Here is a 459,697-nt window from a genome sequence, read left to right as displayed (position 1 = left end):
CATCGACGTTTCCTACTTACGCGGGCTCTCCGTCGACGCGGTACCTGCCTTGGATCGTCTACCGGAACCGCAGCGTTCATGTGCCTTGAGCAGATATCGATTCGGAGTGCCGGGCACCACTGCGCCCTGGGAGTTCAACGCAGCGCGTGAGAAGGCCCGCGACATCCTGGAAGCTCGCCCGGTGGGGCCGTGCCTGCAGATGTACACGGTCGGATAGACGCAGGGCGATTGTGCAGCCGCACGGCAGATATCGCGCGAGGCTGCACAATCGGCGAGCGTCGCCTGGTCGATCAGTGCACGGCGAGTGAGATTTTCTCCCGTTCCTCTGCGGACACCACATCTCGGGTGGATCGTAAGTCGACGATCACGCTGTGGAGTTTGCCGCCGTAGCGGAACGTGCCCTTGTCCGCGAACTCTTCCGCGACCGGGCTTCCCCGGTTGATGCCGACGTCGAGCTGTTCGTTCATGCTGAAGATCGCCCGAGTGGTCTTCTCGATCCGGCCTTCGGAGACCACCTCGTCGTCGACGCTCAGGGTTGCGGTTCCACCCTTGCCGATTCCGCCGCCGTCGTACTCGAAGTGGACGGACACCTCGCGTGCATTGGGTGCCAGCGGGTTGCGCCCACGCAGGAAGGTCCGACCACCGCCGCTGAAGTTGTAGCAGTAGACGGGGACGGAATCGAGTATGTACAAAGCGAATCCGCCGAACCGGCCACCGAGGCTGACCAGCATGCCGTCGGCGACGCTACCCAGACTTGCGGTCAGCGTGTACGAGCGGTTGAAGAACGTCGGCGCGGCTTTCTCGACCAGACCGTTCATGTGTGGGTACAGCGTGAGGGTCTTGCGGCCCATCATCGGATGCGGGGGTCGTGATTCCGCGGTGGCGTGGCGACCGACCGTTCTGTCGTCCAGCGGCAGCACCTGATATTTGGCCGCCTCGACGAGGAACTTTTCCTTGAGCCGGGCGAGGATCTCGGGATGCTCGTCCGCGAGATCGCGGGCCTGCGACCAGTCGACCGAGGTGTCGTACAGCTCCCAACGGTCCTCGCTCATCGGTGTGATCTCGAGGCCGTGAGTGGCCATCAGCCAGGGTGCGCGGTGGGCCGTGACTGCGGTCCAACCGTGATCGTAAATTCCGCGGTTGCCGAAGATCTCGAAATACTGTGTGGTGTGGCGCTCTTCGGCATCGGGCTCGGCGAAGGTGTAGTTCATCGCCACGCCTTCCATCGGTTTCTGGGTGACCCCGTCGACGCTGGTCGGTGCCGGAATACCGGCAGCTTCCAGGATTGTCGGCGTGATGTCGACGCAGTGATGCCACTGCTCCCTGATTCCTGGCTTGTTGATCCCCTTGGGCCAGTGGGTGATCAGACCGTTTCGGGTACCGCCGTAATGGGACGCAACCTGCTTGGCCCACTGGTAAGGGGTGTCGAGAGCCAGAGCCCACGACGCCGGATAGTGCGGGTAGCTGGTTTCGGTCCCCAATTCGTCGTAGCGCGCCAGTACGTCGGATGTCGCACTCTTGTAACCGTTGAGGCCGGCGAGGTAGTTGAACGAGCCCTCCATTCCGCCTTCCGCGGAAGCGCCGTTGTCACCCATCATGTAGAGCACCAGAGTGTTGTCGAGTACACCCATGTCCTGCAACCGGTCGACGAGCCTGCCTACCTCGTCGTCGGTGTGCTCGAGAAATGCCGCGTACAACTCCATCAGACGGGCCGAGACCTTCTTCTGGTCGTCGTCGAGTTCGTCCCAGTGTGGGAGCCCCGGAGCCCACGGGGCCAATTCGGTATCAGGAGCGACGACGCCCAGTTCCTTCTGCTTTTGGAGGGTGATCTCGCGTTGGCGATCCCACCCGTGATCGAATTCGCCGACGTACTTGTTCAGGTATCGGTCCGGAACCTGGAGTGGAGCGTGGCACGCGCCGAAGGGGAGATAGCAGAACCACGGCTTGTCGGGGTCCATCGTGTTGACGCCCTCGATCCATTCGATCGCGTGGTCGACGAGATCCTCTGACAGGTGGTAACCCTCCTGTGGTGTCTTGGGTAAGTCGACCATCGTGAAGTCCTCGTAGAGAACCGGGGTGAACTGGTCGGACTCGGCACCGAGGAAACCGTAGAACTTGTCGAAACCCTCACGGACCGGCCACCGATCGAACGGCCCGGCAGCGGTGGTCTCCCACGTCGGGGTCTGGTGCATCTTGCCGAAAGCACCTGTCGCATAGCCGTTTCCCTGTAGGACGCGTGCGACCGTGGCGGCAGAGGCGGGGCGGGTCCCGTTGTATCCCGGTGCCGCGTTGGCCATTTCGGAGATGACACCCATACCGACACTGTGGTGGTTGCGCCCGGTCAGTGTGGCGGCACGCGTCGGCGAGCACAGAGCCGTGGTGTGGAATCGGCTGTATTTCACGCCGGTTTCGGCCAAACGCTCGGCGGTGGGGGTGCGGCACGGGCCACCGAACGCGGAGGGTGCGCCGAATCCGACGTCGTCGATCATGATCAGCAGCACGTTCGGGGCCCCGGCCGGCGGGCGAAGCGGTTCCGGGCGGGTGTACGGGGGATTCTGATCGGGGTAGTACACGGCGGCCGCGACGTTCGGCGTCTCGGGAATGATCGGAATGGAATGGCGATTCACCAGCAGGCTCCTTGGCGTGTGCAAAACCGGGCGGATTAAGCAGTCGTCTTAATCTGGAGCGTATCGATCGGAATTCAGTTGGCGGCGCATGTCTCGTTGACTGGGACAACTACCCCCGTGAGTGGTTAAGGAGTCCCTGCACTCCCTAACCGCGCACAGGGGATGGGGCTTGCGGAATTAAGACAGTGACTTATATGGTCGGTGTATGCCTGCCTCGTTGGATGCCAAGAACGCCATGATCGCCGTCGCCGAGCGGATGTTCGCCGAGCAAGGTATTCACGAAGTGTCCATGCGGGACGTGGCGACTGCGGCCGGGCAGCGCAACAACTCTGCAGTTCAGTATCACTTCGGTGGGCGAGACGGTCTGGTGCTGGCCGTATTCCGGCATCGGATGGATCAGATCAACGCAGCGCGACTGACGTATCTCGACGACATCGACGCCAGTGGGCGGACCGACTTGGTCCGTGCTTTGGTCGAAGCCTTTCTGTACCCGCTGGCAGATTTTCTGGCGACGGTCGACGGTTCCAACTATGCGAGGTTCATTGCCCGAATCTCACCGTCGGTGGATACGCAGAGTGCTGAGTTCCGCGAGGTCAGCGAGGGGATCAACGAAGTTGTCGTCAGGTTGACGCGGGCGTTGCCGCATCTATCTCGCCGCGTCGCGGTCGAACGGATCGATCTGACGTTCAACATGAGCGTCTCCGCTCTGGCAATCTTCGAGCAGCGCCGCGAAGACGAAAACCCGGTTGTGCAGGCAGATTTCGATACGACAGTGGATCATCTGGTCGATCTCGCGGTAGGAGCACTGACCGCGCCCCAAAGCGCACACAAACGTACACGAGCAAAGCGGGTGCACGCGTCGACTGACGTGTGACCCCGCGACACGACACGACAGGACGGAGTCATTCGATGGCTACCCTTACATCCTCACGAACAGTCCAAATCGGCAATCACACAATCGAATTCGGACCACGCGGAATGAGGCGAAACCCGGAAGGCGTTGAATCGAGGCCGTACGAGCGGTTCACTCTGACACCCGTCACACCGTTCATCGGTGCCGAGATCAGCGACATCGACCTGCATGATCCGTCGGAGGAGCAGATCGAGGACGTGCGTCGGGCCCTCCTCGAATGGAAGGTCGTGTTCTTTCGGGACCAGCCGATTTCGAGCGTGAATCATCGTGACTTCGCGGCCCATTGGGGTGAACTCGAGGTTCATCCACTTCTCCCGCAGGGAGAGGTCCCGGCAGTCGTCAGATTCGAACGCGGAGAGGACAGTCCAGGAACGGAGAACATCTGGCACGTCGACGTCACCTGGACGAAGACGCCGCCGCTCGGTTCAGTACTTCGGGCGATCGACGTACCGCCTGCCGGTGGTGACACGCTCTGGGCCGATATGGGTAACGCCTTCGACTGCCTCCCCGACGAGATCAAGGACTTGATCGACGGCAAGGACGCCATCCACGATTTTGTACCGTCCTTCGGACGCGGCATGAGCCCGGAGAAGTTGGAGCAGATGAAGGAGCAGTACCCGCCGGTTCTGCATCCGATGGTGCGTAAGCATCCGGAGACCGGGCGTAAAACTCTGTTCGTCAACAGCCTCTTCACCACCCACATTCCGGATATGGATCCTGTCGAAGGCAACGATCTGCTCAACCTATTGTTCGCGCAGGTCAAGGTCCCGGACTTTCAGTGCCGCTTCAAGTGGGCGCCGAATTCCATTGCCTTCTGGGACAACCGGGCCACCCAGCACTACGCTGCGAGCGACTACTTCCCGCATCGTCGCGTCATGGAGCGGGTGGCCATCCTGGGGGACGTGCCCTTCTGATCTACTCCTGCGGAATGCGGATGATGCACCGGAAGCCGACGTGGCAGGTCGAGGACTCCTCGGATTCGCCCTGCCGCGCGGCGGGGCGGTATCGCAAGCAGTAGTTCGGTGCACACAGATGTGAGCCGCCTTTGATCACCCGTCGTGCGTAGGGTTCGCCCACCAACGCCTCCGTGGCGAACTCCGCTCGGGGATTACGAGGAATGCAGCACGACGAGGCCGGCGCGACGTTCTTGGAACTGTGGGCGTGGTCGGACGTGTAGTGATCGGCCGTCCATTCCCACACGTTCCCGGCCATGTCGAACAGTCCGTAGCCGTTGGGCCGGAACTTTCCGACCGGAGCGGTGCGCTCGTAACCGTCCTCGAGCAGATTCTCCCAGGGGAACTGGCCCTGCCACACGTTGCCACCGGGCCGCCCGCCCGGAGAGTCGTGATCGCCCCACACGTACGCCTGGCGATCGAGTCCACCGCGGGCGGCAAACTCCCACTCGGCCTCGGTCGGGAGTTCCTTGCCGGCCCACGCGGCATAGGCCTGGGCGTCGAAGTACGACACGTGGGTGACGGGGTGCCGTTCACGTCCCCCGATGTTGCTGTCGGCGCCCTCGGGATGGCGCCAATCGGCGCCGGGAGTGAACGACCACCACTGGGTGTAGTCGTCAAGTGAAACCGGGCCGGGTGGCGAATTGAAGACCAACGATCCCGGGACGAGGAGGGCTGGATCGGCGTCGGGATAGTCGGCGGCATCCGGGGCGATTTCAGCAGTGGTGACGTGGCCGGTTGCCTTCACGAAGCGTCGGAACTCGGCGACCGTCACCGCCGTCGTGTCCATCCAGAATCCGTCGACTGTGACCTGGTGAACTGGGCGTTCTTCCGGATAGAAGTCTTCGGAGCCCATCCAGTACGTCCCACCCGGGATCAAAGACATGTTCTTCGGTGGAGTTGCCGTGGAGTGAGGCGTCGTCATGAATTCAAGAATGGCACGTTGGTCACGCCGATGTAGGGGAGAGTCCCACCTGGTGCACTCGGCAGGATTCGAACCTGCGACCCTTCCTTTAGTGGCAAACCGTTGACGCGGATTGATGTGATGATCGAGGTTTTCAATATAAGGCCAGGTGTGTAATGGTTTCTCGTGATCTGCGTCGACCGGCGTTGACGGGCATTGATGTCAAAACTCTGTCATATTCGTCGAATAAACGATGAGCAAAACAGGTTGCTTGCAGTATCGAGTTTCATTGGCGCGCAGTGCGTCGCACACGTAACGTGAGCATCATTGATGCCACCACCGCAGTACTGGAGTTAGTCGCGATGCCAACCTCGAAAAATATCGTCGATACCCGTCTTTTGGGCTTCATATCCACGGCATGGCTGATGCTGCTTGCCGAGACCATTTGTCGTCGCTGTCATACGATTTCAGCTTCCTGGTGGCAGGTTTGCTGAGCGGATACCTGTTCGTGATGGTGAAGGACTGGCAGCAGCATCGTCGCCGCTCAGCATGACCCAGAGCACGTTCCGACCGTAAGGTCTGGTACCTATTGCTGATGGGATTCGTGCCGTTGATGAGTGTGTGTGGAGTCGTGCATTGGTTGCAAAGGTCTGAGCAGCTCTCAACTGTCAGCTCCGGAGGAATGATCTAATGGCTGCTCGAACTCGACAGCCCGGTATTGAAATACTTTCACACACTTCAATCAGCGACGCATTTGCTGGGACGAATGACACTTGGTGGGGTACGGCCCGAGTTCACGTAAAAGCGCAAGACGGCGACACCCCTCATGTGCTCGCGAATGAGCTCATCTGTGCACGATTGGCAGCGGCGATGGGTCTTCCTGTGTTGCCAGGCGAGATAGCCGTTCATCCTGACAAACGACGCTGCTGGATCACTCCACAAATCCGTGTAGACGACACTTCGCTTCCGCCGCCCGAAGCGTCGCAAGTTCTACGTGAGCAGCCTATTGTGTCTGCCGGGATGCTGGCCTTCGACTACTGGGTGCGGAACGAAGACCGGCACGCTGGAAATGTGCTGTTTGACCCCAGGTTGGGTATCTGGCTGATTGACCACGAATCGGCGCTGGCTGGTCGGTCCGGTGAAGGGATGGACAGCCTTTCATCCGGTGCCAAGGCGACCCTCTCTTACCACATGTTTAAAGACGAAATCGATACCAGCAGTGAGGGAGTCGATCCCTCACACCTCAATTTGTGGGTTACCAGAATTCGTGCACTGCCTGTGGCCGTGATCGACGCGGCGCTGGATGAGGCATGCGATCGTGGTCTGATCCCGAGATCGTGTCAGAAGGGTCTGAAAGCATTCCTCTTGGCGCGTCGAACGCATCTCGGTACGCTGCTGGCTGGGGCAACTTCTGAGCCAGAACAACTCGAACTCATTGCAGGAGAAGCGGAGGGAAGCTGATGGAGGCCACGTGGCACCTGATTCAGTACACCGCTGATCTCCGGAAGAAGGAACCTAGAAACATAGGTGTCATCACGGAGGTAGCTGACAGTTGGGCAATCAAGCTGTTCGCGGTCGATGACCAAGGTGAGGTCAACGGTCGTGTCTTGCGTCGCTTTCAGCTTTCAAAGGACGGGTATCGAAACTGGGTTGATTACTACCGTCGTCTGATTCTGGCAGGTGCGTTGGATACCGTCGCTCACAATCAATCTCGAAGGCCCACGGAGTTCAGCCTGGTCCAAGGTGGGTATATAAACACGTACCAATCAGCGGAGGATCTGGCGCAACGACTCTACGGTGAGTTGGTGTCTGACGAAGGCACGCAATCCGAACCTCGCGCTAAGGTCCTGCTCCGGAGTGTGGAGACCACGCTCAGTATTGCCGGGATCAGTCCCATTCCCGATGTGTCGGTTCCGGCCAGTTGGGGTGGAGGCGTCGCTGGAAAGGATGACGATGTGTCCTTCGACTATTCGTTTGACAACGGTCAAGCGCACCTCATGGACAGACTGCAGTTACACCAACCCTCGGTGAGCACCGCTCAGATGGTCGCGCGAGATTTTAATGCCCGAGTTTCAGCGGTGCGAGCGGCAAACGCGGGGAAGAGCTTCGTCGCCTTCTATTCGGGCGAAGCGGTTGAGGATATGGGAACCGATGCGATCTTGACTCCAATATTCAAGGTGGCACACATGATTGACGTCGATGAGATTGAAACTGCAGCGTCCACCCTGCAGGAAATTATCGGAGTAACGGCATAGTAATCCAATGATGTAATGCTCCTACTTCTATTTCCGAGGCCGGGGTTTGTCATGCGAGCGCCATGGCTGGGGCAGCGTTTCACGCATGATCTGTTTGTTCCGGTAAGGGTTGTTCGTAGTGTTCCCTGGCCGCAGTCTGCTGTGTGCAGTTGCAGTGCCAGTGGCCGCCTCGCTTCCTATCCTCTGAATGGTGCGTCAGATAGTCGAACTTCGGTGTCCGGGGAGCCAATCTGACGGAGCAATCTCTGGACAGATTTCTTCCTAAGTTCGCGATGGCTGCCAGGGCCAATGACAATTTCGCTGACTGTGGGTTTTCCTTCATAGGTAATTGGAAAGTGCAACTTCTTGTAGGGGATGAGTCCGATCTGCCCAGCGCGGAACTCGCAACCAGATTTCGCAGAGTCGCTCACAATGAACCGTCGCTCCGCCTCTTCCTTGAATGCCTGGTGCTTGACGCGGGTCAACCAGGTTGCACACACCGAGCGAAATGTATCGGGCCAAGTGAGCGTTTTCTTACCTGCAGCCACCAGTTCTAGATCGTCGGCCGTTTCTTGCGCACATTCCTTCATGAACTTGGTGGCCTCCATGGCGCCGTATTTGACGTCGTGAGGCGCTTCGTACAGCTGAGTCAGTGCTAAGTGCGGGTACGTCAGAATCAAAGAGGGATGCACCTCGCAGAATTTCGGGAGAGCTTCGCGGCGAAAGCCGATAGCGTATCCGCCACCACCGTCACCATATCCGCGCCACTGGCTGAGGAGGTCTGGAGATTCGCAGAAGCAAGCGACATAAGGAGTCTCCTTGCCCGCGTTCTTGTGCGATGTCATGTCGAATCGCTTCTCGCGAACATCGGAAGCGAGTTCACGTAGCCTGTCCGCGACAGCGGGAGTGCGGTCGGCTGTATCTGCTTGAGCGTCCAAGCTTTCAGCCAGGATCGGAATTCCGAACTCGATCTCCTCCGAGTCGTTCAAATAGCGAGCATCAGTTGCCCACATCACACCAAATCTGGTTTCGCTCGTGAATTTTGAGAGGGTGTTCTTTTCTACGCCCGGAAAGGCCATCGGATTGCCGAGGATTCCGAGTAGACCGGCGGAATCTGTGTAGTGATAGAGCGGTGCGGGCTCAGGCGTCGTCATATCGGTGAATGTACAGAACCGTACGTAGCATCCGTGTTTGCGCCTGGGCTATTCGGAAATATCCTGCCTCAAGAAGTTGTCTGGCCCGTATGCAGGCCATCCGCTACGCCTGACTCGTCCAATGCCGAGAAGCCCCACTCATATGTGAGAGTATGCGTTTTTGCTATCTCCCGCGTGATGGTTGCGGCGTCGGATTGAAGCACGGTGGTGTCCGTACGGTCTCGCCGCATCATCTGCAGAAATGCGTCCGAGGTCCACGTGCAGAGCAATGAGACATAGGACAGACCGGTCTGGTTTGATTTAGAGATGAAACGTCTCGTGCTCGTCCTGGCGCTGGCCGCTCTCGCGGTATCGGCCTGCTCTTCAGAAGATGAATCGTCTCCCGTCCAAGCGTCAAGTACGCCGTCGATTGCAGCGACGACAAGCACAACATCGCCACCTCCGGCGACGATCACGCCTACGGAGTCGTCCTCGCCGATTTCGATCGAGCCGACGTTCGAAGAGTCGGTTTACGCGACCACGCAAGCCATCGCGTACGTAGATCTCGGTGACTACTGCTCCACTCGCGGCGCTTCCGCGACGACAGCATCGGGATTGACTGCGTACTGCTCGCGCTTGGCGGGGACTGATGCCTGGATTTGGTCCACGACCCAGGGCGTTGCCCCCAATGCCGCGTTGGAGACGACATACGTTGAGCGTCCGCGGGTATATCCGACCGAGGACGAGTCTTTCATCCAAACCTGCATGGTTAAGTCCGGGGCGTCGCGTGAGGCATGCATCGCCAATATTCAAGCCGGAATTGATGCTGGCAATATCCGCGTCAATTAACTCAATTCACGGCAGCAGGCCCGCAACTTCGCACCGTTGGGGCTTCGTCATGCTCGTGGTCTCATTGCAGGCCATGCAGCAGCGCGTGCGATGCCCGTCATGGGCTGCGGTGCTGTGCCCGCGGACCATCAATTCGTCGCGACCGGTCCGTCTGGTTTGATTCTTCACATGAAACGAACCTTTGCTGCGCTCTTGGTGCCAGCTGCATTTCTACTTGTTGCGTGTGGCGGCTCAGCCAGCTCGTCAAAGACTACGAATACGTCGACGGCGAGTGCGACCACTGTGGCAGCAACAAGTGCAGCCGCAGCCGCGACATGCCCCAACCCCGTACCGATCGCCGACCCCGCTTTCGCTGCTGCCGTTAGCGCAGTACCGCTGCCTGGCGGCGCGACGGTGACCACGGGTCGGTTGAGCAAGGACAGTGACCATCCAGGCATGCAGGCTGCCGCGATCGACATTTGCGCTCCCTCGGTGAAGACCCCGGACGATCTTCGACCGATCGCGACGGCCTACGCGAAGGCCCTCAAAGCCTCGCCGCTGGGTGAGCAACTGTTTGCCGTCTACGTTGCGAGCTACCAGGTTGCCGGCAAAGACGTGAAGAACGAAGTGAAGATCAAAGATCCTGATTTTCAGCTGCATCTCTGGAACGGGAAACCCTCCGCAGCAGCAGAGTTGAAGACCTGGGAGGTCGTCGTCGGCTAAGTCGTCCATTGGACGAGTGGGAGGCTTCCGGTCCAGTTGTAAACAGATACCCTAGCCAAACCCGTCGCGGTCTTCGTTCTCGCAACAATTGGGCCTGGCGATTTCGAGATTGACAGACAAGGCATTTGGTCCCTATTTCAGTTGAAGCGCCCCAATCTCTAGACCATACCAATCGTACTGTTTTAAGGTCGAGTTGTGGGGTTGGACACGAGGGGTCTGCTCGACACGGAAAGTGGGTCTTCGTGTCGTGTGCTCGGCGCGGGAGGCGTGCGGAACCCTCGACTGGGTTATCTGGCCGGGGGTTTCATTTCGATATCGCGTGGTTCAGCGGCGGACCCGGCGGTGGTCACACCACTGCAACCCTGCCGTCGGGGAACCAAGATCGAGATGATCGTTCGGGTGGTTCGGCGGCTTGAGGAAGAAGATAGGCATGTCGATCCTTCGGGATGAAGTCTGATCTCGCCGAGGTGCTCAGCGGAGAATCGAATCAGTGTGGCTCTGGACTCGATAACTCGAACCTATCGATCGCCGAGATCCGTGTCCAGCCACTTTGGACGCTAAATCCTTTGTATGACACTATTATTCGTTAACACGCTTGGGAGGTTATGTAATACGTGCAGGCCTGGGGTCATGAAAGTTCGGGGTTCGGCCCGCAGTGTCGCAGCTACTCGTGACCGACATCACGAGCTGGCTTTTTGTGGCGGGCGATTGACTGTTTCGGAACATATGAAAAGACCCTCGACCGTGTAATGGTCGAGGGTCTGGGGACGTGAGCGTCACGCATCCTGTTGGGAGGCCAGCCAGGCATCAACATCTCGCTGCGTGTAGCGGATTGCGCGGTCGAATCGATGGTATCGGGGGCCGACTCCTCGTGCGCGCCAACGACACAAGGTCTCGACCGTAAGTTTCAGTCGTCCTGCCAGATCCTTAGGTGTTAGTAGCGACTCGGTGTCGTTTGCGGTGGAAGGTTTGCGACTCTGATCCGGCATAGTTTCAATTTCCTGGGTAGTGTGTAAACGTAAGATGTTGTAGAACAACAACATTCAAAGATTATTCTACGCTAGGATGATTGCAGGCTGCTGCGATTGATCTGCATTGATGGCAGCTCCGTCCCCCGACTATCTCCGGCACGTGGAAGCATGGAGCCGAGAAACCCCGGCACCTGCGTCAACAGGTCCGGGGCGCGGTCGAACCTTACGAGAGGTCCAACACGTTCAACCCTACTTTGTGTGCGCTCTACGCTGGAACGGTGATTTGAGATGGCGGGGCGTCCTCCGTTGGATATCGGTGCTCATGGCAGCGTCAAGCGGGTTAATAAGGGAGGCGGTGTCTGGCTGGCCAGGTGTCGGTATCGGGCATCAGACGGACGTACGCGCATCGTTGAGCGCCGCTCACCAACGGGCAAATCAGATCGCCACGGCGCAGGAGCGGAGGCAGTCTTGCTCGCCGCGATTGCGGAGCTACAGACCGCTACCGGCGAGGCTGAAAGCGCAACGACTGGCACCACGCGATTGTTCGAGCTGACCGCACGTTGGCTGTCTGACCTCAAGGCTCGCAGTTAGTCTGTCCGGACTGTTGATACCTATCGAGAAATTATTGCCAAGCTCGATGCGAGGTCAGGTGGCCTGCTGATTCGGGAGTGCACTCCTCGTCGGCTGGACAAATTGCTGGTCGAGTTGGCGGAAGCGCACGGGCCGACGACCGCGAAGCAGGCGAAGTCGGTCCTGTCGGGTGTTTTCGTTTTGGCTATTCGTGATGGTGCGGTAAACCGAGATCCGATGAGGGATGTCGGGCCGGTGCGTTTCCCTTCAAAAGCCGCGGAAGCTCCGAACAAGCGCCGCTCATTGATGCCCGAGGAATTAGCGGCGCTACTTCACGGCGTGAAAACATCGCAGCTTCCCTTGCCCCTGGAGACTCGCGGCAAGAAGAAGGTAGCTACCGAGACGACGCGAACGGTCTCTGAGTGGGCTAGGGCTGTCGATTTGGTGGACCCAGTCCTCCTGCTGGCAGGCACGGGTCTGCGCCGCTCCGAGATGCTTGGTCTTCGATGGCAGGACTATGACACCGAGGCAGGGACGATTGCGGTCACCGGGCGGGTGGTGCGGGGGAAAGGAGTTGGCTCAATTCGCGAGTCCGTCACCAAGTCTGCGACCTCCCGGCGCGTGATCGCGCTGCCTGGGTTTGTCGTTGAGATGCTGAATCGCCGTGCCGATGAGTTTCATCCGAGCGAAAGTGGGTTGATTTTTCCCTCCGCGGTCGGAACCGAGAGAGATCCTGATAACTTTTCCGGTCAATTTGCTCGGGTGCGCGGTGTGCTCGGGTTTGAATGGGTTGCATCGCACTCATTCCGGCGCACAGTTGCCACGCTCGCAGACGAGGCCGGGCTGTCCGCTCGGGTCGGTGCAGATCACCTTGGGCATGCCAAGGTTTCGATGACCTCGGACCACTATTTCGATCGCGGAAGGACGCATTCGGCAGTTGCAGATGTGCTTGATATCGCCGTCCGTCCGAGTGCCGACGAGGCAGCGCAGAATAAGTGGTCCGCGCCATAAACGATGAATAAGCGATGGTTTCGGCTCCTAAAGTCTCGCTCGTTTCGAGGCTTTAGGGCTTCTACCAGCAACTTTGGTGCCCTCGGCAGGATTCGAACCTGCGACCCTTCCTTTAGGAGAGGAATGCTCTATCCCCTGAGCTACGAGGGCGGGGAGCGTACCGACAAGCACTGAAAACCCTGTGCTGCCGGGGTTTTCGCTTCTCGATACTGCTGTTGCGTCCGCTCGACCTGTCGGCACGAAGCCTCGGGCGTCACAGCTGCGCTAGTCAGTGTAGCGGCCCGCCGACGAGGTCGCGAAGTCGACGGTATCGCCGGGTGCAAGCAGGAGCCGAACCGATCGCACTGATCGCAATGGTGTTCACCGCGGAGCAGGCACGGCATCGTGCGGGAATGCCCCGCAGAATCCGATTCAACGCCTTTGCCATGAACTGCGTCGCCCACCAATCACCAGGTCTGTGGCGCCACCCGGAGGACCAGTCGTCCAGGTACACGGATCTGAGGTACTGGACGGAATTGGCGAAGCTCCTCGAGCGTGGACGATTCGACGGGCTGTTCCTGGCCGACGTGTTGGGAACGTACGACGTGTACGGCGGCAATCACGACGCAGCGCTGCGGCAGGGCGCGCAGGTACCGGTCTCGGACCCGCTACTGCTGGCGTCGGCGATGGCTGCCGTGACCGAGCACTTGGGCTTCGGGATCACCGCAGGTACAGCTTTCGAGCATCCCTACCCGTTCGCTCGGCGCTTGAGCACCCTCGACCACCTGACGAACGGGCGAATCGGGTGGAACGTGGTCACCGGATACCTCCCCTCGGCCGCACGGAACATGGGCGAGGACGACCAACTCCAGCACGACGATCGCTACGACCACGCGGACGAGTACCTCGAAGTTCTCTACAAGTTGTGGGAAACGTCGTGGGAAGACGACGCGGTGGTGCGTGACAGAACCACCGGGGTCTACACAGACCCCGCCAAGGTTCATCCGATCGAGCACGAAGGCAAGCACTTCACCGTTCCGGGCATCCACATCTCCGAACCTTCTCCGCAGCGGACGCCGGTCATCTTCCAGGCCGGCGCGTCGCCTCGCGGGGTTCGGTTCGCCGCCGAGAATGCCGAAGCAATTTTTGTCGGTGCACCGACAAAGGCGATTCTCAAAGACACCGTTGCCCGAATCCGAAACGAACTGACGAAGGTCGGGCGAGATCCGTACTCGGCCCGCATCTACACACTGTTGACGATCATCACCGACCGAACCCCTGAGTTGGCCCAGGCGAAGCTCGAGGACTACCGCAGCTACGCGAGTAGTGAAGGCGCGCTCGTTTTCACCTCGGGGTGGATGGGAATCGACCTCTCCGGATACCGAGCGGACGAGCCGATCGGGAACGTCGAGAGCAATGCCATTCAATCCGCGGTCGCATCGTTTCGTCAGGCCGACGAGAAGGGCGGCGAATGGACGGTGGGGGACATCGCGGAGTGGGCGGGCATCGGCGGGCTCGGCCCGATCGTTGTCGGTTCCGGCGCGGAGGTCGCCGACGAGTTGCAGGAGTGGGTGTCCGAGACCGACGTCGACGGTTTCAATCTCGCGTACGCGGTGACTCCCGGAACCTTCGAAGACATTGTGGAGCATGTGATTCCGGAGCTGACCAAACGAGGTGCCTACCAGGACGACTACGATGAGGGAACGCTGCGCAACAAACTGTTCGGGCGAGGGGACAGGCTGCCGCTCGAACACCGAGGCCGGAGCTTCGACCGGATCCGCACTGCCGGCTGAGCGGGGACCTCAGGACCAACCGGACCCGGGTACGTGAACCGAGGTGGTGAGGTCGACGGCCTCGATGTCCGAAGACCTCAACTCTTCACCACACACACTGCAACCCAAGCGCGCTTCGAACCGTTTACCGCAGGCCTTGTGATGGAGAACGATGTCCGGGCCGTCCGCGGATCTGAACCAACGCTGACCCCAGGAGATCATGCACATCACCACGGGGAAATACGCCGTGCCCTTGGCGGTGAGTCGATACTCCGACCACTGTGGGCGACCCGGAAGCGGACGCGTTTCCATTACACCGATCTCGGTGAGGTGCTTCAAGCGATCCGCGACTATTGCCGGTGGTGCACCGGTGATCTCGGCGAACTCCCCGTAGCGGCGAGCGCCTCGGAAAGCTGCACCGATGATCGCCGCTGACCAGCGATTGCCGACAAGTTCCATCGTGTGAGCCAGAATTTCCGGACGGCGTTCGGACTTGGTGGAGCGTCGCCGCGATGTTGCTTCCGGGACACTGCGTGAGAAGTCCCCACTCGGACCCATTTGGGAGTCCAGGGATCGTACGTCCACGTCCTCGCCGCACTCCTTGCAGCGCAGGATCGGGGTGAAGTCGTTTCCGCAGGTGCTGTGCCGCAGTGGTGGAAGCGGCTGGGTTTCATTGGGCGCCCACTGCTTCTCCCACGACCACATGGTGATGAGGACGGGCCAGATCGACTGCCCTTTGCGGGTGACCGAGTATTCGTGCCTGGGCGGGTTCTGCTGATACTCACGACGCTCGAGCATTCCGCCGGCCGTCAGGACCGCCAACCGTGAGGACAAGACGGAGTTGGAGATTCCCCCGAGGGCGAGCCAGTCGTTGTATCGCCGCGACCCCAACAGGGCGAATCGCAGAATCCAGAGGTTCCACTCGTCCCCCAACAACCCGAGCGTGACGGCCAGTGCGTTCGGACCGCCGGCAGGCAACTCGGTGACGCCCGCCGACGCGGTGGGTGTCGAAGATCCGGCTGCATTCACTCGTACCACCCCGAAATCATAGGCCGCGAACCCTGCGGCACCGCGAGACCGTACCGAATGGTCTGCGGAAAGAGTCGGGAATCACTCGGTGCGGGCAATGAGTAACGCTTCCTGAGTGATCTGGCAGATCTGGAGTCCGGATCGATCGAAGGCCGCCGCATTCACGACTGCTCTGCCGGCGTGAGCTGTGGGGGTCGCGTGCTCGAAGAGCAGCCACTCGTCCGCTCGCACAGGGCGTTGAAACCACATCGTGTGATCGAGGGACACACCAGTCCAGTCCGTGTCGAGCGAGTGCTCCTGCCCGATGTCGTAGCCGTGCGGAGTCAGTGCGGTTGCCATCAGCATCAGATCACTGGCATAAGCGAGAGCAGCCACGTGAATCAGTGGATCGTCGCTCAGCCGCTGAGCCGAACGCATCCAGATGTTGCGCGGAGGCGCCGCCGAATGCGCGGTGGGGGAGTGCGAATCAAGGGGGAAAACACGAATCTCGATGGCGGAGAACTCCTCCCACACCTCACCCAACCCACCGTCTGCCTCGGCCAACTCTTGCAACGTCACGCACTCAGTGGGCGGGAGTGCGGTAGGTACTGCGCGACTGTGAGTGATGCCCTCGTCGATCGAGGAGGCAGAGACCGTGGAACGGCAGACGAGTCGTCCGTCCTGGTGGACGTCGACGCCTCTGGTGGACAGGCGTTTTCCGTCGCGAAGTCGATCTACCGAGAACTCGGTTGCATGCTCCGTCGATCCCGGGCGAAGGAAGTGGGTGTGGACGGAACTGATCGCTTTGCCGTCGGTAACCGTGTGCCCGGCTGCGAGAATCGACTGGGCTACCAGTTGGCCGCCGAACAGCTGAGGCAGCCGAACACCGTCGTTCGACCCTTGCCACCGGTCCGGGCCGGTCGATTCCAGATCGAAGACGTCGGCGAGACCACTCGTGGGGGCGCTCACGACGCGTGGTTTCGTGCCGGACGGGGTGGACGAGGTAAGAATCCGCTGGTCCGGGCGACGTAGTCGTCGTAGGCCTGCCCCTTGCTCTTGCGCATGCCGCGTTCGAGAAGGGCCTTACCGCTGTAGCTCACCAGCAGTTTGATCATGACGATCGGAGAGACGATCGTGATCAGCGCCAATGGATCACCAAGCGCGAGGATGAACAGTCCGACCCAGACGCATGCATCACCGAAGTAGTTGGGATGGCGGGTCCAGGCCCAGAGTCCACGATCCATCACCATTCCCGAATTGGCCGGATCTGCCTTGAATCGGGAAAGTTGGTAGTCACCAACCGATTCGAATACGAAGCCGACGGTCCAGACTGCGATACCGATCGCGCTGAGGACTCCGAGGGCGCGAAACTCGTACATCGCGAACTGGACGGGCAGCGACACCACGAGAATGAGAACGCCCTGGAGGCCGTAGATTTTGCGAATCAGGAACGGAACCAGCGGTCCCTGTTGATGTTTGAGTAGGGCAGTGTAGCGCTTGTCCTGCCCGTGCCCACGGTTTCGGAAGCCGATGTAGAGGCCGCGTCGCATTCCCCACACCACGGTCAGAGCCAGCACGACGAGGCGACGCAGATCGTTGCCGTCCGACCCGATGGACGTCAGGTACGAGACGACGGCGACGACGGCGAAGCCAGGCCCCCAGCAGATGTCGATGATCGAGTGATTGTTCATCCGGATGGCTACGGCCATCACGACTGCGATGAAGACGAGGACGGCGAGTGCGCTCACACCGAAGTTCAGTGCAAGATCGCCCAGTGGGATGTCGGTCATGCGCGCGCTTTCTGATTGTGGTGGTCGAGCAGTTCGGAAGCGAAGTCCGCGAAGGCTTCCTGTGCGCTCGGATAGGTGTGAGGAGCGCCGAGTCGGCTGTTCACGAGTAGCGCGTCGAGCGCTTTGGTATCGAGTTCTGTGGTGGTGGGCAAGAATTCGGTCGAGCCCTCGACGGCGTCGGCCGAACGCACTCCGTTACCTGCCGTGACGATCACCTGCCCGTTGGTCGTGGACTCGGGATCGACGAGGGCGGTGACCACCGGGGCTACCAGGTCGGCACCCATGATGTCGATGAATCGTGGATCCATTCCGGACTCGGTCATCTGCGTAGTGGCATAGGGCAGTACGACATTGGTGAAGACGTTGCGACTCGCACCTTCGCCGGCTGCGGTGCGTCCCAATGCGATGACTGCTCCCTTGCTGGCGGCGTAGGCGGACACGGTGGGTTCCCCGTGCAGTCCTGCGGTCGAGGCAATCATCACGATGCGCCCGAATCCGGCTTCGCGCATCACTCGGGAGGCTTCGGCGGCGACCAGTGCGGTTCCGACGACGTTAGTCGTGATGACGGTGCTGAGGTTCTCGGCGGTAGTGCGATGAAGCATCTGCGGTCCGCTGACCGCGGCGCTGGTGATGCAGAAATCGAGTCGTCCGAACCGAGTGAGAGCGTCGTCCACCAACTTTCGGCCGACGTCGGGGTCGGTGACGTCGTCGTGGTTGGCGACGGCCTGTCCACCGGTTTCGAGGATTTCGTCGACGACCTGATCTGCAGGGCCTCGGCCGCTCGAATCGAGTGTGCGATTCCGATTGTTGACGATCACCGTGACCCCTCGGCTCGCGAGATGCAGTGCGACGGCACGGCCGAGGCCCTTACCCCCTCCCGTGACGACGGCAACGCGGCCGGAGAGTGAACTGACGGTCATGAGGCGATCCGTTCGACGAGCACCGCGACTCCGACACCGGCGGCGCCGCTGACCGCGGCCACACCGTAGCGTCCGTCGCTCCGTACCAGTTCGTCGACACATGCGCCGACGAGAATTGCTCCGGTGGCGCCGAATGCATGGCCCATCGCCATCGTGCCTCCGTTGGGGTTCATGCGGTCCGGCCCGGCGTCAAGATCGCGGCGGAACCGTAGGCAGAGTGCGGAGAACGCCTCTGCGAACTCGAACACGTCGATGTCCTGTGGACGAAGCCCGGCTCGCGCGATGACTGCCTCCACGGCGCTCTGGCCCGCAGTGAGCATGAGGACCGGATTCACCGAAGTCGAGGCGGATCCGATGATCCGTGCGCGAGGGGTCAAGCCGGCTCTCGCCGCGGCTTTCTCGGATCCGAGGAGTAGGAGCGCTGCCCCGTCGGCCATGGCGGGAGAGGATCCGACGGTGTGCAGGTGTTCGATCTTGCCGACCTCAGGGTAGGCGGCGAGCGCGAGTGCATCCTGACCGGCGGCGCCGAGCCCTTCGAAGGCCGGAGGCAGCGCGGCGAGTCCCTCTGCCGTCGTCTCTGCCCTGACCAGTTCGTCGTGCGCGATTCCGGCTTCACCATTTCTGCCGGGGACAGGCACAACGGACCGCTCGAATGCGCCGTTGCGCCAGGCCTCGGCAGCCTTGTGCTGGGTTTCGACGCCGTACGCATCCAACTCGTCGCGGGAGTACCCCTCGATCGTGGCATTCAAGTCGGCGGCAACACCCATATGGATGGAACCGATCTGCGCGATAGTTGCCGGGTCGGTCCACAGCGGTCCTCGATCACTGAACATCGGAGTCCGGGAGACACTTTCGACGCCACCGGCCACGACGAGGGACACGTCGTCGCCGCGAATGCGGGCCGCGCTCTGGCCGACTGCGTCGACGCCGGATGCGCAGAAACGATTGAGGGTCGCGCCGGGAACGGAATCGCCCCAACCGGCAAGGAGTGCGGCAGTTCTCGCGATGTTCGCGCCCTGCTCGTCCACCTGCGATGCGCAACCGAGAACGACGTCGTCGATCTGTTCTGCGGCGAGGTTCGTTCGACCCTGCAAAGCCTTGGCCAGGTGGACGACAAGATCGACTGGGCTGTGTTCGTGGAGGGCGCCTCGCGCCGATGCTCGACCGCGCGGCGTTCGCACGTAGTCGAGGACAAAAGCATCAGTCATTTTCAACCCTTCAATTAGTAGAGTTACTCTGCTAGTTGTAGTACGGTTGCGGTGAAATTACAACCGCCGTTGCGCGGGTATCTCGGTGACGTCACCGAGGCCGGATCGGCAAGGGGAGAGGTCATGACTGTTTCGAACATTTGGATTCTCGGCGGGTACCAATCCGACTTCGCACGGAACTTCACCCGTGAGGAACTCGATTTCGCGAACCTTGCCGAAGAGGTGGTGAACCACACCCTGGACGCGGCGAAGGTTCCTGCCACCGACATAGAGGTGATCCACGTCGGTAATGCCTTCGGGCAATTGTTTGCCGGCCAAGGTCAGCTGGGCGCGATGCCCGCCACCGTGCATCCAGACCTGTGGGGTGTGCCCTCGTCTCGGCACGAGGCGGCGTGCGCATCGGGCAGTATCGCTGTACTTGCAGCGATGGCAGACCTGCGCGCCGGCAACTACGACGTGGCTCTGGTGATGGGTATCGAACTGGAGAAGACGGTTCCGGGTGATGACGCGGCCGGCCATCTGGGCGCTGCAGCCTGGGTCGGACACGAAGGTCAGGAAGCAAAATTCATGTGGCCGTACATGTTCGACCGTGTGTCGAAGGAGTACGGGCGGCGTTACGGGATCGACGAATCTCACCTTCGCGCGATCTCGCAGATCAACTTCGCAAACGCGAAGAACAACCCCAACGCGCAGACACGCGGTTGGGCGGTGCCCGATCTACTCGGAAATGCGGGTGGTGACGACACCACCAATCCCGTTGTGGAAGGTGGTGTTCGACGATTCGATTGCAGTCAGGTGACCGACGGTGGCGCAGGGGTTGTGCTGGTGACGGACAAGTACCTCCGAGAGCATCCTGATGCCGCGGCGACTCCGCTGGCCCAGATCGCGGGCTGGGGTCACCGGACAGTTGGTTTAGGTCTCGAGCAGAAGCTGGCCCGCGACGCCGATAATCCCTACGTGATGCCACACGTTCGGGATGCGGTGATGGGTGCCTTCTCCCGGGCCGGAGTCGACCTGGCCGGGATAGACGGGATCGAAACACATGATTGTTTCACGGCGAGTGAGTATCTCGCGATCGACCACATCGGTCTGACCGCGCCCGGCGAGTCGTGGAAAGCCATCGAGAGTGGTGACATCGCCATGGGCGGCAAGCTACCGATCAACCCCAGCGGCGGTCTGATCGGCGGTGGTCATCCGGTGGGTGCCAGTGGTGTCCGAATGCTTCTCGACGCGGCCCATCAGGTGACGGGAACGGCCGGCGGTTTCCAAGTCGAGGGTGCGAGCCGCTTTGCGACGCTCAACTTCGGTGGAAGTACGGCCACCACCGTCAGTTTTGTCGTCGACGCAGTTTCCTGAAAGTGCAGCCCAGCCTTTCCCCATCAGTCGAAAAGAGAATTCCATGGACGTCGAAATCGTAGGCAAGTTGTTGTCCACCCTTCCCGCCGATGACGATCACCCGTATCGCACCGGCCCGTGGCAACCCCAGACCACCGAGTTCAAAGCGGACAACCTCGAAGTCGTATTCGGTGAGGTTCCGAAAGACCTCGACGGTGTCTACCTGCGTAACACCGAGAATCCGCTCCATCCCTCGATGAAGGCGTATCACCCCTTCGACGGTGACGGCATGATTCACATCGTGGGCTTTCGCGACGGAGAGTCGTTCTACCGCAACCGATTCGTACGTACCGACGGCTTGGCGGCCGAGCAGGATGCCGGCGCTGCGTTGTGGGCCGGGCTTGCCGAGTCTCCCAAACTCAGTCGCCCCGAGGGCGGCAAGGGTGCGCGCACCCGGATGAAGGACGCGTCCAGCACCGACGTCGTCGTTCACCGGGGGACTGCTCTCACCAGCTTCTACCAGTGCGGAGATCTGTATCGTCTCGATCCGATGTCGGCGGAGACACTCGGCAAGGAAAGCTGGAACGGCAAGTTCCCCTTCGAATGGGGTGTGTCCGCGCATCCGAAGGTGGACGACAAGACCGGAGAAATGCTGTTCTTCAACTACAGCAAGGAAGCGCCGTACATGCACTACGGCGTCGTGGACTCGGCCAACGAGTTGGTCCACTACGTCGACGTCCCACTTCCCGGTCCGCGCTTGCCGCACGACATGGCCTTCACGGAGAACTACGCGATCCTCAACGACTGCCCCTTGTTCTGGGATCCGGTTCTGCTGGAGAAGGGCGCGCACGTCGCGAATTTCCATCCCGATATCCCGCTGCGTCTCGGAGTCATCCCACGCCGCGGAAATACCTCTGACATCAAGTGGTTCGAAGCCGATCCGACCTATGTCCTGCACTTCGTGAACGCCTACGAAGAGGGCGACGAGATTGTTCTGGACGGTTTCTACCAGGGTGATCCGGAACCGTCGGACAACGGTATGGGCAATCAGTGGGAGCGCGCCTTCCGTTTCCTCGCTCTCGATCGTATGCAGACCCGGCTTCACCGCTGGCGTTTGAACCTGGTCACCGGAGCCACGCGTGAAGAGCAACTCAGTGACTCGATCACCGAATTCGGCATGATGAACGGGAATTTCGCGGGCGAGAAGTACCGATACGCCTATGCGGCTTCGGGTAAACCGTCGTGGTTCCTGTTCGACGGCTTGGTCAAACACGATCTGCTGACGGGCAACGAGGAACGATTCTCCTTCGGTGACGGTGTGTACGGCAGCGAGACTTCGATGGCGCCGCGCGTGGGTGGTACCGCCGAAGACGACGGCTATCTCATCACGTTGACCACTGACATGAACGAGGATGCGTCCTTCTGCTTGATCTTCGACGCTGCCCGCGTCGGAGACGGACCGTTGTGTAAACTTCGCCTTCCCGAACGAATTTCGAGTGGTACGCACTCGACGTGGGCTCCGGGTGCCGAGCTCCGACGCTGGCAGAGTGCCGACACCGCCGCCGAAGCGGTCGGACTGTGACGGGCACGCACGACGCGGGCACGTGGGAGATCCTGCGACAGGTGGTGATCGGTGCACGAGACGTGGACAAGACCGGTCACCAATTGCGCGAAGCATTGAATCTGGCACCAGGATTCGCGGATCCACTGCTCGAAGACATCGGTTTGGCCGACGAGACCTTGGCCGTCGGGCCGCAGGCATTTCTCGAGATCGTCGCGCCGCTCGACGAGAAGGTCTCGCTGGCGAGATGGATCCGCAAGGGCGGAGGGGAGGGCGGCTATGCACTCTCGATCCAGGTTTCGAACATCGAGCCCTATCTGGAACGTGCAGCTGCGGCCGATGTTCGGACGGTGGCAGATCTCGAGGCATACGGTCACCGGATCGTCCAACTTCATCCCGGTGATCTCGGACTGCTCGTAGAACTCGACGAGATTCCCGACGCCGACGAGTGGTTCTGGGATGAGACGGAGAAGGAGGTTTCCCTCGATCCCTGGGTCGACGACATCCTCGCCGTCGACGTGTCCTCGCCCGATCCGGCCAGGACGGCGACGCTGTGGGCCGAAGTGTTCGGAAAGAAACCGGTCTCGGCGCAACCACTCTCGATCAGGCTGGGATCACGCGTCGTGTCGTTCGTTCCGGGGGAGCGGTCGATGCTCACTGCAATCGATCTGGCGGCGTCGAGCGGCGCGTCTGCCGTCGAGCCCGGGCTGAGTGTCGGCGGCGTGGAATTCCGGATTCACCCACGCTGAGCGTGCTTCACATCGAATGACAGAAATCGGGGCCGATCGCTCGAAGCGACCGGCCCCGAATTCGTGTCATGGACTCAAGCGAAGTCCTGTCGCAAACGAGTCTTGAGCAGCTTCCCGCTAGCGTTGCGTGGCAGCTCCTCGATGAACCGAACTGCACTGGGGCACTTGAAGTGAGCCAGTCGCTCGCGTGACCACTCGATGATCTCCGCTTCGGTTGCATCCGAATCAGCAGCTCGAACGACCACGGCAAGGGGAGTCTCACCCCACCGATCGGAGTGAACGCCGACTACCGCGACCTCGCGGATGCCGGGGTGCCCGGAGAGAACACTCTCCACCTCGGCCGGATAGACGTTCTCACCGCCGGAGACGATCATGTCCTTGAGGCGGTCGTGGAGGTAGAGATAGCCGTCCTCGTCGAACGATCCGCCGTCTCCGGTGCGAAGCCAGTCACCGTCCAACATGGTGGCCGCAGTGGCTGCTTCGTTACGCCAGTAACGCTTCATGACGTGAGCGCCGCCGATGACGACCTCGCCGCGGGTACCGACCGGGACGTCTTCGAGCGTCACGGGATCGACGATGCGGATGGGCACTCCGAACATCGGCTGCCCGACGGACTTCAACCGATGCGCGGTCGACTCGTCGGTCGCCCGATGATCTTCCGGGGTCAGCATGGTGACGCCGCCGGTCGACTCGGTGAGTCCGTATGCCTGCAGGAAACTACACCCGAAGACCTCGGTCGCGTCTTGCAACAGGGGCAGTGGCATCGGCGCGGCTCCGTAGACCAGGAACTGCAGGGCACTCCAATCTGCCTCGCGCACAGCCGGAAGGGAGGTCAGGACGCTGATCACCGCGGGAACGGTGACCGCATGCGTGACTTTGTACTCCTGCATCAGCGCGACGAGTTCGAGAGGTCCGGCGATGGTCTCGAGCAGTAGAGCGCCACCGCCGAGCGTCGTGACCAGGGCGAGACCCAGTCCGGCCACATGGAAGAACGGAACCGGGCACATAGCCACGGAGTCGGTGTCGAGATCGAGCAGGTGATACATGGTGGCGAGGGCACGGCCGAGGTTGGCGCCGGTGAGTTCGATTCCCTTGGGGTGACCGGTGGTTCCCGACGAGTAGAAGATCAGCGCTGTGTCGTCGGGGCGGCGCGACGACCCCGGATCGTCGTCGCCGACACCGGAAAGCCAGTCGTTCCACGAGATCGAGTTTCCGGCGCCATCCACCGTGACGACGGTCCGGACGCTACCGACCGCCGCGGCGACGTCGGAGAGGCCCTCATCGCCTGCTCCGAGTACGACGACGGTCGGCTCGCTGTTGCTCAGGATGTAGTCGACCTCGCCCGGTGCCAGCCGATTGTTGACGGCCGTCAGAATCGAGCCCATCTTCGAAGATCCGTACAGGACGGAGAGGAAAGACGGTGCATTGGCCCCGATGTACGCCACCCGGTCGCCGGGTCGAACACCATCGCGCAGAAGTGCATTCGCGACACGATTTGTTTCGATGTCGAGTTCACGGAAACTGGTACGCCCGTCATCGGAGATGACGGCGGTGCTCTCCGGACTGGCAATCGCCCGGCTGCGCAGCAAGTCTTCCAGATTCTGCACGGGGCGACCGTCGGGCAGGAGCGCGTTCACGGAAGGTTGACGGACGGCAGGTTCACGGGTGGCAGGTTCACGGGTGGCAGTCGAACCTACGGCCGTCGGCTGAGTTGTCATACTGAATGCTCCAATCTGAAGGGGGCAAAGACAGGGGGTTCGAAAATGCCGGCGGGAGCAGCGAGTACATGCTCGACGGCGCGTAGTGCCGGGCCTGCAGTGATGAACTGACCGGCTGTCGTGCGACTGTTCGGATCTTGTGGTTCGACCAGGTTGACGGTCATCACGATCTCGGGTTTGCCGAAGAGGTGGACTTCCCATTGGTCCCGTCCCGCGTATTCGTCGCGATCAGGTTCCATGGTCCAGATGATGGCGAGGGTGAGGAACTGCTTTCCGTCGACCATTGCGTGCCAGCGCCATTCGGTGGTTCCGACGGTTCCCGCGGCGATGCGTCCGGCGGCGACGTCGAGATCCGTACGTGCCGGAACGACCCTGTGATCGGACACGACCTCGTCGTAGGTGACGCCCAGGCGCTCGCACATGAACGCGATGGTCTCGAGGTACAGCGACGCGTACAGCGAGGGCAACGGCCCGGTTCCGTCCAGTTCCTCCGGGGGCGAACCCATTCCCATGACGGTGAACGCGAAGTCGGGGTCAGGCATGCCGCGAGCGTCGAGCACCTCGTCGATCGTAATTCGGTCGAGTTCGATCGATGTTCCCGTCAGCGCCAACGCCAATCGCTCGCCGATGACACCTGGGCTCACGCCGACCCCGAAGAGCGTCGAATCGCCTTCCTTGCATGCTTGGGCGAACATGTGCTCGCGTTCGGTGCCGTGTGCGCGGGGGAAGTGCTGCCCGGCCGTCGTGATCACGTTGATCCCGGCGCGAAGCAGACGGCACAGATCGTCGTCGTGGCGTTCGTACGGAATCTGCAACCGCGGACTGTGGATGAGAACCTGTGGGCGCGAGCGGATGATCTCGTCCACGTCGCGTGTAGCGATCACCCCCGTCGGTGCTCGTCTGGCGATGTCACCGGCGTCTCGACCCGCCTTGGCGTCGCTGTACACGTAGAGGCCGACCAACTCGAGGTCGGGACGATCGATGATTCCGCGTAGCGCCGTCTTGCCGATGGCGCCGGTCGCCCACTGGGCAACACGAATCGGATCGCTCATGATCGGGTGGTCAGTTCGCCGGCGAAGAGGAGCTTGCCCAGTCCGCGTTCGTACCGAATCGGATCGCGGGCCAGGCGCGCACGCGCGTCGATTGCCATGAAATCGGTGTCGCACGTCCACTCGCCGCGTTGCATGGCGGCGAGTCCGGTTGCCGCGATGTCGAGAGGGTTTTCCTTGTGGCCCTGCACATGTGACGCCATGCGGGTGTCGACGCTGCCGACGATCAACGACGTGACGGTGATGCCGTGCGGTTCGAGTTCGGCGCGAGCGATGCCGCCGAGCGACAGAGCAGCCGCCTTGGCCGGTGAATAGCCACCCATGAAGGCGGTCGGAGCGATTGCGGCCACCGACAGGACGTTGACTATCGATCCTCCGCCGCGGGCGGCGAATACCGGCGCGAAGGCGCGGATCATCGTCAGAGGCCCGAAGTAGTTGACCTCCATCTCGGCTCGCGCAGCCGCTTGGTCGTCGGCCTCGATCAACCGATTCCCGGTGAACAGTCCGGCATTGTTGACGACCACTGTGGTGTCACCGCACGCCCTGGCCGCTGCATCGACGAGTCCTGGATCGGTCACGTCGAGTTCGACGATGTGTGCTCCGGTGGATCGCAGCTCGGCGGGCGCCTCGTCGGGATTTCTCACCCCTGCATAAATTTTGGCGGCACCCATCGACTTCGCCTGTTGGACGAAGGCCAAGCCGAGCCCTCGATTGGCGCCGGTGACGAGGACAGTCGCGCCCTCTATCGGCGTTCCGCGAAACCTTGTCATGAGTGCTCCTGTGTCTGCCGTGTGTAGATGAGGTCGTCGGGAAATTTCTTGCTCTTCTTCAAAGACGTTTCAGGCGCGAGCATCCCGAAGATCCAGCCTTCGGCTGTGGCCATGTCGTGGTTCCAGTCCCACCGCAGTGCGCGGTGGCGGATTCCCCACCTGCCGTCCTCGTAGCCGAAGCGGTCGATCAGGCGCGCCGAGGTGAGTGTGTCGGCTATGCCGTCCGAGTGCTTGATTCGCGCGAAGGCAAGCACGTAGGACTCGACGTGTGCTGTGTCCCCGTCGAGTTCGACCAAGACGTTGGTCATTGCGTGGGTGGTCAGTGACCGTGGGTGGGTGATGGCCCCGGCGATGTGGTCGATGTAGTCGTCGGCGGTGCCGGTGAAGACACCCCCGTGGTCTTCGGTTGCGCCGGGCAGATAACACCGCCTGGCGTCCTCGACGTCGCCGCGGTCTGCGGCTCGGAGGAAACGAGCCAGAACCTCGTAGATTTCCTGCTTGGCGACGAGAGCGTCGACCGGGCTGTAGTCCCTGACGTCTGGGCCCCCGCCGCTGTCGACTGCGTGAATGTTGTTGGACCTCACGATGATGTCCCTTCTCGGCTCCGGATCGGGGGCCGCACGTTGACGGAGTGCCTCTGTTTACTGTAGTAATCTCTATCACACTGTTAATTGAAGTGTCACGAGGAGGTGAAACCAATGCTTGGAAACACACCACCCGCACAACCCGCGAATGACCCGGTCGTACTCACGCTCTCCGATGTATCGATCGAATTCGGCGGAGTCACGGCTCTCGACGACGTCGGCTTCGACGTCCACGCCGGCCAGATCTGCGGACTCATCGGGCCGAACGGCGCTGGTAAGACCACGCTGTTCAACTGCATCACAAGGATTTACGAACCGAGTCGCGGTGTCATCACCTGGCAAGGAACCGACCTCTTGGGATTGCGGCCCTATGCATTGGCATCTGCAGGGATCGCTCGGACCTTCCAGAATCTCGCACTGTTCAGCGGCATGAGCGTCTTCGACAACACCATGGTCGGCGGATCGTCTCGGGGCCGCTTCGGACTGGCGAGCGGGCTTCTCGGCTGGCCTCCAGCGCGCGCCCAAGTCCGAGAACTGCGAGAGAAGGCCTGGTACCTGCTCGAACGCCTCGAACTCGTCGACGTCGCGAACGCGCCGGCAGCAGGCCTTCCGTTCGGAACACTCAAGCGCGTCGAACTGGCACGAGCATTGATGTCCGAGCCTTCGCTGCTTCTGCTCGACGAGCCCGCCGGCGGGCTCACACACAGCGAAGTCAAGGAGTTGGGAGAACTGATCGTCTCGCTCCGCGACGACTTCGGCTTCGGAGCGCTTCTGGTCGAACACCACATGGGATTGGTGCTGGGTATCTCCGATCATGTTGTCGCACTGAACTTCGGCCACAAGATCGCTGAAGGTACTCCGGCGGAGATCCAGCAGAACGACGCCGTGATCAATGCCTATCTGGGGCGAGCGGCATGAGCCTGCTGAGCGTCGACGATCTGCATGCCGGTTACGGGCGAGGCAATGTACTGCACGGGGTGTCGCTCGACGTGGAACCCGGCGGGGTCGCTGTTGTTCTCGGCGCGAACGGTGCCGGCAAGACCACCATGATGCGTGCGCTTGCCGGATTGATTCCGCACCAGGGAACGATCACCTTCAACGGTTCGCCGCTCGGATCCAAACCTGAACGCGCCGTGGCCGCCGGCGTCAGCCTTGTCCCACAGGGCCGTGGAACTCTCGGTCAACTGTCGGTACGTGACAACCTGCTCGTCGGCGCTGCGCTTCGCAACGACAAGGCGGAGATCGAGGCCGACATCGAGCGGTGGTGTGAGACATTTCCGGTGCTCGCGAGGAGGTCCACACAGTTGGCAGGTTCGCTGTCAGGCGGTGAACAGCAGATGCTCGCGGTCGCGCGGGCATTGATGAGCCGTCCCACCCTGCTTTTGTGCGACGAACCGAGCCTGGGTCTGGCGCCCATCGTCATCGCCGAATTGTTCGACACACTCGGTGCTATCAACCGGAGCGACGGAACTGCACTGCTGATCGTGGAACAGAATGCCGATCTCGCGATGAAACTCGCGTCGAAGGTCTTCCTGCTCGACGTAGGCACCATCGTCGCTGCCGGCACGCCCGAGGAATTTCGTTCGGACGACGTCGTGCGCAGCGCCTATCTCGGGTACCAGGAGTAAACGGTGACACTCTTTCTCGAACGACTCATCTCCGGATTGACCAACGGCTCGATCTACGCAATTCTCGCGCTGGCACTCGTGGTGGTGTTCCGTGCCACCGGCACGATCAACTTCGCTCAGGGCGAGTTGGCCCTGTTCACAACCTTCGTGGCGTGGTGGCTCACAACGATGTCCTGGCCGATCTGGGCCGCGATCGGAGCGGCTCTCGCTCTCGGCTTCCTGCTCGGGGCGTTGATGGAGCGTCTGCTCATCCGGCCGGTTCAACGTAGAAGTGACATGGCAGTGCTGATAGTGGCACTGGGATTGTTCACCGGGCTCAACTCGTTGGCCGGAATGCTGTGGGGGAGCGAAACGAAGATCATGCCGAGCCCGTTTCCCAACGGTCCCACCGACTACATCTCGGTGGGCGGCGCGCGCGTGTACGGCGACGCACTGGGCGTACTGGTTGCGCTCGTTGTCCTACTTGTGTTGATGTCCTTGCTCTTTCGCAAGACGAGAGTCGGTCTGCACATGCGTGCCGTCGCGGACAATGCCGAATCTGCCACTCTCGCCGGAGTTCCGACCAGCCGGATACTCGCAATCGGCTGGGGTGTTGCGGCAGCGATCGGCGCACTGGCCGGTGTCCTGGTCACTCCGCTCTCGCCGCAACAACTCGGCCTCACGACCATGTTCCCGATCTTCATCGCAGCATCTGCGGCAGCGCTGTTCGGCGGTCTGGACAGTCTTGTCGGCGCAGTTGTGGGTGGGTTGACGATCGGTGTTCTGGAATCAATGCTCAGCGGCTACATTTCGGTCATCGGCGGTTCGCTGCAGCAGACATCCGCGCTACTGATCATCGTGGTGATCCTCTTCGTCAGACCCAATGGACTGTTCGGTACCAAGAAACTGGAGCGGGTATGACGACGCTTGCCGAGAGAAATGAACCCGCGGTCGCCGAAAAGGCAGTCAGGCAGCCGCGTGTGGTGGTTGCCGGATCGACGTCGTACCGGATACTCCAACTGGTTCTGCTGGTGGCTGCCGTCTGTGCCCTGCTCCTCGTGTCGCAGAGCGCGCCGTTTCGCGTAGGGCAGTTCACGAGTGTCTTCATCATCGCGATTGCCATCGCCGGACTGAATATCGTCAGCGGGTACACCGGACTTCTGTCGATCGGCCATTCTGCCTTCTTCGGCCTCGGCGCGTACACGACCGGCGTTCTGATCGTCGATCGCGGATACTCGCCGTTGACCACAATCCCGATGGCAGTCGTATTGTGTTTCGTACTAGGACTTCTCGTCGGGCTTCCCTCCTTGCGGATCAAAGGGCTGTATCTGGCCCTCGTTACCCTCGCCGTCGCTGTGGCGTTTCCCGAAGTGATCCGCAAGACCGGGGATCTCACCGGTGGCGCGGCCGGCATGGTCGTTCGTGCGAATCTTCTGGTCCCGCCGAAATGGACGGGTTTGACCCGCGCGGACACCTATCTCTGGATCTTCTGGGTTTCGGTAGTGACGCTGGCAGTGGTCATGCTCCTGATCCGCAATCTCGTCAAGAGTCGATTCGGTTTGGCAATGGTTGCGGTGCGCGACAACGAGATTGCGGCGAGTGCAAACGGCATCAACGTCGCGCGGGTCAAGATTCTCGCTTTCGGACTTTCCGGCGCGATCACCGGTCTGGCAGGTTCGCTGTTCACGATGTACATCGGCGCGCTCTCACCCGAGTCCTTTTCGTTGATGAAGTCGATCGAGTTCATCACCGGACTGGTGTTGGGCGGAATCGCAACGCAATTCGGCCCGATCGTCGGGGCGACGGCAGTGGTGTTCCTGCCGTACTACACCGGAAGCGTCACCGACGGCCCCGTGTCGGGAGTGGTGTTCGGCGCGGTGCTGATCGCGATCGTGTTCTTGATGCCGGACGGAATCGTCGGCCGGATCAACAGCGTTCTCCGACGGTTTGTCCTCGTGGTTCCCGCAGATCATCCCAAGTATCGCGAAGGTGAACCCCGCACCTGAGCGCCGTCTCCCTCGCCCACTCTCGTTTCTCTCAACTCACAGCAAGGAACTGGACGATATGAAAAGGCAGACCACGATTCCCGCAGTCATCGCCGCTGCGGCACTACTCCTTTCGGCCTGCGGAGGTAACTCCGACGCAGAGAGCAACACGTCGACCTCGGCCGGAGCAGTATCGGTCGACGACTGCAGCGATCCCAGTGGTGCCGCGGCGCCGATCACCGACAAACTCACGGTGGGGTGGAGTGGGCCGACGTCCGGCCCGCTCGCCGACGCGGTCGGCAACGTGATCGAAGGAATGCGAGCACGGTTCGAGGTCGAGAACGCGGCCGGCGGCGTCGGCGGCGTCAAGCTCGACGTCGTGGTCAAGGACGATGCCTTCTCCCCGGAGCGCGCCAAAGCCAATGTCGGAGAGTTCATTCAGAAGGACAAGGTCGACGTTCTGGGCACGTTCGGAGCAGGCCAGTTGAACGCCATCGCGGACGACCAGACCACTGCCTGTGTTCCACTGCTCTTCGCGCAGGCAGGCATGCCCGAGTTCCGGGTGATCGAAGACTTTCCGTGGACCACGGAGTATCTACCGGATCCGGGCGTCGAGATGGAGGTAGTGGTCGAAAGCCTGAAGAAGAAGTATCCGAGCGGCGCCAAGGTTGCCTTGGCCACGAACCAGACCGAGTCCGGACAAGGGATCGCCAACGGCTTCAAGTCCGCGATCGAAGGAACGAACTTCGAGATCGCAGCCGAAGAGGCGCTGACCGACCCCAAGACGGCGGCATCGACCCTCAAAGCCAGTGGCGCCGAGGTATTGGTGGTGGCCGGTGTCACCACCGATTGCCTCGCGATCACCCAGGCGATCGGACGTGTCGGATGGAAGCCCGACACCGTGATTCAACCGTCGAACTGCGTCGACGGTGCGACGCTGTATGCGCCCGCCGGTGATGCTGCCGACGGGCAGCAGGTGATGGTGTGGCTCAAGGATCCCAACAACGCCCTCTACAAGGATGACGCGGCGGTACGTGACTACCTGGCCGGTGCGGCTGCTCACGGTGCCGATTCCCCGACCAACAGCTACACCGTGAACGGCTGGGCCATCGGTGACCTGTTGGTGGACAACTTCACTCGGGCCTCTGAGTCATCCGACGGACTCTCACGCGCCAGCATCATGAGTGCCGCACGAACGCAGGACTACCACCCGCCGATGTTCATCGACGGAATCAAATTCACGATGACCGCGGACCATGCATTGGGAATCCTGGCATTCCAGCCGTTCGAGTGGAACGCCGCTACCCAGGCGTTCGAGAAGCAAGGCGACGTGATCGACATTTCCGGCCGTTACGAGAACTGAAACGAGTACGCGAATGAACAAGGCACACAGGGGATTGCACCCTCGCGTCAAGGTGGACGAATACACCTCGAAGGGGTGGTGGTCCGACGAGACGATCGATCAGGTGTTCCGGGCGCAGGTGCGGGTACGCGGTGACGAACTTGCCGTGGTTGATCCGGCGAACCGGAGCGAGTTGTCCGGCGGAGATCCGCGACGCCTCAGTTGGAACCAACTGGAGAGCGAAGTCATCGCGCTCGCTGCCGGCTTCTCCGAGGTGGGTTTGGGCCGGGGAGATGTTCTGGGCGTGCAGATGCCCAATACCGTCGAATTGGTCGAGGTCTACCTTGCAGCGTGGTCTCTGGGGATCGTGGTCTCGCCATTGCCCATGCAGTACCGCGAACGTGAAGTGGAAGGAATGGCAAACCAGGCGGCGTTTGCAGCATTTGTCACCGTACCCAGTTTTGGTGACAGACTCCCTGCTACGGAGATCGCTGCAATCAGATCCCGGATTCCCTCTCTGAGATCGGTGTTCGCCTACGCTCCCGCATCCGAGCTTCCGGCCCAGTTGCCGGCCGGTGTCGTGGGGCTGAGTCCTCGGGCGGCCACCGAAACACAGCGCAGTGAATTGGATGTCCGAATCACCGAAGATCCCAACGACCCCAACGATGCGATGACGATCTGTTGGACCTCCGGGACCGAAAGCGAACCGAAGGGGGTCCCACGTTCGCACTACGAGTGGCTGGCCATCTGCTGGGCCACGATCGACGCTCCCGACATCGGCGTCGGCGACGTCTTGCTGAACCCGTTCCCGATGGTCAACATGGCCGGAATCAACGGAATGTTCCTGCCGTGGCTCCGCACGGGATGTGTACTGGTACAGCACCACCCGTTCGATCTTCGAGTTTTCCTCGGGCAGATCGAGGCCGAGCGCGTGACGTACACGGTAGCGCCGCCTGCGCTGTTGTGGATGCTGCTCGCCGACGAGTCGATGCTCGCGGCGGTCGACCTGTCGAGCTTGACTCGGATCGGTTCGGGTTCGGTGCCACTGCAACCTCCGATGGTCCGGGGATGGCAGGAGCGATACGGAATCGGAGTCATCAACTTCTTCGGATCCAACGAAGGCATCAGTCTGCTCTCCTCGCCTGCGGACATGCCGGATCCGGACGACCGCGCACGGTACTTCCCCCGCTTCGGTGTCGAGAACTTTCGCTGGAGCACCAGAATCTCCGACTGGATGGACGTGCGCTTGGTCGACGTGGTCACCGGCGAGGACATCACCGAAGTCGGGCACCCGGGTGAGTTGCGAATCAGCGGACCGACGGTCTTTGCCGGCTATCTCGGCGATCGGCCGTCTCCGTTCGACGAACGCGGATTCCTCTGCACCGGAGACATCTTCGAGATTGCCGGTGATCACGGGCAGTTTCTCCGCTACCTGGACCGGGGGAAGGACCTCGTGATCCGCGGCGGAATGAACATCGCCCCAGCCGAACTGGAGGGATTGATCGCCGAGCATCCGGCCGTCGCGGATGTGGCCGTCATCGGCGACCCCGACGAAGTACTCGGTGAGCGCGTCGCAGCAGTGGTCACGCTGCGGCCCGAGACGGAACTCGAGCTGGACGCTCTGGTCGCGTTCCTGAAGGACAAGCGCATTGCGTCGTACAAACTTCCCGAGCGGCTGGAGATTCGGAAAGAACTGCCGCGCAATTCGACCGGAAAGATCCTCAAGCGTGAGCTTCGACAGAAGAGTGTGGCATGAGTGTGATGAACGACAGTGACAAGCTTGCGTTGGCGCGTGAGATGTTCCAGGCGTGGGACGTCATGGACTGGACACGCGTCGTCGACTTGTTCGCCGAGGACGGTGTGCTCCACAGCGTCATGCAGGAACCTCTTGTCGGCAAGGAGGCCGTTGCGGGCCGAATTGCGTTACTGGCAAGCAAGTGTGAACGGATCACACTGAAGATCGAGTCTCTCGGCGTGATCGACGGAAGGGTATTTGTGCAGCGAGTGGACGACTTCCACTTCGACGGTACCCATGGCGTCGTTCCTGTTGTCGGAATCCTCAGCATGGCAGACGGACGGATCACCGAGTGGCTCGAGTACTACGACCGTCCGACACTGTTGGAGGGAATGGGTCTTGTCTCCGACTTCGAGTAGAGGTTTGCCGACCATCGACATCTCCCTGGGGTTGTGGCAGGACCGTCCGCCGCAGGAGGTGACCGCTACTGCACGCCTCGCCGACAGACTCGGGTTCGGCCGAGTGTGGGTGGGGGAGATGGCGACGTACGACGCCTTTGCTCTGGCGACGTCAGTCGGCACCGGATTCGAGCACTCCGAACTAGTGGTCGGCCCGCTCGCGGTGACGGTTCGTGATCCGGCGATGATCGCGATCGGGGCGGCGTCGGTATCCGACCTGACCGGGCGTGACGTATCGATCGCGTTGGGTACTTCCAGCACTGTCGTGGTCGAGAAATGGCATGGGCGAAGCAGATCCGGGGCGGCACGTGCACTTGCGGAGTCCGCCCGCGGTGTACGAGCGCTGATGGACGGTGAACGGGGCGAAGTCGCCGGAACGGTGATGCGGACCAGCGGATATCGGCTGCGACTTCAGCCGCCAGGTGGGCGGCTGATCGTTGCGGCATTCGGGGACAAGGCGCTTCGGGCCGCGGTGGAGTTGGGCGACGAACTGGTGCTCAATCTGGTCAGCCCGGAGCAAGCGGGGCGCCTGATCACACGGTGCAAGGAAATCGCTGCCGAGTTGGAAACCGGCATGCCTTTCGTGTCGGTGTGGGCACCGGCTGCCGTCGCCGAGAATGGACCGTCACAGGTGTCGATCGATCAACTTCGACGCGGGCTCGTACCGTATCTGGCTGCTCCGGGGTACTCGGACATGTTCGTCCGCGCGGGCTTCGCTGATGTGATCGAGGCAGCCAGGGCCGGGGCCGAGCCGCGCGAGCTCTTGAGCCAGGTCTCGGACGCGATGGTGGCAACGGTGGGAATCGTCGGGACTCCGGCCGATGCCCGCGAGCAACTCGAGGCGTACCGAGCGGCGGGAGTGGACTCCGTCGTGGCCGTGCCTTCATCCACTGATTCGGATCCTGCCGGCAAAGTGACCATGGAACTTCTTGCGGAGATGGCATGACGGACCCCCGACGAACTTACTCTCAGGTAAGTTCGTCGGGGGTATGTCTAACCGAAGGAGTAGCCGTGAGTGATCGCGTTCGTGTCGAGGTAGTGCAGTCGGTGGCGTACGTGACGCTCAGCCGACCGGAGAAACTCAACGGTCTCGATCTGGACATGCTCGACGCCCTGGTGGACGCCGCTCGAACTATCGAAGCTGATCGTTCGATTCGGGGCGTGGTTCTGCAAGGCGCGGGTGACGCATTCTCGGCCGGGTTGGACTTCGCTTCTGCGGGCAAGCAGCCGAGGCGGATGGCGAAGGCCTTCGCGAAATTTCCCGGTCAGAAGACCAACCTCTTCCAACGCGCGTGCTGGGTGTGGCGCGAATTGCCCGTGCCGGTCATCGCGGTCGTTCACGGGCACTGCTTCGGCGGGGGACTGCAATTGGCGCTCGCCGCAGACTTTCGATTCACCACCCCCGATTGCACGTTCTCGGTGATGGAGGCGAAGTGGGGATTGATCCCCGACATGACCGGAACGGTCACGATGCGCGAACTCGCGGCAATGGACGTCGTGAAACGCCTCGCCATGACTGCTGAACTGTTCGACGGAAATCAGGCTCTCGAGTGGGGGTTCGTGAGCGGAGTCAGCGACAATCCGATCAAGCCGGCACAGGAACTGCTGTCGCAGATCGCGGTTCGCTCGCCGGACGCCGTCGCAGCGACGAAGACGTTGCTGCACAAGACCTGGAACCGCTCGCCTCGCGGCGCGTTCTGGATCGAATCGCGGATCCAACTGGCGCTGATGCGAGGCAAGAACCACAAGATCGTGCGTACAGCGAATGCTGCGAAGAAGTTGCCGGAGTTCGCCTTTCGAAAGTTCGGCTGACAAACTCCGGCATCGCGACGCCGTTGGGCGTCCACATTCAGGTCGATCACACCATCAGGTCTCGTCCTGATCGATCCTTGATGAGCATCGTGGCGACGAACGAGACCGCCGCCAGCAGGGCGAGGTAGATCGAGATGGCAAGGGTGCCACCGGTCTTGCCGAGGAGCCACTGTGCGACGGTGGGAGCAAAGGCGCCGCCGAAGATGGTGCCTACCGCATAGGAGATCGACGCACCGCTGTAACGGATCGAAGCCGGGAACAGTTCGGCGAACAACGCGGGTTGAGGTCCGTACGACAGCCCGAGTCCGACCGAGAACAGGATCATCGCCACGTAGATCCAGCCGAGATTCCCGGTGTCGATGAGGAGGAAGAACGGCACCGCGAAGAGGACCATTGCGAGGTTGCCCACGTTCATCACCGTGGTGCGGCCGCGTCGATCCGACCAGTAGGCGCCGATCATGGTGAAAACGCCCCACGTGACGGCACTTGCGAGCGTGGCAATCAGTAGTTCGGTCTTACCCAGGCCATAGGTCTTGGTTGCGTACGCGACGATGAATCCGCCGATCACCATGTAGCCGTTGCCGTTTGTGCCGATGAAGGACAGCGCCGCGAGTACGACCTGCTTCGGGTGTTTCTTGAACAGAGTTCGGATAGGCGTGTTGCTCTCGGTGTGGCGTTCCTTGAGTTCGGCGAATACGGGTGACTCGCTGACCTTGCTTCGAATGTAGAAGCCGACGCCGATCAACACGACGCTGAGCAGGAACGGCACTCGCCATCCCCAGGTGGTGAACTGTTCGTCCGTGAGGGTGAACGTGCACAGTGCCAAAACGCCGGTGGCGAGCAACATTCCGAGCGGTACTCCCATCTGTACGAACGCTCCGAAGAATCCTCGACGCTTGGTGGGTGCGTGTTCGACGGCAAGAAGAGCGGCCCCGCCCCATTCGCCGCCCGTCGAGAATCCTTGGACGACGCGAAGCAGGATCAACAGGATCGGTGCCCAGATTCCGATCGAGGCATACGTCGGCAGCACGCCGATGAGAACCGTCGCGGCACCCATCATCGCCAACGTCGCGACCAGGACACGTTTGCGGCCGAGCCTGTCGCCGAGATAGCCGGCCACGATGGCACCGAGAGGACGGAAGACAAAGCTGATGCCGACCGTGACGTAGGAGACGATCTGGCCGGCCGAGCCCATCGGCTTGAAGAACAGGTCGGCAAAGATCAGGGCTGCAGCTTGGGCGTAGATGAAGAAGTCGTACCACTCGACGGTGGTGCCGACCATCGACGCCATCGCGGCGCGGTCGTATTCCTTCGCGGCGGGCTTGGTGCCAGTTCTGGTTGTGGTCATCGAGCTACTTTCTGCCAGTCACGTGGTTCACCGACACGGTGAAACTGCGAAGTCGGAACAGGGGAGAAACGCTGTTCGATCTGCGACGTTGCCGGTGTGCTCGGTGCATGCTTTTGGCTGACTCGGAGCGTTCCTGCGCGATCTCATCGTCGATATCGGCAACCGAATGATCGGTAGGTAATGAATTATGCAGAAGTGTGAGCGTCAACACAAGCGATGCCGGAAAAGTCTGATTGTTTGATGCGGAGCGTGCGAGAAGTCAGCGACTCACGTGTGGAGTGACGCCGCGATCCGCAGATCGATTTCCCTGGCGCTGAGCAGATGGTCGAGGACGAGAACCGCACAACCGAGGATGCCGGATTGTGCGCCGTGGCTGACCGAAGCGATCTGAAGCTTTCGGGTGGCAAGCGCCGTTGCGTTGCCGTAGACGGACTCCCGAAGCCCGGCGAGGAAGAGTTCGTCCGCCTCGGCCATGTCGCCGCCGATGATCAGGACCTCGGGATTGAGGAGATTGACCGCGCCGGAAATGACGTCGCCGATCAGTCGGCCGCTGCTTCTGATGAGCCGGCGGGCTTCGCTGTCGCCGTCCAGGGCGAGGCGGACGACATCACGCACGTGACCGACGCTTCGGCCCTGATCTCGGAGGGCATGCACGAGAGCCCAACCGCTGGCGACAGTTTCGACGCAGCCGACGTCGCCGCAGCGACACTTCATGCCCCGCGCTGCAGCGGTTTTGGTATGCCCGATCTCGCCGGACGCTCCGAGTGAACCGCGTTGGAGGACTCCGCCCATGACGATTCCTGCGCCGAGGCCGGTTGACGCCTTGATCATCAGGAGGTTGGGCGCACTCTCGCGTCGCTCGCTCAATTCGGCCAGAGCCATCACGTTGGCATCGTTGTCCGCGAACAGCGGAGCCGTGGTCACCGATGCCAGATAGGGGGCAAGCGCGACTCCGTCCCATCCCGCCATCATCGGAGAGTCGAGGCTTGCTCCCGCGGCGACGTCGACCGTTCCGGGAATGCTCAGTCCGATTCCGATGACCTCGGTAGACGCGCGGTGGACCTGGGCCAGTAGTGACGAAAGATGCTCGGCAATTTCGGGCATCAGTTCGTCGGGGCCGACCCCGACCGACTTGTCGATGTCTTCTGCCGCGAGGATCGTGCCCGCCAGGTCGGTGACGGCAAGTTGTGCCCGCGATCGACCGATGGCCACGACGAGAACCACGCCGGACGAGTTCGCGAAGGTGAGAGTGGACGGCGGCCGGCCGCCCGTCGACGGGCCCTCGTCGTCATCGGCGATCAAACCAAGCGATTGAAGTGCTGCAACCCTGGCCGATACCGCCGTCCTGGACAGGCCGGTGAGCTTCCCGATCTCGCTGCGCGTGGTCGCGGAACCGCTGCGTATCAGCGTGAATACCTCTCCCGCGGTAGCCGGAGTCGTGGACGGTCGGGTCATTGTCCTATTCAAGCATTCCTCGTCGGTAACTTCAGCGTGCGAAAGTTCGCATACTTTGTCCACAAAAAGACGTAAGTAGGTCTTGTGAAAAAGCAGAAGTAGGCATAGTCTGTGTCTTGACTCACTGCCACGGGCGTCCGAGGAGACGAGTCGCAGTTTCTGTGAAGCAGGGCGCACAAACAGGGGAGAACCTGATGAGCCGCACCGATACACAAGAGATCGTCGAGTTCGCACGTAAGTGGCAGCAGTTCGACGGTGGACCTGACGAAGAGATCTTTGTAACCTTCGGCCTCGCCCCGGACGAGTATTTCCGCAGGCTGCAGGCAATTCTCGACGACGGCGTCGTAGCGCTGACTCCGCCGGTCACCGGCGAACTCGCAACGGTCTGTGCACATCGACTCGGCCAATCGGTCAGGCGTCGATAAGTCCGACCCGGCGTCAGCCCAGAGTCACCCGAATCCGTGTCACCCGAGTAAGGAATTGAGGTCGCCATCATGCACAAGCACCTTCCGATGCCGTACCCGACCGCCGAAGTGTGGGACTGGCAGCTGCAGGGAGCGTGCCGCGGGCACGATTCCGCGGTGTACTTCCATCCGGACGGCGAGCGTGGACACGCCCGCGAGAACCGTGAACGCAACGCCAAGAAGGTCTGCGCGACGTGCCCTGTACTCCAGCAGTGCCGCGAACACGCACTCTCCGTCCACGAGCCGTACGGCATCTGGGGTGGAATGACGGAGACCGAGCGCGCAGAATATGTGCGATCGCTGCGTAAGCGCAGCAACCGGATGCCCGCGGTCGCCAACGCGAGCTGACGGTCCTTCGGAAAGGACGCCAGTGTGGCCCTCGTAGCCGGTATCGATTCGTCTACCCAGTCGTGCAAAGTCATTGTCCGTGATGCCGATTCGGGAGAGCTGGTACGAGAAGGGCGGGCGGCGCATCCCGTCGGTACCGAGATAGATCCGGCATGCTGGCTCGAGGCGATGGACAGTGCAATCGCCGCAGCGGGTGGGCTCGGCGACGTCGCAGCCGTATCGGTCGGAGCTCAACAGCACGGCATGGTGTGTCTGGACAGTGGCGGCGAGGTCGTCAGACCGGCGTTGCTGTGGAACGACACTCGCTCGGCGAAGGCTGCGACCGATCTGGTCGAAGAGCTCGGCGGACCCAAGGCGTGGGCCGACGCAGTTGGTGTAGTTCCGGTCGCCGCGGTCACGGCAAGCAAGCTTCGATGGCTGGCAGATCACGAACCCGGCAATGCCGATCGCACTGCCGCGGTGTGTCTTCCGCATGACTGGTTGTCCTGGAAGTTGGGTGGGTCCGGCTCGATCGAGGAGCTTGTTACCGACGCGGGCGACGCCAGTGGAACCGGCTATTATGCTGCCTCGACGCGCGAATATCGTAAAGATTTGCTGGCGTTGGCATTTCGCGGTCGAACCCCGCATGTTCCCCGAGTTGCATCGCCGAACGAAAAGATCGGAAGTACACGTTCCGGAGGTATTGTCGGGCCTGGCACCGGTGACAATGCCGCAGCCGCACTGGGTTTGGGGGCAGTTCCCGGTGACGTGATCATCTCGATCGGAACATCCGGCGTCGTCTCGGCTGTATCGGCCACCCCCACGCATGATCCCGGCGGGAACGTGGCAGGATTCGCGGACGCAACCGGCCTGCACTTGCCGCTGGTGTGCACTCTCAACGGCGCGCGCATTCTTGATGCGACGGCGTCCATTCTCGGTGTCGATCACGCCGAACTGTCGCGGTTGGCGTCGACGGCGCCCCTCGGAAACGACGGGCTGGTCATGATTCCGTACTTCGAGGGTGAACGGACGCCCAACCGCCCTGACGCCACGGGGGCCATGCACGGATTCCGGCTGCAGAACTCGACGCCTGCGCACTTTGCACGAGCCGCAATCGAAGGGCTCCTGTGCGGCTTGGCCGACGGCGTCGACGACCTGGTTCGTCAAGGCGTCGAGGTGAAGCGAGTTCTCCTCGTGGGAGGCGGAGCGAAGTCGCGCGCTCTCTGTGAGATCGCGCCGGCAATTCTCGGAGTGCCGGTCGTGATCCCTGCTCCGGGTGAGTACGTCGCCGAAGGGGCATGCAGGCAAGCAGCATGGGCACTGTCCGGGGACACGCAGCCGCCGGTGTGGCCGAAACCGGAAGAGCGACGATTCGACGCCGAACCAGCTCCCCACGTGCGCGAGCGCTACGCGTCGTTGCGCGAACTCACCGAAGGTGTCTGAGCGCTCCCTACAGAAGCCCGAACTTCCGCACTGCGTCGAGTAGCGCGTGCGGGCGTTCGGTCGTCGGCAGGGGATCGACGAGTGCGAACTGGCAACCGACGTCACGGGCAGCGCCGTCGGCGATGTCGCTGTCACCGACCATCAGAGTCTGCGCCGCATCCACATCGAGTTGTGCGAGGGCGTACTCGAAGATCGCCGGTTCGGGCTTGACTGCACCCACCTCGAACGAGAGAACGAACTCGTCGACCCAGACGTCCCAGCCGCGGTCGGCGAACGCCGGACGGATGTCGAAGGCGATGTTGCTCAAGACGGCAGTGCGTATGCCCTTCTCCGACAGTGACTTCAGGACCTCGCCGGTATCCGGGTACGGCGACCACTGATCCGGATCGACCAGCAGGGCGTAGAAAGCTTCGGCCCGAACCGGATCGGGCACCCCGGACTTACTCAACACGTCGAGGTAAGCCTGACGATGCAACTTCGGATCCCGGTCGCGGTTCTCCCACGCGTAGATCCCCGCTTCGTCCATCTCCACGGTTCTGCCCACCGGCGCGGTCATCCGACGCATCAGCTCGGCTTGAGCGTGCACGTCGAGCGGATCGCCTTGGTGATCGACGAGGTGCTCGGTCCAATCGTCGCTCTCCTCCAAACGGAAGAGGGTTCCGGAGAAATCGAACAGCGTCGCGGCGATATGTCCGTCTTGATGGGCCGTGCTGTCAGTGTTCACCTCGACAGGTTATCGGCGTCCGCTTTCCGATGCGTGATGTGAGCCAGTGCACGCGTACTTTGAGAGAGCACATTTTCCGAGGTTCCCCCGACGGGCACGATTTCGATGCCCCGGATGAACCGTATGACGAGGGGGATCCTCCGTGTCCGACCACGCGAATACACCAGACCTGACGAAGCCGTCCGGCGAAGACCCCCACCTCTCACGTCAGCTGTCCAACCGGCATATCCAGCTGATCGCCATCGGTGGTGCCATCGGCACCGGACTGTTCATGGGATCGGGCAAGACGATCTCGCTCGCCGGGCCCTCCGTGATCTTCGTGTACATGATCATCGGATTCATGCTCTTCTTCGTCATGCGGGCGATGGGGGAGCTGCTGCTCTCGAACATGGCGTACAAGTCGTTCTCCGACTTCGCCGCGGATCTGCTGGGCCCCTGGGCGGGATTCTTCACCGGCTGGACCTACTGGTTCTGCTGGATCGTCACCGGCATCGCGGACGTCATCGCGATTTCCGGGTACTTCAAGTACTGGTGGCCAGGGCTCGCGGCGTGGATTCCTGCTTTGCTGACGATCGCGGCGCTGCTGCTCCTCAATCTCCCGACCGTTCGCGCCTTCGGTGAAACCGAGTTCTGGTTCGCGCTGATCAAGATCATCGCCATCGTCAGCCTGATCGTCGTCGGCATCGTCATGGTCGTCTCCGGGTTCACGGCGCCGAACGGTGCCACCTCCGGTATCGACAACCTCTGGAACGACGGCGGGATGTTCCCGACCGGATTCATGGGCTTCGTCGCCGGCTTCCAGATCGCCGTGTTCGCCTTCGTGGGTATCGAGCTCGTCGGTACGACGGCAGCCGAGGCGAAGGACCCGGAGAAGAACCTGCCGAAGGCCATCAACTCCATCCCCATTCGTGTCCTGCTGTTCTACGTCGTTGCACTGACCGTGATCATCGCGGTGACTCCGTGGCGTGAAATCAGCGCAGACAAGAGTCCGTTCGTCGCCATGTTCACACTCGCCGGCCTCGGCATCGCTGCATCTGTCATCAACTTCGTCGTGCTGACCTCCGCTGCATCTTCGGCCAACTCGGGTATCTACTCCACCTCGCGCATGGTGTTCGGCCTTGCGCAGGAAGGCGACGCACCGAGGGCCCTCGGCAAGCTGAACTCACGCAAGGTCCCCGCGAACGCCCTGATGTTCTCGTGCATCTTCCTGCTGGCGTCGTTGATCCTGCTGTTCTCGGGCGATTCCGTGATCGAGGCCTTCACCGTCGTCACGACCATTTCGGCGCTGCTGTTCATGTTCGTGTGGACGATCATCCTGGCGAGCTACATGGTGTACCGGAAGCGTCGTCCGCACCTGCACGAGGCGTCGAAGTTCAAGATGCCCGGCGGCATCGTGATGTGCTGGGTCGTGCTCGCGTTCTTCGTCTTCATTCTCTGGGCACTGACAACCAAGGACGACACCCTGCAGGCACTTCTCGTCACGCCGATCTGGTTCGTGGTTCTGGGCATCGCGTGGGCGATCATCCGGCGTCGACCCGCTCACCGGGCACGATACGACGCATTCAAGTCAGAACTGGACGCCAGCCGACAGAACGGCGAGAAATAGTTTTGGTCAAGATCGGGTAACGGTGGCGGCCGCCTTGATCAAACTGTTACATTCTTCGGCAGACAGAGGAGCGGGCTTCATCAGAAGGACGCTGCACGCCGACGACTGACGGAGTACACACTGTGGGAAACCACCACCGCACGGGCAATGACGATGTTGTCTTCGAGATCGATCCCGAGGCAGCAAGCGGCCGCCACCGCACCCCGTCGGCTGGCCCTGGTGCCGGTGTCAAGGCAGGTGTCGTAGCTGCGGCTACCGGTGCACTCCTCGTCGGTGCAGGCCAGATGGGCGCAGGAACCGCTGCTGCGGCGCCGGCAACACAGACCATCGCCGGCATCGAAATCCCGCAGGGTCTGCTCCCCGAGGGCGTTGTCGTTCCGGCTGAATTGGCGGCACTTCCGGCTCTCGACATCCCCGAGCTTCCCGATTTTGCTGCCGACCTCAACACGCAGGCACAGCAGTTCCTCGCTGGGATCAACCCCGGCACCTCAGCTCGTACCGTGCAGCCGGTGTCCGGAACGCTGACCTCAACCTTCGGTTCGCGCTGGGGAGCACACCACGGTGGCCTCGACATCGCGGCTCCGATCGGTACGCCGATTCTGGCTGCAGCCGACGGCCAGGTCATCGACGCCGGCCCGGCGTCAGGTTTCGGCCTCTGGGTCCGCGTCCAGCACGACGACGGCACGGTCACCACGTACGGCCACGTCAACGACTACCAGGTCAACGTCGGCCAGCGCGTCAACGCCGGCCAGCAGATCGCCACCGTGGGTAACCGTGGCCAGTCCACCGGCCCGCACCTGCACTTCGAGGTTGCCGAGAACGGCGCAAAGGTCGATCCCGCAGCGTGGCTGCAGGCTCGCGGCGTAGCTGTCACCTGGGTCGACAACTCGTAGAAGAAACTTTCGGAGAACTGCGGTGGCGTCGGGAAATTCTTCCCGGTGCCACCGCAGTTCTCGTTTGTCGGTGACACCGGACGGATAGCCTTCAGTGACGTTGATCGTCGAAGGGGGAATGCGCAATGGGTGCAGAGGTCACGGCGCGAGAATTCACCAGAGCCGACCGTAGGCTCTTTCGTAAGAAGGTGCGCTCGTGCGTCGACGCCATGAAGCAGATGCTCGACGGTGGTGACTTCCGAGACGCCGTCGACAAGCCCGCTCCGCTGTTGGGCATGGAGATCGAGTTCAACCTCGTGACCGGCGACATGACGCCCGCGATGTCCAACCGTGAAGTGCTCGAATCCATCGACGACTCTGCGGTTTTCCAAACCGAGCTCGGACAGTTCAACGTCGAGATGAACGTCGAGCCCGGCCCACTCACCGGTGATGCGACTTTCGAATTGGAGAAGAAACTGCGGGCGTCCCTCGACGTCGCAGACGCGCGAATCCACGCGCACGACGCCGAGATGGTGATGATCGGGATGCTGCCGACCCTGCAGCTCGAGCATCTCGATCGTGAGTGGATCACCGCCAACCAGCGCTACGAATTGCTCAACGAGCAAATTTTTGCCGCGCGAGGAGAGGACATCGAACTCGACGTCGAAGGTGTCGCGCTACCCGGTGGCGACGTGGAAATCCTTCGGGCCGACACCAATTCGGTGGTGCCGGAGGCGGCTTGTACGTCCATGCAGTTGCACCTGCGCGTCGCGCCGGAAGAATTCGCAGCGCACTGGAATGCCGCGCAGTGTCTGGCCGGAGTACAGGTGGCGCTTGCGGCCAATTCTCCTTTCCTGGCAGGGAAGGCGCTTTGGCACGAATCACGCATTCCGATCTTCGAACAGGCAACGGACACCCGAACTTTCGAGCTCAAGAACCAAGGTGTGCGACCGCGAGTGTGGTTCGGTGAGCGGTGGATCCATTCGGTTCTCGACCTGTTCGAGGAGAATTCACGGTACTTCCCGGCGCTGCTCCCTGATGTCTCGGACACCGATCCACTGGAAGTGCTCGCGGCGGGCGGGGTTCCGGAGTTGAGCGAGCTTCAGATGCACAACGGCACGGTCTATCGCTGGAATCGGCCTGTCTACGACTGCTCGGATGGCAAGCCGCACTTGCGTATCGAGAATCGGGTGCTGCCGGCCGGGCCGACCGTCGTCGACATCATGGCCAATGCGGCCTTCTACTACGGAACCGTTCGCGCATTGGTGAACGCGGAGCGGCCACTGTGGTCGCACCTGTCGTTCCATGCGGCAGAAGAGAACCTGCACATCGGCGCCAAGTACGGACTCGACGCCACCCTGTACTGGCCGGAGATCGGTTGGGTCGGTGCCGACGAGTTGGTCCTGCGAAGGCTGCTGCCGTTGGCGGACGAGGGTTTGGCCGACTTCGGATTGTCCGCCGCGGCCCGCGATCGGTACCTCGGCGTGATCGAAGGGCGGTGCATAAATCGGCAGACCGGTGCCGCCTGGCAACGCGAGCAAGTGGCGCACGCGGAGGCCTCGGGCGCGGACCGCTCGACTGCGCTCACCGGAATGCTCCGCGGTTACGTGGAGAACATGCGGACGGGAGATCCTGTTCACACCTGGTCCTGATTGCTCTGCTAATTCTCCTATCCGTCAACAGTTTCGGGGACCTAAGTCCCCGAAATGAAGAGGGGGCGACCCCAAAAAAGCCGGACAAGTGGGATGGTTAGAGTGAAAGTGGCTCGGTTACTTCTTCAGGAAGGTGGGCACATGAGTTCACGCGAACATAACAGTGTTGTTGTCGGAGTCGAGGGTTCGGACACTGCGTCCACAGCGCTCCGCGAGGCCGCGAAAATCGCCGCCCAGCGCGAATTGCGACTCGACATCATCCACGCTCTCGACTTCGCGCCTTACGGTTTCGGCGGACCGTACGTCGACGCGGGTGGGGTGTACGAATGGGTCGAAGAGGCCGGAAAAGCGATCTTGGCGGAGGCGGAACAGTTCGCCCGTGAGATCGATCCGAAACTCGAAGTTCACACCGAAATCGCCATCGGCAGCGCAACTCAGTGGCTGATCGAGAGTTCGGCACAAGCCAGGCGGGTAGTCGTCGGAGCGTCGGCGTCAGGCAAGGCGGCGACAGCAGTCCTCGGAAATACCGCGGTCGGTGTGGCCAGTCACGGCAAGTGTCCGGTCATCGTCGTCCGAGACCGCGATGGTGCGGTGCCCTCGGAAGGACCCGTAGTGGTCGGCGTCGACGGCAGCGCATTGAGCGCCCAGGCCGTCGGTGCGGCTTTCGAGGAAGCGTCGTTCCGCGGAGTCGAGTTGGTGGCGTTGCACGTGTGGAGTGACCTCGGCAGTGCGGCATTCGAAGACCCGAGGGCCGCTGCGCTTGCCCCGCAGTCTCTCGAAGAGGAAGAGCACGCGGTACTCAGCGAGAGCTTGGCCGGATGGTCCGAGCAATACCCGGACGTGAAGGTCCGGCGCGAGGTATACCTCGACGACCCACGCGGACGGCTGCTGGACTGGTCGGCAAAAGCGCAGCTCGTCGTAGTCGGAAGCCGTGGTCGCGGTGGATTCCGCGGCATGTTGCTCGGCTCGACCAGCAACACCCTGATCGCTTCGGCCAAGTGCCCCGTCATGGTGGTTCGCCCCGAAGAATCCTGACCCTCGACAGGCTCTCCCACTACCCCGTTCATTTCGGTCATCGAATATGAACGGGGTAGTCACATGAATGCGGACTCAGGTTCCGTAGTGTTCGATGTGAGTAAGTGTTCGATGGGAGTACCACTGCTCGTGTGCGCGTCGCACACGGCAGCAATCGTCAGGATTGGGGTTACAACGTGCGTATCGGTATGGGTTTGAACTACAGCGGCGGGTTCGCCGAAACCGTCGAAGAGGTCGGTGACCTGGAGAAGGCGGGCCTCGACATCGCCTTCGTCCCGGAGGCGTATTCCTTCGACGCCGTCAGCCAGCTCGGTTACCTGGCGGCCAAGACGTCGACCATCGAACTCGCTTCGGGAATCTTTCAGATCTACACCCGTACCCCTTCGTTGACCGCCATGACGGCGGCGGGCCTGGACTTCGTCTCCAACGGTCGCTTCGTGATGGGACTGGGCGCTTCCGGACCGCAGGTGATCGAGGGGTTCCACGGCGTCAAGTACGACGCTCCGCTGGGACGCACACGTGAGGTCGTCGAGATCTGCCGTCAGGTATGGCGCCGCGAGAAGGTCGAGTACCAGGGCAAGTACTACCAGGTTCCCCTCCCCGCCGAGAAGGGCACCGGACTCGGAAAGCCGCTCAAGCTGATCAATCATCCTGTGCGTGAGCGCATCCCGATCCTGATCGCTTCGCTCGGACCCAAGAACGTCGAGCTGACGGCGGAGATCGCCGAAGGCTGGGAACCTATCTTCTTCCATCCGGAGAAGGCAGCAAGCGTGTGGGGTGAGCCGATCGCCAAGGGCAAGGCCAAGCGCGATCCGAGCCTCGGTGAGCTTCAGGTGTACGCGTCGCCGGCACTGGCCATCGGTGACGACGTCGACCACATGCTCGACTGGGTACGCCCGAGCCTTGCGCTCTACATCGGTGGCATGGGCGCCAAGGGCAAGAACTTCTACAACGACCTCGCGGTGCGCTACGGCTACGAAGAGGCCGCCGAGAAGATCCAGGATCTCTACCTCGCGGGCAAGAAGGAAGAAGCCGCAGCAGCAGTGCCGGACGAACTGGTTCGCGCCGTGTCGTTGATCGGTCCCGAGAGCTACGTCAAGGAACGCGTCGCAGCCTTCGCCGAAGCCGGTGTCACGACGCTCAACGTCACGCCGTTGGCGGCCGACCGCAACGGCCGAGTGCAGCTGATCGAGAAGTTCCGCAAGATTTGTGACTGACCCTGCTGTGCGCCTTTATTAACCGCCGGCGGTTAACAAAGGCGCACAGCAGAGCGGGTGGTTCGGGATCTCCTGCGTACGAAACCCGATTTTGGGCGCTTGTTGACAGGACTTTTTTCACTTCTGACCGGTCGGGTTCTTCACCTAACGTGGATCGAGTAGCCAGGGTTTGCGTGCGAATCCGGCACCGGTGGCCTCGTTGACGCCCGAAAGGGATGTTGGCGGGGCCGTTGCCGCAGTCCACCCGAACACCCAATGTCCGATTCGGGACTCGCGTCGGCTGATGAATCCTTTTTGCCGTCATTGGGCAATAGTGTGAGGGCGAAGAGATTCTGTGGTCGATTGTGGAGGGACGAACATGAGTGCAACCAAACCCGTCGTCGTAGCGGTAGACGGTTCGGAATCGGCGTCGTCGGCTGTCGTCTGGGCGGCGAGGACCGCGGTGGCGCTCGGTCGACCGCTCCACATCGCGACGGTGGTGCACATCCCAGCCTTCTACTACTCCGAGCCTTACCTCGCCGAGAGCTTCAAGGACGAACTGCGGCGCACTGCCACCGCTCGTCTGGACAGCGCACAGATTCTCGCGCGGCAAAGCATCGACGACGACCTCGAGATCGTCACCGAACTACTCGACGGCAGCGTCTCCGATCGCCTGATCGAATTGTCGAAGGGCGCGTACATGATTGCGCTCGGCCCTCGCGGGCACGGCGAATTCACCGGATTGGTCGTCGGTTCTGCGACGGTCTCGGTTGTCTCGCACGGCGAATCTCCGGTTGCAGTTGTCCGAGGACGGACGCTCGACGGTCGGCCGCCGACCGAGGGCCCCGTCGTCGTCGGTGTCGATGGATCCGAAAGCAGCATCGAGGCAGTCGAGCACGCTTTCGAGCAGGCCTCCGCGCGGGGCGCCACCTTGATTGCCGTCAACGTGTGGAGCGACGTGAGTGTGCAGCCCTCGTTGGGCGCCACCCCCGACGACCCACTGTGGAGCAGCATCCAGACGGGTGAGGAAGTTGTCCTCGCGGAGCAATTGGCCGGATTCACCGAGCGTTACCCGGACGTCGTCGTCGAAAGAGTCGTCGCGCGTGACCGTCCCGTCCGAGTCCTGAGCGAATACGCGGAGACGGCGCAGTTGATAGTCGTCGGCAGTCGCGGGCGCGGCGGATTCGCAGGAATGCTCCTCGGATCGACCAGTCGGGCGCTCCTGCACACCGCGGATTGCCCGGTTCTCATCGTCCGGCACGTCAACAAGTGAAGAGAATGCATTCCATGAGTTCTGAGTCCACCGTCTCCGGTACCGTTCGACGTGAGATGTCTTTTGGAGGGGTTCGATGACAACGCGGATATTCCTGGTCGACGATCACGAGATCGTCAGACGCGGATTGTTCGACCTACTCGGTGGGGTCGAGGACTTCGTGGTGGTGGGCGAGGCGGCGTCCGTGGGGGAAGCGCTGGCTGCGGTACCGCAGAGCAACGCCGACGTCGCTGTTCTGGACGTACGCCTGCCTGACGGCAACGGCGTCGAACTGTGCCGAGAACTCCGCTCGATGCTTCCCGACCTCCGCTGCCTGATGCTCACGTCGTACGCCGACGACGAGGCGTTGCTCGACGCGATCATGGCGGGCGCCTCGGGATTCGTCCTCAAGCAGATTCTCGGAACCGATCTGGTCGCTGCAGTCCGCACAGTCGGGCGCGGCGGTTCACTGCTCGACAGTCGTGCAACCGAGGCGCTGATGCAGCGGATCCGCAGCGACCGTACAGCTGATCCGTTGGCCGAACTTTCCGATCAGGAGCGAGCAGTCTTCGATCTCATCGGAGAGGGGCTCACCAACCGGGAGATCGGCGCGCGATTGTTCCTCGCGGAGAAGACGGTCAAGAACTACGTGACGCGTCTGCTCTCGAAGCTGGGCATGCAGCGTCGTACTCAGGCTGCGGTGCTGGCGACCGAAATCCGTAGCGGCAGTCGCTAGGATCTAACGACCGGATTTCGGTCGATTCGAGTTGGTGCGACCGAGCGGTACTCGCCAGAGCAGGCGTGCACCGCTCGGATCGTGATTGACGATCGTGCACGTACCGCCGCAATGTTCGGCGCGGCGCTCCAGATTGTGCAGTCCACTCTTGTGGAAGTCGGAGGGGAGTCCGACGCCGTCGTCCTCGATCGTGATCGCAAATTCGACGTCCGCGGTGACAGCGATGGTGATGTGGCGTGCGTGTGCATGCCGAAGGACGTTGCTCAACCCCTCACGCAGCACGGCTTCGGCGTGCTGGTGGATCCCGGGATTCACCAGAGTGTCGATGGCGCCGGAGAATTGGACGCTCGGGGTCACCGCGGACTGTGCGGTGGCGTCGCCGATGACATCGAGGAGGCGCCGGCGCAGGCTCGACGAATCGGTGGCTGTGGGAGTCTGCAGATCGAAGATGGTTGTCCGGATCTCGCGGACTGTCTTGTCGAGCTGTTCGAGAGATCGTTTGACAATCGCGCGCGCCGACTCCGGGAGGGTCTCGTCCGGAAGCGTGCTCTGCAGGCTCATTCCGCTCGCGAACAGTCGCTGGATGACGTTGTCGTGCAGGTCTCGTGCGATGCGGTCGCGGTCGGCGAGAACGGACAACAGGCGTTGCGCCTTTTGTTTCTCGTCGAACTCGATTGCAACGGAGCCGAGTTCGGCCATCGACTCGATTCGGGTCAGTTCGTCGTGATCCCAGTGCGTGTTGGTCGAGTTCGACGCCACGATGACCGCGCCGACTACACCCGAGGCGACGCACATCGGTGCCACGACCGCACTTCCGGCCGACGGCACCAGTTCGGTGAGTGCACCTAAAGTGGTGAGTACCTGTAGCTTTCGAGTGCTCCGCACCACGTCGAACGGATAGGTCGTCGCTGGAATTCTGACTCCACGTGACGTGGTTCGGGCGCTGGCCGCAGCGTGAACCTGTGCGTACCCGTTCTCGCAGATCACCACGATCACGTCGTCGACGCCGGTCAGGTCCCGAACGCGACTGGCAAGAAGTTGCAGACCGTCCTCGAGCGAGTCACCGGCCAGCAACCGCGAGCGAATGGCAGATGTTGCGGTGAGCCATCTTTCACGAGTTCGTGACTGCTCGAACAGTCGGGCGTTTTCCACAGCGATACCGGCTGCGATGGCGAGGGCTTCGAGAATGACCTCGTCTTCCTGGGTGAACTCGGCCTGTCCCCGTTTCTCGGTCAGGTAGATGCTTCCGAACACCTTTCCCCGCATCATGATCGGCGCTCCGAGGAAGCTCTCCATCGGTGGATGATTTGCGGGGAATCCCACCGATTCGGGATGGTCGCCGAGATGGGCCACACGCAAAGTCTGCGGGTGATTCATCAGAACACCCAGCACGCCATGACCTTCGGGGAAATGTCCCATGGTCGCGCGTTGGGACCCGGAGATTCCCTCGTACGCGAATTCCGAGAGCCCGCCCCCCGGCGCCGCGACCCCCAGGGCGCCGTAGCGGCAATCCAGAACCGTTGTCGCAGAGGTGATGATCCGTTGAAGCGTCAGGTCGAGGTCCAGGCCGGAGCCGACCACCAGGACCGCCTCGAGCAGGCGGTGGAGTGTCGGTATGTCGGCATTGGAATCGCCCAGGCGGTCGAGCAACTCGCCGAACGTACGTGCCGGACTGTGACCCGAAGCTTCGACCATGGTCGAAGCATATCGCCTCACCGAACGTCAGCTCTCCTGGCGGCGACCTTCCCACCACGACGACCAGTGATGCTTGATCTCGTCGAACTCGTCATCGCTCAGGTCGTAGGTGGTCAGCAGGATGGACATGCCTCCGTCGGGCCGCTGCGCCGTCACCGACTGGGTGGCGACAGACAGCAGGCCAGGGCCGAGATCCTCGACTGTCAACCCGAATTGGTGGTCGGTGACGTAGTCGACGACGCCTTCGAAATAGTCGCCGGGAGCGATTGTCACCGCGTACCGACTTCCCGCTTCCAATTCGATTTCGGTGAGCCCGAGGACGCTTGCCACGTTCTCACCGGGGAGCAGAAGGCCGTCGAGATAAATGGTTTTACGCTCGGCCAGTCCGTGGTGCTCCACTGCGAATCTGAGCAGCTGGAGGAATGTCGTCCAGCCCTCGGTGATGTCGTCGTACCAGTCGTCGTCGGCAGATTTGGCCGGCCGATCGATGCGGACGACCGTCTTGCCGTCCTGTTCGCGAAGTGAGAAACGGTCACCGTTTCCGAGTTTCAGCGTCAACGCTTCGGGGTCGGCCTCAGCGGTGGAGTAGATCTGGTTGATTTCGTCGTCGAGTCCGTCGTACTCCCAGCCGAACCAACGTCGAATCAGCGACGGGTCGCGCAGCGCGGGCCAGAGTACGGACGGGGCTGCGACGACGGACACTTCGATCACGGTTTCGCTCACGCGGAAGACGCTACCGATTTCAGCCCTTCATGGCGACGGTCAGTAGAAATGCAACGTCTTCGAGCGCTTCGACGCTGTGCCGGTCGGCCGGGACGGTCAGGAAATCACCCGTGGATCCTTTCCACTGGTCGCTCCCACACACAAGATTCAGCTTCCCGCTCAGGACCAACAATGTGGCTTCGCCCGGACTGTCGTGTTCGGCGAGGCTCTTGCCGGCGCTCAGCGCGATCACCGTTTGTCGCAGGCTGCGCTGGTGGCCACCGTAGACGGTTTGTGAACTGCGACCGCTGGTCGCCGAGCCCGCCAGTTTCAACTGTTGGCGAGCGAGAGCGGTCAGTGACTTCTTGTCCATCGAAGACCTCTCGGAAGCGGTGAATGTCCTTCTTGGAGTATGACCGACTCACTCGCGAGGTGCCTCGTTATCGGCGGAAGTCGGTCAGCGCGTGTACTCCAACCAGCGGAAGCGCAGGCCGCTCTTCTCCGAGGTCTGCCAGGGCTCGTCGGATTTCAGGTTCCATTCGGGGCCGATCTCGGGAGCAAAAGCATCACCGGCGATGTCGAGGTCGATCTCGGTCACCAGTAGATGCGTTGCGAATGGCAGTGCAGCCGAATAAATTTGCCCGCCGCCGACGACGAAGACGTCACCGTCCGGCAACGCCAGGGCGTCGTCCAGCCTGTGGACTACCTCGGCGCCTTCGGCGTGCCATTGCGGATCGCGTGTGACGACGATGTTCCGACGCCCGCTGAACGGACGGAACTTCGATGGAATGGAGTCCCAGGTGCGCCGCCCCATGATTACCGGATGGCCCATGGTGATGCGCTTGAAGTAAGCCATGTCCTCGGGCACGCGCCACGGGATCGAGTTGTCGGCGCCGATGACGCCGCCGAGGGCCTGCGCCCAGATGAGGGTGACTGTGCGATCGGTCATCGTCAGACCGCTACCGGGGCTTTGATCGCGGGGTGGTGCTGGTAGTCGACGATCTCCACGTCCTCGAAGGTGTAGTCGAAGATGGAGTCGCGCTTGTTCAGCTTCAGGGTCGGCAACGGCAGCGGTTCGCGGCCGAGCTGCTCGGTCACCTGGTCGACGTGATTATCGTAGATGTGGCAGTCGCCGCCGGTCCAGACGAACTCGCCGACGTCGAGTCCGGCCTGCTGGGCCATCATGTGGGTGAGCAGCGCGTAGCTGGCGATGTTGAACGGAACGCCGAGGAACATGTCGGCGCTGCGCTGGTACAGCTGGCAGGAGAGCTTGCCGTCGGCGACGTAGAACTGGAAGAAAGCGTGGCACGGCGCCAGGGCCATCTGCGGAATGTCGGCGACGTTCCACGCCGAAACGATGATCCGCCGCGAATCGGGGTTGGAGCGCAGAGTCTCGACGGTCTGCGTGATCTGGTCGATGTGCTCGCCCGAAGGGGTGGGCCAGCTACGCCACTGGACGCCGTAGACGGGGCCGAGTTCACCGTTCTCGTCGGCCCACTCGTCCCAGATGGAGACGCCGTGCTCGTGCAGCCACGCCACGTTGGAGTCGCCGCGCAGGAACCACAGGAGTTCGTTGACTATCGACTTGAGGTGGACCTTCTTGGTGGTGACGAGCGGAAAGCCGTCGGCAAGATCGAAACGCATCTGGTGACCGAAGATGCTGCGGGTGCCGGTTCCGGTTCGATCGGATTTGGCGGTACCCGTCTCCATGACGAGCCGGAGGAGGTCTTCGTAAGCAGTGGAGACAGTCACGGGAATCAGTCTAGGGCCTGCCTTGCCGTGCGCCTTTATTAACCTCCGGCGGTTAATAAAGGCGCACGGCAATATAGCCTCGGCACATGCGCGAACTCTTGGTGATCGGTATCGGTGCTGGTGATCCCGACCAGGTGACGGTTCAGGCGATCAAGGCTATGAACAGGGCCGATACCTTCTTCATCATCGGAAAGGGTGACGAGAAGCAGGCCCTGGTCGACTTGCGCACCGGCATCCTCGACGAGCACGTTCACCTCGACTACAAGGTGGTCGAGATCACGGACCCGCCGCGGGACCGAACCCCGACCGACTACGAGGGCGTCGTCGAGGACTGGCACGAGCGTCGGGCCGCGAAATTCGAAGCGGAATTCGCGGCCGAACCTGGCGTCGGCGCGATTCTCGTCTGGGGTGACCCTTCCCTCTACGACAGCACTCTGCGGATCGTCGAGCGCGTGCTCGCTCGCGGGAGAGTTTCGTTCGACTACTCCGTCATCCCGGGAATCACCAGCGTGCAGTCGCTGGCTGCACAACACCGGATCGTCCTGAACCGAATCGGCGAACCCATCCACATCACGACCGGCCGCAAACTGGCCGAGGGATTGCCCGACGGCGTGGACAATGCCGTCGTGATGCTCGACGCGCATTGCACCTTCACTCAGGTAAGCGAAAACGACGCCGAGATCTGGTGGGGCGCGTACCTCGGGACCCCGGACGAGGAGTTGATTTCCGGCAAACTGCGTGACGTCGAAGATCGGATCGTCGCTCGCCGGGCGGAGTTGCGTGAGAAGCACGGTTGGATCATGGATACGTACCTCGTTCGGCGCTGACAACCGACCCCGAATTTGCCGCCTCGATCCTGCACTCTTGATCCCGAACGACGGTCTGCGCACCTATGATCTGCGCATGACATCGTTCGGGCAGGACCGACTGCAGTCGATTCTGCCCGCGCCGCGTGGCCGTGAAAAATCAGCTGTGAAGTCGGCTTTCGACCTTCTGGTTCAGTGGTATCGGCGTCCTGATCAATTCGACAGTTTCAATCGATACCTCGCCACGAAGGGCCTGGAGCTAGCTGTCCGATTGCTGGTCATCGGCTCGCTGACGACGGTCATCATTGCGATGACTCTGCTGCGCTTCAGCGACGCGGGCGTGCACAACCACGTCACCAGCGTCGTCAACGCCGTTATCATCGCCGTCACGATTGCGGTGATCGTGCTCTTCTGCCTTCTGCCCGAAATCACGCGTCGGTGGTCGTACTTCTTTGTCGCCTACTGCGAGGTCGGCGTATTCGTCGGTGTGTTCTTGAACAACGACCCTTTCATCGGGTTGATCCAGTGTGTGCTCTTCGTACTGATCGGTGGTTACATCGCGTACTTTCACAACGCGAGACTCCAGGCGGTTCACATCGCGCTGTCCATCGTGGTTCTGGCAGTGGTCGGCCGAAAGGTTGCGGTCTACGCGGATCCTGCGTTGGCCACCGCACTGTGTCTGATCATCGCCACCGGGATCGTGGTCATCCCGTTCGCCTGCCAGTTCGTCCTCTCACTTCTCGGCTCCGACGCGGACAGTTCGGATGTGGATCCGTTGACAGGGCTTCTGAATCGGCGCGGGCTGCAGCGAGCTGTTGTCGAAATGGGGGCGACGGGGCATGCGTCGAGCAAGTCGTCGTATGTCGTCGCGATTGTCGATGTCGATTCGTTCAAGAGCGTCAACGACTCACAGGGGCACGAAGAAGGTGATCTCGTACTTCGCCAGATTGCTGATCGACTGCGGTGGTGCGGCGGCGAGAAGGCGCTCTTCGCCAGATTCGGTGGGGACGAGTTCGTGTTGGTAGACACGATAGACGTCGGCGCAGCGCCTGCGTTCGAAGACAATCTGCGAAGGCACTTGCGAATCGACGATCGTGATCCGGTAGTGACCACCAGCGTCGGAGTCGCGATCACCTCTGCCGAATGGTCGTCGATTATTTCCGACGAGGAGTTGACGGAACTGTTTCGAGTAGCCGATGCCTCGATGTACCGCGCGAAGGCCGCCGGCGGCGATCAGGTTGTGATGTGGGACGGCAAACAGTGAAAATTGTCTGATTGCGGGGAGTTGACTGGATTACCCTGACACTATGGAATCTGCCGAGAGTGTTGAGCGTTCGGACGCCGTGGCGTCTCGACGACCGCTCTCGGGTCCCGCGTTCCGGCTGATCTCTTCTCAACTTGTCGATTGGTATCGGCGTCCGGACCAATTCGACACCTTCAATCGCTATCTCGCGGACAAAGGGTTGACCGTCGCCTCGCGGTTTCTCGTCGTCTGCTCGTTGGTACTGGTCACCGTGATCATGTTCCTCACTCGCTTCAGTCCACAGGGACCGACCACTGCGCACGCGCGCTCCGCGAACGCAGTCATCATGGTCATAACCGTGATGATGGCCGTCGCCCTCTCGACGAGGCGAAATCTCTCCCGTTCCTGGTCTTACGCCTTTGTGCTCTACTCGGAAGTGGGAATAGCGGCCGCAATGCTGCTGTACTCCAATCCACTTGCAGCACTGGCACACGCCGTGATGTTCTCGGTGATCGGCGGATACATCGCGTTCTTCCACAATGCTCGAATACAGAGCCTTCACATGTTGTGGGTACTCGTCGTGGTCATCGGCATCGTGACACGTACGGCGGTGGTCGAAAACGATGTGGATGCTCCGGTTCTGGTCGCGTTGGTAGTACTGGTCGGCGCGGCAATCTACGTGATTCCCTTTGCCTGTCAGTTCATTTTCTCCATCCTCGGCACCGACGCGTTGAACTCGCAATTGGACCCACTGACGGGACTGCTCAACAGGAGGGGACTGGCCGACGAAGTGCGACTGTTGCTGGAGCGGTCGTACACGCACTCGGCGCTCTTGGTAGTCGCCGCCGTCGACATCAATCGATTCAAGGCCATCAACGACGAGTACGGACATACCGTCGGTGACGCTGTGATCGAAAAAGTCGGATCGAGACTGGTCGAATGCGCCGGCCCGGCGGCCTTGATCGCACGGATAGGCGGCGACGAGTTCGTCATCGTCGATTCGGTCGATCAACGCTCGTTCCATCGACTCGAACATGAGCTACTCCGTTCGACGATCACCTCGCCCGATCATCCCGAGGTGGCGATGAGCGTCGGAATCGCGAAGATCGCAGGGCCTTTCGAATCAGCGGATGATGCGCTGGTCGCCTACCCGACTCTGCTGCGGCGAGCGGATCGGGCGATGTACTCCGCGAAGGCACGCGGTGGGCATTCGGTGGTGCTGCAGACGGAAACGGACTGAGCGCGCTGTGAGTGTCCGTGGTCGGCGTTAGTCTGTTGCCATGCCTGAACTACCCGAGGTGGAAGCGCTGGCAGGGTTCCTTCGTCAGCACGCGGTCGGCGCAGTGGTGGGACGCGTCGACATCGCTGCATTGAGTGTGCTCAAGACCTTCGATCCGCCGATCACTGCTCTGCAGGGGCGTGACGTCACGGGCGCCGCCCGCTTCGGGAAGCATCTGGCTCTGGATTGCGACGGGTTGTGGTTGGTCACGCATCTCTCCCGTGCCGGCTGGATGCGCTGGCTGGACAATCCATCGGCGACGCCGCCGAAGCCGGGGAAGGGGCCGTTGGCGCTGCGCGTTCATTTCTTCACACCCGAAGGGTTGACGCCGGCATTCGATCTCACCGAAGCCGGCACCAAGAAACGCCTCGCCGTCTGGGTCGTGAACGATCCGCAGGAGGTTCCGGGCATCGCCCGGTTGGGGCCGGACGCGATGGCCGTGACCGAAGCCGAGTTCGCACAGATTCTGGGCGGAACGTCGGCGCGGATCAAGAACTCGATAGTCGAGCAGTCGTTGATCGCCGGTATCGGGAACGCGTACTCGGACGAGATCCTCCACACCGCGAAACTCTCGCCTTTCGCGACCTCGTCGCGGCTGACGCCGGATCAGATTTCGACGCTGTATGCCGTGATGCGATCCACGCTGGCCGACGCGATCGAGCGTTCGGAAGGTCAGGACGCGGCCCGGCTCAAAGGTGAGAAACGCTCGGGGATGCGAGTGCATGCTCGTACCGGACTCCCGTGCCCGGTGTGCGGTGACGTCGTACGCGAAGTGTCGTTCGCGGAGCGTTCTTTTCAATACTGCGCGACGTGCCAGACCGGCGGTAAGCCGTTGGCGGACAGGCGAATGTCGAAACTGCTCAAGTAGCGAACTGTGCTGCGAGTAGTTCGACGAACTCGCGGGCGAGTGCCGACGAATGGGTGGGTTCGGTGATTGCGTGGACGATCCGATGCGGCGCATCGGTGATCGGAATACAGACCAATTCGGGGTGCAGGGCGCTCATGGACTGGGGGAGCAAACCTACGCCCAGGCCGTTGGCGGTCAGTGAACAGATCAGGTCTACCGAGTTGGCTTCAAGTGTTTTTCCCCGAGGGACCTGTGATTCGGCGAAGGCTTGGTCGGTTTGGACACGGGCCTCGCTGCCGGAGGCGAAGTCCACGAGAGTGTGATCGCGTAGGTCTTCGAGCCTGATCGACGAAGCCTGGGCAAAGGGATGGTCAGGAGCAACGAACGCTGCGGTGGGTTCACTCCACAGCGGCGCGGCGGCAAAGCTCTTGGGTAGGCGACCTGCGGCCAATCCGACAATGCCGACGTCGATTGCACCGGACCGGACTCCTTCGATAACTACTTCACTGCCGTACGGTCGCGCGGTGATGTTGATTGCAGGGTGGCGCCGTGTCAGATCTGCCAGCGCGCGTCCGACGTCGACGCGCCCCGCCGAGGTGATGGTGCCGACCGTCAACCGCACTTGCTCGTTGCTCCGTGCGGAGACATCACTGACGAGTCTCGACACGGCGCCGAGTACCTCGCGGGAGCGGGCGACAAAAACCTCGCCTGCAGCAGTCAGGCCGACGTTTCGGCTGTTCCGGTTGAACAATTCGACTCCCAGTTCCTTTTCGAGGTCTCTGATCTGGGCACTCAAGGCGGACTGGGAAACGTGCAACCGCGACGCTGCTCGGCTGAAGTGTCTGTCTTCCGCGACTGCCAGGGCGTAGCGGATGTGACGTAGTTCCATCGCACCAATCTATCGTTTCTGGAGATAGATCATGCATATCTATTTATTGGACGCGCGTCGGTGTAGGCGGTCATGCTTGACGACATGATTTCAAGCGACGCGCGTCCGAGGCTCGGACTACCGATAGTGCTGCTGATGGCTGCAGCGACGGGCCTGTGCGCGGGCGGTAACTATTTCAACCAGCCACTCCTCGATTCCATCGCAGATCACCTGAATGTGTCGGCCTCCGCAGCGGCCGCGACGGTGACCATCGCGCAGGTCGCGTATGCACTCGGATTGATACTTCTGGTTCCGGTGGGCGACATGGTGGACCGACGCAAGCTGACGGTAGGGCTCATGCTGCTGGCGGCGACCGGTCAAGCGGTCAGCGGATTTGCGCCCAACTTTGCCACGCTTGCAGTGGGAATCGCTGTCGCTGGAGTCTTTTCGGTCGCCGCCCAGGTGTTGATTCCATTTGCCGCCTCACTGGCCGAACCTGAGAGGTCCGGTCAGGTGGTCGGCACGATCATGAGTGGACTGCTGATCGGAATCCTGCTGGCGCGCAGCGTTGCCGGCGTCCTCTCCGGACTGGGAGGTTGGTCGACGGTATACAAGGTTGCGGCGGTGCTGATGGTGGTGATGGCCGTGGCATTGTGGCGATCTCTGCCTTCCGATTCCGCAGATCGCCCGAAGGCAAGCTACCGCGCAACGCTCGCTTCGGTAGGGAAGTTGGCTGCGACCTTGCCGCGCCTGAGAACCCGATCGGCCATGGGCGGACTGGCTTTTGCTGCTGTCAGCACCGTCTTCACGACGATGGCCTTTCTTCTGTCCGGCGAATTCGGCTACAGCGACACTCAAATCGGCTTGGTCGGACTACTCGGTGTGGCGGGAGCTTTGATGGCGACGGTGGCGGGCAGGCTGGCCGATCGGGGATTGGGTCAGCTGGCGACCGGCGGCGCCATCGCGATTCTCTTGGTGTCGTGGCTTCCCTTTGTCGCCGGTGCCACCCACGTGGTGTGGTTTCTCGTTGCCATCGTCCTTGCCGACCTCGCGCTGCAGGGAGTGCACGTCAGCAACCAGAACGTGATCTACGCCCTTGTCCCCGAAGCACGTTCGCGTGTGAATTCCGTGTACATGACCACCTACTTCGTCGGTGCTGCCGTGGGCTCGGCGGTGGGGTCAGTGGTGTGGAAGTCGTACGGCTGGAACGGAGTATGCATCGCCGGGTTGGTCTTCTCCGTTGCAACGGCGATGGTGTGGGTGCATGATCGCCGACTGGAGACGGCTGAACTGCGAATCCCGCAATCCCCTGTTGCAGTGGGGTAGGCACCCACACCTTCTCGGCTCCAGCACCTTTCAGATTTCGGCACCGTCCACCAGGATCTTGCCGACGCGTTCGGGATAGAACGACACGTGGTCGTCGATCCCGGACGCTTCGGCGGTAGTGAACGGATAGAACCACGCCAGATCCTCGATCGGAGCGAGTTCGGTTGTGCCGGTGAACGACAGATACGACGCAGTGCCCTTGTAGGGGCAGGCCGTGGTGGTCGTACCCGGCGCAAAGTACTCGCTGCGAACGTCGATTCTCGGAATGTAGTACCGCGTGGGCAGTCCGGTTTCGAAGAGCAGTCTGGGTCGTCTCGTCTCGGCGACCAGTACGTCGCCGACAAAGACCTGGACGTGGCGGGACGAGGGGAGTGCGTCGATACGTACGTATGGATCGCGGGCGTGGACAAAGACCTGTTGATCCTCCTCGTACCAGGCGTCCATGCGATCCCAATAGAAAGCGACGTACTCACTCAGATCCAGGGAACCGTCGAACTGTTCAGGGTAGGTCCAGACGGCGTCCTCGGCCCGGCGATCCCCGATCTCGATCGTCCAGTAGGTGGCGTCACCTTTCCATGGGCAATGGGTGGTCGTCGACGTCGGGACGAGGAATTCGGTACGAACGTCCGCGAGGGGGATGTAGTACATCGGCAGGCGGCCGCGTTCGAAAAGGTATACCGAACGAGTGGTGTCTGCGACGGCGTGACCAGCGAAGAAGGCTCGAATTCGGCGGGGGTTCGGCTCCAGTGCGATCCGCCCGTTGGAAGCTGTGATCTGTGTGTCTTCTGCGTGAGTCAGTGCTGTGGACATTCGCGAATGCTCCTGAGATCGGCAGGGTGGTCCTTCCCATCCTGCGCCCGGCAGCAGTTATTTGACAGGTTGGAGTCGAAATACGCGGATCTGGCGCCCGAATGCTCGATCGGCGTAGGTTTCGTACGGCGGCCACGTGGTGGTCGCGAGCTCCCACAGCTTCTTACGCGTGGCGCCCTCCGCCAGACTCGCACCGACCGGTATTTCGACGCCCTTCACTGTCACGATTGCGGTGGGGTTTGCCATCAAATTGAGTGTCCATGCTGGATGCGTATCCTGCCCCCAGTTCGAACCGACGACGACAAACGCATCGCTGTCAGGTGCGTACAGGAGTGGCGTGGTGCGAGAACGGCCGGTCTTACGGCCCGTCGTGGTGAGCAGTAGCTGAGTCACGGTGTTCTCTCCGACCAGCGAGAGCTTGCCTCCCGACACTCTCTGCACTGCTCGATCGAGCGGAACCAGATCCTTGCCGAGATCCGAGAACCATTGTGTATGGCCGACATTGCGCATCAATGACCGGTAGATATTGCGCATCGGACCCCTCGCATTCTCGGCACTGTTTCGAGGCTGGTGCACCTCGACTCGAAAGAGTCTGCCACGTCTGGTCACAGATACCTGAGTCCCAAGGTCCCGAAAGGAATGAAGCGGTCAGCCGAATTCGGTTTTGGTGGAGTAGAATTGGGGCATACCGCCGAAACCGTTCGTTTGTGCGCGTTGGACGGTCGTTGGAAGATCAACCCTCCGAGGTCAAGACATCAGGCTCTAGCCACTCGACGCCGAGCAGTTCGGACAGCGACCGCAGACCGGATCGATCACCACCTTTCAGACCTGTGACCGAATTGAGATTGCGCAACATGACCGTGGCGACGTCCTCTTCCTTGGTGCCCACGCCGAAGGGTATGACCCACGGGCACGTCTGGTAGTCGCGATGCGACCGACCGAACGTCTGTTCTGCCGCGATCCCTGAGTATCGCGGTTGATGAAAGATTCCCGTCCGTGGCAACGGGGACGCGTGAGTGCCGTCCGGGAGTGCTTCGTTGGCATGGAGCGAGATCGAGGTCGTGACATTGAAGACGATGACCGGTGCGTCCCCGCGTTGAAACCGCAGACGTTGACCCTCCTTGTCCGGCACCGCACCGAACAGTTTTGCCACCGAGATCCCGGCGTCTTCGATCATCTCGACCAGTGGATCACCTGCCGTGGAGACGAATTCGACGGCCACCAACACCTGCTTGCCTGCCTGGACCTGCGCCTGCGCCCACTGGGCCGTCGACTCGGCGCGGATCATGCCCGCTTTCTGTCGGTAGCGCAGAACCAGCGCACGGCCGCGCGCGATGTTGCGACTCTTGCGGGCCAATCCCATTTCGTAGGCGTACTCGGCCCACTCCGTCTCGTACTCGGCGCGCTGGGCATGGGTGAGGTCGATCGGCATACCGTCGAGCGGAACAGGTCCCCACGGAGTCGGTCGATGAATCATCAAGGGCGGTTTGCTGTTCGACATCCACCCACGCACGGTCTCGAGCGCTCGAGATTGCAGCGTAGGTGATTCCTTCGCCTCTGCGCTCCACGTCCACTTCCCGTAGGACTTGTCCAGCGGAAGGCCGGACTCGACCAGCCTGGCGCCCAGGTCGGACCAGTACTCCGAAGGTTCTGAATGCAGCTGCGCGAAAAGCGGTGCCAGGTAACGCTGGTCGGCCGGCGTGTGTCCCGGTGTTGCCGTCACGGACAGGACGAACGGCGCTTGCTCGTGAGCATTCGAAAAGCGCGCGACCTTCTCGAATGCCGCCGTGCGCTGTGTGTCGTTGCTGTACAGCTGGGCCTCGTCGGCAATCACCACACCGAACGTGTACTTGGGGCGGCCGTTTCGCGCGATCAGCTTCTTCAATTGGTCAGGCGACATGATCAACCAGCGGAATCCACCGTCGCCCACCGAGGCGATGGAATAGCGCCAATGCGGAATGGTGATCTGTGCGGGTCGATCGACGAGGACGAGGATGTTGGTTTCGCCGCGCTCCTCGGCAATCGTCTTGGCAGACATCACTGCGATCAGCGTCTTACCCAGGCCTGCATTGTCTGCCAACAGAAATCCGCGTTTGCCGGCGCGAGCGGCATCGACGACGGCTGCAGCCCCCGAAACCTGCTCGGGCCGAGGAATTTTGGGTGCAGCAACGGGACGTTCACCGGTGCTGTCATTGATGTCGTCCTCTACCCACTGCTGATAAGAGAAGGGGAGTGCCTTGAATGGAGCGAGTTCTACGGGCAACTCCGTACCGACCCACGCGTAGCTCTTCCATTTCTTGACGAACTGCGCACCAGGCGCCGGCGTCCGAAAGGGAACGTCGAGGAGCCAGACTCTCTCACCAGGGCCGGCAGTCGGCACATCCGGCATCGTCGCGCGTGAGCTCTTCTTTGCGACAGTCTTCTTCGGGGCGGTCTTTCTGGTCGTGTTCCTCTTGGGTGCAGCCTTCTTCGGTGCAGCCTTCTTTGCGGCAGCCTTGCGTGCCGTGGTTGCTTTGCGTGGTGGCATCAGGCGGTTTCTGCTGTGAGGAATTCACGCAGCGTGAGCGCAGGCCGGCCGACAAGGTCCTCCACGGTGCCCGTGATCAGCGCCAATTCACCCTGCGCGATTGCGGTGTACGTCGACACCCATGCGTCGAGTTCCCAAGCGGGTGCGTTGTACGACGCCCGCGATTCGTAAGCTTCCTCGAGCGTTTCCTCGACGTACGTGGTTCGCTTGCCGGTGACTTCGGTGATGATGCTCGCGGCCTCGGAGAGCGTCAGTGCCTCCCGTCCGGTCAGGTTGTACGTCTGTCCGACATGAGAATCCAGATCCTGCAGAACCGACACAGCGACGGCAGCAATGTCGGAGCGCGCTACCGCGCCGACGAGACCGTCCCCTGCGGGTCCGCGGATCACACCGTCTTCACCGGCGAGAGCGGGTAGGAAATCGAGGTAGAAGCTGTCGCGCAGGAAGGTGAATGCGAGCCCGGAAGCGCGGATATGTTCTTCGGTGACCCAGTGATCGCGAGCGAGCGTGAACGTCGCGTCCGGAGCAGCGCCGAGGAAAGACGTGTACACGATGTGCCTGACCCCGGCCTCCGCTGCGGCGTCGATGAAGGTGCGGTGCTGATCCAGACGATCTGCGCTTTCGGCCGCCGAGACCATGAAGAGGGTGTCGATTCCGGCCAGAGCCGCGAGAGCGCGCTTCTGATCCCCGTACGTGGTCTCGGCCGAATCGGCACCGGGGAGCTGCGGTAATCGGTTGACCGACCGTGCGATCAGCCGCTGTGGGACACCGGCGTCGGCCAACGACCGGGCCACCAGTCCGCCGATATGACCGGTCGCGCCGGTGACGGCGATCCTCGCAGACCGTGAATCTACGGACATGGTGCCCCTCCTTCGGTCGGTGTGCATCCCATCTTGCCGGAACCCACTCCCACGTCAGGTCACGACGCGACGATTACACCGCGAGCCACCGACAGAGCGTCGGACAAAGCTGTCCTGGTGTTGTCGTCGAGGGACAGCAGGGGCCGGCGGGGAAGGCCGGCGTCGATGCCGAGAGATTCCAACCCGGCTTTGACCGTCGACGGCAGTCCGCGACTGACGAGGACCTTCAGTAGCGGCTCGATCTGTTCGAACACAGCGGCGGCACCCGACCGATCACCGGATTCGAGTAGACGCCAGAAGTGCACCACCTGTTCGGGGGCCAGACACGGGGCTGCCGTGCACCATCCGCTTGCACCGGCAGAGAAAGATTGCAGTGCAAGAGGATTGCTGCCGTTGAAGAAGGGGATCGTGCCACCGCTCAGTTCGTTGATGCGGTTCATCCGGGTGATGTCGCCGGTGGATTCCTTGATCATCGTGACGCCGTCGACGGTGGAGACGAGATCGACGAGAAATTCCGGCGACATGTCGATCCCGGTGGTGGCCGGATTGTTGTAGATCATCGTGGGAATGTCGACGGAATCGGCCACCGCGGTGACGTGTTCACGAATCTCCTGCTCACCCAGATGCCAGTACGACGTGGGGAGGATCATCATTGCGTCGGCTCCGGCGTCTGCCGCGATCGATGCTCGGCGGAGTGCTCCCGCCGTCGTCAGATCCGACACTCCGACGACGGTGGGGACTCGGCGGTCGACGTAGTCGACAGTCTCCCGAGCGACCGTCTCCCACTCTGCATCGTCGAGATAGGCGCTCTCGCCGGTACTGCCGAGTGGGGCTATCGCGTCGACACCACTGCTGATCATGCTGTCGAGGAGCGTGTGTAGCGGCTTGGGGTCGAATGCTCCGGTGTCCCGGTCGAACGGGGTGATGGGATAGGCGACGATTCCCTTGATGGTGCTGCTCATGAGGCTCTCAGTTCTGTTGGTGGGAAACAAAAGTCAGTTGGTCAGTGTGTCGGGATGATTGCGGAGAGCGCGACGGGCGTAGTAAGCGAAGTTCGCCTCGCTGCGCCGAGGAGTCAGTGTCCAATCGTGTGCCTCCTTCGCCAGGCGAGGCGGTAGCGGCTTGATGTCTCCGGCAGCCATCGCCAGCAACTGCAGTCTGGCCGCTCGCTCGATCAGATGCCCGAGAGAGCATGCCTCTTCGACCGTGTTGCCGACGACGAGTTGGCCGTGGTGGGCGAGCAGAATTGCCCGCTTGTCGCCGAGTGCAGCCGAAATGATCTCGCCCTCCTCGTTTCCCACGGGAACCCCGGGCCAGTCGGCGAGAAATGCGCAGTCGTCGTAGAGCGGCGCGATGTCCATTTGGGAGACGACGAGGGGAATCTCGAGCATCGACAGCGCCGTCGCATGTAGTGGGTGTGTGTGGACGATGCAGTTGACGTCGGGTCGTGCGCGGTAGATCCAACTGTGGAACCTGTTGGCGGGGTTCGGCATGCCCTCCCCGTCGAGGACTTCGAGATCCTCGTTGACGAGCAGGAGGTTGTCCTCGGTGATCTCGTCGAACCCGAGGCCGAGTCGCTGTGTGACAAACGTTCCTGGCTGCCCACCGCGGGCGGAGATCTGTCCGGCAAGGCCGGAGTCGTGGCCGGCGTCCGACAGTGCCCGGCAGGTCAGTGCGATCTTCTGTCGAAGAGTCCAACTACCTGTCGTTACTTCGGTGAGCATCTTCGTCTCGGCGGTGGCCATGAGTTCCTGCTTGCTCGCATGCATCGTGTCGGTCATGGGGTGTGCCTTTCTCGGGACCCGGAAATCAATGACATTCAGTCACCTATAAGACACAAAGTGTCATATAGGACGGAAATGCGCAACCCTCGATTCCTGCATCGCTGATCGCCGCAGGTCAATGTATTGGTAGGGTGATGACACAAAGTCTCGTGAGGGGAACCGAATGGCAGCGTTTTTGCGAACACATCGGCGTCGCGCCGGTCTGACGCTCGAGGGCCTGGCCGAGCAGACCGGTCTGACGAAGAGCTATCTCTCCAAGGTCGAGCGGGGTATCAGTACCCCGTCGATCGCGGTGGCACTCAAGATTGCGCGTGTGCTCGACGCCGATGTGGGGCAACTGTTCTCGGACAGTATGGAGGGAAATGCCATGACGATCGTGCGCGCGAAGGACCGCGTGATCGATCCGGCCAACTCCGTGCAGTCTTCCGTCTACGATCCGATCGCGCCCTCACTGGTCGGAAAGGCCATGCAGCCGTTCGTGGTTCATCCGGCCTCGGTGATGGGTCCCAAGTTCATGGACCACACGGGAGAGGAGTTCGTGTTCGTGCATTCCGGATCCGTAGAATTCGAAATACCCGGGCAGACGATGCACCTCGACGCCGGCGACAGCTTGTACTTCGACGCGAATACGCCGCACCGGATGCGGTCGGTGTCGGCGGATCGTGCGGTGGTGCTGGTTGTCGTCTACGACAAGCCTTCGGCTGGATCACCCAGCGGTGACTCGCTGGAAACGCACTGCGGGGTGGGCAGATGACGCTGGGGATCGACACGACACTGACGCTTCTCGCGGCCGGTCTGATCTTCCTTCTCTCCCTGTGCCTGGGAATCTGGAAATACCGACAGATGGCCACTTCGGACAATCACCTCGCCCATCCGTATGTCGACATCGCACACCGCGCTGCCCTGATGTACTCGTTTGCGACGCTGCTGATCGCGGTGTTCGTCGAACTCAGTGCGTGGCCGACGTGGATCAACCTGACCAGTGCCGCAGTGGTCGTGTTCTTCTTTCTCGCAGCGATATTCAGCTACATCGCTCACGGTGCGATGAAGGACACCGACAATCAGTTCGAGTCCGCCGGTCCGCCCCTGCACCTCGGGATGTTTCTGCTGATTCTCGGCGAGGTGGGCGGATTTGCCGTCCTACTCGCAGGTTTCGTGAAAGGCCAGTTCTTCTGATCGGGCTTCAGCGCCTGTGCTCGTAGCCGATCCAAGCCCGTCGACGCTCACCCATCGGGTCGTTCTCCACTCGGGACGTCTCGTCGAAGATCATTGTTGGCCGTTCCGGTACGGAGTAGGCGGGCCAATCCCGGTCCGGCACTCCGTGGCGGGCGAAATGGATCCAGTGGCGCTGCATGGTGGAGGTCACCGCAGTCAGTCCGCGGCGCCCACCGACCGCTGTCAAGGCCGCGGTGAGTGCATCCGAACGCCCGAAGACCGCAAGCAATTCGGTGGCGTGGGTAGCGCCCATGCCGACGAGTCTGAGCAGGCGAGGCGCAAAATCGTAGCGGTAACTGTAGGTAGGAGCTACCTGGCAATGACCCTGTGCGCAGAGTATCGCGGGCTCCCAGAACGTGATGTCGCCGCCGAGATCTGCGGCAGCAAACCGGTGCGGATACGTGGGATACGCCGCGAGCGCACGTGCTTTCACTTCAGGGGTGGTGTGGGAGAACATCTTCTCGATCCGAACCGGGTCGGTAGGCAAGATGTCGAGAACGCGCGGGAAGATTCTTCCCTCGTGGAGATTCGAACCGACGAGCAGCGGAACGGGGTGGGCGCGTCCGGCGGCGAACACGTCGAGCGGGTGTTCGGGAAGGACGTCGTCACCCACCACGGGGGCAAATGCCCGCGTTCCGGGTTCTTCGTCCGCGCCGCGGCGCGCAAGTTCTTCGCCGGCATCGACCAGGTCCTTCACCGAAGCGGAGCGCAGCCACGATGCCGGATCGGCATCCGGAGCCTGTGCGATCTCGAGGAACTCGCGTGCCCAACGGTGCGCTCGCTCTTTTCCGTATGCCGAAGCAGCCGGCGGACTTTGAGCGATGGCCCGGGCGAACAGCCCTCGTGCCGCCGGCGTTGCCATCAGAGTGGTGACCGCGTTGGCGCCGGACGATTCACCGAAGACGGTGACGGCGTTCGGGTCGCCGCCGAAAGCGGCGATGTTGCGTTGGACCCACGTCATCGCGGCGATCTGATCGCGCAATCCGAGGTTCGTCTCGAATGATCTTTCCGCAGTGGAATATTCACTGAAATCGAGGTAGCCCAACGCGCCGAGACGATATTGGATCGAGACGTAGACGATGTCGCCACGTTCGACCAGGCTAGTTCCGCGGTACATGGGCGTCGACGGATTCCCGCCGTTGTACGCGCCGCCGTGAATGAAAACCATGACCGGTTGCAACGAATCCGACGGTACCTGCGGAGCCACGACATTGACGAAGAGTGAGTTCTCGTCGAAGTTGCTCTTGCGCTGCGGAGACGGAGAGCCGAATGCTTCCGCCGGGCGGACACCATGCCAAGCCTCGACCGGCTGCGGTGCGCGAAATCTCCAAGGACCGGTCGGGGCCGTTGCGTAGGGGATTGCTCGCCAGGTGCGCAGTCCTCGATCGAGGCGCCCGCGTACGACCCCGGAATCGAGAGTGATCTCGAGGGGGCTCGTCACGGTAGGGAGATGTCGGTGCCGTGGCTACGGTAACCGCTGTATCCCGCCCAGGCCAAGCGTTGTTCACGTCTGGGATCGTTCTCGACGCGGACGATCTCGTCGAAGATCATGGTCCGACGCTCCTGCCCCTCGTAGCCCGGCCACGATCCGCGCGGCGAGCCGTGCTCGGCGAAGTGAAGCCAGTGTCCCTGAACAGATTCGGTGACTGCGCGCAGTCCGCGTCGACCGCCGGGAAGGGTGAGGCCGCGCCCGACAAGGGTGTCACCGATGCCGAAGACTGCAAACATCTCGAATCCGTGTGTGGCGTCGAGGCCGAGCCAGCGCATCATCGTCGGCGCGAAGTCGAATCGGTAGGCGTATGTCGGCGCTGATTGTGCGTGCGCTTGCATCAACTCCACGGACGGGTGCCAGAACGTGACGTCTCCGCCGACGTCGATCGCGGACTGCTCGTCCGGGTAGCCGGGATAGGTTGCGAGGATGCGCTTCCCGGCCTCGGGATCGGTGAGGGCAAACATGGTGTCGATGCGCGACGGGTTGGTCGGAAGTGCGTCGAGCACCTTCGGGAACAGCGTCCCCTCCCGTCTGTTGGTGCCGATGATCATCGGCACCTGGTGTGCCGATCCTTCTTTGAATGCGTCCAAGGGGGAGCGCGGCAGGAAGTCGCCGTCGACGACCGGTCCGAAGGGATGTAGTCCAGGTGTGTTCGCGAGTACCTCGGCGCCCAGTCTGCTTCCGGCTCTGCCCAATTCGACGGCTGTCGCCGAGGTCAGGGCCTTCGCGGGTGGTAGGCCGGAATTGAGGATCTCGACGAAACGCGCGCCCCAGGCATGCGATCGCTGCGTGCTCGAGACCAGATCCGGAGCCGAACTCTCGGCGATAGCGCCGGCAAAGAGTCCCTTGGCGGCCGGAGTCGCCATCAGGGTGGTGACGGCGGTGGCTCCGGCGGATTCACCGAAAATCGTGACTTTTTCAGGATCCCCACCGAAGGCGGCGATGTTGCGTTGCACCCACTGCAGGGCCGCGACCTGATCGCGCAGTCCGAGGTTGGAGTCGAATACGCGCTCGGATGTGGAGAACGGGGTGAAATCGAGGTAGCCCAGAGCGCCGAGTCGGTAGTTGATCGAGACGTAGACGACGTCGCCGCGTTCGACGAGGGACACGCCCGAGTACAAGCCGGTGGCCGAGGTCCCGATGGTGTTTGCCCCACCGTGGATGAAAACCATGACGGGACGCGGAGTATTGCCGGTGTTCGCGGGGGCGAGCACGTTGAGCGTCAGGCAGTCCTCGCTGCTCGGCTGGTACTTCCCGGGCGCGAGCAACAGCCCCTTCTTGTGTTGGACAGACGCGTCGCCGAACCTGGTCGCGTCGCGTTCTCCGGTCCACGGCGTGACCGGCTGGGGTCGCGTCAGACGCAGTGTTCCGACCGGCGGCCGGGCGTAGGGAATTCCGCGCCAGGCACGAAGTTTTCCCACCCGGCGGCCGCGCAGGGTGCCGTCGGCCGTGGTCACAAGTATGTCGGACGCCATGTCGCGACTATACGTACTTCGGGAGCGCGTCAGCGGCGAGCCTCCAGCAATCGAAGCCAGACTTCACTGACCGTCGGATACGAGGGCACCGCATGCCAGAGAGTTTCCAGTGGTACGGCGCCGACGACCGCGATTGTCGCCGCATGCACCAGCTCGGATACTTCGGGCCCGGCGAAGGTAGCGCCGAGGATCACGTCGGTGGCCTTGTCGATCACCAACTTCGCGCGCCCCGAGTAGTCGTCGCGCAGCAGCGAAGATCCCGCGACGGCGAGTTCGATCTCCACGACTTCGACGTCGTAGCCGTCGTCGCGAGCTTTCTTCTCGGTGCGTCCCACCCAGGCGATTTCGGGTGAGGTGAACACCACCTGGGGGACCTGTCCGTTGTCCGCCGACGCCGTGTACCGAGGTCCCCTGAGTCCGCGGCTCTCGGCCCGCGCGGCGATGACGTCTCCGCAGACTCTCGCCTGATACTTGCCCATGTGGGTGAGGGGAGAACGACCGTTGATGTCGCCGACGGCGTAGAGCCACTCACCTTGGGCACAGAGGTGATCGTCAGTGGTGACGTACTTGCCGTCCTCGAGGCCGATGACGGACAAGCCGAGATCGGCAGATGTCGGCCCGCGGCCCGCCGCGACGATGACCTCGTCGACTTCGATCACGCCGGACGATGTCTCGATGCTGACGGGTCCACCGTGGATGTGACCTTCGCCGGTGTCCTTGGCATCGGGGCGTGAGACCGAGTTGACGGCAGTGCTCAGTCGAACGTCCACACCGCGGGCGCCGAGTGCTTCGGCCACCATCGTTCCGGCAAACGGTTCTGCTGATTTCAACAGAGCATCGCCCCTCACGAGCAACGTCACGTGAGCGCCGAACGACGACAACCACGTTGCGCACTCAGTTGCGACCACTCCGCCGCCGATGACCGCCACTCGCGACGGAACCTCGTGCAGGTTGGTGGCGTCGCGCGAGGTCCACGGGAGTGCCTCGCGCAATCCCGGTGTCTTCGGGACGGTGGCGGTCGTTCCCGTGGCGAGTACGACGGCCTGGCGGGCACGGAGCTTACGGGTCCCGTCGACGGTCACTGCTCGCTCGCCGTCGATGACCCCGTGGCCTTTGATCACGGTGATGCCCGCGGAGGTTGCCCAGTCGACCTGGGACGAATCGTCGTGGTTGTGGGTGAACGAGTCGCGCCGTTTCAGAATGGCATCGACGTCCAGCGGTCCGGCCGGGATCCCGGGCAAGGCGTCGGCCGCCTCGAGGACCTGCCCCGGGCGCAGTAGTGCCTTGCTGGGCATACAGGCCCAATACGAGCATTCACCACCGACCAGTTCGTGTTCCACGATTGCGGCGGTGCGATTACTTCCGGCGATGGCGTATGCGGCGGCGTTCTCGCCGGCGGGCCCACCGCCGATCACGATGACATCGAATTCGTCGGTCATTGCTTCACGGTATGCCGGATCGGTCCGAGTTCGCTCGGTTACTGCCGGGTACGAGAGCTCGATGGTGGCTACAGTTGCACCCATGACGCGGCAGAAGATTTTGATCACCGGTGCCAGTTCGGGTCTGGGGGAGGAGATGGCCAGGAGATTCGCCGCGGCCGGTCGCGACCTCGCGCTGTGTGCCCGGCGGACGGATCGGCTCGACACGCTGCGAGGGGAGTTGGTGGCGCAGTACCCGTCGATCAGCGTCGCAGTGCGCGAACTCGATGTGACCGAACACGATTCCGTCGTCCGGGTTTTCGGTGAGCTGCGCGACGAGTTGGGCGGCCTGGACCGGGTGATCGTGAACGCCGGGCTCGGCAAGGGCGCCAAGATCGGAACCGGAAAAGCGCACGCGAATCTTGCAACAGCGCAGACGAATTTTGTCGGCGCGCTGTCGCAGTGTGAAGCTGCGCTCGAGATCTTCCGCGCGCAGGACTCCGGACACCTGGTTCTCGTGTCCTCGATCAGCGCGGATCGGGGGCTACCCGGGCCAAAAGCGGCCTATTCGGCAAGCAAGGCCGGGGTAGCGGCTCTGGGTGAGGCGCTCAGTATCGAGTTGGCGCGCACACCTATTCGGGTCACCACCCTGCTGCCGGGCTTCATCAAGACCGACATGTCCGCCGGCGCCGGCGACGACGCAGCGCTCATGGCCAGTCTGGACGAAGGCGTCAGTGCCATGGTCGACGCCATCGAGAAGGAAACCACCCGAGCGGCGCTACCCGGCCTCAAGTGGCAAGGGATAGATGCGGCCCTACGATTCCTGCCCAACTCCGTGACAGCGAGGTTTGTCTGATGAGCATCCACATCTCGAACGGTAAGCCCCGGGTAGTGATCGTCGGTGGCGGCTTCGGTGGACTGTATGCAGCGAGACGACTCAAGAAGGCCGACGTCGAGGTGGTTCTGATCGACCGAGGGACCAGCCACGTCTTCCAGCCCCTGCTCTACCAGTGCGCCACGGGTCTGCTCTCCGAAGGGCAGATCGCAAGTCCGCTGCGACATCTGCTCGAGGACAACAAGAACACGAACGTCGTTCTGGGCGAGGCCAAGTCGGTGGACGCCGACGCCGGGATACTGACTGCCAGTCGCTTCGACGGGTCGACCTTCGAATTGCCGTACGACTACCTGATCGTGGCGGCTGGAATGCGCCAGTCCTACCACGGCCAGGACGAGTTCATCAAATGGGCGCCCGGCATGAAAACCCTCGACGACGCTTTGGCGATCAGGCGCAGTCTCATTGCTGCGTTCGAGATGGCCGAATCGCTCCCGACTGCGGAAGAACGTCGACCGTGGCTGACATTCGCCGTGGCGGGCGGCGGACCCACCGGCGTCGAATTAGCCGGACAGATCCGCGAATTGGCGATGCACGCGCTCACAAACGAGTTCCGGTCCATCGACCCGGACGAGGCAAGGGTACTGCTCTTCCACGGCGACGATCGGGTGCTCCCTTCGTTCAGTCGCAAGCTCTCGGCCGCCGCCAAACGTACTCTCGACGGGATCGGCGTCGAGACTCACCTCGGCGTGCACGTCACCGACGTGTGCGAGACCAGCATCGAGACGACGGACAAGAAGACAAAAGAGAAGCGGCAGTACGAGACCCGCACGATTCTGTGGACCGCGGGCGTCGAAGCGGTGCCGTTCGCCGAGGCACTGGCCACGGCGCTGGGTGTGAAGCAGGTCGGCGGTGGCCGCATCGAGGTGGAAGCCGATCTGACCGTTCCCGGCCACCCGAACGTCTACGTGGTGGGCGACCTCATGTCCCGGGACAAACTTGCCGGGGTGGCCGAGGTCGCGATGCAGGGTGGTCGGCACGCCGGTGCCCGGATCGCTGCAACCGTCGAAAACGGCGTGCCCAGCCGAAAACCGTTCAAGTACCGCGATCTTGGAACCGCGGCCTACATTTCGCGACGCCACGCGTTGCTTCAGGCAGGGCCGGTCCAGTTGTCCGGGTTCATCGGATGGGTGTCCTGGGGAATCATCCACATCGCATTCCTCGCCGGTTTCCGCAACCGCGCCAGCACGGTGCTGAACTGGGGCGCAACCCTGGCATCGAAAACGCGTCGGGAACGGGCAATCACATACGGCGACCCCGAAACCGCTCGGCAGCCGTACAACTGAGGGTTACTCGGTCTTGAACACGGGGTTTCCGGCGGCGTCGATCATCCACCACAGGCTGCCGACGCTCTGTCCGAGCATGTCTCCGGGAACCTTGTCGTCGAGGTACCGATAGACGGGCTTGCCGTTGACGGTGATCTGGAAAGATCCTTCAGGCCCGTCGACAGTGTCGATGACAGCGTCGATTCCTTCGACGATCGGCGAATCCGTGACCGAGGTGACCGCCGGCCAGTAACGCAGGCACGCTTCGTCGCACGACCCGGCTTGTGAGTTCTCCTCGTCCGGGTTGTAGACGTAGACGGTCATGCCTTCGCCGTCGACGGCGATCGTCCCGAGTGGGGAGTCGGCGGTCTTCAGCAGGGGTGCATCAGCGGCGGCGGGTGGCGACAGCGACGTCGCAATGGCAGTGACGTTGTCTGCGCTGTCCCCGGAATCGAGGGCGTCGGGCGAGCAACCGGTGAGGATCAGGGCGGTACTCGCAACCGTCGCGAACAACCACTGTCTGCGCATGACGTCTCCGTTCTGGGCGGGAGTGCTCGGGACAAGCAATCGGGGATACCCGTTGCGGACGAGCTGAAAACGCCGGGCGTCGGGATTCCTCGACAATAGCTCTGTTACAGAGCTATTGTGAGGTGTGGATGAAATCGGAGCAGATCACAGGCTTTCGGATGACGTCCTGGAGACGCTCGGGCAATTGCGCCGGGGTACGAGGAAGGCATCGGGGCGACCGTTTGCAGAACGACCGCTCGGCGGCGCCCAAATCGAACTCGTCAGGCTGCTACGGCGCAACCCGGGTCTGTCGGTGGCTGAGGCTGCCGGGCGATTGGGTGTCGCGGCAAACACGGTGTCCACCCTGGTTCGGCAGCTCGTCGACGAGGGAGTGATCGAACGCGTTGCCGACGAGGCCGACCGCCGCGTCGCGCGATTGGTGCTCGCGGACGAGGCGCGCGCCCGCGTCGAGGTGTGGCGTGATCGCCGGAGTGTGATTGTCGGTCAGGCATTGTCGACTCTGACCGCAGAGGACAGGGCAAGTATCGAGGCTGCGCTACCGGCCCTGTCTCGATTGGCGAGCGCTCTGGCAGCAGCCGGATCGGAAGGCGGGGGGCAGTGAGATGCTGACGCAGTGGTGGAGGAGCCGAGCAGTACACATGCCTGACCCTGACGCACCCGCGGTCGAGATCGACTCGGTCACATACAAGTTCGGCGGTCATCGGGCGGTGGACAACCTGAGTCTGGTCGTCAACGCGGGGGAATGCTTCGGCCTGCTCGGTCCCAACGGCGCAGGAAAGACGACGACGATCAGGTTGCTCAACACGTTACTTCCTCTGCAAGAGGGTGACATTCGAATTCTCGGTCGCTCCGTTCGCAGCGAAGCGATGACCATTCGGCGCTACCTCGGGTACGTGCCACAACAGCTCTCGATCGAAAGCGCATTGACCGCACGCGAGAACGTGACCTGGTTCGCGCGACTGTACGACGTTCCGCGGTCCGAACGACGCGAGCGCGTCGACCAGGCGCTCGAGATGGTGGATCTGCTCGATTCAGGTGAGCGTCTCGCGTCGAGCTTCTCCGGCGGTATGGTGCGACGGCTCGAACTTGCGCAGGCACTGGTGAACCGACCGTCGCTGCTGGTACTCGACGAACCGACGGTGGGGTTGGATCCCATTGCCCGCGAATCCGTCTGGCAGCGAGTGGCGGAGATGCAGAAGCAGTACGGCATGACTGTGCTGCTCACGACGCACTACATGGAAGAAGCCGAGGAGTTGTGTGATCGTGTTGCGTTGATGCATCACGGTGAACTTCGTGCAGTGGGCGAGCCGAGCGCGTTGGCCGCCGAACTGGGGCCGGAGGCCACTCTCGAAGACGTGTTCCGTCACTACACCGGCGACGACCTCACCGGCGGCAAGTCAGGAGGTCTCCGCGATGTCCGCACTGCCCGTCGCACAGCGCGCCGCTTGGGCTGATCCCACTACCAACGGTCTTGCTCGATTGCTCTCGAGAATTTACACATTCTGCCTCGTGGAAGTTCAGAAGTTGCGGCACGACCGATCTGAATTGGTCACGCGCGCAATCCAGCCGATCCTCTGGTTGGTGATCTTCGGTCAGACGTTCAGTCATATCCGAGCGATCCCGACTGGCGACGTACCGTATCTCGACTTTCTCGCGCCGGGCATCATTGCGCAGTCCGCGCTTTTTGTTGCGATCTTCTACGGAATCCAGATCATCTGGGAGCGTGACGCGGGAGTCCTCACCAAACTCATGGTGACGCCGACGCCACGAGCCGCACTGGTCACCGGAAAGGCATTTGCAGCCGGTATCCGTGCGGTCGCCCAGGCCGTGGTCGTAGTCGTTGTAGCGGCGCTGCTGGGCGTGAGCATGACGTGGAACCCGATCAAGCTGCTCGGCGTCGTGGCTGTCGTTGTCCTCGGCTCGGCGTTCTTCGCCTGTCTGTCGGTTGCGATCGCGGGGATCGTGCTCAAACGAGATCGATTGATGGGCATCGGCCAGGCGATCACCATGCCGTTGTTCTTCGCGTCCAACGCTCTGTACCCGGTCGAACTCATGCCGACGTGGGTTCAGTGGCTCAGTCGCATCAATCCGCTGAGTTACGAGGTGTCAGCGCTGCGCGGTCTGCTGATCGGAATGCCCACCGACTACCTCGTCGACTTCGGCGTGCTGATCGGGGCCGCGCTGCTCGGAATCATCACAGCTTCGGCACTATTGGGCCGCTTGACTCGCTGATCTGACTCGCTGAACTCCGCTCCGGACTAGTCGCGAGTGAACGGTGGGGTGTAGGTGCTGCAATCCGGAGGGACGGCCGGGAGTCCTTCGGACGAGCGAAGTTTCTCCGCAATCGATGAGAGCAAGTCCTGCGATTCAGGGGAGAGATCGACCGCTTTTATGGCCAGAGAACGTAATTCGCTGTCGTGGAACTCCTCGACAACCGAACGGTCTTCTTCCGGAATCAGTTCGGGATCTTGGCGAGGTGTCGGGCCGAAGAAGTACTCTGCTGCCACGCCGAAGTAATCGGCCAATGCCAAAACGACTTGCTCCGATGGATTCGTGCGCACACCGCTCCGGAGTTGCGAGAGGTACGGTGTCGAAATCTTGCATCCACGTTGCGAAAGGGCTTCCACAACTTGTGCGTTGGTGAGTCTCGGTGCTGTGGCCGGGTACAAGGCGTTCAAACGGTCCTTGAATGAATCGGTCACAATTCCTCCCTCGAGCGTGACCCAGCGTCACAGCTACTTCGCAGTTTTCACATAGTAGACGACACGGTTATTCTGGACTCTGGTCGAAAGTCCTTTCACCTGCGGATATTTGGCGCAGAAAAATTCCAAAGACTTTGTAAAGTATGTGATTTTCGCCGCGTACTGACCGTTCGTTTTGCCAAGGTGTACGGCGGTAGCGTATAAGCCGAACGGTGGTGGTTACGCCATTGTGCTGCAGGTTCTTTCAGCCGGTCCTATCCATTTTGTGTCGATGCATTCCTGCTCGGTCTGTAACGTGCGAAGCGCTGCCGCCGGGCACCGGGCGTCGTCGTGCCGGCGGTTGGCGCGCCGCGTGTTCGGGACTTCTTCTCGGTGCTCTGCTCGACGCTCGCGCGCAGTGGTGGGCCCGTATTTTGCTGCACTCGAGAGTGAGCGCTCAGGTGTGTCCACCTGCGAAAGTGACGCGCATTGAAAGCGGCCGATTGGTATGTCATCGACGTTGGAACACAGTGCTTCTCGTCGGTCCCCATTTTTCATGCGGTGACATAAGGTTCATGCGGTGACATCAGCGCCGCCCGGGCGTGTTGCTGCGGCGGACCGGGCTCGAAGCGCAGCCGGTCGGCCGGACATGTCGAGCGTCGACTCTGCGTCTTTCGGATCGGAATTGCCCGCTGCGCCAGTAGTAGTCGACGTCGTCGCAGTCAGGTGCATGTCAGAACCATGTGGAGGATTACACGTCTTGCACACGGAGGGCGACAGTCCGGGCGGCAATTCTGTCGCACAGATCTACCATCCAGTCCCCGCCGTGCGCTGCTCAACCTGCGGCATGTGTGCCTCGGCCTCGGAAGCGCTTTATGGCACGGGGGTTGCTGACCGGCGCATACTGGTTACAACACAGTGTGTTCGAAGGGCAGGACTGACATGGTCAGTGTCGAGAAGTGGGCGATGTGGGATTCCGCCGTGGAGGTGGACGTCACCGAGGGCGCTGCGCTGCCTACTGCGCACGCGTTGATCGCAGCTGCCATCGACGAAACCGAAGCGGTCTGCGACCTTCGCCGGGGAGACGCCGAGATTCACGCCGTCAACCTCGCTCAGGGAACTCCGGTCAAAGTGACACGACGTATGTCGGCTCTGCTGCGGTCGGCGCTGTGGGCTGCCCGTATGACCGGCGGTGCAGTCAATCCGCTTGCCGACAACTACTCCGAGGACGAATCCATCCCTCCGGTGCACCCGACCCCGACGTTCGAGGACGTACAGCTCGACGGAGACGTGGTGTACGCGCCCTGGGGTGCGTCGTTCGACATCACCGGAGTTGCCAAGGCCGACACCGTCGATCGCGCCGCGCAGATCGTCGCCGCCGAATTACAATGCGGCGTTGCTGTGCGGATCGGCGACGTGATCGCCACGGCCGGCCATGCACCGGCTGGTGGCTGGCAGATTCCGGTGCCGGACAGCGAAGAAGTCGAACTGATCAACGGAACCGCGATGGCGACGGCGCGGGCGCTGGAGCTGCCCTCCTGGGAGCCGAACCAGGAGCGGCCCTCCACGGAATGGGCACAGGTCTCGGTGATTGCTGACGACGCGGTGTGGGCGTACGCCGCGAGCGAAGCTGCGTTGATCCGGGGGATAAGCGCCATCAAATGGGTTGAACAGCAAGAGCTTCGGGCTCGGCTCGTCGACCGATCCGGACGCGTGTACACAACGGAAAGTTGGTTCGGCCCGGCCGCCGCGTGAGTCAGGCCCGTCCGCGCTCTCTGCGGTACCACTGCACCAGAGCATCTGTGGATGTGTCGCCGAGGTCGCCGGGTGCTGCTTCGGAAGAGAGCGCAGGCCCCAGTTCCATGGCTTGTGTCTTGCCGAGTTCGACGCCCCACTGATCGAACGGATTGACACCCCACACAGCACCTTCGACAAATACCTGGTGCTCGTAAAGTGCGATCAGCTGACCTACGACCGAGGGGGTCAGCTCCTTCGCCAAGATAGTGCTCGAAGGCCGGTTGCCTGGCATCACCTTGTGTGGCACCAGCTCCGGAGCAGTGCCCTCTGACGCGATTTCTTCGGCAGTCTTGCCGAACGCGAGAACCTTTGTCTGAGCGAAGAAGTTACTCATGAGCAGATCGTGCATTGATCCCGTGCCGTCCGCAGTAGGCAGATCGTCGGTGGATTCCGCGAACCCGATGAAATCGGCAGGCACCAGCCAGGTGCCCTGATGCAGGAGTTGGTAGAAGGCGTGTTGGCCGTTGGTTCCGGGCTCGCCCCAGAAGATCTCACCGGTGGACGTGGTCACCGGTGAGCCGTCGGCGCGAACCGATTTGCCGTTGGACTCCATGGTCAGCTGCTGCAGGTAGGCGGGAAAGCGCAGCAAGTCGTTGGAGTAGGGCAGCACTGCGCGGGACTGTGCGCCGAAGAAGTTGGAATACCAGAGCCCGATGAGGCCGAGGAGGACCGGCGCGTTCTGCTCGAGCGGTTGGTTTCGGAAGTGCGTGTCGATCTGGTGGAAACCGTCGAGGAACTCCGCAAAGCGAACGGGTCCGACGGCACACATGACCGACAAGCCGATCGCCGAGTCGACGGAGTAGCGCCCGCCGACCCAATCCCAGAACCCGAACATGTTCGCGGTGTCGATGCCGAACTCCGCCACGCGGTCACCGTGGGTGGAGACTGCGACGAAATGCTTGGCTACGGCCGAGACGTCTTCGCTGCCCAGACCGGCGAACAGCCAACGCTTTGCCGCTGTCGCGTTGGTGAGGGTCTCGAGGGTGGAGAACGTCTTGGATGCGACGATGAAGAGCGTCGTCTCCGGATCGAGGTCGTCGAGCTGTCCGACCAGATCGACAGGGTCGATGTTGGAGACGAACCGGACGCTGATTCCGGCGTCGGCGTAATGCCGTAGTGCGCGGTAGACCATCACCGGCCCGAGGTCGGAACCGCCGATGCCGATGTTGACGATGGTGCGGATGCGCTTGCCGGTAGCTCCGGTCCACTCGCCGCTGCGCACACGGTCGGCAAAAGCGCCCATCGCGTCCAGAACTTCGTGAACGTCGGCGACGACGTCTTGACCGTCGACGGTCAGAGCAGAATCCTTCGGCAGACGCAGCGCTGTGTGCAGTACGGCGCGGTCTTCGGAAGTGTTGATGTGATCGCCCGCGAACATCGCGTCGCGTCGTGCCTCGACGCCGGCCTCGCGGGCCAGGTCGACGAGCAGCGCGAGAGTCTCGCGGCTGACGCGATGCTTGCTGTAGTCGATGTGAAGATCACCGGCGTCGATCGTCAGCTCTCGCCCGCGGGCTGGATCGTCCTGGAAGAGTTCTCGCAGGTGAACGCCTTCGATGTCGGCGTAATGAGCGCGCAGTTTCTGCCAGGCTGAGGTTCCGGTGATGTCAGTGCTCACGATCATCGACTTTAGTGGCACAAGCTGGAAACTTCCGCGTGAGTCTCGCTCGCGGGCAGACGGACGCGGCTCCGACGAGCATCATGGAACCCATGGACACATTCGAATTCATTCGATCAGTTCCCACCCAGTTGTTCGTCGGCGGTCGGTTCGTGCCCGCGGAGAACAACGCGACCTTCCCGGTGGCGGATCCGGCGACCGGGAAATCGTTGACCGATGTCGCCGATGCGAGCCCCGCGGACGCGCTGCGCGCTCTCGACGAAGCCGTCGCCGTCTCGTCGAAGTGGGCGAGCACACCTGCGCGCGAGCGTGGTGAAATCCTGCGAGCCGTCTTCGAGAAGATCACCGAGCGAGCCGAGGACGTGGCGCTGCTGATGACCCTCGAAATGGGCAAGGCACTCGCCGAAAGTCGCGCCGAGGTGAAGTACGGGGCGGAGTTCTTCCGGTGGTTCAGCGAGGAGGCCGTTCGCATCGGCGGGCGCTACACGCCGGCGCCGGCGGGCAACGGCCGGATCCTTGTCACCAAAGCGCCGGTCGGACCGTGTCTGGCCATCACTCCCTGGAATTTCCCGTTGGCGATGGGTACCCGCAAGATCGGCCCGGCGTTGGCCGCCGGCTGCACGATCATCGTCAAGCCCGCCTCGGAGACCCCGTTGACGATGTTGTTGCTTGCTCAGCTCATGGCCGAAGCAGGGTTGCCCGACGGAGTCCTCTCGGTGTTGCCGACATCGAAATCCGGTGAAGTGACCGGCCCTCTCATCGACGACCCTCGACTGCGCAAGCTCACCTTCACCGGGTCCACCGGCGTCGGCAAGATGCTGGTGGAGAAGTCCGCGAAGCGATTGCTCCGCACGTCGATGGAATTGGGTGGCAACGCACCCTTCGTGGTGTTCGACGACGCGGACGTCGACAAGGCAGTCGAGGGCGCGGTGCTGGCGAAGCTTCGCAACGGTGGCGAAGCATGCACCGCCGCCAACCGGTTCCACGTCGCCAACGCCGTGCGTGAAGAGTTCACGACCAAGCTGACCGAGAAGATGGCGACTTTCACGATGGGACCCGGTACCGACCCGGAGACGAAGCTCGGCCCGCTGATCAACCAGAACCAACTCGACACGGTCGCGGAGTTGGTTGCAGATGCGGTGGATGCCGGGGCGAAGGTGCGACTGGGCGGCGAAGCGCCGGGTGGTGAAGGGTACTTCTATCCAGCCACGGTGTTGGCAGACGTTCCGGCCAGCGCGCGGATTCTGAAAGAAGAGGTGTTCGGACCCGTCGCCGCGATCACCGGCTTCGACACCGAAGCCGAGGGAATCGCAGCCGCCAACGACACCGAGTTCGGACTGGCCGCGTACATCTTCACGAGGGATCTCGACCGTGCGCTTCGGGTTTCCGACGCACTGGAATCAGGAATGATCGGCGTCAACCGCGGAGTGATCTCGGACGCGGCAGCGCCGTTCGGTGGCGTGAAGGAATCCGGATTCGGCCGCGAGGGCGGGACCGAGGGGATCGAGGAATACCTGAACACGAAGTACATCGCGCTCGAGAGCTGATACACACGCGAACGGCCACATCGGGACTGCCAGAGGCATCCGATGTGGCCGTTCGCAAGTGATCTGGGTGTGCGCTAGTGGCCCAGGCGTCCGCGGCCCAGGCGCAGGAGCAGCATCGCGAGAGTGTGGCCTTCCTGGCCCAGCTCGTTGAATCGTTCTAGGACCTTCATCTCGCGGCTGTGCACCAGACGCGGACCACCCGATGCCATCCGGGTACGGCCGATGATCTGGGAGACCTCGGAGCGGCGTTTGATGGCCGCGAGGATCTCGGCGTCGAGACGGTCGATTTCTTTCCGTAGTTCGTCGATCTCCGCCTCACTCTGGGGGATCTCGACGTCTGTCGGAGCAGTTTTTACAGTATCGACAGTATTTCCATGGGGGGCTGCAGCCTGGGTGCTCATTGCTATTCGTCTCCTCTTCCTACTGCGTGGATCGTGGTCTCGGCTCGGGTCGTTACCGATCCAGGCACACTGACGAAAATGCCCCGGATCCGATTCGGACCAGGGGCGGGTGAGCTGTTCAGATCACGTGCACCGAGGTCCGGGGCACGTAAAGTAGCGCCACAGCGGGCCGACGGGGTCGGCCGTGTTGTCGCGAACGGAAATGCTGAACATAGCGTCCAGTTTGCCATGCTCGACACAGGTAATCCAAGTGCCTCTACCAGCAGGTGGACGCACTGACGACCGTGTCGGTGGACGCCGGTAGCGTGGACAGGCGATGAACACGTACCCAGCACTCGGTGAGCACGACGGACATTCCCAGCACGACGGGGGCGGCGCGCGGGGACACGACGCGGGTTCGGACGCCCTCCTCGAGGGTCTCAACCCGCAACAGCGCGAGGCCGTGGTCCATGCCGGTTCGCCGTTGCTGATAGTCGCGGGCGCCGGCTCGGGCAAGACTGCAGTGCTGACGCGTCGTATCGCCTATCTGCTGGCCGAACGGGGTGTCACCCCCGGTCAGATCCTGGCCATCACGTTCACCAACAAGGCTGCGGCCGAGATGCGCGAGCGTGTGGCAGCTCTTGTCGGACCGCGTGCCAACGCCATGTGGGTCTCGACGTTCCACTCCAGTTGCGTGCGGATTCTGCGAGCACAGGCGGCGCTCCTACCCGGTTTGAACTCGAATTTCTCGATCTACGATTCCGACGATTCGCGTCGACTGCTGACGATGATCTCGAAGGACCTCGAGCTCGACACCAAACGATTCTCCGCGCGGCTTCTCGCCACGCATATCTCCAATCTGAAGAACGAACTCGTCGGACCGGAAGAGGCGGTTGTCGCAGCCGATCAGGATCCGGCCGAACTTCCGCGACTGATCGCCAAGGTCTACGGCCACTACCAACAGCGGCTGCGTGCGGCGAACGCACTCGACTTCGACGATCTCATCGGTGAGACCGTCGCGCTTCTTCAGGCGTTTCCACAGATCGCCGAGTACTACCGCCGCCGCTTCCGTCACGTGCTCGTCGACGAGTACCAGGACACCAACCACGCGCAATACATGCTTGTGCGTGAACTGGTCGGCGGTGCCGGCGAGTCCGACCACGCCGTTGCCCCGGCCGAACTGTGCGTCGTCGGTGACGCCGATCAGTCGATCTACGCATTCCGCGGAGCCACTATCCGCAACATCGAAGAGTTCGAACGCGACTACCCGGATGCTCGGACCATCCTTCTCGAACAGAACTACCGTTCGACGCAGAACATTCTGTCTGCGGCCAACTCCGTGATTTCCAAGAACACCGGCCGACGAGAAAAGCGTCTGTGGACCGATTCGGGTGAAGGCGAACTGATCGTCGGCTACGTTGCAGACAACGAGCACGACGAAGCATCGTTTGTCGCCTCGGAGATCGATCGGCTGGTGGACCAGGGCGAGACCAAGTTCGCCGACATCGCGGTGTTCTACCGGACCAACAACTCCTCGCGCGCGCTCGAGGAGATCTTCATTCGACTCGGAGTGCCGTACAAGGTGGTCGGCGGCGTTCGCTTCTACGAGCGCAAGGAAGTTCGGGACATCGTCGCGTATCTGCGCGTCCTCGCCAACGAGGACGACACCGTGAGCCTGCGACGCATTCTCAACACGCCCCGACGCGGTATCGGTGATCGAGCCGAAGCCTGCGTCGCCGTGCACTCCGAGCATCGCAACATCAGCTTCGCCGCCGCTCTCCGTGACGGCGCGGAAGGCAAAGTGGCGCTGCTCAATACGCGGTCACAGAAGGCCATCGCGTCGTTCCTCGAGATGATGGACGGGCTGCGGGCCCTGCTACCGACAGCGGCCGCCGACGAGGACGAACCGTTCGAGCTCGGTGACATCGGTGAGGTTGCCGAGGCGGTGCTCGAGCGCACCGGCTACCGCGCCGAGCTTGCGGCGAGCAGCGATCCGCAGGATGGCGCGCGACTCGACAACTTGAACGAACTCGTCAGCGTGGCAAGGGAATTCAGTTCCGACGCGCGAAACGCGGCCGGGCTGATCGATCCGGACGACGAGGAAACCGCAGCAATGCGTGAAGGCGAACCCGATCCGGGTTCGCTTGCCGCCTTCCTCGAACGGGTATCGCTTGTCGCCGACGCCGATCAACTGCCGGACTCCGACGACGGCGTCGTGACCATGATGACGCTTCACACCGCCAAGGGCCTCGAGTTCCCGGTCGTCTTCGTCACCGGTTGGGAGGACGGGCAGTTCCCGCACATGCGCGCCCTCGGGGATCCGGCAGAGCTGTCCGAAGAGCGTCGACTTGCTTACGTCGGCATCACCCGTGCCAGGCAGCGCCTGTACCTGACGCGCGCGATCATGCGTTCGGCGTGGGGGCAACCGATCCAGAACCCGGCGTCGCGGTTCATCCAGGAGATCCCGGAGGACCTGATCAACTGGCGTCGTGAGGATCCGGGCACCGGTGGCGGATTCGGAAGCGGCAGGCCGGGTTACGGCAGCGGAAGCCGCTACGGCAGCCAGGGCGGCCAGGGATACGGCGGCGGGCAGAACTACGGGGGAGGGTCCGGCAAGGCCGCGTCGACTCCCAGTTTCGGTGCCGCGCGTGGCCGCAACAACGTTCTGGTCCTCGCCACGGGTGACCGCGTCAGTCACGACAAGTACGGTCTGGGCACCGTGTTGGAAACCAAGGGCACTGGCCCCACCGCGACGGTCACCATCGACTTCGGTAGCGCGGGCAAGGTGCGGTTGATGCTCATCGGCGGTGTGCCGATGGTCAAGCTGTAGAAGACAGGCAAAAACTTCCGGCCCGTACCTGGAAAGGTGCGGGCCGGAAGTTTTTCATGAGAAGCGTTGGGCTTGCGATCAGTCCTGCTCGACGCCGAGGCTGATGCCGCGTGAGGCGAGCCAGGGGAGGGGATCGATCTTGTTCTCGCCGGCGAGATGAACCTCGAAGTGAAGGTGCGGGCCGGTGGAGAAGCCGCGGTTGCCGACAGTGGCGATCTGGTCGCCGGCCATGACCTGCTGACCGACCGTGACGGTGGACGTGTCGATGTGGCCGTAGACGGTGATCGTTCCGTCTGCGTGCTGTAGGCGTACCCACATGCCGAACCCGGAAGCCGGACCTGAATCGATGACCTTGCCGTCGGCGACGGCGACGATGGGCGTCCCGATCGGGGCGGCGATGTCGACGCCGGCGTGCAGGGTGCCCCAGCGGGTGCCGAAGTTGGACGTGAACGTGCCCACTGCCGGCAGCACGAACAGCGGGCGACGGGCAGCGGCTTCGCGTGCTGCGCGCTCGTCACTGAAACGCTGGCCCTTGGCAAGCAGGTTGCTGAACTGGGAGAGGTCGGTCGGCGCTGCGACGTTGAGGACCTGCGGAGCGTCGGCCTCGGTGGTGGCTGCCGTGGAGGTGGCCGGAGCGAACTGAGCGGCCTGCGGTTCTGCGGTGGTACCGATCGCGGAGGACTCGTTGGCGAGTGCAACTTCCGAGTGGTCGGCGGCAGAAGAGGAACCGTCGTTGACAACTGCCTGGCCCGCGGCGACAACCGCGCCGGCTGCAACTGCCAGAACGGCGGCGCGGCCCTTGAGAGCGGAGGGAGGGGTGGGGAGTCGGTGAGCACCGCTGCGGCGAACCGGAGATTCGACATCGACTGTCGGTGCGGAGGAGGCGTAAGTGGGGGTGCTGATCACGTCGGACTCGACGAACTCGTGAGAGTCGGAATCTGACGACGTGGAGGATGAATTTCGAGTGAACATATCGGTAGAGATCTCAGAACTTTTGGTCTCGGTGTAACGCCTGGCCGAGTGCGTTGGATAAGTGGTCGTGACCTCGTCTGGAGCTGAGTTCGAGAACCTACTAGCGGTGAACTGGCTGCGGTGATGCATATGCCGGTTCTCTCCTCGAGTTCGTGATCAGCCCGTGACTTAGACCGACTGACGGTAACGAAATGATTGCGATGGGCGCAAGCCGTAGCGGAAACCTGTCCGATTATGTGACGTGCCTCACAGCTTGACCTGGGAATATGTCGATCCGGGCAAAACGGACGAATCATCTCGTTTCGTGATCACGCGTGTCACAACCGGATCACCGGTCCATTCAGGCACTACCGTCGATCGAGTGTCCACAACACCTGGAACTACGTCGCAGGCGCGTTTCGACGACCCCGGAGTGAAGTCCGGGGCGCCACTCGCGGCGGTAATCGGACTGCTCGGTGCCGTCGGAGTGGCAGCCAGTCCCGTCGTCGGAGTCGGGAGTGGCCGCGGGGTCGACACGACGGGGGCTCTTGCTTCCGCCGCTCTCTTCGCTGCCGTCTGCACGATCGTCGTGCCGCTGGTTGCGGTGCTCACCTCGGGGCGCAGGCCCGCCTTCGCAGGTGGACTCCTGGCAGGTATCGGCGCGGTGTCCCTCGGCGCGGCGATCCTCGACGTTCAGTTGTTCGTCGACGCAATCGATGCAAACCGCTTGGACCTTTTCCGTCCGATTTCGGCGGGTTCGATCGATGCGGGTCCGGGCGCTTATCTCGCGCTCGCGGGCCACGGACTTCTTGTGGTGTCCGGTGTCCTCGGCTTCATGGTCGTCCATCGTGAATCGGAGCGGGACGGATACGGCAGCGCTCGCGCCGCGGAATTCGACGGGCGATCGGTTGGCGGGCGGATCGGTGGGTGGCCGACAGCGCTGCTGATTCTGGCCGCGGTGGTGTTCGTGCTCTCCCTGTTCGGTCCTTCCTTCAGTTCGCAGGATCCGATCTTTCTGGTCAAACCGCTCGTCGACTCGGCGGCGGCCACCGCCGTCGGTACGGGATTGGTCGGCGTCGCGGTACTCGTTGCGGTCGCGGCGGCATTGACGTCCATCTCGCTACCGGTGGGCTGCGGCGCCCTGATCGGTGTCGGTCTCGGCGCACTCGCAGTCAGTGGAACCAGGGTGATGGCTGGGTTCGCGGCCGGCGATCGGATCGGCGCCGGTTCGGGATCGGTGGTCGGGGCACTGGCCGCCGTGGTCATCGCCGTGATCGGCGTTTCAGCTCCCTACCTCGCTTCCAGGCGTGAAAAAGATGCGATTCCCGCTGAAAGTGTGGTTCGCGCACCCGCGAAGACGACAAAGGGTGCGCTGAAAGCGGCGATGGTGGCTCAGTCCCGCGCGGCGCAAGCGCGGGTGAACAGACTTCACCGCGTTGCCGGTATCGGCGCAGTTGTCACCGCAGCAGTGGCAGCCCTGGGCGTGGCACTTCCGGTCCTGTCGTTGCCGGAGAACATCCCCGAACCGTCCATGCTCTCGTCTCGAGTTGTCCTGCTCGCGGCTGCTGTACTGCTGGTCGCCGGTCTGGGCTTGTTCGCCCCGGGCCGCGCCGCGGTGGTGCGGCCGGCCGTCGGCGTGTTGTGGACCACGGTCGTGATGGGAGTCGCCGCTGTCATGCAGTCGGCTGTCATCGCCACGGACGTACCGGGCGTCGGGTTGGGGGCCGGTGCCTTCGTGCTCTGCGGCGCGGCTTTCCTCGCTGCGGCGACGGGACTGCTCGTCTGGCTGGCGGGAAGCGCCGAGCGTGAGGATGTCGACACGTCGGTAGGTGGCGGTTCGCGAGGGCTGGTGCTTATCGTCGGTGGGATCGGCGCCGTCGCTGTCCTGATCGGAACCGCGCTTCCCCTCTATCAGGGCGACGCCTATACGGCGGCCTCAGTTCTGGAGTGGCCGTGGGGAATTGACGTCTGGGGTCAACTGCTCGTCGGCGTCACCGTCGTGATCGCCGCTGTGATCGCAGCGTCCGCGCGGCCGTCGCGGGGCGCGGCATTGCTGATCGGATCTGCCGTGGCAGCTCTGGTGTACGTCGGTGAGTGGCCGCTCACGTCATCGCGCATATCGGACGCAACCGTGGGGGTGGGTGCGATCACAGCGGCCACGGGCATAGTGTTGCTTCTCGTTGCAGCGTTCTCGAGCGCAAGAATCAGTGAGACTGATGCTTGACAAATTCGGTGTGGCCACCTTGCCGAATCGGTGAGGCGTGCCTCATCGGGCAATTGCGCGTGACTTGGGCCACATAGCATCAATGCGGGCGCAAACCGAACGCGGCAACTGGTTAAAGTCCAGAACAGACCCGCTCCTACCCCTCGAGCGGGTGACAACGCAGACGAGACGGTGAGCAGATGGATCTCTTCGAATACCAGGCGAAGGAACTCTTCGCCAAGCACGGAGTGCCGACTTCGGCTGGACGTGTTACAGACACAGTCGCCGGCGCACGCGAGATTGCCGAAGAAATCGGTAAGCCCGTGATGGTGAAGGCACAGGTCAAGGTAGGCGGCCGCGGCAAGGCCGGTGGCGTCAAGTACTCGCCCGACGTGGATGCCGCAGTGGCAAACGCCGAGGCAATCCTGGGCCTGGACATCAAGGGCCATGTCGTCAAGAAGCTGCTGGTCGCAGAGGCAAGTGACATTGCCGAGGAGTACTACATCTCCTTCCTGCTCGACCGCACCAACCGCACCTACCTGGCCATGTGCTCGGTAGAGGGTGGCGTCGAGATCGAGGTCACCGCCGAGGAGAACCCCGACGCTCTCGCCAAGATCCCCGTCGACGCAGTCAAGGGCGTCGACCTCGCGTTCGCGCGCAGCATCGCCGAGGCAGGAAAGCTGCCCGCAGAGGTGCTCGACGCAGCGGCCGTGACGATCCAGAAGCTGTGGGAGGTCTTCATCGGCGAAGACGCACTCCTCGTCGAGGTCAACCCCCTCGTTCGTACGCCTGACGATCAGATCCTCGCCCTCGACGGCAAGGTCACCCTCGACGAGAACGCAGCGTTCCGTCAGCCCGGCCACGAGGCATTCGAGGATCGCGACGCTACCGATCCCCTCGAGCTCAAGGCCAAGGAAAACGACCTCAACTACGTCAAGCTCGACGGTGAGGTCGGAATCATCGGCAACGGCGCAGGCCTGGTCATGTCCACGCTGGACGTCGTCGCATACGCCGGCGAGAACCACGGTGGCGTCAAGCCCGCCAACTTCCTCGACATCGGCGGCGGAGCTTCCGCTGCAGTCATGGCTGCCGGCCTGGATGTCATCCTCAACGATGCACAGGTCAAGAGCGTGTTCGTCAACGTCTTCGGCGGCATCACCGCGTGTGACGCAGTTGCCAACGGCATCGTCGGCGCACTGAAGACCCTGGGTGACGAGGCCAACAAGCCGCTCGTCGTTCGCCTGGACGGAAACAACGTCGAAGAGGGTCGTCGCATCCTCGCCGAGGCCAACCACCCGCTGGTCACGGTCGTCGCAACCATGGACGAGGCCGCCGACAAGGCCGCCGAACTCGCTCACGCAGCGAAGTAAGGGACTCACAGAACAATGGCAATCTTCCTCACCAAGGATTCAAAGGTCATCGTCCAGGGCATCACCGGCGGCGAGGGCACCAAGCACACCGCTCTGATGCTCAAGGCCGGCACCCAGGTCGTCGGCGGCGTCAACGCTCGCAAGGCCGGCACCACGGTCTCGCACGTTGCAGCTGACGGTTCCCCTGTCGAGCTCCCCGTCTTCGCGACGGTCGAAGAGGCAATCAAGGAGACCGGCGCAGACGTCTCCATCGCATTCGTTCCCCCGGCCTTCTCGAAGGACGCCATCGTCGAGGCCATCGACGCGGAGATCCCGCTCCTCGTGGTCATCACCGAGGGCATCCCGGTTCAGGACTCCGCTTACGCTTGGGCGTACAACGAGTCCAAGGGCAAGAAGACCCGCATCATCGGACCGAACTGCCCCGGCATCATCACCCCGGGTGAGGCCCTCGTCGGCATCACGCCCGCCAACATTGCAGGCACCGGCCCCATCGGCCTGGTCTCCAAGTCGGGCACCCTGACCTACCAGATGATGTACGAACTCCGTGACTTCGGCTTCTCCACCGCCATCGGCATCGGCGGCGACCCGGTCATCGGAACCACCCACATCGACGCCATCGAGGCGTTCGAGAAGGATCCCGAGACCAAGGTCATCGTGATGATCGGTGAAATCGGTGGCGACGCGGAAGAGCGTGCAGCCGATTACATCAAGGCCAACGTCACCAAGCCGGTCGTCGGCTACGTGGCAGGCTTCACCGCTCCCGAAGGCAAGACCATGGGCCACGCCGGTGCCATCGTCTCCGGTTCCTCGGGAACTGCTCAGGCAAAGCAGGAAGCTCTCGAAGCTGCAGGCGTGAAGGTCGGCAAGACGCCGTCCGCTACCGCTGCTCTCGCTCGCGAGATTCTTCAGTCCCTGTAAGGGGCTTCGCCCCCGTGCGTGGTTAGGGAGTCTCCGGACTCCTTAACCACGCACAGTGGTATCGACCCACATCGACCCGGCAGGTTCCAACTGCCCGGCACCGGATGTGATGGATGCGACGATCGAATCGAGATCGTCGGCGTCACCGGCGGCGAGCGTCATCACCGCCTTCGATCCATACGTAGTTCCGAGCACCGAGACGCCCCGCGCTCTCAGCTCCGCTTCCACCCGACCGGCCTCTGAGTGCCGGATCGCCAAAGTGCGCAGGACCTTTCTCTCCCTGGCCACAAGCTCGGCCGAATCGAGAGCCACCGAGACCGCTCCCGAATACGCGCGGACCAATCCACCGGCGCCGAGCTTGATTCCGCCGAAATAGCGCGTGACGACAACAATCACATCGACCAGATCTCGAGACTTGAGAACCTGAAGCATCGGCACCCCGGCAGTGCCGCCCGGTTCACCGTCGTCGTGTGCACGTTCGACGCGTGAGTTCGCCTCGTATCCGATCACGAAAGCCGAACAATGATGGCGCGCATCGGGATACAGCGATTTCTGCTCCGCGACGAACTCCGTGGCGGCTTCGGCGTCGTCTACTCGGTGAAGCGCGGCGATGAATCGTGAGTGCTTCACCTCGGTTTCGACGACGTGGTCGGCGCCGGGCGCGAGGGTGAAGGGCATCTGCCCATTGTCTCCTGTCGGTGTTAGCGTGCGAAGTCGAGACACATACGCTGGTAACCATCGAAGACCGTCTACGAGGAGAAGTCATGACGTTCACGCCGCAAGGGCCCAGCTTCGGGCCACCGAATCAGCCGGCAGCGGGCGGTGGAACCAAGAATCTCGGATTCATCCTGCTCATCGCCGTCGCGGCACTCGGCCTGATCAATTTCCTGCTCGGTTTTGCGCCCTTCACGTCGATCAGTGGAAGCAGCAGCGGCATCGGTAGCGGCCTGGATACCAGTTCGAGTTTCTTCGAATCGAGCATCTACGGCCTCGGATTCGTTTTCGCCGGCGGTGTGGTTGCGGGCGTATCGCTCCTCCCGAAGCAGTCGTATGCAGGCATTGCCGCAGCGCTCACCCTCACGGGTTTCTTCGCTTTGGTGTTCGCCGCGTTCTCCGTCGGTACCAGCGACTACGTCGACATCAGCCTCGGTTGGGGCCTGATCATCGTGCTGATCCTCTCGTTCGTGCAGACCGTCGTCGCAGTCGCCGCGTTGTTGTTCGAGATCGGAATCCTGAAGGCGCCCGCGCCCCGACCGGTAGCTCAGCAGTACGGTCAGCAGCAGCCTTACGGCCAGCCCCAGGGCCAGGCGCCAGGTCAGCCACAGGGATACGGACAGGCTCAGTACGGCCAGCCTCAGCAGGCTCAGCAGCCGGGCCAGTACCAGCAGAATCCGCAGTACGGGCAGGCGCAGCAGCAGGGATACGGGGGAGCGCACGCCGCCCCCGTCGACCCGACCGCTTCGCAGCCGCCTTACGGCCAGACTGCGTCTCCCTACGGGCAGAACCCGGTGCAAAATCCCGGACAGACCGACTCGTCGGCCGCGACGACGTCGTCTTACTATCCGCTGACCTCTCAGCCCGGTGGCCAGCCGAACCCGAGTTACTCGTCGGATCAGTTCACCGCTCCACGCGGTTACGGCCAGCCGTACAACCAGCAGCAGACTGGCTCGACCGAGCAGCCGACGGGCTTCGAGCCGCCCACTTTCGAAGCGCCGACGCCGTCTGCGGAACCTGACCAGGGCAGCAGCGATTCCGCGGCCGAGACCAAGGTCTTCGGCTCGCAGAACCCCGACGAGCGTCAGCAGTAGTACTTCTTCGTTTCACGAACATGAATGTGGCCTCCGACCCGCTGCGGGTGGAGGCCACATTCCGTGAGCCCGACGGCGCGCCTGAGTGCGCGGCGCACTGTCGAGTGAAACCCTCGAGGGGATGAGTTCTTTGATTGATGGCACCCGGTCCCGTCCCACGTCCTCACGACCCGGACGTGGTCGTACTGGCAGCGGCCGCGTCGGCGGCGGTCGCCCGGGACCGAACCCGGACCTGGCGCGCAAGCTGCTGACCGTCGCCTTCCGACCGTCGGGCCTGACGATGCTGCTGATCGCGGCTGTCGTCGTGGTCACTTTGGTATCGGCGAGCAGCGACCTGACCGGAACCTTCGGCGCCATTGCCACCACCTGGTTGGTCATCCACCAGGTGCCGGCGACTATCAGCGGCGTCCAACTCGGTGTACTGCCATTGCTTCCGACGGCCGTCATGATGTGGGTGGTTGCACGCCGATGCGCGTCGACTGCGGTGCACACCGACTCCCGTGACGACACCCTCCGCCTGGTGGGGGCGGCAGTAGCCGGGCCCTTGACTATCACGGCAATCGCTCTCGCCGTTGTCGCCGACGCCTCCGCGGCAATTCCGCTGTCGAGCCCCAACACGTTGGCCGCTTTCGGCTGGGTCGCCGGGATTCACCTGATCGCCGCGTCCGTCGGTGTTGCTGCTGCGCACTGGGATCGCGTCGTCGCCGAGATTCCGCCGTGGGCATCTGCCGCTGTTCGTCCGGCCGCGGCCGCGTCGGCAGCGCTGCTGGCTGCGGGCGCCGTGGCCGTCGTGGTGTCACTACTCGTGTCGTGGTCGACGGTCGGTGACCTACTCGCACGAGGCAACGGGTTTGTCGGCGTGCTGGGATTGACGGTGTTGTCGCTGCTCTATCTGCCGAACCTCGTGGTCGGTGCAGCCGCGGTGATGACGGGATCGACGGCCGATTTCGGCAACGTCTCCATCAGCGTGTTCGGCAACATCGGTGGAGATCTGCCACCGTTGCCCCTTCTCGGAGCGGTTCCGGAAGGCGTCGCCGGCGGAATCTGGCCGGTGCTGTTGATCGTTCCGGCTGCGGTGGGTGTGATGCTCGGCCGTGATTGCGCTCGACGCATCGCCGGGCAGGACAGTGTGCTCGCGGTGCTGACGGCAGCTGCCGGTGCCGGCGTCGTCATGGCTCTGCTTGCCCTTGCTGCGGGGGGAGACCTCGGGCAGTTCGGCACCGTCGAGGTCCTGTGGTGGGGCTTCGGTCTTCTAACTTTTGCGTGGCTGGGATTGTTCGGAACCGTCTCGGCGCTGTTCGCGATGTGGTTCTCACACCGCGGACACATGAAGGACGAGGTTGCGCCGCCGACGGCTGAACCGGCTCGAGAATCCGAGCCCGAACTTGCGATCACGGCCGCGGCCACAACGGATGGCGAGGACGACGAAAACGCCGACGAAGTGCTCGCCCAGGAATCTGCGGTGGTAGTGACCAAGGTCGTCGAAGCCGAAATTGTCGAAGAATCAGGCGAACCCGTGCAGGTAGTGACAGAGGAAACCGTCGAGATCGAAGTAGTCGACGCGGAGGTTGTCGCGGCACCCGAGGCGGACCCCACAGCCGGGGCCGAGCCGGAGACCGACCTGCCCTCGAAGCCGCAGGAGTCCAGCGACTAGGCTGTCATGCGGCCGATACTCCGGCCGCATCATCTTCCAGTTCTCAGGAGTAGTGCGCTGACTGCCTCGGCCGACAATCCGCAGCCGACAATGCCCGACAGGGTCCAATTTCGCGACTCTGTCGCGCGGGTAGTCGTACTCGCTTCCGGCGCGGGAACCCTGCTGACTTCGCTGATCGACGCTTCGCATGCCGAGGGATACCCCGCCGAGATCGTTGCCGTCGGTGTAGATCGTGACTGCCTCGCCGCCGAGCACGCTGCGGATTCGAAGATCCCGTCCTTCAAGGTCTCGATCAAGACCTACGAAAATCGTGCCGCCTGGGACGAGGCGCTGACAGCAGCAGTGGCCGAGTACGAACCCGATCTCGTGGTCAGTGCAGGCTTCATGAAAATCCTCGGCCCCAGCTTTCTCGAGCGTTTCGGCGGCCGAATCATCAACACTCATCCCGCGTTGCTGCCTGCCTTTCCCGGCGCGCACGCGGTTCCCGACGCTCTGGCGTACGGCGTGAAGGTCACCGGTTCCACGGTGCATCTCGTCGACGGCGGAGTTGATACCGGGCCGATCTTGGCGCAGGAAGCTGTGCCGGTGCATGACGACGACACCGAGTCTTCGTTGCATGAACGCATCAAAATTGTGGAGCGACGGTTGTTGGCGGACGTCATCGCCGCTGTTGCTACGCGCGGAGTGGTTTCCGATGGACGAAAGGCCGTGATCCCCAGTGAGTGAACGCAAGGCTGTGCGCCGTGCACTTGTCAGCGTCTACGACAAGAGTGGTCTGATCGAGCTGGCCACGGGCCTGCACGAGGCCGGTGTCGAGTTGGTCTCGACCGGTTCGACCGCGTCGAAGATCGCCGACGCCGGAATCCCCGTGACCCCGGTCGAGGCTCTGACCGGATTCCCGGAATGCCTCGAAGGCCGTGTGAAGACGCTGCATCCGCGCGTCCACGCCGGCGTTCTCGCCGATACCCGCAAGCCGGATCACCTCGCTCAGCTCGAGGAACTCGGCATCGCGACCTTCGAATTGGTGGTCGTGAACCTGTACCCCTTCACCGAGACGGTTGCCTCGGGCGCTAGCCCGGACGAGTGCGTCGAGCAGATCGACATCGGCGGCCCGTCGATGGTGCGTGCTGCAGCCAAGAACCATCCGTCGGTTGCCGTCGTGGTCGATCCGGCTCGGTACGCCGACGTCCTGACTGCCGTTGCCGGTGGCGGATTCACCTTGCGTGAGCGCACTGTGCTTGCAGCGCAGGCTTTCCAGCACACTGCGTCGTACGACGTCGCGGTTGCGAGCTGGATGACGAGCACGATCGCAGCTGACGAGGACGGTTCGCTGTTCCCGGCCTGGGTCGGTGCGACCTGGAACCGCAGCGCTGTTCTTCGCTACGGCGAGAACCCGCACCAGGACGCCGCGCTGTACGAAAACCCGGCTACGCCTGCAGGTTTGGCTCAGGCGGAGCAGTTGCACGGCAAGGAGATGTCGTACAACAACTACACGGACTCCGACGCAGCGTGGCGCGCAGCGTACGACTTCACTGATCCGGCCGTCGCAATCATCAAGCACGCCAACCCGTGTGGCATCGCCATCGGCACCGACATCGCCGACGCCCACCGCAAGGCGCATGCATGCGATCCGGTCAGTGCTTTCGGTGGTGTGATCGCTGCCAACCGCGAGGTCACCGTCGAACTGGCCGAGCAGATCGCCGACATCTTCACCGAGGTCGTCATCGCGCCCTCGTACGAAGACGGAGCTGTCGAGGTTCTGCAGCGTAAGAAGAACATTCGTGTTCTGAAGGCAGCCGCTCCGACCGCTACCGGAATCGAACTGCGTCCGATCTCTGGCGGTACCTTGCTCCAGCAGCGCGACGTCCTGGACGCCGACGGCGACAACCCGGCCAACTGGACCCTCGCCAACGGTGAGGCTGCCGATGCCGAGACTCTCGCTGACCTCGAATTTGCTTGGCGCGCCAGCCGTTCGGTGAAGTCCAACGCGATCCTGCTGGCCTCCGGCGGTGCCTCTGTCGGCGTCGGCATGGGCCAGGTCAACCGCGTCGATGCAGCGCATCTGGCTGTTCAGCGAGCCGGTGACCGCGTCGTAGGTTCGGTTGCGGCTTCGGACGCGTTCTTCCCGTTCCCTGACGGTCTGCAGGTGCTGCTCAACGCCGGCGTCAAGGCTGTTGTGCAGCCGGGTGGTTCGGTTCGCGACAACGAAGTGATTGCCGCAGCCAAGGAAGCCGGTGTCACTCTCTATCTGACCGGTGCGCGCCACTTCGCGCACTGACCCCTGCGTCGGTAGCGGGCCTCGACTCCTCAACGGGAGTTCGGGGCCCGTTCTGCATTCAGGCCGCCCGGGTCTTTCAGGCGGCGCTGCTGTGGGTGCCCTGGAGTTCGCGGGGTGAGCCGGTGATGACGACGCGTGAGGCTCCGCGACTGCGGATCTCGCTGATCAATGCGCCGAGGGTAGCTTCGTGGGCCGCATCGGAGTGTGAAAGATCCAGGGTGACGGCGTATCCGGTGAGGTCACCGGGCAGATCGACATACGGCGGCGCGATGGACAGTTGGTTGACTCGAAGTTTCATGTGGAGCTCCTGCGTGTGAAAGGTAAAAGAAAAGGCACCCGAGGCGTTTGCCCTGGGTGCCGAGAACGAATCCGGTGAAACTGGGGATCATTCTCGGGGTACACCGCGCTTGTTGCCCATGTGCTTGGCCGACATTGCGGCCGAAAAAATGTGCTTGTCTGCGGTGCAGCTGCGCCACGAAGGTACGGATACGACGTGCGGGTGTAGCGACATGATGTCCGTTCCTTTCTGTGTGGCGTTGCTGGTTAATGGATGACCGTACAGCACGGATCGAGGGTTCGCACCAATAAAAAGCGCCGCGAACGTAAACTCCGGGTGACTTCTGTCCCCAGGTTCGCTGGATTGAAAGAGTCTTCATTGCAGGTCAGGCGTAGAAAGCAGAATTCCCTCCGCGATGGTTCGCGGAGGGAACTTTCTACCTGAAAAAGAGGACGTTCGGTCTGTACGTGATCAGGAGAACGAACGGACCCACGCTGTGAAGGGCTCCGAGAACTCTGCCGAGTACGGAAGCGGCGCGACGTAGTCGGCACCGGTGGACTGTTCGTCGCCGATGTCCTTGAGTACGAAGTTGGCGTTGCGCATCCGCACGGAAGTCAGCGCTGTATGTGAGAGCGCGGCGTCGAGTGCCGCGACATCGGCGGGAATGACTTGGATGTCCTTGTCCGAGCAGCTCGTGAGAACGGGCATGCCCGCCGGTAGCGCCGCCACGAGCGCAACCGGGTCCAATGCGTCTTCCTCGGCGAGTGCCTTGGCATTGGCGTGTACGAGTCCCGCATTCTGCAGCGGCTCGGGCAGGTCATCCGGAACAGTGCCCTCGGATCGCAGCGACTCGACGGCATCGGCGAGCGCGACGCGCAGTTCGTCAGCCAGTTCGACCGGCAACTGACCGGCGCCGACGACCGCATCGAGCTGGCGGTGAATCTGCGTCGTGAGTAGATCGAGAAGTCTGACGCTCAGTGGCTCGAGCAGTGCGAGGGCACTGACTCTGGCGCCCTCCTTCGCGGTGGCGAGAGCCAGTGCGACTACGGCGCCGTCGCTGTGTCCGACCACGAACAAGCGCTCGGGATCGACACCGGGTTGCCCGGCGAGGTAGTCCAGTCCGTCGGAGGCGGCGTCGACAAAAGTGTTGAAGCCGAGATCGGCGATGTCCTCGATGTCGTAGTCACCGAGGGCGGTTTCGCCACTGCCGAGCTTGTCGTAACGCAGGCTTGAAATCCCTTGTTTTTCAAGAAGATCCGCGATGAACCGCAGAGTTCCGATGTCGCCTTCGAGGAGGGCGCTGTCGCCGTTGCGATCGGTGGGGCCGCTGCCGGCCAGAATCAGCGCGGCCGGGGCAGGGGCGTCGGGTGAGGCGGCCAGGCGAAGACTCCCGTACAGGGTGACGTCGCCGGATTGGAACGAGATCTCGGTGTCGGACATGACGACTTGTCTACCAGGTCGGTGCGGTCAGGCGGTGCGCAGACTCCGGACACGACGCCAGCCACGCCAGCTGAACCACAAGAGCGCGGCGAGCAGGGGAATGATCAGGAGCGGCAAGATCATCGCGATCAAGGAAGTGAAGAAAGTCAGCACATCCTCGATGACGGAAACGACGGGATTTGCCAGCCCACCGGTAGTGGCCGTACTGACCGCGCGAGTGCCGGTCTGCGCGGCGCTGAACGTCAACGCCGTCGGCGCTCCGACGATGATGCCCGCCAACGCGGCCATCGCAGGGTCGAGATGACTGAATGCCGCCCAGGCGGCGATCACTCCGGCAATCGGTCCGGTGACGTTCCCGATCACCGAGAGTGCGTTGTCCACGAACGGAATGAGGTCGGCACCCAGTTCGACCACCGCGGCGATTGCCAATGCGACCAGCGCGCCGGTCGATCCGATCCACCGCATCGACTCGCCGACGGTGATCCCGAACAGTTCGAAGTGGACGGCAGCGCTGAGCATCAGCAGGGGCAGGAAGGTTCGCATTCCGGACGCTGCGGCGAGTCCGAGGCCGAGCATGGCCGGCAACACCCAGGTATCCATGGGTGGAGTTTAGGTCTACTGTGCGCCTTTATTAACCGCCGGCGGTTAATAAAGGCGCACAGCAAAGTCTCGGAAAGGACCTTTCATGGCGACAAACCCGCAGCCGATGTTCTTCCTCAACCTGCCCGTCAAGGACCTCGGCAAGGCCACCACCTTCTACGAGGGCCTCGGATACTCCAAGAACACGCAGTTCTCCGACGAGAATGCGTCGTCGATGGTTATCAGTGACACCATCGTCGTGATGCTGTTGGCCGAGCCCTTCTTCAAGACCTTCACCACCAAGGGCATCGCCGACACCTCGACGTCGACGGAGGCGCTGCTCGGTCTCTCGGCCGAGACCCGTGAGGCCGTCGACGCCCTCGTCGACAAGGCGCTCGAGACCGGCGGTTCCGAAGGAAACGCGACGCAGGATCACGGCTTCATGTACAGCCGCAGCTTCCAGGATCCCGACGGCCACATCTGGGAAATCATCTGGATGAATCCCGAGAACATCGAGGGCTGAGCGACCGAACTTCCTCGGCGAGAGGCGAAACCCCGCAAACACTCGTAGCGTGGAGTGGTGACTGTCGCAAAAACCCTCGGAGAGCTACGCGCCTCCGGACACGTACAGCGAAGTGTCAAGGAAGAACTACGAGAGAATCTTCTCGCCGCGTTGCGGGACGGCCGTGACCCCTGGCCCGGGATAGTCGGGTTCGAGGACACGGTCGCCCCGCAACTCGAGCGGGCGCTGATCGCCGGCCACGACGTGGTTCTGCTCGGCGAACGAGGTCAGGGAAAGACGAGGTTGCTTCGCACCCTCGGGCTCCTGCTCGACGAGTGGACGCCCGTCATCGAAGGCTCGGAACTGGGGGAGCACCCGTACGAGCCGATCACCCCGGCTTCGATACGTCGAGCCAAGGAACTGGGCGACGACCTCCCGATCGCCTGGCGCCACCGCAGCGAGCGGTACTCCGAGAAGTTGGCGACGCCGGATACCTCGGTCGCCGACCTGATCGGCGACGTCGATCCGGTCAAGGTTGCCGAAGGCCGGAGCCTCGGTGATCCGGAGACCATTCACTTCGGCCTCGTGCCTCGCGCGCATCGCGGAATCGTGGCCATCAACGAGCTTCCCGACCTCGCCGAGCGCATCCAGGTCTCCTTGCTCAACGTGATGGAAGAGCGGGACATCCAGGTCCGCGGGTACACGCTTCGGCTTCCGTTGGACGTTCTTCTGGTCGCGAGCGCCAACCCCGAGGACTACACCAACCGCGGGCGCATCATCACACCGCTCAAGGACCGCTTCGGCGCAGAAATCCGCACTCACTACCCCGTCGAGTTGGCGGGCGAGATCGCGGTGATCGAGCAGGAGGCGCACCTGGCCGCGGAGGTGCCCGACTACCTTCTCGAAATTCTTGCCAGATTCACTCGCCTGCTCCGCGAATCCACCTCGGTGGACCAGCGATCGGGTGTGTCGGCACGCTTTGCCGTCGCCGGCGCGGAAACCGTCAGTGCCGCCGCGGTACGACGGGCAGCGGTGCTCGGCGAAGCCGATCCTGTTGCACGGCCCGTCGATCTCGAGTCCGTGGTCGAGGTTCTTCGCGGCAAGGTCGAGTTCGAATCCGGTGAAGAGGGACGGGAACTGGAGGTGCTCGAGCACCTGCTGCGTCGCGCGACGGCCGATACGGTTCGGGTGCGTCTCGGCGGGATCGACCTGGGGATGCTGGTTGCTGCGGTGGAGATGGGCAACACGATCGTCACCGGTGAATCTGTCACGGCCAAGGCATTTCTCGACGAGCTTCCGGACCTCGAGGTCCTGGACGAAGTAGCCGAACGCCTCGGCGCGCAATCCGACGGCGAGCGTGCCGCCGGTGCCGAACTTGCCCTCGAAGGGCTTTACCTCGCGCGCCGGATCTCCAAAGATCAAGGCCCGGGCGGCCGCTCGGTGTATTCGTAAGGGGCAGTGATGATCCACAATCCGCGGTACGGGCCTTACGACGGTGGTCCCGATCCGCTCGCGCCTCCCGTGGATCTGCGCGAGGCCCTGGCAGCAATCGGCGACGACGTGTTGTCGGGCACGTCGCCGCGCCATGCCCTCCGAGAGCTCCTGCGCCGAGGCAACCGGGACATGCGCGGGCTCGACGACCTTGCCGCCCAGGCGAACCGGCGTCGACGCGAGTTGCTGCGCCGCAACAATCTCGACGGAACTCTCGACGAGGTTCGCAAGCTTCTCGACAAGGCGGTGCTCGAAGAGCGCAAAGAACTGGCACGTGCTCTCGACGACGACGCACGATTCAACGAAATGCGGATCGAGGAGTTACCGCCGTCGACAGCTCAGGCCGTGCAAGATCTGGCCGACTACAACTGGCGCAGCGAACAGGCTCGCGCGGATTACGAGAAGATTCGTGATCTGCTCGGACGTGAGGTTCTCGATCAACGCTTCTCGGGAATGAAGCAGGCACTCGAGGGCGCCACCGACGAGGATCGTGAGCAGATACGCCAGATGCTGGCTGATCTGAATCAACTGCTCGACGCGCACTCTCGCGGCGTCGACACTGCGGAGCAGTTCGCGGAGTTCATGGACAAGCACGGGCAGTATTTCCCGGACAACCCGCGCAACGTCGAGGAACTTCTGGATTCTTTGGCGCAGCGCGCGGCGGCTGCACAACGATTGCGGAACTCGCTCTCGCAGGAGCAGCGTGACGAGTTGGATGCGTTGGCGCAGCAGGCGTTCGGTGATCCGAGCCTGATGAGTGAGCTGAGTCAACTCGACCAGTTCCTTCAGGCGGCTCGGCCGGGTGAGGACTGGGAAGGTTCGCAACAGTTCCGCGGCGACAACGGAATGGGGTTGGGTGAGGGGACCGGTGCCCTGCAGGACATCGCCGAGCTGGAATCCTTGGCGGATCAACTGTCGCAGCAATACGCGGGCGCGGCGCTCGACGACATCGACCCCGAGCTACTCGCGCGGCAACTCGGCGACGAAGCCGCCGCTGATGCTCGCACCCTGGCCGATCTCGAAAAGGCTTTGCAGGAACAGGGTTTCTTCGATCGTGCACCGGATGGTCAATGGCGCTTGTCGCCCAAAGCCATGCGACAGCTCGGACAGACTGCTCTGCGCGATGTCGCCGGGCAACTGTCGTCACGAACCGGTCAACGCGATACGCGTCGGGCCGGTGCGATGGGTGAACCGACCGGAGCGTCCCGCGAATGGGAATTCGGGGACACGGAACCGTGGGACGTCACGAGAACCATCACCAACGCCGTCCTGCGTGACCCGGGCCGAATGCCGGTGCGGCTGAGCGTCGTCGATGTCGAGGTGGCCGAAACCGAACAGCGCAGTCAGGCTGCGGTTGCTCTCCTGGTGGACACGTCGTTCTCGATGGTGATGGAAGATCGCTGGGTGCCGATGAAGCGCACCGCTCTGGCACTCAATCATCTGGTGAGCACGCGGTTTCGCAGCGACGAGCTGCAGTTGATCGCCTTCGGACGCCACGCGCACGTGCTGAGCCCGTCGGAGCTCGCTGGTTTGGACGGCGCGTGGGACCAGGGAACCAACCTGCACCACGCACTGTTGTTGGCGGCCAGGCATCTTCGACGCCACTCCAACGCACAGCCGGTGGTACTGATCGTCACCGACGGTGAGCCGACGGCTCATCTCGAAGCGGACGGAGAAGCCAGGTTCGACTACCCGCCGAGTGCGCGAACCCTCGGTTTGACGGTTCGAGCACTCGACGCGGTGGCCAGGCTTGGCGCCAAGGTCACGTTCTTCCGCCTCGGTGAGGATCCAGGTCTGGCCAGGGTGGTCGACCGGATGGCGCACCGTGTGGGTGGACGCGTCATCGCGCCGGACCTGGACGGCCTCGGCGCCGCGGTCGTGAGTGACTACATGCGAGGTCGCCGCTGATTCCGGCCGTCAGTCTTGTTCAGCGGGCTGGTGCTGGGTGATGCAGTGGATGCCGCCGCCACGTTCGAACAGCGGTCTGGCGTCGACGGTGACGACGGTGCGCCCGGGGTAGGCGGCCGCAAGGATCCGGGCCGCTTCGGCGTCGGCCGGATCGTCGAAGCTGCAGGCGATCACTCCGCGATTGACCACGAGATGGTTGATGTAGCTGTAGTCGACGAATCCCTCGTCGTCGCGCAGGATCTCGGGCGCAGGTACCCGAATGACCTTCCACGGCCGACCGCCGACGTCCGTCGAGCTTTCGAACAACTCGATGATCGTCTTGCTGACGGCGTAGTCGGGGTGCACCGGATTGCGTTGGTCATGGACGAGTACAACTCCGGGGGAAGAGATGGCAGCGACGATGTCGACGTGTCCGCGCGTTCCGTAGGTCTCCTGATCGCGAGTCAATCCGCGGGGAAGCCAGATCACGTGCTTGGCGCCGATGGTGCGGGCGAGTTCGGCCTCGATGTCGGCCTTCGTCAGGTCGGGGTTTCGTCCCGGATCGAGTTGGACGGTTTCGGTGACCAAGACGGTGCCGAGACCGTCGACCGCAATACCGCCGCCCTCGTTGACGATTGGTGAGTCGATCAACTGGGCACCGGATTGTTCGACGACAAATGCGCCGATCTTCGAGTCCTTGTCCCACTGCGCCCAATCCTGTGCACCCCAGCCGTTGAACACCCAGTCGACTCCGCCGAGACGGCCTTCGTCGGACAGGACGAACGTCGGCCCGATGTCGCGCATCCATGCGTCGTTGAGAGGTGCCTCGACGATGTCGACCTTCTCGGACAGGTACTTTCGTGCTTCTTCGACTTCGGCGGGATCGACGACGACGGTGACCGGCTCGAATTCGGCGACGGCGTGGGCGACGGCCGCCCACGTCGAGCGCGCTTCGTGCTGTTCTTCCGCGGTGTCCCCGAGAGAGTATCCGGCGCTCGGGTACGCCATCCAGGTACGTTCGTGCGGTTCACTTTCCGCGGGCATGCGCCAGGTCATCGGTTGGCTCCTGCAGTGTTCACCGGTGCGGTCAGGGCCGAGTAGGTGTCGGGTCGGCGAGTGGCCAGGAACGGGAACAGCGCAAGCCAGTCTTCACGGTGCTGCAGATCGAGATCTGCGACCAGGACGGCTGATTCGTCGCGCGGAGCCTGAACGAGGATGCGTCCGTACGGGTCCGAGATGAACGACGAACCGTAGAAGGTGATGAGACCTTCACTGCCGTGGCGATTGGGGACAACCATGAAAGTGCCGTTGGCGATACCGTTTCCGACGATCACTTGCTGCCACAGCGGTTGGGTGTCGAAGTTCGGGTGATCGGGTTCCGAGCCGATCGCCGTCGGGTACACCAGGACCTGGGCACCGGCGAGGGAGTATGCACGTGCGACCTCGGGAAACCACTCGTCCCAGCATGTCGGGAGTCCGAACTTGGCGCCGAGTGCCTCGTGAACGGGGTATGCGTCCTCGGACGGACCGCCGCGAAAGTACGTGTCCTCGTAGTACCCGGCCGTCACCGGAATGTGGAGCTTGCGGGTACGACCGAGAAGTTCACCCCCGGGCGAGACCAGGATCGCGGTGTTGAAGCCCAGGCCGTCCTCGGCGTCGCTGCGCTCGTACAACGACGCGTGAACGAGAACCTGGTTCTCCGCGGCGGCCTTGGTGGCGAAGGCGAAAGTGGGTCCGGTGAGCAGGTCTTCCGCCGCGCGTCCGGGATTGTCGCCGGCCGGGGTGGAGGCGGGGTAGCGGCTGAGCGTCAGCTCCGGAAGAAAGACCACGGAAGCGCCCAGCTTCGCTGCGGACGCAATGCCTTCGCTCAATTCAGCGTGGAGGTCGTCTTGGTCCTCGTGCCAGCGATGTTGGACGAGACCTACACACAGAGGGGTGGACGTGGACGGCGAAGTCGCGGCCGGTGACTCGGGTGGGGTGAGGGCGGTGATCGTCAGCATGGGGTTTCCTCGGTGCTCGGGTATTCGACGTTCAACGTAAAACGAATGTGATTCGTTAAGTATGGTGGGTGAGCGCTGATTGATCAAGGACTTTCGAGGAATTGTTTTTTGCAGCGCCCCGGACGGTGTGGATCACTACAGGAGGACATATGCCGCGGCCATCGCAACGACTGCTCTCACCGGCGATCATCACCGAGGCAGCGATCGAGTCGGTGGACGAATCCGGCGACTTCACCATGCCGGGACTCGCCGCAAGTCTGAAGGTTCGACCGTCCTCGCTCTACAACCACGTTTCCGGACGAGCCGAGATCGTCGAACTGATGAGGGCTCAGCTGATGGCAGGAATCGACGTCGAGTCGGCCTCGGGGACCTGGAGTGAGACCGTCGCGGCGCTGGCAGCCGAGTACCGGCGAAGCTACGCCGCGCATCCTCGTCTGATTCCGCTCTTCACTGCCCAGACGGTGCAGGCCGGTGTGGCGTTCACCCTCTACAACGCATTGGCGCAGGCATTTGCCGATGGTGGCTTCGACCCGACCGAAACACTGCACGCGATCACGACCGTCGACAGTTTTGTTCTCGGTTCGGCCCTGGACCTGGCGGCGCCGGACGTCCAGTGGGCGTCGGGACCCGAAGCCAACGACGCGATGAAGGCGGCGTTGGCAACATCCGGGAAAAATCCCGAACGTGCCGACGCCGCCTTCGAATTCGGCTTGCGCGTGTTGATGGCGGGCCTGATCGCGCAGGCCCCCGAAGCTAGTGACTCCTAGGACACGCTGAGGTCGTTCTCGTCGCGCAGAGCCTCCGTGTCGCGATTGAGGGTCTTGCCCTCGAAGAACTCGGGATTGCGCACTCGCATGACCATCATCAGGACCGCGCCGAGGATGAGGATTCCGAACCCGAGGAAGAAGACCAGGCCGATTCCGCCGATGGATGCTCCGCTGGCATTGTCCGGATTCATACTCTCCTGGACCGAAATGACGAACACCGCAAGCAGCATGAGGCCACCGATGAGTGGGAACGCGAGCCGAAAGACGAAGTTTCGTACGCTCTCTAAAAGCGTCTTGCGGAAGTACCACACGCACGCGAATGCGGTGATGCCGTAATACCAGCAGATCATGATGCCGAGTGCGGCGATCGTATCGAGCAGAGCACTTTCGGACAGGAACGTGACGACGCTGTAGAACACTGCGGTTACCGCGCCGGCCACGACGGTCGCGTACGACGGCACCAGGAACCGAGGCGACACCTCGGCGAGCTTCTTGGGGAAAGCTCCGTATGCACCCATGGCGAGCATGGTTCGTGCCGCGGGCAGGAACGTGGTCTGCAGGCTGGCGACTGAAGAGACGAAGACCGCGAGGAACAGAAGCATTCCGCCCCAGTTGCCCAGGACCGGGTCGGCCAGAGCGCCGAAGACGTTCTCGGAGTTGTCGGGATTGCCGAGACCGAGGCCTTCCTCGCCGACGCCGGCGTACATCATCGCGGCAACGGCGACCAGCAGGTAGGTCAGGAGAATGGTTGCGACACAGAGCAAACCGGCGCGGCCCGGGGTCTTCTTGGGGTTCTTCGACTCCTCGCCCAGCGTGAGACAGGTATCCCAGCCCCAGAACGCGAAGATCGATCCGGTGAGTCCGATGACAAACGCACCGATGGCGAGTCCGCTGAACGGGTTGAACCAACTCAGGTCGAAGGACAATCCGGCCGGGGCGTCGCCGGCGCCGACGTGAACCAGTGCAACGACGGCGAAGACGACCAGCAGCACCATCTGGAAGCCGACGAGCGCGAACTGTACGCGCTCGCTGGTAGTGATTCCCCGACTGGCAATCCAGGTGGCCAACGCGATGAACACCAGTGTGGTGCCGACGTTGACGAATTTATTGCCCGGCAGATCGGCGATGGAGGGATTGTCGGCCACCCGCGCGATGAACAGATAGAAGAAGTCGACGGCAATCGCAGCGAGGTTCGAGAGCACGATGATGGTGGCGATCACCATGCCCCAGCCGCACATCCAGCCGACGTACGGTCCGAATGCCTTGGTGGACCACGTGAATGACGCTCCGCAGTCAGGAGTGTCGGAGTTCAGTTCGCGGTACGCGTACGCGGTGAGGAACATCGGGATGAAGCCGGCGATGAAGATGGCGGGCATCTTGAGACCGACCGCAGCGACGATCAATCCGATGCTGGCCGTCAGGGTGTAACCCGGTGCCACGGAGGAGATTCCGAGCACCGCGCCGGAGATCATGCCGATCTTGCCGGTGGCGAGGCCTTTGGAACTCAGTTCGGTGCTGGTCATGACAGTGCCTCCGGCTGGGTGAATTCGTGCTTGGGCACTACGACCATGGGTACGGGCAGTACGCGCAGCATCTTGGCGGCGGTCGAGCCCAGGAAAAGTTTGCGGGGCTGGGCGAGGCGACTTGAACCGACCATCACGAGATCGCCGTCCTGCCAGTCCAGTTGACGCACTGCCGATTCCACGGTGGACCCGTCGGCGATGATGACCTCGATGGGGAACTCCGCGGGGAGCGCGGCTCTTGCGACGTCGAGTGTGTCCTGAGCGTGATTTCGTGCACGCTCCCTGGCCGACTCGGCGGTGTCGCGATGATCGCGCAGATCGTTCTGGGGGTCGAGCGCTACCAGTGAGACCAGTCGCAGCGGAACCTGCATCAGTTCGCTGGCGCGCACGGCGGTGTTCAAGACGATGTCGGCGCCGACACGGGTGCCGAGTGCACAGGTGACCTCTCGTATAGCAGTGGCCGCCGAGTGCCGCGTTCCGCGAGGCGCCAGTGCTACCGGGACATGGGCGGAGTGAAGCAGTTCGGTCGAGACCGAACCTATCGCGTGACGGCCGAGCAGACCGTCGCCGGAAGCTCCCACCACGATCGCGAGCGCATTCAGTCGGTCCACTTCGTCGAGCAGGCCCTGAGCGAACGACTCGTGGAAGCTCAGGTGTACTTCCACCTGGATGTCCTCGGGCACCGACGCTTTCGCCTCGGCGAGCCAGTCGTGTGCACGCGCGGCGAGGATGTCGTCGTAGCCGGCTTCCGAGGGAACCTTGGCCGGCAGTGTCCGATCCGGTGGGAGGACCATGCAGATGTCGAGTTGCGCGCCGAGACTGCGCGCGAGCTGGGCCCCGAGGACCAGCCCGTCTTTACCGCTGGGTGTGGCGAGGTATCCGACGATAAGGCGCATGGTGGCTCTTTTCCGGATTGGAGGAATCTGCTGTGCGCCTTTATTAACCGCGGGGGGTTGATAAAGGCGCACAGCAGGAGGGCGGCGACTCAGTCGTGCGAACTCATGACGTGCTTGAGACGGGTGTAGTCCTCGACTCCGTAGGCCGAGAGATCCTTGCCGTAACCGGAATACTTGAAGCCGCCGTGCGGCATTTCGGCGACGAGCGGGATGTGGCAGTTGATCCACACCGCACCGAAGTCGAGAGCAGCGGAGACGCGTTGCGTGACACCGTGATCCTTGGTCCAGATGCTCGAGGCCAGGCCGAACCGAACGTCGTTGGCAAGCGTGATCGCCTCCTTCTCGTCGGAGAAGCTCTGGACTGTGAGGATAGGACCGAAAGTCTCTTCCTGCACGATGTCGTCCGATTGCGCGACGCCGGTGATGACGGTCGGCTCGAAGAAGAATCCGGTTTCGCCCGAACGCTTTCCGCCGGTAACGATCTTGGCCGACGCCGGCAGGTTCGCGATCTTGTCGCTCACGGCGTTGAAGTGATTGATGTTGTTGAGCGGGCCGTAGAAGGCATCAGGATCGGAAGGCGCTCCGGGGCGCAGCTTCTCGGCGTTCCGGACGAGGGCTTCGACGAGCTGATCGTGGATGGACTCGTGAACGATCACGCGAGTGGCCGCGGTGCAATCCTGGCCGCCGTTGAAGAACGCTGCCTCGGCGATGCCGGTGGCGGTCTTCTCGATGTCGACGTCGCCGAAGACGATCGCCGGCGCTTTGCCGCCCAGTTCGAGGTGCGCGCGCTTGAGCTGCTGTGCTGCGGACACGGCGACAGCGATGCCTGCCCGCACCGAACCGGTGATCGAGACGAGACCGAGGGCCGGGTTCTCCACCAACGTCGCGCCGGTTCCGCCGTTGCCGAGCACGACGTTGAACACGCCGTCCGGCAGGATGCCCTTCGAGAGCTTCGCCAGGACCAGCGTGCTGCCCGGTGTGGTGTCGCTGGGCTTGAGGACGATCGTGTTGCCGGCCGCGAGGGCGGGCCCGATCTTCCACAGCGCCATCATGAACGGGTAGTTCCAGGGCGTGACCTGACCGACGACGCCGATCGGCTCACGACGGACGTAGGAGGTGAAACCCTCCATGTACTCTCCGGCCGCCTTGCCCTCGAGAAGTCGTGCGGCTCCGGCGAAGAACCGCATCTGATCGGCTCCGACCTTGACCTCTTCGTCGGCGATCATCTGATGAGCCTGGCCGGTGTTGGCGCTTTCGGCTGCGACGATTTCGTCGCTGTGCGCTTCGATGGCGTCGGCGAGCTTGAGGAGTGCAGCCTGCCGCACGCTCGGCGTCGTCTTGCCCCAGGTCTCGAATGCTCTCTGTGCGGCTTCGACGGCGGCGTCGACGTCTTCCTTCGTGGAGACCGGCGTACGCCCGACCACACTCTCGTCCACGGGGTTGATCAGGTCGAGTGTTTCCGTCGCGGCTGAGGCGACGAATTCACCGTTGATGTAGTTCTCGAGTACGACGATCGACATCGGTACCGGTTCCTCTCGAGGTCGAACGAGTTCCGGCCGAGGTGATCAGCACGGAACTCGCACTTTGTGGGGCGTGTGTGAGCAAGTGTGCGCTGACTCACAAGTAAAGGCAGCTGCCAAAAAGGTGAAATCTTTGATCCCCGACGCACCGAGTTGTACAGTCCTGCCCATGACGATCGCTGTGCGGTGGATGTTGGCGCAGCCGGATCTCGCGCTGGAACTCAAAGGTGGCGCCCAGGGTGTCGGTCGCGAAATCACATTCGCGCACGCCACGGAGTTGCTCGACCCGTTTCGATGGTTGACCGGCGGCGAATTCATCCTCACCACCGGCATCCGATTGCCGTCCACTCAGCAAAAGCGCGGCCGCTATCTCCGGATGCTCGACGCGGCGGGAGTGGCGGCGGTGGGATTCGGAACCGGGCTCTCGTACCCCGAGGTCCCGGCCGATCTGGTGGCCGTCGCCGACGAGATCGGACTCCCGCTGATCGAGGTGCCGCTGCCGACGCCTTTTGCTGCCGTCGTCAAGCGTGTGATGAGCCGGTTGGCAGAGCAGGAATATGAAGCTGTCCTCCGGGCGTCGCGGGCGCAACCGCGGATGACGCGTGCCGTCATTTCCGGCGGAACGGCTGCGACCGTGCGTGAACTGGCGATCGCGACTTCGGCGACGGTGCTTCTTCTCGACGTCGCCGGAAGAGTTCTCGAGAGCTCACCTCAACTGCCGACGGACGACGTGATCGACGAACTGCGAGCAACTCTCGGGGGCGGTGCCTCTAGTAGCGTGACGCTCGCAAGGTCTGGAGCGTCGATCGCGGTGCAGCAGATCAGCGTCGGGCGAACGCCGTACGGATACCTGGCGGTGATCAGTGCTTCGGCGCTCAGCTACGTCGATCAGATACTGCTCGGTCACGCGAACTCGTTGTTGGCGTTGGACTTCGAGAAACCCGCGCGTCTGCGTGCTACTCAGGATCAGTTGAATTCGCACGCCCTCGGGCTGCTGCTCACCGAGGATCGCGACCCGGCGCCGGCGTGGCAACAGATCAGGCAGGCCGCCGACGGTGAGGGAATGATCCGAGGATTGACAGTTCTTGCCGACACGTCCGACGTAGCGGGACGCGTCGGAGCCGAGATTGCCGAGTTCATGAACAAGGCGGGGCGGCAGTTGTTCTCGCGGATCAACGACACTCGCGTCACGGTGCTGCTGCGTGGAACCGACGACGTCGAGTTCGCCCGAGAGTTGCTCGGCGGGGTATCGAGGTCGGATCTTCGCGCGCTTCGTGTCGGCTTGAGCGCGCGACGGGTGGTCGCTGCGCTGGCGGTCGCCGTCGAACAGTCCCAGCTGTGTGCGTCGGCGGCGGAAATCGGTGGCGAGCCTTTGGAATTCGCAGCTCTGACCGGAAGTGTGCTGCTGTCTTTCGATTCGACGCGTGAAGTGCTCAACACGCTGGCGGAAACGATGATCACACCGATCGAGGACTACGACCGTGACAACGGCACCGAACTGCTGGCGTCGCTGCGGGCATTTCTCGAGGCCAACGGACACTGGGAAGCGGCCGCCATCACGATGGGCGTTCACCGGCACACACTGCGGAGCCGAATGGCGAAGGTGGAGAGCCTGATCGACTGTCGGCTGGAAGTGGCCAGGGTTCGGGCCGAACTACTGCTCTCGATCATTGCCCGGCAATCGTGACTGCCGGGCAATGATCGAGACTTGGCAAAGCGGCCGTCAGGCCTTGCTGCGAGCGATGATGTCGGCTGCGGTTCGCTGACCCATCCGAACGGCACCGTCGACGTGCTGGTACCCCTCGGCCGCAATGTCGGAGCACGAGAAGTGAATCGGGCCGACGGGCGTGCGGGAATCCGCGCCGTAGCGGTGCAGGCCTCCGAGGTCGAAGCTCGCTGCGTACGCACCGCGGGTCCATTCCTCCGAGCCCCAGTCGGATTCGTAGTACACAACCGGCTCTTCGGCCTTCGGGCCGAGATAGCGGGCAAGTGAGGCCAGAATCGTGGCCTTACGCTCCTCGACGGAAAGCTCGAACATCGCGTCGGCCTTCTCGTCGGAGACGAACGCGACCAGGGTGCCGCGATCGTCCTCGTGGTTGGTGTTGTCGTACACCTCCTGCACTACCTCGGACGCGCCGAAGCCGGTGCCGGAGAGGCCGTCTTCGCGCCAGAAAGGCGTCTCGTACACCGCGTGGACCTTGATGACGAGGCCGAGGGACTGGTGCTGGTGCATCTGGTGCTGACGACGCGGCAGCGGGGGATCGTACGAGATCCGGGAGTAGAGGTTGGGCGGTACGGCCAGGATCACTCGGCTTGCCTCGACGCGAACATCGCCGTCCGCCAACACCGTTGCACCGGATTCGTTCCACTTCACCGTTCGCACGGGTGCGTTGAGGAAGAGGTCGTCGCCGAGGGCCTCTGCCATGCGGATCGATACCTGCTGCATTCCGCCGATCACTCGCTTGTCGAGGATGAAGTCCTCGTCGACGAGGTGGGAGAACGAGCCTGCGGAAGCGGCCATGAGTACGGCCTGCAGGGCAGAGAACGAGTGGGCGGGCTTGGTGAGCATGCCACCGGCAATGAAAAGACCGATGTTGTCACGTGCCTCGGCGTCGTCGGACTGATTGATCAGCCACTGCTTGAAGGAGACTGTGTCGAGATCGCGGGCGAGGGGATGTGCCCACGGTTCCTCGGCGCCGATCTGTGCTGCGAGATCGTCCATCTCGTCGATGAGACGGTCCATCTCCTTCTTCGTGGTGTCGTTCGTGGGGAAGGAATCGCCCGTGTACTGCGTCCGCTCGCCTGCCGACGAGATGTAGACGGACTCGCCCTCGCGGTAGCGCTCGAAAGTTTTCAGGCCGAGTTCGTCGAGCAAGGCGATCAGGGCGGTCTGGTCGGGGGAGACCCACTGGCCGCCGATTTCCAGAACTGCTCCGTCGATGGTGTCGGTCCACGTGCGGCCGCCGACGCGGTCGCGCGCTTCGATCACAGCGACGGTCAAACCGGCCTTGCGCAGCGCGGTTGCAGCTGCCAGGCCAGAGGGGCCGGCGCCGACGATTGCAACGTCTCTCTGGAGAGTAGGCACTTGCGAGCTCCTTCATGTTGAGCACCGCTCGAGTCGAAAGCTGCCGACGAGCGAGTGAACGGGTGTCGGTTTTCAGTCTGTCCCGAGGAGACGCACACCACACCTGACGAAACGGAGTGTTCGATCGTCGAACTTGTGCCGTTTAGGCGCGGCTAGCCGTTGATGACGTGACGATCGCCGAGCGGTCGGCTCAGCGGAACATCCAAGCTGCCGAACACGGCAACCAGAATGCACATCTTGTCCGCGGCCTCGGGCAGTGCCCCGGTTCGGAGCGTGACGATCACCGTCGTATCGGTCTCTTCGACGGTTGCGTACGCGCCGTAGCACTCCGGAGTGCCGGTCACGAAGTGGACGGCCACCGTGTGATCGTCGACCTCGGACCACGATTCGAACATCGTGGCCGTCGCACCCACGATGTCGGTGCGGCTGTCGAACTCCGTGCCCATCTCGCTGTCGTCGACCTCGTCGGGAACGGGGGTTCCGAGCGACCAGTCGGCGGGACTTGCTTCGTTGGCCGCCATCGGATTCGGTGCGGCAACCGGCCCCGTGGTCTGGGCCCCGACGGAGCATCCGGCCACAGCAAGGCAGGCCAGAACGGCGAGGGTTAGTACACGCATGAATCCACCGTAACCCTGCTCAAGCGAGTAGCGCTGTGACCAGCGCAATTGCGGGAATTGACGCCAAAGTGGTGACAAAGGCACTGTCTCGGGCGAGGACCATTCCGCGCCGATAGCGGCTTGCGTAGATGAAGACGTTCTGCGCCGTCGGCAACGTCGAGACGACCACGATGGCGAACAACTGATGACCGTCGATGCCGAGGAGGAAATGCGCCATCAGATAGGCCAGCACAGGTTGGACCACGATCTTGAGCGTCGACGCCAGCGCGACGTCGCGGCGTGGACTCGAGCCTTTCTCCAGCACCCGCACGCCGTAGAGCGAGAGCCCGAATGCCAACAGCGCACCGGGTACCGACGTCGCGCCGATCAATTCGAAAGGCTGCATCAGCGGCCGGGGCGGTACCCAACCGATCAACGCGACGATCAACCCCGCAGCGCCCGCGAGCACGATCGGATTCTTGAACGGGGCGGTGACGGTGTCGATCAACGAGAGCTTCTCGGCATCCGTGCCGCGAAGGGCCGTCAGATCGAGGATCGTCAAGGCGATCGGGGAGTACACGACGATCTGGAAGAGCAGGAGCGGCGCGACGAACGTGGCATCGCCGAGCACGAACACCGCGATCGGGATTCCGAGGTTGGCTGAATTCACGTACGAAGCCGACAGCGCGCCGATGGTCAGTTCGGGTAGCGGCCGGTTGAGCCAGATCTTTGCGACGACGACGTACAGAGCGCCGACGGCAAAGGCAGTAGCCGACGCAACGGCGAGCGTCGGCGAGAAGATCACCGAAAGATCAGACGACGCGAGGGTGGTGAACAGCAGGGCAGGCGTCGCGACGAAGAAGACGAGTCGACCGAGAACGAACTGTCCTTGGCTACCGAGGGTGCCGAGACGGCCGAGGAGATACCCGACCGCGATGACAACAAAAATTACGGTGAAACCCGCAACAACTCCCGACACGCTGCGGGCACCTCTCGACTGGAATGAACGACTTCGGGAAAATCTTAGTCAGGGCAACAAAAAGGCCGCGCAGTCGAGTGACTGCGCGACCTCTTCGGTACTTCTACGTGTGACTACCGAGCACGTATGACTACCGGGCGGCGGTGAAGGGGAGCAACGCCATTTCGCGTGCGTTCTTCACTGCAACGGCGACCTGACGCTGCTGCTGCGGGGTCAGGCCCGTGACGCGACGGCTGCGGATCTTGCCGCGGTCCGAGATGAACGTGCGAAGCAAGTTGATGTCCTTGTAATCGACATGCGTGATCTTCGCTGCGAACAACGGGTTCTTCTTGGGCTTACGACCCTCTACGGGGCGTGGCTTCTTCGACGGTGAACGCTTGACTGCCATCCGACTTCCTTACCAGCTCGACTTGTGTACGCCAGGCAGTTCCCCACGGTGCGCCATTTCTCGCACGCGAATCCGGGAGAGCCCGAACTTCCGCAGGTGGCCGCGCGGACGTCCATCCGCAGCGTCTCGATTGCGCAATCGTACCGGACTGGCGTCGCGTGGTAGACGTTGCAGGGTCGCTTGGGCCTTCGCGCGCTCCTCTGCCGAGCTTTTCGGGGAGCGGATCGTCTCCTTGAGAGCGGACCGCTGCTCCGCGTACCGCTCGACGACGACCCGTCGCTGGTTGTTCTTCGCGATCTTCGACTTCTTGGCCATGCCTACTTCTCTTCTCGGAAATCGACGTGCTTTCGCAGCACCGGGTCGTACTTCTTCAGTACGAGTCGATCGGGGTCGTTACGACGGTTCTTGCGGGTCACGTACGTGTACCCGGTGCCCGCGGTGGACTTGAGTTTCACGATCGGGCGGATCTCGTTGCGTGCCATCTGCTCAGACCTTCTCGCCGCGCGCGCGGATCCGGGCGACGACGGATTCGATGCCGTCGCGGTCGATCGTCTTGATGCCCTTGGTCGAGAGCGTGAGTGTGATGCGACGCCCCTCGCTGGGCAGGAGGTAGGTCTTGCGCTGGATGTTCGGGTTCCAGCGACGGTTCGAACGCTTGTGAGAGTGCGAGACGGATTTTCCGAACCCCGGCACACGTCCGGTCACTTGGCAGTGAGCCGACATGGGTGTTCCTTTCAACTTGCAGATGACAATCATTTTCGACAATGCGGTGAGATCAATGTACCGTTCAACCTCGGTAATGACAATCATTCCCAGAAAGGCCCGCTGTGAACACGATCTTGGACGGCAGGACTCCGCTGGTCCTGGTCGCCGGCATGAGCGAATCCACCCCACACACCGCACGAGCGTTGCTGCGGACCGGAACTGTTCTGGTCCACCACGACCTGAGCCACGTCCGTGAAGGGGTGGTCCGGCGGACGGTCACCTCGATGACCGGGAGTGCCGGGTCTGCCGGCACTGTGTCCGAGCGCGAGACGATCCTCGAGCTCGCGCACGGCTGCGTCTCCTGCACCCTGCGCGAAGACTTGCTGCCGCTCCTGCGCCGGCTTCACTCGCACAGTTCGGTGCAGCGGATCGTGTTGCTGTTGGACCGGCAACTCGAGCCCGAGGCGCTGTGCTGGGCGATCGAGCACGTCGTCGTGACCGGCGTCGTCGGCCAACTGGACGGACCGGCGCAGCGGGACGTCCGCGTCGACGCCGTCGTGACGTGCATCGATGCGGCGACCTGGCTGGCAGACGCCACCGGCGACGAAGCTCTCGACGACGACCGCACCCTGGCTCAGGTCGTCGTCGGGCAGGTCGACTTCGCCGACGCGCTCGTCCTACGCGGGTCCGATGCGCTCGACGGCTGGCAGCGGTCCCGCTTGAATGCGGTTCTCGCGCGCATCGCTCCACGGGTACCCGTCTTCGATGAGGGAGACGACATCGAGGCACTGCTCCTCGAGGTGCCTGCGGATGCGCGACGCGGTGAACTGGCCGACGCTCACTCACCGCTGTTGCGTCGCCAGCCGCCGCTCGACGACGACGGCGGAGTGATGCTCGTCGAGTTCACCGCGAACCGGCCGTTCCACCCCGGACGTCTGCACGAGGCGATCGACGTCCTGCTCGAAGGCGTCGTGTACTCCCGCGGACGAGTCTGGGTGGCGACGCAACCGGGTGAAGCGCTCTGGCTCGAATCGGCGGGCGGTGGCCTGCGAGTTGCCAGCGCGGACACCTGGCTTGCCGCGATGACGCCGGAGGAACGAGACCGCGTTCCAGCTGAACGCCGTGCACTCGCGGCCCTGAAATGGGACGAGCGTTTCGGTGATCGCGACACCTCGATGGTCGTTCTGACCTGCGGTGCGAACCCGCTCGAGATCGACCGAACACTGCAGCACGCCTTGGTCACCGACGACGAATTGGCGGACGAAGCGTCGTGGGCAACGTGGGAAGACCCGTTCGGCGAGTTTCATGAAGACCCGTGTGACGAATCCGAATCACCTTATGCCGAAACCGAATCAACGCGAGAGGGAAACGAATGAAGAAGCAGATGCACCCCGACTACCACCCGGTGGTGTTCCAGGACGCCAGCACCGGCAAGAGCTTCCTGACCCGATCGACCGTGACGAGTGAGCGCACCGTCGAATGGGAAGATGGTGGCACGTACCCGCTGCTGGTCGTCGACGTGACGAGCGACTCTCACCCGTTCTGGACCGGAGCGCAACGTGTGATGGACACCGCCGGACGCGTCGAGAAGTTCGAGCGGCGCTACGGAAAGCGCAAGGCACTCTGATGGCCGTTCCCAAGCGGAAGATGTCCCGTTCCAACACTCGCAGCCGTCGTGCCCAGTGGAAGGCGACGGCGCCCGATCTGGTCGAGGTCACGGCCTTCGGCCAGACCCACCGAGTCCCTCGGCGACTGGTCAAAGCAGTTCGGCTCGGGGTGATCGACCCGAGCCGCATCTGACCGTGCGATCCTTGGCCGGTGCTGCTGAGGATCCTCGAACTGGTGGGCATCGTGGCGTTCGCGGCCTCGGGTGCCCTGGTGGGCGTCACCAAGCGACTCGACATCTTCGGGGTGTGCTCGGTGGGTGTGTTCACCGGCATCGGTGGCGGTATCGTCCGCGACGTTCTCCTCGGCGTCCATCCGCCCAGCTCTCTGAGCAGTTGGCCGTACTTCGGAACCGCCGCCGCCACCTCACTCGCCGTGTTCTACCTCCACGAGCCGCTCAATCGACTGCGTCGTGAAATCCTGGCGCTCGACGCACTGGGGATGGGCTTGTTCGCGAGCACCGGCGCCGTCATCGCGCTGGACAACAACGCCAGTTCGCTGGCAGCGACGTTGATCGGTGCGACCGCGGCGATCGGCGGCGGCGTGATCCGCGACGTTCTCGTCAACGAGGTGCCACTGCTCCTGCACAAGGACCTGTACGCGGTTCCCGCACTGCTCGGCGCTGCGTTGGTGGTCACAGTCTCGCAAGCCGGACTGTCCACCAACGCCGCGCTGGTGTGCGGCACAGCGTTCGCCGCGGTGTTCAGACTGCTTGCGTTATGGCGTCATTGGAGCCTGCCCGGGCCGAGGCGAACCCGGGACTGACCGCGACACGCCGGAGGCCGGAATCGGACCCTCTCAGCCGCATCTCAGCACTTCAGTCCAAACTGTCGGTATGCGTATTTTGGTGGTCGACGACGACCGGGCGGTTCGCGAGTCGCTTCGGCGGTCGCTCAGCTTCAACGGCTACACGGTCGAGCTCGCGGTCGACGGACTCGACGCACTCGAGAAGATCCTCGCCAACCGGCCCGACGCCGTCGTGCTCGACGTCATGATGCCGCGACTCGACGGACTCGAAGTGTGCCGTCGTCTTCGCAGTGCCGGCGACGACCTGCCCATCCTCGTGCTCACCGCACGCGATTCGGTCAGCGAGCGAGTGGCCGGTCTCGATGCCGGAGCGGACGACTACCTGCCCAAGCCCTTCGCTTTGGAAGAGTTGCTTGCCAGGTTGCGTGCACTACTTCGCCGCACCGCGCCCGATCTGGACGCCGATTCCGAAATGATGGCGTTCGAGGACCTCACCCTCGACCCGGTCACCCGTGAGGTCAAGCGCGGAGAGCGATCGATCAGCCTGACGCGCACCGAGTTCTCCCTCCTCGAAATGCTCATGGCCAACCCACGCCGCGTACTGACCCGTGGACGCATTCTCGAAGAAGTGTGGGGATACGACTTCCCGACGTCCGGCAATGCCCTCGAGGTGTATGTCGGCTACCTGCGTCGCAAGACGGAAGCCGACGGCGAACCGAGGTTGATCCACACCGTCCGCGGAGTCGGCTACGTCCTGCGGGAGACGCCTCCGTGATCACCGCTCCGTTCGGCAAGAACGCCGAACCGAAGAAATCCTCCGCCACCCAAGCGTCCGTCGAAATGCGCCCGCCGATGCCACTGACCCGTTCGGTGTCATTGCGTTGGCGTGTGACGCTGCTCGCCGCGTCGGTGGTGGCCATTGCCGTCGCAGTCATGGCGATCGCTGCCTACGCGGTGGTTTCGCGTGCGCTCTACGCGGACGTCGATCACCAGTTGCGTACCAGGGCAGCGGTGCTCATCGACAGCAATGTCGTGCGATTCGATCCTCGCTACATCTCCGGTGCGACGCTGTACACCACCGACATCAGTGTGGCCCTGATCTTCTCGGACCTGAGCACGTACCAGCCGCCCGGTTCCGACGTGCCGATCGGTGAAGCCGAAGACGCCGTAGCGCGTGGCGAATCGGATTCCTCGCTGCGAACCGTCGACGGTCAGCGAGTGCTGGCTCAACGAACCCATGACGGAAGCACTTTGGTGATTGGTCAGCGGCTCGCGCCGACCGTTGCGGTACTGGATCGGCTGGCCTGGGTGCTCTTCGTGGTCGGTGGGTGTGGTGTCATCCTGGCTGCGGTGGCGGGTACTACCGTGGGCCGCACCGGTTTACGGCCCATCGCCAGGCTGACTGCCGCCACCGAACGAGTCGCCCGGACCGACGATCTGACGCAGATCCCCGTTACCGGCAGCGACGAATTAGCGCGCCTGACAGAGAGTTTCAACACGATGCTGCGGGCGCTCGCCGAGTCCCGTGAGCGTCAGTCTCGCCTCGTTGCGGACGCCGGACACGAGTTGCGCACACCGTTGACTTCGTTGCGTACCAACATGGAATTGCTGATCGCGTCCAGTCGCCCCGGTGCGCCGCAGATTCCCGACGAGGACATGGCAGAACTTCGTGCCGACGTCGTCGCGCAGATCGAGGAACTGTCGACTCTGGTCGGCGACCTCGTCGACCTGGCCCGTGAAGACGCACCCGAAACCGTGTACGAGCGCGTCGACGTCAGCGACGTCGTCGAGCGTGCGCTCGAACGAGCGCGGCGCAGGCGCAACGAAATCGAGTTCGAGGCGGTCACCACTCCGTGGTACGTCTACGGAGATCAAGCGGGCCTGTCGCGTGCCGTGCTGAACGTCCTCGACAACGCTGCGAAGTGGAGTCCGAAGGGCGAACAGGTACGCGTCGAAATGCGTCCGGTGGGTCAAGGATTGTTGGAATTGACCGTAAGTGATGCGGGACCTGGCATTCCGGAGGAGGATCGGGAGTTGGTGTTCGATCGTTTCTACCGGTCGACTGCGGCACGTTCGATGCCGGGATCGGGTCTGGGACTTGCGATTGTGCGTCAGGTCGTCGTCAAGCACGGCGGCACCATTGCGATCGACGAATCCGATCGTGGGGGAGCGCTTGTTCGTATCGTGCTTCCCGGTGAACCGGGGCCGAGTGCCGAGTAGCGTGTTCTGTAGACCCGTTTGGTCCCGCGCTTCGGTGACTGACGTCACGGCTTAATGCGTTCGGCCCGAAAGTCTTTCGGGCCGAACCGACAACACCGGTTTTTCACGTCAAACTCTGGGTAAAGTGACAGGCACGTCTCAGCGCCTTCTCAGCAGCGCAAGGCAGCATTGTCGGCAGAACAGTTGTGACTGCCCGTCCGGTGGTCACCGTAGACGAAAGCGAGCCGATGACCGAGGACCGTAACGTCGGGCCGACCCGGCCCGAGCAGCCCAACAGCGAGCCCACCTCCCAGGCGCAGCCGACAGCACCTCAGGCACAGCCGACGGCACCTCAGGCCCATCCTCCCGTGCCGCCGCAGCAGCCTCAGGGGCAGGCGCCTCAGCAGCCGTACCAGCCGACCGAGTCGTTCGCCCGACCCGCCGAAGCCTTCGGGCAGGCACAGCAGCAGCCCACGCAGGCTTTCGGCCACCCGCACGGTGCCCATGACGCCGCGTACCAGCAGAGCGCCCCGTACGGCGCACCCAACCCTGGTGGCCCCGGCGGTCCGAACGGCCCGGGCGGCGGCCACAATCAGATCCCCGCACCGCTGCAGGGGCCGAACTCCGGTTCGACCACCACCAAGCCGAAGTCGGGACGCATGGCGCTGGTTGCCGGCGCTCTCGCCCTGGTCCTGGTCAGTGGTGGTGTCGGTGGCGTGGTCGGCGCCGTCGTCGCGGACCGCAACGGTGGAACCGCGACGGTCACCAACTCTCTGAACGCTCCGAAGCCCACTGCGACCAACACGTCCAACGCTCCCGCCGGCTCGGTTCAGGCCGTTGCCTCGAAGGTCGTGCCCAGCGTCGTGCAGATCGAGGTGGCCACCGCGCAGGGACAGGGCGGTGAGGGCTCCGGTGTCATCCTGTCCTCCGACGGTCTGATTCTGACCAACAACCACGTTGCCGGCGCACAGGGAGCGCAACTTCGCGTTGCGTTCTCCGACGGAACCAAGGCCTCGGCCACCCTTGTCGGTGCCGATCCCGTCTCCGACATCGCCGTCATCAAGGTCGACGGTCGAAACGACCTCACCCCCATCGATCTCGGCAACTCCGGCGACGTCCAGGTCGGACAGCAGGTGGTTGCCGTCGGGTCCCCACTCGGCCTGGCCGGCACGGTCACCGAAGGCATCATCTCCGCACTCGATCGCCCGGTGTCCACGAGCGGCGAGTCCGGCAACCAGAACACCGTCATCGACGCTCTGCAGACCGACGCAGCGATCAACCCCGGCAACTCCGGTGGCGCCCTCGTCAACATGGACGGCCAGCTGATCGGCATCAACACGGCGATCGCCTCGCTCGGAGCGTCGTCGGGTACCCAAGGCGGTTCGATCGGCCTCGGTTTCGCCATCCCGATCGATCAGGCACGCCGCGTCGCCGACGAACTGATCAAGACCGGCAAGGCGACTCAGGCCATGATCGGCGTGACCGTGCCGTCGCAGGACAACGCCGACGGCGCAACCGTCATGGATGTCACTGCTGACGGGCCGGCCGCCAAGGCCGGTATTCCGAAGGGTGCAGTCATCACCAAGGTCGACGATCGTGTTGTCGCAGATGGTGATTCGCTGATCGCGGCAGTGCGTTCACATGCTCCCGGCGACAAGGTCTCGATCACGTACAGCGACGGCGGGCAGACCAAGACCGTCGACGTCACGTTGGGAACCGCGGCAGCGCAGGGCGGCCGATGATGTTCGGCGATCAGCAGACGATCGACCCGATCTTCGGCCAGATCGCAACGGCGTCGGGATCGGACACTACGGTAGGAGTCATGGAACTCGAAGCCACATCGGCCGGCCGCGCTCTGGTCGTCATCGTCGACGATCGCACAGCCCACGGCGACAACACCGACTCCATCGGTCCACTGGTCACGGAACTGCTGAACGAAGCGGGTTTTCTCGTCGATGCGACGGTCGCCGTCGCCGCCGACGAAGTGGAGATCCGCAACGCTCTCAACACCGCAGTCATCGGTGGCGTCGACCTCGTCATCTCGGTCGGCGGTACCGGGGTATCCCCGCGTGACGTCACTCCTGACGTGACCGCTGAGGTTCTCGATCGCGAGATCCCGGGAATTGCCGAAGCACTTCGTGCTTCCGGTCTTTCGGCCGGATCGCTCGAAGCAGGCTTGTCCCGCGGCCTCGTCGGAGTTTCGGGAAGCACCGTGGTCGCCAATCTGGCGTCGACCAGGCCGGCAATTCGCGACGGCATGGCAACCCTGACGGCTTTGGCGAGTCACGTGATCGCCGAGCTCTCCAGCCTCGAGGGCTGAGACAGCTTGTCGGAGCAACGAGATACCCCGAAGAAGCCGTCAGTCGACAAGAAGCGCCTGGCGCGCATCTTCGGGGACGTCTTTCCCGAGACGACGTCGGACGAGCGGGGTCCCGAGGGATCCTCGCGGTCCTCGGACGACGACTGGCTGCGCAGTCAGCGGCCCCCGCACCACGGCGGTTGAGAAGTAAATCAGGCCCCGGACAATTGTCCGAGGGCCTGATTTGATCTGTGGGCACTGCCTATTCGAGAGTCTTGGCGTGCGCTCCCGTGTCGGCGCCACCGGCATTGGCCGAGAGGATGTCGCGGATCTGGATGAGCAGATCGGTTTCGCTGGCTTCCTTGTCCTCGGGCTCGGAGACGAACTTCTTCTTCGCCGCATTCGCAGGGACGATCAGCACGAAGTAGACGACCGCTGCGATGATGATGAAGTTGATGATCGCGGTGACCACGGCGCCGATATTCACGAAGGTTTCGGAATTACCGGCAATGATCTCCTTTCCCCAGCCCAATTCGTCGGATCCGCCGATAGCTGCGATGAGTGGGTTGATGATGTTGCTGGTGAATGCCGTGACGATGGCGGTGAAGGCTGCGCCGACGACAACCGCGACGGCCAGGTCGAGCACGTTTCCGCGAAGCAGGAAGTCCTTGAATCCCTTGAGCATGTCGGTGTCCCCTCGAGTCTCCGATGGCAAGTGCCAGATGGTCCGTTGATACCGAACCGACTGGAAAAATCCTAGAGGAGCTTCGGACGCTTTGTGCGGTCAGCGGAATGTCACGGTGATCGCATTGGACAGAGATGCCGCGGCTACGACGTTGGCTGCTGGTGTCGGCAGGGCCAGCAAAATCACCTGTTCCTGCTGGTTACGTGTACTTTCCGACGTGGTGACCAAAGCGACTACCGCTCCTGCCGCAAGAATTTGTGGGGCCTTGTCGGCAATTGATTCGTTGGGTGTGTCGGGGTGGGGTGTGTCTGGGCGGGATGTGTCAGGGCCGACGGTCAGGACGTCGACGACGTCCCCGCTGCGCAACATGTCCGCGACGGCCGCATCGGCCAATCGGACGGGGACGATGCGGGCGTCGTCGGTTCCTACCGACAACCCGGCCAGCCGTGGGCTGAGAACGCGCACGTCGGTGACGGTTTCTCCGGAGCGAATCGGGCCGGCAACGGTTCTCCCGACCACCAGGTCGGTGTCGGAGACAACTCCTTCGGGAAGTTGTTTCGAGTCGATCTCTCGCATCTCGACATCCGAATCCGCAATCACCTGCCCCGGAGTGAGATCGCGGCTCGAGACAACTACGGCGACGGTGTCGGTCGCGGGATCGCCTCGAAAGAAGAGAACAACGCCGAGTGTGGCCAGGACAACGGCTGCGATCTTACGGACTGTCGCCGTGCGGAATCGTGTGCCGCGTGTCAGTTCGACGACGCGATCGAAGGTGCTCGGGCTGAGATCGAGTTGGGCGCGCAGTGGATCGGAGCGCCTCGGCGAGCGAGAACGTGCTGACGGCATTCATGCACGTTAGGGCCGGAAGCGGTGCTTCCGGCCCTAACCATGTGAAACTGTGGACAACCCGGAGGTTGTGGAAATCAGCTCGCGGCAGCCTTTGCGGGCGCAGGCGTGCTGGTCGACGAACTCGATGTCGAAGAGGAGTCCGACTTGGACTCGGACTTCGCAGCGGGTGCCGAATCACTCTTGGCGGGCTCGCTCGCAGTCCCGGAGCCGCCGCGGCTGTCGGTGCGGTAGAAGCCGCTGCCCTTGAACACGATGCCAACAGAGTTGAACAGCTTGCGGAGCTTGCCTGAGCAAGCTGGGCAGACCGTCAGCGAATCTTCGCTGAAGGACTGGACGATGTCGAAACGGTTGTCACATTCCGTACATGCGTATGAGTAGGTGGGCACCGGGCTTCCTCCGCACTGTGATGTTCGAGCAGCCGCGTATTTACACCGCAGCCTTTAGCACTCTACAAGTGACAGTGCCAACAGCGCTAATCAGGGATCTATTCCCGCAGATCAATCGCCTTTGAGTTGTGTGAGGCCGCCGCGCGGCGTCAATGCCCAGCCCATGGGAATGTCGTGGTCGTCGGCAGGCAAGGCCTCGACGAGTTCGGAGTCTCTGACAATTGCCACGAGCCGAGTCTGTGGTCCGACCGACCCAAGCGTCCGGTCGTAGAAGCCTGCGCCACGGCCCAGGCGTGTTCCACGAAGATCCACCGCGAGAGCAGGGATCAGCATGCATTCCACGTCGGACAGGGCTTCCGGTGGCAAGACGGGTCCGACAGGCTCCCGAATGCCGTACTTCGCGGGGCGCAAACCGTCCGCGCCGCTGTACTCGACCCAGGACAACGGTCCCGGCTCCCCGGTGATCGGAAGTAGTACACGCTGAGCGATCTCGGCAACGGCGTCGAGCAAATCGGTGGATCCTGGTTCGGTGCGGGTGGGGACGTACGCACAGACGACCGAGCCGTCGACAATCACTGAACGTATGTGCGTGATCAACGCCGCAGTTTCCGTGTTTCGAGTGTGCTCGGAGACTGCATCACGTGCTGCGAGTGTGATTTGTCGCCATTGTGCTTTTGTCTGAGGTGTCACCCCGCAACGATATTCGTCGTGCTGACCGAGCGGTAACAAGCGGCGGCTAAGGTGTTGGCATGACAGACGTTGTCGCTAGCAGCACGAGGGCCTTCCGTACGGCCGTGGTTCCCGCAGCCGGACTTGGTACGCGTTTCCTGCCTGCCACCAAGACGGTTCCGAAAGAATTGCTGCCGGTCGTGGACACACCGGGTATCGAACTGGTGGCAGGTGAAGCTGCGGACTCGGGAGCCGAGCGGCTCGTCATCGTGACGTCCCCGGGCAAAGACGGCGTGGTTGCCCACTTCGTCGAGGATCTCGTGCTCGAAAGCAAGCTGGAAGCAAGCGGAAAACTCGCTGCCCTGGCGAAGGTGCGCAAAGCGCCGGGTTTGCTCGAAGTCGACTCCGTGATTCAGGAGCAGCCTCTCGGCCTCGGGCATGCAGTCGGTTGCGTCGAGTCGGTTCTCGACGACGACGAAGACGCCATCGCGGTCCTTCTGCCCGATGATCTCGTACTACCGCGTGGCGTCCTGGAGATCATGGCGCGAGTTCGGGCCAAGCGCGGCGGGTCCGTTCTCTGTGCAATCGACGTCCCGAAAGACGCAGTCAGCGCTTACGGCGTCTTCGACGTCGAGATCGTTCCCGACGCGGTCAATCCCGACGTCCTCAAGGTCGTCGGCATGGTCGAGAAGCCGGCTGTGGAAGACGCGCCGTCGACCTTTGCCGCTGCAGGTCGCTATCTGCTCGATCGTGCGATCTTCGACGCACTTCGTCGCATCGAGCCGGGAGCCGGCGGTGAGTTGCAACTCACCGACGCCATCGCTCTCCTGATTTCCGAGGGCCATCCGGTTCACGTGGTGGTGCACCGCGGAACGCGTCATGACCTGGGCAACCCCGGCGGGTACCTCCGCGCTTCGGTGGACCTGGCACTCGACAGTGACGATTACGGCCCGTCCTTGCGTAAGTGGCTCGCGGATCGGCTCGACCGCTGAGCGTGTCGCCACGGTGGTTGATCGCCCGATAACGCAGTATCAATGTGCTTGTCCCTTTTCGGCGGCAAGGCATCATGAGCTGACGGATATCACCGAATTTCCAGACACAGGAGGACGCGGACCAGATGCGGTCGGTTGAGGAGCAGCAGACCAGGGTTACCGCTGCTGCAGTGGCACCCCGTCCGGTTCGGGTCGCCATCTCGGAGGCGCAGGGACTGCTGTGTGCCGAGGAAGTGGTGACCGAACGCCCATTGCCGGGATTCGATCAAGCTGCCATCGACGGTTACGCGGTTCGCAGTGTCGATGTCGCCGGAGCTGGAGCCGACCTCCGCGGCGAGGACGGCGAGCCTACGGACCTCAGCTTGCCGGTGGTCGGCGAGGTGACGGCGGGCTCACGCCAACCGATCCGCTTGCAACCGCGTCAGGCCGTTCGAGTCGACACGGGCGCGCCGCTGCCCACGCTGGCCGACGCCGTGCTCCCGCTCGAAAACACCGACGGTGGTCGCGCTCGCGTTCGGATCTTCGAGCCGGTGCGTTCGGGCGATTACGTTCGCCGTGCAGGCGACGACGTCCAGCCGGGCGACGTGGCCGTTCGGGCAGGCACCATCATCGGAGCCGCACAGGTCGGGTTGCTTGCCGCGGTCGGCCGCGACAAAGTACTCGTCCATCCGCGTCCGCGCCTCTCCGTCATCAGCGTCGGTGGAGAACTCGTCGACGTGGATCGCACGCCGGGACCTGGTCAGGTTTACGACGTCAATTCGTATGCCCTCGCCGCCGCAGCGCGCGATGCCGGCGCCGACGTCAACCGTGTGGGAATCGCAGGCAACGACTCGCGTCGTCTTCGCGAAGTAGTCGAGGGACAGCTGATTCGCTCGGAAATCGTTGTCATCGCCGGTGCCGTGGGCGGCGGAGCGTCCGACGAGGTTCGTGAGGCGCTTGCCGACCTGGGGACACTCGAGGTGGAGCGCGTTGCCATGCATCCGGGATCGGTGCAAGGCTTCGGAAAGCTGGGAAGGGACGAGGTTCCGACCTTTCTCCTACCGTCCAACCCGGTCAGCGCACTGGTGGTATTCGAAGTCATGGTTCGCCCGCTGATCAGAATCGCGCTCGGACGCCGCCAGCCGATGCGGCGAGTAGTGAAGGCGCGGACAGTGGGAACGATCACGTCGATTGCCGATCGCAAGGGTTTTCTGCGTGGTCAGCTGATGCGTGACGAAGCGACAGGGGAGTACCTGGTGCAGGCCCTCGGGGGTGCGCCCGGTGCGTCCTCACATCTCCTCGCGACCTTGGCGGAAGCCAATTGCTTGGTTCTGGTCGATCGAGACGTCACCGAAGTGCACATCGGTGAAGAAGTCGACGTAGCTTTCCTCGCCCAACGTGGGTAACGCCGACCCGAGTGGGGTGTGATGTCAGTCCATCCAGGATGGCCGGAAGATCTCGGCCCGCTGCGAGTGCCCGCGGGAGTGGTGACCGTCCGCCCCGTGAAGCTCCGTGACGCTGCTGTGTGGAGTCGTCTCCGCATTCTCGATCGCGAGCACCTCGAGCCGTGGGAGCCCACCGGAGAATCGCCCTGGGATGCTCGCCACCACATCACCGTCTGGCCGTCCCTGTGCGGGAACCTTCGCTCCGAAGCGCGCAAGGGCAGGATCCTTCCCCTGGTGATCGAACTCGACGGGAAGTACTGCGGGCAGGTCACCATCGGAAATGTGGTGCGCGGCGCTCTGCGGTCCGCCTGGGTGGGCTATTGGGTCGCCTCGCACGTGACCGGTGGGGGCGTAGCCACAGCTGCCGTTGCGCTCACACTCGATCACGCATTCTCGAAGGTCGGTCTGCATCGAGTGGAGGCCACTGTTCGGCCGGAGAACGCGTCGAGTCGCGCAGTCCTACGAAACGTTGGGTTCCGGGAGGAAGGTCTTCTCAAGCGCTACCTCGATGTCGACGGCCAATGGCGTGATCATCTTCTGGTCGGAATGACCATCGAGGAAGTACCCACCACCGTCGTCGACAGATTGGTGCGGTCCGGACGCGCTTCATGGGTGTGACGAAGACGGCGCCAGAAGCGTGAGAAACGCGAGCTAAACAGCAGTTACCGCTGAGTAGTCCTACTTTCGGGCGGGAAAATGTGGTTTTTGATTCAACCAGAACTTGAGACTTTTGGGACTGAACCGGAAGTTCAGTTCGGTACGCGTGTGACACATGAGTATGGTGGGGTTCGGCGCGTCGGCAACGATGCGAGGGCGTCGGCCGTTAACCTTGACTCGTCAACGGCTGGCATAGGTGCTGGTAGGTGATCGGGAGGAGGCCGCGGCATGCCTAGCTCATTCGTGTGGATCGGGCTGGTGGCCGTGTGGCTGTTCGTCCTGGTGCCGATGCTTGTCAACAAGCGCCCCAGGATCCGGCAGACGAGTGACGCGGCACTCGCGACTCGAGTACTCCACCGCGGCGACAGCAACCCTGTTCAGCGCGGGCCGGCAGCAGGACATCGAAGCGATCCGAACTGGCAACCAGAACCAGTGCGCAGCAGCTACGACGCGGAGGACCAGATGGACACTCACGCAGAAGACGACTACGCCGGCGGTCGTGCACCGGTCGGAGAATTTGTTCCGGTTCGGCGCGGCCGAGGCGGATTCGACCCCGAAGCGGATGCCATCGCCCGGGAGGCGCGGTATGCATTCCGTCAGCGGACATTGCTGGGACTTGGGTTCGTCGCGATTCTCTCGGGCGCTCTCGCATTGATCATCTCGCCGATGGTGTGGTGGTTGTTTGCGCTGACCGTGTGCGGCCTCGGCGGGTACATGGCGTACTTGCGTCGGCAGGTTCGGATCGAGCAAGAGATTCGCCGCCGTCGTACCGAACGCCTCAACCGATCGCGACTCGGAGTCGAATCGCACACCGACGAAGAGCTTCGCCTGATTCCGGCGCGACTGCGTCGGCCAGGAGCGGTTGTCCTCGAGGTCGACGACGAAGATCCGGTGTTCGATCACCTAGATCACTACGAAGAAGAGATCAGGCACACCGAGATGCGTCGCGCGTCCGGTCAGTGATCGTCTGGGCTGATCTTGTCGGGCCGAAAGTTCGTGTCGGGTGATTCCAACGGGAGTATTCGTTCCTGTTAGAGTTGCCGAGCACCGCTGAGGCGGTGGCACGGGGCTGTGGCGCAGTTGGTAGCGCGCTTCGTTCGCATCGAAGAGGTCAGGGGTTCGATTCCCCTCAGCTCCACCAAGAAGTACCAGCGAAAAGGGTCTTTCAACGAAAGTTGAACGACCCTTTCCTGCATTTTCAGGGCCTGCCCGAATTGCGAAGATTCGATCTGAGTGTGCGCCGTTTCATACGATTGCGACCGCTGATCCGGACCGTTGAGCTTCCAAGTGAGGGATGATCCTTGGGCGGATACATGTTTGCCGGAAATGTAACGAGGGTGTGTGCGGTGCGATAGGCACGGTGAGTCTGCCGCAGTTTTCCGCAGGTCGGACGTATGTGTCGGGGAGGAATGTCGATGAGCCAGCCACGACGGCTAGCGATGATGCTTGTTGCTGTGATGTGCCTGATGGGTATCGGCGTCCTTGCCGTATCGGTCTTCCCCGCCATCGTCGCCGCCCAACCTGGCGGCAACAGCGGTGGTGGCAACAACGGCAATGGAAACGGCAATTACGGCAACAACGGCGGCAATAACAACGGCAACGGTGGCGGTCACAACGGCAACGGTGGCGGCAACAACGGCAACGGCAACTATGGCTGGCATTGTCACCGTCACAACTGCGGCACGACCGTAATTCCGACACCGACCACGACGAATGAGCCGACGACGACTGAGCCGACGACCACGACTGAGCCGACGACGACTGAGCCGACGACGACTGAGCCGACGACGACTGAGCCGACCACGACGACTGAGCCGACGACGACTGAGCCGACGACGACGACTGAGCCGACGACCACGACTGAGCCCACGACGGCTGAGCCGACCACGACTGAGCCCACGACGACTGAGCCCACGACGACTGAGCCCACGACGACTGAGCCGACCACGACGACTGAGCCCACGACGACTGAGCCCACGACGACTGAGCCCACGACCACGACGACTGAGCCCACGACGACTGAGCCCACGACGACTGAGCCCACGACCACGACTGAGCCCACGACGACTGAGCCCACGACCAACCCTTCGGCGTCGCAACGTCCGAGCAGCAGCGCTTCCCCCGCGACCAACGCAACTTCGCAGACCGAGAGTCCTTCGAGCCAAGCACCCTCCGAGACACAGTCTCCTTCCGAATCGCAGCCGAGTTCCGAGCAGTCGTCCGCGGTGGCGGCTCCGCCGGCTGGACCGTCTGATCCGCAGGGACCGTCAGCGGGCGGCGGAGCGCCTGCACCCTCTGCCGGTGGACCGCCTGCACCCTCTGCCGGTGGACCGGCAAACGCTGCGCCGGGCGCAGTCGCAGCCCCTTCCGCACCCGAGGTTCTGGCCGCACCCGCACCCGTAGCTCCGCAGGTACCGTCGAACGTTCCGAACGTCGCGGCTCCGACTGACAACCCGCAGGCATTTCCGACGGCGTTCACTCAAGGGCTTCCGCCGATTCTCAACGCCGCCGCCGTCGCCGGCGGTGTAGGCGGAATGGCAGTGGTAGCGGCCGGTGCGGGAGCACTGACTTTCCGCGGAGCATCGCTGCAGAAGGCACGATTGGCTGCCGCGCGTGCCGAATTCCTGGCACCCGGATCACAGGGAGGTGCGTGAGTCGTGCCGGACAGACGTTCACATCGCCGCGTTCTGGCCGCGGTGGATGCCGTATGCGACGCAGCAGCGTCGTCGGAGGCAGTGTCACTGCTGACGGTGGTGCAGACAGTCGCCCGCGAGCGTGGGCGCCCGATCGAGATCGATCTGGAAACCCCTCTCGCCACCGGAGTGTGCGGTCAGCGCCGGGCCTACGACGACCACGACGTCATCGTTTTGGCTCCCGGACTACCCAATGTCGAGCGGACTCTGGCACATGAGTTGGGGCACATAGTGTTTCGCCACGAGGGTGCCGAGATCGCCGAGGCGACGCTCGAGGTCAGTGACGATTTGATCGCCTACATGTTGAGTCAACGTTCTCTGCGGCGCAACGAACCCGTGCCGATGGACGACATCGCGGAGTGGGAAGCCGAGACGTTCGCGTCGATGTTGATCATGCGTCTGCGAACGATGAGTGGCCGTGGGACACCGCTGTCGGTGTTGCGGTACGACGAGGCGATCGGATGATCTTTTGGGCTGTGGCCCTTCTCGTCTGGGTTGCAGCCGGCGCGAGACTGGGTCGAGTTGTCGCGCGCACCGCGACGCCGTTGCGAATGTCGATGGTCTTTGCAGGCTTCTCGGTCGCATTGTCGTCGACGGTCATGGTGCCGGCGGTATGGGACATCGTCGATCGCATTGCGCCTGAGCAGCATGCCGCCGCGATGATCGTCATCGTCTTGTGGACAGCGTTGTCTGCGGCCAGTGCAGTCGGCGCCGTGTCTGCGTGGCCGGTGATGTCACGTCCGGCTATGCGCGGCCTCGCCACCGTGCTGTACTCGGTGGGGCTCCTGGTGGCGATCGCGGTTCTCTTCGGCTACCCGGCGCCGGCTCTGATCTTTATCATCGTCGCTCTGTCCCTTGTCATTTCGACGGGGCTACGGCACGTTGCGTGGGCGCCGTTGGGGCGCGGAATCGCGTTGATCGTGACCGGTTCGTCGATCCTGCTCGTCGTGGTCGTCGTGATGCTTGTCGAATCGATCGGTGGCACCGGCGCACTCGAATCGGATATCTGGACGGGCCCGGGGGTGTGGTTCATCGCTGCCTCGAGTGTTCTGATTGCGCTGGGCATCACGTGGGTGCTTCTCGAGACCTGGTTACGTGCGCGACGAGATCTGTACCGGCTGCGGCGGATGCACGCGCTTCTCGTCAAGCGATTCCCCGAGGTAGTCGACGCGGACAGCGCCGGGAGTACGTCTGTGCTGCGGGCATCGGACATGATCGCGCAGATCATGGATGCGATGTACATCCAGTCCGGCGCCGGGATGTTCGACGTCGGTGGTCAGGAACCGCCGCGGGCCGTCACTGCACACGCGGGGATTTTGGCGGGGTGGATCGCCGATCCCTTGGCCTCGGATGTGTTGGACACCAGGTGGATTGCGCCTCCTGAGAAGATGTCGGCGCGCCGCTGGGTGTTGTTGTTGGCGAAAGAACTCGATGAAACGACAAAAGTAGGTCGACGTTCGTAGTCGACCTACTCCATGTCATTGCAGTGCTCGAGATCGAGTCAGTGCTTCAGCACGGTCACATCAGCGTGACGCGTCAGGCGGAACCTCTGGCAAACCTTCACTCGCGCGGAGCTTTTCAGCCATCGTGGTGAGTAGATTCTGCGATTCTTCCGAGAGGTCGAATGCACGGCTCGAGAGGCGGCGAAGCCCGTAGCCTTGGAGCTGTGAGAGCAGTTCGAGATCGTGATCGATCTTGGCTGCGTAGATGTCGTTGAAGAAGTAGTCGGGCTTCACCTTGAAGAACCGGGCGAAGGCTGCGACTGTCTCGTCTGAGGGGTTGGTGCGCTGTCCCGAGCGGAGCTGCGAGATGTACGGCTTGGAGATCTGATGGCCGTCTTCGATGAGCGCTGCCGCAACCTCGGCGTTGGTATGGGGTTTGCGCCCCGGAGGATGAACACTGTCGAACAGTTTGTTCAATCGTTCTGCAAAGTCAGCCATTGTGAACCGCCCCGTAATCCTCTCTAGCTAGCAATTGTCCGTTCAGTGAATCCTACGGTATCACGCGGATAACCGATCGGTAGCTCACCGTAGTCTGTTTAGTGGACTAGTTGTCAAATGTGTCCGAGATTCGATTCGTCCGCCCAATGAGTGCTCAGCTATGTCTCAGCGCACATTGAGTTTCCGCCACACGGAAATGTGCAGCTACGACTGCGCTATTCGAACCTTCCAGTACTTGGCCAATCTGCCCAATATCAAACCTTTTACCCGTTTTGGCGATATTAGCTATGCGTTAGCCTGGTTTTTCACAACTATTTCGATTGAAAAACTGCAGTTCAAGCGATGTTTGAAGGTTTGGGGTCGCGATCAGGGTGGCTGGTTGCGATGTCATGCGGATCACCTCGGGGTTGAACCTTGAACGGTTTGCCGGATTGCGATCTGTGCTAGCTAAACCCTCCGAGTGGGTGCAGAATTGTGACATGAAACACACGATGAGCGATGATGAATTGCGCCGCGCAATCCGTGAAATTCAGGATCGAGCCCACGACGCACGCAAGCGTGGGGACGATGTAGCGGCGGAAGAACTCGACCGTACGGTCAAGGGCTATCAAGAGCAGATGATGCAGCGTCTCTAGTGCTCGCTGCGGTCGTCTCTGTGCGGTGTTTGCGCGGAGTGCCGCCGTGCCCCCCAGGTCGTCTTGCGTGTTTCAGGGCGGCCGCATCGTGCGTGCGTAGACTTTCCCGCATGTCCACAGTACGAGTGCGGGGGAGTGTTCATCCATGTCTGTAAGGTCGCTCGACGGCAAGAAATGCCTGATCACCGGCGCCGGTAGTGGAATTGGACGTGCAACTGCGCTGCGTGCATCAGAGGTCGGCGCCGAATTGTTTCTCACCGATATCAACAGCGTCGGATTGGAAGAGACGGTCGCGATGGTCGGCGCCGGCGGCGGCACGGTCAGGATGGCGAAGGCACTCGATATCTCGGACTACGACGAGGTCGTGAAATTCGGTACCGAGATTCACACTCAATTTTCTTCGATGGATGTCGTCATGAATATCGCCGGCATTTCAGCGTGGGGAACTATCGAGAACCTCGAACATCGGCATTGGAAGTCCATGGTGGACGTCAACCTGATGGGGCCGATCCATGTCATGGAGACGTTTGTTCCACCCATGATTCGTGCCGGCAAGGGTGGACACCTGGTCAACGTGTCTTCGGCTGCCGGACTTTTGGCCCTGCCGTGGCACGCCGCCTACAGTGCGAGCAAGTTCGGCCTTCGCGGGGTGTCCGAGGTGCTGCGATTCGATCTGAAGCGGCACGGAATCGGGGTCAGTCTGGTTGTGCCGGGTGGGGTGAAGACGCCATTGGTGGGAACCGTGGAAATAGCGGGTATCGACAGGAACGACCCGCGGGTCGAAAAACTCACGCACCGGTTCGAGGCGCGTGCTGTCTCCCCGGAGAAGGTGGCGTCGTGCATTCTGCGGGGAATCGAGAAGAATACGTACCTCGTATATACGTCCAATGACATCCGAGTCGGATACTGGTGGGCGCGCAAATTCGCCCTGCCTTACGAGTTCGTGATGCAAAAAGCGAACGACCAGTTCAGTAAATTGCTCAAGCGATGAGCGTTAACTCCGCCGGGACTTTTATCTAGTCGAATAGGGACCAAAGTCATGCCGAAGAGTTTTCACTTCGATATCGAATTCAAATATCCGATCGACGACGTGCATCGAACTTTGACCGACCCGAATTATTGGAAAGGCAGACTCGGAGACCTTTATGCCACCTCGGACATCGAAGTTCGAGACGGATCGATCGAAGTATCCGTGTCCGAGGAAATCGACTCCGCCTCCCTCCCGAGCCTGGTCGCCAAGGTTGCGCCGAGTCGGCTCGGTCTGAAACGGGTCGATCGGTGGGGACCTCTGTCGGACGGGCGTGCAGCAGGGTCGGTCACCGGAATCGCGCGGGGACTGCCGATCCGAATCGAGACGACGCTCGATCTCACCGCCGCCGAGTCCTGCACGCGGTTGGTCGTCGACGGAACGGCTGAGGTGAAGATGCCGATCATCGGCGGCCAGATCGAGAAGTTGCTGAAGAAGACCGTCGAGGACTTGCTGGGGCGCGATCGGGACGCCGTCGAGTCATTTCTCGCCTGAGCCTGCACCGAAATCTACTTCCAGAACGCGCGCACCCGGGCCGGCGGATGCGAGTTGATCGTGCGGGTTGGCGAGGGCGCACCCCTCCAACGAGAGGCACCCGCAACCGATGCAACCGGTGAGGTTGTCCCGTAGACGTTCCAGTTGCTCGATGCGTAGATCGAGGTGGCGCCGCCACCCGGTCGACAATCTTTCCCAATCTGCGCGGTTCGGGGTACGGCCTTCAGGAAGTGTGCCGAGGGCCTCTCTGATTTCCGACAGCGGAATGCCGACGCGTTGCGAGATTCTGATGAAGGCGACGCGTCGAAGCGTGTCTCGTTGGTATCGGCGCTGGTTTCCGCTGGTCCGGCGACTGACGATGAGGCCTTCTCGTTCGTAGAAATGCAGGGCCGAGACGGCGACACCGCTGCGCTCGGAGAGCTGGCCGGGCGTGAGTTCCTTTGCCTTCCACGACGGCATCTCCATGGCGACTACCGGTCCGTCGCCCGGTGGAGGGTGGCGTGGAGATGATGTGTCAGCGGGGTGTCACCGTGCGCCATCCACAAGTCGTATGTCAGCGTGTCGCCCTGAACGCGCATGACTCGCCGGACGTCGTGAACCGGTTTTGCGTCGGGTGATGCTGCGAGCGTGAGACGGGTCAAGGCGAGAGTGCCTTCGGAGTCGAGGGTGCCGCGATGGATCTCGACGAATCCGGTGGGCTGGCTGACCAGCAATTCGAGCTCACCACCCGGTGTTGGGCGCAGGTATCCCGATTCCATGTGAAGCGGTCGTCCGTCGGGGAGCCCACGAGTGCGCGACGAGTAGGTGAGAAACGGTTTCGGGGTGGGCGCGAACTCGATCTCCTCGGAGTACTCGAAGTCGTCGATGGTGGGGAAATGTCCGGCTCCAGCGCCGACCCAGCGCCCGGTGAACCTCTCGATTCCGGCGCCGTTCAGCGCCGCCTGATCCGTACTACTCATTGCCTGGTCCTCTCGCCTGCGTCGGATCAGACGTTACGCGGACCGGTACGACAGCTGCTTGTCCCTGCTGGGTGGGGCCTACGGGATTAGTGTTCACTCATGAACGCTTCTGGCTCCGTCCCCCTCGGTGTCGATTCCGAGGTGGGCCGATTGCGATCGGTCATTCTTCATCGTCCTGGCGACGAGTTGAAACGATTGACTCCGCGCAACAACGACGAGCTGCTGTTCGACGCGTTGCCGTGGGTGGACCGCGCGCAGGAAGAACACGATCAGTTTGCGACCGTCCTTCGTGAGCGCGGCGTCGAGGTACTGCTTTTGTCCGATCTCCTCACCGAGGCGCTCGAGGTCAGTGGCGCAGCGAGGATCCAGGGAATCGCGGCCGCCGTGGACGCACGCAAGATCGGCCACGCGCTCGGGCAACACCTGGCCGCCTACCTGCGAAAGGTGGAGCCGAAGGAGCTTTCGTCGATCCTTACTGCAGGAATGACGTTCGACGAATTGCCGATCGATGCCGACTCGACCTCGTTGGTGCGCAGGATGCATCACGGCGGTGACTTCGTGATCGACCCGTTGCCCAACTTGCTCTTCACCCGTGATTCGTCGTTCTGGGTCGGGCCACGGGTCATCATCACGTCCTTGGCGTTGTCAGCGCGAGCTCGCGAATCCTCGATAACGGATCTCGTCTACGCGCATCACCCTCGATTCAAAGGCGTGCGCCGCGCGTACGAGTCGCACACGGCTCCTGTCGAGGGAGGTGACGTGCTGCTTCTCGCGCCGGGGGTGATCGCAATCGGTGTCGGTGAACGTACGTCACCCGCCGGAGCAGAAGCATTGGCGCGTAGCGTGTTCGACGACGGCCTCGCCCACACGGTGTTGGTTGTTCCGATCGAGCAACGCCGAGCGTCGATGCATCTCGACACGGTCTGCACCATGGTCGAGGCCGACGCGGTCGTCATGTATCCGGCCATTCAGGACACCCTGGCGGCGTTCACTCTGCGCAAGGAAGACGACGGGGTGAGTATTCGCGGTGCGACGCCGTTCCTCGAAGCGGCGGCCGACGCCATGGGAATCGGAAAACTGCGTGTGATCGACACCGGACTCGACACGGTGACTGCCGAGCGTGAGCAGTGGGACGACGGAAACAACACCCTCGCCGTCGAGCCTGGCGTCGTCGTCGCTTACGAGCGCAACGTCGAAACGAACGCCAGGCTGGAGGCCTCGGGTATCGAGGTTTTGCGAATCGCGGGTTCGGAACTGGGGTCCGGCCGAGGTGGTCCTCGGTGCATGTCCTGCCCGATCGCCCGCGATCCGCTGTAAGCCGTCGACGCTGTCAGAGAATTTCTTCCACCTTGGCTGCAGGCCGCGCGAGGACGGTGCCTTTGTCGGTGACCACGAACGGGCGTTCGATCAGAATCGGGTGCTCGATCATCGCGTCGAGGATCTCGGATTCGGATGCATCGGCGAGCCCGAGTTCCTTGTACTGCGTTTCGCGCTTGCGAACGGCTTGGCTGGGCTCGAGGCCGGCGTCGGCGAGGAGTTTTTCCAGCTCGGATCGGGTAGGCGGAGTATCGAGGTACTTCACAATGGTCGGTTCGATGCCGGCGTCGCGGATAAGTCCGAGAACAGTCCGCGACGTGTTGCACCGTTGATTGTGGAAGATGGTTGCAGATGCCATGTCCGTCATTCTGCCTCTGTGTCCGAACTCGTGGGACAAACAGGGGAACAACGGACACCTCCGGCGCGCTGCACTTGAAGTACCGACTTGTGAGGAGAAAACGATGACGGAACATCGAAGTGTGGACGAACGGCGCGTGGTCATTGCCGGTGGGCACGGCAAGATCGCGCAGCACCTGACGTACCTGCTGGCAGGACATGGTGATCGGCCGGTAGCGCTGATCCGCAACTCCGCGCACGAGGGTGCGGTCCGCACACTCGGCGCGTTCCCCGTGGTGATCGATCTGGAATCCTCCACGGTCGAGGAAGTTGCGAAGGTACTCGACGGTGCCGACGTCGCGGTCTTCGCCGCGGGCGCCGGACCTGGTAGCTCGATCGAGCGGAAGGACTCCGTAGACCGAGCTGCGGCGGTGCTGTTGGCCGATGCCGCCGAGAAAGCGGGAGTGCGTCGGTTCATTCAGATCAGCGCCATGGGTGCTGGTGACGAAATACCGGAGAACACCGACGAGATTTTTGCCGCCTACCTGCGGGCGAAGACGGCAGCGGAGGAAGACCTGAAGACAAGGACTTCGCTGGATTGGACGATTCTTCGGCCAGGACTTCTGACAGACGACGACCCCACCGGTGAAGTCCTTCTTGCAGAGCCACCCGTCGATCGAGGCTCTGTGCCTCGTGCAGATGTCGCCGCAGTGATCGAAGCGCTCATCGACGCGCCGTCCAGTGTCGGCAAGATATTGGTTCTGACCTCCGGCCCGCATACGATCCGCGAAGCGATCGAGGGTTTGTGAGAGAGAAGATGCTGTGACCGAGAAGATACGACGAGGGTGACGATGAAGATCGCGATCGAACACGATTCCTCCACAGCTCCGTACGACCAACTGCGGCAACAGATTATCGAGCAGGTTCACGGCGGCGGATTGATTGCGGGAACCAAGATCCCGACGGTGCGTGCATTGGCCTCGGAGCTGGGATTGGCGGCCAACACCGTCGCGAAGGCTTATCGCGCGCTCAGCGATCAGGGCGTGATCGAGACGAGGGGAAAGCAAGGGACGTTCATCGCTTCGGGGACCGATCCGGTGCAGGCGCAGGCGGAGCAGGCGGCGACCGCGTTTGCGCATAAGGTCCGCTCGCTCGGGTACTCCGACACTGAGATCGTCGCCATGGTGGAGTCGGCATTGAGAGGTGCGTGACACATTGATTAAGTTGACGCTTCAACTTAAAGCTGTCAGTCTTGGCTCATGAATTCGTCGATTGCTCGTGACCTCGGACTCCTCATCGCCCGTGTCGGCCTCGGGATCATCTTCATCGCCCACGGTTGGCAGAAGTTCTTCACCTACAAGATCGCCGGAACGCAGGCCGCATTCGAAGGGATGGGCGCCCCGCTCCCCAAGATTTCTGCAGTTCTGGCAGCATCCATCGAACTCGGTGGCGGCATCCTGCTCATCGCGGGTCTGCTGACCCCGCTCGTCGGCGCACTGCTGTTCCTCGACATGGTCGGCGCGTTCTTCATCGTGCACGCCGACAAGGGCGTCTTCATAGACAACGGCGGCTATGAACTCGTCGTCGCACTCGGTGTCGGTTCGCTCTTGATCGCTGTTATCGGCGCAGGACGCATCAGCATCGACGGATTGATCGGCAAGGGCAACGGTTGGGTTAAAACCCCAGCTTGATCGGGGTGAGAAGGCGGGTTCAACGGCTGTTGAGCCCGCCTTCCAGCTTGCTTTTGGCCCACAAAGTGACGAACGTAGTCATCTATGGTGACGAAATCTGATCGATCCGAACAAGATTCCGGGGCCAACGAAGAGCGCCCGGAGACGGGCTTTACTCGGGTAGGCGTTCGGACCGACTACGTGGTGTTTTCCGTGGCGGCCGCAGCGGTGCTGGCTATTGTCGTGTGGGGTCTCGTAGCTCCCGACAACCTGAACTCGGTAACCGGAAGTGTTCTCGGCTGGTTGGTGACGAACATCGGCTGGCTCTTCGTACTCGCAGCTTCTGCTTTCGTGCTGTTTTCCATCTACCTCGCTGTCAGTCGATTCGGCGACATTCCGCTGGGCAAAGACGGTGAGAAGCCCGAGTTCCGAACCGTCAGCTGGATCGCCATGATGTTCAGTGCCGGCATGGGCATCGGCCTGATGTTCTTCGGTGTCGCGGAGCCGCTTGCGCACTACGTGACTCCGCCTCCCGGCACCGACGGTGGCGTCGGAACTGCCATGGCTACCACCATGTTTCACTGGGGTCTTCATCCTTGGGCGATGTATGCCGTTGTGGGCCTTGCCATTGCGTACGGGTCGTATCGCCGAGGACGCAAGCAACTGTTCAGTTCGGCCTTCATCCCGTTGCTCGGTCGCAAAGCCGAAGGGCCGATCGGCAAGGTCATCGACATCCTGGCAATCTTTGCGACACTTTTCGGCACCGCAGCATCTTTGGGGCTCGGCGCACTTCAGATCGGCTCCGGTTTCGAGGTAGTCGGCTGGATGGAAGAAGCCGGCGTATTCCTGCTCGTGGCCATCGTTGCGGTACTGACCCTGGCATTCGTCGCTTCGGCAGTTTCCGGTGTGGCCAAGGGAATTCAGTGGCTCTCCAACATCAACATGGTGCTCGCGTTGATCTTGGCCCTGTTCGTGTTCGTTCTCGGGCCGACCGTGCTGATTCTCAATCTGCTCCCGACGACCATTGGTGCATACGTTTCCGACCTCGCCCAGATGTCGGCCCGCACGGGTGCATCGTCGAATCCTGAAACCGGCGCGTGGCTTTCGTCGTGGACGATCTTCTACTGGGCATGGTGGGTGTCGTGGACGCCGTTCGTCGGCATGTTCCTGGCCCGCATCAGCCGCGGCCGCACGATCCGCCAGTTCATCGTCGGCGTCATCGCCGTTCCCACGACTGTCAGCTTGCTCTGGTTCGCGATCTTCGGCGGCGCAGGCATCGGCGAGGAACGCGACGGAATCGGCTTGTCCGGCCGAGGCTCGGAAGAGGCTCAACTGTTCGGGATGCTCGACAATCTGCCGTTGGCCGGAGTGACGACTGTCCTCGTCATGCTGCTCGTGGCAGTGTTCTTCGTTTCCGGCGCCGACGCTGCGTCGATGGTGATGGGGACGCTCTCGCAGCGCGGAACGCTCGAACCGAGTCGCTGGGTCGTGGTGTTCTGGGGCATGTTGACCGGTGGCGTCGCGGCGCTTCTGCTGTGGACCGGTGGTTCCGAAGCGCTCGACGGCTTGCAGACCATGACGATCATCGCTGCGGCGCCGTTCGTGCTGGTCATGATCGGATTGTGCTTCTCGCTGTACAAGGATCTTTCGCACGACCCGATCATCATTGCGGCGAAGGAGCAGAAACGTGCTCTCCTACGCCCGCGCCGAGGACGCCGTGTGGGTAAGTCTGTGGAGTAGGACTTGAGCGGAGTAGGACTTGAACTGTGAAGGGGCACCGAACTGCGGTTCGGTGCCCCTTTGTCGTCTGGTTATTTCCAGCTGGGCAGCCACAGATGGTTCTGCCACGATTCCGGCGTGATCGGCATGGCGGTGAGTATCGGCCAGAGGTAGACGAAGTTGGCCACGACCAGACCGATGTACAGACTGACTGCCAGAAGTCCGGTGGTACGACGCTCGACGGACGCGCTCGCCTTGCCCAGTACATCGCCGAGGACCAGCGCAAATCCCATGACCATGAACGGGGCGAGTGCAACTGCGTAGAAGTAGTACATCTGGCGGTCGAGCGTCGCGAACCACGGGAGGTAAGCGGCACCGTAGCCGGTCAGGACCACGGCGTATCGCCAGTCCCTGCGCACGAACGTCTGCCAGATCGCCCACGCCAACATCGGTAGGGCCAGCCACCACATCGCCGGTGTGCCGATCAGCATCACGGCCTTGACGCAGCTGGCGGCCCCGCAACCGGTGACCTGCTCGCCGTCGGCGTAGTAGTAGAGCATCGGTCGTAGCCCCATCGGCCACGTCCACGGTTTCGACTCCCACGGGTGGTGGTTTCCGGCGGAGTTGGTCAGACCGGCGTGGAACTGGAGAACGTTTCCGCTGTAGTACCAGAGTGAGCGCAGCGCGGAGGGAATGAAGCTCCATGTGCCCCCCTCACCGATCTCGTTACCGACGGCGTGACGGTCGACGCCGGTCTCGCTGGTGAACCAGGCCCAGTAGCTCGCGAGGTACACACCGAGCGGAATGATCACCAACGCATACAGAGCAGGCCCGATGTCGCGAACTGCAGTGCCGACCCATGGGCGCTGCACGCGGTAGGCGCGGCGCGCTGACAGGTCGAAGGCAACACTGAGCAATCCGAAGAACAGAATGAAGTACATGCCGGACCACTTGGTTCCGCAGGCCAGGCCGAGCAGGATGCCGGCGCCGAACCTCCACCACCGGAAACCCAGCCGCGGACCCCAGGCACAGTCGCCGATTCGGCCCTCTTCGTATACCTTCGCCATCCGTTCGCGGACTTGGTCGCGATCGACCACCAGGCATCCGAGAGCAGCGAGGACGAAGAAAGCCAGGAAGATGTCGAGCATCCCCAGGCGTGAGGAGACGAAGGTGACGCCGTCCACGATGAGCAGGATTCCGGCAATCGCGCCGATCAGCGTGGAGCGCGTCATGCGGCGCACGATCCGGATGATCAGCAAGACCATCAGTGTCCCGACCAGGGCCGACGAGAATCGCCACCCCCAACCGTTGTAACCGAAGAGTGCTTCGCCGATCGCGATCATCTGCTTACCGATCGGCGGGTGTACCACCAATCCGTAACCGGGATTGTCCTCGATGCCGCCACCGGTCAGAACTTGCCAGCCCTGCGGAACGTAGTGCTTCTCGTCGAAGACAGGTGTGCCGGCGTCGGTCGGGTAGGCGAGCATCGTGAAGCGTGTGATCGCCGCGATAGCGGTGACGAAAGCGGTGACGATCCAGCCGCGCAATCTGTCAGTCGGGCCGAAATCAGGATCCGGTACCAGCGGGCCGGGACTACGCATTACCCGATCGCTCGTGGCGGGCGTTGGCCGCTCGTCCGTCTGCACAGTCACCTGGCAATCGTAGGCTGTCAGGTATGACTGGTCGCTTGGTACTCGCCGCAACACCCATGGGAGATGTCGGTGACGCGTCTCCGCGTCTTCGGTCTGCTCTCGCAACCGCCGACGTCGTTGCTGCGGAGGACACACGACGCACCAAGTCTCTGGCGTCCGCGCTCGAGGTAACCATCACCGGGAAGATCGTCAGTTTCTACGATCAGGTCGAGATTTCCCGGCTGCCCGCGCTGGTCGCCGACGTCGCCGAAGGCAAGACCGTCCTGCTGGTCACGGACGCGGGCATGCCGTCGGTCAGCGATCCCGGATATCGCCTTGTCGCCGCCTGCGTAGCCGAGAACCTCGCCGTCACGTGCTTGCCCGGTCCGTCGGCGGTGACGACGGCGCTGGCACTCTCCGGATTGCCCGTCGAGCGGTTCTGCTTCGACGGGTTCCCGCCGCGTAAGCAGGGGCAGCGCAAGACGTGGCTCTCTGCCTTGGCAACCGAGCAGCGAGCGTGTGTGTTCTTCGAAGCGCCTCATCGCCTTGCCGACTGCCTCGCAGATGCGGTGGAAGTGCTCGGGCCGAATCGCCGCGCGGCTGTGTGCCGGGAATTGACCAAGACCTACGAGGAAGTGAAGCGCGGCACTCTCGGGGAGTTAGCTGCTTGGGCCGCCGAGGGCGTTCGCGGTGAGATCACGGTGGTGCTCGAAGGCGCAGTGCTGGTGGCATCTGATCCTGCCGATCTGGTCGACGAGGTGGAAAGGCTGGTCGAGGGGGGAGCACGATTGAAGGACGCGTGTGCTCTGGTCGCAACGACCGGAGTCTCCAAGCGTGAGTTGTACGAGACGGTCCTGGCTGCGCGCAAGGACTAGCGGGAGCGGTTCACGGCGGGTGCGCCGGGACGCAGGTTGGCGTCGTCGGCTGCAGCCTGGCCGGCGTGCCAGCCTTCGGCGTCCACGGACCGTCCGCGAGTCTTGCGGGTTGTCGGGAACAATCGATCGAATTCGGCGTCGACGGCCTCGGATGTGGTGGCGAGGATCGGCAGAAGATCCGCGACGTCCATCGATGCCGCGTCGGCCGCTTCGGCGGTGGCTTTGGTGCCGGCGTCACGCAGGCGGTGTCCGATGCGGCTGGCGAACCCGGCCAGGAATCCCTTGCGGAACGAGGTGGTGCGTGAGCCGCCACGATTGCTCGAGTCGGCGAATTGCATTGCACGGGTTGCCTGTACGAGCAGGGAAGTGAACAGCATGTCGACTTGCTGAAGGTCGACCGGAGTGCCGACGATGGTCGCGAGTGCAATGTCGCTGAACCAGACAGTCCTGACTCGATTCGATTCGCCGATCTCGGTCAGGAGGTGAACCTTTTCCTTCACGTACGGGTTCTCGATGTGAATGCGTCGGGCATTGACGGATGTGTCGGTGACCCCGGCGCGACTGTGGAGCAGTGCGGAGTCGATGGCGTACCGGGTCATCAACTCCTGGGCCTTCGCGGTGAAAATCTCGGCTTCTTCCGCGAAGTTGGTTGCTTCCGCTTTGGCGAGTAGTCCACGAATTCGCTTGAGTACCTTGGCGTCGACCTCGGTATCGCCGACGCCGGCATAGCTGGTATCGGTGCGTTGCGACGGCCAGGTGGATGGTGGCGCGAGCAACACCGTCCACTGAGGTAGGCGCATCCACGATCGCGCGACGTCGACGATCTGCGAAACGAGGAAGTAGGGATCCTGGAACAGAAGGCCGGCCGCGAGGGAGCGAAAAACGTCGTCGTCCAAGGTGATTCGAGAAGCGATGTGCCGAGACTTCGGATACTGCTCGCCGATTGTCTGCAACTGCCCCACCCATTCGAGCGGAGCGCGATCGGAGGCGCGCGACGCCTTCGCGTCGAACAGGATGGTGGTGGCGGCGAGATCGGCGTCGGACGCTTCTTTGCTTCGACGCGCCAGATGAATCAGATCCGCCGGCTGCCATCCGCGGTCGTACGCCGCGGACAGTTCGGAAACGAGATCTCGCACCGCGGAAACGGATTGAGGGCTGACCTCCTGAGTGGACACCCGCGCTCCGTTCCATGGCAGTGTCTGCGCCGAAGCGCTGGTTCGAATGTATGTTCTATTCGCCGTCATGGCTGGAGTGTGCACGTGGGGTCCGACACATCCGCCTGTAACCGGATATCTCGGACCCCACGTGCGGCACTCTCGCTTAGCTCATTCCTCGACGAAGCGGGGGAAAACTGGCGCCGGAGCAGGCAGTTTCCGGTTCGCGTCGATGCGAACCGCAATGTCGGCGAACTGCCGGTTCTCTTCGCTCTGGCCAAGCAGATCGAGGATGCGTGACGCCGCGTCGGGCATCACCGGCTGAACGAGAAGCCCGACGATACGGACCACTTCGAGCGTCACGTACAGAACCGTCGCCATGCGTGCCGGATCCGTCTTGCGCAGAACCCACGGTTCCTGCTTGGAGAAGTACCGGTTGGTCTCGCCGAGAACGCCCCAGATGGCTTCCAGTGCGAGATGCAGCGCCTGCACGTCGAACTCGCTGCGGCACTTGGCAAGCAGGGCATCCGCCGACGCCAGCATCGCCAGGTCGTCCTCGGTGAACTCGCCGGGGGTCGGTACCTGGGCATCGCAGTTCTTCGCGACCATCGTCAGTGAACGCTGCGCGAGGTTGCCCAGTTCATTGGACAGGTCTGCATTCATACGCGTCACGATTGCTTCGTGGCTGTAGCTGCCGTCCTGGCCGTACGAGATCTCGCGGAGCAGGAAGAAACGGACCGCGTCGAGGCCGTACTGATCGACCATCGCGATGGGGTCGACGACGTTGCCGACCGACTTCGACATCTTCTCGCCCTTGTTGTACAAGAACCCGTGGACGAAGACCCGCTCCGGCAGTTCGATGCCGGCAGACATGAGGAACGCCGGCCAGTACACGGTATGGAAACGCGTGATGTCCTTGCCGATGATGTGCAGGCTCGCGGGCCAGAACTTCTCGAACTCCGCCGAGTCGACGTTCGGGTAACCCACGCCGGTCAGGTAGTTGGTGAGGGCGTCGACCCAGACGTACATGACGTGGTCGGGGTCTCCGGGAACCTCGACGCCCCAGTCGAACGTGGTGCGCGAGATCGACAGGTCCTTGAGGCCGCCCTTGACGAAGCTGACGATCTCGTTGCGACGAGTCGCGGGTGCGATGAACTCGGGATGCTCTTCGTACAGAGCAAGCAAACGGTCCTCGTAGGCCGAGAGACGGAAAGTGTAGTTGGACTCCTCGGTCCACTCCACCGGAGTGCCGGTCTCCGTCGACTGACGGGTGCCGTCGTCCAGGAGCGTGGTCTCGGCTTCGGTGTAGAAGGCCTCGTCACGAACCGAATACCACCCCGAGTAGGTGTCGAGGTAGATGTCGCCCGATGCGGCCATCTTTTCCCAGATCGCCTTGCTGGCGACCTGATGGTCGGCGTCGGTGGTGCGGATGAACCGGTCGTACGAGATGTTCAGGACCTTGTCGAGGTTCTGGAACACGTCGGAGTTCCGAGCCGCGAGTTCGCGGACGTCGATGCCCTCTTTGATTGCTGTCTGCTGCATCTTCAGACCGTGCTCGTCGGTGCCGGTCATGAAGAACACTTCGTGACCGTCCAACCGCTTGAAGCGGGCGAGCGCGTCCGAGGAGATGTACTCGTACGCGTGGCCGATGTGCGGAGCGCCGTTGGGATACGCGATCGCTGTCGTGATGTAGAACGGCGATCGTTCCGCGCCTTCCGGGGCAGCGGAGTCCGGGCGCGGGGTCTGGGAGGGTGAGGCAGGCACAGTCATGGTGGGCTTACTCTATCGGGCGTGAGCAAAGACCGTCCCGCCCCCGATGCCCCTGAGCCCTTGTCGCCTCTGATCGACGCACATACGCACCTCGACGCCTGTGGTGCGCACGACGCTGCGACCGTGGCCGAAATTGTCGATCGGGCCGAAGCCGTCGGCGTCGGACGGGTCGTCACGGTGGCCGACGACCTTGATGCCGCACGCTTTGCCGTCGACGCTGCGAACTGGGATTCGAGGGTTTACGCAGCCGTCGCAATCCATCCGACCAGGGCGAACGTCCTCGATGTCGACACCAGAGCCGAGATAGAACGGTTGGCGTCCGATCCGCGGGTCGTCGCGGTGGGGGAGACCGGGCTGGATCTCTACTGGCCAGGCAAGCTCGAAGGGTGCGCCACCATCGAGGAGCAGGTCGACGGTTTCCGGTGGCACATCGACCTCGCGAAGCGTCTCGGCAAGACGCTGATGATTCACAATCGCGAAGCCGATGAGGACCTGCTGCGGGTGCTGCACGAGGAAGGCGCGCCGGAGACCGTGGTGTTCCATTGCTTCTCCTCGGATTCGGAGATGGCCCGTGCGTGCATCGACGCGGGCTACGTGTTGAGTTTCTCGGGAACCGTGAGTTTCAAGAATGCGAAGGCGCTGCGTGAGGCCGCGCTGTTGGTGCCGTCGGATCAACTGATCGTCGAGACGGATGCGCCGTTCTTGACGCCGCACCCGTTCCGCGGTGCGCCCAACGAGTCGTACTGCCTGCCGTACACAGTGCGCGCGCTCGCAGACATCCGCGGTGAGGATCCGCAGGCGCTGGCAGCAGCGTCCACGGCGACAGCGGAGCGCGTCTACAAGCTCTGACGCTATGGTGGTCTGACAGGTAACTCCGCGCCCGGGACCGTCGTGTCCCGGTCCGTCTACTGCGCGGAGTATTCAGATGAATGACTACAACGTGGTCACAGTCCGCATCGAAACGTGGGAATTCGAGTGCTGTGCACCGTTGCCGGTGGTCGGCGAAAAATCTGCGTGGGCTTTGCACCCGATAGATGAGTCGCAGTGGTTCGACGGGACGGTTCATGGAGGAATCTATCCCGACGACGTGGAACCTACGGCCGGGATCGTTCTCTCGATCCGACTCGAGCGCGGCGAGTTTGTCGAACAAGAACCCAGGCACTGGGTATTGGTACCTGGAAGCACCGATCACGTTCGAGTCGAGAAGGCCCCACGGTCTTTTCGCGGAATGTCGTCGCTGGTTGCCGGTCGTCGTGGCTGGATGGAGACGGCCGTTGTCGTCGAATTGGCCACCACCCGTGCGCCTTTCCGGTAGTCCCCGCTACCGAAAAGGCGCACAGGGGGCTTGCCCCTAGAGAACCTTCGCCAGGAAGTCCTGGGTGCGCTGCTGCTGGGGGTTGCCGAACAGACTCTCCGGCTTACCTTCTTCGACGATGTATCCGTCGGCCATGAAGATGACTCGGTCGGAAACCTCACGAGCGAAGCCCATCTCGTGGGTCACGACGACCATGGTCATGCCCTGCTTGGCGAGGTCGCGCAGCACCTGCAGAACCTCACCCACCATTTCGGGGTCGAGGGCGCTGGTGGCCTCGTCGAAGAGCATGATGTCCGGACTCATCGCGAGTGCGCGGGCGATGGCAACGCGCTGCTTCTGCCCACCGGACAGGCTGGCGGGCTTGGCATCTGCCTTCTCCGCGAGACCGACCTGGCCGAGCAGCTTGACGGCGATCTCGCGAGCTTGCTCCTTGGTCGATCGCCCGGTCTGCACCGGAGCGAGCATCACGTTTTCGACGACGCTCATGTGGGGGAACAGGTTGAAGTGCTGGAACACCATCCCGATGTGCTGGCGCACCTTGTCGATGTCGACATCCTTGTTCGTGAGGTCGAACTGGTCGACGCGCACGGATCCGGCGGTGATGTCTTCGAGGCGGTTGAGGCAACGCAGGAAGGTCGACTTGCCGGAACCGGAAGGCCCGATGACGCAGACCACTTCACCGCTCTTGATGTCGACGTCCAGGCCCTTGAGGACCTCGTTGTCGCCGAACGACTTCTTCAGTCCCTTGACCGAAATCTTGACCTCGGTGGCGGACTTGCCCATGTTGACGGCTGTTTCGGTCACTTGTTGATCCTCTTCTCGAGGCGGTTCGACAGCTTGGTGAGCGCCATGATGATGATGAAGTACATGACGCCGATGATCAGCCACATGTTGAACGACTGGAAGTTGCGCGCGATGATGATGCGCCCTGTCTGAGTGAGCTCGGCGAGTCCGATGACCGACAGGATCGACGTGTCCTTGAGGGTGATCACGAACTGGTTGATGTACGACGGGATCATCGTGCGAATTGCCTGCGGCATGATGACTTTTCGCATCGACTTCATGTAGCTGATGCCCAGGCTTCGTGACGCCTCCATCTGTCCCTTGTCGACGGACAGGATGCCGCCGCGGACGATTTCAGCCATGTACGCGCCGGCGTTGAGCGAGAGCGTGATGATGCCTGCGGTGAAGGCGGACATCTGGAAATGCAGGGCTGCCGGGATGCCGAAGTAGATGAAGAATGCCTGCACCAACAGCGGTGTGCCGCGGAAGATGTCGACGTAGGTTGTGCCTATACCTCGGACGAACATGTTGGTGGACACGCGGCAGAGACCGAAGATCGCGCCTAGGACCAGAGCGATCGCGATCGAGACGACGGAGAGAACGATCGTCAACCACAGGCCCTTGAGAAGCTGCGGGTAGGTGCTCTTGATCAAGCCGATGATGGAGTTGTCCGACGTCGACGCGCCCTGACCGAGGTAGGTCGAGACGATTTCGTCGTACTGGCCGTCGTCGCGCAGGTTCTGCAGTCCGGCGTTGAACATCTGGAGCAGTTCGGCGTTCTGGCCCTTGTTGACTGCGAAGCCGTAGCTCGCGCCCACCTCTTTTTCGGTGACCGTCTTGAGGCCGTTGCCCTGTGTGATGCCGTAGGCGAGGACGGGGTAGTCGTCGAAGACTGCGACGGAGTTCCCGGTGCGGACCTCGTCGTACATGCTGGCGGAGTCGGCGAAATAGACTGTGGTGAAGCCGTATTGGTCCTTGATGGACTCGGCGAAGCTGGCGCCCTCGGTGCCGTTCTTGACGGCGACGCGCTTGCCCCTCAGATCCTCGTACGACTTCACGTCGTTGTCGGTCTCGAGGACCGCCATCTGCACGCCCGACTCGAAGTACGGGTCGGAGAAGTCGAACACCTGCTTGCGGGCGTCGGTGATGGACATGCCCGCGATGACGCCGTCGGCCTGCCCGGCCTGCACGGCCTGAAGGGCCGCGTCGAAGCCGAGCTGCTTGATGTCGACCTTGAAGCCTTGGTCCTCGGCGATCGCATTGAGCAGGTCGATGTCGATGCCGACGAGTTTGCCGTCTTCGTTCTCGAATTCGAACGGGGCGAATGTCAGATCGGTGGCGATCGTGTAGGTGCGGCCGGGTTGCGCGCTCGCGATTCCGGGGGCGAACAGCGCTGCGATCAGCGCCAGCAGGATGGCCAGGATCGGCCACCTGGCATTACGTGGTCTGTCGAATCTTCTTCGCACTATCGCCCAGCTTTCTTCTGTCGCGCCCGGGATCGCCGGACTGCTTTGAACCAGACGAGAACATACTGCGCCCAGAGCTGAATCGATACACGGGTATCGGAGCCGGAAAGTGCAGAACACACGACACGCCGTTGCCGTTCCGTGACAAAAGTCGCATTTCGTTGTGATTTGGTTGCCGATACAACGCTCGGTCGTTACCGTATTGTGATCGAACGTCGTCTGCCTTGGGATTTCCTGTGTCGCCTTTTGCCAAGATCAACTCCACGAAGTCACCACTTCTCTATTCAGTGGTGGGTGCGTTGCTTCTGACGCTCATCGTCGGGGGTGCGCTCGCCGTGGTTCGGCACAAGACGATCAACCTCGATGTCGACGGCGACATGATTTCGCTGTCCACGATGTCGAGCAGCGTCGGTACCGCTCTCGAGGACGCCGGATACCCGGTCGATCCCAAGGACGCGCTCGCACCCAGTGCCGATTCCTCCCTGTCCGATGGCGATACCGTCGTACTGCGCCGTGCCCGTGAGTTGGCTCTGACCGTCGACGGTCAGCCGACCACCATCTGGACCACCGCATTGACGGTCGACGAGGCATTGAAGCAGGTAGATGTGTCCGACGACTTCGCAGTCTCGGCTTCGCGCTCGCATCGTCTGCCGCTCGAACGGACCGAGCTCGACGTCGTCAGCCCGAAGACCGTCAGCGTCAGCGACGGTGGCGCTCCCGCGGCGGAGGTCAAGCTCGCCGCCGTGACCGTCGGTGATCTTCTCGCGGCCAAGAATGCGCCGCTCGAGCAGGCCGACTCGGTGGTTCCCGCCGCCGACACACCCGTTTCCAACGGCCTGACCATCCAGGTCACTCGCGACCGCACGGACACTCGCGTCGAGACGCAGCCGATCGCGCCGCCGGAGAACAAGGTCGAGGATCCCGAGCTGGAGAAGGACAAGACCGTCGTCGAGAACCCGGGTGTTCCGGGTGAGCGCACGGCCACCGTCGAGGTCAAGACCGTCAACGGCGTCGAGGCCGGACGAACCGAACTGTCCGCGACCGTGATCAAGGAACCGGTCGCAGCAGTGGTGAAGGTCGGTACCAAGCAGGCTTCCGCTCCCGCTGTGTCCAACGCGTCGACGTGGGATGCCATTGCTCAGTGCGAGGCGACCGGAAACTGGGCCATCAACACCGGCAACGGTTTCTACGGAGGACTTCAGTTCACCCAGAGCACCTGGGAAGCATTCGGCGGCGGTCAGTACGCAGCTCGCGCCGACCTCGCATCACGTGAACAGCAGATCGCGATCGGCGAGAAGGTCCGCGCCGGTCAGGGCTGGGGTGCTTGGCCGTCCTGCACCAGCAAATTGGGCCTGCGCTGACGCGCTCACACCTCACAGAACACAGGAACCGATGTCACCGTTCGCCAAGATCAACTCGACCAGGTCGCCGTTGTTGTACTCGGCGATCGCCGCTCTTCTCCTGACGGTTCTCGTGGGTGGTGTTCTGGCCGTCGTCCGGCACAAGACCATCACTCTCGATGTCGACGGTGAGCAGATTCGCCTGAGCACCATGTCGACCAACGTCGACGGCGCTCTCGAGGACGCCGGTTACCCGATCGGTGACAAGGATGCAGTTGCTCCCGCGGCCGACGCTTCGCTGTCCGACGGCGACACCGTGGTGCTCCGTCGTGCCCGTGAGATCACGTTGACGGTCGACGGTCAGCCGCAGAAGCTCTGGACCACTGCCTTGACCGTCGACGACGCGTTGAAGCAGTTGGACGTCGCGGCGGATGTGCACGTGTCGGCTTCGCGCTCGCAGCGTCTTCCGCTGGACGGCGCCGCGCTCGACGTGCTGACACCGGTCGTCGCAAAACTGGTCGACGGCGCAAACGCGGCAGCCGACGTGCGTATCGCGGCGCCGACGGTCGGGGAGTTCCTTACCGCCAACGGCACTCCGCTCGAGCAGTCGGACACGGTGGTTCCCGCCGCCGACGCTCCACTGACCGAGGGCTTGGAGGTCACGGTGACGCGCAACCGCACCGAGAACAAGGTCGAGACCTTGCCGCTCGATCCGCCGGATCAGCGCATCGAGGATCCGACGATGAACCAGAGCCGCACGATCGTCGAGAACCCGGGCGTGCCCGGCGTGCGTGACGTGACGTTCGCCGTGAATCTCGTCAACGGTGTCGAAGCCGGACGTACCCAGGTCTCGGAGACGATCACCACACCGGCGCAGCCGAAGGTCGTGCGTGTCGGAACGAAGCCGGGCACCGAGGTGCCGCCCGTGGAGAACGGTTCGACGTGGGATGCGCTCGCACAGTGCGAGGCCACCGGTAACTGGGCCATCAACACCGGCAACGGTTTCTACGGCGGCGTGCAGTTCGATCAGAACACCTGGGAACGACAGGGCGGGTTGAAATATGCGCCCCGCGCCGACCTCGCCACCCGTGAAGAACAGATCGCGATTGCGACACAGACCCAGCGCACTCAGGGCTGGGGCGCATGGCCGTCGTGCTCGGGTCGCCTCGGACTGGGATAAGTTCTACTGGTGTCAGACGCCGAACAATCGAACGAACCCATCGCTACTCCGCGCGGGCAGGCAGCCCTGCTCGGTCCGGTCGAGGTGCGCGCTCTTGCCGAGGAATTCGGTGTCCGGCCCACGAAACAGTTGGGGCAGAACTTCGTTCACGACGCCAATACCGTGAGGCGCATCGTCACCACGGCAGGCGTCACACGTGACGACGTCGTTCTCGAGGTAGGGCCTGGTCTCGGTTCGCTGACGATGGCGCTGATGGACGTGGTCGATCGGGTCATCGCGGTCGAGATCGATCCCAACCTCGCGGCTCGCCTGCCGAAGACGGTGGCCGAGCGAGCGCCGGAACTGGCCGATCGCCTGACCGTCGTCGAAGCCGACGCGATGCGTGTGCTGCCTTCGCAGATTCCCGGCGAGCCGACCGCGCTTGTCGCGAACCTGCCGTACAACGTCGCGGTGCCGGTGCTGTTGCACCTGTTCGCGTCGCTTCCGAGTCTGCGGACCGCACTCGTGATGGTGCAAGCCGAGGTTGCCGACCGCCTGGCGGCTGATCCGGGAAGCAAGATCTACGGCGTTCCCAGCGTCAAGGCCAACTTCTTCGGCGAGGTTCGCCGCGCCGGTGCCGTCGGACGCAACGTGTTCTGGCCGGTGCCGAAGGTCGAATCCGGATTGGTTCGTATCGATCGGTACGCGGAGCCGCCGTGGCCGATGGACGAGAAGCACCGCAAGCAGGTTTTTGCGGCGATCGACGCCGCATTCGCGCAGCGCCGCAAGACTTTGCGTGCCGCGCTCAGCGGTTGGGCAGGTTCGCCTGCCGAGGCCGAACGACGGCTCCTCGCTGCCGGTATCGAGCCTCAGACGCGTGGCGAGATGCTCGACGCAGCAGCCTTCGTTCGGCTGGCTGGAGGCGAATAGCCCCGTGCGCGGTTAAGGAGTGCAGGGACTCCCTAACCGCGCACAGGGGGCTTGCCCCCTTATTTGAACCGGCGCAACCTCAGGCTGTTGCTCACCACGAACACACTGCTGAATGCCATTGCGGCACCGGCGAGCATCGGGTTGAGCAGGCCGGCCGCAGCCAGCGGGATCGCAGCCGTGTTGTAGGCGAATGCCCAGAACAGGTTGCCCTTGATGGTCTTGAGCGTCTTGCGGGACAGTCGAATTGCATCGGCTGCCGACCGCAGGTCACCTCGCACCAGAGTGATGTCGCTGGCCTCGATCGCAACGTCGGTACCCGTGCCCATCGCCAGGCCGAGATCGGCCTGAGCCAGGGCTGCCGCGTCGTTCACGCCGTCGCCGACCATGGCCACGACGCGTCCTTCCGCTTGCAGTTTCTTGACGGCGTCGACCTTGTCCGCAGGCATGACCTCGGCGAAGACGGTGCTGATCCCGACCTGATCCGCGACAGTGCGAGCAACGGTGGCGTTGTCACCGGTCAGCAGAACCGGTTCGAGGCCGAGTGCTTTCAACTGCGCGATTGCTTCGGCGCTCGTGTCCTTGACCGCGTCGGCGATCACGAGGATGCCGTGCGCCTTGCCGTCCCAGCCCACCGCGATTGCGGTGCGCCCGGCCTTCTCTGCTGCAGCCTTCGCCTGGCGGAGATTTTCCGGCAACGGCATCGACCAGTCGGCGAGCAGCGCGTCTCGGCCCGCGACGACGGCGTGACCGTCGACCATTCCCTGCACGCCGCGCCCGGCGACGTTCACGAAATCCTCGACCGCAGGCAATTCGCCCACGGCTTCGGTCGCACCCTTCGCGATCGCTGCGGCGATGGGGTGCTCGGAGCGATGTTCGAGTGCGCCCGCCAGCCGAAGGACCTCGTCGACGGTTGTTCCTTCGCCCACCACGGTGTCCAGCAATGTCATCTGACCGGTGGTGACGGTTCCCGTCTTGTCGAGCACGACGGTGTCGACTGCGCGCGTCGATTCGAGCACCTCGGGTCCCTTGATGAGGATTCCCATCTGAGCTCCGCGACCCGTGCCCACCAACAGGGCTGTGGGCGTTGCCAATCCGAGGGCACAGGGGCACGCGATGATCAGCACGGCGACCGCAGCGGTGAAGGCCATCTCGATGGGGTTACCGGTGCCGAGCCAGTAGCCCAGTGTCGCAACGGCAATCGCGATGACGACCGGTACGAAGATACCGGCGATCCGATCGGCGAGGCGCTGAACTTCGGCCTTGCCGTTCTGGGCGTCTTCGACCAGTGCCGCCATCTGGGCGAGTTGGGTGTCGCTCCCGACCCGGGTTGCCTCGACGGTCAAGGTTCCACCGACATTGACGGTGGCGCCGACGACAGTGTCCCCGACACCGACTTCCTCCGGCACGGATTCGCCGGTCAACATGCTCATGTCGACGGCTGAGCGGCCCTCGGTGATGATGCCGTCGGTGGCGATCTTCTCGCCGGGCCGGACGATGAAGGAGTCGCCCGCTGCCAGTTCTTCGGCGGGGATTCGTACTTCGACGCCGTTGCGCAATACCGCGACGTCTTTCGCACCGAGTTCCATGAGTGCGCGTAGTGCGGCGCCGGACGTGCGCTTGGACTTGTGCTCGAAGTAGCGTCCGGCCAGCACGAACGTGATGACGCCCGCGGCAACTTCGAGGTAGATGTTGGCGCTGCCGTCCATCCGGTCGACCGTCAGCCGGAAGGCGTGCTTCATACCGGCTTCGCCCGCAGTGCCGAAGAACAGTGCGTAGAGCGACCAGACGAAGGCCGAGATGGTGCCCAGCGAGATGAGCGTGTCCATCGTGGCCGCGCCGTGACGCAGGTTCACCCAGGCAGCCCGGTGGAAGGGGAGGGCCGCCCACACGATGACCGGTGCGGCCAGTGTGAGGGAGAGCCATTGCCAGTTGTCGAACTGCAGCGCAGGAATCATCGCCATAGCGATGACCGGCACGGAGAGAAGAGTCGAGATGATCAGGCGGGTACGGAGCTCGCGCAGATCACGATCCTGCGGGGTTTCCGCATCCGGGTCGACGGTGTCCGGCGCGCTGGGCGGCTTGGGGAGCGCGGCGGAATAACCGGCGTTCTCGACGGCAGTGACCAGATCTTCGACGGGTACCCCGTCCGGGAAGGTGACCTTGGCCTTCTCCGTCGCGTAGTTGACGGTGGCTGTGACGCCGTCGATCTTGTTGAGCTTCTTCTCGATTCGTGACGCGCAGGAGGCGCAGGTCATCCCGGTGATCGCGAGTTCGACGCTGCTCGAGTTGGCAGCATTGTCGACCGCAGTCGGTGACGTCATCAGTGCCCTCCCTCGTGATTGTCTGGAACTGAAGCTGTGGAAATGCCTGCATCAACAGTGAATTCGGCGGTCCGAACCACGCCCTCGTGCTGGAAGTCGAGGAACAGCCGGTATGTGCCTTCGCTCGGTGCCTGTGCGTGGAAGGAAATGTCCGGACCAGGAGCTGTGACGCCGTCGCCTGGCTCGCCTTCGGGGTGCACGTGCAGGTAGGCGAGGTCGCCGGTGCGCAGGGCAACGAGGTGACCGAAGGCACCGAGGTACGGATCGAGATCGGTGACCGGGGCTCCGTCGCGAGCAACGCTCAGCGTGATCGGGCCGCCGGCAGTGGTCAGATCACCGTCGAGAGTCACGGTGTATCCGTCGACGGTTGCGGTCGCGCTCTTCGCAGGTAGCGGCGCAGGAGTGAATTCGCCTGCCACGTCGAAGTTTCGGCCGAGTGTCAGTTGGGTGCCGTCGGTGGGATCGAAGTCCGCGAAGACTCGGTAGGTGCCGGCGGCGGGCCAGGCCCAGTCGATCGACCAGGTGCCGTCTGCAGCGAGGGACGGATGTACGTGGCGGAATTCGCTGGTGTCGTTTCGGACGACAATGAGGTGGAGTTTCTTCTCGTGCAGGAGGTCGAAATCGACGACGGGCGTGTTGGTGTCGTCGAGAATCCGGAAGGTCAAGGTTCCCGGCTCCCCAGCTCGACCGGGTGCGGTCACATCGGTGAGTGTGTATCCGCCGGAGGAGACTTCGAGACCTGCAGGTGTTGCCGAATCCATGCCTGGCATCGATTCGGTGGTTGATTCGTGGGTGCTGTGCTGGGTGGTGGACATGTCTATCGGGCTTCCGATTGCGGCCCCCACGCCGAGGGCGGCGCCGAAGACGGCGACCAGCCCTACGGCGTAGGCGGCAAGTGTTGTCGAGGTGCGCACGGCTGACTCAGCTTGGTACGACTGCGTAGCCGGCTTCGTCGACTGCTGCGACGACGTCGGCTGCGGAGACGGGAGCATCGCTGGTGACGACGACGCGTCCGCTCGCCAGTTCGACATCCACCGCGGTTACTCCCGCGATGTTGCCGATCTCTTCCTTGACGGATCCGACGCAGTGTCCGCAGGTCATTCCGGAAACGGTGTATTCGGCGGTGGTCATCGCAGATCCCTTCGGTTGTGGAAAGCTTATTTTACGGATACCCGGTGTAGGTATCGCTCTGCAATCGAAGGTACCCCCAGGGGGTATGCCTGTCAACGGGCTGGGCAGTGATGAAGGCCTCAAGGAAGACAACACGGCGGATGTGTGGTCTACTTGTGGTGGTCGTAAGTGTTTGTGTTTGTGTTTCCACGCTCGCAAATGGTTAGGTTGCGAGCGTTTGGACATCCTCCACGGATTTGTCTCAGAACGGTCGTAGTAAGTGACCCGGGCGGTCGAAGCGACTGCCTGTTGACACTGTGTTAGAGGAGATTTACATGGCAGAGGGCATCGTGAAGTGGTTCAACTCCGAGAAGGGGTTCGGCTTCATCGCTCCCGAAGACGGCAGTGCTGACGTCTTCGTTCACTACTCCGAGATCCAGAGTGGCGGCTTCCGCACTCTCGAGGAGAACCAGCGCGTGGCGTTCGAGATCGGTCAGGGCAACAAGGGCCCGCAGGCCACCGGCGTTACCATCGTCTAAGACGTCCATGTGAGTCGGGCAACCGACGCATGACGTACTGACAAGACCCCAACTCTTCGGAGTTGGGGTCTTGTTGTATTTGGGTGAAAAACGCTGTCATGCATCGAGATACCGCTGAGTGGCGACTGCCGTTTCCGCCGCGATCGTGCGGCATTCCTCGCGGAGTTCAGGTGGATTCACAACGGTGAAATCGACGTCGAAAGCTCTGAGCCAGTGTGCGATCGATCGCAGAGAAGTGCCCGAAAGCACTATGACGCAACGCCCTTCGTCGGTGGACTCCACCGATCCCCACTGTTCGTTGACCATGGGTGCTATCTGCTCGATGGGTGCATGCAGTAGAACTGTTGCGCGCGTGGAGGAATAGGCCCGAGCGACACCGCGGGACACGAAGTCTGCTGCACCACCGGCGGGTAGTTCCCGCGGCACGAATCGTGGGCCGGTGGGGATCTTGGGTTCCATCCGGTCGACGCGGAACGACCGCCAGTCTTCGCGAGCGAGATCCCAGGCCACCAGATACCACCGAACACCCGACCGCACGAGCCTGTACGGTTCCACCTCGCGTCGGCTCTGGGTGCCGTCGTGAGTGCTGTAGTCGAATCTCAATCGCTCGTGGTTGTGGCATACGGATGCGATGGCGGACAGTACCGACGCATCGACTGCGCTCGCGGCGGGCTCGCGTGGCACGACATCGATCGACAGCGACTCCAGACGGTGTCGCAGCCTCGACGGCATGATCTGCCGCAGCTTCGCCAGCGCGCGCATCGAAGCCTCGCCGATGCCGACCACAGAGCCGGTCGCTCCGGACTGCAACGAGAGCGCCACCGCGAGCACTTCTTCGTCATCGAGCTGTAGCGGGGGCATCTCCGCGCCCGCTCCCAGGCGATATCCACCGCCGACGCCGACCGTCGCGTCGACCGGGTAGCCGAGATCGCGGAGGCGGTCCACGTCACGTCGAACCGTGCGCGGGGTGATCGCGAGCTTGTCTGCGAGTTCGGCACCGGACCAGTCTCGACGCGTCTGGAGCAGTGACAGCAACCGCAGTAGGCGAGCCGATGTCTCCTTCATGGCCAGAAGTCTGCCAAACATTTAGGACCCAATGCGTCCTCAATTGAATTTAGGTTGGTCCGCATCCGACCAATCGAGAAGAAATTGGGGCCACATCATGAGTCGCATCAACGACGGCGGACCGATGATCGAGACGAAGGCGCTCACCAAGCACTTCGCCCAGGGCAAGAAGCTCGTGGAAGCAGTCAAGGGAGTCACTCTCGACGTAGCGGAGGGCGAGTTGGTTGCCTTGCTTGGGCCGAACGGTGCCGGAAAATCGACGACGTTGCGCATGCTGACCACCTTGCTCGAGCCCACTTCCGGTACTGCGCGGATCGCGGGATTCGACATCGCTGCGGCACGAAACGAGGTGCGCTCCAGCCTCGGATACGTCGGACAGGGGAACGGAGCCGGCCACAACCAGCGGGTTCGCGACGAGTTGGTGACGCAGGGGTTGTGCTACGGAATGCCCAAGGGCGACTCGCAGGTCCGGGCCGACGAATTGCTGCGTGATCTCGAACTCACCGAGTTGGGTACTAGAAAGGTCAGTACGCTGTCCGGCGGGCAGCGACGGCGGCTCGATATCGCCCTCGGCCTGGTCCATCGCCCACCGCTCCTGTTCCTCGACGAGCCGACCACGGGCATGGACCCGCAGAGTCGGGCCAACCTCTGGGACCACATCCTCCGGCTGCGGCGCGAGATGGGCACCACGATCGTGCTGACCACGCACTACCTCGAAGAAGCGGATTCGATGGCAGAGCGGGTCATCGTCATCGACGAAGGCACTGTCATCGCGGACAACACCGCTGCCGCACTCAAAGCGGATCTCGCGGGGGATCATCTTCTGCTCACCTTCGACAGTGCCGAAGCGGCCGGCATCGCGGCGTCGGTGGCCGAGCAACTTGTCACTGTGCGTGACGTCACGGTCGAGGCAAACTCGGTGAGTATCCGTGCCGGCGAGGGTGATTCGACGCTCCCGGTATTGCTGCGTGAAGCCGATACCCGCGGCGCCCGCGCAGTTACTGCCGACATCACCAGGCCGACTCTCGACGACGTTTTCCTCACTCTCACCGGCCGCAGCCTGCGCGAGAGCGCCGCCGCGGTCGCTTCCTAGAACTACGACGAAGAACTACGACGAACAGGAACCCGCCATGACAATCACACTCGATACCCCACGTAGCGCGCACGGCAACATCGTTCGAGACAGCGCGATCGTGATGGGCCGTGAACTGCGACCGATGTTGCGTGACCCGGTCAGCGTCATCTTCAGCCTCATCCAGCCGCTGATCCTGTTGGCGTTGTTCGGGCCTCTGCTCAAAAGGGTTCCGGGTACCGGTGACGGCGTATGGAATTGGTTCATTCCCGGTGTGTTGGTGATGATCGCGATCTTCGGAACGACGATGACCGGTTCCAACCTCCTGATGGAGATGCAGCAGGGATCGCACGAGCGAATGTTGGTGACTCCGCTCCGACGCTCGTCCTTGTTGATCGGGCGAGCGTGCAAGGAGATGGTTCCGCTTGCCGCGCAGGCGATTCTGATCATTCTGGTCGCACTTCCGCTCGGATTGGACGTCAATGCAGCGGGAGCCGCGCTCGGGATAGTCCTGCTGGGAGTGTTCGGCGTCGGACTCGGTGCGCTCTCGTACGCTCTCGCTCTGGCTGTGCGGGAGCAGGATTGGATGTTCTGGGTCGTTCAGCAGACGCTGATGTTCCCGCTCCTGATCCTGTCGGGAACCATGCTTCCACTCGAGGACGCACCAGGTTGGATGAAGGTCCTCGTGAACATCAATCCGCTCGGCTACGTCGTAGACGCCGAGCGGGCACTCTTTGCCGGAGACTTCGCGTCGAGCAGCGTTCTGGCAGGAATCGTCGCCGCCTTGGGCGTGGCGGTGGTCGGTCTGGGCGTAGGTGTGCGCGCGGTGAAATAGCGTGGGTGTGCTGGCTGTCGGACGGGCTGCTGCGGTCGCAGGTTTTCGCCCAGGTGTTCGCAGCGCCTATTGTTGTTCCTTGTGCTCTCCGTCGTTCCACGCCCCGTAGTCGTCCGGGCCCCGTCCAAGGTGAATCTCCACCTTGCCGTCGGGGACCTGCGAGACGACGGCTATCACGAGCTGACGACGGTTTTTCAGGCATTGTCGCTGGCAGACACCCTCACGGTGGCGCCTGCGGACACCTTGACCGTGCGGGTGATCGGCGACGACGCCGCGGCCGTGCCGACCGATCGCACCAACCTCGTGTGGCGTGCCGCCGAGATGCTCGCCGTCGAGGGTGGCGTGGCCCCGAACGTCGAGATAGTCATCGAGAAAGGCATCCCCGTCGCAGGCGGAATGGCCGGCGGGAGTGCCGACGCAGCCGCCGCTTTGGTTGCGCTCAATGCTTTGTGGAAGCTCGACTTCTCGCGGCCTGATCTCGACGCTTTTGCGGCACGCCTCGGGAGTGACGTTCCGTTCTCGCTGCACGGTGGCACTGCCCTCGGAACCGGCCGCGGCGAACAACTTGTCCCCGTGTTGACCCGCCACACTTTTCACTGGGTGTTGGCGCTGGCGAAGGGTGGCTTGAGCACACCGGTCGTGTTCCGCGAGCTGGACAAGCTGCGGGCAGAGGGCTCCCCGAAACGGGTGGGGAGCGCCGATGCGTTGATCCAGGCACTGACCACGGGTGACGCTCATCTGCTTGCGTCGCTGCTCGGCAACGATCTGCAGGCGGCGGCACTCTCACTCAACCCGGATCTACGACGGACGCTTCGAGCGGGCGTCGAAGCCGGAGCTTTGGCCGGCATCGTCTCCGGCTCCGGACCGACGTGCGCCTTTCTCTGCGCCGACGCACAGTCCGCGGTGGAAGTGAGCGCAGAACTTGCGGGAGCGGGGGTGTGCCGCACCGTTCGCGTGGCGAGCGGACCCGTTCCCGGAGCACGAATACTCGACAATGCGGCAAAGGGACAGCACTGATGGCGAATCTGATCAATCTGGAAAACGTGTCGAAGTCTTTCGGCGTCAAGCCGTTGCTCGACGGGGTCTCCCTGGGCGTCGAGGAGGGCGAGCGCATCGGCGTCGTCGGCCTCAACGGTGGCGGTAAGACGACCATGCTCGAAGTCCTCGCGGGTGTGGAGCAGCCGGATTCGGGACGCGTCAGCCGCGTCGGCGGATTGCGTATGGCCGTCGTGACGCAGCGCGGTGTACTGCCCCCCGGCTCCACTGTCGGTGAAGTGGTCCTGGGGCCGCTCGGAGTGGCGCAACACGAATGGGCCGGCGACGCGCGCATCCGTTCGGTGCTCTCGGGTATCGGCATCGACAACCTGGGCGCCGGCGGCGAGCGGTCCGCATTGGACGCCAAGGTCGACGGCCTGTCCGGCGGTGAGCGTCGCCGCGTGGCTCTCGCTGCGGCCCTGGTTCAGGACCTCGACCTGCTGGTGCTCGACGAGCCCACCAACCACCTCGACGTCGAAGGTGTTCAGTGGTTGGCCGAGCACCTCGTCTCGCGTCGCAGCGCGCTTGTCGTCGTGACCCACGATCGCTGGTTCCTCGACACCGTCGCCACCCGCACCTGGGAGGTTGTCGGCGGCGGCGTCGAAAGCTACGAGGGTGGCTACAACGACTGGGTGTTCGCTCGCGCCGAGCGCTCGCGTCAGGCTGACGCTTCCGAAGAGCGTCGACGCAACCTTGCGCGCAAGGAACTCGCATGGCTGCGCCGCGGTGCGCCGGCCCGTACGTCCAAGCCGAAGTACCGCATCGAGGCCGCAGAGGCCCTGATCGCCGACGTTCCGGCACCTCGTGACGCGGTCGCTCTTGCGTCGTTCGCGCAGCGTCGGCTCGGCAAGGTTGTCATCGAACTCGAAGACGCGCGTCTGGAGACTCCGGACGGCCGTGTACTCGTCGAGGATCTGACCTGGCGTCTCGCTCCAGGTGAGCGTGTAGGCCTGGTCGGTGTCAACGGCTCGGGCAAGACGACTCTGCTGCGGACTCTGGCCGGTGAACTCGAGCCGGCAGCAGGCAAGCGAATTCAGGGGCAGACCGTCCACATCGGTTGGCTCAAGCAGGAACTCGACGATCTACCGACCGACATGCGCGTACTTGACGCGGTCAAGGATGTAGCCGAGCGAATCACGCTGGGAGACAAGGAAGTATCGGCGGGTCAGCTGGCTGAGCGGTTGGGCTTCACACCGGCGCGTCAGCGCACCCCAGTCGGTGATCTCTCCGGTGGTGAGCGCCGACGTCTGCAGTTGACACGTGTCCTCATGGCCGAGCCCAACGTCCTGCTTCTCGACGAGCCGACCAACGATCTCGACATCGACACGCTTCAGCAACTCGAAGATCTGCTCGACGGCTGGGCGGGCACCATGGTGGTCATCTCGCACGACCGGTACCTGATCGAGCGCATCTGTGACACCACCTGGGCGCTCTTCGGTGACCGCAAGCTCACCAACCTGCCCGGTGGTATCGAGGACTACCTGCGTCGGCGCGCAGCAATGGGGGATGGCGACAACCCGTCGGTGGCTTCGACGGCGAGTGGTGCGTCGAAGAGCAAGCAGGTCCGCGACGGCGCCGCGGATCGCGCTGCACGCAAGGAACTTTCAAAGCTCGAGCGGTCCATTGCGAAGTTCGACGACCGAGAGAAGAAGCTGCACGCTTCCCTCGCCGACGCGGCCACCGACCCGGACAAGCTGCAGAAGCTCGGCGCCGAACTCAAGCAGGTCATCGCCGACAAGGAAGCCGCCGAAGAGCAGTGGATGGAGCTCTTCGCCGAGCTGGACGGCTAGGGGAACTTCGCCCCGAACCTCTTGAAGGTTCGCTCTGGATCCAGGGTTTCCGGAGCATGCCGGCGCAGCAGTGCGTCCAGAACGAGCCCGTCCAGTGCTGCGACCAATTCCGCTGCATCGGACGAGGTCATGCCGCGTTCGATCAAGATGTCGACAAACCGATCCCGACCACGCACCAGTTCCACTGCGAGGTCGGGATCGTGGAATGCCGCGATGATCAGTTCGTAGCGAGCACGAGTGCGACCGGACTCCGGCCCCAGTCACCGGGCCACCTGTTGCTTCGGCGTCTCGCCCGGGCGAGGAAGATCGCCGTCCAGAAGATGCCGCACCACCTCGACTATCAGTCCACGCTGGTTTGCGAAGTAGTGCCGTGCGCTGCCGTGTGGCACGCCCGCCTCGTCTTCGACGCCTCTCATCGACCAGGCTCGAAACCCAACCCGGCCCGTCTTTTTCGACATCCTGCTCGTGCTGTGCGTTGTTGCGATTGCGTGTTTTGCGGGGTATGTCTTCTATCGCGCGATATTGGACGACTAGGCGAATGTTGATGTACTTCAACAGGTCTCGAGTCTTCATGTTCCCGAAGTTGTCCGGTTTGTCTCTGGTTATCGAAAGTGTGTTCGATTAGACTTTGAGTATGGACAGTCGGGAAGCGTGGCAGCTGGATGGCGAGGGCCTCAAGGGTGAGGTTCTGGATCTGGTGCGCGCCCGGCACGAGTTGCAGTCGCGGATGGTGTTGTTGATCGTGGAGATGTTTTCCCGGGAGGTTCTCGGCGGGAAGGGTTTTCGGGCGATCGCGCAGTGGTTGCATGGTTCGACGAATTTGGAGATCGGTGAGTGCAGTCTGCTGGTCGGGTTGGCGCGGTTGTTGATGCTCGAACCGGTTGTCGCGGATGCGTTTCATCGTGGTGACGTTGATGCGTTGAAGGCGCGGCAGGTGGCGTCGTTTTGTCAGCATCCGCCGAAGAACATGACCCTGGCGGATGTGGACAAGGCTCGCGGGATTCTGTTGGGTTTGGCGTCGAAGAACATTGCGGATTGTGATGCGGTGCGGGCGGCGATTCGGCGGATCGAGAAGCAGTACGGCAAGCGTGAGGACGGCGTTCCGGTCGGGGAAGATTCGGAGCGGAACGAGTTCTACGCGTCGAAGGGCCTGTACGGCAGAGTAACTGTGAAGGGTGATCTGGATGCGGTGAACGGGGCGCGTCTGATCACGTTGTTGTCGAGCCTGTCTGCGCCGATACCGGAGAAGGACGGCGTGAAGGACACCCGCACCCCGGCGCTGCGGCGTGCGGACGGGTTTTGTGAGTTGTTGCGCCGGTATGAGCGGGCGGGGTTGGGCCCGATCGAGGGCGGGGTGAAACCGCACATCACGGTCACCGCCAGCGCGAAAGACATGACGGATCTGCAAGCGTTGAAGGACTTGCTGCCGTCGACCGATGAACTCGGGTTTGCGTGGACGGATTGGGTAGGTCCGATCAGTATCGATACCGCGCGGATGTTGGCGTGCGACTGCACCGTGACGCGGATTTTGTTGGATGAGAATGGTGTTCCGCTCGAGTGCGGTAAGGAAGCGCGAACGGCGACGGTGCCGCAGAGGCGGGCGTTGGCGGTTCGTGATGGTGGGTGTGCGTTTCCGGGATGCGGAACGCCGTCGGGGTGGTGCGATGCTCATCATATTGTTCACTGGAACGATGGTGGCCCAACAGATCTCGACAACCTGGTTCTGTTGTGCGGTCATCATCATCGGACGATGCACCACACCGAATGGCGGGTGGAGATCGGGCCGGATCGGAAAACAGTGTTCTATCCACCGATGTCGATCGACCCGTATCAGCAGCCGATCGGCGGGAACAGCCCACCCACAGCGGCGTGAACCGCGACAACTGAAGACGTGAGCACCGGGGCATCACCATGCCCCGGTGCTCACGGCTGTCTACTGTCAGAACGCTACTGTCAGAACGTGAGCGTGAGTCGCCCGTTCTCGTCGCTGATGTGAACAGTTCGCCCGATCGACGGAGGGTTGTCACCGCGAAGCTGGGTCAGTTCGGCGGCATTCTCGGGACCGGTGTGACCGGCGACGCGGCCGCCGTCCGGCGTTGCCGCGATCACGAACCCGATCTCAGGCTCCCCGGTGCGGCCGTATTCGACAGAGGCCGTAACTATTTCCGCCGTGCCCGTGTAATCAGTGATCAGTTCCGGAACCTCCGCAGTTAGCGCGCGTGCGTCGGGATCACCGACGTACCCGCCAGCGTGAGCGGCGGACGACAGCAGTACGCAGTGCTGGTAGGTGAGGAATCCACCGTTGCCGTGGACGAGGGCAAGGTTCGCGCCGTCGCGAATTCGCCTGGTGACTTCAGCGACGGAATGCAGGGTGTAGCTGTTGAGCGGTCCGCCGAAGAACGAGTGTCCTCCGGTGACGCTTGGGATCGCGGTATCGGGAAGTCCGAGTTCGCGGATCAACAGCTTGGGCACGATCGGGAAGCAGCTGTAGGCATCGACGATGTCGAGTGCGTCGGCGCCGACTCCGGCACCGTCGAGTGTGCGATGTACGGCGTCATGCATCGCGGCCGAGCTGTCGAAGCTGTTGCGGCTGAGTATGTCCAACGGATCACTCGCACCTGCGCCGCCCCAGAGGTACACCAGCTTGTTTTCATCGATCCCGAACTCGCGGGCCGTCGACAACGAGCAGACGACAACGGCCGCAGCCTGATTGACGAAAGGCATGGCGTTGAGCATCAGCGGGTACGGCTCGGAGACCATCCGATTGCCGGGGCCGACGGTGCCGATCTCGTCTGCCGATCGGATCTCCGACGTCCAGGAGGCGGGATTCTTCGAAGCCAGTTCCGAGAACGCGGCGTACATCCGCGCGGACCAGTCGAGCGATTCACGGGCATCGTGGCCCTCGGCAGCACTGAAACAGTTCTCGAAGAGCGGGTAGACACGAGTCGGCACGATGAAACCGGCGCGCTGCATTTCGGGGCTTCCCAGGTCGGTCGGATCGAATCCGGGAGGCCCACCGGGCGCGGCTGTCCACCCGATCGAGTCGGGGGCGACTCCGGACTTTCGCAGCGCGGTGCTGCTGGCGTGCGATTCGCCGCCCACGAGCAGAGCAGCCGAGGATTCACCGCGAGCGATGGCCGCGCCGATCCGATCGAGGAGTGCCGCGGGCCAGTGGCCACCGATCGGCGAGGTAGAGGTGACCGTGGGGGTCGCGCCTAATCGTGAGGCAAGCAGCCCGGGGAGATCGTCGTACGACCAGCTGACTGTCTTGATCGCGAACACGGAATCGATCTGTGTTCCCAGTTCAGCGTGTCCACTGTCGTTCAACGCGCCGACGGTGGCGTCGTGAATCAGATCGAGGGGTTCGCGGTGCCCGTCGGCAGGATTCCAGCGCAGATCGCCGACGCCGACGATGACCGGGATTCGTGATGCGTCAACCATCATGTACCTCTCGTTGCCGACCCGTAGCCGGGAGTTGCAGTCACGATATCGGGGACCCTGGTATGTGTAACTCTGGGGTCACAGTCAACAATTTTCGGGTTCCTATTTAGGTATGCCTAACGAAAGTCCTATACTCGTCTTCATGACAGCTGTGGCAGAGAGAATTTCGGTGCCCGTGGGGCCGCGTTCCATCGATCACCCCTACTCGATGACAACGGTGACTCTGAAGCTCTCTCATCAGCGGCAGTGGGCCCCGCATCGTCATCCTGAACATGAGCTGATCTGGGGAAACTCCGGTGGAATGCTCACGGTTGTCGCTGACGGCATCACCTGGGAGGTTCCGCCTTCGGCCGGACTGTGGCTGCCTGCCGGGGCGTTGCATGCCGTGAAGGCAGGTCCGGGTACGGAGTTCTTCTGCACCTACTTCCGGCCCGAGGCTCACGCCGCGCCGTCGGGTGTTCCGGGCTTGTTCGGTGTCAGCGCTCTCCTGCGTGAGGTACTCCTGCACATGCATCGGCGGAACATGCCCGACGAGGCGCGCAGTCGCGCCGAGCGGGTGGCCTTCGACATGTTGCAGCCGCTCGAAGTTGCTGCGGTGGAGGTTCCGATGCCGACCGATCCGCGAGCGTTGTTCGTCGCCGAAGCGTTGGTCGCCAATCCGGCAGACCAGCGGTCGCTGTCCGAATGGGCGCTGACGGCTGGCGGTAGCGTCCGTACGCTGACGCGCGTGTTCGCGCAGGGCACTGGAATGACTTTTGCGCAGTGGCGAATACAGGTACGTGTCCGCGCAGCATTGACGTATTTAGCTGCTGGAGTGCCGGTTTCGGTTGTCAGTAGGCGGGTCGGATACGAAACTCCGAGTGCCTTTGTCGCGGTGTTCCGCCGGGTCACCGGCCGCACACCCGGCAGCATGATGAACAAGGGGAGTGTGGCGCCCGAATCGGTGCCGTACCTTCTGCACGCATGAGTTGGGTTGCACCGGGCGGAAGTGCTCGGTGCAACCGTCGCGGTCAACTCCGCGGAGCGGACCACGCTTCCCACAGCTCCGCATACCGACCCCCGAGGTTGACCAACTCGTCGTGAGTGCCGTGCTCGACGACGCGGCCGTCGTCCATCACCAGGATCTGATCGGCGTCGACGGCCTGTGAGAGTCGGTGTGCCACTGTGACAGCAGTGCGACCTCGGGTCAGAGCGAGAGCGGCATCGTCGAGGACCCTGGCTCCGGCGCTGCCCGCTTCGGCGGTCGCCTCGTCGAGAATCAGCAGCGGCGGATCCAGTAATTCGATTCTTGCCAACGCAAGTTGTTGTGCCTGTGTTGCGGTCAGCCGGTGTCCACCGTCTCCGACCACGGTTTCGAGTCCGTCCGGGAGAGCCCGCAGCCAATCCGACGCGCCGACGGTATCGAGCGCCGCGGTGATGTCGTTGTCGGTTGCCGACGGGTCGGCCAGCCGCAGATCCTCGGCCAACGTGCCGGCGAAGACGTGGACCTCCTGAGTCACGAGGGCCACCGCGCTCCGAGATGTCGACGGTGGCAGTTCGTTCCGGGGCACCGTCCCGATCTTCACGACGCCTTCGGTCGGTTCGTAGGTTCCCGCGATCAGCTTTGCGACTGTAGATTTTCCGGCTCCGGTAGCGCCCACCAGTGCGGTGACGGTTCCTGCCGGAATGGTGATGTCGATGTCTCGCAGAACAGGAGCGTCGCCGCTTCGGTACGAGAATGTGACGCGTTCCAAAGAAGCTGAGCTGTCGACAGGTTCCTGCGGATCGGTCGGTGCAGATGGCACGGGCGCAAGCGTGACTCCGACCAGGCGAGCCAACGCGATTGTGCCTTCCTGCAATTCGTCGAACACGCTGAGAACCGCGCCCACCGGATCGAAGAGGCGGTGGAAGAACAGGGCTGCGGCGGTGGCGGCACCGATGCTGATCTGACCGTCCTTCACCAGCCAGAAGCCGGTGATCAGCACAGCGGACAGGCCGATGAACTCCGCGATGTTGAGCCGGCCGAAGAACCTGGTGCGTAGACGCGTGGTCAACAAGCTCAGCCGGACGGCCGTCATCGATCGAGATTCGATCTGTTCGAGATGCGGCTGGGCCAGGCGAAGCGATCCGACGGTGTCGGAGTTGCTCAGCGAGTCCAGGAGCTGTTGCGCACGTGCACCTTCTGCCTCCCGCTCCTCGCGGTAGACCGGTGCCGACCTCGAGAGGTACCAGCGCAGCGCCTGGATCTGGATGGGTGCCGCGATCACCGCGGCGACGGCGAATCTCCAATCGAGGCTACCCAATCCGATCAGCGTCAACACGATGGTCAGTGCCGCGGTGGCAAAAACCGGAAGTGCTTCGGATACGGCCCGGGTCACCAACCGCACGTCGCCGGTGATGCGGGAGACGAGATCTCCGCGCCCGGCCCGTTCGACGTCGCTCTGCGGAAGGTCGAGAACCCGGACGACAACTTCTTCGCGAAGGTCGGCGACAACGCGCTCGCCGACGCCGGCGAGCAGGTAGTTGCTCACTCCGACGAGAAGGGATGAGGCAACCGCGATACCGACCAACGCGAGAGTCAGTGTGCCGATGCGAGAGACAGCGTCGCCGTCTGCCTCGGTCACGGCGTCGACCATGGCGCCGAGGACCAGCGGTGTGAGCAGACCGATCGCGGTCGCGGCGGTCAGGGTGACGACTGCTGCGATCGCGGAAATTCGGTGGGGTCCCATCAACCGAAGTGCCGCGCGCCGCGCCTGTTTCGGTGTTGCGGTGGGGAGTAGTTCGTTCACAGCTCGATCACCCGATCGCAGATATCGAGCAGCACGGGGCTGCTGGTCAGAAGTATTGTGGCGTGTGCCCCGCGTACCTCGGCGATCCCGCGAGCAATGCGCGCTTCGGTGACGGAGTCGACGGCAGTGGTGGGATCGTGCAGCACCAGGACGGGAGCTTCGCTCGCCAGTGCCCTCGCCAACGCGATGCGCTGACGCTGACCGCCGGACAAAGAATTCCCTTGCTCGGTGACTCGGGTTGCGAGGCCGAGCGGCAGTGCCGAGATCACTTGATCTGCCGCAGCAGCGGCGATGGCCTCGTCGTTGCGGCTGCCGATCGGTGCGAGGGCGTCGATGTTGTCGCCGACTGTGCCGATGAACAGTGCCGCGTCGTGCGGTGCTGCCAGAACGTGAGTGCGAAGTTCGTCGATGTGCAGCTCGTGAATGGCGTTGTCGCCGAGATGAATTGTTCCGCTCGAAGGCTCGATTCGACGCGCCAGTGCGTCGACCAACGCATCCGCCCAGGCGGCATTCTCGGTGACGATGCCGATGATCTCGCCGCGTTTGACGTCGAGATCGACTGGTGACGCTCCGGCCAACACGACGTCGCGCAGCGTCAGGAACTCGGAGTGATTCAGGGACACAGGTTCACCCGCGGGAGTCACAGCCTCGGTGGTCCCGAGAAGTGCTGCGACGCGGTTGGCGGAAGCACGCGCCCGTGCCAGACCGGCGCCGAAGTAGATGATGTCGATCAACGGACCCCGAAGGAACTGTGCCAGACCAACCACGGCAACGAATTCACCGACCGAGATGCTCCCGGACGCTGCCATCCGTCCGCCCACGTACGCGATGACGGCGAGGAAAGCGCCGGCGATCGCAACGTTGGCGGCGGAGTACATCGCTTGGTATCTCTGTGCGCGAAGGGTTGCTTCCAACGAAGTCCGGCTGGCTCCCCGATACCGCTGCGCTGCAGCATCTCCGGCGCCGATTCCGGAAAGGATTCGGAGTCCGGAGAGTAGATCTGCGGCTAGCGCGCCGGCCTTGGCGCCCTGCCATTGATCGGTTTCGGCTCGGCGTTCGAGCGGCCGACTGACCACCTGCATGAGAGCCAGCACCGGGGGAGTGCCGAGGATGACGAGCAGGCCGAGTGGCACCGAGATCACCAGTAGCGAAATCGCGGCGGTCAGCACTCCGCAGGCGGCCGCAAGTTTGGTGCTCAGCGTGTGCGTGAATCCGGCCACCGAACCCGCGTCGGATGTTGCAATCGAGTAGACCTCGCCCGGCATACGCCGCGGCGACATGCCGTGCGGATCGAGGCCTCGGCGCGCGATGTCCATCCGCAAGCGATGTGCTCCGTGCTCGGTGACGGAATCGGAGATGCGCGCCGCGAAGCGCCAACTGAGCAACAAGCCGGTGAAGAGAATTCCGAGAACGAGGATCCACTTTCCGAGCGCTGCGGCATCGCTGGTCGCCACAGCACGGTCGATCACTGCACCGATCACCACCGGCACCAACGCTTCCGCGACCTGGTGGCCGGTGAAGCCGACGGACGCGGCCGCCAGCTTGGCTCCGCGACCTTCGGAAGCGATCGCGCGTGTGATTACCTGACGCGGCGTGATCGCCGGGCTGGTTGGGGGACCGTTTGTCTCGGCCGAAAGAAGTGGTGTCGAAGGCACTGGGTCCACGCTAGGGATCGTGGGCGGTAGTCAGAAGTCACACCGGTGCCAATACTTGTCGTGAACAGGCCATACGTATTGCGTTGGCCGAATTGCGATAGTAGTTGGCCCCGTTGCAGCGGAGAAGGCATCGACTCATCGACGACACTGCAATAAATTAAGGTCTACCTTACTTAGCACGGGTTAACTATGTCCGGAAGTCGGATGGATCCTCGTGTTCGGGTCCGGTTCATGTTCCATCGATGTTGGAGATTGTTGTGAGTCTTGTGTTCGGCGAGGTACTTCACAAGGAGTACGTGACCCCGGGAATGGTTCGTATCGTGTTCGGTGGGGAGGAGCTGACCGCCTTCGAAACCACCGGTACCGGTGACGAATACCTGCGCCTCCACTTCCCGGTCCCGGCTACAGGCAAGTTCGTTCTTCCGGCGGAAGATCCGGATGCACCGCGCGGTTGGCGATACCCGGAGGGAGAGGAACCGTCCCCGTGCCAGCCGTACACCGTGCGACGGTTCGATTCCGAAACCAGCCGCATGACGATCGACTTCGTCGTTCACGAGGGTGGTATCGCCAGCGACTGGGCACAGAAGGCCGAGATCGGTGACAAGTTGGCGATCGGCGAGTCTCGTGGCCTCTACGAGCCCCCGGCCGACGCACGCTGGCAGGTGTTCGTCGCCGACGCGACTGGACTCCCCGCACTCGGGCGTTTGATCGAACAGTTGCCCGCCGGGATGTCGGCCAAGGCGATCGTCGAGGTGGTGGACGAGTCTCACAAGCAGCAGATCACCTCGGACGCCGACGTCGAGTTCATCTGGCTGGTCGGCAGTGGCAACGGTGTTGCACCGTCGAAGTTGCCGGACGCGGTTCGCGCGATGAACTTGCCCACCGAACTCGGATACGTGTGGGTTGCAGGCGAGAGCACGATGCTCCGTGACATCCGCAAGTACCTTCGCCACGAACTGAAGTTGCCGGGTGAGCAGTACAAGGTCATCGGCTACTGGACGTACAAAGCCGAGGTGTGGAACGCGAAGTACGAGGCCCTCGACGAAAGTGTCCGCGCGGCACTCGATGCGGCTTGGGAATCGGACCGCGACGAGGAAGAGATCCGCGACGAGGTCGAGAAGACTCTAGAGAGCGCCGGCTTGTGACCGTTGGATTCGACAAGAGTGCTGTCGACAGCGGTGCGGCGGACGAGAGTGCAGTCGACAAACACACCGAAGAACTGATCGACGAGTCGCTGCAAGAGAAGCAGAAGCAACCGGACGGCCTGGTATCGACCAACTCTCGTCGTATGGCGGGTCTTCTGGTGTGCCTGGTGGTGCTCGCCGCCGTGCTCCTTCTGAGTATCGCGGTGGGATCGAAGACCATTCCGTTCGGGACCGTGATCGACGCGCTGGTGAACTACGACGACTCGAACGATCACGTGATCATCCGTGACCTGCGGCTACCTCGTACTCTGCTCGGTCTGATAGTCGGTATGGCACTGGGTGTGGCCGGTGGCCTCATCCAGGCGATGACACGAAATCCCTTGGCTGATCCAGGAATTCTCGGTGTCAATGCCGGCGCGGGCTTCGCGATGGTCGTTGCCGTCGCGGTCTTCGGCTTGACCAGCATCTGGTCGTACATATGGTTCGCTTTCCTCGGAGCGGTGATAGCCACGGCGATCGTCTACACGCTGGGCTCGATCGGTCGAGGTGGTGCGACGCCCATTCGGCTGACGCTTGCCGGTGTTGCCATCGGCTCCGTGCTCGGCGGCATCTCGTCCGGGATCACCTTGCTCAACCCGACCGCCTTCGACCAGATGCGCCAGTGGAATGCCGGCTCACTCAGCGGGCGTTCGTTGGAAATCGTTCTCGCCGTCGCACCGTTCATTCTCATCGGGCTCTTCCTGGCGCTCGCGTTGGCGCGCCAACTCAACGCGGTGGCCCTGGGTGACGATCTGGCACGTTCGCTCGGTGCCAACATCACTCGTACTCGCATCCTCGGTGTCATCGCGGTGACATTGCTGTGCGGCGCGGCGACAGCTGCGGCCGGGCCGATCGGATTCGTCGGTTTGATGGTTCCGCACGTCGCGAGATGGTTCGTCGGACCGGATCAGCGATGGATTCTCCCGTACACGTTGGTGTGCTCGCCGATTCTTCTTCTCTTCTCCGACGTCGTCGGCCGAATCGTGCTGCGCCCGGGTGAACTTCAGGTCGGCATCGTCACGGCCTTCATCGGCGCTCCGGTGCTGATCATGCTGGTGCGTCGAAGCAAGGTGAGCGGTCTGTGAGCATCGATTTCGGGCGCGCCACCACGGTGGTGCGCTCACCCAAAGAAGGCTGGTCCGCGCGGATCGACGTCCGCACGGTCACAGTCTGCCTCGTCCTCGTTGCGCTTGCATTGGCCATCGGTGTCATCGCGCTCGGTAGTGGTGACTACCAAGTGCCGATCGGGGACGTCCTCGGTGCACTGTTCGGCGAAGCCCCCGCGCGTATCCACATGGTCGTCGTGGAATGGCGTCTGCCCCGAGTTCTGTTGGCGCTGATGCTCGGTGCGGCGCTCGGTATGAGCGGTGCGATCTTCCAATCGCTGACCAGGAACCCGTTGGGTAGCCCGGACATCATCGGCTTCAACTCCGGTGCGTACACGGGCGCTCTGGTGGTCATCCTCCTCATCGGTGGTACTTACTACGAGATCGCAGTCGGTGCTCTGGTGGGCGGAATCGCCACCGCAGCAGTTGTTTATCTCCTTGCGTACAAGCGAGGTGTGCAGGGATTCCGGTTGATCATCGTCGGTATCGCCATCAGCGCGATGTTGGGCTCGGTCAACACCTGGATGATCCTCAAGGCGAAACTTGACGACGCCATGGCTGCCGCAGTGTGGGGTGCCGGTTCGTTGAACGGACTCGGCTGGACTCAGGTGTGGCCGGTGGTCGTCGTGCTGGCCATCCTCGTTCCGCTGATCCTGGTGTTGGGCAGGCGGATGCAGATGCTCGAGATGGGCGACGACGCCGCCAAGGCGCTCGGCGTCCGGGCCGAACCCACGCGGCTTTCCCTGGTTGTTCTCGGCGTCGCCCTGACGGCCATGGTGACAGCAGCGGCCGGTCCCATCGGGTTCGTCTCTCTTGCGGCTCCGCAGTTGGTGAGGCGATTGACCGGTAGTGCCGGAGTGACCCTGCTGCCGTCGGCAGCAATGGGTGGCGCGTTGCTGATGGTCAGCGACTGGGTGGCGCAGCGAGCTTTCGCGCCGACACAGTTGCCGGTCGGCGTCGTCACCGTCTCCATCGGTGGCATCTATTTCGTATGGCTTCTCGCGCGAGAGGCACGTAAGCAGTGATCGGTGAAGGAACGAGGAACAGCGTGAACGAGACAAGTACGGCCGCCGTCGTGGTCGAAAGGACGAATCGGCTTCGCGCCGAGGACGTCACGATCGGTTACGACAAGCGCGTCATCTCGGAACACCTCGACGTCGAAATCCCCGACGGTGGCTTCACCGTCATCGTCGGTCCCAATGCCTGCGGCAAGTCGACGCTTCTGCGTGCGCTGTCCCGGTTGCTCAAGCCGACCACCGGCAAGGTCCTTCTCGACGGTAAGGCGATCACGTCGTACCCGGCAAAGGAAGTTGCGAGGCGACTCGGGCTTCTGCCGCAGACGTCGATCGCGCCGGACGGAATCAAAGTCGCCGATCTGGTTGCGCGAGGGCGTTATCCGCACCAGAAGCTGATCCGCCAGTGGTCCCGAGAGGACGAGGCCGCCGTCATCAAGGCGATGGAAGCAACCAAGGTCACGGATCTGTCGGCCAGGCCGGTCGACGAACTGTCCGGTGGTCAGCGCCAACGTGTCTGGGTAGCTATGGTTCTCGCGCAGCAGACTCCGTTGGTGCTACTGGACGAGCCGACGACGTTCCTCGACATCGCGCACCAGATCGAGCTGCTGGAACTCTGCCGCGATCTGAACGAGAACGACGGACACACGCTGGTGGCGGTGCTTCACGATCTCAATCACGCGTGCCGCTACGGAACTCACATCATCGCGATGAAGGACGGCGCGGTGGTCGCCGAGGGCCCGCCCGCGGAGATCATCACCGAAGAACTGGTGCAGGAGGTGTTCGGCATGGCGTGCCGCATCATCGACGATCCGGTTTCCCACACACCGCTGGTCATTCCGCTGGGACGCGAGCGTCAGCGAAACATCGAAGGAGCAAAGGTATGACACTCGTCCTGGATGCGCAGGTTACCGACACGGAGTGGGCTCAGATCGTCGACCGCATTTCGCGACGCCGATTCTTCGGTGGCGCAGCTGGTGTGGCTGCAGCATTGGCGCTGAGCGCCTGCGGAAGCTCCGATGGCGAATCCGACTCTGCCAGTGACACTCTCCCGTACACGTGGGCCGAGTTCAGCGGCGACGTTCCGCGCGACCCGAGGCGTGTGGTGGTGCTCGACGGCCGCGTCGACCTCGAATTCGCGATGATGATGGACTACCCGATCGTCGGATCGGGCAACTTCTGGTTCCCCGACGCCAAGGCAGGATTCCAGTTTCCCGGCCGCACCATCGAGGACGCGAGCTTCGTCAACGTCGCCGGCGACTTCTCCACCAACTTCGAGGCTCTGCTCGCTCTCGAGCCCGATCTGATCGTCATCACTGCGATCGGATACACCAGTGACTGGTACGGCACCGAGCGCTTGTCTTCCATCGCGCCGCTGTTGGTCGTCGGCGACGACGTCGAACCGATTGCCGGGCACCCGGTCGACTGGCGAGGTGCTCTGATGGCGCAGGCGAGCCAGCTCGACCGGGTGACGATCGCCGAGGCTTCCATTGCGGAGTACGACGACAAGCTCGCGAGACTGCGACCGATGTTGCAGGAGAAGCTGGGCGGAAAGAAGATCGTGTTCGGCGTTCAGACGCCGACGGGCTTCCTTGTGCATCAACGGAATCTGCGAATCAGTGTTGCACTCGATGCCGGCCTGGACGTGCTTTTCCGTGACGACGACAATGCAGAGAACTCGTTCGAGTTGTCGTTCGAGCAACTCGACACCTTGGCTCCGGCGGATGTGATCATCGCCCAAGCACGCGATCAGGAAGCGCTCGACGCGATCAAGTCGCAGCCGACGTGGCAGCGGTTGCCTGCAGTTCAAGCGGGCAACGTGTTGACCAGCGACGCGCGATACAACCAAGGATTTGCGCTCACCGCGGCCATCTTCCTCGACGTTCTCGAGGAAGCGGCCGGACGAATCACTGCTGGGCAGTAATTCAGGCGACGTTGCGGGCCTGGTCGAGTAGTTGTGCAACCTGCTCGAACCAGGCGCCGTAATTGGCGTAGGTGTTGGGACGCTTGTCGTCGAAGTCGATCACCTGGTTCGCGGTCACCGCGGGCAGCTTGACGAACACGGGTGATGCCGCGAATGCCTCTGCCGACTTCGCGAACTGGAACACGATGTCCGCCGGATAGTCCGGTACCTGTTCCCAGCTGAGATCGGCCCAGCCCTTGTCGCCTCCCGGACCGGTGAACTTCACGCCCAGTTCCTTCAGGTACCCGAACTGAGCGAGCGCCGTTGTGCCTGCGTACAACTCGGAGCTGTCACCGTTCAGGGCGAGGACTTCGATGTCGTCGACCTTGGCCGCAGCAGTTCGGATGCGCTCTGCACCGGATTCGAATGCTTCCTTGCCCTCGCGTGCTGCGGCTGTGTCGGTGTTCCCGCCGAGTGCTTCGGCGAGTGAGGCGTACTCGTTCAACACGTCCGGTGTCGAGGCTCCGGAGAACTTGACGCCGACAAACGGTGCAACATTGTTGACGGTCTTGCCCATCGGCTCGTCCCACCAAGTCCATCGTGTCGGGTCGTCGCTGTTGCCGTACCCGATGACCAGGTCTGGGTCCAGCGCCGCAAGAGCTTCCGCGCTGAGTTCACCTTCACGGCCGACGACGGTCATCGTCGACTCGTCAGCGCGATCGGTGACGTCTGGATTGCCGACGCCGTAACCGAAGATGCCGACCGGCCGAATGCCGTAGTCCCACAGAGCCGCAGCGGAGTACGCGTCGACGACGATCCGCTCCGGGGCGTGGTCGAGGGTGATCGTGTTTCCGTATCCCGTTGTGTAACTCCAGGACTGGTCGGCAGACCTGGTCTCGGTAGAGGGCGCTGCGTCGCTACTTCCGCAACCGGCGAGTAGGAGCGTGGCGACGGCGGGTAGTGCGGCGAAGCCAGCGAGCCGGCGATTGATTTTCATGAGAACCTTCCGAACATGGCGAAATAAGCTAGGTAAGCCTAACCTGACATGTCATTCGGGTGTTCTCGGGGTCAGTTGCCCTGCCACATCTGAAGCCATTCGCTCCAGGACGGGGGAGTGATCGTTGGTCGAGGTGTTCCGCCACGAAGTCCGTCGAGCATGAAGTCGAGATAGCGCGTGTGTATTTCGGTGGCTCGATCACCCTCGATCGGCAGAGTCGGCCGCAGATGCACTGTCATGAGCATGACGTCAGCAGCAGTGAAGTCGGGCGGGACTTCGCGAGCGTCGATGCAGACGTCGACCATCGATTGCAGTGCGGCCTCCAATTCTTCGGCGGCACGAGTGACTTCGGCGTGTTCAGGTAACTTGCCGCCGAGGACCGGAATGAGCGGTCCCACTGATTCGGTGAGATATCGCGAGAAGAACGTCTTCAATACGGCTTCATCGGTTTTCGCGGTGCTCATGCACTCTCGGGCGAGGGTGGCGAGGTGGTCGATCGCCCAGACGCGCAGGGATTGCGCCAGTTCCTCCTTGCCTCGGTATCGGCGATAGATGCTGCCTACTCCCACTCCGGCCCGGGTGGCAATTGCCGATACCGGTGCATTCCAACCCTGTTCGGCAAAAATCTCGCGCGCTGCTCGCAGTACGGTGACGTCGTTGTCTGCGGCTTCTCGGGCGCGTCCGGGGAGGCTCGCATTCTCTTTCGCCATTCCCACAGGCTAGCAATGCATGGTTTACTCAATCGGAACGGAGTGTTCCGTTCCGATTCGATTCATGATTGGAGGAAGGTGTCGATGACAACCTTGGCGGAGGCGCCCACGCGATCCGGGAGCCGGGTGGTCGCCGCGCTTGCGGGGGCGGTACTCGTCTACTCGCTCATGCAGACCATGCTGGTACCGGCGTTGCCGGTGTTGGGTGAGCATTTCGACACGTCCGTGGCGGTGACCGGCTGGATCCTGACGGCGTACCTGTTGGCGGCCGCGGTGATGGCTCCGATAGTCGGCGCGATGGGTGACCGATTCGGCGACAAGCGAGTCCTGGTGATCGTCCTGATCATCTTCGCTCTCGCGACATTTGCCGCGGCAGCCGCCCCGAATATCGGGGTGCTGCTTGTCGTTCGAGCTGTCCAGGGAGTGAGCATGGCGAGCTTCCCGCTTGCGATGGCAGTACTGCGGAGAACGGTAGTAGGTCCCGAGTTGTCTTCAGGGATAGGTTGGCTCGCTGGGACTTTGGGAATCGGTGCCGGAAGTGCACTGGTGATCGGCGGTGTCATCCTCGAGTATCTCAGTTGGCAGTGGTTGTTCGTGATCACCGGGATCTTGATCGTGCTCGCATTGGTCGCAGTGGTGGCCGTGGTTCCGGGCTCGCATCGCCGCCCGGGTATGCCGACGGACTGGGCCGGTGCCGGCGCTCTGGCGTTCGGATTGGTGAGCCTGCTATTGGCGATCACGAAAGCCTCCGACTGGGGAGTTTTGTCGCTCGGATTCTGGGGTCTGGTGGTAGTCGCGTTCGTTTCGTTCGCGACACTGATTGCCGTCGATTCCCGCCACGACGCGCCGATCGTCGACATGCGAGTTTTTCGGGACAAGCCGATGATGATCACCAGCGCACTCACCCTGGTGTTCGGGTTCGTGCCGTACATTTTCTATCTCTGTCTGCCGCGGATCCTCCAGGCGCCGGAAACGTCCACGTATGGAAGCGGATTCACCGTTGTGCAGACCGGCTTGGCGCTCTTGCCCGCCGCTGTCCTCGTCTTTCTCGGTGGCCGCTTGACGCCGGCTCTCGCGCGGCGATTCGGGCCGCGGGTGCCCGCTGTCATAGCGCTGGCCCTCATGGCGGCGGGCGCAGTCGGACTCGCGATCTGGCCGAGTTCGGTGGTTGCGATCGTGGCGTTCTTTTCCCTCGTCGGATTGGGGAACGGCGTGGGGTTCGCGGTCTGTGCTCTGTTGGTTGCCTCGATCGTCCCGCCATCGGAAATGGCAGCAGCCAGTGGAGTCAACAGTGTGATCAGAACCGTCGGTTCGGCGGTGGGCGCCCCGGTGACCACAGCGGTCCTGGCGATCGGCATTTCCGGCGACTCGTTCGCGCTGGCGTTCGTGATGGGTGCCGTCATCAGTGTTGTCGCCTGTCTGCCGGCGATTGCACTTCCAGCGACGAGGACTGCACAAAAGGCGTGACTTATTGTAGGCTCCCCTAATCGAGACAGCGTGTAACTAAAGCGGGGAGAGAAGGATGCGGCAGCAGTGGGGCCTGCGAGCAACGGCACTCGCAGCGACAGCAACGGCGCTTGTCGGTTGCTCCGTGGGCGGCGATGACGCAGACGCATCGGAAACAGGCGAGTCGTCGGCCGTACCTGCACCTCAGAAACTGCTCGCACTGGACGAGTTCGCAGCGCTCAACGCACTCACGCTCGGGGTCAAGCCCGATACGGTCTTCGCCACGCTGCAGTCGCAGGCGGCGAAGGAGATATTGCAGAGTGAGGGGATCGAGGTCGTCGACAAACCGACGTTCTTCCAATCGCCAGATGCGGAGCAGATCGCGGCCGTTCATCCTGACCGAATCCTGCTCAGTGATGTCGGCTCGTTGACGTCGATCACCTTGCGGGCCAACGTGATTGCCCCGACGACGGTGCTCGCCTATGCGGCGCCGTGGCGCGAATTTCTGAATACCGCGGCGACGGCACTGGGTCGAGAGTCCGAAGCTCGCGAAATCGTGTCGAGGCTCGAGACCAAATTTGCCGAAGTATCCGGAACGGTCGAGGCGCAACCGCAGACGCTGTCAGTGCTGGTGGGATTCTCCGGCGGCATTTACACCGTCATCCCACAGTCGCCGATGTCCTCGATCATCGAGGAAGCCGGTTTCGGGCGCCCGCAAGCCGAACTCGACGCGAAGATCGGCCCCAACACAGGTGTTGCCACGTCTTCGGTGTCAGGCGAGGAGGTCGGACAGCACGCGGCGGACGCGATGGTCGTGACCTCGGGCAACATCTACGACGGCGCTCTAGTTCACGCAAATCCACTGTTCAACGAGATCTCCGCAGTGAAGGCCGGACGCACGGCAGACGTGAGCGGTGAACTTTGGTTCGGCAGTTATCCTTTCGCGGTCTACTGGATCCTCGAAGACCTCGAGGCTCTTGCCGATCGCACTCTCACCGGCGCGGAACTCCAAGGCCGCATCGCATCCGACGCCGACGCAGAAACCCGATGGAAGGCGTTCTCGAAATGACGACGACACAGGCTACGAAAGCAGACATTTCATCTGAAGAGGCCGACGCACCACAAGGAGCGACGGCCGAAGCCTCGCAAGCCAAAGCTGAAGCGGCGGCGCACAAGAGCGCGCTTCGCGAACTCCTTGCGCCAGTTCGTACACGGACCACCATCGCGATGGTGATGCAGGTGATCGCCGCGGTCGCGGCCATCGTGCCGTACGTGGCCATCGCCGAGTTGGGTAAGACGCTGATCGTGGGCGGCGACATCGACTCGTCTCGCGTCTGGACGATCGTGTGGGTGGTCGTCTTCGGTCTGGGTATGCGTGCGTTCTTCGGAGGCGGTGCATTGATCGTGACGCACTTCGCCGATGTCAATCTTCAAGCTGTGCTTCGGCGTCGAATCGCAGCGACACTCGGTCGACTTCCACTGGGCTGGTTCACCTCCCACTCGTCCGGAACCGTGCGAAAAGCCGCGCAGAACGACATCTCCGATCTCCACTACCTGGTTGCGCACAGCGCCGTCGAGACCACCGGCGCCATTGCGGTGCCGCTCGTCGGGCTCGGCTACGTGATCTCGATCGACTGGCGTCTGGGACTGGTCGCGATTGCCACCCTCCCGATCTACATGATCGCCTACGCGATGATGACCAAGGACATGGCCGTCAAGATGAGCCGGATGAATGAGGGCATCGCGGCCATCAGCAACACCATCGTCGAGTTCGTCACCGGCATCGCAGTGGTCAAGACCTTCGGTCAGGACAAGCAGTCACATTCTCGATACCGCGACGCTGCCAAGGCGTTTGCCGTCTCGTACGAGGGCTGGGTTCGCCCGATGCTCCGGACCGAGGCGCTGGCCTCGATTGCGTTGAGCGCACCGGTTGTGCTGGTGGTCAACCTTGGCCTCGGCTCGTGGTTCGTTCACTCCGGATGGGTGTCACCCGTCGATGTGCTGACCAGTTCTCTTGTCGCGATGGTGATTCCGGTGTCGGTGACGACCATCGGTTTCGGTATGCAGGCTCGCCGTGAGGCAGCCGCCGCTGCGGCGCGACTGATCGCGCTGTTCGCAACCGACGCTCTGCCGGAAACCGATCATCCGAAAAAGCCTGTGGGGAACGAAGTTCGATTCTCCGGAGTCTCCTTTGCATACGACGACGGCGCCGACGTCCTGTCCGACATTGATCTGACGCTGTCGGAGGGCACCGTGACGGCGTTGGTCGGACCTTCGGGTTCGGGTAAGTCGACGCTGGCAACGCTGGTTCCGAGGTTCCACGACGTGCGTGCCGGATCCGTGGCAATCGGTGGTGTCGACGTCCGGGAAGTCGCTACCGACGAGCTGTACCGCCACGTCGGATTCGTTCTGCAGGACGTGCAGCTGGTCGAAGCGACCGTGCTCGACAACATTCGGCTTGCCCGACCGCAGGCGACTTCGGCCGAGGTGAAGGCCGCTGCCGCAGCCGCGCAGATCGACACCCGAATCGAAGCGCTCCCGAGGGGGTACGACTCGGTGGTCGGGGTCGACGCCAGATTCTCGGGTGGTGAAGCCCAAAGAGTCTCCATCGCGCGTGCGATTCTCGCGGACACTCCTGTTCTCGTGCTCGACGAGGCAACTGCGTTCGCCGACCCGGAGTCCGAAGCCGATATCCAAGAAGCGCTGTCGCGCTTGACGGTCGGCCGCACGGTGCTGGTGATCGCGCACCGGTTGGCTTCGATCGTGAGTGCCGATCAGATAGTGGTCCTCGACGCCGGACGGATCGTGGAGAAGGGCACGCACGATCAGCTTGTGGCGAGTGGTTCAACCTATGCCCGGATGTGGGCGAGTCACAGTCGGGCCGACTCGATTGAACACAGTCGGGCCGACTCGATTGAGCACAGTCGGGCCGACTCGATTGAACACAGTCGGGCCGACTCGATTGAGCACAGTCGGGCCGACAGCATCGCAGGTACGTCTGACGCAGCAGGAAAGGCCAACTCATGATTCGCGACCTCTTCCGGATACTCGGCCCGCAGAATCAGGGCCGATATCGCGAGTTCCTGGTGTGGGCAGTGTTGTACGGCGTGATGCAGGGTTTGGCAGTGGCGCTTCTGGTCCCTGCGGTGCAGGCACTGTTCGATCAGAACTGGGGCAGTTTCGTTCGGTGGCTCGCCGCCATGGCCGTATGCGCTGTGATCAGTTCGATTGCGCACTACCTGCAGGCGATGAAGGGTTTCGAGTCGGCCCTCACTCTGCTGCGGACGATGCATCTGCGCCTGGGAGATCATCTCGTCACTCTGCCGCTCGGCTGGTTCGGCGCCGGCCGACTCGGGCAGGTATCGCAGGTTGCCAGCAAGGGCACCATCTCGGTGATGGGGGCGGCTGCGCACCTGATGACACCGATCATCTCCGGAATTGCCAGCCCGGCAACCATTGTCGTGTGCATGTTGTTCTTCGACTGGCGGCTCGGGTTGGCGCTGGTGGTCAGCGTTCCGATTCTGTTCGCGGCAGCCAGATTTGCCTCGACGATGACTGCCAAGGCCGACGATCGGGCCCATGCAGCGGCCGTCGAATCGAACAATCGAGTGCTCGAATACGCGCGTTGCCAACCGGTCCTGCGTGCTTTCGGACGCACCCACGGGGTGTACGAACCGCTCGACGACGCGATCGAAGCGCAACACACTGCGGGTCGTTCACAACTGTGGTTCGTGGTGATCGGGTCCGTGGTCAACGGGATTGCCCTGCAATTCGTGTTCTCTGCCGTGATCATCTTGGGCGCGTTCCTCGCGCTCGGCGGCGACATCGATCCGGTCACGTTGATCGCGCTACTCGGACTGACCGCACGGTTCATCCAGCCGCTGGGTGAGATCGGCGAGTTCGGCGGTGCAATCAGAATGGCACGCAATGAAATCCGGCGAATGTCCGAGATCCTCGAAGTTGAACCAATGGTCGAACCCGATACCAGCGGGACGGCCACGGGGGAGACGGCAGTGCAGTTCGACGCCCTCGACTTCGGATACGCGGACGGTGGGCAGGTTCTGCGAAACATCTCCTTCGACGTGCCACGGAAGTCGTTGACGGCGTTGGTCGGTCCGTCAGGGTCCGGCAAAACCACCGTCACCCGGTTGATCTCGCGCTTCTATGACGTCGACTCCGGTGTGGTGCGTGTCGGCGGCGTCGACGTGCGGGACCTCACGAGTGCCGACCTGATGTCGCAGCTGTCTCTGGTCTTCCAGGACGTGTACCTCTTCGACGACACGTTGATCGCGAACATCCGCCTCGGCCGCCCCGAAGCCACGGACGAGGAAGTCTTCGACGTGGCTCGGATCGCGGGCGTCGCGGAAATCGTCGAGCGGCTTCCGCGGGGTTGGGACACCCGTGTCGGTGAGGGCGGGACGGCACTGTCCGGTGGAGAGCGGCAGCGGGTCTCCATTGCGCGCGCACTCCTCAAACGCGCACCTGTCGTTCTGCTCGACGAGGCGACGGCCGCGCTCGATCCCGAGAACGAGGCACACGTGCAGCGTGCGATGCAAGAACTCGCCAGGGAAAGCACACTGCTCGTGATCGCTCACAAACTGTCGACCGTCGTGGCCGCAGATCAGATCATCGTGCTCGGTGACGACGGATCGATCGTCGAAGTGGGCACCCACGAAGTCCTGCTCGCAGCCGGTGGGAACTACGCCGCGTTCTGGAACCAGCGCCACCGTGCGTCGGGATGGCGGTTGGTGGCAAGCTGAGCAGAATGCAGACCGGAAAGAAGACGGGGCGGCCGCCGACGTTGTCGACAACGGACATCGTCGAGGCCGCCCTCGCCGATGATCTGAGTGAACTGACCATGCCGAGCGTGGCAAAGCGGCTGGGCGTCAGTCATTCTGCACTTTATCGCTACTTCGCAGACCGCGAAGCGCTGCTGCGTGCCTGCTCGGATCATGTTGTGCGTCAGACTGTATGGCCCGATACGAATCGTCCGTGGCGCGAATTCCTGAAGGATTTCTGCGACGTTCTGTGGTCCTCGTTCGAGCGCTATCCAGGTCTGGCCCAGGTCGGGCTCGCAGTTCCGGGCACGCCGCCGGCGATAATCGAGATCGTGGAGAAACTGGTCGGTTCGTTGACTGCGCAAGGCTTCACACCCCACGATGCGATATTGGCGGTGGACTTCATCTCCGAGGTGACGATGACGCAGTTCGCAATGATGGCGGCGATGGACAAGACCGTCAGCTCCGCCGATTCACGTTCCGCGCGACAGGCGTATCAGGAAAGTTGGAATGCATCGGAGTCGTTGATCGAGGGAATCGGCGACGAATCGACGTGGCACGGGCGAGGTTGGTTGGACGAGAAGATCACGATCATGCTCGACGGCCTGGAAAAGCGTGTTATCGGCTGACATTTCTACTAGCTTTGAGAGTAATGCCCGTTTCGGCGTGATACAGGCTAATGTGCACACATAGGACGGGTGGTTGCTGCACCGGGAGGCGGGGATCATGGATCTCGAAGCGATTGTTCTCATCCAAAGACTCAAGTACCGATACGCACGCGCCTTGGACACCAAATCTTGGGTCGAATTCGCCGACACTCTGACCGTCGACGCCACCGCGATCTACGGAGAACAACTCAGTTTCGATTCCCGAGATTCGTTCGTCTCCTTCCTCGAGAACACTCTCGGATCACACATCATCACCGAACATCAGTGCGGGCAACCCGAGATCGACGTCGACGGAGACACCGCAACCGGGATCTGGTGCCTCGCGGACACAGTGGTAATCCCCGAAGACGGCATGCTGCTTCGCGGATCGGCCTTCTATCACGACAGATACACCCGCTGCAGCGACGGTGAATGGCGAATCTCCCACACGAGCTACGAGCGGACCTGGGAATCGGTGGTGGCGCTCGCCGACATGCCGAGTTTCCGATTGACGTCCAACAAGTGGGCGCTGCTGCAGCAACCGTCGTTCGGCGACTCGGTCGTTCGCAACGTCTCCTGAGGTCGCCCGCGATTAGAGTCGGCTCATGGTTGATGCAGATTTTTCGCTGCCTGACGTACGGACGTGGATTCGCGGTATCCCCGCGCTGACCGGAACTCCGCCGCCCGCGCCCGAGTGTTTTCCGGAAAAGCCGGGGGAGTTGTTCCTCGACTGGCTCCGTGCGGCCGTGGCCTTCGGCGTCGTCGAGCCACAAGTGTGTGCGCTCTCGACCGTGGACGGCGACGGTATGCCTGATTCTCGCTTCCTCATCCTCAAGGACGTGAGCGAGGGTGGGTTCTGGTTCTCGGGTTCAGCTGCTTCGCCGAAAGGTGTTGAGCTGAAAAAAAATCCGCGAGCATCGCTCGCCTTCTACTGGCGCGAGACGGGTCAACAGGTCCGGATTCGCGGAACGGTTCGCGAGGGCGGCGACGCACTTCGACGCCGAGACTTCGTCGAACGCTCCGTCACGGCGAGAGCGGTGGCGACGGCAAGTGAGCAGAGCGAGGTGCTCGAAGACTTAGGGGCGTACGACACGTCGGTGGCCGCTGCGGAAGCAAGAATCAGCGACGACCCAGGGTTCGTGTCGAAGGACTGGCGTGCGTGGTGCCTCGAGCCGGAGTCTGTCGAGTTCTGGCAGGCAGACTCCGGGCGTCGGCATCAGCGGTGGTTGTACCGGCGCGGCTCGGACCGAGCATGGACACGAGCAGTGCTGTGGCCCTAAGGGGCAGCTGGGCCCAGATCAGCTCGCGCTGATCTCCGGCGATACGAGGTTGACGACGATCGACTGTCCGCCCAGTTTGGCGTGGATTTCGGGATGTTCGAACCCCGAGGACAACAGGTAGCTGCCGAGCATCGTGAGCAACTCGTCCAGATCCGTCGTGGGATCGGAGGAATGTGCGCTCGAGGGTGAGGCCTGATTTGCGATGAGTTCGGTGTGGGTGAGTCGACCGGCCACTCGAACGGCGGCTACGCCCATCGCGTCGCGACGTACGACGGTACGACTCCGAGTTTCGAGCGTCCTCGATGATTCGCGTGTTGAAGCTGGCACTGAAAGGTCCTCTCCGCTGCTGTGTGCGGCCGTGGTTCGGGCAGGAAGCGGAAACGTGAATGCATCGGATTGCTTGGGTGCGGTCGACAGAAAATCCGCTGTGGCGGTGGCACTGCTGGAACCGTTACCCGTGGAAAGGTTGCTCCCAGAACCATTGCTTGCAGAACCATTGCTTGCAGAACCATTACTTGCGGAACTATTGGCTCTCGATCCGTTGCCGGAACCGTTGGGGCCCGCTATTCCGTGAGAATTCTTGTCTTCCATTGTTTCGCTCCTGATGCCCGTAAACAGACCGTCGGTTTGCTTAATCGACGCAAACATACCAGGAGTTGGTTTAGGGTCACACCCCTTGTGGAGTTCGGCGTTGAATGCGTAGCCACATTGCGAAGCCCCACAGGACGAAGAATGCATAGACCAGATAGAGGATCGCCGAAGGGTAATAGCCGGCTCGGAAAAGAAGGGGAACACCAACGGCGTCGACGCCGATCCAGATGAGCCAGAATTCGGTCCAGCCGCGCGCCATGCCGTATGTCGCGAGGATGGAGCCGGTGAAGATCCAGGCCTCCGCCCACGCTCCGTACGAGCCGAGGAGGTCGAAGATCCAGGCGAAAGCGATTGTGCCGCTGGCCATGACGGCGATCATGGCGACGCGCTCGCGAGTTGTCGCCCAGTGGGGCAGGACTGCGCGACCGGAGTCGCGTGCCCCGCGTCGCCACTGAGTCCACCCGTAGACGCTGACGGTGATGAACAACAACTGACGGCCGGCCTGGCCGTAGAGATTGAGCTCTTGCGGAGTGTGGAAAAGTGCGCCCATGAACACCGTGAACAACAAGGCATTTCCGGCTATACCGACGGGCCACGCCCATACCGAGCGTCGCGCGCCCGCGATCGCGGAGCCGATTCCGAACGCGTTTCCGATGATCTCTCGCCAGAGAATCGTGGCGCTGCCGATGTGCAGTTCGGCGTCGAACAGCGCCTCGATCAGGCTCATCAGTCCGCAGCAGCGACGAGGGGTTCGAGCGTCAGATCCGGGAGTTCCTTCTGGATGTACTGCAGGCGCCACTTGTCACTGACCAGGGCGAGCAGAACACCGTCGGATCGGGTGAAGACCTCCACACCGCGCTGACGGTTCAGTTCGACCTCGGACGCGGCGTCGGTACGGCGAGCCAATGCGTAGCCGAGCGGTTCCATCTTGGCCTCGACGTTGAACTCGGCCTTCATGCGCGCTGCGACGACCTCGAACTGCATCGGGCCGACGGCCGCCATGACGGGGGAGGCGTCGCCGCGGATGTCGTTGCGGAGAATCTGGACGACGCCCTCGGAATCGAGTTGGTCGACAGCACGGCGGAACTGCTTGTACTTGCCGGCGCTTTCGGCGCGCAGGATCGAGAAGTGTTCCGGCGCGAACGACGGGATCGGTGGGAACTCCACCTTCTTCTCGGTGTACAGCGTGTGGCCGGGTGCGAGTGCGGTGGCGTTGACGAGGCCGACGACGTCGCCGGGGAACGCGGATTCGACGGTGGAACGTTCACGTCCGAATACCGTCTGGGCGTACTTGGTCGTGAAGGGCTTGCCGGTTTGGGCGTGTGTGACAACCATGCCGCGCTCGAACACGCCGGAGACGATGCGCATGAACGCCAGACGGTCGCGGTGCGCGGTGTCCATACCGGCCTGCACCTTGAAGACGACCGCACTGAACGGATCGGTGACCTCGCGCGGCTTGCCGCTGAGGTCTTCGCGCCCACGCGGCGGCGGCGCCAATTCGACGAGGGTGTCGAGGATCTGGCGGACGCCGAAGTTGAGCATCGCGGACGCGAAGATCACCGGGGAAGTCTGACCGGCGAGGAACATCTCCTGATCGTGGTCCTGGCCGGTAGCGGAGAGCAGTTCACTCTCCTCGGCCGCGGTCTCCCACTCGGAGCCTTCCTTGGCGAGCGCCGCGTCGGCGTCCATGACCTCTTCGGGGGCGATCTTCGCGCCGCCTGCGGTACGGGTGAAGCGGACGTACTCGCGAGCCTCACCGTCTTCACCGCGCCGCAGCAGTCCGCGGAAGTCGCCGGCGATGCCGACCGGCCAGTACAGGGGGGTGGGTGTGAGGCCGATCCGTTCGCCGATCTCGTCGAGCAGTTCGAGAGGAGTCTGACCTGGACGGTCCCACTTGTTGATGACGGTGATGACCGGAATGCCGCGGTGACGACACACCTGAAACAGCTTGAGCGTCTGCGGTTCGAGGCCCTTGGCAGCGTCGATGAGCATGACCGCCGCGTCGACGGCGGTCAGGACGCGGTACGTGTCCTCGGAGAAGTCGGAGTGACCGGGGGTGTCGACGAGGTTGATGACGTTGATCTGCTCGTCCGGGGTCTCGGAGGAGTGGTAGTTGAACTGCAGTGCGGTGGAACTGACGGAAATGCCGCGGGCCTTCTCCATCTCCATCCAGTCCGAGACCGTCGACTTGCGGCCTGCCTTGCCGTGGACGGCTCCTGCCTCCGAGATCTTCTTCGCGTGCAGTGCCAGCGCTTCGGTCAGCGTCGACTTTCCGGCGTCGGGATGCGAGATGACGGCGAAGGTGCGGCGACGCTCTGCCTCGGCGGACAGGCCCTTGGTCGTCGTCGTGACCGCGACCGACCCGCTCTCGGTTGAATCGGGGCCTTCGGTGTCGGACTGGACAGTCGAGTCGGAAGGGACGGTCGAGTCGGACGGGGTAGTCAACGAAGAACCTCTCGAAGTGGGCGTCGGTGCCGGCGACGTGCCGGTGCGCGGACAGGTGGAGAGTGCGGCAGCACAACAGAGAAAGGATACTCGCAGACCACGAGGCAGTAGCCACTGCGGCGTAACACTCGGCGAACGATCGCTGATTATCCATGTATGTGTGTGTTCGAACACACAGCCATTTGTGTCCTGCGAAGAGTTGCACTGATCGAAGAGTGACACTGACCGAGGAGTTGCGTTGAGCAAGTTCACCGAAGAGATGTATGCGACCGCCGCAGTCACCGACCGCGGCCTGGTGACGGGAGAGCCGGACAACGCTTTCCGTCAGACCTGGGGCGACATCCACCAGGAGGCTAGGCGCATGGCCGGCGGCCTGGCCGAGGTCGGTATCGATCGCGGCGTCGCGATCGGCATTCTCGCCGGACAGCCCGTCGACATCGCACCTGCCTGCCAGGCGACGTGGATGCGCGGTGCGTCGGTGACGATGCTGCATCAGCCGACCCCCCGAACGGATCTGGGCGTCTGGGCTCAGGACACCGAGACTGTGATCGACATGATCTCCGCAAAAGCCGTCATTCTGGGTGCGCCCTTCGACGCGGCCAAGCCGCTCCTCGAAGAGCGTGGCATCACCGTCGTGACGGTGGACGAGCTTCGCAGCGGAACGTCGATCGATCCCGTGGAGACGGCCGAATCGGATATCGCACTCCAGCAGTTGACGTCCGGTTCCACCGGTTCGCCCAAGGCTGTGCAGATCACGCACGAGAACTTCTACACAAATGCCTACGCCATGATCAACCGCATCAAGTTCTCCATCGAAGACGACGTGATGGTGAGCTGGCTTCCGCTCTTCCACGACATGGGCATGGTGGGTTTTCTCACGGTTCCGATGCAGGTGGGCGCAGAGGTCATCAGCATCACGCCGATGGATTTCCTGCGCACCCCGGTGCTGTGGGCCGAACTGATGGGCAAGTACGGCGGAACCGTCACCGCCGCACCGAACTTCGCGTACTCGCTCTTGGCTCGTCGACTCGCACAGGCGGAAGACGGGGCAGTCGACCTGTCCAGCGTCCGATACATGTGGAACGGCGCCGAGCCGGTGGATCCCGACACGATGGATGCACTCGCCGAGGCCGGTGCGCGTTTCGGTTTGAACCCGACTGCGCTGGCGCCCGTGTACGGAATGGCGGAAACCACGCTCGCCGTGTCGATTCCGGATCCCGATCAAGGTCAGGTCCTCGACTACGTCGATCCAGACTTTCTCGAATCGATGTCTCGAGCGGTGCCGTCCAATCGCCCCAACGCTCGTGCCCTCGCCACACTCGGCAAGATGGTGCCTGACCTCGAGGGACGCATCGTCGACCGTGACGGTCAGGTGCTTCCGGCCCGCGGTGTCGGAATCATCGAGGTTCGCGGCAAGGCAGTCACTCCCGGGTACGTCACGGTCGACGGACACAAGCCGGCCCAGGACGCCGACGGTTGGCTCGACACCGGTGACGTCGGGTACTTCACCGAAGAAGGACTGGTCGTGGTGTGCGGGCGTGTCAAGGACGTCATCATCATGGGCGGCCGGAACGTGTACCCCACAGACATCGAACGGGCGGCCGGAACCGTTGCCGGTGTGCGTCCCGGAAATGCCGTCGCGATTCGTCTCGACGCCGGCCAGAAGCGTGAGAGCTTTGCAGTCGCCGTCGAGACCAACGCTTTCGAAGATCCGGAAGAGGTCAAGCGTATCGAACGCGAAGTGGTCCACGCCGTGGTTGCCGACGTCGGTGTCCGACCTCGCGCCGTTGCGGTCCTGGGTCCCGGCAGTATCCCGAAGACGTCGTCGGGGAAGCTCCGCCGCGCGAATTCGGCTGCACTGCTGGGTAACTGACCGTCAGTGCAGGCGGTTCTGTGCGGCTTCCAACCCGAGTTCGAGCAGTAGCTCCACTGCATCCGCAGCCTCTTCGCATACGAGGTCGAGTTCTTTTCGCTCCGTGGACGAGAACGGCTTGAGAACGTAGTCCGCCGGGTCCATGCGGCCCGGCGGACGACCGATCCCGACGCGCGTGCGCAGGTAGTCCTTGGTGGTCAACGAACTCGAAATGGACCGCAGGCCGTTGTGGCCGCCTTCGCCGCCGCCGCCGAGTTTGAGTCTGATCGTCCCGAAATCGAGATCCAGTTCGTCGTGGACGACGATGATGTTCGCGGCGTCGACCGAGAAGAACCGTGCGAGACCGGCGACAGCGCCACCCGAGAGATTCATGTACGAGCGTGGTTTTCCGAGAATCACGCGCCGGCCGGCGAGGCGACCTTCGACGATTTCGGCACCACTCTTCTTGTGTACGTTGAACTTTCCGCCCATGCGCCCGGCAAGGGTGCCGGCGACCATGAAGCCGACGTTGTGCCGGGTCTTCTCGTACTGGGGGCCGGGATTACCCAGGCCGATGACGAGGGCGGTATCTGTGCTCAACGGACGCTACTTTCTGGCTTGATTTTTCCTGCTACGCACGAACGGCGCGTCACTCCGAATCGGAATGACGCGCCGCGCGCAGTGAGTTCTGTTGGAACCGAGAGGATCAGGCCTCTTCTGCAGCCTCGTCGGCGGCGGGAGCTTCTGCGCCCTCTTCGAGGTCTGCCTCGGTGGGTGCAGCAACGACGTTGACGATCAGGGTGTCGGCGTCAGCCTGCAGGGTCGAGCCCTTGGGCAGTTCGAGCTGGCTGGCCAGGATCTGGGTGCCGATCTCGAGACCCTCGACCGAAACCTCGATCTGCTCGGGGATGTGAAGCGCGTCGGCCTCGATGGAGATCGTGGATGCGTCCTGCGCGACCATCGTGCCTGCAGCAGCATCGCCGACGACGATGACGTTCACGTCGATCGTGACCTTCTCGCCCTTCTTGATGACGAGGAGGTCGGCGTGCTCGATGTAGTTGCGGATGGGGTGCACGACGACCGACTTGGTCAGTGCAACCTGCTCCGTGCCCTCGATGTCGAGGGTGAGGATGGCGTTGGTGCCGTGTGCACGGAGGATGGCGGCGAAGTCGCGAGCCGGCACATTGAGGTGGCGGGGATCTTCACCGTGGCCGTACAGGACCGTGGGGACCTGGCCGTCACGACGTGCGCGGCGAGCTGCGCCCTTGCCGAATTCGGTGCGGACGACGGCGACGAGGTTGTTTTCTTCAGACATGATGAAACGGCTCCTACAACTCACGGGGTTCGTGCTCGGTTTACTGACGTGTGGTTTTGCCTGCGGCAAGGCGGACAGGCGCGCACACGGCCAGGAGCGAAACGCTCGAGCTGAGCCGTAGCCGCGTCGATCACGGTAAACCTGCAACGTGTGGAACTGCTGCGATTCACCCTCGCCGAGACAACTTCGGATACGTTACCGGAGTTTGCTCCCGGCCGCTAATCGCAGGTGGTGGGGACCTGGCCGTGTGGACGTGGTTCGCGTCACATCGAAAGCGGTAGCCTGACGGAGTGACCATCGTGGGGAACGCTCCCGAAGGCAGTCGGCTCGGTGCCGTCGTGCCGGGTACCGACCTGTCGCAGCATGCTCGCCTACTCAGTCGGGTGCACGACGCAGTTCTCTCCGGCCAGGAACCACCGGCGCAGCCGCGGACCGTCGTGGCGCGGTCGTGGTCGAGGGTGGCCGCCGGCGGGCTCACGCCGGATCACTGCGGTGCGTCTACTGTTGCCGATTTCTCCGAGTTGGAGGCGAGGCGTTCGCGTACCGCGCTGCGAAGCGTTCTGCCCGAACTGCGAACCACGCTCACCGAGGTCGCCGAGGACGCGGGCTTCATCGTGGTCGTTGCCGACGCCGACGGTGTCCTGCTCTGGCGCGAAGGGGCGAAGACCGTCAAACGTGCGGCGGACGCTCTCGGGTTCGCGGAAGGCGCACGCTGGTCGGAGCAGTCGGTGGGGACCAACGCGATAGGTACCGCGCTGATCGAAGACTCTGCGGTGCAACTCTTCTCGGCCGAGCACTATGCGCCCACGCATCACAATTGGTCGTGTACCGGCTCGCCCGTGCACGACCCACGGACGGGCGAGATCCTGGGCGTGGTGGACATCAGTGGATCCGCAGCTTCGGTTCATCCCACCACCGTCGCGCTGGTGCGCACCGCGGTTCGCCTCGCGGAGGCGACGCTGTGGCGCGAGCACGCGGCTTCGCTCGAGCGCCTGCGCTCGCGCGCGGCGCCGTTGTTCGCGGCAGGCACAGGTCCGGCATTGGTGGTCGACGAGTTCGGCTGGGTAGCCGGCGCCAGCGGGATTGCCGCGCCCGACCGTGTGGCAGCACCCAGTGCGGGAAAGCCCGTCATCGTGCCAGGTCTGGGGATGTGTCTGCCTGAGCCGCTCGGAGACGGCTGGCTGTTGCGCACCGGCGTCGGCGGGCCGTTGATCGAGCTGGAGCTGGCCCTCGGCGCATCGCCGCAGGTGACGGTGCGTGGTGACGCCAACTGGACGCGCGCGCTTTCGCCGCGTCACGCCCAGATCTTGCGGGCACTGGCAGCCGTCGGTTCGGCAGGTGTGGATGCCGCAGGCCTGAGCGAAGTGCTCTTCGGTGATCGCGAGCATGTCGTGGCAGTGCGCGCCGAGGTGTCCAGACTGAGGAAACACCTCGGCGCAGTCCTGCAGACTCAGCCGTACCGCTTTGCCGAGGGCGTGCGAGTTGTGGTGATCTAGCGCGCCGCGCTGATTCCGGCACGACGTCCGAAGAAGCTGCCGTCGCCGAGACTTGTCCCGCTGGCGTAACCGCCCGCACAGACACCGGACGTGCAGCGACCCGCTGCGAAAAGTCCGGGGATCGGCGCACCCGAGACGTGCAGAACCTCGGAATCGACGGTGGTCTTCAATCCTCCCAGCGTGAATCCGCCTGTGCGGCCACGGAGATCGATTGCCGCGAACGGGCCGACGATCGGCTTCACCCACTCGGACTTCTTGCCGAGCACCGGATCCGAACCTTCAGCCGCGTGCCGGTTGTAGAGGTCGACGGTGGATTGCAGCGATCCGGCGGGCAATCCCATCTCGCCTTCGAGTTCCTCGACGGTCTCCGCCACCCAGCTCGGCTGCGCCCGCAACTGTGCACTGGACGATTCGGCATTCATGCCTTCCTCGTACGCAGCTTCGTCGATCACGAGGAATGCCTGGTTATCCTGCTGGAACAGCGTTGCCTGGCCGATGCGGCCGGGGTAGGTGTCCTCGGGGATGTATCGCTGACCGCGGCCGTTGACAAGAATGCCGCGCACCATCAACTGTGGGTCGCAGAAGAACGCGACCTCGGTGGCGTCCATGTGTGCGGTGTCGGCGCCGAGTGCCTGACCGATCTGGATTGCGCGGCCGTCGTGCGCCTCGATGGAGGCCGCCGGGTGGCCGAAGATACGCGGTGCGTTCGAGCGCACCATCTCGTTGTTGTACGCGAAGCTGCCCATCGCCAGCACGACGCCCTTGCGTGCGCGAATCGCGACGTCCTTGCCGTAACGCTTGGCGACGACGCCGACAACCCGATCGCCGTCTACCACCAGAGTTTGGACGCGCAGATCGTATTCTGCTCGGACACCGAGCTTCTCGGCCGTCTCGACGAGTGGCTTCATCAGCATGTAGCCGCCGCCCTTCTCGCCGGTGTTCTTCTCGGACATCTGCGGAACGTGTCCGCGGGGCGCGGGATCGACGAGGGTGTTGAACGGCGCGGCGTTCTCGCCTCCCGAGTACATGAGGCCGTCGTCGTACGGCGGTTCCCAGCCGGGCTGACCCCAGAACGATTCCTTGAACGGGACCCCGGCGTCGACGAGCCAGTTGTAGTGATCGACGCTGCCCTCGCAGTACGCGTCGATCTTCGTATCGTCGGTTCCGGGGCCGAGCGCTGCCTTCATGAACGTCTTCATGTTCTCGACCGAGTCCTCGAACCCGCACGCCTTCTGCAACGGCGTTCCACCGCCCAGGTAGATGAATCCACCAGCCAGTGACGCGGCTCCGCCCCAACCGCCCGTCCGCTCCAGGACGAGCACCTCGGCGCCGGCACGAGCTGCTTCGATCGCAGCGGTGACGCCGGCGATGCCGTATCCCGCGACGACGACGTCGGCCTCGTAGTCCCAGGTGGTGATGTCGGCAGCGGAGATCGGTCTGACGGTGGGGTCGGCCATGCGAATAGTCCTCTCGGAAGGCGAAACTGCTGATCACCCCACAGTTGCAGTTTCGACTTCCACAGATCAGGCATGGTCCCGGTCAACGGGAGGTTTGTAATCCCCTGACCGCGCCCAGAAATGTGTCCAGGTCGGCTTCGTCGACGAAGTAGTGCGGCGATGCGCGAACCACGGCATCGAGCCCGCGGGCATCCATGTCGAGGAGGGTGGACCCGCGACCACTGACGGTAACGGTGATGTTCTGTGCTGCAAGCTGATCCCGCACCAAGTGCTCGGGGATACCGTCGACGGTGAAGGAAACGATGCCGCTCAGTTGGGTTCCTCGATCGCGGACTTCGACTCCGGAAATCGCTGCCAGACCTTCCCTCAGCGTGACTGCTCGGGATTCGATCTGCTCCCACGCCGTGTCGGTGCCGATCGAGAGCAGATAGTCGGCGGCGACGCCGAGACCCAGGCGCGCAGCGACACTCGTTTCCCAGAGCTCGAATCGTGTTGCGTCCGGTGCGGGTACGAAGCTGTTCTCGCCGGTCCATTCCGCTCCGTGCAGGTCCATCGCAGCGGGTTCGAGTGCGTCGACGAGTCCGGGGCGGACGTACAGGAATCCGGTTCCGCGTGGCCCGCGGAGCCACTTGCGGCCGGTTGCGCTGAGGGCGTCGACGCCGAGTTCGGTGACGTCGATGGGCAATTGGCCGACGGACTGGCATGCGTCGAGCAGAACGAGCGAGCCGTGGGCCCTCGCGAGTTCGACGACCTCGCGGACGGGGTTGATCAGGCCGCCGTTGGTGGGGACGTGGACGACGGAGACGACGCGAACACGATCGTCGAGCATGTTCTCGAGTGCGTCGAGGTCGATGCGTCCGTACTGATCGCTCGGGATGATCTCGACGTGGGCACCGGTCGAACGCGCCCGCCCCAGTGCAGCGATGGCGTTGCTCGCGTATTCGACTCCGCTGATGAGAATTCGATCACCGGGTCCGAGCGGAACGGCAGCGAGGAAGTCGTTCCACGCGCGGGTCGCGCTGTCCGTCAAAGCGATATCGGTTGCCTGAGCACCGATGACCCGGGCCAGCGAATGGGGAACAGCAGCGAGGGCGCCGCTCTGACGAGCAGCTGCGACGTATCCGCCGACGTCGGCTTCACGTCGCAGGTGCTCGATCATCGTGGCCGGCACCGGCTCGGGCGGGAGCGAGGATCCCGCGCTGTCGAGGAACACCTTGTCAAGGCATCCGGGAGTGTCGCGGCGGATCGTGTCGAGATCGAACATGGCACCTTCCGTTCATGTCGGTGTGGTTCAAACTACCTGTGAACGAAGCTGTCCCGATGGAGCGAAGACTGGGCACCGCCGATGCCGTGGTGATCGGCCTCGGCGCGATGATCGGCGCCGGAGTCTTCGTGGTGTTCGCGCCTGCTGCCGCAGTAGCCGGTACCGGGTTGCTTGTGGGCCTGGTGATTGCAGCGTTCATCGCCTACTGCAACGCGACGTCGTCGGCGCAGCTTGCGGCCAGATACCCCACTTCAGGTGGGACCTACGTCTACGGACGTGAGCAGCTCGGACCCTGGTGGGGGTTTGCCGCCGGCTGGTCGTTCGTGATCGGGAAGACCGCGAGCTGCGCGGCAATGGCTCTGACTTTTGCGACGTATGTTGCGCCTACGGCCTGGCGTGTCCCCGTCGCGGTATTGGTGGTGGCAGCGCTGGTTGCAGTCAACTATCGCGGAGTCACGCGGACGGCGCACATGGCCAGGGTGATCGTCGCCGTGTCGACGACGGCGCTGTGTGTAGCGCTGGTGGTTGCCGTCGTCGGTCCTGGTGCGGTGCGCGAGTTCCCGGATCTCGCATTCGGGTCGTGGTACGGAATTCTGCAAGCGGCGGGGCTGCTTTTCTTCGCGTTCGCCGGTTACGCCAGGATCGCGACGCTGGGGGAGGAAGTGCGTGATCCGCGTCGAACGATTCCGCGGGCGATCCTGATCGCACTCACCGTCGCCGTTGTCCTCTATGCGCTGGTAGCGGTGGTGCTGTTGGTGACGCTGGGACCTGATCGGCTGGCGAATTCGGCGCGACCACTGGCAGATGCGGTGGGCGCAGTCGGGTGGAGTTGGGCCGTTCCCGTAGTGGTGATCGGTGCCGCGGCGGCGTCGGCGGGGGCGCTGCTGGCTCTGATCGCCGGCGTGAGTCGTACGGCGATGGCGATGGCCCGCGAGCGCGATCTGCCAGTGGCCCTCGCTGCCGTCCATCCACGGTACGGGGTCCCTCACCATGCGGAACTTGTGGTCGGTGCCGTTGTGATCGCCTTGGTCTCGACAACCGATCTTCGTGGGGTGATCGGCTTTTCGTCGTTCGGAGTGCTGCTCTACTACTTCGTCGCGAACGTGAGTGCGTACAGCCAACGCGGTGTGGACCGGATGTATCCGAAGTTGCTGCAAGCGGTCGGCGCGGCTGGTTGTGTCGTTCTGGTGGTCACACTTCCGTGGATCGCGGTTGTTTCCGGCGCAGGTGTGGTTCTGGCCGGTTGTGGGTACCGGTGGATACGACTGAAGAAATTCAACGACACGTAACACCACAAAGGGTGCATCTCGGACGTTGGCGTTCTATCGTCGGTAGCGACCGCGAAGACCGCCCGAAGGGGAAGTCGAATGGTGACAGCAGCGTTGACAGCAGCACAGACCACGCAGGTGGATTCACGTCCTGCGGCCGAGGCCTACGTCGGTGGTGTGTGCTTCAAACAGGGGCCACCCCGTTTGGTCGGAGCTGAGCTCGAGTGGCTGACCAGCCAGGTTCCCGGTGGGGAGCGGCCGTCAGCAGCGACTCTGGCAAAGGCACTCGGGCGACACGCACCCACCAGTATCGACCCGGATTCACCAGCGGTTCCGCTTCCTCGTGGCAGCCTCGTCACCGTAGAACCTGGCGGACAGATCGAACTCTCGTCAGCGCCGCGGACGTCCGCCCGAGAACTGTGTGACTGTCTCGACGAAGACCGTCGTACTCTCGAAACACTCCTCGCGTCGTACTCCATCGAAATCAGTTCTGCCGCGGCCGACGTCGCCCGACCACCTTCCCGGATTCTCCGGTTGCCACGTTATTGCGCAATGGAATCCCGCTTCGCCGGGATAGGACCGTACGGCACCTTGATGATGTGCAATACAGCAGCAGTGCAGGTCAGTGTCGATGCCGGCGGCAGCCCGGAGTCCATTGCCCAGCGTTGGCGGCTCCTCGGGGACATGGGGCCGGCGCTCATCGCTGCGTTTGCGTGTTCTCCACGCTTGCAAGGGGTTCCGAGAGGGGATTGGGCGTCCCAACGCATGCGGACGTGGCTCGAACTCGATTCCTGGCGAACGGTCGCAGTCCCGGAAGTGCAGGACTACGCCGGCTGGGCGCTCGATGTTCCGCTGATGTGTGTGCGAAACGAGGGCGACGATTGGACGGCTCCGCGGGGTGCCACTTTCGGGGACTGGATAGACGGCGCTGTGGATGCCGAGATCGGACGCCGACCCGTCTGGGCGGACTTGGACTATCACCTGTCCACGCTGTTCCCGCCGGTTCGCGCTGTCGGCCATCTGGAGGTTCGCTACATCGATGCGCAGCCGGGAGATCTGTGGCGAGTACCGGTAGCAGCGATCGACGCGTTGCTGTCCGGGCCTGCCGTGATGCGTGAGGCGAGTGATGCCGCAGCGTCGACGGCCGGGAGATGGCGGGATGCGGCAGAGTACGGTTTGGACGACGTCGAACTGCGTTCGGCGGCAACCTCTCTGATGTCGCTTGCCGCGTCGTACGCGCCGGAGCCGCAGTTTGTCCGTCTTCTCGATGCCGCAGCCGAACGGTGTTGTCGCGCAATTGTGCCCGGTGAGAGCGACACATGACGGGGGAGATCACCAAGGAAGCGGTCGAGGCCGTACTTCTGCGAGCGCGTGAACGGTCGACGCTGCTCACCGACTGCGTCGACGATACCGAATTGGTCGCTCAGCATTCTCCGTTGATGAGTCCACTCGTGTGGGACCTGGCGCATATCGGCAATCAAGAGGAACTCTGGCTGGTGCGAGATGTCGGTGGCCGCGATCCGGTGCGTAGCGACATAGACGAGCTGTACGACGCGTTCAAGCATTCGAGATCGTCGAGACCCACACTTCCCCTGCTCAACCCGGCCGAGGCGCGCGAATACGTACGTACGGTTCGCGGGAAGGTCTGGGATGTGCTCGAAGCAAGCACCTTCGGACGCACAGAACTCGACATGGACGGTTTTGCCTTCGGGATGATCGCGCAGCACGAGCAGCAACACGCCGAAACCATGCTCGCAACACACCAATTGCGTTCGGGACCCACGGCACTCGTTGCCACACCCGCTCCGCAAGCGGCCCGCATGCCGGAACTCGACGAGGTCACGATCCCCGCCGGCCCCTTCGTCATGGGGACCGACGACGAACCGTGGGCACTCGACAACGAGCGCACTGCGCATCAGGTCTATCTCACCGACTTCGCGATCGACAGATTCCCGGTCACCAATGGGCAGTTCGTCGAATTCATCGAGGACGGCGGCTATTCCCGACCGGAACTGTGGTCTCGAGACGGTTGGCGGCATCGCGTCGACGCGAAGCTCCGTGCACCACTGTTCTGGGAACGCGACAGTTCGGGTTGGTGGCACGAGACTTTCGGCGTCGAGGCTCCGGTCCCACCGGACAAGCCCGTCGTGCATGTGAGCTTCTACGAAGCCGAGGCCTACGCGTGCTGGGCAGGCAAACGGCTTCCCACCGAGGCGGAATGGGAAAAGGCCGCGCGGTGGGATCCGGAATCCGGAAGATCGCGACGATTCCCGTGGGGGGACGTGTCCGCAGACGAGAAACTTGCCAATCTCGGTCAGCGCCATCTCGGTCCCGCCGGCGTCGGCTCGTACCCGGCGGGTGCATCGGCAGCAGGTGTCGAGCAGTTGATCGGTGACGTGTGGGAGTGGACGTCTTCGGGTTTCCATCCGTATCCGGGTTTCCGGGCCTTCCCCTACCGGGAGTACTCGGAGGTGTTCTTCGGCGGCGACTACAAAGTGTTGCGAGGGGGATCGTTCGGGACCGACAGCGTTGCCTGCCGGGGGACGTTCCGCAACTGGGACCACCCGATCAGGCGCCAGATCTTCTCGGGTTTTCGCTGCGCCAGAACGATTTCGGGTAGATCCTGACATGTGTCGGCACCTCGGGTATCTCGGGCCGCCGCGTTCGGTTCGTGAACTCCTCCACGACGGCGAGAACTCACTGATGCGACAGTCGTGGGCACCTCGTGAGATGCGTGGCGGCGGGACCATCAATGCCGACGGATTCGGCGCGGTGTGGTGGAACGGTGGAAGGCAGGGACGGTACCGCAGTATCTCGCCGATCTGGTCGGACCCGACAGTCGACGAGACGTTGTCCCACATCGTTTCCGGATCCGTTCTCGCCGCCGTACGTTCCGCGACGGAGGGGATGGCCGTCGAGATCGGTGCCTGCGCACCGTTCGTCGACGGAACCTACGCTTTCAGCCACAACGGAGCGGTATCCGGTTGGCCTGGCTCACTCGCCGACTTGGCAGCAGAAGTTCCGGCCGTCGAATTGCTGAAGATGCCCGCGCCGACGGATGCTGCCTTGTTGTGGACAGTGCTTCGGCATCGGTTGAAGTCGAAGCCCGCGGAAGCCGCCGTGACGAGCCTCGTTCACGATGTGGCTGCGGCGGCACCGGATTCACGATTGAACCTCCTGTTCGGCGACGGGCAGGAACTGTGGGCCACGGCGTGGGGCCACACGTTGTACACGCGGGTCGACGAGTCGCGGGCACTGGTCGTTTCCGAACCGTCCGATCGTTCACCGGACTGGGAGCAGGTGCCGGACCGGCACATCGTCTGCGCGCGTCCCGGCCATTTGATCATCACCCCGATACCGATGGGAGAATAATGAAAACCCCTACGCTCGAGGTTTATCTGACACCGACCGAATCGGTCGACGCATTGCGAGCCGAGGCCAGGGAGGGCTTGACCGCTACGCCGAAGTGGCTCTCGCCCAAATGGTTCTACGACGCGCGTGGAAGTGAACTGTTCGAGGAGATCACGGCCTTACCCGAGTATTACCCCACCCGTACCGAACGCGGCCTGCTCGCTCGGTACGCCGACGAGATCGCGGCGTTGACCGAACCCGAGATCCTGATCGAACTGGGTTCAGGTTCCTCTGAGAAGACGCGGTTACTCCTCGACGCGATGACGGCTCGCGGAACTCTGCGAACGTATGTACCACAGGATGTTTCGGTGACGGCCCTCGAAGGTGCGGCGCAGCAAGTCGGTGCCGAGTTTCCCGGAATCGACGTGCTCGGAGTGGTCAGCGACTTCACCGGTTCGCTGCATCATCTGCCAGGTGGTGGACGGCGGGCGGTCGCGTTTCTCGGTGGAACTCTCGGCAATCTCGTTCCGGCAGAACGCGCCGAGTTCCTCTCGGGCATTGCAGCGGTGCTCGATCCCGGTGAGAACCTGATCCTGGGCGTGGGATTGGTGATCGATCCCGCAGTCCTCGTGCCCGCCTACGACGACGCTGCCGGTGTGACTGCTCAGTTCAATCTCAATGTTCTCTCGGTCCTGAACAAGCAACTGGGAGCGAACTTTCCCTTGGAGGACTTCCGTCACGTCGCGCTCTGGGATGCCGAGAACGAGTGGATCGAGATGCGCCTGGAAGCACTTCGTGAAGTCTCGGTGCACATCGACGACCTGGATCTGGAGATCACCTTCGCAGCGGGCGAGCAGCTGCGCACCGAGATCTCGGCGAAGTTCACCGAGGAGGGGATTGCCGCGGAACTCGCGTCCGCGGGCTTCGGGGTGCGGAAGGTGTGGACGGATCGGGATCAGCGCTTTGCGCTGTTGTGTGCGCAGCGGGCGTGAGCGTTCTCTAATCGACTCGAAACGCGGGTTTCCGCGTCTGGGAACGACTTCTGTGCGCTCGGTTCCGGCAGCGCAGACCGATTTGTCTGTTTATAGTGAGGCGCAGAACGGTTTCCGACCCGAGGAGAACGCGTGCGTCATCCGAAGCTCGCCGCATTGACCGTGGCCCTGACTGCAGTACTGGTGATGCCGGTAACGCAGAGCGTGGCTCAACCATTCCCCTTCGACCCCGGCAGTTTCGGCAACGGAAGCACCGGATCGTTGGGGAGCGACGACCCGGACATACCCATCGAGGACACCCTCCCGCAGTTGTCGGTCACCACACTGGTCGACGGACTCGACCACCCCTGGGACGTGGTGGCGGCCCCGGACGGTGCAATCCTGACCGGACAACGATCCGGCGGATTCTTCGTTCGCCGAGGCGACAACACGACAGGTCCAGTCGCTGCTGACCTTTCGGATCTCTACGCGCAGTCCGAAACCGGCCTCATGGGTATCGCGCTTGCCCGCGACTTCGCTCAGTCGCGCACCCTCTACACCTGCCAGGGATTCAGCGCTGGGGGAGTCACGGACGTTCGAGTGATCTCGTGGACCGTCGACGCCGGATGGACCGCACTCACGCGAACCGGAACTGTACTGCCAGGAATCCCGGTCTCGTCCGGGCGTCACGGGGGTTGCCGAATTCTTGCGGCGCAGGACGGAACGCTGTTCGTCGGGACGGGTGACACCGCGACGCCGAGCGTCCCCCAGGATCCGAATTCGCTGGGCGGCAAGGTCTTGCACATCAACGCCGACGGAACTCCGGCGGCGGGGAATCCGAATGCTTCCAGCCCGGTCTACACGCTCGGGCACCGCAACGTCCAAGGCTTGGCCGTGCAACCCGGAACCGGCCGGGTGTACTCGGTTGAACAGGGCACAAGCGTCGACGACGAAGTCAACCTGCTTACCCCCGGCGGAAATTACGGCTACCGCCCGGATCGGCTTCCCGGAACGTACGACGAATCCGTGCCGATGACCGATCCCGTGCGAGTGCCGGGAGCGATTGCGGCGGTGTGGCGTTCGGGTAGCTCGACGTTGGCTACCGCCAGCGCTGCCTTCACCGGTGGAGCTGCATGGGGTGCCTGGGACGGTGCGCTCGTAATGGGTGGCCTCAAGAGCAAGGAACTGATCTTCCTCCGCCTGAATGCCGACGGACGCTCGGTCGACGCGCAGACCTTCGGGTTGGAGAACCAGTTCGGTCGCTTGCGGTCGGTGACCCCGACGCCCGACGGCTCGCTCCTGGTGACCACCGACAACGGCGCCGGCGACAAGGTGCTGCGGGTGACGCCTACGCCCTGATCTTCAGTACCAGGCGATGACCCGGCACGGACCACCCGAACCACCCGCATGCGTCGGCGCTCCCACCATCACCGTGGCGCCGACGGCCGGAAGTGCGGACAGATTTGCGAGGGCTTCGACTGCGTACTTTCCTGAGCCCAAAGCGCTTCGGTGAGCCCCGTGGGTGGTGCTTCGGCCCGCGTCGATGCTGAGGGTGTCCGAGCCCACGGCGACGATGTTGCGCTCGCGGACGAGAAAGTCGATCGCCTCGGGGTTGAATCCCGGTGTGTGTTGCACGCCGAGTGCATCTCGATTCGTGAAGGCGCCACCGGCACCGGCCCGGGTATCCCAACCCGAGTTCATCGCAACCAGGCTGCGGGGAGCGATGGTCCCGTGGAGGGACTCCCAATCGAGGATGTCCTGGCGGGTGAGCAGTGTGTCGGGGTCGACGGAGGCTCGGGCACTGATGTCGACGACCGCAATCGGCACGACGAGGTCGGCGACGGGAATCTTCTCGACGGTGATTCCGTCCGCACTGGCGTGTGCGGGAGCGTCGATGTGAGTACCAGTGTGTTCTTCGAGGCGGAGTTCGTTGAGGTAGAAGTTTCCACCTGACTCGGCGGAGCCGAGCGAGCCCAGAGACCCGCCGGCGTCGGCGATCTTCGCCAGGTTCCTCATCTCGAACGAGCGCGCGCCCGGCCACACCGGGAACTCCGGCGTCAGTACGTGGGTCAGATCGACGATGGTCTGACCTGTTGGCGTTGCCGACGCAGTGGGCTGTACAGCGCCGGCCATGACGGTCGCGCCGAGGGCACCGGTGCCCAGCGCCGCGAACATCGATCGACGGCTGATCTTCCTGCCTTCGCGTCCGATCGATTCGTAGACCTCCGACAAGACCTTCGGTGAGCACATCAGAAACTCCAGATCACTGGGATCAACACCGTTGCAACTATCAGGAACCACAACAACATCGGGAGTCCGAGCTTCCAGTAGTCGCCGAACTTGTAACCACCAGGGCCCATCACCATCATGTTCGCGGGAGTGGCTACAGGCGTCAGGAAGGAGGCCGCGGCAGCGACGGTGACCGTCATCAGAAGGGGCAGCACCGAGATGTCGAGTTCGATGGCGACCGAGATCGCGATCGGCGTGATGATCAACGCGGTTGCAGTGTTGCTGATCAGCTGGCCCAGAGTCGCCGTCACGACGAAGAGTCCGGCGACGACGACATACGGGCTTGCCCCACCGACGACGTCGACAAACGCATGAGCGAGCTTTTCGGCCGCGCCGGTCTGCTGGATTGCGGTCGACAGCGGGATCATTCCGCCGACGAGAATCAACGTGGTCCACGAGATGGACCGATGCGCCTGCTCGACGCTGATGACTCGTAGCAGCACCATCGCACATGCCGCGAGGAGTCCGGCTATCGCGGACGGCACCAATCCGAACGTCAGCATCACTACCATCGCCGCGACGACGACGAGAGCGATGACCGCGCGGGTTCCCAACGGGGCTGCCTGCTTACGGATCTGGGCAGGTGCGTCGACCACGAGGACGTTCGGATCGACGGCGGTGTGGGTGTCGAGATCGTCCCAGCTTCCTTGCAGGAGAAGCGTGTCACCGGCCGCCAACTTGACGCCCTTGGGGCCGCAGTCCTCACCGGCGCGCTGGACTGCGAGTATCACCAGATCTCCACTGTCGGTCACCATGCCCGGAAAAGCCCTGTCGCCGATCATTTCCGAGCGCGGCGGGATGATCACTTCGACGACGCCGTCGTGCTTGGTGATCAAGGGCTCTGCGGACGGCGCATCCTTTCCCATGAGCTGATACTGCTTCGCGAGGGTCTTGGCATGCCGGCTCAGGTCAGGCGACATCGACGTCCCAGCACGATGGGGGAGGACGTGAGGACCGAGAAGTACGGCGATCGCAATCGTTCCCAATACGAGCGGCGCACCGACCAAGGTGAAACTGAAGAACCCGAAAGCACCGGCCCCGGATTCCTCGGCGGCTTCGGAAACGATGATGTTGACCGGTGTTCCGGTCAAGGTGAGCATCGATCCGGCATGGGCGGCAAATGCCAACGGCAGAAGCAGTTGTGACGTCGATTTACCGAGACGTACCGCCAAGACGACCACCATCGGTACCAACGCGGCTACGGCCCCGTTGACGCTGATCAATGCGGTCAACGCGGCAACCAGCAACATGATCGCACTCACGAGACGGACTCGGGATTCGCCGACTTTCGCCAGCAGTTTCTCGCCCGCCCACGTGGTGACACCGGTGGCGTCGAGGGCTTCGCTGACGACAAAAAGCGCGGCGATGAACACCACCGTGGGATCGCCGAATCCGGCGAGCGCCTGCTCCATCGTGATCACACCGGTGGCGTACAGCGCCAGGGCAGTGCCGATCGCGATGATGCCGACCGGGATTCGGCCGATCACGAACAGCGCCACGACCAGTGCAAGCACGACGAAAGTGATGGTGATGTCATTCACGATTCGTAAAGGTACCTGCTCATACAGAACGGCCCCGTCTCGCAAGTGAGACGGGGCCGTGGGACGGACGCGAGGGGAATTAGTTGGAGGCGGCGATGCGGGCCTTCTCGAGAGCGGCCAGCGTGCGAAGAACCGTGGCCTTCTGCTTGTTCAGATCGCTCAGTCGTGCGCGAGCCGGCAACCCTTGTGCGAGTTCGGCGACCTTGATCTGCTCGTCGATCGAACCGAGCTGATCGAGAAGCCCTAGGACGCGCGTCTGGAGCGTGTCGATGTCCACGGTGTCGGTCTTGACCGGAGCGGCAACGCGCGTCGCTGTGCCCGTGCTGGCGGGGCGGGAAGCGCGTGCGGGTGACGTGTCGGCGACAACCGTTGCGGCGCGGGGCCGAATTGCCTTGCGAACAGCGGCCGCATCAGGAAGGACGTCCATACGGATCTCGTTCAGGACTCGGCGTGCCTCGCGTGCGTTGACGCGGTACTCGCGCTCTTCGTCGTCGTCGGACTGCAGCGTGCCGCCGAGCGGGCGCAGACCGTACATGCCGAGGAAGCGCTTGGCGTCGTCGATGATGCCTTCGTTTTCACGGCATTTTCCGCAGCGGGGTTCGTTGCGGAACATGTCCACGGAGTTGTCGTCTCCGCACCAGACACAAGATCCTGGGCGCCACCGCCGGATCGTCGGAACTGATGAATTCAGGGAATGAGATTCGGGCCGGGATTCCAGGGTTTGCGCGTCGATCACGACGAGCCACACTAGGCGAAGATTGCGGCGCGGTGAACACCGCCCCAACATCGACCTGGGTTTCTCGACGGTAGCGTGATCAAGATCATGCCAATCGTCGCATTCGGCGGTATTCGTGTGTCCCACAGGTGGTTTCATGATGACCGGGTGGTCTGTTTCTGAGAGGTTCACGAAGACGACGACGGGCGCGTACCGGTGACCGTGAAGTCACAGGTACGCGCCCGTAGTGCGGCGCGAGACTAGGCGCTGCCGTTGAACAGCGAAGTCACAGAACCGTTCTCGAAAACTTCCTTGATGGTGCGAGCGAGCAGCGGTGCGATGGACAGCACCGTCAGCGTCGGGAACTTCTTCGACTCGTCGATCGGAAGTGTGTTGGTGACAACAACTTCCTTCGCGCCACACGTCGACAGACGCTCGGCCGCAGGGTCGGAGAGGACGCCGTGGGTTGCAGCGATGACGACGTCACCTGCACCGGCCTCCTTGAGCACCTTGACCGCGCCGGCGATGGTTCCGCCGGTGTCGATCATGTCGTCGATCAGGATGCAGGTGCGACCTTCGACCTCACCGACGACGCGGTTGGACTTGACCTGGTTGGGTACCAACGGGTCGCGCGTCTTGTGAATGAATGCCAGCGGTGCTCCGCCGAGCGAGTCGGCCCACTTCTCGGCGACACGAACGCGGCCCGAGTCGGGGGACACCACCGTGATGTTCTCGAGGTTGTAGCCCGCGCGAATGTGGTTGGCCAACTGGCTGTGTGCGTGCATGTGATCGACGGGGCCGTCGAAAAAGCCCTGGATCTGATCGGTATGCAGGTCGACCGTGATGATGCGATCGGCGCCGGCGGTCTTGAGCAGGTCGGCAATCAGGCGAGCGGAGATCGGCTCGCGTCCGCGATGCTTCTTGTCCTGGCGGGCGTACGGGTAGAACGGAAGAACGGCGGTGATGCGCTTTGCCGATCCACGCTTGAGAGCGTCGATCATGATGAGCTGCTCCATCACCCACGTGTTCAGCGGTGCCGGATGACTCTGCAGGACGAACGCATCGGAGCCGCGAACCGACTCTTCGAATCGAACGAAGATCTCACCGTTCGCGAAGTCGCGCGCGGTCTGCGGGGTGACGCGGATGTCGAGTTCCTTCGCCACCTGCTCCGCCAACTCGGGATGTGCGCGACCCGAGAACAACATCAGGTTCTTCTGGTTGTCGATCCAATTCGCAGTCACTGGTTCATGCCGTCCTTTTGTGCTTGCCGGTCGATCTGGTGGTGATCTGTGCTGTCTGTTGTGCAGGGCTGTCAGGTTGTTGCAGGGCCGTCAGGTTGTGCAGCTGCTGCAGCGGCATCGGCCGCGGGTGTGCCGGGACGATTCTTCTGGACCCAGCCCTCGATGTTGCGCTGCACCCCACCCGAGACGGCGAGCGCCCCAGGCGGTACGTCGTTCTTCAAGACCGTGCCCGCACCCGTGTATGCGCCGTCTCCCACGACGAGAGGGGCGACGAACATGGTGTCGGAGCCTGTTCGGACATGCGACCCCACCACAGTACGGCTCTTGTTCACCCCGTCGTAATTGACGAAGACGCTCGAAGCTCCGATATTGCTGTGATGGCCGATGGTGGCGTCGCCGACGTAGGTAAGATGCGGAATCTTCGAATGCTCCCCGATATCCGCGTTCTTGGTTTCCACGTAGGCGCCGATCTTGCCGTGTGCCCCGAGGCGGGTACCAGGCCGGAGATAGGCGAAGGGGCCGACAGTCGCGTCCGCGCCGACAACGGAGTCGGTCCCGTGCGAGCGGACGACGACTGCGCGCTCACCGACTCTCACGTTGTCCAAGGTGGTATCCGGGCCGATCACGGCGTCTTCGCCCACCGAGGTCGTGCCGGTCAACTGAACTCCGGGCAGGAGCGTCACGTCCTGTGCGACGTGCACGCCGCAATCTATCCATGTGCTCGCAGGATCGACGACGGTGACGCCGGCACGCATCCACTTCTCGAGGATCCGACGGTTCATCTCGCGGGCGAGCATCGAGAGCTGCACGCGATCGTTGGCCCCCGCGACGAGAACCGAATCCGCGATGTGCTGAGCACGAACACGCTTGCCCGCGCGACGGGCGATCATGATCACATCGGTGAGATAGAACTCGTGTTGTGCGTTGTTGGAGTCGAGGGACGCCAGCGCGTCGCGCAGAGTTTCGAAGTCGAAGGCGTAGACCCCTGAATTGACCTCGGTGATCGAGCGCTGCGAATCGGTGGCTTCCTTCTCCTCGACTATGGCGTTCACCTCGCCGTCCGTCGTACGAAGGATTCGCCCGTAGCCGGTGGGGTCGACGGCCGTCGACGTCAACACCGTCACCGCGGCCGCGGGAGCAGCCGTGTGCTGGGCGAGGAGGTCTGCGATGGTCTTGCCGTCGAGCAGAGGCACGTCGGCGGCTGTGACGAGTACGGTCCCGGAGAAGTCGGCCGGCAACCCCTCGAGCCCACAACTGACAGCGTGCCCGGTGCCCTTCTGCTCGTCCTGAACGGCGACGGTGACGGAACGGTCCAGTTCCCCGGCGACTGCGTTCACGGCTTCGGTGACACGCTCACGATCGTGACCGACGACGGTCACCAGGTGCGTGGGATTCAGTGAGGTTGCCGCGTGAAGCGAATGTGCCAGCATGCTGCGTCCGGCGAGAGTGTGGAGGACCTTGGGAGTCTTCGACTTCATTCGTGTACCGGCACCCGCTGCGAGAACGATCACGGCGGTCTGCACTGGTTTGAGCTCCCTCTGTCGATCAAACTGTCGATCAAACTGTCGATCAAGACATACATTTCCGCTCGGGAAAGCATGTTGTTCACCAGCTCCGCCGCCAGGACTCGAACCTGAACTATCTGAACCAAAATCAGAGGTGCTGCCATTACACCACGGCGGATTGCCACGCATTGCCGAGCCTTGCGGCCGAACGCGCGAAAGAATAATCGCATGCCGACCCGCCGTAGGTCGAACCGCTCCTCCGATCGGGCCCCTGAAGTCCCGATAGGCTGAGCGTCCACAGCAGTAATTTGTGTGTCGGCGAGAGGAAGACAATGGCGACGGTGTCCGGTTCGGGTGGCGGGGATCCAGTTCCCGAACGAGTGACACGGATCCGGATGACCGGTACCCAACGTCGGCAACAGCTGATCGAGATCGGGCGGGCATTGTTCGCCGAACGGGGATACGAAGCGACCTCGATCGAGGAGATCGCCCAGCGCGCGAACGTGTCCAAGCCTGTCGTGTACGAGCACTTCGGCGGCAAGGAGGGGCTGTACGCCGTCGTAGTGGACCGGGAGATGTCGCGACTCCTCGAGATGATCACGTCTTCGCTCTCACAAAATCGCTCGAGAGTTCGAGTTGAGCGGGTTGCGTTGGCTTTGCTCACCTACGTGGAAGAGCACACCGACGGATTTCGGATACTCGTGCGCGATTCGTCCGTTGTCGCGCCCAGTGGGACATATTCGAGCCTCCTCAACGACGCGATCAGTCAGGTGGGCTACCTGTTGGCGGGGGACTTCTCCAGACGCGGTTTCGACCCCGGACTAGCAACGATGTACGCACAGGCGCTTGTCGGCATGGTGTCCACTACGGCTACTTGGTGGCTCGACGAACGGACTCCGTCGAAGGAAGTTGTCGCCGCTCACCTCGTGAATTTGTGTTGGAATGGGCTGACGAATCTGGAAGCCGATCCACAATTGGAGGGTTAACCAGGCGCGCCTGCCGCGCAGAGATGGATCGCGGTCTAAGCTGTGTTCGCTGTATCACGATCGTTTGATGGGCAAATGTCTCATTTGTTTGCAGGGTGGGTTGAATGCCGAACCGTGCCATCCATTTTGACGCTGTGAACGGGTAAGACCAAGAATTCGTTCGATGTGTGGTGATTGGAGGCCGGATCGATGGTGAGGCAAGAGCGGGCAGAAGCCACCCGTGATTCGGTGCTGCGCGGAGCAGCGGGTGTGTTCTTGCGCCTGGGCTATGCCAATGCCAGCTTGAGCGAGATCATCGCCGAGTCGCAGGTGACCAAAGGCGCCCTGTACTTCCATTTCGGGTCCAAGGAAGAACTCGCGCGGGCAGTGATCGACGAAGGTTCGGCACGTTTCGACGCAAAATGTGAGCTCTGGTTGGACCGTCGAACTCCCGCGCTCGAGTCACTGATCGGTATTTCGTCGGTCATCGTCGACATCGGTGCGCATGACGCCATGGTTAGAGCTACGTTCCGCTTGTTGGTCGAGATCGGGGACTATCGGGGCTCCGGGCCGGCGACTCTGGACGTGTGGCTCGACATTTACCGTGAACTTGCCAGCCGTGCGGCAGACGAAGGTGATCTGCGTTCGGACGCGGATTCTGCTGACATTGCTCGTTTCCTGTTGGAAGTTGCGTCGGGAGTTCGGCTGATGGCAGCCGCGACCGGGACCGTTCGTGAGCTTTCGGACTCCATGAAGGCATCGTGGAACCTGATACTTCCGATCGTGGTCCCGGAATCGAAAGTGGAGTACTTCAGGCAATTCGCGGCCCGTCGCCTTGCCAGTGATCACTGAAATCACTGGCTCTCCGCACTGCTCCTTTGGTCAATTTGCTGCAAATGTCCTGGTAGGGACATTGTTCTCTTTGTTCTGCATTCGAAACAAACTAAGAGTATGTTTATAGTGTTGATGGGAATCTGGAAGTCCGATCTTGCCGTCGATCTTCGGATTGCGGTATGTTCTATCAGTAGCTGAAGAATTGCTGAGAATGAAGGTTTGTCAGGGCAGGGTGACGGCGTCGGCGCACCGGGCAGCATAGGGGGCTGCCCGGCGTGTACGACCCCAGATGGGGAGTCGACAGATGGGTGACACTGCGCCGACGCCGATGCTCGACATCGGCCCGCGGATCGGCTGTGACGTAGTGAACGTCGTGGATGTCACTCGAAGTATCGAACTCTTCGGGCGGAGGTATCTCGATCGGACCTTCACCCCGCACGAATTGCAGACGTGCGCCGGGCCGGCGCGGGATCAACGATTGGCTGCACGTTTCGCCGCCAAAGAGGCTGTGGTGAAGGTACTGCGGCCTGGTGACGTTTCCGTTCCGTGGAGTTCCATCGAAATCACTCGGGCCGAGTGGGGTGGCTGTGGGGTGACGCTGTCCGGTAATGCCGCGGAACTCGCGCGGACCCAGGATCTGCACGATTTTCAAGTATCTATCTCGCACGAAGCGGACGTGGCCATCGCAATGGTGATCGCAACACGCTCGGGCGCTCGCATCGAAAAGAAGGACGACATCGCTGATGATTGATCAGGCAATTCGGAAAGTGCTCGTCGAGCACGGTCGGCTGGCAGTCGACGTGAGCACGATCGACGGAGAGGCCGATCTTTACGAGTTGGGTTTGACGTCGCACGCGAGCGTGAATGTCATGTTGGCACTGGAGGATTCGTTCGACATCGAGTTCCCTGACGAGTTGTTGCGGAAGAGTACTTTCGCAAGCGTCAAGGCGATCGAGGGTGCGTTGACGGAGTTGGGTGCTGCATGAACGCTCCGCAATCGCAGTGCTCCACCGGAACGGCCCTCGAGCGGGCCGCACGGTTGGCCGACGAAGTTGCAGCGGTGTGGGCCGACGAAGTCGATGCAGAAGCAAGGTTTCCGCGTGAAGCTGTCGACGCCATGCGAAGCGAACGGCTGCTGTCCGTAGCTGTGCCGAGGGAACTAGGCGGCGAAGGGCTCTCGCTGCAGGAAGTGTCGCAGATCGCCCGTGTGATCGGAACACGCTGTGCAGCAAGCGGAATGATTTTCGCGATGCATCAGACGCAGATATACTCGTTGGTCAAGCACGGCAACACCGAAGCACTACGCGAGTTTGTCGAAGAAACGGTCGACAAGCAATTGCTGTTGGCATCGGCAACCACTGAGCTGGGAATCGGTGGTGACGTCAGCCGGAGTTACTGCGCGGTGGAAGACTTGGGCGGTCACCTGCTGTTGATCAAGAACGCGCCTGTCATTTCGTACGGTGAACACTCCGACGCGATAGTCGTGACGGCTCGGCGAACACCGGAGAGTCAGCCGAACGATCAGGTTCTCGTGGTGTGTCGTACCCCAGACCTGACGCTCGAACGCACCACCGAGTGGAACACGCTGGGGCTGAGGGGAACTTGCAGTCTCGGTTACATCCTTCGGGCCACCTCGACGCCGGAGATGGTCGCCGACGTACCGTATTCCGATATCTCCACCCACACGATGCTTCCGGTCTCGCACGTCGTCTGGAGTTCGGTGTGGTTGGGAATTGCCGACGCTGCAGTCGAGAAGGCGCGCAAGTACGTGCGTGCCGCCGCCCGCAAGCAGCCCGGGGTCACTTCCCCCGGAGCGCTGCGGCTCGCCGAAGTTGCCGCTTCGGCACAACAATTCGCCGATCTCGTCGGCGCCTCTGCGCGCAGGTACGACCGCGCAGTCCACGCGGAGGAAGGCGTTGCCGATTTCGAGGCGACGGGAGCGGTGGGATTTTCGCTCGCGATGAACAACCTGAAAGTCACAGCGTCGACAGCGGTGGTGGAAATCGTGGGGCAGACAATGTTGATCTGTGGAATCTCGGGATATCGCGAGGACACCGAATTTTCGCTCGGTCGGCACCTTCGTGACGCGCACGGCGCAGCGGTGATGGTGAACAACGATCGAATCATGGCAGGTTCAGCGCACATGGCCATCGGATACCGGGGAACGCTATGACGAACGAGACTGTGACGACCGAGACTGTGACAGGCGAGACCGATCTGGATCGGGCCCGGGCTGCATTTCAACGTGAACTGCTCGTCGAAGGACTTCTCGTCGAGACGGAGGTGCCGGGACTCTACGGGCGTTCCGGCGTGTTCGAGGACATCGTCGACGGTATCGACCGAGTGGTGATTGCAGCGGGGCCAGGCGACGCCGCGACTCGGCTGCGGTTCCCGCCGGTGTTCCCGCGGAGCAGTTTCGAGCGCACCGACTACATCGCTTCGTTTCCCAACCTCACCGGCGCCATCAACACCTTCGCCGGTTCCAATCGCGATCACGCGCGACTGCTGGCCGATCGCGCCGAGGGACAATCGTGGGACCGCCACCTCGAGCCGACCGAGACCATGCTCGTGTCCGCAGCGTGCCATCCTGCCTATGCGCGGTACACCGGAGTTCTGCCCGAAGGCGGCGTGCTGCTGGACATCTACGGTTTTTGCTTCCGGCACGAACCGGCCATCGATCCGGCTCGCATGCAAGCGTTTCGGATGCACGAGTTCGTGACGATCGGTGACGCCGCGGCAGCGCGAGCGCATCGCGAGCATTGGATCGAGCGGGGGCTCGAGGTGCTCGGCCGGCTCGAACTCGACGCTACCCCGGTGATCGCCAATGATCCTTTCTTCGGGCGCGCCGGAAAGATGCTTGCAGCCAACCAGCGTGAAGAGAATCTCAAGACGGAACTGACAGTTCGGCTCTACGGAGATCTCGACGAGGGCACGGCGATCGTGTCCTCGAACAACCATCTCGACCATTTCGGTGTCAACTTCGACATCCGAACGGCGGAGGGGGAGGTGGCACACAGCTCGTGCGTCGGCTTCGGGATGGAGCGAATCGCGTTGTCCTTGTTGCGGACTCATGGTCTTGACGTGGCTGCATGGCCAACCTCCGTTCGTGAACGAATGGGCATCTGATGTCACGGCTGATCGACATTTCACCTGATCGCTACCGGCCCCATTCGTTGCACCAGGACGACCGCGTGTGGGCGCAGACCAACTGCTACACGGATCTGTGGATCGAAGTGTTGCATTCGCTGGGATTGGACCCCGTCCCGGCATTGGCATGTGCCTTCTCATCGCGGTTCGACGGGACTCAGTGGACGTTCCTCAAGCTCAAGGCCGAGGACATCTACGCGCTGTACGGAATCGAAGTCGCCGAGATGAACGTCTGGCGGGCACCGCTGATCCATGTCGAGGACAACCTCGCGGTTGGGATGCTGTCGACGGTTGAAGTGGACGGATACTGGCTTCCCGACACTCTTGGAACGAGCTATCACGAGGGGCACACCAAGACCACGATCGTGCCCAATCGGATCGATCGCGTTGCCGGCGAGCTCGAGTACTTTCACAACAGCGGCTACTACTTGCTGCGAGGCGACGATTTCTCCGGCGTCTTCGATCTCGATCGTTCCTCACTTCCTTCGTTCGTGCCCTATGTCGAACAGATCAGGTTGAATCCGGTTCACGCGACCAACGCCGGAAACATCGCCGAAGTGGCTCGGCGGAATGTAGCGGTTCGAGCGGTGGGTAATCCGGTGCGAGAGCTGGGACGCAAGGTGATCGACGACCTCGAATGGGTGCAGGGGGCGGGTATGGATGCGTTTCACCTCTGGTCCTTCGGGCTACTTCGTCAGTGCGGGGCCAGCGCGGAGCTGGCTGCCGACGCCAGCGAGTTCTTGGACACTGCAGGTTTCTCCGGGACAGGCGAAGCTGCGCCAGATTTCCGCAAAGTGGCATCCGGTGCCAAGAGCGTGCAGTTTCAGATGGCGCGTGCCTCCAGGGGCCGCGCGGTGGACCCGCGTGAGCAACTCGACGAGATGGCCGTGTCGTGGAAGAGGGCGATGGAAATCGTTGCCGACACAGTCGGCGTCGACTCGCATCGACACTTGAGGTTGGTCTAACAGTGCCTCGTTCGTCAGCAGACCTGCTGGCCGGCGCGATATGGCGATGCGCTGCAACCGAACCCGGATCCATATCCGACCCGGATGCCCTCGAAGCCGTGACCGAGTGGGTCGCAGCGTCCGTGCCTGGAACAGTCGTCGGTGCGTTACGTGCGGAGCAGACGGACGCCGGACGCACGAAGTCCGTTTCGTCGTCGTCTGTTTCAGAATCGTCCGTTTCATCATCGGACTGGTGGTTCGTGACTACCGTGGCCACGACCGGTGAGGGGTCGTGGCTGCTCCAGTTCGACGGTATGACGGCGTTTGCGGATGTCTGGATCGGCGGTGTCCGTGTCGCGTCCACTGAATCCATGTTCGCACCTGGGGAAGTGAGCATTCCGGCCGGAGTCGGCGCTGGTAAACGTGTCCAGGTGGCTGTTCATTTTCATTCTCTCTCCGCGATTTTGAGATCGAGGCGTCCTCGAGGACGTTGGCGCTCGTCGATGGTCCGTGAACAGGGCCTTCGGTGGATCCGAACCACGATGCTCGGTATGGCTCCCGTGTTCAGTGGTGTACCGGTACCGGTGGGTCCGTGGCGGGGTATCCGCTTGTTGGACAAGGGGATTGCCGCCGTAGTCTCTGCTGTCAAGCATGCGAGTGTTGACGGCACAACCGGTCGCGTTGCCGTCAGTGCTCGGCTCACCGGATTGCCGGCCTCGCTGGAGTACGTGACCGTGCGCGTCGGCGAACACTCGCGGCAATTGGCTGTATCCGCCGGACCGGATGGATTTCTCGAGGTGTCCGGCGTCGTCGAAGTGCCGGAAGCGAAGTTGTGGTGGCCGCACACTCATGGCACCCCGCGCACTTATCCGGTGACGATGGAAGCGGTCGGAGTCTCCGAGCATCTCGGTTCAGTTGGCTTCCGGACGGTGGAGGTCGACAGATCCGATAGTGGATTCCGTTTGTATGTCAACGGCATCCGGGTGTACTGCCGTGGTTCGGTGTGGGTGCCGACCGACCCGATCTCGCTTCAAGGCGACGCTGGCACCACTCGCGTCTTGGAACGCCTGGCAGAGGCCGGCCTGAACATGATTCGAATCCCGGGGACGATGGTCTACGAGAGCGACCACTTCTGGGAGGAATGCGCGCGACTGGGCATTCTCGTGTGGCAGGACATGATGTTGGCGACGCTCGATCCGCCCGACACCGACGAATTCTTCGAACTCGTTGCCTCCGAGGTCACCGAGTTCTTGCACAGAGTGCGCGGAAATCCCGCTTTGGCAGTCTTCTGCGGCGGCAGCGAGACCGAACAGCAGCCGACCATGCTGGGCTTGGTCGATCAACACATCCCGCTCATTCATTCGAGACTGCCGGAGTTGATCTCGACGGTGGCACCCGAACTCGAGTACGTGACGTCGTCCCCCTCGGCGCCTCGCGGGGGCGAGCAATTGGCAACGCATGTCGGAAGCGGGGTCGCTCACTACTTCGGGGTGGGTGCCTATCGTCGTCCACTGGCCGACGTGCTCAGCGCGCGAGTACGTTTTGCGACCGAATCATTGGCATTTTCGATTCCACCGTCGAATGCCGTGATCGAGAACGAATTCGGTTCACTCGCCGTCGCGGGGCACCACCCGGCATGGAAAGCCGCGGTGCCTAGGGACAACGGATCGTCGTGGGATTTCGAGGATGTTCGGGACCACTACGTCTACGCGCTTTTCGGCGAAGACGCTCGTGAAGTCCGGTGGTCCGACCCGGAACGCTATCTCGACCTGGGGCGAGCAGCTGTATGTGAGGCGTTCGCATCGACGCTCGGATACTGGCGTCGCCCGGACTCTCGGTGCGACGGCGCCTTGACACTCGCACTGCGAGACATGGAGCCCGGACCGGGATGGGGGGTCCTCGATTGGAGCGGCAGCCCCAAAGCTCCGTGGTTCGTGCTCCGTAGGAGCGCCAAACCGATCGCGCTCCTCGTCACGGACGACGGTATGGACGGATTGAGGCTCGACGCGATCAACGAGACCGCCGAACCTGTCGTCGGCGAGATCAGGTTTCGAGCGCACAGTCGGTCAGGCGTCGTCCCGGTCGACGTCGCGCTACCGGTCAAGGTGGAAGCGCATTCAAGTCTGACCTGGTCCGTGGACAGCCTTGTCGGCCGTTTCACCGACCTCACTCACGTGTTTCGGTTCGGGGCGCGGACATACGACGCCGTCACCGTCACACTCGAAGACGAAGACGGCGAGATGGTGGACGAAGTGGTCCACCTCCTGGGTGGCTCGGCGCGGCCTCGCGAGCGATCGGTCGGACTTGTTGCCACAGCGCGCAACGTCGGTGACGAAGAGTGGGTAGTCGACGTCTCGACGGATGCTTCCGCCCAATACGTTGCCCTCGAACTGCAGGGCTTCGAGCCCGAAGACTCCTGGTTCCACCTCGCGCCGAACGGTCGCAGGACTGTACGCCTACGGAGAACCGGTCAGGCGACGAAGGTGATCGGTCGCGTTCGGGCGCTCAACTCGCACGTGAGTGTGGCCGTGGCGCCGCCGATCACTCCGGTCACACAATCCTCGCCGTCCAAGCGGACGTCGAAGAAGACGAGTGCTACGGGAAACTGAACGGATCGGACTGCGCTGCGAGATCGCACACCGATAGAATCGAACCGGCGCACAACTCTGCCTCGGTGGGGATATTGCGCTCGGGCTGTGCGTCCGCAACCCGTCATCACTGTTCAGGAGCGCGTTCGTTGACTTCCTTGTCCTCTGCCCAGACTGCGCTCGCTGGACTCGCCGAGGTCGCCCTCGCAGATGCCGCGTTCACTCCGGTGATCGAATCCATCGGATCGGCCGCCTTGGACATCGTGGCTCCGAAGCCGGCTCGGCCGTTCATCGCCGCTGCACTCGCCGCTCGCACGCCGGTGCTGCTGGTGACAGCCACCGGTCGTGAAGCCGACGATCTGACTTCGGAACTCACCGAGATGCTCGGTGGAGGAGTGGCGCAGTTTCCGTCGTGGGAAACATTGCCGCACGAGCGACTGTCGCCGAGCGCGGATACCGTTGGGCGACGGGTGGAGGTACTGCGCAGACTCGCCAGGCCAGACGACGCCTCGTACGGATCGCCTCTTCGGGTGATCGTCACCACGGTGCGTTCCCTCGTTCAGCCGATGGCGCCAGGCCTGGGCGAGATAGAACCGATCACGTTGCGCGTCGGCACCGAGATCGATTTCGATTCCGTTCTGGTTCGTCTGGTGGAGATGGCGTACAGCCGCGTCGACATGGTGGGAAAGCGTGGTGAGTTCGCGGTCCGTGGTGGCATTCTCGACTTGTTCTCGCCCACGGCGGATCATCCGGTCCGTATCGAATTCTGGGGTGACGAGGTATCCGAGCTTCGGTACTTCTCAGTTGCCGATCAGCGTTCGCTAGCGGACGTCGACGTCGATTCCGTGATCGCGCCGCCGTGTCGTGAACTGATTTTGACAGCTGATGTTCGTGATCGAGCTGCCGCACTCGCTGCTGAGAACCAGGCTGACGCGTCGTTGGTCGAGATGCTGGACAAGATCTCGGCAGGTATCCCCGTAGAGGGGATGGAAGCTCTGCTCCCGGTTCTCAAACCCGGTGAACTGCAGCTACTTTCCGATGTACTTCCCGAAGGGGCGCACATTCTTCTGTGTGATCCGGAAAAGGTGCGCACCCGCGCCACCGACCTGGTGCGCACCGGCCAGGAATTCTTGGAAGCATCGTGGACGGCGGCGTCGATCGGCGGCGCTGCACCGCTCGACACGTCGATCCTCAACGGCGGAGGAGTCGATCTCGGTGCCTCCGCGTACCGGTCGCTTCGTCATGTTCGCGAATCTGCCGAAGCTGCCGGCCGACCCTGGTGGACAGTCAGCCCGCTGGCGTCGGGAAACGGTGAAGAACTCGAACTCCCGGTGCATGCGGCACCGCAGGTGCGCGGTTCCGACGACCTGTTGGCCGAGCTGTTCGTCAGCCTTCGGGCGCACGTGAGCACGGGCGGTCGCGCGGCGATCGTGGTGGCAGGTGCCGGAACCGCAAGCCGCGTCGTGGAGCGACTCGGTGAAGCCGAAGTGCCCGCCAAGATGCTCGATGCCGGCGCTACCCCCGCCCGTGGACAGGTCGCGGTGCTCCGCGGATCACTGCATGACGGACTGGTACTCGCCGGCGACGACTCGACGCCTGGGATGGTGATCGTCACCGAGTCCGATCTGACCGGCAACCGCGTTGCTGCGGTCGGCGACGGAAAGCGCTTGCCGGCCAAGCGCCGCAATCAGGTTGATCCCCTCGCGCTGTCGGCAGGGGACATGGTCGTGCATGATCAGCACGGTATCGGCCGGTTCGTCGAAATGGTCGAACGCACCATCGGTGGGGCGCGTCGTGAATACCTGGTCATCGAATACGCGCCGAGCAAGCGCGGTCACCCGGGCGATCGTCTGTTCGTCCCGATGGAATCGCTCGATCAACTCTCCCGATACGTCGGTGGGGAGTTGCCGGCGCTGAGCAAGCTCGGTGGATCCGACTGGGCAAACACCAAGCGTAAGGCCCGCAAGGCAGTTCGTGAGATCGCGGGCGAGCTGGTTCAGCTCTACGCAGCGCGTCAGGCTGCTCCCGGGCATGCGTTCGGCCCGGACACACCGTGGCAGAAGGAACTCGAAGACGCATTCGCGTTCACCGAGACGATCGACCAGTTGACCGTTATCAGTGAGGTCAAGGCCGACATGGAGAAGCCGGTTCCGATGGACCGGGTGGTCATCGGTGACGTCGGGTACGGCAAGACGGAGATCGCCGTCCGCGCCGCGTTCAAGGCAGTGCAGGACGGCAAGCAGGTGGCGGTGCTGGTGCCGACGACTCTGCTTGCACAGCAACATCTTCAGACCTTCACCGAACGAATGTCGTCGTTCCCGGTGAAGGTGCGAGGGCTGTCCCGGTTCACCGACGCCAAGGACTCGAAGGAAATCATCGCCGGCATGGCGGAAGGTGAGATCGACATCGTCGTCGGTACTCACCGGTTGCTGCAGACCGGTATTCGCTGGAAGGACCTCGGGCTTGTGATCGTCGACGAGGAACAGCGATTCGGAGTCGAGCACAAGGAACACATCAAGGCGCTACGCACCCACGTCGACGTCCTGACGATGTCGGCTACCCCGATTCCTCGTACTCTCGAGATGAGCATGGCCGGGATCCGTGAAATGTCCACGATCCTCACACCGCCGGAAGAACGTCATCCTATCCTCACGTACGTCGGCGCGTATGCGGACAAGCAGGTTGCCGCGGCCATCCGGCGTGAACTTCTGCGCGACGGTCAGGTCTTCTACGTTCACAACCGTGTCAGCTCGATCGACAAGGCAGCCAAGAAGATCCGCGAACTCGTCCCGGAGGCTCGCGTCGTCGTCGCGCACGGTCAGATGAACGAGGACACTCTCGAAAAGACTGTGCAAGGATTCTGGGAACGCGACTTCGACGTGTTGGTCTGTACCACGATCATCGAAACCGGTCTGGACATCTCGAACGCGAACACACTGATCGTCGAACGCGCGGATTCGCTGGGCCTCTCGCAGTTGCATCAGCTTCGCGGACGCGTCGGGCGTAGTCGTGAACGTGGATACGCCTATTTCCTGTACCCGGCCGAAAAGCCTTTGACGGAAACGGCATACGACCGACTGGCAACGATTTCGCAGAATTCGGACCTCGGCGCGGGTATGGCCGTCGCGATGAAGGACCTCGAAATCCGTGGAGCCGGAAACGTTCTGGGCGCAGAGCAGTCCGGCCACGTCGCGGGGGTCGGGTTCGATCTGTACGTCAGGCTGGTCGGTGAGGCGGTCGAAGCCTTCCGGGCTGCAGCCGACGGCAAACCGATCACAATGGACGAGGGCACGAAGGAAGTCCGGATCGACCTACCGGTGGACGCGCACATCCCGCCCGACTACGTCACCAGTGACAGGCTAAGGTTGGAGGGGTACCGCAAGCTCGCTGCGGCAAATGATTCCGACGGCATCGCTGCCGTAGTCGAAGAACTGGTCGATCGCTACGGCCCACTGCCCGAAGAGGTTCGACGGCTGATCTCGGTGGCCAAGCTTCGACTGCTCTGCCGCGAGTATCAACTGGAGGAAGTCGCCGTCACCGGAACTCAGCTCAAGATCTCGCCTATGTCACTGCCCGATTCCAAACAGATCAGGCTCAAGAGGATCTATCCGAGCGCGCAGTACCGGGCAACGACCGGGCTCGTGCAACTCCCGCTGCCTCGCACCGGCGGAGTCGGCTCGGATCGCCTGCGGGACGTCGAACTACTTCAATACATCGCGGACTTCATCCTGGCGATTGACGGGCGCGCCGCCGGTGCCGTCCTGGTCGAGGCGTGAGCACACGGTGAACGAATCGCCCGTCGTCGTACTGCTCGATCCTTTGCGGCCGCACGTCTTTCCGCTGGAGGCGCTCCCGTTCCTGTCCGGCGCGATCGATATCGACCCGGACGTCCCCGACTCGGTACGCGGCGCACTGCCGGCCACGACACCCGGCGCCGCGGTGACTGTGATGATGGACACCGCCGAGCCGAAGATCGCGGCGTTGTCTGCCGCTGGGGTAAAGATGATTCGCGCCGAACCCATTCACGGCGATCGACTGGTGGAAGCGGCGTCGATCATGGACCGGTTGTGGAATCGCGGCGGTTGGGAGTCGACCCAGACGCACGAGAGCCTCTCCGTTTACCTCGTCGAGGAGACCTACGAGGTACTCGACGCGATTCGAAGCGACGACGAGAGCGATCTTCGGGAGGAACTCGGAGACCTGTTGCTTCAGGTGTTGTTCCACTCGCGGATCGCTCAAGCACACGGTGTTTTCGAATTGGACGACGTGGCCGGTGCATTGATCGCGAAACTCGTGCACCGCAGCCCGCACCTGGTCAGTTCCGGGGCGGTCGACATCGCTGAGCAAGAGCGGGCGTGGGACGCTTTGAAGGCTGCCGAGAAGGCTCGCGCGTCATCCATGGACGGCATCGCTCGGTCGCAGCCGCCGTTGCTCCTCGCCGAAAAAGTACTGAGCAGGGCCGCCAAAGCTGGTGTGATCGAAAGCGCCGATGAAGCTGATCTGGAAGCTCTGATCGAGCAGTGCCGACGCGCCGACACTGCACTCCTGGGCGCCCTGGACATGCTGATCGCCGACATTCGGATTCGTGAGGGAAGACGTCTCGAAGACGTGGAGGATTAGCCCACTTTGACGTAATTGCCCGGTAATCACCTGGCAATCGGAAAATAGCTTGGGCTTGGTGAGTGCAGTTGAAACAAACCTAAGGTATGTTTACGTACGAAATGAGCAACACTGGGTCGTTTTCTTGCATGAATTGGCCTTTGATCGGCGGTTATGTAGGGGGGTCCGATGACGGTTCATTTCTGCACTGCGAGCAGCGAGGTACGGCAACCGGCGGGGTGTTGCCGTACCTGGACGCTCGCGGTGGCTACCGATCAGCGATCCCCCAAGCCGTTCGATCCGCTGACGCCGTTCGTATGACAAGAAAGACTGATGGCAAATGAGCGTTCATGCTGAGGTGGAGAGCCGGTCGGCGGTATCGCAGGATTCCGCTCATGTCGGAACGGACTGGCGCCGGGCATACCGGAAGCGGATCGCAGTGAGCGATTCGATCACGGTCCTGTTCGTGATCGCACTCGCTCAGATCGGCAGTATGTGGCCGCATCCCATCGAGTGGCTGACACCACTTAAAGTGATCGCGTCTGCAGCGTTGGGCGGACTGTGGATGATCGCCCTCGCACGGGGGCGTAGCCGTCATCAGGCGATACTGGGCGAGGGCAGTGACGAGTACGAGAAGGTACTGCTCGCTACCGGCCAGGTCTTCGGAGTAGGCGCATTGGCCGGGATCATTCTGGGCGTGGGAATTGCGCGAAGCTACCTCATGATCGCACTGCCCGTCGGACTCGCTGCGCTGCTTCTCGGACGCTACCTCTGGCGACGCGACATTCGAAAGAAGCGTGCGATCGGGGATTGCCGTAACTCGGTGCTGTTGGTTGGTGGACATGCGTCCGTCGTTGCTACTACGCGTGCCTTCGTGCGGGAATCCTCGGCAGGCTACGACGTTGTGGGAGCGTGCATTCCGCGTCGGGCGACCGCGTTGGACGATCACATCGTTGTCGACGGAGCAGCAGTCCCGGTAATGGGCAACGAGTTCGAGGTAGTCGAGGCGATGCGCGCAAGTGGCGCAGACACCGTCATCGTAACCGGGACCGAAGACCTCGGACAGGTGGGCATTCGCAAACTGATGTGGGACCTCGAAGCCGAGGGCGTCGACATGGTGGTTTCACCGGTCGTGGCCGATGTGTCGAAGGCTCGCTTGATGTTTCGCCCTGCGGCGGGACTCCCGTTGATTCACGTTGCGCGGCCGCGCTACCAGGGCGCGAACCGGCTTGCGCCCGCTGTTTTCGACGCGATGTTCTCGATGCTGATGATCCTCCTCGTGGCGCCGGTCATGCTCGCCGCTGCCGCTGCAGTCAAGTTCACGTCCAAAGGCCCGGTGTTCTACAAGGCGGAACGCATCGGCCTCAACGGGAAACCGTTCCCCATGTTCAAGTTTCGTACCATGGTGGAAGGCGCCGATCAGCAGGTTGTCGATCTGATGGGGGACAACGAAGGCGCCGGAGGTGTGTTGTTCAAGATGCGTGAGGATCCACGAATCACGTCCGTCGGCAAGATCCTTCGTCGATTGAGTATCGACGAGCTACCGCAGTTCTTCAACGTCATTCGCGGAGAGATGAGCGTTGTCGGCCCGCGGCCGCCATTGCGTCGCGAGGTCGAGATGTACGACGACGAGGTTGCCCGGCGCCTGCTGGTCAAGCCTGGCATCACCGGTCTCTGGCAGGTAAGTGGTCGCAGTGATCTCTCCTGGGAAGAATCTGTTCGTCTCGACTCTTCCTACGTGGAGAATTGGTCTGCGGCGCAGAATATCTCGATCATCACCAGGACCGTATCCGCAGTGCTCAGGAGCGACGGAGCGTACTGACCGGACAGAGGCAGTCAGCATTCCTGGAACTGGGCGCGAACATACCCGGCGGTTTGCCACACATAGTTCGCGGCCCAGACCCAGACCGGAAGTGGTCGGGGGTCCGCGACTACGTCGATGTCACCGTCCCAGCAACGGTTGATGATGTAGCGACTGCGAGAGACATGGGGAACGAAGGTCACAACGATGACACGCTTCCATCCCTGTGCCTCGGCGCGACGCCGAATCTCCTGTCCTTCACCACGCGTGGTCGACGGATCTGGCTTGAAACAGCTGACCTCGAAGTCGTAGGTGCCCTCGCATATTGCGGTGATCCTCGGATCATTGCTTCGATACGGATTCGAAAAGATGATCTGGGGCGCGTAGCCCTGCTCGGCCAAGGACAGTCCGTATTCTTCTCTGCCGTCGTGATCACCGCCGAGAACAACTATCGCGTCGGCCATTTCGGGTGTGTCGATCACCGGATCGACGTAGACCGGCCAGCCGGCGGCAGTGATTGCAGTAAGTCCGCCGACAATCCCGCTGAGAACGAGTACGCGTCGACGGACCTTGGGGCGAGTGGATTTCACAATTACTTCCTGTAGTGCAGATGTGGGAGCCGCTCAGAGCCCGTACTGGGTTTCGAGCACCGCACGAACGGCAGGCATTCCTAGTCGTTCGCGAGCAACATTTCGCGCGCGGGCGCCCATCTCTGCAGCGGCGACGGGATCCTTCAAGAGCGACGAGATCGCCGCGGTCACTGATTCGGTGGCGTCATCGGTCACGAGGCCACACCGACCATCCCGGATCAGTGGTGCGAGGCCGCACGTGTCGGTGACGACTACGGGCAGTCCAGCGGCCATCGCCTCGAGTACAGACATCGGGAACGGTTCGTTCACGGAGGGCAAGACATATACAGCGGCTTGACGAAATCGTTCGGGAGACTTGTCGAACGGTAGTGGGCCTTCGTACTGGATGCAATTGCTATGTCCGGAGCGTTCGATCAGTCGGTTGACGGCTTCTGCTTCACCCTCATCCGGTCCGACTATCGAAAAGCGCGCCGTGTGTCCGCTGTCCAACAACTCTTTTGCGGCTTCGACGAAGACCTGGGGTCGCTTTCTTGCCTGTAGTCGTGCGAGGTAGAGGACCTCGGGCGGGTCGCAACTGTTGACTGGCCGTGACTCGAGGTCTTCGGCCTCGGGGATCCCGTTGTTGAGTTCCACCAAGTTGACGCGACTGTCTCCGACAACAGACTGCAGGTCTGTGTGCTCTCGTTCGGTCAGATAGAACACTGTCCGTGCTCGTTTGAGGACCGGGATCGTGAAAGCAGCGTCCAACGGCCTTGCCAGCAATTTGTCTGTCTCGTCGATCATCCCGTGAGTTTGTGCGAAAACTGGAATACCGTATGCAAGAGCCAATTTCGCGGCAGGAAGGGTCACCAGGTCACGCGCGAGATGAATGTGCACGACGTCGAATTCTCGGACGTGCTTGCGAAGCCACACAAGCATCGACGGCGCGCCGATTCCCGCGTACCCGATTTTGGGGATCACGGTTCGCGCCGGAAACAATTGCAGAGCGATACGCTGCTCGCGTGTCGGTGGCACCGCGTATCCACGCTCACCCGCGGCGATAGTTACGTCATGCCCATTGTCCTGCAATGCTTTCGACTGATTTAGGGCGACCCTGATAGGCCCTCCGTAGGCGGCGTCCGGTGAGAAGAGAGTGACGATCTGCAGTATCTTCATCGTGCAGCGCCGGCCCGTGGCGCCAACATCGTGGCTCCGGCGGAAACATCGGACGTCACCAAAGCCGTCGCGCCGACGATTGCGTTGTCCCCGATCGTTACACCGCGGAGTATCGTCGCACGGGCGGCGATCCATGCTTGGTCACCGATGGCGATGGGAGCATTGTCGAACTCGAATGTGGGACTTCGGTGATCATGACTGCCCGTACACAGGAGGACATCCTGCGAGATAGCCGTATTCGCCCCTATCGTGACGGGTTCGAGATTGAGTATCCATGTTCCCTCGCCGATCCACGAGTCTGCTCCGACCGTCAGTTTCCACGGCCAGTGGATACGGACGCGGTGTCGAATCAGGACCCCGTCGGCGATGTCGGCACCGAACCGCCGGAGAACTGCAACGCGTACTCCATTGGGGCACCACCAATGAGAAAGCAGCACACCGGAAATCGCGAGCCAGGAGATTTGAACCAGCGGGCCGCGTCCCTTGTCGTATCCTGCACCGGTGAACCCGGACAGAGTGCGGTTTGTGCTCACAGTCGGACCGCTGCAGACGAATCCCGTACGTGCTCGCGATACCAGGCTACGGTCGACTCGATGCCCTCGCGGGTTGAGATCTGTGGTTTCCAACCGGTGGCCATCAATGTGGACACGTCGAGTAGTTTGCGCGGTGCACCATCGGGCTTGCTTGTGTCCCAGTCCATTCGGCCTTCATATCCCACTGCTTCGGCCACAATATTTGCGAGCTCTTTAATGGTTTCGTCGTGACCGGTACCGACGTTGACATGCCCGGACTCGTCGAAGGTGTCAAGTAGGTGAAGGAGTGCATCGGCCAAGTCGTCCACATGGAGGAATTCTCGACGTGGGCTCCCCGAACCCCAGTTTGTGACTGATTCAATTCCCTCGTTCTTGGCTTGGTCGAGACGGCGGATCATCGCAGGAAGTACGTGCGAAACATTCTCCGAGAAGTTGTCGCCGGGTCCGTACAGGCTTGTCGGCATCGCCGAGATCCAGGGCAACCCGAACTGCCTACGAACAGCCTGGACCTGGATGATTCCCGCAATCTTGGCGATCGCATATGCGTCGTTGGTCGGTTCGAGATGGCCGTTCAGTAATTGATCTTCTCTGATCGGCTGTGGCGCCAGGCGCGGGTAGATGCACGAGGACCCGAGGAACAGCAATCGGCGCACGCCGTGCCGCAGCGCTGCGTCGAGCACATTGGTCTGGATCTGAAGGTTGTCGGAGATGAAATCGACCGGATACGTGTTGTTCGCGACGATTCCTCCGACCTTCGCGGCAGCCAAGACGACGCACGACGGTTTGGCGGCTTCGAAGAAGGCGAATACGTCTGCTCGGTTTCGCAGATCGAGTTCGGCAGATGTGCGGCCGATCAGGTCGGTGAAGCCACTCTGTTCGAGCTTGCGCCAGAGCGCGGATCCCACCAGTCCCTTGTGTCCGGCGATGTAAGTCGGGGCGCTGCGATCAAGAGGTGCAATCGATTTCGTTGTGATCATGAGAGCGAGATCTTCCAATCAGGGAGATGCGGCGTGTCGATCCACGGTGTGCCGGCATGCGCCAATGCTGCGATGTCGGCGTCCATCATGATTCGAGCCAATTCTGGGGTCTGTACTGTCGCTTTCCAGCCCAGTTTGTCCTCGGCCTTGCCTGCATCGCCGACCAGAGCGTCCACCTCTGTGGGGCGAAGGTAACGAGGATCGAATTTGACGTACTTCTGCCAGTCGAGACCCACATGTTCGAATGAGGCCACGACAAAATCTTGGACCGTGAAGTTTCCTCCAGTGGCCAACACGTAGTCATCTGGTTCGTCGACTTGAAGCATCCGCCACATACCCTCGACGTACTCGGGTGCGTAGCCCCAGTCCCTGACCGCGTCCAAATTGCCCAGGTACAGGGAATCTTCGATCCCGGCCTGGATTCGCGCGACTGCACGCGTGATCTTTCTCGTGACGAATGTTTCACCGCGGCGGGGTGACTCGTGATTGAAGAGGATCCCGTTCACCGCGTGAATTCCGTAGGCCTCGCGATAGTTCCTGGTGACCCAGTACGAGTACACCTTTGCAGCGCCGTACGGCGACCGCGGATAGAACGGGGTGTCCTCGTTCTGTGGAGGCGGACTGGCTCCGAACATTTCCGAACTCGAAGCTTGGTAGAAGCGGCACTGCAATCCCGTCATGCGGACTGCTTCGAGCAAACGAATAGACCCGATTCCGGTTGTGTTGCCTGTGTGTTCGGGCTCGTCGAAGCTGACCCGCACGTGCGACTGCGCAGCGAGGTTGTATACCTCGTCTGGTGCGATCTTCGACAGGAGCGTGACGAGTCGTGCGCCGTCGGACAGGTCACCGTAGTGCAAGAACAGCCGTGCGCCCAGTTCGTGAGGGTCCTGATAGAGGTGATCGATGCGTGACGTGTTGAAAGTTGATGCGCGTCTGATCAATCCGTGAACTTCGTAACCTTTGGCCAACAACAGTTCTGCCAGGTAGGAACCGTCCTGTCCGGTGATCCCTGTGATGAGTGCGCGTTTGGTCATCGAGCGTCAGCTGCCTTGTCTATGTTCGTCGTCTTCAGATCCGAGTCGAGATGTGTGAGGTTTTGTTCCGAGCGGCTCGCGTACTAACTGCGGCCGGCCACCAGCTCGCGGATCCACTTTTCGCATTTGTCGATGGACGCGGTTTTGCCAACCGAGGTGGCGCAGTAATGGACCCCGGCGGCACCAAGTCTGGCGGAAGTCTCCGCGTCGCCCGCGAGTTGTAGGGCTGCAGAGAGCAGGCCTGCGGGATCACCGTTCTGAGTGACGACCCCAGCACCGGAGGCACGGATCTCGTCGGCAGTCGTAGATGCCACATCGGTTGCGGCGACAATCGGGGTACCGCTGCTGAAATACGACGTCAGCTTGCTCGGCACTGCCATCCCGACGATCCCGGGTGCCTCGTTGACCAGTAAAACGTCGGCGGCGGCCATGGCAGTGCGGAAATCCTGGTCGTCGAGTGGGCGGACGAAGTCGATTCGATCGACTCCGACTGCCGTGGCTTCGAGGTTCGGTCGCTGATTGCCGTCACCGACCAGAACGAATCGGATTGGCAGACTCTGCTCGTCGGCGAGTCGAGCGGCCTCGACGACATTTTCCAGACCTTGTTTCACGCCCATGTTTCCGGTGTGCAGAACAATGGTTTCGTCAGGCGACCAACCGAATTTGGTGCGTGCGGCGGTGAGATCGTCCACATCGATCGGCGTCACGTGCGTCCAGTTCCGAACCACTGTGACTCGTTCGCGTGGGACGTGAAGTTCGTTGACGACATGGTCGACGAAACGGTCATGGACGACGGCGATTCCGTCGGCGGACTTCACGACAGCCGCCTCGAGCCTGGACGTTGCGCGGGCACTGCGGCCTGTCATCGCACCGGTCTCCACGACGCCTTGACCGTACAAGTCGTGTACCCAGACCCCGATGGCCGGACGTTTGGGTGTCAGCCGAGCACGTCCGAGGACCATCGCAGTGGCCAGCAATGCCGGACTGGTGCACACGATTACGTCAGGTGTGTTCCATCCGGAACTGGCGGCACGTGCGCCGAAACTCAGCTCCATCTTGATTCGTCCCAAGGCATTCGGTGGGCTGGGCACGAAGTGGCGGCGTCGGTGAACGTGAACGCCGTTCACGACCTCGTCGATCGACCGTCCCTGGTAGGAAGCGTCGATTTCCCACGCCGGATAGTGCGGGTACCCGGTGACGACGTGCACCTTGTGCCCGCGCTCGCCGAGGGACTCGGCAAGGTCCGTCATGTACGGGGCTATCCCCGTGGTTTCCGGCGCGTAGTTGATGCCGAGAATCGTGATGTTCAGCGATTCGACGGGACCACGATTGGATAACTCGAAAGTCGCGGAGACGTCACCAGGTTTGTCGTGCATCTGGTCGATCTGGGTGCTGATGACGAACCTCCAGTTGGTAAACTGCGCTTCAAACAGTCAAATGGTTTGGTTTACGCTATTTAAGCCCTATTTCCACGGTTTATCAACTGGTCTCATGTCGTGCTTCGATCGCCGGGAGCGATGTTGCTGCATCAGATGGAGGCGAGCCTGTGCGCGCGTAGTGTTAACCAGCAGGTTGCAACAGGGTGATGGATGGACTGGCCTCGTTGGGCAATTTCGAATGTGGCGGAGCGCACTGGCGGAAGGCGGAGATTTCGATCCGGCCGCGGGTTCCCTCGGAGGTTCTGCAAACTCGCTGAAACCGGCGCACGGTTGTTTTGCCGCGAACGAAGGGAAATTGGTCGGTGAGGATTGAATTTCGGGCACACGTGATCGTGGAGGGATGAAGTGAAGGTCGATCCGCTGGCAAGCACGTACTGCTGTCACGCGCAGGAGTCCTTCGGCCCAGTCGATAGAGCTGGTGTCGTAGCCGTTGTCAGCGAGTGGATCTCGGAGACTTTCGAAGCGGGTATCGGGGTCTTCCCCCTGATTTTCGAGATGCGCACCGCTGGTGAGGGTTCGCCTACTGCCTCGTTACACGGACTGGGTGCCGTCGAAGGAATGCGCGTGGCCGACGTGTCTTCGGCGATAGGCGTCGAGGTATTCGACCGGACATTGTTCAAGTATTTCAATGCGCGACGATTCAGTGACCCTCGCGAGATCACTGTCGTCGTTGCGCGCAACATGATCGGCCTGATCTATTCACACATGTTTGGTGACGAGACGGTCTTCATGCCAAAATCAGAACGACTCTTTCTTGCGTTGTCGGGTCTGGATCCGGCGCTTGGTCCGCGCTCTCCCGCTGTGCGCAGATTGTCGAAGCGTCGGATCGTTGCTGCCGGGCTTTTGATGGCGTCGACCAATCCCTTGATTGCCGCGACGTCCCTGAGGCGAATCCTCAGTGGTACAAGTATGTTCCAGCGTGAGGTGGTGAGTCGGCGGGCATCGGGAAACGCAATCTCGTCCTCGGCCGTATCCACGGAACCTGTTCGCGGGTGGTGGCTCTCCGTTCGTTTGGTTGCAGCACCTGGAACCCGTGTGCCTTCCGTGTATTTCTATTGCGCAGTGCTCGCGGCTCTGGAGTGCGGCCCCGACGTCACTCATCACGTGGTTGTCGACCTGCGATCGGCATCGCCCCTACTGGCGAGGACAGGGGGGAATGCGTTCAGTCACATTCCTTTCCGGGCAGATTGGACAGCTAGTAGTCCCCTCGAAGTGGCTTCGCAGGTTCGGTCGAGGATTCGCTCCGGCGAGGCGCTCGTCCGGCGTGCTGCTGGGGAGTTGGTCGGACGGCGCAATAGTCGGTCCCGGGCCGACCCTGATGGCGTGGCGTCCCCGATGGTGCTTGCAACTACAATGTCGTGTTTTCGGGTGCCCGGTGATCGAGATCATGCGTTCAGTGGTGGTGATCTGGCGTTCGCGAGGGGAATGCAGACACTCGAGCCGGCAGTTCTCGCGTCCAACATGCGCACGACGGGCCGCTACGCCGACTGTACATACAGCCATTCGGGTAATTTCGTCGATCTCGAGAAGATGCGTTCGGCCGTCAACGCTGCGGCCGCCTACCTCGGGCTTCGAATCGCGGTCAACACTGGCTCGCACTTCGACTAGAGAAGGTTCGTCTGGAGGAGGTTCTCTCTCTGGAGGAATGCACGAAGGCAACCCCGGCTACTTCGCAGTAAACAATCCTATAGACTGTTTCAGGTGGACTGAGCCGACCGACGGTTTCAATTTGATCTCAGTCTGGAGACACCACGTGTGCAAGGGAGGTGGGGTCGTGGCAGGTCTGAAGCTGCGAGTGCTGTTCAGTGCGGGTGACCAAGTGCTGTCCAGCGTAAGTAACGCGTTGATTCTGTTCGCGATGGCCGGACCGTCCTCCGTCAGTGAGTTCGGTCTGGCGATCCTTGTTTTCTCCATCCTCACGGCTGCGCTCGGATTCGTTCGAGGTGCAGTTGGCACACCCCTGCTGTTGATGAGTGCCCACAGTCGCAACAGGATTCGCGCGGAGAGCAGACATGCGATCTCGGGTGCTGCCACCTTCGGAGTCCTGGTTGGGATCGTTGCCCTCGGAGTCTCGGTTTTCCTTCACGAACCGCAGGTGGGGATTGCATACGCCGTTGCCGCGCCGGTTGTTCTCGCGCAGGATGCCTTGCGGTTCACCGCGATGTCGATGGGAGAACCGGAACACGCGTTCTTCAGCGACGCGTTGTGGGCGAGTGCGGCGTTCGGTGTGCTTGTCGTGACTTGGATTCGACCAGAGGCACTTTCGATCGCAGAGATGATTTGGTTGTGGTCCGTCGCCGGAGGACTCGCACTCGTTTACCTGATGATTCGCGTACAGACGCTACCGCGACTGACTGGTCTGTATCGCTGGTGGGCGTCGTTCTGGACTCATCGAATCCGGTTCGGATTCGAGAGTGGCATCGACCAACTGGCTGCAATCGTGATCGTCGCGGTGTCCACGGCCTTCATCGGAACGGTGGCTGCCGCGTCTTTACGCGGAGCCGTGACCGTCCTGGGGCCGTTCGCCGTGCTGATCAGTTCTCTTCCACTGATCGTCATTCCCGAATCGGTGCGGGCCGGCCATACCGCGCGCCAGGTGTGGAGCACACTGCGTTATGCAGCGTGGCTCACATCTGCGATGGCGGCAACGATCGGATTCGCCGCTCCCTTCCTTCCAGATGCACTCGGCCGAGTCGTTCTAGGTGAGTCCTGGGCCGAGGCTCGCCATGTTCTGCCGTTTCTCGGACTCGAGTACGCGGCGATCTGTTGGATAGCGGGTGTTTACAATCTCTACCGCACTCAAGGAGCCAGCGGACGACTGCTCAAGCTGCGAATTGTCCAGAGTCTCACGGCAATCGTCATCTGCAGCGCGGCCGCGGCCCTCACAGGAACCGCGGTCGGAGTCGCGATCGGGCTGGCGGTCTCGTCCGTCCTCGTTGCGGTGTGCCTGGTGGTCGCTGCCCAACGGAAGCACTCCGGCCGTGAAGACCCCGCGAGCGTGCCGTCCACTGCTGATCGTGCCGAACCAGGCGATCTGCGCCGAACACGAACAGGCGCACTGGCCGGGACGACCACGTGAAAACAATTTCCAGCGGGCGGACAAAGCCTCACGAGTTCGCGGAATTCGACGTCGGGCGGCAGGACTCGTTGATGCCACCGCTGATTGCGATCTGGACCGCGGTGATCATGGTGGTCATCGTGCCTTTCGCAGTCGTCGAGTTCACTCCGACACCGCCAGGGCGTGTATGGATGGCGGTACTTGCCGTCACCACGATTTCGGGACTGCGCTATGCGTGGATTGTGGGCGAGGGCTTTCGTCGGCTCGTCGAGATGTCGTTCTGGGTTTTCACCTATGTCTTCATGGGTCTTGCCCCACTTGCCCAGCTCCGCCTGCGAGAGATTCCTCCTACGACGCCCCGAGTGGATCCGTCCCTCAACTCGACAGCGGTGGCTATCGTCCTTCTGGGAATCGGCGGCTTCCTGGTGGGATTAGTGTTCTCCGGAGCGGTGTGGCGTCGAATCAGAGACACGCGATGGGGAAACGCCACAAGCGTGCGTGTGGATCCCGTTCGGGTTTTGATTCTTGCCGGTTGCGCCCTGGTCGCCAACGCGTACTACATCAAGAAACTTGGTGTAGGGACGCTTCTGTCGAGCCGAAGTGCCGTGGTGGAGCAGGCGAGTGCGTCGCTGGGGCAATCCACGGTCGCCAGCATCATCGGCGCCGTCGCGATGATGTCCTTGCTTGTCGCATTCATCGCGGTGGTCAAATACCGTGATCAGAATCCGGGAGCCGATCGTTTGTTTCTTCTCTGCGCCATCGTGCTCGGAGCCGTGCTGTTGTTGACTTTCAATCCGATCTCGAGTGCGAGGTATCTGTTCGGTACTGCAGCACTAGCCGTGGCGGCACTTTTCGGACTCTTCGCGACCCGTGGTCGTTTCCGTGTGGTTGCCTTGCTTGCCGTGGCTGCACTTGTCCTGGTCTTTCCGCTCGCCGATGCGTTCAGGTACAGCACGTCGGCACAGTTCAAGACAAGCTCGCCTCTCGAATCGCTCACGTCTCCGGACTACGACGCATTTGCGCAGGTCAACAACACCGTCAACTTTGTGAATACGCACGGGGTTACCGATGGCAAGCAGGCACTCGGAGTTGTTCTTTTCTGGATTCCGCGGACCATCTGGCCCGGCAAAGCTACGGACACGGGCATCCTGCTCGCGGAGAGCCGCAACTACACGGTCAAGAACCTTTCTGCTCCGTTGTGGTCCGAGCTGTTCGTCAACGGTGGGTGGATCGCGCTGATTGTCGGAATGGTTGCTCTAGGCTTGATCGCAGGGATTCAGGACAGACGAATCGAACTGTCGCTGCGCCAGTCCAGGGCGCCGACGATCCTTGCCTGCATCCTGCCCTTCTACCTGATCATTCTGCTCAGAGGATCACTGCTGCAAGCGATGTCGTACTTCCTCGTCATCATCGGTTGTGCATTCTTCGTCTCACGGCGGGAGGTGACTCGATGACTCGGACGAACCGATTCTCGTCGAGAATCTCTGCCCGTCGCCCGCTGGAACTTGTGGGCCTTGCTCTGCTGGTGGTACTGGTCGTTTGTGCGACGGCGCTGGCGGTGCGTCAGAATTCGGCTGCCGGAAACGGCCGGTCCGCCCTCACAGCAGCGACAACGGTTCCTCAGTTGCCGCCGGACACAGCGCCGGCATCGATGTGGTTCGGCGACAGCTTCACTGCGGGCATCAACGGAATCGGGCTCGGGGCATACCCGAGAATCATCTGCGTCCGGATGGGGTGGGACTGCAATGTCGATGCTCAGGGAAGCACCGGTTTCACCAACGACGGCGCACCCGAGTATCAGGGAACTACAACACGATTCGAGAATCGACTACAGGTGTCGATCGAGCGGTATCGAGCGGACATCATTTTCGTGGACGGTGGGCGAAACGATCTGCACATGAGTCCGATGGATTTGTTTCCCGTCATGACGTCGTACATCGATACCGTCCGGGATGCATGGCCGGATGCGCGTCTGGTGATCATCGTGCCGACATACGTCACACCTGTGCCGTACGACGGATACGACCAATTCGTATCAGCGCTGCGAAGTTACGGGGAATCGGTTGCCGCGACCGTGATCGATCCTGTTGCCGACGGTTGGTACGCCGACGTGGACCTCACGACACTGAAATTCGAGGACGGTGTGCACCCGAATGCAGTGGGGAACGCAGTGATTGCTCAGAAACTGGTGGAATCGCTGACCGCCTCCGGTGTGATTCGCGAGGGCGCGCCGAATGGGGGGATTCTGCGATGAACCCGTCCCGCTTCTTCGGAGTCCTTCGTGACAAGTGGGTTGTCGTCGGCATCTCGACATTGCTCGGCCTGCTGGTAGGCGTTCTGCTGACATTGCTCACGCCGACCACTTTCAAGTCCTCGACCCAGCTCTTTCTCACCACGCCAGGGTGGGGTACACCGACCACTCTGGGCAATGCCGATTCGAGCCCTTTCCAAGGTGACGAATTCTCGCAGCAACGAGCGGGTACGTACACGCGTCTGGCGGAGGGTGCCGACTTCTCGGCCCGCGTCGCAAGTCGTCTGGGCGAGAGTGGTCTGCGTGACGTCGAAAGCATTTCGGTTCGCGTTGTGCCCGACACCGTGTTGCTCGAAATCTCTGGCACCACCGACAGCGCAGACCGGGCGTTGCAACTGACGAACGCGGCTTCGGATGAGATGAACGAGACGATCCGGCGACTCGAGACGCCGAGTGGGACTTTGATCCCGACGGTTCAGCCGCTGACTGTCGTCACGGCGTCAGCACCGACGAGCCCGGCTGGTCCGCAGACGATTCCGAACGTTCTTCTGGGGTTGGTCGTCGGATCGCTGGTTGGAGTGACTGGTGTGATCTTGGCTGCTGCGAGGTCGAGAGCAGTTCAGGGTGTCGACGAATTAGCGGCCTGGACGGGTCTACCTGTGCTCGAGTCGATCCCGTACCTCGGTGACAGGGGATTGTCCGCCGAGGAAGGTGCTCAGTCGGCATCGAGAAGTTATTTTGAGAGACTGCAGTTCAACCGAGATCTCATCGGGTCAGGTACGCCCGCGTCACCCGTGCTCGTGACCGCTGCCGACGAGGGGAAGATCAGCAGGTTCGCAGCTGGCGGCATCGCCGATGCTGCTTGCGCTCTGGGGTATTCGGTGGTTCTCGTCGACTGCAACTTCCGATCCTCGCGTGCACATATCGAGTTCGGGGTCACCGACATCGTCATGTCGGACAGCGTCCTCGATGATGTTCTGATCTCGACACCGCTGCATCCGACTCTCCTCCGGAGCGGTTCGCCGACCGAAACTCCGGAGCGAGTCTTCGAGTCTGAGTCGTTCAGGCGCATGCTGCGAGATCTGAGTGCCAGGTTCGACGTAGTGGTTGTTTTCGACTCCGGCGGGACGCAGTACGCCGACTCGGGCCGACTGGCCAACGTATGCCGTTCGATAATCCTTGTCGTTCAGTCTCATTCGACAAACATGCAGACGGTGATGACGAAGATTCACGATCTGGAAATCGCAGGAGCGAAAATCGAAGGTTCGGTCCTCTTGACGACCACGCGCCGAACGCAGCGAGGGGCAGTGTTGCCCGTGAATCGGCCAGACACAACTGACTCGGTGGCAAGTTACACGCCACGGCGCGACGGAGACACACGCACACAGCGATCTCCAAGAAAGGCGAACACATGAATGCACTCAGCACTGCCGCGCGAATTCTGAGGCGGGGGTGGGCACTACCTGTCTTCGCGGTGCTCGGCTTGATCCTCGGTGCTTTCATGGCCATCTCGAGTCCGTCGTCCTACACGTCGACAACTGTGCTGTTCATCGGCTCGCCGATCAGTGCTGACTCGGCTGGCGCCTACCAGGGCGATCTGTTTTCTCAGCAACGAGCGGCGACCTATGCCCAACTGTTTTCGAGCGACGATCTGGCGGTCAAGGTGATCGACGACCTGGGTCTTCCAATGAGCGGACATGAGTTGGCCTCGCAGGTTTCGGCGGCAGCAGTTGAGAAAACTGTGCTCTTGCAGGTCTCTGTCACGGATTCGACGGCCGAAGGATCGGCCGGTATCGCCAATGCGTATGCGAAGAATTTTGCACAATATGTGGGGCAGTTGGAGACCCCTAACGGTGGTGGCCGTCCGAATACCTCCGTCCAGGTGGTCACCGAGGCCAACGCTGAAGATGCCAGTGGGGGTTCGAATCTCGTGATGACGTCCCTGTTCGGCCTCATCGGTGGCCTGGTCGTCGGCATCGGCGTCCGGGTGCTCCTTGGGCGACTCGACCGGTCCGTTCGAAGCGCTTCCATGCTCTCGGCCGTTGCAGGTGTACCGATTTTGGCGACAGTTCCGGAATCGGCCTCGCGGGGATTTCGCGCGTTGACGTTCCCCGCCGACGGCGCGACCGCCTATGCCGAGTCGATACGCAAGCTCAGGACAGGTATCGAGTTCGCCGGCCCGAGTGCCGACGCGATCCGTTCGGTCCTCATCGCCTCGCCTCGGTACTCGGAGCCTGCGGGGTGCATCGCAGCCGATCTCGCGGTTGTCCTGTCCGAAGCGGGACGTCGAGTGCTGTTGGTGGACGGTGACTTGAGGTCGCCGAGCTTGGATTCATACCTCGGTATCAAGCCGGCAGTCGGTTTTTCCGACGTGCTGGCCGGTGCGATTCCGCTCGTGGACGTGCTCGTTCAGGTACCCGGTCGCTCATTGACTCTGCTGCCCGCCGGCTCGATACGATCCGATTCCGGTGATGCCATCGCATCGGTCTCGGCACGCGAGATGCTTTCGGAAGCCTCCGAGAAATTCGAATACACGATCGTCGTGGGTCCACCGTTGTCGCTCTATTCCGATTCGGCTGTGATCGGCTCAGTCGTCGACGGCGTGGTTCTTGTTTCAACACAGAGCATTTCGTCGGTCGACGAGGTGGAAGGCGCAGCGACCACGCTGCGCGCTGCCGGCGCGAACCTGTTGGGCGCGGTGCTGTCGGGTGTCGGACGGGGTGGCTTGGTCAAGGTCCGCAGCCGTGTGAGTGTGGTGGACGAGCCTGCGGCGAACGAGCCTCCGGTGAATGATGCATCGAATGAACCAGTCGGCGCGTGGCCTCCCGTTGAACGAGGAGCCGGCGCGCAGGTAGTACACGCAGAACCAGGTGTGGGATCGACGGGGAAGAATGAAGTGGAGAAGCATGATTCGGGGGATTCGGCCGAATCTCCGGCCGAAGATATGCGCATCGATTTCGACGAATGGGAGCCGGCGGAGACTGAGGGGCGCTACACGCGCAGTGATCTGGACAGTCCGACAGTGGCGATCCCTCGCTCGATGCTCCGCACAAAGGTCGCGCAGAAGGCGAACCTCTCGAGTGACGAGTTGCCGACCGATAAGCGGCAGGTAAGATCACTCGGTGGGAACGGCGATTCCGATTCCAGGTCGAATCATCCGTCGCAAGCTTCGGATTCTGTGCAGCAGAATTGAATTGGAATTCGATTTCCAGGTTCGGGATGTCAACGTCACCGGACATTGCGGCGTAAGGCCGTGTGTGAGAAGGGGTGGCTGATTCGGTGAACGCCGATGCTCGAAAACGGAAACGGGTGAGTATCGAAGGTTCGCGGGACAGGAAATTTCGTGCAGTTGCCATCGGCATTGCGCTGGTGTCGTCAGTGCTTCTCGTAGTGGCCGGCCTCAGGCTCTCTGATGGAGTGGACCCAAACGCGAGGGTTGACGCGGCGGTGTCATCACATCCCGCCGTCGAGCTTCCGGACAACGGACAGTCGACCGGCAAAATGGTCTTTGCGCACTACTTCCCGCCGTATCCCCTTTCGATCGACAACCTACCGTCGGGCGAAGACTATTACGCCACGCAGTATCTCAATCCGAACGGTGAACGAGGTTCATACGCCGCATTCGGAGGGTTTCTTCGAGACCGACCGCAACCACGGCCTGTTTCAGCTGACCCACAGTGGAGGCAGCGAGATCTCGAAGATGAAGTGCGGCAGGCAATCGACGCGGGAATCAGTGGGTTCTCGGTTGACATTCTGACGAAGTCGTCGAACCCGTTGTGGTCTTCGTCCGTTCCGTCCCAACTTCTCGCCGCTTCGGCTGCGGTTGATCCTGCGTTCGAAATAATGCTGATGCCGGATATGAACGGCGAACTCGGCACATTGGACCCCGCGAATCTGGCAGGCGAGTTGTCGCAGTACGCGTCATCGCCGTCGGTTTTTCGATTGACGGACAACCGGGTGGTGATTTCGCCCTTTCTTGCCGAGAAACACGACCCGGCGTGGTGGTCGCAGTTTCTCGAAATCATGAAGGCCCGCTACGGGATCGAGGTGGCCTTCGTTCCACTCTTCCTGAACTCCACCACGAATATGGATTCATTCGCGTCGATAAGCTATGGAATGTCGACGTGGGGTGGACGTAACCCTTCCTTCAATCCAGTGACGGACACCGGGATCGGCTCGCCACTGGATCAGGTGAACCGAGCGCACGCTCTCGGCAAGATATGGATGCAGTCGGTCTCGTTCCAGGATGCGCGTCCCAGCCAATCGGTTTTCGACGAAGCGCAGAACACTGGGAATCTCCGAAACACCTGGCAGATTGCGCGCGAATCGGATAGCGAATGGGTGCAACTAATTTCGTGGAACGACTACAGCGAAGGTACGGCGTTTGCACCGAGCGAGGGGCACGGTCGTGCGCTGCTCGATTTGAACGCATATTTTGTCGACTGGTTCAAGACCGGAACGGCACCGGCGATTGCACGTGATATCGCGTACGTCACATATCGGAACCAGCTGTCGTCCGCGCAACCCGCACTACCCTCGGTATCACCGATGATTCTGCGTGCGGGGTCGTCCCCGGTTCGCGACACGATCGAGGTTTTGACCTTCTTGGTCGAAGGTGCCGAAGTGAAAGTTACGGTCGGCGGTACGACGACCACGTGCAGTGCCGATACAGGGATGGACATCTGCACGGTTCCATCGGCGGTCGGCGCCGTCTCGGTCAGCGTGGTTCGAAACGGGGCGGAAGTGGCTTCGGCGAAGGCACATTCAGACGTCGTGTCCACTCCTGCGGTTCAGAACATGGAGTACCTGGTCGATTCGAGTTTTGGACGATAATCAGCAGTCCGACGGCGGTGACTCGCCTCTGAAGCGCGCTTGGAGCCAGACTGCGGTCTCGGACCCCGGATCCAGATTATTGTGAGTTTGGCCTGCCCTGACGATGTGCTGCACCGAATCGCCGAACGCACAGGCATTGTCGACGGCCTCTTGCACCCACTGCGGGCGGATCGTCTGATCAGCGTCGCCGTTGATGACCAAGAGTGGTCCTCCGGCCGGACGCTGCGGAAGGGCGATCGATATGAGCCAGTCGCGCAAGACTGCTCCGGCCTCGTTGGAGTTCGGCAGGGTATCGGCGGGATTCAGTCGTGATGCTTGTTCGCCGCGTTCTTTCAACACCGGACCCGCACATGCCAGCCACATCGCAGAGTTGCTCGCCAGCGCGCCGTGTAGGTAGTTGCCTGGATCGGTGCCGGGTCGAGCGATGGTCAGCCCAGATACTACGTACGACATCATGATCTGCTGTTCATGCGTCAGCCACTGCGACTGGGCCAAGTCGGCGAGCTTGGAAAGATCTGCCGCCGGAGCCAGCGCTACCGATCCGACAAAATTCAATTCGGGCGCGTAGAAACCGGACAACTCTGCCGCCGCCCATGTCGCCTGCCCGCCGATCGACACGCCGAGTCCTGCCCATTTCCCGGACGTGTCCGGGACCATTTCTCGCGCCGCGCGAACTCCGTCGATCAGGTTGAATGCGCTGGTGTTCGGATCGAGGTACGGGTTGATGCCGCCTGCCGGACCCAATCCTTGGTAGTCGGTCATGACTGCGACGAACCCAAGTTTCATCAAAGGGACGATCGTGCTCGCGTAACCCAGGAGATTCGGGTACATCGAAGGTCCGCACTCCGCAGTCACTCCCGTTGTGCCGTGACCGACGGTGACAACAGACCGCCCGCCGGGTGGTGGATCGCCTTCCGGAACGAAGACGACTCCAGACACGACCGTTGAGCTTCCGTCCATACCTGAAGTTGATCAGTACGTGATCTGGTGGGCAGTCGCGCCCACGTCGGCGATCAGTGGATCGATTTCGTCGAACGCGGACGCACTTTCCAGTTTGCCTCTGGCCGCGACGGCGTCGGCGCTGATCGAGGGAAGAGGTACGGACGTAGGAGTCGGTTTTGAGGGCCTTGTGTGGGCAGTGCAACCGGTCAGAAGCGCCACGGTTGTCGCTGCAACGACTACAAATACTTGGGACGACGTTGTAATTCCGTTCCGGGTAGACGTGCGCATCATGCTCCGAGTCGCTCCTGATCGCGCTTCGACACGGCGAGTTTTCGGTCTCCGAACGCATCGAGTGCAGAGGCAACTATCAACCGGCGGACGCGTTCTCGCGAACTGCGATGGAACAGGTTGTGATCGCCGGAGCCTGAGAACAAGACCTGTGGAGGATTCCTCGATCTCGAAAGACGCGCTATACCTCGTCGGCCTCTGTTCGCCTCGAACCACGCTTCGTCTTCCGGCGAGAGTGACACTGCAGTTTTTGTCCCGCGGCGGGTCAAGGTCCGAAGCATCGACTCGGGGGCATTGACCAATCCGAGGAAACCGAGACCGAGCCACACCGGGTAGGGAACGTACCGCTGAGCTCGTCGTCCGGAATTGCGAATTGTTCTGGCCACGAGGAAAATTCGGTTTGCAACATCAGACTCCATTGCATCGACGTGTGCTTTCTTCACTGGTGGTCGGCGATTGTTGATCGACCAGTTCACTATGTTGAGAAGCACCACGGACCTTGCGCCGCGCTGGCTTGCTGCAAAGGCGCCCATCCATGCGCCGGAACACATTCCGACGTGCATCCGGCGGGACGGCGGCACGTCGAGAGTGTCGACGAGATCCAACACATTGCGGCGCGCTTCCGGAGACACGATGGGCGTGCTCTCGTCGGTGCAGACCGTGCCGCTGTCTCCTGTGCCCATCCTGTCGAAGCGAATCGAGCGAATACCGTGCGAGGCGAGAGTTCGAGCGGACTCGACCCACAGTCTCGCCGGCCCGATCCGGTGCTCGTTCGCGGTGCTGTGAAAGATCGCTGTGGCAGCGTGGCTCGCGGTCGTGCGGGATGCGGTGGAGATTGCAAATAGTGATCCGGTGGACCGTCGTTCCAATATTTCCCAGACTTCTTCGCCGTCGTCAGCCGTCGCGACATGCGCCGCCGACGTGATCTCTGGATCGACGGAAGTCTTGTCCTCGCCGAATTGTCGCGACACCCAACTCGAAATCCGCTGTATGTCGTGCGTAGGCACCGAGAGTACGAAACTGCTGGGGGAAACGAACTGATTCTGGCGTTCGACGAATATGCGTTCAGCACCGGATCGCTCGAGCATCCGTACCATGCGGGGCGAATCAGCGAATTCAGGGCGAATCGCGGCGAGGACTTTTGTCGACGAACTCGGATCGAACGTGCTGAGGTCAAGTCCGGAAAGGTCATTCACCGCTGCGGAAGCCAGCAGGCCGCCGACGATCGATGTGCAATCGTCGTGGTGGGGGTCGTCGTCGACCGAAACGCGGTACAGCGACGTCAGTTCTCGAACATAGGCCCTACCGGATATGACCGGATCCCACAAGACCATCGCACGTAGGTCGCCAAGTGTATCTACGGTGGACGCGGCCAGTAGGGCCCCTGCACGCAAACCTGCGACGGCAACGGACTCGATACCTGTGCGCCGCACGTACGAAACGGCTGCTGTCACGCTGGCCTGCCAGTGCGCAACTGCTAGCGGGTCATCCTGCCGACCGGATGAATCTCCTTGTCCCTCATAGTCGAAACGAAGAGCGAGGAATCCGTGCTCGGCAAGTTCTTGGGCGAGTTGGCGCAGTCCCCGATAAGCGCTGATGTGTTCCTTCGCGAGGGGTGGACATATGACCACGGCACCGCGCACGGCAGCATCCGACGGCAGGTGAACCGAGGCGAACAGTGCCCCATCACCAGGGCCCGGAATCCACGTGTCGATCGTGCGAATCCCGGTCGGTGTCTGGCGGTCGCGGAGGCGCCGGGTGGTGATCGCCAGCAGGGTGGGGTTGGGTGCGTGTAGTGCGGACATCACGGTTGTCATGTTGGCCATCGATTTGTTCAAGGACCTCTCCACACATTGATTCGGCCTGCCAGTTTCGCGTAGTTCTCCGGTTTCCAGAGGATCCGGTAAACTTCCCGCTACAGATAACATACCGCAAGTATGTTTTGCGGCGGATGAACAGTGCAAGAGTTGGATATGGGGGTGCGTACAGCGATGGATCCAGTGTTCGGTGCGTCGTTGGGCGCTGCCTCGGTTCGTATTGTTCGGGCCGACCCCCAGCCGGAAACCGGATCCACGAGCGGTCGATTCCTGACTCGGACTGTAGATGCATACGACGCCTCTCCGGTCCGGACAGCCGCGATTCACCTAGTTGCTGCGGTTCGCGGGGACACGTCACGGATGGTCATTTCGGTTCCCGACGAGCGGCAGAACGTAGCGCTCGAATCAGAACTGCGTGCCCGAGGTATCGAGGGCGTTGTCACGGTGCCGGAAGCGGTTGCCGTTGTCGCGTTGGTACGGACTTCGGGTGCGGCCGAAGGTTTTCGGTTACTTACAGTTCTCGATATCGGTCGAACCGGAGTGACTGTCTCGATGATCGAGATCGGGACCGCGACAACCATCGCGTCCACGCGGTCGACGGCGCTCGCCGGTGACAGGCTCGACGGGGTTGTCGCGGAGTTACTTCCCGCAACCACTGTTGATGCAGCCCTCGACGCTGATTCAGCGTTCGACGCCCGCGAAGTCAAGGAGTATCTCGCCAGTGGCTCCCGTCGTGCGCAGGTGATGCCCGTTCCCGAATCCATGTGCATCCGTTTCGATTCGGTTGTCAAGCGTGAAGTCGAAGACACGCTGATGGTGATTCGAGAAGTTGCGGCACGAGCTCGGTGTGTCCCTGACGCTTTGGTTCTCGTCGGAGGAGGCGCCCGAATTTCACTGGTGGAGAAGATACTCGCGCGGGAGTTTTCGGTACCGGTGATCAGGCCGGCCGAGCCCGAGCTCGCCTCGGCCAAGGGCGCAGCATTGATAGCCGAGGTCTTACATCAGGAGCACCCCAGCTCGGAAGTCGCGGTTTCGGACGTCGCGGTTTCGGCAGTCTCCGACTCGGAAATCGCAACGGATACTGTAGAAATGTCTTCCGATCAGGCCGTGGTGCACAGCGTCGGTGAAACCGAAGAAGACACCGAATCGGATTCGCTACCTGCTGGTGGGCTTGGGAGGATGCAAATCCTTGTGGGCGTCGGGTTCTCGATGGTTGCGCTGACCAGCTTCCTCGCGTGGGCGGTGCTGCGCCCGTTTTCGGATCCTGCACAGGCGGAACCGCCGCAGGCGCAAACAACGGCAATTGTCGCGCCGGTACCTACCTCCGACTTGCTGCCGCCGACCACGACCAGAGCAATCGATCCACTGACCGAGCGGAATCGGGCACCGGTCAATTTGGTGCGTTCGTGGAGGTACTGAACACAGAGACTCGCGTCAGGTGAACAGTTGGGAACTCCAGTCCTTGCCGTCGGCGAGACCGCCGGGGCAAGCGAAGACCGCAGAACCGACGTGCTGGATGTATTCGTTCAGCGCATCGTGTCGTGAAAGGTTTTGCTGCATCGGAACAAACTGCTCGACCGGATTCCGGCAGTACGCAACGAAGAACAGTCCCGCGTCCAGGTGGCCGAAGCCATCGGAGCCGTCCGTGAAGTTGTATCCGCGGCGCAAGATCTGAATCCCACCGAGTTCCTCGGCAGAGGCCAGGCGAACGTGTGAATCCTCCGGGATGACGAAGTCGTGTCCCATTTTGGAATCGAGATCGAGCTCGTCGAACTCGTCCTTGCCGCCGAGCGGCGCTCCGCTGCGTTTGGAGCGGCCGATGACAGCTTCCTGTTCCTTGAGTACTGCGCGATCCCACTGCTCGATCAGCATGCGGATTCGTCTGGCGACGAGGAATGATCCGCCCGCCATCCAGGCCTGATCGTCAGTGGGATCAACCCAGACGTGCTGGGCGAGTGCGTTTGGATCTTCCGCCTTGATGTTGGCTGTTCCGTCCTTGAACCCGAACAGATTTCGTGGTGTCGCCTGCGTCGTCGAGGTCGAGGATGTTCGTCCGAACCCGAGTTGCGACCATTTGACCGACGCGGTCCCGAACGCGACTCGCGCGAGGTTGCGGATCGCATGGACGGCAACCTGGGGATCGTTGGCGCACGCTTGGATGGCGATGTCGCCCCCGCTGCGATTCGGATCGAGGTTGTCCGCACGGAAGTGGGGGAGATCGAGCAGGGCAGCAGGTTTCTTGTCTGCGAGACCGAACCGGTCGTCGAAAAGTGACGGTCCGAATCCGATGGTCAGGGTGAGTTGCGACGGCGCGAGATCGAGTGCCTCACCCGTGTCGCTCGGTGGTGCATACGGACCGTCGCCGGTCGCTCCGTCCTCGGTTGCTTCCTGACCCGCCGTCATTCGTTCGGCCATCGCCGTCCACGTCTGCAGCAGCGTGATCAGTTCGTCGCGCGACTTCGTCGTCACATCGAAAGCGACGAAGTGCATACGATCCTGGGCCGGCGTCGTGATGCCTGCCTGATGCTCGCCGCGAAAGGCGACCACGTCTGCGTGATCGGCGCCGGAACTCTCGTCGGCGGTCACCCGCCCGATGACGGCACCGGCACCGGCCAGGACGGCGCCGACCCCCACGGCGCCGAACAGTCGGCGTCGTGAGACTGCGTGCGGTGCTGCGTTTTCCGCAGCGGGTGTGCCTTCTGGTGAATCAGTCATCTACTGTCCCGCGACTACTTCCTGGACCTGGCTGACCTCGGCGGACAGTGCATCGATTTTACGCGAGAGTTCCTGACGCTGCGCCTCGGTGACGGTGTCGTAGTACACGAATCCGTCGCCGACCCGGAACTGCGCCAGCGCAGCGTCGAGGTCGGCGAATCGGTCAGCGATGCGCTGGGCGAGCTCGGGATCACGTTCCTGCAGAATCGGGTTCAGTGCCGCGATCGCCGCTTGCGAGCCGTCGACGTTGGCCTGGAAATCCCACAGGTCGGTGTGCGAGAAGATGTCTTCCTCGCCGGTGATCTTGGAAGTCGAGATCTCGTCGAGCAGTCCTTGGGCGTCGCCGGCGATCTTGGTTGGATCGATCGTGTAATCCTCGGCATTCAGCTGGTCGGCAAGATACTGAATGTCTTCGAGCAGTTGATCGGCGACCGCGTTGGTATCCGGCTGAAGCCCGGTCACCCACAAATCCTTCTCGAGGCGGTGGAATCCCGTCCAGACCTGACCGGGCTCCAGATCCGCTTCGCGCAGGTCCAGCTTGGGATCGAGTTCGCCGAAGCTCTCGGCTTCGGGTTCGATGCGCTCGTAGTAGGTACGTGCGATCGGGAAGAGTGCCTTCGCCTGGTCGACGTTGCCGGACTGGACGGCGGCGGCGAACTGAGCTGCGGTGTCCTGCAGCGCGACGATCTGGCTGCGGATGTACCTCCGGTAGCCGTCGGCAGCTTCGGCTAGTTGGCCGCTCTCGTCGGTGGCCGCCTGCGAATCGCCCGTGACGACGAAGTCCTGACGGATGCCGGTTCCGACCATGCCCGGCTTGCACGCGAGTTGATAGGTCGCAGCCTCGGGGAGGGAGACGATCAGCTGCCGGGTAAGGCCTGGGCCGATGTTCTCGACTTCGCCCATCGCTCGATCGCCCTCGGCGAAGACGTAGAACTCGGTGACCTTCGAGCCGTTGTTCGTCACCTGGAACGTCGAACTGCCAGTGGTTCCAGTGGTGGCACTGACGTCACACGAATCGTCGGTGGCCGTGACGACGATGTCGCCGTCGCTCGCGGTCGTCTTCTCGGTGCATGCGGCGAGGGAGAAGGGAAGTACCGCGGCCGTGGCCAGTACGAGGGTGGATTTACGCATGTCGGCAATGCCTCTCAGGATTTTTCGGGAACGTGTGTGTCGTGCGCAGGCGGGGTTGTCGGTTCCGATGGGCTCGACGGAAGGGGACGTAGGAAGAGCGCGAGGACGACTACGAGGTAGACGACCCATGCGACGGCTTGCAGGACGGTCGGGTCCGGGCGGAAGTTGAAGATTCCGGCGAGGACGGTGCCGTACCAGGTCGACGGGTCGTAGCCGGGTGTCAGGTTGAACGCGAGATTCGAACCGCCCGGCAGGACGTTTCCGGTCTGCAGAGCGCGAACACCGTACGAGAGGATTCCGGCGGCTACGACGATGAGGAAGATCGCCGTGTACCGGAAGAAGGTCGTCAGGTTGAGACGGAGGGCGCCGAAGTACATGGCGACGGTCAAGACGGCGGCCAGGAGAATTCCGAGGAGCAGTCCGACCAACGGCCAGGAGCTGCCTGCGGTGTTCTCGGCGTAACCGACCATGAGCAACGCAGTCTCGACGCCTTCACGACCGACCGCGAAGAACGACAGCGACAAGATGGCGACGGGTCCGGCGATCAACGCCTTCTCCATCCCCGCTTTCAGATCTCCGGAAATGTTTTTGGCGGCCGTGCGCATCCACAGGACCATGATCGTGACGATGACGACGGCGATCAGGGAGGCAACGCCCGCGATGATCTCCGCGGTCAGGCCGTCGACCGTCGACGTTCCGTAGTGGATCGCGAAGAAGATGATCGCCACCATCGCGACGGCGATCGCGACGCCGAGCCACACCCATTTCAGTGCGTCCTTGCGCTGGGCCTTCACGAGGTAGGCGGCGAGAATCATCACCACGATGCCCGCTTCGAGGCCTTCGCGCAGACCGATCAGGCCACTGCCGAATAACTGGGTGGCAACTGATGGTGTGCTCGCGGCAGCGAGTACCGACACGGGCACGGGCGACTCCTGACTGAGTGAGTGCAACAGCTTCTGACGAACGCATGAGGCTAGGCCAGCCTTAACTCAGAAGAAGATACTCCATCATCGACAGTGAACCATGCTCTCACCTGTACTTTTGCTGTTCTTTACCAATGGATTCGGGAGTAGTTCACTCGCATGTGGATGATGGAGGGGTGTACCGAACTCCCGCAGCCCGCAGAAGTCCCCGGCGTCTCTCGCGAGCCGTAGCAGCAGTAGCTGCCGGAACAGCTTTGCTGGGCGCAGGCGTCGTGGCTTGCGGATCGAACGAACCGAAAGTAGCCATTCCGGAGGGCATACCCCCAGGTACCGGCTCTCCGACGCCGCCGATCGACATCAATGCTCCCGGCCGCAGTGCTGATCAACTCGCCGACTGGGCAGCGGGATTGTCGGACGACATCGGGATCGGGACGACGGCACTCGAGGCCTACGGGTACGCCGCTGCGGTCATGGCCGAGACGCTTCCCGGCTGCGGAATCGGGTGGACAACTTTGGCCGGTATCGGCAGCGTCGAGAGCCGCCACGGGACCTACGACGGCTCGTCGGTCGACGCGTTCGGCCAGGTTGCTCCGATCATTCGTGGAATCCCCCTCGACGGTGGCCCGGGAGTTGCCGAGATCCCCGACACCGACGGCGGGGCGATGGACGGCGATCCAGTGCACGACCGTGCGATGGGGCCCATGCAGTTCATCCCCGAAACGTGGCTCAAATGGGGAGTCGACGCCAACGGCGACGGCCGGGTGGACCCCGACAACATCGACGACGCTGCCCTCACGGCCGCCCGCTACCTGTGTGCACGCGGGGGAGACCTCACTTCCGCTGCCGGATGGCAGCAGGCACTGATGGCGTACAACCTCTCGGGCGACTATCTCGCACTCGTTCGTGATCGTGCGTCGGCGTATTCAGTCGGGGTACGGCCGGACTGACGGTGATCGATCCGCAGGTCGGACCCGTGACCGCGCGTCGATAAAGAAGCCTTCGGCCCGTGCGGTTAGGCTGTGTGCTGGCACTACAGAGGTGCTGGCACTGCAGAGGCCCAGCCGCGATCGTGGTCCTCTTTCGACCGGAGGGGTCGGAGCCCAAGTGTCAAGCACGCAGAGCGTGCCCCAATGCGAAGCCCATTCGAAGGAGAACCACACAGTGGCCAGTATTGAGCAGGTCGGAGCTCGCGAGATCCTTGATTCCCGTGGTAACCCCACGGTTGAGGTCGAGGTTCTGCTCGAAGACGGAAGTTTCGCCAGGGCTGCGGTGCCGTCCGGCGCTTCGACCGGTGAGCACGAAGCCGTCGAACTGCGCGACGGTGGCGCACGCTACGGCGGAAAGGGCGTCGAGAAGGCCGTGGAGGCTGTGCTCGGCGAGATCGCTCCTGCCATCATCGGCATCGACGCAACCGAGCAGCGCACGGTCGACCAGGCGCTGCTCGACGCGGACGGCACCCCGGACAAGTCGCGTCTCGGCGCAAACGCTCTGCTCGGTGCCTCGCTTGCCGTGGCTCGCGCCGCCGCCGAGTCCTCGGGCCTCGAGCTGTTCCGCTACGTCGGTGGCCCCAACGCTCACGTTCTCCCTGTCCCGATGATGAACATCCTCAACGGTGGCGCGCACGCAGACACCGGCGTCGACGTCCAGGAGTTCATGGTTGCTCCCATCGGCGCACCGAGCTTCAAGGAATCGCTGCGCTGGGGCGCCGAGGTCTACCACTCCCTGAAGTCGGTTCTCAAGGAGAAGGGCCTCTCCACCGGTCTCGGCGACGAAGGCGGATTCGCGCCCGACGTCGCTGGCACCAAGGAAGCACTCGACCTCATCACGATCGCCGTGAACAAGACCGGCCTCAAGCTGGGTACCGACGTCGCGCTCGCTCTCGACGTCGCTGCCACCGAGTTCTACACCGACGGCACCGGCTACAAGTTCGAGGGCAAGAACCGTACCGCGGCCGAGATGGCGGCGTTCTACGCCGAGCTCATCGACGCCTACCCGCTCGTTTCCATCGAGGATCCGCTCGACGAAGACGACTGGGACGGCTGGGTCGCACTCACCGATCAGATCGGCAACAAGATCCAGCTCGTCGGCGACGACCTCTTCGTCACCAACCCCGAGCGCCTCGAAGAAGGCATCGTCAAGGGTGCGGCCAACGCACTCCTGGTGAAGGTCAACCAGATCGGCACCCTGACCGAGACCCTCGACGCCGTCGATCTCGCTCACCGCAACGGCTACAAGACGATGATGAGCCACCGTTCCGGCGAGACCGAGGACACCACCATCGCCGACCTCGCGGTTGCCGTCGGCAGCGGCCAGATCAAGACCGGTGCTCCGGCACGCAGCGAGCGCGTTGCCAAGTACAACCAGCTGCTGCGCATCGAGGAAAACCTCGGCGACGCAGCACGTTACGCCGGCGAGGTTGCGTTCCCGCGCTTCGCTTTCGAGGCCTGACGGAAATCTAAGATTCAGTAGTGTCTGCACAGCGCGGTAAGCCACGATCCCCCGGCGGAAGTCCGGGGGGTCGTGGTTCCCGTCGTGGGGACACACCGTCGCGTGCGCGTCGGGACAGTGCCCGACGCCCACGCGTGTCGGAACCTTCGGTAGATCCGGAAGCAGTCGATTCCGCTGTGACAGGCCCCGCGCAACCGGGGGTCTCCGCCGAGAAAGCGTCGGCGCGAGGGTCGAAGTCGGCCCGGGGGAAGAGCGGAACCAACAAGTTCTGGTCTCGGCTTCCGAAGTCGGACAACACCATTTTCGGCTTGTCCACCAGTCGGGCAGTTGTGCTCGCGATGGTTGTGCTCATGCTGGCGCTGACACTGGCAGTGCCGCTCCGTACTTACATCAGCCAGCGTTCGGATGCCGCGCAGGTGGCGGCGGAACGTCAGGTACTCGAGGAAGAACTGCGAAAGCTGCAAGGGCAGAACGCGCGCTTCGACGACCCTGCGTACATCGAAGCTCTTGCACGAGAACGCCTTCGGTACGTCAAACCGGGCGAGACCCCGTTCCAGGTTCAGCTTCCCGGTGACTACAAGGAACCCGAGAAGAAGCAGGAAAAGGAAACACCGCTCACAGGTCCGTGGTATCGCGATCTGTGGCAAACGATTTCGGAACCGCCAGTGGTTCCCGAGACGACGACACCGGCCCCGATGCCGTTGGCGCCGATAGAGCCAGAAGAACAAGGAGTACCCACCGGGTGAGCAACACGTCCGAAAATTCCCCACAGGTTTCACAAGCGGATCTCGACGCCGTTGCCGCTCAATTGGGCCGTGAGCCACGCGGAGTGATCGAGATCGCGTACCGCAGCCCGGACGGTCAGCCGGGCGTGGTCAAGACCGCCCCCAAACTTCCGGACGGAACACCGTTCCCGACGTTGTACTACCTCACGGACCCGCGACTGACTGCCGAAGCGAGCCGTCAGGAATCCGCCGGCGTCATGCGTGAAATGACCGAACGCCTGACCCAGGATCCGAAACTTGCCGCGGCCTACCGACGGGCATACGAGTCGTACCTTGCCGAGCGGGACGCGATCGAATCTCTGGGAACCGACTTTGCCGGCGGTGGGATGCCGGATCGTGTCAAGTGCCTGCACGTGCTGATGGCACATTCGCTTGCCAAGGGACCCGGCGTCAATCCGCTCGGTGACGAGTCCGTCGCGTTGGCCGGTCACGGAAAGCTGCGCGGCACTGCAATTCCCGCGGACTGGCCTGGCATCGACGATGCCGACAACACCGACCGGTGACTCGCCGTGTCGCCGCAGTCGATTGCGGTACCAACTCCATTCGACTGCTGATCGCGGACGTCGGCGCCGACGGTCGTCTGGTGGATGTCCGGCGCGAGATGCGCGTCGTGCGACTCGGTCAAGGTGTTGATGCGACAGGGACATTCGCGCCCGAGGCCATCGAACGCACCCGGGTCGCGCTGGTCGAGTACGCGTCGATGATCGCCGATGCCGGAGCAACCGCCGTTCGCATGGTCGCCACCTCGGCTACTCGCGACGCTGCGAATCGGGAAGACTTCTTCACGATGACGCGGGACGTGCTCGGCGCGGTGATTCCCGGATCCGGAGCAGAGGTCATCACCGGCGACGAAGAGGCGCGCCTCTCGTTCAGCGGTGCTGTGGGAGAACTCGATCCGTCGGAGGGCCCCTTCGTGGTGGTCGATCTCGGCGGCGGATCCACCGAAGTTGTCCTCGGCGAGGCGTCCGGCGTCCAGGCTGCGTACTCCACCGACATCGGCTGTGTGCGCGTCACGGAGCGGTGCTTACCGTCGGATCCGCCTACAGCAGAGCAGGTTTCCGAGGCGACGGCTTTCGCGACCGCGAAACTTGCCGAGGCGTTCGAGGCCGTACCCGTCGAGAAGGCGCACACGTGGGTGGGTGTCGCTGGAACCATGACGACGCTGGCCGCGATTGCTCAGGAACTTCCGGAGTACGACGCCGAGAAGGTGCACCTGTCGAGGATTTCGTTCAATCAACTGTTCGACGTGTGCGAGCGTCTCATTGCTATGCCTCGGGTTGATCGTGCTGCCTTCGGCCCGATGCATCCGGGGCGGGTGGACGTCATCGGCGGCGGAGCGATCATCACCACGGTGCTGGCTCAAGCGTTCGAAGCCAAAGCCGGGATCACCGAACTGGTTGTCAGCGAACACGACATACTCGACGGCATCGCGATGTCGGTAGCTCAGACCGACCCGATAGTCTGATCCTTGCCGCACCCGACCCGTCGGGTGCGGCAAGGCCCCCATAGCCCAATTGGCAGAGGCAACGGACTTAAAATCCGTCAAGTGTCGGTTCGAGTCCGACTGGGGGCACCACGTAGATCCTCCTGCACATTGAATCGAAAAACCCCGCTCGTCCTCTTCGGGCGGGCGGGGCTTTCCGTGGAGCAGCGACTGACCACCAAGTGGCTACTGAGCCCAGACGGTCGTCCCTGCAGGAGCATTCAGCGTGTTGACGAGATCGATGCCGGCTACGACAGCCGCGCCGCCGCCGCCGAGGATCGTTCCGGCGACACCGCCGATTCCGGCGCCTGTTGCGAGGCCACCCAGGCACAGTGCCGCGGCGACGGGGAGTCCGACGATGGTCAAGCCCAGCGGAGCGCCGACAGCGCAACCGATTCCGGCGCCGACGATGGTGCCGAGCAGGCTGCCGACCTGAGTGCCGAGTCCGAGTTGGCTCTGGAAGTGCGCAATCGCCCGATCATTCTCCTCGGGCGAGGCGACGGGCGTCCATTCCTTTGCCGCAGGCGCACTCTCGGGTCGAGGTGTTGCCTTCGCAGAATCGGTGATCGGTGTCAGCGTGAGGGTCTTACCGTCTTCACTGATCGTGCGATCGAAGGGGAACTGTAGATCCCCGAGGTTGTATGCGAGAGGCAGGGAAACAAGGTCGGCTCCCTTGCTGTCCTGCAAGACGACGGACTTGCCGTCGCCGGACACCTTGAACAACCCGGCGTCGATGGTGGTGACGATCGACTTGTCGACGACCTTCGCTTCGTAATTCACGTCGGTCGACGGATCAGCTGATGCGATCCCTGTTGATGCTCCGACTGCAGCGACCGCTAGAGCAGTCACAGCCGCCTTCTTGAAGAAACCCATAGTTCAACCCCGTGTTCGCCTGCGTGTGCTCGCAGAAACTCGACAACTTCGGACATTGGTAAACCCCCGACAAAGCCTTCGTATTAAAGCAGACCGAAGTGACGGAAGGGATAGTTGCGCTCGGGCCGACCGGAAGCAGCCGGTGTAATCGAATGTGCAGCGTGCAGTATCAAGTTGTCGAACATGTGTGCGAAAATGTGGAGATGCGGTTGACCGAGCAATCCCCGGACTGCTGCCCCAACGGACACCGGCTCACGGCGAACACATGCCTTGTCGGTTGGGAGGTCTGCGGGTGTGCCTCGACGGAGAATGGCGGACACAGGACCCATTACTGCAGGCGATGTGGTGAAACTGTCCGGACGCCGGAGTGTGTCGGCGTGAATCCGCAGAAAAGTCGGTGGAACTGAAGTGCTGTTACATTGTGTTTCAAAGAGATTCGCGAGAGCCTCACCCGGCGGATCGGTGCCGGGTGAGGCTTGTGGATCAGGTAGGCGGGGCGACGGGTGCGTCGCTGCTTCCTCCCGAGCTCCCGCTCGACGAGCCGGTGCCGAACAGTAGACCGAAGAAGCCGGAGATTGCGCCGAAGAAATCGAACATGGGCGAGCCTTTCGCGAGGACGAATGCGGTCACGACAAGTGGCCGACTTGTGGTGGTGTTCAGAGAAGTTCCGTCGACATTGACGGCAAAGGCGTCGGACGAAGGCCGACTGCCGGATGAAATGTACGATTCGTCCCGGTTTGATACAAGTCTTTCCCGAGTAACAGTTACTTGAGGCTTAAATTATCGGGGGTGCCCTGCCTGATCTGGGGTGCCTGCCTGATCTGGGGTGCCCTGCCTGCTTGGGTGGGGCAACCAGGCAGGGCAGTGGTTGGCCGTCCCTCTCAATACCGACCTACGGCGAACCATCGGCGTTGAAACTACCCACAGTTCGTGACGTGCGCCACTTACGTACCGGTACCTTCGTTAGCCGAGGTCGGACGTTGCGGCGAAGGCGGTCGTCGACGTCCCCGCGGGGACGTGGTTCATCGAGAAATCGCGGTCCCGATCAGGGTTGACGACGCTTGCCAACAGGAGCATGGCGGCGACAAAGAGAACTCCTGCGGCGAGGTAGGCGATTCTCACGGGCAGGCGCGGGCGTCGATCTGAATTCGTGGACATTCACGTTCTCCATCGGTGCATGTTGGACGAACGCCTAGTTTAACGATCAACTAATGAAAGGGTGCGAACAGTGACGCAAGATACGAAAAGGCCCTCGATCTCGGGGGAAATCGAGGGCCTTTCCGGTCGAACGTCGGCGTCGCCAAGCACATAGCGTCACCGACCCACTATCGGTGTCGAGCGTGACCCCGCATGTCCGACCCCACTTCTCGACACTATCCAGTAACTTGCGACATTGTGGATGATTCGGACATTGTCATTCGGATGGGGGAGATCCCGTCCGCAGCCCCTACTTTCGTCCGGCAGCCCATTTCATTCCCCAGTTGTAGGCCCGATCGAGATCTGACTGACTGCCGTTGATGTACTGAACTTCACGGGTCACCGTCACGCCCTGACCTGAACTCTGGATGAGAGCGATTGCGCACAGTCGCTCCTGGTTGCTGGCGGAGTCGAGTCGCACTTCCACCTCCGGCCCGTTGGTGGGATACAAGGTGACGACGCCGTCCACCGCCGCCCAGTTGGGAGCGCCGTCGTAGATCATCGCGAAGATCAGGATTCGCCGGAAAGCGCTTGGGTCACCAAGATTGACGTGCATGTTCTCGCCGCCGGTGTTCGCACCACTGCGGTCGTCGCCGTCGAGGGAGATGTAGGGCGGAGAAGTCAGTGAACCGAAACTGTTACCCAAGGCCTGAACTACTCCCTTGGACCCGTCGGCAAGTTCGTAGAGGCATCCGAGGTCCAGGTCGACCGCACCAGAGCCTGCGCCGGCGAGCTTGGCGAGAAAACCGGTCTTCTTCGGTGGTGCCCCCTGTGACCAGTTGAGGTTCACGCGCATATTGCCTTGTCGTTCACCCGCCTTCGCGAGGTTGACCGTCGGCGCCGATTTTGTGAGCGTGATCTTGCTCAGGCTGACCGGTGCTTGCGACGGAGTGGACTCGCCGGAACGTCGGGTGTAGTCGATTGCCATCGTGATAGTCCTTGTCTGAACTCGAATGAGTCCGATCGTGTTACCCGTCGAGGAATCTCCACCGACGTGATCGGCGATCTCCGGCCATTGTCCCTCATGTCTGATTTCAACCCATAGGCATCAAACTTGCGGCGCCAACTTGCGGCAGACCAGCAGTTTGCTGATTACTGTGTCTGTGGGCAGACGCGACTCCGAAATAGGGTGGACGCACTGGTTGACACGGCAACGTCCAATTACGGAAGAATTGCTGAGTCGGACGTCCGATTCAATTGCGTCGTGGGAGCGGGAGGTAAGTGATGCCAGTCCTGTCGCTTCTGCAACCCCGCCAGAGAGAAAGACTGACGCCCGCCCAACGTGATGACGTAACTCGTGAGCAGATAGCCGTTACCTTCGGCGTGCTGCCATGGGCCGCTGCCGTCCACCTCGTCGTCACACTCGGGCTGACGTTGTATGTAATTCCCCCGGACGGCGGACCGCTGCCGCGTGTGTGGCCATTGCTGTCCGGCGTGATCGGGTTGGTGGGGATGTGCGTGGGTCTCGCCATTCATTTCAACCTGATCACACCCACGTACCGGATGTCCTACGCGTTTCTCATCGTCGAATTTGCTGTAGTCGGGATCCTGTATTCCTCGCTCGCCCTGGTCCTGTACCCGATCCTGGACGATTCCGGCGATCTGATCCTGATAGCGGTCACCACATCGATCACCGGTGCCGGAGCCGTGGCCACCGCGATGTTGCGAGTGGTGGGGGTCACCTGGGTCCTGTCCAATCTGATAATCCTCGGGGTGGCATTCTGGCTTCAGCCGGGACCCGAGTTCGAACGAATTCTCATTGGAATGATCGCCTATGGCGCGGCTCTGATCGGCGGCACGATAGTGGTCTCGGGCAACCTGGAATCTCGCTATCGAGCTGAATTGAGCGCCGCGTCGGAACGATCGGTCGTGCAGATGCTTCTCGACGACTTCGAAGGCAACGCCGGGGACTTCGTGTGGGAGACGGACCAGAAAGGCAAGTTCAACCGAATCCCGACGCGGCTCGCGGTCGAAGCGGGGCTGGACTCCACCGAGTTGCAGGGAACGGCGTGGCAGGACCTGTTCATGGAGTTGGGCACCCTACGGATCCCCGGCGGGATCGATGCGCTCATGGAGTTGCAGCAGGCCCGCCACACGAAGACCGCATTCGTCGACGTGCTCGTTCCGGTCCGAGTTCACGGTGAAATTCGGTGGTGGCAGATCTCCGGACGCCCGCGCCCCGGCCGTACACCCGACGAGTTCGTCTGGCGAGGAGTCGGTTCCGACGTCACGGAAGTAAAACTGCAGAGTGACGAGATCGTGCGGATGGGTCGTGTGGACGCACTCACCGGTATGCCGAACCGGCACAGCTTCTGGACCGAGCTCGAGCGACTGCTGCGCGAGCCGTACACAAGCGAAAGTGGTCTCGCGTTGGCCATGCTCGACCTCGACAACTTCAAGTCGGTCAACGACACACTGGGACACACCGTTGGCGACGCGGTTCTGCGAGAGGTCGCGGATCGCCTGTCCGAAGCCGGCGGGGTGTCACAGTTGTTCGCACGTCTGGGGGGAGACGAGTTCGCGGTTCTTTTCACCGATGTGGGTGACAGCTCACAAGTTCGTACTCTGCTCGGCCGCTACATCGAAACTCTGCACGAGCCGATCACAGTGGCCGGTACGCGGTTGGAGATCGGATGCAGCATCGGGTACTACCTCCCCGACGAGCTGCCGTCCTCCGCCGACGAGATGATGGGCGCTGCGGACCTGGCCTTGTTCGCGGCAAAGGAATCCGGGCGCGGTGCCGTACGTGAATATCGAGACTCGATGAAGTCCGTGGCCGATCGGCGGGCCCGCCTGCTCGAAGATCTGGGAAACACTGTCGCGGAGAAGGACCTCGAACTCGAGCTGTTGCCCAGGATCGACGTGGTTTCCCGCGAGATCGTGGCCGTGGAAGTCCGCGTGATCTGGCACAACGCCCGCCTCGGTGCCGTTACGTCCGCCGAATTCATGAGCGTCGCAGACGACACCGGTTTGGCGTACTCACTGGGGACTACCGTCTTCGAGTTGGCCTGCGAGGCGGCGTCCCGCCTTCCTGATCACCTGCGGGTAGCCGTCGCGGTATCGACGCGTCAGCTCGAATCGGATTCCTTTGTCGTCACGATAGGGGACTCGCTTCGACGATCAGGTGTCAGTGCACATCAGCTCGAGCTCCAACTCAACGAATCATCGGCGATCACCGACGAGTCCAAGTTTGCGTTGCACGCCATCGCGGACATGGGAATCGCGCTGACCGTGGACGAGTTCGGCGCCGGATTCTCCTCGCTCGCATCACTGTCCGGCCTTCCGTTCACCCGAGTCCGGATAGAGCGCTCCATTTCGGGTGCAGTGCCTGGTGGACGGTCGATCCTCGAAGCTGTCGTGGATCTGGTCGACGCGTTGGGAATGGAGGTCGTCGTCTCGGGAGTCGACGGTGAGGAAGACTTGAAGTCCGTGGCCGCTGCAAGGGTGAGGACTGTTCAGGGATACATCGCCGGCGGAGCCATGTCGGTCGACGCGGTCGCAGCGGCGGTAGCAGGCCGACGTGGGTGACCCGGCAGTACTCCGTAGGCGTCGCGTCGGGACGTCGGTGCGCAAACTCGGTCGCAGCGGCACGGAACAACACCTCTCGGATTACGATCGCCGTCGCCTACTCGATCGACGACTGCGGTTCACCGCGCGCGTACTGCCGTGGTCGTTTCTGACCGCGGCGGTTGCCTTGTCAGCGATCGTGGTGCTTCTGCCGGTGGATGCCGGATGGTTCACCTTCGCCTGGTCGAGCGTCATGCTGTTGTCGAGCGCTGGATTCAGTGTGTATTGGCTCCGGCGCTCGCGTCTCGGCGTCTCCGAGTCCCAGACCACCGAACTGGTGGTACTCACAGTCGAAATCATTGTCTGGGGAGTGCTCCTGGCGTGCTTGGCTCTCGTTCTCTTCCCGATGCTCGATCCTCGTGACGAGTTGGTACTGAGCTCGACCTTGATCGGTGGGATCGCGGTCGGCGTGTTTCCCACCATGATGTTTCGCGGAATCACTGTGGTCTGGATCAGCCTGGTGGGAGTCGGGTTGGCCGGGGCGTTCTGGACGGAACCGGGCACATCGCGTTTCGTGCTGATCGGGGTGCTGGTCGTCTTTGTAGGTTCGCTCTACAGCGGAACTTTGCTGTTGGCCAAACTTTTCGAGAGACGGCTACGCGCCGAACTCATAGCCGAGGACGAACGAGATCTCGTCGAGTTGTTGCTCAACGATCTCGAAGACGGAGCACAGGATTGGCTCTGGGAGACCGATTCGCGCGGTATCGCCAGTACCGTGTCGTATCGATTCGCCGAGCAGGTCGGTTTGCCGGCAGCACAGATTCGGGGCCGCACAATGCACGAGATCCTGATCGGGATCGGCGCGTCCCGAACAGATGTGGGCAGGAAGTCCCTTGATCTCCTCGCCGCGAATTTTCAAGCCGGGACGGCGTTTCGGGACCTCACCATGCAGGTCGTCGTTCGGGGCGATACTCGCTGGTGGTCGATGTCAGGTCACCCGGGCAGTGGCGATGGGGCGACCTACGGGTGGCGCGGTGTCGGATCCGATATCACGCACTCGTATCACCAGCGCCAGAACATCTTGCGATTGGCAGAGATCGATTCGTTGACCGGTCTCAGAAATCGGTACAGCTTCAACGCTCAACTGTCTTCGCGGATTCGGGACGGACACAGGGTGTGGCTGGCAATTCTGGATCTGGACAACTTCAAGTCGATCAACGACCGGTTGGGACACCACATCGGAGACGACGTGCTTCGCGATGTTGCCGGCAGACTGCACAGCGTTCTGCGATCGAACGAGATCTGTGGCCGACTGGGGGGTGACGAGTTCGCCATCGCCTTCGACGACCTAGCCTTCGACGACATCGGGAGTGCAGATGAGGTGGAAAAGAGATTCCAAACGATTCTCGACTCATTCGAACGACCATTTTCACTGGTCGGCAACCAGATTCGCATTCGTGCCAGTCTGGGGTACGGCTCGATGCCCGACGATGCCGACAGCCTCGAAGACCTGGTGATTGTCGCGGACCTCGCGCTTTACCACGCAAAGGAGAGCGGTCGGAACCAGATTCGCGCCTTCGATGCGACTTTGCGGGATCGTGCGACGGGTAGGGCCAGGGCATTGTTGGATCTTCGTCGTGCGTTGATCGACGAAGAGTTCGAGTTGGTTTATCAGCCACAGGTCTCGGCCGCGACGGGAGTTGTTGTCGGGTTCGAGGCTCTGCTGCGGTGGAACCATCCGACTTCAGGTCTCGTCTCGCCGGGAGACTTCATTTCGGTCGCCGAGGAAACCGGCTTGATCGTGCCGATCGGTGCAGGTGTTCTGAGGGCTGCCTGCACGGCGGCGACAACGTGGCCGGAGGACATTCGGGTTGCCGTCAATGTTTCTCAGGTGCAACTGCGTTCGAGTCGATACGTCGACTCGGTACGCCGGACACTGATCGAGGTGAACCTCCACCCCAGCCGACTCGAGATCGAGGTGACCGAATCGTTGGTCATCGACGACGCCGACCGAGATGTGTTGGTACAGCTCTCGGCGCTCGGCATCGCCATTGCGATGGACGACTTCGGCACCGGGTTCTCCTCGGTTGCCAGCTTGGCCCGGCTGCCGCTCGATCGGTTGAAGATCGATCGGGCGTTCGTCGCACCGCTGGACGCGGATCCCTCGAATTCGAGGTTCGCTGTCTTGCGAGCCGTCATCGCGATTGCCAAGTCTCTGGGGCTGGACACCGTCGCCGAGGGCGTGGAGACGGAGAGGCAGCGCGCGATAGTGACCGAGTGCGGATGTGACGTGATCCAGGGGTACCTCGAGGGAATGCCGATACGGGCAGCCGAGATTCCGCACTATTTGAATGGGCGACTCGGCGGTTCGAGCAGGTGGGGTGTCGCGGCTACCACTGAGTGAGAACTTTGCGCCCGTTTTGCCGATCGATGTGTGACGGTACGCCGAAGTGCTTCACATCGAACTGCAGAAGGGTGTCTTCGTGGTGGTCGGATCGGCGTACTCCCCAGGGCCGATGTTGGTGGGTAAGAAGGCAGTGGTCACAGGCGGTTCCCAGGGAATCGGCGCAGCGATTGTTCGAGCATTTGCATCGCATGGCGCGTCAGTTCTGGTTGTCGACGTGGCTCCTCTTGGCGACGTCGAATTCGACTCGGCTGCAGGTGGTTCGATCAACTATCTCGAGTACGACGTGCGGACGCGGGAAGTCCCCGCGGCGTTGACCGAGTTCGCGCCGGACGTCCTGGTGAACAACGTGGGTCATTTCCTGAACCCGCCGACAGAGTTCACCGGTACGGATCCCGGTTTCTGGTCCGAGGCCGGCAGCATCAATTTCGATCACGTCGTGCGTCTGACCCATGCCCTGCTTCCCGGCATGATCGACCGCGGTTTGGGTGGATCAATCGTGAACCTGACGACGGTGGAGGCGCATCGAGCGATCCCGGGCCACACGATGTACTCGGCATACAAGGCCGCGCTGACACAGTTCACCAGAAGCCTTGGTGTGGAGATCGGTCGAACCGGAGTGCGCGTCAACGCCATTGCCCCGGATCTGATCGAGTCGGTACAGGTGCCGTATCGCACGATCGTTCCTGCCGACGACTGGGACAAGTGGCCGGGGTGGGCACCGTTGGGCGGACCGGGCCAGCCGGTCGACATTGCCGGCCCCGCACTGTTCCTGGCTTCCGACCTGGCGAGATACATCACCGGAACCGTGATCCACGTCGACGGCGGCTCGCACGCTGCCGGAGGCTGGTTCCCCACAGAAGAGGGTGGCTGGACCAACCGGCCCCGAAAGGCTTGACACATGACAACTTTCAGTCTGAACGTTCCCAACTTCGGCACCACTCTCGCGGAGGACTCCTACGCGAAACTCGTGCAGGTCTGTCAGAACGCGGAAGCTGCCGGCTTCGACCGGGTCCTCGTCACCGATCACGTGGTGATGGGCTCGGACAACTCGGCGTACACGTGGTCGGCGTTCCCCACCGAGCCCGACGCCAACTGGCTCGAGCCGCTGACCGTCCTGGCTTTTGTTGCCGGACAGACGAAGACAATTCGCTTGGGGACCGGAATCGTCATCGCGGCGCTGCGCGGGGGAGCGGTACTGGCCAAGACGGCCGCGACACTCGATCTGCTCTCCGGGGGCCGACTCGACCTGGGCGTCGGAACAGGTTGGCAGGAACGTGAATACGAGGCGGCAGGTATGGACTTCGGTAAAAGGGGACCACTGCTCGACGACGCTCTCGCAGTGTGCCGGGCCCTGTGGAGTTCGGCGCCGGCGAGCATCGACACCCCTCGTCTGAAGTTCGACGACGTGTACTGCGCGCCCCGTCCGGCCGCTGGAATCCCGATCTGGGTGTCCGGTTCGCTCTCCAAGGCCGTTGTACGACGCGTCGCAACCTGGGGTGACGGGTGGATTCCGATCATGGGTGCCGCGGACGACGACCTACGTGAAGGGATCGACGTCATCGGCAAAGCGATGGCGGATCTCGGACGCGATCCAGCGGAATTGCAGGTCCGTGGGCGACTGACCGTCGTACGCGGGTCCGACGGTTCGATCGACCTCCCGGCGACGATGATCGGCGCCGAGCAGCTGCTCGAATCCGGTGCCACCGATGTGCTGGTTGCGCTGGCAGCAGTAGATCCGGATCCGGATGCGGCGATGGCAGAGTTCGGCGAGCTGGTGTCGGCCTTCGCAAAGGTGACCCGCTGACGATTGCGTCGAGGCGGTAGTTCTATCGTGCGAAGTATTGTAGTGCAGCCTGATCGAGGAGAGAACACATGACCGAGAGCATCGTCGTGGATACGAGCCTGGAAGCGTTGCTCGACGCCCGGATCAGCTGCCGCGCCTACGAGGACCGTCAGGTGCCACGTGAGGTGATCGAGGAGATCCTTCGGCTGGCGCAGAAGACGCCGTCGTGGTGCAACACGCAACCGTGGCAGGTCGCGATCACCGAAGGGGAGGGCACCGAGCGATTCCGCGCCGGCCTCGGTGAGTACGTGATGGCCAACGCCCAGGAGTCGGACTTCGAGTTCCCGCGCGCGTACCAGGGCATCTACAAGTCGCGTCGGTTCGACTGCGCGATGGCGCTGTATTCGAGCGTCGGAATCGAGCACGGTGACCGCGCCGGATCCGCGGCACAGACGATGAAGAATTTCGAGCTCTTCGGCGCTCCCCACGTCGCGATCATCACCACCGACGAGGCATTGGGCACCTACGGCGCAGTCGACTGCGGGTTGTACGTGAACAGCTTCCTGCTCGCGGCCCAGAGTCTGGGGGTCGCCACCATTCCGCAGGCGGCGCTCGCGGGCAGCTCCAAGTTCATTCACGAGCATTTCGGTATCGACGACACTCGCAAGGTTGTCTGCGCGATCTCGTTCGGATACCCCGACGCCGACCACCCGGTGAACGGATTCCGCACCGAACGCGAAACCGTCGACAACGTCGTGCAGTGGATGTCGAACTGACAGGGATGTCGAACTGATCACCTGCTGGTCGGGGGATTGAGTGTTGCGTAGTTCCACCTGAAAGACTGGTGGCATGTCCGACACACCCGAACTGTTCGATCGTCTGCGCCGATTCCCCGATGTCGAGGCACCCAATCTCTTTGCCGTCGATGCGGCTGATCGTCTGATCCTCGACGAGGCAGCCGACGCTCTTGCCGCGGCACCGGCGGGCACCGTCGTCGTGATCGGCGATCACTACGGTGCGCTGACTGCCGGTGTTGCGCTCGTGCACGGAATCGCCGCCGTGCGCGTTCACCAGGATCCGCTCACCGGAGAGCTGGCCCTCGCGAACAATGCGCGCGAACTCGGATTCAGTGACGCCTTCACCTCGCACGGACTGGACGAGGAGTTGCTCAGCGGCGCCCGCGTCGTGCTCATGCAATTGCCGCGTAGCCTCGCCGAACTTGCCGAGATCGCCCAGCTGATCGCGCTCCACGCCGACCCGGCGGTTCGTGTCTTCGCCGGTGGGCGTGACAAGCACATCACCCCGGCGATGAACAAGGTTCTCGGCGAATCGTTTTCCGACGTCAGCGCCTCGCGTGGGCGTCAGAAGTCCCGCGTACTCAAGGCTTCGGAACCGAAGCCCGATGTTGCTATCACGTTCCCGATGACCGAACGCCTCGACGAATTCGACCTCGACGTCATTGCTCACGGCGCAGTGTTTGCCGGTGCGAGCCTGGACATCGGCACCCGGTTGCTCCTGCAGAACCTCGGAAAGATTGCGGTCGATCCGCTGAGCGACGTGATCGATCTGGGTTGTGGCAGCGGCATTCTCGCGGCGGCGATCGCGCGGAAGTTCCCGGACGTGCACGTGATCGCAACGGATCAGTCCTCGGCAGCCGTCGCTTCGGCTCTGGCGACCGCGTCCGCAAATGGCGTCGGCGATCGAGTGAGCGGCCTGCGCGACGACGCCGTGAGTTCGTTGCCCAGTGCGAGCGCGGATCTGGTTCTGTTGAACCCGCCGTTCCACGTCGGCGCGGCGGTGCACACCGGCGGAGCACTCAAGATGTTCGAAGCTGCCGGCCGTGTCCTGCGTCCGGGTGGCGAGTTGTGGACTGTTCACAACGCGCATCTAGGGTATCGCGAACCGCTGAAAGCCGCGGTGGGTCCGAGCGAGGCGATGGCGAAGAACGCGAAGTTCATCGTGATGAAGTCGGTCAAACCGTCCTAGTATCGAAAAGGGACGAGTGTCGAAGAGTGTTGATCTTCCGGAAATGCGCCGGGAACTACAACCGAAGCTTCGACGTTGTAAATTACGAGTGCTTTACTTTTAGTCAGGTACACGGACCGTGTCGGAAACTCGGATCCGTCCGGCGAACCCGCGACGCACCCGTCGTAGGCCACCACGATGAAGGGATGATCACGGTGCGCACCACCAGCAACCCGGTGTTCCGCAATCTGCCCAAGCAAGAGGGCAACGGATACGCCTCGTTCGGATCTGCGACGGCGGGCGCCTCGCAGGCAACCCAGCAGTTCGGTCAGCCGCAGTACGCTCCGGCCGAGCCGTACCAGACCGGTCCCACCTCGCGGGCCATGACGATCGACGACGTCGTCACCAAGACGGGCATCACGCTCGGTGTGCTGACGATCTCGGCACTGGTGTCGTACTTCCTGGTCAACAACAACGTCGACCTCGCAGCCCCGCTGGTCATCGGCGGCGGTCTCGTCGGCCTCGTTCTGGTTCTGGTCGCTACGTTCGGCCGCAAAATGGACAACCCGGCAATCGTGTTGGCGTACGCCGTCGCCGAGGGTCTGTTCCTCGGTGCGCTGTCGTTCATGTTCACTGATATTCAATTCGGTGGCGTCGGCGGATCCGCACTGATCGCGCAAGCAGTCCTCGGAACGTTCGGCGTGTTCTTCGGCATGCTGGTCGTCTACAAGACCGGTGCGATCCGGGTGACACCGCGTCTGACGCGAATGATCATCGGCGCATTGATCGGCGTTGTCGTTCTGGCCCTCGGTAACCTCGTCGCGAGCTTCTTCGTCGAGGGCGGACTGGGACTGCGTGACGGCGGAACGCTCGCCATCATCTTCAGCCTCGTCTGCATCGGCATCGCAGCCTTCAGCTTCCTGCTCGACTTCGACGCCGCTGATCAGCTGATCCGCGCACAGGCGCCCGAGAAGGCAGCCTGGGGCGTCGCATTCGGCCTCACCGTCACCTTGGTCTGGCTGTACGTCGAGATCCTGCGTCTGCTGAGCTACTTCAACAACGACTAGTTCTCGAGTCGATCCGTAACACGAAGAAGGGCCCCGCGAGGGGCCCTTCTTTTGTCGTCTGTGGACGGTTACGGTGCTTGGATACCTAGCAACTGCTTGGTTTGGAACGAAGGGGAGCGAATGTCGACAAACACCTCTGAACCCATCCTGGTCGCGGATGCCGGAGCAGTGCGAACGCTGACCTTCAATAATCCGAGTCGCCTGAACGCATTTGATGCAGCCGGTTTTCGAGCGTTCACCAAAGCGCTCGACGACGCGGCGTCGGACGAAGCCGTGGCCGTGGTGATCGTCGAGGGCGCAGGCAAGGCATTTTCCAGTGGCGTCGACCTACGCGCACTCGCCGAACCAGGCGCAGACAACGCCGACTTCGGCCACGCATTCGCGCCGCTGATCGTCGCGCTGGTGGAGTTCCCGAAGCCATTGATCGCCGCGGTACACGGCGCTGCCGTCGGCATCGGCCTGACCATGCTGCTTTACTGCGACGTCGTCTACGTTGCCGAGGACGCACGTCTGCGGGCACCGTTCACCTCGCTGGGTACAGCTCCCGAAGCTGCCAGTAGTTGGTTACTGCCCAAGGTGATCGGAACGCAGCGAGCCGCCGAGCTGATCCTGTCGGCCCGGTGGCTCAGCGGCGTCGAAGCGGCCGCCTACGGACTGGCGACAGCCGCCGTGCCGGCCGACCAGGTACAGGCACGCGCCCGCGAGAGTGCCGAGCAGATTGCCGCCAACGTCGGACCGGCAGTTCTTGCCGCCAAACGACTGCTCCGTCACGGATGGGCGGACGAAGCTCGCGCTGCCGTGCAGCGTGAGGACGACGCTGCGCGAGAGTTGATTCGCGAGTTGGGGAGTTTTGCTCGGAAGTTCACGACTACCTGAAACCCGACCACACGAAAGCGGCCGCCCGGCAGAAGCCGGGCGGCCGCTTTCGACGTGCTCAGGGGATCAGCTGAGGCGCTCGATCACCATTGCCATGCCCTGTCCGCCGCCGACACACATGGTCTCGACGCCGAAGGTCTTGTCCTGCTCCTGCAGGTTGTTGATCAGGGTGTTGGTGATACGGGCACCGGTCATACCGAAGGGGTGACCCAGCGCGATCGCGCCACCGGAGATGTTGAGCTTGTCCTCTTCGATGCCCAGTTCGCGAGCGGATCCGAGGACCTGCACTGCGAATGCCTCGTTGATCTCGAACAGGTCGATGTCGGAGATCGACTTGCCGGCGATCTTCAGGGCGTTCTTGACGGCCTGGATCGGGCCGAGGCCCATGATCTCGGGGGACAGGCCCGAGACGCCGGTGGAGACGATGCGAGCGAGCGGGGTCAGGCCGAGTGCCTTTGCCTTGGTGTCGGACATGATCACCAGTGCGGCTGCGCCGTCGTTGAGCGGGCAGGCATTGCCGGCGGTGACGGTGCCATCGGGGCGGAAGACGGGCTTGAGGCCGCTGATGCCCTCGTAGGTGGTGCCGGCGCGGGGGCCGTCGTCCTTGGAGACGACGGTGCCGTCGGCGAGCGTGACGGGCGTGATCTCACGCTCGAAGAAGCCGCGCGCGATGGCTTCCTCGGCGCGGTTCTGGCTGCGAACTGCCCAGCGGTCCTGGTCTTCGCGGGTGATGCCGGTGGCCGAAGCGACGTTCTCGGCGGTCTGGCCCATGCCCAGGTACACGTCGGGGATCAGGCCCTCTTCGCGAGGATCGGTCCAGGCGACTCCACCTTCGGCGAGCTTGGCGCTACGGGCCTGCGCTGCGTCGAAGAGCGGATTCTTGGTGTTGGGGAGGCCGTCGGCGTTGCCGGTGATGAAGCTGGAGACGGACTCGACGCCGGCGGAGATGAAGACGTCGCCCTCGCCTGCGCGGATGGCGTGCAGCGCCATGCGGGTGGTCTGCAGCGAGGAGGAACAGTAACGGTTGACCGTGACACCGGGGAGGAAGTCGTAGCCGAGCTGGACGGCGACGACGCGGGCGATGTTGAAGCCCGACTGACCGGCGGGCTGGCCGCAACCGAGCATGAGGTCGTCGATCTCGGTGGGGTCGAGCTCGGGGATCTTTGCCAACGCGGCGGCAACCATCTGAGTTGCGAGGTCATCCGGGCGGATGTCCTTGAGCGAACCCTTCATTGCGCGGCCGATGGGCGACCGTACTGCTGAGACGATTACTGCCTCGGGCATGAAAACTCCTTTTGTGTACTGCTCGAGGGCGGCTTGAAACGCCGTCGAGCAGGGCAAGTTGAATGCAGCTTCGACTTACAATTTACGTTGCCGCTCCCAGATGGTGGTCACGCAGTCTCACTCAGTTGACGTCGGGGCGCTGACCTGCAGGTTTGGTGCGTCTCGCGAAGGCTTTCCACTGGGTTGCCGCCGCCGTCAGTCGGGCCGCGACGGTGCGGGCTTGCGCCGCCTCCGAGACGTGGGGGAGTTCGGGTAGCGGGCCACCCTGCCATTCACCCAGAGCCGACGCGAGAACCGGGACGATCTGCTTCGCCGCGAGTTCGTATCCGGCCGCGGACGGATGGAAACGGTCGGCCGAGAACATCGTGTCGGGCGAGGCCAGGAATTCCTTGGCCAGCAGGTCGGCCAGTGGAACGGGATGACCCCCGGCGTTTCTGGTCGCGGCCGCCTGGGCGAGTGCGAGGCGATGGCCCCATTCGCGCACCACGGAGCGCAGAGGTTGCGGGATCGCCGTGACCACCCCCAGATCCGGGCAGGTGCCGACAACAACGACGGCGCCGCTCTCGCGTAAGCGTCGAACCGCGTCGCCGAGGCGTTTAGCCGACGCGTGAATCGCGTTCTTGGCGGTGACGTCGTTGGCGCCGATCAGGATCACCGCAGCGTCCGGGGGAGGACCGGCGACGAACATGGCGTCGACCTGCCCACTCAACCCGCGGGAGGTGGCGCCCCCGATGGCCTTGGTGCTCAAACGGATTCGCTTCCCGGTTTCACTCGCAAGCAGCTTCGCGACCTGAACACCCGGAACTTCCGAGGCCGTCAGCGCGCCCACGCCGGCCGCAGACGAATCGCCGAAGATCATCAAGTGGAGATCGAAGGGCACGGCCCGCCACCAGAGTTCCGGGTTGTCGGCGCCGGGCGCGTACACCCCGTCCGCCTCGGGTGGCTTGGCGATATTGCGACCGATCACCCCGCGGGCCGCCCCCGCCTGCGACATCAGATAGTTGTAGCCCAACCAGGAGAGCGTGCCTGCACTCGATCCGGCCACCACCGTGGCCACCGACGCTTTCAGTCCGGTTCGACTCACACTTGCCAATCTAGCCGGATTGCACCACCTTCGCCCGACGTCCGCGCGCACCGTTTTCTTTCATCTGGGAACATGGACGAATGCGCATCGCGGAACACGTCGTCGACCTCATCGGCAACACCCCACTCGTCAAGCTCACGTCCGTCACGGGCGAAAACTTCGGCACGGTGGCAGCCAAGGTCGAATACCTCAACCCTGGCGGTAGCTCCAAGGACCGCATCGCCGTCAAGATGATCGACGCAGCCGAGGCTTCGGGTGAACTGAAGCCGGGCGGCACCATCGTCGAGCCGACTTCGGGCAACACCGGAATCGGCTTGGCGCTCGTGGCGCAAAAGCGTGGATACAAGTGCGTTTTCGTCTGCCCAGACAAGGTCAGCGAAGACAAGCGCAACGTCCTGCGCGCCTACGGCGCCGAGGTGGTCGTGTGCCCCACGGCCGTCGCGCCGGACAACCCGAACAGCTACTACAGCGTCTCCGACCGTCTCACCCGTGAGATCCCCGGCGCCTGGAAGCCCAACCAGTACTCCAACCCGGGCGGACCGGAGAGCCACTACGAGACCACCGGCCCCGAGATCTGGGCCGACACCGACGGCAAGATCACGCACTTCGTCGCGGGCGTCGGCACCGGCGGCACCATCACCGGCACCGGCCGCTACCTCAAGGAAGTTTCGGGCGGCAAGGTCAAGGTCATCGGCGCAGACCCCGAGGGCTCCGTCTACTCCGGCGGCACCGGTCGTCCGTATCTGGTCGAAGGCGTCGGCGAAGACTTCTGGCCGTCGGCATACGACCCGTCCATCCCGGACGAGATCATCGCGGTCTCGGACGCCGATTCCTTCGAGATGACGCGTCGCCTCGCCCGCGAGGAGGGACTGCTGGTCGGCGGTTCCTGCGGTATGGCCGTCGTCGCTGCCCTCGAAGTAGCCAAGCGTGAGGGTCCCGACGCCCTGATCGTCGTCCTCCTGCCGGACGGTGGCCGCGGCTACCTGTCCAAGATCTTCAACGATCAGTGGATGGCGTCGTACGGATTCCTGCGCACCCCACTCGACGGCAAGACCAACGTCCCCACCGTCGGCGACGTTCTGCGTGGCAAGTCGGGCGAGCTGCCGGACCTCGTTCACACCCACCCGTCGGAGACCCTGCGCGACGCGATCGAGATCCTGCGCGAGTACGGCGTGTCCCAGATGCCCGTCGTCGGTGCTGAGCCGCCGGTCATGGCGGGCGAGGTCGCCGGAAGTGTGTCCGAGCGGGATCTGCTGAGCGCGGTCTTCGAAGGCCGTGCGCACCTTGCGGATTCCGTCGAGAAGCACATGAGCAAGCCGTTCCCGCTCATCGGTTCCGGCGAGCCGGTCTCGGCTGCCACGAAGGCGCTCGGGGACACCGACGCACTCATGGTCGTCGACGACGGCAAGCCGGTCGGTGTCATCACGCGCCACGATCTCCTGGGTTTCCTGAGTTCGGATTCCTGAGTTCGGATTCCTGCGCCGGCACCGGCGCCATTAGGCTGGGGACCATGAGTGAGCAACGCAGCAAGGCCGACAACATCAGCTGGCAGGGTTTCTCCACGAAAGCGGTGCATGCGGGTTACGAACCCGATCCGCTGACCGGTGCGGTCAACGTGCCGATCTACGCGAGTTCCACCTTCGCCCAGGACGGCGTCGGTGGAATGCGCAGTGGCTTCGAGTACGCGCGAACGGGTAACCCCACCCGTCGCCCACTCGAGGCGAACCTCGCAGCGCTCGAATCCGGAACCTACGGCCGAGCGTTCAGTTCGGGAATGGCGGCCACCGACTGCCTGCTCCGTTCGGTACTTCGACCGGGCGATCACCTGGTCATCCCCGACGACGCGTACGGCGGAACCTTCCGTCTCATCGACAAGGTCTTCACGCAGTGGGGGATCGAGTACACCCCGGCTCCGGTGTCCGACGTCGATGCGGTGCGCGCGGCGATGAAGTCCAACACCAAGCTGGTCTGGGTCGAGACGCCCACGAACCCGCTGCTCAATATCGGTGACATCGAGCTCCTTGCCGAGGTCGCCCACGAGGGCAACGCAAAGATCGTGGTGGACAACACCTTCGCGTCGCCGTACCTGCAGCAGCCGCTGCAGCTCGGTGCCGACATCGCGCTGCACTCCACGACCAAGTACATCGGCGGACACTCCGACGTGGTCGGTGGCGCTCTCGTCTGCAACGACGAAGAACTGGACACCGCGTTTGCCTTCCTGCAGAACGGATCCGGCGGCGTTCCCGGCCCCTTCGACGCGTTCCTGACGTTGCGCGGAATCAAGACACTGGCGCTGCGCATGGAGCGTCACAGTGACAACGCGGAGAAGGTCGTCGAATTGCTCGACGGCCACCCCGCGGTTGCCAGCGTCATCTACCCCGGACTGGCTTCGCATCCGTCGCACAAGGTCGCGGCCAAGCAGATGCGACGCTTCGGCGGCATGATCTCCGTCCGTCTCAAGGGCGGCAAGGCGGCAGCTCTCGACCTGTGCTCGCGCACCGAGATCTTCACGCTGGCAGAATCTCTCGGCGGAGTCGAATCCCTCATCGAATTCCCCGGTGCGATGACCCACGCCTCGACGGCCGGTTCCGCTCTCGAGGTTCCCGACGATCTGGTTCGCCTGTCGGTCGGCATCGAAGACGCCTCCGATCTGGTCGGCGACATCGAGCAAGCGCTGTCCTGATCTTCGCTCTACAGTAATTCGACTTCGAATCTGCAGTGCGCCTTCACACCTCACGAGGGTGTGGAGGCGCACTTTCTGGAGGCATGCGTGAATCTCGAACAGATAAAGGCTGCACAGCAACTGCTCGCCCCGGTCATGCGACGCACCCCGGTCGTGGCCTCGCGAGTGTTGTCCGAAACCACCGGCTTCGCCGTGAGTTTGAAATGTGAAAATCTGCAGCGCACCGGCTCTTTCAAACCGCGCGGTGCGTACAACCGCATTGCCAATCTTTCCGCAGAGGAACGGGCAGCGGGCGTGGTGGCGGCCAGTGCCGGTAACCATGCGCAGGGAGTTGCCTGGTCTGCAACAGAATTGGGAATCAAGTCGACCGTCTTCATGCCGACGGGTGCGCCGCTGCCGAAGTTGGTGGCCACCAAGGCATATGGAGCTCAGGTCCACCTGCACGGTTCGACTGTCGACGAAGCGCTCGTGGCCGCTCGCGAATTCGCGGACCGAACCGGAGCAGTTCTGGTCCACCCGTTCGACCACGAGGACGTCGTGGCGGGGCAGGGGACTGTGGGGCTCGAAATCCTCGAGCAACTGCCTGAGGTCGGCACGATCCTCGTTCCCACCGGCGGTGGCGGTTTGATCGCGGGAGTGGCTGCAGCCGTCAAAGCTGTGCGCCCGCAGGTCCGCATCGTCGGAGTGCAGGCCGAGACCGCGGCTGCCTGGCCGGCGTCGTTGGCAGCCGGGAAGCCGACCGCCTTGGCGTCGATGTCCACGATGGCAGACGGTATCGCTGTTGGCTGCCCGGGCGAGGTTCCGTTCGCCGAAGTTGCCGCCCATGTCGACGCCGTGGTGACGGTCAGCGAGGAAGCGCTGTCCAAAGCGCTCCTGCTGTGCCTCGAACGCGCCAAGCTCATCGTCGAACCGGCCGGCGTCGCGGCCGTCGCGGCCTTGATGACCTGCACTCCGGAGGAGCTGGGACTGACAGGGCCGGTGTGCGCCGTGCTTTCCGGCGGCAACATCGATCCGCTACTTCTCACGCACGTCATCTCGCACGGTCTGCGAGCGGCCGGACGGTTCCTCGGCGTTCACATCACCATCGACGATCGGCCGGGCGCACTGGTCTCGTTGCTGGAAGTGGTTCGAGCGAACGGCGCCAGCGTGGTCGATGTCATCCATTCCCGTACCGGTGGCGAACTCGCGCTCGACGAAGTGGAAGTCTTCCTCACCGTCGAGACGCGTGGTCCGGACAACAAGGCGGAACTTCTGACGGCCTTCGACGGCGCCGGTTACGCAGTACGACTGCAGAACTGAGGCGAGTTACTCGTCAGGCCAGCCGCCCAGAACCGTCACGCGGTACTCCTGGTCGACCAGCCTGGCGGGTACGTCGAGTTGATGTAGCCAGTCGATGGCCGAACCGCCCATGCCGACCGCAACCCGACTGAATGCGGCGGCCTGGGCGCAGGAGGATGCAATCACCGACACCGTGCGCCACATCGGCGTCGCCGTCGATTCGCGGTGCAGTGGCTTGACGGTGCTGGCCGTGGCGATCCCGCAGTCGGACGGAAGTGCTACCTGGCAGGTCGGGTCGCCGGGCAGGTCTTGCACCTGAATCTGCCAGCCGTCTTCCGGCGCCGGGCCGGCAACCGCGATGTCCCCGCCGAGGCCGACCAGCACGCCACACCCGAGAAGAGTTGCAGTGGACGCGGCACAGTGGTCCGCTGAACTGGCGCGGGCCGTCGCGGACAGATCGAGAACGACGTCGTCCGGGCTGTACACGCGGTTGTTCTCGACGCGAATCTTCCACCAGGAGTGAGGGTCTGCCGACCCGGCCGTCGGCGTGAGTTTGCCGTCGGTCAGTCGTGCGACAGCCAACGCGTCTTCGAGGAAGTGCGCGAACATCGGGGTCACGGCGACGCCGTCGACGTTGCTCGCGGCGCTGACATAGGTACGAATCTCGGAGTCGGCACGATCTCGATTGGTGGCGGCGTCGGCAGCGGTGAGGTAACCGCGAACCAGGCTGGCCGCGGAGGGAAGGACTTCAGGGTCGGTGACGACGACCCGGGCCTGAACCCCCCACGTGAGCCACTCGGAGGCCGAGCGCGGAGTACTCACGAACCGTTGGAGACGGCGTCCGGGGTTCCGAATCCGGCGACCACGACGGGCCGCTTCGCTACGGGATTCTTGGTGTGAGAAGCCGACGTGTCCGGTGCGAGTGCCGTGGCAGTGGGAGAAGAAACGAGTGAAAGTCCGCCGCTTGCGAGTGCTCCCGCCACAGCCGTGGCTGCGAGGGCGAGGCGAACGGGTCGATACACCGTAGTGCGTCCCCGGGCGGGTCGTGGCCGATCGTCGCTCATGGACTCAGCTTGCACGCCGAACCTGAGAAAAGCCTTGGCGTCTGTAGTCATTTGCGTAACGCCCGCCGAGATAAATGAGACATTGGTTACAGGAGTCGCGAGACTGAGCCGTGTCGAATGCATGTTCGAAAGAGTAGATGTTCGCACCGACAAGTTTCGGGTACGACCACGTACGTGGATTTTCAGAGGTTTATCGGAGGTTCGGATGGCAGTCGGTGTCCTGGCGATCGCTGTGTCGATCGGCACCGCACTGGGCGTGATGAGTGGAACTCTCGGAGCGCCCGCACAAGTCGAGAAGAACGAGTCTTCGAATGCTGCAGTCTCACTTGCAGCCTGGAACGGACCGGCACGAACTCAGGACACACCTGAGGGAATCGTGCCTTCCGTACCCTCCAACTTTCCGGGAGCGACATTGGCGCCCGTGGGAGCGGTGGCAGTGTTCGCGCCGTGGATCAAAAAGGCCGGTGCTCTGTGCTCGGAGATCACGCCCGCGGTGATCGCCTCGCTGTACTCGGTCGAGAACGGATTCAAGTACGGACCCGATACCGACATCTCACCGGAAGGTGGGCGCGGGCCTGGCCGCTTCACCACCGCAGCGTGGACGGCATACGGCAAGGACGGTGACGGCGACGGAAAGATGGACATCCTGGGCGTTGCCGATCCGGTGATGACAACCGGATACCGGTTGTGCGATCTCGTGAAGCAAGCGCAGTCCTGGCAGAAGTCCGGTGAGGTCGAGGGCGATACCGTCGACCTCGCGCTCGCTGCCTACGACGTCGGGCCTGACGCAGTTCGCGAAGCGGGCGGCGTTCCGGCAGACAAGTCGGGCGAGGTTCCTGCGGAGCAGGCGGTCGCCGCTCCGTTCGTCGCCCAGATCAAATCGTTGCAGGACTCGTTCGCCCTGATGCTTGCGCCCTTCGACTACAACAACCTCGCCGCAGCGGTGGGCGGCGTCGTCGAGGCCGGTCTGAAGTTTCTCGGATTGCCGTACGTGTGGGGTGGCGGAAACATCAACGGGCCGTCGATGGGCGGGTTCGACTGCTCGGGGCTGACGTCGTACGCGATCCACGCGGCCACCGGGGTGACTCTGCCCCGGACCTCGGAGACGCAGTGGGGTGTCGGCGTCGAGATCCCGCTGGATCAGGCGCAGCCCGGTGACCTGTTGTTCGGCAACTGGCAGGCAGGCGGCCCCGGCCACGTGGCGATCTACGTCGGCAACGGTCAGATGCTTCACGCACCCACGTTCGGCGACGTGGTGAAGGTCGGCCCGATCTTCGCCGGCATGAAGGCTCGCCGCGTGGTGTGAGTGGGCAGGAAACGGCGAGCGTCGACAGAGCAAGAAGCGCCACCCGACCGAGTCGGGTGGCGCTTCTTTTCAGAGCTGGTACAGCCGATCAGCTGTGGTAAGGCTCCGCGCTCAGCAGCGTGACCTTCATGGTGCTGCCGTTGGGCAGGTTGTACTCACGCGTGTCGCCGACCTTGGCTTCGAGCAGCGCGCCGCCCAGCGGTGAGTTCGGCGAGTAGACCTCGAGCTTGGCGTCACGTGCGCCTTCTTCGCGGGTAGCGATCAGGAACGTCTCGGTGTCACTCTCGTCGCCGTCGTAGTAGACCTTGACTACGGATCCGGGCAGTGCGACACCGGACTGAGTGGGGGCCTCGCCGACCTTTGCGCTGTTCAGCAGCTCCTGGAGCTGGCGAATGCGGGCTTCCTGCTGACCCTGCTCTTCGCGGGCAGCGTGGTAGCCGCCGTTCTCCTTCAGGTCGCCCTCTTCGCGACGCTCGTTGATCTCGGCGGCGATGACCGGGCGATTGGCGATGAGCTGGTCGAGTTCGTTCTTGAGCCTGTCATGTGATTCCTGGGTAAGCCAGGTCACCTGGGTCTCGGTCATCTCGATCACTCCCTAGTAGTCGGAGCCGGGGGCTCCCTCGACGATCGCTGCAACAGCAGCGAACAACGACACAGAAGCACCACCAGGGATGCAACCTTGCCGTCAAACCTTGCGTCAATGCAGCAATACACGGTTCCACCCGGAACCGTGTATCGGGCAATTCTATCACGCATGACTACCCGCCCTGTCCGGCGTCAAACGTCCGGCAGGGTGGGTGCGTTCCGAGGTCAGCTCTTGGTCAGGTACTCCGGAACGTCGAAGCTGCAGCCGTAGACGTCGGCCATGCCTGGCGGCTGGGACGTCTTGACCTCGGTGTTGAACTCGAGGGTCTGATGTTCCGACGACGGGACGTAGACCTCACGTCGACCGGTTTCGGAGCCGTCCTTCGAGCGTGCGCGCACGATGCACATCGCTTCACGCGACGAGTCGTCGCGTGTGACGGTGAAACGGATCTTCACCGTGGAGTCGTTGGCGATGTCGAACGAGATGGTCTCGGTCTCGATTTCCTTGACCGCAAATTTTCCGTACGCGTAGTACGCGATTCCGCCGCCTACGACGATGACGAGAGCGGTCAGAGCCCACACCATCCACTTGCGGGGACTGCCCGTGCGAGTTGTGCTCGGGTACCGATCTTGGGGAAGCGGTTTGCTCATCACTCTGCTCTCGAAGACTCGAGTTCGCGTGTCGTGCAGCAACTGACTGTGTCCCGCCGGATTACCGAAGGGGTCACGGCTGCGCCAGGAACTCTCGGGTGGAACTATAGAGGACGTATCCCGTCGCGCCGTCGGTAGGTTTGTCGGCAGTCGGTACGTTTGACGGCAACGGCCCGGAGTAATCCGAGCGGTGCACAGCGTGTGATTCGAAGACTGCCGGTGACGGCTACAGGTGAACTGCCGGCAACGGCTACAGGTGAAGTTGAGGTGAACGAACACGTGAGCGGATTCCGGCTCATGGCCGTCCATGCCCATCCCGACGACGAGTCGAGCAAGGGTGCGGCCACCACCGCCCGTTATGCAGCCGAAGGCCACGAAGTGATGGTCCTGACGCTCACCGGGGGTGAGCGTGGCGACATTCTCAACCCGGCCATGGACGTTCCCGGTGTCCGCGATCGAATCAGCGAAGTTCGCCAGGAGGAGATGGCCGAGGCCGCTCGCATCCTGGGCGTGAAGCAGCGCTGGCTCGGTTTCGTCGATTCCGGGCTTCCCGAGGGCGACCCTCTTCCGCCGCTGCCCGAAGGGTGCTTCGCCCTCGTTCCGCTCGAAGAGTCGACGCGCGCTCTGGTCAAGGTGATTCGCGAGTTCCGTCCCCACGTCGTCACGACGTACGACGAGAACGGCGGATACCCACACCCGGATCACATCCGGTGCCACGAGGTGACGATGGCAGCCTACGAAGCCGCCGCCGATCCCGAGTACTTCCCCGAGGACGGTCAGCCGTGGGAAATCAAGAAGGTCTACTACTCGCACGGATTCATCCGTAAGCGCCTCGAACTCTTCCAGGAGGAGTACGAGCGTCGCGGTGAGCCGTTCCCGATGGCGGACTGGCTCAAGAAGTGGAAGACCGAACGCGGCGACATGATGGTCCGGGTGACCACTCAGGTCACGTGCGGCGACTACTTTCCCCAGCGTGACGATGCTCTGCGCGCACACGCGACGCAGATCGATCCCAACGGTTCGTTCTTCGCTGTGCCGCTCGACATTCAGCAGAAGATCTGGCCCACCGAGGAATTCGAGCTCGCCAAGACGCGGGTCACCACGTCCATTCCGGAAACCGACCTGTTCGCAGGTCTCGAAGAGGACGCTCAGAAGTGAATGCTCTGTCCGCCGAGGTAGTTCTCGGCACCACACAATTTCTTGCTCAGACCCCGAGTAATCCATCCGGCCCGGAGTTCGGAAAGTCGTCTCCGGTCGGCCTGCTGGTGATTCTTGCGCTGCTCATCGGTGTGATCCTCCTGGTTCGGTCGATGAACCGCCAGCTCAAGAAGCTGCCGGAGACGTTCGAACCGGATCATCCCGAACTCGATCAGCAGGCAGACGAAGGCACCGACCGGGGAGCTATCACTGCTCCGAGCCCGGCGGAACCCAACGTCTCTACCGAGAAGAAGCCCAAGCAAGAATCCTGAGACGAACGAGGTAGCGGCGATGGACCCACGGATGCGGAACAACCTGGGTGGGTCCTCGAGCCCTTACCTGCGTCAGCACGCCGACAATCCGGTCCACTGGCAACAGTGGGGCGAAGAAGCGATGGAGTGGGCGCGCGAGCGCAACGTGCCGATTCTCCTCTCGATCGGATACTCGGCGTGCCACTGGTGCCACGTCATGGCGCACGAGTCGTTCGAGAACGACGAGATCGCGGCCGTCATGAACGCGAACTTCGTCTGTGTGAAGGTGGACCGAGAAGAACGTCCCGACATCGACGCCGTCTACATGAATGCGACGGTTGCGATGACCGGCCAGGGCGGCTGGCCCATGACCTGTTTCCTGACTCCCGACGGTTCACCGTTCTACTGCGGCACGTACTACCCGCCGACGCCTCGCGGCGGAATGCCTTCGTTCACACAGCTTCTCGAAGCGATAGTCGACACCTTCACGAATCGGCGCGACGAGGTCGACAACGCGGCGCAGTCGATCGTCACGGAACTTCAGCGCGCGTCGGGCGGGATTCCGCACGGCGGAGCACCCATCGACGCCGAGCTGCTGAACGCGGCGGGCCGGTCGATCCTCGGCGACGAGGACGTCCCGCGCGGGGGATTCGGTGGGGCACCGAAGTTTCCACCGTCGGCACTACTGGAGGGGCTGCTCCGACAGTACGAGCGAACGGGTTCGGGCGAGATCCTCGGCGGCATCGAGCGCACCGCCGAAGCAATGGCACGTGGCGGGATCTACGACCAGTTGGGTGGCGGTTTCTCGCGGTACTCGGTCGATGCCGAGTGGGTGGTTCCGCACTTCGAGAAGATGCTCTACGACAATGCGCTGCTCCTGCGGTTCTACGCGCACTGGGCGCGGCGCACCGGATCGGACCTCGCCACTCGCGTCACCGAGGAGACCGCAAGGTTCCTGCTCTCCGATCTGCTGACCGAGAACGGTTGCTTCGCTTCGGCTCTCGATGCCGACACCGACGGCGTCGAAGGCCTCACGTACGTATGGACGCCGACGCAGCTGGTCGAGATTCTCGGCGCGGAGGACGGGCAGTGGGCGTCGGAGTTGTTCCGGGTCACCGATACCGGAACCTTCGAAGAGGGTGCGTCGGTACTGCAGTTGCTCCGTGACCCCGACGACTGGTCGCGCTGGCAGACGGTCTCCGACGCTCTACGCGCCGTCCGGGCTCAGCGTCCACAGCCCGGCCGCGACGACAAGGTGGTGACGGCCTGGAACGGGCTGACCGTCACGGCCTTGACGGAAGCCGGACTTGCCCTGGACCGACCCGACTGGATCACCGCGGCGGCCGAGTGCGCAGGCGCTCTTCTCGACCTTCACCTGGTGGACGGTCACTTGCGTCGTGCTTCCCTCGGCGGGGCTGTCGGCGCCCCGACGGGTGTGCTCGAGGATTACGCAATGTTGGCCACCGGCCTCCTGGCTCTATACCAGGCAACGGGATTGGCGCGGTGGCTCGATGCGGCGCAGCAGTTGCTCGACGTCACTGTCGACCACTTCGCTGATCCGGCCGAGCCGGGAAGCTGGTTCGACACGGCCGATTTCGCGGAGTCGCTCGTGACTCGGCCCCGAGACCCGTTGGACGGCGCGACGCCGTCCGGTGCGTCGAGCGTCGCGGAGGCTCTGTTGACCGCAGCGGCGTTGACCGATGCCGAGCGCTCTTCTCGTTACGCCCAGGCCGCGGCGGACGCGCTGGCGAGGGCCACGCTGCCGCTCGAGCGTGCGCCTCGGTCGGCGGGGCACTGGCTCGCGGTGGCGGAAGCGTCGTTGCGTGGTCCGATACAGGTGGCCGTCGTCGGGGAAGGTTCGCTGTTGGCCGATGCCCGCCGGCTTGCGCCGGGTGGTGCAGTGGTTGTCGGGGGTGCCCCGGATTCTTCACCGCTGCTTGCAGATCGACCCCTCGTCGACGGAGGTGAAGCCGCGTACATCTGTCGGGGATTCGTGTGTGATCGGCCGGTGACGACGGTGGTGGAACTGGCGAGTCAGTTGAACACGACGAGCCATACCGCGATGTAGTGGCAGATCGCTGCGACGACCGTCGCGGCGTGGAAGAACTCGTGATGCCCGAACGTCGTGGGCCACGGGTTTGGCCATTTCGTCGCGTACAGAATTGCGCCGACGCTGTAGAAGATTCCGCCGACGAGCAGCAGCACCATCGGCGCCACACCGACCTGGTGCGTCAGTTCACCGACCACGGGAACGATCGCCCAACCGAGGAGCAGGTAGAGCGGGACTCCCACCCATTTCGGGGCGGTGGGCCAGAGCATCTTGAGTGCGACGCCGGCGAGCGCGCCTGCCCACACGATCGCGAGGATGATCTTGCCGGTGTGAGTCGGGAGGCCGAGCATGGCGAACGGTGTGTAGCTGCCGGCGATGAAGAGAAAGATCATCGAATGGTCCGCACGCTTCATCCACGTACGGCCCTTGACCGTCTGCCACTGGATGCGGTGATACGTCGCGCTGATGCCGAAGAGGCCACAGATCGTGACGCTGTAGATCGCGGTCGCCCAAGCCGCTTTGGCGCCGACCTGAGCGCCGGCTACGGAGACGAGAACGATGCCCGCGACGACGGAGACACCGAGCGCCCACAGATGGATCCAACCGCGCATGCGTGGTTTGACCGGAAGCTCTTCGAGCCCGAATGCCGTCATGTGCAACCCCTCTCGTTCCGTACTGTTGCCAACCGCGTAACCTACGGTACCGTAGGTTACGCATCAGTAGCATAACCTACCTGCGGGTTTTCGACGTGTACAAAAAGCGTGACGGCGCTCGCATGTGGCTGTCACTGCCGGGCGTAGTCTTTGACACCATGGTGATGTCACGGTGAATCTGCGCGGACTGCTGTACAGCATCTACGAGCGACGACTCCTCAGTCATCTCGACGGTCTCGCGCACCCACGGCACGTAGCGGTGATGTGTGACGGAAATCGGCGATGGGCTCGCGAGAACGGCTTCACCGATGTCAGTCACGGGCACCGCATGGGCGCGCTCAAAATTGCCGAATTGCTCGAGTGGTGCGACGCCGCCGGAATCGAGATGGCAACCATCTACCTGCTCTCGACCGAGAACCTGCGCCGCGAGCCGGAAGAGCTCGACACCCTCCTCGAAATCATCACCGACGTCGTCGAAGAGATCTCCGGGCCCGGCAAGAACTGGAGTGTGCAGATCGTCGGGGCTCTCGATCTTCTGCCTCCCGAGCAGTCCAGGCGCTTGCGGGAAGCGGCGGCGGGGACGAGCGGCCGAACCGGGACACATGTCAACGTCGCGATCGGATACGGCGGGCGTCAGGAGATCGCCGATGCCGTCCAATCGCTCCTGCGCGACAAGATCGGTGCGGGTCTGAGCGGCGACGAACTGATCCAGGCCGTCACGGTCGACGGCATCGACGGGCATCTGTACACGTCGGGACAGCCCGATCCGGATCTGGTGATCCGCACCTCCGGCGAGCAGCGGCTCTCCGGATTCCTGTTGTGGCAGAGCGCCTATTCGGAGATCTGGTTCACCGAGGCGTACTGGCCCGAGTTCCGTCGAGTCGACTTTCTTCGAGCCTTGCGTGATTACGCGGCGCGGCACCGCCGGTTCGGCGCCTGAGCCGTCTCAGAGCTTGCGCAGCCGCAGCCGGTTGATCGTGTGGTCGGCGTCCTTGCGCAGCACCAGGGTTGCGCGGGGACGGGTGGGGAGAATGTTCTCCACCAGGTTCGGGTGATTGATCGAGTTCCAGATCTCCTTCGCCGCGATGGTCGCGTCACGGTCGGAGAGGCCGGAGTAGTGGTGAAAGTGGGCGTTCGGATCGGCGAACGACGTGTTGCGTAGCGCGAGGAACCGCTGGATGTACCAGGCTTCGATGTCCTCGATGCGGGCGTCGACGTAGATCGAGAAGTCGAACAGATCGGAGACCATCAGACGCGGGCCGGTCTGCAGGACGTTGAGGCCCTCGATGATGAGGATGTCGGGCTGGCGGATCAGGTGGTACTGGCCCGGGATGATGTCGTACGAGGTATGCGAATAGACCGGCGCCGCTACCTCTTCCGCCCCGGACTTGACTTCGGTGACGAAGCGCAACAGCTTGCGGCGATCGTAGCTTTCGGGAAAACCCTTGCGGTGCATGATGCCCCGACGCTGGAGTTCCCTGGTCGGATAGAGGAATCCGTCCGTGGTGACGAGGTCGACGCGCGGATGGTGATCCCAGCGGGCCAGGAGGGCTTGCAGCACACGAGCAGTCGTGGATTTTCCGACCGCGACCGAACCGGCGACGCCGATGACGAAGGGCACCTGACGGTCGGGATGCTTCTCGCCGAGGAAGGTCGCGGTGGCCGCGAACAGTCGTTGGCGTGCCGCTACCTGTAGGTGGATCAGACGTGCGAGGGGGAGATAAACCTCGGCAACTTCTTCGAGATCGATCTGCTCGCCGAGACCACGCAAGCCGTACAACTCGTCCTCGGTCAACACCAGTGGCGTCGACTTACGCAGTGTCCGCCACTGCTTGCGGTCGAACTCGACGTAGGGACTCGATTCGTTGGTGCGCGCCATCAGCCCAGCTCACCGGCACGTAGTGAACCCGGGGCCCGGCGGACGAAACAGCTATGCGAGCAAGCCAGGCGCGTGTGCGCACGATCCGAGTGCATAGTCGGATTGTGCTCGGTGCCACGTCCGGGACTTTCGCCGGGTGGCATTCCGGAGCGAGCGACTAGGCTCGGTGGTTATGGATCCAGACACACTTGTTCGCCAATACCTGCTGCTCGGACTGGGTTTCGACCGTCTCGAAGACGGGTTCGTCGACGCGTTCACCGGTGACCCGGTGCTGCGTAAGCAGATCGAGAGCGCCCCGAAGCCCGATCCGCGTGAACTTGCCCGCACGGCACGTGAATTGCGGGGCGAGTTGGCCGGAAGTGGTCTGAATGCCGAACGCTCCCACTTCGTCGACGTACACCTTCGCGCCCTGGAATGCTCCGGGCGCAAGTTCGCGGGTGAGGACATCGGCTTCGTGGACGAGGTCGAGGCGTACTTCGACGTACGAATCGAAAAGGGAAACGAGGACGCCTACAGCGACGCTCACCGGTTGATGGGTGAAGTTCTGCCCGGTCCGGGACCGCTGGCGCAGCGGGTGCAGGCGCATCGCAAGGCCGACGAGATCCCCGCGGCGAAACTGAACGAATGCGTCGAGGCAATGTCGAGTGCGCTGCGCGATCTGGTCCGCGGCACGTTCGGGCTTCCCGCGTCGGAAACCGTCGAATACGAAGTGGTGGGGGACAAGCCGTGGTCCGGCTTCAACTACTACCTCGGTGACTACCGCTCCAAGGTTGCGATCAATTCGGATCTGCCGCAGTTCATGGCCAACCTGCCGCGGCTGATCGCGCACGAGTCCTACCCCGGCCATCACACCGAGCATTGCCGTAAGGAAGCCGGTCTGGTCGGTTCGGGCCAGCTCGAGCAGACACTGTTCCTGGTCAACACGCCGCAGTGCATCATGGCCGAAGGCCTCGCGGATTTGGCGCTGGAAGCGATTGTCGGCCCGGACTGGGGTTTGTGGGCGCAGGACATCTACGCCGACCTCGGCTTGTCTTTCGACGGGGAAAAGGCGCAACGGCTCTCCGCCGCGTCGGGGCAACTGCTGAGTGTCCGGCAGGATGCGGCGCTGATGTTGCACGACGAGGGGCGCAGCCTCGACGACGTGGCGCTGTTCCTCGAACGGTGGTCGCTGTCGACGCCGGAACGCGCTCGCCAATCGCTCAAGTTCCTGTCTTCGCCGCTGTGGCGGGCGTACACCAGCACGTATGTCGAGGGATACCGGCTGCTCGGGGGCTGGCTGGACGAGGTGCCGGTGGGCGTGGAGCGCACCGAACGCTTCCGCAGGCTGCTCGACGAGCCGCTGGTCCCCAGCTCTCTGCGTGCTGCCTAGTGCCGGGTGGAGACGGCGGGAGCGAACTTCGTAGACTGGACGCATTCGTTTCCGCATCCAGCTTGGAGATTCCTCGATGACCGCTGTGCCCGGCTCCGACGTCAACTCTGCATCACTCGCCGAACTCGACCCCGAAGTCGCCGAGGCGATGGCTGGTGAATTGGCTCGTCAGCGCGACACGCTCGAGATGATCGCGTCGGAGAACTTCGTTCCCCGCTCGGTTCTGCAGGCTCAGGGCAGCGTCCTGACCAACAAGTACGCCGAGGGCTACCCGGGACGTCGTTACTACGGCGGTTGCGAGCACGTCGACGTCATCGAGGATCTGGCGCGCAACCGTGCGAAGGAACTCTTCGGTGCAGAGTTCGCGAATGTTCAGCCGCACTCGGGCGCACAGGCCAACGCTGCTGTTCTGATGGCACTGATGAACCCGGGTGAGAAGCTGCTCGGCCTCGACCTTGCACACGGCGGTCACCTCACGCACGGCATGAAGCTCAACTTCTCCGGCAAGTTGTACGACGTCGCGTCCTACGGCGTCAGCAAGGAAGATCACCGCATCGACATGGACGAGGTGCGCTCGATCGCCCTCGCCGAGAAGCCGAAGGTCATCGTTGCCGGCTGGTCCGCGTACCCGCGTCAGCAGGACTTCGCGGCGTTCCGTGCGATCGCCGACGAGGTCGGGGCGTACCTGTGGGTGGACATGGCTCACTTCGCCGGACTGGTTGCGGCAGGCCTGCACCCGTCGCCCGTCCCGTACGCAGACGTCGTCTCCTCGACCGTCCACAAGACCCTCGGTGGTCCGCGTTCGGGCCTGATCCTGGCGAAGAAAGAGTGGGCCAAGAAGCTCAACTCCGCTGTCTTCCCCGGTCAGCAGGGTGGACCGCTCATGCACGCCATCGCGGCCAAGGCAGTCACCTTCAAGATCGCTGCCGGTGAAGAGTTCAAGGATCGTCAGGCACGCACCCTTTCCGGTGCGCGCATCCTTGCCGAGCGTCTGGGCAACAAGGACGTCGCAGACCAGGGCATCAGCGTCCTGACCGGCGGCACTGACGTCCACCTCGTGCTCGTGGACCTGCGTAACTCGCAGCTCGACGGCCAGCAGGGTGAGGACCTTCTGCACGAAATCGGCATCACGGTCAACCGCAACGCTGTTCCGTTCGATCCCCGCCCGCCGATGACCACCTCCGGTCTGCGTATCGGTACCGCAGCGTTGGCCACTCGCGGATTCGGTGATGCCGAGTTCACCGAGGTCGCCGACATCATCGGTACCGCTCTGGCCGGCAACGCGGATCTGCCGGCGCTGCGTGCGCGCGTCGCCAAGCTCGCTCTCGACCTTCCGCTGTACGACGGTCTCGAGAACTGGGGCCTGCTCAGCAAGAACGTCTAGGAATTCCTTCACCGACGGCCCGGTCCCTTTCGAGGGGCCGGGCCGCTGGTTTTTTCCAGTCGCGGATTGTGGCATCGGTCACATGACCGATGGTGGCCGAGTTCGGTGCTTCCTAGCCTGAGAGCATCACCCCTCCGGCGAAGGAAACCCCATGACCGAACAGAATCTGCATTGGCTCTCCGCTACCGAGATGGCGGCGTCGGTCGCGTCGAACAGTCTCTCGCCCAACGAGATTGCCGAAGCGATGATCCAGCGCGTCGACGCCGTCAATCCGTCGATCAACGCGATAGTCCAGTTCGATCGCGAGCAGGTGACGCGCGATGCGGCCGAACTCTCACGGCAACAGGAAGCGGGCGAGAAACTCGGCCCGCTGCACGGCGTTCCGTTCACGATCAAAGATCTGACGGCAGTCGACGGGCTGCCGACCACGTTCGGGATGAAGCCGATGGCCGACAACATCGCGACGGGAAATGCCGTCGTCGTGGACAGGCTGCGAGGCGCCGGCGGACTGTTCCTGGGAAAGACGAACACTCCCGAAAGTGGTTACTACGGTGGCACGGACAACCACCTGTACGGGCCGACGCACAACCCGTGGAAGCTCGGCAACAGCGCGGGCGGGTCCAGTGGCGGTGCGTCGGCTGCCGTGGCTGCAGGCCTCGGGCCACTCGCCGAGGGCAGTGACGGCGCGGGATCGGTGCGTATCCCGTCGGCGCTCTGCGGGGTCGTCGGGTTGAAGCCGACCACCGGCGTCATCCCGCAGACCATCCTGGCCGGGCGCTTCTACAACTGGGCGTATCACGGTCCGATCACCCGGACTGTTGCCGACAACGCGCTGATGCTCGACATCATGGCCGGGCCGGACAATGCGGACCCGCTCTCGATCGAGCGTGCCGAGACCTCGTACGTCGAAGCCTCGAAGGGCGACGTGAAGGGCCTTCGCGTGGCGTGGTCGACGAATCTCGGTCTCGGCCATGTTGATCCGGAGGTGCTGGCGGTGTGTCTCGACGCGTTGTCGGCATTCGAGGAATTGGGTGCCCAGATCACCGAGGCGACCCCGCAGTGGGGAAATCCGTCGGAGTCGATGTGGAACGGCATCTGGGTTCCCGGTTTCGCTTCCGAATACGACTTGCTCGACTGGGAGAACCAGCGCGGCGAGGTCGACGACAACCTGATCGAGATCATGCACGAGGCCGAGCGGCTCACCGGTGTCGACGTCGGGCGGGCCGACGCATTCCGCGGCGTCATGTGGGACACGTGGACGACGTTCATGAACGACTACGACGTGTTGGTCTCGCCGACCCTGGCTTCGGCCACGTTCCCGCTCAGTCAGTTCGCCCCGTCGTGGCTCGAAGGTGCGTCGCTGCGTGAGCAGTTGCTCGATTGGCTCTTCACCTACCCGTACAACATGCTCAACAATCCGGCGATCACCGTGCCCGCCGGATTCACCGCCGACGGTCGACCGGTGGGGCTGCAGATCGCCGCACGTCACCGCCGGGACGCACTGGTCTTGCGGACTGCCGCGAACTTCGAAGCGGTGCGTCCGTGGGCGGACAAGAAGCCGGCCGATTCACTGGTCGTGGCCTAGCTCACACGATTGGCTAGATTGGTGTGATGACGTCTGTACTGCCTGATCGCGGCGCTGGACCTGACATGTTCGCGCCGCGATCGCCGGCGGCCGGGGCGTACGGCATTCTCGGCCTGTGCGCCGAAGAACTCCGCGCACGTGGACTCGCGTACTCGGCTGCGGCGGTCACGTACCGAGACCCGTCGAGCGGAAGACATCGGGCTCTGGCGAGTTCCGGATACGACGCCAGGGTGCTCGAGTTCCTGCTCGAGGACTTCGTCGCCGATCGCAATCTCTTCGGCATCATTCGCGAGGCTTCGGGCGTGCCCGTGTTCTGGCAGGACGTGCCACGATTCGAGCAGGTCGAGATGGTCACCGATGTTCTGCGGCCGTCCGGGTACGCCGAGGGTGCGTCGGTCGCATTGGGGTTCTCCGGCCGTGAGGTGACCGGATTGCTGCACATGAGCTTCGCGGATTCCGGCGTCGTCGATCGCGTACGGGAGGTGGTGGCGGCGTCCAGCGCAGCCTGCTCGCGCGTCGTGGGGGACCAGGTGGCGCTCGATCGTGTCCATCTGAGCCCACGGGAGATTCAAGTACTGCAATTGGTGGCCAGGGGCGCGGGCAATGTCGAGATCGCCGAGGAGTTGTTCGTCAGCCGTCGCACCGTCGCCACCCATCTCGAGAACATCTTCGTCAAGACCGGAACCAATTCGCGGGTTCAGGCAGCGGTGCGCGCCGCGAAGTGGGGTCTGATCGAGTCCTGAGTGACGCCGAATCACACGAGTGGCATTTTGTTACCTGGCGTTCACCAGATGTGCGGCTCGTTCCGTGGCGCGAGTGTCCGATCCGCAGTACCGTCGGCAGTAACGAGTAACCAGAAGTTACTTGTGCGGGAGGTTCTGATCGTGACTGAAACACTCAGTACGAGAGGGCCGGCGCCCGGCCCTTGTTTCAGCTGACACAGCGTCACCTGACACCAGAGCCGTCCGGCCCAGCGAGCTGAGTTTGCGCGGGTGCCGCGCAGACCTAGGAGCCCAACGTGACTGCATCACGCTCCGTCTCTGCCCACTCGGCCCGGGCTGATCTATCAGCCGGGAATCATTCGGGAGATGCACTTCGCACGTACGTCTTGGATACCTCGGTACTACTGTCCGATCCATGGGCTGTCACTCGATTCGCCGAACACCACGTGGTACTCCCACTGGTCGTGATCAGTGAACTCGAAGGCAAACGGCACCACCACGAACTGGGATGGTTCGCCCGAGAATCGCTCCGCATGCTCGACGATCTACGGATCGAATACAGCCGCCTCGACCGTCCGGTGCCGATCGGCACCGAGAACGGGACACTGCAGGTCGAACTCAATCACACCGACCCTGCGGTCCTGCCCGTCGGATTCCGCACGGACAGTAACGATTCGAGGATTCTGGCGTGCGCGCTGAACCTTGCGGCGGAGGGCAAGGACGTAGTCCTCGTCAGTAAGGACATTCCGCTTCGTGTGAAGGCAGGCGCGGTGGGACTACCTGCCGACGAGTACCACGCTCACGACGTCGTGCCCTCCGGATGGACGGGCATGACCGAGCTGGACGTCGCCTCGACGGACATCGACGAGCTGTTCAACGAGGGTTTCCTGGACCTCGACGAAGCGCGAGATCTGCCGTGTCACACGGGTCTTCGCCTGCTCGGTGGTTCGTCGAGCGCCCTCGGTCGGGTGACTCCCGACAAGCGCATCCAGTTGGTGCGCGGTGAGCGCGAGGCGTTCGGGTTGCACGGCCGCTCCGCCGAGCAGCGCATTGCGCTCGATCTCCTCATGGACGAGAGCATCGGCATCATCTCTCTCGGTGGTAAGGCGGGCACCGGTAAGTCGGCCTTGGCTCTGACGGCAGGTTTGGAAGCCGTTCTCGAGCGCCGCACTCAGCGCAAGGTTGTCGTCTTCCGTCCGTTGTATGCCGTTGGCGGACAAGAACTCGGCTACCTTCCCGGTAGTGAGAGCGAGAAGATGGGCCCGTGGGCTCAGGCCGTTTTCGACACTCTCGACGGGTTGGCCTCGCCAGAGGTTCTCGAAGAGGTTCTCGCCCGCGGAATGCTGGAAGTGTTGCCGCTGACGCACATTCGCGGTCGGTCGCTGCACGATTCGTTCGTGATCGTCGACGAAGCGCAGTCGCTCGAACGAAATGTTCTGCTGACAGTGCTTTCTCGTCTGGGAACCGGCTCGCGAGTGGTCCTCACGCACGACGTCGCGCAGCGTGACAACCTGCGAGTGGGCAGGCACGACGGAGTTGCGGCCGTCATCGAAAAGCTCAAGGGGCACCCGCTTTTTGCGCACATCACACTCACGCGCAGTGAGCGTTCGCCGATCGCCGAGTTGGTGACCGACATGCTCGAGGAGTTCGGCCCCACTTCCTGAGAAGTGATCTCCCCGTGCGGACTTCGGTCTGCACGGGGAGATGCCTGGGTTTGAAGTTGTTCAGTTTTGCAGCGGTCCCAGTTCGTTGTCGAGAACTTCCTGCACGACACGCATCGCCGCCAGTCCGGCCGGAGCGCCGCAATACGCGCTCGCGTGGATCACGGTTTCGACGATCTCGGTGCGTGTCAAGCCGTTTCGCAATGCCCCACGTACGTGGCCTTTGAGTTCGTTCTCGGCGCGCAGCGCGATCAGCATCCCCAGATTGATCAGACTGCGACTGCGGCGATCGAGTCCGGGACGCGTCCATACCGAACCCCAGACGTTGGCCGTCACGAAGTTCTGCAGTTCTTCGCTGTCCGTTCCCCGGGTGCGCTCGAAGGCGGCGTCGACGAAATCGGCCCCCATGACTTCGGTGCGCACAGCCAATCCGGCGTCGAAGGAGTCAGGCGTGGTGTTTTCGGACATGGCAGGTTCGCTCGCTTTCGGCAGGTGATTTCAGGCCGGAGCAAGCCTACTTCGTGTCCCGGTCCCGACGACTGCGCGGCCGACCGCGGTCACCACGCCCCACGCGACGTCTCGCAGACTGAAGTAGTCCCGCCAGACGCAGACCTTGCCGTCGCGCAGTTCGAAAGTTCCGCATACCCAGAACTCGATGCGCAGCGGTCCGACGGTGAGGATGTCGGTGCGTTCGGTGAGCACCGTGGACTCGTCGCCGACGATGTGGTGCATCTCCGCCTCGAATTTCAGTGAAGGCTTGGTGACCAGACGTAGCGCTCGCACGACGGTCTTCTTGCCTCGCAGGGTGGGGAGCGAGACGTTCTGCCAGACGATGTCGTCTGTCATCAATTCGGCTGCGGCGTCCACGTCGAAATCGGTGAGGGCCGCGAACATTGCGTTCACCGTGGCTGTCGAACTACTCATGGGGTGTCCTTGGCTGATTATTCGGCCGGTGTTGCCCGGATGAAGGTACCGAGATGATCGTGATCGAAGTACTCCAAGGTTAGCGAGTTTCCGTCGAAGGTGGCCTTCGAGACCGTCCCGGCCGGTGCGTTCTCGCCGCTGAGCGGGAACGTGAAGGTGTTTCCGTCCCAGTGGGTCAGAGGGTACGTCGCGGCCGCGGGACCCATGGTCAAGGTCAGCGCACCGTTCTGCTGCGTCACGAGCGCGGGACCCCAGTACGGATTGCCGTAGTCGCCGGTCAATTGGTCTGTCGGTGGCGCGGGAGCGGGGGAGGCCGGCGGCGTCTTCCCGGCAAGTTCGCCCTCAGGGTCGGCCTGTGAGGCAAAGGACGCTTCGTACAGCGGGCGCCACTCGCGGGTGATCTTCCCGAACTGCACCAGATCGGCGAATTCGGCGGTCAAAGTCTCTGCGACGCCGGTGGGCGTGCCGTTGGTCAGAACGACTATGCCGACGTCAGCGGAGGGAATCGTCACGAAATTGGTCCCGGCACCGAGCAGGAAGGCGCCGGAGTGGCTGGCGGTCACACGGCCTGCCGCGCTGTCGGAAACGTTGAACCCGTAGCCGTAGAAGCCGGAGCGTTCCCCGATTTCCTGCGCATGGCGCGAGACGATTTCCGGGTTGACTGCGGGCACGAGCGCCTCCGTCTGAACGACCTGCTGCCCCTGATACCGACCGCCCGCCAGCACCATGTCCAACCACTTGGCCATGTCGTTCACCGAGGAGCTGACTCCACCGGCGGGGGATTGGGCGTCGGCGTCCCGAACCGGCCCTACCTTGTACTTTCCGTCTTCGAGGATGTGGCCGACTGTTCGATTTTCTCGGGCTTGGTAATCGGCGAACCGCGAAGACGTCGATGTCATACCGAGCGGACCGTAGATCGTGTTCTGCGACAGCGTTTCCCAATCGGTGCCCGCCGCGGCTGCAACGGCCTCCGCACCGGCAGTGACGCCGAAGTTCGTGTACTCGTATGTGATTCGGAAGGGATTGAGCGGTAGTTGGCGAAGTTTTTCGAGCACCTGTGCCCGGTTGTAGCCCAGGTCCTCCAGCCCGTCGCCGGCGTGGTCCGGTAACCCCGACCGATGCGTGTAGAGATCGGAGATCGTGAGGTGGTCGGTCACCCACGGATCGGCAAGCGCAAACCCCGGCAGTTTCGAGATCACCGGAGTGTCCCAGTCGACGGTCCCGATTCCGACTTCGTGGGCGACCACCGTGGCCCCGACCGATTTCGACACCGATGCCAGTTGGAACACGGTGTCGGCATCGACGGTGGCGCTCTTACCCAACTCGCGAACCCCGAATCCCTTTGCGTACACAGTCTTACCTCCGTGCACCACGGCCACCGCCATGCCGGGAACACCGGAACTTGCCATGAGGTCGTTCGCGAGGCCGTCGAGCTTCCCGACCGCGTCGTCGATTTGCCCGTCCGGGATCGGCACCCCGGCGTCGAGACCCGGGCTGGCGTCGCTGACGACCGGCCCGGGCGCCGAGGTGGTGTCTGAATCGGACGAGCATCCGGCGAGCAGGGCGACCGTCAGTACTACCGGAACCGCCGCTGCCGACAGTCGCGAGCTGTTTCTACTGGTGATGGACACGAGATTCTCCCTAGCAGGGTTGTCGTCGGTACCACTCGGTCAATCCAGTATCGGGGAACGGCGGGCTGATATTGGGACAAATCGGGAAACCTTGTAGCTACTTCGGGGTCTTGGTTGTCAGACTGCCGAGAATGGAGCCTTCCGTGACCGGCTTCCAAGGGAGCAACAACGCGACCAGCAGAGCGGTGATCAAGGCTGCTCCGACTGTGAAGTACGACGCGATGGCGAAGCCTTCCAGGCATGCGGTCTTCATCGTGTAGATCAGACTGTCCTTCTGCTGCTCGAAGAGCGGACTGATGTCGCGGGAGCGGATTTCGATGACGCTGAGCACGGACTCACGAGCGAAGCCTTTCTCCTGCGCCGACATCACGGCGTCGGGAATGGCGTCGACGATCGGAGCCACCTTGGACGTGTAGTACGAGGCGACGATCGAACCGATGACGGCGACGCCCAGGGTCCCGCCGAGCTCACGCGTCGTGTCGTTGACTGCCGAACCTGCGCCCGCTTCGTCGAGGGGCACCGAGGACATGATGGAGTCGGTCGCCGGTCCCTGGACAATTGCGAGGCCCAGACCCATGAGGACCATCGAGATCACGACGGGTCCGAGGTAGGGCGTCTCGACGGTCGTCCGACCCGCCAGGAACATCCCGCCGCTGAGTACCAGGAGGCCGAACACCATCACTGCAGTCGTGCCGAGTTTCTGTGCCGCCAAGGTGGCGACTGGGGCGCCCACGGCGACAGCTGCAGCGAAAGGCAAAGAGTGGATGCCGAATTCGAGCGGCGAGTACTCCCGAACGCCCTGGAAGTACTGCGTGATCAGGAACAAGAATCCGAACATGCTGAAGTAGCTGACAGCAATAGCCAAGGCGGGGAAAGAAAACCGCCGGATTCGGAAGAGATTCATGTTCAGGATCGGCGCGTCGGTGCGCAGTTCCCATGCGACGAATGCGGCCAAAAACACTGTCGCAGAGAGGTATCCCGTGATGCTGAATGTCGACACCCATCCGCGATGTGGTGCGTCGATGATGGTCCACACCAGAATGACGATGCCCAGTAGCGACAAGATTGTTCCGACGAAATCGAATCGGCCGACGTGGAGCGCCTTCGATTCCGGAACAACCAGCAGCACACCCACGATGACCAACAATGCTGCCGGAACGTTCATCCAGAACACCGAGTGCCAGGAGAAGTGCTCGAGAAGCCAGCCGCCCGCAGTCGGGCCGATGGCAATCGCGAAGCCGGCCATTGCGGTCCAGGCCGCGATGGCGATGGCTCGTTCTCTGGCGTCGGTGAAGATGTTGGTGATCATGGCCAACGTAGCCGGAAAGACAGCTGCGGCAAAGACACCCATGGCGGCTCGCGCCATGATCACCTGTTCGAGGTTGGAAGCCAAGGCGCCGACGAGCGACATCGCACCGACGCCGATCAAGCCGATGATCATCACTCGGCGGCGTCCGAAGCGGTCACCCAGGTGGCCGAAAGTGAGTAGGAACCCGGCGAAGGTCAACGTGTACGCGTCGACGATCCATTGCAGGTCGCTGACGCTGGCGAACAAGTCGACGCTCATCGTCGGCAATGCGACGTTGACCACTGTGTTGTCCAGCACGACAAGGAGTTCGGCGAGGCAGATGAAGATCAGCGCAGTGAATCGACGTGACTTGGTCATCATGGGCGCCGAGGGCGCCGGTGCAAGTGTGTGAGACATGTTTGTACGCCATCTCTGCTCCTGCGCGGACGGCAGCAGCGGTTGGAAGAAAGAGGGTTGGTCAGCTCGGGGCCGAGACCAGAGCCTTGAGGTGAGCGCCGATGCGATCGAGAGGCGCCGTGGTGTGCTGAGCTTTTGCCATCAGCGTTGCGCCTTCGATTGACGCGATCACGACGGTTGCCCACTGTGCTGCAGTCTCGGACGGCTGTCCCTGCTGCCAGAAGAACGATGTGAGAAGCGATTCCCACGAGGTGAAGGATTCGCCCGCAGCAGTTAATGCCGCCGGCGTCGACGCGCCCTCCACTGCCGCGGCTGCGACCGGACAGGAGGAGGTGAAATCGCTCTCTACCAAGCTGTTTCGAAATATCGTGACAACCGCGTCGATGATCTCCGGTGGGGAAGACTGAGCGATCATCGAACTGATGGCGGCACTGACGCCCCGGCCGAAGTAGGCAACTGCTTCGCCGGCCAGCTGTCCTTTGCCCTCGGGAAAGTAGTGGTACACCGACCCGCGGGGAGCTCCCGAGCGTTCGACGATCTCGGTGAGCGAGGTCGTCGCGATCCCGTGTTCACGGAAGGCATTGATGGCGCCGACCAGCATCAGAGTGCGGGAATCAGAGTCGGCCATCCCGCCATCGTATGCAATCGCAGTGCTGTTCGAATCATCTGGTGCCGCTGATTCTTTTGGTACTCCCCACTTGCGACGCGCTGCGGCGATCGGACAACGCGTCTGCGGGCCGGTCATGGCAACGAGGCGTCTCGAGGTGTGTTCATCACTGCCTCCCAGTATGTCGATCGGTATAGGAACGAATCTGATACTAGATGTAACCGACAGACACAGTCAAGTGTTGTGTGCAGGTGGTGGGTATCGACGGAGATTCTTGGTGGCAAAACTCCCCGAACAGTGGTTATATCGTGCGGTATAGAGCTGTTGCTTCGAGCACCAGCTTCGGAGGAGAGGAAACGACATGCCGGCACGGACGTCAGTTGCACGAAAACGAAGAATCGAAGTCGCAGTCGGGAAGTATTTCGCCAATCCGCTGGTCACCGGATTGAATCGGATCGGTTTGATGCCGTCGTTGATGACCGAGATCGAGACGGTTGGACGCCGAACCGGTCTGACCCGTCGAGTGCCCGTTGCGATCACCTACGACGGTGACGAGGCGTGGGTCATTGCGCAGCATGGCACCGGCACGGGGTGGGGTGCCAATATCTCTGCGACGCCGAAGGTTCGGATCCGTCGCCGCGGCGAGTGGGTGGACGGACAGGCCCAGATCATGCCGGACGACGACGTGCCGGCACGGGTGAAGACATTTGCGTCGGGGAAGATCAGATCGGCGCTGACGGCCTCTGCCTTTCGCGGATTGCAGACCGATCCGGTCAGTGTTCGCATCAGGCTTGAACTCGATCCGTCAACCGATTGAATCAACGGGAGTTGAAATGATCGGTGCGGAATGACCCGGTGCGTTCTCGTCGTTGACGAATGCAGCGGTGGCGCGATCGCCACTGCACACGACGAAGGAGCAGGGTCATGCGCATCGGAATCATCGGAGCCGGTCAGATCGGTGGCACGCTCACACGTAGGCTCGCTGCGCTCGGTCACGACGTGCGCGTCTCGAACTCGCGGACACCGGACACGCTTGCAGAACTGGAAGCGGAGACGGGCGCGAAGGCAGTCCGCAGCACCGAGGCCGCCGAGGGTGCCGAGCTGGTCATCGTGAGCATTCCGCAGAAGAACGTGGTTGATCTACCGGCAGGGATCCTCAGCGGTGCGGTCGCCGGTGCCCCGGTCATCGAGACCAACAACTACTACCCGCAACAGCGTGACGGTCTGATCGCCGCCATCGAGGACGGACAGACCGAAAGCGGATGGGTGCAGGAACACCTGGGTGTACCGGTGTTCAAGGCGTTCAACGGAATCTGGTGGAAGCATCTCCTCGAGAAGGGGCTTCCCGAAGGTGCAGAGGGGCGCATTGCGCTACCCGTCGCCGGCGACGACGACGCGAACAAGCAGGTCGTCTTCGATCTGATCAATCAGTTGGGCTTCGATCCCGTCGATGCGGGAACGATCGACGATTCCTGGCGTCAGCAGCCGGGAACTCCCGTGTACGGCAAGGATTTCGATCGCGAAGCGACGCTGAAAGCATTGGCCGAGGCGAGCCCCGATCGCACCGACGAGTGGCGGGCAACCACTACGGTGTAGGGAAAGTGTGGCGGTTTCCGAAGTGGAAACCGCCACTCTTTTGTTTGTTCAGTCCTTGACCTTCGCCATCGCCAGAACGTCGAGACGCTTGTCGAGTTCTTCCTCGCTCAGCTTGTCCGGGACGAGTCCGCGCTCGATGACGACCTGACGGATCGTCTTCTTCTCTTTGAGCGCCTGCTTCGCGACGGCTGCGGCTTCCTCGTAACCGATTGCCGAGTTGAGGGGCGTCACGATCGACGGCGAAGATTCGGCGAGTGTCTTGAGGTGCTCCTCGTGCGCGACCAGTCCGCTGACGCACTTGTCGGCAAACAGACGAGAGACATTGGCCAGCAAGGTGAACGACTCCAACAAGTTGCGGGCCATGACCGGGATGTAGACGTTGAGTTCGAAAGCTCCGGCGGCGCCACCCCACGCGATGGCGGCGTCGTTTCCGATCACCTGAGCCGCAACCTGAGTGGTTGCCTCGGGCAGGACCGGGTTCACCTTTCCGGGCATGATCGAGCTTCCCGGCTGCAGATCAGGGAGTGCGATCTCGCCGAGTCCGGTCAGCGGACCCGATCCCATCCACCGAATGTCGTTGGCAATCTTCGTCAGTGAGACGGCGATGGTCCGCAGCGCGCCCGATGCCTCGACCAGTCCGTCACGCGCGGCCTGCGCTTCGAAGCTGTTCTTCGCCGGAGTCAGCGCGTCGACACCGGTCGACTTGACCAGTTCGGCAACAACTTTGGGGCCGAATCCATCCGGAGCATTGAGACCGGTGCCGACTGCTGTTCCGCCGATCGGCAGCTCGCCGAGGCGGGGGAGTGTTGCGTTGACGCGCTCGATGCCGGCCTCGATCTGACGTGCGTAGCCGCCGAACTCCTGACCGAGCGTGACCGGCACAGCGTCCATCAGATGGGTGCGTCCGGATTTGACGACGGTCTTCCACTCGGTCGCCTTCGTGGCAAGCGCAGCATGCAGATGTTCCAGTGCCGGAACAAGATCGGTGACCGCTGCTTCGGTAGCTGCGACATGCGTGGCGGTGGGGAAGGTGTCGTTGGAGGACTGCGACATGTTGACGTGATCATTGGGATGTACGTCCACACCGGCGGCCTTCGCGATGGATGCGATGACCTCGTTGGCGTTCATGTTCGAACTGGTTCCCGAGCCGGTCTGGAAGACGTCGATGGGGAACTGATCGTCGTGCTTGCCTTCGGCGATCTCGTTCGCGGCGGCGATGATTGCGTCGGCCTTGTCCGCGTCGAGGAGTCCGAGGTCCTTGTTGACCTGCGCACACGCTGCTTTCAGCAAGCCCATTGCGCGGATCTGGGTGCGCTCGAGCGGGCGCCCGCTGATCGGGAAGTTCTCGACTGCACGCTGGGTCTGTGCTCGCCACAGTGCGTCGATGGGCACCCGAACTTCGCCCATGGTGTCGTGTTCGATTCGGAACTGTTGATCGTTGCTCTCCGTCATGGCTCCACATTGCCACTTTTCGAGAGCGGGTAGGGGACTACGTCCCCCGTGAGCGGTTGAGGAGTGCAGGGACTCCCTAACCACTCACGGGGCGGAGCCCATCAGAACGTCGGGGGAACCGCGCCCTCTTCGCCGTCGAAGTCGACGGAGCTGTACTCGCGCAGCTTCTCGAGACGGTGGTACGCGTCGATCATGCGAACGGTGCCGGACTTGCTACGCATCACGATGGACTGCGTGCTGGCGCCACCGCCGTAGTAGCGGACGCCGCGCAGGAGGTCACCGTCGGTGACGCCGGTGGCGCAGAAGAAGACGTTCTCGCCCGAGACGAGATCTTCGGTGGACAGGATCCGATCGAGATCGTGACCGGCGTCGATGGCCTTCTGACGCTCTTCGTCGTCGGTGGGGGCCAGCTTGCCCTGCAACGATCCACCCATGCAGCGCATGGCTGCTGCGGCGATGATGCCCTCTGGCGTTCCGCCGATGCCCACGAGCATGTCGGTGCCGGACTCCGGACGCGCTGCGGCGATCGCGCCGGCAACGTCACCGTCGGAGATCAGACGGATACGAGCGCCGGTGTCGCGAACGTCCTGGATCAGCTGGTTGTGACGCGGGCGGTCCAGGATGCAGATCGTGATGTCGGAGACCGACGCCTTCTTGACCTTGGCCACGCGCTTGATGTTCTCGGCGATCGGTGCGCTGATGTCGATGACATCTGCAGCATCCGGTCCGACAGCGATCTTCTCCATGTAGAACACGGCCGACGGATCGAACATCGCGCCGCGCTCGGCAACAGCCAGAACGGAGATCGCGTTGGGCATGCCCTTGGACATCAAGGTGGTGCCGTCGACCGGGTCGACGGCGAAGTCACAGTCGGGGCCGTCGCCGTTTCCGACCTCTTCGCCGTTGAACAGCATCGGCGCTTCGTCCTTCTCGCCTTCACCGATGACGACGATGCCGCGCATCGAGACTGAGGAGACGAGCTGACGCATGGCGTCGACGGCTGCTCCGTCGCCGCCTTCCTTGTCGCCGCGGCCTACCCAGCGGCCGGCAGCCATAGCACCGGCTTCGGTGACTCGGACCAATTCGAGTGCGAGGTTACGGTCCGGGGTCTCACGATGAGTGCTGCTGGCCGTCATGTGCGGTGCCTCCTGGCGCGGTCGCGGTCGACGGGGTGTGTCGACGCAGTGGTTTCTTCAGGCGTCATTGTCCCAGATGGGAGCGGCTACGTGCGCTGTCGGGTCGCCGCAGAGACGTTTTGTCTCGCTCGAGGGGGACCGGGAATCGTATCTACTGCGGAGTACCTGGATACTGGGGGTGTGGCATCGAAGAAACCCCGCATTCTCGAAGACAACAAAGACATGGTCTGGTCTCTCGTACCGTTGGTGCTGTTCTGCATCATCATTGCGGGCATCGCCAGCCAGTGCACGTTCAGTCCTGGCGGCCCGACACAGGGGCCTATCCCGAGCGTCGACGTGGACGCAGCTCTGAACTACGACGCGAAGGAACTCGGATTTCCCATCCGTAATCCCGGTGTTCCGGACGGGTGGACTCCGAACTCCGGCAGTCGCAAGATCATCTCCGGCGACGGCGGCGGAGATTCGAGCACTGTGGGATTCATCACGACCAGTGGTCGCTACATCCAGCTGACACAGAGCAATGCCGAGGAATTCCCGTTGGTGTCACATGTTGCCGGTGGACAGCGATTCGCGACCGGAGTCGAGACCGTCGGTGCCGATACGTGGAACGTCTTCGGCGGCGAAGGTGTCGAGTCGATCTGGGTCACGGACGTCGGGGATGTTCGCCTGTTGCTCACGGGCGCGGCGACGCCGGAAGAGTTCCGGATTCTTGCCGAGAAGGTCGGCGCAGCGCAGCCGATCACGCCATAGGATTTGCGGTCGGAGCGGACGCTACTCGTCCGCTTCGGCCAGAGCCTTTTCGACGCGGGCCCTCGCGCCGGCCAAGTGCTCTTCACAGCGCTTGGCCAACGCTTCGCCTCGCTCCCACAGTGAGAGTGACGCGTCCAGGTCCAGACCGCCCTGTTCGAGAATCTTCACGACGCTCACCAGTTCGTCCCGGGCTGCTTCGTAGCCGAGTTCGTTGATGTCGGTGTCGGTGGCGTTGCTCATTTTTCTCTTCCCATCACTGCGGCGCGAACGGCGCCGTCTGCAAGTCGAACTCGAATCTGGGTACCGGGTGGCGCGTCCTCGACCGAGCGCAGAACCTCCGGATCGCCATCGGCGACAACACGTTGCACGACTGCGTACCCGCGGGCCAGCGTCGCGGCGGGGCCCAGCGTGGTGAGCCGGGCGCGCAGATGCTCGATCGTTCGGGACTCGGAATCGATCAACCGAGTCACATCCCGTCGTCCGGCGGCTTGGAGCCTTTCGACCTCCTCGGCGCGACGGTCCACCGCGAGCAGCGGCGATGCCATGACCGGTCGAGTGCGCAACTGTTCGATCAGATGAGACTCACGCTTGACCCAGCTGCGCAGTGCCGCAGCGCTGCGGTCACGCAGATCCGCAACCAGGGCAGCTTCCGCAACCGCGTCGGGTACGACGCGCTTGGCCGCGTCCGTGGGTGTGGCTGCGCGCAGGTCGGCGACGTGGTCACTGAGCGGGCTGTCCGGCTCGTGTCCGATGGCACTGACGATCGGCGTCGTGCAGGCCACGATGGCGCGGCACAGCGCTTCGTCGGAGAACGGCAGGAGATCCTCGACGCTACCGCCGCCGCGAGCGAGGATGATGACGTCGACTACCGGGTTGGCGTCGAGTTCCTTCAGCGCTTCGATGATCTGGGGAACAGCAGTCGGGCCCTGAACCGCGGTGTTACGCACTGCGATGGCCACTGCTGGCCAACGACGATGGGCGACTGAGACGACATCCTTCTCGGCCGCACTGGCTCGGCCCGTGATCAGGCCGATCGTGCCGGGCAGAAACGGAAGCGGCCGTTTGAGCCGCGGATCGAACAAGCCCTCGGCGGCGAGCAAGGCGCGCAGTCTCTCGATGCGGGCAAGCAGCTCACCGATACCCACGGCGCGAATCTCGGTGACACGCAACGACACCGTTCCGCGTCCGGTGTAGAACGAGAGCTTGCCGAACATCACGACTCGCGAGCCCTCGGTCAACGGCACCGGGGAGTTGTGCAACAACTGCGGTGAGCACGTGATCGACAGCGACATGTCTGCCGACGGATCACGCAGGACGAGAAAGGCCGTTCGGGTGCCGGGGCGTGCATTGATCTGGGTGATCTGACCTTCGACCCAGATACTGCCGAGCCGATCGATCCAGCCGGCGACCTTGGCGGAAACCGTGCGGACCGGCCACGGCTGCTCAGCGCTACTGGCGCCGGACGATCGCTGCGATGAAGCGGGGGGCGTTGCGGAAGTCACTTTGCCTTGGCTGTGGTGATGCGGTTAGTGAGCATGGTCTGGAACGGTGCGCGAGCGAGCGTCGCATTCTCGTAGTCCAGGACTGCGGTCAGCTCGTCGATGCTGAGCGTCCGGATGCGCGCACGGAGCTGTGCGAGTGTGAGGTTGGGGTAGTCGAGTTCGGTGACGATCTCGGGCTCTTCGGCAGGTCCGTCCGTCGTAGCTGCCATGGATTCGGACTCGGCGACGGGTGCGGGTTCCTCGATGGGGGCCGTCGGCTCGAGCGAGTAGAGCGCGAAGCGACCGGCGTTGGTCGGGGTGTCAGCGGTGGTCGATCCGGTGGAAGACGTCGGGTCAGCAGGCGCATCGACGTCTTCGTCGAAGACCGCCCACTCGGGCTGTTCGTCCTCGGAAGACCAGTTGATCAGTGCAAATGCCTGATCGCCCTTGATCGCCAGCGAGGTGATCGACTGCTGCACGCGCATGCTTGTCTGCAGCATCTGGCTCACGGCGGTCATCGGCAGGGCGACGGCGGTGGTGGGCAACTTCTTTGCCTCTTCCATCGCGGTGACGGCGAGTCCCGCGGCAACGCGCGCCACGAACGGTGGTCGGATCATTCCCACAGCTTGCCGCAAAGCTCCGACAATCGGTAGCCGACTTGCCTGTGACGGCCGTACTCGTTTACTTCGGAACCTTCGGTCGGAGCCCGAAACCGAGGTGTTCACGTTTGCCGGAGTGTCTCACGTTCGAGGTGCCAGTAGGCTGGTCACATGTCTTCGGCTGTTCCTCTCAATCTCGGTATCGCGCACTCGGCTGATTCGCCGTCCACCCGCAAGGGCAGCGCCAAGCGCGTGCTCCTCGCCGAGCCTCGCGGCTACTGCGCCGGCGTCGACCGCGCGGTCGAGACCGTCGAGAAGGCCCTCGAGAAGCACGGCGCACCCATCTACGTGCGTAAGGAGATCGTCCACAATCGCCACGTCGTCGAGACGCTCGAAGATCAAGGCGTGATCTTCGTCGACGAAACCGACGAGGTTCCCGAGGGATCGTTGCTCGTGTTCTCGGCGCACGGTGTGTCGCCGGCCGTCCACGACTCGGCTGCCGAGCGGAACCTGCGCACGATCGACGCAACGTGCCCCCTGGTCACGAAGGTGCACCAGGAAGCGAAGCGATTCGCCCGCGACGATTACGACATTCTGCTCATCGGCCACGAAGGCCACGAGGAGGTCGAGGGCACCGCAGGTGAGGCTCCCGATCACGTCACCATCGTCGACGGCCCGGATTCGGTCGACGCGGTCACGGTTCGTGACGAGTCGAAGGTCATCTGGCTTTCCCAGACCACACTGAGCGTCGACGAGACGATGCAGACCGTCGCGCGCCTGCGTGAGCGCTTCCCCAATCTGCAGGACCCGCCGTCCGACGACATCTGCTACGCCACGCAGAACCGTCAGGTTGCGGTCAAGGCGATGGCTCCCGAGTGCGATCTCGTGATCGTGGTGGGTTCGCGGAACTCGTCCAACTCGGTTCGCCTGGTCGAGGTCGCGCTCGGGGCGGGCGCTGCCGCGTCGTACCTGGTCGACTACGCCCGTGAGGTCGATCTCGCGTGGCTCGAGGGTGTCCAGACCGTCGGCATCACGTCGGGCGCATCGGTACCCGAGGTGCTCGTGCGCGGCGTGATCGAACTTCTTGCCGAGCACGGATACAACGACGTTCAACCCGTCACCACTGCCAACGAGACTCTGGTGTTCGCCCTTCCCCGTGAATTGCGAGCAGCGCGCACGTCCTGAAACAAGAAAATGCGGGGCACCTTCCATCTGGAAGGTGCCCCGCATTTTTGTGCTACCGGGCGCGTCTGTTCAGGGCTCTTCGCGATCGCGGTACCGAACTCGCGGCGGCGGATACGCCGGAAGATCGACTCCGGGTGGGCGGCGGCGAGGGGGCAGCGGCGGCGATACGTCGTCACCCGAAGCGAAGAAGGGCTCCATCCGCTCCTCACGTCTGGGCGACGGAGTGGGCTCGGGCGCCCGGCGGCGACCGTACGACGGGTAGTCGTCGTCTGCCACGGGCCGACTGTCGGGCTGGGGGCGACGCGTAGGCGGTTGGTGCGTGCGATCGACCCTGGGTGGCTGAGGGCTTCTCCGAGGCGGCAGCGGACGCTCGTCCTGGATCGGCTCGCGCCTGGGGGTGCTTCGGTAGGCGGGCTGCTCGTCCACCTCGGGGGCGCGGCGACGCGGGGGCCCGGGGACGGGCGCGTCCGAGACTCTGCGTCGACGCCCGGTCTCGGGTGCGGGTTGTTCTCGCGTGGCAGCCGCAGAGGAGTCACGAGTGGTGGCCGCCGAGCGGCGGGAGCGGGTCGAGCGCGCGGGCCCGGTGGGGCGCTGATTGAGCAGGAAGTATCGGAAGCCACCGATGATCAGCACGACCACGGTTGCGGCCAACATGATCGGAAAGCGGTTGACCAACGGGTACGCGATGTTGATCGCGATATCGCGCAGCGCGGTGCTGTTGTCCTTGCCGATGAGCGTGTGCCCGATCGGCACCGCAGCGAAGAGCAGCAACGGCGGTTGGGCCATCGCGGTGAAGAGTGCTTTGTTCGAAGCGGCAACCACAGCGAAGAGACAGCCCAGGAAGTAGAACGTCGAGAACACCGCGGTGAGCTCTCCGCCGCCTCCGGTGGCATCGATCAGTACGCCGACGGCGGTCACACCGGCAGCAAGCAGGATCACTCCCCACCAGGGCAGGCCGGGGACGGTCACGATGAGCGATCGCTTGTCCAGCGGTACCCCGGAGCGAGCACGTTGGGTTGCAGACACATAACGACATTAGCGGTTCTTGCGTTGTCGGCCGTGTTTGTGCGGGTCGTGGCTGGCGCATTTATCGACGCGATGGCGCGATGGTTTCGGGTTCTTCGCCAAACGAACCGGACGGATTGTGTGCAGGGTCACCGGACGCTCGTGGGTTGGGGCACACCGACGAAGCCGTCAGCGTGGGAGATCGGCGGTGTCGGTGGGCTGCTCTACCGTCGGATTCATGAAGATTCTGCACACCTCCGATTGGCATATAGGTCGCACCTTTCACGGCGTCGATCTGCTGGCCGATCAGGCGAGTGTGCTCAGTTCCATCGCAGATTCCGTCCGCGAACACGGCGTCGACGTCGTGGTCGTGCCCGGTGACATCTACGACCGCTCGATTCCCAGTTCCGACGCGGTCACCGTGTGCAATCGAGGCTTCGAGGCAATCCGGGCGGCGGGGGCGGTCATCGTCGCGACGTCCGGCAATCACGATTCCGCGGTGCGGCTCGGAGCCGGGGCATCCTTTGCCGCTGCCGGCGGCTTGCACCTGATCACTCGCGTCGGCCAGATCGGTACTCCGGTGATGCTGAGCGATCAGTTCGGGCCCGTCGCCTTTTATGGGATTCCGTACCTCGAGCCGGAGATCACGCGCGTCGAGTTGGACGTGCCCCGGGCTCGTACTCATTCCGACATCCTCGGAGCGGCCATGTCGCGTGTTCGGCGAGATCTCGCCGAACGAACGGCTGCCGACCCCGCGACTCGATCGGTATTGCTCGCCCATGCCTTCGTCGTGGGCGGTGAGGCCTCCGAATCGGAACGCTCCATCTCGGTCGGCGGAGTGGAGACCGTCGCAGTGGGCGAGTTCGACGGCGTCGACTATGTCGCCCTCGGACACCTGCATTCTCCGCAGATGCTCTCGGAGAGTGTGCGGTACTCAGGTTCACCGTTGCCGTATTCGTTCGGTGAGCGCAGCCACCGCAAGGCTGCGCTTTTGATCGAACTCGACGCAGCCGGTCTGTCGTCGGTGCAGCGCCTCGATCTTCCGGTGATTCGAGGGCTGAGCCAGGTGACGGGAACTCTCGAGGAACTTCTCACCGAGTCGAAGTACGCCGATTCCGAGCAGTGCTACGTCTCCGCTTTGCTCACCGACCCGGTTCGTCCCGTCGATGCCATGAGGCAGCTCCAGGCACGTTTCCCCTTTGCCGTTCACCTCGAATGGCAAAGGCCGGAAGGACAATCGGATCTCAAGTATCGCGACGCGGTACGGGGTCGAACCGACATGGAGATCGCCCGTGGCTTTGTCTCGGCCGTGCGTAGTGACCCGTCCGAGCGGGAGGTCACGTTGATGGCCGAAGCGCTCAGCGCTGCCGCGCGCGCCGAGGAGTCCACGGTAGAACTGAGTGAAACCGCGTGAGGCTGCACAAACTCGAAGTCAGCTCTTTCGGGCCCTTCGCCGACACGGTCGAAGTCGACTTCGACCGTTTGGGTGCAGACGGGCTGTTCCTTCTGCACGGTGACACCGGGGCAGGCAAGACCACGATCCTCGACGCGGTTGCGTTTGCCCTGTACGGGCGGGTGCCGGGTGCGCGCAACGAGGGCAAACGGCTACTGTCCGATCACGCGCCCGCCGGTTCGGTGCCGCGCGTGGAACTCGAAGCGACCATCAGTGGTCGCAGAATCAAACTTGTTCGTAGTCCAGAGTATTCGCGCCCGAAGAAGCGTGGCACCGGTTCGATCACAGAGAATGCAAAGGCCACACTGACGTGGTTGGACGGCCGCGGCGAGAATCTTTCGCGCATCCCTGACATCGGTGACGAGATCAACCGCCTCATGGGCATGAGCGCTGATCAGTTCTTCCAGGTGGTGCTCTTGCCGCAGGGTGAGTTCGCCAAATTCCTGCGTGCCGAGAGTGACGAGCGAGGCAAACTGCTCGAGCGTCTGTTCGACACCAAGCGTTTTGTCTCCGTCGAGGCATGGTTCGACGCCAAGCGAAAGGCAAGTGCGACCGCGCTCGCGGCAAGGGAGCAATCCGTGCGGCTGCTGCTCGCGAAGGTCGAGACAGCTGCGGGACTCGAGGTAGGCGCCGAGGCACACCCACTGGAATGGTCGCGCAAACTCCTCGCCGAGGCTCAGGACACCCGCGATACAAGTCTTGCGGAGCTGGTGACCGCGAAAGATGCAGCAGCCGAGGCTAATCGGGTGCTCACCGTTGCGCAGCGAACCTCAGATCTGGTCGCTCGCCGTAATCGTGCGACCACTGAACTCGCAGCATTCAATACGGGCGCCGCCCAAAGAGCTGTGATCGGCGCTGAACTCGAGACCGCCAAGCGCGCACTGCCTGTGGCCGCTGTCGCCGGCGATGTGGACGCTGCCGGCTTGCACCTCGCTGCCGCACTCGAATCGATGACCGCAGCGATGTCGACCTACTCCGCAACGGGCGGTCCGGAGATTTTCGTGCCGGAGGTGTGGCCACCCACCGACGACGAGCGTCAACGCGTCGTAGCTCGGATCCGGACCTGGCGTGACGAGATCGTTCGCCTGGACGCAATGGCGGAGGATGCTCGCAGAGCCGATGCGGCAGAAGCCGAGATCGAGAAACTCGGAGTTCGGCGAGACGCTCTGTCCGAGCGCATCGATGCCATCGCGGTTGAACGCACTCAACTGCCAGAAATGGTGCGCTCGGCCGGCCAACGACTGGAGGATGCGCAACGCGCGCACGCGGCTCTGCCCGGCCTCGAAGCTGCACTGGCCAAAGCATCGGATGCTGCGGCAGCGGCTCATGAATTCGTCTCTCTGCGTGCGCAAGCCGAGAAGATTCGTGTGCAGGTGTTGGATGCGCGCGACGCCCATCAGAGTGCTCGCGGGCGCTGGCTCGACCTCGTGCAGAAGCGTATCGAGGGCATGGCTGCGGAGTTGGCGAGTTCACTCGCGCCCGGTGACCCATGCCAGGTGTGTGGTTCGCGTGAACACCCTGCGCCGGCGCAGTCTGATGTCGTGACGGTCACCGAGCCCGATCTGGAAGTCGCGTCCGCAGCCGAGCGTGCGGCCGAGAAAGCCCTGAGCAAGGTAGTCGACCGCCAGGTAACCGTCGACCGTGACATCGACCGGGTGATCGCCCGCGGCGGGGACGGCGACGTCGCAGAACTCGACAGGCTCCGCGCCGCGGCTCGGAACGCCGTTGACGAGGCGACCCACTCTGCCGGTCAGGTTGGAGGGTTGGCCGACAAGCTCGGGCATCTCAACGAGCGTGACGGCGAGCTGCAACAGGAATCCGCTTCTCTGACGGCCGAATTGGCGGCACTGACCGAGCGTACGACGACTCTGTCGGCCACGGTCGAGCAGATTCGAGCGGCGATCGTCGCTGCGGTGGGAGAAGATTCGACCATCGCTGCTCAGCGCTCGCGGTTCGAAAGGCTTGCCTCCGCTGCCTCGGCGGCGTCTGAGATGCGTGACGACGCCGTTCGTGCGCAGGCGCGATCGGCGGAACTGTCGACCAAACTGGCCGCTGCGGCGGCCGCTGCTGGATTCGATTCGGTCGAGGCTGCGATCGAAGGGGTGAGATCGCCGGCCCGAATCGCAGCGATCGAAACGGAACTCGCCAAAGCACGCGACCTCGAGGTGGCCGCTCGGACGGTCCTCGACGACCCCGAGGTCGTTGCGGTGAGCGAAGTCGAGACAGTCGACGTCGACGGTCCTCGCGAGCGTGCTCTTCAGTGCGCCGAGGTGGTGAACTCGGCTGTTGCAGCTGCTTCCCTGGCCGAGAACCGTGTGTCGGATCTCGAACGGTTCAGCGGACAACTCGAGAAAGCATACGAAGCGGTTGCACCTGAGCGGGAACTGCACGACGAACTCGCTGGCCTCGCCGACGTGATCGCCGGCAAAGGTCAGAACAGTCGCAAGATGTCGCTGCGAGCGTATGTGCTCGCGTCGCGGTTGGAAGAGATCGCCGTGTCGGCATCGGTTCGGCTGCAGCGGATGTCCGGGGGCAGATACGAGTTCGTGCACAGTGACGAGGCAGGTTCTCGGGGTCGCCGCGGCGGTCTGGGGCTCGACATCCGGGACGACTTCACGGGTGTCGTTCGCTCGGCGAAGACGCTCTCGGGCGGTGAATCATTCTTGGCGTCGTTGTCTTTGGCCCTCGGAGTTGCCGATGTGGTTGCGGCGGAGTCCGGCGGAATCGTTCTCGACACGATGTTCATCGACGAAGGATTCGGCACTCTCGACGCCGACACCCTCGACTCGGTGATGGCTGTGTTGGACGAGCTTCGCGACGGTGGACGAGTGGTGGGCATCGTCAGTCACGTGGACGAGATGAGGCAGCGAATCCCGAGTCGCCTGCACGTCATTCGCGGACGTGCAGGCTCCTCGGTGAAGGTGATCGCGGGCTGATCAGGCCTTTTTGTTCTCTACCTCTGACTCGGCGTCGTCGTCTTGATCCTCGAGGATGTCCGACGCATCGCCGGCGGGCATCGGCTCGTTGTCGCTTGCGCGTTCGTCGATCTGCTCGCCGATGTACCGGATGACAACTGCTGCCACAGCGGCGACGGGCACTGCGAGGAAGGCGCCGACGATGCCGTACAGCGAGCTACCGGCGGCCACGGCAAGCAGCACGATGACGGCGTGGAGTTTCATCGACTTGCTCTGCAGCACAGGCTGAAGGACGTTTCCTTCGATCTGCTGAACGGCCAGGATGATGATCAACACGATGATGGCGGTGGTGAGACCGTTTGCCACCAGCGCAACCAACACGGCCAGGGCGCCGGCGACAAAGGCACCGACGATCGGGATGAAGCCACCGATGAACGTGAGAATTGCCAGCACCGGTGCCAGCGGGACCCCGAGTATCAGCAATCCGGCGCCGATGAAGACCGCGTCGATCAGACTCACCAGTGCTTGTGTCCTGATGAATCCGCCGAGCGTGTCCCACATGCGGGTGAGGACCTCTTCGAGATGCCGACCGGCACGGCCGCCGCCGACAGCGTGGAGCCAGGGGATGAACCTCGGTCCGTCCTTGATGAAGAAGAAAGCGAGAATCAGGACCAAACCGAGCGTGACCAACAACGAGCTCGCTGTGCTCACGCCGCTGAAAACGCCTGAAGCGATGGCGGTTCCACTTTCCTGCACCTTGGTGATGACGGCATGGACGGCGTTGTCGATCTGGTCGTCCTTCAGGTTCAGCGGCGGACCCTGGAGCCAGTCCTGAACCTGGTTGATGCCCTCGGTGGTCTTGTTCGCGAGCTCGGGGGCCTGGCTGACCACTGACGGAACGATGCCTGCGATCACACCGGCCAGGATTCCGATCGAGAGCACCAGGGTGATGCCGGCTGCCGCGGCCGGTGGCATACCGCGCTTGATCATGCCGCGGGTCGGCGGCCACATGACTGTCGCAACAACGATAGCCAGAGCCACCGGCAGGATGATGACCCAGAGCTTTTCGATCAGCCAGCCGAAAATCCAGGCGCCCAGCGAAATCGACGCCAACACCAACGACCATTTTGCGAGCCACATACCCCCTTGCCCGATGATCTCGCCGCGGTCGCGCTTGCGCACCCCTGCGGACGTCCCCTTGTCTTGCTCGCTCACTGATCGTCCTTTCCGTCGGCGCAGGGATCTCCTCGCCGATGTGCGAATCCGGTGATCTAGCTGAGCTGATCGTAACGACTGCATGCGATAACTCGTGTGTTGCGCTGCAATACTGTGTTTTGAAGCATGCTGATCGGACTAACATTTCCGTCATGAGAATCGCAGCAGCAGTCGGGGCAGCAGCAATCGTCGTTCTCGGGCTCACCGCGTGTAGCACCGAGGATCAGGACAACGCGCAGAACAAGATCAGCGAGGCAGTCACGAGCGGGCAACAGGCGCTCGAGACGGCGAAACAGTCAGCGGGCAACGCCATCGATCAGGGCAAGACGGCGCTGTTCGTCGCCACGTTCCGTGGGGCTTACGCACCGTTGGCGGAGAACCGCGACGACGCAGACATCGAGGAGATCTTGACGACCACGTGTACCGAGGTCGCCAACGGCACGGGCGAGGCGGAGGTCAAGACCAAGATCACCGACCTGGCCGAGAACAACGGCAACAAGCCCACCGACGAGCAGGCCGGCCACATTTACGAACTCGCGAAGGCCACCTGCCCCTGACCGGATTCAGCAGCAGCGGGCGCCTGGGTTGGCGTCGGTTGCTGCGTGACGGCGGCGCCAGAACTCTCGTTCGCTGATCACCGGTGAGTCGGCGTGGTGGCGTCGGGTGTGCTCGACGTAGCGCTGATAGTCGAGATCACCCATCACCGAGCGAACCCACCACAGCGTTCCGCGGAACGCTGTGGTGAGTTTTGCCGTCATGGTCGCCGTCGTCATGGTCAGTGCCCACCTCCGTGTGCGGCGCCGGGCGCCCGGACTTTCCCGGCTTTGATCAGCTCGTCCCATTCTTTCTGGATTTCCTTCTCCGCGGGCGTCGGAATGAAGCTGGCGGGTCCGAAGATTTTCGACGGTTCTTCCGGGGACTCGGTGGTCGGCAGCCCGCCCGCTCGGATTGCCTTGGCACATACGATGATCCCGGCGATGACCACGACGATCACCAGTGACGCGAAGATGATCGACAACGTGCCCTGGATGAAGGTGTTGCGAATGACGGCATCGATGGCCTCCGGAGTCTTCGCGGAACCGTGCGCCGTCTCGCCGGCAGCCTTCGCGTCCTTGAACACGTTGTGCTGAGCCCAGTACCCGATCGCGGGGTTGTCGGAGAAGATCTTCTGGTACGACGCGGTCATGGTTACGACCAGGTCCCACACCAGCGGCACGCCGGGAATCCAGGCCCATTTGAACAGGCCCTTCTTCATGACGATCGTCATGACCACCGTCAGTGCGATCGCGGCGAGTAGCTGGTTGGCGATGCCGAAGAGCGGGAAGAGTGTGTTGATTCCGCCCAGCGGATCGGTGACACCCATGAGCAGAATCGCGCCCCAGGCAGCGACGACGATCAGCGAGCACAGCCACGCGCCGATGCGCCACGACGGGTCCTTGAACTTCTTCGCCGGACCGCCGAAGTTGCCGAGCGAGTCGGAGAGCATGAATCGAGCGACGCGGGTGCCGGCATCGATCGTGGTGAGGATGAAGAGCGCCTCGAACATGATCGCGAAGTGGTACCAGAACGATTTCAGCGAGTCGCCGCCGAAGACGTCGCTGAGCACTTCGGACATTCCGAACGCGAGCGTCGGGGCGCCGCCGGTTCGCGAGATGATCGATTCTTCGCCGACGGCCTCGGCTGCCTGAGTCAGCACGTCCGGTGTGATGGGGGCAGTGCCGAGGGGCAGATTGTTGACGTATTCGGCTGCGGTTTCCGGTGTTCCACCGGTCAGTGCCGCGGGAGCGTTGAGTGCGAAGTACAGGTGCTGATCGAGGATGCAGGCGGTGACCAGAGCCATGATCGCGACAAACGATTCGGTCAGCATGCCGCCGTACCCGATCATCTTGGTCTGGCTTTCCTTCTCGAGCAGCTTTGGCGTCGTACCGGACGCGATCAGTGCGTGGAAGCCCGAGAGTGCGCCACAGGCAATGGTGATGAACAGGAACGGGAACAGTGAACCGGCAAAGGCCGGGCCTTCGCCGTTGGAGGCGAATGGCGTCACTGCCGGCATGTTCAGAGCGGGTCGTGCGACCAGAATTCCGATGGCCAGCAGCGCGATGGTGCCGACCTTCATGAACGTCGACAGGTAGTCGCGCGGTGCCAGGAGCAGCCAGACTGGCAGCACCGATGCGGCGAATCCGTACGCGATCATCAGCCACGCGATGGTGACCTTCGAGAGTGTGAACCAGTCTGCGCCCCAACCGGTATCGGCAACCCATCCGCCGGAGACGATGGCCAGGAGAAGCAGGACGACGCCGATCAGGGAGACCTCGGAAACCTTGCCCGGCCGCAGATACCGCAGGTACACGCCCATGAACAGCGCGATGGGGATGGTCATCGCGATCGAGAACACTCCCCACGGGGACTCGGCGAGCGCATTGACGACCACAAGTCCGAGCACCGCGATGAGGATGATCATGATGACGAACACGCCGATCAGTGCGGCGACGCCGCCGACAAGGCCGAGTTCTTCGCGGGCCATCTGACCGAGGCTGCGCCCGCGGCGCTTCGACGAGATCCACAGGACCATGAAGTCCTGCACCGCCCCGGCGAACACGACGCCGACGATGATCCAGATCGTTCCCGGAAGATATCCCATCTGCGCGGCCAACACGGGTCCGACCAGGGGACCGGCACCGGCGATTGCCGCGAAGTGGTGACCGAACAGCACCCGACGGTCGGTCGGCATGTAGTCGGCGCCGTTCTCCATGATTTCGGCGGGAGTTGCGACGTCGTCGCGGGGCTTGACGATCTTGCGTTCGATCAACCGCGCATAGAAGCGGTAGGCGATCAGATAGGTACAGATTGCGGCCAACACGAACCACACAGCGCTGATGTGTTCACCGCGGACGATCGCAATCATGTACCAGGCGCCCGCGCCGACCAGTCCGAGAACAAGGAAGACGACGCGCGCAGTCGTGGAGATGGGTGTTTTGTCGATGACGCCGACAGGTGGCAGGTCAGGATCGGTTTTCAGGTACTCGACATTTGGTTCCGGCGCAGTCGTCAAGCTCATCGTCGAACTCCGTCCACTAGTGCACGTGTGGCCGCCGTCACAGCGGGCCATCTGTCACTGTAGGACCAGGAGGGTGAATCCGCGCGATCTGAAACGCGGGAGTCGACCGACGTCAGAATCGGTGAGCGTCGGCGTCGATCCAATCGGTGAGCCAGCTCTGCGGCGGGGAGTCGAGCAGTTCGCCCGGCATCAGCCAGTCGAACAGGTCGGCATAGGTGCGAGTGGTGAGACCGTCGACGCGGCGGTTGAGCATTCCCGGTTGCAGTTGGTCGAAGGAATCGATGCCCATCGACGCGATCATCTGTTGCGCGCTGGCGACGGTTGCCTTCTGGAATCGGTAGACGCGCTCGCTCTTGTCGGGGATGTCGAGTGCGCGGGTGCGTGCCGGATCCTGAGTGGCAACGCCGACCGGGCAGCGGTTGGTGTGGCACATCTGGGCCTGAATACAGCCCACTGCGAACATCATTGCGCGGGCCGCCATCGTGAAGTCTGCGCCCTGGATGATGCGTTTGACGATGTCGGAACCGCTCGCCACCTTTCCGGAAGCGCCGACTTTCACGAGAGGGCGCAAACCAGTTCCCACCAGAGCGTTGTGCACCAGCATCAGGCCCTCGGTCAACGGCATGCCCATGTGGTCCTCGAACTCCACCGGACCTGCGCCGGTGCCGCCTTCGGAACCGTCCACGATGATGAAGTCGGGCGTGATACTGCGTTCGATCATCGCCTTGCAGATTCCGAGGAATTCACGACGCGAGCCGACACACAGTTTCATCCCGACCGGCTTGCCTCCCGACAGTTTTCGCAGGGTCGCGATGAAATCGACCAGTTCGACCGGGGTGCTGAACGCGGTGTGCGCGGGTGGCGAAATCACGGTCTGGCCGACGGGTACCCCGCGGGTTTCGGCGATTTCGGGGGAGACCTTGACTCCGGGAAGCACGCCACCCAACCCGGGTTTCGCACCTTGCGAGAGCTTGATCGAAATGGCCTTCACCTGATCGAGTCCGGCACGCTCGGCAAAACGGTCAGGATCGAATCGGCCGTCCTCGGTTCGGCATCCGAAGTATCCCGAGGCGATTTCCCAGATCAGATCGCCGCCGTGTTTGCGGTGATACGGACTGATCGCGCCTTCGCCGGTGTCGTGGGCGAAGCCGCCTTTGGCGGCGCCGGCGTTGAGGGCTTCGATTGCGTTGGCGGACAACGACCCGAAGCTCATCGCGGAGACGTTCAGGAGAGCGATGTCGTACGGCTTCGTGCAATCGCGTCCGCCGAGGCGAACTCGGGGAACGGTGTCGGGGGCGGTCCGTGCGCGAATCGAATGCGTCATGAACTCGTAGCCGATCGCATTGACGTCGCGCTCGGTCCCGAAGGGCTCTTCCGCCAGTGTTCCCTTTGCCCGCTCGTAAACCAGATCTCGCGTTTCGCGATCGAATGGCATTCCATCGGTGGATGATTCGACGAAGTACTGCTGGATCTCCGGTCGAATCTTCTCGAGGAGGAATCGCGCGTGCCCCAGGACCGGATAGTTACGGAGGATGCTGTGGGACTTCTGAGTGAGGTCGTAGGTGCCCATGGCCGCCAGCGCGAGTGTGACGACAGCGATCACCCACCATCCGGGCGAGGCGACAATTGCGAGCGCGGCGGTGCCGAGACCCACTATCCATATCAAGAGCACGATCAGCATCCGAGTCACCTCGAGAGCGTAGGCGCTCACTGTGACACGGCAGCGGTAAGTCTCCACTAGGTTCTGCGATAGAGAACCGAATCCGACTCTTTGGGGGAATGATGACCGAACCGCAATATCCGACCGACCCGCAGGATCCGAAGGAGCAGCAGTATCCGGCGGGCCAGCAGTATTCAGCCGGTCAGCAATATTCAGCAGGCCAGGAATATCCGACGGGCCAGCAGTACCCGACCGACCCGCAGTACTCAGCCGGACAGCAGTATCCGACCGGTCAGCAGTACAGCGCAGCCCAGCAGTACAGCGCTGCTCCCACGTACGCGGCGCCTCAGTACGGTCCGCCGAAGTCCAACGCGGGATGGGCCGTCGCGTCGATCATCTTCTTCTGGCCTATCGCGTTCGCCGCGTTCAACCATCTCCACGACATCTACCCGAAGTGGGCGATGGGCGATCACCAGGGCGCGCAGTACGCGTCCGAGCGGGTGAAGAAGCTCGGGCAGATTTCGCTCCTGATAGCCGTCATCTGCTGGGTGCTGTTCATCGCGTTCTACGTGATCTTCCTGGTTGCGATCGTGTCGTCCGTCGATTCGTATACCTACAACTGATCACCTGCCGCGACGTGACGGTGGGGCGAGTACCCGTCACGTCGCCGCGAGGCCGTAGAATCCACAGACCGTGAGCCTTACCCTCGGAATCGTCGGACTGCCCAACGTCGGCAAGTCCACCCTTTTCAATGCACTGACCAACAACGACGTGTTGGCAGCGAACTACCCGTTCGCGACCATCGAACCCAACGTCGGTCTGGTCGAGCTGCCCGATCCGCGGCTGCAGAAGCTCGCCGAGATCTTCGGCTCCGAGCGCATCCTCCCCGCGACCGTGTCGTTCGTCGACATTGCCGGCATCGTCAAGGGAGCGTCCGAGGGCGCAGGTCTGGGCAACAAGTTCCTGGCCAACATTCGTGAAGCGGACGCCATCTGCCAGGTAGTTCGCGTCTTCGCCGACGACGACGTCATCCACGTCGACGGCAAGGTCGACCCGGCCTCCGATATCGAGGTCATCGAGACCGAGCTCGTGATCGCCGACATGCAGACTCTCGAGAAGGCTCTCCCGCGTCTGGACAAGGAAGCTCGCAAGAACAAGGAGCTCAAGCCGGCCCACGACGAGGCACTCAAGGCTCAGGCATTCCTCAACGAGGGCACGACGCTCTTCAGCGTCAAGGACAAGCTCGATTTCTCGTTGCTGCGTGAGCTGAGCCTGCTCACCACCAAGCCCTTCCTGTACGTCTTCAACGCCGACGAGTCGGTGCTCACCGACGAGGCGAAGATCGCGGAATTGCGCGCTTCCGTCGCTCCGGCCGACGCCGTGTTCCTCGACGCGAAGGTCGAGCAGGAACTGCTCGAGCTGGACGAGGAAGATCGCCAGGAAATGCTCGACTCGATCGGTCAGACCGAGCCCGGCCTGCACGCTCTCGCGCGCACCGGCTTCCACACCCTCGGACTGCAGACTTACCTGACGGCTGGTCCGAAGGAAGCTCGCGCCTGGACGATCCACAAGGGTGACACCGCGCCCCAGGCTGCCGGCGTCATTCACACCGACTTCGAGCGCGGCTTCATCAAGGCTGAAATCGTGTCCTTCGACGACCTCGTCGAGGCCGGTTCCATGGCCGCGGCCAAGGCTGCCGGCAAGGTCCGCATGGAGGGCAAGGAATACGTCATGGCCGACGGCGATGTGGTGGAGTTCCGCTTCAACGTCTAAATCCGCGGCTTCTGGTCGTCACCCCACGGGCATCTCGCTGAGCGTCCGACGGGTGACGAACCGCCGCGCTTTCCCCGACAACGGGTCGGTGAATTCGAGTTCCCTCGCGAGCAATTGGAGTGGGAGGGAATGATCGTCCGGCGCGTCGGGCAGCAGGTCGGGGTATCGCCGGTCGCCCAGGATCCCGGCGCCGAGAGCTGCCAGGTGCACTCGCAACTGGTGCATCCGTCCGGACTGCGGACGTAGAACCGTGTGCAGCACAGCACGTCCGGAGGCACTCACGCCCGTCCCTCGCGCCTCGATCATGGTCTCGGAGTTGGGTTCACGGCTGTCGTCGACGACGACTCGCAACTCGCCGCGTCGAGCTTCGATGTGGTTGCGGTAAACGAGAGGGACGTCGAGCGCTGGTGCATCCCGGCCCCGCCGGGTCGGTCGCGCCGACACCGCCTCGTAGACCTTCGTGACCTGACGCTTCTCGAACAGTGACTGGTACGCGCCGCGCGTCGCGGGGCGGGCCGAGAACATCACCACTCCTGCGGTGCCGCGGTCGAGTCGATGGATCGGGGTCAGATCTGGGTTGTCGAGACGAACCCGCAGGCGGATGAGCGCCGACTCACGCAGGTATCGCCCGCTCGGAGTGGTCGGGAGAAAATGTGGCTTGTCGATGACGACGAGATCGTCGTCGGTGTGCAGGATCTCCTCGTGGAACGGCACCGGGTCCTCCGCCGGCAACTCACGGTAGTACCAGACGAACCGGTGCGCGCTGAGTTCTGTGTTCAGGCAGATCGAGTGGCCGTCGGTATCCACGAACTCGCCGTCGTCGAACCGCCGATACAGGTTCTCGGCGTCCAGATGGTCGAACTTGGCTACGACGTACTCGGCGATCGTCGCCCACGGCCCAGAGAGCGGGATGCGTAGGCGCGTCGGGCCAACCCCGTTCTTGACGGGCAGCGGTGGGGACATGGACACGCAGGTCATCATCCCATCGACTACTGGTCAGCGGTGATTCGGTGTGGCCTCGACGGGGACGTCCCCGCGGGGACGCGGAAACCGAACTCACAGCGGTGGTCGGTGTAGATCGTCTACTCGAAAATCAGTGGCGCGGAAGAGATGCGGGCCCGTATGGTTCGGCAGAGAAAGATCGCAGTCGAAAAGCACTGCGGGCCATACCTTCTGTAGCTCAATTGGTGAGAGCACCCGACTGTGACTCGGGCGACGGCGGATCGTAACCGCCCAGAGGGACCAGCTCAGATACGGTTGAGGTCGGGCCTCTAGGCGCAGAGGCCGGCGGCCCTTTGCCTGCACAGTTGTCGAACGAGCCTGAGCCGGTATTCCCTGAATCGCCGGACCGCATTCCAGTCACCCGCCATTTCCGCGTCGGCAAGTAGGTATTCGCAGTTGTCCAACTGATCCTTCAAAGACATCATCAGAATTCACCTCCGATCACCCGAGCAAGTACCTGTCCAGGATGCGGCCGACGGGACCCCGGGGACATCGGCCGTAGTACCTGTTCAGGTACCTGCTTCGGTGCGCGGTGGAGGCTACTTCTTGACCGCAGGTGCAGGTAGTGGCATGCCTCGCTCGGCCAGAACGGCTCGGAGACGATCGGGGTAGTCGGTGATGATCCCGTCGACACCGAGGTCGATCAGGGCGTGCATGGTGGCGGGATCATCGACGGTCCACGGGATGACCTTCATGCCACGCGCATGTGCGCTCGCGATCATGTCGGCTGTCGGATAGAGGGTGAAACCGGGATCCCCGACCTTTCCGCCCTGCGGAGTTCCTTGGACGGGGGAGTAGGCGGAGGCACCAAAGGTTGCTACCGCCGCGATGCCGTCGCCACCGAAATCATCGATGTCCAGACCGCCGAGCCACGGTGACGCTCCGTCCTTGCCTACCTGGAGAAAGTCGCCGTTTGTGAGCGCAACGACGGGGACACTCGGCGCGAGTTGACGGGTGAGCATGAGCGAGCCCCAGTCGAAGCTCTGAATGGTGACGCTGTCCAACAATCCGGCTGCCCGGATCGTATCGAGGACTACAGAGACGAACTGCTCACGCGGGGCGGTCTCGTGAGGCGCTCCCGCTTCCACCTTGGTCTCGATGTTGAGCTTGATTCCGGGTGCGTTGTACGACTTCACCAGGGCAAGCACTTCTTCGAGCGTCTGCATTTTCGCTCCCGGAACATTCTGCTGTTCAGGGTATCCGGCAAGGGGGAGAGTGCCGCAGTCCATGGTCTTGATCTGCTGCAGGCTCAGCGTGTTGACGAATTTGCCGACGTACGGGAACTCCGGGTCACCCGCAGTTGCGGGCTCGGTGTCGAGGCATTTCTTGTTCGAGATCTTACGATCGTGCGTGACGACAGCGATCCCGTCCTCGGTGATCTGGGTATCGAGTTCGAGTGTGCTGACGCCCATTTCGAGGGCATTCGCGAACGCGGCCAGGCTGCTTTCCGTGTACAGGCCGAGCCCGCCGCGGTGGGCTTGGACGTCGAACGTCGAAACCGGCTGGGGTGCTGAACTACCGAACGAACCGGACCAGTCGAGACTGCCGGTTGGCGATGCGCCGGCCGGGGCCGCCAGGGCGGTGAGGGGGAGTGCGACGGTCACGGCGGCACACGACAATATTCTGCTCAGTTGCATGAAAGGAACGTAGAGGCGTCGAATGGCTCCCCGGGGTTCGTTAGGTAAACTAACGGTAAAGGTCAGGCCGCGTGAATGCGCTGCCCGACGCCGCTCGCGTGGACCTTCATCCACGACGCCAGAAGCTCACACCCGGTCAGTCCGCTCTCGTCGAGAGGTTCGATCGCGTAGCTGATGTGTCTACCGCCGCGAGGGTTCTTGAGCTGAAATCGGTTCAGGTTCAACTTCGTCGGCAGGTAACCAAGTACTTCGAGGAACGCGGTGCGAATACGTCGTAGATCGGTACGCCACTGTTTCGGACTGAAACGAGTCTTCTGCGCATTCTGGAAAGCATTGCTACGAAGTAGTTCCCAAACCTTTCCTGCCCACACGCGTGCCTGCGAGAAGGACATCCAGCGCGTCAAGTCTGCGATGTCGCGAATGTAGCTGTCGTCGCTGGCATTACAGATCATGTCCTGCGGGTGCCCGATCCACTTGACCGGAATCCACGGCTGGATCTCGGGTCCGTCGCCGGCAACTCCGTGTCCCTCACAACCTTCGATCACGCCTGCCGGTTGTTGAGGATCGGAGATCAGTCCGACTCCGATGATGTTGGCGCGGTTCAGCGTCGGAAGAGCCGAGCGGATCACGGTGCATCCCTGTGAGTATCCGATCAGCATGACCGGGCCGTCTGTCTGTGCGATTTCGGCGGTGAGGGCCTTCACACCCATCGCGGTGCTGTGCCGAAAGCTCAGGCCACCGTCGGCGACCGGACCGTACGATGCGGGATAAGCGACCCAGCGAGAATCGAATCGACTGTCGAGTTCGTCTGTGACGGCACTGAGGAGTCCGCGCACACGGGCGCCGTGGTCGCCGACGTGGGATTCGCCGGTGCCGCCAACTGCAAGAACGGTTACCTCAGCCATGTCAGCGATCATCCACGTCGATTCTGAGAGGTCTGCATCCAAACCCTGAGAAGAGACTGGCAATCCGTTGTACTGCGAAATCGTTATCGAGCGAGCACCATTTACCCATGACGACGCCGAATCGTTCATCCAGACGAAAAGTGTCCGTTGTCGGTGCGGGAAGCGTCGGCACCGCAATTGCGTATGCGTGCCTGATACGCGGATCGGCCGACGCGCTCGCCCTCTACGACACCAACAGCGCAAAGGTCCGGGCCGAAGTTCTCGATCTCAACCACGGCACCCAGTTCACACCGCCGTGCACTGTCGACGGAGGCGATGACATCTCGGTCACCGCGGGATCCGACTTGGTCGTCGTCACCGCGGGCGCCAAACAGCATCCCGGTCAGTCGCGGCTCGAACTTGCCGCGGTGAACGTCAAGATCGCGCAGACACTGACCGAACAACTGTTGGCGGTGTCACCGGACGCGGTCCTTCTCTTCGTCACCAACCCGGTCGACGTGGCGACCTACGCAGCGATCCAGGCCGCGGGACCGTCGTACCGCGGCCGAATTTTCGGATCTGGGACCGTGCTGGACACGGCCCGATTGCGATTCCTGCTGGCTACCGAACTCGGAGTCGCGGTGGAGAACGTTCATGCCTTCATCGTGGGCGAGCACGGGGATTCCGAGATTCCGCTCTGGTCGAGCGCAACCATCGGCGGAGTGCCGGCAACCTCGTTCGTGGGACCGTCGGGTGGCGTCCTCGGCCCCGACCTACGCGCGAAAGTAGCGAAGTCTGTAGTCGAGAGTGCTTACGAGATCATCGAGGGTAAGGGTGCGACCAACCTCGCCATCGGATTGTCGAGCGCATTCATCGCGGAAGTCGTGTTGCGGGACGAACAACGGGTTCTGCCGGTGTCGACTTTGCAGAGCGGCGTCCACGGACTCGAGCACGTTTGCCTGTCCCTTCCCACGATGGTTGGTCGTGCTGGTGCCGGCCGAGTCCTCGAAGTACCGCTATCGGAAAGAGAGGCTTCGGGGCTCCGATCTTCTGCCCGGACATTGCGAGAGGTGCAGGAATCTCTGGGATTGTGAATATCTGTTCTCCTCGATATCCGACATATAGGATCAACAAATGATCAGCTTCCTGATTCGCGCCGCGATCTTCCTGGGTTCTGCCGCTGTCGGGCTTCTTGTTGCGTCGTTGATTCTTTCGGGCTTCTCGGCGCCCACATCCGGGTTCATCGTTGCGGTCGTGATCTTTGCGATTGCGCAGTCGGTCCTGGCGCCGTTCATCGCCACGGTGGCAAAGCGCCATGCACCGGCATTTCTCGGCGGAATCGGATTGGTGTCGACATTTGTCGCGCTGTTGGTGGCGTCGCTCTTCTCCAATCTGTCGATCTCCGGTGTCTCGACGTGGATTCTGGGAACCGTCGTCGTGTGGCTGGTAACCGCCGTTGCGACGCTGGTTCTTCCGTTGTTGTTCGTGCGTAAAAAAGTTCAGGAGAAGAAGGCACAGTGACGCGCCCGAACATCGGTATGGACTACACAGTCCTGGACTGCCCGGATCCGGCCGCATTGGCCAGCTTCTACGTCCAGGTCCTCGAGTGGAAAAGTGTTCGCGACGAGGATGATTGGCACGTGATCGAAGGACCCGGCGGGGAGCGGCTCGCGTTTCAGCTCGCTCCGGATTTCGTTCCGGTGGACTGGCCGACCTCCGGTGTCGGGATCCATCTGGATCTGTTCGTGGATTCTCTCGACCCCGCCGAGGCTTGGGTGACGAACCTTGGAGCGCAGCGGGTGACCGACATTCCGGAGCATCAGACTTTCCGCGTGTACCGCGACCCGGTCGGTCACTATTTCTGCCTGTGCCTGCGGGACTGAGTGTCGACTCGCTCCGATCTCGTCGACCGTGGATAATTCCGAACACTTGTCACGCCCGAGAATTGGAGATCGACGATGGCTTCGCAGAATTCCAACGAATTCCTGGTAGAACGTACGACGATCGTCAAGGCAGAAGCACCGGTCGTCTTCGCGTTGATCAACGATTTCCATCAGTGGACTCAGTGGTCGCCGTGGGAAGGTCTCGACCCGGCGATGCAGCGTACGTACGCGGGGCCTGACGCGGGCGTCGGGGCTTCGTACGCCTGGGCGGGAAACAAGAAGGCGGGCTCCGGTTCGATGGTGATCACCGAATCCGTCCCGAATGAACGAGTAGTTTTGGACCTGGCCTTCCTCAAGCCGTTCAAGGCGCAGAACGTCACCACGTTTCTCATCTCGCCGAATTCCGGTGAAGTTCAGGTGACGTGGAAGATGACCGGAAAGAAGAATCTGTTCTTCAAGATCTTCGGTTTCATCTTCAGCATGGACAAGCTTGTCGGAAAGGATTTCGAGAAGGGCCTGTCCCAGCTGAAAGCTGCTGCAGAAAAGAGCTGACAAGCCGGTGGTACCGTCTCCCGGTGTTACGGATGACGCCCACCGATGCCCAAACCTTCTGGATTTCGGAGAAGATCCCGAACGATCAGCTGCTGCTCTATTGTTTCGACGGGCAGAGCCAGCACATGGACGAGCTACGACGCTCGGTGGTCGAAAGAGCGTCGCTCATTCCGGATCTCAATGTTCGGATTCGTGAATCACCGTGGCACCTCGACTATCCGGTGTGGGAGCCCATGCCGGTCGACGCCTCCTTGGTGAGAGTGCATGAGCTGCCCGAAAGCTCGTGGCTCTCGTGCATTCACGGAATCGAGAAACTACTCGAGAACCACGTCGACCCGCGCGAGTCCCCGTGGACGCTGCACCTGTTTCACGGCGTCACCGGCGTGCCGCGCTGCAGTGGCCCGGCGCTGATCGCAGTTCTGCAGATCGCTCATTCTCTGGCGGACGGCAAACGCGCGTCGGCGATTGCTCGCCAGCTGTTCTCGCCGCAACCGCCCGCGAAGCAGAAGACGGACGTGCGGCGTAGCGGATCAGCCGAGATTCTGGGCCGCGCCGCCCTGCGCCTTCCGGGCCAACTTGTTTCGCTGTTCCGCGACGGCCGGGCGGGGCACCGCGCGCAGTTACAGCTGCAGGCGGACACCGAATCGGGAGTTGTTGCGCCGCAGGCGGCGAGCCGTCCGAAGGTGCGCTCGAACATCCCTCCCGGACCGCACCGACTGGTGCGCATGGTCGTGCGGGACAGCGCAGATTTCCGTGGCGACGGCGTATCCGTCACAGTCGGAGCGATGACAGCCATCTCGGTAGCGATGGCGAACTACCTCACCGAGCGAGACGGCTCGGTACCGCCCGAATTGGGAGCTGAGGTGACCATCGCCAAGGCAGGTACACCCACGGCGCGCAATCACTTCCGCAATGCAGGTGTCGGGCTGTTCCCGGAAGTCGATGATCTTCGTGAGCGAGCCCAATTGATCAGGGAGTCGATGGACGAGCGTCGCGCACGTGCGTCCCATCCATCCAGCGCAGCGTCGGATCTCGCGCTGAACGCTGTTCCCGGCCCGCTGGTCCGTTGGGGCGTGCAGCAATACGATTTCACGGCAGTACCCGACGAGGTCACTGGAAACACCGTGGTGTCGAGTGTCGCGCGCGGTGACGCGGATCTGGTGCTCGGAGGCGGCGTCGTTCGGTTCACAGCGGGCTTCCCGAGTTTGTCGCCGGTCATGTCGTTGACCCACGGCGTACACGGGATCGGGGACACTGTGACGATCAGCATCACCAGCAGTCCGGCCTCGATTCCGGACATCGATGTGTACGAGCAGATGATGCACGACGCGATCGACGAGGTGCGCGAAGCGCTGTCGTGACGGCCTGATGTACTGGCTGCATGGGATTCACGCGCGCCGAACTGGAATCGTTCCGAGACGCCGAGATCGAGGATCTGATCGGGCCGGATTGCCGGCTGTTGTTCGTCGGTATCAATCCGGGACTGTGGACGGCGGCGACCGGCGCGCATTTCGCCAGACCGGGTAATCGGTTCTATCCGGCACTGCTGCGGGCAGGCATAATCGAGCATGCGATCGATCCTTCCGCGGGTATGTCGGACGCTGACACACAGCATCTGATCGATCGGGGAGTGGGCATCACCAATTTGGCGGTGCGGGCAACTGCGCGCGCCGATGAATTGACGTCGGAGGAACTCGCAACTGGCGGAGTTCGGGTCCGAAACATCGTGCGCGCAACCAATCCAATAGTCGTTGCCTTCGCCGGGATCACCGCCTATCGAACAGCTTTCGGTGATAAGAAGGCGAAGGCCGGGCGTCAGGACCGTGATTTCGAGGGGGCAAAACTGTGGATCGTGCCCAATCCCAGTGGTCTCAACGCACACGAGACGGTGGACACCTTGGCAGCGAAATATCGTTCCGCCGCATCCGAAGCCGGAATTCTCTGAGAGAAGTCGCAGTTCCGTTCGGCCAGAACAAGGTACAAGTCAAAGTGCTTGTATGTCTGTTCTATACAACGTCTTTGTAGTGATTCACCTACTCGGCATGGCTGCCCTGGTCGGTAGCTACTTCACCGTCCTCAAGGCTCCTTCGATCACCGAGGTCATGGTGTGGGGTGCCAGGATGCAGTTCGTGTCCGGCCTGATCATCGTCGGGTTGGGCGAAGGCGCCCTGGACAAGAACTACATTCACGCGAAAATCGCTGTGAAGTTGGTGCTTTCGCTGGTCATCGTGGCGCTTGCCGAGATCACCCGGGCGAAGCAGAAGAAGGACCAGCCCAATCCGAATCTGGTGCACGTCGTCGGCGGGTTGTCGATCGTAACCGTATTCGTGGCCGCGCTCTGGACCTGACAAAGACACAAAAGAGCCCCGGCGATCGAAACTCGCCGGGGCTCTTTGCTGTTGACGTGTCTACAGGCCTGGACGCTTGCCGATCGTCAGGGTCACTTCACCGGTGTGCGCAAAGAAGTCGTTGCCCTTGTCGTCGACGACGATGAAGGCGGGGAAGTCCTCGACGTCGATCTTCCAGACGGCTTCCATTCCCAGTTCGGCGTACTCGAGGATGTCGACCTTCTTGATGCAGTCGAGCGCCAGGCGAGCGGCCGGTCCACCGATGGATCCGAGGTAGAAACCGCCGTGCGAGTTGCAGGCGTCGGTGACCTGCTTGGAGCGGTTTCCCTTGGCGAGCATGATCATCGAGCCACCGGCGGCCTGGAACTGCTCGACGTACGAGTCCATACGGCCGGCCGTGGTCGGGCCGAACGAACCGGACGCCATGCCGTCGGGCGTCTTGGCGGGGCCGGCGTAGTACACCGGGTGATCCTTGAGGTACTGCGGCATCTCTTCGCCTGCGTCGAGGCGTTCCTTGATCTTGGCGTGCGCGATGTCGCGTGCCACGACGAGCGGACCGGTCAAGGAGAGACGAGTCTTCACCGGGTGCTTGGAGAGCTCGGCCAGGATCTCGGCCATCGGCTTGGTCAGATCGATCTTGACCGCAGCGCCCTTGCCGGTACCCGAAATGCCATCCGTCTCTTCGTCGAGCTGAGCGTCCGTGACCTCGGGCAGGAAACGGCCCGGGTTGAATTCGAGCTGTTCCAGGAACACGCCCTCCGGGGTGATCTTGGCCTTCGCCTGTCGATCTGCCGAGCAGGACACCGCAATGGCGACGGGCAACGAAGCGCCGTGGCGGGGGAGTCGAACGACGCGGACGTCGTGGCAGAAGTACTTACCGCCGAACTGTGCGCCGATACCGATCTTCTGCGTCAGCTCGAAAACCTTCTTCTCGAGCTCGTGATCGCGGAAGCCGCGACCCGTGATGGCGCCTTCGGTGGGCAATTCGTCGAGATAGTGCGCCGACGCGTACTTCGCCGTCTTCATCGCGAACTCGGCCGAAGTACCGCCGACGACGATCGCGAGGTGGTACGGCGGGCAGGCCGCGGTGCCGAGTGAGCGGATCTTCGCCTCGAGGAACTGCATCATCGAGTCGGGATTGAGGATCGCTTTGGTTTCCTGGTACAGGTAGGACTTGTTGGCGCTTCCGCCGCCCTTGGCCATGAAGAGGAACTTGTACGAGTTCTCATGTCCGGCAGCAGTATCGGCGTACAGCTCGATCTGCGCGGGCAAGTTGTTGCCAGTGTTCTTCTCGTCCCACATCGTGATGGGGGCGTTCTGCGAGTAGCGCAGGTTCAGACGCGTGTAGGCGTCGTAGACACCGCGGGCAATGGACTTCTCGTCGTCGCCGGGGGTGAGCACATGCTGTCCACGCTTGCCCATGACGATGGCGGTTCCGGTGTCCTGGCACATCGGCAGAACGCCGGCAGCGGCGATATTGGCGTTCTTGAGCAGATCGAGCGCGACGAACTTGTCGTTGTTCGACGCTTCGGGATCGTCGAGGATGCTCGCGAGTTGCGTCAGGTGATCCGTGCGCAGGTAATGAGAGATGTCGTGCAGCGCCGTTTCGGTCAGCAAGCGCATCGCTTCCGGCTCGACCTGCAGGAAGGTGCGGCCGTCCGGTCCCTCGACTGTCGACACCCCTTCGGTGGTGAGCAATCGGTACTCGGTGGTGTCATCACCGATCGGCAACAGGTCCTCATAGAGGAAGTCGGCCATCATCTCTCCTGAACAAGGGTGCGTGCGAAGGTCGCATTCAGGTTATCGTTGGGGGTTTCCTTCTCCGAATCGGGGCGGGTGTGAGCTGGAATTATCCGGATGCCACTGGCTCGATCAAGATACTTCGACCAGTTCGGAGAGCTCGACGCCGCGAAATTCGGCAAGTATTTCGGCCTGCTGGGCCACTGCTGCGCGGGCCGATCGTGACCACGTTCCCCACGGGGTGATCGCGACCTTCAGCTTCTTTCCGGCTGCTCGTGGTCGCCACAATCCGGTGATCGTGCCACCGACCACCACCGTGCCCGGTCGCCCGAGGGTCGGCCACACCGTCTTCTGGGCGGTCGGATCGGGAACCAGGGTCTCCCGATCCTTGAGCTGTACATACGGATCGAAAGGCCCGAGCAAGCGCGTTCTCGAATCGGTGGGGGAGCCGAACAAGTCTTCGCGGTCCTGTTCGAGAATCCACCGCTTCTCGCCGTTCACCTCGATCTCCTCGGCATCGACTGGCCAGTGGGCTTTGACGTCCCTGACCGGAGCATCGAGAAACGACGCGACGTGAGCAGGAGTCGCGGGGCCGTAGAACCGCAGATAACCCCGGATCACGTCGAAGCGGGAATCTGCGTCTGCGCCCGTGGCGCTGAATGGGCGTCGGCGCCAACCCGGAATGCGTTCGAGCACTGGGGGAGATGTGTTCGGCTGTAGCTCGAGGCCTGCCTGGAGTGCCGCGAGCCGGAACGGCATCTCGTACAGATGAGTGGCATTGCACGGGCGGCAGAATCTCAGATAGGGCTCGGTGACCCGCGTGGTCAATTGCGCGGACATCTCGCCCTTGACGGTTGGTTTCGAGACGATGTCCCGCATCGCAGCAGCAACTGTTTGCAGGGCAGTCAGCGTCGGGATGCCGGCGGCCTTCAGGGGCCGATTGGCGTCGTAAATGCGCTTGGCTGCATCGGCTTCGCTGAACGGCGACGTGGCGGCGGCGACGGCAGGCAGGTCGCCCCGACGGTAATAGTGGGGGGCTCCGCGCAACGTCCAGGCAAGAGCGAGCTCAGTGGCGTCGACGCGGACGCCGCGGATCCGCAGGGCCCAGGCGGCTCCGTCAGGTCCGGTGTTCTGAATCCCGAGATCGAGAATGCTGCAATCGCTGTGATTGGCGTCACCGGCAACCGCTCGGTCGAGTTGATGGCGGTGCCACCGGAAATTAGCTACCTGCGTGAGTGAGGTTGCGCTAGACATGATTTCAGTTTACTGGTGGGTAACCGCAGGATTTGGGGCGGTTGATCAATGCGGCGACAGAATTGGTCAAATTCGACCGATTGGCCGGAATTTTTTCAGTAGCAGACCTTATTAGTCGAAATAATGACCCCATTGTCGGAATCCTTTGCCAACTGGTCGTTCGTATGATTACTGTTACCCACGTCACGGATACATTACAGATGTGACGCAGCTGTCACAGCACTGTCGGGTGCTTTTGGCAGCTGACCTCTGACCTCTCAAGGAGATTCACATGGGTTCAATGGAAGGAATTCTCGGCGCTGTTGTTCAGGGCCTGGGATCACTGTTCAGTGCTGACGGTCTGCTCAAGACCTTCATGGGATCGGTAGAGACCATCTCCAAGGACCCCACCCCCTAATTCAGCGCGACATTGCCACGCCCGCTCCGGGTGTAGTTACTTCAATTTCGACAAACTGCAGGAGGAAACTCATGGGATCTCTCGGTGAAGCCATCGGAAGCGTCAACAACCTCGGTCAGCGTCTCGTCGACGCACTGACCACGCTCAGCGGCGGCACGGTTACGCCCAAGTAAGCGTCGTCTGACGAGAAAGGCTCACGCACTCGGTGCGTGAGCCTTTCCGTGTCGACCGGATCGAGTATTTCCGATCACGTCGGGTTTGCCTGTTTCAGGCGGTACCGTTCGAAAGGTTCCGCTGCGGAAGAGAGTGACCCGGATGATCGAGACTCGTGCGTTACGAACGGTTTTCCGTGTCTTCGTGGCGTTGGCCACGGCAGTGTGTGGGCTCCAGCTCCTCACCGCACCGGGTCACGCTCAGTCGGCGGACAGCAGGCTGGTCGACATCTCGGTGTACTCACAGTCGATGGGGCGCGACATTCCGTTGCAGGTCTTGCGGCCGGCTGATACTTCGACGCCTGCTCCGACGCTCTACCTACTCAACGGAGTAGACGGAGGAAAAGACGACGCGACGTGGTCGGTGCGGACCGACGCACCGAAGTTCTTCGCGGACAAGCACGTCAACGTGGTCACGCCTCTCGGTGGAGCATTCAGCTATTACACCGATTGGGAGCGGCCGGACCCCGGCCTCGCGAAATCCGGCAACAACAACGGGGTCAACATGTGGACCACGTTCCTGACGGAAGAACTACCGCCAGTCATTGATTCAATGTTCGCGACGACCGGCGAGAACGCACTGGCAGGCCTGTCGATGGCAGGCACGTCGGTACTGGATCTGGCTATGGCGGCGCCCGCGCTGTACAACAGTGTCGGGTCCTTCAGCGGGTGCGCGATGACGAGTCCGGGCATCGGGCAGAACTTCGTGAAACTCGTGGTCGCCGTGGGTGGGGGTGACGCGGAAAACATGTGGGGTCCGTACCATGGTCCGGGTTGGCCGGCTCACGATCCGGTTGTCAACGCGGACAAGCTACCTCGAATCCCGATGTACATCACAACAGCAACCGGAATTCCGGGTCCGTACGACACACTTGCCGATCCGCGGATCGACAACGACGTCACAGATTTGGCGTTGCAACTTGTTCTCGGTGGCGGAATCGAGGCGGCAACTCACTACTGCACCACCCAGCTTGCGGACAGGACGAACGCATTGGGTATGAACAACATTCGCTACAACTTCAAGCCGGCAGGAACGCATTCATGGGGATACTGGGAAGACGACTTACACGACTCGTGGCCGATGATCGCCGCGTCGCTCGGCGTGTGAGGCCCCATCGAGCAAGCCTTCGAAGCGTCGTTCTCGTCGGCGCGCTCGCCTTGATTTCACTACTTGCGTTGCCCTCGACCGCGCTCGCCGACGAGACCCCGAAGATAACGAGTGTCACCGAACTGTCTTCGCGCTTGGTTCTTCTCGACGTCGCGAGTCCCGCCATGGGGCGCACCATGGCGGTGAAAGTGCTGCTTCCTGCCGACCGCTCGGAACCGCGCGGGACGCTGTATCTCCTGGACGGCAATTCCGGGCAGATCGAAGAGAACAACTGGCTGGCTCCGGCTAACGGCGATATCGTCCCGTTCTTTGCCGACAAAAACGTGAACGTCGTACTCCCCATCGGTGGAACCGGCACCATGTACACCGATTGGCAGGAAGACCACCCGAAATTCGGTCGTCTGAAGTGGGAGACGTTCCTGACGAAAGAGCTTCCCCCACTGATCGACACGAGGTTCGCCACCAACGGGCACAACGCAATCGGCGGGATTTCGATGGGCGCAGAAGCCGCGCTGATTCTGGCCCAGCGCTCAGCCGGGTTGTACGACGCGGTCGCCGGCTACAGCGGCTGCTACACAACTGTCGGGGGATTCGGCAAGGCGTTGACCGATCTTGTGGTGATCAACGGAAATGCCCGTTCGGAGCAGATGTGGGGTCCGGCCGGCAGTGAGGCTTGGCAAGAGCACGACATCTTCGCCAATGCCGACAAGCTGCGCGGCACCAAGGTGTATCTCGCCTCGGGATCGGGACTACCAGGTCCGCACGAAACTCTCGATACTCCTGCCCTGGGCCGGGTATTGGTCGTTGGCGGGGTCATGGAACTGGGATCGAACCTGTGCACCGACCAGATCACTCAGGTGTTGCGTGATCGCGGAGTCGATGTCACCCGCAGCGCTCAGCCGGTGGGGACGCACGGTTGGCCGTACTGGCGCGACGAACTCGTTCGTTCCTGGCCGATGCTCGAATCTGCGTTGTCCGCTTGAGCAGTTCCTGGCGATGAGTTTTCGTTTCGGGTCGGGTCTATAACCCTGTACACCTGTTTCGTAACCTCTCCGACAAGGACAGAACATGCCTTCCATCACTCCCTGTTTGTGGTTCGACAACCAAGCAGAAGAAGCAGCCAACTTCTACATCTCGGTGTTCGGTTCCGGGCAGATACTCGGAATCGAAAGGTACGTCGAGGGATCGCCCTCCGGAATGCCGGCAGGCTCGGTGATGACCGTCAGCTTCGAACTCGGCGGTCAGCGATTCACCGGATTGAACGGCGGGCCGATGTTCACGTTCTCGGAAGCAGTGTCTTTCGAAATTCCGTGCGTCGATCAGGCTGAGGTCGATCACTACTGGTCCAGGCTGACCGAGGATGGGGAAGAGGGCCCGTGCGGATGGGCCAAGGACAAGTTCGGATTGTCCTGGCAGGTAGTCCCGAATCGCCTTCTCGAACTGATGAAGGATCCGGATCGGGCCAAGGCGCAACGCGCCACGGACGCGATGATGAAGATGAAGAAGATCGACATCGCGGAGCTCGAACGGGCCGCAGACGCGTCCTGAACACGATCTGGCCGATGGGCGACAGCCTTCGTTAGCTGATGCTAGCCTTCCCTAATTCTCGCTGAGCGTTGGAGGAGTGCTGGTAACCATGCGAATCAAAGTCTCTCGAATGAAGATTGCAGTCACCGCCTTGGCGGCCTCGCTCGCCGTCGCCGGACTTGCCGGCTGCAGCAGCGACAGCGCTGACGCACCCGCGGAGGCGGGAGCAACCGTCTCGACCATGTTCGGTGACGTCGAGGTCCCGGCCAACCCGGAGCGCGTCGTCGCGCTCGGTTGGTCGGACGCCGAGACGGCACTCGCTCTGGGCACTCAACCAGTGGGCGTCGCGGACTGGATGGCGTTCGGTGGCAAGGGCGTCGGACCCTGGATTGCGGACGAGTTCACCACGGACCCGAAGATCCTCGGAACCATGGACCTGAGCATCGAGGACGTCATTGCTCTCGACCCGGACCTGATTTTGTGGACGAGAAGCGACAACACGCAGGCCAACTACGACAAGCTCAGCGCCATCGCGCCGACGGTCGGGCCGCCGCCGGGTCTGTCCACTGCGTACGGGACGACGGTCGAGCAGCAGACCGAACTCGTCGCGAAGGCTCTCGGCAAGGAAGCAGAAGGAAAGGCGCTACTGTCCGGCCTCGACGCCAAGTTCGACGCTGCAATTGCCGCCAATCCGAGTTTTGCGGGTAAGACAGCGGCCGTCGGCGCCTACAGTACCGACGGTTACGGCGCGTACGTACCCGGCGACGCACGCGCAGACTTCATGACCCGTCTCGGCTTCACGATCCCGATGGCGATCACCGAAAAAGCCACCGGAAACTTCTACATCCCGGTTGCCAACGAGAACCTGAATCTGTTCGACGCCGACCTGACCGTGCTGTTCCCGATCTTCCTCGACAGCAGTGCGTTTGCGAACGATCCGCTACTGCGCGCAATCCCGTCGGCCCAGGAGGGACATCTGTTGATCCTCGATGACCCGGCACTCGTCGATGCGTTCTCGAGTGGCTCGGTACCGGGGTTGACCTACGCAATCGACAACGCCGTTCCGAAGTTTGCGAGCACGCTCGTCGCCTGATCAGAGCTGTTTCGGGACCTGCCCGTCACTGTGAGCGTGTTCGCAAACAGTGGCGGGCAGTTCTCGTGCGTCAGTACACTGGAAAAAGTGAACTTTCAGCTAACGAGCGGCGGCCCAGTGGAGATCGAAGCGACCGCTCCTCGTTTGCCGCGGATGCATGCATACGTGGATATCGCTGTTGTGATCGTGGTGCTGGTGGGAACCAATCTGATCGCGCATTTCACCACCGCCTGGGCAAGCATCGCGACGGTACCCATCTCTGCTCTCGTCCTGTTGGCGCTCACCAAGCGCCGGGGAATGGGGTGGGCGGAATTGGGGCTGTCCCCTCGTGACCTGCGGCGAGGTTCGAAGTACGCGCTTGCTGCCGTCGGCCTGGTGCTGACCGTTGTCGCCGTCGGCGCCCTGCTTCCGCTCACACGTCCTTTCTTCATGGCGGATCGCTACGCCACTATTTCCGGCGCGATCATCGCGTCGATGATCGTGATCCCGCTGCAGACCGTCATTCCCGAAGAGTTGGCTTTCCGTGGCGTCCTGCACGGCACGTTGAACCGGGTCAGTGGATTCCGCGGCGTCGCCGCTGCCGGTTCTCTGATGTTCGGACTGTGGCACATCGCGTCGTCGATGGGTTTGACCAGCGGTAACGAAGGGCTGTCCGGCTTTCTCGGTACCGGAGTCGTCGGCCAGGTCGCCGGCATCCTCGGAGCCGTTCTCGCCACCGCTGCGGCCGGTCTCGTATTCACCTGGCTTCGTCATCGCAGCGGCAGCCTCATTGCGCCGATTGCTCTGCATTGGTCGTTGAACGGTGCCGGTGCGCTGGCTGCGGCTCTTGTTTGGCATGCAACTCTTGCTTGATCCCAATATCTGACAAAAAGGACAGCATTCGCCGCGCGACGCCGGGTAGTTTTGTGCTTTGCTCAGTAAGTGACGCACCTTCATCGAGGCCATGTCTTCCACATCTCCGGTCGTCCGACGGTAGAGGATGCGGCGCAGTCGCTCGTCTCGATCCCCGACGGCGTCTTGGCGATCGACGATGCCGGAACGATCGTCTACTGCGGAGAATTCGGATCACTCCCGAGCGGTCTCGAAGGCGCTGAAACCCACGACCACCGACCGGGTTTCCTGCTGCCCGGATTCGTCGATGCACACATTCATTTCCCGCAGACCTACGCCGGCGACGCATACGGCGGCGGCCAACTCCTCGAGTGGCTCGACCTGTGCGTCTTTCCCTCCGAATCGCGATTCGCTGATCCGGAATTCGCCCAGCACGCTGCCGAGGCCTTCTGCGCTCGCCGAATCGCCACGGGAACCACGGCCGCGATGGTGTTCGGATCGGCCTTCCCGCACGCGCAGGACGCCCTGTTCTCGGAAACTCTGAAACGCGGCCTTCGAGTGGTCAGCGGACGTGGGATTCAGACCACCGGCCCGGCCTCCGCCGCCGCGCTGATCACCTCGGAAGAGGACGCGATCAGACTCACCCGCGAGGAGATCGACAAGTGGCACGCGGCCGACACCGGCGACGTGAACACTGCGCTCATTCACGTCGCAGTGGTTCCCCGCTTCTCTCTCGCGGTGACAACACGGACGCTGAAGGACTTGGGGGAGTTGTACGACTCCGTCCGTGACCGGGGCGTCTACTTCCACAGTCATCTCAACGAGAACAATCGGCCCGGAACCGGCGAGGTGGCGACCACACTCGCCGAGTACGAGGTCGAGACCTATCTCGACACGTACGACGGCAAGTTCCTCCCCGGCTCACAGGTCGGCGGAAAGAGCTTCCTGGGTCCACGCGCGATACTCGCGCACTCGGTGCACTGCCAGGACTCCGAACTCGCACGAATGGCCGAGACCGGAACCTCGATCGCACATTGCCCTACTTCCCAGCAGTTTCTCGGCTCCGGCACCATGCCGTGGAAACGAACCGTTGCGTCAGGGGTCAACATCGCGATCGGATCGGACTTCGGTGGCGGCGACGAGTGCCTGCTCACCCGAGTCCTCGGCGACGCCTTCAAGGTTCACATCTCCGAAGCCGGCGACGACGGAGTGTCGATGCACCCTGCCGAACTGCTGTTCACCGGAACACTCGCCGGTGCTCGCGCGCTGGACATGGAGAACCGGATCGGCAACTTCGACGAGGGCAAAGAGGCCGACTTCCTGGTGATCGATCCGTCCGGGTGGCCGCCGCTCGCCGGGCTCGTCAACTACGGAACGCGTTCGGATGATCCGATACTCGCCCGCGACCAGACGCTCTTCGGGCTCCTGATGGCGATGCGCGAGCCCGCGATTGCGCACGTGTACGTGCAAGGGCGCCGGATATCGGGCTGACGTGTCCGCAACTGCCATCACCGGGTACCACCGAACGAGTTCGGGATTCCGGGCGTGGGTCGAGCGTGCGGCCGAGACCGCCGGTCGATTCGACGGCTACCTGAGCTGTGGCATCAGTGATCAACCGGAACCGGTGTCGCACGGCGTGTCCGTCACTTTCGACAGTGCCGACGATCTTCATCGTTGGCTGGAGTCGACTGATCGCCGCGATCTCGAAAGATCAGCTGCTGCAACGGGAATTCTGGCGCAGACGAGTGATCTCGTTCTGATCGACGGCGTGCTGCCGCCGCCCGGTATCGGTGTGTACGACCACGCCGTCGTTGTGGGTAAGGAGAACGAGTTTCTGCGAACGCAACGACACCTCATCGATCTCAGTTCGCGATTCTCCGGCTACGAGTCGGTGATGTTGTTGCGGTCGGTCACCGACTCCACCCAGTGGAAGTCCGTCCTTCGGTTTCGGACAGAGCAGCAGTTGGCGGTGTGGATGGCGTCGCCCGAGAGGGCCGCAGCACTACCGAAACTGCGGGCCGAGTTGGCCGAGGACTTCACCGAGACCACGCGGTCGACACCGTTCGGCACCATTCTGCGTACGGAGAACGGGCAGACTCGCGCGACGCCGAATTGGAAGACGGCGATGATCATCCTGCTCGTCCTCTATCCGACGGTGATGACGCTGTCGAGGTTTCTCGGGCCGCTGCTCGACGGGATCGGAGCGCCGCCGTGGCTGTCGATGTGGTTGAGCCAGATAGTCAGCGTCGGCGCCATGACGTGGTTCCTGATGCCGACGGTCACGAGATGGTTCCGTCATTGGCTGGACCCGGTCGACGGCGCCGTTCCCCGCACCAACTGGCGCGGCGTCGCGGCGGTAATTGCGGTGTACGCAGTGACTCTGACGCTCTTCGCGTCGGTGAAGTGGCTGCAGTTCTGGGACTACTTCGACTGAATCCGGCCTCGGCGGAAGTAGGTGAGTGGCCCGAAGAAGTTGACGAAGATGATCGCCGCCCACTTCTTCTTGCTGCCGTTGACCGTATTGGCAGGGCGTCGCGCCAGGTCTGTCCACGCGGCGATCGCCAACAGGGACTGAATCGTTGCGAGCACGGCGACGACGCGGCGTTGCGCGGGTGACAGCTCACTCCAGGACTTCTTCTTTGTGAGGTTCATGAACTCCACTGTGCCCTCGAATGTCCAATCGGTGTCGAGATCCGGTTGTTATCGGTGCCGGGAGTTCCTCAAATCAGTGTGAATAGCGTCACCATGACGACCGATAGGTACGGTCTCGCGGACCGTCGGGACGGTCGTTTTCGGCGTAAAGATCTCGCTAACCGAAGTTATGGCTGAAAAATTGCGCACACGCTCAGGATGCAATGTGCCCTGGATGGGGAGATTTGGCATCGATTCGCAAGTAAGAGACTTTGACGGCGAATCTCTCAGGGTGGGGAAGTCGAGCCCTCTGTTCTTGCCGCACCGGTACAGCGGTGATGCTGCACGATAACTGCTCTCGGCAACCATGTTCGAATTTTGTCAGGAATGCGCAATATGGTGACAAATTGTTCACCGTGACTGGTTGTTACCTGTGGATATCAGGTCAGTCGAGCGGGCCTGAAATGTAACGTCCCGGACACATTTGGTGTCGTAAAAGTAACGGAAGGGCTCTAGTGTTAGCCCCGGCAGCCAGCCAGTGGCCCGCCATCACGGACAGTTCATCACTGACAGGAGCAATATCAATGCCTACTATCGGTTTCGGCGACATCTCAGACTTCCTCGGCGCTTTCGCTGACCTCTTCGGATTCCTCGACTTCATCTCCGGAAGCGTTGAAGGCCTGTCGGCAGAGTAAGTCCCGCAGAGCAAGAAGTGCCCCCGAGCCTGTGGCGCGGGGGCACTTCTCTGTTTCGTCGAGCTGCGCGGTGGAGTGGGCACCGAGCCCATTTGTCGCAAATGTGGCTCATGTTGGCCAAGTGCATGGCGGGGATGATGTGACTGTGGTGGAATGCGAGCGAAAGAAGATAGCTTGCCTGCCCGCCACTTCGAGCGGGACACGCCGATGATCGGAGCTTTGTGCACGTCTCGCGAAGAAACCTCTTCAAGTACGCAGCGGCTGGATCGGCGGCTGCCGGACTCGCTGCATTGAGCGGTACGACGTCGGTGGCCAATGCCGGTTCGCTCGGGACCCTGCTCGATTACGCCGCCGGTGTGCCGTCCGCTCAGGCAATCAAGGCCGCCGGGTATGCGGGCGCCATTCGATACGTCTCGGACAGGCGCCCGGGCGCCGATTGGATGGTCGGCAAGCCCGTACTGGCGCGGGAAACCGACGCGTTGACCGCGGCCGGACTTCAAGTCGTTTCTTGCTATCAATTCGGCAAGGGCGGAACGGCGGACTGGCGCGGGGCCCGCGAAGCGGGCAAGCGTCATGCTGCCCGTGGCCTCGAACTACATGCGGCGGCTGGTGGGCCGTCCGGTCGGCCGATCTACGCGTCGATCGACGACAACCCGACCACTACTGAAATCACTACGCTGATCACGCCGTACCTCGAGGGGTGGGCCTCGGTTGTCGGCAACGGAGCGCTCGGCGTCTACGGAAACACTCGCGTGATCGACGCAATGATCAGTGCCGGCGTCGGAACCTGGTTCTGGCAGCACAATTGGGGCTCTCCCGCAGGGTATGTGCACCCGCGGGCAAACCTGCATCAGTTCGAGATCGACAAGCGCAAGGTCGACGGCGTCGGCGTGGATCTGAACTCGATCCTCACTCGGGACTGCGGGCAGTGGTCGTTGGCCGGTGCGGTCGGTCCGGCTCAGCCGGTCGGATCCTCGTTGCCGACAGGATCTATCGCACCATAGCGCCGAATTTGGCGAGCCAGGCCTTGGCGTCGTCGGGGAGGGTGCCCGCCGCTTCCGCGGCGAGGCACCATGCTTTTGCCATCGACAGGAAGTTCATCGGGTTGTAGGCGTCTTCCTCGCGAGACCACAGTCCGTTGCCGGCGTAATGCAGGATCGTGATGTTGGCGGCTCCGTGCTTGGATCCGTCACCCGGATCCTCCATCGGGTTGTCGATCTCGCACACGATCCATCCGCGCTGCTCGTCGACCACGAACCAGTTGGCCGGGAATTCGGTCATGCGGTGCCCCGGGAACTCCGTCATCGTGCGAGTGACCCACTTGCGTACGGCCTCTCGGCCATTGAGGGTGCCGAAAGCGTGTTCCACGTAGACGACGTCCTCGGTGAACATGTCCGCGAAGGCGTTCCAATCGCCGGAACGAGTGCACTCGACAACGGTGTTCTGGTAACCCGCGAAGGCGTCTTCGAGTTCGGTGCGTGTCCAGGTCATGAAAGGCTCCTCGGGTAGTCGTCGCCTCAAATTAGAACACGTTGCAGAATTGATTGTCGGCGATTCGATGGAGAAGAGTTCTGCGGTACCGTCGTTGTCGGGTCGGGGACCCGTTATGTGAGAGGGCACCACGTGGATATCATCATCAATTTCATCTACACACTTCTGTCGAAGTTGCAGACGAGCAGCATCGAAGGCTCTTCGGAGAAGTGAGTCCTCCGCCGGGCTGATTCCCTTACGAGACTTTCTGTTTGGGAATCAACCCGGCGAACACCATCGTCACGACGGCGGCGGCGATGGAGATCAGGAACGTGGCACGAAACGCCTCGAACGAGGGGATCACTGCGGTGCCGACGGTGATGGTCATTCCGGCCAGGACGACGCTCACGATCGCGGCAGACGTCGACGTGCCGATCGATCGCATCAGTGAGTTCAGTCCGTTCGCGGCTGCAGATTCCGTGATGGGGACTGCGCCCATGATCAAGGCCGGCATGGCCGAGTACGAGAGCCCGACGCCCGCTCCGATGAACATTCCGGCCACGGCGACCTGCCAGACGCTCGACACCGTGAAATATGCGAAGGCGTAACCCAATCCGATGACGAGGGCGCCGAGCATCAACGTGATTCGCGGGCCGCGCCAAGCCGAAATTCGAGCGGAGACGGGCGAGAGCGCCATCATGACGAGTCCGCCGGGGGCCAGTGCGAGTCCCGCTGCAACCATGGACAGTCCGAGTCCGTAACCGGTGGACGTCGGTGCCATGAGCAGTTGGGGGAGCGTCAGGGAATTGCCGTACATGGCAAAACCGACGGCGATCGACGCGAAGTTGGTGAAGAGAACTTGCGGCCGGGCCGATACGCGGAGGTCCACCAGCGGTGCGTTGCGTCGAAGTTCCCACCATCCCCACACCAGGAAGCTGAGCGCGGAAACCGCAAGGAGCCCCAGGGTTTTCGCGTCGCCCCATCCCCAGGTTCCGCCCTTGGTGATGGGGAGTAACAGGGTGATCAGACCAACGGTGAGGCCGAGCGCACCGACGAAGTCGAAACGTCCCGGGCGTCGTACGGTCGATTCGGGAATGACGAACGCAACCAGTGCGATGCAGATCAGCCCGAACGCTGCCGATGTGACGAAGAGGAAGTGCCAGTTGGCATTCTGGGCGATCACCGCGGCGATCGGCAGTCCGATCGCACCGCCGACGCCGAGGGTGGCGCTCATGACCGCCATCGCGCCGGCCACTTTCTTCGGTGGAAGAACGTCACGAATGATGGCTATGCCCAATGGAATTGCCCCGACCGATGCTCCTTGAAGTGCACGGCCGACAACGAGCACGATCAGTGAAGGTGCGATCGCGCAGATGGCCGAGCCCAGAACGACCATCGCGAGACTGACCAGCAGCATTCGTTTCTTGCCGAACATGTCGCCGAGGCGCCCGCTGATCGGCGTGATCACCGCGGCGGCGAGGAGTGTTGCGGTGACCGCCCACGAGGTGTCGGCGGGAGTGGAGTTCAACAGGTGCGGCAATTGCGGAATGATGGGGACTACCAGCGTCTGCATCAAGGCGACGACGATTCCGCACAGTCCTAGAACGGTGAGCACTGGACCCGAGGATGCGTAGTTCGTGTCGGGGATTTTCTCGTCGACATTGGACGACCCTGCGTGAACGGACATGCGGCTCCCGCCATGGCGTGTTCTGATTGGTGCGTTCGCCCCAGTGTGCACGCTACACATCGTGTGTAGTCTGCACAATATGAGGATGGACCGGGACCCTGATCTGGTGAATATCGAGTACGAGTTGACTCTGCTCTCGCGTTACCACGCGCTCGCACAACGGGCCGAACTTCATCTGGACCGGTCGGCGTATCTACTGCTCGGTCGACTGGAATTGCAACATCCCATGAGCCTCAAGGAGCTCTCCTGCGCTTTCTCGCTCGACATCTCCACCATCAACCGGCAGATCGGCGCGCTGAGGCGTCAGGGCTTGGTGGAGCGAGTGGAGGATCCGGACGGAGGGCTCGCGCGAAAGGTCCGGCCGACGGCGCAGGGGCTGTCGAAACTTCGTGCTGATCGCGAACATTCGACAGCCGGTGTCGAAAAGGTCCTCCGCGAGTGGACGCCGGAGCAGCGTCTCGCGCTCGGTGACCTACTGCGGCAATTCAATACCTCGGTCGAAGCGCTGGAAGGCCGCGAATGGCCGCGACCGAATCAGGTCTGAGAGTGCGAGACGGATCGTAGTGAGCGGTCCGGATCGCTCGAATCCGATTCCGGCGCAATGACAACAAGTTTCGGGTGTTCTTCGGGGGCTGCATGATTTCCACGCCAGGAGAGCAGTGACCAACGTGAGAGACCGGACAGCGCGGACCCGAGACTGGCGAACGAGCCCGAACTCAGGACCGACGCCGTAGACCCGATGCTTCCGATCGAAAGAAAAGAGCCGACGCTACCGATCGACAGGATCGAGTACGCCGATCCGATCGAGAGAATGGACCCCTCGGATCGGATGGACAGTATCGATCGCGTCGACTTGTGTGACCGTATCGACTGGTCTGGGCCGGATTTCTTCTCTGGACGACCGTGCGTGATGTCCACTCGTAGATGTCCCATCTATCGGGTCTATCACGGTGATCGGAGATGCAAAAGGGACCCACCGAAATTCGGTGGGTCCCTTTCACAAGACTTCGATCAAGCTACCGCGAACATGCCCACGGTCGGAAGGAAGCTGCAGGTGATGCGATCTGCGCCTTCCGGCTGGGTGGTCAGCGAACCGCTGATCACCGAGAGAACGCGTCCGGGGCCGGTATCGGCGATAGCCGACAGAGTGGCTGGGCCGTCCGGGTTGATGCGTGCGGCGTTGGTCAAGTTCTGGGTGGCGCTGCGCTGGTTGTCGATGTTGACCCAGGTGACGGTCATCGGCACCGGCTGGTCGTCGACGGCGGGAGCCGTACCGAGAGCGGTGAAGACGAATCCAGCCTGACCGGCAGCGGGACCGGGAGGAGGCAGGTGAGCCGGGCCGGGAACGGCAAGTGCGGTTCCGACCGAATCGGCGGTGGCCGAGATGCAGCCCTTGCCAAGCGTCGGGTAGAGGAACTGCGCGATGACGGGGGCGTTCTCGTCCGGGATCGCCGGTCCGCCGCCGCCGCTGCCGTCGAGGAAGGTGATGACCTTCTCGAGGGTGGCCTTGATCTCGGGCGGAATGCCGGGGGAGTTCAGGATCGCGCGAGCCTGGTCGAGCAACGCTTGCTGCGGTCCGCCTGCAACATCGGCCGGACCTGCGGCGGCGCCGATGATGGCGGGCGCAAACGATGCGAGGAACTCGATCGGCACACTTTCGGGTGCGGGCGGTGCTGCCGGATCGGCCATTGCCTGTGCCGGCAATGCCAGTCCTGCTACTGCGGCAATAGCGACGGCGGTGAACGCCTTTCGCATACCTCGGGTTCGAAGCACTGTTTCCCCATCCTTAGTCATACCGCGCGGGCGCCTAGGCGAGCTCCGCGTTTGACGGCTCGAGGGGTCACTCTATGTACAGAGCCCCCGGGTTGTACAGCTGTTCAGTTGCTGAGCAGCTACGCACCGGGGGGAGTCTATGGCATGACCGGCCTCGATCGTGATTTACGGCGACCATACCTGTGACTGAAGTGATCTATGTGAAAGTTGATGCAACTGTTACGTCAGATTGCGAGGTTTGTTCACTCGAAGATCAGTCGAAACGGACCGAATCGTCGACGAGTACGTCAATTCGACGGGCAAGGTCGAAGTCCAGTTCCGTGAGACCGCCCGCCGAGTGTGTCGAAAGCGTGTACGTGACCTTTCGCCAGCGAACGTCGATGTCGGGATGATGATCCGCGGCCTCGGCGACTGCCGCGATGCGTTGAAGAAGTGCGATGGCGTCCGGGAATGTCGCGGAGTCGACCGTGCGAGTGATCGACCCTGGCGACAGTTGCCAGGCGGGCAGTTCGTCGAGAGCGTTTTGGATCGCGGAGTCGGACAACAAAGTGGCCATACTCCATCATGGTGCGATGAGTGATGCACCTGCAAGGGATCGGGAAGTTGTCGCCGGTGCGATCTTCCGCGAGGGAAGGCTGCTCCTCGCGCAGCGGACGAGTCCGCCGGCTTTGGCCGGTCGTTGGGAGCTGCCGGGCGGGAAGGTCGAAGAATTCGAATCGCCACAGAACGCGTTGGCGCGGGAGCTGCTCGAGGAACTGGCGGTCGAGGTGAGATGCGGCGCCAGAATCGGCGTCGAGGTGCCACTGTCGCCTGGGTTGGTCCTGCGGGCCTACCGGGCGGAGTTGGTGTCGGGAGAACCGGTCGCGCTCGACCATGCTCAATTGACATGGGTCGACGCCGAAGAACTGTTGTCGATGGATCTGGTGGACAACGATCGAGCCTGGATCCCCGAGTTACTCGCGGAATTGAGCGCGCTTACGCCGCACGAGCCTTCTTGAGACCTGCTTTCAGTTCCTTCTTGGATGCGCCCTCGTTCTCGAGCTTCTTCATCCGCATGATGACGACGGGACACTTGATGCACCGCGTCTTCTTGCGGCAGCACTTCTTCTTCGGCTTGAGCTGCGAGACCTTGCTTGCCTTGACTTTTCCCATGTGACGCTGCGGCTTTCCTGTTTCACTACGGCGGAGAGCCCGCTCTTGGAACGAGGTTAGCGTACCCTTAAATGACCTGTTTCTCCAGGTCGTAATCCTACGCGCATCGGCGTGGTGCAGATCACTATTCGCTGGTGGGGGCGGTGATAGAGGCCGCACAATGCAGGAGTATCAGCCCGGAGCGAGTAGTATTTACTAGGCCGCGGTGCCTTCTCAGGCGATTCGTGCCCTGATTCGGATCACACACTCGTGCAGCGGCCACCAGAAGAGCCGTGCGACTTGACTTTCGCGTGGCCGAATCAACTCAGCCAGGAGAGCCATCGCGTGACCATCACCAGCTTCCGTAACGTTGCCATCGTCGCACACGTCGACCACGGCAAGACCACCCTCGTCGACGCCATGCTTCGTCAGTCCGGCGCGTTCGAGGAGCGCGCCGAGCTGGTCGATCGCGTTATGGACTCCGGCGACCTCGAACGCGAGAAGGGCATCACCATTCTCGCGAAGAACACCGCAGTACATAAGGTCAACGAAGACGGTTCCATCACCGTCATCAACGTCATCGACACCCCCGGCCACGCCGACTTCGGTGGCGAGGTCGAGCGCGGCCTGTCCATGGTCGACGGCGTCGTCCTGCTCGTCGATGCTTCCGAGGGACCCCTGCCGCAGACGCGTTTCGTGCTGCGCAAGGCACTCGCCGCTTCGCTGCCCGTCATCCTGGTCGTCAACAAGACGGACCGCCCCGACGCCCGCATCGAAGAGGTTGTCACCGAGGCTCAGGACCTGCTCCTCGACCTCGCATCGGACCTGTCCGACGAGGCCGCCGAAGCCGCTGAGCTCGCACTCGAACTTCCCGTCCTCTACGCGTCCGGTCGCGAAGGCAAGGCATCGACCGTGCAGCCCGAGAACGGCAAGGCTCCCGACGCCGAGGACCTCACCGCACTCTTCCAGGTGCTGATGGAGTACGTCCCCGCGCCGAAGGGCTCGGTCGACGCACCGCTGCAGGCTCACGTCACCAACCTCGACGCATCCGCATTCCTCGGTCGCCTCGCACTCGTTCGCATCCACAACGGCGAGCTGCGCAAGGGCCAGACCGTGTCCTGGTGCCGCGAGGTCGACGGCGAGCCCGTCGTCACGAAGACCAAGATCACCGAACTCCTCACGACCATCGGTGTCGAGCGCGTTCCCGGTGAGGTCGCCGTCGCCGGTGACATCTGCGCCGTCGCAGGATTCCCGGACATCATGATCGGCGACACCCTCGCTGATCTGGAGAACCCGGTCGCACTGCCCCGCATCACCGTCGACCAGCCGGCAATCTCGGTCACGATCGGCACCAACACGTCACCGCTCGTCGGTCGCGTCAAGGGTCACAAGCTGACTGCACGCATGGTCAAGTCCCGCCTGGACCAGGAGCTCGTCGGTAACGTCTCGCTCAAGGTCCTCGACATCGGTCGCCCCGATGCGTGGGAGGTCCAGGGTCGTGGAGAGCTCGCGCTCGCCATCCTCGTCGAACAGATGCGTCGTGAGGGCTTCGAACTCACCGTCGGTAAGCCGCAGGTTGTCACGCAGCTCGTCGACGGCAAGGTTCACGAGCCTTTCGAAGAGCTGACCATCGACAGCCCCGAGGAGTACCTCGGCGCCATCACGCAGCTCCTGGCCAACCGCAAGGGCAAGATGGTCCAGATGTCGAACCACGGCGCAGGCTGGGTTCGCATGGAGTTCATCGTTCCTTCGCGTGGCCTCATCGGCTTCCGCACGGACTTCCTCACGGAAACCCGCGGAACCGGTATCGCCAACGCCGTGTTCGACGGATACGGCCCGTGGGCCGGCGAGATCCGTGCGCGCCACACCGGCTCGCTCGTCTCGGACCGCTCCGGCACGGTGACGCCGTTCGCCATGATCCAGTTGGCCGACCGTGGAACCTTCTTCGTCGAGCCCGGCGCAGACACCTACGAGGGACACGTCGTCGGTATCAACCCGCGTCAGGAAGACCTCGACATCAACGTCACTCGCGAGAAGAAGCTGACCAACATGCGTCAGTCGTCCGCAGACGTGATGGAGACCCTCGCAAAGCCGATCAAGCTCGAACTCGAAGCAGCGATGGAGTTCTGCTCCAGCGACGAGTGCGTCGAGGTCACCCCGGAGGACGTTCGCGTCCGCAAGGTGCACCTCAACGCAACCGAGCGCGCTCGCGAGCGTTCACGTAGCAAGGCACGCGACAAGGCTGCTCTGTAGTCTTTCGTCGGTTACAACCTGACAGGCGGATGTGCCTTTCAGCCGAGTTTTCGGCGGAAAGGTACATTCGCCTTCATGGTTTCCGGGCAAAGTTCTGCCTGGAAATCGAGTGCGAAGGGGCGACGCGGCCCCGTACGGAAGGAATTGTCTGTGGCCTCAGGACGTCGCTACCTGGCGTTGGCAGTGGCAGTGACGGCGTTGTCACTGACTGCATGTACAGCCGATCCGCCGCCTCCGGTCGAGAGCACCGAAACCGTCAAGCCCACACCGACTCCGGTCGTTCCGGCGATGAAGCAGGTCACTGTGGCAATCGACGAGGTGGGAGGCGGATTCAACCCGCACCTGCTCGCGGATCAGTCGCCGGTCAACTCCGCAGTCGGCAACCTCGTACTGCCCAGTGCGTTTCGCCCGATCAATTCGCCCACACAACCTGGCGCGACGGAGTGGGCGATCGACGATTCTTTCCTCGTTTCCGCTGAAGTGACGTCGGAGGCCCCGTTCACGATTCGCTACCAACTGCGCAACGAAGCCCAATGGTCGGACGGCGCTCCCATTGCGGCAGAAGACTTTCGCTACCTGTGGCAGCAGATGATCTCGGTTCCCGGAGTGGTCAATCCCGCGGGCTATCAGATGATCGACGACGTGAACTCGTCCGGCGGCGGCAAAACGGTCAACGTCGTGATGCGTGCGCCGTATCCGGCATGGCGAGAGTTGTTCACCGATATTCTTCCGTCCCACCTGATCAAGGACACTCCCGGCGGTTTCAGCACCGGCCTGAGTGAGGGGATTCCGGTGTCGGGAGCCCACTTTCACGTGCGCTCGGTCGACCGCGGCCGGGACGAAATCGTGCTCGAACGCAACGACCGATTCTGGGGCAAGCCTTCAGACCCGGATCAGATAGTTCTGCGACGCGGAGGAACGGCTGCACAGTTGGCGGATGCGCTGCGTACCGACGATGCCCAAGTGGCGCAGGTTCATTCGGGTAGTGCCACGGATATTCAGCTGTCTGCAATCCCGGGTGTCAGGACGGCATTCTCCTACGTTCCGCGCACTCTCGACATCAACGTGAACGGGCGAAGCAAGAACTTCGCGGATGTTCGGGTGCGTAAAGGTGTTCTGGGACTGCTCGATCCGGACCTGCTCGCCGTGGTGGCGGCAGGGAGTGAATCGGCGTCGGCCCCGGTGAAAGCTCAGATCCTCGCTCCGTCGGATCCGGGATATGCGCCCACCGCGCCGCCGAAACCGACCAGGGAGCAGGCGCTGGGCGAGCTGACCGCAGCCGGCTACCTGACGGCACCGCCCACCGGAATCGTCACGGGCACTGGAACGGTCGGATCGATCGTCCGTGACGGCGCCCAGTTGACGCTGCTGATCGGCGCTCCCGAAAACGACGACATCGCGATCGCCGTGGCAAACACCGCTGCCGACGAATTGCGTGACGTGGGAATCCTGGCGACCGTCGAATCGGTGGCGCCGGAGGAACTCTACGGCGAGGACCTGACGACAGGACGCGTCGACATGATCGTCGGTTGGAGCCGGGCAGGCGCCGACACGGCCACTTCGCTGGCCTCGCGGTTCAGTTGCCCGAGCGCACCTTCCACTCCGGCAACAAGTTCGGCAGTGCCCGCACCGACGCCGTCGCAGACACCGGAGCCCATCCGAACAACAAGCGTCGAGGCTCCGAGCAACCTGTCCGGGCTGTGTGATCCGGCGTTGCAAGGTCGGATCGACGAAGCGCTCAGTGGCATCGGGGATCTGGGGTCGTTGATCGCCGATGCGGAACCCAAGCTGTGGGATCTTGCGGCGGTTTTGCCGATCGTGCAGAGCCGAGCGCTGGTCGCGGTCGGGACCGGAGTCGAGGGCGTGGTCCTCGACGGGCCGGTGCAGGTGGGGATATTCGGAAACGCTACGGACTGGGTGAGGGTGGAAAAGTGACCGCGTCGGCGAAGCGACTTCTGTTGGTACACGCACATCCGGACGACGAAACGATCACCACCGGTGGCACCATCGCGCGATACGCGTCCGAAGGCGTCGAGGTCACAGTCCTCACCTGCACGTTGGGGGAGGAAGGCGAAGTGATCGGTGATGCGTGGGCCGGGCTCGTGGCTTCCGAGGCCGATCAACTCGGTGGCTACCGGATCGCGGAACTGAGCGCTGCTTTGTCGGCTTTGGGCAGTGCCGCTCCTCGCTTCCTCGCCGGTGCCGGTCGGTATCGCGACTCCGGAATGATCGGCACACCTTCGGCCGCCAATCCCCGTGCTTTTGTCAATGCTCGACTCGACGAAGCAGTCGGCGCGGTGGTCGCCGTCATTCGTGAGATTCGGCCGCACGTCGTGATCACGTACGACCCCAACGGCGGCTACGGGCACCCGGATCACATCCAGGCGCACGCGATCACGACAGCGGCCGTCGAAGCTGCAGGAACGACCGCGTATCCCGAGACCGGCGAGCCGTGGTCGACTCCGAAGTTCTACTGGACCGTGACCGAGCGCAGCGGACTCGAACGCGGCATCGCGGCGATTTCCGAGTTCCCGGAGAACTGGCGTCTGCCCGAGCCCGGGGAATTGCCGAGCGTCGAGGACACAGACGTGACGACGGCAATCGACGTTCGAGGCGTCATCGATGCGAAGGCGAGGGCATTGAGCGCCCACGCCACTCAGGTGACGGTAGCCCCGAGTCGAGCCGAGTTCGCATTGTCGAACAACGTGGTCCAACCGATCCTGACGGTCGAGCATTTCGTATTGGCCGCCGGCGCGCTCGGTCCGGTGGGTGAGGACGGCCGCGAGCGCGATCTGTTCGGCGGCCTGCACAGCTGACCTGGGCGTCGGCTCACAGGCATTGCGATCGACGCCGTAGTGGTGTGTGATGCGTGTCACCGGATGGGTGGTCCTTTCGGTAACAGCAAAGCCTGGGGGCTGAAGAAATGTACAACTGGGACCTGCAGAACCAGATCGTCGCCTTCGTCGATTCGTTGCGTCCGATGGCTGGTTATTACCACGACTTGTATTACGGGTCGCTCTACGCATTCGCAGATCAGCAGAGTCATTTGCTGACTCTGCTCGGGTTCCCGCCGGTTCCCTGATCAGCTTCGTGCTTTTCGGGCGCGAGCCGGGGTGCTTGTCGGGAGGGACCCCGCGCTCGCGCGATGACGACCGATAGACCACTATCAAAACCATGACGACCGTCGAGAACAACACGGACGCCTCGACAGGAACGTCGCTGTCGTGGCTCGACCCTGTCATCCTCGGCGTCCTGATTTTCGACGGATTCTTGTGCGCGGTGTTGTCCGTCCTGTTCTTGCCGACTCATCTCGGTACGACGGCATTTCCCATCAGCATTCTCGTAGCCGCAACCGCGAACCTCGTATTGGTGATCGCCGCCCGCACGGTTACGACGCCGGGTAGGGCCGCATTGCCGCTCGCCGGTTGGATCGTCGGGTTCTTGGTGTGCATGGTGGGCGGCCCCGGCGGCGACGTACTCGTGCTTTCGTCCCCTCTGACCTTCCTGCTGCTGGTCGGTGCGATCGCTCCGGCCGCCGTTTTCCTCTTCAAAGTGGCGATCAACAGACTCGCCACCCTCAGCTCGCAATAGTTCTCGGCGCGCGCGTAGGAAACTGACCCGTGCATAAGGGACACTCAGCCTGTGGCTGAACATGATTTGGCGGGTGCGACTATCGCCTTGACCGCAGAACGGCGTGTCGAAGAATTTGCGACGCTCCTCGAACGTCGAGGCGCGGAGATCGTGCGGACACCGGTGATCCATGTGCTGCCGTTGGTGGACGATCGAGACCTGAGGACTCAGACGTCCGCTTTGATTGCCGATCCTCCGGAATTGGTCGTGATCAGTACCGGGATCGGCTTCAGGGGTTGGCTCGACGCCGTCGCCTCGTGGGGTTTGACCGAGGAGTTCCTCGGGGCTCTCGCCCACACGCGCATCATCGCCCGCGGCCCCAAGGCGACGGGTGCCATCCGAGGCGCCGGACTGCGCGAGGAATGGTCGCCTTCGGGTGAGTCGTCCGAGGAAGTTCTGGCACATCTCGGAAGCGAGGGAGTGGCAGGCTTGCGCATCGCAGTCCAGTTGCACGGCACCATCACCGAATGGGAGCCGTTGACGGACCTGAGCGCCTCCCTCGCCGACATCGGCGCGGTTGTCACTCCGGTATCGGTCTATCGGTGGATCCGGCCGCCGGATCAGTCGCCGGTCCGCGCGTTGGTCGCTGCAGTTCGTTCCGGTGCGATCGACGCGCTGACCTTCACCAGTGCCCCCGCGGTCTCCTCGATGCTCAGCACGGCAAAAGAAATGGGCGAGCTGGAGCGGTTCGTCGCAGCTATGCGCGGACCGGTACCGACCTACTGCGTCGGACCGGTGACGGCCGCCCCGCTGGAACTCCTCGGTGTTCCGACCATCCAGCCGGAGCGATCGCGTCTCGGTTCGCTGGCGCGGCTCATCATCGACGACCTGCCCACACGTCGCCACCGCCCGGAGTGACGGCTTCGATCAATGCCCACGCGTTCTCGGCGGGGAGATCGATCACCTCGTAGCTTCCGGTGCCGGCGGGCGTCGCGGCGACGACGGTTGCCACTCCCGCGCGTCGTTGGAAGAACGTCTCGCGCACCGTCCATCCGATGACACCTTCGGATTCGAGACTGTGACGCTGGCGATCGAGCGAGCCGTTTCGGGTGATCAACCATCCGGGTAGTACTGCGTGGCCGAGGCCGTTGTATCGGTCGAAGGCGAGGGCAGTGCCACCGATGGCGAGTACGGCGACCCCGAACCACGCGTAGATCGGTACATCGAGTCCAGAAGCCGCGCACGCCACACAGACCAGGAACGCCACCGCGGCGAGGAACAGTGCTCGGGTGTACCGGCGACGCCGCGCGGCCGGGCCGTGCGGGATCAGCGGGGCGGACGCCTGGCGTGAGTCACCGATCACGGTGGCCATCACTCGCTCGGCTTCCCTGCGCGGTCCCTGCGGGAGCAGTAGCGAAGATTCCTTCTTCTCGGCGCTGACCCCGGTCATGATGGCGTCGAGCCGCGCGCCGCGAGCCAATCGCAGCAGGAGCGGTTCCTTGAGCGTCGTGCCGCGGAGGCGGGCGCGGTCGAGTGTGGTTTGCCGAGTCTTCAACAGGCCGTGACTGACATGCAGGATGCGGCCGTTGTCGGTGAGTTTCATGTTGCCGAACGCGATCAGGTACTGGACGCAGGCGAGTGCACTCGACAGCACCAGCAGCACGACGAGTGCGATGACGACCATCAGTGCGATGCCGAGGCTCTCGAGTGAGTCGAAGCTGTCGCTCACTGCCGAGGATTTCGCGACGGCAGTGCCGATGCCGTATTGGAACGAGATGCCGATGATGGCTGCGATGATGGCGATTCCGGTGAACGAAAAGGGGGCGTAGCGAACCCAACTCGGTTCCCAGTGACCGATTTCGGTGTCGACCGGTTCGGTGATGCTTTCGACCGGCGTGCCCGGGGTTTCCAGTCGCCGTGCTTGCTGGGCGCCGGCCAACAGTGCGGCGCGTAGGTCCGGAACCAGGGCGGTCGACAGGGCGTTGAGCTCGAACTTGTTCGAATCGTGGCCGCTCCCGGCGCGCTGGCCGGTACCGATGCGCACGATCGACAGTCCGAGCAACCGGTGCATGACCCCGGCCTCGACGTCGACGGATCGGATGCGGCTACGCGGGACGGAGAGCAGCTTTTTCTGGAAGACCCCGGTGCGCAGTTGAACGTGGACGGGTCCGATTCGGTACGTGGTGGTGAAATACCGCAACAAACCGAAGATGACGAGCAGAGTGACGACGCCGAGTCCCCACCAGTGGTTTCCGGATTGGCTGCCGAGAACTACGGAGACGAGTAGGACCGGGAGCAGTTTGACGACTTCGTTGACGGGGTGGACCAGAAGCATGCGTCGGTCGAGGCGGAGCCAGGGCTGTTCCTCTTCCGCGGCCTCGGCAGCTGCCGTTTCCGCCTCTACCGGGATCTCGATCGCGGTCGGGTCGCCCAACTGTTTCTCGTTCACGTCGCGTCTCCCACGTTGGTACCCGCGATCTCCGTCAGTTGAGCCACCGTGCGGTCGGCGACTTCCTGGTCGAGTGCGGAGATCTTCACGGCCCCGGCCGACGACGCTGTCGTGACCGTGACGGTTGCCAGACCCAACATGCGGTCGATCGGTCCGCGCTCGGTGTCCACGGTCTGCACGCGCGAGATCGGTGCGATGCGTCGCTCCTGGGTGAACCAGCCGGTGCGGGTGTATACCGCGGTGTCACTGATCTCCCATCGGTGGACCCGATACCGCCACGCCGGGACCATCAGAATGTAGGTGGCAGCGAAGAGTACGGTGACTGCGAATACGGTGCCGACCACCCAGGACGGGATTCCGGGTACCAAGACGGCACAGACGATTTCGGCGACGATGACGGGTACCCAGAACAGTGAGGCAGTGATTGCCCACAGCCTCGGGGCTTTGGTGCTGGGTCGCCATAAGGGGTCGGCCATGGTCAGCGGTTGCGGCGCAGTCATGGGCACTACTTTGGTCGAGTGAGGGGCGATCTGTCGACATCGGCCCTATCGTGGAGTGTGGCGACCGCGAAGGGAGCACGTGATGACCGAACAAGATGCGACATTCGACCCGGAGGCTCCGGAATCAGATGCGCTCGAACAATCGACACCCGTAGATCCGAACGCCCCTGAAGAACCCGATCTGACCGACATTCCGCTCGACGCGCCAGTGGCTGACGTGGTGGATCAACGAGTCGAGGTTGCGGTCGACGACGACTACCGGCCGTCGTGATCGAGGCGGTGTCGGGGCGGTGAGGCCTCCTACTTCTGGCACCGGGTGGCACTAGTCGTCCCACATGGCGCATGATCGCTAGGTGAACCGAACTGGTGATGACTCCGGCAAACCCACCATGCTTCCGATGCCAGGTATTTCCGCGTCCGCCTCGTCCAGTCCGTCGCCCGGCCCGTCAGCGTCGGCGATGCGGCGAGTTCTCCGTCGTGCACGCGACGGAGCGACCCTGAACGTCGACGAGGCGGCAACGCTGCTGCAGGCACGGGGAACCGATCTGACCGATCTGTGTTCTTCGGCGGCCAAGGTTCGCGATGCCGGTCTGCTGGCAGCGGGTCGGCCGAACACCGTGACGTATTCGCGAAAAGTTTTCATTCCGCTGACCCGTCTGTGCCAGGACAAGTGCCACTACTGCACATTCGTCACGGTGCCGGGGAAGCTGCGTGCCGCTGGGCACGGCATGTTCCTGGAACCGGACGAGGTTTTGGACATTGCCAGGGCAGGCGCCGAATTGGGCTGCAAGGAAGCGTTGTTCACGCTGGGGGATCGCCCCGAGGCTCGCTGGCCGGAAGCCAAGCAATGGCTGGACGAACGCGGCTACGACTCCACCCTCGACTACGTGCGAGCGATGTCGATCCGGGTACTCGAGGAGACAGGCCTGCTCCCACACCTCAATCCCGGTGTGATGAGCTGGCAGGAACTCTCGCGGCTCAAGCCCGTTGCGCCGTCGATGGGCATGATGCTCGAGACGACCGCTACCCGGCTGTTCACCGACAAGGGTGAGTGCCACTACGGCAGCCCGGACAAGGACCCGGCGGTTCGGCTACGCACCCTGACCGACGCAGGCCGACTGAACATCCCCTTCACCACGGGAATTCTCGTGGGCATCGGGGAGAACTTCCTCGAACGTGCCGAGTCGATCATGGCGATACGCAAGTCGCAGAAGGCGTTCGGCCACATCCAGGAAGTGATCATTCAGAACTTCCTGGCCAAGCCCGATACCGCGATGCGCAATACGCCTGATGCTGGACTCGACGAGTTTCTCGCGGCCATCGCCGTCGCACGCCTGCTGCTCGGGCCGACGATGCGGATCCAGAGTCCGCCGAATCTCGTCTCGAACAGCGAGTGCCTCGCGCTGCTCGGCGCAGGCGTGGACGACTGGGGCGGGGTATCACCGTTGACCCCCGATCACGTCAACCCCGAGCGTCCCTGGCCGAATCTCGAGACCTTGGCCGAGATCAGCGCCGAGGGCGGCTTCACGCTGACCGAACGCACTGCGGCTCAGCCGGCATATGTCCTGGCCGGGGCTCCGTGGATCGATCCGCGTATTGCGGGTCACGTGCAGGCGCTGGCGGATCCCAAGACCGGTCTCGCCTTGCCCGACACCAAGCCGGTGGGTCGGCCGTGGCAGGAACCGGACGAGTCGTGGGAATCGAGCGGACGCGTCGATCTCAATACCGAGATCGACACGGACGGGCGCAACACCGAGACCCGCAGTGACCTGGGCAGTGCGTTCGGCGACTGGGAGACCGTGCGCGAACAGGTTCTCGAGCTCAGTGCTCCGATTCGCGTCGACACCGATCTGCTGGCTGCGCTCCGCAGTGCCGAACGCGACCCGGCCGGATGTTCCGACGACGAGTACCTGGCCCTCGCCACGGCGGAGGGCCCGGGCCTGGAAGCCGTTGTGGCACTGGCGGATGCGCTGCGCAAGGATGCCGTCGGCGAGGACGTCACCTACGTGGTGAACCGGAACATCAACTTCACCAACATCTGCTACACGGGCTGCCGATTCTGTGCGTTCGCGCAGCGCAAGGGTGACGCCGACGCGTTCACGCTGTCGGCAGAGCAGGTCGCCGACCGTGCGTGGGAAGCGCACGTCGCCGGCGCAACCGAGGTGTGCATGCAGGGCGGTATCGATCCGGAACTTCCCGTCACCGGTTACGCCGACCTGGTCCGGGCCGTCAAGAAGCGCGTGCCGTCGATGCACGTCCACGCGTTCTCTCCGATGGAGATCGTGAACGGTGCATCGCGCAGTGGTGAGAGCATCAGGGATTGGCTGACGGCCCTTCGTGAGGCGGGCCTGGACACCATTCCCGGTACGGCAGCGGAGATCCTCGACGACGAGGTGCGCTGGATCCTCACCAAGGGCAAACTGCCGACGGCGGAATGGATCGAAGTGGTCACCACGGCCCACGAGGTGGGGCTGCGGTCGAGTTCGACGATGATGTACGGGCATGTCGATCAGCCGCACCATTGGGTCGGGCACCTGAACGTTCTTCGCGGAATCCAGGACCGTACAGGCGGATTCACGGAGTTCGTGCTGCTGCCGTTCGTTCACCAGAGCGCGCCCCTGTACCTGGCGGGCGCTTCACGGCCAGGGCCGACCAATCGGGACAACCGCGCTGCGCACGCGTTGGCACGCATCATGCTGCACGGCCGCATACCCAATATCCAGACCAGCTGGGTCAAACTTGGCATCACCGGAACGCAGATGATGCTCAACGGCGGCGCCAACGACCTCGGCGGAACGCTGATGGAAGAGACGATCTCGCGGATGGCCGGCTCCGAACACGGTTCCGAGAAGACCGTCGCAGAACTGCGCGCCATCGCCGAGGGAATCGGACGTCCGGCACGCGAACGAACCACCACACATGCACGACGCGAAGGAGCGATTGCCTGATGGCTGACGTACTGGGGGACCGCAAGGTCGTCGAGGTTCTCGATCGAGCGGTGTGGGGGATCAACCCGGTTCTCGACCTCGCCTACAGCGATCCGCTCGGTATCAAGCGTCGGACGTTCGAGCCGACCGATCCCGAGCGAAACGCTGCTGCGATGGTGTTGGACGCGGCCGCTTGGGTCCTCGACGTCGTCAAGTTCCCCGGGACGGCGGCGTGGTCGGTGATGACCGACGAGCAGCGCTCGAAGTGGTGGACGACCCGGTTGGGTGCACTCAACACCGTTGCCGTCGCGTTTCCCGGCATCTTCGGTGTCCTCCTCAATCGGTTGCCGATCCAGGACCTGCTGGCCTTCGCGAATCAGGCCGTTGTGCTCGTTGCGGTTGCCCGTGAACACGGAGTGACCGAACGGGATCAGCAGGTGGACCTCCTGGCGTCGGTGCTGTGCCGGCGTGAGACGAAGTCTCGAGAGCTTCTCACCGGAGAGGACTTCGCCGAGAAATCAGCCGGCGGCGCCGACGAGACCTGGCGCCCGTTCGCGCTCATCGGAACGTTGTGGCGCACGTCCAAGACTTTTCGTGCCATCACGGACGAGTTGCACAAGCGGCCGTCTCGGACAAAACCGTACGAGATCATCGGCAAGATTCCGGTGGTCGGCGTCGTGGCGGATTACCTCGGTGAGCGGGGCGCACTGGTACGCGCGGCCGCTCTGGGGGAGAAGTGGATCGCGATTCGGTCGAGGAACATCACCGCAGTAGGCTGAAATGTGTTACCCCCGCCTGCTCAGAGTCGGTCGGCAGGGGGATAATAGGCTGTTCCCGCGGTACGTGAGAGTCGTATCGGATTTTCGGCCCCTTGCAACTGCGTGTTGCGGCGGCGATGCACGACAGGAAGGCAGGGAGATCGGCAGTGACCTACACGATTGCTGAACCGTGTGTAGATGTGATGGACAAGGCGTGCATCGAAGAATGCCCTGTCGACTGCATCTACGAGGGTGGACGCATGCTTTACATCCACCCCGACGAGTGTGTCGACTGCGGCGCGTGTGAGCCTGTCTGTCCCGTCGAAGCCATCTTCTACGAAGACGACGTCCCGGACCAGTGGAACGCGTACATCAGCACCAACGTCGATTTCTTCGACGATCTCGGCTCGCCGGGTGGAGCGGCCAAGCTCGGCAAGGTCGACTACGACACGCCGTTCATCAAGGCGCTGCCTCCCATGGGTGAGGAATAGAGATCTTGTCTCGTACTCCGGTGGCCGCTGGGCTTCCTGATTTTCCGTGGGATTCGCTCGCCGATGTCACGGCGAAGGCGCACTCTCATCCCGACGGCATCGTGAACCTGTCCGTGGGGACGCCGGTGGATCCGGTGGACCCGGTGATTCAGGAGGCTCTGGCCTCTGTTGCCGAGGTGCCCGGATACCCGACGACTCATGGCACGCTCGCGCTTCGCGAGGCCGTGGCGGAGTCACTGGATCGCCGCTACAACATTCCCGACGTCGATCCGGCAGCGGTGCTGCCGGCCATCGGTACCAAGGAAATGATCGCGTGGCTGCCGAAATTGCTCGGTCTCGGAGCCGGCGATCTGGTGGTCATTCCGGAGTTGGCGTACCCGACGTACGAGGTCGCAGCGAAACTGGCAGGTGCTCGTGTCCTGCGCGCCGACGGCTTGAACAAGCTCGGTCCCGAGTCGGCGGCGATGATCTTCGTGAACTCGCCCTCGAATCCCACCGGCAAGGTGCTCGGCCTCGAGCACTTGCAGAAGGTCGTGGCCTGGGCGCGCGAGCGCGGCGCCATCGTCGTCTCCGACGAGTGCTACCTCGGATTGACGTGGGAAGCCGATGCGCTCTCCATTCTCGATCCTCGTGTCAACGACGGTGATCTGACCGGTTTGCTTGCGGTCCACTCACTTTCGAAGACGTCCAATCTCGCGAGCTATCGCGCCGGGTTCGTCACCGGTGATCCGGCTCTGGTGTCGGAACTGCTCGAGGTGCGCAAGCATGCGGGCATGATCCTGCCGCTACCGATCCAGGCGGCGATGACCGCAGCCTTGGGCGACGACCAACACGAGAACATCCAGCGCGAGCGGTACCGCGAGCGTCGTAGTGTGTTGATCGAAGCTGTTCGAGGCGCCGGATTCACCGTCGACAATTCCGAGGCAGGTCTGTACCTCTGGGCGACGCGCGGCGAGGAATGTCGAGCGACGGTCAGTTGGTTCGCCGATCGTGGGATCCTCGTTGCCCCCGGTGAGTTCTACGGACCGAGCGGGAGCAAGCACGTGCGGATCGCGCTCACTGCAACAGACGAACGAATCGCCGCGGCAGCAAAGCGCCTCTCCGCCTGAATCGTGTGCTTTCCCAGGTGTCAGGTTCCCTGATGTCGGTATCGGTCCGATGTAAGGTCGCGCTGTGACCACCTCAGGGACCGGCGGCTTGGACGCGGTACTGATTTTTGCTGTCGTTGCTGCCTCGGTTGCACTGATGCTCGTGTGGTTGAAAAGTCGTCGAGTTTTCGGAGAATTCCCACTCTCGGCAGCTCTCCTCTGGCTGATGGTTGCAGTGCCTTCCATCTTGCAGGCGGCGATGCCGGGACTGCTCGAGATGTTTCGTCGTGATCCCGCGTTGATTCGTGACGGGCAATGGTGGCGCATTCTGACCTCCGTGCTCGTTCAGGACGGAGGGGCCGCAGGAACTGTCACCAATCTCGCGACGCTGGCCGTGGTTGCACCGCTTGCGTTTCGGCTCTGGGGCGCCGCACGTGGCTGGGCTCTCTTCCTGCTCGGTCAACTGTTGTTCGGTTTGCTCACCACCGCAGTCTTCCCGTCGACCGGCGCAGGCAACTCCGGTGCCACGCTTGCTCTGGCAGCGGCGGCCGCGGGGATCGGCGTTCTGGTGCGCCCGCGAATGCCTGAGATTGTTCTGACGGTCGTGATTGTCGTCGGCGGCGTAACATTGGTGACGGTCGACGACGCACACGGATTCGCGGAGCTTTCCGGGGCGCTCTTGGGGGCTGCGCTGGTGACGCTGTTCCCTCCGCACTCGATGGACGCGCGTCGGGCAGGAGAAAGTTTGCGACCATCCGCGCTGTGAGATGCTGTCGTGGTGCTGCTGAGATCCTTGAACCCCCTTGCTGTTGCCCGCGGTGACGACCTCGACGACGCCGTGACGATCGGTGACACGGTTCTCTCGCGGAGTGCCATTCTCGGTGCCGCGACCTCGGTCGCGGAGCGAGTGGCGCAGGCCGATCGGGTTGCCGTATTGGCAACTCCCACAGCAAAAACGATTCTCGCCGTCGTCGGGGCGTTGATTGCCGGCGTCACCGTTGTGCCGGTCCCGCCGGACTCGGGGAAGGCTGAGCGAGAGCACATTCTGCGTGACTCCGGTGCCCAGGCGTGGCTCGGCGAAACGGACGACCACTGCGAAGGCCTGCCCGTGGTTCCCGTCCGATTGCACGCTCGCTCGTGGCACAGCTATCCCGAACCGGCACCGCAGTCCACAGCATTCGTCCTGTACACGTCCGGAACTACCGGCCCACCGAAGGGCGTTCTGCTCAGTCGCTCGGCTATCGCAGCCGGGCTCGACGCGCTCGCCGAGGCCTGGGACTGGACGTGGCGAGACACCCTCGTACACGGGCTTCCGCTCTTCCACGTGCACGGACTGATTCTCGGAATCCTCGGCCCCCTCCGGATCGGCAGCCGGGTGATCCACACCGTCAAGCCGACGCCGGAAAACTACGCAAGGGCCAAAGGCTCCCTCTACTTCGGTGTCCCCACCGTCTGGTCGCGTATCGCCGAAGACGAAGAAGCTGCCCGCGCGTTGTCCGGTGCCCGACTTCTGGTCTCCGGTAGTGCGCCGCTTCCCGTGCCGGTCTTCGAAAAGCTGCGGGAGCGAACAGGATTGACGCCCATCGAGCGTTACGGCATGAGTGAGACGATGCTGACCCTGAGCACGCGTTTCGACGGCGAGCGACGCCCGGGGTGGGTCGGCGTGCCGCTGCGCGGAGTCGAGACTCGTCTTCGTGACGAGAAGGGCAACGATGTGCCGCACGACGGCGAGAGTATCGGCGGCCTACAGGTACGTGGGCCGATGCTTTTCGACGGCTACTTGAACCGTCCGGACGCAACCGCCGAGTCCTGGACGGAGGACGGCTACTTCAAGACCGGTGACGTCGCCGTCATCGACGAGGGTGGGTTCCACCGAATCGTCGGCCGCGAATCCATCGACTTGATCAAATCCGGTGGATTCAGAGTCGGCGCCGGCGAGATCGAGACCGCCATCCTCGGGCACCCTTCGGTGTCCGAAGTTGCGGTGATCGGTGTCCCCGACGCCGATCTGGGGCAGCGGATCATCGCCGTCGTAGTCCGTAAGCCCGGGACTCCCGAGGTCACCGAAGCCGAATTGGTCGAGTTGGTCGGGGCGGAGTTGTCGGCGCACAAGCGTCCCCGTGAGGTTCGATTTGCCGAGACTCTGCCACGTAACGCGATGGGCAAGGTTCAGAAGCGTGAGCTGCTCTAGGCGGGGCGGTTTGCTGAAAAGTCGCTGTGACGCTTGAAGGTTCGTGAATTCGGCCGGCCTGTCCCGAAATGTGGGCTCGCCGGTTCTCCGACGATTCAGCGCTAGTTGGAATTTCTGTGTTCTTGGCTACACTACCGCCCGGTAGGGACAGTTCCAGTCGCGCGCATACCGTCGGTATGCCTGAGTGCGAGTGGCCTCGGAAGGGCAGATTTCATGGCGGGCGGACGGCATTCGAGTCCTGACAGCGGGCGGTCGATCGGGTTCTACGCAGTGGGTGGGTTGGTTGCCGTCGCGGTAATCGCCACCGGGGTGGTGGTCTTCAAGGCAACACAGTCCGATTCCTGCGAGAGCGTCGACGAGTACTCGCTGGCAGCGGATCCTGCGATCGCGCCGGCAGTCACAGAGATCCTCGCAGAATCGTCGCCGGAGCAGACAGGCTGTTCGCGGATCACGGTTACCTCTGCGCTGCCCGGGGACGTTGCGGGAACCCTGGGTAAGGGCGTGGACGCGCCGGACATGTGGATACCGGATTCGACAGCGTGGGTGGGCAAAGCTGCATTGACGGCCAAGGGGCCGGTCGCTGCCGCCGGCGGTTCGATCGCCACCTCGCCTGTCGTTCTCGCCTCCGGCGGTGGCGAACAGTTTGCCAGTTGGCTCGCGGCGCTACAGGTTCCCGATCTGGCGTTGGGCAATCCGTTGTTCACAGGGGTTGCGTCGGCGCCCATTCTCGGAGCTCTCGCGGAGACCGGGGCTACCTCCGAATCCGTTCGAGCGGCACTCGTACCCCATGCGCAAGCGGAGAGTGTTCGTACCGAAGATCAGCCGGTAGGACAGAAGATGCTCACCGAATTGGTCAGCTCCGGAAAGGTCGGTGTTTCGACCGAGCAACAGGTCGTCGAGTTCGCGAAGGCTGAGTCGAAGATTTCCGCGACAGTACCGGCGACGGGAACCATGATCATGGATTACCCCCTGGTGGTCAGTGCTTCGGCACCGGACCGGCACTACGCCGCAGCCAAGAAGAGTGACGCCATCGCCGAGCTGTTGCACAGTGAATCTGCTCAGGAAGTGCTGACGCGCAGCGGGTTCCGTACTTCCGGCGGTGGAGCCGTCGAAGGTGGAGTCGGTGACGTCACGGCACTGACCGTGTCCGAACAGTCGGTGGCCGATCAGACACTGGGCGCTTGGGCTCTGATGGCCAAGCCGATCCGGACACTCGTTGCGATCGACGTGTCTGCGTCGATGGACTACCCGGCGGCAGGCGGCAAGACGCGCATGCAGTTGACCACTGCTGCTGCTCTGGCCGGCAATCAGGTCTTCCCAGACAGCGTCGCTGCCGGTCTCTGGGCGTTTTCCCAAGGTATGAACGGAACCCAGGACTTCCAGGAATTGGTGCCGATCAGGCGCTACGACACGATCGTCGACGGTGTGACTCAACGAAAGTTGATGGCAGATCAGGCGAACCGGCTCACCGAACTCAAACGTGGCGCCACAGGTTTGTACGACACGACTCTGGCCGCATTCCGTAAGGTTCAGGAATCGTACGATCCGCGAGCGGTCAACAGCGTCATCATCTTGACCGACGGCGCAAACGAAGATCCTGACAGCATCAGCCGTGAACAGTTACTCGATGTTCTTGCACGCGAGCAGGATCCGGCGCGTCCGGTCATCATCGTCACCATCGGCATCACCGATGACGCAGATGCGGCGGCGCTCGCCGATATCTCCCGCGTGACGGGCGGTTCGACGTACATCGCTCGTGAACCCTCGGAGATTTCCGAGGTGTTCGTGAACGCATTGGCTCACCGAGGAACTTAGGCCGCATCCGGACTGGTCCAGGGTGCCGGAAGTGGCGGAGCCTCAGACGAATACCGGTGCCCGGTAGGTGTCGTCGTGGTGAAGGTGTGCCGGTTACCTGGTACAGGTTCGGCAGTCCAGTCCGAGCCCTGTTTCGCGTAATTGCATGCCGCACACAACCCGGCACCGTTGGCTGCGCTGGTGAGTCCACCCCTCGAGTGATCGCGAATGTGGTCGCGGTGGCGAACCGGCGCGTCGCACCACGGAGTACGGCAGCTTCGATCACGGAGTTCGATCAATCGCGCCAACCCCTTCGGGAAGGTTCTCGCCGTGGATTCCATTGCGGTCAGCGCGCCCGTATCGGGGCGTGCGTAGAGCTTTCGGACCGTTGCCACCGTTTCGGAGTCTTCGCTGGCCTTGGTGATCCATTCGCGTGCAATAGCGGCTGGTACAGGTCCGTACCCGTGGACGTACGCCGGGGCGGAATTGTCGCCCAACAATGACTGGTCGGAGACAACCAGATTCACGGTGACGGGTGTCGGTGTGGCGCGGCCGATTCCGGTAACCCGCTCGACCAGGAGATCAGCCATGATTTGCGCTCGGGTGCGCTTGTCCCCGCCGGCAAGTACGGAATCTGCGTCGCGCCTGAGCGTGGCGTGCACGGCGATACCTTCGGCCGCGGGAAGAAACACATTGAGCCAGCACATCGTGTCGGGCGCAGGCCGTGACGTCACTCGTCTGTCTCCCACGGCTTTGCGTGCTCGTCTGGCAACACTGTCGGAGTCTATTTCGGCAGCGCGTGCGCGGATTCTTTGTGTCAGTTGATGGTTGCCGCATCCGTCCAAGATTGCAGCGTCGCAGCAGAACTCGCGATCCAACGTAGCGCGATCCTGGGCGGTGAGACATGAAGTCTCGCGCATGAGGATCGTCGCCTGATGCTCACTGATGGAGCCGTCGACGAGTAGTCGAAGTGTGTGCGGCATCTCGTCGTTCAGTGCGCGGGCCAGGTTCAGATGCTGAGTTCCGAACCAAGCCGACTCTCGCCGTGCGAGGGCAATCTGCGCGTTGATTCCACGGCCTTGGTATGCGCGCGGCACTCCCCGTTCGCTGCGGTCGTTGCGGGTGAACGCGTCGAGATCGGCAGCCAGCAATGCCTGGGCACCAGCGCAACTGGCCTTCAACTCTTCCAAAGCGCGCAGAAGATCCACGCGTGCTGCGTTGTCGATGGATCGATCCATGCTGACGAGTGATGCTCGGAATTGTCCGATGGTCTCTTCGGATATCGCCTGTTTGGATATGGCCTGTTCAGATACTTGCGTCGTCACTTTTACCCCCCGGTAGTGTCGAACATACATTCGATACTAGCCTCGACAGCGAACGGACGCAACGCCTTTCTCCGTTGGCGTCTGAAAGTTCCGACAGTTCGGTTTTCATGGTTGACTGGTCCTCATGATCGAGCTGAGGGGATTGACCAAGGTTTACGGACCGACGAAAGCGGTGGACGATTTGTCGTTCACGGTCAAGCCGGGCATCGTGACGGGCTTCCTGGGCCCGAACGGTGCCGGTAAGTCGACGACGATGCGGATGATCCTGGGTTTGGATCAGCCGACGTCGGGTGCGGCGTTGATCGAGGGCGAGCCGTACCGCGAGCTCAAGACGCCGTTGCGGACGGTGGGTGCGTTGTTGGATGCGAAGTGGGTGCACCCCAATCGCAGTGCGCGGGCGCATCTGCAGTGGATGGCTGCTTCGAACGGGATCCCGAAGTCCCGCGTCGACGAGGTGCTCGGGTTGGTCGGATTGTCCGAGGTGGCGGGCAAGAAGGCCGGCGGGTTCTCGCTCGGTATGTCGCAGCGTCTGGGGTTGGCGGGTGCGTTGTTGGGGGATCCGAAGGTGTTGTTGTTCGACGAGCCGGTCAACGGTCTCGATCCGGAGGGCATCGTCTGGATTCGTAAGTTCATGCAGCGGTTGGCGGCCGAGGGCCGCACGGTGCTGGTGTCGAGTCACCTCCTGTCGGAGATGGCGCTCACGGCGGAGCAGTTGGTGGTGATCGGTCGGGGTCGGTTGATTTCGGATTCGACGGTGGCGGAGTTCGTGGATCGTTCGTCGGAGTCGACGGTGCGCGTGCGCAGCCCACAGCTCGATGCGTTGCGCAGTGTGTTGCTCTCGCAGGGGTTGACGGTGCGTGAGGACGGTTCCGGTGTTGCCCCGGCATTGGTGGTGGTGGATTCGACCACCGATGTGATCGGTGGGTTGGCTGGTTCGCAGGGGATCGTGTTGTACGAGTTGGCTTCTCAGCAGGGGTCGCTCGAGGATGCGTTCATGAAGTTGACCGGAGACGATGTCCAGTACCACGCATCCGGTATCGATCCGGGTGCCGGAGCCCACCACGCAAATACACAGCAGGCAAACACGCAGCAGGCTATGGGAGGTGCACTGTAATGGCTGTTCTCAGTGCTGAACGTATCAAGATCACCACGACCAAGTCGCCGCTGTGGTGCACGATCATCATCATCGTGCTCGGGTTGGGACTCGCTACCGTTTTCGGACTGAGCGCCAAGTCGTCGCTCAGCAACCCCAACGGTGCAATGATGCCGACAGTTTCGGGGGCACTCAGTGGAGTGACCGGCTTCGGTGTGTTGGTTCTGATGATCATGGCGGCTCTCGCGATCACCAGCGAATATCGTTTCGGGACCATCCGCACCACCTTCCAGGCGGTTCCGAACCGCGCCTCGGTGCTCATCGCCAAAGCGGGCCTCATCGGTGGGTTCGGAGCGGTGCTGACTCTCGTGTTGTCGTTCGGCGCCTTCGGCCTCACGAAGGCCACATCAGGTGACGCCGGAAGATTCCTGACTCTGTCCGGCTACGAGAACTGGCGGGTCGTCTACGGAACACCGATCTACGCGTTCTTCTGCGTAGTTCTAGCAGTCGGAGTCGGCGCGTTGCTCCGGCAGTCTGCAGGTGCGATCGCGCTTCTGCTGTTGTGGCCCTTGCTGATCGAGAATCTTTTCAACCTGTTCGGAAGTATCGGCGAGAAGATCATGCCGTTCCTGCCGTTCATGAACGCCAACAATTTTCTCGGTTCCGGCGGTAGCGTCGATTTCCACTGGGGACCCTGGGGCAGCCTGATCTACTTCGCCCTCTTCGTGCTCGTCGTATTCGGTCTCAGCATCGTCGTCGTGAACAGGCGGGATGCATAGGCACACGGATCAGACGGGCTGATTCTGCTTACGCCAACGGGCGTTCAGGAAACCCAATGCCGCGATCACGAGGAACAACACGGTGGTCGAGATCAACTGTGCACGGGCATCGGCGTCGAAGAGCATGAGGACGACGAACACACCGAGCATCGCGAGTGTCGCGTAGCTCAGATACGGGAACAGCCACATCCGAACCGTCAGCTTGCCCGACGCTTCGAGTTGTTTTCGCAGTCGCAGATGCGAGACGACGATGAAGATCCAGATGACCAGCAGCGCAGCGCCGACTGCGTTGAGCAGGATGCCGAGCAGGTCGTCGGGGAGCAGCCAGTTGAGCAGGACGCTGACGAAACCGAAGAACACCGACAGCAGAACGGCATTGGTCGGAACTCCGGTGCTCGACAGTTTCGCCATGAAGGCGGGTCCGTCGCCGCGGCGCGAAAGTGAGAACGCCATGCGAGAGGTGCCGTAGATGTTGGCGTTGAAGGCGGAAAGCAACGCCACCACTACGACGAGTTCCATGAACCCGGCAACGCCTGGAATGTTCGCCTTGTTCAGGACGGCCACAAACGGGCCGCTCTCGAGTTCGGGGTCGTTCCAGGGCAGCACCAGAACCATGATCGAGATGGCGCCGATGTAGAAGACGCTGATGCGCCACACGACGCTCCGGACAGCGACGGCGATGGAGCGTTCCGGATTCTCGGATTCGGCTGCGGCGATGGTGACGATCTCGATCCCACCGAAGGCGAATGCCACGACGAGAAGTCCTGCGGCAATGCCGGACAGCCCGTTGGGCATGAAGCCGCCCTGGCCGAACAGATTGCTCGTACCGACCGGGTCGGTATCGGGGAGGATGCCGAACACCAGCAGGACACCGATGATCAGGAAGCCGATGATGACGGTGACTTTGATTGCGGCGAACCAGAACTCGAACTCACCGAAGTTGCTGACTTTTGCCAGGTTCACCACGGCGAAGAACACCACGAAAACCAGGGCGACAACCCATTGCGGGATCGACGGCACCCAGTCGTTCACGATCGCCGAAGCCCCGGTGATCTCGGCGCCCAGCACCATGATCAGCATGAACCAGTAGAGCCAGCCCATCACGAAGCCGGCCCACTCGCCGATCCCCAGGCGCGCGTAGTGAGAGAAGGAACCGCTGGCCGGGATCGCGGCGCCCATCTCGCCGAGCATGCGCATCACGAACACCACGACGGCGCCCGCAAGGATGTAGGAGATCAGGACGGCCGGCCCGGCCTTGGCGATACCGACGCCGGTTCCGAGGAACAGGCCGGCGCCGATGGCCGAGCCCAGGCCCATCATCGTCAGATGGCGGACCTTGAGACCGTGGCCGAGAGCAGTGGTTGTTCCGTCGGAGACGTCGGTGCTACTCATCAGTCGTTGGCGTGCAAAGCAGCGTTCAGTTCGACGCCGGTGCCCTTCCACGGCACGACCTCGACGGCACCCGAGACCGAGTTACGACGGAAGAGAAGGTTCGACTTGCCGCTCAGTTCCTTGGCCTTGACGACGGTTCCGTCCGGGCCGGTGACCTTGGTGCCGGCGGTGACGTAGAGGCCCGCTTCGAGGACGCAGTCGTCGCCGAGCGAAATGCCGAGGCCGGCGTTTGCACCGAGGAGGCAGCGCTTGCCGAGGGAGATCGTTTCCTTGCCTCCACCGGAGAGGGTGCCCATGATCGAGGCGCCGCCGCCCACATCGGATCCGTCGTCGACGACGACGCCCGCGGAGATGCGGCCTTCGACCATCGAGTTGCCGAGGGTGCCGGCGTTGAAGTTGACGAAGCCCTCGTGCATGACGGTCGTTCCGCTGGCGAGGTGTGCACCGAGTCGGACACGGTCCGCGTCACCGATGCGAACTCCGGACGGCACGACGTAGTCGACCATGCGGGGGAACTTGTCGACGCTGAACACGGTCACGACGCCGCGGATGCGCAGACGCGAGCGAACCTGCTCGAAACCTTCGACGGCGCACGGGCCGAAGTTGGTCCACACGACGTTGCTGAGCAGGCCGAACTGGCCGTCGAGGTTGACACCGTGGGGTGCGACTAGACGGTGCGAGAGGAGATGGAGGCGCAGGTAGACGTCATGTGCGTCGACCGGCGCCTTGGAGAGATCGGCGATGGTGGTGCGCACGACGACCTGCGATACCTCGCGAGCGTCATCAGTGCCTGCCAGCAGTGCAAGATCGGAAGGAATATCTGTTCCCTCGACGTTCTCGGTACCGGTCTTGTCGAATGTTCCCAGCTCCGGTGCCGGGAACCAGGTGTCGAGGACGGTTCCGTCCGCGGTCACGTTGGCGATACCTACTGCTGTTGCTCCCTGTGCGCTCACGGGACTAGAGATTACTGGGTGGTGGGTGCACCGGCCTAGGCTGGTGCGTGTGAGCATCCTCGATCTTGCTTCGGACCCCATCGACTTGACGGCCGCCCTGGTCGACATCCCCAGCGTCTCGCACGACGAATCCGTCATTGCGCAGGCTGTCGAGGATGCGCTGCGTGAGCAGACTTCGGGCTTCGAGATCATCCGCAACGGCAATGCCGTGTTGGCGCGTACGTCGCGTGGTTTGCCCAGTCGGGTCATGCTCGCCGGACATCTGGATACGGTGCCGATCGCGGACAACGTTCCTTCGCGGCGTGACGGCGACATCCTGCACGGCTGCGGGACCGTGGACATGAAGTCGGGCGACGCGGTCTTCCTACACCTTGCGGCCACCATCGAGAACCTGGCCCACGATCTGACCCTCGTCTTCTACGACTGCGAAGAGATCGCCGCAACGTACAACGGCCTGGGACGGATCGAACGCGAGATCCCGCAATGGCTCGCGGCGGACGTCGCAATTCTCGGTGAGCCGACGGCCGGTTTCATCGAGGCCGGGTGTCAGGGCACGATGCGGGTGCGGTTGACGGCTTCGGGAACTCGCGCCCATTCGGCCAGGTCCTGGCTGGGGGACAATGCCATTCACAAGTTCGGCGGAGCGTTGGAGCGGTTGTCGAGTTACCAGCCGCGCTCGGTCGACATCGACGGTTGCGGCTACCGCGAGGGCTTGTCGGCGGTGCGGATCTCCGGTGGCGTCGCCGGAAACGTCGTCCCGGACGAAGCCGAGATGGACGTCAACTTCCGATTCGCGCCCGATCGCAGCGAGGTACAAGCCGAGGCGCACGTGCGCGAAGTGTTCGACGGTCTGGGCCTCGGATTCGAGGTCACCGACTCCTCGCCCGGCGCGCTGCCCGGCTTGGCGAACCCGTCCGCTGCCGCCCTGATCGAGGCGGCCGGTGGTCAGTTCCGTGCGAAGTACGGGTGGACCGACGTGTCCAGGTTCTCGGCGCTCGGCATTCCTGCCGTGAACTACGGACCGGGTGATCCGAACCTCGCGCACAAGCGCGACGAGCACGTTCCGGTGCAGCAGATCACCGACGTCGCGGCCGTGCTGAGGAAGTATCTGTCGGCCTGACCGTTAGCCTTGCCGCATGGCACCAGAGAAGAATTCGGCTTCGAAGAAGCAGAGCTCGTCGATCAAGCACCGCGGGCCGGTTCAGCTTCGACGCAAGCGCAAGGACGAGAAGACCACGACGGATCAGCGCTTGCTCGACAAGCGCGGACCCACGGATTGGGTACACACCGATCCGTGGCGTGTGCTGCGTATCCAGAGCGAATTCATCGAAGGTTTCGGCGCACTCGCCGAGGTCCCGCGTGCGGTGACGGTGTTCGGTTCGGCCCGCACCACGGTCGATCATCCCGAGTACCAATCCGGGCGCGAGCTGGGAACGGCGTTGGCCGAGGCCGGGTACGCCGTCATCACCGGTGGTGGGCCAGGAGTGATGGAAGCTGCCAACCGCGGTTGCAGTGAGGCCGGCGGGTACTCGATCGGCCTCGGCATCGAGTTGCCGTTCGAGCAGGGACTCAACGAGTGGGTGGATCTCGGAATCAACTTCCGGTACTTCTTCGCACGCAAGACGATGTTCGTGAAGTACTCCCAGGCATTCATCTGCCTGCCGGGTGGCTTCGGAACACTCGACGAGCTGTTCGAGGCACTCACCCTGGTGCAGACCCACAAGGTCACGCGCTTCCCGATCGTCCTGTTCGGTACCGAGTACTGGTCCGGACTCGTCGATTGGATCCGCGGCACCCTCGAGCGTGACGGCAAGATTTCCGAAGGTGACGTGAACTTGCTGCACGTCACCGACAGTGTGGAAGAAGCAGTACGAATCGTCCTCAACGCCGACAAGGGCGTCGACGAGGCCGCAGATCTGGGGAAAGAAGAATGGTGACCGATTCCGACAAGAAGTACTCGATCTGCGTCTACTGCGCGTCGGGTCCGGTGGACGAATCGTTCCTGGCGTTGGCTGCCGAGGTGGGAACCGCGATCGGTCGACGCGGATGGCAGTTGGTCTCGGGTGGCGGCAACGTGTCGATGATGGGCGCTGTCGCCGAGTCCGCTCGCGCGGCGGGTGCCTGGACCGTCGGCGTCATCCCGAAGGCCTTGGTGCACAAGGAAGTTGCCGACGTCGATGCCGACGAGCTGATCGTCACGGACACCATGCGCGAACGCAAGAAGCTGATGGAAGACCACGCCGACGCGTTCATCACGCTGCCCGGCGGAATCGGGACGCTGGAAGAGTTGTTCGAGACGTGGACAGCCGGCTACCTGGGAATGCACGAGAAACCTGTCGTGATGCTCGATCCCGTCGGCCACTTCACCGGCCTGCTCGAGTGGTTGAACAAGCTCGACGGGACCGGCTTCGTCGGGCGTCAGGCGCTGGACACTCTGCTGGTGAGGACGGACGTCGAGGCCGCGCTCGACGCGTGCGTCAAATCCTGATCAGACGCGTGCGTGAAACCCTGACCTGGGGCATGGCGGGCTTTATTACCGTGCAGTAAGGTGGCCGCAGACTGGGCGGCCGAATGGGCGCCGGATACGTGTTAGGGGAGCCATGAGTTCGGAAGCCCGTTCGACCGTCGGCCTGCTCGATCTGGCGGCAAAACTGCCGTCGATGATCACCGAGGTGCCGATCCTGGCGCGGGGGGCCGCCGGGCTCACCCGTAAGCCTTCGGCCAAGGAATCGATCGGGTTGATCTTCCAGAAGGCCGCGCACGCGCACCCGTCGCGCCCGTTCATCCGGTTCGAGGGCCACGCGACCAGTTACGCGGAAGCCAACGAACTGGTGAACCGCTACGCGGACGTTCTCCGTGGTCGAGGAGTCGACCGCGGAGACGTCGTCGGAGTGCTGGCAAAGAACACTCCCGAAGCGCTGCTGATCGCCTTGGCCGCGGTAAAACTCGGCGCGGCAGCGGGCATGCTGAACTACAACCAGCGCGACGACGTTCTGGCACACAGCCTTACGCTCCTCGACGCGCGGGTCCTGGTGGTCGCCGACGAGTGCGAAGAAGCCCTCGAATCGTTGCCCGCCGGATTTAGCGGACCGAACCAACTTCTCGTCAGCGAACTCGCGGATCTGGCGAAGACGGCTGATCCGTCCAACCCCGCGGTCACCGCCGAGGTGCTGGCAAAGGAGAAGGCGTTCTACATCTTCACCTCGGGCACCACCGGAATGCCCAAGGCCAGCTTGATGACTCACTTCCGTTGGTTGAAGTCGATGTCGGGGCTCGGGTTGATGGGCGTGCGCTTGCGCGGCTCGGACACCCTGTACTGCTGCCTGCCGCTCTACCACAACAACGCGTTGACGGTCTCGCTGTCCTCGGTGCTCGCGTCCAGTGCGACAATCGCGATCGGACGTCAGTTCTCGGCCTCGCGGTTCTGGGACGACATCGCACTGAACAAGGCGACCGCGTTCACCTACATCGGCGAACTGTGCCGCTATCTGCTCAACCAGCCGGTCAAGCCGACCGACAGCGACAATGCTGTTCGGCTGATGGTGGGTAACGGTCTGCGCCCTGAGATCTGGGCCGAATTCACCCAGCGGTTCGGCATACCCCGCGTCGCCGAGTTCTACGGTGCGAGCGAATGCAACATTGCGTTCGTCAACGCACTCAACGTCGACAAGACGGCCGGCATCTGCCCGTTGCCGCACGCCGTCGTGGAGTTCGACGAGGACACCGGAAAAGCGTTGCGTGGAGCCGACGGTCGACTCCGCAAGGTTTCCACGGGTCAGGTCGGACTCCTGCTGTCGAAGGTCACCGACCGGGCGCCTTTCGACGGTTACACCGACGAAGCGGCGAGCAACAGCAAACTGGTACGCGGCGGATTCAAGGACGACGACACCTGGTTCGACACCGGAGACCTGGTGCGCAAGCAGGGATGGGGCCACGTCGCCTTCGTCGACCGTCTCGGCGACACCTTCCGTTGGAAGGGCGAGAACGTTGCCACCACGGAGGTCGAGGGTGCGCTGAGTTCGCACCCGGCCGTCGAGGAAGCAGTTGTCTACGGCGTCGAGATTCCGGGCACCGACGGTCGCGCGGGCATGGCGGCGGTCAAGCTGCGGGACGGTCAAAGCTTGGAGGGAAGTGAAGTCGCGGCACACCTCTACGGCAAGCTCCCCAACTACGCGGTCCCGCTGTTCATCCGCATCGTCGACTCACTCGAACACACCAGCACTTTCAAGTCGCGCAAGGTGGAATTGCGCAACGAGGGCTACGACGTCGGCGCCGACACTCTGCACGTTCTCGAAGGCCGTGAGGGTGGTTACGTGGACTCGTACGACGAATACGTCGGAAAGGTCGCGGCGGGCTCGGTACCCAAGGGCTAGACCGAGTTCCGTCATGCCAGTATGAGTGGCATGTCTTCACTCCCCGGTTCTACCGCGCAGCCAGGTCCGGCGCCCACCCTGTGTGGGCGTCGAGTCGCGGTCGACCGTGCACTGGTGATGGCCATCGTCAACCGCACTCCCGATTCCTTCTACGACCAGGGCGCGACGTTCTCGGATTCGGCAGCGATGGCCGCCGTCGACAGGGCCGTCGACGAGGGCGCCGATCTGGTGGACATCGGGGGAGTGAAAGCTGGGCCCGGTGACCTCGTCGACGCCGACGAAGAGGTCAGGCGAGTCGTTCCGTTCGTCGCCGCGATCAGAGCCAAGTACCCCGAGCTGATCATCAGCGTCGACACCTGGCGGAGCGGCGTCGCGCGGTTGGCACGCGCCGAAGGCGCCGACCTGATCAACGACACGTGGGCGGGTGCGGATCCCGACCTCGTCCTGGTTGCTGCCGAGACTGGTGCCGGGATCGTCTGCTCGCACACGGGTGGCGCGGTTCCGCGCACCCGCCCGCATCGTGTCCGCTACGACGACGTCGTCGCAGATGTGGTCACCGAGGTCGTGTCGGCGGCAGAGCGCGCCCTGGCACTCGGGGTTCCGCGTGACGCGATCCTGATCGATCCCACCCACGATTTCGGTAAGAACACCTTCCACGGGCTCGAGTTGTTGCGGAAAGTGGACGTTCTTGTAAACACCGGGTGGCCAGTGCTGATGGCGCTGAGTAATAAGGACTTCATCGGGGAGACTCTTGGTGTGGAGCTTTCCGAGAGGTTGGAGGGAACATTGGCAGCGACAGCAATGGCCGCGGCTGGCGGCGCCCGGGTGTTCCGTGTTCACGAGGTGGCGTCCACCCGTCGAGTAGTCGACATGGTGGCCGCGATCCAGGGACGCCGTGCCCCGGTACGTACGGTTCGAGGTCTGGCATGAGCATCACCGGTGCGGGCCCGACCCGCGTATGGGCAGACGCCAACAGTTGGGACCATCCGAGTTGGACGGTCGCCGAGCTCGAACGGGCGAAGGGTGGCCGAACCGTCTCGGTGGTGTTGCCCGCACTCAACGAAGAGGACACCGTTGCCGCGGTGGTCGACACCATTCATCCGTTGCTCGGTGGCCTGGTCGACGAGTTGATCGTTCTCGATTCCGGTTCGACCGACCGTACCGCCGAGCGTGCTCGCGCTGCAGGAGCAACGGTGATCAGTCGTGAGAGCGCGGTCCCGTCCATCCCGCCGACTGCGGGCAAAGGTGAGGTGCTCTGGCGTTCGGTCGCCGCAACGACCGGCGATCTGATCGCATTCGTCGACTCCGATCTCATCAACCCCGATCCGGCGTTCGTGCCCAAACTGCTGGGGCCACTGCTCACGGTTGACGGCATCCATCTGGTGAAGGGCTACTACCGCCGTCCGCTGCGCGTGAGCGGCACGGAGGATGCCAACGGCGGCGGGCGAGTCACGGAATTGGTTGCGCGGCCCATGTTGGCCGCGCTGCGGCCGGAACTCACGTCGGTACTGCAACCGCTTGGCGGTGAATACGCGGGCACCCGTGAGCTGCTGTCCGCTGTCCCGTTCGCGCCCGGCTACGGCGTCGAGATCGGCCTTCTGCTCGACACGTACGACACGTTGGGGCTGGCGGCGATCGGTCAGGTCAATCTCGGTGTGCGCAAGCATCGCAACCGGCCGCTCGCCGACCTCGGCGTGATGAGCCGGCAGATCATCGGAACGATGCTCCGGCGGTGCGGGATCGAGGATTCGGGTGCCGGGTTGACCCAATTCCTGGTCGACGGCGATTCTTTCGTGCCCGAGACCACCGAGGTTTCGCTACTCGATCGACCCCCGATGAATTCGATAGTGCGCACCGCGGGGGTCTGACCGCTCACACTCGGGTATGGGAGTATCGGTCCATGATGACGATCCTCCTGTACCTGATTGTCATGGCTCTGGTCGGCGCGATGATCTTCCTCGCCGCCAGCGCTGTGTTCGGGCGCTCGGAAGAGCTGCCGCCGCTGCCTCCTGGCACGACGGCGACCGTACTCCCGGCAGAGGACGTCACCGGGGCGGATGTCGACGCGCTGCGTTTTCAGCAGGTGCTGCGTGGCTACAAGGCGAGTGAAGTGGATTGGGCTCTGCATCGCCTCGGGTTGGAAATCGATTCTCTGCGTGCACAACTGGGCCGTGACGAGCGGTCTGAGGTCCTGGTGAAAGCGGATGCTCCGGCCAAGGCAGAAGCATCGCAGGAGGAGCCTGAGACCGTATCCGAATCGAAGGATTCCCAGGGCTGATGGCCGACGGACTGGTTCGGTGCGGCTGGGTGGTCGAGACGCCCGGCGACACGCTCTACCGCGACTATCACGACGAGGAGTGGGGGCGTCCGCTGCACGGGCGCGACGAACTGTTCGAACGACTCGCCCTCGAAGCATTCCAATCGGGACTTTCGTGGATCACGATTCTGCGCAAACGCGAGGCGTTCCGCGAAGCCTTCGACGGGTTCGATCCGGACAAGGTCGCAGCGTACGGAGTTGCGGATGTCGAGAGATTGCTCTCCGATGCCGCGATCGTCCGCAATCGCGCGAAGATCGAGGCGACGATTTCCAACGCCCGAGTGCTCGTGAATTCGCCCGATCTGGACCTCGATTCGTTACTCTGGTCGTTCTCGCCGCCTCGACGCACCAGAAGACTGACATCAATTGCAGAGGTTCCCGCGGTCACTCCCGAGTCGACTGCCATGGCTAAGGAACTCAAGCGGCGCGGGTTCAAGTTTGTGGGTCCTACCACGGCTTATGCGCTCATGCAGGCCACCGGAATGGTCGATGATCACGTGGCCGATTGCTGGGTTCCGGCGCAGGTGTGACGGTCGACTGAACACCCCTAAATGTGACTCAGATTCCCGGTTCCCGCATCCATAGGGAACAATGGAGGGTACGAGCCTCGCTGATTGTTGGCGGGGCGCACCGTTAGTCGAGGCGCAGAGCAATGCAGCGCAGATCTGGAGGGAGCAGAGGATGGCGGCCATGAAGCCCCGGACCGGGGACGGTCCCCTCGAAGCAACCAAAGAGGGACGAGGAATCGTCATGCGGGTTCCACTCGAGGGTGGCGGACGCCTCGTCGTCGAGCTGACCCCGGATGAAGCTGCAGCGCTCGGTGTGGAACTCACGAACGTCACCAGCTAGTCGGGTCCAGGTTGTAGCAGTACGAACAACAGCACGTGATTGCACGCAGGCTCCGTATCCGTTTCGGTACGGGGCCTGAAGTGTGTGCGCACCGCCGGTAGCCGAAAGGACGGATCAATGCTTGCCGCCGTGATCGATCTTCTGTCCTGCCCGCAGTGTGCTGCTGATCTGGAATTGGTGGACGGCGCCGCCGAGTGCGACCGCGGACATCGATTCGATATCGCTCGTCAGGGTTACGTGAGCCTGATCAGTGGCGGTGCCACGAAGTTCACCGGCGACAGTGCCGAGATGATTGCCGCGCGTGCACGATTGCTCGGCGCCGGCCACTTCGGCCCGCTGATGGATGCCGTCACCCGGGCCTGCGCGACGACGGCGGGGTCGGACCCCGCGCGGATCGTCGAAATCGGCGCAGGCACAGGACAATACCTCGCACACGTCGTGGATTCGCTGCCTGATTCTCGGGCGATAGCGTTGGACGTGTCCAAGTTCGCGGCCCGGCGTGCCGCGAAGGTCCACGAAAGAATCGGTTCGATCGTCGCAGACGTCTGGCAACCACTACCCATTCGCGACGCAGCGCTCTCTCACGTGCTCTGTGTGTTCGCTCCTCGTAACGGTCCGCAGTCCCATCGAGTTCTCGCCGAAGACGGCGTTCTGGTGGTCCTGACGCCCACCGACAGGCATCTGCGCGAGCTGATCGACATTCTCGCGATGGTCCGGGTCGACGACCGCAAAGTGGAACGTCTCGAATCGTCGATGGCCGGATACTTCGAGCGTGTGAGTAGCGACGAGGTCGAGTTCACGATGTCACTCTCACACCAGGACGTCCTCGACTTGGTGGGGATGGGACCGTCGGCGAGACACCTGACGCCCGCCGATCTGGCTTCCGCCGTGGCGAAGCTGCCGCAGCCGAGCACCGTCACCGCGTCGGCGACGGTCTCGACCTATCGCAAGATCTGACGCGGATCAGCGTCTCGTGACGGCGTCCGCGTAGACCTCGAGCGTCTGCTTGGCGATTTCGGCCCAGGAGAACTCGTCGATCGCACGGATCCTGCCCGCACGACCCATCGCGTCGGCGCCTTCTCGGTCGGCGACAACGGCATTGACGGTGGCCGCGAGCGATTCCTCGAATGCGGTCGGCTCGTAGGCGTTGTAGTGCACGAGTCGACCGGTGACGCCGTCGGCGACCACCTCGGGGATGCCGCCGACGTCGGAAGCGACCACGGCGGTCTCACACGCCATGGCTTCGAGATTGACGATCCCGAGGGGTTCGTACACCGAAGGGCAGACGAATACCGTTGCTGCCGAAAGTATTTCCCTGATCTGCTCGGTCGGGAGCATCTCGCGCACCCAGTAGACATTGCCCCGGTGCCGGGCGAGTTCGGCCACCGCCTTCTCCGTCTCGGCGGCGATCTCCGGCGTATCGGGAGCGCCGGCGCACAGCACGAGCTGAATCTCCGGGTCGAAGTGGTGGGCTGCCGCGACGAGGTGCCCGACGCCCTTCTGCCTCGTGATGCGTCCGACAAAGGCCACGATGGGTTTTGCCGGGTCGACGCCGATCGACGCGAGTGCGGACTGTGCTCCCGGCGCAGATCCCCCGGGATGCCATACCTCGGTGTCGATTCCGTTGCGGACTACGTGAACGCGACTCGGATCGACAGCGGGGTACGCGTCGAGGACGTCGAGTCGCATACCGGAACTGACGGCGATGATCGCGTCTGCGTGCTCGACGGCGTTGCGTTCGGACCACGACGAGATCCGATAGCCGCCGCCTAGCTGTTCGGCCTTCCACGGGCGTCTGGGCTCGAGTGAGTGCGCGGTGAGGATGTGCGGCACGTCGTAGAGAGCCGACGCGAGATGCCCGGCCAGTCCGGTGTACCAGGTGTGGGAGTGGACGATGTCGACACCGGCCGCGGCGTCCGCCATGCGCAGTTCGGTGGAGAGCGTCGTCAGGGCCGGGTTGGATCCGGCGAGAGCGGGGTCGGGAGAGTGGACGATCGCGCCTTCGCGCGGGGCGCCCATGCAGTGCACGTCGACCTCGCACAGCCGTTTCATCTGAGCGACGAGCTCGGTTACGTGTACTCCTGCGCCGCCGTAGATCTCCGGCGGGTATTCCTTGGTCATCATCGCGACTCGCACGCGCTAAACCTAACCGCCCGTAATCGATCCGGCTACCGATCACGTTATCCCCGACCGTTCGGAGGGGGACACGATCGGACCTCTCGGACTGCTTCGCTAGCGGGAGTTCACCAGTGCGGATAGGTTAGCGGTGTGAGAAGCCAGCCGCATGTGCTTGGAATCGTGCTCGCCGGGGGCGAGGGCAAACGCTTGTATCCGCTGACCGCGGACAGAGCGAAGCCCGCAGTGCCCTTCGGAGGTGCATATCGACTTATCGACTTCGTGTTGAGCAACCTTGTCAACGCGGGATATCTGCGTATTTGTGTGTTGACGCAATACAAGTCACATTCACTCGACCGCCACATTTCGCAGACGTGGCGATTGTCCGGGTTCGCGGGTGAGTACATCACCCCGGTCCCGGCCCAGCAGCGGCTCGGGCCGCGCTGGTACACCGGCAGTGCCGACGCAATCCTGCAGTCGCTCAATCTCGTTTACGACGAGGACCCCGAGTACATCGTGGTTTTCGGTGCCGACCACGTGTACCGGATGGATCCGGAACAGATGGTTCAGCACCACATCGAATCCGGGGCAGGCGTGACGGTCGCGGGTATTCGTGTACCGCGAAGTGAGGCTTTTGCTTTCGGCTGCATCGACAGTGACGAGTCCGGACGCATCACCCAGTTCCTGGAAAAGCCCGCCCATCCTCCCGGGACACCGGACGACCCCAATTCGACGTTCGCGTCCATGGGTAACTATGTGTTCACCACCAAGGTACTCGTGGACGCCATCCGCGCTGATTCAGAGAATTCCGATTCCGATCACGACATGGGCGGAGACATCATTCCCGCCTTGGTCGCCGCGGGTGAGGCGTCGGTCTACGACTTCAAGGACAACGTCGTTCCCGGTGCCACTGATCGAGACCGCGGCTACTGGCGTGACGTCGGTACCCTCGACGCCTTCTACGACGCTCACATGGACCTGGTGTCGGTGCACCCGATCTTCAATCTCTACAACCGTCGCTGGCCCATCCGCGGCGCCACCGAGAATCTCGCGCCCGCAAAGTTCGTGAAGGGCGGACTCGCGCAGGAATCGGTGGTCGGTGCGGGGTCGATCCTGTCCGCGGCGACCGTGCGCAATTCGGTACTCAGTTCCAACGTGATGATCGAGGACGGTGCGACCGTCGAGGGCAGCGTGCTGATGCCGGGTGTGCGCATCGGCAAGGGTGCCGTCGTACGGCGAGCGATCCTCGACAAGAACGTCGTCGTCGGTGACGGCGAAATCATCGGCGTCGATCTCGAACGTGACCGCGAACGATTTGCCGTCAGTCAGGGTGGCGTCGTCGCCATCGGTAAGGGCGTCTGGATCTAGAGCTTGCTCGCGCAGAGGAGGCCGTCACCGAGGGGGAGGAGGACTCGAATGAGTCGCTCGTCCTCGGTCACGGCCTTTGCCGCTTCTCGGACCGCAACCGTTGTCGCGTCGCGCGCGGAGCTGTCGGCAACGCGGCCGTCGGCCAGGGCGTTGTGCAGAACGATGACACCGCCGGAGCGCAGCAGGCGGACACCTTCGCGGACGTAGTGCGGGTGGTCGATCGCGGCGCAGTCGACGAACACCAGGTCGTAGCCGCCGTCGGCGAGCCGGGGAAGCACGTCGAGAGCCCGTCCGTTGATCAGGCGAGTGCGTGCCGGAGCGATTCCGCTTTCGCGGAAGGTCAGCTTGGCGGCCCGCTGATGTTCGGGTTCGCTGTCGATCGTGGTCAGGACGCCGTCGTCGCGCATTCCGTGCAGAAGCCACAGGCTGCTCACGCCGGCTCCGGTACCCACCTCGACGGCCGTCTTCGCGTCGAGCATCCTCGCGAACATCGCGAGCGTCGCACCGACGGCGGGCGTCACCGGATGGGCTCCGAGATCCAGCGCTCGATCTCGCGCCGCGGTCAAAATCTCGTCCTCGGAAACTACGTCCTCGACGTGGCGGAGTATCTGTTCGGCGTGGGTCACGCTCATGAGGTTATCGGGCGGTTCGGATTGTCGCTGCAAGGCGCGCAGTCACCAGGATTCTCAGGAATCCCTCAGGCTCCTCATATGGCGTGCACACCGCGATGAGAAAAGGTGTATACATCGCCGGATCGAAGATCGCACGGCGGTATCGATTTCTACCAAGTTGATCTTTCGCAGCTCGGTGATCGGGAACAAATCACAGCATCGGCTGGTTCTCCCGAATATCGCGCATCACGTGATTCGGACAACGCGGTGATCGAACTACGCGATCCCGAGCAGGAGGATCAACTTATTTACCAGGTCAACGACGAGCCTCGCCCTCGAGAGTCGGAAGTTTTGACGACGGAATCGGCTGTGGATTCCGAATTGATCGGCACTGCTGTGTTCGATGCAACTGGTGAGAAGTCCTCCATGCCGTCTTGGGACGAACTCGTGCGTCAGCACGGTGACCGGGTGTACCGCCTGGCCTACCGGTTGTCAGGCGATGCCCAGGATGCCGAGGACTTGACGCAGGACACCTTCATCCGGGTGTTCCGCTCGCTCTCCGATTATCAGCCCGGAACTTTCGAGGGCTGGTTGCACCGCATCACCACAAACCTGTTCCTCGACATGGTTCGCCGACGCAATCGCATCCGTATGGAAGCGCTGCCCGAGGACTACGACCGCGTTCCCTCGCCCGGTCCCGACCCCGAGCAGATCTACCACGACGCGCGCCTCGACGCAGGTCTGCAAGCCGCACTGGACTCGCTCGCACCTGAATTTCGTGCCGCTGTCGTGCTCTGTGACATCGAAGGTCTGTCGTACGAGGAAATCGGTGCCACACTGGGAGTGAAGCTCGGAACGGTTCGTAGCCGTATCCATCGTGGGCGACAGGCGATTCGTGATCATCTGGCAGCGCAGCGCGCAGCCGAATCCGAACTCGTCGGTTTCTGACGGTCGGGTTCGAGCTACAGAGCGGGACGTGGTCAATCACCTGGAGGGACGAATGACGGAGGCGCGGGCACATCGCCAGTTCGGTTCGACCGAACATCTGGCCAGCGAGGCAATCGCTGCCTACGTCGACGGAGAACTCCGAATGCAGGCCTACTTGCGGGCCTCGCATCACATCTCGATCTGTGCCGAGTGCGCTGCGGCCGTCGATGCTCAGCAGCAGGCACGTGGTGCGCTGCGTCGAAGCGGCGAGATGACGATGCCGTTGTCCCTGGTGGGACTTCTCAGCCAGATTCCTTCGTGCAACAGTCCGACTACCGGGCCGAATTCGGAAAACGCCGACAGTTCCGTCGGTAATCAACCCGCCGGCTTCTCCACCATCAGCAAGAGGTTGTCCCGTCGCTGGCGCAAATGACGCCGCGCGCCAGCTTCCCGGCGCGGATCAGTGATACTGGACCATGTGACTGACGGAAAAAGGGGGCACTCCGGAGTGAGTTCGGATTCTTCGGCAAACGGTTCGGTGGACAGACCGGCAGATGCGCCGGTTCTCGACCCCCGTCCGGTCTATCGACCCCAGATCGATCCGGCCTCGCGCCAGGTGTTCGGTCGGCCGAGTGGAGTCGAGGGCTCGTTCACTCCGGTGGCCGCGCGATCGACTCCGTCCTCCGATGTCGTGATCGGGACTCCGGACCCGGTTCTGGCCGAAGCGTTCGGTCGACCCGCAGACGCCACCGAGTCGATCGGTCGCGATCCCGATGCGACGGCGAACAACACGCCCGACGAAGAACCGCCGCGTGATCCGTGGCGTGATCCTGAATCCGCCGTCTCGCTGGGCAAGCCCGCAGAGTCCGAGGCGCCGGTGCAGTTGCCTCCCGCCCAGAAACTCGACGTGCGTGAGCTGTTGTTCGGTCGCAAGGTCGCCCCCTCGGCACTGGCCGCGCTTGCGGGCATGGCGCTTGTCATCGCTCTTGTCGGTGGGTTGCTTGCCACTGTCATCACTGCCGATCGCAGTTCACTCACCAGCTCACGTGTCACGCTCGTTCAATCCGGCGGTGGGGAACAGCCGGAGTCTCAGGTGGCGAAGGTCGCCGACGCGGTACTGCCATCAGTGGTGTCGATTCAGGTCGCCGTCGGCGACCAGGGCAGCACGGGTTCCGGTGTGGTCATCGACGGCGCCGGATACATCGTCACCAACAACCACGTGATCTCCTCGGCCGTTCCGCCCGCTCAGGACGCGAAGATCCAGGTGATCTTCTCCGACGGAACCAAGACCGACGCCCAGATCGTCGGACGTGACGTCAAGACAGACCTCGCAGTGCTCAAGGTGTCGGCGAACAATCTGACGGTCGCTCAGCTCGGAAAATCCGAGGATGTTCAGGTGGGCGACGACGTCGTCGCCGTCGGCTCACCGCTCGGATTGAGCAAGACCGTCACCCGCGGAATCGTCAGTGCACTGAACCGGCCTCTGCGGTTGTCGGGTGAAGGCACCGACACCAACGCCGTCATCGACGCCGTCCAGACCGACGCGGCGATCAACCACGGCAACTCCGGTGGTGCGCTCGTCGACGACGAAGCCCGCGTCATCGGCATCAACACCGCAATGCTCAGTGAGTCCGGCGGTTCGGTCGGGCTCGGCTTCGCGATTCCGATCGACACGGTGACCGAGGTGGCGCAGACCATCATTCGCGACGGCAAGGTTCATCACCCCGACATCGGCGTGAATGCACGCACCGCGGTCAACGACGCGACCAGTGGTGCTGCGGTGGCCAACGTGCGCGACGGCAGCCCAGCGCAACGTGCGGGGATCGTCGAGGGTGACGTCATCGTCAAGGTCGGTGACCGACCGGTGACAAGCGCCGACGAATTGGTGGTTGCGGTCAACGCGACGACCGTCGACCAACCCGTCAACGTTCAGTTGATCCGCGACGGACGGCAGGTCGACATTTCGGTCACGCCGGTGTCGGACTGATCGGACCCTGCGATCTTCCTGTGAGGTTGATCCGGACATGCGCGCACCGAGCGAGCACACAGTAGGCTGACCCTGTGTTTGGCAACATCGGTTGGGGCGAGTTCATGATCCTCCTCGTAGCGGCTCTGGTCATCTTGGGACCTGAGCGGCTTCCTGGTGCGGTCTCCTGGGTCACGAAATCCCTGAGGCAGGTGCGCGAATATGCTTCGGGCGCTTCCAATCAGCTCAAGGAAGAACTGGGCACCGAATTCGAGGATCTGCGTAAACCGCTCGCAGATCTGAACAAGCTGCGCGGAATGACGCCGCGCGCTGTGATCACCCAGCACCTCCTCGACGGCGACGACTCCATCTTCACGGGCAACTTCGACAAGAAGCCGCAGAGCGGAGTACAGGAGCCGAAGACGCTGTCGAAGGACAAGCCACTCACCGCCGGCGAACGTCCTCCTGTGGACTTCGACGCCACCTAGATTCGACATACGGAAGGGCGCCTGTCACCGATCGGTGACAGGCGCCCTTCCGTATGAGGGGGTTCTACAGGTTGCGAACCGTGTTGATACCGAGCGACATTCCGGCCAGCCCGCGCTGACGGACGGCCAACTTGTCGGCGATGTCCTTGAGTGCGATGGCTGCGGGTGAATCGGGAGCGCTGAGGACGATCGGCGTCCCGGCGTCGCCTGCCTCGCGGACGGACGGATCCAGCGGGATCTGTCCGAGAAGCGGAACCTTGGCTCCGACGGCCTTCGTGAGGCGATCGGAGACGGTCTGCCCGCCGCCTTCGCCGAAGACGTCCATACGGGTGCCGTCGGGAAGTTCGAGCCACGACATGTTCTCGACGACGCCGGCGACGCGCTGGCGGGTCTGCAGGGCGATCGCGCCCGCGCGCTCGGCGACCTCTGCAGCAGCCTGCTGCGGTGTGGTGACGACCAGGATCTCGGCGCTCGGGATGAGCTGAGCCACAGAGATGGCGATGTCACCGGTGCCGGGCGGCAGATCGAGCAGCAGCACGTCCAGATCGCCCCAGAACACGTCGGCGAGGAACTGCTGGAGCGCGCGGTGCAGCATCGGTCCGCGCCAGACGACAGGTGTGTTGCCCTGGGTGAACTGCGCGATGGAGATCATCTTCACGTCGTGGGCGACGGGCGGCATGATCATGCGCTCGACCTGAGTCGGCTTGGCGTCGGTGCCGAGCATGCGGGGGATCGAGTGGCCGTAGATATCCGCGTCGAGTACACCCACGGACAGTCCGCGCGCGGCCATTGCTGCCGCGAGATTGACTGTCACGCTGGACTTTCCGACGCCACCCTTGCCGGAGGCCACGGCGTAGACGCGGGTGAGTGAACCTGGCTGGGCGAACGGGATGACGGGCTCGGCGGAATCACCGCGAAGCGACTTGCGGAGCTCGGTTCGCTGAGCGTCGTCCATGACGTCGAGTTCGACGCGAATCGCACCGACCCCGGCGACATCGGCGACGGCCTTGGTGACGCGTTCGGTGATCTCGGTGCGCATCGGGCAGCCGGCGGTCGTGAGATAGATGCCGATGTCGACGCTGTTGTCACTGGAGAGGGAGATCCCCTTGACCATCCCCAGTTCGGTGATGGGTTTGCGGATCTCTGGGTCCAGAACTCGCGCGAGCGCGGAGCGAACGTCGGACTCGGTCAGTACAGACATGACTCCATGGTAAGTCCAGGTAGGTCAGTGGATGCGCGGCAGGTCCGATGCGGCGGGCACGATGCCGGTGGAGTACCCGAGCGACCAGGCCAGAACGTTGGCGACGTAGGCGGCCGAGTTGTTGTAGCGGTGGATCGCGGAGGCAACCTGCGTGACGTCCTGCATGTTGAGTCCGCCGTCGCACAGGTACTTGCCGGTGGTCAGTGCGGAGTCGAAAAGGTTCTGCGGGTCGGCGATTCCGTCACCGTTGCCGTCACCGGCGTATTGGTTCCACGTGGACGGGATGAACTGCATCGGGCCGACTGCGCGGTCGTAGACGGTGTCGCCGTCGAGGGCGCCGCCGTCGGTGTCCATGATGACGGCCTGGCCGGGGAGGCTGCCGTTGAGTGGCAGGCCGATCACGGGCTTGTAGAGGTTGCCGTTCGCGTCGGCGTCCTTGCCGTCGTTGGCGTGGCCGGATTCGACGCGGCCGATACCGGCGAGGAGCGTCCAGTGCATGTTGCAGCTGGGCTTCTCGACGGCGAGGATCCGCTCGGCGTTCTGGTAGGCGGCGACGCTCACGCTCGGGATTCCGAGTGCTCCCTCGGCCATGGACGCGGGGAGCGGGGGAGTGGCCTGCACGGGAGCCAGCGGCGCGGGTTCCGGCGCGGGGGCGGGAGCCGGCTCGGCGATTGCTTCGACGGCGGGCAGAATCTGCGCCTGCGGCTCCTGCGTGGCTTGTGCGGCGGTGTCCACCGTTTCGGCGGAGCTGGTGTTGAAGAACGGGACCTTGGGAGCGGCGCCGGCCGTGTTGGCTGCGGTGACGAGTCCGATAGGGATGAGTCCGGTGAGCGCGATGACCGAATTTCGACGGATGTGCGAATCTGTCTTCTTGCTGTGCCGACCCACTGTGTATGCCTCCTGAACCTCCGCGAGGAGGTTTTCCGTTCAACTGACGGAGTCGAGGCTACCTGATTTGTTGCGTTTCCGTTATTCAACCGTGATCTAGAAGGGCAGTTTGGGGCATATGCACTGTTCTTTCGTGATTTTTCGGTTACAGAGCGGGCATGCCGGGCAGGCCCGGGAAGAACGGCACGAATGCCGGAGCCGGGGCCGGAGCGGGCTCCGGTGCGGGTGCGGGTGCCGGTGCGGGCTCCGGAGAGGGGGCGGCGGGTGGAGAGGATTCCGCGGGAGCCGCGTCGGTGGTGGCGGGTGCCGTGGCGGCCACTGCCATGCCCGGGATCGTGCACGGCAGAAGGATGCCGTCCTGCAAGGCGTCGAGGGCTGCGGGGTCCGGAAGGATCACACACATGTCATCGGGCCAGCGCCATCCCTCGGCCGTCAGAATCGGCCACACGAGACCCCGTGAGGTGAGGACGGGGAGCGGGATGATCGGACCGGGAGCTGCGTTCCGGGCGGCGTTGGGTCCCGGAGCGGGGCTGGTCGGCATGACGCCCGGCGGGATCAGTGCCTGGATCTCGGGTGAGAGTGCAGGCATGTCCGGCAGACCCGGGAAGAGGGGAGTGGTGGTCGGGGTCGGCGTCGTCGACGCTGATTCCTTGTCGCCGGCCGCCGGATCGGTAGCCGCAGCCGCGGCGAGTACGGCCGAAGCGGCGGAGTCTGCCGAGGCGGCGGCGTTGATCGCGGAGCTGCCGGTGTTGATGCCCGAGGTGTACGGCAGCTGACCGGAAGGAATGACACCGTTCTTGTATGCCGTCGACCACATGATCACGTTTGCTGCGTAAGCGGCCGAGTTGTTGTATCGCAGAACAGCTTTGGTCTCCTGGGCGACATCGCGCAGGTTGAGTCCGCCGCTGCAGAGGTACTTCGCTGCCGAGAGTGCCGCATCGAAGACGTTGTTGGGGTCCTTGATTCCGTCCCCGTTGCCGTCGCTGGCATATCCGGCCCAGGTGGCCGGAATGAACTGCATCGGCCCGACGGCGCGGTCGTGAGTGGGGTCGCCGTCGATTGCGCCCTTGTCGGTGTCCCGAATGACTTCGTTGCCTGCCAGCCGTCCGTCGAGGACGGGGCCGAGGATCGGGGTGACCGTCGTACCCACCGAGGTCGTCTTGCCGCCGTTGGCGTGACCGGATTCGATGCGTCCGATGCCGGCCAGAAGATGCCAGGGGATTCCGCATCCCGGTGCCTCGGTCATCATCACCAGCTCCGCGGAGCGGTACGCGTTCAGGACGATCTCGGGGATGCCCAGAGAGGTGAGGACGACGGCCGCAGCGTTGGGCGCTGCCGGGGCGCCGGCGACCGTATCGCTGGGCGGGGCCGATCTTTGCGTTCGGACCGTGCGGGGCGTCGGGAGGAAGTCGACAGAGTCCGGCTGCGCAATCGAGGCGGAGCCCGCCAGTGCGATCGGAACCTGTGACCCTCCGGTCGGTGCGCTTCCGGCAGTGAGGGCCGCTGGACCTGTGACGACGAGCAGTCCCCCCACCAGTGTGGATGCTGCAATCATTCCGCGTACTCGCACGATTCCCCTTTGCTGGCGCTCCCGCTCCGGAGTACCCACCGTGATATCCATATTGCTGTGACTTACGTTACATATCGGTCACGGTGCGTGCAGCAAAACTCAGCGAACGCTCAGCTAGTTGTGACTTTGTTTCGCAGTATTCGAGTCACGGTGCTTCTTCTTCGGGGTCGGTTCGCCGTCGGCAGCAAGGATCGACTTGATCTCCTCGAGCTCCCGTCGCAGGTAGTCGCGGGTGGCAACCTCGCCGACGGCGATACGCAGAGCTGCGAGTTCTCGGGCGAGGAATTCGGTATCCGCCTTGGTTTGCTCGGCGCGTGAGCGGTCCTCCTCGAGTGAGACCCGGTCGCGGTTCTCCTGACGGTTCTGGGCCAGCAGGATCAGCGGCGCCGCGTAGGCGGCCTGGGTGGAGAAGGCCAGGTTGAGCAGGATGAACGGGTACGGGTCCCACTGCAGGGCCACCGCGAACACGTTGATCAGGATCCAGACGATCACGATGATCGTCTGGATTGCGAGATAACGCCCGGTGCCGAGGAAGCGGGCGATGCGTTCACTGACGCGCCCGACAGCTTCGACGTCGAAATCGAGATTGAACCGGCGGCTTCCGCGGGGCGTTTCCAGTCGTTGCCGTGCGGTCGTGCTCGACGCCCGTTCGCTCATCGGAGTAGTTCCTCGTCGTCGGAGTAATCCTCACGCCAGTCTTCCGGCAGGAGGTGATCGAGCACGTCGTCGACCGTCACGGCCCCGATCAGGTGGTTCTCGTCGTCCACGACCGGCCCGCATACCAAGTTGTACGTCGCGAAATATCGGGTGACCGACGCCAACGAGTCGTCCGGGGCCAACCGGGGCATGTCGGTGTCGAGTAGTCCGCCTACCAGGCTGGCGGGAGGCTCGCGGAGAAGCTTCTGCAAGTGGACGCAGCCGAGATACCGCCCGGTCGGAGTCGCCGTCGGCGGACGTACGACGAAGACCATGCTCGACAGCGCCGGGGTCACGTCGTAGTTGCGGGCGCGGGCAAGGGCCTCCGCGACCGTCGTCGAGGCCGTCAGTACCACCGGTTCGGGCGTCATCAGACCACCGGCAGTGTCCGGGGAATGCTCGAGCAGGCGTCGAACAGGTTCGGAATCCTGCGGGTCCATCAACTGAAGCAGTGACTCGGCCTCGGTTTCGGGCAGCTCGCCCAACAGGTCGGCGGCGTCGTCGGGATCCATCGCTTCGAGTAGATCGGCGGCGCGTTCGACTTCCAGGTGCATCAGCAGATCGGTCTGGTCGTCCGCCGGCAGTTCCTGCACGACGTCGGCGAGGCGTTCGTCGTCGAGCGCCACGGCCAGTTCGTGGCGGCGCTTCTCCGGCAGTTCGCGCATGGCGTTGGCCACATCGGCGGGTCGCATGCCTTCGTACTGGAGAAGCAGGTGAGCTACGCCCTGGCCGGGGAGTGAGAGATCGCTCTGGGTGAGGCCGGCGACGTGCTGCCAGTCGACGATGTGAATCGCCGCGCGTCGACCGAGGCGTCCGCGATGGCCGCGAACCGCGACCTTGGAGACCACCCAGTCTCGCGTCCGCGTCGATTCGATTCCGAGATCGACGACTATCGTGTCGACGCCGTGAAGCTCCTCGAGTTCCGGGTCGTCCACGCGCACATGCGAATCGAGTACCTGCGCCAGAGCGAGCACTTCGCCCGGGCGCTGGTTGAATCGCCGCAGACTGACGTTGCCGGTGGTGAGGGTGACTGCACTCGGTTCGATTGCTGTCACACGCAACATCGGAACGAAAATACGTTTGCGCGTGAACATTTCGATCACCAGACCGAGAACCCGCGGTTGCTGGCGTCCGATACGGACCGTGATGACGACGTCGCGCACACGACCGATCGATTCGCCGTCCGGGCCGAGTACAACCAGGCCGGCAAGCCTGGCTGCAAATACCTTGCCTGCTGCTGCCATGATTGCAAGGCTAATTCGTCCAGCGTCAAAATCTGCAACGGCGCCACCGAAAATCGAGAAGGGCAGTCCGCAATGACTTCACGCAACCGTTCCCGTCGATCGGTATTGGCAGTTCCCGGCAGCAGTCGGAAGATGATCGACAAGGCGAAGGGATTGCCCGCCGACGAGATCTTTCTCGACCTCGAAGATGCGGTGGCGCCGCTGGCGAAGCAGGCGGCCAGGGAGTCGATCGGCGACGCGTTGGCCGAGGACGGGTGGGGCAAACAGGTCAAGGTCGTCCGGGTCAACGACTGGACCACCGAATGGACGTATGCCGACGTCGTGGAGGTGGTGGGCCGCGCCGGAGCGCATCTGGACGCCATTCTGCTGCCCAAGGTTCCCGATGCGAGTCACGTCCAGGCGCTCGATTTGTTGTTGACGCAGGTCGAGAAGGCCAACGGTCTCGAGGTCGGCAAGATCGGGATCGAACCGCAGATCGAGAACGCGATCGGCTTGACCAACATCGACGCGATCGCCACCGCGAGTCCCCGCGTCGAGGCGCTCGTGTTCGGCCCGGCCGACTTCATGGCGAGCTTGAACATGCGAACTCTGGTCGTCGGTGAGCAACCGGACGGCTACGACCGCGGTGACGCGTATCACCACATCCTGATGACCATCTTGATGGCCGCGCGGGCGCACGGCGTCCAGGCCATCGACGGGCCGTACCTGCAGATCCGCGACGTCGAGGCTTTCACTCGGTCGGCTGCGCGAACGGCAGCGCTCGGTTTCGACGGCAAGTGGGTTCTGCACCCCACGCAGATCGAGGCGGCCAACGAGGTGTTCAGTCCGCGCCAATCCGACTACGACCGTGCGGAACTCATCTTGGACGCGTACGCGTTCCACACCTCGGCTGCCGGGGGAGGGCGGGGCGCCGTCATGCTCGGCGACGAGATGATCGACGAGGCGAGTCGCAAGATGGCACTGGTGATTTCGGCCAAGGGCCGCGCCGCGGGGATGACGCGCACCTCGGAATTCACGCCGCCCGAACACGCCTGACGCTCGCATAGCCGAACGAATCAGGTCTGTAAAGGGCACAATAGGGGGTAGATGTACTTGCGTCATCCGCGTGGATGACGTGCCCGAAAAGAGGAGCGCAGCCAGCCATGTCCAATCCGCTCGGTCAATCGTCGAATGGGTCGCGCCGTGGAGCGTTGCCGACACCGCCTTCGGGATGGCCCATCGGGTCGTACCCCACCTACGCCGAGGCGCAGCGCGCAGTCGATTACCTCTCCGATCAGGAATTCCCGGTTCAGGACGTCACGATCGTCGGCGTGAACCTGATGCAGGTCGAGCGAGTTCTCGGTCGGTTGACGTGGGCCAAGGTGATCGGTGGCGGCATCGTCTCCGGTGCTTGGCTCGGTGTCTTCTTCGGCCTGGTGCTCGGAATCGTCACCGGTGGTTTCCTCGCTCCGCTGATCGCGGGCATCGTGGGCGGCATCATCTTCGGTGTCATCTCCACGACGATTCCGTACGCCGCGACGCGTGGGCAGCGGGACTTCGCCTCGACGATGCAGTTGGTCGCCGGACGTTACGACGTACTGTGTGAGCCCAAGACGGCGGAGTCGGCGCGCGACCTGCTCGCCAAGCTCGCCATCTGACATTCTCGCTCGGGCTGCCAACTTGTGTGATCTCGGTTACTTTATGTACACGCGGGCGAGGTAGTACTCGCTTCCCGTGACCGTTTGCCGGACAAGGAAATAGGTCCCTTCTCCGGCAAAAGTGCCGATGTGTGGCGCGTCGGCCAGCCGTAACGACTGCGCCGTCTCGCCGCCCGAGGAGGACGGCTGTGCAGAACAAGAGATCGCGGGCGGGGCAGAAGAAGAAATTGCGGGCGGGGCTGCTCGGCGCGGCAACATTGTTGTTGGCGCCCTTGCTCAGTGCGTGCGGATCGGACAATGACGACGGCGTGGTGCTGTCCTTCTACACCGCTGCCGACGGCGCCGAGCAGTATGCGGAGGCCGCCGCGAATTGTTCGGCGGCGTCGAACGGCGCGTACCGGGTCGAGCAGAAAACTCTGCCCAAGGGTGCCGACGACCAGCGACTTCAGTTGGCCCGGCGTCTGACCGGCAATGACAAGTCACTCGATCTGATGACGCTCGACGTGGTGTGGACTGCCGAATTCGCCGAAGCGGGATGGGCATTGCCGCTTCCTGACGACGTGGCGGCCGAGGTCAGCAACGGGACGCTCGAGGGTCCGCTGGAGTCGGCGAAGTGGCAGGACCAGCTCTATGCGGCGCCATTGAACACCAACACCCAATTGCTCTGGTATCGAAAGGATTTGATGCCGGACGGGCAACCACCCCAGACCTGGGATCAGATGATCGACATCTCCGAAGGCCTGGCCGCGGAGGGGCGCCCCAGCTGGATCGGTGTGCAGGGCAAGCAGTACGAAGGATTGATGGTCTGGTTCAACACCCTTCTCGCCAGTGCCGGCGGATCGGTGGTGGGGCCGGACGGAACAACCGTGACGGTGGCCGACGGTGATGCTGCCCAGCAGGCGCTGACCGTCATGAAGCGCGTCGCTACCGCCAAGGGTGCGGATCCCTCGATCTCGCAGGGGGATGAAGCGTCGTCGCGACTGGGTATGGAGAGCGGCAAATCTGCCTTCCAGGTCAACTGGCCGTTCGTGCTTCCCGGCATCATGGAGAATGCCGAGAAGGGCGATCTGCCGTACATCGACGACAAGGGCAACGTCACCAGTGAGAACACCGGAAACACGGTGCTCACGGTGAACGGAGAACGGAATTTCCTTGCCGCTCCGTATCCCTCGGTGATCGAGGGTAAGCCGGCCGAGGTCACGATCGGCGGCTTCAACGTGGCGGTGGCCAAGACCAGCCAGCATCCGGACCTCGCGTTCGAGGCGCTCACCTGTCTGCGTAACGAGGAGAATCAGCGCAACAACGCGGTAGCCGGTGGCGTTCCGCCGACTCTCGAGAGCCTGTACGACGACCCGGCGTTCCAGGAGGCGTACCCGGCGTGGCGTGAGGTTCGCGACAGCCTGGACACCGCTTCGGTTCGTCCGGTTTCTCCTGCCTATCAGAGTATTTCGACGCTCATCACTGCCACGCTGAACCCTGTGGGAAACATCGATCCGGAATCGACCGTGAACGATCTTGCCGAGCAGGTGCGCAAGGCAGTCAATTCCGAGGGGCTGATTCCGTGACGATCGACAGCGAAAATTCGGGAGCTGCACCAACAGTCGCGACGGCATCGCCGGAGCCGAAGCACTCCGCGAAGTCGAAGATGTCGGACGGAAAGGCGGCCGAGCGTCGCCTCGGTCTCTGGCTGGTGGCCCCGGCCGCGATTCTCATGATCGCGGTGACCGCATATCCGGTGGTCTACGCCGTTTGGCTGAGTTTGCAGCGCTACGACCTGCGCTTCCCGGATCAACGAAAGTTCGTGTGGTTCGACAACTACGTGTCGGTGCTGACCGACGGTTACTGGTGGCAAGCGTTCGCGGTGACGACGTCGATCACTGTCGTCTCGGTCGTCATCGAGTTCGTTCTCGGACTGACCATCGCACTGGTGATGCACCGAACGATCGTGGGTAAGGGGCTCGTCCGCACCGTTGTGCTCATCCCGTACGGCATCGTCACCGTCGCGGCGGCATACAGCTGGTACTACGCGTGGACGCCGGGGACCGGCTACCTCGCCAATCTCCTGCCCGACGGCAGTGCGCCGCTCACCGACCAGATCCCGTCGCTCGCGATCATCATCCTTGCCGAGGTGTGGAAGACGACGCCGTTCATGGCGCTGCTCCTGCTCGCTGGCCTGGCGCTCGTGCCCGACGACCTGCTCAAGGCGGCTCAGGTGGACGGCGCCGGCGCGTGGACCCGGTTGGTACGCATCATCCTTCCGCTGATGAAGCCCGCCATCCTCGTCGCTCTGCTGTTCCGCACACTCGACGCGTTCCGCATCTTCGACAACATCTACGTGCTGACGAAGGGAGCGAACGACACCGGGTCGGTGTCGATTCTGGGTTACGACAATCTGTTCAAGGCATTCAACTTGGGTATCGGATCCGCGATCAGCGTGCTGATCTTCGTGTGTGTGGCAGTGATCGCGTTCATCTTCATCAAACTTTTCGGTGCTTCGGCTCCCGGATCCGATACGGAAGGACGCTGACATGACCGTGACTCCCAGACTCAAGATCAGCTGGTCCGTCGTCAACCTTCTGGTCTTGCTGTACGCGTTGGTTCCCGTCCTGTGGATTGCGAGCCTGTCCTTCAAGCCCGCCGGAACCATCAAGGACGGCAAGTTCATTCCGGAGAAGTGGACCCTGGACAACTACCGAGGAATCTTCGACACCAGCGCCTTCACCAGTGCTCTGATCAACTCCATCGGCATCGGACTCATCTCGACGGTCATCGCCGTGGTGATCGGAACCATGGCTGCTTACGCGATTGCGCGCCTGGATTTTCCGGGCAAGAAGCTGCTGGTGGCTGTTGCCCTGCTGATCGCGATGTTCCCGCAGATTTCATTGGTGAGCCCGCTGTTCGACATCGAACGACGGCTCGGACTCTTCGACACCTGGGCCGGACTCATCCTGCCGTACATCACCTTTGCGTTGCCGTTGGCGATCTACACGCTCTCCGCGTTCTTCAAAGAGATTCCTTGGGAACTCGAAAAGGCGGCTCAGATGGACGGCGCGACGCCGGGGCAGGCGTTCCGGAAGGTGGTGGCTCCACTGGCCGCGCCCGGCATCGTCACTGCGGGCATCTTGGTTTTCATCTTCTGCTGGAACGATCTGTTGTTCGCGATCTCGTTGACGTCGACCGAACGCTCCATCACCGCCCCTGCGGCCATCGCGAACTTCACCGGCGCTTCACAATTCGAGGAGCCCACCGGGTCCATCGCCGCGGCCGCAATGGTCATCACCATTCCGATCATCATCTTTGTTCTGTTCTTCCAACGTCGTATCGTGGCCGGGCTTACTTCCGGCGCAGTGAAGGGATAAGCCTGTGGCCGAGATCGTGCTGGACAAGGTGACCAAGCTGTACCCGGACGGAGCCAAGGCGGTCAGTGATGTCGACATCACCATCGCCGACGGAGAATTCATCATTCTCGTGGGCCCGTCCGGTTGTGGAAAATCCACGACTCTCAACATGATTGCCGGGCTGGAAGACATTTCGACCGGTGAGTTGCGGATCGCGGGTGAACGCGTCAACGAACGCGCCCCCAAGGACCGCGACATCGCGATGGTGTTCCAGTCGTATGCGCTGTATCCGCACATGACGGTGCGTCAGAACATCGCTTTCCCACTGACATTGGCGAAGATGTCCAAGGACGAGATCAACGCCAAGGTCGACGACGCTGCGCGGGTCCTCGACCTCACCCAGCATCTCGATCGCAAACCGGCGAACCTGTCGGGCGGTCAGCGTCAGCGTGTCGCGATGGGACGCGCAATCGTGCGCAGCCCGAAGGCGTTTCTCATGGACGAGCCGCTTTCCAACCTGGACGCCAAACTGCGCGTGCAGATGAGGACGGAGATCGCCCGTCTGCAGCAGCGACTCGGTACGACAACGATTTACGTGACCCACGACCAGACCGAGGCGATGACGCTCGGCGATCGGGTAGTCGTGCTGCGCGGCGGAATCGTGCAACAGATCGGTGCGCCGCAGGAACTCTACGATCGTCCGAACAATCTGTTCGTGGCGGGATTCATCGGGTCCCCGTCCATGAACTTCTTCCCCGGACAGTTGACGGCCGACGGTGTGAGCACGCCGATCGGCGATGTTCGCCTGCCCGCGGCGGCGCAGTCGAAGATCTCGGGCAGCGGTTCGGGCAAGGACGTGGTGGTCGGTATCAGACCGGAGCATTTCGAGGACGTGGCGCTGGTCGATGCAGCGCAGAAGCCGCACGGCGGGACGTTCACCGTCGACGTCGACGTGCTGGAATCGATGGGTTCGGACAAGTACGCGTATTTCCTCGCTGGTGGCCCCGCCGTCAACTCTCGTGAACTCGAGGAACTCGCTGCCGATTCGGGAACGGCCGTCGCTGGTGGCGGTCAACTGGTTGCCAGGCTCTCGTCCGAGTCCACGGTGGCCCAGGGCAGGTCTGTCGATCTCTGGTTCGATCCCGCCAAGATCGCAGTGTTCGACGGCGGTACGGGAGCCAATCTGCTGCTGTGACCTTTACCCGGGCAAGGTGACCGAATACGTCGCGCCCCAGGGGAGCGGTATCTGTTCGGGGCCGGGCGCTGCGTCGGCCGGTTCGGGTAGGGGGACCAGGCGGCCGAATTGTTCGTGATGGGTGGAGGCCGGGGCGGCTTGCGCTGTCCCGGCCACCACGGCGATCGGCGCCGCTGCCAGGGCGCCGGCGACGGCAAATCGAGTGGCGATGCGGCGCTTGCTTGCTCGGGTCGAGATCATGAGCACTCCTGCGTGGTTTCGAGGTTCGGTGAATGCTGTGCCATTCACGGTATTGCGGGTTGATTGTGAAATCTCGTGTGCGAAGCTCATTCACAGGGAACTGGGATGGGCGGCACAGGAGGACAGATGAACGAATCCTCGGTACGAACCGAGCACCTGCCCGGCGGCCCGGACCTCGAGCGGATCTTGCGCGAACACGCCTACCGCGGTGCGTACCTCCAACTGACGGTGCGCGGCGCTCTGGTGCTGTTCATCGCCCTGACACTGATCTTCGTCCCGCCGATGAACGACGCGGGATGGTGTTTCGCGATTCTGGGCGCCTATGCCCTCTGGTCGGCAGCCGTGGCGCTGTGGATCCGCAAAGGTGGCACCGGCCCGGTGACGATGATCTGGCTCGGCTTGTTCGTCGACCTCGCCGTGCTCGCAACTCTGACATTGCTGACCGGTCTCGCAGCCGAGCAGAGTTGGACCGCCGACATCTTGAGCAACGGGCTCTTCGTCATTCCGGTTCTGGCGTGTACGCAACTGCGGACGGACGTGTGTGTCGGCGTCGTTGCCTGCACGATCGGGGTGTTCTTCGTTTCCAGCTGGGCAACGATGACCTCGAACTCCGAGCCGTGGCCGTCGATCCTGCTGAGCACCATGGCCTTGGCCGGAGTGGGCGCAGGCGCAATCGGACTGACTCGGATTCAAAGATCACGCGTGTTGACCATCGGACAACTCGTCGGGCATCGAACCAGCCTTCTGGCCGAACTCATGGGGCTCGAGCAGCGAGAGCGCACGGAACTGTCCGAGCAGTTGCACGACGGGGCGCTCCAGTACGTTCTCGCCGCGCGGATGGATCTCGACGAATTGGCAGACAGTGCGGAGCCTGTCGCTTTGGCGCGAGCCGGAAAAGCGCTCGGTGAAGCGACCACGCTGTTGAGATCGTCCGTCTCGGAACTGCATCCCACAGTTCTCGTCCACGTGGGCCTTGCCCGCGCGATCGGGGACCTCGCGCGCTCGGCGCAGGGACGCGGCGGAGTGGTGGTCGACGTCGACACTTCGGGCTGGAACGACGATCTACGCACGTCCGCGGACGAAGTCTTGTTCGGCGCCACCCGAGAGCTTCTGGGCAACGTCGTCAAACATGCCGGCGCGCAGAACGTCCGGATCGAGCTTGCACGACTGGACCACCGTGCGGTGCTCGTGGTCTCCGACGACGGTCGGGGGATCAGCGCCGATCGGATTGCCGAACGACGGGCTGCCGGGCACATCGGACTGCTCTCGCACGAACTGCGTGTGGTTGCCGCGGGTGGCTCGTTCTCGGTCGGACCGGGTGAAGAGTCCGGAACCCTCGCGCGAGTCGAGATACCGTTCGAGATCGTCACCGCCACTGACCACGATCGTTGAGGAGTTGTCGATGGCTGCACTGATCACCGATCGCGAGCTCAACCTGGCGACTCTGGCGCGGCAGTTCCTGCTGCGGAGGGCCGAGGTCAGTGCGTTGGATGCGATCGAGCACCTGGCAGGTCTGCAGGCCCAGGCGCCGAACCCGCCCTACCTGGCGCTGTGGGCGCGGCTGAAGAACTTTGCGGCAGAAGACCTCTCCACCCTTGTCGAGAAGCGCCAGGTGGTGCGGCTTGTTGCCATGCGGGGCACGGTCTTTGCTCTTTCGGCCGCGGATGCGGGTCCCTTCCGGGCCACGGTTCAGACGATCATGGAACGCGATCTCCACACCAACAGCACTCAGCGTGCTGCGCTCACCGGGTTGGATCTCGACGCGCTGGCGCGGGTGGGACGCGAATTGATAGCGGACGGGCCGCTCACTCAGATGCAGATGAGACCGTTACTGGCAGAGCGCTTTCCCGGCCACGCGGCCGAGGGGCTGGCGCACGGCGTTCGAGGACTTCTGCCGATGGTGCAGGTCCCACCGCGAGGCCTGTGGGGACGATCCGGAGTACCGGCACTGACGACCTTGGAGAATTGGCTTGGCACGGAAGTGAGTTCATCGCCGGATCCGGATGCGATGGTGCTTCGTTATCTGGCGGCCTTCGGGCCCGCGAGTGTGAAAGATGCCCAAGCGTGGTCAGGGCTCACGAGACTCGCCGAAGTCTTCGAGAGGCTACGTCCCGGCTTGATCACCTTTGTCAACGCGAAAGGGGCCGAGGTGTTCGACCTGCCGGACGCGCCACGACCGACCTCCGGAACACCGCCGGTCAGAATCCTTGCTCCGTTCGACAACATCCTGCTCTCGCACGCCGACCGCTCGCGAATCATGGACGAGCAGTACCGAACTCGTGTCTTCACCGTCAACGGCATCATCAAGCCCGCCATCCTGGTGCGCGGAAAGGTGGTGGGATTCGCGACGGTGACGCCGGACAAGGAGACGGTCGAATTGGGCGCGACTCTGTTTGCGCAGCAACCGAAGACCGCGCTCGCATCCATCGAGAAGGAAGCGCGTGCGTTGCTGAAATTCATGCACCCGAAGATCCCGAACCGAGAGGTGCGGTTCGCTGTCGCTACGTAGCGGGCTTGTGCTTTCGCGGTGCTCGATCGCGTAGTTCGGCCACGATCTCGTCGTTCCACATGTGCCGCCGCACCAGTCGGTACCGCTCCCGGGCGATCCACAAGTAGGCCTCGGCGTCGGTGTGCTCGGGCAACATGTCGGCGCCCCGCAGCATTCGCACGACGGGCAGAAACTCCTCACCGAACCAGCGGCGGGCGACGGTGTCTCGGCCGAGGAACTCACCCTTTTCCTGCATGAGCCGAAAACCCCACGCCTCCACACACTCACTGAGTTCGGCGTACTCCCACGGGTCGGTGACCTGGACGGCTTCGCGTTGTGAACCCTGCAGCGGAACGCGGGTGAGGAAGAGTCGACGATGATCCTTGATGAGCAGATCAGCGCGCTGAGTGATGCCTTCCGGCGAGATACGCGTGATGATCTCGGTGACGTACGCGTCGATTGTCTTCTGGTGCATCGCACACGCAATGGACACTCGGTGGTGCCCGTCGATCACGAAATGCATGGAGCCGACGCGATACAACTGAACAGGTGGTACCGATTCGCCGCGTCGTTGCGCCACCGCAAGTCGCTCCCAACGAGCGCGCGAGTGAGTGGACGTCGGACGGAAGTACCTGTCGAAATCACCTGTGCGGTCGACACTTCCGACTATTGATTCGATGGTGACGACCTGCAGCCCCAGAGACTTCTCGCCGACCTTGCCCAGAGCTGCGACAACCTCGTCGAACGGCAGGATCGCGTTGACGTCGTCGGGTTCGCGTCGTAGCCAACTGACCAGACGGGCAACGTCGGCACGTCGACGCTGACGAGCGAAGTCGTTTTCCGCGTCGGCTGTGGGAAATCCGGTGTCACGAGCCATGTCGGCGCCTCACGATCGTCGGCGGAGTACCTGGGGAAATCTCCATCAGCGTGAAGCCGACGGTATTGAGCACGATAGTCCGGCCTACCTCCAGATCGAGAGGGGTTCGCCCGTGCGGGTGGATGTGTCCGTGGACCATCACCGTCGGATCGAGGTTGTGAATCAAAGGCGTGAAGCATTCGAACCCTCGATGTGGCCGATCCTCGGCGTCGCCGACACCGCGGGCGGGACTGTGGGTGAGCAGCACATCCACGCCCGCCCGGCCGCCGGGAAGCCGCGATTGCCAGGCGTTTCGCCAGGCGAGCGAGCGAGCGCGTCGGCTCTGCTGGCGCTCGGACCACTGATTGGGACCCGTGTTGTATCGGATGGAACCACCGAGGCCCGCGATCCGCAGACCGGCGACGGTCACGATGCGTCCGTCGGCGTTGACTGCGCCGGTAGGCCCTGGCCACTGCGCAGGCATCCCGGCCCGCGTCCAACCCGATCTCTTGTTCGAATATCCGGACAGATCGGCGTCGTGGTTTCCGGGAACGAACACGCAAGGCGCATTCAGTTGGTCAGACAGGTACTCCAGATACGCAAACGGCAGATCGCCCGCGCCCAGGATCACGTCGACTCCGAGTGAACGAACCTGACTGCTCCACAGGAATTCGACGGTCTCGTCGCTGACAGCGAGAACGGAGACCATTTCGACGACGCTACCGCCACCGCGAGGTATCTGCGCTGCGAACCTCGCGGGCACGGTGTTTAGATGGACGAGTGTCAGACAGCGTCGTATCTTCCGTCCGGGCCCATCTCGTCAGCAGCATCGAGGGGCCGGACCCCACCGCGGCCTCAGTGACGTTCCTCGGTGTCGAACCGCTGGACGTGCTGCGTTTCGAATCACCCGACGGCCTGGTCCGCTACGTCACACTGGGGTGCTCGCGTCATCCGATGGGCGACCCCAACGAACTGGTCGCAGACCCCACGCGCGGACCCCGCGCCGAGTTGGTACTCACGCTGCGCGGTGGCACCGGTGTGGCGTCAGGTGTGGCCAGGACGCTCGCGGTGCTGGCCGCGGCGCCGTCCGTCGAAGGCGTCGTGCTGCTCGAGGACGCACTGTTGGACCTGGGCGAGCCGCTGTGGAAGGACACTGCGTTCACGGCGGTGCTTCTCGGTGACAGCGGGATCGAAGACCTGACGCTGCCGGAGCCGTTCGACCCGGTGCGCTTCCTTGGTGTGGTCCCCCTGACCGGTACCGAAGCCGCCTGGGTGCGTCTGCGCGGCGCGGAGGCACTGAGGGAAGCGTGGACCGAGGCGGGGATCGACATCCGCGATCCGCACCGTTCCGCTGCCTCGCTCTAGCTGCGCTGGCGCTTTGTCCGTCAGATCATTCGGCGTGCACGAGGATGTCCGCCAAGTTCTCGAGACTTACCCGAACCGTCCGTGAAAATGCTTTCGTGACGATCGGGTCGGCCATCTTGCCGAATACTCCTCCCAGGCCGCTTTCGCTGTCGAGTCGGTAGGTGACCCGAGTGCCGTCACCGACTTCTTCGCAGGTCGTGGTCTGCGAGAAGCTGACCGGACTTTCGACGGACGTCGATTTCGACGATCTCGGTGGGTCGTACTCGGTGAATTCGGATGTCCACTCGAGACGCTTGCCCAGGATTCGCGAGACACCGTGCCAGCGGCTTCCCACGCCCATCGGGCCGTCGGTGATCTGTTTGCACTCGACCATCGAATTCTCCCAGTTGGGCCAGTTCTCGGCGACGGCGATGTACTCCCAGACGTCCTTGGGTGGCAACGCGATCTCCACGGATTGCTCGACTGTAGGCATGGTTGCTCCTCCACTTCTCCTTGGATCTGAATTTGCTTGTCGCAAAATGGATTTCGGGAACGGAATGAAAATGCGTACCCATATCCATTGTCCGCCTGCGACGGTGGCAAGTACAGGGAGTCAGCGTGCGAGGTTCACAGCCAGTTGTTGCGACGGAAGAGAAAGAACAAGCCGACACACACCGAAGCGATGAGGAACAGGATGGACTGATAGCCGTACTTGTAACCGAGTTCCGGCATGTTCTCGAAGTTCATCCCGTAGATACCGGCAACGCCGGTCGGCACGGCGGCGATAGCGACCCACGCGGAGATCTTGCGCATGTCGGTGTTTTGCTGCACCGCGATCTTCGCGAGTGCGGCGTCGACCAGCGAACTCAACACCTCGTCGTATTCCGAGATACGTTCGGCCACGATCGTGTGGTGATCTCGTACGTCACGGAAGTATCGCCGGATCTCCTTCGGGACGAGGCCGCCCGCGGGCTGGGTCAGCTGGAGCAGTGGCAATCCGAGTGGAGTGACCGAGCGTCGTAGTTCGACGATTTCACGTTTGAGCAGGTAGATGTGCTCGACGGCAACGGTGTTCCGCGGGTTGAACACCAACTCTTCCATGCTGTCGACGTCCTGTTCGACGAGTTGGATGACGGAGAGATAGCTGTCGACGACGTGGTCGGTGATCGCGTGCAACACCGCGAACGGGCCCATGGTGAGGCGCTCGGGGTTCTGCTCGAGTGACTTGCGCACGCTTGCCAGTTCGGAGTGATCCCCGTGCCGGACGGTCACCACGAAGTCGGGGCCGACGAACACCATGATCTCGCCGGTTTCGACGATCTCGCTCGCCGTCGCGACGGACTCGTGCGGTACGTAGACGACCGTGCGCAGCACCAGGAACATGACGTCGTCGTAGCGTTCGAGTTTCGGGCGCTCGTGTGCATGGACAGCATCCTCGACCATCAGCTCGTGGAGTCCGAAAGTTGCTGCGACATCTTGCATCTGACCTTCGTCGGGAGCGTGCATGCCCACCCAGACGAACGCGTTGTCGCGACTACGAACCTCGGCCAACGCAGCGCGGTGCGTGTACTTGCCCGGCAACCGCACGCCGTCCACGTAGACCGCGCAGTCGACGATCGCGCGGGCTGCCGGAACGGGGATCTTGGGCGCATCGGCTTGCGTCGATTTGCCGTTCGACCAATTCGGCAGTGACGGCATGGTTGGCACGCTCGCTCCTTCTCGGTCTGTAATGCAGTGGAACGGCAGGGGAACGGCACTACAGCGACACCTGATCGAATTGCGCTGCCGCTGCGGCGTAATCGTACGTCAGCTTCCGGCTCGCCCACCGGAGCGCGATGAAGTTGCCGATTGCTGACACACTGGAACAGTGCGAATAGATCTTCACACCCACTCCAACGCATCGGACGGCACCGACACCCCGGCTGCCCTCATGCGCGCCGCAGGCGACGCCGGACTCGACGTCGTCGCCATCACCGATCACGACACGACTTCGGGCTGGGCCGAGGCGGCGCAGGCCTTGCCGGCCGGCGTCAGCCTGGTTCGTGGGATGGAGATGTCGTGCGAAGGTCGAGGTGAGCGTGGTTGGCCGGTCGCTGTACATCTTCTGGCGTACCTGTTCGATCCGACGCACCCCGAATTCGCAAAAGAACGTGAGCGACTGCGCGCCGAACGCGTCGAACGTATCCGGGTGATGACGACCATGATGGCGCGTGACGGTCTGCCCGTCGATCCCGATCAGATCTTGGCTGACGCCGGTCCGTCCGTCGGACGCCCGCACGTCGCAGCGGCCCTGATGCGAGCGGGAGTGGTGTCGAGCATCAGTGAGGCTTTCTCCGACCTGTTGTCCAGTCGAGGACGATACGACGTCCCCAAGTACGACACTCCGCTCGAGTACGCCGTCGAACTGGTGGCAGCCGCCGGGGGAGTGACCGTCCTGGCGCATGGACGGGCCCGTTCGCGCGGCGGATTGCTTGCGCTCGACCACATCCGCGATCTGGCCGATCTGGGTCTCGGGGGTCTCGAAGTCGATCACCCGGACCATCGCAGCGACGATCGTGACGTCCTGCGCCGCCTGGCTGTCGACCTCGGTTTGGCAGTCACCGGATCCTCTGACTACCACGGCGAGAACAAGACGATCGGACTCGGCGACGAGCTCACGGACGAAGCCGAGTTCGACAAACTCGTCTCGGCTGCCACCGGCGTGGAGGTACTGGGGCGCTGATGCTCGACACCACGCTCTACCTCACCGTGTTCATCACGCTGTTCGTGATCATGGACCCGCCCGGAGTCATCCCGGTGTTCTTGTCACTCGTCGGACGTAAAGTTCGTGAAGATCGCAATCGAGCGGCATGGCAGGCCCCCGCCGTCTCCCTGGCGGTCATCTCGGTCTTTGCCATCGGCGGTCAGGCGATCCTCAACTACCTCCACATCGGCATTCCGGCGTTGCAGGGCGCCGGCGGATTGCTGCTGCTTCTCATCGCACTCGAACTGCTGACCGGCAAGGCCTCCAACCGTCCGCAGGGAGCCGACGACGTCAACGTCGCACTCGTTCCTCTGGGAACGCCGATGATGGCCGGTCCCGGTGCGATAGCGGCCGTCATCGTCTTTGTCGCCCAGGCCGACGGTGAAGCGGCGTCGTATCTGGCGATCGCGTTGGCGATTCTGTCCATCCACCTCGTGCTGTTCGTGGTCCTGCGCTTCTCGACCGCACTGATCCGGATACTGGGCGAGGGTGGCATCAGTCTGCTGGCACGCATCGCCGGTCTTCTGCTCGCCGCCATCGCGGTTCAACTCATTGCGGAATCAGTCCGCGGATTCGTCGCGGGAGCGTAAGAGATGACATACGACGACAGGTACGACCGGAACGACAGGTACGAGGACGACTACCAGTACCAGGAATATCAGGACTATCAGTACGAAGACGATTACGACTATCCCGCCGACAAACGACAATGGCTGCTGGTCCGCGCTCTACGCGCCCTGAGTGGCACCGTGGCGGCCGGAATCGTGGTCTTGACACTCGTGATCATCGGTTCGGCATATCTGGGCGGCAACCGCGGATTCCCGGGTCCGGGAACAACGTCGATCACCGCGCACATTGCGGCCTCGGTGGTTGCTCTCGCCGCGCAGATCTGGTGCGACCGCAGGCGGGGTATCGCGGCGGTTGCCGGATCGGTGGTCGTGCTCGTGGTGGCGGGGCTGTTGTTGGTGACGCAGTGGTGGGGATGACTGGGTGGGGATGACACGGTGGGGATGACTGGGTGGGGATGACACGGTGGGGATGACGGTTCGGGTTCGAGTGTGATGAGGAATCCGACCGCTTGGAGGATTTGATTGTGATCCGACTCTGGTGGCAAACTGGAGTTACTTCGAGGCGGCGCCACAGCCCGGCCCCGAAGTGCAGGTTTCGTCAGAATTTCTCCCGAAACCTAGATTGCATGGATACGCCAGGGCTCACCCGCCCCACACCATGACGCTTCGGATGTATTGCGGCCCACTTTCTCGCGCACGCCGAATGCTCTTCTTCTCAGTAGTCGTTCGCGGAAGAAATGATCTCTGACCGTTGTGAACGTAGTTTCGCAGCGGTCCGAAGGATTACTTCCCAGTAACCCAGCCCCGCTTGAGGCTGGACTAATCAGGAGTGTCATCGTGTCCCTCGTGACTGAAGCCATCAACGTACCCAAGGTCGAGTTGACCGACGAAGAAATCTTTGCCGCTCACGTCGGTGGCAAGCTCTCGGTCGAGACCACAGCACCGCTCGATACGCAGCGGGCCCTCTCGATCGCCTACACGCCGGGTGTTGCTCAGGTGAGCCGCGCCATCGCTGCAGACGAAACCCTTGCCGATCGATACACGTGGACCAACCGACTCGTCGTCGTGGTCAGCGACGGCACCGCGGTTCTCGGACTCGGCGACATCGGCCCTCGCGCGTCGCTGCCCGTCATGGAGGGCAAGTCGGCACTGTTCAAGAACTTCGCCGGACTGAACTCCATTCCGCTGGTTCTCGACACCAAGGATCCCGACGAGATCGTCGAGACACTCATCCGACTGCGTCCGAGCTTCGGCGCGGTCAACCTCGAGGACATCTCGGCGCCGCGTTGCTTCGAGATCGAGAAGCGCGTCATCGAAGCTCTCGACTGCCCCGTCATGCACGACGATCAGCACGGAACCGCCATCGTGGTCCTCGCGGCACTCAAGGGCGCCGTGAAGGTCCAGAGCCGCGACATCACCACACTCAAGGTCGTCATCTCCGGCGCCGGCGCTGCGGGTGTTGCCTGCGCGAACATCCTGCTTGCCGCCGGAATCAGCGACGTCATCGTGCTGGACTCGAAGGGCATCATCTCGGGTGAGCGCAGCGACCTCAACGACGTGAAGGCAGAACTCGCGGCCCGCACCAATCCCCGTGACCTGCATGGTGGTGCCATCGAGGCTCTCGAAGGTGCTGACGTGTTCCTCGGTGTCTCGGCGGGCAAGATCCCCGAGGAGCTCATCGCTTCGATGGCTCCCGAGTCGATCGTGTTCGCACTCTCCAACCCGGACCCGGAGATTCACCCCGAAACCGCGTCGAAGTACGCGGCGATCGTGGCGACGGGCCGTAGTGATTTCCCGAACCAGATCAACAACGTTCTTGCCTTCCCCGGTGTCTTCAAGGGCGCGCTCGACGCCGGCGCCCGTCGCATCACCGAAGGTATGAAGCTCGCTGCCGCCGAGGCAATCCTGTCGGTGGTCGGCGACGAGTTGGCGGCGGACAAAATCGTCCCCAGCCCACTCGACCCTCGCGTGGCACCCGCAGTAGCGGAAGCCGTCGCGGCCGCAGCGCATGCTGAGGGCGTGACCAGCTAAGAGGGACTACGAAAGCCCCGATCGGAACCCGCAAACAAGGTTCCGATCGGGGCTTTTTCGTGTGTACCGAGAGCTACAGACGAGTGAGGTCGGGTGTTCGGCGCAGCCTGCCGGTCCCGGGAGCCGATGCCCAGACCACCAGCGCCAGTAAGCCGTCCACGACGAGAGCCACAACCGCGACCAGGATTGCGCCGACGACCACTCGGTCGTACTTGTAGAGCGCGAGACCGTCGAAGATGTACCGGCCGAGGCCGCCGAGGTTGACGTAGGCGGCGACCGTTGCCGTGGCAATCACCTGCAGTGTCGCGTTACGCAGTCCGCCGAGAATCAATGGCAGCGCATTGGGTATCTCGACGCGGAAGAGCACTTGGAGTTCGGTCATACCCATCGCCCGTGCGGCCTCGACGACGCCGCGGTCGACGCTGGCGATTCCGGCGTACGTGCCGGCGAGTAGTGGGGGAATACCAAGAATGACGAGGGCGAGAATCGGCGGCATCACTCCCAGACCCATGAGAAGAACGAGGAAGGTCAGCAGGCCGAGAGTGGGCAGTGACCGCAGTGCGTTGACCAGACTGACGACCACGATCTCACCGCGACGCAGATGGCCGATGAGTAATCCGATGGGCACCGCGATCACAGCCGAAAGTGCCACGGCCAGAACGCTGTACCAGAGGTGCTGGAGGATGCGGGTGCCGATTCCGGTGTCGCCGCTCCAATTTCCGGGATCGACGATGAAGTCCCAGGCCCCGGTGAAGATGCTCATACGGGTTCCCCCTCGGCTGACAGGACGGCGGGAACCTTCGACGAGGTCGACGTTCTGGTCCACGGGGTCAGGAATCGGCCGATCAGATACAGGATCAGATCGAGCGCCAGTGCCAGCACGACGATCGCGATGATGCCCGCAACGATCTGGTCGGGATAGTCGCGGTCGTAGCCTTGTTTGAACAGGACTCCAAGCCCGCCGATTCCGATCAGAGATCCGACTGACACCAGCGAAATATTGGTAACGGCAATAACTCTGATGTTCGCGATCATCACCGGCAGCGCCAATGGCAACTCGACCGTCAGAGCGCGTCGTAGCGGTGTGAAACCGACGGCGGTGGAGGCGTCGATGACGTTGTCCGGCACCGAGTCGAGTGCTTCGGGTACTGCCCGGATGAGCAGTGCCGTCGCATACACGCTGAGTGCGATCACGACGTTGAGAGGATCAAGGGTCTTGAGTCCGAACAACTGGGGGATGGTGACGAACAGCGCGAGCGACGGAATCGTGAACGCAATGCTCGCCAGGGTCAACGTGATTCGGCGCAGCCATCTGACGTTGCGGATCGCTGTTCCGACCGGAACGGCAATCAGGAGACCGATCAGCAAAGGAAGCAGTGCCAGATACAGATGGGTCTTCGAGTAATCCACGACCGTCGAGAAATTGTCGATGAGCCAGCGCATGCCGCTACGACCCGAATCCCTCGGTGAAGGCGACGCGGTTGCGTTCCTCGTCCTCGCGTCGACGCTGATCTGCCAATTTCGCAACGACTTCGGAACCGAGGATCCCGCCGATGACCGCGCCCTCGCCGTCGACGGCAACGCCGATACCGGAAGGCGACGAGATTGCCGCATCGAGTGCTTGGCGGAGATCGCCGCCGGGGGAGAACAGCGAACCACCGGCAGACGTCGACTGAGCAAGGGTTCGTCCCGAGCGCAGGCCTTCGACGCCGGTCACGTCGATCCATCCCTGCGGAGTTCCGTTGTCCGTGACCACGAGAACCCATTCGCCCAATTCGAGACGTAGAGCCTTCAATTCGTTCTCGACGGCCGTGCGTACAGGGTGCAACGGAACCTCGTCGGCAGCGCGGAACGACAATCCCCGATAGCCGCGATCGCGTCCGACGAATCCGGCGACAAAATCCGTTGCCGGAGCGGCCAACACGTCGCGAGGTGCCGCCACCTGCTGAAGCCGCCCGCCGGGACCGAAGACGGCAATGTGATCACCGAGTTTGACTGCCTCGTCGATGTCGTGGGTGACAAAGACGATCGTCTTCTTCAGTTCGCTTTGCAGACGGAGCATTTCGGTCTGCAGATCCTCACGCACGACGGGGTCGACGGCGCTGAACGGCTCGTCCATCAACAGGATCGGCGGATCGGCCGCCAATGCACGCGCAACTCCCACACGTTGTTGCTGCCCACCCGAGAGTTGCCCGGGGTAGCGGGTGGCAAGTGAGATGTCCAGACCGACTCGTTCGAGCACACCCAACGCGGCTTTACGGGCGGCGCGGCGGGACTCACCGCGCAGCACCGGAACCGTTGCGACGTTGTCGATCACGGTGCGGTGCGGAAGCAGGCCGGCGTTCTGGATGACGTACCCGATACCGAGACGCAGTTTCACCGCGTCGGTCTGGGCGATGTCACGACCGTCGACGAAGATCTTGCCCGACGTCGGTGTGATCATCCGGTTGATCATGCGCATCGACGTCGTCTTGCCGCATCCGGACGGCCCCACGAACACCGTGAACGACTCGGCCTCGATGGTGAGATCGAGACGGTCGACGGCGGTGGTGCCGTCCGGATACTGCTTGGTGACGCCCTCGAAGGTGATCACGTGACTACGAGACCGGCTTGTCGAGGCCCTGCGCCGTCACCCACGCCTTGGCCGCCGCTGCCGGCTCCGTCTTGGTGTCGCCGGACACCTGGACGTTGAGTGCCAACAACTCTTCGGTGGTGAGCTTGGCGGACACCGCATCGAGGACTGTCTTCAACTTGTCGGAAGACTTCGACGCGCGCAGCACCGGCACCACGTTCTGAGCCGGGAAATTGTTCTTCGGGTCTTCGAGAACCACGAAGTTGTTCTCCGGGATGGAGGCCGACGTCGTGAAGATGTTTGCCGCGGTGATGTCACCGGAGGAGAGAGCCTTCACGGTTGCCGGTCCGCCGCCGTCGGCGATCGGAACGAAGTTGGCTGCCGAGATGTCGAGGCCGTAATTGGACTTCAAACCGGGCAATCCGGCTGGACGTTCCTGGAACTCGGCCGGAGCACCGAACTTGACCTCGGCGGAATGCGGAGCCAGATCGGCGATCGTCTTCAGGTTCCACTTGTCAGCGGTTTCCTTCGTGACGACGACGGCGTCCTTGTCCTCGGCGGATGCAGGCGTCGCAATTGCCAATTCCGACCCGAGAGCTGCGGGAAGAGCAGCGAGGACGTCAGCGGAGCTGGTGGCCGTGCTGTCGGGATCCAAGTACTGCAGGAGATTTCCCGTGTAATCCGGAATGACACTGATGGACCCGTCCTTGAGTGCCGGAATGTACGCCTCGCGGCTGCCGACGTTGAACGACGTGGACACATCGAACCCGTTGACACGCAGTGCTTCGGCGTAGATGTTGGCGATCGTCTCGGATTCGGTGAAGTTGGCGGAGCCGACGACGATCGCGTTGGGATCGCTGTTGGAGTCACCGTCACTGCTACCGCACGCTGTCAGTGCAGTCAGAGAGACAACGGTTGCCGCGGCTACGAGCCAACGGTTGGAACGAAATCGTGAGGTGCGCATGAGCGTCCTTCCGGTTTTTCGGGCGTCCCGTGTTTCGGGCGTCGGAAACCATTCCCTTGTGGCGAAGCCACCCGAGTGACTTCGACGGCGCCGCCACCGAGTGGCTGCGTCAGGACTGGTTACCGCGCATCGCCCGACAAGTGTAACGATAGGTACCGACATGGCACGGTTTTCGATCCATGGGATTGAATGTGAGGATTTCGGTGAAGAGCACACGCACGAAGTATTCGACTGTTGTTGCAGCACTGATGGTCCTGCCGATTCTCAGCGGATGCGCAAACGGTGATTCGGTGGTAGAGGGTGCCGAAGCGGAGTCTCGTGACCAGATCGTGGTGGCTGCTGACGCATCGGTGGAGAGTTCGGTGTTGGCCGAGGTGTATTCGACGGTGCTCTCCTCCTCCGGCCTGTCGGCTCGCGTCGAATCGGTGGGTGGTGGCCGAAACCAATCACTCGAGGCTCTGGACGCAGCGCGAGTCACTTTGGTGCCCGAGTTCACCGGCGCGCTGCTCGATCACTACGACCCGTCATCCCCGGCCCGCAAGGCCGACGACGTCTTCGAAGCCTTGAGTCGCTCTCTGCCGGAGGGTCTTTCGGTCTCCGACTATGCGATGGCCGAAGATCATGCGGTCCTCGCACTCGACACCGGATACGCACAGTCGTTGGGAGCGAAGACGATAGAAGCCTTTGCTCCTTCGTGTGCCGCGGCGACGCCGCTCGTCTCCGCGAGATTCGTCGAGGACGGGGCAGTGGAACAGTTGGCCGAGGGCGCCGAGTGTGTCTTCGCCGGTGTCGATCAGGCAACGCCGGCAGACGTACCCGGTGCACAAGTATTCGGAACCACGACGCTGTCGGCGTTGGCACAATCCGATGCCGTCACAGTGCTCGCTGATTCGAATCACGTTCTGGCTGCGCAGAATGTCGTTCCGCTCTTTCGAGCGGGCGCACTGGGAGATTCGGCTGTCAAGGCGCTCAGCGTCGTTGCCGGTGAACTGTCCACCACCGATCTCGCCGCAATGATCGAGCAGGTGCGGACCGGCAAGGCGTCAGCCTCGGAAGTCGCCCGCACCTGGTGGGACACCCGTCAGTGACATGGACGGAGTGGGCCACCCGTCAGTGACTGTTCGAGCCCACTGCTGAACTCGAATCATCCTTGGCACGAATCAGTTTCGATGCGATGAACTGGCCGAGGTCGGAAACGGCGTCTGCTGCTTCCTTCACCAGTGACGCCTGTGCGTGAGCCACGTGCCAGAGTCTTGCGTACTCGACCAGGGACACATCGACGCCGGCAGCGGCGAGCTTGTCGGTGAACGTCATGATCTGCGGGTAGAGGACTTCCTCGGAACCGACGTGAATTCTGGTGGGTGGCAACCCGTCGAGCTTGCCGTGCATCGGTGCGTAGCCGGGATCAGTACGGTCGCCTCCGGCAAGGTAGGCGTCGGCGGCGTCGAAGGACCACGCTGTGTTGACCACCAGGTCGGCCTTTTTGGTGGCACCCCGATCGCCGGGATCGACCCACGGTGAGATCAGTGCAAGCGCGCCGGGGGTCACGCCGTGACGCTCGATCAGACGGATAGCGGTCGCCGCGGCCAGGCCGCCACCGGCCGAATCGCCGGCGATGGCAACGCGGTCTTCCGAATAGTCGAACTCGGTGACCAACTGCATGAAGGCTGAGACCGCGTCGTCGAGAGCGGCGGGATACGGATTCTCCGGCGCGAGACGGTAGTCCAAGGTGAAGACCGCACTGGACGACTCACGGGCGAGATGAGCTGCGAGAGAACGGTGTGTGGACAGCGAACCCAGCGTGTACGCCCCGCCATGCAGGTAGAGAACTGCGGTGGGGCGCTCGGTTGCGCCGACGGTGATCTTCTCTGCCGGTCGGCAAGCCAGCTCCAGCGGGCGCACTACGGCGCCCGCTGGAACCTGCTGTAGCGGTGCCCCGGCCTCGAGCAACAGACGTTGAATCCGATACGGCAGCCGCGAGTTGAAAGCCAGACGGAAGTACGGCTTCAACAAGAATGCGACCACGGGCAGCGGAAGGGTGAACGTGCTCACCGGCAGGGCTCCTGACTCTTTGTGCGAACTGCGCTGTGAAACGAACTGCGCTGTGAAACGAACTCAGCTGGACTTGGGCATCATTCGGCCGGCGACGATCGCGACGATGCGCTGGTAGCCCGATCCTACGAGGCGAACCCAGGCGTCGAGTGCGATTGCGTCCATCCCGATGAGAACTCGCGGCTTGCTCTTCCGAACACCGTTGACGATCGTCTTGGCGGCGTCCTCCGGTGTGGTGCGCGCGAGCTTGCGGTCGAAGAACTCGGAGAAGACCGCAAGATCTTCACCCGGGCCTGCGGTGGCGTTGCGTGCGATGGCGGTCTTGATTCCGCCCGGGTGCACACAGGTCACCTTCACCGGGTGCTTGGCGATCAGCATTTCCTGGCGAAGCGACTCGGTGAAACCGCGAACGGCGAACTTGGCCGAGTTGTATGCGCTCTGACCCGGCATCGACAGCAGACCGAAGAGGCTCGACACGTTCACGACGTGCCCGTCGCCGGAGGCGATGACGTGGGGGAGGAATGCCTTGGTGCCGTTGACAACTCCCCAGAAGTCGACGTCCATGACACGTTCGAAGTCCTTGAATTCGGACTTCTCGAAAGTGCCGTGGTAGGCGATTCCGGCGTTGTTGTAGATCTGGTTGACCTTGCCGAAGTGGGCGACAACCGCGTCGGCGTACTCGAGAACCGCTTCGCGCTGGGTGACGTCGAGATGGTCCGACTTCACCTCGGCGCCGATGGCTTCCACCAGACGCGTTGTCTCGGCGAGCCCGATGGTGTCCACGTCGGAGATCGCCAACTTGGCGCCCTGGCCGGCCAGGTTCAGTGCTAGTGCGCGACCGATGCCCGATCCCGCTCCGGTGATGACTACGACCTTGCCTGCAAAATCACTCATTGTGCTACTGCCTTCTCGTCGTCGAGGTCGATCTGTGAAGTGGTCGCGGTGCCGACGGCGCCGAGATCCGAGGTGGCGACGCTGCGGTATGCCGCGAGGTCGAAATGCTTGGTGGCGTTGCGGAACTGGAAGGTGAAGCCAGGCCACAGGGTGGTGTTGTTTCCGTGCTTGTCCATGTACCAGCTGGCGCAACCGCCGTTGTTCCACACGCTCTTGGACATAGCTGCCTGCAGGTCCTTGTTGTACTTGTCCTGCTTGTCCTTGCGCACCTCGATGGTGCCGATGTCGTACTTGTCGATGGTGGCGATCGCGTCGACCAGGTAGTTGATCTGCGACTCGATCATGAAGACCATCGACGAATGTCCGAGGCCGGTGTTGGGTCCGACGAGGAAGAACATGTTGGGGAAGTTGGCAACTGCCGCGCCCTTGTATCCCTGCATGCCGGTCTCTTCGAAGACCTCGGCGAGCGAGCGTCCGTCCTTGCCGAAGATTCCCGCGAAGGTGGGGGAGTCGGTGACGTGGAATCCGGTCGCCACGACGATGGCATCGATCTCACGGGTGATGCCGGTCTTCGAGACGATCCCGTTGGCGGTGACCTCCTCGATGCCTTCGGTCACCAGGTCGACATTGTCCTGGGCGAGGGTGGGGAAGTAGTTGTTCGAGATCAGCATGCGCTTGCAGCCGATCTGGAAGTTGGGCATGACCTTCTTGCGAAGATCCTTGTCCTTGATCTGGGCCTTCAGGTGACGCTCGGCGGCGAACTGCAACGGCTTCATGAAGACCGGCGCCTTGGCCAGGCCGACGACCTGCGTCTCTCGCATCCAGTAGATACCGGTGCGGCACAACTTCTGGAAGCCGGGGAGGTACTTGAACGCGAGGTGCTCGATCTTGGTGTACTCGCGGTCTGCGCGGGGCAGGATCCACGGCGCCGTGCGCTGGTACACGTCGAGATGCGAGACCTTCTTGCCGATGGCCGGCACGATCTGGATGGCCGAGGCGCCGGTTCCGATGACGGCCACACGCTTGCCGGTCAGATCGGCGTCGTGGTTCCAACGCGAGGAGTGGAAGATCTCGCCCTTGAAGCCGTCGATGCCCTTGATGTCCGGAAGTGAAGGCTCACACAATGCGCCGACGGCCGAGACGACGATCTTTGCGACGAATTCGCCCTTGTTGGTGCTGACGTGCCACCGAGCAGACGCCTCGTCCCAGCGTGCGGAGAGAACGTCGCAGTCGAAGATGTGCTTGTCGAGCACCTTGTGGCGGTTGGCCACCGACTGGATGTACTTGTAGATCTCGGGCTGAGTGGAGAAGGAGCGCGTCCACTCCGGATTGAGTGCAAAAGAGTACGAGTACAAATGCGACGGCACGTCACACGCGGCGCCCGGGTAGCTGTTGTCACGCCAGGTTCCGCCGACGTCGTTGCCGCGCTCGAGAACGACGTAGTCCGTGATGCCGGCCTGTGCCAGTTTGATCGCCGCACCGAGACCGGCGAAACCACTGCCGATGATCAGTGTGCCGACGTGGCGAGTATCCGCGGCAGGTGCTGAGGTATCTGTAACTGGAAGACTCATGTAGGGAACGATATGCCTTTATTGAGTCACGGTCAATAGCTTATTGACGAATATTCAGTAGTCTATTGGGCATGGACGCAGTAAAGCGAACACGGCTCGACCCTGCGCAACGCCGAGCGCAACTCATCGACCTCGGGGCGCGGATGCTGGCCGAACGGCCGCTCGAACAGATTTCCGTCGAGGACATCGCCGATCAGGCTGGTGTCTCGCGGGGGCTTCTGTTCCACTACTTCGCGTCGAAAAGCGAGTTCCATCTGGCGATCGTCCGACACAGCAGTGAACAGATGCTCCAGCGCACCGAGCCGAGCGAGTCGGACGATCCGATGCTCACCCTCCGCTCGGTGCTGGCGTCGTACGTCGACTACGTGACCGAGAACCGCAATACCTACGTCTCGCTGCTCCGGGGGACCGCCAGCGGGGATCCGCAGATGCGTGAGGTGTTCGAGCAGACTCGCGACATCATGGCCAAGAGAACCCTCGATCAGCTCCCGAAGATCGGCCTGACTCGAACACCTCAGGTGGAGTTGGCCGTTCGCGGTTGGATCGCGTTTGTCGAGGAAGCCACCATCAGTTGGCTCCGAGCGCCCGCCATCACCCGCGAGGAACTGATCGACCTGACGGTTCAGTCGTTACCTGCGTTGGCACTGGCCGCCGTCGGCTTCGATGCCGGGCCGGATCTGGGTCTGCTGCAATCGAATTGACGTGAACGCAGAAAGGCCGGGCCCCACACTCCTTGCGGAATGTGGGGCCCGGCCCTTGTCAAATTACTGAGATCAGTTGGTCGGCAGGAACGCCTCGTCCAAGATCTCCTGCTGCTCCACCGCGTGGACCTTGCTCGATCCCGAAGAGGGAGCGGACATCGGACGACGCGAGATGCGCTTGATACCGGTCAAGGTCTCCGGCAGAAGGTCCGGCAGAGCCAGCCCGAGGAACGGCCACGCACCCTGGTTTGCGGGCTCTTCCTGGACCCAACGGAACTGATCCGCATTCGGGTAACGGTCCAGGGTCTCCTTGAGGCGACGCTTCGGCACGGGGTAGAGCTGCTCCATGCGCACGATGGCGATGTCGTCACGCTCGTCCTTGTGCTTCTTCGCCAGGAGTTCCCAGTACAGCTTGCCGCTGACCAGCAGAACCCGCTTGACCGATTCGCGTGCGCTTTCGCCGCTCTCGTATGCCGGCTCCTCGAAGACCGAACGGAACTTGCCCGTCGTGAAGTCCTCGACGTTGCTGACGGCAGCCTTGTTACGCAGCATCGACTTGGGCGTGAAAACCACCAGCGGACGGCGGATGCCGTCGAGGTGATGGCGACGCAGCAGGTGGAAGTAGCTGGCCGGGGTCGACGGAACCGCAACGGTCATCGAGCCTTCTGCACACAGCTGAAGGAAACGCTCGATGCGACCGGAGGTGTGGTCCGGACCCTGACCCTCGTGACCGTGCGGCAGGAGCAGCACGACGTCGGAGAGCTGACCCCACTTGGCCTCACCCGAAGAGATGAACTCGTCGATGATGGTCTGCGCGCCGTTGACGAAGTCACCGAACTGCGCTTCCCACAGGACCAGAGCGTCGGGGTTACCGACCGAGTAGCCGTACTCGAAGCCCAGACCTGCGTACTCGGTGAGTGCGGAGTCGTAAACCATGAACTTGCCGCCGTTTTCGGCGTCGGCAGCGATCTTGGCGATCGGGCTGTACTCGTTGCCGGTCTTGCGGTCGATGAGGACCGAGTGACGCTGCGTGAACGTTCCTCGCTTGGAGTCCTGACCCGCGAGGCGGATCAAGGCACCCTGCTCGGCCAACGAGCCGAACGCGAGCAATTCTGCGAACGCCCAGTCGACATGTCCCTCACGGGCCATCTCGCGGCGCTTCTCGGCAACCGGCTTGACGCGCGGGTGAACGGTGAAGCCCTCGGGGACGTTGACGAACGCGTCTCCGATGCGCTCGAGAACCTCGGGAGCGACAGCCGTGGTCAGGCGAGCCGGGGGAGTCTGGTCGAGTTCGACGGACTCGGACGGTTCGGGCTGGAACTTTTCGAGTTCACGGACCTCGTTGAAGACCCGTTCGAGCTGGCCCTGGTAGTCGCGAAGTGCGTCTTCGGCTTCCTTGAGCGAGATGTCACCGCGGCCGATAAGGGACTCGGTGTAGCTCTTACGAACGCTGCGCTTGGTGTCGATGACGTCGTACATGGCCGGCTGGGTCATCGACGGGTCGTCGCCCTCGTTGTGACCGCGACGGCGGTAGCAGATGAGGTCGATGACAACGTCCTTGCCGAACTTCTCACGGAAGTCGACGGCCAGCTGAGCAACCCAGACGCAAGCCTCGGGGTCGTCGCCGTTGACGTGGAAGACCGGTGCGGCGATCATCTTCGCGACGTCGGTGCAGTACTCGGACGAGCGTGAATGTTCCGGAGCGGTGGTGAAGCCGACCTGGTTGTTCACGACGATGTGCACGGTGCCACCGGTGCGGTAACCGCGAAGCAGCGAGAGGTTGAGCGTCTCGGCGACAACGCCCTGACCGGCGAATGCAGCGTCACCGTGCAGCATGAGCGGCAGGACGGTGAAGCCTTCTTCACCCTTGTCGAGGATGTCCTGCTTGGCGCGGACCAGGCCTTCGAGAACCGGGTCGACGGCCTCGAGGTGCGACGGGTTTGCGGTCAAGGAGACAGCGATGTCGTTGTCACCGAACATCTGGATGTACGTTCCGCTGGCACCCAAGTGGTACTTCACGTCGCCGGAGCCGTGAGCGGCTGCCGGGTTCATGTTGCCCTCGAACTCCGTGAAGATCTTGGAGTACGGCTTGCCGACGATGTTGGCAAGCACGTTGAGACGGCCACGGTGCGGCATGCCGATGACGACCTCGTCGAGCTGGTGCTCGGCGGCCTGGTCGATCACGGCGTCCATCATCGGGATGACGGCTTCGGCGCCTTCGAGCGAGAAGCGCTTCTGGCCGACGTACTTGGTCTGCAGGAACGTCTCGAAGGCCTCGGCGGCGTTGAGCTTGCTCAGGATGTACTTCTGCTGAGCGACCGAAGGCTTGGCGTGATGGCCCTCGACGCGGTCCTGGATCCACTGACGCTGATCCGTCTCGAGGATGTGCGTGTACTCGACGCCGACGTGGCGGCAGTACGCGTCGCGCAGCACGCTCAACACGTCGCGCAGCTTCATCTTCTCTTGACCGTGGAAGCCGCCGACCTTGAACTCACGGTCCAGATCCCACAGCGTCAGGCCGTGGCTGATGACGTCGAGGTCGGGGTGGCTGTGGAACTTGTCCTTGACGAACTGCAACGGGTCCGTGTCGGCCATGAGGTGGCCGCGGTCACGGTATGCAGCGATCAGTTCGAGAACGCGGGTGTTCTTGTCGACAGCGCCTTCCGGCACGTCCTTGCGCCAACGCACCGGCTCGTACGGGTTGCCGAGCGCGTGGAAGATCTCGTCGTAGAACTCGTCGCTGATCAGCAGGTTGTGGATCGTGCGCAGGAAATCGCCCGACTCGGCACCCTGGATGATGCGGTGATCGTAAGTCGAGGTGAGAGTCATCAACTTGCCGACGCCCATCTCGGCCAGCTTCTCGTCGCTGGCGCCCTGGAACTCGGCGGGGTATTCCATCGCGCCGGCACCGATGATGGCGCCCTGGCCCTTCATCAGGCGAGGAACGGAGTGAACCGTGCCGATACCGCCCGGGTTGGTCAGCGAAATGGTGACGCCGGTGAAGTCTTCGCCGGTGAGCTTGCCTTCACGGGCGCGTCGGACGATGTCCTCGTATGCCGCGTGGAACTGGACAAAGTTCATCGACTCGGTGTTCCGGATGGCGGCAACTACCAGTGAGCGGTTGCCGTCCTTTCCGGGAAGGTCGATCGCGAGTCCGAGATTGGTGTGCTCGGGCGTGACCGCGTTCGGCTTGCCGTCGATTTCGGCGAAGTGCCGGTTCATGTTGGGGAACGCGTTGACTGCCTGGACGATCGCGTAACCCAAGAGGTGGGTGAACGAGATCTTGCCGCCGCGGGTACGCGCGAGGTGGTTGTTGATGACGATGCGGTTGTCGAACATCAGCTTCGCGGGGATGGCACGCACGCTGGTTGCAGTCGGGATCTCGAGCGAGAGCGACATGTTCTTGACGACTGCGGCTGCGGCGCCGCGGAGAACCTTGGTTTCCTCGGCTCCGCCGGCAGGGGCGGGCTTCGCAGTAGCGGCCGCGGGCTTGGCTGCTGCGGGCTGGGCCGGGGCGGCCTTGGCGGCGGGCGCTGCCGTCTTCGCGGGGGCCGGAGCGGCAGCCTTGGCAGCCGGCGCAGGAGGTGCGGTCTTGGGGGCGGGAGGCGTGGCCTTGGGAGCAGCAGGCGGAGCTACAACAGCGGCGGGTGCAGCCGCGTTGCCGTTCGAGGCAGTCCCGTTTCCACCTCCCGTGTTCGCCGAGTCCGGCGAGTAATCGGTCAAGAATTCGTGCCAACTGGGATCCACGGACGACGGATCGTCCTGGAAGCGTTGGTACATCTCGTCAACCAGCCACTGGTTCTGTCCGAATTGGGATGTAGAACTGCTGCTCACGGCAGGTGTTCGCCTCGTTTCTATTTCGGTACCCGATCAGAGCGCCTATATACATGAGATTAGCCCGAGCGTGTGACGAGCAATTGTGCGGCACACAATTTGTGAGCTGTCTCACGGAAGTCCGTGATCTTGCGATCGCGCACTACCTCTCGGCGGTACAAATCCGTGCCGACTGTCACGCGACGGGGTTGCCTTCGATGACAGTTCTCGACGTCAGATTATTCCCCTCACGCGCCTGCGATGCATCCCAGAGTCCCGAGTAGTGACCACCGGCATACCGCAGAACATCGTGCGGGCCGTATTCAACGATACGTCCCCGGTCAACTACGACAACGAGGTCCGCTCGGGCAGCTGTTGCGAGGCGGTGAGCTACGACGACGGAAGTCCGTTTCCGGGTGACCGACCGACTTGCTTCGAGCACCATTCGTTCGGTCGCGGGATCGAGCGTCGCGGTCGCCTCGTCGAGGAGCAGAAGGTCCGGGTCGACGAGTTCGGCACGGGCCAATGCGATCAGTTGGCGTTGGCCCGCCGAGAGCCCCTGGCCGCGCTCGCCGACGGGATGATTCATGCCTCCACGCATGTCGGCTATCGAATTCAGTGCGCCGACGGAACGTGCCGCTTCCTCGATCTCCGCGTGCGACGCCGACGGCCTGCCGTACGCGATGTTGTCGGCGACCGTGCCGGTGAACAGATGGGCTTCTTGTGGGACCACGCCGAGGCGACGTCGGTACTGCGAGAGGTGGAAGTTCCGGATGTCGGTTCCGTCCACGTCGACCGATCCGGACGTCGGGTCGTAGAAGCGGGCGAGCAACTTCACGACCGTCGACTTCCCGGCACCGGTTCGGCCGACCAGAGCGACGGTCGTGCCCGGCGGGATTTGCAGATCGAAATCGGAGAGGGCGTCGACGTCCGCACCCGAGTACCGGAACCCGACCCCGTCGAGATGGACGGCGCCGTCGAGTCGTCCGGAGATCGCGATCAAATCCTCGCTGTCGGCAGTCTCGATCGAACTGCGAGTGCGCAGCAGGTCGCCGATTCGTTGCAATCCGACGTTTGCCTGTTGGTAACCATCGAACACTTGTGAGAGTTGCTGAATCGGTCCGAACAGCAGACCGAGGTAGAGCACGAAAGCGATCAGTACGCCGGGCGAAGTCGATCCGTTGGCGATCTGGTGCGCACCGACGAACACGACCGCGGCCAACGCGAGGTCGGACAGGAACGAAATGAAAGGGAAGTAGATCGAAATGGCTCGCTGCGACCGCATCCGCGATCGGCGGTAGCTCTCGGAGCGTTCTGCGAACCTACGCGCAGCACCTTCTTCGCGGCGGTAGGCCTGAGCCGCTCGCAGACCGGCGATGTTCTCCTGGAAGTCGGCATTGACGAGCGAGATCCGTTCGCGGGACTGGCTGTAGGCAACCGAGGAGATCTTGCGGAAGACCACGGTCGCGACCACGAGCGGTGGGATGACGGCCAGCGCCACCAGGCCGAGCGTCACGTCGGTCGCCAGGAGGGCGATCGAAATTCCGCCGACGGTCAGGACGCTCACGATCGCCGTCGACATACCGGTTTGGATGAACGACGAGAGCGCGTCGACGTCGGTGGTCATACGCGTCATGATGCGGCCGGACAATTCCCGTTCGTAGTAGTCCAGACCCAGGCGCTGCAAGTGTGCATAGCTGCGGACGCGGAGCCCGAACAGCACGCGTTCACCGGCTCGGGCCGTGAGCACCGTCATGACCGCCACGATGACCCAGTCTGCGGCGACCAGGAGCGCGCCGAACGCCGTCGCGATCCAGAGTGTGGTGCTGTCTGCGGTCACGACTCCGTGGTCGATCGCATATCTGACGAGGGAGGGAAATGCGATCGCCGCGGCGGAGTCCAGGGCAAGGCACACGACAACCGCCAGTAGAACCCAGCGGACCGGCCTCAAGATCTGTCGGAGTGAGAACTGTGGATTCGATTCGCGCAGGCTCTCAGGAGCAATTCCGGGGTCTTCGCGTGCGGGTGGGAGAGCGTCGACTGCTGCCCGCAGAGACGGAGTCACCGCGATTCCGCTGAGCGCTCCGGCCATCGGTCCGCCCGCACCCTGCGTCGTAGCGGCTGTGCTGTCGGCTTCGGATTCCGGTGCCTGCGGCCACAACTGCTCGGTTGTCGGCTCGCTGCGGTCACGTCCGAAAGCATCGGAGTCGACGTCGTCGAGTTCGGCCGGTAGTTCCGGCGGCGAGGAGAACAGGGCGCGAAAGAGCGGACATCGCGCTTCCAGTTCGTCCACGGTTCCGGAGTCGATGATCCGTCCGCCGTCGAGAACCGCGACCCGATCTGCCAGCGTCAAGGTGGATCGCCGGTGCGCGAGGATCAGCGTGGTTTGCCGTCGTCTGGCCCGGAACGCGTCGAAGATCGCAGCCTCGGTTGCCGCATCGACCGCGGAGGTGGCGTCGTCGAGGACCAAAATCCGCGGGTCGACGAGGAGGGCTCGGGCAAGCGCGATGCGCTGACGCTGGCCTCCCGACAGCGTCAGACCTCGTTCACCGACAACGGTGTCGTATCCGTCCGGGAGTGCCTCGATGAAGGTGTCTGCCTGTGCCAATGCAGCTGCGGCGCGGATGTCCTCGTCTGAGGCGTCCTCGCGGCCCAGTGCGATGTTGGCGGCGATGGTGTCCGAGAACAGGAAAGGTTCGTCGAAGACCAGGCTGACGGCGGCACGAAGCTGCTCACTGCGCAGTTCGCCGATGGGGAACGTCTCGCCCGCGGTATCGACGGTCACTACACCCGAAGTCGGGGCGTAGAACCGGGGGAGAAGCAAGGACAACGCGGTCTTGCCCGACGCGGCCGGCCCCACGACGGCGACGGTCTCGCCCGGTTCTATGCGGAGGTTCAGCCCGGTCAGGACGTCGCGTTCGGTGTCGAACCCGAATGCGACGTTTTCGAAAGTGACGCCGAGCGGACCGTCGGGCAGGTCCACCGGATGGTCAGGATCGGCGATGTCCGGCTGAGCGTTGATGACGTCGTAGACACGCTCGACAGCGGCGCGCGCAAGCTGCGCCATGACGATGACCGACGACAGAGTTCGGGTGACGCCGGTCATCGTCACGATGTAGGTGGCGAACGCGAGAAACGTTCCCACGGTGATCTTGTCGTGCAGTGCGAGATACCCGCCGAGGGCGATCACTCCCACCTGCCCCAGCTGGGGCAAGGCGGCCATGGTCGGCGCGAATTTCGCGTTCAACCACGCGGCGCGAAGACGCTCCGAATACAGCGTGCGGCTGTGCTTTTCGAGTTGGTCGACGGCTCGTTGTTCCTGCCCGAATCCCTTGACGACGCGCACGCCCGTGACGGTTTCCTCGACATGTTGGGCGAGGTCGGCGGCCCGCTGCTGCGCGGACCATGTTGCGGCGAAGAGCATCGGTCGCATCAGGAACACCACCAGCCCGACTGCGGGGATGACGGCGACAGCGACGAGAGTCAACAGCGGCGAGAGCCACGCCATGATGCCGATCGCGAGCACGAATTGCAGGAGCGCACCCGCGGACATGGGCACCATCGCGAGCAAACCCTGGACGAGTTGTAGATCGGTGATGGACCGGGATACCACCTGGCCTGTGCGGATCTGATCCTGCCCGCGTCCGTCGAGGCGTTGCAGCGAGCCGAGCAGGGCGAGCCGCAAGTCGTGTTGAACATCGAGCGAGAGTCGGCCGGCAAGCATCCGTCGGCCGTACTGGCACGCGAAGCGCACGACCGCGAGCAGCGCGATCGCCAGCGCGACGAACCCGATCACCTTGCCTGGGTTCTCCTGGCTTGCGGCGTCGAGCGCATAGCGGGTCAGAAGAGGAAACGAGATGTCGATCGCCGAAGCGATGACGGTCACCAGAAGCGCGCCGATGGCAACTCTTCGGTGCAACCAGCATGCGTGCGCCAAGCGGCGGATCCAGCCCGGAGCTCGATCGACCTCTCCAGCTACCGGACTGTCCGTGTTGATCGTGTTCATCGAGATCCACGGTAGACCCGGCCCCAGACAGCCTTTTCAGGTGATGTCGCGGGTCCTGGTCCGCAGCCAACCGAGCCCGCAGAACAGAACCACCCAAGCTGCCAGCATCATCGGGCCGCTCGGCCAGGACGCAAACGCGTCGACGTCGATCGACGGGGCCGCATTGATGATCGTGCCGATCGTGGCCGACACCGGAAGCGCGGCCCCGACCCCGCCGAGATCCATCGCGAGCAGCACTGCGCGGACGATCCATTCACCGAAGACGAACCACAGGATGACCGAGAGGGCACCGGCCATCGACGAACCGGTGAGCAGTGCCACCCCGGCGCCGAGCAGTGCCCACAGAGCGCACGCCAGAATGCCTGCGGCGCAGATGGCGAAGAGATCGGTGGTGAAGCTGAAGTCCCGGCCGAAGAGCAACATCGCGCCGATGCTGACTACTTCGACCGCCAACGCGTAGCCGACGGCGAATACCGCGACGACGGCAAGTTTTGCGCCGAGAACTCCGTCACGGCCGCGAGCTGTGAGGAACGTCGTGGTGAGAGTTTTGTAGCCGAATTCGGATCCGGCGGTGAGTGCTCCGAAGACAGCCGCGAACACCAGGACAAGCGTGTTGGAGACACCGAGGCTGACGCCGGTGGACACGACATCGACGTCGAAGGTGGTGTCTGCCGAATCGGCCACGGCTTCGACGAACGTCCTGGTGGAGGCAGCAATCAGCACGGCCACGACGACCGGTGCGATGGCCAGTGCCCACCAGTAGCGCAGGGTGAGAACTTTGAGTGTCTCCGCGCGCACGAGCGTGGTCATCGGTGTCCTCCGGAAGGTCCGTATGCGGCAGGGCCGTAATAGCCCGGTCCGGAACCGGGACCGGGTGGGCGGTGGTATCCGACCTGGGGAACCGCGTACTGCGGTGTTGTCATCGCGAGGAACAGTTGCTCGAGATCTGCGCCTTCGGTTGCGACGCCGAAGATCGTGACACCGGCGGCGGATGCCACCGGTGGGAGCACCGACGTGTCGGTGCCGCCCACGGCGAGCCGTCCGTCCTGCGTGATCTGGGCGTCGATGATTCCGCGAGCGGCCAATGCCGTGGCGAGGAGCGCTGGGTTGGAACACGAGACGAGCAGTCGACTGCGCTGCGAGCGGCGAAGTTCGTCCATGGTCCCTTGGTAGACGAGTGAGCCGGCGCTGACGATGACCACGCTGTCGACGGTCGCTTCCACTTCACGAAGCGCGTGACTCGAGATCAGAACCGTTCGGCCGGAACCGGCGAAGGTCTGCAGGAACTGACGAAGCCACGCCATGCCCTCGGGGTCGAGTCCGTTCGCGGGTTCGTCGAGCACGAGGATCTCGGGATCACCGAGCATCGCGGTGGCAAGGATCAGGCGTTGGCGCATCCCGAGCGAGAAGGTGCCGGTCTTGTGGACTCCGACCGATCTCAGACCGACCATGTCCAGCACCTGCGCCGCGCGCTGAGTCGGCATGCCGATAGCGGCCGCGTAGATCTCGAGGTGTCCGAGCGCCGTTCGTTTCGGTTGGAGACTGCCGACGTCGAGTACTGCGCCGACGGTCCGAGCCGGGTTGGGCAGCAAACGCATCGGGGTGCCGTTGATCGTGGCCGATCCCGACGTCGGTGACACCAGTCCGAGGAGCATCCGCAACGTGGTCGTCTTGCCCGAACCGTTCGGGCCGAGAAACCCGGTGATCGAGCCCGCCTGAACGTCGAAGCTCAGGTCGTTGACCGCGCGCGCCGCCTTGAACGTCTTCGTCAACCCACGAATCTCGATGGGGGCAGAGAAGGATCCCATTGCGGTGTTCGTCAATGCTGCTCCCGGGTCGGCGGCGAATACGTGATGCGAGCCTACGGCCCGGACGGCTATCTGCGGATGGCCCGGCGTGTCTCCGTCTGGGGAAGCACTGCGGCATCGTCGGCAGGCATCACGATCAGGTGGTCGGTCCACCTGGCCGGTGCCGGTCCGAAGGCTTCGCGCGCATTCTTGACGACGCCCTTGCCGATTGCACGGTTGCCCGCACCGCCGATGACCGCACCGATTCCGGCCGGAACGAGCTTGCCGAGGATCAGTGCGCTGCGCTTCGCGGCGTACTTGGTCACGAATTTCCGCACGAGGGTGCTGTTCATTCCCCTCATCGTGGGTCCGGGAATCTTGCTCGTGATTGCCGTTCCCCAGTTCTTGGCTGTGATTCCGGTGGCCTTCTGCACGATCTCCATACCGGATTCGCCGAGGGCGACTGCCAGGACCAGGGCACGTCGTTGCTGGTGATCCTGTACGGAGATTCCATGCACTGACGCAATTGCCAACGTCAGCAGCGCTGACGCCTCGAGGAAGAAAGCCGATTCCGCACCGACGGCAGCGATGGACGCGACCGTTCCGACGCCCGGCACCGCGGCGGTGGCGCCGACGGCACTGCCGCTGCCGGTCACGGCGAGAATGAACATCTTCTCCATCCGCTCGACGATCTGAGCAGGTGACTCGTCGGGGTGGGCCTTACGGACATGGTTGACGTATTTGGCCACTGCGGGCGCTTGCAGGCGGCTTCCGTTGTCGAGAACGGAAACGAGGACCTTCTCGATACGCCCGCTGTCGTTGTTCGTCGACTTGCTCATTGCTGCCCCTCCACAGTTGTCCTCCTCTGAAGCGAGGTGGACCGTATCTCGAGAATAGGTGAAGTTTTCGCTGGCGGCGGTGATCACCGGGGCCATAGGCTCGTACGAGACTCGGTTTTCTTCGTGAGTTTTCCCAGGCAGGAGTTCGAGTGTTATGACCGCCACTTCGGAATCTCGTTCGACGACCATCTGGCCGACGCTGCGCTACCTCGACGCCCGTGCGGCAATCCACTTTCTGGTGAGCACCTTCGGTTTCGTGGAGAAGGCCGTCTACGGAGAGGGAGACGTGGTCGACCACGCCCAACTCGACTGGCCGGGCGGTGGCGGCATCATGTTGGGTTCGCCGCGCACCGATTCTGCGATCGCCGGCCTGCCGCCTGGAATCGGTTCGGTGTACATCGTCGTGGACGACGCGGACGCCGCCGATGCACTCCACGAACGCGCTGTCGCGGCGGGCGCCACGATCACGCAGGGATTGCGCGACGAGGACTACGGTTCGCGGGGGTTCACCTGCCGTGATCCCGAAGGTGTGTACTGGAGTTTCGGCACGTACGCAGGGGAGTAGCCCCCCGCGACCTACCTGGTGGCCCAGTGCTCTGCCGGAACCACTTCCGACGGGATGGGCGGATGAGGTGGTGTGCCGTCCCCGAACGGTCGGCCACCCAACTGTTCGCGTCCGTGCGGTTCGAGCCAGTGTGTCAATTCCGGTCCCTTGGGCACGATTCCGGAGGGATTGATCTCGGAATGCACGATGTAGTAGTGCGCTTTGATCTGTGTGAAGTCGATGGTGTCACCGAATCCGGGGGTTTGGAACAGATCGCGCGCGTAGTCCCACAGCACCGGCATCTCGCTGAGTTTGCTTCTGTTGCACTTGAAGTGGCCGTGATAGACGGGATCGAACCGCGCCAGCGTGGTGAACAGGCGCACATCGGCTTCGGTGATGGTGTCGCCCACCAGGAAACGTTGCCGGGCAAGACGTTCGGTGAGCCAGTCGAGGCGAGCGAACAGCGTGTCGTATGCCTCGTCGTACGCCTGCTGTGAACCGGCGAAACCGCAGCGGTAGACGCCGTTGTTGACGTCGCGAAAAACGTACTCGGCCACTTCGTCGATTTCGTTTCGCAGAGGCTCCGGGTACAGATCCGGTGCGCCTTCGCGGTGGTACTTCTTCCATTGCGTCGAGAAGTCGAGGGTGATCTGTGGGTAGTCGTTCGTGATCACCTTGCCCGTGGCGATCTCCACCATGGCGGGCACCGTGATTCCCCTGGGGTAGTGGGGATCTCGGGCGAAGTATGCGTCCTGCAGTCGCGGGATCTTCAGTACGGGATCGACGCCGCCCGGGTCGAGATCGAAAGTCCAGCTTCGCTTGTCGTGAACCGGACCGCAGATGCCCATCGACAGTACGTCTTCGAGGCCGAGTAGGCGGCGGACGATGATGGCGCGGTTTGCCCACGGGCAGGCACGTGCCACGATCAACCGGTATCGCCCGGGTTCGACGGGGTAACCGTCGCGGCCGTCCTCGGTGATCCGGGTCGGGATGTAGTTGGTGTCGCGTTTGAATTCACGACCCTCTTCGACGAATGTCGGTTCGCTCGCGCCGTCTTCCGTACTCATCTGCGGTCCCTCTCGTTCGAGTGTCAACTGGGCAGGTGCACGTGTACCCGAGCGTATGCCCCCAGAACGTCGAATTTGGCTTTACGTGGAAGCGTCGCGCCGATCGCACTGCCGCGACTTGTGCGTAGCTGCGGGATCAAGCCGGAATCGAGAGCGTCCTCCGCAGCGAGAAGCGTTACTGCGCAGCCGATTCCGTGACGGCGATGCGCTGGAGCAGTCAGGGTCGTAAGATCTGCCACGAATCCCTGAAATTCGGAGTACGCCGCGCATCCGAGCACCTCGGTGGAATCGGTGAGGGCGGTGAACCACCGCGTCCGGTTCCCGAGGTCGGCTGTGGTGCTGTCGTCGGGTGGGCAGAGCGCAGCGACGGCGAGGGCATCGTCGATGTCGTGGGAAATCAGTAGTTGCTCGTCGGGTGGCGCGTCCGTGTAGTCGCCGAGGAAAGCGAGATCGACGGGGCCGGTGATTCGGCCGCCGTGATCGCCGGCGATCTCGAGCAGACGCGCCGGTTGCAGCAGGGCGTCGACGGAGATGTCCTCGGTGCGCTCGATGAACCACTGCGGCCCGACGATCGCACCTGAGCCTGCCAGATCGAGAACGTGGATGTCGTCGCCGACGACGCGGGCCGTGTGTGCCGGCCGAAGTGCCGAGTCGCCGAGGCCCAGTTCACGTGCCCAAGCGAGTCGGATGATGTCGAGGTGATGTTCGTCCACTCGCTACAGGCTAGTCCGATTCGAACGGGTTGATCGAGATGGACAGAGGTCGTATATTCCATGTGGACTATTTCAGGTGGAATAGTCAAGAAATAGTCAATTGCGGCTTGTCAGGGAGGGGGACTCATGGGTGACGTGTCACTGACGCCTCTGGGAATCACCGTTCTGGGCCTGCTGTCCGAGCGTTCGATGCATCCGTACGAGATGTATCAACTGGCCTCGGTTCGCCGGGGCGATCAGTTGGTGAAGATCAAGCCGGGATCGCTCTATCACACGGTTTCCCGGTTGGAGAAGCAGGAACTTCTGGCTTCGATCGGGACCGATCGTGAGGGCAACCGGCCCGAACGGACGACGTACGAGATCACCGCCCGGGGCCGCGAGGCCCTCGAGCATCAACTACGTGAGATGTTGGCGGTTCCGGTGCGGGAGTATCCGCGGTTGCCGCTCGCGCTCGCCGAAATGCACAACCTTTCCGCGTCCACCGCGTGTCAGATGCTTCGAATTCGTCTCGCGCACCTCGACAAGACGATCGCGAAATTCGAGGCCGACTACGAAGCGCTGAAGGCGGCGGAAAAACCACGAATCTTCACGGTGGGCGCGGACTACGCCCACGCACTGACCGTCGCCGAAAGAGAGTGGATCGGCGCGTTGGTGACAGACATCGAGAGCGGCGAAATGCCCTGGCTCTCACAAGAACTTCTCGACCGGCTGGCCGGCTCCGCAGGCTCGTCCGCACTACCTAAGGACTGAAGATGGAAAAGCAGGTCAATCCCTGGCACGCGCTGTGGGCGCTGTGTATCGGGTTCTTCATGATTCTGGTGGACAGCACCATCGTCGCTGTCGCCAACCCTGCGATCATGGAGGACCTCGGCACCGACATCAACAAGGTCGTCTGGGTCACCAGCGCGTACCTGCTGGCGTACGCGGTGCCGCTGCTCGTCACCGGCCGGCTCGGTGACAGGTTCGGACCGAAGAACCTGTACATGATCGGCCTCGTACTGTTCACCGGCGCTTCACTGTGGTGTGGTCTGTCCGGCAGCGTCGAGATGCTCATCGTGGCAAGGGCTTTCCAGGGTCTGGGCGCCGCAATGATGACGCCTCAGACGATGGCCGTCATCACACGCACGTTCGCGCCGAACAAGCGTGGCGCCGCGATGGGCCTGTGGGGCGCGGTTGCCGGTGTTGCGACGCTGGTCGGTCCGCTTGCCGGTGGTGTGTTGGTCGACAATCTCGGCTGGGAATGGATCTTCATCGTCAACGTCCCGGTCGGTGTCATCGCCTTCCTCCTCGCGTGGAAGCTTGTTCCGTCGTTGCCGACCAGCGAGCACAAGTTCGACATCCCCGGCGTGATTCTCAGCGCCGCAGGCATGTTCCTGCTCGTGTTCGGAATCCAGGAAGGCAGTTCGTACGACTGGAACGGATTCGTCTGGAGCCTGATCGGTGCCGGTGTGGTGTTGCTCGCGGTGTTCGTGTTCTACCAGTCGCGCAACAAGAACGAGCCCTTGCTCCCACTCGAACTCTTCAAGGACCGCAACTTCTCGCTCGCCAACGTCGCCATCACCGCGATGGGCTTCGCGATCACGTCGATGGTCCTTCCGCTGATGTTCTACACCCAGGCAGTTCGCGGACTCTCCCCGACGCAGTCGGCGCTCCTCCTCGTTCCGATGGCCGTGCTAACCGGCATCTTTGCGCCGATCATCGGCAAGCTCGTCGACAAGACGCATCCGCGCTACATCGCGGGCACCGGCTTCCTGCTGTTTGCGATCGCCCTGGGCTGGCTCGCACTGGTGATGTCTCCCGACGTCGCGATCTGGGAACTGCTCCTGCCGATCGGCCTGATCGGCTTCGCCAACGCATGCATCTGGTCACCGCTCGCGGCCACCGCCACACACAACCTGCCTCCGATGCAGGCCGGCGCCGGCGCCGGCGTCTACAACACCACCCGGCAGGTGGGTGCGGTTCTCGGCAGTGCCACGATCGGAGCACTGATCACCGCACGATTGGCGGCTCAGGGTCTGACCGGCGGCAGTTCCGAAGCCGGAGTGGGTCACCTACCCGAGTTCGTCCGTGAACCGTTCAGCACGGCGATGTCGGAGTCGATCTGGCTGCCCGCAGGCGTGCTGCTCATCGGCTTCGTCGCTTCGGTGTGCTTCGCTCGGCCTCTGCGCGGCGACGCACACGACGACGCGATGGCCGTCAGTGCCGAAGCGCGTCGGGAAACATCACTGCACGATTGAGATAGTCGCTCGGGTCCAGGGCTCGCTTGATCGCCCACATCGTGGCTATGTCCTCCGCAGAGAGGGCCAGGTCCAGATAGTTGCGTTTGAGCGAGCCCACTCCGTGCTCGGAACTGACGTTTCCGCCGTGATCGCGAACCAGTTCGAGGACGCTGCGGTACACGGTGTCGGCGTTCGGGCAGTTCAGGACGTTGAGGTGGATGTTTCCCTCGGCGACATGTCCGAAGAGGATCGGAATTGCCTCGGGGGCACGACTCGCGATCACCGCCGCGGCGTCCTCGGCGAAGGTGGCAAGCGAGTCCAGCGGCAGCGCCGCGTCGAATTTCAGTGGGGGACCGAACAGTCCGACCACTTCGGCGAAACACTCCCGCGCCGCCCACAAACGCGTCGAGCCGGGATCGTCGACCGCCACTGCCGGGGTCTGCGGTGGGTCGATGCGTTCGAGCAGCTCGGCCAGGTCTTCCAGCGGATCGTGGGCCGCGGACACCTCGGCGAGCAGGTACCACGGTCGCCCCGTCGGCACCGCGGCGTTCAAATGGCGTGCGGCCAATTCGAGTCCACGGCCGTCCACCAACTCCAGTGCGTCGACGCCGTCGAGAGTGCACAACGTGCGCCCCGCGTCCACGACGTCTTGCAGTCGGTCGAAACCGGTCAGCGTCGTGACCCGGTGACTCGGTACCCGTCGTAGTTTCAGATCGACTGCCGTGACCACACCAAGAGTTCCCTCGCTGCCCACCCACAGTGCGGGCAGGTTGTATCCGGAATTGTCGGACAACACTTTCGGTGACCGACGCACCGTGGTCCCGTCGGGGAGCACCACCTCGAGGCCGAGCACCTGTTCGGCCATGTTCCCGTATCGAACCGTGTGCAGCCCACCGGCATTGGTGGAGACCATGCCGCCGATCGTTGCTGTATCCCGTGAAGCTATGTCCACCCCGAATTTCAGGCGGGCGGCGGAGGCCGCCGAATGTACCTGCGCGAGTGTCACTCCCGCACCGACGGTGATCCGACCGGCGGCAACATCGACTTCGCCGATCGCCTCGAGGCGTTCGGTGGAGAGCAGGACGTCGTCGTGCTCGGGCACCGTCCCGGCGACCAGACCGGTTCGCCCGCCCTGAACGGTGACCGGTACGCCGCGCGAGCGGCACACGTTCAGCACTGCCGAGACTTCGGCGGTATTTCCGGGTCGGACCAGAGCACTGGCGCGCCCGCTGTAGCGCCCTGTCTGGTCGGTGGAACGGGTCGCCAATACGTCGGCGTCGTCGACGACGAACCGGTGTCCCACAACGTCCGCGAGTGCATTTCTCAGACCGTCCACCCGACGATCGTAGGCCGGTTCGATGTGGCAGTGTGGCGGCATGACTGCTCCCGAATCGCATCCCACCCGTCTCGAGCGCTTCACCACCGATGGTGGTGCCGAGGTGGCTGTCCTGACGTTCGCGCACGGACCACTCAATCTGTTCGATCAGGCCATGTTCGACGCCGTCATCGCCGATGTTGCAGCGCTGACCGAAAACCCACCGCGCGCTGTGCTTCTGCGCGCCGAGGGCAAGGTCAACTCGGCCGGCGTCGACGTCCATGTGTTCGACGGACTGAACCCGGAGCAGGGAGCGGAATTGTGGCGCGAACTGTTCGCCCAGATCTGCCATCCGCTCGAGGCGTTGCCGTGCCCGGTCATCTACGCGGCGCACGGGCTGACGCTGACTGCTGCCTTCGAGATCTCCTTGGCCTGCGACATCATCCTTGCGGCGCCGAAGGCGAAGTTCGGACTGGTCGAGACAGTGGTCGGTCTGACGCCGTCCATGGGTGGACCGCAGCGTTTGGCCGAGCGCGCCGGTTCCGGACGGGCTCGGGAGTTGGTCATGACCGGCGATCTCTACGACGCCGCAACCCTGCACTCGTGGGGCGTCGTCAATGCCGTTCACGACGATGTCGATGCTGCGGCGCGTGCCCTGGCGGCCCGGTTGGCGGACGGGCCCACGCGAGCCCACGACGCCACCAAGCAGATCGTGGCGGCCTGGCGTTCCGGCGGGATCGCCCACGCGGATTCGGTGACTCCCGGGGTGTCCGGTGCGCTGTTCGCCACCGATGACCTACGCGGCGCTGTCCGCAGTTTCCTCGAGGTCGGACCGGGCAAAGCGGTCTACTCCGGAAAGTAAGTTTGCGACGATTATCGCCAGAGACCTCCACGAACTGTGATCCACGTCATATAGTCGAATGGCCGGTGGGTTGTCAGTGACGTGGAGGTATCGATGCGGTCGACGCTTGTGGAATACCCGTGTTCGACTCAGCTCCTCGCCGACGCCCGTGTCACCCGTGCGGGTGACGGGGTGCTTCGGTACAGCCAACTCGACCCGTCGCTGTCCGAACTCCTCGATATCGCCGTTCATCGATTCTCCTCACGCATCGCGGTGGAGGAGGTCGACGGCGAGCAAGTCACCTTCGCGGAGTTGTGGGCCGAGGCGTCGCGGGTCGCAGGCGGGCTGAAGTCGCGAGGCGTCGAGATCGGTGACCGTGTGGCCATTCGCGTCGCCGCCGGGGTGAGGTGGATGGAGGCGTGCCTCGGCGTCATTCTCGCCGGCGGTGTTCCAGTCTCCGTGGGTGTTCATCTGAGCGACGACGCGGCGGACTTCGTCATCGCGGACAGTGGCTCGGTGTTGGTGCTCGACGGGGAACTCCCACACGGTGTTCCGTTCATCGACGACGGTGCCGCCCCGGAGGAGATGGCGATCCTCGCGTACACCGCCGATTCTTCGGGTGAAATGCTGGGCGTCGAGTTGAGCAACGAGAACGTGCTCTCCGCCATCGTCGGCATTCTGCACTCGCGCGATTACGGCGTCGAAGGTGTGCGCAATCTGTTGGTGGACAATGACTTCAAGTCGGTACGGCAATTCGTGCACGTGCTCGCGACGTTGGTGGTCGGTGGAACGGTGGTCCTCGCCGGCGACTTCTGGCGTGAGAGTGTGCATACCGTCGACATCGTGACCGGGCGGCCCGAGGACCTGCTCGAGCCACGGTTGCTCACCCTTGGGCCGGCGGCGCGTGCCGGTTCGAGGTCGGTTCAGTGGATCGATTGCAGCGGGTCGCCGATCACGGCCGAACAGGAATCCAAGCTGCTGACCCTGTTCCCGGCCGCTCGGCATGTGATCGGGTGGGGCAAAACCGAGACCTGTGGGGCTGGTCTCATTCTGCCAACCGAGTCGGCACCCACCCACCTCGGAAGCGTCGGAATCGCTTTCGGTGGAATGGAAGTGGCGTTGTACGGCCCGGATGCTCCAGGTGGTTTCGGTGAGTTGCTGTGCCGTGGACCGAGTGTCACGCGTCGGTATTGGAACTCGCCGCAAGCGACCTCGACGAGGTTCACCCAGGGGTGGTTCTGCACTCACGACACCGCGCAGATCGACCCCGATGGCTTCGTCCGTATTGTCGAACGCAACGTCGCGTAGTCACGCGAGCGTGGTCGACAAACGAGAGGGACATCATGGCGGACGAGGTTCTCACCGAGCGGCGCGGGCGGACACTGATCATCACCATCAACCGGCCCGAGGCGCGTAACGCCATCAACTCGGCGGTCAGTCACGCATTGGCCGCTGCGGTCGAAGAGCTCGATGCGGACGACGATCTGTCCTTGGCGGTGCTGACAGGAGCCGGCGGAAACTTCTGTGCCGGTATGGATCTGAAGGCATTCGCGGCCGGCGAGAACGTACTCGTGCCGGGACGCGGTCTCGGATTCACGGAAGGGCCGCCGCGTAAGCCGATCATTTCGGCGGTCGAGGGCTTCGCGTTGGCAGGCGGCACGGAACTCGTGCTTGCCACCGACCTGGTGGTCGCGTCGTCCGAAGCGAAGTTCGGTATCCCGGAGGTCAAGCGAGGGCTGGTCGCAGGTGGAGGCGGATTGTTGCGCCTGCCCAAGCGGATTCCGTACCAGAAGGCATTGGAACTGGCCCTGACCGGTGACAGTTTCACAGCCGAGGAGGCCTACCGCTACGGCTTCGTGAACACGTTGACCGAGCCAGGTAAGGCGCTCGAAGGCGCGCTGGAGCTGGCTGATCGCATCACCCGCAACGGACCGCTCGCGGTTGCGGTCACCAAGGAGATCATCGTCAAGGCCGGCGGTTGGTCCGACGACGAAGCTTTCGCGAAGCAGTTGCAGGTCATGGCGCCGGTGTTCGCGTCCGAAGATGCACGCGAGGGCGCGACGGCGTTCGCCGAGAAGCGCGCCCCGGTCTGGAAGGGGCGGTAACACCGACATGGCTACACCTGTCGCAGAGCTGCACATGCACATCGAGGGTTCTCTGGAACCCGAACAGATTTACCGACTTGCCGAGCGCAATCGAATGGACTTGCCGTACAAGGACATCGACGATCTGAAGTCGAGATACGAGTTCACCGATCTGCAGTCGTTCCTCGATCTCTACTTCGCCAACATGGCCGTCCTGCGCACCGCGGAGGATTTTGCCGACCTGACGCGAGCGTACTTCCGCCGCGCGGCTGCCGCCGGCGTCGCGCATGCCGAGTTCTTCTTCAATCCACAGGCGCACGTGGTCCGTGGTGTTCCGCTGACCGAGGTCCTGGACGGGATCATGGATGCGGTGGCATCGAGTGAGCGCGAGTTCGGGCTCAGCAGCGCGGCAATCGCCGCCATCCTCCGAGATCAGCCCGTCAAAGACGCCGAGGAGATCTTCTCCGAGATAATTCGCCTGCAGGCTCCAATCGTCGGGCTCGGACTCGACTCCGCGGAGGTCGGCAACCCGCCGTCACTGTTCGAGGACGTGTTCGCCCGCGCGCGTGCCGAGGGTTTGCACGTTGTGGCTCACGCCGGTGAAGAGGGACCGCCCGAGTACATCTGGCAGGCGCTCGACATTCTCGGCGCCGAGCGGATCGACCACGGAGTCCGGGCACTCGAGGATCCTGCCCTGATCGAGCGTCTGGTCGACGAGGAGATTCCACTGACGGTCTGCCCGTTGTCGAACGTTCGTCTGCGGGTGTTCGATTCGCTGTCGGATCATCCGCTTCGATCGATGCTCGAGATGGGTTTGATCGTCACGGTCAACTCCGACGACCCGGCCTACTTCGGGGGATATGTCGACGACAATTTCACCGAACTGGGCCGAGCCCTGGGTCTGACGGAGGCCGAGCGAGACACCCTCGCCCGGAACTCGATCAAGGCCTCGTTTGCGAGCGATGCGCGAAAAGCGGAACTACTGCGGCACTGACCGTCAGTCGCCGAGCACCTGACGCAAGTATTCGTTGTCGAACACACGATTCGCGTCGTACTTGTCTCGAACGGCGACAAAGTCGTCGAGTCGGTCGTACGTCGGACGCAGGTCGTCGACGGTCCGGTTGTGCATTTTTCCCCAATGCGGCCGGCCGTCGACGGCGCGCGCGATTGCCTCCACCGCGGCGAAGTACTCCGTTTCGGGTCGGCGGTGGTACTGGTGTACCGCGATGTATGCGGTGTCGCGTCCGTGAGCAGTGGAGAGCCAGAGGTCGTCGGCGGCAGCGAAACGTACTTCGACGGGGAAAGCGACGTTGGTTCCGGACTTCTTCATCCAGCGATCGATTTCGTGAAGTGTCTCGGTGACGTGTTCGCGGGGAATCGCGTATTCCATCTCCTTGAACTTCACCCGGCGCGAAGACGCGAATACCCGGTAGCTGCGATCTGTGAACTCGCGGGCGCCGAGCAATCGGGACGACACGTTGTTGATTCTCGGGATCGCGGCCGGTGCCAGGGTGGCAACGCGGTTGACACCTTCGAAGAGTGTGTTCGAGAGGAGTTCGTCGTCGACGAACGCGCGAACCTTGCCCACCGGATCGGGTTCGGTATCTCCGGGGAGTCGCGTATTGCTCTTCGTCAGGACACGATCGGTGTGCGGGAACCAGTAGAACTCGAAGTGATCCAGGCCCAGGCGATCGCCCTCGAGGGTGTCCAGTATGTGAGACAGCGTGTCGGGTTCCTCGATTGCGCGAAGTGTGAATCGCGGAACGCAGGCGAGAGTGATCTTCGAAATGATGCCGATTGCGCCCAATCCGAGGCGGCCCGCTTCGAACAGCTCGACGTTTTCGTCGGCGCTTGCGGTAACGACGGATCCGTCGGCGAGAACGATCTCGATTCCGCGAATCTGTGTGGCGATACCGCCGAATCGTGCGCCGGTGCCGTGCGTGCCGGTGGACGTCGCGCCGGCCAGTGACTGGACGTCTATGTCACCGAGATTTGCCATCGCATATCCGCGTTGCCACAAGGCGTCGTTGAGAGCATGAAGGCGAGTGCCTGCAAAAACAGTTACCAGCGCACCGTCGTCGGTCGGTGTGATCGAGTCGATTCCGCTCAAGTTGTCCAGGCTGACGAGGACACCGTCAGTGACCGCGACACCGGTGAACGAGTGGCCGGCGCCGACGGCCTTCACACGTTGGCCACGCGAGGCGGCCTCGGCGACCAACGACGAAAGTTCACGGGTATTTGTCGGCGTCGCAAAGCGACGCGGCGCGGCGCTTTGAGTGCCCGCCCAGTTCTGCCAAGTGTCCGAAGCCATTACGCAATAATGTACTTGGACGGTCGTCCAGGCAAGCATTGCGCGAAGATTTTGTCATTTGCGTTCTACGATCATTGGATGCTGAACAGGCTCCCGGCGGACGAACGCCGCACACAATTGGTCGAGTCCGCCTTGTCTATTGCGGAACAGCGCGGTGTCAGTTCTGTGACGGTAAGGGCGGTGGCAGAGGAGGCCGGGGTATCGCTCGGCGTCGTTCATTACTGCTTCGAGAGCAAAGAAGCGCTGATCGCGGCAATGGGTGAAACGCTCATTCTGCAGCTCAGTGCGTCGATGCAGTATGCGTTCGCGCAGGTCCGCCATGCGCCGGATCTCAGTGGCGTGCAGGGGCTCAGGGAATTGCTGCACATCGGCCTGACCGGAATGTGGCCGACCATCGAGGCAACCCCGGATCGCCAGTTGTTGACCTACGAAATTACTGCGCAGGCACTGCGTAGTCGCAATCTCGGAGCCGAACGTGCTGGGGCGGTTGCATTTGAGCAGTACCGAATCATGGATGAGCTCGCGGTGTCGTTTCTCGAAGAGTGCGCCAAGATATCGGGCACGGTGTGGACGGAGCCGTTGAGTTCGATTGCGCGACTGAGTCTTGCAATGATCGACGGCCTTGTTCTGCGATGGCTGGTCGATCGTGACTCCGACGCGACTATTGCCGAGTTCGGAGAAATGGTTCAGGTAATCGCCAACAAAGCCGTGGTCGCGCCTCAGTAGAACCGCCATCCTGGACATACGTCCAGGATTGGTGATTGACTGGTCGCACGCCGCGACGATTGGATCATCTGTGACCAGGACCCTTGATCGACTCACTGCTGCCACGCGAGAACTCGACCCGCCTCTGGCTGCTCTGGATCTGACCACACTGCGCAGTAATGCAGCCGACCTGGTGCGCCGCGCCGGTGGAACCCCGGTGCGAGTGGCGAGCAAATCGGTTCGTTGTCGGACGGTTCTGGCTGAAACTCTCGGCGACACACTGACCGCGTCCGGCGGATTCCGCGGAATCATGGCGTACTCACTGCGCGAGGCTCTGTGGCTGGTCGGGCTCGGCGCACGGGACATCCTGATGGGGTACCCGACCGCCGATCGTGGCGCCATCGCGGATCTCGCTGCCGACGACACCGCTCTCGCATCGATCACCTTGATGGTCGACGACGATGCGCAGTTGGACCTCATTCGTTCGGCGTCGACGGGGGATGCGCCTGTCCGCGTGTGTCTCGACGTCGACGCGTCACTGCGGATCGGCCCGATCCATCTGGGCGTACGACGCTCGCCACTGCGCGAACCTGGCGCGGTCGCCGCACTCGCGGCGCGTGCGCGCCAACGCGGATTCTCCGTCGTCGGAGTGATGTTCTACGAAGCCCAGATTGCCGGCCTTCCTGACACCAGTGCTCCGATCGGTTGGGTCAAGAAAGCCTCTGCCCGCGAATTGGCGTCCAGAAGGGGCGCTGTGGTCGCGGCCGTCACCGATGCCGTGGGTGCACTCGAGATCGTCAACAGCGGCGGTACGGGGTCGCTGGAGGTCAGCTCGGCCGATCCTGTGGTGACCGAGGTAACAGCAGGCTCCGGACTGTACGTACCGACCCTGTTCGACCGCTACCGTGCCTTCCGTCCCGATCCGGCGCTGTTCTTCGCGCTGTCGGCCGTGCGCAAACCGACGCCGTCGGTCACGACCCTGTTCGGTGGCGGATACATCGCGTCGGGACCTGCGGGAGCCACCCGCGTTCCGTCGCCGGTCTGGCCCGCCGGTCTCAAACTGCTCCGTAACGAAGGTGCCGGCGAAGTCCAGACGCCGGTCACCGGGAAGGAAGCCGGCAACATCGCGATCGGCGACCGTGTGTGGTTCCGTCACGCCAAAGCCGGCGAGCTGTGCGAGCGCTTCGACCGCGTGTACGTGGTCGAAGCCGACGGCACCCGAACCTCGGTTCCCACCTATCGCGGCGAAGGGCAGTGCTTCGGGTAGGGCAGTGTTTCGGGTAAGACAGGCTTCGGCTAGCTCGTCAGCCTCATGAACGCGCCCAGTTCGACCAATCCCGCAGGCGTACTGGGCATGTACTGCGTCAACGCGTGCGATCGAACGATGATCGCGCACCACTTGCCGCGTGAGACAGCAACATTGAGACGGTTTCGCGACAGCAGGAACGACATCCCTCGCGGGACGTCCTCGACGGCAGATGCGGCCATCGACACGATTGCCACCGCAGCCTCGCGGCCCTGGAACTTGTCGACGGTCCCGACCTCGACCTCCGTGAGACCGGCCTCGGTGAGATCGCGCTCGACGGTGCCCACCTGGGCGTTGTACGCCGCGACCACGAGAATGTCCGACTGCTCCAGCGGCCTGGTTCCCTCGAACTCGCTCGGGTCGGTCCAAGGCGTGCCGAGAAGGCCCTGGATCTGGCGAACGATTTCCTGGGACTCTTCCGGGGAGTAGGTGGAATTGCCGCGGTGATCGACGAACACCGTGTGTACTCCGGCAGCGAGTCCGTCGAGCTTCCTTGCCGCACTGACGGTTTCCTGGGAACGCAGCTTGCCCTCGTACGACAATGCGGACACGGGCGCACACAGATCCGGGTGCATCCGCCACGTTTTCTCGAGGAAGTAGCCGAGTTCGGGTGGCAGTGCGCCGTGTCCCTCGGCGAGCCAACCGAGTGCCGATTCGTCGACAGGTTCGGGGTGAGTACCTTGGCTCACCTGCGGCAACTGCTGCGGGTCGCCCAGCAGCAACAGGTTTCGCGCGGAAATCGCGACGGCAATGGTGTTCGCCAGCGCGAATTGACCTGCCTCGTCGACCACGAGCAAGTCCAAACTGCCGGCGGGAACACGATCGGTGTTCGCGAAGTCCCATGCAGTGCCGCCGATGACGCAGCCGACGCCTTCCGCTTCGGCGATGAATCCGGCGTATTCCTCGGACGCGATGTCCTGCCATTCCGCGGTCTTGCTGCGGCTGCCCTTCTTTGCGACCAGTGCGGGGTCCACGCCGGCCTTCAGAATGCCGCCAAGCATGTTCTCGACCACCGAATGTGATTGTGCCACCACGCCGATACGCCAATGGTGTTGTTCGATCAGTGTCTTGACGACACGAGCGCCCGTGTAGGTTTTGCCGGTACCGGGAGGACCTTGCACCGCCACGTAGGAATCGTCGAGGTCGAGAAGTGCGGCGGTGATGGCGTCGGCGTAGTTGTTGTCGGTGCCGACAGGTGGCAGCGCTGAACCCGAGAGGGTTCTCGGGGTGCTGCGCCTGAGAATGTCGACTGCCGCGATGTGTGGCAGTTCGGGCAGGCTCTCGCTGGCGTCGGACGCGGCAGCGGCGATGGACTTCTCCATGCGTCCGGTGGGAATCGGACGACCAGGTGCCAACGCGACAGGGGAATCGATGTATTCGTCACCGCTGAGCAGTTCTTCCACGGTGACCACGTCGAGCCCTTCGGACTTGACCACGGCGGTGACCTTGACGCTGCTGGTGCCGCGCTGGGTGGGGTTCTCGCTTGCAACGGCATCCGGGGAGGGGGTTGCGTAGAGCGCGAACAAATCACTGCCCGGACTCAAAGACGTTCCGGTGCCGAAACTTCCGGTCAATTGGATGTGGCGACGAAACTTCTTCTGCCGCGCGGTGCTCTTGTGCCAGTCCGTTTCGATTTCGGACTGCTCGACCACCATGACGTCGCGGATGTCCACGAGGTCTTCGATCGGTGTGACCAATCGGTCGAAGTGGGCCCACCAGTACGGCTTCCGCTCGCGATTGTGGTAACCGACTGCTGCGGCCAATAGAGCAGCAGCCTGCTGATCGGAGGTGCGTGTCGAACCGGCCTTGTGGCCGGCGAAGTCGCGGAGTGCGATTTCCGATTCGGTGAGTTCTTCGAGTGGAATCTTGATCTGTCCGGTCGGCTCTCGAAGTTCGACACCATGTTCTGCGGCGCGCTCGGCGAGCCAATCGCGCAGGCGGAGAGTGGATTCGCAGTCGTACTCGTTGTAGTCGGAGATGCCCTGAAGAAGTTCCCTGGCCTGGTCGGCTTGTCCGCCGTCGCGCAATTCGCAGTAGTCGGCATAAGCGACGACCGAGGCGGCGGCGTTGGTCACGTCACCGTCACGGCCGTGCTCACCCATGTAGAGCGGCTCGAGTTTCTTGATGCTGTACGAGCGTTGTCCGATCCGCAGGCACGCGCGGACGATCGGGTACAGGTCTACGAGCACGTTCTCGCTGAGCAGGGTGTCCACGGTCTGCTCGCCGACACCGTGACGTGCGGCCAAGCGCAACAGCGCCGATTTCTCGTACGCGGCGTAGTGGTAGATGTGCATGCCTGGATGAGCTTCTCGACGCGCGGTGACGTAATCGAGGAAGTCGAGGAGCGCCTGGCGCTCACCCTCGCGATCGTGTGCCCAGAACGGCTTGAACACGTAGTCGTCCGCAGGCCCTTCGACCACACCGAACAGATACTCCAACCCCCAATCGGTGGACCCGTCCTCGGCCCAGAGCGGATCGCCCTCGAAGTCGAAGAAGATGTCGCCGTCGTCGGGGATGGGGAGTCCGCCGAGCGCCGAGGGTTCGTAGACCTCGAATTCGGCGTCGCCGGACAGTTCCTGGCGTAGTTGAACCGCTGCCTGTGCACGGAGCTTGTCGAGTGTTTCCCGGCGGATTCCCTCGACTGGGCCGGTGCTCGCGGCGAGTTCGTCGATTGTCGTGATCCCCGAGACGATCAGCTGTTCACGCTGATTGCCGCGGACACCCGCAACCAGCAGCAGGTCTCGATGGCTTTCGACCTCGACGCTGCAGGTGTCGCATCGACCACAACGCAGGTACCGATCGTCGAGCCACTGTGTCGGTTTCCCCTCGGCGCGGTGCTCGTCGAGGACTCGTTCGAGTTCAGCTCTACGTGCCGCGAATACCGGCGCGATGTCTCCGATGTCGTGCGACGACGTGCTGCCGTCGCCTAGCAGTAGATGAACTTGATCGGAGGCGGCAATTGCATTGCGCTCCAACGCATCCGCGTATGCGGCGAGTTGTAGAAGTGCCGACACCTTGGCGTGCCGGGAGAGCTTGCTGTCGTAGACCGCGTAGGTGTCGCCTTCGCGGACGAGGAAATCGCAGAACCCGAGGAATCGGCCGTCGAAAAAGGTTCCCTGATAAATGACTGGCGCGCCCGATCGTGCTGCCTCGACGGTGGCCAACGTGGCAGCGGTCAGGCCTGCGCGTGAGTGTTCCGGTCGCGGCATGACGACGACGCCGTCTCCGTGCTGATCGATGAACTTCTGAAGCTGTTCGCGCTCGTGCGAGTCGCCGAGGCTCGACGTCCGTTCGAGCATCGGATCCGCCTCGGCGGCCTCGGCCGCGATCAGACCGGTTCGGGCGTCGAGTTGCCGCAGCAGTGCGAACTCGCACGAGGCCGCAGCCGAGAGGTCGCTGGCGCTGTAGACGATCTGATCATCGAGTAGGAACACAGGGCGATTGTGCCATCGCTCACCGACAAGGCAACCCACCAGTAATCGCTCACGAGCCGCGGATATCGGTAGCGGCGTGCAGAATGACGATCATGCCTTTCTTCGACGGACGAACCGGTCAGGTGCACTTTCGGCATTGGCCGGCGGCAGGGGGTGCGGTGCCCACGGTGTCACTGGTCTTTCTGCACGGTCTCGGCCAGCACAGCGGGCAGTATCACCGTTTCGCGAGCGCAATGACGGCGTCGGGGATTGACGTGTGGGCGATCGATCACACCGGGCACGGTTTGTCGGAGGGTGATCCGGGAGTCGGGGCTCCGCTCTCCGATCTTGCTGCCGATGCAGCCGCGCTGGCTGACATCGCCTTGGCGGAACTGCCCGACGTTCCGCAGGCGGTGATGGGTCATTCGTTAGGTGCTGTGACTGCGCTGACGGTGCTGGCTCATCGCGATCACGAATTCGCGTCCGCGGTGTTGTGCGGCATCCCGCGCAGTGCGGTCGAGCAACACGGGTGGGCGGAACTCTCCGACGCGGGCATCCCAGTCCTGGTCGTTCACGGTACCGACGACCGGATCGCCCCGGTCGATCCCGTCCGGGACTGGGCGCGGACGCTGCGCAACGTCGAGATGCGTGAGTTCGAGGACGCCGGTCACGACCTGCTGCACGAGAAGGTTCACGCCAGTGTCACCAACGTCAGCCGTGAATTCCTTCTCGCGCATTCCAGGTAGTCCTCTCAGGAGAGCGCGCCGAGCACCTCTTTCGACGTGACGGGATGCGAGAACATCGGGTAGTCGTAGGTGATCGCGTTCTCGTGTTCGGCGACCGAAGTGCCTGCCACGCAATCGGTGAGTGTGATGACCCGGTAACCGTTCTCGTATCCGGTGCGCATGGTCGATTCGACGCAGCAGTTGGTCAGGAAGCCGCCGAGAAGGATCGTGCGAATTCCTTTGCTGCGCAGAATGAAATCGAGGTTGGTGCTGGCAAAAGTGTCGAGTCCGCGCTTGCCCTCGATGACGATGTCGCCGTCTTTCGGAGTGAGGTCGTCGACGATAGCGGCGCCCCACGAACCTTTCACGAAAGCCTTTCCGTCGACGACGCCCTTGAGGATTCCGTACGGATGCGAGGTGATTTCGTTGTACCCCTCGGCGAAGGTGATCGGTGCGTGCATCACGGTGACACCCGCCGCCCGGGCCGCATCGACCAGCGCGGCGGTGTTCGCGAGGAGTCCGTTCGATTCCATGACTGGTGCGACGGCCTCGTGGAGGACACCGCCCTCGGTGGTGAAGTCGTTCTGGTACTCGATGAGCACGACGGCGGTGGTCGCGGGATCCAATTCGAGCTTGTCGGTCATGGTCGGCACCTTCTCTGTTGTGGTCCGGGTCACGAATCTCCTCAATTAAACAGTTTGTCAGACAAGCAGGCAAGGGGTGGTAGCGTCGCGGCATGGATACGACTCCGTTGTCGCGCATGCCGCTCAGCCTTGCCGTGTCGGGAAGAATCCGTGCTGCCATACTCGACGGCTCGCTTCCCGTCGGCGAGGCATTGCCGACCGAACAGGAACTCGCGCAGACGTTCTCGGTGGGGCGATCGACGGTCCGTGAGGCGCTTCGTGTCCTGCAAGCGCAGGGATTGTTGACCGGCGCGGACACCACTTCTACTGCCAGGCCTCGGGTGACGCACGAGCATACGGCCGATTCCGCGGCCACAGCTCTCAGCACGGCGTTGCAGGTGGGTGCAGTTCCATTGGGCGATCTTGTCGAATTGCGAGTGCTGCTCGAAGCTGCTGCGCTGCGCACTGTCGTCGCGGTGCCGAACGGCGCCCGGGATGCGATCGAGCGGATGCGCGTCGCAACCCTTGCCGACGACTCGGTCGCATTCCACGACGCCGATGTCGACTTTCACGTTGCGCTGGCCGGAGCGGGCGGGAACAAGGCGTTCGGGTTGGTCATGACGGTTCTCCGCGACAGCATCGCCGGCTACCTGCTGAGCGAACTCGACTCGCGCGAGAACTCGGCGGCCACGCTCGGCGCACTGTTGGCCGAGCACGAGGGTATCGCCGACGCGATCGAGCGCGGTGCAGCTGACGAGGCCGCCGTTTTGGTCGAGCGCCATGTGCGCGGATTCTACGAAGGACGAACACAATGACCACGAGTATCGATCTGTTGGGTGAACGCTTGCAGAAAGCGGTGGGGGACAGGGCGACAACCGATCCCGACCGAATGGGCGCGTACGTCCGGGATCAATCACTGCTCACCACAGCCGGAACGCCCGCCGCGCTGGTCAAGGCGAAGACGGTTGACGACGTCGTTGCGGTCATGACGGTGGCCCACGAACTCTCCGTTCCCGTGGTGACACGAGGGGCAGGTACCGGGTTGGCCGGCGCCGCCAACGCACTCGACGGATGCATCGTCTTGAGCGTCGCGGGCATGGATCGCATTCTCGAGATCGATCCTGCCGCGCGCACCGCCACGGTGGAGCCCGGAGTGATCAACGGTGACCTGGCGGAAGCTGCTGCACAGCAGGGCCTTTGGTACGTACCGGATCCGGGAAGCCGGTCCATCTCGAGTATCGGCGGCAATCTGGCGACAAATGCAGGCGGCATCTGTTGCGCCAAGTACGGCGTCACCGGTGATCACGTTGCGGCCCTGACGGCGGTACTCGCCGACGGGCGTGTGATCCGTACCGGTGCACGGACGCGCAAAAACGTTGCGGGGCTGGACCTGACACATCTGCTCGTCGGGTCGGAGGGCACTCTCGCGGTCATCGTCGAAGCCACGATGCGGTTGCGTACGGCGCCCACTGCCGCGACCACTGTGGTCGCCTTCTTCGATTCCGCGGAGTCCGCGATCGATGCCGTCCTCGCCGTGTCGGCAGTGGCCGAACCGTGTCAGATGGAGTTGATGGACGACGTCACCATCGGCGCCGTCAATCGGCTGACCAAGATGGGGCTGGACGAATCGGCCGGGGCGATGCTGCTCATCCAGTGCGACGGTAGGTCGGCGGCCGCCGAGGCAGCGGACTGCGCCGCGGCGTGCGAAAGTGCCGGGGCCCGAGAGGTTTTCCACACCGACGATCCGGTGGAAGGTGAAGAGTTCACCGCCGCGCGCCGCATGGCCTTGCCGGCTCTCGAGGCGTTGGGCACGGTACTTCTCGACGACGTCGCGGTGCCGGTGCCGGCGTTGCCGTCCATGTTGGAATGCATTCGTGAAGCGGCCGATCGCCACGGCGTCACGATCGGAACCTTCGGTCACGCCGCCGACGGCAATCTCCACCCGACCATCGTGTTCGACGCTGCCGAATCGGGTGCGCAGGATCGTGCGCGCGGAGCTTTCGACGACATCGTTGCCGGCGCACTGGCGTTGGGCGGAACGATCAGCGGTGAACACGGTATCGGGGTTCTCAAAGCGCCGTACATGGCGGACATGGTCGGCCAGACCGAACGCGAAATGATGCTTGCAGTGAAGGCCGCATTCGATCCGAAGAACATTCTCAATCCCGGACGAGGTATCTGAGCGGTTAGTCCGTGCCTCAGTCGCCGGAAATTGCGCTACCAGACGAACGTGTTGCCGCACGACGCTTTTCAAGTGACGATGGCCCTCATGAAGCTGTTGATGCTCGGAGGAACACGGTTCCTCGGCCGCGCTCTCGTCGATGACGCTTTGGCTCGGGGCTGGGAAGTGACAGTGCTCCATCGTGGGCTCACCGGAGCGCCACCACCTACAGCGGAGGTCCTGTTCGCGGATCGCACCGATCAGCGTGCGATGGTTGATGCGCTCGGTGATCGTCGATGGGATCTTGTCGTCGACACCTGGTCGGGTAGCCCCCGAGTGGTCGGTGAGAATGCACGCGTTTTGCGCGGTCACGTCGACCGGTACGCATACATCTCCAGTGGATCCGTCTACCAATGGGGCTTGCACGTAGACGAGAACTCGCCGGTGGTGGCCGCATCTGCGACCTCCGATGACAACAGCGATTACGCGTCCGCCAAACGTGGGGCCGAACTCGCTGTCCTGGAATCCTTCCCGGACGCGTTGCTCGCGAGGGCAGGGTTGATACTCGGCCCGCGCGAGGACATCGGGCGGTTGCCGTGGTGGCTGCAGCGCATCGCGGCGGCCGGACGTGTCGTTGCTCCCGGAGTGCCGACCAGACCGTTGCAGTACGTCGATGCCCGCGACATCGCAACCTTTGTCCTGTCCGGACTGGCCGCCGGGATCAGCGGGGCATACGACGTCATCAGCCCGTCCGGCCACACCACTACCTCCGGACTCCTCCAGGCGTGCGTGGTTGCCACCGGTTCGGACGCTGAACTCGTGTGGATCGACGAGGACAGGCTGGCGGCCGCTGGAGCGCAGCCGTGGACACAACTTCCGTGTTGGGTGCCGCAGGAGGGTGAGTTCGCGGGCTTCCTCGAAGCCGACACCGCCAAGGCGGGGCAAGCAGGGCTGCGGTGCCGGCCCGTCGAAGACACCGTGCGCGATACCTGGGAGTGGATGCAGCGGGAAACTCTGCCGACTCAGCGGGAGGATCGTGCGGTGCACGGCCTTCCATCCGAGATCGAAAAGGAACTACTCTCCGCCGGACAGTGAAACGAGTCTGGCCCGGTTCGCATTCGAACCGGGCCAGACTCGTGAAAGACGATCGATCAGGCGTACAGGTCGCTGATCTTGGTCTTGTGAGCTTCGTGAATGATGTTGCGCTTGAGCTTGAGCGTCGGCGTCAATTCACCGGTCTCCTGGGTGAAGTCGACCTCGAGGATCGTGTACTTCTTGATCTGCTCGGGGTTGGAGACCTTCTTGTTCGCGTCGGCAACGGCCGAGTCGATCTCGGCGATCAGGTCGGCGTTCTTCACCAGATCGGCAATCGGGGTGCCGGCGGGCAGGCCGTTGCGCTCGACCCAACCGGGCAGTGTCTCCGGATCGAGGGTGATCAGTGCACCGATGAACGGCTGACCGTCGCCGACGACGAGACACTGGCTGATCAGAGCGTGCGCGCGCAGGGAATCTTCTAGGCCTGCCGGTGCGACGTTCTTGCCGCCCGCGGTGACGATGATTTCCTTCTTGCGTCCGGTGATGGAGACGTAGCCCTCGTTGTCGATCGAGCCGAGGTCGCCGGTGTGGAACCAGCCGTCGACGATGGATTCGGCAGTGGCCTTCTCGTTGTGCCAGTAGCCGGCGAACACGACCGGGCCCTGCAGGAGGAGTTCGCCGTCCTCGGCGATCCGTGCTGCATGGCCGTTGATCGGCTTGCCGACGGTGCCGACGCGCTGCGCGCTCGAGGTGTTGACGGTGATTGCGGCGCTGGTCTCCGTGAGTCCGTAGCCCTCGTAGATCGGGATGCCGACGCCGCGGAAGTAGTGGCCGAGGCGCGCGCCGAGGGCTGCGCCACCGGAGACTGCACGCTCGCACTCGCCACCCAGAGCTGCACGCAACTTCGAGTAGACGAGCTTGTCGAATACCGCGTGCTTGAGCTTGAGTGCCAGGCCGGGGCCACCCTTTTCGAGGGATTCGCTGTATTCGATGGCGGTGGCAGCAGCCTTGTCGAAGATGCTGCCCTTACCGCCGTCGACTGCCTTCTGGCGAGCCGAGTTGTACACCTTCTCGAACACGCGGGGCACCGAGAGGATGAAGTTGGGCTTGAAGCCGGCGAACTGCTCGAGCAGCGTCGTCAGGTCCGACGTGTGGGCGACGGTGACCTTGGCGTCGAAAGCGCCGAAGGAGATCGCTCGCGCGAATACGTGGGCAAGCGGCAGGAACATCAGAGTCTTCTTGCCGGGGACCATGGACTCCGGCATCGCCAGGCGGCAGGCGTTGGACTCGGCGTAGAAGTTGGAGTGCGTCAGCTGGACACCCTTGGGGCGTCCGGTGGTTCCGGAGGTGTAGATCAGGGTCGCGGGCGAGGCAGCGGTGACCTGGTGACGACGAGTGTGCAGTTCTTCGTCGGTGATTGCCGAACCGCGACTGGACAGCTCGTCGATCGCACCCGACTCGATGACAAGAACCTCGCGGAGGGCTTCTGCGCCGTCGGTGACTTCCTTGTGAGTCTCCGCGTGCTTGGCCGTTTCGACGACCAGAAGTGTTGTCGCTGAATCCTCGAGGATCCACTGCGCCTGATCAGGGGAGGAGGTCTCGTAGATCGCGACGGTGCATCCGCCCGCAGTCCAGATGGCGTAGTCGAGAACGACCCACTCGTAGCGCGTCGCTGACAGGATAGCGACGCGGTCGCCGAGCTCGACACCTGACGCGATCAGGCCCTTGGCAACTGCGGAGACCTGCTTCGCGAATTCAGCTGCAGTGACGTCGACCCATCCACCGTTCGACGGCCTCTTGAACGGCACGAATGTGGGGTCTTCTTCGGCGTGACGGAACACGGAGTCGGCCATGGATACGTTCTCCGGAATTGAGAACGACTGTGGAACTGAGAACTCGCGCACTATTGACCCCTCCAGTGACTACTGACATTTCTGATGTGCATTGCATCACATTAGTCGTCATTTTGCACTGTCGTTACTATTCGGTAGAACTGGTCGGGCGCTGACCTGCAGTTTAGTGTGACCGCCTGTTTACAGGTACTCAGGCGACGTGTTGGAGCGTGCGACCGTGCACGGACAGCCACCGCCGAATTGCGTAGTCCAATCGGTCCGGATCCACTCCGAGTTGCTCTGCAGTAGCTGCAAGGATCTCCGAGGTGTCTCCCGGCAACTCGGTGGTGCCGAGTGTCGCGCTGATGAAGGTGTCGGCAGCGGTCCCCAGATCGGTGTGCGGAATTCCGGCCAACATCAACAGGTGGGCCCAGGTCACTTCGGAACCGTCTCCGCACGCGTCCACCCAGGCATGGTGAACGGCGTCGAGAGCGTTGTCGGAATCGGCGGCCGACAGCAGGTCCTCGACGCTGTTGATCCGCAAGTGATGGAGTTTCTCGGCGACCTGTTGGATGTGCCGTGCCTCGATCGGGACACCCGTCGCCGTGTAGCGACGCTTGTACGAGCCGATCTTGCCTGCCCACTGGTCCGAACTGCCGGCTTCCTCGAAGGTGCGGAGTAGTTCGCGTGCGCCATCCGTGACGGGTTTGTCCTCGCGGGCTTTCCGGTACGCCAGGTAGCGATCGACGACGGTCACTTCGCTGTGACCCGACGTGGACTGAACGGATTCGATGATGCACAGGGCGAGGCTCTGTCGATAAGCGTCTGACGCAACCCAGGCGGAAGGGTCGCCCAGGCGGTCACGGCACGCAGCTGCGACGGCGTCGACGGTATCGGTCGAGATGGTCACGGTTCCTCCAGAAAGCCGAATTCTTTTTGTTCCATTTGGGCTATCGGCACCGAGGAGCGAAATGTTGCACACATCACAAATTCTCAGAGATCTCTTGGACTGTGCTCAGGCTGGAGAGGTGTGCACTCAGGCGAGGAAGGACAGCACTTCGTCGTCGCTGAGTTGATGAAAGTCCTCGAATGCAGCACCGACGCCGCCTAACAGGGCAGGAACGAAGGGGCAGACGACCCGATCGGCGGAGCACGCGATCACTCTCATGGCTTCGGGGGACGCTACTGGGACAGCGACGATCACGGCGGCAGCACCCGCGGTGCGCGCGCATCGGCAGGCAACGGCGGCACTCGCGCCCGTAGCCATTCCGTCGTCGACGACCACCGCAGTGCGTCCGTGGAGGGAAACCGGGGTCCGCCCCTCGCGCAGGAGATGCGCCCGCCGTTCCAATTCGGTTCGCTCGTCGCGTTCGACGGCGACGAGTTCTCTTTTCGAGACGCGAACCGCTGCGATGACGTCGTGGTTGAGGACCCGCACGCCGCCCTCACCGATGGCGCCCATCGCCAGTTCCGGGTTGTACGGACTGCCGAGCTTGCGCACCACCACGATGTCGAGCGGAGCGTTCAGTGCCGCAGCCACCTCGGCTGCGACCGGAACTCCGCCGCGCGGGAGTCCGAGAACGACGGGCTTGTCGATACGCAAGGTCTCGAGCCGCCCGGCCAGAAATTTGCCGGCGGAAGATCGATCCCGATACTGGGTCACTGCGTTGTCCTCGAGAAGCTCGAACCCCGACCAGTTCGACGCTACTCGCTGCAGGTCACCGCGGCGAGACTGTGAACCTCCGCAGCGCGAGAGCGGGATTCTTCTCGCGTACCTCGGCGATGCGAGCAGCCGAAACGAGTGCGGTGGCGACCCCGACCTGCTCGCCAAGTGAACACATCACGACGCCCATCGGGTCGACGATCATGCTGGCACCCGCGCCGCCGCGCGCGCTCTGATCTGCCGCTGCGATGTACATCGTGTTCTCGATGGCCCGGGCGCGCACGAGAGTGGTCCAGTGGTCTTCCTTGAGCGGCCCCGGCACCCACTGGGCGGGCAGGAGCAAGATGTCTGCGCCGACGTCGACGATGCGCCGGGTGACTTCCGGGAAGCGCAGGTCGTAGCAGGTCTGGAGGCCGAAGGTCAGGCCGTCGCACCCGAAAGTCTGCGGTTCGGTGATCTCGCCCGCGCGGATCACGGCCGACTCCTGGTAACCGAAAGCGTCGTAGAGATGCAGTTTCCGGTAGGTCGCCACCAGTTCGCCGTTCGGGTCCATCGCGACGAGGGTGTTGGAGATTCTGCTCACGTCGTCGATCCGCTCGTTCATTCCTGCCACGAGGAAGATTCCGAACTCCGCGGCGACCGACGCCAGCGCCGAACCGAATTCGCCGTCCAGGTCCTCCGCGGACTCGATCAAACGCTCATCCGTCTTCGGTGCGGTGAACATCGAGTATTCCGGCGCCACGACAACTTTCGCGCCGCGTGCTGCTGCATCGGAAGCCAGTGATCGCAGTGATTCGAGGTTGGCTTTCTTGTCCGTCCCCGGGGCGAATTGGGCAATCGCGACAACGGTCTGGGAGGGGGTGGCTGCGGTGGCTTCGGTCATGCTTCCTACGCTAGGCGAAACCCGCTGGGAGGGTGGATCTGTCGTAAAAGCACCCCCGGTATGTCGTCGTGTCTATACTCTATCCGCTAAACTGCTGGTCAAATGAGTGATATTGAGCGTGACCCCGAACCCCCAACATTTGCCGACCTCGACATCGATGATCGGGTACTGAAGGCACTGTCAGACGTGGGCTACGAGTCGCCCTCGCCCATTCAGGCTGCCACCATTCCGCCGCTGCTCGAAGGCAAGGACGTCGTCGGTCTCGCACAGACCGGTACCGGCAAGACCGCAGCCTTCGCAGTTCCAGTCCTGTCGCGGATCGACACGTCGATCAAGCAGACCCAGGCGCTGGTGCTTGCTCCCACGCGTGAGCTGGCGCTTCAGGTTGCCGAGGCCTTCGGCAAGTACTCCGCGCACATCCCCGGACTCAACGTCCTGCCGATTTACGGTGGCCAGAGCTACGGCGTCCAGCTGTCCGGACTGCGCCGCGGTGCGCACGTCGTCGTCGGTACGCCTGGTCGTGTCATCGACCATCTCGAAAAGGGCACCCTGGATCTGACCAATCTCAAGTACCTCGTTCTGGACGAGGCCGACGAGATGCTCAAGATGGGCTTCCAGGAGGACGTCGAGCGCATCCTCCGCGACACCCCCGGCGACAAGCAGGTCGCTCTGTTCTCGGCAACGATGCCCGGCTCGATTCGCCGGATCTCGAAGCAGTACCTGAACAATCCGGTCGAGATCACCGTCAAGTCCAAGACGTCGACCGCCTCGAACATCACGCAGCGCTACATTCAGGTTGCTCATCAGCGCAAGCTCGATGCACTGACCCGCGTCCTCGAGGTCGAGGCTTTCGAGGCGATGATCATCTTCGTCCGTACCAAGCAGGCCACCGAAGACCTGGCGGAGAAGCTGCGGGCCCGCGGGCACTCGGCTGCCGCGATCAACGGTGACATCGTCCAGGCACAGCGTGAGCGGACCATCGGTCAGCTCAAGAACGGCGCCCTCGACATCCTTGTCGCGACCGACGTTGCCGCTCGAGGCCTCGACGTGGATCGAATCTCCCACGTCGTCAACTACGACATCCCGCATGACACGGAGTCGTACGTCCACCGCATCGGTCGTACCGGCCGCGCCGGTCGTCAGGGTGACGCGTTGCTGTTCGTCGCCCCGCGTGAGCGTCATCTGCTCAAGTCCATCGAGAAGGCGACCCGTCAGCCGCTTGCGGAGATGCAGCTTCCCAGTGTCGACGACGTCAACGCCCAGCGCGTGGCCAAGTTCGGTGACTCCATCACCGAGAGCCTGGCCTCGGAGAATCTCGCGATGTTCCGCAAGATGATCGAGGACTACGACCAGGAACACGACGTTCCGCTCATCGACATCGCTGCCGCTCTGGCGTTGCAGTCGCGCGACGGCGAAGCATTCTTGCTTTCTCCCGAGCCGCCGGCACCGCCGCGTCGTGAGCGCGAGCCTCGTGAACCACGTCCTCCCCGTCGTTTCGACGATGGCCCGGCCCCGCGCTCGCGTGGGCCCGAGGGCCAGGAGCTGGCCGCGTACCGCATTGCAGTCGGCAAGCGTCACCGCGTCGTTCCGGGTGCCATCGTCGGTGCCATCGCCAACGAGGGTGGGCTTCGTCGAAGCGACTTCGGGCACATCAGCATTCGCCCGGATCACAGCATCGTCGAGCTGCCGGCCGACCTCTCCAACGAGACTCTCGAAGCTTTGCGTCGCACACGTATCTCCGGCGTCCTGATCCAGCTGCAGCCTGATTTCGGGCCGCCGCAGGGACGTCCGAGTGGCCGTGGCGACCGTGGTGGCCGGGACGATCGTGGTGGACGTGACGACCGCCGCGGTGGCGGACGCGATCGCTACAACGACTGACCTACAGCTTCAACGACTGTCATGAAGACTGAAACAGGCGCTGCCCTCCGCGAGGAGGACAGCGCCTGTTTTCTGTGTGGGGGGCAAGGCGCTGCGCGGTATCAGATCGGCGTCGGTGCGAGGGCGCCGTTCTTCCGGGCGTTGGTGTCGAACTGCGTGCGGTACAACTCGGCGTAGCGGCCGCCGCGCGCGAGCAGTTCCTCATGGTTGCCGCGCTCGACGATCTGGCCTGCCTCGACGACAAGGATCAGGTCCGCGGAACGGATCGTCGACAATCGGTGAGCGATCACCACCGCAGTCCGCCCGGCGAGTGCTTCGCCGAGTGCTTCCTGAACCGCAGCTTCCGACGTCGAGTCGAGATGCGCGGTGGCCTCGTCCAAGATGACGACGCGAGGCTGGGCCAGGAGCAGGCGTGCGATGGTCAGGCGTTGACGCTCGCTGCCCGAGAGGCGGTAACCGCGTTCACCCACCACGGTCTCCAGTCCGTCGGGCAGCGACGCAACCAGGTCGGTGAGCCGTGCGCGCTCCAGAACCTCACGCAGATCTTCTTCGGTGGCATCCGGTCGCGCGAGGAGCAGGTTGGATCGAAGGCTCTCGTGGAACAGGTGCCCGTCCTGCGTGACCATGCCGACGGTCTCCCGGATGGAATCGGTACTGAGGTCTCGGACGTCGACACCGCCCAGTTCGACCGATCCGGAGTCGATGTCGTAGAGGCGGGGAATCATCTGCGCCACGGTCGACTTTCCGGCACCGGACGTGCCGACCAGGGCGACCATCTGTCCTGCTTCGGTGCGGAACGACAGGTTGTGCAACACGTCCTCGCCGCCGCGGGTGTCGAGGATCGCGACTTCCTCCAGAGAAGCTAGTGACACCTTGTCCGCGGATGGGTACGCAAAAGTGACGTTCTTGAACTCGACGGACACCGGGCCATCCGGCACCGTGCGTGCATCGGGCTTCTCGGTGATGAGCGGTGCCAGATCGAGAATCTCGAATACCCGCTCGAAGCTGACCAGGGCGCTCATGACATCGACCCGGGCGCTGGCCAGTGCGGTCAACGGTGAGTACAGCCGCGTCAACAACAGTGCCATCGCCACGACGGCGCCTGCGTCCAACTGTCCGCGCAGCGCGTAGAAGCCGCCGAGTCCGTAGACGAGGGCAAGAGCAAGGGCCGAGACCAGTGTCAGCGCTGTGACGAAGACGGACTGCAGCATTGCGGTCCGGACTCCGATGTTGCGCACACGCCTGGCGCGAACCGCGAACTCCGCAGATTCTTGCGACGGGCGGCCGAACAGCTTGACCAGAGTCGCGCCGGGAGCGGAGAACCGCTCCGTCATCTGGGTGCTCATGAGCGAATTATGGTTGGCTGCTTCACGATTGAGTGCTGCAAGTTTTGCGCCCATGCGCCGTGCGGGGATGACGAAGATCGGGAGAAGTAGCAGCGCGAGGACGGTGATCTGCCAGGAGATCCCGAGCATGACGATCAGCGTGATCACCAGGGTGACCAGATTGCTGACCACTCCGGACAAGGTGTCGCTGAAGGCGCGCTGAGCGCCGATGACGTCGTTGTTGAGACGGCTGACCAGTGCTCCGGTTCGAGTTCTGGTGAAGAACGCGATGGGCATCTTCTGGACGTGATCGAAGACGGTGGTGCGCAGATGCAGGATCAGGTCTTCGCCGATGCTGGCCGAGAGCCACCGGGTCAACAGTCCCAGAGCGGCTTCGAGAAGTGCAACCAGTGCGATCAGGGCGGCAAGTTTGACGACCACGTCGACGGCGTCGCCGCCGACTATCGCGTTGACCACGCGCCCGGCCAGGACAGGTGTTGCCACGGCAAGCGCAGCAGTGACGACACTCAGTACGAGGTACCAGCTGAGGTTGCGTTTCTGTGGAACTGCGAACGTCGCGATCCGCTTCAGTGTCGCCTTCGAGAACGGGCGCCGATCTTCTTGCGCGTGCATCGCGTTGTACATCGCGTTCCACGCGGTGACTTCCATACTCATGACTTCGCCCCTCCGGTCGCCGGCCACGAAGATTACGTGGCCGGTACGACACGAAGGTAGAACCTCAACCAAACTTCAGGTCAAGTGCGGCCTCAGCGGGCCACGTCGACCACCACGCGAGGAGGGTCGCTGAGCATCGTGACCGTGAACGGCTGCTTCTCGGTCACGCCGATGAACGACTGCGTGACTCCCTCGAAGACGTTGGACCCGTTGACCTCGGTCACGACTCCGCCGACGCCGGGGACCGGGTTGGGGCCGGAGTACTGCTCGACTCCGCTGTCGAAGGGATATGCGGAACCGTCGATCAGGACCTGGATCACTGCGGCACCCTTGATGTCCACGGGCTTACCGCTGCCTTCCTGCGTCGCCGCGTCGACGTACTTGACGCGCCAACCGGGTGTGCCGGTTCCGCCCATTTCGTAGACGACACGATCGAATCCGTCGTGCTCGCCCACTCTGATGTTGACGACGGTGAGCTTGGATTCGGTGCCCGCAGCCGACGTCTTGTCGGAGCTGTCCGTCGGGACTGGTTCTGTGGTCGACGCTGCTGCACTCGAGGTCGAGGTCGAGGTGACGGCCGAGGTGGCTGCCGTGGGAGTGGTCTCCGCGTCCTGCGAACAGGCAGTCAGGCTCACGCCCACTGCGATGGCAGCGACAGCGGCAAATGATCTCGTCCGGTTCGTTGTCATGACTCGATCGTAGGGCTCGCGTTATCGGGATCCGCGGCGGCGGTGCCCGGAGTTACCTAACCGATATCGCCGTCGACATAGAGCCACTTACCCTCTGTTCGCGCAAATCGACTGCGTTCGTGGAGCATTCCCCGCTCGCGTCCGAATGTGTAGTGAGCGCGAAATTCCACGACGCCGTCGGAATCGAACAGCCCGCCCCGTTCGGTGTCCAGGATCTCCAACCGGAGCCATTTCTGGTCGGGGTCGAGATCGAGTTGGGCTGGGCGATGGTCGGGATGCCAAGTCTGCGTGAGATATTCGTCGTCCATCACAGCGAAAGCCGTGTAACGCGAACGCATCAGGGTTTCGGCGGTCGGTGCGTGCGCTACTCCGCTGATGTACTTGCCGCAGCATTCGGCCAACGCGTTGCCGCTGCCGCACGGGCACGGATCGGTCGGATTGGGTGTGGTGGGGCGGCGCGAAGTCACCGCCCCATTACAGCACGCGAACTCAGACCAGTTTGTGTTCGCGGTTCTCCCAGTACGGTTTGCGGAGGTCGCGTTTGAGGATCTTTCCGGTGGGATTGCGGGGAAGAATCTCGACGACGTCGATACTGGTCGGGCACTTGAACTTTGCGAGGCGTTCCTGTGTATAGGTGATCAGTTCGGCTTCGTCGATCTGCGCTTCGGCAGTGAGAACCACGACAGCCTTGACGGTTTCACCCCAACGGTCGTCGGGAACGCCGATGACCGCGACCTCGGCGATTGCCGGATGCTCCACCAGTACTCGTTCGATCTCGGGGGAGTAGACGTTCTCGCCGCCGGTGATGATCATGTCCTTGAGGCGGTCCTCGATGAAGACGAAGCCGCCGGAGTCGGCGCGGCCCATGTCGCCGCTACGTAGCCACCCGTCTGCGGTAATCGTTTCGGCCGTCGCCTCAGGCTTGCCCAGGTATCCGGGTGTGCACTGTTCGGATCGCCACCACAGTTCACCGGTCGTTCCGGTGGGCACGTCCTCGAGCGTGACGGGGTCCACCACGCGCATCTCGACGCCGGGGATCGCCGTACCTGCTGATGCCATGCGCTCGACCTGCGACTCGTCGCGGTGAACGTCCGGCATCAACGCGGTAATGACGCCTGCCATTTCGGTCATGCCGTAGACCTGCACGAATTCGGTGTCCGGCCACGCTGCGAGTGCCGCGCGCAACAGTGGGAGCGGCATGGGGGCGGCGCCGTAGGTGATGCGTTTGAATGCTTTGAAGGCGGCGACCGCCTGCTCGCCTGCGGCCAGGACTCCGGCAATGACCGGTGGGACGAGAAAGGCGATGTTGGCTCCGGCGGCGAGACCGGCGAAGATCGACGGTCCGTCGGCTTCTCTCGTGAAGTAACAGCGGCCACCGGTGTGAATTGCCATGATGGCGTAGCACGTTCCGCCGACGTGGAACATCGGCATCGCGATCAAGAATCGGTGATCCTCGTGGGCCGGCAGGATTTCGAGGACATTGTTGCTGTGCGCGAACAGGTTTCGATGCGTGAGCTGGACACCCTTGGGGCGACCGGTCGTCCCGGAACTGTAGAGAACCAGAGCGGTGGCATCGGGGCTCACCTCGGGGCGGGAGTGCAGCGGTGTGACCTCGTCGATCCACGGCTCGAATTCGTCGTGTTCACCGCCGACGGCGAAGATCGATTCGACGGCCGTCAAGCGGTCTCGCATCGCGACGACCTGGGGGAGTAGTTCGCTGCCGACGAACAGAATGCGAGCGCCACAGTCCGCGAGAACGTAATCCAGCTCTTCGCTCGAAAGTCGCCAGTTGGGAACGACATTCGCGGCGCCGAGCAGTGAGGCGGCGTAGGTGACTTCGAGACAGGACAGATGATTCTTGTCGACGAACGCGACAGTGTCGCCGGCACCGATGCCTGATTCGGCGAGGGCGGCGGCGATACGCAAGATGCGCTCCCGCCACTGAGCCCACGTGAATTCGGTCCCTTGGAAGGTCATCGCTGCTTGATCAGGCTTGACCGTCGCCCAGTGCTCTAGCCGATCGAAAATGATTCCAGCGGTGGCGTCGGACATTCGGCCGCCTCTCTCGTGTGATTGGTGTCACAAGGTTAATGTGCGCCCGGTCTTCGTATCGCTGTTTCCAGTCAATGCGCACAAGCAGGAGGGGTCGCATTCCCCCGACCCTGACCGGCTCGGCCGCAGATATCAGGGTGGTCCCCGATGGCGGGCGCGCCCGCCACCCGACAGGATGGAACCAACCATTGCGGGCGTCCGTGTTTTCACGGGCGCCCGTCACGCCCGCAAAGTAGCACCGAAGTGAACAGGAAAGGCGATCATGAGTTCGCACGCCCAGGATGTCGCGGCCCGCGCAGTCGGCCTGTCCAAGACCTACGGCACCGGAGATACCCAGGTGCACGCCCTCAGTTCGGTGTCCGCAGATTTCGCCCGCGGTGAGTTCACGGCGATCATGGGGCCGTCCGGTTCCGGTAAGTCGACGCTGATGCATTGCCTCGCCGGTCTGGATTCCGCCAGTTCGGGTTCTGTTCTCATCGGTGACACGGAACTCACGACGCTTTCCGACAAACAGATGACCCAATTGCGACGCGATCGCATCGGTTTCGTTTTCCAGGCGTTCAACCTGGTGCCGACCCTGACGGCGCTCGAGAACATCACGTTGCCGCTCGACATCGCGGGACGCAAAGCGGACCCGACCTGGCTGAACAGCGTCCTGACCAAGCTGGGTCTCGGGGATCGCCTCGATCACCGGCCGGGAGAGCTCTCGGGTGGTCAGCAGCAGCGTGTGGCGTGTGCGCGTGCGCTGGCGGGTCAGCCGGAGATCATCTTCGGCGACGAGCCGACCGGAAACCTCGATTCGAAGTCCTCCGGGGAGGTGCTCTCGATCCTGCGGGCGGCCGTGGACGAGTTCAACCAGACCGTGGTGATCGTGACGCACGATCCGCGGGCAGCGGCGTACGCCGATCGTGTCGTGTTCCTCGCGGACGGCAAGATCGTCGACGAATTGCGTGAGCCTACGGCGGATTCGGTCCTCGACCGGATGAAGCGTCTGGACGCTCCGCAGGCGGTCGTGAACGTGGAAGCCGGGGCTTGAGCACATGGCTTCGGTAAGCAACTCGCCGATGCGCAAGGTTTCCCTGCGCAACTTGGCGGCACACAAGGTGCGACTTGCGCTGACGGTTCTCTCCGTGGTGCTTGGCACGGCTTTTGTCGCGGGGTCGTTCGTTTTCACCGACACCCTCCAGAAGACTTTCGATTCGATCTTCGAGAACACCGCCCAGGGCGTCGACGTCCGGGTATCGATGGAAGAGCGCAACACCAGTGGCGTTCCGGTCGAGGATGTCGACAAACTTGCCGCAGTCGACGGCGTCCGAGCGGTAGCCCCGGCCGTCAGTGGACAGATCGTCCTGATCAACGCAGACGGCGGCGCTGTTCAGACCGGCGGCGCGCCGAGTATCGGTCAGTCCTACCTACCGCCGGGCCAGGCGATTGCCGAACCCGACACCTTCGTCGAGGGCGCGCCTCCGACGCAGACCGGTCAGGTCGCGCTGAACACCAGCGCCGCCGAGCGAGCCGGACTGAAGGTGGGGGACTCCGCCAAGGTTCTGGCACCGGCCCGCGGAATCGTGGACGTGACGTTGTCCGGTATCTACGAGGGGGCGGGCAGTGACACCGGCGGGTTCATCGGCGCGCTCTTCACCGACGAGCAGGCCCGTGGACTCTTCACCGACGGCCAACACGTCGAGTACATCGACGTCGCGGGCGAAGGGGTGTCGCAGACGGAACTGCAGCAACGCGTCGAGCAGGTTTTCCCCGATCTCAAGGTGCAGACCGGCGACCAGGTTCGTGAGGAGACCAAGGCCGAGGTCGACTCGGCGCTGAGCTTCATCAACTATTTCCTGTTGGCGTTCGGCGCGATTGCTCTGCTCGTCGGAACGTTCATCATCTACAACACCTTCTCGATGATCGTGGCGCAGCGTCTTCGTGAGCTGGCGCTGCTGCGTGCGATCGGTGCGAGCCGAGCGCAGGTCGGCCGTTCGGTGGTCACCGAGGCGCTCGTGGTCGGACTCATCGGCAGCATCATCGGTCTGCTCGGCGGTATCGGTCTCGCCTACGGATTGCGCAGTCTCCTCAACACATTCGACGTCGGTCTGCCGGAAGGCCCGCTCCAGGTGGGTGCCCGCACGATCATCGTCGCGTTGGTGGTCGGCGTCGTCGTCACGACGCTCAGCGCTTACGCCCCGGCTCGTCGTGCGTCGAAGATCCCGCCGGTGGCGGCCATGCGTGAGGAGTTCGCCTCCACCGGCGACTCACTGCGAGTGCGGACGTTGATCGGTGCGATTCTCGGCGTGATCGGTGTGGCACTGCTCGTGTTCGGCTCTCGCGGTACCGGCGGCGGCGCGGCGCTGATCGTAGGCCTCGGTGCGTTCTCGTTGATCATCGCGGTGCTTCTCGGGGCTCCCGCGCTGTCGCGGCCGATCGTCGGCGCGCTCGGTGCCGTGTTCGCCAAGCCGTTCGGTGCCATCGGGCGATTGGCTCGTACCAATGCGGTGCGCAATCCCCGTCGCACGGCCGCAACGGCATTCGCGTTGACTCTCGGTCTGATGCTGGTGACGGTCATCGGAGTGTTCGGTTCCTCGGCCAAGGCGAGCATCAATGCTCTTGTCGACGTGGGTGTTTCGGCCGACTACATCCTGACCGGTCCCAACGCGATCGGCGTGCCGCGAGGTGCGGCCGACGCGGTCCGACAAGTGCCCGACGTGCAGAGCGCGACGTCGTTGCACGGAGTGCGTGCGAAGGTCGACGGTGAGGACGAGCAGGGCGCTTCGTTCGACGGCCCGATCGAAGGCGTGCTCGAATACAAGATCCTCGAGGGCACGGTCGATCTGACCGGCAACAACATGCTCGTCTCGAAGTCGACTGCGGACGACAAGGGTTGGACTGTGGGTTCGACCCAGACGTTGACCGGTCCCGGCGGCGTCGAGTACCAGACGGTTGTCGCGGGAGTGTTCGAGGACAACCAGCTGATCGGCTCGTGGATCGTCTCGGACGAGGCGTATCGGAAGCTGATGCCGGCCGAGAGTCTGCCGGACTTCGTGGTGCTGGTGAAGGCGAAGCCTGGCGCGGATCTGACAACGCTGCGATCCGAGCTCGAAACGGCCACGGAGAAGTACGTCGTCGTCCAGGTGCAGGATCGTGAGGAGTTCAAGGGAACTCAGGGCCAGCAGATCAACACGTTGTTGGCGATCCTCTACGGACTGCTTGCACTCGCGGTCGTGATCGCAATCCTGGGCATCATCAACACCCTGGCACTCTCGGTGGTCGAGCGGCGACGAGAAATCGGAATGCTGCGAGCTGTCGGCATGCAGCGCGGACAGATGCGACGCACGATCTACCTCGAGTCGGTGCTCATCGCGGTGTACGGCGCGGCGGTCGGAGTTGTTCTCGGCATCGCGTTCGGTTGGGCCTTCGTGAGCACTCTCGCGGATCAGGGCCTCGACAAGATCACGATCCCGTGGGGTCAGGTGGTCGGAATGCTGATCGGCTCGGGTGTGGTGGGTGTCTTGGCGGCGCTGTGGCCGGCCAACCGAGCGGCCAAGACGAAGCCGCTCGAGGCGATTGCAGACATGTAGGGCCTTCGGCCCCCGTGCGCACTTTTGGTAGCGGTAACAGCCGAAAGTGCGCACGGTACCGTTGCCACATGAGCACCCTTCAAGAAGTCGGCGAACGTGAATCCTGGCGCTGCTGGCTGTGTGACGAACCGGTCGATCCCGATATGTCCGTCAATGATCCGCGCGGCCCGAGTATCGACAGCATCAACACCGCAAAAAAGGGTGGCAAGACCAAAGGTGGCGTCGAACGCTTGGCGCACCGCGCATGCAACACCAAGAAGGGTGCGGTCAAACCTGTTGTGGAATGGCCGGATCGGCTGTTCGTCGTGGATCCCGCCCCGATCATCGGGGTCGTGGAGCAGCTCGAGCGAAAGGGTGGCCGCGTCGCCGTCGCTCGCTGCCCCGGCAAGGACGACGCCCAGGAAGCGTCGGATTGGTTGATCGATCGGTTGTCGCGTCTGGCTCCCGCGTTGAATGTCGAAACAAGTATCGACGCCGCGGGCGGGGGTTACCTGTTGGTCCTGAAAACCGTGTAGGGGGTCGGCCCTGAGTGCCGTCTTTTGCGGTACCTGTTCCGCCTCCATAGCTGTCGGGGTACGGTCGAACCGAACATGAATCCGGTTTCGAGTGCGAAGGAATCCCGATGAACCTGGCATTGACCGACGAGGAACTAGCGTTCCGCGACGAGATGCGGACGTTCTTCCGTACGCAAATCCCCGCGGACATCAGGGAGGCGTACGCCCACGGCGAGGAGTTGGGGCGCGACCGTATGGTCGAGGCGCAGCAGATCCTCAACGCTCACGGTCTGGCGGTACCGCACTGGCCGGTCGAGTGGGGCGGCAAGGACTGGACCCCGGTCCAGCACAACATCTGGCTCGACGAACTGCAGCTTGCGTCGGTTCCCGAACCTTTGGCGTTCAACGCCAACATGGTCGGTCCGGTCATCGCGGCCTTCGGCTCGCAGGAGCAGAAGGAGAAGTTCCTTCCGGCGACTGCGAACCTCGACATCTGGTGGTGCCAGGGATTCTCCGAACCCGAGGCCGGTTCCGATCTCGCTTCGCTCAAGACCCGTGCGGTCCGCGACGGCGACGACTGGGTCATCAATGGTCAGAAGACCTGGACGACGCTGGGACAGTACGCCGACTGGATCTTCTGCCTGGTGCGCACCAATCCCGATGCGCCCAAGCGTCAGGCCGGCATCTCGTTCATCCTTGTCGATCTGAAGACGCCTGGCGTCACGGTCCGCCCGATCAAGCTGATCGACGGCGGCTACGAGGTCAACGAAGTGTTCTTCGAGGACGTCCGCGTTCCGGGAGAGAACCTGGTCGGTGAAGAGAACCAGGGCTGGGGCTACGCCAAGTTCCTGCTCGGTAACGAGCGCACCGGTGTCACCCGCGTCGGTTTCTCGAAGGTTCGTCTGGCCCAGGCCAAGGCCCGCGCTGCCGAGGTCAAGGTCGGCAACGGAACACTGCTCGAAGATCCGCTCTTCGCTGCTCGCCTCGCCGAACTCGAAAACGAATTGCTTGCCCTCGAGCTCACTCAGCTCCGAGTGGTAGCCAGTTCCGCTGACGGCCAGCCGAACCCGGCGTCGTCGCTGCTCAAGCTTCGTGGCTCCGAATTGCAGCAGGCGAGCGTCGAACTGCTGATGGACGTGGCCGGCCCTGATTCACTGCCGTACGACGCGGGCAGCGACATCGCCTCCGCGAGCTGGGCGCAGCACACTGCCCCGACGTACTTGAACTACCGCAAGGTATCCATCTACAGCGGATCGAGCGAAGTGCAGCGCAGCATCATCGCCTCCTCGATCCTCGGATTGTGAGGCGTGGCATGGACTTCGAACTCAACGACGAACAAAAACTTCTCCGCGACACCACCAAGGATCTCCTCGCGCGTAGCTACGACGCCGAGAAGCGCAACGCGATCATCGACTCCGATCCCGGGTGGAGCCCGCAGGTCTGGAAGCAGTTGGCCGAGGTCGGCTTGCTCGGCCTGACATTCTCCGAGGACGACGGCGGCATGGACGCCGGCCCAGTGGAAATCGGCGCGGTCATGACCGAGATCGGTCGACGCTTGGCACCCGAGCCGCTACTCGACGCGGTCGTGACGCCGGGCGGCCTCATCTCCGAAGGTGGCAGTGCAGAGCAGCGTTCGTCGATTCTTCCCGGAGTGGCCGAGGGCACCACGTTCCTCGCGTTCGCCGACCAGGAACCCGGAATCCGTTGGCCGGCAACCGAACGGGCCACCGCGGCGGCCCAGGTCGACGGCGGCTGGACCATCACCGGTATCAAGAATCCCGTCGGCCACGGCGCGACGGCGGACATCTTGGTCGTGAGCGCTGCGCTCCCCGGCGGTGGCGTCGGACTGTTCCTCGTCAAGAGCGATGCCTCCGGTTTGGTACGCAAGTCCTACGCCACTCACGACGGGTTGCGCGGGGCGCAGATCGAGTTCACCGATACGCCGGCCGAAGCACTCGGTGAGGGCGGTGACGCTACTGCTCTGATCCAGGCCGCGCAGATCCGTGAGCAGGCCGCGCTGTGCGCCGAGGCTGTCGGAGCGATGGAAGAGGCGCTACGCCTGACCACCGAATACCTCAAGACGCGTAAGCAATTCGGGGTTCCCCTCGCAAAGTTCCAGACACTGACACACCGCGCCGCCGACCTGTACGTCTCGCTCGAGTTGGCACGCAGCATGAGTCTGTACGCAACGATGTCCCTTGCCGACGGCGTCGTCGATCCAGTGATCGCTTCGCGGGTGAAGTTGCAGATCGGGCGTTCGGCTCGGCTCATCGGCCAGGAGGCGATCCAGATGCATGGTGGTATCGGTATGACCGCAGAGTACCCGGTGGGGCACTACGTGAGCCGACTCGTCGCCATCGAGCACACCCTCGGCAGCACCGAAGATCACCTTCGGGTGTTGGCCGCCGGTGTGGCTGATCACGAGATGGTCAGCGTGGTCTGATCTTTCACGAACGACGAAGGGGCCGCATTCCGTTCCAAGGATGCGGCCCCTTCGTCGTTCAGCGGTGATTGCGCAGG

Annotated in this window: 439 protein-coding genes and 5 tRNA genes (2 of these 444 running past the window's edge); 255 read left to right on the top strand and 189 right to left on the bottom strand. The window is 62.8% G+C overall.

What is annotated here, in order from left to right:
* Nucleotides 1–217, top strand: partial view of a DUF4173 domain-containing protein gene (locus tag RA302_RS22030; protein WP_030534934.1) — the 3' portion only. Its footprint begins 1,286 nt before the window's first position; 217 of the gene's 1,503 nt are visible here — the last part of the coding sequence; the start codon falls outside the window, past its left edge; it ends in the stop codon at nt 215–217.
* Nucleotides 218–290: 73 nt separating this feature from the next.
* Here RA302_RS22030 and RA302_RS22025 read toward each other — a convergent pair whose 3' ends face one another.
* Complete coding sequence (locus tag RA302_RS22025) at nt 291–2,627, bottom strand: arylsulfatase (protein ID WP_030534933.1); 2,337 nt, start codon at nt 2,625–2,627, stop codon at nt 291–293.
* A gap of 205 nt (nt 2,628–2,832) precedes the next feature.
* Here RA302_RS22025 and RA302_RS22020 point away from each other — a divergent pair, with 205 nt between their 5' ends.
* Together RA302_RS22020 and RA302_RS22015 are read left to right on the top strand one after the other, a co-directional pair.
* Entirely contained in the window at nt 2,833–3,501 is a 669-nt protein-coding gene (locus tag RA302_RS22020; protein ID WP_030534932.1) for a TetR family transcriptional regulator, read from the top strand.
* Between the two features lie 35 nt (nt 3,502–3,536).
* Nucleotides 3,537–4,454, top strand: a complete 918-nt coding sequence (locus RA302_RS22015) for a TauD/TfdA family dioxygenase (RefSeq protein ID WP_030534931.1) — start codon at nt 3,537–3,539, stop codon at nt 4,452–4,454.
* Between the two features lies 1 nt (nt 4,455).
* Here the strand turns inward: RA302_RS22015 and RA302_RS22010 are convergent, their stop codons facing one another.
* Nucleotides 4,456–5,418, bottom strand: a complete 963-nt coding sequence (locus RA302_RS22010; protein WP_037125552.1) for a formylglycine-generating enzyme family protein — start codon at nt 5,416–5,418, stop codon at nt 4,456–4,458.
* A 296-nt stretch (nt 5,419–5,714) separates the two neighbouring features.
* Here RA302_RS22010 and RA302_RS22005 point away from each other — a divergent pair, with 296 nt between their 5' ends.
* The 3 genes from RA302_RS22005 (at nt 5,715) to RA302_RS21995 (ending at nt 7,652) form a co-directional block, all read left to right on the top strand.
* Nucleotides 5,715–5,891, top strand: a complete 177-nt coding sequence (locus RA302_RS22005) for a hypothetical protein (RefSeq protein ID WP_155277908.1) — start codon at nt 5,715–5,717, stop codon at nt 5,889–5,891.
* Between the two features lie 196 nt (nt 5,892–6,087).
* Complete coding sequence (locus RA302_RS22000; RefSeq protein WP_155277907.1) at nt 6,088–6,858, top strand: hypothetical protein; 771 nt, start codon at nt 6,088–6,090, stop codon at nt 6,856–6,858.
* Nucleotides 6,858–7,652, top strand: a complete 795-nt coding sequence (locus RA302_RS21995) for a hypothetical protein (protein ID WP_030534928.1) — start codon at nt 6,858–6,860, stop codon at nt 7,650–7,652. Before RA302_RS22000 ends, RA302_RS21995 begins: the two co-directional genes overlap by 1 nt.
* A 176-nt stretch (nt 7,653–7,828) precedes the next feature.
* Here RA302_RS21995 and RA302_RS21990 read toward each other — a convergent pair whose 3' ends face one another.
* The 4 genes from RA302_RS21990 to RA302_RS21975 all read right to left on the bottom strand — a co-directional run bounded on the left by RA302_RS21990 (nt 7,829) and on the right by RA302_RS21975 (nt 10,071).
* Nucleotides 7,829–8,785, bottom strand: coding sequence for a DUF2971 domain-containing protein (locus RA302_RS21990; RefSeq protein WP_030534927.1), 957 nt, complete (start codon nt 8,783–8,785; stop codon nt 7,829–7,831).
* A gap of 68 nt (nt 8,786–8,853) precedes the next feature.
* On the bottom strand, nt 8,854–9,240 hold the full coding sequence (locus RA302_RS21985; protein ID WP_030534926.1) for a hypothetical protein: 387 nt from the start codon (nt 9,238–9,240) through the stop codon (nt 8,854–8,856).
* A gap of 96 nt (nt 9,241–9,336) precedes the next feature.
* Nucleotides 9,337–9,519 (bottom strand): hypothetical protein, encoded by a 183-nt coding sequence (locus tag RA302_RS21980; protein ID WP_141751346.1) that lies wholly within the window; start codon nt 9,517–9,519, stop codon nt 9,337–9,339.
* Between the two features lie 258 nt (nt 9,520–9,777).
* Entirely contained in the window at nt 9,778–10,071 is a 294-nt protein-coding gene (locus RA302_RS21975) for a hypothetical protein (protein WP_030534924.1), read from the bottom strand.
* Between the two features lie 13 nt (nt 10,072–10,084).
* Here RA302_RS21975 and RA302_RS21970 point away from each other — a divergent pair, with 13 nt between their 5' ends.
* Both RA302_RS21970 and RA302_RS21965 read left to right on the top strand, forming a co-directional pair.
* The gene (locus RA302_RS21970) at nt 10,085–10,315 is read left to right on the top strand and encodes a hypothetical protein (protein WP_176741969.1); all 231 of its coding nucleotides are present in this window, start codon (nt 10,085–10,087) and stop codon (nt 10,313–10,315) included.
* A 1,664-nt stretch (nt 10,316–11,979) separates the two neighbouring features.
* On the top strand, nt 11,980–12,867 hold the full coding sequence (locus tag RA302_RS21965) for a site-specific integrase (RefSeq protein ID WP_051720784.1): 888 nt from the start codon (nt 11,980–11,982) through the stop codon (nt 12,865–12,867).
* Between the two features lie 74 nt (nt 12,868–12,941).
* Here the strand turns inward: RA302_RS21965 and RA302_RS21960 are convergent.
* Nucleotides 12,942–13,017 (bottom strand) — tRNA-Arg (locus RA302_RS21960).
* A gap of 242 nt (nt 13,018–13,259) precedes the next feature.
* Between RA302_RS21960 and RA302_RS21955 the strand changes: the two genes are divergently transcribed.
* The gene (locus RA302_RS21955) at nt 13,260–14,639 is read left to right on the top strand and encodes an LLM class flavin-dependent oxidoreductase (protein ID WP_030534922.1); all 1,380 of its coding nucleotides are present in this window, start codon (nt 13,260–13,262) and stop codon (nt 14,637–14,639) included.
* A 9-nt stretch (nt 14,640–14,648) separates the two neighbouring features.
* On the opposite strand, the gene RA302_RS21950 is transcribed toward RA302_RS21955, so the two are convergent.
* The 5 genes from RA302_RS21950 to RA302_RS21930 all read right to left on the bottom strand — a co-directional run bounded on the left by RA302_RS21950 (nt 14,649) and on the right by RA302_RS21930 (nt 19,544).
* Nucleotides 14,649–15,647: a helix-turn-helix domain-containing protein gene (locus RA302_RS21950; RefSeq protein ID WP_030534921.1), complete on the bottom strand. Its 999-nt coding sequence runs from the start codon at nt 15,645–15,647 to the stop codon at nt 14,649–14,651.
* Between the two features lie 81 nt (nt 15,648–15,728).
* Nucleotides 15,729–16,595, bottom strand: coding sequence for an acyl-CoA thioesterase domain-containing protein (locus RA302_RS21945; protein WP_338477994.1), 867 nt, complete (start codon nt 16,593–16,595; stop codon nt 15,729–15,731).
* A complete protein-coding gene (locus RA302_RS21940; protein WP_338477992.1) occupies nt 16,592–17,416 on the bottom strand; it encodes a DUF1295 domain-containing protein in 825 nt (274 codons plus the stop codon). The genes RA302_RS21945 and RA302_RS21940 overlap by 4 nt, the downstream gene beginning before the upstream one ends.
* The gene (locus tag RA302_RS21935; RefSeq protein WP_030534918.1) at nt 17,413–18,336 is read right to left on the bottom strand and encodes an SDR family NAD(P)-dependent oxidoreductase; all 924 of its coding nucleotides are present in this window, start codon (nt 18,334–18,336) and stop codon (nt 17,413–17,415) included. The genes RA302_RS21940 and RA302_RS21935 overlap by 4 nt, the downstream gene beginning before the upstream one ends.
* Entirely contained in the window at nt 18,333–19,544 is a 1,212-nt protein-coding gene (locus RA302_RS21930; RefSeq protein ID WP_030534917.1) for an acetyl-CoA C-acyltransferase, read from the bottom strand. The genes RA302_RS21935 and RA302_RS21930 overlap by 4 nt, the downstream gene beginning before the upstream one ends.
* 123 nt (nt 19,545–19,667) lie before the next feature.
* Here RA302_RS21930 and RA302_RS21925 point away from each other — a divergent pair, with 123 nt between their 5' ends.
* The 3 genes from RA302_RS21925 to RA302_RS21915 are packed head-to-tail and all read left to right on the top strand — an operon-like array spanning nt 19,668 to nt 23,189.
* A complete protein-coding gene (locus tag RA302_RS21925; protein ID WP_030534916.1) occupies nt 19,668–20,900 on the top strand; it encodes an acetyl-CoA acetyltransferase in 1,233 nt (410 codons plus the stop codon).
* Between the two features lie 43 nt (nt 20,901–20,943).
* Nucleotides 20,944–22,461, top strand: coding sequence for a carotenoid oxygenase family protein (locus tag RA302_RS21920; protein WP_030534915.1), 1,518 nt, complete (start codon nt 20,944–20,946; stop codon nt 22,459–22,461).
* Nucleotides 22,458–23,189: a hypothetical protein gene (locus RA302_RS21915; protein WP_030534914.1), complete on the top strand. Its 732-nt coding sequence runs from the start codon at nt 22,458–22,460 to the stop codon at nt 23,187–23,189. The genes RA302_RS21920 and RA302_RS21915 overlap by 4 nt, the downstream gene beginning before the upstream one ends.
* 74 nt (nt 23,190–23,263) lie before the next feature.
* Here RA302_RS21915 and RA302_RS21910 read toward each other — a convergent pair whose 3' ends face one another.
* From RA302_RS21910 to RA302_RS21895, 4 genes are read right to left on the bottom strand one after another with little or no spacing between them, the layout of a single operon-like run.
* Entirely contained in the window at nt 23,264–24,907 is a 1,644-nt protein-coding gene (locus tag RA302_RS21910; protein WP_338477985.1) for a long-chain-fatty-acid--CoA ligase, read from the bottom strand.
* Complete coding sequence (locus RA302_RS21905; RefSeq protein WP_030534912.1) at nt 24,904–25,959, bottom strand: dihydrodipicolinate reductase; 1,056 nt, start codon at nt 25,957–25,959, stop codon at nt 24,904–24,906. Before RA302_RS21905 ends, RA302_RS21910 begins: the two co-directional genes overlap by 4 nt.
* Nucleotides 25,956–26,726: an SDR family oxidoreductase gene (locus RA302_RS21900; RefSeq protein WP_030534911.1), complete on the bottom strand. Its 771-nt coding sequence runs from the start codon at nt 26,724–26,726 to the stop codon at nt 25,956–25,958. The genes RA302_RS21905 and RA302_RS21900 overlap by 4 nt, the downstream gene beginning before the upstream one ends.
* Nucleotides 26,723–27,310 (bottom strand): nuclear transport factor 2 family protein, encoded by a 588-nt coding sequence (locus RA302_RS21895; protein ID WP_003939789.1) that lies wholly within the window; start codon nt 27,308–27,310, stop codon nt 26,723–26,725. The genes RA302_RS21900 and RA302_RS21895 overlap by 4 nt, the downstream gene beginning before the upstream one ends.
* Nucleotides 27,311–27,424: 114 nt before the next feature.
* Here RA302_RS21895 and RA302_RS21890 point away from each other — a divergent pair, with 114 nt between their 5' ends.
* From RA302_RS21890 to RA302_RS21850, 9 genes are all read left to right on the top strand, one after another.
* Nucleotides 27,425–28,228 carry an ABC transporter ATP-binding protein gene (locus RA302_RS21890; protein WP_030534910.1) on the top strand — a complete coding sequence of 268 codons (804 nt, stop codon included), beginning with the start codon at nt 27,425–27,427 and terminating at the stop codon, nt 28,226–28,228.
* Nucleotides 28,225–28,938 carry an ABC transporter ATP-binding protein gene (locus RA302_RS21885; RefSeq protein ID WP_003939931.1) on the top strand — a complete coding sequence of 238 codons (714 nt, stop codon included), beginning with the start codon at nt 28,225–28,227 and terminating at the stop codon, nt 28,936–28,938. The genes RA302_RS21890 and RA302_RS21885 overlap by 4 nt, the downstream gene beginning before the upstream one ends.
* A 3-nt stretch (nt 28,939–28,941) precedes the next feature.
* Nucleotides 28,942–29,838 carry a branched-chain amino acid ABC transporter permease gene (locus RA302_RS21880; protein WP_003940241.1) on the top strand — a complete coding sequence of 299 codons (897 nt, stop codon included), beginning with the start codon at nt 28,942–28,944 and terminating at the stop codon, nt 29,836–29,838.
* A complete protein-coding gene (locus RA302_RS21875; RefSeq protein WP_030534909.1) occupies nt 29,835–30,923 on the top strand; it encodes a branched-chain amino acid ABC transporter permease in 1,089 nt (362 codons plus the stop codon). Before RA302_RS21880 ends, RA302_RS21875 begins: the two co-directional genes overlap by 4 nt.
* Before the next feature lie 58 nt (nt 30,924–30,981).
* Entirely contained in the window at nt 30,982–32,265 is a 1,284-nt protein-coding gene (locus RA302_RS21870; RefSeq protein ID WP_003939841.1) for an ABC transporter substrate-binding protein, read from the top strand.
* Nucleotides 32,266–32,278: 13 nt separating this feature from the next.
* On the top strand, nt 32,279–34,000 hold the full coding sequence (locus tag RA302_RS21865) for a class I adenylate-forming enzyme family protein (protein ID WP_030534908.1): 1,722 nt from the start codon (nt 32,279–32,281) through the stop codon (nt 33,998–34,000).
* Entirely contained in the window at nt 33,997–34,398 is a 402-nt protein-coding gene (locus RA302_RS21860) for a nuclear transport factor 2 family protein (RefSeq protein WP_021345212.1), read from the top strand. The genes RA302_RS21865 and RA302_RS21860 overlap by 4 nt, the downstream gene beginning before the upstream one ends.
* A 4-nt stretch (nt 34,399–34,402) precedes the next feature.
* On the top strand, nt 34,403–35,383 hold the full coding sequence (locus tag RA302_RS21855) for an LLM class F420-dependent oxidoreductase (protein WP_256261801.1): 981 nt from the start codon (nt 34,403–34,405) through the stop codon (nt 35,381–35,383).
* Nucleotides 35,384–35,448: 65 nt separating this feature from the next.
* A complete protein-coding gene (locus RA302_RS21850) occupies nt 35,449–36,249 on the top strand; it encodes a crotonase/enoyl-CoA hydratase family protein (protein ID WP_037125543.1) in 801 nt (266 codons plus the stop codon).
* A gap of 46 nt (nt 36,250–36,295) precedes the next feature.
* On the opposite strand, the gene RA302_RS21845 is transcribed toward RA302_RS21850, so the two are convergent.
* Together RA302_RS21845 and RA302_RS21840 are read right to left on the bottom strand one after the other, a co-directional pair.
* A complete protein-coding gene (locus RA302_RS21845; RefSeq protein WP_030534905.1) occupies nt 36,296–37,597 on the bottom strand; it encodes an MFS transporter in 1,302 nt (433 codons plus the stop codon).
* Between the two features lie 267 nt (nt 37,598–37,864).
* Nucleotides 37,865–39,052, bottom strand: a complete 1,188-nt coding sequence (locus tag RA302_RS21840) for an ROK family transcriptional regulator (RefSeq protein ID WP_003946405.1) — start codon at nt 39,050–39,052, stop codon at nt 37,865–37,867.
* A 194-nt stretch (nt 39,053–39,246) separates the two neighbouring features.
* Between RA302_RS21840 and RA302_RS21835 the strand changes: the two genes are divergently transcribed.
* From RA302_RS21835 to xylB, 3 genes are all read left to right on the top strand, one after another.
* Complete coding sequence (locus RA302_RS21835; RefSeq protein ID WP_030534904.1) at nt 39,247–39,477, top strand: DUF3263 domain-containing protein; 231 nt, start codon at nt 39,247–39,249, stop codon at nt 39,475–39,477.
* A 69-nt stretch (nt 39,478–39,546) separates the two neighbouring features.
* Complete coding sequence (locus tag RA302_RS21830) at nt 39,547–39,864, top strand: WhiB family transcriptional regulator (RefSeq protein ID WP_003946343.1); 318 nt, start codon at nt 39,547–39,549, stop codon at nt 39,862–39,864.
* Nucleotides 39,865–39,888: 24 nt separating this feature from the next.
* A complete protein-coding gene (gene xylB / locus RA302_RS21825) occupies nt 39,889–41,286 on the top strand; it encodes a xylulokinase (protein ID WP_007727678.1) in 1,398 nt (465 codons plus the stop codon).
* A 7-nt stretch (nt 41,287–41,293) separates the two neighbouring features.
* Here the strand turns inward: xylB and RA302_RS21820 are convergent, their stop codons facing one another.
* Complete coding sequence (locus RA302_RS21820; protein ID WP_007727677.1) at nt 41,294–42,010, bottom strand: HAD-IA family hydrolase; 717 nt, start codon at nt 42,008–42,010, stop codon at nt 41,294–41,296.
* Between the two features lie 142 nt (nt 42,011–42,152).
* Between RA302_RS21820 and cycA the strand changes: the two genes are divergently transcribed.
* From cycA to RA302_RS21785, 7 genes are all read left to right on the top strand, one after another.
* Complete coding sequence (cycA, locus tag RA302_RS21815) at nt 42,153–43,616, top strand: D-serine/D-alanine/glycine transporter (protein WP_030534902.1); 1,464 nt, start codon at nt 42,153–42,155, stop codon at nt 43,614–43,616.
* Nucleotides 43,617–43,738: 122 nt separating this feature from the next.
* Nucleotides 43,739–44,509: a M23 family metallopeptidase gene (locus RA302_RS21810; protein WP_003946431.1), complete on the top strand. Its 771-nt coding sequence runs from the start codon at nt 43,739–43,741 to the stop codon at nt 44,507–44,509.
* A gap of 125 nt (nt 44,510–44,634) precedes the next feature.
* A complete protein-coding gene (locus RA302_RS21805; protein WP_030534901.1) occupies nt 44,635–46,140 on the top strand; it encodes a glutamate-cysteine ligase family protein in 1,506 nt (501 codons plus the stop codon).
* A gap of 141 nt (nt 46,141–46,281) precedes the next feature.
* Nucleotides 46,282–47,175, top strand: coding sequence for a universal stress protein (locus tag RA302_RS21800; RefSeq protein ID WP_030534900.1), 894 nt, complete (start codon nt 46,282–46,284; stop codon nt 47,173–47,175).
* Nucleotides 47,176–47,351: 176 nt separating this feature from the next.
* Nucleotides 47,352–48,392, top strand: a complete 1,041-nt coding sequence (locus RA302_RS21795; RefSeq protein ID WP_030534899.1) for an LLM class F420-dependent oxidoreductase — start codon at nt 47,352–47,354, stop codon at nt 48,390–48,392.
* Between the two features lie 358 nt (nt 48,393–48,750).
* Nucleotides 48,751–49,644, top strand: a complete 894-nt coding sequence (locus RA302_RS21790) for a universal stress protein (RefSeq protein WP_030534898.1) — start codon at nt 48,751–48,753, stop codon at nt 49,642–49,644.
* A 76-nt stretch (nt 49,645–49,720) separates the two neighbouring features.
* Nucleotides 49,721–50,359 (top strand): response regulator transcription factor, encoded by a 639-nt coding sequence (locus tag RA302_RS21785; RefSeq protein WP_003946380.1) that lies wholly within the window; start codon nt 49,721–49,723, stop codon nt 50,357–50,359.
* Between the two features lie 3 nt (nt 50,360–50,362).
* On the opposite strand, the gene RA302_RS21780 is transcribed toward RA302_RS21785, so the two are convergent.
* From RA302_RS21780 to RA302_RS21760, 5 genes are all read right to left on the bottom strand, one after another.
* Nucleotides 50,363–52,054, bottom strand: a complete 1,692-nt coding sequence (locus tag RA302_RS21780) for a GAF domain-containing protein (RefSeq protein ID WP_243617292.1) — start codon at nt 52,052–52,054, stop codon at nt 50,363–50,365.
* Nucleotides 52,055–52,081: 27 nt separating this feature from the next.
* Nucleotides 52,082–52,777, bottom strand: a complete 696-nt coding sequence (locus RA302_RS21775; protein ID WP_030534897.1) for a hypothetical protein — start codon at nt 52,775–52,777, stop codon at nt 52,082–52,084.
* Nucleotides 52,778–52,796: 19 nt separating this feature from the next.
* Nucleotides 52,797–53,129 (bottom strand): cupin domain-containing protein, encoded by a 333-nt coding sequence (locus RA302_RS21770; protein ID WP_003946336.1) that lies wholly within the window; start codon nt 53,127–53,129, stop codon nt 52,797–52,799.
* Nucleotides 53,130–53,213: 84 nt separating this feature from the next.
* A complete protein-coding gene (locus tag RA302_RS21765; RefSeq protein WP_030534896.1) occupies nt 53,214–53,705 on the bottom strand; it encodes a dihydrofolate reductase in 492 nt (163 codons plus the stop codon).
* Nucleotides 53,706–53,707: 2 nt separating this feature from the next.
* Nucleotides 53,708–54,508: a thymidylate synthase gene (locus RA302_RS21760; protein WP_003946427.1), complete on the bottom strand. Its 801-nt coding sequence runs from the start codon at nt 54,506–54,508 to the stop codon at nt 53,708–53,710.
* Between the two features lie 86 nt (nt 54,509–54,594).
* Here RA302_RS21760 and cobF point away from each other — a divergent pair, with 86 nt between their 5' ends.
* From cobF to RA302_RS21740, 4 genes are all read left to right on the top strand, one after another.
* Nucleotides 54,595–55,335 carry a precorrin-6A synthase (deacetylating) gene (gene cobF, locus RA302_RS21755; protein ID WP_003946376.1) on the top strand — a complete coding sequence of 247 codons (741 nt, stop codon included), beginning with the start codon at nt 54,595–54,597 and terminating at the stop codon, nt 55,333–55,335.
* A gap of 76 nt (nt 55,336–55,411) precedes the next feature.
* The gene (locus tag RA302_RS21750) at nt 55,412–56,578 is read left to right on the top strand and encodes a GGDEF domain-containing protein (RefSeq protein ID WP_223304416.1); all 1,167 of its coding nucleotides are present in this window, start codon (nt 55,412–55,414) and stop codon (nt 56,576–56,578) included.
* Nucleotides 56,579–56,621: 43 nt separating this feature from the next.
* Nucleotides 56,622–57,797 carry a GGDEF domain-containing protein gene (locus RA302_RS21745; RefSeq protein ID WP_030534894.1) on the top strand — a complete coding sequence of 392 codons (1,176 nt, stop codon included), beginning with the start codon at nt 56,622–56,624 and terminating at the stop codon, nt 57,795–57,797.
* Between the two features lie 40 nt (nt 57,798–57,837).
* Nucleotides 57,838–58,704, top strand: a complete 867-nt coding sequence (locus RA302_RS21740; protein ID WP_007727653.1) for a DNA-formamidopyrimidine glycosylase family protein — start codon at nt 57,838–57,840, stop codon at nt 58,702–58,704.
* Here RA302_RS21740 and RA302_RS21735 read toward each other — a convergent pair.
* On the bottom strand, nt 58,697–59,572 hold the full coding sequence (locus tag RA302_RS21735) for a LysR family transcriptional regulator (protein ID WP_007727651.1): 876 nt from the start codon (nt 59,570–59,572) through the stop codon (nt 58,697–58,699). The genes RA302_RS21740 and RA302_RS21735 overlap by 8 nt on opposite strands.
* Before the next feature lie 72 nt (nt 59,573–59,644).
* Between RA302_RS21735 and RA302_RS21730 the strand changes: the two genes are divergently transcribed.
* Nucleotides 59,645–60,877: an MFS transporter gene (locus tag RA302_RS21730; protein WP_030534893.1), complete on the top strand. Its 1,233-nt coding sequence runs from the start codon at nt 59,645–59,647 to the stop codon at nt 60,875–60,877.
* Nucleotides 60,878–60,907: 30 nt separating this feature from the next.
* On the opposite strand, the gene RA302_RS21725 is transcribed toward RA302_RS21730, so the two are convergent.
* The 6 genes from RA302_RS21725 to RA302_RS21700 form a co-directional block, all read right to left on the bottom strand.
* Entirely contained in the window at nt 60,908–61,687 is a 780-nt protein-coding gene (locus RA302_RS21725) for a DUF427 domain-containing protein (protein ID WP_030534892.1), read from the bottom strand.
* A gap of 57 nt (nt 61,688–61,744) precedes the next feature.
* Nucleotides 61,745–62,221 carry a nitroreductase/quinone reductase family protein gene (locus RA302_RS21720; RefSeq protein ID WP_030534891.1) on the bottom strand — a complete coding sequence of 159 codons (477 nt, stop codon included), beginning with the start codon at nt 62,219–62,221 and terminating at the stop codon, nt 61,745–61,747.
* A gap of 199 nt (nt 62,222–62,420) precedes the next feature.
* A complete protein-coding gene (locus RA302_RS21715; RefSeq protein ID WP_070161994.1) occupies nt 62,421–64,214 on the bottom strand; it encodes a DEAD/DEAH box helicase family protein in 1,794 nt (597 codons plus the stop codon).
* A complete protein-coding gene (locus RA302_RS21710) occupies nt 64,214–65,074 on the bottom strand; it encodes an SDR family oxidoreductase (protein WP_054188823.1) in 861 nt (286 codons plus the stop codon). The genes RA302_RS21715 and RA302_RS21710 overlap by 1 nt, the downstream gene beginning before the upstream one ends.
* A gap of 59 nt (nt 65,075–65,133) precedes the next feature.
* Nucleotides 65,134–66,036 carry a dihydrodipicolinate synthase family protein gene (locus RA302_RS21705; protein ID WP_007727643.1) on the bottom strand — a complete coding sequence of 301 codons (903 nt, stop codon included), beginning with the start codon at nt 66,034–66,036 and terminating at the stop codon, nt 65,134–65,136.
* Nucleotides 66,037–66,069: 33 nt separating this feature from the next.
* Nucleotides 66,070–66,855 (bottom strand): aldolase, encoded by a 786-nt coding sequence (locus tag RA302_RS21700; RefSeq protein WP_030534888.1) that lies wholly within the window; start codon nt 66,853–66,855, stop codon nt 66,070–66,072.
* 166 nt (nt 66,856–67,021) lie between these two features.
* On the opposite strand from RA302_RS21700, the gene RA302_RS21695 reads away from it, so the two are divergent.
* Nucleotides 67,022–67,612 carry an XRE family transcriptional regulator gene (locus tag RA302_RS21695; protein WP_003946400.1) on the top strand — a complete coding sequence of 197 codons (591 nt, stop codon included), beginning with the start codon at nt 67,022–67,024 and terminating at the stop codon, nt 67,610–67,612.
* On the top strand, nt 67,609–68,034 hold the full coding sequence (locus RA302_RS21690) for a hypothetical protein (RefSeq protein ID WP_003946354.1): 426 nt from the start codon (nt 67,609–67,611) through the stop codon (nt 68,032–68,034). The genes RA302_RS21695 and RA302_RS21690 overlap by 4 nt, the downstream gene beginning before the upstream one ends.
* A gap of 7 nt (nt 68,035–68,041) precedes the next feature.
* Here the strand turns inward: RA302_RS21690 and RA302_RS21685 are convergent, their stop codons facing one another.
* From RA302_RS21685 to RA302_RS21675, 3 genes are read right to left on the bottom strand one after another with little or no spacing between them, the layout of a single operon-like run.
* Nucleotides 68,042–69,514 carry a carboxylesterase/lipase family protein gene (locus tag RA302_RS21685; protein WP_070161996.1) on the bottom strand — a complete coding sequence of 491 codons (1,473 nt, stop codon included), beginning with the start codon at nt 69,512–69,514 and terminating at the stop codon, nt 68,042–68,044.
* Nucleotides 69,511–71,040: a carboxylesterase/lipase family protein gene (locus RA302_RS21680; protein ID WP_070161998.1), complete on the bottom strand. Its 1,530-nt coding sequence runs from the start codon at nt 71,038–71,040 to the stop codon at nt 69,511–69,513. Before RA302_RS21680 ends, RA302_RS21685 begins: the two co-directional genes overlap by 4 nt.
* Before the next feature lie 29 nt (nt 71,041–71,069).
* Nucleotides 71,070–72,479, bottom strand: coding sequence for an NAD(P)/FAD-dependent oxidoreductase (locus tag RA302_RS21675; protein WP_042449247.1), 1,410 nt, complete (start codon nt 72,477–72,479; stop codon nt 71,070–71,072).
* Nucleotides 72,480–72,561: 82 nt separating this feature from the next.
* Between RA302_RS21675 and RA302_RS21670 the strand changes: the two genes are divergently transcribed.
* Both RA302_RS21670 and RA302_RS21665 read left to right on the top strand, forming a co-directional pair.
* Nucleotides 72,562–73,314, top strand: coding sequence for an SDR family oxidoreductase (locus RA302_RS21670; RefSeq protein ID WP_007727631.1), 753 nt, complete (start codon nt 72,562–72,564; stop codon nt 73,312–73,314).
* A complete protein-coding gene (locus RA302_RS21665; protein ID WP_003946361.1) occupies nt 73,314–74,636 on the top strand; it encodes an NAD(P)/FAD-dependent oxidoreductase in 1,323 nt (440 codons plus the stop codon). The genes RA302_RS21670 and RA302_RS21665 overlap by 1 nt, the downstream gene beginning before the upstream one ends.
* A 3-nt stretch (nt 74,637–74,639) precedes the next feature.
* On the opposite strand, the gene RA302_RS21660 is transcribed toward RA302_RS21665, so the two are convergent.
* Complete coding sequence (locus RA302_RS21660) at nt 74,640–75,143, bottom strand: hypothetical protein (RefSeq protein WP_003946334.1); 504 nt, start codon at nt 75,141–75,143, stop codon at nt 74,640–74,642.
* Nucleotides 75,144–75,267: 124 nt separating this feature from the next.
* Between RA302_RS21660 and RA302_RS21655 the strand changes: the two genes are divergently transcribed.
* From RA302_RS21655 to RA302_RS21645, 3 genes are read left to right on the top strand one after another with little or no spacing between them, the layout of a single operon-like run.
* Nucleotides 75,268–75,744 carry a MarR family transcriptional regulator gene (locus tag RA302_RS21655; protein ID WP_083291662.1) on the top strand — a complete coding sequence of 159 codons (477 nt, stop codon included), beginning with the start codon at nt 75,268–75,270 and terminating at the stop codon, nt 75,742–75,744.
* A gap of 1 nt (nt 75,745) precedes the next feature.
* A complete protein-coding gene (locus tag RA302_RS21650) occupies nt 75,746–76,597 on the top strand; it encodes an ATP-binding cassette domain-containing protein (protein WP_070162000.1) in 852 nt (283 codons plus the stop codon).
* Nucleotides 76,557–77,375, top strand: coding sequence for an ABC transporter permease (locus tag RA302_RS21645; RefSeq protein WP_070162002.1), 819 nt, complete (start codon nt 76,557–76,559; stop codon nt 77,373–77,375). The genes RA302_RS21650 and RA302_RS21645 overlap by 41 nt, the downstream gene beginning before the upstream one ends.
* A gap of 26 nt (nt 77,376–77,401) precedes the next feature.
* On the opposite strand, the gene RA302_RS21640 is transcribed toward RA302_RS21645, so the two are convergent.
* Together RA302_RS21640 and RA302_RS21635 are read right to left on the bottom strand one after the other, a co-directional pair.
* A complete protein-coding gene (locus RA302_RS21640) occupies nt 77,402–77,845 on the bottom strand; it encodes a helix-turn-helix transcriptional regulator (RefSeq protein WP_003946341.1) in 444 nt (147 codons plus the stop codon).
* A 552-nt stretch (nt 77,846–78,397) separates the two neighbouring features.
* Nucleotides 78,398–78,556: a hypothetical protein gene (locus RA302_RS21635; RefSeq protein WP_155277906.1), complete on the bottom strand. Its 159-nt coding sequence runs from the start codon at nt 78,554–78,556 to the stop codon at nt 78,398–78,400.
* Nucleotides 78,557–78,766: 210 nt separating this feature from the next.
* Here RA302_RS21635 and RA302_RS21630 point away from each other — a divergent pair, with 210 nt between their 5' ends.
* Nucleotides 78,767–79,579, top strand: coding sequence for an FAD:protein FMN transferase (locus RA302_RS21630; protein WP_007727618.1), 813 nt, complete (start codon nt 78,767–78,769; stop codon nt 79,577–79,579).
* Nucleotide 79,580: 1 nt separating this feature from the next.
* On the opposite strand, the gene pgi is transcribed toward RA302_RS21630, so the two are convergent.
* On the bottom strand, nt 79,581–81,236 hold the full coding sequence (gene pgi, locus RA302_RS21625) for a glucose-6-phosphate isomerase (protein WP_007727615.1): 1,656 nt from the start codon (nt 81,234–81,236) through the stop codon (nt 79,581–79,583).
* Between the two features lie 92 nt (nt 81,237–81,328).
* On the opposite strand from pgi, the gene RA302_RS21620 reads away from it, so the two are divergent.
* The gene (locus tag RA302_RS21620) at nt 81,329–82,783 is read left to right on the top strand and encodes an NAD-dependent succinate-semialdehyde dehydrogenase (RefSeq protein ID WP_007727613.1); all 1,455 of its coding nucleotides are present in this window, start codon (nt 81,329–81,331) and stop codon (nt 82,781–82,783) included.
* A gap of 74 nt (nt 82,784–82,857) precedes the next feature.
* Here the strand turns inward: RA302_RS21620 and RA302_RS21615 are convergent, their stop codons facing one another.
* Complete coding sequence (locus RA302_RS21615; protein ID WP_003946362.1) at nt 82,858–83,184, bottom strand: chorismate mutase; 327 nt, start codon at nt 83,182–83,184, stop codon at nt 82,858–82,860.
* 316 nt (nt 83,185–83,500) lie between these two features.
* Between RA302_RS21615 and pcrA the strand changes: the two genes are divergently transcribed.
* The gene (gene pcrA / locus RA302_RS21610; protein WP_003946394.1) at nt 83,501–85,993 is read left to right on the top strand and encodes a DNA helicase PcrA; all 2,493 of its coding nucleotides are present in this window, start codon (nt 83,501–83,503) and stop codon (nt 85,991–85,993) included.
* 78 nt (nt 85,994–86,071) lie between these two features.
* On the opposite strand, the gene RA302_RS21605 is transcribed toward pcrA, so the two are convergent.
* Nucleotides 86,072–87,094: a M23 family metallopeptidase gene (locus RA302_RS21605; protein WP_030534879.1), complete on the bottom strand. Its 1,023-nt coding sequence runs from the start codon at nt 87,092–87,094 to the stop codon at nt 86,072–86,074.
* 232 nt (nt 87,095–87,326) lie between these two features.
* Here RA302_RS21605 and RA302_RS21600 point away from each other — a divergent pair, with 232 nt between their 5' ends.
* The 3 genes from RA302_RS21600 to sucD all read left to right on the top strand — a co-directional run bounded on the left by RA302_RS21600 (nt 87,327) and on the right by sucD (nt 91,435).
* A complete protein-coding gene (locus RA302_RS21600) occupies nt 87,327–89,168 on the top strand; it encodes a hypothetical protein (RefSeq protein WP_243617293.1) in 1,842 nt (613 codons plus the stop codon).
* Between the two features lie 179 nt (nt 89,169–89,347).
* Entirely contained in the window at nt 89,348–90,517 is a 1,170-nt protein-coding gene (gene sucC, locus RA302_RS21595) for an ADP-forming succinate--CoA ligase subunit beta (RefSeq protein ID WP_003946426.1), read from the top strand.
* Between the two features lie 15 nt (nt 90,518–90,532).
* A complete protein-coding gene (gene sucD, locus RA302_RS21590) occupies nt 90,533–91,435 on the top strand; it encodes a succinate--CoA ligase subunit alpha (RefSeq protein ID WP_003946432.1) in 903 nt (300 codons plus the stop codon).
* 42 nt (nt 91,436–91,477) lie between these two features.
* On the opposite strand, the gene RA302_RS21585 is transcribed toward sucD, so the two are convergent.
* Nucleotides 91,478–92,113 (bottom strand): YigZ family protein, encoded by a 636-nt coding sequence (locus tag RA302_RS21585; RefSeq protein WP_003946418.1) that lies wholly within the window; start codon nt 92,111–92,113, stop codon nt 91,478–91,480.
* 86 nt (nt 92,114–92,199) lie between these two features.
* On the opposite strand from RA302_RS21585, the gene RA302_RS21580 reads away from it, so the two are divergent.
* From RA302_RS21580 to purH, 4 genes are all read left to right on the top strand, one after another.
* Nucleotides 92,200–93,243 carry a DUF5336 domain-containing protein gene (locus tag RA302_RS21580; RefSeq protein ID WP_064111768.1) on the top strand — a complete coding sequence of 348 codons (1,044 nt, stop codon included), beginning with the start codon at nt 92,200–92,202 and terminating at the stop codon, nt 93,241–93,243.
* 121 nt (nt 93,244–93,364) lie between these two features.
* Complete coding sequence (locus RA302_RS21575) at nt 93,365–94,897, top strand: DUF6350 family protein (RefSeq protein ID WP_064444234.1); 1,533 nt, start codon at nt 93,365–93,367, stop codon at nt 94,895–94,897.
* A gap of 90 nt (nt 94,898–94,987) precedes the next feature.
* Nucleotides 94,988–95,623 carry a phosphoribosylglycinamide formyltransferase gene (gene purN, locus RA302_RS21570; RefSeq protein ID WP_050655578.1) on the top strand — a complete coding sequence of 212 codons (636 nt, stop codon included), beginning with the start codon at nt 94,988–94,990 and terminating at the stop codon, nt 95,621–95,623.
* The gene (gene purH / locus RA302_RS21565; RefSeq protein WP_338477930.1) at nt 95,616–97,175 is read left to right on the top strand and encodes a bifunctional phosphoribosylaminoimidazolecarboxamide formyltransferase/IMP cyclohydrolase; all 1,560 of its coding nucleotides are present in this window, start codon (nt 95,616–95,618) and stop codon (nt 97,173–97,175) included. The genes purN and purH overlap by 8 nt, the downstream gene beginning before the upstream one ends.
* A 76-nt stretch (nt 97,176–97,251) precedes the next feature.
* Here purH and RA302_RS21560 read toward each other — a convergent pair whose 3' ends face one another.
* The 3 genes from RA302_RS21560 to RA302_RS21550 all read right to left on the bottom strand — a co-directional run bounded on the left by RA302_RS21560 (nt 97,252) and on the right by RA302_RS21550 (nt 99,492).
* Entirely contained in the window at nt 97,252–97,473 is a 222-nt protein-coding gene (locus tag RA302_RS21560; protein ID WP_003946391.1) for a hypothetical protein, read from the bottom strand.
* A gap of 450 nt (nt 97,474–97,923) precedes the next feature.
* Nucleotides 97,924–98,892 carry an alpha/beta fold hydrolase gene (locus tag RA302_RS21555; RefSeq protein ID WP_003946348.1) on the bottom strand — a complete coding sequence of 323 codons (969 nt, stop codon included), beginning with the start codon at nt 98,890–98,892 and terminating at the stop codon, nt 97,924–97,926.
* A gap of 27 nt (nt 98,893–98,919) precedes the next feature.
* Entirely contained in the window at nt 98,920–99,492 is a 573-nt protein-coding gene (locus RA302_RS21550) for a DUF4126 domain-containing protein (RefSeq protein ID WP_007727593.1), read from the bottom strand.
* A gap of 85 nt (nt 99,493–99,577) precedes the next feature.
* Here RA302_RS21550 and RA302_RS21545 point away from each other — a divergent pair, with 85 nt between their 5' ends.
* Genes RA302_RS21545 through RA302_RS21535 form a run of 3 tightly spaced genes read left to right on the top strand, consistent with a single transcriptional unit; the run spans nt 99,578 to nt 103,372 of the window.
* A complete protein-coding gene (locus tag RA302_RS21545; RefSeq protein ID WP_003946398.1) occupies nt 99,578–99,994 on the top strand; it encodes a VOC family protein in 417 nt (138 codons plus the stop codon).
* Nucleotides 99,995–100,048: 54 nt separating this feature from the next.
* Entirely contained in the window at nt 100,049–101,425 is a 1,377-nt protein-coding gene (locus RA302_RS21540; RefSeq protein ID WP_102999408.1) for an ATP-binding protein, read from the top strand.
* 9 nt (nt 101,426–101,434) lie between these two features.
* On the top strand, nt 101,435–103,372 hold the full coding sequence (locus RA302_RS21535; protein ID WP_058226066.1) for a VWA domain-containing protein: 1,938 nt from the start codon (nt 101,435–101,437) through the stop codon (nt 103,370–103,372).
* Nucleotides 103,373–103,381: 9 nt separating this feature from the next.
* Here the strand turns inward: RA302_RS21535 and RA302_RS21530 are convergent, their stop codons facing one another.
* Nucleotides 103,382–104,407 carry an agmatine deiminase family protein gene (locus tag RA302_RS21530; protein ID WP_007727577.1) on the bottom strand — a complete coding sequence of 342 codons (1,026 nt, stop codon included), beginning with the start codon at nt 104,405–104,407 and terminating at the stop codon, nt 103,382–103,384.
* Nucleotides 104,404–105,351: a nitrilase-related carbon-nitrogen hydrolase gene (locus tag RA302_RS21525; protein WP_070162008.1), complete on the bottom strand. Its 948-nt coding sequence runs from the start codon at nt 105,349–105,351 to the stop codon at nt 104,404–104,406. The genes RA302_RS21530 and RA302_RS21525 overlap by 4 nt, the downstream gene beginning before the upstream one ends.
* A gap of 149 nt (nt 105,352–105,500) precedes the next feature.
* Between RA302_RS21525 and RA302_RS21520 the strand changes: the two genes are divergently transcribed.
* Complete coding sequence (locus RA302_RS21520) at nt 105,501–106,118, top strand: TetR/AcrR family transcriptional regulator C-terminal domain-containing protein (protein ID WP_054188814.1); 618 nt, start codon at nt 105,501–105,503, stop codon at nt 106,116–106,118.
* On the opposite strand, the gene RA302_RS21515 is transcribed toward RA302_RS21520, so the two are convergent.
* The 3 genes from RA302_RS21515 to RA302_RS21505 form a co-directional block, all read right to left on the bottom strand.
* A complete protein-coding gene (locus RA302_RS21515) occupies nt 106,115–107,641 on the bottom strand; it encodes an APC family permease (RefSeq protein ID WP_054188813.1) in 1,527 nt (508 codons plus the stop codon). The genes RA302_RS21520 and RA302_RS21515 overlap by 4 nt on opposite strands.
* Nucleotides 107,638–108,537, bottom strand: coding sequence for a universal stress protein (locus RA302_RS21510; protein WP_007727555.1), 900 nt, complete (start codon nt 108,535–108,537; stop codon nt 107,638–107,640). Before RA302_RS21510 ends, RA302_RS21515 begins: the two co-directional genes overlap by 4 nt.
* A gap of 89 nt (nt 108,538–108,626) precedes the next feature.
* Nucleotides 108,627–110,057: a gamma-aminobutyraldehyde dehydrogenase gene (locus RA302_RS21505; protein WP_003946421.1), complete on the bottom strand. Its 1,431-nt coding sequence runs from the start codon at nt 110,055–110,057 to the stop codon at nt 108,627–108,629.
* A 169-nt stretch (nt 110,058–110,226) separates the two neighbouring features.
* Between RA302_RS21505 and RA302_RS21500 the strand changes: the two genes are divergently transcribed.
* On the top strand, nt 110,227–111,744 hold the full coding sequence (locus tag RA302_RS21500) for a PucR family transcriptional regulator (protein WP_003946355.1): 1,518 nt from the start codon (nt 110,227–110,229) through the stop codon (nt 111,742–111,744).
* 36 nt (nt 111,745–111,780) lie between these two features.
* Here the strand turns inward: RA302_RS21500 and RA302_RS21495 are convergent, their stop codons facing one another.
* The 7 genes from RA302_RS21495 to rpmB form a co-directional block, all read right to left on the bottom strand.
* Nucleotides 111,781–113,142: an NAD(P)/FAD-dependent oxidoreductase gene (locus tag RA302_RS21495; RefSeq protein ID WP_070162010.1), complete on the bottom strand. Its 1,362-nt coding sequence runs from the start codon at nt 113,140–113,142 to the stop codon at nt 111,781–111,783.
* A 152-nt stretch (nt 113,143–113,294) separates the two neighbouring features.
* Nucleotides 113,295–113,759, bottom strand: a complete 465-nt coding sequence (locus RA302_RS21490; RefSeq protein WP_007727550.1) for a hypothetical protein — start codon at nt 113,757–113,759, stop codon at nt 113,295–113,297.
* A gap of 19 nt (nt 113,760–113,778) precedes the next feature.
* Complete coding sequence (locus RA302_RS21485) at nt 113,779–114,717, bottom strand: AEC family transporter (RefSeq protein WP_054828132.1); 939 nt, start codon at nt 114,715–114,717, stop codon at nt 113,779–113,781.
* Nucleotides 114,718–114,847: 130 nt separating this feature from the next.
* Nucleotides 114,848–115,105 (bottom strand): 30S ribosomal protein S18, encoded by a 258-nt coding sequence (gene rpsR, locus RA302_RS21480; protein ID WP_003946414.1) that lies wholly within the window; start codon nt 115,103–115,105, stop codon nt 114,848–114,850.
* A gap of 9 nt (nt 115,106–115,114) precedes the next feature.
* The gene (gene rpsN / locus RA302_RS21475; RefSeq protein WP_003946379.1) at nt 115,115–115,420 is read right to left on the bottom strand and encodes a 30S ribosomal protein S14; all 306 of its coding nucleotides are present in this window, start codon (nt 115,418–115,420) and stop codon (nt 115,115–115,117) included.
* 2 nt (nt 115,421–115,422) lie between these two features.
* Nucleotides 115,423–115,587, bottom strand: coding sequence for a 50S ribosomal protein L33 (gene rpmG, locus RA302_RS21470; RefSeq protein WP_003946358.1), 165 nt, complete (start codon nt 115,585–115,587; stop codon nt 115,423–115,425).
* 4 nt (nt 115,588–115,591) lie between these two features.
* A complete protein-coding gene (rpmB, locus tag RA302_RS21465) occupies nt 115,592–115,828 on the bottom strand; it encodes a 50S ribosomal protein L28 (protein ID WP_003946346.1) in 237 nt (78 codons plus the stop codon).
* A gap of 104 nt (nt 115,829–115,932) precedes the next feature.
* On the opposite strand from rpmB, the gene RA302_RS21460 reads away from it, so the two are divergent.
* From RA302_RS21460 to RA302_RS21420, 9 genes are all read left to right on the top strand, one after another.
* Nucleotides 115,933–117,186, top strand: a complete 1,254-nt coding sequence (locus RA302_RS21460; RefSeq protein ID WP_003946410.1) for a GTP-binding protein — start codon at nt 115,933–115,935, stop codon at nt 117,184–117,186.
* On the top strand, nt 117,183–117,437 hold the full coding sequence (locus tag RA302_RS21455) for a type B 50S ribosomal protein L31 (RefSeq protein WP_003946367.1): 255 nt from the start codon (nt 117,183–117,185) through the stop codon (nt 117,435–117,437). The genes RA302_RS21460 and RA302_RS21455 overlap by 4 nt, the downstream gene beginning before the upstream one ends.
* Nucleotides 117,437–117,610 carry a 50S ribosomal protein L32 gene (rpmF, locus tag RA302_RS21450; protein ID WP_007727540.1) on the top strand — a complete coding sequence of 58 codons (174 nt, stop codon included), beginning with the start codon at nt 117,437–117,439 and terminating at the stop codon, nt 117,608–117,610. Before RA302_RS21455 ends, rpmF begins: the two co-directional genes overlap by 1 nt.
* Nucleotides 117,611–117,628: 18 nt before the next feature.
* Nucleotides 117,629–118,240, top strand: a complete 612-nt coding sequence (locus tag RA302_RS21445) for a trimeric intracellular cation channel family protein (protein ID WP_003946409.1) — start codon at nt 117,629–117,631, stop codon at nt 118,238–118,240.
* Between the two features lie 70 nt (nt 118,241–118,310).
* Nucleotides 118,311–118,997: a response regulator transcription factor gene (locus tag RA302_RS21440; protein WP_003946387.1), complete on the top strand. Its 687-nt coding sequence runs from the start codon at nt 118,311–118,313 to the stop codon at nt 118,995–118,997.
* Nucleotides 118,998–119,062: 65 nt separating this feature from the next.
* Entirely contained in the window at nt 119,063–120,442 is a 1,380-nt protein-coding gene (locus RA302_RS21435) for a HAMP domain-containing sensor histidine kinase (protein WP_020908630.1), read from the top strand.
* A 227-nt stretch (nt 120,443–120,669) separates the two neighbouring features.
* On the top strand, nt 120,670–122,163 hold the full coding sequence (locus RA302_RS21430; RefSeq protein WP_243617294.1) for a trypsin-like peptidase domain-containing protein: 1,494 nt from the start codon (nt 120,670–120,672) through the stop codon (nt 122,161–122,163).
* A gap of 80 nt (nt 122,164–122,243) precedes the next feature.
* Nucleotides 122,244–122,741 (top strand): MogA/MoaB family molybdenum cofactor biosynthesis protein, encoded by a 498-nt coding sequence (locus RA302_RS21425; RefSeq protein ID WP_176720912.1) that lies wholly within the window; start codon nt 122,244–122,246, stop codon nt 122,739–122,741.
* A gap of 6 nt (nt 122,742–122,747) precedes the next feature.
* On the top strand, nt 122,748–122,924 hold the full coding sequence (locus tag RA302_RS21420; protein ID WP_165639126.1) for a hypothetical protein: 177 nt from the start codon (nt 122,748–122,750) through the stop codon (nt 122,922–122,924).
* A gap of 58 nt (nt 122,925–122,982) precedes the next feature.
* Here the strand turns inward: RA302_RS21420 and mscL are convergent, their stop codons facing one another.
* The 4 genes from mscL to RA302_RS21400 form a co-directional block, all read right to left on the bottom strand.
* Nucleotides 122,983–123,405, bottom strand: a complete 423-nt coding sequence (gene mscL / locus RA302_RS21415; RefSeq protein ID WP_007727535.1) for a large conductance mechanosensitive channel protein MscL — start codon at nt 123,403–123,405, stop codon at nt 122,983–122,985.
* A 99-nt stretch (nt 123,406–123,504) separates the two neighbouring features.
* On the bottom strand, nt 123,505–124,251 hold the full coding sequence (locus RA302_RS21410; RefSeq protein WP_064687538.1) for an SAF domain-containing protein: 747 nt from the start codon (nt 124,249–124,251) through the stop codon (nt 123,505–123,507).
* Nucleotides 124,252–124,328: 77 nt separating this feature from the next.
* The gene (locus RA302_RS21405) at nt 124,329–124,640 is read right to left on the bottom strand and encodes an FmdB family zinc ribbon protein (protein WP_003946378.1); all 312 of its coding nucleotides are present in this window, start codon (nt 124,638–124,640) and stop codon (nt 124,329–124,331) included.
* Between the two features lie 111 nt (nt 124,641–124,751).
* Nucleotides 124,752–125,330 (bottom strand): 5-formyltetrahydrofolate cyclo-ligase, encoded by a 579-nt coding sequence (locus tag RA302_RS21400; RefSeq protein WP_054782288.1) that lies wholly within the window; start codon nt 125,328–125,330, stop codon nt 124,752–124,754.
* A gap of 59 nt (nt 125,331–125,389) precedes the next feature.
* Here RA302_RS21400 and RA302_RS21395 point away from each other — a divergent pair, with 59 nt between their 5' ends.
* The 5 genes from RA302_RS21395 (at nt 125,390) to RA302_RS21375 (ending at nt 129,523) form a co-directional block, all read left to right on the top strand.
* Entirely contained in the window at nt 125,390–126,301 is a 912-nt protein-coding gene (locus tag RA302_RS21395) for a UTP--glucose-1-phosphate uridylyltransferase (protein ID WP_003946415.1), read from the top strand.
* Between the two features lie 125 nt (nt 126,302–126,426).
* Nucleotides 126,427–127,686, top strand: coding sequence for a gephyrin-like molybdotransferase Glp (gene glp / locus RA302_RS21390; RefSeq protein ID WP_003946353.1), 1,260 nt, complete (start codon nt 126,427–126,429; stop codon nt 127,684–127,686).
* Between the two features lie 21 nt (nt 127,687–127,707).
* Entirely contained in the window at nt 127,708–128,343 is a 636-nt protein-coding gene (locus tag RA302_RS21385; RefSeq protein ID WP_070162012.1) for a GNAT family protein, read from the top strand.
* Between the two features lie 267 nt (nt 128,344–128,610).
* Nucleotides 128,611–129,345, top strand: coding sequence for a gephyrin-like molybdotransferase receptor GlpR (glpR, locus tag RA302_RS21380; RefSeq protein WP_070162015.1), 735 nt, complete (start codon nt 128,611–128,613; stop codon nt 129,343–129,345).
* A gap of 102 nt (nt 129,346–129,447) precedes the next feature.
* Nucleotides 129,448–129,523 (top strand) — tRNA-Ala (locus RA302_RS21375).
* 292 nt (nt 129,524–129,815) lie between these two features.
* On the opposite strand, the gene RA302_RS21370 is transcribed toward RA302_RS21375, so the two are convergent.
* A complete protein-coding gene (locus RA302_RS21370) occupies nt 129,816–130,049 on the bottom strand; it encodes a hypothetical protein (protein WP_176741960.1) in 234 nt (77 codons plus the stop codon).
* Nucleotides 130,050–130,051: 2 nt separating this feature from the next.
* A complete protein-coding gene (locus RA302_RS21365) occupies nt 130,052–130,459 on the bottom strand; it encodes a hypothetical protein (protein WP_338477897.1) in 408 nt (135 codons plus the stop codon).
* A gap of 148 nt (nt 130,460–130,607) precedes the next feature.
* Here RA302_RS21365 and RA302_RS21360 point away from each other — a divergent pair, with 148 nt between their 5' ends.
* From RA302_RS21360 to RA302_RS21350, 3 genes are read left to right on the top strand one after another with little or no spacing between them, the layout of a single operon-like run.
* The gene (locus RA302_RS21360) at nt 130,608–131,036 is read left to right on the top strand and encodes a hypothetical protein (RefSeq protein WP_176741962.1); all 429 of its coding nucleotides are present in this window, start codon (nt 130,608–130,610) and stop codon (nt 131,034–131,036) included.
* Between the two features lie 3 nt (nt 131,037–131,039).
* Nucleotides 131,040–131,540, top strand: coding sequence for an ImmA/IrrE family metallo-endopeptidase (locus RA302_RS21355; protein WP_003946241.1), 501 nt, complete (start codon nt 131,040–131,042; stop codon nt 131,538–131,540).
* Complete coding sequence (locus RA302_RS21350) at nt 131,537–132,538, top strand: hypothetical protein (protein WP_064074035.1); 1,002 nt, start codon at nt 131,537–131,539, stop codon at nt 132,536–132,538. Before RA302_RS21355 ends, RA302_RS21350 begins: the two co-directional genes overlap by 4 nt.
* Nucleotides 132,539–132,598: 60 nt before the next feature.
* On the opposite strand, the gene RA302_RS21345 is transcribed toward RA302_RS21350, so the two are convergent.
* Nucleotides 132,599–133,015, bottom strand: coding sequence for a helix-turn-helix domain-containing protein (locus tag RA302_RS21345; protein WP_003946231.1), 417 nt, complete (start codon nt 133,013–133,015; stop codon nt 132,599–132,601).
* Nucleotides 133,016–133,494: 479 nt separating this feature from the next.
* On the opposite strand from RA302_RS21345, the gene RA302_RS21340 reads away from it, so the two are divergent.
* The 3 genes from RA302_RS21340 (at nt 133,495) to RA302_RS21330 (ending at nt 135,172) form a co-directional block, all read left to right on the top strand.
* Nucleotides 133,495–133,650 carry a hypothetical protein gene (locus RA302_RS21340; protein ID WP_003946253.1) on the top strand — a complete coding sequence of 52 codons (156 nt, stop codon included), beginning with the start codon at nt 133,495–133,497 and terminating at the stop codon, nt 133,648–133,650.
* A gap of 145 nt (nt 133,651–133,795) precedes the next feature.
* Nucleotides 133,796–134,641: an SDR family oxidoreductase gene (locus tag RA302_RS21335; protein WP_070160307.1), complete on the top strand. Its 846-nt coding sequence runs from the start codon at nt 133,796–133,798 to the stop codon at nt 134,639–134,641.
* 48 nt (nt 134,642–134,689) lie between these two features.
* Nucleotides 134,690–135,172: a DUF2505 domain-containing protein gene (locus RA302_RS21330; RefSeq protein WP_030536322.1), complete on the top strand. Its 483-nt coding sequence runs from the start codon at nt 134,690–134,692 to the stop codon at nt 135,170–135,172.
* Here the strand turns inward: RA302_RS21330 and soxR are convergent.
* On the bottom strand, nt 135,158–135,637 hold the full coding sequence (gene soxR / locus RA302_RS21325; RefSeq protein WP_003946250.1) for a redox-sensitive transcriptional activator SoxR: 480 nt from the start codon (nt 135,635–135,637) through the stop codon (nt 135,158–135,160). The genes RA302_RS21330 and soxR overlap by 15 nt on opposite strands.
* A gap of 5 nt (nt 135,638–135,642) precedes the next feature.
* Nucleotides 135,643–136,131, bottom strand: a complete 489-nt coding sequence (locus RA302_RS21320; protein ID WP_003946270.1) for an FABP family protein — start codon at nt 136,129–136,131, stop codon at nt 135,643–135,645.
* Between the two features lie 99 nt (nt 136,132–136,230).
* On the opposite strand from RA302_RS21320, the gene arcA reads away from it, so the two are divergent.
* The gene (gene arcA, locus RA302_RS21315) at nt 136,231–137,448 is read left to right on the top strand and encodes an arginine deiminase (protein ID WP_003946210.1); all 1,218 of its coding nucleotides are present in this window, start codon (nt 136,231–136,233) and stop codon (nt 137,446–137,448) included.
* Between the two features lie 13 nt (nt 137,449–137,461).
* Here the strand turns inward: arcA and arsC are convergent, their stop codons facing one another.
* Entirely contained in the window at nt 137,462–137,815 is a 354-nt protein-coding gene (gene arsC / locus RA302_RS21310) for an arsenate reductase (glutaredoxin) (protein WP_003946209.1), read from the bottom strand.
* Nucleotides 137,816–137,909: 94 nt separating this feature from the next.
* Between arsC and RA302_RS21305 the strand changes: the two genes are divergently transcribed.
* From RA302_RS21305 to RA302_RS21290, 4 genes are all read left to right on the top strand, one after another.
* Entirely contained in the window at nt 137,910–138,593 is a 684-nt protein-coding gene (locus RA302_RS21305) for an SDR family oxidoreductase (RefSeq protein WP_050654500.1), read from the top strand.
* A 42-nt stretch (nt 138,594–138,635) separates the two neighbouring features.
* Nucleotides 138,636–138,995: a GntR family transcriptional regulator gene (locus RA302_RS21300; RefSeq protein WP_003946225.1), complete on the top strand. Its 360-nt coding sequence runs from the start codon at nt 138,636–138,638 to the stop codon at nt 138,993–138,995.
* A gap of 48 nt (nt 138,996–139,043) precedes the next feature.
* The gene (locus RA302_RS21295; RefSeq protein WP_003946228.1) at nt 139,044–139,475 is read left to right on the top strand and encodes a DoxX family protein; all 432 of its coding nucleotides are present in this window, start codon (nt 139,044–139,046) and stop codon (nt 139,473–139,475) included.
* Between the two features lie 84 nt (nt 139,476–139,559).
* The gene (locus tag RA302_RS21290) at nt 139,560–141,194 is read left to right on the top strand and encodes a BCCT family transporter (RefSeq protein ID WP_003946258.1); all 1,635 of its coding nucleotides are present in this window, start codon (nt 139,560–139,562) and stop codon (nt 141,192–141,194) included.
* A gap of 71 nt (nt 141,195–141,265) precedes the next feature.
* Here RA302_RS21290 and RA302_RS21285 read toward each other — a convergent pair whose 3' ends face one another.
* Nucleotides 141,266–142,774, bottom strand: a complete 1,509-nt coding sequence (locus RA302_RS21285) for a phospholipid carrier-dependent glycosyltransferase (RefSeq protein WP_070160304.1) — start codon at nt 142,772–142,774, stop codon at nt 141,266–141,268.
* Nucleotides 142,775–142,848: 74 nt separating this feature from the next.
* Here RA302_RS21285 and rsmI point away from each other — a divergent pair, with 74 nt between their 5' ends.
* Nucleotides 142,849–143,679, top strand: a complete 831-nt coding sequence (gene rsmI / locus RA302_RS21280; RefSeq protein WP_243617539.1) for a 16S rRNA (cytidine(1402)-2'-O)-methyltransferase — start codon at nt 142,849–142,851, stop codon at nt 143,677–143,679.
* Here rsmI and RA302_RS21275 read toward each other — a convergent pair.
* Nucleotides 143,676–144,923, bottom strand: coding sequence for a DUF2786 domain-containing protein (locus tag RA302_RS21275; RefSeq protein WP_338477882.1), 1,248 nt, complete (start codon nt 144,921–144,923; stop codon nt 143,676–143,678). The genes rsmI and RA302_RS21275 overlap by 4 nt on opposite strands.
* Before the next feature lie 81 nt (nt 144,924–145,004).
* Nucleotides 145,005–146,603 carry a methionine--tRNA ligase gene (gene metG, locus RA302_RS21270; protein ID WP_003946248.1) on the bottom strand — a complete coding sequence of 533 codons (1,599 nt, stop codon included), beginning with the start codon at nt 146,601–146,603 and terminating at the stop codon, nt 145,005–145,007.
* Between the two features lie 21 nt (nt 146,604–146,624).
* Between metG and RA302_RS21265 the strand changes: the two genes are divergently transcribed.
* Together RA302_RS21265 and RA302_RS21260 are read left to right on the top strand one after the other, a co-directional pair.
* The gene (locus RA302_RS21265; protein WP_030536315.1) at nt 146,625–147,452 is read left to right on the top strand and encodes a TatD family hydrolase; all 828 of its coding nucleotides are present in this window, start codon (nt 146,625–146,627) and stop codon (nt 147,450–147,452) included.
* 76 nt (nt 147,453–147,528) lie between these two features.
* On the top strand, nt 147,529–147,918 hold the full coding sequence (locus RA302_RS21260) for a DUF6578 domain-containing protein (RefSeq protein WP_070160297.1): 390 nt from the start codon (nt 147,529–147,531) through the stop codon (nt 147,916–147,918).
* A 36-nt stretch (nt 147,919–147,954) separates the two neighbouring features.
* Here RA302_RS21260 and RA302_RS21255 read toward each other — a convergent pair whose 3' ends face one another.
* Nucleotides 147,955–148,701 (bottom strand): amino acid ABC transporter ATP-binding protein, encoded by a 747-nt coding sequence (locus RA302_RS21255; protein ID WP_030536313.1) that lies wholly within the window; start codon nt 148,699–148,701, stop codon nt 147,955–147,957.
* Between the two features lie 17 nt (nt 148,702–148,718).
* The gene (locus RA302_RS21250; RefSeq protein ID WP_003946214.1) at nt 148,719–150,167 is read right to left on the bottom strand and encodes an amino acid ABC transporter substrate-binding protein/permease; all 1,449 of its coding nucleotides are present in this window, start codon (nt 150,165–150,167) and stop codon (nt 148,719–148,721) included.
* Nucleotides 150,168–150,403: 236 nt separating this feature from the next.
* Here RA302_RS21250 and RA302_RS21245 point away from each other — a divergent pair, with 236 nt between their 5' ends.
* Genes RA302_RS21245 through rsmA form a run of 3 tightly spaced genes read left to right on the top strand, consistent with a single transcriptional unit; the run spans nt 150,404 to nt 153,596 of the window.
* Complete coding sequence (locus tag RA302_RS21245) at nt 150,404–151,528, top strand: resuscitation-promoting factor (RefSeq protein ID WP_070160295.1); 1,125 nt, start codon at nt 150,404–150,406, stop codon at nt 151,526–151,528.
* Nucleotides 151,529–151,559: 31 nt separating this feature from the next.
* The gene (locus RA302_RS21240; protein WP_007729017.1) at nt 151,560–152,687 is read left to right on the top strand and encodes a resuscitation-promoting factor; all 1,128 of its coding nucleotides are present in this window, start codon (nt 151,560–151,562) and stop codon (nt 152,685–152,687) included.
* A gap of 9 nt (nt 152,688–152,696) precedes the next feature.
* Nucleotides 152,697–153,596, top strand: a complete 900-nt coding sequence (gene rsmA, locus RA302_RS21235) for a 16S rRNA (adenine(1518)-N(6)/adenine(1519)-N(6))-dimethyltransferase RsmA (protein WP_003946263.1) — start codon at nt 152,697–152,699, stop codon at nt 153,594–153,596.
* 59 nt (nt 153,597–153,655) lie between these two features.
* On the opposite strand, the gene RA302_RS21230 is transcribed toward rsmA, so the two are convergent.
* From RA302_RS21230 to RA302_RS21220, 3 genes are read right to left on the bottom strand one after another with little or no spacing between them, the layout of a single operon-like run.
* Nucleotides 153,656–155,917 (bottom strand): heavy metal translocating P-type ATPase, encoded by a 2,262-nt coding sequence (locus RA302_RS21230; protein WP_070160293.1) that lies wholly within the window; start codon nt 155,915–155,917, stop codon nt 153,656–153,658.
* Nucleotides 155,917–156,831, bottom strand: coding sequence for a hypothetical protein (locus RA302_RS21225; protein ID WP_054188799.1), 915 nt, complete (start codon nt 156,829–156,831; stop codon nt 155,917–155,919). Before RA302_RS21225 ends, RA302_RS21230 begins: the two co-directional genes overlap by 1 nt.
* Nucleotides 156,832–156,838: 7 nt before the next feature.
* A complete protein-coding gene (locus tag RA302_RS21220) occupies nt 156,839–157,048 on the bottom strand; it encodes a heavy-metal-associated domain-containing protein (RefSeq protein ID WP_003946267.1) in 210 nt (69 codons plus the stop codon).
* 314 nt (nt 157,049–157,362) lie between these two features.
* On the opposite strand from RA302_RS21220, the gene RA302_RS21215 reads away from it, so the two are divergent.
* Nucleotides 157,363–157,566 carry a cold-shock protein gene (locus tag RA302_RS21215; RefSeq protein ID WP_003946232.1) on the top strand — a complete coding sequence of 68 codons (204 nt, stop codon included), beginning with the start codon at nt 157,363–157,365 and terminating at the stop codon, nt 157,564–157,566.
* Between the two features lie 96 nt (nt 157,567–157,662).
* Here the strand turns inward: RA302_RS21215 and RA302_RS21210 are convergent, their stop codons facing one another.
* Nucleotides 157,663–158,631 (bottom strand): YafY family protein, encoded by a 969-nt coding sequence (locus RA302_RS21210; protein WP_042449230.1) that lies wholly within the window; start codon nt 158,629–158,631, stop codon nt 157,663–157,665.
* Nucleotides 158,632–158,728: 97 nt separating this feature from the next.
* On the opposite strand from RA302_RS21210, the gene RA302_RS21205 reads away from it, so the two are divergent.
* From RA302_RS21205 to RA302_RS21190, 4 genes are all read left to right on the top strand, one after another.
* Nucleotides 158,729–159,724, top strand: coding sequence for an ATP-binding cassette domain-containing protein (locus RA302_RS21205; protein ID WP_083291455.1), 996 nt, complete (start codon nt 158,729–158,731; stop codon nt 159,722–159,724).
* Nucleotides 159,725–159,761: 37 nt separating this feature from the next.
* Nucleotides 159,762–160,538 (top strand): ABC transporter permease, encoded by a 777-nt coding sequence (locus RA302_RS21200; RefSeq protein ID WP_070160291.1) that lies wholly within the window; start codon nt 159,762–159,764, stop codon nt 160,536–160,538.
* An 81-nt stretch (nt 160,539–160,619) separates the two neighbouring features.
* On the top strand, nt 160,620–161,555 hold the full coding sequence (locus RA302_RS21195; protein WP_042921272.1) for a 4-(cytidine 5'-diphospho)-2-C-methyl-D-erythritol kinase: 936 nt from the start codon (nt 160,620–160,622) through the stop codon (nt 161,553–161,555).
* Complete coding sequence (locus tag RA302_RS21190; protein ID WP_003946255.1) at nt 161,555–163,363, top strand: ABC-F family ATP-binding cassette domain-containing protein; 1,809 nt, start codon at nt 161,555–161,557, stop codon at nt 163,361–163,363. Before RA302_RS21195 ends, RA302_RS21190 begins: the two co-directional genes overlap by 1 nt.
* Here RA302_RS21190 and RA302_RS21185 read toward each other — a convergent pair.
* Nucleotides 163,360–163,623: a hypothetical protein gene (locus tag RA302_RS21185; RefSeq protein WP_256261672.1), complete on the bottom strand. Its 264-nt coding sequence runs from the start codon at nt 163,621–163,623 to the stop codon at nt 163,360–163,362. The genes RA302_RS21190 and RA302_RS21185 overlap by 4 nt on opposite strands.
* Entirely contained in the window at nt 163,624–163,779 is a 156-nt protein-coding gene (locus tag RA302_RS21180) for a hypothetical protein (RefSeq protein ID WP_243617541.1), read from the bottom strand.
* A 218-nt stretch (nt 163,780–163,997) separates the two neighbouring features.
* On the opposite strand from RA302_RS21180, the gene RA302_RS21175 reads away from it, so the two are divergent.
* Nucleotides 163,998–165,236 carry an HNH endonuclease signature motif containing protein gene (locus tag RA302_RS21175; protein ID WP_243617542.1) on the top strand — a complete coding sequence of 413 codons (1,239 nt, stop codon included), beginning with the start codon at nt 163,998–164,000 and terminating at the stop codon, nt 165,234–165,236.
* A gap of 80 nt (nt 165,237–165,316) precedes the next feature.
* On the opposite strand, the gene RA302_RS21170 is transcribed toward RA302_RS21175, so the two are convergent.
* Nucleotides 165,317–166,807, bottom strand: coding sequence for an acetyl-CoA acetyltransferase (locus tag RA302_RS21170; RefSeq protein WP_070159697.1), 1,491 nt, complete (start codon nt 166,805–166,807; stop codon nt 165,317–165,319).
* A 139-nt stretch (nt 166,808–166,946) separates the two neighbouring features.
* On the opposite strand from RA302_RS21170, the gene RA302_RS21165 reads away from it, so the two are divergent.
* Complete coding sequence (locus RA302_RS21165; protein WP_003946247.1) at nt 166,947–167,771, top strand: AraC family transcriptional regulator; 825 nt, start codon at nt 166,947–166,949, stop codon at nt 167,769–167,771.
* Between the two features lie 43 nt (nt 167,772–167,814).
* Here the strand turns inward: RA302_RS21165 and RA302_RS21160 are convergent, their stop codons facing one another.
* Together RA302_RS21160 and RA302_RS21155 are read right to left on the bottom strand one after the other, a co-directional pair.
* Nucleotides 167,815–169,572: an ABC transporter ATP-binding protein gene (locus RA302_RS21160; protein ID WP_243617543.1), complete on the bottom strand. Its 1,758-nt coding sequence runs from the start codon at nt 169,570–169,572 to the stop codon at nt 167,815–167,817.
* Nucleotides 169,569–171,227, bottom strand: a complete 1,659-nt coding sequence (locus RA302_RS21155; RefSeq protein ID WP_235867842.1) for an ABC transporter ATP-binding protein — start codon at nt 171,225–171,227, stop codon at nt 169,569–169,571. Before RA302_RS21155 ends, RA302_RS21160 begins: the two co-directional genes overlap by 4 nt.
* A 257-nt stretch (nt 171,228–171,484) precedes the next feature.
* On the opposite strand from RA302_RS21155, the gene RA302_RS21150 reads away from it, so the two are divergent.
* From RA302_RS21150 to RA302_RS21130, 5 genes are read left to right on the top strand one after another with little or no spacing between them, the layout of a single operon-like run.
* Nucleotides 171,485–172,372 carry a siderophore-interacting protein gene (locus RA302_RS21150; protein ID WP_223304402.1) on the top strand — a complete coding sequence of 296 codons (888 nt, stop codon included), beginning with the start codon at nt 171,485–171,487 and terminating at the stop codon, nt 172,370–172,372.
* Entirely contained in the window at nt 172,369–173,496 is a 1,128-nt protein-coding gene (locus RA302_RS21145; protein ID WP_243617544.1) for a Fe(3+)-siderophore ABC transporter permease, read from the top strand. The genes RA302_RS21150 and RA302_RS21145 overlap by 4 nt, the downstream gene beginning before the upstream one ends.
* The gene (gene fepG / locus RA302_RS21140) at nt 173,493–174,542 is read left to right on the top strand and encodes an iron-enterobactin ABC transporter permease (RefSeq protein ID WP_003946259.1); all 1,050 of its coding nucleotides are present in this window, start codon (nt 173,493–173,495) and stop codon (nt 174,540–174,542) included. The genes RA302_RS21145 and fepG overlap by 4 nt, the downstream gene beginning before the upstream one ends.
* A 23-nt stretch (nt 174,543–174,565) precedes the next feature.
* Complete coding sequence (locus tag RA302_RS21135) at nt 174,566–175,417, top strand: ABC transporter ATP-binding protein (protein ID WP_050794099.1); 852 nt, start codon at nt 174,566–174,568, stop codon at nt 175,415–175,417.
* Complete coding sequence (locus tag RA302_RS21130; protein ID WP_042448949.1) at nt 175,414–176,454, top strand: ABC transporter substrate-binding protein; 1,041 nt, start codon at nt 175,414–175,416, stop codon at nt 176,452–176,454. The genes RA302_RS21135 and RA302_RS21130 overlap by 4 nt, the downstream gene beginning before the upstream one ends.
* Before the next feature lies 1 nt (nt 176,455).
* Here the strand turns inward: RA302_RS21130 and RA302_RS21125 are convergent, their stop codons facing one another.
* Both RA302_RS21125 and RA302_RS21120 read right to left on the bottom strand, forming a co-directional pair.
* A complete protein-coding gene (locus tag RA302_RS21125) occupies nt 176,456–177,430 on the bottom strand; it encodes an ABC transporter substrate-binding protein (RefSeq protein ID WP_042448946.1) in 975 nt (324 codons plus the stop codon).
* Nucleotides 177,431–177,501: 71 nt separating this feature from the next.
* Entirely contained in the window at nt 177,502–178,140 is a 639-nt protein-coding gene (locus RA302_RS21120) for a TetR/AcrR family transcriptional regulator (RefSeq protein WP_030536301.1), read from the bottom strand.
* Nucleotides 178,141–178,224: 84 nt separating this feature from the next.
* Here RA302_RS21120 and RA302_RS21115 point away from each other — a divergent pair, with 84 nt between their 5' ends.
* From RA302_RS21115 to RA302_RS21085, 7 genes are all read left to right on the top strand, one after another.
* A complete protein-coding gene (locus RA302_RS21115; RefSeq protein ID WP_070162504.1) occupies nt 178,225–179,607 on the top strand; it encodes an MFS transporter in 1,383 nt (460 codons plus the stop codon).
* Between the two features lie 55 nt (nt 179,608–179,662).
* On the top strand, nt 179,663–180,655 hold the full coding sequence (locus RA302_RS21110; protein ID WP_070162484.1) for an ABC transporter substrate-binding protein: 993 nt from the start codon (nt 179,663–179,665) through the stop codon (nt 180,653–180,655).
* Nucleotides 180,652–182,613, top strand: coding sequence for an ABC transporter ATP-binding protein (locus RA302_RS21105; RefSeq protein ID WP_338477854.1), 1,962 nt, complete (start codon nt 180,652–180,654; stop codon nt 182,611–182,613). Before RA302_RS21110 ends, RA302_RS21105 begins: the two co-directional genes overlap by 4 nt.
* Nucleotides 182,610–184,346 carry an ABC transporter ATP-binding protein gene (locus RA302_RS21100; protein ID WP_070162480.1) on the top strand — a complete coding sequence of 579 codons (1,737 nt, stop codon included), beginning with the start codon at nt 182,610–182,612 and terminating at the stop codon, nt 184,344–184,346. Before RA302_RS21105 ends, RA302_RS21100 begins: the two co-directional genes overlap by 4 nt.
* A gap of 5 nt (nt 184,347–184,351) precedes the next feature.
* Nucleotides 184,352–184,993: a TetR/AcrR family transcriptional regulator gene (locus RA302_RS21095; protein WP_243617546.1), complete on the top strand. Its 642-nt coding sequence runs from the start codon at nt 184,352–184,354 to the stop codon at nt 184,991–184,993.
* A gap of 97 nt (nt 184,994–185,090) precedes the next feature.
* Nucleotides 185,091–185,591 carry a nuclear transport factor 2 family protein gene (locus RA302_RS21090; protein WP_003946235.1) on the top strand — a complete coding sequence of 167 codons (501 nt, stop codon included), beginning with the start codon at nt 185,091–185,093 and terminating at the stop codon, nt 185,589–185,591.
* A gap of 25 nt (nt 185,592–185,616) precedes the next feature.
* On the top strand, nt 185,617–186,291 hold the full coding sequence (locus RA302_RS21085) for a pyridoxal 5'-phosphate synthase (RefSeq protein WP_070162476.1): 675 nt from the start codon (nt 185,617–185,619) through the stop codon (nt 186,289–186,291).
* 18 nt (nt 186,292–186,309) lie between these two features.
* Here RA302_RS21085 and RA302_RS21080 read toward each other — a convergent pair whose 3' ends face one another.
* The 3 genes from RA302_RS21080 to RA302_RS21070 all read right to left on the bottom strand — a co-directional run bounded on the left by RA302_RS21080 (nt 186,310) and on the right by RA302_RS21070 (nt 189,327).
* Nucleotides 186,310–186,882 carry a hypothetical protein gene (locus tag RA302_RS21080; protein WP_047270289.1) on the bottom strand — a complete coding sequence of 191 codons (573 nt, stop codon included), beginning with the start codon at nt 186,880–186,882 and terminating at the stop codon, nt 186,310–186,312.
* A 76-nt stretch (nt 186,883–186,958) separates the two neighbouring features.
* Complete coding sequence (gene pnuC, locus RA302_RS21075; protein WP_019744670.1) at nt 186,959–187,609, bottom strand: nicotinamide riboside transporter PnuC; 651 nt, start codon at nt 187,607–187,609, stop codon at nt 186,959–186,961.
* Nucleotides 187,609–189,327: a peptide chain release factor 3 gene (locus tag RA302_RS21070; RefSeq protein ID WP_070162474.1), complete on the bottom strand. Its 1,719-nt coding sequence runs from the start codon at nt 189,325–189,327 to the stop codon at nt 187,609–187,611. The genes pnuC and RA302_RS21070 overlap by 1 nt, the downstream gene beginning before the upstream one ends.
* Before the next feature lie 238 nt (nt 189,328–189,565).
* On the opposite strand from RA302_RS21070, the gene RA302_RS21065 reads away from it, so the two are divergent.
* Nucleotides 189,566–191,200 (top strand): fatty acyl-AMP ligase, encoded by a 1,635-nt coding sequence (locus RA302_RS21065; protein WP_007728923.1) that lies wholly within the window; start codon nt 189,566–189,568, stop codon nt 191,198–191,200.
* 3 nt (nt 191,201–191,203) lie between these two features.
* Here RA302_RS21065 and pth read toward each other — a convergent pair whose 3' ends face one another.
* The gene (gene pth / locus RA302_RS21060; protein ID WP_243617547.1) at nt 191,204–191,779 is read right to left on the bottom strand and encodes an aminoacyl-tRNA hydrolase; all 576 of its coding nucleotides are present in this window, start codon (nt 191,777–191,779) and stop codon (nt 191,204–191,206) included.
* Nucleotides 191,780–191,885: 106 nt separating this feature from the next.
* Nucleotides 191,886–192,494 carry a 50S ribosomal protein L25/general stress protein Ctc gene (locus tag RA302_RS21055; RefSeq protein WP_003946242.1) on the bottom strand — a complete coding sequence of 203 codons (609 nt, stop codon included), beginning with the start codon at nt 192,492–192,494 and terminating at the stop codon, nt 191,886–191,888.
* A gap of 290 nt (nt 192,495–192,784) precedes the next feature.
* Between RA302_RS21055 and RA302_RS21050 the strand changes: the two genes are divergently transcribed.
* Nucleotides 192,785–193,990 (top strand): GAF domain-containing protein, encoded by a 1,206-nt coding sequence (locus RA302_RS21050; protein ID WP_228232777.1) that lies wholly within the window; start codon nt 192,785–192,787, stop codon nt 193,988–193,990.
* On the opposite strand, the gene RA302_RS21045 is transcribed toward RA302_RS21050, so the two are convergent.
* Nucleotides 193,987–195,447, bottom strand: a complete 1,461-nt coding sequence (locus tag RA302_RS21045) for an FAD-dependent oxidoreductase (protein ID WP_063316788.1) — start codon at nt 195,445–195,447, stop codon at nt 193,987–193,989. The two genes, RA302_RS21050 and RA302_RS21045, sit on opposite strands and share 4 nt — an antisense overlap.
* A gap of 82 nt (nt 195,448–195,529) precedes the next feature.
* A complete protein-coding gene (locus tag RA302_RS21040; RefSeq protein ID WP_070162471.1) occupies nt 195,530–196,711 on the bottom strand; it encodes an aminotransferase class V-fold PLP-dependent enzyme in 1,182 nt (393 codons plus the stop codon).
* 14 nt (nt 196,712–196,725) lie between these two features.
* Between RA302_RS21040 and RA302_RS21035 the strand changes: the two genes are divergently transcribed.
* The 6 genes from RA302_RS21035 (at nt 196,726) to RA302_RS21010 (ending at nt 203,660) form a co-directional block, all read left to right on the top strand.
* On the top strand, nt 196,726–198,000 hold the full coding sequence (locus tag RA302_RS21035; protein ID WP_070162469.1) for an APC family permease: 1,275 nt from the start codon (nt 196,726–196,728) through the stop codon (nt 197,998–198,000).
* Nucleotides 198,001–198,078: 78 nt separating this feature from the next.
* The gene (gene egtA / locus RA302_RS21030) at nt 198,079–199,302 is read left to right on the top strand and encodes an ergothioneine biosynthesis glutamate--cysteine ligase EgtA (protein ID WP_054826087.1); all 1,224 of its coding nucleotides are present in this window, start codon (nt 198,079–198,081) and stop codon (nt 199,300–199,302) included.
* Nucleotides 199,299–200,606 (top strand): ergothioneine biosynthesis protein EgtB, encoded by a 1,308-nt coding sequence (gene egtB / locus RA302_RS21025; RefSeq protein WP_042920949.1) that lies wholly within the window; start codon nt 199,299–199,301, stop codon nt 200,604–200,606. The genes egtA and egtB overlap by 4 nt, the downstream gene beginning before the upstream one ends.
* 1 nt (nt 200,607) lies before the next feature.
* Complete coding sequence (gene egtC / locus RA302_RS21020) at nt 200,608–201,351, top strand: ergothioneine biosynthesis protein EgtC (RefSeq protein WP_243617548.1); 744 nt, start codon at nt 200,608–200,610, stop codon at nt 201,349–201,351.
* Nucleotides 201,351–202,322, top strand: a complete 972-nt coding sequence (gene egtD, locus RA302_RS21015; protein WP_070162464.1) for an L-histidine N(alpha)-methyltransferase — start codon at nt 201,351–201,353, stop codon at nt 202,320–202,322. The genes egtC and egtD overlap by 1 nt, the downstream gene beginning before the upstream one ends.
* Before the next feature lie 132 nt (nt 202,323–202,454).
* On the top strand, nt 202,455–203,660 hold the full coding sequence (locus RA302_RS21010) for a PQQ-dependent sugar dehydrogenase (protein ID WP_070162462.1): 1,206 nt from the start codon (nt 202,455–202,457) through the stop codon (nt 203,658–203,660).
* 3 nt (nt 203,661–203,663) lie between these two features.
* On the opposite strand, the gene RA302_RS21005 is transcribed toward RA302_RS21010, so the two are convergent.
* The 6 genes from RA302_RS21005 to RA302_RS20980 form a co-directional block, all read right to left on the bottom strand.
* Complete coding sequence (locus RA302_RS21005; RefSeq protein ID WP_070162460.1) at nt 203,664–204,551, bottom strand: cyclase family protein; 888 nt, start codon at nt 204,549–204,551, stop codon at nt 203,664–203,666.
* Nucleotides 204,551–206,131 carry an SLC13 family permease gene (locus RA302_RS21000; protein ID WP_007728891.1) on the bottom strand — a complete coding sequence of 527 codons (1,581 nt, stop codon included), beginning with the start codon at nt 206,129–206,131 and terminating at the stop codon, nt 204,551–204,553. The genes RA302_RS21005 and RA302_RS21000 overlap by 1 nt, the downstream gene beginning before the upstream one ends.
* Before the next feature lie 79 nt (nt 206,132–206,210).
* Nucleotides 206,211–206,744, bottom strand: a complete 534-nt coding sequence (locus RA302_RS20995) for a hypothetical protein (RefSeq protein WP_058226039.1) — start codon at nt 206,742–206,744, stop codon at nt 206,211–206,213.
* A 362-nt stretch (nt 206,745–207,106) separates the two neighbouring features.
* Entirely contained in the window at nt 207,107–208,087 is a 981-nt protein-coding gene (locus RA302_RS20990) for a ribose-phosphate diphosphokinase (RefSeq protein ID WP_003946284.1), read from the bottom strand.
* Between the two features lie 71 nt (nt 208,088–208,158).
* Nucleotides 208,159–209,610, bottom strand: coding sequence for a bifunctional UDP-N-acetylglucosamine diphosphorylase/glucosamine-1-phosphate N-acetyltransferase GlmU (glmU, locus tag RA302_RS20985; RefSeq protein ID WP_083291724.1), 1,452 nt, complete (start codon nt 209,608–209,610; stop codon nt 208,159–208,161).
* Between the two features lie 89 nt (nt 209,611–209,699).
* Nucleotides 209,700–209,770, bottom strand: a tRNA-Gln gene (locus RA302_RS20980).
* Nucleotides 209,771–209,924: 154 nt separating this feature from the next.
* On the opposite strand from RA302_RS20980, the gene RA302_RS20975 reads away from it, so the two are divergent.
* From RA302_RS20975 to RA302_RS20925, 11 genes are all read left to right on the top strand, one after another.
* Nucleotides 209,925–210,578, top strand: a complete 654-nt coding sequence (locus tag RA302_RS20975) for a TetR/AcrR family transcriptional regulator (protein WP_003946303.1) — start codon at nt 209,925–209,927, stop codon at nt 210,576–210,578.
* Between the two features lie 189 nt (nt 210,579–210,767).
* Nucleotides 210,768–211,409, top strand: coding sequence for a ScbR family autoregulator-binding transcription factor (locus RA302_RS20970; RefSeq protein ID WP_003946317.1), 642 nt, complete (start codon nt 210,768–210,770; stop codon nt 211,407–211,409).
* Between the two features lie 286 nt (nt 211,410–211,695).
* Nucleotides 211,696–212,142, top strand: a complete 447-nt coding sequence (locus RA302_RS20965) for a holo-ACP synthase (protein WP_064443926.1) — start codon at nt 211,696–211,698, stop codon at nt 212,140–212,142.
* Entirely contained in the window at nt 212,135–212,377 is a 243-nt protein-coding gene (locus RA302_RS20960; protein ID WP_003946296.1) for an acyl carrier protein, read from the top strand. The genes RA302_RS20965 and RA302_RS20960 overlap by 8 nt, the downstream gene beginning before the upstream one ends.
* The gene (locus RA302_RS20955; protein WP_042448906.1) at nt 212,374–213,564 is read left to right on the top strand and encodes an acyl-CoA dehydrogenase family protein; all 1,191 of its coding nucleotides are present in this window, start codon (nt 212,374–212,376) and stop codon (nt 213,562–213,564) included. The genes RA302_RS20960 and RA302_RS20955 overlap by 4 nt, the downstream gene beginning before the upstream one ends.
* Nucleotides 213,561–214,517, top strand: a complete 957-nt coding sequence (locus RA302_RS20950) for an amino acid--[acyl-carrier-protein] ligase (RefSeq protein ID WP_007728880.1) — start codon at nt 213,561–213,563, stop codon at nt 214,515–214,517. Before RA302_RS20955 ends, RA302_RS20950 begins: the two co-directional genes overlap by 4 nt.
* Nucleotides 214,517–215,503, top strand: a complete 987-nt coding sequence (locus RA302_RS20945; RefSeq protein ID WP_003946304.1) for a DUF1839 family protein — start codon at nt 214,517–214,519, stop codon at nt 215,501–215,503. The genes RA302_RS20950 and RA302_RS20945 overlap by 1 nt, the downstream gene beginning before the upstream one ends.
* A 2-nt stretch (nt 215,504–215,505) precedes the next feature.
* Nucleotides 215,506–218,091, top strand: a complete 2,586-nt coding sequence (locus RA302_RS20940; protein ID WP_070162458.1) for a glycosyl hydrolase — start codon at nt 215,506–215,508, stop codon at nt 218,089–218,091.
* Nucleotides 218,092–218,219: 128 nt separating this feature from the next.
* Complete coding sequence (gene mfd / locus RA302_RS20935) at nt 218,220–221,846, top strand: transcription-repair coupling factor (protein WP_070162502.1); 3,627 nt, start codon at nt 218,220–218,222, stop codon at nt 221,844–221,846.
* A gap of 7 nt (nt 221,847–221,853) precedes the next feature.
* Nucleotides 221,854–222,690, top strand: coding sequence for a MazG family protein (locus RA302_RS20930; protein ID WP_030536281.1), 837 nt, complete (start codon nt 221,854–221,856; stop codon nt 222,688–222,690).
* Between the two features lie 319 nt (nt 222,691–223,009).
* Entirely contained in the window at nt 223,010–224,491 is a 1,482-nt protein-coding gene (locus RA302_RS20925; protein ID WP_338477828.1) for a sugar transferase, read from the top strand.
* A 14-nt stretch (nt 224,492–224,505) separates the two neighbouring features.
* Here the strand turns inward: RA302_RS20925 and RA302_RS20920 are convergent, their stop codons facing one another.
* The 6 genes from RA302_RS20920 to RA302_RS20895 all read right to left on the bottom strand — a co-directional run bounded on the left by RA302_RS20920 (nt 224,506) and on the right by RA302_RS20895 (nt 230,135).
* The gene (locus tag RA302_RS20920; protein ID WP_007728868.1) at nt 224,506–225,060 is read right to left on the bottom strand and encodes a YdcF family protein; all 555 of its coding nucleotides are present in this window, start codon (nt 225,058–225,060) and stop codon (nt 224,506–224,508) included.
* A 33-nt stretch (nt 225,061–225,093) separates the two neighbouring features.
* A complete protein-coding gene (locus RA302_RS20915) occupies nt 225,094–226,215 on the bottom strand; it encodes a glycosyltransferase (protein WP_070162454.1) in 1,122 nt (373 codons plus the stop codon).
* Nucleotides 226,212–226,748: a DapH/DapD/GlmU-related protein gene (locus RA302_RS20910; protein WP_030536277.1), complete on the bottom strand. Its 537-nt coding sequence runs from the start codon at nt 226,746–226,748 to the stop codon at nt 226,212–226,214. The genes RA302_RS20915 and RA302_RS20910 overlap by 4 nt, the downstream gene beginning before the upstream one ends.
* A complete protein-coding gene (locus tag RA302_RS20905; RefSeq protein WP_007728859.1) occupies nt 226,745–227,725 on the bottom strand; it encodes a GDP-L-fucose synthase in 981 nt (326 codons plus the stop codon). The genes RA302_RS20910 and RA302_RS20905 overlap by 4 nt, the downstream gene beginning before the upstream one ends.
* Nucleotides 227,722–228,759 carry a GDP-mannose 4,6-dehydratase gene (gene gmd / locus RA302_RS20900; RefSeq protein WP_007728857.1) on the bottom strand — a complete coding sequence of 346 codons (1,038 nt, stop codon included), beginning with the start codon at nt 228,757–228,759 and terminating at the stop codon, nt 227,722–227,724. The genes RA302_RS20905 and gmd overlap by 4 nt, the downstream gene beginning before the upstream one ends.
* Before the next feature lie 83 nt (nt 228,760–228,842).
* Nucleotides 228,843–230,135 carry a glycosyltransferase family 4 protein gene (locus RA302_RS20895; RefSeq protein WP_083291722.1) on the bottom strand — a complete coding sequence of 431 codons (1,293 nt, stop codon included), beginning with the start codon at nt 230,133–230,135 and terminating at the stop codon, nt 228,843–228,845.
* Nucleotides 230,136–230,543: 408 nt separating this feature from the next.
* Between RA302_RS20895 and RA302_RS20890 the strand changes: the two genes are divergently transcribed.
* The 7 genes from RA302_RS20890 (at nt 230,544) to RA302_RS20860 (ending at nt 240,340) form a co-directional block, all read left to right on the top strand.
* Nucleotides 230,544–231,806: a hypothetical protein gene (locus RA302_RS20890; protein ID WP_070162452.1), complete on the top strand. Its 1,263-nt coding sequence runs from the start codon at nt 230,544–230,546 to the stop codon at nt 231,804–231,806.
* A gap of 166 nt (nt 231,807–231,972) precedes the next feature.
* On the top strand, nt 231,973–233,277 hold the full coding sequence (locus RA302_RS20885; RefSeq protein WP_058226034.1) for a hypothetical protein: 1,305 nt from the start codon (nt 231,973–231,975) through the stop codon (nt 233,275–233,277).
* Nucleotides 233,274–234,710, top strand: coding sequence for an oligosaccharide repeat unit polymerase (locus RA302_RS20880; protein WP_070162450.1), 1,437 nt, complete (start codon nt 233,274–233,276; stop codon nt 234,708–234,710). The genes RA302_RS20885 and RA302_RS20880 overlap by 4 nt, the downstream gene beginning before the upstream one ends.
* Nucleotides 234,707–235,510 (top strand): SGNH/GDSL hydrolase family protein, encoded by an 804-nt coding sequence (locus RA302_RS20875; RefSeq protein WP_007728848.1) that lies wholly within the window; start codon nt 234,707–234,709, stop codon nt 235,508–235,510. Before RA302_RS20880 ends, RA302_RS20875 begins: the two co-directional genes overlap by 4 nt.
* Complete coding sequence (locus tag RA302_RS20870; RefSeq protein ID WP_070162446.1) at nt 235,507–236,922, top strand: hypothetical protein; 1,416 nt, start codon at nt 235,507–235,509, stop codon at nt 236,920–236,922. The genes RA302_RS20875 and RA302_RS20870 overlap by 4 nt, the downstream gene beginning before the upstream one ends.
* A complete protein-coding gene (locus tag RA302_RS20865; RefSeq protein ID WP_070162444.1) occupies nt 236,919–238,700 on the top strand; it encodes a polysaccharide biosynthesis tyrosine autokinase in 1,782 nt (593 codons plus the stop codon). Before RA302_RS20870 ends, RA302_RS20865 begins: the two co-directional genes overlap by 4 nt.
* Nucleotides 238,701–238,954: 254 nt before the next feature.
* Nucleotides 238,955–240,340, top strand: coding sequence for a glycoside hydrolase family 71 protein (locus tag RA302_RS20860; RefSeq protein WP_230587543.1), 1,386 nt, complete (start codon nt 238,955–238,957; stop codon nt 240,338–240,340).
* Here RA302_RS20860 and RA302_RS20855 read toward each other — a convergent pair whose 3' ends face one another.
* From RA302_RS20855 to RA302_RS20845, 3 genes are read right to left on the bottom strand one after another with little or no spacing between them, the layout of a single operon-like run.
* Nucleotides 240,341–241,300 (bottom strand): lipase family protein, encoded by a 960-nt coding sequence (locus RA302_RS20855; RefSeq protein ID WP_338477817.1) that lies wholly within the window; start codon nt 241,298–241,300, stop codon nt 240,341–240,343. It abuts the gene before it with no gap.
* 12 nt (nt 241,301–241,312) lie between these two features.
* Complete coding sequence (locus RA302_RS20850; RefSeq protein ID WP_338477815.1) at nt 241,313–241,573, bottom strand: hypothetical protein; 261 nt, start codon at nt 241,571–241,573, stop codon at nt 241,313–241,315.
* Nucleotides 241,570–243,408: an alpha/beta hydrolase gene (locus RA302_RS20845; protein ID WP_176742037.1), complete on the bottom strand. Its 1,839-nt coding sequence runs from the start codon at nt 243,406–243,408 to the stop codon at nt 241,570–241,572. Before RA302_RS20845 ends, RA302_RS20850 begins: the two co-directional genes overlap by 4 nt.
* Before the next feature lie 135 nt (nt 243,409–243,543).
* Here RA302_RS20845 and RA302_RS20840 point away from each other — a divergent pair, with 135 nt between their 5' ends.
* A complete protein-coding gene (locus tag RA302_RS20840) occupies nt 243,544–244,806 on the top strand; it encodes an Hsp70 family protein (protein WP_064075738.1) in 1,263 nt (420 codons plus the stop codon).
* 15 nt (nt 244,807–244,821) lie between these two features.
* On the opposite strand, the gene efeB is transcribed toward RA302_RS20840, so the two are convergent.
* The 3 genes from efeB to efeU are packed head-to-tail and all read right to left on the bottom strand — an operon-like array spanning nt 244,822 to nt 248,150.
* A complete protein-coding gene (gene efeB, locus RA302_RS20835) occupies nt 244,822–246,102 on the bottom strand; it encodes an iron uptake transporter deferrochelatase/peroxidase subunit (RefSeq protein WP_070162440.1) in 1,281 nt (426 codons plus the stop codon).
* Complete coding sequence (gene efeO / locus RA302_RS20830; protein ID WP_070162437.1) at nt 246,103–247,233, bottom strand: iron uptake system protein EfeO; 1,131 nt, start codon at nt 247,231–247,233, stop codon at nt 246,103–246,105.
* A gap of 14 nt (nt 247,234–247,247) precedes the next feature.
* A complete protein-coding gene (gene efeU, locus RA302_RS20825) occupies nt 247,248–248,150 on the bottom strand; it encodes an iron uptake transporter permease EfeU (protein ID WP_003946279.1) in 903 nt (300 codons plus the stop codon).
* Between the two features lie 140 nt (nt 248,151–248,290).
* On the opposite strand from efeU, the gene RA302_RS20820 reads away from it, so the two are divergent.
* From RA302_RS20820 to RA302_RS20795, 6 genes are all read left to right on the top strand, one after another.
* A complete protein-coding gene (locus RA302_RS20820) occupies nt 248,291–249,103 on the top strand; it encodes a lytic murein transglycosylase (RefSeq protein WP_116058051.1) in 813 nt (270 codons plus the stop codon).
* Between the two features lie 214 nt (nt 249,104–249,317).
* A complete protein-coding gene (gene eno, locus RA302_RS20815; protein WP_003946309.1) occupies nt 249,318–250,604 on the top strand; it encodes a phosphopyruvate hydratase in 1,287 nt (428 codons plus the stop codon).
* Nucleotides 250,605–250,780: 176 nt separating this feature from the next.
* On the top strand, nt 250,781–251,350 hold the full coding sequence (locus RA302_RS20810; protein WP_231915783.1) for a septum formation initiator family protein: 570 nt from the start codon (nt 250,781–250,783) through the stop codon (nt 251,348–251,350).
* Nucleotides 251,347–251,892: a DUF501 domain-containing protein gene (locus tag RA302_RS20805; protein WP_054827653.1), complete on the top strand. Its 546-nt coding sequence runs from the start codon at nt 251,347–251,349 to the stop codon at nt 251,890–251,892. The genes RA302_RS20810 and RA302_RS20805 overlap by 4 nt, the downstream gene beginning before the upstream one ends.
* Nucleotides 251,889–252,854 (top strand): Ppx/GppA phosphatase family protein, encoded by a 966-nt coding sequence (locus RA302_RS20800; protein ID WP_070162436.1) that lies wholly within the window; start codon nt 251,889–251,891, stop codon nt 252,852–252,854. Before RA302_RS20805 ends, RA302_RS20800 begins: the two co-directional genes overlap by 4 nt.
* Nucleotides 252,855–252,888: 34 nt before the next feature.
* A tRNA-Leu gene (locus tag RA302_RS20795) sits at nt 252,889–252,965 on the top strand.
* Between the two features lie 93 nt (nt 252,966–253,058).
* Here RA302_RS20795 and RA302_RS20790 read toward each other — a convergent pair.
* The 3 genes from RA302_RS20790 to RA302_RS20780 all read right to left on the bottom strand — a co-directional run bounded on the left by RA302_RS20790 (nt 253,059) and on the right by RA302_RS20780 (nt 255,870).
* A complete protein-coding gene (locus RA302_RS20790; RefSeq protein ID WP_007728826.1) occupies nt 253,059–253,745 on the bottom strand; it encodes a hypothetical protein in 687 nt (228 codons plus the stop codon).
* 963 nt (nt 253,746–254,708) lie between these two features.
* Entirely contained in the window at nt 254,709–254,903 is a 195-nt protein-coding gene (locus RA302_RS20785; protein WP_007728824.1) for a hypothetical protein, read from the bottom strand.
* 289 nt (nt 254,904–255,192) lie between these two features.
* Nucleotides 255,193–255,870: a tellurium resistance protein TerA gene (locus tag RA302_RS20780; protein WP_007728823.1), complete on the bottom strand. Its 678-nt coding sequence runs from the start codon at nt 255,868–255,870 to the stop codon at nt 255,193–255,195.
* Nucleotides 255,871–256,166: 296 nt separating this feature from the next.
* On the opposite strand from RA302_RS20780, the gene RA302_RS20775 reads away from it, so the two are divergent.
* The 8 genes from RA302_RS20775 (at nt 256,167) to RA302_RS20740 (ending at nt 266,547) form a co-directional block, all read left to right on the top strand.
* Complete coding sequence (locus tag RA302_RS20775; protein ID WP_256261857.1) at nt 256,167–258,470, top strand: EAL domain-containing protein; 2,304 nt, start codon at nt 256,167–256,169, stop codon at nt 258,468–258,470.
* Nucleotides 258,463–260,853, top strand: coding sequence for an EAL domain-containing protein (locus RA302_RS20770; protein WP_007728817.1), 2,391 nt, complete (start codon nt 258,463–258,465; stop codon nt 260,851–260,853). The genes RA302_RS20775 and RA302_RS20770 overlap by 8 nt, the downstream gene beginning before the upstream one ends.
* A 46-nt stretch (nt 260,854–260,899) precedes the next feature.
* On the top strand, nt 260,900–261,751 hold the full coding sequence (locus tag RA302_RS20765) for an SDR family oxidoreductase (protein WP_070162432.1): 852 nt from the start codon (nt 260,900–260,902) through the stop codon (nt 261,749–261,751).
* Nucleotides 261,752–261,754: 3 nt separating this feature from the next.
* Entirely contained in the window at nt 261,755–262,660 is a 906-nt protein-coding gene (locus tag RA302_RS20760; RefSeq protein ID WP_050657062.1) for a TIGR03619 family F420-dependent LLM class oxidoreductase, read from the top strand.
* Nucleotides 262,661–262,728: 68 nt separating this feature from the next.
* Entirely contained in the window at nt 262,729–263,415 is a 687-nt protein-coding gene (locus RA302_RS20755) for a nitroreductase (RefSeq protein WP_003943290.1), read from the top strand.
* Nucleotides 263,416–263,488: 73 nt separating this feature from the next.
* Nucleotides 263,489–264,625 carry a methyltransferase gene (locus RA302_RS20750; protein ID WP_070162427.1) on the top strand — a complete coding sequence of 379 codons (1,137 nt, stop codon included), beginning with the start codon at nt 263,489–263,491 and terminating at the stop codon, nt 264,623–264,625.
* 194 nt (nt 264,626–264,819) lie between these two features.
* Complete coding sequence (locus tag RA302_RS20745; protein WP_174519473.1) at nt 264,820–265,671, top strand: Bax inhibitor-1/YccA family protein; 852 nt, start codon at nt 264,820–264,822, stop codon at nt 265,669–265,671.
* Nucleotides 265,672–265,791: 120 nt separating this feature from the next.
* Nucleotides 265,792–266,547, top strand: a complete 756-nt coding sequence (locus RA302_RS20740; protein WP_070162425.1) for an enoyl-CoA hydratase/isomerase family protein — start codon at nt 265,792–265,794, stop codon at nt 266,545–266,547.
* 66 nt (nt 266,548–266,613) lie between these two features.
* Here RA302_RS20740 and RA302_RS20735 read toward each other — a convergent pair whose 3' ends face one another.
* The gene (locus RA302_RS20735; RefSeq protein ID WP_019744600.1) at nt 266,614–267,831 is read right to left on the bottom strand and encodes an acetyl-CoA C-acetyltransferase; all 1,218 of its coding nucleotides are present in this window, start codon (nt 267,829–267,831) and stop codon (nt 266,614–266,616) included.
* Between the two features lie 121 nt (nt 267,832–267,952).
* Nucleotides 267,953–268,924 carry an SGNH/GDSL hydrolase family protein gene (locus RA302_RS20730; protein ID WP_042448870.1) on the bottom strand — a complete coding sequence of 324 codons (972 nt, stop codon included), beginning with the start codon at nt 268,922–268,924 and terminating at the stop codon, nt 267,953–267,955.
* A gap of 71 nt (nt 268,925–268,995) precedes the next feature.
* Between RA302_RS20730 and RA302_RS20725 the strand changes: the two genes are divergently transcribed.
* From RA302_RS20725 to ilvA, 3 genes are all read left to right on the top strand, one after another.
* Nucleotides 268,996–270,381 (top strand): cystathionine beta-synthase, encoded by a 1,386-nt coding sequence (locus tag RA302_RS20725; RefSeq protein WP_003943292.1) that lies wholly within the window; start codon nt 268,996–268,998, stop codon nt 270,379–270,381.
* Between the two features lie 44 nt (nt 270,382–270,425).
* On the top strand, nt 270,426–271,598 hold the full coding sequence (locus RA302_RS20720) for a cystathionine gamma-synthase (protein ID WP_007728802.1): 1,173 nt from the start codon (nt 270,426–270,428) through the stop codon (nt 271,596–271,598).
* A 135-nt stretch (nt 271,599–271,733) separates the two neighbouring features.
* Nucleotides 271,734–272,897, top strand: a complete 1,164-nt coding sequence (gene ilvA / locus RA302_RS20715; RefSeq protein ID WP_228402296.1) for a threonine ammonia-lyase — start codon at nt 271,734–271,736, stop codon at nt 272,895–272,897.
* 6 nt (nt 272,898–272,903) lie between these two features.
* Here the strand turns inward: ilvA and RA302_RS20710 are convergent, their stop codons facing one another.
* Nucleotides 272,904–273,698, bottom strand: a complete 795-nt coding sequence (locus tag RA302_RS20710; RefSeq protein WP_003943281.1) for an FAD:protein FMN transferase — start codon at nt 273,696–273,698, stop codon at nt 272,904–272,906.
* A complete protein-coding gene (locus tag RA302_RS20705; RefSeq protein ID WP_153211881.1) occupies nt 273,695–273,940 on the bottom strand; it encodes a hypothetical protein in 246 nt (81 codons plus the stop codon). The genes RA302_RS20710 and RA302_RS20705 overlap by 4 nt, the downstream gene beginning before the upstream one ends.
* Before the next feature lie 205 nt (nt 273,941–274,145).
* On the opposite strand from RA302_RS20705, the gene RA302_RS20700 reads away from it, so the two are divergent.
* Entirely contained in the window at nt 274,146–275,246 is a 1,101-nt protein-coding gene (locus RA302_RS20700; RefSeq protein WP_003943296.1) for a C40 family peptidase, read from the top strand.
* An 88-nt stretch (nt 275,247–275,334) separates the two neighbouring features.
* Here the strand turns inward: RA302_RS20700 and greA are convergent, their stop codons facing one another.
* Nucleotides 275,335–275,829 (bottom strand): transcription elongation factor GreA, encoded by a 495-nt coding sequence (gene greA, locus RA302_RS20695; RefSeq protein WP_007726385.1) that lies wholly within the window; start codon nt 275,827–275,829, stop codon nt 275,335–275,337.
* A 227-nt stretch (nt 275,830–276,056) separates the two neighbouring features.
* Nucleotides 276,057–276,482: a DUF4307 domain-containing protein gene (locus RA302_RS20690; protein ID WP_007726384.1), complete on the bottom strand. Its 426-nt coding sequence runs from the start codon at nt 276,480–276,482 to the stop codon at nt 276,057–276,059.
* Between the two features lie 279 nt (nt 276,483–276,761).
* Between RA302_RS20690 and mca the strand changes: the two genes are divergently transcribed.
* Genes mca through RA302_RS20675 form a run of 3 tightly spaced genes read left to right on the top strand, consistent with a single transcriptional unit; the run spans nt 276,762 to nt 279,998 of the window.
* Complete coding sequence (gene mca, locus RA302_RS20685) at nt 276,762–277,640, top strand: mycothiol conjugate amidase Mca (RefSeq protein WP_007726383.1); 879 nt, start codon at nt 276,762–276,764, stop codon at nt 277,638–277,640.
* Nucleotides 277,637–277,951, top strand: a complete 315-nt coding sequence (locus RA302_RS20680) for a hypothetical protein (protein ID WP_007726381.1) — start codon at nt 277,637–277,639, stop codon at nt 277,949–277,951. Before mca ends, RA302_RS20680 begins: the two co-directional genes overlap by 4 nt.
* Nucleotides 277,952–277,970: 19 nt before the next feature.
* On the top strand, nt 277,971–279,998 hold the full coding sequence (locus RA302_RS20675; protein WP_070162422.1) for a thioredoxin domain-containing protein: 2,028 nt from the start codon (nt 277,971–277,973) through the stop codon (nt 279,996–279,998).
* On the opposite strand, the gene RA302_RS20670 is transcribed toward RA302_RS20675, so the two are convergent.
* Complete coding sequence (locus RA302_RS20670; RefSeq protein WP_058037248.1) at nt 279,965–280,633, bottom strand: hemolysin III family protein; 669 nt, start codon at nt 280,631–280,633, stop codon at nt 279,965–279,967. The two genes, RA302_RS20675 and RA302_RS20670, sit on opposite strands and share 34 nt — an antisense overlap.
* A 172-nt stretch (nt 280,634–280,805) precedes the next feature.
* On the opposite strand from RA302_RS20670, the gene RA302_RS20665 reads away from it, so the two are divergent.
* Complete coding sequence (locus RA302_RS20665) at nt 280,806–281,573, top strand: isoprenyl transferase (protein WP_003945211.1); 768 nt, start codon at nt 280,806–280,808, stop codon at nt 281,571–281,573.
* A 6-nt stretch (nt 281,574–281,579) separates the two neighbouring features.
* Here the strand turns inward: RA302_RS20665 and coaA are convergent, their stop codons facing one another.
* Nucleotides 281,580–282,512, bottom strand: coding sequence for a type I pantothenate kinase (coaA, locus tag RA302_RS20660; protein WP_003945270.1), 933 nt, complete (start codon nt 282,510–282,512; stop codon nt 281,580–281,582).
* A 172-nt stretch (nt 282,513–282,684) separates the two neighbouring features.
* Here coaA and RA302_RS20655 point away from each other — a divergent pair, with 172 nt between their 5' ends.
* The 5 genes from RA302_RS20655 (at nt 282,685) to RA302_RS20635 (ending at nt 289,236) form a co-directional block, all read left to right on the top strand.
* Complete coding sequence (locus RA302_RS20655) at nt 282,685–283,881, top strand: DUF885 domain-containing protein (RefSeq protein WP_070162420.1); 1,197 nt, start codon at nt 282,685–282,687, stop codon at nt 283,879–283,881.
* Nucleotides 283,882–283,957: 76 nt separating this feature from the next.
* The gene (glyA, locus tag RA302_RS20650; protein WP_003945195.1) at nt 283,958–285,265 is read left to right on the top strand and encodes a serine hydroxymethyltransferase; all 1,308 of its coding nucleotides are present in this window, start codon (nt 283,958–283,960) and stop codon (nt 285,263–285,265) included.
* Nucleotides 285,266–285,416: 151 nt separating this feature from the next.
* Complete coding sequence (locus RA302_RS20645) at nt 285,417–286,850, top strand: amidase family protein (protein WP_070162418.1); 1,434 nt, start codon at nt 285,417–285,419, stop codon at nt 286,848–286,850.
* A gap of 26 nt (nt 286,851–286,876) precedes the next feature.
* Nucleotides 286,877–287,593: a LuxR family transcriptional regulator gene (locus tag RA302_RS20640; RefSeq protein WP_030536254.1), complete on the top strand. Its 717-nt coding sequence runs from the start codon at nt 286,877–286,879 to the stop codon at nt 287,591–287,593.
* Between the two features lie 275 nt (nt 287,594–287,868).
* Nucleotides 287,869–289,236, top strand: coding sequence for a PhoH family protein (locus RA302_RS20635; protein WP_003945274.1), 1,368 nt, complete (start codon nt 287,869–287,871; stop codon nt 289,234–289,236).
* Nucleotides 289,237–289,296: 60 nt separating this feature from the next.
* On the opposite strand, the gene RA302_RS20630 is transcribed toward RA302_RS20635, so the two are convergent.
* From RA302_RS20630 to RA302_RS20610, 5 genes are all read right to left on the bottom strand, one after another.
* Nucleotides 289,297–289,701, bottom strand: a complete 405-nt coding sequence (locus RA302_RS20630) for a carboxymuconolactone decarboxylase family protein (RefSeq protein WP_003945227.1) — start codon at nt 289,699–289,701, stop codon at nt 289,297–289,299.
* A gap of 30 nt (nt 289,702–289,731) precedes the next feature.
* Nucleotides 289,732–290,157 carry a limonene-1,2-epoxide hydrolase family protein gene (locus tag RA302_RS20625; protein WP_007726363.1) on the bottom strand — a complete coding sequence of 142 codons (426 nt, stop codon included), beginning with the start codon at nt 290,155–290,157 and terminating at the stop codon, nt 289,732–289,734.
* Nucleotides 290,158–290,174: 17 nt separating this feature from the next.
* Nucleotides 290,175–291,788, bottom strand: coding sequence for a serine hydrolase (locus RA302_RS20620; RefSeq protein ID WP_162113661.1), 1,614 nt, complete (start codon nt 291,786–291,788; stop codon nt 290,175–290,177).
* 97 nt (nt 291,789–291,885) lie between these two features.
* Entirely contained in the window at nt 291,886–293,457 is a 1,572-nt protein-coding gene (locus RA302_RS20615; RefSeq protein ID WP_070162415.1) for an MFS transporter, read from the bottom strand.
* Between the two features lie 97 nt (nt 293,458–293,554).
* Nucleotides 293,555–294,121, bottom strand: a complete 567-nt coding sequence (locus tag RA302_RS20610; RefSeq protein ID WP_003945239.1) for a TetR/AcrR family transcriptional regulator — start codon at nt 294,119–294,121, stop codon at nt 293,555–293,557.
* 340 nt (nt 294,122–294,461) lie between these two features.
* On the opposite strand from RA302_RS20610, the gene RA302_RS20605 reads away from it, so the two are divergent.
* Both RA302_RS20605 and RA302_RS20600 read left to right on the top strand, forming a co-directional pair.
* Complete coding sequence (locus RA302_RS20605) at nt 294,462–294,917, top strand: nitroreductase family deazaflavin-dependent oxidoreductase (protein WP_070162413.1); 456 nt, start codon at nt 294,462–294,464, stop codon at nt 294,915–294,917.
* 59 nt (nt 294,918–294,976) lie between these two features.
* The gene (locus tag RA302_RS20600; RefSeq protein ID WP_076948324.1) at nt 294,977–295,696 is read left to right on the top strand and encodes an NAD(P)-binding domain-containing protein; all 720 of its coding nucleotides are present in this window, start codon (nt 294,977–294,979) and stop codon (nt 295,694–295,696) included.
* 48 nt (nt 295,697–295,744) lie between these two features.
* Here the strand turns inward: RA302_RS20600 and RA302_RS20595 are convergent, their stop codons facing one another.
* Complete coding sequence (locus RA302_RS20595; protein WP_003945220.1) at nt 295,745–297,148, bottom strand: class II fumarate hydratase; 1,404 nt, start codon at nt 297,146–297,148, stop codon at nt 295,745–295,747.
* Nucleotides 297,149–297,249: 101 nt separating this feature from the next.
* Nucleotides 297,250–298,284 (bottom strand): class II fructose-bisphosphatase, encoded by a 1,035-nt coding sequence (gene glpX / locus RA302_RS20590; RefSeq protein WP_003945202.1) that lies wholly within the window; start codon nt 298,282–298,284, stop codon nt 297,250–297,252.
* A gap of 180 nt (nt 298,285–298,464) precedes the next feature.
* On the opposite strand from glpX, the gene RA302_RS20585 reads away from it, so the two are divergent.
* Complete coding sequence (locus RA302_RS20585; protein ID WP_003945206.1) at nt 298,465–299,034, top strand: DUF4245 domain-containing protein; 570 nt, start codon at nt 298,465–298,467, stop codon at nt 299,032–299,034.
* A gap of 21 nt (nt 299,035–299,055) precedes the next feature.
* Here the strand turns inward: RA302_RS20585 and RA302_RS20580 are convergent, their stop codons facing one another.
* Genes RA302_RS20580 through RA302_RS20570 form a run of 3 tightly spaced genes read right to left on the bottom strand, consistent with a single transcriptional unit; the run spans nt 299,056 to nt 301,132 of the window.
* Nucleotides 299,056–299,274, bottom strand: coding sequence for an exodeoxyribonuclease VII small subunit (locus tag RA302_RS20580; protein ID WP_003945276.1), 219 nt, complete (start codon nt 299,272–299,274; stop codon nt 299,056–299,058).
* On the bottom strand, nt 299,271–300,536 hold the full coding sequence (gene xseA, locus RA302_RS20575; protein ID WP_003945258.1) for an exodeoxyribonuclease VII large subunit: 1,266 nt from the start codon (nt 300,534–300,536) through the stop codon (nt 299,271–299,273). Before xseA ends, RA302_RS20580 begins: the two co-directional genes overlap by 4 nt.
* Nucleotides 300,533–301,132, bottom strand: coding sequence for a lipid droplet-associated protein (locus RA302_RS20570; RefSeq protein WP_141751485.1), 600 nt, complete (start codon nt 301,130–301,132; stop codon nt 300,533–300,535). Before RA302_RS20570 ends, xseA begins: the two co-directional genes overlap by 4 nt.
* Before the next feature lie 153 nt (nt 301,133–301,285).
* Between RA302_RS20570 and RA302_RS20565 the strand changes: the two genes are divergently transcribed.
* On the top strand, nt 301,286–302,299 hold the full coding sequence (locus RA302_RS20565; protein ID WP_003945273.1) for a 4-hydroxy-3-methylbut-2-enyl diphosphate reductase: 1,014 nt from the start codon (nt 301,286–301,288) through the stop codon (nt 302,297–302,299).
* A gap of 69 nt (nt 302,300–302,368) precedes the next feature.
* On the opposite strand, the gene RA302_RS20560 is transcribed toward RA302_RS20565, so the two are convergent.
* Entirely contained in the window at nt 302,369–303,325 is a 957-nt protein-coding gene (locus RA302_RS20560) for a DUF6542 domain-containing protein (protein ID WP_042448843.1), read from the bottom strand.
* A gap of 217 nt (nt 303,326–303,542) precedes the next feature.
* Between RA302_RS20560 and RA302_RS20555 the strand changes: the two genes are divergently transcribed.
* Nucleotides 303,543–304,718, top strand: coding sequence for an exonuclease SbcCD subunit D (locus RA302_RS20555; protein ID WP_070162411.1), 1,176 nt, complete (start codon nt 303,543–303,545; stop codon nt 304,716–304,718).
* The gene (locus RA302_RS20550; RefSeq protein ID WP_338477768.1) at nt 304,715–307,693 is read left to right on the top strand and encodes an SMC family ATPase; all 2,979 of its coding nucleotides are present in this window, start codon (nt 304,715–304,717) and stop codon (nt 307,691–307,693) included. The genes RA302_RS20555 and RA302_RS20550 overlap by 4 nt, the downstream gene beginning before the upstream one ends.
* Here the strand turns inward: RA302_RS20550 and RA302_RS20545 are convergent, their stop codons facing one another.
* Complete coding sequence (locus RA302_RS20545) at nt 307,694–308,887, bottom strand: AI-2E family transporter (protein ID WP_003945249.1); 1,194 nt, start codon at nt 308,885–308,887, stop codon at nt 307,694–307,696.
* 152 nt (nt 308,888–309,039) lie between these two features.
* Here RA302_RS20545 and RA302_RS20540 point away from each other — a divergent pair, with 152 nt between their 5' ends.
* Nucleotides 309,040–309,444 carry a hypothetical protein gene (locus RA302_RS20540; RefSeq protein ID WP_007726341.1) on the top strand — a complete coding sequence of 135 codons (405 nt, stop codon included), beginning with the start codon at nt 309,040–309,042 and terminating at the stop codon, nt 309,442–309,444.
* Between the two features lie 6 nt (nt 309,445–309,450).
* Here the strand turns inward: RA302_RS20540 and RA302_RS20535 are convergent, their stop codons facing one another.
* The 3 genes from RA302_RS20535 to RA302_RS20525 form a co-directional block, all read right to left on the bottom strand.
* Nucleotides 309,451–309,660 (bottom strand): YbdD/YjiX family protein, encoded by a 210-nt coding sequence (locus RA302_RS20535; protein WP_083291716.1) that lies wholly within the window; start codon nt 309,658–309,660, stop codon nt 309,451–309,453.
* Nucleotides 309,661–309,662: 2 nt separating this feature from the next.
* Nucleotides 309,663–311,945, bottom strand: a complete 2,283-nt coding sequence (locus RA302_RS20530; RefSeq protein ID WP_007726338.1) for a carbon starvation CstA family protein — start codon at nt 311,943–311,945, stop codon at nt 309,663–309,665.
* 112 nt (nt 311,946–312,057) lie between these two features.
* The gene (locus tag RA302_RS20525) at nt 312,058–313,635 is read right to left on the bottom strand and encodes an FMN-binding glutamate synthase family protein (RefSeq protein WP_070162493.1); all 1,578 of its coding nucleotides are present in this window, start codon (nt 313,633–313,635) and stop codon (nt 312,058–312,060) included.
* Nucleotides 313,636–313,724: 89 nt separating this feature from the next.
* Between RA302_RS20525 and RA302_RS20520 the strand changes: the two genes are divergently transcribed.
* Both RA302_RS20520 and ychF read left to right on the top strand, forming a co-directional pair.
* Entirely contained in the window at nt 313,725–314,228 is a 504-nt protein-coding gene (locus RA302_RS20520) for a CD225/dispanin family protein (protein WP_030536246.1), read from the top strand.
* 70 nt (nt 314,229–314,298) lie between these two features.
* Complete coding sequence (gene ychF, locus RA302_RS20515) at nt 314,299–315,378, top strand: redox-regulated ATPase YchF (protein WP_054188760.1); 1,080 nt, start codon at nt 314,299–314,301, stop codon at nt 315,376–315,378.
* Nucleotides 315,379–315,396: 18 nt separating this feature from the next.
* Here ychF and RA302_RS20510 read toward each other — a convergent pair whose 3' ends face one another.
* Nucleotides 315,397–316,359, bottom strand: a complete 963-nt coding sequence (locus RA302_RS20510) for a pseudouridine synthase (protein WP_070162385.1) — start codon at nt 316,357–316,359, stop codon at nt 315,397–315,399.
* Nucleotides 316,360–316,547: 188 nt separating this feature from the next.
* Between RA302_RS20510 and RA302_RS20505 the strand changes: the two genes are divergently transcribed.
* Nucleotides 316,548–316,623, top strand: a tRNA-His gene (locus RA302_RS20505).
* Nucleotides 316,624–316,919: 296 nt separating this feature from the next.
* Here RA302_RS20505 and RA302_RS20500 read toward each other — a convergent pair.
* Together RA302_RS20500 and RA302_RS20495 are read right to left on the bottom strand one after the other, a co-directional pair.
* Nucleotides 316,920–317,984 carry a glycerophosphodiester phosphodiesterase family protein gene (locus RA302_RS20500; RefSeq protein WP_042921042.1) on the bottom strand — a complete coding sequence of 355 codons (1,065 nt, stop codon included), beginning with the start codon at nt 317,982–317,984 and terminating at the stop codon, nt 316,920–316,922.
* 95 nt (nt 317,985–318,079) lie between these two features.
* Nucleotides 318,080–318,922, bottom strand: a complete 843-nt coding sequence (locus RA302_RS20495; RefSeq protein WP_037126338.1) for a PE-PPE domain-containing protein — start codon at nt 318,920–318,922, stop codon at nt 318,080–318,082.
* Nucleotides 318,923–319,029: 107 nt separating this feature from the next.
* Between RA302_RS20495 and RA302_RS20490 the strand changes: the two genes are divergently transcribed.
* From RA302_RS20490 to RA302_RS20460, 7 genes are all read left to right on the top strand, one after another.
* Nucleotides 319,030–319,995, top strand: coding sequence for an L-lactate dehydrogenase (locus tag RA302_RS20490; protein ID WP_037132004.1), 966 nt, complete (start codon nt 319,030–319,032; stop codon nt 319,993–319,995).
* Between the two features lie 40 nt (nt 319,996–320,035).
* Nucleotides 320,036–320,422 (top strand): phage holin family protein, encoded by a 387-nt coding sequence (locus RA302_RS20485; protein WP_003945275.1) that lies wholly within the window; start codon nt 320,036–320,038, stop codon nt 320,420–320,422.
* A complete protein-coding gene (locus RA302_RS20480) occupies nt 320,419–320,784 on the top strand; it encodes a VOC family protein (protein WP_042448820.1) in 366 nt (121 codons plus the stop codon). The genes RA302_RS20485 and RA302_RS20480 overlap by 4 nt, the downstream gene beginning before the upstream one ends.
* Before the next feature lie 75 nt (nt 320,785–320,859).
* Entirely contained in the window at nt 320,860–321,336 is a 477-nt protein-coding gene (locus RA302_RS20475; protein ID WP_007726321.1) for an SRPBCC family protein, read from the top strand.
* Nucleotides 321,337–321,368: 32 nt separating this feature from the next.
* Nucleotides 321,369–322,697: a WS/DGAT domain-containing protein gene (locus RA302_RS20470; RefSeq protein WP_070162383.1), complete on the top strand. Its 1,329-nt coding sequence runs from the start codon at nt 321,369–321,371 to the stop codon at nt 322,695–322,697.
* Nucleotides 322,698–322,717: 20 nt separating this feature from the next.
* On the top strand, nt 322,718–323,281 hold the full coding sequence (locus RA302_RS20465) for a mismatch-specific DNA-glycosylase (RefSeq protein WP_070162381.1): 564 nt from the start codon (nt 322,718–322,720) through the stop codon (nt 323,279–323,281).
* Nucleotides 323,282–323,333: 52 nt separating this feature from the next.
* On the top strand, nt 323,334–323,684 hold the full coding sequence (locus tag RA302_RS20460) for a hypothetical protein (RefSeq protein ID WP_058226011.1): 351 nt from the start codon (nt 323,334–323,336) through the stop codon (nt 323,682–323,684).
* Between the two features lie 60 nt (nt 323,685–323,744).
* Here RA302_RS20460 and RA302_RS20455 read toward each other — a convergent pair whose 3' ends face one another.
* Both RA302_RS20455 and RA302_RS20450 read right to left on the bottom strand, forming a co-directional pair.
* Entirely contained in the window at nt 323,745–325,442 is a 1,698-nt protein-coding gene (locus RA302_RS20455) for a fumarate hydratase (RefSeq protein WP_070162486.1), read from the bottom strand.
* A gap of 114 nt (nt 325,443–325,556) precedes the next feature.
* Nucleotides 325,557–326,678 (bottom strand): winged helix DNA-binding domain-containing protein, encoded by a 1,122-nt coding sequence (locus tag RA302_RS20450; protein WP_070162379.1) that lies wholly within the window; start codon nt 326,676–326,678, stop codon nt 325,557–325,559.
* A gap of 271 nt (nt 326,679–326,949) precedes the next feature.
* On the opposite strand from RA302_RS20450, the gene RA302_RS20445 reads away from it, so the two are divergent.
* From RA302_RS20445 to RA302_RS20410, 8 genes are all read left to right on the top strand, one after another.
* Nucleotides 326,950–327,075, top strand: a complete 126-nt coding sequence (locus RA302_RS20445) for a hypothetical protein (RefSeq protein WP_019744544.1) — start codon at nt 326,950–326,952, stop codon at nt 327,073–327,075.
* A gap of 315 nt (nt 327,076–327,390) precedes the next feature.
* On the top strand, nt 327,391–328,395 hold the full coding sequence (locus RA302_RS20440) for an alpha/beta hydrolase family protein (RefSeq protein WP_070162377.1): 1,005 nt from the start codon (nt 327,391–327,393) through the stop codon (nt 328,393–328,395).
* The gene (locus RA302_RS20435) at nt 328,392–329,378 is read left to right on the top strand and encodes an alpha/beta hydrolase family protein (RefSeq protein ID WP_231782385.1); all 987 of its coding nucleotides are present in this window, start codon (nt 328,392–328,394) and stop codon (nt 329,376–329,378) included. The genes RA302_RS20440 and RA302_RS20435 overlap by 4 nt, the downstream gene beginning before the upstream one ends.
* Before the next feature lie 85 nt (nt 329,379–329,463).
* Nucleotides 329,464–329,943, top strand: coding sequence for a VOC family protein (locus RA302_RS20430; protein WP_050656019.1), 480 nt, complete (start codon nt 329,464–329,466; stop codon nt 329,941–329,943).
* 88 nt (nt 329,944–330,031) lie between these two features.
* Nucleotides 330,032–331,015 (top strand): iron-siderophore ABC transporter substrate-binding protein, encoded by a 984-nt coding sequence (locus RA302_RS20425; RefSeq protein ID WP_338477744.1) that lies wholly within the window; start codon nt 330,032–330,034, stop codon nt 331,013–331,015.
* A gap of 153 nt (nt 331,016–331,168) precedes the next feature.
* Entirely contained in the window at nt 331,169–331,867 is a 699-nt protein-coding gene (locus RA302_RS20420; RefSeq protein ID WP_020908494.1) for a CPBP family intramembrane glutamic endopeptidase, read from the top strand.
* A 69-nt stretch (nt 331,868–331,936) separates the two neighbouring features.
* Nucleotides 331,937–333,337 carry an amidohydrolase family protein gene (locus RA302_RS20415; protein ID WP_070162370.1) on the top strand — a complete coding sequence of 467 codons (1,401 nt, stop codon included), beginning with the start codon at nt 331,937–331,939 and terminating at the stop codon, nt 333,335–333,337.
* A 1-nt stretch (nt 333,338) separates the two neighbouring features.
* A complete protein-coding gene (locus tag RA302_RS20410) occupies nt 333,339–334,280 on the top strand; it encodes an antibiotic biosynthesis monooxygenase (protein ID WP_007726302.1) in 942 nt (313 codons plus the stop codon).
* On the opposite strand, the gene RA302_RS20405 is transcribed toward RA302_RS20410, so the two are convergent.
* Nucleotides 334,268–334,498, bottom strand: coding sequence for a PLD nuclease N-terminal domain-containing protein (locus RA302_RS20405; protein WP_007726301.1), 231 nt, complete (start codon nt 334,496–334,498; stop codon nt 334,268–334,270). The genes RA302_RS20410 and RA302_RS20405 overlap by 13 nt on opposite strands.
* Nucleotides 334,499–335,393: 895 nt before the next feature.
* On the opposite strand from RA302_RS20405, the gene RA302_RS20400 reads away from it, so the two are divergent.
* Nucleotides 335,394–336,176 (top strand): DUF1906 domain-containing protein, encoded by a 783-nt coding sequence (locus tag RA302_RS20400; protein WP_070162368.1) that lies wholly within the window; start codon nt 335,394–335,396, stop codon nt 336,174–336,176.
* On the opposite strand, the gene RA302_RS20395 is transcribed toward RA302_RS20400, so the two are convergent.
* Both RA302_RS20395 and RA302_RS20390 read right to left on the bottom strand, forming a co-directional pair.
* The gene (locus RA302_RS20395; RefSeq protein ID WP_007726289.1) at nt 336,163–336,663 is read right to left on the bottom strand and encodes a nuclear transport factor 2 family protein; all 501 of its coding nucleotides are present in this window, start codon (nt 336,661–336,663) and stop codon (nt 336,163–336,165) included. The two genes, RA302_RS20400 and RA302_RS20395, sit on opposite strands and share 14 nt — an antisense overlap.
* Before the next feature lie 235 nt (nt 336,664–336,898).
* Nucleotides 336,899–338,329, bottom strand: a complete 1,431-nt coding sequence (locus tag RA302_RS20390) for an MFS transporter (protein WP_054188751.1) — start codon at nt 338,327–338,329, stop codon at nt 336,899–336,901.
* A gap of 85 nt (nt 338,330–338,414) precedes the next feature.
* On the opposite strand from RA302_RS20390, the gene RA302_RS20385 reads away from it, so the two are divergent.
* Nucleotides 338,415–338,873, top strand: a complete 459-nt coding sequence (locus RA302_RS20385; protein WP_003945257.1) for a MarR family winged helix-turn-helix transcriptional regulator — start codon at nt 338,415–338,417, stop codon at nt 338,871–338,873.
* Here the strand turns inward: RA302_RS20385 and RA302_RS20380 are convergent.
* From RA302_RS20380 to RA302_RS20370, 3 genes are all read right to left on the bottom strand, one after another.
* A complete protein-coding gene (locus tag RA302_RS20380; RefSeq protein WP_042448789.1) occupies nt 338,864–339,262 on the bottom strand; it encodes a hypothetical protein in 399 nt (132 codons plus the stop codon). The genes RA302_RS20385 and RA302_RS20380 overlap by 10 nt on opposite strands.
* Before the next feature lie 78 nt (nt 339,263–339,340).
* A complete protein-coding gene (locus tag RA302_RS20375) occupies nt 339,341–340,084 on the bottom strand; it encodes a hypothetical protein (RefSeq protein ID WP_003945233.1) in 744 nt (247 codons plus the stop codon).
* 271 nt (nt 340,085–340,355) lie between these two features.
* Nucleotides 340,356–340,658: a 4a-hydroxytetrahydrobiopterin dehydratase gene (locus tag RA302_RS20370; protein ID WP_003945236.1), complete on the bottom strand. Its 303-nt coding sequence runs from the start codon at nt 340,656–340,658 to the stop codon at nt 340,356–340,358.
* Between the two features lie 16 nt (nt 340,659–340,674).
* On the opposite strand from RA302_RS20370, the gene RA302_RS20365 reads away from it, so the two are divergent.
* Nucleotides 340,675–341,100, top strand: a complete 426-nt coding sequence (locus RA302_RS20365; protein ID WP_070162366.1) for a (deoxy)nucleoside triphosphate pyrophosphohydrolase — start codon at nt 340,675–340,677, stop codon at nt 341,098–341,100.
* Here RA302_RS20365 and RA302_RS20360 read toward each other — a convergent pair.
* Nucleotides 341,078–341,254, bottom strand: a complete 177-nt coding sequence (locus tag RA302_RS20360; RefSeq protein ID WP_003945207.1) for a hypothetical protein — start codon at nt 341,252–341,254, stop codon at nt 341,078–341,080. The two genes, RA302_RS20365 and RA302_RS20360, sit on opposite strands and share 23 nt — an antisense overlap.
* A 324-nt stretch (nt 341,255–341,578) precedes the next feature.
* Between RA302_RS20360 and typA the strand changes: the two genes are divergently transcribed.
* The 6 genes from typA to RA302_RS20330 all read left to right on the top strand — a co-directional run bounded on the left by typA (nt 341,579) and on the right by RA302_RS20330 (nt 347,974).
* On the top strand, nt 341,579–343,486 hold the full coding sequence (typA, locus tag RA302_RS20355) for a translational GTPase TypA (protein WP_007726276.1): 1,908 nt from the start codon (nt 341,579–341,581) through the stop codon (nt 343,484–343,486).
* Nucleotides 343,487–343,636: 150 nt separating this feature from the next.
* Nucleotides 343,637–345,421 (top strand): ABC transporter family substrate-binding protein, encoded by a 1,785-nt coding sequence (locus tag RA302_RS20350; RefSeq protein ID WP_030536226.1) that lies wholly within the window; start codon nt 343,637–343,639, stop codon nt 345,419–345,421.
* Nucleotides 345,418–346,302: an N-acetyl-1-D-myo-inositol-2-amino-2-deoxy-alpha-D-glucopyranoside deacetylase gene (gene mshB / locus RA302_RS20345; RefSeq protein ID WP_007726273.1), complete on the top strand. Its 885-nt coding sequence runs from the start codon at nt 345,418–345,420 to the stop codon at nt 346,300–346,302. Before RA302_RS20350 ends, mshB begins: the two co-directional genes overlap by 4 nt.
* A gap of 107 nt (nt 346,303–346,409) precedes the next feature.
* A complete protein-coding gene (locus tag RA302_RS20340; protein WP_003945210.1) occupies nt 346,410–346,568 on the top strand; it encodes a hypothetical protein in 159 nt (52 codons plus the stop codon).
* A 92-nt stretch (nt 346,569–346,660) separates the two neighbouring features.
* Entirely contained in the window at nt 346,661–347,077 is a 417-nt protein-coding gene (locus tag RA302_RS20335; RefSeq protein ID WP_030536224.1) for a hypothetical protein, read from the top strand.
* A gap of 51 nt (nt 347,078–347,128) precedes the next feature.
* A complete protein-coding gene (locus RA302_RS20330) occupies nt 347,129–347,974 on the top strand; it encodes a uroporphyrinogen-III synthase (protein ID WP_003945251.1) in 846 nt (281 codons plus the stop codon).
* Here RA302_RS20330 and RA302_RS20325 read toward each other — a convergent pair.
* Nucleotides 347,934–349,505 (bottom strand): PH domain-containing protein, encoded by a 1,572-nt coding sequence (locus RA302_RS20325; RefSeq protein WP_081305368.1) that lies wholly within the window; start codon nt 349,503–349,505, stop codon nt 347,934–347,936. The genes RA302_RS20330 and RA302_RS20325 overlap by 41 nt on opposite strands.
* A complete protein-coding gene (locus RA302_RS20320; RefSeq protein ID WP_042926352.1) occupies nt 349,502–350,005 on the bottom strand; it encodes a PH domain-containing protein in 504 nt (167 codons plus the stop codon). Before RA302_RS20320 ends, RA302_RS20325 begins: the two co-directional genes overlap by 4 nt.
* Nucleotides 350,006–350,087: 82 nt before the next feature.
* On the opposite strand from RA302_RS20320, the gene RA302_RS20315 reads away from it, so the two are divergent.
* From RA302_RS20315 to RA302_RS20280, 8 genes are all read left to right on the top strand, one after another.
* Complete coding sequence (locus tag RA302_RS20315; RefSeq protein ID WP_003945217.1) at nt 350,088–350,276, top strand: hypothetical protein; 189 nt, start codon at nt 350,088–350,090, stop codon at nt 350,274–350,276.
* Between the two features lie 118 nt (nt 350,277–350,394).
* Nucleotides 350,395–352,953, top strand: a complete 2,559-nt coding sequence (locus tag RA302_RS20310; protein ID WP_003945208.1) for a bifunctional FO biosynthesis protein CofGH — start codon at nt 350,395–350,397, stop codon at nt 352,951–352,953.
* Nucleotides 352,953–353,711 carry a hypothetical protein gene (locus RA302_RS20305; protein ID WP_003945247.1) on the top strand — a complete coding sequence of 253 codons (759 nt, stop codon included), beginning with the start codon at nt 352,953–352,955 and terminating at the stop codon, nt 353,709–353,711. Before RA302_RS20310 ends, RA302_RS20305 begins: the two co-directional genes overlap by 1 nt.
* Nucleotides 353,712–353,857: 146 nt before the next feature.
* Entirely contained in the window at nt 353,858–354,181 is a 324-nt protein-coding gene (gene fdxA / locus RA302_RS20300) for a ferredoxin (protein ID WP_003945248.1), read from the top strand.
* Nucleotides 354,182–354,186: 5 nt separating this feature from the next.
* Nucleotides 354,187–355,290 (top strand): succinyldiaminopimelate transaminase, encoded by a 1,104-nt coding sequence (gene dapC / locus RA302_RS20295; protein ID WP_039972669.1) that lies wholly within the window; start codon nt 354,187–354,189, stop codon nt 355,288–355,290.
* A gap of 64 nt (nt 355,291–355,354) precedes the next feature.
* A complete protein-coding gene (locus RA302_RS20290) occupies nt 355,355–356,035 on the top strand; it encodes a rhomboid family intramembrane serine protease (protein WP_338477725.1) in 681 nt (226 codons plus the stop codon).
* A 12-nt stretch (nt 356,036–356,047) separates the two neighbouring features.
* Nucleotides 356,048–357,460 (top strand): acyl-CoA synthetase, encoded by a 1,413-nt coding sequence (locus RA302_RS20285; RefSeq protein WP_007726254.1) that lies wholly within the window; start codon nt 356,048–356,050, stop codon nt 357,458–357,460.
* Between the two features lie 213 nt (nt 357,461–357,673).
* Nucleotides 357,674–359,275, top strand: a complete 1,602-nt coding sequence (locus RA302_RS20280; RefSeq protein ID WP_070162362.1) for a substrate-binding and VWA domain-containing protein — start codon at nt 357,674–357,676, stop codon at nt 359,273–359,275.
* Here RA302_RS20280 and RA302_RS20275 read toward each other — a convergent pair.
* Complete coding sequence (locus RA302_RS20275) at nt 359,272–360,579, bottom strand: HNH endonuclease signature motif containing protein (protein WP_058226004.1); 1,308 nt, start codon at nt 360,577–360,579, stop codon at nt 359,272–359,274. The two genes, RA302_RS20280 and RA302_RS20275, sit on opposite strands and share 4 nt — an antisense overlap.
* Before the next feature lie 124 nt (nt 360,580–360,703).
* Here RA302_RS20275 and RA302_RS20270 point away from each other — a divergent pair, with 124 nt between their 5' ends.
* Both RA302_RS20270 and RA302_RS20265 read left to right on the top strand, forming a co-directional pair.
* Nucleotides 360,704–361,693 carry an ATP-binding cassette domain-containing protein gene (locus RA302_RS20270; RefSeq protein WP_338477721.1) on the top strand — a complete coding sequence of 330 codons (990 nt, stop codon included), beginning with the start codon at nt 360,704–360,706 and terminating at the stop codon, nt 361,691–361,693.
* The gene (locus RA302_RS20265; RefSeq protein ID WP_070161738.1) at nt 361,693–362,451 is read left to right on the top strand and encodes an ABC transporter permease; all 759 of its coding nucleotides are present in this window, start codon (nt 361,693–361,695) and stop codon (nt 362,449–362,451) included. Before RA302_RS20270 ends, RA302_RS20265 begins: the two co-directional genes overlap by 1 nt.
* 9 nt (nt 362,452–362,460) lie before the next feature.
* Here RA302_RS20265 and RA302_RS20260 read toward each other — a convergent pair whose 3' ends face one another.
* Both RA302_RS20260 and dapD read right to left on the bottom strand, forming a co-directional pair.
* Nucleotides 362,461–363,843, bottom strand: coding sequence for an amino acid permease (locus tag RA302_RS20260; protein WP_003945184.1), 1,383 nt, complete (start codon nt 363,841–363,843; stop codon nt 362,461–362,463).
* Complete coding sequence (dapD, locus tag RA302_RS20255) at nt 363,843–364,796, bottom strand: 2,3,4,5-tetrahydropyridine-2,6-dicarboxylate N-succinyltransferase (protein ID WP_019749368.1); 954 nt, start codon at nt 364,794–364,796, stop codon at nt 363,843–363,845. Before dapD ends, RA302_RS20260 begins: the two co-directional genes overlap by 1 nt.
* 49 nt (nt 364,797–364,845) lie before the next feature.
* Between dapD and dapE the strand changes: the two genes are divergently transcribed.
* The 10 genes from dapE to RA302_RS20205 all read left to right on the top strand — a co-directional run bounded on the left by dapE (nt 364,846) and on the right by RA302_RS20205 (nt 373,292).
* Nucleotides 364,846–365,916 (top strand): succinyl-diaminopimelate desuccinylase, encoded by a 1,071-nt coding sequence (gene dapE / locus RA302_RS20250; protein ID WP_030536946.1) that lies wholly within the window; start codon nt 364,846–364,848, stop codon nt 365,914–365,916.
* A 16-nt stretch (nt 365,917–365,932) separates the two neighbouring features.
* Nucleotides 365,933–366,733, top strand: a complete 801-nt coding sequence (locus RA302_RS20245) for a TIGR00730 family Rossman fold protein (RefSeq protein WP_235169861.1) — start codon at nt 365,933–365,935, stop codon at nt 366,731–366,733.
* Nucleotides 366,727–367,284, top strand: coding sequence for a TIGR00730 family Rossman fold protein (locus RA302_RS20240; RefSeq protein ID WP_003945191.1), 558 nt, complete (start codon nt 366,727–366,729; stop codon nt 367,282–367,284). The genes RA302_RS20245 and RA302_RS20240 overlap by 7 nt, the downstream gene beginning before the upstream one ends.
* A gap of 112 nt (nt 367,285–367,396) precedes the next feature.
* Complete coding sequence (locus tag RA302_RS20235) at nt 367,397–369,169, top strand: long-chain-acyl-CoA synthetase (protein ID WP_070161740.1); 1,773 nt, start codon at nt 367,397–367,399, stop codon at nt 369,167–369,169.
* A 30-nt stretch (nt 369,170–369,199) separates the two neighbouring features.
* Nucleotides 369,200–370,099: a dihydropteroate synthase gene (folP, locus tag RA302_RS20230; protein WP_070161742.1), complete on the top strand. Its 900-nt coding sequence runs from the start codon at nt 369,200–369,202 to the stop codon at nt 370,097–370,099.
* On the top strand, nt 370,096–371,037 hold the full coding sequence (locus RA302_RS20225) for a glucosyl-3-phosphoglycerate synthase (protein WP_003945188.1): 942 nt from the start codon (nt 370,096–370,098) through the stop codon (nt 371,035–371,037). The genes folP and RA302_RS20225 overlap by 4 nt, the downstream gene beginning before the upstream one ends.
* A gap of 32 nt (nt 371,038–371,069) precedes the next feature.
* A complete protein-coding gene (locus tag RA302_RS20220; protein WP_003945181.1) occupies nt 371,070–371,447 on the top strand; it encodes a DivIVA domain-containing protein in 378 nt (125 codons plus the stop codon).
* The gene (locus RA302_RS20215; RefSeq protein ID WP_003945189.1) at nt 371,447–372,016 is read left to right on the top strand and encodes a DNA-3-methyladenine glycosylase I; all 570 of its coding nucleotides are present in this window, start codon (nt 371,447–371,449) and stop codon (nt 372,014–372,016) included. Before RA302_RS20220 ends, RA302_RS20215 begins: the two co-directional genes overlap by 1 nt.
* A 151-nt stretch (nt 372,017–372,167) precedes the next feature.
* A complete protein-coding gene (locus RA302_RS20210) occupies nt 372,168–372,335 on the top strand; it encodes a DUF3117 domain-containing protein (RefSeq protein WP_003945169.1) in 168 nt (55 codons plus the stop codon).
* A 117-nt stretch (nt 372,336–372,452) separates the two neighbouring features.
* The gene (locus RA302_RS20205) at nt 372,453–373,292 is read left to right on the top strand and encodes a putative RNA methyltransferase (RefSeq protein ID WP_070161786.1); all 840 of its coding nucleotides are present in this window, start codon (nt 372,453–372,455) and stop codon (nt 373,290–373,292) included.
* Between the two features lie 6 nt (nt 373,293–373,298).
* On the opposite strand, the gene glgA is transcribed toward RA302_RS20205, so the two are convergent.
* A complete protein-coding gene (gene glgA, locus RA302_RS20200; protein WP_064075552.1) occupies nt 373,299–374,471 on the bottom strand; it encodes a glycogen synthase in 1,173 nt (390 codons plus the stop codon).
* A 132-nt stretch (nt 374,472–374,603) separates the two neighbouring features.
* Here glgA and glgC point away from each other — a divergent pair, with 132 nt between their 5' ends.
* The gene (gene glgC, locus RA302_RS20195) at nt 374,604–375,818 is read left to right on the top strand and encodes a glucose-1-phosphate adenylyltransferase (protein ID WP_003945185.1); all 1,215 of its coding nucleotides are present in this window, start codon (nt 374,604–374,606) and stop codon (nt 375,816–375,818) included.
* Here the strand turns inward: glgC and RA302_RS20190 are convergent.
* Complete coding sequence (locus tag RA302_RS20190; protein ID WP_007736091.1) at nt 375,815–376,450, bottom strand: O-methyltransferase; 636 nt, start codon at nt 376,448–376,450, stop codon at nt 375,815–375,817. The two genes, glgC and RA302_RS20190, sit on opposite strands and share 4 nt — an antisense overlap.
* A 330-nt stretch (nt 376,451–376,780) precedes the next feature.
* Here RA302_RS20190 and sigE point away from each other — a divergent pair, with 330 nt between their 5' ends.
* The 4 genes from sigE (at nt 376,781) to tatB (ending at nt 379,810) form a co-directional block, all read left to right on the top strand.
* Nucleotides 376,781–377,377, top strand: coding sequence for an RNA polymerase sigma factor SigE (gene sigE / locus RA302_RS20185; RefSeq protein WP_029255812.1), 597 nt, complete (start codon nt 376,781–376,783; stop codon nt 377,375–377,377).
* 52 nt (nt 377,378–377,429) lie between these two features.
* Complete coding sequence (locus RA302_RS20180) at nt 377,430–377,789, top strand: hypothetical protein (RefSeq protein ID WP_003945180.1); 360 nt, start codon at nt 377,430–377,432, stop codon at nt 377,787–377,789.
* Nucleotides 377,790–377,864: 75 nt separating this feature from the next.
* Nucleotides 377,865–379,343, top strand: a complete 1,479-nt coding sequence (locus tag RA302_RS20175; protein WP_042450379.1) for a trypsin-like peptidase domain-containing protein — start codon at nt 377,865–377,867, stop codon at nt 379,341–379,343.
* Between the two features lie 74 nt (nt 379,344–379,417).
* Nucleotides 379,418–379,810, top strand: a complete 393-nt coding sequence (gene tatB, locus RA302_RS20170; RefSeq protein ID WP_205906497.1) for a Sec-independent protein translocase protein TatB — start codon at nt 379,418–379,420, stop codon at nt 379,808–379,810.
* A gap of 64 nt (nt 379,811–379,874) precedes the next feature.
* Here tatB and RA302_RS20165 read toward each other — a convergent pair whose 3' ends face one another.
* The 5 genes from RA302_RS20165 to RA302_RS20145 form a co-directional block, all read right to left on the bottom strand.
* Entirely contained in the window at nt 379,875–381,011 is a 1,137-nt protein-coding gene (locus tag RA302_RS20165) for an Mrp/NBP35 family ATP-binding protein (RefSeq protein WP_003945178.1), read from the bottom strand.
* 24 nt (nt 381,012–381,035) lie between these two features.
* On the bottom strand, nt 381,036–381,899 hold the full coding sequence (locus tag RA302_RS20160) for a lytic murein transglycosylase (RefSeq protein ID WP_192712342.1): 864 nt from the start codon (nt 381,897–381,899) through the stop codon (nt 381,036–381,038).
* A gap of 145 nt (nt 381,900–382,044) precedes the next feature.
* Nucleotides 382,045–383,508: a lytic murein transglycosylase gene (locus tag RA302_RS20155; protein ID WP_225320098.1), complete on the bottom strand. Its 1,464-nt coding sequence runs from the start codon at nt 383,506–383,508 to the stop codon at nt 382,045–382,047.
* Between the two features lie 75 nt (nt 383,509–383,583).
* Nucleotides 383,584–384,126 (bottom strand): DUF1003 domain-containing protein, encoded by a 543-nt coding sequence (locus RA302_RS20150; protein WP_003945067.1) that lies wholly within the window; start codon nt 384,124–384,126, stop codon nt 383,584–383,586.
* Nucleotides 384,123–385,409 carry a CBS domain-containing protein gene (locus RA302_RS20145; protein WP_003945077.1) on the bottom strand — a complete coding sequence of 429 codons (1,287 nt, stop codon included), beginning with the start codon at nt 385,407–385,409 and terminating at the stop codon, nt 384,123–384,125. Before RA302_RS20145 ends, RA302_RS20150 begins: the two co-directional genes overlap by 4 nt.
* 72 nt (nt 385,410–385,481) lie before the next feature.
* On the opposite strand from RA302_RS20145, the gene RA302_RS20140 reads away from it, so the two are divergent.
* The 6 genes from RA302_RS20140 (at nt 385,482) to ugpC (ending at nt 391,579) form a co-directional block, all read left to right on the top strand.
* Entirely contained in the window at nt 385,482–386,444 is a 963-nt protein-coding gene (locus RA302_RS20140) for a CoA ester lyase (protein WP_020908461.1), read from the top strand.
* Nucleotides 386,445–386,551: 107 nt separating this feature from the next.
* On the top strand, nt 386,552–387,046 hold the full coding sequence (locus RA302_RS20135) for a general stress protein (RefSeq protein WP_003945065.1): 495 nt from the start codon (nt 386,552–386,554) through the stop codon (nt 387,044–387,046).
* A gap of 227 nt (nt 387,047–387,273) precedes the next feature.
* Nucleotides 387,274–388,611, top strand: a complete 1,338-nt coding sequence (locus RA302_RS20130; RefSeq protein WP_037131899.1) for an ABC transporter substrate-binding protein — start codon at nt 387,274–387,276, stop codon at nt 388,609–388,611.
* Nucleotides 388,612–388,691: 80 nt separating this feature from the next.
* Nucleotides 388,692–389,573, top strand: coding sequence for a sugar ABC transporter permease (locus tag RA302_RS20125; protein ID WP_176742023.1), 882 nt, complete (start codon nt 388,692–388,694; stop codon nt 389,571–389,573).
* 1 nt (nt 389,574) lies between these two features.
* Nucleotides 389,575–390,405 (top strand): carbohydrate ABC transporter permease, encoded by an 831-nt coding sequence (locus RA302_RS20120; protein WP_003945075.1) that lies wholly within the window; start codon nt 389,575–389,577, stop codon nt 390,403–390,405.
* Nucleotides 390,406–390,409: 4 nt separating this feature from the next.
* Nucleotides 390,410–391,579, top strand: coding sequence for a sn-glycerol-3-phosphate ABC transporter ATP-binding protein UgpC (gene ugpC / locus RA302_RS20115; RefSeq protein ID WP_003945069.1), 1,170 nt, complete (start codon nt 390,410–390,412; stop codon nt 391,577–391,579).
* 3 nt (nt 391,580–391,582) lie between these two features.
* Here the strand turns inward: ugpC and RA302_RS20110 are convergent, their stop codons facing one another.
* Nucleotides 391,583–391,819 carry a hypothetical protein gene (locus RA302_RS20110; protein WP_338477712.1) on the bottom strand — a complete coding sequence of 79 codons (237 nt, stop codon included), beginning with the start codon at nt 391,817–391,819 and terminating at the stop codon, nt 391,583–391,585.
* Nucleotides 391,820–391,945: 126 nt separating this feature from the next.
* Here RA302_RS20110 and RA302_RS20105 point away from each other — a divergent pair, with 126 nt between their 5' ends.
* Complete coding sequence (locus tag RA302_RS20105) at nt 391,946–393,211, top strand: ATP-binding protein (RefSeq protein ID WP_064689343.1); 1,266 nt, start codon at nt 391,946–391,948, stop codon at nt 393,209–393,211.
* Nucleotides 393,212–393,221: 10 nt separating this feature from the next.
* Nucleotides 393,222–394,328, top strand: coding sequence for a winged helix DNA-binding domain-containing protein (locus RA302_RS20100; RefSeq protein ID WP_042923369.1), 1,107 nt, complete (start codon nt 393,222–393,224; stop codon nt 394,326–394,328).
* On the opposite strand, the gene RA302_RS20095 is transcribed toward RA302_RS20100, so the two are convergent.
* Nucleotides 394,321–395,184 (bottom strand): hypothetical protein, encoded by an 864-nt coding sequence (locus RA302_RS20095; protein ID WP_003945080.1) that lies wholly within the window; start codon nt 395,182–395,184, stop codon nt 394,321–394,323. The genes RA302_RS20100 and RA302_RS20095 overlap by 8 nt on opposite strands.
* On the bottom strand, nt 395,174–395,872 hold the full coding sequence (locus RA302_RS20090) for a metallophosphoesterase (RefSeq protein WP_042450375.1): 699 nt from the start codon (nt 395,870–395,872) through the stop codon (nt 395,174–395,176). The genes RA302_RS20095 and RA302_RS20090 overlap by 11 nt, the downstream gene beginning before the upstream one ends.
* A 71-nt stretch (nt 395,873–395,943) precedes the next feature.
* Here RA302_RS20090 and RA302_RS20085 point away from each other — a divergent pair, with 71 nt between their 5' ends.
* Nucleotides 395,944–396,528, top strand: a complete 585-nt coding sequence (locus RA302_RS20085; protein WP_007736116.1) for a suppressor of fused domain protein — start codon at nt 395,944–395,946, stop codon at nt 396,526–396,528.
* Nucleotides 396,529–396,553: 25 nt separating this feature from the next.
* On the opposite strand, the gene RA302_RS20080 is transcribed toward RA302_RS20085, so the two are convergent.
* Both RA302_RS20080 and RA302_RS20075 read right to left on the bottom strand, forming a co-directional pair.
* Nucleotides 396,554–397,000: an SRPBCC family protein gene (locus RA302_RS20080; RefSeq protein WP_007736117.1), complete on the bottom strand. Its 447-nt coding sequence runs from the start codon at nt 396,998–397,000 to the stop codon at nt 396,554–396,556.
* Nucleotides 397,001–397,134: 134 nt separating this feature from the next.
* Nucleotides 397,135–398,205 carry a magnesium and cobalt transport protein CorA gene (locus RA302_RS20075; protein WP_007736118.1) on the bottom strand — a complete coding sequence of 357 codons (1,071 nt, stop codon included), beginning with the start codon at nt 398,203–398,205 and terminating at the stop codon, nt 397,135–397,137.
* Nucleotides 398,206–398,374: 169 nt separating this feature from the next.
* Here RA302_RS20075 and RA302_RS20070 point away from each other — a divergent pair, with 169 nt between their 5' ends.
* The 4 genes from RA302_RS20070 to RA302_RS20055 all read left to right on the top strand — a co-directional run bounded on the left by RA302_RS20070 (nt 398,375) and on the right by RA302_RS20055 (nt 401,850).
* Nucleotides 398,375–399,229, top strand: coding sequence for a PHP domain-containing protein (locus tag RA302_RS20070; RefSeq protein WP_058228127.1), 855 nt, complete (start codon nt 398,375–398,377; stop codon nt 399,227–399,229).
* On the top strand, nt 399,229–399,840 hold the full coding sequence (locus RA302_RS20065; RefSeq protein ID WP_070161757.1) for a MarC family protein: 612 nt from the start codon (nt 399,229–399,231) through the stop codon (nt 399,838–399,840). Before RA302_RS20070 ends, RA302_RS20065 begins: the two co-directional genes overlap by 1 nt.
* 3 nt (nt 399,841–399,843) lie before the next feature.
* The gene (locus RA302_RS20060) at nt 399,844–400,236 is read left to right on the top strand and encodes a hypothetical protein (protein ID WP_007736120.1); all 393 of its coding nucleotides are present in this window, start codon (nt 399,844–399,846) and stop codon (nt 400,234–400,236) included.
* Nucleotides 400,237–400,656: 420 nt separating this feature from the next.
* Nucleotides 400,657–401,850, top strand: a complete 1,194-nt coding sequence (locus RA302_RS20055) for an NADP-dependent malic enzyme (RefSeq protein WP_003945072.1) — start codon at nt 400,657–400,659, stop codon at nt 401,848–401,850.
* Nucleotides 401,851–401,923: 73 nt separating this feature from the next.
* On the opposite strand, the gene RA302_RS20050 is transcribed toward RA302_RS20055, so the two are convergent.
* From RA302_RS20050 to RA302_RS20035, 4 genes are read right to left on the bottom strand one after another with little or no spacing between them, the layout of a single operon-like run.
* Nucleotides 401,924–402,613, bottom strand: a complete 690-nt coding sequence (locus RA302_RS20050) for an ABC transporter permease (protein ID WP_070161759.1) — start codon at nt 402,611–402,613, stop codon at nt 401,924–401,926.
* Entirely contained in the window at nt 402,610–403,293 is a 684-nt protein-coding gene (locus tag RA302_RS20045) for an ABC transporter permease subunit (RefSeq protein ID WP_007736121.1), read from the bottom strand. The genes RA302_RS20050 and RA302_RS20045 overlap by 4 nt, the downstream gene beginning before the upstream one ends.
* A gap of 4 nt (nt 403,294–403,297) precedes the next feature.
* Nucleotides 403,298–404,443: an ATP-binding cassette domain-containing protein gene (locus RA302_RS20040; RefSeq protein WP_003945084.1), complete on the bottom strand. Its 1,146-nt coding sequence runs from the start codon at nt 404,441–404,443 to the stop codon at nt 403,298–403,300.
* A gap of 4 nt (nt 404,444–404,447) precedes the next feature.
* The gene (locus RA302_RS20035) at nt 404,448–405,386 is read right to left on the bottom strand and encodes an ABC transporter substrate-binding protein (protein ID WP_003945094.1); all 939 of its coding nucleotides are present in this window, start codon (nt 405,384–405,386) and stop codon (nt 404,448–404,450) included.
* Between the two features lie 203 nt (nt 405,387–405,589).
* On the opposite strand from RA302_RS20035, the gene RA302_RS20030 reads away from it, so the two are divergent.
* A complete protein-coding gene (locus RA302_RS20030) occupies nt 405,590–406,474 on the top strand; it encodes an ABC transporter substrate-binding protein (RefSeq protein ID WP_070161791.1) in 885 nt (294 codons plus the stop codon).
* Nucleotides 406,475–406,496: 22 nt separating this feature from the next.
* On the opposite strand, the gene RA302_RS20025 is transcribed toward RA302_RS20030, so the two are convergent.
* The 3 genes from RA302_RS20025 to RA302_RS20015 form a co-directional block, all read right to left on the bottom strand.
* A complete protein-coding gene (locus tag RA302_RS20025; RefSeq protein ID WP_070161761.1) occupies nt 406,497–407,438 on the bottom strand; it encodes an alpha/beta hydrolase fold domain-containing protein in 942 nt (313 codons plus the stop codon).
* Nucleotides 407,439–407,501: 63 nt separating this feature from the next.
* On the bottom strand, nt 407,502–408,332 hold the full coding sequence (locus RA302_RS20020) for an SDR family NAD(P)-dependent oxidoreductase (protein WP_042450371.1): 831 nt from the start codon (nt 408,330–408,332) through the stop codon (nt 407,502–407,504).
* Nucleotides 408,329–409,903, bottom strand: coding sequence for an NAD(P)/FAD-dependent oxidoreductase (locus tag RA302_RS20015; protein WP_042450369.1), 1,575 nt, complete (start codon nt 409,901–409,903; stop codon nt 408,329–408,331). Before RA302_RS20015 ends, RA302_RS20020 begins: the two co-directional genes overlap by 4 nt.
* A 71-nt stretch (nt 409,904–409,974) precedes the next feature.
* On the opposite strand from RA302_RS20015, the gene RA302_RS20010 reads away from it, so the two are divergent.
* Nucleotides 409,975–410,604: a TetR/AcrR family transcriptional regulator gene (locus RA302_RS20010; RefSeq protein ID WP_007736130.1), complete on the top strand. Its 630-nt coding sequence runs from the start codon at nt 409,975–409,977 to the stop codon at nt 410,602–410,604.
* Nucleotides 410,605–410,676: 72 nt separating this feature from the next.
* On the opposite strand, the gene RA302_RS20005 is transcribed toward RA302_RS20010, so the two are convergent.
* From RA302_RS20005 to RA302_RS19985, 5 genes are all read right to left on the bottom strand, one after another.
* Nucleotides 410,677–414,438 carry a multifunctional oxoglutarate decarboxylase/oxoglutarate dehydrogenase thiamine pyrophosphate-binding subunit/dihydrolipoyllysine-residue succinyltransferase subunit gene (locus RA302_RS20005; RefSeq protein WP_037126710.1) on the bottom strand — a complete coding sequence of 1,254 codons (3,762 nt, stop codon included), beginning with the start codon at nt 414,436–414,438 and terminating at the stop codon, nt 410,677–410,679.
* A 175-nt stretch (nt 414,439–414,613) separates the two neighbouring features.
* On the bottom strand, nt 414,614–418,423 hold the full coding sequence (locus RA302_RS20000) for an ABC transporter ATP-binding protein (protein WP_030536931.1): 3,810 nt from the start codon (nt 418,421–418,423) through the stop codon (nt 414,614–414,616).
* 36 nt (nt 418,424–418,459) lie between these two features.
* Nucleotides 418,460–419,233: an ABC transporter permease gene (locus RA302_RS19995; protein ID WP_007736136.1), complete on the bottom strand. Its 774-nt coding sequence runs from the start codon at nt 419,231–419,233 to the stop codon at nt 418,460–418,462.
* A complete protein-coding gene (locus tag RA302_RS19990; RefSeq protein ID WP_070161763.1) occupies nt 419,230–420,231 on the bottom strand; it encodes an ATP-binding cassette domain-containing protein in 1,002 nt (333 codons plus the stop codon). Before RA302_RS19990 ends, RA302_RS19995 begins: the two co-directional genes overlap by 4 nt.
* Nucleotides 420,232–420,299: 68 nt before the next feature.
* On the bottom strand, nt 420,300–421,049 hold the full coding sequence (locus tag RA302_RS19985) for a hypothetical protein (RefSeq protein WP_003945111.1): 750 nt from the start codon (nt 421,047–421,049) through the stop codon (nt 420,300–420,302).
* A gap of 154 nt (nt 421,050–421,203) precedes the next feature.
* Here RA302_RS19985 and RA302_RS19980 point away from each other — a divergent pair, with 154 nt between their 5' ends.
* Nucleotides 421,204–421,614 (top strand): VOC family protein, encoded by a 411-nt coding sequence (locus RA302_RS19980; RefSeq protein ID WP_003945129.1) that lies wholly within the window; start codon nt 421,204–421,206, stop codon nt 421,612–421,614.
* An 11-nt stretch (nt 421,615–421,625) separates the two neighbouring features.
* Here RA302_RS19980 and RA302_RS19975 read toward each other — a convergent pair whose 3' ends face one another.
* The gene (locus RA302_RS19975) at nt 421,626–422,660 is read right to left on the bottom strand and encodes a glutathione S-transferase C-terminal domain-containing protein (protein ID WP_042450363.1); all 1,035 of its coding nucleotides are present in this window, start codon (nt 422,658–422,660) and stop codon (nt 421,626–421,628) included.
* A 23-nt stretch (nt 422,661–422,683) separates the two neighbouring features.
* Nucleotides 422,684–423,373: a hypothetical protein gene (locus RA302_RS19970; RefSeq protein ID WP_003945114.1), complete on the bottom strand. Its 690-nt coding sequence runs from the start codon at nt 423,371–423,373 to the stop codon at nt 422,684–422,686.
* Nucleotides 423,374–423,499: 126 nt separating this feature from the next.
* On the opposite strand from RA302_RS19970, the gene RA302_RS19965 reads away from it, so the two are divergent.
* On the top strand, nt 423,500–424,123 hold the full coding sequence (locus tag RA302_RS19965) for a PadR family transcriptional regulator (RefSeq protein ID WP_007736146.1): 624 nt from the start codon (nt 423,500–423,502) through the stop codon (nt 424,121–424,123).
* A gap of 2 nt (nt 424,124–424,125) precedes the next feature.
* Nucleotides 424,126–425,610, top strand: coding sequence for a DHA2 family efflux MFS transporter permease subunit (locus RA302_RS19960; protein WP_338477700.1), 1,485 nt, complete (start codon nt 424,126–424,128; stop codon nt 425,608–425,610).
* On the opposite strand, the gene RA302_RS19955 is transcribed toward RA302_RS19960, so the two are convergent.
* A complete protein-coding gene (locus RA302_RS19955; RefSeq protein ID WP_070161765.1) occupies nt 425,570–426,970 on the bottom strand; it encodes an FAD-binding oxidoreductase in 1,401 nt (466 codons plus the stop codon). The genes RA302_RS19960 and RA302_RS19955 overlap by 41 nt on opposite strands.
* Here RA302_RS19955 and RA302_RS19950 point away from each other — a divergent pair.
* The 4 genes from RA302_RS19950 (at nt 426,969) to RA302_RS19935 (ending at nt 430,826) form a co-directional block, all read left to right on the top strand.
* Nucleotides 426,969–427,769 (top strand): enoyl-CoA hydratase/isomerase family protein, encoded by an 801-nt coding sequence (locus RA302_RS19950; RefSeq protein ID WP_007736151.1) that lies wholly within the window; start codon nt 426,969–426,971, stop codon nt 427,767–427,769. The two genes, RA302_RS19955 and RA302_RS19950, sit on opposite strands and share 2 nt — an antisense overlap.
* 93 nt (nt 427,770–427,862) lie before the next feature.
* Complete coding sequence (locus tag RA302_RS19945) at nt 427,863–429,056, top strand: AMP-binding protein (RefSeq protein ID WP_030536925.1); 1,194 nt, start codon at nt 427,863–427,865, stop codon at nt 429,054–429,056.
* 35 nt (nt 429,057–429,091) lie between these two features.
* Nucleotides 429,092–429,853, top strand: coding sequence for a crotonase/enoyl-CoA hydratase family protein (locus tag RA302_RS19940; protein WP_338477695.1), 762 nt, complete (start codon nt 429,092–429,094; stop codon nt 429,851–429,853).
* Nucleotides 429,854–429,860: 7 nt separating this feature from the next.
* Entirely contained in the window at nt 429,861–430,826 is a 966-nt protein-coding gene (locus RA302_RS19935; RefSeq protein ID WP_003945144.1) for an adenosine deaminase, read from the top strand.
* 3 nt (nt 430,827–430,829) lie between these two features.
* On the opposite strand, the gene RA302_RS19930 is transcribed toward RA302_RS19935, so the two are convergent.
* On the bottom strand, nt 430,830–432,143 hold the full coding sequence (locus tag RA302_RS19930) for a D-arabinono-1,4-lactone oxidase (RefSeq protein ID WP_042450351.1): 1,314 nt from the start codon (nt 432,141–432,143) through the stop codon (nt 430,830–430,832).
* A gap of 78 nt (nt 432,144–432,221) precedes the next feature.
* On the opposite strand from RA302_RS19930, the gene RA302_RS19925 reads away from it, so the two are divergent.
* Nucleotides 432,222–432,869, top strand: a complete 648-nt coding sequence (locus tag RA302_RS19925) for a TetR/AcrR family transcriptional regulator (protein WP_020908434.1) — start codon at nt 432,222–432,224, stop codon at nt 432,867–432,869.
* Nucleotides 432,870–432,939: 70 nt separating this feature from the next.
* A complete protein-coding gene (locus RA302_RS19920) occupies nt 432,940–434,115 on the top strand; it encodes an amino acid deaminase/aldolase (RefSeq protein ID WP_007736155.1) in 1,176 nt (391 codons plus the stop codon).
* A gap of 29 nt (nt 434,116–434,144) precedes the next feature.
* On the opposite strand, the gene RA302_RS19915 is transcribed toward RA302_RS19920, so the two are convergent.
* Complete coding sequence (locus tag RA302_RS19915) at nt 434,145–437,588, bottom strand: bifunctional RecB family nuclease/DEAD/DEAH box helicase (protein ID WP_064689331.1); 3,444 nt, start codon at nt 437,586–437,588, stop codon at nt 434,145–434,147.
* A gap of 83 nt (nt 437,589–437,671) precedes the next feature.
* On the opposite strand from RA302_RS19915, the gene RA302_RS19910 reads away from it, so the two are divergent.
* Nucleotides 437,672–438,313, top strand: coding sequence for an alpha/beta fold hydrolase (locus RA302_RS19910; RefSeq protein WP_082654941.1), 642 nt, complete (start codon nt 437,672–437,674; stop codon nt 438,311–438,313).
* Between the two features lie 5 nt (nt 438,314–438,318).
* On the opposite strand, the gene RA302_RS19905 is transcribed toward RA302_RS19910, so the two are convergent.
* Nucleotides 438,319–438,936: a cysteine hydrolase gene (locus RA302_RS19905; RefSeq protein ID WP_030536921.1), complete on the bottom strand. Its 618-nt coding sequence runs from the start codon at nt 438,934–438,936 to the stop codon at nt 438,319–438,321.
* Nucleotides 438,937–439,028: 92 nt separating this feature from the next.
* On the opposite strand from RA302_RS19905, the gene RA302_RS19900 reads away from it, so the two are divergent.
* The 3 genes from RA302_RS19900 to RA302_RS19890 all read left to right on the top strand — a co-directional run bounded on the left by RA302_RS19900 (nt 439,029) and on the right by RA302_RS19890 (nt 442,171).
* Nucleotides 439,029–439,730, top strand: a complete 702-nt coding sequence (locus tag RA302_RS19900) for an FCD domain-containing protein (RefSeq protein ID WP_007736157.1) — start codon at nt 439,029–439,031, stop codon at nt 439,728–439,730.
* Complete coding sequence (locus tag RA302_RS19895; protein ID WP_064689332.1) at nt 439,727–441,097, top strand: FAD-linked oxidase C-terminal domain-containing protein; 1,371 nt, start codon at nt 439,727–439,729, stop codon at nt 441,095–441,097. The genes RA302_RS19900 and RA302_RS19895 overlap by 4 nt, the downstream gene beginning before the upstream one ends.
* A gap of 87 nt (nt 441,098–441,184) precedes the next feature.
* Complete coding sequence (locus tag RA302_RS19890; protein WP_254593734.1) at nt 441,185–442,171, top strand: NAD-dependent epimerase/dehydratase family protein; 987 nt, start codon at nt 441,185–441,187, stop codon at nt 442,169–442,171.
* Nucleotides 442,172–442,227: 56 nt separating this feature from the next.
* Here RA302_RS19890 and RA302_RS19885 read toward each other — a convergent pair whose 3' ends face one another.
* The 4 genes from RA302_RS19885 to RA302_RS19870 all read right to left on the bottom strand — a co-directional run bounded on the left by RA302_RS19885 (nt 442,228) and on the right by RA302_RS19870 (nt 446,489).
* Nucleotides 442,228–444,015: a long-chain fatty acid--CoA ligase gene (locus tag RA302_RS19885; protein ID WP_042450345.1), complete on the bottom strand. Its 1,788-nt coding sequence runs from the start codon at nt 444,013–444,015 to the stop codon at nt 442,228–442,230.
* Between the two features lie 139 nt (nt 444,016–444,154).
* Nucleotides 444,155–444,853, bottom strand: a complete 699-nt coding sequence (locus RA302_RS19880) for a hypothetical protein (RefSeq protein WP_058228429.1) — start codon at nt 444,851–444,853, stop codon at nt 444,155–444,157.
* 126 nt (nt 444,854–444,979) lie between these two features.
* Entirely contained in the window at nt 444,980–445,606 is a 627-nt protein-coding gene (locus RA302_RS19875) for a phosphoribosyltransferase family protein (protein ID WP_070161767.1), read from the bottom strand.
* Nucleotides 445,607–445,661: 55 nt separating this feature from the next.
* A complete protein-coding gene (locus tag RA302_RS19870; protein WP_064112499.1) occupies nt 445,662–446,489 on the bottom strand; it encodes a carbon-nitrogen hydrolase family protein in 828 nt (275 codons plus the stop codon).
* Between the two features lie 102 nt (nt 446,490–446,591).
* On the opposite strand from RA302_RS19870, the gene RA302_RS19865 reads away from it, so the two are divergent.
* A complete protein-coding gene (locus tag RA302_RS19865; protein ID WP_003945121.1) occupies nt 446,592–448,367 on the top strand; it encodes a DEAD/DEAH box helicase in 1,776 nt (591 codons plus the stop codon).
* A gap of 101 nt (nt 448,368–448,468) precedes the next feature.
* Here RA302_RS19865 and RA302_RS19860 read toward each other — a convergent pair whose 3' ends face one another.
* The 4 genes from RA302_RS19860 to RA302_RS19845 form a co-directional block, all read right to left on the bottom strand.
* Nucleotides 448,469–450,367, bottom strand: coding sequence for an ABC transporter ATP-binding protein (locus tag RA302_RS19860; protein WP_338477682.1), 1,899 nt, complete (start codon nt 450,365–450,367; stop codon nt 448,469–448,471).
* A gap of 92 nt (nt 450,368–450,459) precedes the next feature.
* Complete coding sequence (locus RA302_RS19855; protein ID WP_338477680.1) at nt 450,460–451,056, bottom strand: hypothetical protein; 597 nt, start codon at nt 451,054–451,056, stop codon at nt 450,460–450,462.
* Nucleotides 451,057–451,112: 56 nt separating this feature from the next.
* Nucleotides 451,113–451,523: a YchJ family metal-binding protein gene (locus tag RA302_RS19850; protein ID WP_007736170.1), complete on the bottom strand. Its 411-nt coding sequence runs from the start codon at nt 451,521–451,523 to the stop codon at nt 451,113–451,115.
* Nucleotides 451,524–451,545: 22 nt separating this feature from the next.
* Nucleotides 451,546–453,108 (bottom strand): long-chain-fatty-acid--CoA ligase, encoded by a 1,563-nt coding sequence (locus RA302_RS19845; RefSeq protein WP_070161769.1) that lies wholly within the window; start codon nt 453,106–453,108, stop codon nt 451,546–451,548.
* A 262-nt stretch (nt 453,109–453,370) separates the two neighbouring features.
* On the opposite strand from RA302_RS19845, the gene RA302_RS19840 reads away from it, so the two are divergent.
* The 5 genes from RA302_RS19840 (at nt 453,371) to RA302_RS19820 (ending at nt 459,620) form a co-directional block, all read left to right on the top strand.
* Nucleotides 453,371–454,144, top strand: coding sequence for an ABC transporter ATP-binding protein (locus tag RA302_RS19840; RefSeq protein ID WP_003945134.1), 774 nt, complete (start codon nt 453,371–453,373; stop codon nt 454,142–454,144).
* 4 nt (nt 454,145–454,148) lie between these two features.
* Nucleotides 454,149–456,683, top strand: a complete 2,535-nt coding sequence (locus RA302_RS19835) for an FtsX-like permease family protein (RefSeq protein ID WP_070161771.1) — start codon at nt 454,149–454,151, stop codon at nt 456,681–456,683.
* 68 nt (nt 456,684–456,751) lie between these two features.
* Nucleotides 456,752–457,198 carry a hypothetical protein gene (locus tag RA302_RS19830; RefSeq protein WP_007736175.1) on the top strand — a complete coding sequence of 149 codons (447 nt, stop codon included), beginning with the start codon at nt 456,752–456,754 and terminating at the stop codon, nt 457,196–457,198.
* Between the two features lie 107 nt (nt 457,199–457,305).
* Nucleotides 457,306–458,481, top strand: coding sequence for an acyl-CoA dehydrogenase family protein (locus tag RA302_RS19825; RefSeq protein ID WP_007736177.1), 1,176 nt, complete (start codon nt 457,306–457,308; stop codon nt 458,479–458,481).
* An 8-nt stretch (nt 458,482–458,489) separates the two neighbouring features.
* A complete protein-coding gene (locus RA302_RS19820) occupies nt 458,490–459,620 on the top strand; it encodes an acyl-CoA dehydrogenase family protein (protein ID WP_030536908.1) in 1,131 nt (376 codons plus the stop codon).
* 58 nt (nt 459,621–459,678) lie between these two features.
* Here the strand turns inward: RA302_RS19820 and RA302_RS19815 are convergent, their stop codons facing one another.
* Nucleotides 459,679–459,697, bottom strand: the final stretch of a protein-coding gene (locus RA302_RS19815; protein ID WP_070161773.1) for a DUF5691 domain-containing protein. 1,328 nt of this gene lie beyond the right edge of the window; 19 of the gene's 1,347 nt are visible here — the last part of the coding sequence; its start codon lies beyond the right edge, outside the window; it ends in the stop codon at nt 459,679–459,681.

It is taken from the genome of Rhodococcus sp. DN22 (genome assembly GCF_036669995.1).
Taxonomy (GTDB): Bacteria; Actinomycetota; Actinomycetes; order Mycobacteriales; family Mycobacteriaceae; genus Rhodococcus_F; species Rhodococcus_F erythropolis.
This window is presented reverse-complemented; position numbering and strand designations above follow the sequence as displayed.

What these genes read in the sequence shown, in the direction of transcription:
- RA302_RS22020 (WP_030534932.1), top strand. Translation starts at nt 2,833, where the DNA reads ATGCCTGCCTCGTTGGATGCCAAGAACGCCATGATCGCCGTCGCCGAG.
- RA302_RS22015 (WP_030534931.1), top strand. Translation starts at nt 3,537, where the DNA reads ATGGCTACCCTTACATCCTCACGAACAGTCCAAATCGGCAATCACACA.
- RA302_RS22010 (WP_037125552.1), bottom strand. Translation starts at nt 5,418, where the DNA reads ATGACGACGCCTCACTCCACGGCAACTCCACCGAAGAACATGTCTTTG.
- RA302_RS22000 (WP_155277907.1), top strand. Translation starts at nt 6,088, where the DNA reads ATGGCTGCTCGAACTCGACAGCCCGGTATTGAAATACTTTCACACACT.
- RA302_RS21995 (WP_030534928.1), top strand. Translation starts at nt 6,858, where the DNA reads ATGGAGGCCACGTGGCACCTGATTCAGTACACCGCTGATCTCCGGAAG.
- RA302_RS21990 (WP_030534927.1), bottom strand. Translation starts at nt 8,785, where the DNA reads ATGACGACGCCTGAGCCCGCACCGCTCTATCACTACACAGATTCCGCC.
- RA302_RS21980 (WP_141751346.1), bottom strand. Translation starts at nt 9,519, where the DNA reads ATGAAAGACTCGTCCTCGGTCGGATATACCCGCGGACGCTCAACGTAT.
- RA302_RS21975 (WP_030534924.1), bottom strand. Translation starts at nt 10,071, where the DNA reads ATGTCGATCGCGGCAGCCTGCATGCCTGGATGGTCACTGTCCTTGCTC.
- RA302_RS21955 (WP_030534922.1), top strand. Translation starts at nt 13,260, where the DNA reads ATGCCCCGCAGAATCCGATTCAACGCCTTTGCCATGAACTGCGTCGCC.
- RA302_RS21940 (WP_338477992.1), bottom strand. Translation starts at nt 17,416, where the DNA reads ATGACCGACATCCCACTGGGCGATCTTGCACTGAACTTCGGTGTGAGC.
- RA302_RS21935 (WP_030534918.1), bottom strand. Translation starts at nt 18,336, where the DNA reads ATGACCGTCAGTTCACTCTCCGGCCGCGTTGCCGTCGTCACGGGAGGG.
- RA302_RS21930 (WP_030534917.1), bottom strand. Translation starts at nt 19,544, where the DNA reads ATGACTGATGCTTTTGTCCTCGACTACGTGCGAACGCCGCGCGGTCGA.
- RA302_RS21925 (WP_030534916.1), top strand. Translation starts at nt 19,668, where the DNA reads ATGACTGTTTCGAACATTTGGATTCTCGGCGGGTACCAATCCGACTTC.
- RA302_RS21920 (WP_030534915.1), top strand. Translation starts at nt 20,944, where the DNA reads ATGGACGTCGAAATCGTAGGCAAGTTGTTGTCCACCCTTCCCGCCGAT.
- RA302_RS21910 (WP_338477985.1), bottom strand. Translation starts at nt 24,907, where the DNA reads ATGACAACTCAGCCGACGGCCGTAGGTTCGACTGCCACCCGTGAACCT.
- RA302_RS21905 (WP_030534912.1), bottom strand. Translation starts at nt 25,959, where the DNA reads ATGAGCGATCCGATTCGTGTTGCCCAGTGGGCGACCGGCGCCATCGGC.
- RA302_RS21900 (WP_030534911.1), bottom strand. Translation starts at nt 26,726, where the DNA reads ATGACAAGGTTTCGCGGAACGCCGATAGAGGGCGCGACTGTCCTCGTC.
- RA302_RS21890 (WP_030534910.1), top strand. Translation starts at nt 27,425, where the DNA reads ATGCTTGGAAACACACCACCCGCACAACCCGCGAATGACCCGGTCGTA.
- RA302_RS21885 (WP_003939931.1), top strand. Translation starts at nt 28,225, where the DNA reads ATGAGCCTGCTGAGCGTCGACGATCTGCATGCCGGTTACGGGCGAGGC.
- RA302_RS21875 (WP_030534909.1), top strand. Translation starts at nt 29,835, where the DNA reads ATGACGACGCTTGCCGAGAGAAATGAACCCGCGGTCGCCGAAAAGGCA.
- RA302_RS21870 (WP_003939841.1), top strand. Translation starts at nt 30,982, where the DNA reads ATGAAAAGGCAGACCACGATTCCCGCAGTCATCGCCGCTGCGGCACTA.
- RA302_RS21865 (WP_030534908.1), top strand. Translation starts at nt 32,279, where the DNA reads ATGAACAAGGCACACAGGGGATTGCACCCTCGCGTCAAGGTGGACGAA.
- RA302_RS21860 (WP_021345212.1), top strand. Translation starts at nt 33,997, where the DNA reads ATGAGTGTGATGAACGACAGTGACAAGCTTGCGTTGGCGCGTGAGATG.
- RA302_RS21845 (WP_030534905.1), bottom strand. Translation starts at nt 37,597, where the DNA reads ATGACCACAACCAGAACTGGCACCAAGCCCGCCGCGAAGGAATACGAC.
- RA302_RS21840 (WP_003946405.1), bottom strand. Translation starts at nt 39,052, where the DNA reads ATGACCCGACCGTCCACGACTCCGGCTACCGCGGGAGAGGTATTCACG.
- RA302_RS21835 (WP_030534904.1), top strand. Translation starts at nt 39,247, where the DNA reads ATGAGCCGCACCGATACACAAGAGATCGTCGAGTTCGCACGTAAGTGG.
- RA302_RS21830 (WP_003946343.1), top strand. Translation starts at nt 39,547, where the DNA reads ATGCACAAGCACCTTCCGATGCCGTACCCGACCGCCGAAGTGTGGGAC.
- RA302_RS21805 (WP_030534901.1), top strand. Translation starts at nt 44,635, where the DNA reads ATGGGTGCAGAGGTCACGGCGCGAGAATTCACCAGAGCCGACCGTAGG.
- RA302_RS21800 (WP_030534900.1), top strand. Translation starts at nt 46,282, where the DNA reads ATGAGTTCACGCGAACATAACAGTGTTGTTGTCGGAGTCGAGGGTTCG.
- RA302_RS21790 (WP_030534898.1), top strand. Translation starts at nt 48,751, where the DNA reads ATGAGTGCAACCAAACCCGTCGTCGTAGCGGTAGACGGTTCGGAATCG.
- RA302_RS21785 (WP_003946380.1), top strand. Translation starts at nt 49,721, where the DNA reads ATGACAACGCGGATATTCCTGGTCGACGATCACGAGATCGTCAGACGC.
- RA302_RS21780 (WP_243617292.1), bottom strand. Translation starts at nt 52,054, where the DNA reads ATGGTCGAAGCTTCGGGTCACAGTCCGGCACGTACGTTCGGCGAGTTG.
- RA302_RS21770 (WP_003946336.1), bottom strand. Translation starts at nt 53,129, where the DNA reads ATGGACAAGAAGTCACTGACCGCTCTCGCTCGCCAACAGTTGAAACTG.
- RA302_RS21765 (WP_030534896.1), bottom strand. Translation starts at nt 53,705, where the DNA reads ATGACCGATCGCACAGTCACCCTCATCTGGGCGCAGGCCCTCGGCGGC.
- cobF (WP_003946376.1), top strand. Translation starts at nt 54,595, where the DNA reads ATGCGCGAACTCTTGGTGATCGGTATCGGTGCTGGTGATCCCGACCAG.
- RA302_RS21750 (WP_223304416.1), top strand. Translation starts at nt 55,412, where the DNA reads ATGACATCGTTCGGGCAGGACCGACTGCAGTCGATTCTGCCCGCGCCG.
- RA302_RS21745 (WP_030534894.1), top strand. Translation starts at nt 56,622, where the DNA reads ATGGAATCTGCCGAGAGTGTTGAGCGTTCGGACGCCGTGGCGTCTCGA.
- RA302_RS21740 (WP_007727653.1), top strand. Translation starts at nt 57,838, where the DNA reads ATGCCTGAACTACCCGAGGTGGAAGCGCTGGCAGGGTTCCTTCGTCAG.
- RA302_RS21735 (WP_007727651.1), bottom strand. Translation starts at nt 59,572, where the DNA reads ATGGAACTACGTCACATCCGCTACGCCCTGGCAGTCGCGGAAGACAGA.
- RA302_RS21730 (WP_030534893.1), top strand. Translation starts at nt 59,645, where the DNA reads ATGCTTGACGACATGATTTCAAGCGACGCGCGTCCGAGGCTCGGACTA.
- RA302_RS21725 (WP_030534892.1), bottom strand. Translation starts at nt 61,687, where the DNA reads ATGTCCACAGCACTGACTCACGCAGAAGACACACAGATCACAGCTTCC.
- RA302_RS21720 (WP_030534891.1), bottom strand. Translation starts at nt 62,221, where the DNA reads ATGCGCAATATCTACCGGTCATTGATGCGCAATGTCGGCCATACACAA.
- RA302_RS21715 (WP_070161994.1), bottom strand. Translation starts at nt 64,214, where the DNA reads ATGCCACCACGCAAAGCAACCACGGCACGCAAGGCTGCCGCAAAGAAG.
- RA302_RS21710 (WP_054188823.1), bottom strand. Translation starts at nt 65,074, where the DNA reads ATGTCCGTAGATTCACGGTCTGCGAGGATCGCCGTCACCGGCGCGACC.
- RA302_RS21705 (WP_007727643.1), bottom strand. Translation starts at nt 66,036, where the DNA reads ATGAGCAGCACCATCAAGGGAATCGTCGCCTATCCCATCACCCCGTTC.
- RA302_RS21700 (WP_030534888.1), bottom strand. Translation starts at nt 66,855, where the DNA reads ATGACCGACACGATGCATGCGAGCAAGCAGGAACTCATGGCCACCGCC.
- RA302_RS21695 (WP_003946400.1), top strand. Translation starts at nt 67,022, where the DNA reads ATGGCAGCGTTTTTGCGAACACATCGGCGTCGCGCCGGTCTGACGCTC.
- RA302_RS21690 (WP_003946354.1), top strand. Translation starts at nt 67,609, where the DNA reads ATGACGCTGGGGATCGACACGACACTGACGCTTCTCGCGGCCGGTCTG.
- RA302_RS21680 (WP_070161998.1), bottom strand. Translation starts at nt 71,040, where the DNA reads ATGGCGTCCGACATACTTGTGACCACGGCCGACGGCACCCTGCGCGGC.
- RA302_RS21675 (WP_042449247.1), bottom strand. Translation starts at nt 72,479, where the DNA reads ATGACCGACGAATTCGATGTCATCGTGATCGGCGGTGGGCCCGCCGGC.
- RA302_RS21670 (WP_007727631.1), top strand. Translation starts at nt 72,562, where the DNA reads ATGACGCGGCAGAAGATTTTGATCACCGGTGCCAGTTCGGGTCTGGGG.
- RA302_RS21665 (WP_003946361.1), top strand. Translation starts at nt 73,314, where the DNA reads ATGAGCATCCACATCTCGAACGGTAAGCCCCGGGTAGTGATCGTCGGT.
- RA302_RS21660 (WP_003946334.1), bottom strand. Translation starts at nt 75,143, where the DNA reads ATGCGCAGACAGTGGTTGTTCGCGACGGTTGCGAGTACCGCCCTGATC.
- RA302_RS21650 (WP_070162000.1), top strand. Translation starts at nt 75,746, where the DNA reads ATGCTGACGCAGTGGTGGAGGAGCCGAGCAGTACACATGCCTGACCCT.
- RA302_RS21645 (WP_070162002.1), top strand. Translation starts at nt 76,557, where the DNA reads ATGTCCGCACTGCCCGTCGCACAGCGCGCCGCTTGGGCTGATCCCACT.
- RA302_RS21635 (WP_155277906.1), bottom strand. Translation starts at nt 78,556, where the DNA reads ATGCACCTGACTGCGACGACGTCGACTACTACTGGCGCAGCGGGCAAT.
- RA302_RS21630 (WP_007727618.1), top strand. Translation starts at nt 78,767, where the DNA reads ATGGTCAGTGTCGAGAAGTGGGCGATGTGGGATTCCGCCGTGGAGGTG.
- RA302_RS21620 (WP_007727613.1), top strand. Translation starts at nt 81,329, where the DNA reads ATGGACACATTCGAATTCATTCGATCAGTTCCCACCCAGTTGTTCGTC.
- RA302_RS21615 (WP_003946362.1), bottom strand. Translation starts at nt 83,184, where the DNA reads ATGAGCACCCAGGCTGCAGCCCCCCATGGAAATACTGTCGATACTGTA.
- pcrA (WP_003946394.1), top strand. Translation starts at nt 83,501, where the DNA reads ATGAACACGTACCCAGCACTCGGTGAGCACGACGGACATTCCCAGCAC.
- RA302_RS21605 (WP_030534879.1), bottom strand. Translation starts at nt 87,094, where the DNA reads ATGCATCACCGCAGCCAGTTCACCGCTAGTAGGTTCTCGAACTCAGCT.
- sucC (WP_003946426.1), top strand. Translation starts at nt 89,348, where the DNA reads ATGGATCTCTTCGAATACCAGGCGAAGGAACTCTTCGCCAAGCACGGA.
- sucD (WP_003946432.1), top strand. Translation starts at nt 90,533, where the DNA reads ATGGCAATCTTCCTCACCAAGGATTCAAAGGTCATCGTCCAGGGCATC.
- RA302_RS21585 (WP_003946418.1), bottom strand. Translation starts at nt 92,113, where the DNA reads ATGCCCTTCACCCTCGCGCCCGGCGCCGACCACGTCGTCGAAACCGAG.
- RA302_RS21580 (WP_064111768.1), top strand. Translation starts at nt 92,200, where the DNA reads ATGACGTTCACGCCGCAAGGGCCCAGCTTCGGGCCACCGAATCAGCCG.
- RA302_RS21575 (WP_064444234.1), top strand. Translation starts at nt 93,365, where the DNA reads ATGAGTTCTTTGATTGATGGCACCCGGTCCCGTCCCACGTCCTCACGA.
- purN (WP_050655578.1), top strand. Translation starts at nt 94,988, where the DNA reads ATGCCCGACAGGGTCCAATTTCGCGACTCTGTCGCGCGGGTAGTCGTA.
- RA302_RS21560 (WP_003946391.1), bottom strand. Translation starts at nt 97,473, where the DNA reads ATGAAACTTCGAGTCAACCAACTGTCCATCGCGCCGCCGTATGTCGAT.
- RA302_RS21555 (WP_003946348.1), bottom strand. Translation starts at nt 98,892, where the DNA reads ATGTCCGACACCGAGATCTCGTTCCAATCCGGCGACGTCACCCTGTAC.
- RA302_RS21550 (WP_007727593.1), bottom strand. Translation starts at nt 99,492, where the DNA reads ATGGATACCTGGGTGTTGCCGGCCATGCTCGGCCTCGGACTCGCCGCA.
- RA302_RS21545 (WP_003946398.1), top strand. Translation starts at nt 99,578, where the DNA reads ATGGCGACAAACCCGCAGCCGATGTTCTTCCTCAACCTGCCCGTCAAG.
- RA302_RS21535 (WP_058226066.1), top strand. Translation starts at nt 101,435, where the DNA reads ATGATCCACAATCCGCGGTACGGGCCTTACGACGGTGGTCCCGATCCG.
- RA302_RS21530 (WP_007727577.1), bottom strand. Translation starts at nt 104,407, where the DNA reads ATGACCTGGCGCATGCCCGCGGAAAGTGAACCGCACGAACGTACCTGG.
- RA302_RS21525 (WP_070162008.1), bottom strand. Translation starts at nt 105,351, where the DNA reads ATGCTGACGATCACCGCCCTCACCCCACCCGAGTCACCGGCCGCGACT.
- RA302_RS21520 (WP_054188814.1), top strand. Translation starts at nt 105,501, where the DNA reads ATGCCGCGGCCATCGCAACGACTGCTCTCACCGGCGATCATCACCGAG.
- RA302_RS21515 (WP_054188813.1), bottom strand. Translation starts at nt 107,641, where the DNA reads ATGACCAGCACCGAACTGAGTTCCAAAGGCCTCGCCACCGGCAAGATC.
- RA302_RS21510 (WP_007727555.1), bottom strand. Translation starts at nt 108,537, where the DNA reads ATGCGCCTTATCGTCGGATACCTCGCCACACCCAGCGGTAAAGACGGG.
- RA302_RS21505 (WP_003946421.1), bottom strand. Translation starts at nt 110,057, where the DNA reads ATGTCGATCGTCGTACTCGAGAACTACATCAACGGTGAATTCGTCGCC.
- RA302_RS21500 (WP_003946355.1), top strand. Translation starts at nt 110,227, where the DNA reads ATGACGATCGCTGTGCGGTGGATGTTGGCGCAGCCGGATCTCGCGCTG.
- RA302_RS21490 (WP_007727550.1), bottom strand. Translation starts at nt 113,759, where the DNA reads ATGCGTGTACTAACCCTCGCCGTTCTGGCCTGCCTTGCTGTGGCCGGA.
- rpsR (WP_003946414.1), bottom strand. Translation starts at nt 115,105, where the DNA reads ATGGCAGTCAAGCGTTCACCGTCGAAGAAGCCACGCCCCGTAGAGGGT.
- rpsN (WP_003946379.1), bottom strand. Translation starts at nt 115,420, where the DNA reads ATGGCCAAGAAGTCGAAGATCGCGAAGAACAACCAGCGACGGGTCGTC.
- rpmG (WP_003946358.1), bottom strand. Translation starts at nt 115,587, where the DNA reads ATGGCACGCAACGAGATCCGCCCGATCGTGAAACTCAAGTCCACCGCG.
- rpmB (WP_003946346.1), bottom strand. Translation starts at nt 115,828, where the DNA reads ATGTCGGCTCACTGCCAAGTGACCGGACGTGTGCCGGGGTTCGGAAAA.
- RA302_RS21455 (WP_003946367.1), top strand. Translation starts at nt 117,183, where the DNA reads ATGAAGAAGCAGATGCACCCCGACTACCACCCGGTGGTGTTCCAGGAC.
- rpmF (WP_007727540.1), top strand. Translation starts at nt 117,437, where the DNA reads ATGGCCGTTCCCAAGCGGAAGATGTCCCGTTCCAACACTCGCAGCCGT.
- RA302_RS21440 (WP_003946387.1), top strand. Translation starts at nt 118,311, where the DNA reads ATGCGTATTTTGGTGGTCGACGACGACCGGGCGGTTCGCGAGTCGCTT.
- RA302_RS21435 (WP_020908630.1), top strand. Translation starts at nt 119,063, where the DNA reads ATGCGCCCGCCGATGCCACTGACCCGTTCGGTGTCATTGCGTTGGCGT.
- RA302_RS21430 (WP_243617294.1), top strand. Translation starts at nt 120,670, where the DNA reads ATGACCGAGGACCGTAACGTCGGGCCGACCCGGCCCGAGCAGCCCAAC.
- RA302_RS21425 (WP_176720912.1), top strand. Translation starts at nt 122,244, where the DNA reads ATGGAACTCGAAGCCACATCGGCCGGCCGCGCTCTGGTCGTCATCGTC.
- mscL (WP_007727535.1), bottom strand. Translation starts at nt 123,405, where the DNA reads ATGCTCAAGGGATTCAAGGACTTCCTGCTTCGCGGAAACGTGCTCGAC.
- RA302_RS21410 (WP_064687538.1), bottom strand. Translation starts at nt 124,251, where the DNA reads ATGCCGTCAGCACGTTCTCGCTCGCCGAGGCGCTCCGATCCACTGCGC.
- RA302_RS21395 (WP_003946415.1), top strand. Translation starts at nt 125,390, where the DNA reads ATGACAGACGTTGTCGCTAGCAGCACGAGGGCCTTCCGTACGGCCGTG.
- glp (WP_003946353.1), top strand. Translation starts at nt 126,427, where the DNA reads ATGCGGTCGGTTGAGGAGCAGCAGACCAGGGTTACCGCTGCTGCAGTG.
- RA302_RS21385 (WP_070162012.1), top strand. Translation starts at nt 127,708, where the DNA reads ATGTCAGTCCATCCAGGATGGCCGGAAGATCTCGGCCCGCTGCGAGTG.
- glpR (WP_070162015.1), top strand. Translation starts at nt 128,611, where the DNA reads ATGCCTAGCTCATTCGTGTGGATCGGGCTGGTGGCCGTGTGGCTGTTC.
- RA302_RS21350 (WP_064074035.1), top strand. Translation starts at nt 131,537, where the DNA reads ATGATCTTTTGGGCTGTGGCCCTTCTCGTCTGGGTTGCAGCCGGCGCG.
- RA302_RS21345 (WP_003946231.1), bottom strand. Translation starts at nt 133,015, where the DNA reads ATGGCTGACTTTGCAGAACGATTGAACAAACTGTTCGACAGTGTTCAT.
- RA302_RS21340 (WP_003946253.1), top strand. Translation starts at nt 133,495, where the DNA reads ATGAAACACACGATGAGCGATGATGAATTGCGCCGCGCAATCCGTGAA.
- RA302_RS21335 (WP_070160307.1), top strand. Translation starts at nt 133,796, where the DNA reads ATGTCTGTAAGGTCGCTCGACGGCAAGAAATGCCTGATCACCGGCGCC.
- RA302_RS21330 (WP_030536322.1), top strand. Translation starts at nt 134,690, where the DNA reads ATGCCGAAGAGTTTTCACTTCGATATCGAATTCAAATATCCGATCGAC.
- soxR (WP_003946250.1), bottom strand. Translation starts at nt 135,637, where the DNA reads ATGGAGATGCCGTCGTGGAAGGCAAAGGAACTCACGCCCGGCCAGCTC.
- RA302_RS21320 (WP_003946270.1), bottom strand. Translation starts at nt 136,131, where the DNA reads ATGAGTAGTACGGATCAGGCGGCGCTGAACGGCGCCGGAATCGAGAGG.
- arcA (WP_003946210.1), top strand. Translation starts at nt 136,231, where the DNA reads ATGAACGCTTCTGGCTCCGTCCCCCTCGGTGTCGATTCCGAGGTGGGC.
- arsC (WP_003946209.1), bottom strand. Translation starts at nt 137,815, where the DNA reads ATGACGGACATGGCATCTGCAACCATCTTCCACAATCAACGGTGCAAC.
- RA302_RS21305 (WP_050654500.1), top strand. Translation starts at nt 137,910, where the DNA reads ATGACGGAACATCGAAGTGTGGACGAACGGCGCGTGGTCATTGCCGGT.
- RA302_RS21300 (WP_003946225.1), top strand. Translation starts at nt 138,636, where the DNA reads ATGAAGATCGCGATCGAACACGATTCCTCCACAGCTCCGTACGACCAA.
- RA302_RS21295 (WP_003946228.1), top strand. Translation starts at nt 139,044, where the DNA reads ATGAATTCGTCGATTGCTCGTGACCTCGGACTCCTCATCGCCCGTGTC.
- RA302_RS21290 (WP_003946258.1), top strand. Translation starts at nt 139,560, where the DNA reads ATGGTGACGAAATCTGATCGATCCGAACAAGATTCCGGGGCCAACGAA.
- RA302_RS21285 (WP_070160304.1), bottom strand. Translation starts at nt 142,774, where the DNA reads ATGCGTAGTCCCGGCCCGCTGGTACCGGATCCTGATTTCGGCCCGACT.
- rsmI (WP_243617539.1), top strand. Translation starts at nt 142,849, where the DNA reads ATGACTGGTCGCTTGGTACTCGCCGCAACACCCATGGGAGATGTCGGT.
- RA302_RS21275 (WP_338477882.1), bottom strand. Translation starts at nt 144,923, where the DNA reads ATGACGGCGAATAGAACATACATTCGAACCAGCGCTTCGGCGCAGACA.
- metG (WP_003946248.1), bottom strand. Translation starts at nt 146,603, where the DNA reads ATGACTGTGCCTGCCTCACCCTCCCAGACCCCGCGCCCGGACTCCGCT.
- RA302_RS21260 (WP_070160297.1), top strand. Translation starts at nt 147,529, where the DNA reads ATGAATGACTACAACGTGGTCACAGTCCGCATCGAAACGTGGGAATTC.
- RA302_RS21255 (WP_030536313.1), bottom strand. Translation starts at nt 148,701, where the DNA reads ATGGGCAAGTCCGCCACCGAGGTCAAGATTTCGGTCAAGGGACTGAAG.
- RA302_RS21240 (WP_007729017.1), top strand. Translation starts at nt 151,560, where the DNA reads ATGTCACCGTTCGCCAAGATCAACTCGACCAGGTCGCCGTTGTTGTAC.
- RA302_RS21230 (WP_070160293.1), bottom strand. Translation starts at nt 155,917, where the DNA reads ATGACGTCACCGACTGCGGTCGACAATGCTGCCAACTCGAGCAGCGTC.
- RA302_RS21220 (WP_003946267.1), bottom strand. Translation starts at nt 157,048, where the DNA reads ATGACCACCGCCGAATACACCGTTTCCGGAATGACCTGCGGACACTGC.
- RA302_RS21215 (WP_003946232.1), top strand. Translation starts at nt 157,363, where the DNA reads ATGGCAGAGGGCATCGTGAAGTGGTTCAACTCCGAGAAGGGGTTCGGC.
- RA302_RS21210 (WP_042449230.1), bottom strand. Translation starts at nt 158,631, where the DNA reads ATGAAGGAGACATCGGCTCGCCTACTGCGGTTGCTGTCACTGCTCCAG.
- RA302_RS21205 (WP_083291455.1), top strand. Translation starts at nt 158,729, where the DNA reads ATGAGTCGCATCAACGACGGCGGACCGATGATCGAGACGAAGGCGCTC.
- RA302_RS21200 (WP_070160291.1), top strand. Translation starts at nt 159,762, where the DNA reads ATGACAATCACACTCGATACCCCACGTAGCGCGCACGGCAACATCGTT.
- RA302_RS21190 (WP_003946255.1), top strand. Translation starts at nt 161,555, where the DNA reads ATGGCGAATCTGATCAATCTGGAAAACGTGTCGAAGTCTTTCGGCGTC.
- RA302_RS21180 (WP_243617541.1), bottom strand. Translation starts at nt 163,779, where the DNA reads ATGAGAGGCGTCGAAGACGAGGCGGGCGTGCCACACGGCAGCGCACGG.
- RA302_RS21175 (WP_243617542.1), top strand. Translation starts at nt 163,998, where the DNA reads ATGGACAGTCGGGAAGCGTGGCAGCTGGATGGCGAGGGCCTCAAGGGT.
- RA302_RS21170 (WP_070159697.1), bottom strand. Translation starts at nt 166,807, where the DNA reads ATGATGGTTGACGCATCACGAATCCCGGTCATCGTCGGCGTCGGCGAT.
- RA302_RS21165 (WP_003946247.1), top strand. Translation starts at nt 166,947, where the DNA reads ATGACAGCTGTGGCAGAGAGAATTTCGGTGCCCGTGGGGCCGCGTTCC.
- RA302_RS21130 (WP_042448949.1), top strand. Translation starts at nt 175,414, where the DNA reads ATGACACTCGTCCTGGATGCGCAGGTTACCGACACGGAGTGGGCTCAG.
- RA302_RS21125 (WP_042448946.1), bottom strand. Translation starts at nt 177,430, where the DNA reads ATGAAAATCAATCGCCGGCTCGCTGGCTTCGCCGCACTACCCGCCGTC.
- RA302_RS21120 (WP_030536301.1), bottom strand. Translation starts at nt 178,140, where the DNA reads ATGGCGAAAGAGAATGCGAGCCTCCCCGGACGCGCCCGAGAAGCCGCA.
- RA302_RS21115 (WP_070162504.1), top strand. Translation starts at nt 178,225, where the DNA reads ATGACAACCTTGGCGGAGGCGCCCACGCGATCCGGGAGCCGGGTGGTC.
- RA302_RS21110 (WP_070162484.1), top strand. Translation starts at nt 179,663, where the DNA reads ATGCGGCAGCAGTGGGGCCTGCGAGCAACGGCACTCGCAGCGACAGCA.
- RA302_RS21105 (WP_338477854.1), top strand. Translation starts at nt 180,652, where the DNA reads ATGACGACGACACAGGCTACGAAAGCAGACATTTCATCTGAAGAGGCC.
- RA302_RS21100 (WP_070162480.1), top strand. Translation starts at nt 182,610, where the DNA reads ATGATTCGCGACCTCTTCCGGATACTCGGCCCGCAGAATCAGGGCCGA.
- RA302_RS21095 (WP_243617546.1), top strand. Translation starts at nt 184,352, where the DNA reads ATGCAGACCGGAAAGAAGACGGGGCGGCCGCCGACGTTGTCGACAACG.
- RA302_RS21090 (WP_003946235.1), top strand. Translation starts at nt 185,091, where the DNA reads ATGGATCTCGAAGCGATTGTTCTCATCCAAAGACTCAAGTACCGATAC.
- RA302_RS21085 (WP_070162476.1), top strand. Translation starts at nt 185,617, where the DNA reads ATGGTTGATGCAGATTTTTCGCTGCCTGACGTACGGACGTGGATTCGC.
- RA302_RS21080 (WP_047270289.1), bottom strand. Translation starts at nt 186,882, where the DNA reads ATGGAAGACAAGAATTCTCACGGAATAGCGGGCCCCAACGGTTCCGGC.
- pnuC (WP_019744670.1), bottom strand. Translation starts at nt 187,609, where the DNA reads ATGAGCCTGATCGAGGCGCTGTTCGACGCCGAACTGCACATCGGCAGC.
- RA302_RS21055 (WP_003946242.1), bottom strand. Translation starts at nt 192,494, where the DNA reads ATGTCTGAAGAAAACAACCTCGTCGCCGTCGTCCGCACCGAATTCGGC.
- RA302_RS21045 (WP_063316788.1), bottom strand. Translation starts at nt 195,447, where the DNA reads ATGGCCGACCCCACCGTCAGACCGATCTCCGCTGCCGACATCACCACC.
- RA302_RS21040 (WP_070162471.1), bottom strand. Translation starts at nt 196,711, where the DNA reads ATGTTCGATCTCGACACGATCCGCCGCGACACTCCCGGATGCCTTGAC.
- RA302_RS21035 (WP_070162469.1), top strand. Translation starts at nt 196,726, where the DNA reads ATGTCGGTGTGGTTCAAACTACCTGTGAACGAAGCTGTCCCGATGGAG.
- egtA (WP_054826087.1), top strand. Translation starts at nt 198,079, where the DNA reads ATGGTGACAGCAGCGTTGACAGCAGCACAGACCACGCAGGTGGATTCA.
- egtB (WP_042920949.1), top strand. Translation starts at nt 199,299, where the DNA reads ATGACGGGGGAGATCACCAAGGAAGCGGTCGAGGCCGTACTTCTGCGA.
- egtC (WP_243617548.1), top strand. Translation starts at nt 200,608, where the DNA reads ATGTGTCGGCACCTCGGGTATCTCGGGCCGCCGCGTTCGGTTCGTGAA.
- egtD (WP_070162464.1), top strand. Translation starts at nt 201,351, where the DNA reads ATGAAAACCCCTACGCTCGAGGTTTATCTGACACCGACCGAATCGGTC.
- RA302_RS21005 (WP_070162460.1), bottom strand. Translation starts at nt 204,551, where the DNA reads ATGTGCTCACCGAAGGTCTTGTCGGAGGTCTACGAATCGATCGGACGC.
- RA302_RS20995 (WP_058226039.1), bottom strand. Translation starts at nt 206,744, where the DNA reads ATGTTCCGCAACGAACCCCGCTGCGGAAAATGCCGTGAAAACGAAGGC.
- RA302_RS20975 (WP_003946303.1), top strand. Translation starts at nt 209,925, where the DNA reads ATGGCGACGGTGTCCGGTTCGGGTGGCGGGGATCCAGTTCCCGAACGA.
- RA302_RS20970 (WP_003946317.1), top strand. Translation starts at nt 210,768, where the DNA reads ATGGTGAGGCAAGAGCGGGCAGAAGCCACCCGTGATTCGGTGCTGCGC.
- RA302_RS20965 (WP_064443926.1), top strand. Translation starts at nt 211,696, where the DNA reads ATGGGTGACACTGCGCCGACGCCGATGCTCGACATCGGCCCGCGGATC.
- RA302_RS20960 (WP_003946296.1), top strand. Translation starts at nt 212,135, where the DNA reads ATGATTGATCAGGCAATTCGGAAAGTGCTCGTCGAGCACGGTCGGCTG.
- RA302_RS20955 (WP_042448906.1), top strand. Translation starts at nt 212,374, where the DNA reads ATGAACGCTCCGCAATCGCAGTGCTCCACCGGAACGGCCCTCGAGCGG.
- RA302_RS20950 (WP_007728880.1), top strand. Translation starts at nt 213,561, where the DNA reads ATGACGAACGAGACTGTGACGACCGAGACTGTGACAGGCGAGACCGAT.
- RA302_RS20945 (WP_003946304.1), top strand. Translation starts at nt 214,517, where the DNA reads ATGTCACGGCTGATCGACATTTCACCTGATCGCTACCGGCCCCATTCG.
- RA302_RS20925 (WP_338477828.1), top strand. Translation starts at nt 223,010, where the DNA reads ATGAGCGTTCATGCTGAGGTGGAGAGCCGGTCGGCGGTATCGCAGGAT.
- RA302_RS20915 (WP_070162454.1), bottom strand. Translation starts at nt 226,215, where the DNA reads ATGAAGATACTGCAGATCGTCACTCTCTTCTCACCGGACGCCGCCTAC.
- RA302_RS20905 (WP_007728859.1), bottom strand. Translation starts at nt 227,725, where the DNA reads ATGATCACAACGAAATCGATTGCACCTCTTGATCGCAGCGCCCCGACT.
- gmd (WP_007728857.1), bottom strand. Translation starts at nt 228,759, where the DNA reads ATGACCAAACGCGCACTCATCACAGGGATCACCGGACAGGACGGTTCC.
- RA302_RS20895 (WP_083291722.1), bottom strand. Translation starts at nt 230,135, where the DNA reads ATGCACGACAAACCTGGTGACGTCTCCGCGACTTTCGAGTTATCCAAT.
- RA302_RS20875 (WP_007728848.1), top strand. Translation starts at nt 234,707, where the DNA reads ATGACTCGGACGAACCGATTCTCGTCGAGAATCTCTGCCCGTCGCCCG.
- RA302_RS20870 (WP_070162446.1), top strand. Translation starts at nt 235,507, where the DNA reads ATGAACCCGTCCCGCTTCTTCGGAGTCCTTCGTGACAAGTGGGTTGTC.
- RA302_RS20865 (WP_070162444.1), top strand. Translation starts at nt 236,919, where the DNA reads ATGAATGCACTCAGCACTGCCGCGCGAATTCTGAGGCGGGGGTGGGCA.
- RA302_RS20855 (WP_338477817.1), bottom strand. Translation starts at nt 241,300, where the DNA reads ATGGACGGAAGCTCAACGGTCGTGTCTGGAGTCGTCTTCGTTCCGGAA.
- RA302_RS20850 (WP_338477815.1), bottom strand. Translation starts at nt 241,573, where the DNA reads ATGATGCGCACGTCTACCCGGAACGGAATTACAACGTCGTCCCAAGTA.
- RA302_RS20840 (WP_064075738.1), top strand. Translation starts at nt 243,544, where the DNA reads ATGGGGGTGCGTACAGCGATGGATCCAGTGTTCGGTGCGTCGTTGGGC.
- efeB (WP_070162440.1), bottom strand. Translation starts at nt 246,102, where the DNA reads ATGACTGATTCACCAGAAGGCACACCCGCTGCGGAAAACGCAGCACCG.
- efeO (WP_070162437.1), bottom strand. Translation starts at nt 247,233, where the DNA reads ATGCGTAAATCCACCCTCGTACTGGCCACGGCCGCGGTACTTCCCTTC.
- RA302_RS20820 (WP_116058051.1), top strand. Translation starts at nt 248,291, where the DNA reads ATGGATTCGGGAGTAGTTCACTCGCATGTGGATGATGGAGGGGTGTAC.
- RA302_RS20790 (WP_007728826.1), bottom strand. Translation starts at nt 253,745, where the DNA reads ATGGGTTTCTTCAAGAAGGCGGCTGTGACTGCTCTAGCGGTCGCTGCA.
- RA302_RS20785 (WP_007728824.1), bottom strand. Translation starts at nt 254,903, where the DNA reads ATGTCCACGAATTCAGATCGACGCCCGCGCCTGCCCGTGAGAATCGCC.
- RA302_RS20780 (WP_007728823.1), bottom strand. Translation starts at nt 255,870, where the DNA reads ATGGCAATCGACTACACCCGACGTTCCGGCGAGTCCACTCCGTCGCAA.
- RA302_RS20775 (WP_256261857.1), top strand. Translation starts at nt 256,167, where the DNA reads ATGCCAGTCCTGTCGCTTCTGCAACCCCGCCAGAGAGAAAGACTGACG.
- RA302_RS20760 (WP_050657062.1), top strand. Translation starts at nt 261,755, where the DNA reads ATGACAACTTTCAGTCTGAACGTTCCCAACTTCGGCACCACTCTCGCG.
- RA302_RS20755 (WP_003943290.1), top strand. Translation starts at nt 262,729, where the DNA reads ATGACCGAGAGCATCGTCGTGGATACGAGCCTGGAAGCGTTGCTCGAC.
- RA302_RS20750 (WP_070162427.1), top strand. Translation starts at nt 263,489, where the DNA reads ATGTCCGACACACCCGAACTGTTCGATCGTCTGCGCCGATTCCCCGAT.
- RA302_RS20740 (WP_070162425.1), top strand. Translation starts at nt 265,792, where the DNA reads ATGTCGACAAACACCTCTGAACCCATCCTGGTCGCGGATGCCGGAGCA.
- RA302_RS20735 (WP_019744600.1), bottom strand. Translation starts at nt 267,831, where the DNA reads ATGCCCGAGGCAGTAATCGTCTCAGCAGTACGGTCGCCCATCGGCCGC.
- RA302_RS20725 (WP_003943292.1), top strand. Translation starts at nt 268,996, where the DNA reads ATGCGCATCGCGGAACACGTCGTCGACCTCATCGGCAACACCCCACTC.
- RA302_RS20720 (WP_007728802.1), top strand. Translation starts at nt 270,426, where the DNA reads ATGAGTGAGCAACGCAGCAAGGCCGACAACATCAGCTGGCAGGGTTTC.
- ilvA (WP_228402296.1), top strand. Translation starts at nt 271,734, where the DNA reads ATGCGACGCACCCCGGTCGTGGCCTCGCGAGTGTTGTCCGAAACCACC.
- RA302_RS20705 (WP_153211881.1), bottom strand. Translation starts at nt 273,940, where the DNA reads ATGAGCGACGATCGGCCACGACCCGCCCGGGGACGCACTACGGTGTAT.
- RA302_RS20700 (WP_003943296.1), top strand. Translation starts at nt 274,146, where the DNA reads ATGGCAGTCGGTGTCCTGGCGATCGCTGTGTCGATCGGCACCGCACTG.
- greA (WP_007726385.1), bottom strand. Translation starts at nt 275,829, where the DNA reads ATGACCGAGACCCAGGTGACCTGGCTTACCCAGGAATCACATGACAGG.
- RA302_RS20690 (WP_007726384.1), bottom strand. Translation starts at nt 276,482, where the DNA reads ATGAGCAAACCGCTTCCCCAAGATCGGTACCCGAGCACAACTCGCACG.
- RA302_RS20675 (WP_070162422.1), top strand. Translation starts at nt 277,971, where the DNA reads ATGGACCCACGGATGCGGAACAACCTGGGTGGGTCCTCGAGCCCTTAC.
- RA302_RS20670 (WP_058037248.1), bottom strand. Translation starts at nt 280,633, where the DNA reads ATGACGGCATTCGGGCTCGAAGAGCTTCCGGTCAAACCACGCATGCGC.
- coaA (WP_003945270.1), bottom strand. Translation starts at nt 282,512, where the DNA reads ATGGCGCGCACCAACGAATCGAGTCCCTACGTCGAGTTCGACCGCAAG.
- RA302_RS20655 (WP_070162420.1), top strand. Translation starts at nt 282,685, where the DNA reads ATGGATCCAGACACACTTGTTCGCCAATACCTGCTGCTCGGACTGGGT.
- glyA (WP_003945195.1), top strand. Translation starts at nt 283,958, where the DNA reads ATGACCGCTGTGCCCGGCTCCGACGTCAACTCTGCATCACTCGCCGAA.
- RA302_RS20645 (WP_070162418.1), top strand. Translation starts at nt 285,417, where the DNA reads ATGACCGAACAGAATCTGCATTGGCTCTCCGCTACCGAGATGGCGGCG.
- RA302_RS20640 (WP_030536254.1), top strand. Translation starts at nt 286,877, where the DNA reads ATGACGTCTGTACTGCCTGATCGCGGCGCTGGACCTGACATGTTCGCG.
- RA302_RS20630 (WP_003945227.1), bottom strand. Translation starts at nt 289,701, where the DNA reads ATGTCCGAAAACACCACGCCTGACTCCTTCGACGCCGGATTGGCTGTG.
- RA302_RS20625 (WP_007726363.1), bottom strand. Translation starts at nt 290,157, where the DNA reads ATGAGTAGTTCGACAGCCACGGTGAACGCAATGTTCGCGGCCCTCACC.
- RA302_RS20615 (WP_070162415.1), bottom strand. Translation starts at nt 293,457, where the DNA reads ATGATGACCAAGTCACGTCGATTCACTGCGCTGATCTTCATCTGCCTC.
- RA302_RS20610 (WP_003945239.1), bottom strand. Translation starts at nt 294,121, where the DNA reads ATGGCCGACTCTGATTCCCGCACTCTGATGCTGGTCGGCGCCATCAAT.
- RA302_RS20605 (WP_070162413.1), top strand. Translation starts at nt 294,462, where the DNA reads ATGCCGGCACGGACGTCAGTTGCACGAAAACGAAGAATCGAAGTCGCA.
- RA302_RS20600 (WP_076948324.1), top strand. Translation starts at nt 294,977, where the DNA reads ATGCAGCGGTGGCGCGATCGCCACTGCACACGACGAAGGAGCAGGGTC.
- RA302_RS20595 (WP_003945220.1), bottom strand. Translation starts at nt 297,148, where the DNA reads ATGACGGAGAGCAACGATCAACAGTTCCGAATCGAACACGACACCATG.
- glpX (WP_003945202.1), bottom strand. Translation starts at nt 298,284, where the DNA reads ATGACGGCCAGCAGCACTCATCGTGAGACCCCGGACCGTAACCTCGCA.
- RA302_RS20580 (WP_003945276.1), bottom strand. Translation starts at nt 299,274, where the DNA reads ATGAGCAACGCCACCGACACCGACATCAACGAACTCGGCTACGAAGCA.
- RA302_RS20570 (WP_141751485.1), bottom strand. Translation starts at nt 301,132, where the DNA reads ATGATCCGACCACCGTTCGTGGCGCGCGTTGCCGCGGGACTCGCCGTC.
- RA302_RS20565 (WP_003945273.1), top strand. Translation starts at nt 301,286, where the DNA reads ATGTCTTCGGCTGTTCCTCTCAATCTCGGTATCGCGCACTCGGCTGAT.
- RA302_RS20555 (WP_070162411.1), top strand. Translation starts at nt 303,543, where the DNA reads ATGAAGATTCTGCACACCTCCGATTGGCATATAGGTCGCACCTTTCAC.
- RA302_RS20540 (WP_007726341.1), top strand. Translation starts at nt 309,040, where the DNA reads ATGAGAATCGCAGCAGCAGTCGGGGCAGCAGCAATCGTCGTTCTCGGG.
- RA302_RS20535 (WP_083291716.1), bottom strand. Translation starts at nt 309,660, where the DNA reads ATGACGACGGCGACCATGACGGCAAAACTCACCACAGCGTTCCGCGGA.
- RA302_RS20530 (WP_007726338.1), bottom strand. Translation starts at nt 311,945, where the DNA reads ATGAGCTTGACGACTGCGCCGGAACCAAATGTCGAGTACCTGAAAACC.
- RA302_RS20520 (WP_030536246.1), top strand. Translation starts at nt 313,725, where the DNA reads ATGATGACCGAACCGCAATATCCGACCGACCCGCAGGATCCGAAGGAG.
- RA302_RS20510 (WP_070162385.1), bottom strand. Translation starts at nt 316,359, where the DNA reads ATGATGACCTGCGTGTCCATGTCCCCACCGCTGCCCGTCAAGAACGGG.
- RA302_RS20495 (WP_037126338.1), bottom strand. Translation starts at nt 318,922, where the DNA reads ATGGCTGAGGTAACCGTTCTTGCAGTTGGCGGCACCGGCGAATCCCAC.
- RA302_RS20490 (WP_037132004.1), top strand. Translation starts at nt 319,030, where the DNA reads ATGACGACGCCGAATCGTTCATCCAGACGAAAAGTGTCCGTTGTCGGT.
- RA302_RS20485 (WP_003945275.1), top strand. Translation starts at nt 320,036, where the DNA reads ATGATCAGCTTCCTGATTCGCGCCGCGATCTTCCTGGGTTCTGCCGCT.
- RA302_RS20475 (WP_007726321.1), top strand. Translation starts at nt 320,860, where the DNA reads ATGGCTTCGCAGAATTCCAACGAATTCCTGGTAGAACGTACGACGATC.
- RA302_RS20470 (WP_070162383.1), top strand. Translation starts at nt 321,369, where the DNA reads ATGACGCCCACCGATGCCCAAACCTTCTGGATTTCGGAGAAGATCCCG.
- RA302_RS20465 (WP_070162381.1), top strand. Translation starts at nt 322,718, where the DNA reads ATGGGATTCACGCGCGCCGAACTGGAATCGTTCCGAGACGCCGAGATC.
- RA302_RS20460 (WP_058226011.1), top strand. Translation starts at nt 323,334, where the DNA reads ATGTCTGTTCTATACAACGTCTTTGTAGTGATTCACCTACTCGGCATG.
- RA302_RS20455 (WP_070162486.1), bottom strand. Translation starts at nt 325,442, where the DNA reads ATGGCCGACTTCCTCTATGAGGACCTGTTGCCGATCGGTGATGACACC.
- RA302_RS20450 (WP_070162379.1), bottom strand. Translation starts at nt 326,678, where the DNA reads ATGTCTAGCGCAACCTCACTCACGCAGGTAGCTAATTTCCGGTGGCAC.
- RA302_RS20445 (WP_019744544.1), top strand. Translation starts at nt 326,950, where the DNA reads ATGGGTTCAATGGAAGGAATTCTCGGCGCTGTTGTTCAGGGCCTGGGA.
- RA302_RS20440 (WP_070162377.1), top strand. Translation starts at nt 327,391, where the DNA reads ATGATCGAGACTCGTGCGTTACGAACGGTTTTCCGTGTCTTCGTGGCG.
- RA302_RS20430 (WP_050656019.1), top strand. Translation starts at nt 329,464, where the DNA reads ATGCCTTCCATCACTCCCTGTTTGTGGTTCGACAACCAAGCAGAAGAA.
- RA302_RS20425 (WP_338477744.1), top strand. Translation starts at nt 330,032, where the DNA reads ATGCGAATCAAAGTCTCTCGAATGAAGATTGCAGTCACCGCCTTGGCG.
- RA302_RS20420 (WP_020908494.1), top strand. Translation starts at nt 331,169, where the DNA reads ATGCATGCATACGTGGATATCGCTGTTGTGATCGTGGTGCTGGTGGGA.
- RA302_RS20405 (WP_007726301.1), bottom strand. Translation starts at nt 334,498, where the DNA reads ATGAACCTCACAAAGAAGAAGTCCTGGAGTGAGCTGTCACCCGCGCAA.
- RA302_RS20395 (WP_007726289.1), bottom strand. Translation starts at nt 336,663, where the DNA reads ATGACCTGGACACGCACCGAACTCGAAGACGCCTTCGCGGGTTACCAG.
- RA302_RS20390 (WP_054188751.1), bottom strand. Translation starts at nt 338,329, where the DNA reads ATGTCCGTTCACGCAGGGTCGTCCAATGTCGACGAGAAAATCCCCGAC.
- RA302_RS20385 (WP_003945257.1), top strand. Translation starts at nt 338,415, where the DNA reads ATGGACCGGGACCCTGATCTGGTGAATATCGAGTACGAGTTGACTCTG.
- RA302_RS20380 (WP_042448789.1), bottom strand. Translation starts at nt 339,262, where the DNA reads ATGGGACATCTACGAGTGGACATCACGCACGGTCGTCCAGAGAAGAAA.
- RA302_RS20375 (WP_003945233.1), bottom strand. Translation starts at nt 340,084, where the DNA reads ATGCGAAAGGCGTTCACCGCCGTCGCTATTGCCGCAGTAGCAGGACTG.
- RA302_RS20370 (WP_003945236.1), bottom strand. Translation starts at nt 340,658, where the DNA reads ATGGCCACTTTGTTGTCCGACTCCGCGATCCAAAACGCTCTCGACGAA.
- RA302_RS20365 (WP_070162366.1), top strand. Translation starts at nt 340,675, where the DNA reads ATGAGTGATGCACCTGCAAGGGATCGGGAAGTTGTCGCCGGTGCGATC.
- RA302_RS20360 (WP_003945207.1), bottom strand. Translation starts at nt 341,254, where the DNA reads ATGGGAAAAGTCAAGGCAAGCAAGGTCTCGCAGCTCAAGCCGAAGAAG.
- RA302_RS20340 (WP_003945210.1), top strand. Translation starts at nt 346,410, where the DNA reads ATGTACAACTGGGACCTGCAGAACCAGATCGTCGCCTTCGTCGATTCG.
- RA302_RS20335 (WP_030536224.1), top strand. Translation starts at nt 346,661, where the DNA reads ATGACGACCGTCGAGAACAACACGGACGCCTCGACAGGAACGTCGCTG.
- RA302_RS20320 (WP_042926352.1), bottom strand. Translation starts at nt 350,005, where the DNA reads ATGACTGCGCCGCAACCGCTGACCATGGCCGACCCCTTATGGCGACCC.
- RA302_RS20315 (WP_003945217.1), top strand. Translation starts at nt 350,088, where the DNA reads ATGACCGAACAAGATGCGACATTCGACCCGGAGGCTCCGGAATCAGAT.
- RA302_RS20310 (WP_003945208.1), top strand. Translation starts at nt 350,395, where the DNA reads ATGCTTCCGATGCCAGGTATTTCCGCGTCCGCCTCGTCCAGTCCGTCG.
- RA302_RS20305 (WP_003945247.1), top strand. Translation starts at nt 352,953, where the DNA reads ATGGCTGACGTACTGGGGGACCGCAAGGTCGTCGAGGTTCTCGATCGA.
- RA302_RS20280 (WP_070162362.1), top strand. Translation starts at nt 357,674, where the DNA reads ATGGCGGGCGGACGGCATTCGAGTCCTGACAGCGGGCGGTCGATCGGG.
- RA302_RS20270 (WP_338477721.1), top strand. Translation starts at nt 360,704, where the DNA reads ATGATCGAGCTGAGGGGATTGACCAAGGTTTACGGACCGACGAAAGCG.
- RA302_RS20265 (WP_070161738.1), top strand. Translation starts at nt 361,693, where the DNA reads ATGGCTGTTCTCAGTGCTGAACGTATCAAGATCACCACGACCAAGTCG.
- RA302_RS20260 (WP_003945184.1), bottom strand. Translation starts at nt 363,843, where the DNA reads ATGAGTAGCACCGACGTCTCCGACGGAACAACCACTGCTCTCGGCCAC.
- RA302_RS20245 (WP_235169861.1), top strand. Translation starts at nt 365,933, where the DNA reads ATGGCACCAGAGAAGAATTCGGCTTCGAAGAAGCAGAGCTCGTCGATC.
- RA302_RS20240 (WP_003945191.1), top strand. Translation starts at nt 366,727, where the DNA reads ATGGTGACCGATTCCGACAAGAAGTACTCGATCTGCGTCTACTGCGCG.
- RA302_RS20235 (WP_070161740.1), top strand. Translation starts at nt 367,397, where the DNA reads ATGAGTTCGGAAGCCCGTTCGACCGTCGGCCTGCTCGATCTGGCGGCA.
- folP (WP_070161742.1), top strand. Translation starts at nt 369,200, where the DNA reads ATGTCTTCACTCCCCGGTTCTACCGCGCAGCCAGGTCCGGCGCCCACC.
- RA302_RS20225 (WP_003945188.1), top strand. Translation starts at nt 370,096, where the DNA reads ATGAGCATCACCGGTGCGGGCCCGACCCGCGTATGGGCAGACGCCAAC.
- RA302_RS20220 (WP_003945181.1), top strand. Translation starts at nt 371,070, where the DNA reads ATGATGACGATCCTCCTGTACCTGATTGTCATGGCTCTGGTCGGCGCG.
- RA302_RS20215 (WP_003945189.1), top strand. Translation starts at nt 371,447, where the DNA reads ATGGCCGACGGACTGGTTCGGTGCGGCTGGGTGGTCGAGACGCCCGGC.
- RA302_RS20210 (WP_003945169.1), top strand. Translation starts at nt 372,168, where the DNA reads ATGGCGGCCATGAAGCCCCGGACCGGGGACGGTCCCCTCGAAGCAACC.
- RA302_RS20205 (WP_070161786.1), top strand. Translation starts at nt 372,453, where the DNA reads ATGCTTGCCGCCGTGATCGATCTTCTGTCCTGCCCGCAGTGTGCTGCT.
- RA302_RS20190 (WP_007736091.1), bottom strand. Translation starts at nt 376,450, where the DNA reads ATGAGCGTGACCCACGCCGAACAGATACTCCGCCACGTCGAGGACGTA.
- RA302_RS20180 (WP_003945180.1), top strand. Translation starts at nt 377,430, where the DNA reads ATGACGGAGGCGCGGGCACATCGCCAGTTCGGTTCGACCGAACATCTG.
- RA302_RS20165 (WP_003945178.1), bottom strand. Translation starts at nt 381,011, where the DNA reads ATGTCTGTACTGACCGAGTCCGACGTTCGCTCCGCGCTCGCGCGAGTT.
- RA302_RS20150 (WP_003945067.1), bottom strand. Translation starts at nt 384,126, where the DNA reads ATGAGCGAACGGGCGTCGAGCACGACCGCACGGCAACGACTGGAAACG.
- RA302_RS20145 (WP_003945077.1), bottom strand. Translation starts at nt 385,409, where the DNA reads ATGGCAGCAGCAGGCAAGGTATTTGCAGCCAGGCTTGCCGGCCTGGTT.
- RA302_RS20140 (WP_020908461.1), top strand. Translation starts at nt 385,482, where the DNA reads ATGACTTCACGCAACCGTTCCCGTCGATCGGTATTGGCAGTTCCCGGC.
- RA302_RS20135 (WP_003945065.1), top strand. Translation starts at nt 386,552, where the DNA reads ATGTCCAATCCGCTCGGTCAATCGTCGAATGGGTCGCGCCGTGGAGCG.
- RA302_RS20125 (WP_176742023.1), top strand. Translation starts at nt 388,692, where the DNA reads ATGTCGGACGGAAAGGCGGCCGAGCGTCGCCTCGGTCTCTGGCTGGTG.
- RA302_RS20120 (WP_003945075.1), top strand. Translation starts at nt 389,575, where the DNA reads ATGACCGTGACTCCCAGACTCAAGATCAGCTGGTCCGTCGTCAACCTT.
- RA302_RS20110 (WP_338477712.1), bottom strand. Translation starts at nt 391,819, where the DNA reads ATGATCTCGACCCGAGCAAGCAAGCGCCGCATCGCCACTCGATTTGCC.
- RA302_RS20105 (WP_064689343.1), top strand. Translation starts at nt 391,946, where the DNA reads ATGAACGAATCCTCGGTACGAACCGAGCACCTGCCCGGCGGCCCGGAC.
- RA302_RS20100 (WP_042923369.1), top strand. Translation starts at nt 393,222, where the DNA reads ATGGCTGCACTGATCACCGATCGCGAGCTCAACCTGGCGACTCTGGCG.
- RA302_RS20095 (WP_003945080.1), bottom strand. Translation starts at nt 395,184, where the DNA reads ATGGCTCGTGACACCGGATTTCCCACAGCCGACGCGGAAAACGACTTC.
- RA302_RS20090 (WP_042450375.1), bottom strand. Translation starts at nt 395,872, where the DNA reads ATGGTCTCCGTTCTCGCTGTCAGCGACGAGACCGTCGAATTCCTGTGG.
- RA302_RS20080 (WP_007736117.1), bottom strand. Translation starts at nt 397,000, where the DNA reads ATGCCTACAGTCGAGCAATCCGTGGAGATCGCGTTGCCACCCAAGGAC.
- RA302_RS20075 (WP_007736118.1), bottom strand. Translation starts at nt 398,205, where the DNA reads ATGCCGTCACTGCCGAATTGGTCGAACGGCAAATCGACGCAAGCCGAT.
- RA302_RS20065 (WP_070161757.1), top strand. Translation starts at nt 399,229, where the DNA reads ATGCTCGACACCACGCTCTACCTCACCGTGTTCATCACGCTGTTCGTG.
- RA302_RS20060 (WP_007736120.1), top strand. Translation starts at nt 399,844, where the DNA reads ATGACATACGACGACAGGTACGACCGGAACGACAGGTACGAGGACGAC.
- RA302_RS20050 (WP_070161759.1), bottom strand. Translation starts at nt 402,613, where the DNA reads ATGAGCATCTTCACCGGGGCCTGGGACTTCATCGTCGATCCCGGAAAT.
- RA302_RS20045 (WP_007736121.1), bottom strand. Translation starts at nt 403,293, where the DNA reads ATGCGCTGGCTCATCGACAATTTCTCGACGGTCGTGGATTACTCGAAG.
- RA302_RS20035 (WP_003945094.1), bottom strand. Translation starts at nt 405,386, where the DNA reads ATGCGCACCTCACGATTTCGTTCCAACCGTTGGCTCGTAGCCGCGGCA.
- RA302_RS20020 (WP_042450371.1), bottom strand. Translation starts at nt 408,332, where the DNA reads ATGAGTGATTTTGCAGGCAAGGTCGTAGTCATCACCGGAGCGGGATCG.
- RA302_RS20015 (WP_042450369.1), bottom strand. Translation starts at nt 409,903, where the DNA reads ATGAGTCTTCCAGTTACAGATACCTCAGCACCTGCCGCGGATACTCGC.
- RA302_RS20010 (WP_007736130.1), top strand. Translation starts at nt 409,975, where the DNA reads ATGGACGCAGTAAAGCGAACACGGCTCGACCCTGCGCAACGCCGAGCG.
- RA302_RS20000 (WP_030536931.1), bottom strand. Translation starts at nt 418,423, where the DNA reads ATGAACACGATCAACACGGACAGTCCGGTAGCTGGAGAGGTCGATCGA.
- RA302_RS19995 (WP_007736136.1), bottom strand. Translation starts at nt 419,233, where the DNA reads ATGACCACGCTCGTGCGCGCGGAGACACTCAAAGTTCTCACCCTGCGC.
- RA302_RS19990 (WP_070161763.1), bottom strand. Translation starts at nt 420,231, where the DNA reads ATGGGATCCTTCTCTGCCCCCATCGAGATTCGTGGGTTGACGAAGACG.
- RA302_RS19985 (WP_003945111.1), bottom strand. Translation starts at nt 421,049, where the DNA reads ATGAGCAAGTCGACGAACAACGACAGCGGGCGTATCGAGAAGGTCCTC.
- RA302_RS19980 (WP_003945129.1), top strand. Translation starts at nt 421,204, where the DNA reads ATGACCGCCACTTCGGAATCTCGTTCGACGACCATCTGGCCGACGCTG.
- RA302_RS19975 (WP_042450363.1), bottom strand. Translation starts at nt 422,660, where the DNA reads ATGAGTACGGAAGACGGCGCGAGCGAACCGACATTCGTCGAAGAGGGT.
- RA302_RS19965 (WP_007736146.1), top strand. Translation starts at nt 423,500, where the DNA reads ATGGGTGACGTGTCACTGACGCCTCTGGGAATCACCGTTCTGGGCCTG.
- RA302_RS19960 (WP_338477700.1), top strand. Translation starts at nt 424,126, where the DNA reads ATGGAAAAGCAGGTCAATCCCTGGCACGCGCTGTGGGCGCTGTGTATC.
- RA302_RS19950 (WP_007736151.1), top strand. Translation starts at nt 426,969, where the DNA reads ATGACTGCTCCCGAATCGCATCCCACCCGTCTCGAGCGCTTCACCACC.
- RA302_RS19955 (WP_070161765.1), bottom strand. Translation starts at nt 426,970, where the DNA reads ATGCCGCCACACTGCCACATCGAACCGGCCTACGATCGTCGGGTGGAC.
- RA302_RS19945 (WP_030536925.1), top strand. Translation starts at nt 427,863, where the DNA reads ATGCGGTCGACGCTTGTGGAATACCCGTGTTCGACTCAGCTCCTCGCC.
- RA302_RS19940 (WP_338477695.1), top strand. Translation starts at nt 429,092, where the DNA reads ATGGCGGACGAGGTTCTCACCGAGCGGCGCGGGCGGACACTGATCATC.
- RA302_RS19935 (WP_003945144.1), top strand. Translation starts at nt 429,861, where the DNA reads ATGGCTACACCTGTCGCAGAGCTGCACATGCACATCGAGGGTTCTCTG.
- RA302_RS19930 (WP_042450351.1), bottom strand. Translation starts at nt 432,143, where the DNA reads ATGGCTTCGGACACTTGGCAGAACTGGGCGGGCACTCAAAGCGCCGCG.
- RA302_RS19925 (WP_020908434.1), top strand. Translation starts at nt 432,222, where the DNA reads ATGCTGAACAGGCTCCCGGCGGACGAACGCCGCACACAATTGGTCGAG.
- RA302_RS19910 (WP_082654941.1), top strand. Translation starts at nt 437,672, where the DNA reads ATGACGATCATGCCTTTCTTCGACGGACGAACCGGTCAGGTGCACTTT.
- RA302_RS19905 (WP_030536921.1), bottom strand. Translation starts at nt 438,936, where the DNA reads ATGACCGACAAGCTCGAATTGGATCCCGCGACCACCGCCGTCGTGCTC.
- RA302_RS19900 (WP_007736157.1), top strand. Translation starts at nt 439,029, where the DNA reads ATGGATACGACTCCGTTGTCGCGCATGCCGCTCAGCCTTGCCGTGTCG.
- RA302_RS19895 (WP_064689332.1), top strand. Translation starts at nt 439,727, where the DNA reads ATGACCACGAGTATCGATCTGTTGGGTGAACGCTTGCAGAAAGCGGTG.
- RA302_RS19890 (WP_254593734.1), top strand. Translation starts at nt 441,185, where the DNA reads ATGAAGCTGTTGATGCTCGGAGGAACACGGTTCCTCGGCCGCGCTCTC.
- RA302_RS19870 (WP_064112499.1), bottom strand. Translation starts at nt 446,489, where the DNA reads ATGACCGAAGCCACCGCAGCCACCCCCTCCCAGACCGTTGTCGCGATT.
- RA302_RS19865 (WP_003945121.1), top strand. Translation starts at nt 446,592, where the DNA reads ATGAGTGATATTGAGCGTGACCCCGAACCCCCAACATTTGCCGACCTC.
- RA302_RS19860 (WP_338477682.1), bottom strand. Translation starts at nt 450,367, where the DNA reads ATGAGTATGGAAGTCACCGCGTGGAACGCGATGTACAACGCGATGCAC.
- RA302_RS19855 (WP_338477680.1), bottom strand. Translation starts at nt 451,056, where the DNA reads ATGACAACGAACCGGACGAGATCATTTGCCGCTGTCGCTGCCATCGCA.
- RA302_RS19845 (WP_070161769.1), bottom strand. Translation starts at nt 453,108, where the DNA reads ATGTCCGACGCCACCGCTGGAATCATTTTCGATCGGCTAGAGCACTGG.
- RA302_RS19840 (WP_003945134.1), top strand. Translation starts at nt 453,371, where the DNA reads ATGAGTTCGCACGCCCAGGATGTCGCGGCCCGCGCAGTCGGCCTGTCC.
- RA302_RS19835 (WP_070161771.1), top strand. Translation starts at nt 454,149, where the DNA reads ATGGCTTCGGTAAGCAACTCGCCGATGCGCAAGGTTTCCCTGCGCAAC.
- RA302_RS19830 (WP_007736175.1), top strand. Translation starts at nt 456,752, where the DNA reads ATGAGCACCCTTCAAGAAGTCGGCGAACGTGAATCCTGGCGCTGCTGG.
- RA302_RS19825 (WP_007736177.1), top strand. Translation starts at nt 457,306, where the DNA reads ATGAACCTGGCATTGACCGACGAGGAACTAGCGTTCCGCGACGAGATG.
- RA302_RS19820 (WP_030536908.1), top strand. Translation starts at nt 458,490, where the DNA reads ATGGACTTCGAACTCAACGACGAACAAAAACTTCTCCGCGACACCACC.